315 protein-coding genes, 12 pseudogenes and 1 riboswitch are annotated in these 381,746 nt (G+C 71.8%); of the genes and pseudogenes, 123 read left to right on the forward strand and 204 right to left on the reverse strand.

What is annotated here, in order from left to right; translation table 11 throughout:
- Window positions 1-251: 251 nt before the first annotated feature.
- Entirely contained in the window at window positions 252-1,070 is an 819-nt protein-coding gene (locus AC07C1_RS03995) for a GntR family transcriptional regulator (RefSeq protein ID WP_478936751.1), read from the reverse strand.
- A gap of 255 nt (window positions 1,071-1,325) precedes the next feature.
- On the opposite strand from AC07C1_RS03995, the gene AC07C1_RS04000 reads away from it, so the two are divergent.
- Together AC07C1_RS04000 and AC07C1_RS04005 are read left to right on the forward strand one after the other, a co-directional pair.
- A complete protein-coding gene (locus tag AC07C1_RS04000) occupies window positions 1,326-1,469 on the forward strand; it encodes a hypothetical protein (RefSeq protein ID WP_478936753.1) in 144 nt (47 codons plus the stop codon).
- A 315-nt stretch (window positions 1,470-1,784) separates the two neighbouring features.
- Window positions 1,785-2,825, forward strand: a complete 1,041-nt coding sequence (locus tag AC07C1_RS04005) for a DUF2637 domain-containing protein (RefSeq protein WP_478936754.1) — start codon at window positions 1,785-1,787, stop codon at window positions 2,823-2,825.
- 208 nt (window positions 2,826-3,033) lie between these two features.
- Here AC07C1_RS04005 and AC07C1_RS04010 read toward each other — a convergent pair whose 3' ends face one another.
- From AC07C1_RS04010 to AC07C1_RS04020, 3 genes are all read right to left on the reverse strand, one after another.
- Window positions 3,034-3,477 (reverse strand): ATP-binding protein, encoded by a 444-nt coding sequence (locus AC07C1_RS04010; RefSeq protein ID WP_478936755.1) that lies wholly within the window; start codon window positions 3,475-3,477, stop codon window positions 3,034-3,036.
- A 345-nt stretch (window positions 3,478-3,822) separates the two neighbouring features.
- Window positions 3,823-5,565 (reverse strand): pyruvate dehydrogenase, encoded by a 1,743-nt coding sequence (locus tag AC07C1_RS04015; RefSeq protein ID WP_478936756.1) that lies wholly within the window; start codon window positions 5,563-5,565, stop codon window positions 3,823-3,825.
- A gap of 76 nt (window positions 5,566-5,641) precedes the next feature.
- Window positions 5,642-7,180: a protein phosphatase 2C domain-containing protein gene (locus AC07C1_RS04020; protein ID WP_478936757.1), complete on the reverse strand. Its 1,539-nt coding sequence runs from the start codon at window positions 7,178-7,180 to the stop codon at window positions 5,642-5,644.
- Between the two features lie 301 nt (window positions 7,181-7,481).
- On the opposite strand from AC07C1_RS04020, the pseudogene AC07C1_RS04025 reads away from it, so the two are divergent.
- Window positions 7,482-7,661: pseudogene (locus AC07C1_RS04025) on the forward strand (helix-turn-helix domain-containing protein); the annotation flags it as partial.
- A gap of 356 nt (window positions 7,662-8,017) precedes the next feature.
- Here AC07C1_RS04025 and AC07C1_RS04030 read toward each other — a convergent pair.
- Window positions 8,018-9,232, reverse strand: a complete 1,215-nt coding sequence (locus AC07C1_RS04030) for a GDSL-type esterase/lipase family protein (protein WP_478936758.1) — start codon at window positions 9,230-9,232, stop codon at window positions 8,018-8,020.
- Between the two features lie 159 nt (window positions 9,233-9,391).
- Between AC07C1_RS04030 and AC07C1_RS04035 the strand changes: the two genes are divergently transcribed.
- Window positions 9,392-9,646 (forward strand): PNPOx family protein, encoded by a 255-nt coding sequence (locus AC07C1_RS04035; protein WP_478936759.1) that lies wholly within the window; start codon window positions 9,392-9,394, stop codon window positions 9,644-9,646.
- An 11-nt stretch (window positions 9,647-9,657) separates the two neighbouring features.
- On the opposite strand, the gene AC07C1_RS04040 is transcribed toward AC07C1_RS04035, so the two are convergent.
- From AC07C1_RS04040 to AC07C1_RS04070, 7 genes are all read right to left on the reverse strand, one after another.
- Window positions 9,658-10,152 (reverse strand): methylated-DNA--[protein]-cysteine S-methyltransferase, encoded by a 495-nt coding sequence (locus tag AC07C1_RS04040; RefSeq protein ID WP_478936760.1) that lies wholly within the window; start codon window positions 10,150-10,152, stop codon window positions 9,658-9,660.
- Window positions 10,149-11,543 (reverse strand): DNA-3-methyladenine glycosylase 2 family protein, encoded by a 1,395-nt coding sequence (locus AC07C1_RS04045; RefSeq protein WP_478937221.1) that lies wholly within the window; start codon window positions 11,541-11,543, stop codon window positions 10,149-10,151. Before AC07C1_RS04045 ends, AC07C1_RS04040 begins: the two co-directional genes overlap by 4 nt.
- A 354-nt stretch (window positions 11,544-11,897) precedes the next feature.
- Complete coding sequence (gene rsgA / locus AC07C1_RS04050) at window positions 11,898-12,992, reverse strand: ribosome small subunit-dependent GTPase A (RefSeq protein WP_478936761.1); 1,095 nt, start codon at window positions 12,990-12,992, stop codon at window positions 11,898-11,900.
- 252 nt (window positions 12,993-13,244) lie between these two features.
- The gene (locus tag AC07C1_RS04055) at window positions 13,245-14,732 is read right to left on the reverse strand and encodes a cellulose binding domain-containing protein (RefSeq protein WP_478936762.1); all 1,488 of its coding nucleotides are present in this window, start codon (window positions 14,730-14,732) and stop codon (window positions 13,245-13,247) included.
- Between the two features lie 237 nt (window positions 14,733-14,969).
- Complete coding sequence (locus AC07C1_RS04060; protein WP_478936764.1) at window positions 14,970-16,313, reverse strand: radical SAM protein; 1,344 nt, start codon at window positions 16,311-16,313, stop codon at window positions 14,970-14,972.
- A 156-nt stretch (window positions 16,314-16,469) separates the two neighbouring features.
- Window positions 16,470-16,610 carry a hypothetical protein gene (locus AC07C1_RS04065; RefSeq protein ID WP_478936765.1) on the reverse strand — a complete coding sequence of 47 codons (141 nt, stop codon included), beginning with the start codon at window positions 16,608-16,610 and terminating at the stop codon, window positions 16,470-16,472.
- A 24-nt stretch (window positions 16,611-16,634) separates the two neighbouring features.
- Window positions 16,635-17,642, reverse strand: coding sequence for a hydroxyacid dehydrogenase (locus tag AC07C1_RS04070; RefSeq protein WP_478936766.1), 1,008 nt, complete (start codon window positions 17,640-17,642; stop codon window positions 16,635-16,637).
- Window positions 17,643-17,749: 107 nt separating this feature from the next.
- Here AC07C1_RS04070 and AC07C1_RS04075 point away from each other — a divergent pair, with 107 nt between their 5' ends.
- From AC07C1_RS04075 to AC07C1_RS04100, 6 genes and pseudogenes are all read left to right on the forward strand, one after another.
- Window positions 17,750-18,994: an FAD-binding protein gene (locus AC07C1_RS04075; protein WP_478936767.1), complete on the forward strand. Its 1,245-nt coding sequence runs from the start codon at window positions 17,750-17,752 to the stop codon at window positions 18,992-18,994.
- Between the two features lie 134 nt (window positions 18,995-19,128).
- Window positions 19,129-20,394 (forward strand): ROK family transcriptional regulator, encoded by a 1,266-nt coding sequence (locus AC07C1_RS04080; RefSeq protein ID WP_478936768.1) that lies wholly within the window; start codon window positions 19,129-19,131, stop codon window positions 20,392-20,394.
- 214 nt (window positions 20,395-20,608) lie between these two features.
- A pseudogene (locus tag AC07C1_RS04085) lies at window positions 20,609-20,761 on the forward strand (carbohydrate ABC transporter permease); the annotation flags it as partial.
- 12 nt (window positions 20,762-20,773) lie between these two features.
- On the forward strand, window positions 20,774-23,650 hold the full coding sequence (locus AC07C1_RS04090) for a glycoside hydrolase family 2 TIM barrel-domain containing protein (RefSeq protein ID WP_478936769.1): 2,877 nt from the start codon (window positions 20,774-20,776) through the stop codon (window positions 23,648-23,650).
- A 101-nt stretch (window positions 23,651-23,751) separates the two neighbouring features.
- Entirely contained in the window at window positions 23,752-24,336 is a 585-nt protein-coding gene (locus AC07C1_RS04095) for a TetR-like C-terminal domain-containing protein (RefSeq protein ID WP_478936770.1), read from the forward strand.
- On the forward strand, window positions 24,329-25,045 hold the full coding sequence (locus AC07C1_RS04100) for an alpha/beta fold hydrolase (RefSeq protein WP_478936771.1): 717 nt from the start codon (window positions 24,329-24,331) through the stop codon (window positions 25,043-25,045). Before AC07C1_RS04095 ends, AC07C1_RS04100 begins: the two co-directional genes overlap by 8 nt.
- Here AC07C1_RS04100 and AC07C1_RS04105 read toward each other — a convergent pair.
- From AC07C1_RS04105 to AC07C1_RS04130, 6 genes are all read right to left on the reverse strand, one after another.
- A complete protein-coding gene (locus AC07C1_RS04105; protein ID WP_478936772.1) occupies window positions 24,979-25,788 on the reverse strand; it encodes an isocitrate lyase/PEP mutase family protein in 810 nt (269 codons plus the stop codon). The two genes, AC07C1_RS04100 and AC07C1_RS04105, sit on opposite strands and share 67 nt — an antisense overlap.
- Window positions 25,789-25,882: 94 nt before the next feature.
- On the reverse strand, window positions 25,883-26,218 hold the full coding sequence (locus AC07C1_RS04110) for a HEAT repeat domain-containing protein (protein ID WP_478936773.1): 336 nt from the start codon (window positions 26,216-26,218) through the stop codon (window positions 25,883-25,885).
- 73 nt (window positions 26,219-26,291) lie between these two features.
- Complete coding sequence (locus AC07C1_RS04115) at window positions 26,292-27,989, reverse strand: DUF2264 domain-containing protein (protein WP_478937222.1); 1,698 nt, start codon at window positions 27,987-27,989, stop codon at window positions 26,292-26,294.
- Window positions 27,990-28,271: 282 nt separating this feature from the next.
- Window positions 28,272-28,694 (reverse strand): arsenate reductase ArsC, encoded by a 423-nt coding sequence (locus tag AC07C1_RS04120; RefSeq protein ID WP_478936774.1) that lies wholly within the window; start codon window positions 28,692-28,694, stop codon window positions 28,272-28,274.
- Between the two features lie 30 nt (window positions 28,695-28,724).
- Window positions 28,725-29,459 carry an aquaporin gene (locus AC07C1_RS04125; protein ID WP_478936776.1) on the reverse strand — a complete coding sequence of 245 codons (735 nt, stop codon included), beginning with the start codon at window positions 29,457-29,459 and terminating at the stop codon, window positions 28,725-28,727.
- Window positions 29,456-29,830 (reverse strand): ArsR/SmtB family transcription factor, encoded by a 375-nt coding sequence (locus AC07C1_RS04130; RefSeq protein ID WP_478936777.1) that lies wholly within the window; start codon window positions 29,828-29,830, stop codon window positions 29,456-29,458. The genes AC07C1_RS04125 and AC07C1_RS04130 overlap by 4 nt, the downstream gene beginning before the upstream one ends.
- A gap of 106 nt (window positions 29,831-29,936) precedes the next feature.
- Between AC07C1_RS04130 and arsM the strand changes: the two genes are divergently transcribed.
- Complete coding sequence (gene arsM / locus AC07C1_RS04135; RefSeq protein ID WP_478936778.1) at window positions 29,937-30,833, forward strand: arsenite methyltransferase; 897 nt, start codon at window positions 29,937-29,939, stop codon at window positions 30,831-30,833.
- A 77-nt stretch (window positions 30,834-30,910) separates the two neighbouring features.
- Here the strand turns inward: arsM and AC07C1_RS04140 are convergent.
- Window positions 30,911-31,105, reverse strand: a pseudogene (locus AC07C1_RS04140) (RICIN domain-containing protein); the annotation flags it as partial.
- 176 nt (window positions 31,106-31,281) lie between these two features.
- On the opposite strand from AC07C1_RS04140, the gene mmuM reads away from it, so the two are divergent.
- The gene (mmuM, locus tag AC07C1_RS04145) at window positions 31,282-32,202 is read left to right on the forward strand and encodes a homocysteine S-methyltransferase (RefSeq protein WP_478936779.1); all 921 of its coding nucleotides are present in this window, start codon (window positions 31,282-31,284) and stop codon (window positions 32,200-32,202) included.
- A 302-nt stretch (window positions 32,203-32,504) separates the two neighbouring features.
- On the opposite strand, the gene AC07C1_RS04150 is transcribed toward mmuM, so the two are convergent.
- Window positions 32,505-34,079 (reverse strand): carboxylesterase/lipase family protein, encoded by a 1,575-nt coding sequence (locus tag AC07C1_RS04150; RefSeq protein ID WP_478937223.1) that lies wholly within the window; start codon window positions 34,077-34,079, stop codon window positions 32,505-32,507.
- Window positions 34,080-34,410: 331 nt separating this feature from the next.
- Here AC07C1_RS04150 and AC07C1_RS04155 point away from each other — a divergent pair, with 331 nt between their 5' ends.
- Complete coding sequence (locus tag AC07C1_RS04155; protein WP_478936780.1) at window positions 34,411-34,614, forward strand: hypothetical protein; 204 nt, start codon at window positions 34,411-34,413, stop codon at window positions 34,612-34,614.
- Window positions 34,615-34,909: 295 nt separating this feature from the next.
- On the opposite strand, the gene AC07C1_RS04160 is transcribed toward AC07C1_RS04155, so the two are convergent.
- The 3 genes from AC07C1_RS04160 to AC07C1_RS04170 all read right to left on the reverse strand — a co-directional run bounded on the left by AC07C1_RS04160 (window position 34,910) and on the right by AC07C1_RS04170 (window position 36,862).
- Window positions 34,910-35,188 (reverse strand): hypothetical protein, encoded by a 279-nt coding sequence (locus AC07C1_RS04160; RefSeq protein ID WP_478936781.1) that lies wholly within the window; start codon window positions 35,186-35,188, stop codon window positions 34,910-34,912.
- The gene (locus AC07C1_RS04165; RefSeq protein WP_478936782.1) at window positions 35,185-36,048 is read right to left on the reverse strand and encodes an isocitrate lyase/PEP mutase family protein; all 864 of its coding nucleotides are present in this window, start codon (window positions 36,046-36,048) and stop codon (window positions 35,185-35,187) included. Before AC07C1_RS04165 ends, AC07C1_RS04160 begins: the two co-directional genes overlap by 4 nt.
- A 157-nt stretch (window positions 36,049-36,205) precedes the next feature.
- Window positions 36,206-36,862 (reverse strand): ThuA domain-containing protein, encoded by a 657-nt coding sequence (locus AC07C1_RS04170; RefSeq protein WP_478936784.1) that lies wholly within the window; start codon window positions 36,860-36,862, stop codon window positions 36,206-36,208.
- Between the two features lie 85 nt (window positions 36,863-36,947).
- Between AC07C1_RS04170 and AC07C1_RS04175 the strand changes: the two genes are divergently transcribed.
- The 3 genes and pseudogenes from AC07C1_RS04175 (at window position 36,948) to AC07C1_RS04185 (ending at window position 38,969) form a co-directional block, all read left to right on the forward strand.
- Complete coding sequence (locus AC07C1_RS04175) at window positions 36,948-37,580, forward strand: VOC family protein (RefSeq protein ID WP_478936785.1); 633 nt, start codon at window positions 36,948-36,950, stop codon at window positions 37,578-37,580.
- Between the two features lie 149 nt (window positions 37,581-37,729).
- A pseudogene (locus AC07C1_RS04180) lies at window positions 37,730-38,377 on the forward strand (DUF817 family protein); the annotation flags it as partial.
- A 187-nt stretch (window positions 38,378-38,564) separates the two neighbouring features.
- Window positions 38,565-38,969, forward strand: a complete 405-nt coding sequence (locus AC07C1_RS04185) for a VOC family protein (protein ID WP_478936786.1) — start codon at window positions 38,565-38,567, stop codon at window positions 38,967-38,969.
- On the opposite strand, the gene AC07C1_RS04190 is transcribed toward AC07C1_RS04185, so the two are convergent.
- Together AC07C1_RS04190 and AC07C1_RS04195 are read right to left on the reverse strand one after the other, a co-directional pair.
- Entirely contained in the window at window positions 38,949-39,638 is a 690-nt protein-coding gene (locus AC07C1_RS04190) for a helix-turn-helix domain-containing protein (protein ID WP_478937224.1), read from the reverse strand. The two genes, AC07C1_RS04185 and AC07C1_RS04190, sit on opposite strands and share 21 nt — an antisense overlap.
- A gap of 656 nt (window positions 39,639-40,294) precedes the next feature.
- On the reverse strand, window positions 40,295-41,245 hold the full coding sequence (locus AC07C1_RS04195; protein ID WP_478936787.1) for an AraC family transcriptional regulator: 951 nt from the start codon (window positions 41,243-41,245) through the stop codon (window positions 40,295-40,297).
- A gap of 103 nt (window positions 41,246-41,348) precedes the next feature.
- On the opposite strand from AC07C1_RS04195, the gene AC07C1_RS04200 reads away from it, so the two are divergent.
- On the forward strand, window positions 41,349-42,233 hold the full coding sequence (locus AC07C1_RS04200) for a Rossmann-fold NAD(P)-binding domain-containing protein (protein WP_478936788.1): 885 nt from the start codon (window positions 41,349-41,351) through the stop codon (window positions 42,231-42,233).
- A 331-nt stretch (window positions 42,234-42,564) separates the two neighbouring features.
- Here AC07C1_RS04200 and AC07C1_RS04205 read toward each other — a convergent pair whose 3' ends face one another.
- Window positions 42,565-43,731 carry a YihY/virulence factor BrkB family protein gene (locus AC07C1_RS04205; protein ID WP_478936789.1) on the reverse strand — a complete coding sequence of 389 codons (1,167 nt, stop codon included), beginning with the start codon at window positions 43,729-43,731 and terminating at the stop codon, window positions 42,565-42,567.
- A gap of 131 nt (window positions 43,732-43,862) precedes the next feature.
- On the opposite strand from AC07C1_RS04205, the gene AC07C1_RS04210 reads away from it, so the two are divergent.
- The 15 genes from AC07C1_RS04210 to AC07C1_RS04280 all read left to right on the forward strand — a co-directional run bounded on the left by AC07C1_RS04210 (window position 43,863) and on the right by AC07C1_RS04280 (window position 59,011).
- Entirely contained in the window at window positions 43,863-45,500 is a 1,638-nt protein-coding gene (locus AC07C1_RS04210; protein ID WP_478936790.1) for an acyl-CoA dehydrogenase family protein, read from the forward strand.
- A 488-nt stretch (window positions 45,501-45,988) separates the two neighbouring features.
- A complete protein-coding gene (locus AC07C1_RS04215) occupies window positions 45,989-47,281 on the forward strand; it encodes a GAF domain-containing protein (RefSeq protein ID WP_478936792.1) in 1,293 nt (430 codons plus the stop codon).
- A 158-nt stretch (window positions 47,282-47,439) separates the two neighbouring features.
- Window positions 47,440-48,774 (forward strand): hypothetical protein, encoded by a 1,335-nt coding sequence (locus tag AC07C1_RS04220; RefSeq protein ID WP_478936793.1) that lies wholly within the window; start codon window positions 47,440-47,442, stop codon window positions 48,772-48,774.
- 141 nt (window positions 48,775-48,915) lie between these two features.
- Complete coding sequence (locus AC07C1_RS04225; protein WP_478936794.1) at window positions 48,916-49,488, forward strand: GNAT family N-acetyltransferase; 573 nt, start codon at window positions 48,916-48,918, stop codon at window positions 49,486-49,488.
- Window positions 49,489-49,615: 127 nt separating this feature from the next.
- Window positions 49,616-49,699, forward strand: a complete 84-nt coding sequence (locus tag AC07C1_RS04230; protein ID WP_309486338.1) for a putative leader peptide — start codon at window positions 49,616-49,618, stop codon at window positions 49,697-49,699.
- 123 nt (window positions 49,700-49,822) lie between these two features.
- On the forward strand, window positions 49,823-51,520 hold the full coding sequence (locus tag AC07C1_RS04235; RefSeq protein ID WP_478936795.1) for a nitrite/sulfite reductase: 1,698 nt from the start codon (window positions 49,823-49,825) through the stop codon (window positions 51,518-51,520).
- The gene (locus AC07C1_RS04240; RefSeq protein ID WP_478936796.1) at window positions 51,517-51,696 is read left to right on the forward strand and encodes a hypothetical protein; all 180 of its coding nucleotides are present in this window, start codon (window positions 51,517-51,519) and stop codon (window positions 51,694-51,696) included. The genes AC07C1_RS04235 and AC07C1_RS04240 overlap by 4 nt, the downstream gene beginning before the upstream one ends.
- Entirely contained in the window at window positions 51,693-52,403 is a 711-nt protein-coding gene (locus AC07C1_RS04245) for a phosphoadenylyl-sulfate reductase (RefSeq protein WP_478936797.1), read from the forward strand. Before AC07C1_RS04240 ends, AC07C1_RS04245 begins: the two co-directional genes overlap by 4 nt.
- Complete coding sequence (cysC, locus tag AC07C1_RS04250) at window positions 52,400-52,966, forward strand: adenylyl-sulfate kinase (RefSeq protein ID WP_478936798.1); 567 nt, start codon at window positions 52,400-52,402, stop codon at window positions 52,964-52,966. The genes AC07C1_RS04245 and cysC overlap by 4 nt, the downstream gene beginning before the upstream one ends.
- Entirely contained in the window at window positions 52,963-53,898 is a 936-nt protein-coding gene (gene cysD, locus AC07C1_RS04255; protein WP_478936799.1) for a sulfate adenylyltransferase subunit CysD, read from the forward strand. The genes cysC and cysD overlap by 4 nt, the downstream gene beginning before the upstream one ends.
- 2 nt (window positions 53,899-53,900) lie before the next feature.
- A complete protein-coding gene (locus AC07C1_RS04260) occupies window positions 53,901-55,235 on the forward strand; it encodes a sulfate adenylyltransferase subunit 1 (protein WP_478936800.1) in 1,335 nt (444 codons plus the stop codon).
- A 235-nt stretch (window positions 55,236-55,470) separates the two neighbouring features.
- A complete protein-coding gene (locus AC07C1_RS04265; RefSeq protein ID WP_478936802.1) occupies window positions 55,471-56,574 on the forward strand; it encodes an aliphatic sulfonate ABC transporter substrate-binding protein in 1,104 nt (367 codons plus the stop codon).
- Window positions 56,575-56,608: 34 nt separating this feature from the next.
- Entirely contained in the window at window positions 56,609-57,388 is a 780-nt protein-coding gene (locus AC07C1_RS04270) for an ABC transporter ATP-binding protein (RefSeq protein WP_478936803.1), read from the forward strand.
- Window positions 57,375-58,265, forward strand: a complete 891-nt coding sequence (locus AC07C1_RS04275; protein ID WP_478936804.1) for an ABC transporter permease — start codon at window positions 57,375-57,377, stop codon at window positions 58,263-58,265. The genes AC07C1_RS04270 and AC07C1_RS04275 overlap by 14 nt, the downstream gene beginning before the upstream one ends.
- 5 nt (window positions 58,266-58,270) lie before the next feature.
- Entirely contained in the window at window positions 58,271-59,011 is a 741-nt protein-coding gene (locus AC07C1_RS04280) for a sirohydrochlorin chelatase (protein ID WP_478936806.1), read from the forward strand.
- 34 nt (window positions 59,012-59,045) lie between these two features.
- Here AC07C1_RS04280 and AC07C1_RS04285 read toward each other — a convergent pair whose 3' ends face one another.
- The 5 genes and pseudogenes from AC07C1_RS04285 to AC07C1_RS04305 form a co-directional block, all read right to left on the reverse strand.
- Window positions 59,046-59,369: a hypothetical protein gene (locus AC07C1_RS04285; RefSeq protein ID WP_478936807.1), complete on the reverse strand. Its 324-nt coding sequence runs from the start codon at window positions 59,367-59,369 to the stop codon at window positions 59,046-59,048.
- 531 nt (window positions 59,370-59,900) lie between these two features.
- Complete coding sequence (locus AC07C1_RS04290; RefSeq protein WP_478936808.1) at window positions 59,901-60,542, reverse strand: mycothiol-dependent nitroreductase Rv2466c family protein; 642 nt, start codon at window positions 60,540-60,542, stop codon at window positions 59,901-59,903.
- Window positions 60,543-60,612: 70 nt separating this feature from the next.
- Window positions 60,613-61,128, reverse strand: a complete 516-nt coding sequence (locus tag AC07C1_RS04295; protein WP_478936809.1) for a sigma-70 family RNA polymerase sigma factor family protein — start codon at window positions 61,126-61,128, stop codon at window positions 60,613-60,615.
- Between the two features lie 152 nt (window positions 61,129-61,280).
- Window positions 61,281-61,469, reverse strand: a pseudogene (locus AC07C1_RS04300) (ketopantoate reductase family protein); the annotation flags it as partial.
- 415 nt (window positions 61,470-61,884) lie between these two features.
- Window positions 61,885-62,436: a DUF1697 domain-containing protein gene (locus AC07C1_RS04305; protein WP_478936810.1), complete on the reverse strand. Its 552-nt coding sequence runs from the start codon at window positions 62,434-62,436 to the stop codon at window positions 61,885-61,887.
- 408 nt (window positions 62,437-62,844) lie between these two features.
- Here AC07C1_RS04305 and AC07C1_RS04310 point away from each other — a divergent pair, with 408 nt between their 5' ends.
- Entirely contained in the window at window positions 62,845-65,085 is a 2,241-nt protein-coding gene (locus AC07C1_RS04310; RefSeq protein WP_478936812.1) for an MMPL family transporter, read from the forward strand.
- A 64-nt stretch (window positions 65,086-65,149) separates the two neighbouring features.
- On the opposite strand, the gene mgt is transcribed toward AC07C1_RS04310, so the two are convergent.
- The 4 genes from mgt to AC07C1_RS04330 form a co-directional block, all read right to left on the reverse strand.
- The gene (mgt, locus tag AC07C1_RS04315) at window positions 65,150-66,367 is read right to left on the reverse strand and encodes a macrolide-inactivating glycosyltransferase (protein WP_478936814.1); all 1,218 of its coding nucleotides are present in this window, start codon (window positions 66,365-66,367) and stop codon (window positions 65,150-65,152) included.
- Between the two features lie 104 nt (window positions 66,368-66,471).
- The gene (locus tag AC07C1_RS04320) at window positions 66,472-67,746 is read right to left on the reverse strand and encodes an ABC transporter substrate-binding protein (protein ID WP_478936815.1); all 1,275 of its coding nucleotides are present in this window, start codon (window positions 67,744-67,746) and stop codon (window positions 66,472-66,474) included.
- Window positions 67,746-68,579 (reverse strand): carbohydrate ABC transporter permease, encoded by an 834-nt coding sequence (locus AC07C1_RS04325; RefSeq protein WP_478936816.1) that lies wholly within the window; start codon window positions 68,577-68,579, stop codon window positions 67,746-67,748. Before AC07C1_RS04325 ends, AC07C1_RS04320 begins: the two co-directional genes overlap by 1 nt.
- Window positions 68,576-69,508: a carbohydrate ABC transporter permease gene (locus tag AC07C1_RS04330; protein WP_478936817.1), complete on the reverse strand. Its 933-nt coding sequence runs from the start codon at window positions 69,506-69,508 to the stop codon at window positions 68,576-68,578. The genes AC07C1_RS04325 and AC07C1_RS04330 overlap by 4 nt, the downstream gene beginning before the upstream one ends.
- Window positions 69,509-69,691: 183 nt before the next feature.
- Here AC07C1_RS04330 and AC07C1_RS04335 point away from each other — a divergent pair, with 183 nt between their 5' ends.
- A complete protein-coding gene (locus AC07C1_RS04335; RefSeq protein ID WP_478936819.1) occupies window positions 69,692-70,555 on the forward strand; it encodes a phosphotransferase enzyme family protein in 864 nt (287 codons plus the stop codon).
- Window positions 70,556-70,571: 16 nt separating this feature from the next.
- Here the strand turns inward: AC07C1_RS04335 and AC07C1_RS04340 are convergent, their stop codons facing one another.
- From AC07C1_RS04340 to AC07C1_RS04355, 4 genes are all read right to left on the reverse strand, one after another.
- Complete coding sequence (locus AC07C1_RS04340; protein WP_478936821.1) at window positions 70,572-71,294, reverse strand: exonuclease domain-containing protein; 723 nt, start codon at window positions 71,292-71,294, stop codon at window positions 70,572-70,574.
- Window positions 71,295-71,396: 102 nt separating this feature from the next.
- The gene (locus AC07C1_RS04345; protein WP_478936822.1) at window positions 71,397-72,635 is read right to left on the reverse strand and encodes an SAV2148 family HEPN domain-containing protein; all 1,239 of its coding nucleotides are present in this window, start codon (window positions 72,633-72,635) and stop codon (window positions 71,397-71,399) included.
- A gap of 116 nt (window positions 72,636-72,751) precedes the next feature.
- Window positions 72,752-74,071, reverse strand: a complete 1,320-nt coding sequence (locus AC07C1_RS04350; protein WP_478936824.1) for a copper amine oxidase — start codon at window positions 74,069-74,071, stop codon at window positions 72,752-72,754.
- 54 nt (window positions 74,072-74,125) lie between these two features.
- Complete coding sequence (locus AC07C1_RS04355) at window positions 74,126-74,941, reverse strand: Tat pathway signal sequence domain protein (RefSeq protein ID WP_478936825.1); 816 nt, start codon at window positions 74,939-74,941, stop codon at window positions 74,126-74,128.
- Between the two features lie 194 nt (window positions 74,942-75,135).
- Between AC07C1_RS04355 and glgX the strand changes: the two genes are divergently transcribed.
- Window positions 75,136-77,244: a glycogen debranching protein GlgX gene (glgX, locus tag AC07C1_RS04360; protein WP_478936827.1), complete on the forward strand. Its 2,109-nt coding sequence runs from the start codon at window positions 75,136-75,138 to the stop codon at window positions 77,242-77,244.
- 638 nt (window positions 77,245-77,882) lie between these two features.
- Window positions 77,883-80,270, forward strand: a complete 2,388-nt coding sequence (treY, locus tag AC07C1_RS04365; protein ID WP_478937225.1) for a malto-oligosyltrehalose synthase — start codon at window positions 77,883-77,885, stop codon at window positions 80,268-80,270.
- Window positions 80,271-80,381: 111 nt separating this feature from the next.
- Here the strand turns inward: treY and AC07C1_RS04370 are convergent, their stop codons facing one another.
- On the reverse strand, window positions 80,382-81,317 hold the full coding sequence (locus tag AC07C1_RS04370; RefSeq protein ID WP_478936828.1) for a LysR family transcriptional regulator: 936 nt from the start codon (window positions 81,315-81,317) through the stop codon (window positions 80,382-80,384).
- Between the two features lie 88 nt (window positions 81,318-81,405).
- On the opposite strand from AC07C1_RS04370, the gene lpdA reads away from it, so the two are divergent.
- Together lpdA and AC07C1_RS04380 are read left to right on the forward strand one after the other, a co-directional pair.
- Window positions 81,406-82,923 (forward strand): dihydrolipoyl dehydrogenase, encoded by a 1,518-nt coding sequence (gene lpdA / locus AC07C1_RS04375; protein WP_478936829.1) that lies wholly within the window; start codon window positions 81,406-81,408, stop codon window positions 82,921-82,923.
- A gap of 137 nt (window positions 82,924-83,060) precedes the next feature.
- Entirely contained in the window at window positions 83,061-84,311 is a 1,251-nt protein-coding gene (locus AC07C1_RS04380; RefSeq protein WP_478936831.1) for a M14 family zinc carboxypeptidase, read from the forward strand.
- Between the two features lie 90 nt (window positions 84,312-84,401).
- Here AC07C1_RS04380 and AC07C1_RS04385 read toward each other — a convergent pair whose 3' ends face one another.
- The gene (locus tag AC07C1_RS04385; RefSeq protein ID WP_478936832.1) at window positions 84,402-84,815 is read right to left on the reverse strand and encodes an SSI family serine proteinase inhibitor; all 414 of its coding nucleotides are present in this window, start codon (window positions 84,813-84,815) and stop codon (window positions 84,402-84,404) included.
- Between the two features lie 127 nt (window positions 84,816-84,942).
- Window positions 84,943-85,494 carry an FHA domain-containing protein gene (locus AC07C1_RS04390; RefSeq protein ID WP_478936833.1) on the reverse strand — a complete coding sequence of 184 codons (552 nt, stop codon included), beginning with the start codon at window positions 85,492-85,494 and terminating at the stop codon, window positions 84,943-84,945.
- A gap of 176 nt (window positions 85,495-85,670) precedes the next feature.
- Here AC07C1_RS04390 and treZ point away from each other — a divergent pair, with 176 nt between their 5' ends.
- Window positions 85,671-87,416, forward strand: coding sequence for a malto-oligosyltrehalose trehalohydrolase (gene treZ, locus AC07C1_RS04395; protein WP_478936834.1), 1,746 nt, complete (start codon window positions 85,671-85,673; stop codon window positions 87,414-87,416).
- Between the two features lie 298 nt (window positions 87,417-87,714).
- Here treZ and AC07C1_RS04400 read toward each other — a convergent pair whose 3' ends face one another.
- From AC07C1_RS04400 to AC07C1_RS04410, 3 genes are all read right to left on the reverse strand, one after another.
- On the reverse strand, window positions 87,715-88,650 hold the full coding sequence (locus AC07C1_RS04400; RefSeq protein WP_478936835.1) for an aminoglycoside phosphotransferase family protein: 936 nt from the start codon (window positions 88,648-88,650) through the stop codon (window positions 87,715-87,717).
- Between the two features lie 52 nt (window positions 88,651-88,702).
- Window positions 88,703-89,830 (reverse strand): M24 family metallopeptidase, encoded by a 1,128-nt coding sequence (locus AC07C1_RS04405; protein ID WP_478936836.1) that lies wholly within the window; start codon window positions 89,828-89,830, stop codon window positions 88,703-88,705.
- 366 nt (window positions 89,831-90,196) lie between these two features.
- Window positions 90,197-90,757: a PDZ domain-containing protein gene (locus AC07C1_RS04410; RefSeq protein ID WP_478936837.1), complete on the reverse strand. Its 561-nt coding sequence runs from the start codon at window positions 90,755-90,757 to the stop codon at window positions 90,197-90,199.
- 242 nt (window positions 90,758-90,999) lie between these two features.
- On the opposite strand from AC07C1_RS04410, the gene AC07C1_RS04415 reads away from it, so the two are divergent.
- Entirely contained in the window at window positions 91,000-91,257 is a 258-nt protein-coding gene (locus AC07C1_RS04415; protein WP_478937240.1) for a hypothetical protein, read from the forward strand.
- 187 nt (window positions 91,258-91,444) lie between these two features.
- Here AC07C1_RS04415 and cyc2 read toward each other — a convergent pair whose 3' ends face one another.
- From cyc2 to AC07C1_RS04430, 3 genes are all read right to left on the reverse strand, one after another.
- Window positions 91,445-93,607, reverse strand: coding sequence for a germacradienol/geosmin synthase Cyc2 (cyc2, locus tag AC07C1_RS04420; RefSeq protein WP_478936838.1), 2,163 nt, complete (start codon window positions 93,605-93,607; stop codon window positions 91,445-91,447).
- 303 nt (window positions 93,608-93,910) lie between these two features.
- Window positions 93,911-95,110, reverse strand: coding sequence for a damage-control phosphatase ARMT1 family protein (locus AC07C1_RS04425; RefSeq protein ID WP_478936839.1), 1,200 nt, complete (start codon window positions 95,108-95,110; stop codon window positions 93,911-93,913).
- 20 nt (window positions 95,111-95,130) lie between these two features.
- A complete protein-coding gene (locus AC07C1_RS04430; protein ID WP_478936841.1) occupies window positions 95,131-95,778 on the reverse strand; it encodes a ScbR family autoregulator-binding transcription factor in 648 nt (215 codons plus the stop codon).
- A 295-nt stretch (window positions 95,779-96,073) separates the two neighbouring features.
- Between AC07C1_RS04430 and AC07C1_RS04435 the strand changes: the two genes are divergently transcribed.
- The gene (locus AC07C1_RS04435) at window positions 96,074-97,009 is read left to right on the forward strand and encodes a lytic polysaccharide monooxygenase (protein WP_478936843.1); all 936 of its coding nucleotides are present in this window, start codon (window positions 96,074-96,076) and stop codon (window positions 97,007-97,009) included.
- Between the two features lie 17 nt (window positions 97,010-97,026).
- Here the strand turns inward: AC07C1_RS04435 and AC07C1_RS04440 are convergent, their stop codons facing one another.
- Window positions 97,027-97,680: a Tat pathway signal sequence domain protein gene (locus tag AC07C1_RS04440; protein WP_478936844.1), complete on the reverse strand. Its 654-nt coding sequence runs from the start codon at window positions 97,678-97,680 to the stop codon at window positions 97,027-97,029.
- 605 nt (window positions 97,681-98,285) lie between these two features.
- Here AC07C1_RS04440 and AC07C1_RS04445 point away from each other — a divergent pair.
- The 3 genes from AC07C1_RS04445 (at window position 98,286) to AC07C1_RS04455 (ending at window position 100,068) form a co-directional block, all read left to right on the forward strand.
- A complete protein-coding gene (locus AC07C1_RS04445) occupies window positions 98,286-98,984 on the forward strand; it encodes a DUF6230 family protein (protein WP_478937226.1) in 699 nt (232 codons plus the stop codon).
- Window positions 98,978-99,451, forward strand: coding sequence for a DUF6114 domain-containing protein (locus AC07C1_RS04450; protein WP_478936845.1), 474 nt, complete (start codon window positions 98,978-98,980; stop codon window positions 99,449-99,451). Before AC07C1_RS04445 ends, AC07C1_RS04450 begins: the two co-directional genes overlap by 7 nt.
- A 161-nt stretch (window positions 99,452-99,612) precedes the next feature.
- The gene (locus AC07C1_RS04455) at window positions 99,613-100,068 is read left to right on the forward strand and encodes a tellurite resistance TerB family protein (protein ID WP_478936846.1); all 456 of its coding nucleotides are present in this window, start codon (window positions 99,613-99,615) and stop codon (window positions 100,066-100,068) included.
- Window positions 100,069-100,246: 178 nt separating this feature from the next.
- Here the strand turns inward: AC07C1_RS04455 and AC07C1_RS04460 are convergent, their stop codons facing one another.
- The 9 genes from AC07C1_RS04460 to AC07C1_RS04500 form a co-directional block, all read right to left on the reverse strand.
- Complete coding sequence (locus AC07C1_RS04460; RefSeq protein ID WP_478936847.1) at window positions 100,247-101,203, reverse strand: ABC transporter substrate-binding protein; 957 nt, start codon at window positions 101,201-101,203, stop codon at window positions 100,247-100,249.
- A gap of 185 nt (window positions 101,204-101,388) precedes the next feature.
- The gene (locus tag AC07C1_RS04465; protein WP_478936848.1) at window positions 101,389-102,057 is read right to left on the reverse strand and encodes an ABC transporter permease; all 669 of its coding nucleotides are present in this window, start codon (window positions 102,055-102,057) and stop codon (window positions 101,389-101,391) included.
- The gene (locus AC07C1_RS04470) at window positions 102,054-102,707 is read right to left on the reverse strand and encodes an ABC transporter permease (protein WP_478936849.1); all 654 of its coding nucleotides are present in this window, start codon (window positions 102,705-102,707) and stop codon (window positions 102,054-102,056) included. Before AC07C1_RS04470 ends, AC07C1_RS04465 begins: the two co-directional genes overlap by 4 nt.
- Entirely contained in the window at window positions 102,704-103,834 is a 1,131-nt protein-coding gene (locus AC07C1_RS04475) for an ABC transporter ATP-binding protein (protein WP_478936850.1), read from the reverse strand. Before AC07C1_RS04475 ends, AC07C1_RS04470 begins: the two co-directional genes overlap by 4 nt.
- A gap of 180 nt (window positions 103,835-104,014) precedes the next feature.
- Window positions 104,015-105,295, reverse strand: coding sequence for a PP2C family protein-serine/threonine phosphatase (locus tag AC07C1_RS04480; protein ID WP_478936852.1), 1,281 nt, complete (start codon window positions 105,293-105,295; stop codon window positions 104,015-104,017).
- Window positions 105,296-105,400: 105 nt separating this feature from the next.
- Window positions 105,401-105,808, reverse strand: coding sequence for a peptide-methionine (R)-S-oxide reductase MsrB (gene msrB / locus AC07C1_RS04485; protein ID WP_478936854.1), 408 nt, complete (start codon window positions 105,806-105,808; stop codon window positions 105,401-105,403).
- 14 nt (window positions 105,809-105,822) lie between these two features.
- A complete protein-coding gene (murC, locus tag AC07C1_RS04490) occupies window positions 105,823-107,214 on the reverse strand; it encodes a UDP-N-acetylmuramate--L-alanine ligase (protein ID WP_478936855.1) in 1,392 nt (463 codons plus the stop codon).
- Between the two features lie 181 nt (window positions 107,215-107,395).
- Window positions 107,396-107,869: an indole-3-glycerol phosphate synthase gene (locus AC07C1_RS04495; RefSeq protein WP_478936856.1), complete on the reverse strand. Its 474-nt coding sequence runs from the start codon at window positions 107,867-107,869 to the stop codon at window positions 107,396-107,398.
- A gap of 155 nt (window positions 107,870-108,024) precedes the next feature.
- A complete protein-coding gene (locus AC07C1_RS04500; RefSeq protein ID WP_478936857.1) occupies window positions 108,025-108,861 on the reverse strand; it encodes a pyrimidine reductase family protein in 837 nt (278 codons plus the stop codon).
- Window positions 108,862-108,898: 37 nt separating this feature from the next.
- Between AC07C1_RS04500 and zapE the strand changes: the two genes are divergently transcribed.
- The 9 genes from zapE to AC07C1_RS04545 all read left to right on the forward strand — a co-directional run bounded on the left by zapE (window position 108,899) and on the right by AC07C1_RS04545 (window position 117,635).
- Entirely contained in the window at window positions 108,899-110,002 is a 1,104-nt protein-coding gene (zapE, locus tag AC07C1_RS04505) for a cell division protein ZapE (protein WP_478936859.1), read from the forward strand.
- 197 nt (window positions 110,003-110,199) lie between these two features.
- Window positions 110,200-110,595, forward strand: coding sequence for a hypothetical protein (locus tag AC07C1_RS04510; RefSeq protein WP_478936860.1), 396 nt, complete (start codon window positions 110,200-110,202; stop codon window positions 110,593-110,595).
- Window positions 110,596-110,686: 91 nt separating this feature from the next.
- Complete coding sequence (locus AC07C1_RS04515; protein WP_478936861.1) at window positions 110,687-111,265, forward strand: carbonic anhydrase; 579 nt, start codon at window positions 110,687-110,689, stop codon at window positions 111,263-111,265.
- 8 nt (window positions 111,266-111,273) lie between these two features.
- On the forward strand, window positions 111,274-112,788 hold the full coding sequence (locus AC07C1_RS04520) for a SulP family inorganic anion transporter (RefSeq protein WP_478936862.1): 1,515 nt from the start codon (window positions 111,274-111,276) through the stop codon (window positions 112,786-112,788).
- A 185-nt stretch (window positions 112,789-112,973) separates the two neighbouring features.
- Window positions 112,974-113,840 (forward strand): slipin family protein, encoded by an 867-nt coding sequence (locus AC07C1_RS04525; RefSeq protein ID WP_478936863.1) that lies wholly within the window; start codon window positions 112,974-112,976, stop codon window positions 113,838-113,840.
- Window positions 113,841-114,082: 242 nt separating this feature from the next.
- Window positions 114,083-114,940: a PPK2 family polyphosphate kinase gene (locus AC07C1_RS04530; protein WP_478936865.1), complete on the forward strand. Its 858-nt coding sequence runs from the start codon at window positions 114,083-114,085 to the stop codon at window positions 114,938-114,940.
- A gap of 28 nt (window positions 114,941-114,968) precedes the next feature.
- Complete coding sequence (locus AC07C1_RS04535) at window positions 114,969-116,492, forward strand: FAD-dependent oxidoreductase (RefSeq protein ID WP_478936866.1); 1,524 nt, start codon at window positions 114,969-114,971, stop codon at window positions 116,490-116,492.
- A 93-nt stretch (window positions 116,493-116,585) separates the two neighbouring features.
- The gene (locus tag AC07C1_RS04540) at window positions 116,586-117,434 is read left to right on the forward strand and encodes a polysaccharide deacetylase family protein (protein ID WP_478936867.1); all 849 of its coding nucleotides are present in this window, start codon (window positions 116,586-116,588) and stop codon (window positions 117,432-117,434) included.
- An 18-nt stretch (window positions 117,435-117,452) separates the two neighbouring features.
- Entirely contained in the window at window positions 117,453-117,635 is a 183-nt protein-coding gene (locus tag AC07C1_RS04545) for a hypothetical protein (RefSeq protein WP_478936868.1), read from the forward strand.
- A 31-nt stretch (window positions 117,636-117,666) separates the two neighbouring features.
- Here AC07C1_RS04545 and AC07C1_RS04550 read toward each other — a convergent pair whose 3' ends face one another.
- From AC07C1_RS04550 to AC07C1_RS04560, 3 genes are read right to left on the reverse strand one after another with little or no spacing between them, the layout of a single operon-like run.
- Window positions 117,667-118,338: an ABC transporter gene (locus tag AC07C1_RS04550; protein WP_478936869.1), complete on the reverse strand. Its 672-nt coding sequence runs from the start codon at window positions 118,336-118,338 to the stop codon at window positions 117,667-117,669.
- Window positions 118,335-119,198, reverse strand: coding sequence for an ABC transporter ATP-binding protein (locus AC07C1_RS04555; RefSeq protein ID WP_478937227.1), 864 nt, complete (start codon window positions 119,196-119,198; stop codon window positions 118,335-118,337). Before AC07C1_RS04555 ends, AC07C1_RS04550 begins: the two co-directional genes overlap by 4 nt.
- Before the next feature lie 15 nt (window positions 119,199-119,213).
- Window positions 119,214-119,654, reverse strand: coding sequence for a DUF6086 family protein (locus AC07C1_RS04560; RefSeq protein ID WP_478936870.1), 441 nt, complete (start codon window positions 119,652-119,654; stop codon window positions 119,214-119,216).
- An 80-nt stretch (window positions 119,655-119,734) separates the two neighbouring features.
- Between AC07C1_RS04560 and AC07C1_RS04565 the strand changes: the two genes are divergently transcribed.
- From AC07C1_RS04565 to AC07C1_RS04595, 7 genes are all read left to right on the forward strand, one after another.
- Window positions 119,735-120,493, forward strand: coding sequence for a peptidyl-tRNA hydrolase (locus AC07C1_RS04565; RefSeq protein ID WP_478936871.1), 759 nt, complete (start codon window positions 119,735-119,737; stop codon window positions 120,491-120,493).
- Between the two features lie 10 nt (window positions 120,494-120,503).
- Window positions 120,504-121,142: a TetR/AcrR family transcriptional regulator gene (locus AC07C1_RS04570; protein WP_478936872.1), complete on the forward strand. Its 639-nt coding sequence runs from the start codon at window positions 120,504-120,506 to the stop codon at window positions 121,140-121,142.
- 71 nt (window positions 121,143-121,213) lie between these two features.
- A complete protein-coding gene (locus AC07C1_RS04575; protein WP_478936873.1) occupies window positions 121,214-121,822 on the forward strand; it encodes a TIGR03086 family metal-binding protein in 609 nt (202 codons plus the stop codon).
- 124 nt (window positions 121,823-121,946) lie between these two features.
- Window positions 121,947-123,362 (forward strand): MbnB/TglH/ChrH family RiPP precursor modification enzyme, encoded by a 1,416-nt coding sequence (locus AC07C1_RS04580; RefSeq protein ID WP_478936874.1) that lies wholly within the window; start codon window positions 121,947-121,949, stop codon window positions 123,360-123,362.
- A gap of 260 nt (window positions 123,363-123,622) precedes the next feature.
- Entirely contained in the window at window positions 123,623-124,393 is a 771-nt protein-coding gene (locus AC07C1_RS04585; RefSeq protein WP_478936875.1) for a DUF4142 domain-containing protein, read from the forward strand.
- Between the two features lie 97 nt (window positions 124,394-124,490).
- A complete protein-coding gene (locus AC07C1_RS04590) occupies window positions 124,491-125,279 on the forward strand; it encodes a TIGR04222 domain-containing membrane protein (RefSeq protein ID WP_478936877.1) in 789 nt (262 codons plus the stop codon).
- 149 nt (window positions 125,280-125,428) lie between these two features.
- Entirely contained in the window at window positions 125,429-127,087 is a 1,659-nt protein-coding gene (locus AC07C1_RS04595; protein WP_478936878.1) for an alpha/beta hydrolase, read from the forward strand.
- A gap of 142 nt (window positions 127,088-127,229) precedes the next feature.
- Here AC07C1_RS04595 and hemQ read toward each other — a convergent pair whose 3' ends face one another.
- Both hemQ and hemG read right to left on the reverse strand, forming a co-directional pair.
- On the reverse strand, window positions 127,230-127,961 hold the full coding sequence (hemQ, locus tag AC07C1_RS04600; protein ID WP_478936879.1) for a hydrogen peroxide-dependent heme synthase: 732 nt from the start codon (window positions 127,959-127,961) through the stop codon (window positions 127,230-127,232).
- Window positions 127,962-127,966: 5 nt separating this feature from the next.
- Window positions 127,967-129,511: a protoporphyrinogen oxidase gene (gene hemG, locus AC07C1_RS04605; protein WP_478936881.1), complete on the reverse strand. Its 1,545-nt coding sequence runs from the start codon at window positions 129,509-129,511 to the stop codon at window positions 127,967-127,969.
- 181 nt (window positions 129,512-129,692) lie between these two features.
- Between hemG and AC07C1_RS04610 the strand changes: the two genes are divergently transcribed.
- Window positions 129,693-130,670, forward strand: a complete 978-nt coding sequence (locus AC07C1_RS04610; protein WP_478936882.1) for a DUF4349 domain-containing protein — start codon at window positions 129,693-129,695, stop codon at window positions 130,668-130,670.
- A 27-nt stretch (window positions 130,671-130,697) separates the two neighbouring features.
- Window positions 130,698-132,104: an FAD-dependent oxidoreductase gene (locus AC07C1_RS04615; protein WP_478936883.1), complete on the forward strand. Its 1,407-nt coding sequence runs from the start codon at window positions 130,698-130,700 to the stop codon at window positions 132,102-132,104.
- Here the strand turns inward: AC07C1_RS04615 and AC07C1_RS04620 are convergent.
- The gene (locus AC07C1_RS04620) at window positions 132,088-132,348 is read right to left on the reverse strand and encodes a hypothetical protein (protein WP_478937228.1); all 261 of its coding nucleotides are present in this window, start codon (window positions 132,346-132,348) and stop codon (window positions 132,088-132,090) included. The genes AC07C1_RS04615 and AC07C1_RS04620 overlap by 17 nt on opposite strands.
- Window positions 132,349-132,470: 122 nt before the next feature.
- Between AC07C1_RS04620 and AC07C1_RS04625 the strand changes: the two genes are divergently transcribed.
- Window positions 132,471-133,295, forward strand: coding sequence for a rhomboid family intramembrane serine protease (locus AC07C1_RS04625; protein WP_478936884.1), 825 nt, complete (start codon window positions 132,471-132,473; stop codon window positions 133,293-133,295).
- Between the two features lies 1 nt (window position 133,296).
- Here AC07C1_RS04625 and hemE read toward each other — a convergent pair whose 3' ends face one another.
- Window positions 133,297-134,364: a uroporphyrinogen decarboxylase gene (gene hemE, locus AC07C1_RS04630; protein ID WP_478936885.1), complete on the reverse strand. Its 1,068-nt coding sequence runs from the start codon at window positions 134,362-134,364 to the stop codon at window positions 133,297-133,299.
- A 98-nt stretch (window positions 134,365-134,462) separates the two neighbouring features.
- Between hemE and AC07C1_RS04635 the strand changes: the two genes are divergently transcribed.
- The 5 genes from AC07C1_RS04635 to AC07C1_RS04655 all read left to right on the forward strand — a co-directional run bounded on the left by AC07C1_RS04635 (window position 134,463) and on the right by AC07C1_RS04655 (window position 141,081).
- Entirely contained in the window at window positions 134,463-135,122 is a 660-nt protein-coding gene (locus tag AC07C1_RS04635) for a DUF3000 domain-containing protein (protein WP_478936887.1), read from the forward strand.
- 282 nt (window positions 135,123-135,404) lie between these two features.
- Complete coding sequence (locus AC07C1_RS04640) at window positions 135,405-136,064, forward strand: helix-turn-helix transcriptional regulator (protein ID WP_478936888.1); 660 nt, start codon at window positions 135,405-135,407, stop codon at window positions 136,062-136,064.
- A 147-nt stretch (window positions 136,065-136,211) separates the two neighbouring features.
- The gene (locus AC07C1_RS04645; RefSeq protein ID WP_478936889.1) at window positions 136,212-137,501 is read left to right on the forward strand and encodes a ribonuclease D; all 1,290 of its coding nucleotides are present in this window, start codon (window positions 136,212-136,214) and stop codon (window positions 137,499-137,501) included.
- 233 nt (window positions 137,502-137,734) lie between these two features.
- Window positions 137,735-138,955, forward strand: coding sequence for a thiolase family protein (locus AC07C1_RS04650; RefSeq protein WP_478936891.1), 1,221 nt, complete (start codon window positions 137,735-137,737; stop codon window positions 138,953-138,955).
- Window positions 138,952-141,081, forward strand: a complete 2,130-nt coding sequence (locus tag AC07C1_RS04655; protein WP_478936893.1) for a 3-hydroxyacyl-CoA dehydrogenase NAD-binding domain-containing protein — start codon at window positions 138,952-138,954, stop codon at window positions 141,079-141,081. The genes AC07C1_RS04650 and AC07C1_RS04655 overlap by 4 nt, the downstream gene beginning before the upstream one ends.
- A gap of 91 nt (window positions 141,082-141,172) precedes the next feature.
- Here AC07C1_RS04655 and AC07C1_RS04660 read toward each other — a convergent pair whose 3' ends face one another.
- From AC07C1_RS04660 to AC07C1_RS04680, 5 genes are read right to left on the reverse strand one after another with little or no spacing between them, the layout of a single operon-like run.
- On the reverse strand, window positions 141,173-143,140 hold the full coding sequence (locus AC07C1_RS04660; protein WP_478936894.1) for a hypothetical protein: 1,968 nt from the start codon (window positions 143,138-143,140) through the stop codon (window positions 141,173-141,175).
- Window positions 143,141-143,190: 50 nt separating this feature from the next.
- Window positions 143,191-145,290, reverse strand: coding sequence for a glycosyltransferase family 4 protein (locus tag AC07C1_RS04665; RefSeq protein ID WP_478936895.1), 2,100 nt, complete (start codon window positions 145,288-145,290; stop codon window positions 143,191-143,193).
- The gene (locus AC07C1_RS04670; protein WP_478936896.1) at window positions 145,287-147,050 is read right to left on the reverse strand and encodes a stealth family protein; all 1,764 of its coding nucleotides are present in this window, start codon (window positions 147,048-147,050) and stop codon (window positions 145,287-145,289) included. The genes AC07C1_RS04665 and AC07C1_RS04670 overlap by 4 nt, the downstream gene beginning before the upstream one ends.
- Window positions 147,047-148,654 (reverse strand): sugar phosphotransferase, encoded by a 1,608-nt coding sequence (locus AC07C1_RS04675; protein WP_478936897.1) that lies wholly within the window; start codon window positions 148,652-148,654, stop codon window positions 147,047-147,049. Before AC07C1_RS04675 ends, AC07C1_RS04670 begins: the two co-directional genes overlap by 4 nt.
- Window positions 148,655-148,687: 33 nt before the next feature.
- Entirely contained in the window at window positions 148,688-150,265 is a 1,578-nt protein-coding gene (locus AC07C1_RS04680; protein ID WP_478937230.1) for a stealth family protein, read from the reverse strand.
- Window positions 150,266-150,592: 327 nt separating this feature from the next.
- Between AC07C1_RS04680 and AC07C1_RS04685 the strand changes: the two genes are divergently transcribed.
- Window positions 150,593-151,690, forward strand: a complete 1,098-nt coding sequence (locus AC07C1_RS04685) for an LCP family protein (protein WP_478936899.1) — start codon at window positions 150,593-150,595, stop codon at window positions 151,688-151,690.
- Window positions 151,691-151,974: 284 nt separating this feature from the next.
- Here AC07C1_RS04685 and AC07C1_RS04690 read toward each other — a convergent pair whose 3' ends face one another.
- The 3 genes from AC07C1_RS04690 to AC07C1_RS04700 all read right to left on the reverse strand — a co-directional run bounded on the left by AC07C1_RS04690 (window position 151,975) and on the right by AC07C1_RS04700 (window position 155,019).
- Window positions 151,975-153,099 carry a DUF8189 domain-containing protein gene (locus AC07C1_RS04690; RefSeq protein WP_478936900.1) on the reverse strand — a complete coding sequence of 375 codons (1,125 nt, stop codon included), beginning with the start codon at window positions 153,097-153,099 and terminating at the stop codon, window positions 151,975-151,977.
- 189 nt (window positions 153,100-153,288) lie between these two features.
- Window positions 153,289-154,305 (reverse strand): hypothetical protein, encoded by a 1,017-nt coding sequence (locus tag AC07C1_RS04695; protein ID WP_478936901.1) that lies wholly within the window; start codon window positions 154,303-154,305, stop codon window positions 153,289-153,291.
- A 153-nt stretch (window positions 154,306-154,458) separates the two neighbouring features.
- Complete coding sequence (locus AC07C1_RS04700; protein ID WP_478936902.1) at window positions 154,459-155,019, reverse strand: sensor histidine kinase; 561 nt, start codon at window positions 155,017-155,019, stop codon at window positions 154,459-154,461.
- Here AC07C1_RS04700 and AC07C1_RS04705 point away from each other — a divergent pair.
- On the forward strand, window positions 154,990-155,472 hold the full coding sequence (locus AC07C1_RS04705) for a septal ring lytic transglycosylase RlpA family protein (protein ID WP_478936903.1): 483 nt from the start codon (window positions 154,990-154,992) through the stop codon (window positions 155,470-155,472). The two genes, AC07C1_RS04700 and AC07C1_RS04705, sit on opposite strands and share 30 nt — an antisense overlap.
- A 129-nt stretch (window positions 155,473-155,601) precedes the next feature.
- Here AC07C1_RS04705 and AC07C1_RS04710 read toward each other — a convergent pair.
- Window positions 155,602-155,900 (reverse strand): annotated as a pseudogene (locus AC07C1_RS04710) (transposase); the annotation flags it as partial.
- Between AC07C1_RS04710 and AC07C1_RS04715 the strand changes: the two are divergent.
- Window positions 155,899-156,291, forward strand: a complete 393-nt coding sequence (locus AC07C1_RS04715; protein WP_478936904.1) for an NTP pyrophosphohydrolase — start codon at window positions 155,899-155,901, stop codon at window positions 156,289-156,291. The pseudogene AC07C1_RS04710 and the gene AC07C1_RS04715 overlap by 2 nt on opposite strands.
- A gap of 10 nt (window positions 156,292-156,301) precedes the next feature.
- Here AC07C1_RS04715 and AC07C1_RS04720 read toward each other — a convergent pair whose 3' ends face one another.
- The 10 genes from AC07C1_RS04720 to ngcE form a co-directional block, all read right to left on the reverse strand.
- On the reverse strand, window positions 156,302-157,750 hold the full coding sequence (locus tag AC07C1_RS04720) for an ArnT family glycosyltransferase (protein WP_478936905.1): 1,449 nt from the start codon (window positions 157,748-157,750) through the stop codon (window positions 156,302-156,304).
- A 73-nt stretch (window positions 157,751-157,823) separates the two neighbouring features.
- Window positions 157,824-159,344, reverse strand: a complete 1,521-nt coding sequence (locus AC07C1_RS04725) for an amino acid permease (RefSeq protein ID WP_478936907.1) — start codon at window positions 159,342-159,344, stop codon at window positions 157,824-157,826.
- A gap of 151 nt (window positions 159,345-159,495) precedes the next feature.
- On the reverse strand, window positions 159,496-161,424 hold the full coding sequence (gene dxs, locus AC07C1_RS04730; protein ID WP_478936908.1) for a 1-deoxy-D-xylulose-5-phosphate synthase: 1,929 nt from the start codon (window positions 161,422-161,424) through the stop codon (window positions 159,496-159,498).
- Between the two features lie 206 nt (window positions 161,425-161,630).
- Window positions 161,631-162,926: a sugar ABC transporter permease gene (locus AC07C1_RS04735; protein WP_478936909.1), complete on the reverse strand. Its 1,296-nt coding sequence runs from the start codon at window positions 162,924-162,926 to the stop codon at window positions 161,631-161,633.
- Window positions 162,923-163,714, reverse strand: a complete 792-nt coding sequence (locus AC07C1_RS04740) for an ATP-binding cassette domain-containing protein (protein WP_356938819.1) — start codon at window positions 163,712-163,714, stop codon at window positions 162,923-162,925. Before AC07C1_RS04740 ends, AC07C1_RS04735 begins: the two co-directional genes overlap by 4 nt.
- Before the next feature lie 184 nt (window positions 163,715-163,898).
- Window positions 163,899-165,005 carry a substrate-binding domain-containing protein gene (locus AC07C1_RS04745; RefSeq protein WP_478937231.1) on the reverse strand — a complete coding sequence of 369 codons (1,107 nt, stop codon included), beginning with the start codon at window positions 165,003-165,005 and terminating at the stop codon, window positions 163,899-163,901.
- Window positions 165,006-165,138: 133 nt separating this feature from the next.
- Window positions 165,139-166,338, reverse strand: coding sequence for an ROK family transcriptional regulator (locus tag AC07C1_RS04750; RefSeq protein WP_478936910.1), 1,200 nt, complete (start codon window positions 166,336-166,338; stop codon window positions 165,139-165,141).
- Between the two features lie 205 nt (window positions 166,339-166,543).
- A complete protein-coding gene (locus AC07C1_RS04755; RefSeq protein WP_478936911.1) occupies window positions 166,544-167,470 on the reverse strand; it encodes a carbohydrate ABC transporter permease in 927 nt (308 codons plus the stop codon).
- A gap of 4 nt (window positions 167,471-167,474) precedes the next feature.
- Entirely contained in the window at window positions 167,475-168,401 is a 927-nt protein-coding gene (locus tag AC07C1_RS04760) for a carbohydrate ABC transporter permease (RefSeq protein ID WP_478936912.1), read from the reverse strand.
- Between the two features lie 29 nt (window positions 168,402-168,430).
- The gene (ngcE, locus tag AC07C1_RS04765) at window positions 168,431-169,876 is read right to left on the reverse strand and encodes an N-acetylglucosamine/diacetylchitobiose ABC transporter substrate-binding protein (RefSeq protein ID WP_478936913.1); all 1,446 of its coding nucleotides are present in this window, start codon (window positions 169,874-169,876) and stop codon (window positions 168,431-168,433) included.
- A 339-nt stretch (window positions 169,877-170,215) separates the two neighbouring features.
- Here ngcE and AC07C1_RS04770 point away from each other — a divergent pair, with 339 nt between their 5' ends.
- Complete coding sequence (locus AC07C1_RS04770; RefSeq protein WP_478936914.1) at window positions 170,216-174,019, forward strand: GH92 family glycosyl hydrolase; 3,804 nt, start codon at window positions 170,216-170,218, stop codon at window positions 174,017-174,019.
- Window positions 174,020-174,076: 57 nt separating this feature from the next.
- Here AC07C1_RS04770 and AC07C1_RS04775 read toward each other — a convergent pair whose 3' ends face one another.
- Window positions 174,077-177,343: a GH92 family glycosyl hydrolase gene (locus tag AC07C1_RS04775; protein ID WP_478936915.1), complete on the reverse strand. Its 3,267-nt coding sequence runs from the start codon at window positions 177,341-177,343 to the stop codon at window positions 174,077-174,079.
- 420 nt (window positions 177,344-177,763) lie between these two features.
- On the opposite strand from AC07C1_RS04775, the gene AC07C1_RS04780 reads away from it, so the two are divergent.
- Window positions 177,764-180,457, forward strand: coding sequence for a SpoIIE family protein phosphatase (locus AC07C1_RS04780; RefSeq protein ID WP_478936916.1), 2,694 nt, complete (start codon window positions 177,764-177,766; stop codon window positions 180,455-180,457).
- Between the two features lie 263 nt (window positions 180,458-180,720).
- Here AC07C1_RS04780 and AC07C1_RS04785 read toward each other — a convergent pair whose 3' ends face one another.
- Window positions 180,721-183,528, reverse strand: coding sequence for an aconitate hydratase (locus tag AC07C1_RS04785; RefSeq protein ID WP_478936917.1), 2,808 nt, complete (start codon window positions 183,526-183,528; stop codon window positions 180,721-180,723).
- Window positions 183,529-183,812: 284 nt separating this feature from the next.
- On the opposite strand from AC07C1_RS04785, the gene AC07C1_RS04790 reads away from it, so the two are divergent.
- From AC07C1_RS04790 to AC07C1_RS04805, 4 genes are all read left to right on the forward strand, one after another.
- Entirely contained in the window at window positions 183,813-184,010 is a 198-nt protein-coding gene (locus tag AC07C1_RS04790; RefSeq protein ID WP_478936919.1) for a DUF4236 domain-containing protein, read from the forward strand.
- 64 nt (window positions 184,011-184,074) lie between these two features.
- Window positions 184,075-185,604: a helix-turn-helix domain-containing protein gene (locus AC07C1_RS04795; RefSeq protein ID WP_478936920.1), complete on the forward strand. Its 1,530-nt coding sequence runs from the start codon at window positions 184,075-184,077 to the stop codon at window positions 185,602-185,604.
- 389 nt (window positions 185,605-185,993) lie between these two features.
- Window positions 185,994-186,386: a hypothetical protein gene (locus AC07C1_RS04800; protein WP_358641571.1), complete on the forward strand. Its 393-nt coding sequence runs from the start codon at window positions 185,994-185,996 to the stop codon at window positions 186,384-186,386.
- A gap of 5 nt (window positions 186,387-186,391) precedes the next feature.
- Window positions 186,392-187,060 (forward strand): nucleotidyl transferase AbiEii/AbiGii toxin family protein, encoded by a 669-nt coding sequence (locus AC07C1_RS04805; protein ID WP_478936921.1) that lies wholly within the window; start codon window positions 186,392-186,394, stop codon window positions 187,058-187,060.
- 181 nt (window positions 187,061-187,241) lie between these two features.
- On the opposite strand, the gene AC07C1_RS04810 is transcribed toward AC07C1_RS04805, so the two are convergent.
- The 8 genes and pseudogenes from AC07C1_RS04810 to AC07C1_RS04845 all read right to left on the reverse strand — a co-directional run bounded on the left by AC07C1_RS04810 (window position 187,242) and on the right by AC07C1_RS04845 (window position 205,300).
- The gene (locus tag AC07C1_RS04810; RefSeq protein ID WP_478936922.1) at window positions 187,242-190,331 is read right to left on the reverse strand and encodes a hypothetical protein; all 3,090 of its coding nucleotides are present in this window, start codon (window positions 190,329-190,331) and stop codon (window positions 187,242-187,244) included.
- Entirely contained in the window at window positions 190,328-192,928 is a 2,601-nt protein-coding gene (locus tag AC07C1_RS04815; protein ID WP_478936923.1) for a hypothetical protein, read from the reverse strand. The genes AC07C1_RS04810 and AC07C1_RS04815 overlap by 4 nt, the downstream gene beginning before the upstream one ends.
- Before the next feature lie 131 nt (window positions 192,929-193,059).
- Entirely contained in the window at window positions 193,060-195,291 is a 2,232-nt protein-coding gene (locus tag AC07C1_RS04820) for a hypothetical protein (protein WP_478936924.1), read from the reverse strand.
- A gap of 992 nt (window positions 195,292-196,283) precedes the next feature.
- Entirely contained in the window at window positions 196,284-197,642 is a 1,359-nt protein-coding gene (locus AC07C1_RS04825; protein WP_478936925.1) for a TIGR02679 family protein, read from the reverse strand.
- Window positions 197,633-201,868 (reverse strand): TIGR02680 family protein, encoded by a 4,236-nt coding sequence (locus AC07C1_RS04830; protein WP_478936926.1) that lies wholly within the window; start codon window positions 201,866-201,868, stop codon window positions 197,633-197,635. Before AC07C1_RS04830 ends, AC07C1_RS04825 begins: the two co-directional genes overlap by 10 nt.
- Before the next feature lie 8 nt (window positions 201,869-201,876).
- Window positions 201,877-203,166: a TIGR02678 family protein gene (locus AC07C1_RS04835; RefSeq protein ID WP_478936927.1), complete on the reverse strand. Its 1,290-nt coding sequence runs from the start codon at window positions 203,164-203,166 to the stop codon at window positions 201,877-201,879.
- On the reverse strand, window positions 203,163-204,779 hold the full coding sequence (locus AC07C1_RS04840; RefSeq protein WP_478937232.1) for a TIGR02677 family protein: 1,617 nt from the start codon (window positions 204,777-204,779) through the stop codon (window positions 203,163-203,165). The genes AC07C1_RS04835 and AC07C1_RS04840 overlap by 4 nt, the downstream gene beginning before the upstream one ends.
- Before the next feature lie 31 nt (window positions 204,780-204,810).
- A pseudogene (locus AC07C1_RS04845) lies at window positions 204,811-205,300 on the reverse strand (ATP-binding protein).
- A 141-nt stretch (window positions 205,301-205,441) separates the two neighbouring features.
- On the opposite strand from AC07C1_RS04845, the gene AC07C1_RS04850 reads away from it, so the two are divergent.
- The 7 genes and pseudogenes from AC07C1_RS04850 to AC07C1_RS04880 all read left to right on the forward strand — a co-directional run bounded on the left by AC07C1_RS04850 (window position 205,442) and on the right by AC07C1_RS04880 (window position 213,973).
- Complete coding sequence (locus AC07C1_RS04850) at window positions 205,442-206,311, forward strand: helix-turn-helix domain-containing protein (RefSeq protein ID WP_478936928.1); 870 nt, start codon at window positions 205,442-205,444, stop codon at window positions 206,309-206,311.
- Window positions 206,308-206,505 (forward strand): DUF397 domain-containing protein, encoded by a 198-nt coding sequence (locus AC07C1_RS04855; RefSeq protein ID WP_478936929.1) that lies wholly within the window; start codon window positions 206,308-206,310, stop codon window positions 206,503-206,505. The genes AC07C1_RS04850 and AC07C1_RS04855 overlap by 4 nt, the downstream gene beginning before the upstream one ends.
- Before the next feature lie 182 nt (window positions 206,506-206,687).
- A pseudogene (locus AC07C1_RS04860) lies at window positions 206,688-207,066 on the forward strand (histidine phosphatase family protein); the annotation flags it as partial.
- A gap of 496 nt (window positions 207,067-207,562) precedes the next feature.
- Window positions 207,563-209,026: a xanthine dehydrogenase small subunit gene (locus tag AC07C1_RS04865; RefSeq protein ID WP_478936930.1), complete on the forward strand. Its 1,464-nt coding sequence runs from the start codon at window positions 207,563-207,565 to the stop codon at window positions 209,024-209,026.
- On the forward strand, window positions 209,023-211,428 hold the full coding sequence (gene xdhB, locus AC07C1_RS04870) for a xanthine dehydrogenase molybdopterin binding subunit (RefSeq protein ID WP_478936931.1): 2,406 nt from the start codon (window positions 209,023-209,025) through the stop codon (window positions 211,426-211,428). Before AC07C1_RS04865 ends, xdhB begins: the two co-directional genes overlap by 4 nt.
- A gap of 1 nt (window position 211,429) precedes the next feature.
- Window positions 211,430-212,239, forward strand: a complete 810-nt coding sequence (gene xdhC, locus AC07C1_RS04875) for a xanthine dehydrogenase accessory protein XdhC (RefSeq protein WP_478936932.1) — start codon at window positions 211,430-211,432, stop codon at window positions 212,237-212,239.
- A gap of 1,230 nt (window positions 212,240-213,469) precedes the next feature.
- Window positions 213,470-213,973, forward strand: coding sequence for a nucleoside deaminase (locus AC07C1_RS04880; protein WP_478936933.1), 504 nt, complete (start codon window positions 213,470-213,472; stop codon window positions 213,971-213,973).
- Between the two features lie 113 nt (window positions 213,974-214,086).
- Here AC07C1_RS04880 and AC07C1_RS04885 read toward each other — a convergent pair whose 3' ends face one another.
- A complete protein-coding gene (locus AC07C1_RS04885; protein WP_478936934.1) occupies window positions 214,087-214,560 on the reverse strand; it encodes a hypothetical protein in 474 nt (157 codons plus the stop codon).
- 136 nt (window positions 214,561-214,696) lie between these two features.
- Between AC07C1_RS04885 and AC07C1_RS04890 the strand changes: the two genes are divergently transcribed.
- Window positions 214,697-215,584, forward strand: a complete 888-nt coding sequence (locus tag AC07C1_RS04890) for a squalene/phytoene synthase family protein (protein WP_478936935.1) — start codon at window positions 214,697-214,699, stop codon at window positions 215,582-215,584.
- Here the strand turns inward: AC07C1_RS04890 and AC07C1_RS04895 are convergent.
- The 9 genes from AC07C1_RS04895 to AC07C1_RS04935 form a co-directional block, all read right to left on the reverse strand.
- Window positions 215,558-216,766 (reverse strand): MFS transporter, encoded by a 1,209-nt coding sequence (locus AC07C1_RS04895; RefSeq protein ID WP_478936936.1) that lies wholly within the window; start codon window positions 216,764-216,766, stop codon window positions 215,558-215,560. The genes AC07C1_RS04890 and AC07C1_RS04895 overlap by 27 nt on opposite strands.
- A complete protein-coding gene (locus AC07C1_RS04900) occupies window positions 216,766-217,296 on the reverse strand; it encodes a GNAT family N-acetyltransferase (protein ID WP_478936938.1) in 531 nt (176 codons plus the stop codon). Before AC07C1_RS04900 ends, AC07C1_RS04895 begins: the two co-directional genes overlap by 1 nt.
- A gap of 1 nt (window position 217,297) precedes the next feature.
- Window positions 217,298-218,524 (reverse strand): type III PLP-dependent enzyme, encoded by a 1,227-nt coding sequence (locus tag AC07C1_RS04905; protein WP_478936940.1) that lies wholly within the window; start codon window positions 218,522-218,524, stop codon window positions 217,298-217,300.
- Window positions 218,521-219,858 (reverse strand): DUF6271 family protein, encoded by a 1,338-nt coding sequence (locus AC07C1_RS04910; protein ID WP_478936942.1) that lies wholly within the window; start codon window positions 219,856-219,858, stop codon window positions 218,521-218,523. Before AC07C1_RS04910 ends, AC07C1_RS04905 begins: the two co-directional genes overlap by 4 nt.
- On the reverse strand, window positions 219,855-220,886 hold the full coding sequence (locus tag AC07C1_RS04915; protein ID WP_478936943.1) for a phytanoyl-CoA dioxygenase family protein: 1,032 nt from the start codon (window positions 220,884-220,886) through the stop codon (window positions 219,855-219,857). Before AC07C1_RS04915 ends, AC07C1_RS04910 begins: the two co-directional genes overlap by 4 nt.
- A 155-nt stretch (window positions 220,887-221,041) precedes the next feature.
- Window positions 221,042-222,553, reverse strand: a complete 1,512-nt coding sequence (locus AC07C1_RS04920) for a glycoside hydrolase family 3 protein (RefSeq protein ID WP_478936945.1) — start codon at window positions 222,551-222,553, stop codon at window positions 221,042-221,044.
- Window positions 222,554-222,561: 8 nt separating this feature from the next.
- Window positions 222,562-223,392 (reverse strand): carbohydrate ABC transporter permease, encoded by an 831-nt coding sequence (locus tag AC07C1_RS04925; protein ID WP_478936946.1) that lies wholly within the window; start codon window positions 223,390-223,392, stop codon window positions 222,562-222,564.
- The gene (locus AC07C1_RS04930; protein ID WP_478936947.1) at window positions 223,389-224,384 is read right to left on the reverse strand and encodes a carbohydrate ABC transporter permease; all 996 of its coding nucleotides are present in this window, start codon (window positions 224,382-224,384) and stop codon (window positions 223,389-223,391) included. Before AC07C1_RS04930 ends, AC07C1_RS04925 begins: the two co-directional genes overlap by 4 nt.
- 120 nt (window positions 224,385-224,504) lie before the next feature.
- Window positions 224,505-225,785 (reverse strand): extracellular solute-binding protein, encoded by a 1,281-nt coding sequence (locus tag AC07C1_RS04935; protein WP_478936948.1) that lies wholly within the window; start codon window positions 225,783-225,785, stop codon window positions 224,505-224,507.
- A 301-nt stretch (window positions 225,786-226,086) separates the two neighbouring features.
- Here AC07C1_RS04935 and AC07C1_RS04940 point away from each other — a divergent pair, with 301 nt between their 5' ends.
- The gene (locus AC07C1_RS04940; protein ID WP_478936949.1) at window positions 226,087-226,917 is read left to right on the forward strand and encodes a GntR family transcriptional regulator; all 831 of its coding nucleotides are present in this window, start codon (window positions 226,087-226,089) and stop codon (window positions 226,915-226,917) included.
- A 318-nt stretch (window positions 226,918-227,235) separates the two neighbouring features.
- Here AC07C1_RS04940 and AC07C1_RS04945 read toward each other — a convergent pair.
- The 3 genes and pseudogenes from AC07C1_RS04945 to AC07C1_RS04955 all read right to left on the reverse strand — a co-directional run.
- Window positions 227,236-227,655: pseudogene (locus AC07C1_RS04945) on the reverse strand (DUF6299 family protein); the annotation flags it as partial.
- Between the two features lie 115 nt (window positions 227,656-227,770).
- A complete protein-coding gene (locus tag AC07C1_RS04950; protein WP_478936951.1) occupies window positions 227,771-228,169 on the reverse strand; it encodes a RidA family protein in 399 nt (132 codons plus the stop codon).
- The gene (locus AC07C1_RS04955; RefSeq protein ID WP_478936953.1) at window positions 228,166-229,299 is read right to left on the reverse strand and encodes an acyl-CoA dehydrogenase family protein; all 1,134 of its coding nucleotides are present in this window, start codon (window positions 229,297-229,299) and stop codon (window positions 228,166-228,168) included. Before AC07C1_RS04955 ends, AC07C1_RS04950 begins: the two co-directional genes overlap by 4 nt.
- A 277-nt stretch (window positions 229,300-229,576) precedes the next feature.
- Between AC07C1_RS04955 and AC07C1_RS04960 the strand changes: the two genes are divergently transcribed.
- A complete protein-coding gene (locus AC07C1_RS04960) occupies window positions 229,577-231,169 on the forward strand; it encodes an AMP-binding protein (RefSeq protein ID WP_478936954.1) in 1,593 nt (530 codons plus the stop codon).
- A gap of 15 nt (window positions 231,170-231,184) precedes the next feature.
- Window positions 231,185-232,018: a PaaX family transcriptional regulator gene (locus AC07C1_RS04965; RefSeq protein WP_478936956.1), complete on the forward strand. Its 834-nt coding sequence runs from the start codon at window positions 231,185-231,187 to the stop codon at window positions 232,016-232,018.
- 75 nt (window positions 232,019-232,093) lie between these two features.
- Here the strand turns inward: AC07C1_RS04965 and AC07C1_RS04970 are convergent, their stop codons facing one another.
- Together AC07C1_RS04970 and AC07C1_RS04975 are read right to left on the reverse strand one after the other, a co-directional pair.
- Complete coding sequence (locus AC07C1_RS04970; protein WP_478936957.1) at window positions 232,094-234,451, reverse strand: bifunctional salicylyl-CoA 5-hydroxylase/oxidoreductase; 2,358 nt, start codon at window positions 234,449-234,451, stop codon at window positions 232,094-232,096.
- A gap of 2 nt (window positions 234,452-234,453) precedes the next feature.
- Window positions 234,454-235,281: an enoyl-CoA hydratase family protein gene (locus AC07C1_RS04975; RefSeq protein ID WP_478936958.1), complete on the reverse strand. Its 828-nt coding sequence runs from the start codon at window positions 235,279-235,281 to the stop codon at window positions 234,454-234,456.
- 315 nt (window positions 235,282-235,596) lie between these two features.
- On the opposite strand from AC07C1_RS04975, the gene AC07C1_RS04980 reads away from it, so the two are divergent.
- Window positions 235,597-236,049, forward strand: a complete 453-nt coding sequence (locus AC07C1_RS04980; protein ID WP_478936959.1) for an ATP-binding protein — start codon at window positions 235,597-235,599, stop codon at window positions 236,047-236,049.
- On the opposite strand, the gene AC07C1_RS04985 is transcribed toward AC07C1_RS04980, so the two are convergent.
- The 9 genes from AC07C1_RS04985 to AC07C1_RS05025 form a co-directional block, all read right to left on the reverse strand.
- Window positions 236,009-237,454: an amino acid permease gene (locus AC07C1_RS04985; RefSeq protein WP_478936960.1), complete on the reverse strand. Its 1,446-nt coding sequence runs from the start codon at window positions 237,452-237,454 to the stop codon at window positions 236,009-236,011. The genes AC07C1_RS04980 and AC07C1_RS04985 overlap by 41 nt on opposite strands.
- A 140-nt stretch (window positions 237,455-237,594) precedes the next feature.
- Window positions 237,595-238,602: an ornithine carbamoyltransferase gene (argF, locus tag AC07C1_RS04990; protein ID WP_478936961.1), complete on the reverse strand. Its 1,008-nt coding sequence runs from the start codon at window positions 238,600-238,602 to the stop codon at window positions 237,595-237,597.
- Between the two features lie 115 nt (window positions 238,603-238,717).
- Entirely contained in the window at window positions 238,718-239,941 is a 1,224-nt protein-coding gene (locus AC07C1_RS04995) for an arginine deiminase (RefSeq protein WP_478936962.1), read from the reverse strand.
- A 125-nt stretch (window positions 239,942-240,066) separates the two neighbouring features.
- Complete coding sequence (locus AC07C1_RS05000) at window positions 240,067-240,606, reverse strand: DUF5825 family protein (protein WP_478936963.1); 540 nt, start codon at window positions 240,604-240,606, stop codon at window positions 240,067-240,069.
- Window positions 240,603-242,450, reverse strand: coding sequence for a RiPP maturation radical SAM C-methyltransferase (locus AC07C1_RS05005; RefSeq protein WP_478936964.1), 1,848 nt, complete (start codon window positions 242,448-242,450; stop codon window positions 240,603-240,605). Before AC07C1_RS05005 ends, AC07C1_RS05000 begins: the two co-directional genes overlap by 4 nt.
- Window positions 242,451-242,657: 207 nt before the next feature.
- Window positions 242,658-245,222: a polynucleotide kinase-phosphatase gene (locus tag AC07C1_RS05010; protein ID WP_478936965.1), complete on the reverse strand. Its 2,565-nt coding sequence runs from the start codon at window positions 245,220-245,222 to the stop codon at window positions 242,658-242,660.
- Window positions 245,219-246,709, reverse strand: coding sequence for a 3' terminal RNA ribose 2'-O-methyltransferase Hen1 (locus tag AC07C1_RS05015; protein WP_478936967.1), 1,491 nt, complete (start codon window positions 246,707-246,709; stop codon window positions 245,219-245,221). Before AC07C1_RS05015 ends, AC07C1_RS05010 begins: the two co-directional genes overlap by 4 nt.
- A gap of 72 nt (window positions 246,710-246,781) precedes the next feature.
- A complete protein-coding gene (locus AC07C1_RS05020) occupies window positions 246,782-247,813 on the reverse strand; it encodes a DUF4232 domain-containing protein (protein ID WP_478936968.1) in 1,032 nt (343 codons plus the stop codon).
- Window positions 247,810-248,739, reverse strand: coding sequence for a hypothetical protein (locus tag AC07C1_RS05025; RefSeq protein WP_478936969.1), 930 nt, complete (start codon window positions 248,737-248,739; stop codon window positions 247,810-247,812). Before AC07C1_RS05025 ends, AC07C1_RS05020 begins: the two co-directional genes overlap by 4 nt.
- Before the next feature lie 196 nt (window positions 248,740-248,935).
- Between AC07C1_RS05025 and AC07C1_RS05030 the strand changes: the two genes are divergently transcribed.
- On the forward strand, window positions 248,936-249,889 hold the full coding sequence (locus tag AC07C1_RS05030; protein ID WP_478936970.1) for a D-alanyl-D-alanine carboxypeptidase family protein: 954 nt from the start codon (window positions 248,936-248,938) through the stop codon (window positions 249,887-249,889).
- 41 nt (window positions 249,890-249,930) lie between these two features.
- Here AC07C1_RS05030 and AC07C1_RS05035 read toward each other — a convergent pair whose 3' ends face one another.
- A complete protein-coding gene (locus tag AC07C1_RS05035; protein WP_478936971.1) occupies window positions 249,931-250,137 on the reverse strand; it encodes a CbrC family protein in 207 nt (68 codons plus the stop codon).
- A 34-nt stretch (window positions 250,138-250,171) separates the two neighbouring features.
- Window positions 250,172-250,873, reverse strand: coding sequence for a CbrC family protein (locus tag AC07C1_RS05040; RefSeq protein WP_478936972.1), 702 nt, complete (start codon window positions 250,871-250,873; stop codon window positions 250,172-250,174).
- A 130-nt stretch (window positions 250,874-251,003) separates the two neighbouring features.
- Between AC07C1_RS05040 and AC07C1_RS05045 the strand changes: the two genes are divergently transcribed.
- Window positions 251,004-251,645: a hypothetical protein gene (locus AC07C1_RS05045; RefSeq protein WP_478936973.1), complete on the forward strand. Its 642-nt coding sequence runs from the start codon at window positions 251,004-251,006 to the stop codon at window positions 251,643-251,645.
- 84 nt (window positions 251,646-251,729) lie between these two features.
- Here the strand turns inward: AC07C1_RS05045 and AC07C1_RS05050 are convergent, their stop codons facing one another.
- On the reverse strand, window positions 251,730-251,852 hold the full coding sequence (locus AC07C1_RS05050) for a hypothetical protein (protein WP_478936974.1): 123 nt from the start codon (window positions 251,850-251,852) through the stop codon (window positions 251,730-251,732).
- Window positions 251,853-251,930: 78 nt separating this feature from the next.
- Window positions 251,931-252,854, reverse strand: coding sequence for an LLM class F420-dependent oxidoreductase (locus AC07C1_RS05055; RefSeq protein ID WP_478936975.1), 924 nt, complete (start codon window positions 252,852-252,854; stop codon window positions 251,931-251,933).
- 220 nt (window positions 252,855-253,074) lie between these two features.
- Here AC07C1_RS05055 and AC07C1_RS05060 point away from each other — a divergent pair, with 220 nt between their 5' ends.
- Window positions 253,075-253,221 carry a hypothetical protein gene (locus tag AC07C1_RS05060; protein WP_478936976.1) on the forward strand — a complete coding sequence of 49 codons (147 nt, stop codon included), beginning with the start codon at window positions 253,075-253,077 and terminating at the stop codon, window positions 253,219-253,221.
- A gap of 25 nt (window positions 253,222-253,246) precedes the next feature.
- Here the strand turns inward: AC07C1_RS05060 and AC07C1_RS05065 are convergent, their stop codons facing one another.
- The 5 genes from AC07C1_RS05065 to AC07C1_RS05085 all read right to left on the reverse strand — a co-directional run bounded on the left by AC07C1_RS05065 (window position 253,247) and on the right by AC07C1_RS05085 (window position 256,909).
- Window positions 253,247-253,738, reverse strand: a complete 492-nt coding sequence (locus tag AC07C1_RS05065) for a DUF6099 family protein (RefSeq protein ID WP_478936977.1) — start codon at window positions 253,736-253,738, stop codon at window positions 253,247-253,249.
- 207 nt (window positions 253,739-253,945) lie between these two features.
- A complete protein-coding gene (locus AC07C1_RS05070; protein WP_478936978.1) occupies window positions 253,946-254,290 on the reverse strand; it encodes a nucleotide pyrophosphohydrolase in 345 nt (114 codons plus the stop codon).
- Entirely contained in the window at window positions 254,287-255,483 is a 1,197-nt protein-coding gene (locus tag AC07C1_RS05075; RefSeq protein ID WP_478936979.1) for an AAA family ATPase, read from the reverse strand. The genes AC07C1_RS05070 and AC07C1_RS05075 overlap by 4 nt, the downstream gene beginning before the upstream one ends.
- Before the next feature lie 145 nt (window positions 255,484-255,628).
- Window positions 255,629-256,018 carry a cell division protein SepF gene (locus AC07C1_RS05080; protein ID WP_478936981.1) on the reverse strand — a complete coding sequence of 130 codons (390 nt, stop codon included), beginning with the start codon at window positions 256,016-256,018 and terminating at the stop codon, window positions 255,629-255,631.
- Between the two features lie 375 nt (window positions 256,019-256,393).
- On the reverse strand, window positions 256,394-256,909 hold the full coding sequence (locus tag AC07C1_RS05085; protein ID WP_478936983.1) for a YceI family protein: 516 nt from the start codon (window positions 256,907-256,909) through the stop codon (window positions 256,394-256,396).
- A 112-nt stretch (window positions 256,910-257,021) separates the two neighbouring features.
- Between AC07C1_RS05085 and AC07C1_RS05090 the strand changes: the two genes are divergently transcribed.
- The 4 genes from AC07C1_RS05090 to meaB all read left to right on the forward strand — a co-directional run bounded on the left by AC07C1_RS05090 (window position 257,022) and on the right by meaB (window position 262,632).
- On the forward strand, window positions 257,022-257,516 hold the full coding sequence (locus tag AC07C1_RS05090; protein ID WP_478936984.1) for a MarR family winged helix-turn-helix transcriptional regulator: 495 nt from the start codon (window positions 257,022-257,024) through the stop codon (window positions 257,514-257,516).
- Window positions 257,517-257,629: 113 nt separating this feature from the next.
- A complete protein-coding gene (locus tag AC07C1_RS05095) occupies window positions 257,630-259,447 on the forward strand; it encodes a methylmalonyl-CoA mutase family protein (RefSeq protein WP_478936986.1) in 1,818 nt (605 codons plus the stop codon).
- Window positions 259,447-261,621: a methylmalonyl-CoA mutase gene (scpA, locus tag AC07C1_RS05100; RefSeq protein WP_478936988.1), complete on the forward strand. Its 2,175-nt coding sequence runs from the start codon at window positions 259,447-259,449 to the stop codon at window positions 261,619-261,621. Before AC07C1_RS05095 ends, scpA begins: the two co-directional genes overlap by 1 nt.
- A gap of 6 nt (window positions 261,622-261,627) precedes the next feature.
- Window positions 261,628-262,632, forward strand: a complete 1,005-nt coding sequence (gene meaB, locus AC07C1_RS05105) for a methylmalonyl Co-A mutase-associated GTPase MeaB (RefSeq protein ID WP_478936989.1) — start codon at window positions 261,628-261,630, stop codon at window positions 262,630-262,632.
- A 6-nt stretch (window positions 262,633-262,638) separates the two neighbouring features.
- On the opposite strand, the gene AC07C1_RS05110 is transcribed toward meaB, so the two are convergent.
- Window positions 262,639-263,325, reverse strand: a complete 687-nt coding sequence (locus AC07C1_RS05110; RefSeq protein WP_478936990.1) for a TetR/AcrR family transcriptional regulator C-terminal domain-containing protein — start codon at window positions 263,323-263,325, stop codon at window positions 262,639-262,641.
- A 53-nt stretch (window positions 263,326-263,378) separates the two neighbouring features.
- Here AC07C1_RS05110 and AC07C1_RS05115 point away from each other — a divergent pair, with 53 nt between their 5' ends.
- Window positions 263,379-264,497, forward strand: a complete 1,119-nt coding sequence (locus AC07C1_RS05115; RefSeq protein ID WP_478936991.1) for an FAD-dependent oxidoreductase — start codon at window positions 263,379-263,381, stop codon at window positions 264,495-264,497.
- Window positions 264,498-264,626: 129 nt separating this feature from the next.
- On the opposite strand, the gene AC07C1_RS05120 is transcribed toward AC07C1_RS05115, so the two are convergent.
- Window positions 264,627-265,016, reverse strand: a complete 390-nt coding sequence (locus AC07C1_RS05120; protein ID WP_478937233.1) for a (2Fe-2S) ferredoxin domain-containing protein — start codon at window positions 265,014-265,016, stop codon at window positions 264,627-264,629.
- A gap of 500 nt (window positions 265,017-265,516) precedes the next feature.
- Between AC07C1_RS05120 and AC07C1_RS05125 the strand changes: the two genes are divergently transcribed.
- Window positions 265,517-266,416, forward strand: a complete 900-nt coding sequence (locus AC07C1_RS05125; RefSeq protein ID WP_478936992.1) for a LuxR family transcriptional regulator — start codon at window positions 265,517-265,519, stop codon at window positions 266,414-266,416.
- 71 nt (window positions 266,417-266,487) lie between these two features.
- Here the strand turns inward: AC07C1_RS05125 and AC07C1_RS05130 are convergent, their stop codons facing one another.
- The 6 genes from AC07C1_RS05130 to AC07C1_RS05155 are packed head-to-tail and all read right to left on the reverse strand — an operon-like array spanning window position 266,488 to window position 272,685.
- Complete coding sequence (locus AC07C1_RS05130; RefSeq protein ID WP_478936993.1) at window positions 266,488-267,165, reverse strand: TRM11 family SAM-dependent methyltransferase; 678 nt, start codon at window positions 267,163-267,165, stop codon at window positions 266,488-266,490.
- A gap of 5 nt (window positions 267,166-267,170) precedes the next feature.
- The gene (locus AC07C1_RS05135; RefSeq protein ID WP_478936994.1) at window positions 267,171-268,436 is read right to left on the reverse strand and encodes an MFS transporter; all 1,266 of its coding nucleotides are present in this window, start codon (window positions 268,434-268,436) and stop codon (window positions 267,171-267,173) included.
- Entirely contained in the window at window positions 268,433-269,788 is a 1,356-nt protein-coding gene (locus AC07C1_RS05140) for an ATP-grasp domain-containing protein (protein ID WP_478936996.1), read from the reverse strand. The genes AC07C1_RS05135 and AC07C1_RS05140 overlap by 4 nt, the downstream gene beginning before the upstream one ends.
- Window positions 269,785-271,086 (reverse strand): ATP-grasp domain-containing protein, encoded by a 1,302-nt coding sequence (locus AC07C1_RS05145; protein ID WP_478936997.1) that lies wholly within the window; start codon window positions 271,084-271,086, stop codon window positions 269,785-269,787. The genes AC07C1_RS05140 and AC07C1_RS05145 overlap by 4 nt, the downstream gene beginning before the upstream one ends.
- Window positions 271,076-271,702 carry a serine O-acetyltransferase EpsC gene (gene epsC / locus AC07C1_RS05150; RefSeq protein WP_478936998.1) on the reverse strand — a complete coding sequence of 209 codons (627 nt, stop codon included), beginning with the start codon at window positions 271,700-271,702 and terminating at the stop codon, window positions 271,076-271,078. The genes AC07C1_RS05145 and epsC overlap by 11 nt, the downstream gene beginning before the upstream one ends.
- Window positions 271,699-272,685 carry a PLP-dependent cysteine synthase family protein gene (locus tag AC07C1_RS05155; protein WP_478936999.1) on the reverse strand — a complete coding sequence of 329 codons (987 nt, stop codon included), beginning with the start codon at window positions 272,683-272,685 and terminating at the stop codon, window positions 271,699-271,701. Before AC07C1_RS05155 ends, epsC begins: the two co-directional genes overlap by 4 nt.
- A 233-nt stretch (window positions 272,686-272,918) precedes the next feature.
- Between AC07C1_RS05155 and AC07C1_RS05160 the strand changes: the two genes are divergently transcribed.
- Both AC07C1_RS05160 and AC07C1_RS05165 read left to right on the forward strand, forming a co-directional pair.
- Window positions 272,919-276,842 (forward strand): non-ribosomal peptide synthetase family protein, encoded by a 3,924-nt coding sequence (locus AC07C1_RS05160; RefSeq protein ID WP_478937000.1) that lies wholly within the window; start codon window positions 272,919-272,921, stop codon window positions 276,840-276,842.
- A complete protein-coding gene (locus AC07C1_RS05165; RefSeq protein WP_478937001.1) occupies window positions 276,839-277,054 on the forward strand; it encodes a tautomerase family protein in 216 nt (71 codons plus the stop codon). Before AC07C1_RS05160 ends, AC07C1_RS05165 begins: the two co-directional genes overlap by 4 nt.
- An 86-nt stretch (window positions 277,055-277,140) precedes the next feature.
- Here AC07C1_RS05165 and AC07C1_RS05170 read toward each other — a convergent pair whose 3' ends face one another.
- Window positions 277,141-277,893 carry a GbsR/MarR family transcriptional regulator gene (locus AC07C1_RS05170; protein ID WP_478937002.1) on the reverse strand — a complete coding sequence of 251 codons (753 nt, stop codon included), beginning with the start codon at window positions 277,891-277,893 and terminating at the stop codon, window positions 277,141-277,143.
- Window positions 277,894-278,115: 222 nt separating this feature from the next.
- Between AC07C1_RS05170 and AC07C1_RS05175 the strand changes: the two genes are divergently transcribed.
- From AC07C1_RS05175 to AC07C1_RS05185, 3 genes are read left to right on the forward strand one after another with little or no spacing between them, the layout of a single operon-like run.
- Complete coding sequence (locus tag AC07C1_RS05175; protein ID WP_478937003.1) at window positions 278,116-278,784, forward strand: DUF4097 family beta strand repeat-containing protein; 669 nt, start codon at window positions 278,116-278,118, stop codon at window positions 278,782-278,784.
- A gap of 14 nt (window positions 278,785-278,798) precedes the next feature.
- Window positions 278,799-279,761: an ATP-binding cassette domain-containing protein gene (locus tag AC07C1_RS05180; protein WP_478937004.1), complete on the forward strand. Its 963-nt coding sequence runs from the start codon at window positions 278,799-278,801 to the stop codon at window positions 279,759-279,761.
- Window positions 279,758-280,576 (forward strand): ABC transporter permease, encoded by an 819-nt coding sequence (locus tag AC07C1_RS05185; RefSeq protein WP_478937005.1) that lies wholly within the window; start codon window positions 279,758-279,760, stop codon window positions 280,574-280,576. Before AC07C1_RS05180 ends, AC07C1_RS05185 begins: the two co-directional genes overlap by 4 nt.
- Window positions 280,577-280,701: 125 nt before the next feature.
- On the opposite strand, the gene AC07C1_RS05190 is transcribed toward AC07C1_RS05185, so the two are convergent.
- From AC07C1_RS05190 to AC07C1_RS05210, 5 genes and pseudogenes are all read right to left on the reverse strand, one after another.
- Window positions 280,702-281,544 (reverse strand): RNA polymerase sigma factor SigF, encoded by an 843-nt coding sequence (locus AC07C1_RS05190; protein WP_478937006.1) that lies wholly within the window; start codon window positions 281,542-281,544, stop codon window positions 280,702-280,704.
- Between the two features lie 116 nt (window positions 281,545-281,660).
- Window positions 281,661-283,424 (reverse strand): thiamine pyrophosphate-dependent enzyme, encoded by a 1,764-nt coding sequence (locus AC07C1_RS05195; RefSeq protein ID WP_478937007.1) that lies wholly within the window; start codon window positions 283,422-283,424, stop codon window positions 281,661-281,663.
- Window positions 283,425-283,438: 14 nt separating this feature from the next.
- Window positions 283,439-285,022, reverse strand: coding sequence for an FMN-binding glutamate synthase family protein (locus tag AC07C1_RS05200; RefSeq protein WP_478937009.1), 1,584 nt, complete (start codon window positions 285,020-285,022; stop codon window positions 283,439-283,441).
- 255 nt (window positions 285,023-285,277) lie between these two features.
- Window positions 285,278-286,231: a YihY/virulence factor BrkB family protein gene (locus AC07C1_RS05205; RefSeq protein WP_478937010.1), complete on the reverse strand. Its 954-nt coding sequence runs from the start codon at window positions 286,229-286,231 to the stop codon at window positions 285,278-285,280.
- Window positions 286,232-287,248 (reverse strand): annotated as a pseudogene (locus AC07C1_RS05210) (diacylglycerol/lipid kinase family protein); the annotation flags it as partial.
- 317 nt (window positions 287,249-287,565) lie between these two features.
- Here AC07C1_RS05210 and AC07C1_RS05215 point away from each other — a divergent pair.
- Entirely contained in the window at window positions 287,566-288,774 is a 1,209-nt protein-coding gene (locus AC07C1_RS05215) for a phospholipase D-like domain-containing protein (RefSeq protein WP_478937011.1), read from the forward strand.
- 108 nt (window positions 288,775-288,882) lie between these two features.
- On the opposite strand, the gene AC07C1_RS05220 is transcribed toward AC07C1_RS05215, so the two are convergent.
- From AC07C1_RS05220 to AC07C1_RS05255, 8 genes are all read right to left on the reverse strand, one after another.
- Complete coding sequence (locus tag AC07C1_RS05220) at window positions 288,883-289,596, reverse strand: gamma-glutamyl-gamma-aminobutyrate hydrolase family protein (protein ID WP_478937013.1); 714 nt, start codon at window positions 289,594-289,596, stop codon at window positions 288,883-288,885.
- Window positions 289,593-291,083, reverse strand: coding sequence for an aldehyde dehydrogenase (locus tag AC07C1_RS05225; RefSeq protein WP_478937014.1), 1,491 nt, complete (start codon window positions 291,081-291,083; stop codon window positions 289,593-289,595). Before AC07C1_RS05225 ends, AC07C1_RS05220 begins: the two co-directional genes overlap by 4 nt.
- A 19-nt stretch (window positions 291,084-291,102) precedes the next feature.
- Window positions 291,103-291,909: an acetoacetate decarboxylase family protein gene (locus tag AC07C1_RS05230; protein ID WP_478937015.1), complete on the reverse strand. Its 807-nt coding sequence runs from the start codon at window positions 291,907-291,909 to the stop codon at window positions 291,103-291,105.
- Between the two features lie 158 nt (window positions 291,910-292,067).
- Complete coding sequence (locus AC07C1_RS05235; RefSeq protein WP_478937016.1) at window positions 292,068-293,432, reverse strand: pyridoxal phosphate-dependent decarboxylase family protein; 1,365 nt, start codon at window positions 293,430-293,432, stop codon at window positions 292,068-292,070.
- Window positions 293,433-293,482: 50 nt separating this feature from the next.
- Window positions 293,483-294,328, reverse strand: a complete 846-nt coding sequence (locus AC07C1_RS05240) for a fumarylacetoacetate hydrolase family protein (protein ID WP_478937017.1) — start codon at window positions 294,326-294,328, stop codon at window positions 293,483-293,485.
- A gap of 9 nt (window positions 294,329-294,337) precedes the next feature.
- A complete protein-coding gene (locus AC07C1_RS05245; RefSeq protein WP_478937018.1) occupies window positions 294,338-295,273 on the reverse strand; it encodes a 3,4-dihydroxyphenylacetate 2,3-dioxygenase in 936 nt (311 codons plus the stop codon).
- A complete protein-coding gene (locus AC07C1_RS05250; protein WP_478937019.1) occupies window positions 295,266-296,735 on the reverse strand; it encodes an aldehyde dehydrogenase in 1,470 nt (489 codons plus the stop codon). The genes AC07C1_RS05245 and AC07C1_RS05250 overlap by 8 nt, the downstream gene beginning before the upstream one ends.
- 228 nt (window positions 296,736-296,963) lie before the next feature.
- Entirely contained in the window at window positions 296,964-297,539 is a 576-nt protein-coding gene (locus AC07C1_RS05255; RefSeq protein WP_478937020.1) for a MarR family winged helix-turn-helix transcriptional regulator, read from the reverse strand.
- Between the two features lie 266 nt (window positions 297,540-297,805).
- Here AC07C1_RS05255 and AC07C1_RS05260 point away from each other — a divergent pair, with 266 nt between their 5' ends.
- Both AC07C1_RS05260 and AC07C1_RS05265 read left to right on the forward strand, forming a co-directional pair.
- Window positions 297,806-299,161 carry a glutamine synthetase family protein gene (locus AC07C1_RS05260; protein ID WP_478937022.1) on the forward strand — a complete coding sequence of 452 codons (1,356 nt, stop codon included), beginning with the start codon at window positions 297,806-297,808 and terminating at the stop codon, window positions 299,159-299,161.
- 115 nt (window positions 299,162-299,276) lie between these two features.
- Window positions 299,277-299,636 carry a hypothetical protein gene (locus AC07C1_RS05265; RefSeq protein WP_478937023.1) on the forward strand — a complete coding sequence of 120 codons (360 nt, stop codon included), beginning with the start codon at window positions 299,277-299,279 and terminating at the stop codon, window positions 299,634-299,636.
- Between the two features lie 103 nt (window positions 299,637-299,739).
- On the opposite strand, the gene AC07C1_RS05270 is transcribed toward AC07C1_RS05265, so the two are convergent.
- From AC07C1_RS05270 to AC07C1_RS05330, 13 genes and pseudogenes are all read right to left on the reverse strand, one after another.
- Window positions 299,740-300,051: an SCO5918 family protein gene (locus AC07C1_RS05270; RefSeq protein WP_478937024.1), complete on the reverse strand. Its 312-nt coding sequence runs from the start codon at window positions 300,049-300,051 to the stop codon at window positions 299,740-299,742.
- Window positions 300,052-300,092: 41 nt separating this feature from the next.
- Window positions 300,093-300,211, reverse strand: a pseudogene (locus AC07C1_RS05275) (CBS domain-containing protein); the annotation flags it as partial.
- Window positions 300,196-301,701, reverse strand: coding sequence for a DEAD/DEAH box helicase (locus AC07C1_RS05280; RefSeq protein WP_478937026.1), 1,506 nt, complete (start codon window positions 301,699-301,701; stop codon window positions 300,196-300,198). The pseudogene AC07C1_RS05275 and the gene AC07C1_RS05280, both read right to left, overlap by 16 nt.
- A 235-nt stretch (window positions 301,702-301,936) precedes the next feature.
- On the reverse strand, window positions 301,937-302,140 hold the full coding sequence (locus AC07C1_RS05285; RefSeq protein WP_007387007.1) for a cold-shock protein: 204 nt from the start codon (window positions 302,138-302,140) through the stop codon (window positions 301,937-301,939).
- 460 nt (window positions 302,141-302,600) lie between these two features.
- On the reverse strand, window positions 302,601-303,353 hold the full coding sequence (locus AC07C1_RS05290) for a hypothetical protein (RefSeq protein WP_478937027.1): 753 nt from the start codon (window positions 303,351-303,353) through the stop codon (window positions 302,601-302,603).
- 12 nt (window positions 303,354-303,365) lie between these two features.
- Window positions 303,366-308,138, reverse strand: a complete 4,773-nt coding sequence (locus AC07C1_RS05295; RefSeq protein WP_478937028.1) for a putative T7SS-secreted protein — start codon at window positions 308,136-308,138, stop codon at window positions 303,366-303,368.
- Window positions 308,139-308,140: 2 nt separating this feature from the next.
- Window positions 308,141-308,794, reverse strand: a complete 654-nt coding sequence (locus AC07C1_RS05300) for a hypothetical protein (protein ID WP_478937029.1) — start codon at window positions 308,792-308,794, stop codon at window positions 308,141-308,143.
- Window positions 308,791-309,204: a hypothetical protein gene (locus AC07C1_RS05305; RefSeq protein WP_478937234.1), complete on the reverse strand. Its 414-nt coding sequence runs from the start codon at window positions 309,202-309,204 to the stop codon at window positions 308,791-308,793. Before AC07C1_RS05305 ends, AC07C1_RS05300 begins: the two co-directional genes overlap by 4 nt.
- A 536-nt stretch (window positions 309,205-309,740) precedes the next feature.
- On the reverse strand, window positions 309,741-309,881 hold the full coding sequence (locus tag AC07C1_RS05310; protein ID WP_478937030.1) for a hypothetical protein: 141 nt from the start codon (window positions 309,879-309,881) through the stop codon (window positions 309,741-309,743).
- A gap of 901 nt (window positions 309,882-310,782) precedes the next feature.
- Window positions 310,783-311,175, reverse strand: coding sequence for a type II toxin-antitoxin system death-on-curing family toxin (locus tag AC07C1_RS05315; protein ID WP_478937031.1), 393 nt, complete (start codon window positions 311,173-311,175; stop codon window positions 310,783-310,785).
- Window positions 311,172-311,366 carry a ribbon-helix-helix protein, CopG family gene (locus tag AC07C1_RS05320; RefSeq protein ID WP_478937032.1) on the reverse strand — a complete coding sequence of 65 codons (195 nt, stop codon included), beginning with the start codon at window positions 311,364-311,366 and terminating at the stop codon, window positions 311,172-311,174. The genes AC07C1_RS05315 and AC07C1_RS05320 overlap by 4 nt, the downstream gene beginning before the upstream one ends.
- Before the next feature lie 270 nt (window positions 311,367-311,636).
- Window positions 311,637-312,965, reverse strand: a complete 1,329-nt coding sequence (locus AC07C1_RS05325) for a class I SAM-dependent RNA methyltransferase (protein WP_478937033.1) — start codon at window positions 312,963-312,965, stop codon at window positions 311,637-311,639.
- 124 nt (window positions 312,966-313,089) lie between these two features.
- On the reverse strand, window positions 313,090-315,141 hold the full coding sequence (locus AC07C1_RS05330) for an APC family permease (protein WP_478937034.1): 2,052 nt from the start codon (window positions 315,139-315,141) through the stop codon (window positions 313,090-313,092).
- A gap of 161 nt (window positions 315,142-315,302) precedes the next feature.
- Here AC07C1_RS05330 and AC07C1_RS05335 point away from each other — a divergent pair, with 161 nt between their 5' ends.
- The 3 genes from AC07C1_RS05335 to AC07C1_RS05345 all read left to right on the forward strand — a co-directional run bounded on the left by AC07C1_RS05335 (window position 315,303) and on the right by AC07C1_RS05345 (window position 316,893).
- Window positions 315,303-315,437, forward strand: a complete 135-nt coding sequence (locus tag AC07C1_RS05335) for a hypothetical protein (RefSeq protein ID WP_478937241.1) — start codon at window positions 315,303-315,305, stop codon at window positions 315,435-315,437.
- Between the two features lie 113 nt (window positions 315,438-315,550).
- Entirely contained in the window at window positions 315,551-316,222 is a 672-nt protein-coding gene (locus AC07C1_RS05340; protein ID WP_478937035.1) for a potassium channel family protein, read from the forward strand.
- Window positions 316,222-316,893: a potassium channel family protein gene (locus AC07C1_RS05345; protein ID WP_478937036.1), complete on the forward strand. Its 672-nt coding sequence runs from the start codon at window positions 316,222-316,224 to the stop codon at window positions 316,891-316,893. The genes AC07C1_RS05340 and AC07C1_RS05345 overlap by 1 nt, the downstream gene beginning before the upstream one ends.
- Before the next feature lie 117 nt (window positions 316,894-317,010).
- Here AC07C1_RS05345 and AC07C1_RS05350 read toward each other — a convergent pair whose 3' ends face one another.
- The 8 genes from AC07C1_RS05350 to AC07C1_RS05385 all read right to left on the reverse strand — a co-directional run bounded on the left by AC07C1_RS05350 (window position 317,011) and on the right by AC07C1_RS05385 (window position 324,631).
- On the reverse strand, window positions 317,011-317,772 hold the full coding sequence (locus AC07C1_RS05350; protein WP_478937037.1) for a DUF3159 domain-containing protein: 762 nt from the start codon (window positions 317,770-317,772) through the stop codon (window positions 317,011-317,013).
- A 3-nt stretch (window positions 317,773-317,775) separates the two neighbouring features.
- Window positions 317,776-318,174, reverse strand: a complete 399-nt coding sequence (locus AC07C1_RS05355; RefSeq protein ID WP_093474051.1) for an OB-fold nucleic acid binding domain-containing protein — start codon at window positions 318,172-318,174, stop codon at window positions 317,776-317,778.
- Between the two features lie 78 nt (window positions 318,175-318,252).
- Complete coding sequence (locus AC07C1_RS05360) at window positions 318,253-318,972, reverse strand: response regulator (RefSeq protein ID WP_478937038.1); 720 nt, start codon at window positions 318,970-318,972, stop codon at window positions 318,253-318,255.
- Entirely contained in the window at window positions 318,966-321,524 is a 2,559-nt protein-coding gene (locus tag AC07C1_RS05365; protein ID WP_478937039.1) for an ATP-binding protein, read from the reverse strand. Before AC07C1_RS05365 ends, AC07C1_RS05360 begins: the two co-directional genes overlap by 7 nt.
- Window positions 321,525-321,733: 209 nt before the next feature.
- Complete coding sequence (locus tag AC07C1_RS05370) at window positions 321,734-322,426, reverse strand: ABC transporter ATP-binding protein (protein WP_478937040.1); 693 nt, start codon at window positions 322,424-322,426, stop codon at window positions 321,734-321,736.
- A gap of 297 nt (window positions 322,427-322,723) precedes the next feature.
- Window positions 322,724-323,488 carry a DUF3710 domain-containing protein gene (locus AC07C1_RS05375; protein ID WP_478937041.1) on the reverse strand — a complete coding sequence of 255 codons (765 nt, stop codon included), beginning with the start codon at window positions 323,486-323,488 and terminating at the stop codon, window positions 322,724-322,726.
- A 1-nt stretch (window position 323,489) separates the two neighbouring features.
- Window positions 323,490-324,050: a dUTP diphosphatase gene (dut, locus tag AC07C1_RS05380; protein WP_478937042.1), complete on the reverse strand. Its 561-nt coding sequence runs from the start codon at window positions 324,048-324,050 to the stop codon at window positions 323,490-323,492.
- Window positions 324,047-324,631 carry a PaaI family thioesterase gene (locus tag AC07C1_RS05385; RefSeq protein ID WP_478937043.1) on the reverse strand — a complete coding sequence of 195 codons (585 nt, stop codon included), beginning with the start codon at window positions 324,629-324,631 and terminating at the stop codon, window positions 324,047-324,049. Before AC07C1_RS05385 ends, dut begins: the two co-directional genes overlap by 4 nt.
- Before the next feature lie 58 nt (window positions 324,632-324,689).
- Between AC07C1_RS05385 and AC07C1_RS05390 the strand changes: the two genes are divergently transcribed.
- Complete coding sequence (locus AC07C1_RS05390; protein ID WP_478937044.1) at window positions 324,690-325,154, forward strand: DUF3093 domain-containing protein; 465 nt, start codon at window positions 324,690-324,692, stop codon at window positions 325,152-325,154.
- Here the strand turns inward: AC07C1_RS05390 and AC07C1_RS05395 are convergent.
- From AC07C1_RS05395 to AC07C1_RS05415, 5 genes and pseudogenes are all read right to left on the reverse strand, one after another.
- Window positions 325,151-325,501, reverse strand: a pseudogene (locus AC07C1_RS05395) (transposase); the annotation flags it as partial. The gene AC07C1_RS05390 and the pseudogene AC07C1_RS05395 sit on opposite strands and share 4 nt — an antisense overlap.
- A 24-nt stretch (window positions 325,502-325,525) precedes the next feature.
- Complete coding sequence (locus AC07C1_RS05400; protein ID WP_478937045.1) at window positions 325,526-326,443, reverse strand: hypothetical protein; 918 nt, start codon at window positions 326,441-326,443, stop codon at window positions 325,526-325,528.
- A gap of 13 nt (window positions 326,444-326,456) precedes the next feature.
- Window positions 326,457-326,753: a DUF4193 domain-containing protein gene (locus AC07C1_RS05405; protein ID WP_003997302.1), complete on the reverse strand. Its 297-nt coding sequence runs from the start codon at window positions 326,751-326,753 to the stop codon at window positions 326,457-326,459.
- 393 nt (window positions 326,754-327,146) lie between these two features.
- Window positions 327,147-328,394: a sensor histidine kinase gene (locus tag AC07C1_RS05410; RefSeq protein ID WP_478937046.1), complete on the reverse strand. Its 1,248-nt coding sequence runs from the start codon at window positions 328,392-328,394 to the stop codon at window positions 327,147-327,149.
- A gap of 6 nt (window positions 328,395-328,400) precedes the next feature.
- On the reverse strand, window positions 328,401-329,054 hold the full coding sequence (locus AC07C1_RS05415) for a response regulator transcription factor (RefSeq protein ID WP_003993508.1): 654 nt from the start codon (window positions 329,052-329,054) through the stop codon (window positions 328,401-328,403).
- A 413-nt stretch (window positions 329,055-329,467) separates the two neighbouring features.
- On the opposite strand from AC07C1_RS05415, the gene AC07C1_RS05420 reads away from it, so the two are divergent.
- Window positions 329,468-329,641 carry a hypothetical protein gene (locus AC07C1_RS05420; RefSeq protein WP_173456694.1) on the forward strand — a complete coding sequence of 58 codons (174 nt, stop codon included), beginning with the start codon at window positions 329,468-329,470 and terminating at the stop codon, window positions 329,639-329,641.
- A 91-nt stretch (window positions 329,642-329,732) separates the two neighbouring features.
- Here AC07C1_RS05420 and AC07C1_RS05425 read toward each other — a convergent pair whose 3' ends face one another.
- Window positions 329,733-330,548 (reverse strand): inositol monophosphatase family protein, encoded by an 816-nt coding sequence (locus tag AC07C1_RS05425; protein ID WP_478937047.1) that lies wholly within the window; start codon window positions 330,546-330,548, stop codon window positions 329,733-329,735.
- An 8-nt stretch (window positions 330,549-330,556) separates the two neighbouring features.
- A complete protein-coding gene (locus AC07C1_RS05430) occupies window positions 330,557-331,684 on the reverse strand; it encodes a ferrochelatase (RefSeq protein WP_478937048.1) in 1,128 nt (375 codons plus the stop codon).
- A 170-nt stretch (window positions 331,685-331,854) separates the two neighbouring features.
- On the opposite strand from AC07C1_RS05430, the gene AC07C1_RS05435 reads away from it, so the two are divergent.
- From AC07C1_RS05435 to sepH, 3 genes are all read left to right on the forward strand, one after another.
- Entirely contained in the window at window positions 331,855-333,093 is a 1,239-nt protein-coding gene (locus tag AC07C1_RS05435) for an MFS transporter (RefSeq protein ID WP_478937049.1), read from the forward strand.
- Complete coding sequence (locus tag AC07C1_RS05440; RefSeq protein ID WP_478937051.1) at window positions 333,053-334,372, forward strand: D-arabinono-1,4-lactone oxidase; 1,320 nt, start codon at window positions 333,053-333,055, stop codon at window positions 334,370-334,372. Before AC07C1_RS05435 ends, AC07C1_RS05440 begins: the two co-directional genes overlap by 41 nt.
- A 465-nt stretch (window positions 334,373-334,837) precedes the next feature.
- A complete protein-coding gene (gene sepH, locus AC07C1_RS05445; protein WP_478937053.1) occupies window positions 334,838-335,878 on the forward strand; it encodes a septation protein SepH in 1,041 nt (346 codons plus the stop codon).
- A gap of 62 nt (window positions 335,879-335,940) precedes the next feature.
- On the opposite strand, the gene AC07C1_RS05450 is transcribed toward sepH, so the two are convergent.
- Window positions 335,941-336,792: a sulfurtransferase gene (locus AC07C1_RS05450; RefSeq protein WP_478937054.1), complete on the reverse strand. Its 852-nt coding sequence runs from the start codon at window positions 336,790-336,792 to the stop codon at window positions 335,941-335,943.
- 320 nt (window positions 336,793-337,112) lie between these two features.
- Between AC07C1_RS05450 and AC07C1_RS05455 the strand changes: the two genes are divergently transcribed.
- Window positions 337,113-337,904: a VOC family protein gene (locus AC07C1_RS05455; RefSeq protein ID WP_478937056.1), complete on the forward strand. Its 792-nt coding sequence runs from the start codon at window positions 337,113-337,115 to the stop codon at window positions 337,902-337,904.
- Window positions 337,905-338,063: 159 nt separating this feature from the next.
- On the opposite strand, the gene AC07C1_RS05460 is transcribed toward AC07C1_RS05455, so the two are convergent.
- From AC07C1_RS05460 to AC07C1_RS05480, 5 genes are all read right to left on the reverse strand, one after another.
- Window positions 338,064-338,714 carry a thymidine kinase gene (locus AC07C1_RS05460; RefSeq protein WP_478937058.1) on the reverse strand — a complete coding sequence of 217 codons (651 nt, stop codon included), beginning with the start codon at window positions 338,712-338,714 and terminating at the stop codon, window positions 338,064-338,066.
- A 69-nt stretch (window positions 338,715-338,783) separates the two neighbouring features.
- Window positions 338,784-339,974: an alkaline phosphatase family protein gene (locus AC07C1_RS05465; RefSeq protein ID WP_478937059.1), complete on the reverse strand. Its 1,191-nt coding sequence runs from the start codon at window positions 339,972-339,974 to the stop codon at window positions 338,784-338,786.
- Window positions 339,974-340,561, reverse strand: a complete 588-nt coding sequence (locus tag AC07C1_RS05470; protein ID WP_478937060.1) for a DUF5998 family protein — start codon at window positions 340,559-340,561, stop codon at window positions 339,974-339,976. The genes AC07C1_RS05465 and AC07C1_RS05470 overlap by 1 nt, the downstream gene beginning before the upstream one ends.
- A gap of 10 nt (window positions 340,562-340,571) precedes the next feature.
- Entirely contained in the window at window positions 340,572-340,985 is a 414-nt protein-coding gene (locus AC07C1_RS05475; protein WP_478937061.1) for a hypothetical protein, read from the reverse strand.
- Window positions 340,986-341,001: 16 nt separating this feature from the next.
- Window positions 341,002-343,884: a bifunctional acetate--CoA ligase family protein/GNAT family N-acetyltransferase gene (locus AC07C1_RS05480; RefSeq protein ID WP_478937062.1), complete on the reverse strand. Its 2,883-nt coding sequence runs from the start codon at window positions 343,882-343,884 to the stop codon at window positions 341,002-341,004.
- A 177-nt stretch (window positions 343,885-344,061) separates the two neighbouring features.
- On the opposite strand from AC07C1_RS05480, the gene AC07C1_RS05485 reads away from it, so the two are divergent.
- Window positions 344,062-344,343, forward strand: a complete 282-nt coding sequence (locus AC07C1_RS05485; RefSeq protein ID WP_030563197.1) for an HPr family phosphocarrier protein — start codon at window positions 344,062-344,064, stop codon at window positions 344,341-344,343.
- 204 nt (window positions 344,344-344,547) lie between these two features.
- Here AC07C1_RS05485 and AC07C1_RS05490 read toward each other — a convergent pair whose 3' ends face one another.
- The 4 genes from AC07C1_RS05490 to AC07C1_RS05505 all read right to left on the reverse strand — a co-directional run bounded on the left by AC07C1_RS05490 (window position 344,548) and on the right by AC07C1_RS05505 (window position 349,354).
- Window positions 344,548-345,234 carry a GntR family transcriptional regulator gene (locus AC07C1_RS05490; protein WP_478937064.1) on the reverse strand — a complete coding sequence of 229 codons (687 nt, stop codon included), beginning with the start codon at window positions 345,232-345,234 and terminating at the stop codon, window positions 344,548-344,550.
- A 199-nt stretch (window positions 345,235-345,433) separates the two neighbouring features.
- Window positions 345,434-346,189 carry a M23 family metallopeptidase gene (locus AC07C1_RS05495; protein ID WP_478937065.1) on the reverse strand — a complete coding sequence of 252 codons (756 nt, stop codon included), beginning with the start codon at window positions 346,187-346,189 and terminating at the stop codon, window positions 345,434-345,436.
- Window positions 346,190-346,202: 13 nt separating this feature from the next.
- Window positions 346,203-346,363: riboswitch (cyclic di-AMP (ydaO/yuaA leader) on the reverse strand.
- 211 nt (window positions 346,364-346,574) lie between these two features.
- Window positions 346,575-347,963 (reverse strand): M16 family metallopeptidase, encoded by a 1,389-nt coding sequence (locus tag AC07C1_RS05500; RefSeq protein ID WP_478937066.1) that lies wholly within the window; start codon window positions 347,961-347,963, stop codon window positions 346,575-346,577.
- Window positions 347,960-349,354 (reverse strand): M16 family metallopeptidase, encoded by a 1,395-nt coding sequence (locus AC07C1_RS05505; protein ID WP_478937067.1) that lies wholly within the window; start codon window positions 349,352-349,354, stop codon window positions 347,960-347,962. Before AC07C1_RS05505 ends, AC07C1_RS05500 begins: the two co-directional genes overlap by 4 nt.
- 280 nt (window positions 349,355-349,634) lie before the next feature.
- Between AC07C1_RS05505 and AC07C1_RS05510 the strand changes: the two genes are divergently transcribed.
- A complete protein-coding gene (locus AC07C1_RS05510; protein ID WP_478937068.1) occupies window positions 349,635-352,094 on the forward strand; it encodes a DNA gyrase/topoisomerase IV subunit A in 2,460 nt (819 codons plus the stop codon).
- On the opposite strand, the gene AC07C1_RS05515 is transcribed toward AC07C1_RS05510, so the two are convergent.
- Both AC07C1_RS05515 and AC07C1_RS05520 read right to left on the reverse strand, forming a co-directional pair.
- Entirely contained in the window at window positions 352,091-353,185 is a 1,095-nt protein-coding gene (locus AC07C1_RS05515; RefSeq protein ID WP_478937069.1) for a CobW family GTP-binding protein, read from the reverse strand. The genes AC07C1_RS05510 and AC07C1_RS05515 overlap by 4 nt on opposite strands.
- Before the next feature lie 393 nt (window positions 353,186-353,578).
- The gene (locus AC07C1_RS05520) at window positions 353,579-354,745 is read right to left on the reverse strand and encodes a citrate synthase (protein ID WP_478937070.1); all 1,167 of its coding nucleotides are present in this window, start codon (window positions 354,743-354,745) and stop codon (window positions 353,579-353,581) included.
- A 113-nt stretch (window positions 354,746-354,858) separates the two neighbouring features.
- Between AC07C1_RS05520 and AC07C1_RS05525 the strand changes: the two genes are divergently transcribed.
- From AC07C1_RS05525 to AC07C1_RS05540, 4 genes are all read left to right on the forward strand, one after another.
- Window positions 354,859-356,115, forward strand: coding sequence for a citrate synthase (locus tag AC07C1_RS05525; RefSeq protein ID WP_478937071.1), 1,257 nt, complete (start codon window positions 354,859-354,861; stop codon window positions 356,113-356,115).
- Between the two features lie 54 nt (window positions 356,116-356,169).
- Complete coding sequence (locus AC07C1_RS05530) at window positions 356,170-357,111, forward strand: sucrase ferredoxin (protein WP_478937072.1); 942 nt, start codon at window positions 356,170-356,172, stop codon at window positions 357,109-357,111.
- A 115-nt stretch (window positions 357,112-357,226) separates the two neighbouring features.
- Window positions 357,227-358,924 carry a sensor histidine kinase gene (locus AC07C1_RS05535; protein WP_478937073.1) on the forward strand — a complete coding sequence of 566 codons (1,698 nt, stop codon included), beginning with the start codon at window positions 357,227-357,229 and terminating at the stop codon, window positions 358,922-358,924.
- Window positions 358,921-359,601 (forward strand): response regulator, encoded by a 681-nt coding sequence (locus AC07C1_RS05540; protein ID WP_478937074.1) that lies wholly within the window; start codon window positions 358,921-358,923, stop codon window positions 359,599-359,601. Before AC07C1_RS05535 ends, AC07C1_RS05540 begins: the two co-directional genes overlap by 4 nt.
- A gap of 13 nt (window positions 359,602-359,614) precedes the next feature.
- On the opposite strand, the gene AC07C1_RS05545 is transcribed toward AC07C1_RS05540, so the two are convergent.
- Genes AC07C1_RS05545 through AC07C1_RS05555 form a run of 3 tightly spaced genes read right to left on the reverse strand, consistent with a single transcriptional unit; the run spans window position 359,615 to window position 362,392 of the window.
- Window positions 359,615-360,664: an ABC transporter substrate-binding protein gene (locus AC07C1_RS05545; protein ID WP_478937075.1), complete on the reverse strand. Its 1,050-nt coding sequence runs from the start codon at window positions 360,662-360,664 to the stop codon at window positions 359,615-359,617.
- Between the two features lie 59 nt (window positions 360,665-360,723).
- Window positions 360,724-361,587 carry an ABC transporter permease gene (locus tag AC07C1_RS05550; protein WP_478937076.1) on the reverse strand — a complete coding sequence of 288 codons (864 nt, stop codon included), beginning with the start codon at window positions 361,585-361,587 and terminating at the stop codon, window positions 360,724-360,726.
- Window positions 361,577-362,392, reverse strand: coding sequence for an ABC transporter ATP-binding protein (locus tag AC07C1_RS05555; protein ID WP_478937077.1), 816 nt, complete (start codon window positions 362,390-362,392; stop codon window positions 361,577-361,579). The genes AC07C1_RS05550 and AC07C1_RS05555 overlap by 11 nt, the downstream gene beginning before the upstream one ends.
- Window positions 362,393-362,550: 158 nt before the next feature.
- On the opposite strand from AC07C1_RS05555, the gene AC07C1_RS05560 reads away from it, so the two are divergent.
- A complete protein-coding gene (locus tag AC07C1_RS05560) occupies window positions 362,551-363,243 on the forward strand; it encodes a response regulator (RefSeq protein WP_478937078.1) in 693 nt (230 codons plus the stop codon).
- 19 nt (window positions 363,244-363,262) lie between these two features.
- On the opposite strand, the gene AC07C1_RS05565 is transcribed toward AC07C1_RS05560, so the two are convergent.
- From AC07C1_RS05565 to AC07C1_RS05590, 6 genes are all read right to left on the reverse strand, one after another.
- Entirely contained in the window at window positions 363,263-364,855 is a 1,593-nt protein-coding gene (locus tag AC07C1_RS05565) for a solute symporter family protein (protein ID WP_478937079.1), read from the reverse strand.
- Entirely contained in the window at window positions 364,852-365,307 is a 456-nt protein-coding gene (locus tag AC07C1_RS05570) for a DUF485 domain-containing protein (protein WP_478937081.1), read from the reverse strand. Before AC07C1_RS05570 ends, AC07C1_RS05565 begins: the two co-directional genes overlap by 4 nt.
- A 162-nt stretch (window positions 365,308-365,469) precedes the next feature.
- Complete coding sequence (locus AC07C1_RS05575; RefSeq protein ID WP_478937082.1) at window positions 365,470-366,159, reverse strand: response regulator transcription factor; 690 nt, start codon at window positions 366,157-366,159, stop codon at window positions 365,470-365,472.
- Window positions 366,156-367,307: a sensor histidine kinase gene (locus AC07C1_RS05580; RefSeq protein WP_478937084.1), complete on the reverse strand. Its 1,152-nt coding sequence runs from the start codon at window positions 367,305-367,307 to the stop codon at window positions 366,156-366,158. The genes AC07C1_RS05575 and AC07C1_RS05580 overlap by 4 nt, the downstream gene beginning before the upstream one ends.
- Entirely contained in the window at window positions 367,304-367,825 is a 522-nt protein-coding gene (locus AC07C1_RS05585) for a DUF1453 domain-containing protein (RefSeq protein WP_478937085.1), read from the reverse strand. Before AC07C1_RS05585 ends, AC07C1_RS05580 begins: the two co-directional genes overlap by 4 nt.
- 374 nt (window positions 367,826-368,199) lie before the next feature.
- Complete coding sequence (locus AC07C1_RS05590) at window positions 368,200-370,323, reverse strand: DNA gyrase/topoisomerase IV subunit B (protein ID WP_478937086.1); 2,124 nt, start codon at window positions 370,321-370,323, stop codon at window positions 368,200-368,202.
- A 440-nt stretch (window positions 370,324-370,763) separates the two neighbouring features.
- Here AC07C1_RS05590 and AC07C1_RS05595 point away from each other — a divergent pair, with 440 nt between their 5' ends.
- A complete protein-coding gene (locus tag AC07C1_RS05595) occupies window positions 370,764-370,991 on the forward strand; it encodes a DUF7455 domain-containing protein (protein WP_478937087.1) in 228 nt (75 codons plus the stop codon).
- 101 nt (window positions 370,992-371,092) lie between these two features.
- Here AC07C1_RS05595 and AC07C1_RS05600 read toward each other — a convergent pair whose 3' ends face one another.
- From AC07C1_RS05600 to AC07C1_RS05625, 6 genes are all read right to left on the reverse strand, one after another.
- Entirely contained in the window at window positions 371,093-371,953 is an 861-nt protein-coding gene (locus AC07C1_RS05600) for a serine protease (RefSeq protein WP_478937088.1), read from the reverse strand.
- A gap of 121 nt (window positions 371,954-372,074) precedes the next feature.
- A complete protein-coding gene (locus AC07C1_RS05605) occupies window positions 372,075-373,616 on the reverse strand; it encodes an RNA polymerase sigma factor (RefSeq protein WP_478937089.1) in 1,542 nt (513 codons plus the stop codon).
- A gap of 443 nt (window positions 373,617-374,059) precedes the next feature.
- On the reverse strand, window positions 374,060-374,947 hold the full coding sequence (locus AC07C1_RS05610) for a FadR/GntR family transcriptional regulator (RefSeq protein ID WP_478937090.1): 888 nt from the start codon (window positions 374,945-374,947) through the stop codon (window positions 374,060-374,062).
- A 162-nt stretch (window positions 374,948-375,109) separates the two neighbouring features.
- Window positions 375,110-377,821, reverse strand: a complete 2,712-nt coding sequence (locus AC07C1_RS05615; RefSeq protein WP_478937091.1) for an ABC transporter ATP-binding protein — start codon at window positions 377,819-377,821, stop codon at window positions 375,110-375,112.
- A 162-nt stretch (window positions 377,822-377,983) separates the two neighbouring features.
- Complete coding sequence (locus AC07C1_RS05620; protein WP_478937092.1) at window positions 377,984-378,742, reverse strand: NUDIX hydrolase; 759 nt, start codon at window positions 378,740-378,742, stop codon at window positions 377,984-377,986.
- 176 nt (window positions 378,743-378,918) lie between these two features.
- Entirely contained in the window at window positions 378,919-381,114 is a 2,196-nt protein-coding gene (locus AC07C1_RS05625) for a glycogen debranching N-terminal domain-containing protein (RefSeq protein WP_478937093.1), read from the reverse strand.
- Between the last annotated feature and the right edge of the window lie 632 nt (window positions 381,115-381,746).

Genomic DNA, 381,746 nt, shown 5'->3' on the forward strand with positions numbered 1-381,746 from the left:
AGGCCGTCCGGCGGCTGCGGGTCCGCCGGGGCCGGTCGCGCAGTTCCCCGCGCCCCTGGGGAGCTGCAGGCGCCGTCGGTCTGCGTACGGCCCCTTCGCGGCTTGGGCTGGTCGCACCGTGCCCGCGCCCCCTGAGGAGCTGCAGTAGCCGGCGGTCTGCGTGCGGGTTCTGGTGTGGCCGGCGGTGCAGGCGGTGCTCAAAGGGCGCGGGGAACCGCGCGATCGGCCCTACGGTCAGAAGGTGCCGCGTCTCAGCTCGCTCCGGTGAAGTGGTCGGCCACCAGTTCCCGCACCACGTCCACGTCACGGGCGATCAACGCCTCCAGCAACGCCACGTGCTCCGCCGCGTCCGCGACCAGATCGGCCCGTCCGTGCCGTACCGGCCCCCCGACCAACGGCCACTGCGAGCGCCGGTGCAGGTCCTCGGCGATGCGGACCAGCTGCTCGTTGCCCGACAGGGACAGCAGCGCCCCGTGGAAGGCGCGGTCGGACTCCGCGTAGCCGGCCGGACAGCCGGAGGCAGCCGCGCGCACCGTGTCCTCCGCGAGCGGACGCAGCTCGGCCCACCGCTCGGCCGGCACGGTCCGGGCGAGCCGCAGCATCACCGGCACTTCGATGAGCGCCCGCACCTCCGCCAGCTCGGCCAGCTCCCGCACACCTCGCTCGATCACCCGGAAGCCGCGGTTGGGCACGACCTCGACGGCGCCCTCCAGCGCGAGCTGCTGCATGGCCTCCCGGACAGGTGTGGCCGAGACACCGAAGCGCTCACCCAGGACCGGCGCCGAGTACACCTCGCCCGGCTTCAGCTCGCCGGCCACCAGCGCCGTGCGCAGCGCGTCCAGGATCTGCCCGCGCACCGAGGACCGCCGCACCGCGGCCCGCGGCCCGGGAACGGGCCGCTCGCCGTGTGTGTGCTCGCCCCGCACAGCATGCGGCGCGGTGTCCCGCTCACGGATCCCGTCCGGGGTGTCCACGGCCCACTGCCGCGCCGGCACCCGGGCCACGCCCGGCGCAGGCGCCCCGCTCCTCGGTATCCCCGTCCCGGAGAAACCCTGCACGCCCTGCTTCACGGGTCCTCCTGGCGGCTTGTCGGCACTTGGGGTCATTAACGACGGGTTGTCACTTGTTCGTCAAGCACCTTAGGCGTACCGAGCGGCAGGTCAAACTCCACCAAGCCTGGGTAAGGTCAGGCTTACCTGTAATGCCCGCCCGTGATCAGCTGGAGTTCCTGCACAGCCGGGCGCCCCGGCTGCCCGTGACGCACGTCTCATACGACCGGATGCGGCGGCGTGGCCGGGCGGTACGTCGGCTCCGCAGCATTCCCGGTGCCGACCGGTCAGGACGGCGAGCCGCCGCCCACCCGGGACCGGGCCAACTGCTGCATGCTCTACACCGTGCGCCCCGAGGACACCCGCGCCACCTGCGACCCCGACCGGATCGCCAAGCCCTTGACTGACGTTGCTCCTTGAGGCACCGTCAGGGCCGGAGCACGGCGCCGCGTCCACTAAGATCGCCGGGATCGGACCACCCGCCCGCGGACAGTACCCCGGGCAGTTGTTCACAACTTCCTCACCCGCCGCAGGAACTTTCCGAGGAACCACCCGTACGGGTAGTCTTATTCGAACTCAACTCCCGCCCCTCACGCGGCAGTTCGAGCAGAAAGTCGCCCTGGGCATCCCCTTGCACCTTATTGGCGGCCTCTTGCCCCGAAACCCCCTGAGGGCCGTCGGGAGTGGGCCACTATGGCGGGCGTTACACGCCCTATCCCAATGCAAGGGACCCCTATGAGACTGACCGACATATCGCTGAACTGGCTGCTTCCGGGCGCCGTACTGCTCCTGGGCATGCTGACGGCGGTGGCGGTGCTCGCGCGCGGCAAGCGCTCCTCCGGGGAGAGCGCGAGCGCGGACGACTCCTGGGAGCGCAGCGAGGAGCGCCGCAGGCGCAAGGAGGCCATCTACGGCACCGCCTCCTACGTGCTTCTGTTCTGCTGTGCGGCGGTGGCGGCAGCCCTGTCCTTCCACGGCCTGGTCGGCTTCGGCGAGCAGAACCTCGGGCTGACCGACGGCTGGCAGTACCTCGTGCCGTTCGGTCTGGACGGTGCGGCGATGTTCTGCTCCGTCCTGGCGGTGCGCGAGGCCAGCCACGGTGACGCGGCCCTCGGCTCCCGGATACTCGTATGGATGTTCGCCGCGGCGGCGGCCTGGTTCAACTGGGTGCACGCGCCCCGGGGCGCCGGTCACGACGGCGCCCCCCAGTTCTTCTCCGGCATGTCGCTGTCGGCGGCCGTCCTGTTCGACCGGGCGCTGAAGCAGACCCGCCGGGCCGCGCTGCGCGAGCAGGGCCTGGTGCCGCGCCCGCTGCCGCAGATCCGCATCGTGCGCTGGCTGCGGGCCCCCCGCGAGACGTACGGCGCCTGGTCGCTGATGCTCCTGGAGGGCGTGCGCAGTCTGGACGAGGCGGTCGAGGAGGTCCGGGAGGACAAGCGGCAGAAGGACCAGACGCGGCAGCGGCGGCGGGACCAGCAGCGCGTGGAGCGCGCCCAGCTGAAGGCCATCAGCCGGGGCCACCGCGGCTTCGTCGGCCGGGCGGGCCGGCAGGTCGAGGTGCAGGCGGTCGAGCGTGGGCCCGCACCGGCCACCGCGGAGCCTGCCATATCGACCGCGGAGCAACTGCCCGTACGCCCTCGGCCCTCCCTGCAGCCGGTCCGCGGCGGGTCTGAACCGGTGACCGTCGACCTCACCGCGGAGGACGACACGATGGCCCTGCCGCGTCTGGACTCCCTGGAGCGCAAGCTGAAGGACCTGGAGCAGCAGTTCGGCTGACCGTCCGGTGACCCCGAGACCGCGGGACGACGGGACCGCGGGACGACGAGACCGCGGGACGACGGGACGACGGGACGACGACCGGACAGCACGGGGCGGGGCGTGACCACGCGGGTCACGTCCCCGCCCCGTTCCCGTTTCCACGGCTCACCCCGCTCCGGCACCGCGCCGTCCGCCGGCCGTACCGTTGCCGGCCGTCCGGCTGCGCTCAGGCCGCCTCGGCGCCGAGTTCGAACCACACCGACTTGCCCACCCCGTGCGGCCGTACGCCCCAGGCGTCCGCGAGGGACTGCACCAGCATCAGGCCGCGTCCGTGGGTGTCGTCGTCGCAGTCCGGGACGTTCGGCTCGGGTCTGCGGCCCACGAAGTCCCGTACCTCCACCCGCAGCGCGCCAGGTTCCACGATCGCCGTCAGGACGGCGTCGTCGTCGGTGTGGACGAGCGCGTTGGTGACCAGTTCGCTGGTGAGCAGTTCGGCTATCTCCGAGCGGCCCGGCTTGCCCCAGTGCCGCAACAGTTCGCGCAACTCCCTGCGGGCCTCCGGCACCGCCCTGAGATCAGCCCGGCCCAGTCTGCGCCGGAGCCGGTGCGCGTGTTCCGTGATGGTGTCGGTCTCTTCCCCCGCGTTCGCCGAGGAGGCCCCGATGACCACGGGACCGCCTCCTCGCGCCTGCCTCTTCATGACCCCCGCCCGCACGCCGCCGGTCCCTGCCCCTCCTGGTCGAACACGTTCACGGGGGATGCTTGCCCAGCACGCTCACAGGCAGTCATGGCGCATGCCCGATGACCGGCGGTTCGGCCACGGTGGCAAGCCGGCACAGCCGGTCCTGTAGCCCATGGCCCCCCGTACCGCGGGTTCCGTGACCACCGCTGGGCGCCACTGACGCCTCGTGAAGGCAGTGCAGCTGCGTCCGGCACGGGTGATCGGCATACCGTCACGCCTCGTGAAACTGGCCGAAATCCGCTCCCCTGACGGCGGGTGCGCATCGGGGCCGTCCTACGGGCGCGGCACGTTGCGGAGGTTGGAGCGGGCCATCTGGAGCATGCGGCCGACACCGCCGTCCAGCACGATCTTGGAGGCGGACAGCGCGAACCCGGTGACCATCTCGGCGCTGATCTTCGGCGGGATGGACAGCGCGTTGGGGTCGGTGACGATGTCCACCAGCGCCGGACCCTTGTGCTTGAAGGCGTCCTTGAGGGCCCCGGCGAGCTGCTTGGGCTTCTCGACCCGCACCCCGTGGGCGCCGCAGGCGCGGGCGACGGCGGCGAAGTCGGGGTTTGCGTTGGCGGTGCCGTACGAGGGCAGTCCGGCGACCAGCATCTCCAACTCGACCATGCCGAGCGAGGAGTTGTTGAACAGGACGACCTTCACCGGCAGGTCGTACTGCACCAGCGTCAGGAAGTCGCCCATCAGCATGGAGAATCCACCGTCGCCGGACATGGAGACGACCTGCCGGCGCCGGTCGGTGAACTGGGCGCCGATCGCCATGGGGAGCGCGTTCGCCATCGAGCCGTGCGAGAAGGAACCGATGATCCGGCGGCGGCCGTTGGGCGAGACGTACCGGGCGGCCCACACATTGCACATCCCGGTGTCCACCGTGAACACCGCGTCGTCGTCGGCTACTTCGTCCAGGACGGCGGCCACGTATTCGGGATGGATCGGGACCTGCTTGTCGACCTTCCGCGTGTAGGCCTTGACCACGCCCTCCAGCGCGTCGGCGTGCTTCTTCAGCATCTTGTCGAGGAAGCGCCGGTTGGTCTTCTCCCTGACCCGCGGGATCAGACAGCGTAGCGTCTCGCGCACGTCGCCCCAGACGGCCAGGTCGAGGCGGGAGCGCCGCCCCAGCACCTCGGGCCGCACGTCGACCTGCGCGATCTGCACATCGTCCGGCAGGAAGGCGTTGTACGGGAAGTCGGTGCCGAGCAGGAGCAGCAGATCGCACTCGTGGGTGGCCTCGTAGGCGGCGCCGTAGCCGAGGAGTCCACTCATGCCGACGTCGAATTTGTTGTCGTACTGGATGAATTCCTTGCCGCGCAGCGCGTGCCCCACGGGTGACTTGATCTTTTCCGCGAACTCCATGACCTCCGCGTGGGCGCCGGCCGTGCCGCTGCCGCAGAACAGGGTGATCTTGCCGGCCGCGTCGATCATCTCCGCGAGCCGGTCGATCTCGGCGTCGCCGGGCCGGACGGTGGGCCGGGAGGTGACCAGGGCGCTCTGCGGGGCCTTGTCCGGGGCGGGCTCGCCCGCGATGTCGCCGGGCAGGGACACCACGCTCACACCGCTCCGCCCGACCGCGTGCTGAATGGCGGTCTGCAGCAGCCGCGGCATCTGCTTCGGGCTGGAGATCAGCTCGCAGTAGTGGCTGCACTCCTGGAAGAGCCGGTCCGGGTGGGTCTCCTGGAAGTAGCCGAGGCCGATCTCGCTGGAGGGGATGTGCGAGGCGAGGGCCAGCACCGGGGCCATGGAACGGTGGGCGTCGTAGAGGCCGTTGATGAGGTGCAGATTGCCGGGACCGCAGGAGCCGGCGCAGGCGGCGAGCTTCCCGGTGATCTGGGCCTCGGCGCCGGCCGCGAAGGCGGCGGTCTCCTCGTGGCGCACGTGGATCCAGTCGATCGCGGCGTTGCGGCGGACGGCGTCCACGACCGGATTGAGGCTGTCGCCGACGACGCCGTACAGCCGGCGCACCCCGGCGCGGACCAGGATGTCGACGAACTGCTCGGCTACGCTCTGTTTGGCCATGGTCTCTCGTCTGCCCCTCAGGTCTTTTCGAGTCCTTCCGGCGGTCTCGGGTTCCATGAATTCACAGGGACAGCGGTTATGCCTCCCAAACGGCCGCCGCCGTGCGGTCGTCGGCGTAGCCCTTCACCCGTACCTGGGCGTCGGCGAGGAACGCGGCGAGGCCGGGTGCGGCCCGGCCGGACCAGCGGCGGGCCAGGTAGGCGCAGAGGGCGGGCTCCCCGCGCAGCGGGTCGGCCAGGCCCGCTGTGCACATCACCAGCGCATCACCCGGGCGGGCTACCGAGGCCCGGAAGCGGAACGGTTCGCGGGGCGGCTTCGGGGCCGGTTCGTAGGGGCTCGGCGGTGCCGGGATGCCGAGGTCCAGGGTGAGCCGGTCGCCCTCGGGGGTCTCCGCCGGTGGTGAGCCGAAGCCGACGACGGGCGCGCCGGTGGTCTCCGCGGGTGTCACGCCCGGTTCGATGTCCTGCCACTGGCCGTCCCGCAGCCGGAACAGGCCGCCGTCACCGACGCCGAAGAACACGCGCGTCCGGCAGTCCGGGTCGGCGGGCAGCAGCAGACAGCGCAGGCTCGCCGTGTACTCCTGCGGGTCGACGCCCTGGTCCGCGGCGCTCTCCCGGAGCCTGCCGAGGCTGCGGTCGGTCAGCCGGTTCAGGCCGGACTTGAGGTCGCCGCGCCGGGCCGCCCGGAGATCCTCCACCAGCCGCTGATGGCTGCGGCCCACGGCCCGCCCGATCGACCGGCACGCCTCGGCCGCCGCCAGGTGCGCGCCCGGGGTCGCCCGCGCGCCGGTCGCCATCGCGACGAGGAGGAGCGCCTGATCCCCGGTGCCGAACCGAGCGGTGAGCAGCGAGTCCCGGCGTGGCTCGCCCCGGTACCGCGCGGAGTCCCCGCGCAGCGACACCGCCCTCAGGGTGCAGGCCCCGTACCGGGCGCCGTCCAGCACGGTGTCGGCGACCAGCTCGCCGAGCCCGTCCGGATCGGAGGCCGGGAGCGCGGTGGGCTCGGGGTCGTAGGTGGGGGGTCCGGAGCCCACGTAGTCGATGGAGACGGCAGGTGGCTCCGGGGAGCGGGAGGAGGCGGCGGACTCTCGCGGGGAGGGCTCGCCGGGCACGACGGACTCCCCGTGTGCGGGACCCTCGGTGGCCTCCGGTGGCTGCGCGGGGGCCGGGACCTCCGGCGGATGGGCGGGGGCGGCGGGCGCCGGGCGGCCGGCTGACGGAGCGGGGGGCTGAGCCGGCGCGGTGCGTTGCGCGGGGACCGCCGGTTCCCGGGGCCCCGGTCTTCTCCCGTCACGGCCGCCGTCAGCGCCGTCGTCGTGTCGGCCGTCAGCGCCGTCGTCGTCGTGTCGGCTGTCACCGCCGTCGTCGTGTCGGCTGTCACCGCCGGCATCGTGCGGTCCGTCGTCGTAGCTGTCGGCGTTCTGCCCGCCGGTCCCCGTACCGCGCCCCGGCGCCTCCTCACCCGGGCGCCCGGACACCGTGCTCCTCGCCGAGGCGAAGCGGTCGTCCAGGGAATCCGGCGCGGCCCCCGGACCCGTGTCCGCGGCGGAGTCGTCGTACAGCTGCCCCCACCAGTCGTCCTCATGACGGGCGGGCCTTCCCCCCTGCTGGCTCATGCCCCTGATTGTCCACCGCACGGGCCGTCTGAAAACGGAGCATCGGGAAAATCCGGCGCACCGGTCACCTCGAACGGCGTGTCGAGTGAAGGGGTGAACAGCCGTGCGAGGAGCGGTTGATGGCCGCCGCGCGGCCCCACCCCCCACGGGAGAACCGCCCGGCGACGTCTGAAACGGCCCGGCGCCGGTCGGATGGCCGGATCATGGCTTGGTTTCCTGGAACGCGGCTGTGAGCCGTGAGCACGGCCGCGCGTCCTGCGGCCCTGCCACCTTGGCAGAGTCACCGCCGGTACGGCGATGGCTGTCGCTGCTGCTGGCCGGGCTGACCGGCGCGAGCGTGGCCAAACAGCTCGAACTGGGCCTGCGGACCGTGCAGCGCCGGGTGAAGCGGCTGATGGAGCTGGCCGGGGTGACGACCCGGCTGCGGCTGGGCTGGCACGCCTATGAGCGGGGCTGGGTGGCCCGGGACGAATCCCGCTGAACGCCGGTGTGCCCGGCCGGCGTACGGGTCCCGCGACCGGCTGCCCGCGCACCCGCTCCGCGCCGCCCGCCCGCTGACCCCTCGCCGGGCCGGCCCCCTTGCTCCGGGCCGGCCGGCTTCCCCCCGGTCCGCCGTGGGCCGACTCCCCCATGGCCGGACCCACCTGCACGAGCGGCTGCGGCTCGGCGGGCATGCCCAGGCCGTGGGCGGGCTGCGCACGGCGATGCGGGCGGTGTGGTGCCGGCGTGCCGGCGGAACTGTTCGCGTGTCCGTGGGTCGCGGTGGCGTGGCCGGGGCGGTGCCGTGGCGTGACCGGCGAAGCCCACCGACGCCGGGACGGGCACGGTGGCCGACGCTCATCTGCCCGGGCCGGTGAAGGACGCCCACGATCTCTGTGCCAGGGCCTGGCGCACGGTGTCGGCGACCGCCGTCATGCCCGCGTCGTTGAAGTGCAGGTGGTCGCCGGGGTCGTAGCCCGGGAGGATGCGGGTGGGGTCGGCCGGGTCGCGTACGGCGGCGTCGGCGTCGGCCACCGCGTCGAAGCCGCCGGCGCGGATGAGGGCGTTCACCCGCTGCCGTACGGCCTCGCCGGTGTCCGTGTAGGCGGGATAGCCGCGATACGGGGTGAGGGTGACGCCGACGACCGCGATGCCGCGGGCGTGGGCGCGGGCGACGAGGGCGCGGTACGCGTCGGCGTACGCGGCGGCGTCGTTCGCCTCCGGGGTGCCCTTGATGTCATTGATGCCCTCGAAGACGACCAGGGCGCGCACCCCGGACCGGTCCAGGGCGTCGGCGTCCAGGCGGGCGAGGGCGCTGGGCCCGGTGCCGTCGCGCAGCAGACGGTTGCCGGCGATCCCGGCGTTGAGCACGCCCAGCCGGTACGCGCGCAGACGCTCGGCGAGCCGGTCGGGCCAGCGGTGGTTGGCGTCGGGGGTGGAACCGGTGCCGTCGGTGAGGGAGTCGCCGAACGCGACGACGCTGCCGCGGGCGCGCCCCCGGACGTCGACGCCGGTGACGTAGTACCAGCGGCTGATCTTCTTCGTGTACGCGGTGCCGTCCTCGTCGGCGGCCCGTCCGGCGCCGGAAAGGGCCACGTAGCTGGTCTGCAGGGCGGTCCCGTGGTAGGTGGCGGGCCCGCTGCCGCCGGGTGTGTACACGGTGACCAGGAGGTCGGCGGCGGCCGGCACGGGCAGCGGCACCGGGTCGGACACCGTGTCCTGGCCCGGTGGGACGGTGACGTCGGGGGCGCCGTGGAAGGTGAGGGCGCGCAGGGTGCCGGGCACGGCGTCCGGGCCGGCCGCCCGGCGGAGGGCGACGGTGACCGCGCCGAGGTGCAGGGGCGCGGTGCCGAGCCGGTTGCCGAGCCGGACGCGTACGGCGGTGCCGCCGACGCTGAGGTGGACGATGTTGCGGACGGCGGCGCCGGGCAGTGCGGCCGCGGTTCCCGACGGCGCGGTCTCCCAACTGCCCGTCCAGTGCGAGGACGCCGGCTCGTCGACGGCCGTCGCCGCCGTCGTGCCCGGCAGCATCGCCAGCAGCAGTACCACGAGGGCCCGTCCGACCTCGGCCATGTGTGCGCCCGTCCTTCCCCGTGGCTCGTCGGAGGCGACCGTGCCACACGGGCGGGCCGCGCCGCCGTAGCGTCGGCGCCGGTCCACCCACTCGGCGCAACCCGCGGGATGGGACGGAGAGCCGGTGTGCGCGGCGAACCGGCGTGCCCGGCTGCCGTCATGTCCGGATTCAGCCGTCTCGGCTTCTTCCTCCGGGGCGACGGCACGATTCCGATCGGCGGCTGCTCCACGGGCGCCTCGAAGAAGTGGCGCAACCTCCGGCACCCTCCGCAGGGGACCCTGGTCGTGCAGGACATCGCGAGCGTACGGCCCTGGCGGGTGCGCGGCGTCCACATCCGCGGCGAGGCCGAACCACTCACGATTCTGGGCGACTTGGGAGCGCACAGGAGCGAGGAGTTCGACGGCAGAGCCTAGGGCCTCTCGCCCTAGCGGCCGGTGAGCGCGCCCTCCAGGGTCAGCAGCCAGACCTTGCGTTCGAGTCCGCCCGCGTAACCGGTCATCGCCCCGCCCGCGCCGATGACCCGATGGCAGGGCCGCACGATCAGCAGGGGGTTGGCGCCGATGGCCCCGCCGACGGCGCGAACGGCCGCGCGAGGTACGCCGATACGCGCGGCGATCTCGCCGTAGGTGGCGGTGGCGCCGTACGGCACCTCGTCCAGCGCGGCCCACACCCGCTGCCGGAATTCGGTGCCGTCGGCACGCAAGGGCAGCCGGAACTCCTTGAGTTCTCCGGCGAAGTAGGCGGTGAACTGCTCGCCGGCCGCACGGAACGGGGCCGGGTCGGCCCGCCAGTCGTCCTGGACGGCCCGCCCGCCCTTCTGCCCGGGCACGGACACCGAGGTGAGCGCCCCGTCCGCGTCGGCGGTGAGCAGCAGCGGCCCGACCGGGGCGTCCAGGTGGGTGAAGTACACCGTCGTCATCGGATCGACTCCCCCGCCGCCCGCAGATGCTGGACGGCGTACGACCGCCACGGCCGCCACGCGTCGGGTACCGCCGCCCCGGGCGGGGCCACGTCCGGATCGCCGAGGGCACGAACGCGGACGGTGGCGACGGTGGCCGGGTCCATGCCGGGCAGGGCGAGCAGCGCCTCCTGGGCGTCGTCCCGGTCGGCGCCCGGATCCAGCCGGACCGTGCCGTCGGCGAGGGCGGTGGCGAGCGCGCCCAGCGGGCCGTCGGGCTCGGCCTCGGCGACGGCGGCCGGCTCGGGGAAGAGGTGGGTGAGGCTGCCGCAGGGCGCGTCGAGCGACTTGCCGTAGCGGCGCACCAGTTCCCCGGCGTCCTGGGCGCCGATCAGCGCGCGTGCGGCGGGTTCCAGCGGATCGACGGCGCCGGGCGAGCGCAGCCCGGGCCGGGCGGCGACCAGCGGGGCGAGCCGTGGGTCGGTGCCGAGCCGCTCGTCGACGGCGTACGGGTCGGCGTCGAGGTCGAACAGGCGCCGCAGCCGCTGCACCGCGGTGGTGAGGTCCCTGGGGTCGGTGAGGTGCAGCCGCGCGTCCAGCCAGCCGCCCGGACGGGTGCCGCCACCCGCCTTCGGTGCCCGGGTGCGCTCCGCGACGGCGACGAGCGCGGTGCCGTACGGCAGCCGCAGGGTGCGCCGGTAGGTACGGCCGCCCGGGGTGCCGGACACCTCCTCGACGCCCGGCACCGCCTCCCGCGCCAGCTGGTCGAAGACGGCGGCCGCCTGGTACGGGCCCCGGTACGCCAGTCGCAGCGGGATGCCCGCGCCCGGGGTCTCCCGGCGGACGTCCCGGCTCCGGGGGGCGGCGGCGCGCACCTCGGTCGGCGTCGCGTCGTACACCTCCCGGACGGTGTCGTTGAACTGCCGCACGCTGGCGAACCCGGACGCGAACGCGATCTCGGTGACCGGCAGGTCGGTGGTCTGCAGCAGCATCCGCGCGGTGTGCGCCCGCTGGGCCCGGGCGAGCGCCACGGGCCCGGCGCCCAGCTCGGCGGTGAGCTGCCGCTGCACCTGCCGGGCGCTGTAGCCGAGCCGCGCGGCGAGCCCGGCGACACCCTCGCGGTCCACGACGCCGTCGCCGATCAGGCGCATGGCCCGGCCGACGACGTCCGCGCGGACGTTCCACTCCGCCGAGCCCGGCACGGCGTCCGGCCGGCACCGGCGGCAGGCCCGGAAGCCGGAGCCCTGCGCGGCGGCGGCCGTCGGGAAGAACCGCACGTTGTGCCGCTTGGGCGTCACCGCCGGGCAGCTCGGCCGGCAGTAGATCCCGGTGGTCTCGACGGCGAAGAAGAACGCCCCGTCGAACCGCCCGTCGCGGCTGCGCACCGCCTCGTACCTGCTGTCCTCGTCCATCACGTGTTCCAGTGTGGGCCGCCGGGGCGGGACCGGGCCAGCGGAAATCGGACGTCGACCTGAGATGCGCCGACCGGAGAGCAACAGCGGCTGTGACCGTTGGCTTCGCGGATGCCTCAGCGAGCCTCACTTGGCCCCTTCGCCTCGAATGCCTGGGCAGCGGCATCGGCGCGGCTGGAACGGTGACGCCTCGGCGCGGTACGCGGGCGACTCCTGTATGACGGCAATGATTCGTGCATCGCGACGCATCCGGCGATTCTTGACGCGGAAGCCGTGTCAGACCGTCGGATTCTGCAGGGTGCGGGAGCCTGGGGGCGGCTGTCGCCCCCAGACGCCCGCATCAGCGCGGGGCATTCAGCTCCAGCGCCCCCTCTTCGCCTCCATCGCCGCCCTGCCCTCGGCTCCCTTGCGCTTCCAGTCCCGCCGAAGCTCCGCACGGACCCTGGCGTCCGTCTTGGCCACGATCCACTGGTTCTCCCGCATCAGCTTGCGGTAGCTCTCCAGCCGCCGTACCGGAAGCTGCCCGCTCTCGACGGCGGAGCGCACCGCGCAGCCCGGCTCGGTCTCGTGGGCGCAGTCGTGGAAGCGGCAGGTCGCGGCCAGTTCCTCGATCTCGGCGAAGACCGCCCCGACGCCGGTCTCGGCGTCGAAGAGACCGACGCCCCGCAGTCCGGGGGTGTCGATGAGCACGCCGCCGCTGGGCAGGGCGAGCAGGTTGCGGGTGGTGGTGGTGTGCCGTCCCTTGCCGTCGACGTCCCGCGCGGCCTTGACGTCCATGACGTCCTCGCCGACCAGGACGTTGGCCAGGGTGGACTTGCCCGCGCCGGACTGGCCGAGCAGCACGGTCGTACCGGAGCCGACGATCGCGAGGAGGGTGTCGAGTCCGTCGCCGTGCAGGGCGCTGACGGTGAGGACGGGCACGCCGGGCGCGCTCGTCTCCACGTCCTGGACGAGATGGGCCAGGGTGGCGGGGTCCGGCACGAGGTCGGCCTTGGTGAGGACGACGACGGGCTGCGCGCCGGACTCCCAGGCGAGGGCGAGGAAGCGTTCGACGCGGCCGAGGTCGAGGTCCACGGCGAGGGACACGGCGACAACGGCGTGGTCGACGTTGGCGGCGAGGATCTGCCCGTCGGACCGCTTGGAGGAGGTGGAGCGCACGAAGGCGGTGCGGCGCGGCAGATACGCGCGCACATAGCGGGGGTTGCCGTCGGGTTCGACGGCGACCCAGTCGCCGGTGCACACGACCCGCATCGGGTCGTGCGGGGTGACGAAGGCGGTGTCGGCGCGCAGGACTCCGCCCGCGGTGACGACGTCGCACTGGCCGCGGTCGACCCGGAGGACCCGGCCGGGCAGCAGCCCTTCGGCCGCGTGGGGGGTGAACGCGTCGGCCCAGGCGTCGTCCCAGCCGTAGGGGGCCAGCGCGGAGAACACAGCAGAGGTGGAAGTCAAGGGAGACCCTTCACAGGGTGGCCCCGGGCAGGCGCGGAAGGCGCGGTCGGATCAGCCGGTGGCCACGGAGGTGGACTTGAGGAGTTCCTGGATGAGGGCAGCGCCCAGCACAGTGACAGCCATCGGTCAACACCTCCTTGTTCTCGCTCGCGTGTGCGCACACCACCTCGGCGTGCTCGCCAACTGTAGCCCTGCGGCGGGGCGGTACGTCAAAGCATTTACGGCCGGCCGCGTGGTGGCCGTTGCGCCGGCTCACCCCGTCGCACAGGGAGCCCCGTTCAGGGTGAAGCCGTACGGTGTCCGGTTCTGGTTCTGCCAGGCGCCGATGAAGCCGAAGGACAGGGTGCCGTGCGCGGTGACGGACCCGTTGTAGTCGGCGGCGGTGGCGGTGACACGGGGGCCGTTCTGGTCGACGGTGGCGTCCCAAATCTGGCCGACCTGCTGGCCGTCGCGGTAGCTCCAGGCGACCCGCCAGCCGGTGAGGGCCCGGTCGGTGGTGACGGTGACGGTGGCCTGGAAACCGTCGGACCACTGGCTCACCAGGTCGTAGGCGACCCGGCAGGTGGCCGCCTCGGTGGTGGCGGGGGCGCTGGTGCGGGCGGGGTGGTGGGTGGCGGAGGAGGTGCCCTGGGGTTCGGGGTCGGGTTTCCTGCGCTGGGGCGCCGCTTGGACGCCGGTCGCGGAGGGGGTGGCGGTGGGCGTGCGGGTCGGGGACGGGGCGCGGGTGGTGCGGGGGACGTCGGGGTCGGCGACGGGCCGGCGGTCGTCGTGGGCGGTGGCGGTGGCGGTGTCGTCGGCGGAGCCGCCGGGCGGCATCAGCGACACGCCGAGCGCCAGCGCCGACAGCAGCACGGCCGCGGCGAGCAGGCCGCGCCGCAGCACCGTGGCCCGGCCCGCGTCCTCCTTCGGGTCGCCGGTGTCGGGGGCGGTGGCGCCGGGGCGGCCCGCGCCCAGGCGGACCTCGGCGGCGCGGCGACGTCGCTCCAGGTAGGCGAGGCCGCCCCAGCCGATGACTCCGCCGGCCAGCGCGGCGGGCAGTCCGCCGCCGTGCAGGCGAAGGCAGGCCGCGGCCTCGGCGCACTGCACACAGGTCGCGAGGTGCCGGGAGAGGTCGTCGGGGGTGTCGGTGGCGGGCGAGCGGGTGACCGCGTCCAGCAGCCGGACGTAACTGCGGCACTGGGCGTCCATCGGGGTGTCCAGATGGGCGCGGTGGCAGCGCTCCCGGAACAGGGTGCGGACCTGGTCGAGTTCGTCGGCGACGGTGGCCGGGTCCAGACCGAGCCGGCGGGCGACGGTGGGCAGGGGCAGCGCTTCCACCTCGGCCAGCCACAGCAGCGAGGCGTCGGCCTCCTGCATGTCCCGCAGCCCGCGCAGGGCGACCGGGCGCCGCAGCGGGGGCCCCGAAAAGCGGGCCGCCGCGCCGGAGTTGAGCCACAGTCGCAGGTCGGGGTCGAGCCTGTGGCCCTGGCCGTGGGCCTCCCAGGCGGCCGCGGTGTCGCGTACGGCGGTGAGCAGCGCCGGTATCGTCGGCAGCCGTGCGGTGCGGCGGCCGGCGCCGCGCACATGGGTGCTCGCGGCGGCGCGGACCTCGCGCATGCCGAGGGTGAACGCCTCGGTCGCCAGCTGATGGGCCGTCACTGACCCGGAGGTGCACAGGTCCGCGTACGAGAGCACGGCGTCCCAGCCCTCCGAGAACAGCGCGGCCTCGGTGGCGTCCTGGGGGGTCGGCAGGTCGGGCATGGGACTCCTGCATCCACGAGCGAGGTCAACTCACCATAGGGAAAAGGGAGTTGTACGGAACCTCGCGGCAGAGCACAGAGCCTTTCACGTCCTCGACACAACTGACAAGCGGCCTGTTCACATCCGGTCACCGAGAGTGTCCGGAGCGGTGCGCCACGCGATGAGCCCGCGACTCCGTCTCCTGGTACGGATGCCGGCGCCGTTCGGCTCACCGCCCCGCCGGCCCCTTGCCCGGGATCACGCCTCGGCCGGTGCCACCGCCGGTTCGTCCACCGGTTCGTCCGCGGGCAGACTGTCCATGAAGGAGCTGACGGAGAAGACCGCGCGGCCGGGCCCGGGCAGACCGTAGCCGGGGGGCGAGGACAGCCCGAAGTCGTCCATCGTGGCCCGGTAGGCCTCCAGCAGCCGGATGTGGTACTCCAGCGGCGCGCCCTGCGGATTGGCCTTGCCGAGCGGGGTGGTGGGCTCCGGGCACCAGGTGGTGAAGCGGGGCGTGATGCCGTGCGACATGAAGAACCGCAGGCCCTCGGTGGTGGAGGCGATGGCCTCGTCCACGGTGGTGAAGCCGAACGGCTCGGCCATCTCCACGCCCGCCACGAAGTTGGGGATCACATTGCGCGCACCGAAGATCTCGGCCGAGTCCAGGATCCGCTTGTGCCACTCGTCACGGCCGACGTACCGCTCCTTGCCCGGGCAGTACAGCTCGAACAGCCGCCGGTCCCACACCTCGAAGTTGGGGTGGTAGATCTGCACGCCGTAGTCCTTGAACCGCTGCACATCCGCCTTCGGCAGCGCCTGCGCCACCACCTTGCCGATCCAGCGGCCCGGGAAGCGCTCCTCGATGGCCTTCGCGTAGTGGCCGTAGAAGTCGGCCTCGTCCCGGCCCGCGACCGTCTTGGTGATCGCACCGCCGGTGAGGGTGTAGGCGGTGGACGCCTTCTGGGTGTCGTACCGGTCGATGATCTCGAGGGCCTCGAGGACCTCCTCGACGTCCTTCACACCCGTGTACGGCCGTCCGGCCGCCTTGTGCTGGCGCCAGTTGTGGTTGATGTCGCAGTACTGGCACTCCTCCTTGGCGCCGAAGTACTGGCAGACCCGGAAGACGGTCAGGTAGATCAGATAACCCCACTGGATGGTGGGGGCGACCTCCATCACGGACTTCCCGTTGGAGAGAGTGTGCCGGTAGTACTCGGGCATCGGCGGCACACCGACGTCGGCGATGCGCCTGCCGTCGAGGTAGAGCCCGAGCAGCCCCTCGTCATCGGCGGCGACCCGGTACGGCGAGGCGGGGTTCACCCGTACGGAGACCACCGTACGGCGCAGATCGTACGGGCCGCCCGTGAGGATGATCTCCTCCGGCGGCCGGCGCAGCGCGGCCTCGCCCAGCTCGGGCAGGGTGCCGTGGTCGAACGAGAAGATGAAGTACGACTTCGGCTTGACCTCGCCGCTCTCGTTGTCACTGAGCGCGGATGGGTCGAAAGCGACACCACCCCGGAGCAGGTCCTCCTTGACAACGGCCTCCCGCGGCACATGCGGGAACCGCTCCATCAGATCCTCGACCAGCGCGGTGCGACTGCCCATCCGTATGTCTCCTCCCGGCTCAGGCGTTCGCCTCTCACCGTATGCCCCCGCCTCCCGCTCAGCCGTGCCGGGTCCCCGCACGACGCGCGATGTGTTCCGGTACGGCGGTTCCGGCGTCCAGCGCCGGGTCCGGCACCGGCGCGCCCCAGGTCCGGGTCAGGGGGCGAGGAGGGTGGTGGCGGCCGGCTCCTTGCGGTTCGGGCGCCGGGCGTACGACCACTGCCCCGGCGCGGAGTGCTCGGTGAGCCGGCGCAGGCCGTCCAGGACGGGTTCGGCGGTATCGATACCGTCAGCCACAGGGGGTCGCCGGTCCTCGCTGTGTCACGCCGTCCGTTCCAGCCCCGCGTGGTCGACGGTGTGCAGAAGATCGTCGCCGGACGACAGCCGCTCGGCCTCCTCGACCACCGTGCGGCCGAGGCGGGCCACCTCGTTGCCCTGGGAGCCGGCCAGGTGCGGGGTGACGAACGCGTTGGGCAGGTCGAACAGCGGGGAGTCGGCGGGCAGCGGTTCCGGGTCGGTGACGTCCAGGACGGCGCTGAGGCGTCCGGCGCGCAGCTCCTCGGTCAGCGCCTCGTGGTCGACGAGGGCACCGCGCGCGGTGTTGACGAGCACCGATCCGCTGGGCATCAGGGCGAGTTCGCGGGCGCCGATGAGGTGCCGGGTCTCGGGGGTCTGCGGGGCGTGCAGCGTGAGGATGTCGCAGGTGCGCAGCAACTCGTCCAGCTCCAGCAGCGGCACACCGAGCCGCGCGGCCTCGGAGGCGTCGACGTACGGGTCGGCGAGCGTGACGGTGAGGTCGTACGGGCGGAGCAGTTCGATCAGCCGGCGGCCGATGCGGGAGGCGCCGACGACGCCGACGCGGCGGCCGTAGTTGCCGATGCCGGGGACGATGTCGCCGTAGGGGAAGTCGCGGCGGCTGCGCAGCCGGTCGCGGAGGGCGAAGACGTCCTTGCCGGCGAGCAGGATCATGGCGAGCGTGTACTCGGCCACGGGCAGGGCGTTGGCGGCGGCGGCCGAGGAGACGACGATGCCGCGCTGCCACACCTCGGGGGTGGTGAATCCCTTGACCGAGCCGGCCGCGTGCAGCACGGCGCGCAGCCTGGGTGCCGCGTCCAGGGCGGCCGCGTCCAGGCGGGGGCAGCCCCAGCCGGTGATCAGGACCTCGGTGCGGGCCAGGGCCTCCCGCACCCGCGGCTCGGTGAAGTCGTGCGCCACCAGGGTGGGATCGATGTCCACGCACTCACGCAGGCGGGCGAGGAGCCGCGGCGGGAAGACGTGCGGGACGTTCAGGGCTGTCATGGCGAACAGTGCCGGAGGGCGCTCGGGCAAGGACGTGACCTTCCGGCTCGGTGAGGCACGGACAGCAACCGCTCTCTACGGTAGGTCGCGGCGGATGAGAGGGTCAACGGACACGCACTCCCCGGGAGGGACGCCAGATGACGGATACGGTGAGCAATTGGGCTCGCACCATCACCTACACCGCGAAGGAGCACCAGCGTCCGCGCACCCTCGACGCGCTCCGGGCGCTGGTGGCCGGCAGCGCGACGGTGCGGGTCCTGGGCAGCGGCCACTCCTTCAACGGGATCGCCGACCCCGGCCCGGACGGCGTTCTGCTGTCGACCGCCGATCTGCCACCGGTGATCGAGGTCGACGCGGCCTCGCGCACGGTCCGGGTGGCGGGCGGGGTCCGTTACGCCGAACTCGCCCGCGCGGTCCACGCGCACGGCCTCGCCCTGCCCAACCTGGCGTCGCTGCCGCACATCTCGGTGGCCGGCTCGGTGGCCACCGGCACGCACGGCTCGGGCGTCGGCAACGGGCCGCTGGCGTCGGCCGTCCGGGAGGTGGAACTGGTCGTCGCGGACGGCTCGACGGTGACGATCGCCCGGGACGACGCACGTTTCGACGGCGCCGTGACCTCGCTGGGCGCGCTGGGCGTCGTCACCGCGCTCACCCTCGACCTGGCGCCCGCGTACGAGGTGGAGCAGCACGTCTTCACCGGACTGCCGCTGGCGGGGCTGGACTTCGACGCCGTCGCGGCGGCCGGGTACAGCGTGAGCCTGTTCACGGACTGGCGGGAGCCGGGGTTCCGGCAGGTATGGGTCAAGCGGCGCACCGACCAGCCGGCGGTGGACTTCCCGTGGGCGGCACCGGCGACGGGACCGGTGCATCCGGTACCGGGCATGCCCGCGGTCAACTGCACCGAGCAGCTGGGCGTGCCCGGGCCGTGGCATGAACGGCTGCCGCACTTCCGGGCGGAGTTCACGCCGAGCAGCGGGGAGGAGATCCAGTCGGAGTACCTGTTGCCGCGGTCGGCGGCCGTCGAGGCGCTGGAGGCGATCGACGGTATCCGGCGGACGGTCGCCGGTGTCCTGCAGATCTGCGAGGTGCGGACGGTCGCCGCCGACCGGCAGTGGCTCAGCCCGGCCCACGGACGCGATTCGGTCGCACTGCACTTCACCTGGGTGCGGGACGAGGCGGCGGTGCTTGCGGTGGTGCGCCGGCTGGAGGAGGCACTGGATCCCTTCGACCCGCGCCCGCACTGGGGAAAGGTGTTCGAGATCCCGTCGGCGGTGATCCGTCGCCGGTACAGCCGCCTCGGCGGCTTCCGGTCCCTGGCCCGCTCCCTGGATCCCGCCGGCAAGTTCACCAACGCCTTCGTCCGGGATCTCCTCGACGGCTGACGGCCGGCGCCCGCGGCGTGCTTTCTCCAGCCCCTTTCCTAACCCCTTGTCGAAAGCCGCTTCCAGCCCATAGCCTGGCGCCCCCGCCGGTGCCGAGGCCGCCCCGGCCCGGCCTGCACGGGAGGGGCAGCCGCGTGAAGCGCACATCACGTGACATCCGCACCGCGAACCGCTACGAGGTGCTGCGCCAGATCATCGCCGAGTCTCCCACCTCCCGGCAGGAGCTGGCGGCCGCCACCGGGCTGAGCCTGGCCACGGTCGCCACGCTGGTCGGCGAGCTGCTGGACCTCCGCATGATCACCGAGGTCGGCTTCGAGGACTCCGCCGGGGGCAGGCCCCGGGGGCTGGTCGCCGTCAACGCGTCGGGGGGCGCACTGATCGGTGTCGACATCGCGGAGACGTACGTCCATGTCGAGCTGTTCGACCTGGCGCTGAACGTGCTGGCCCGCGCCGACGAGGAGATGCGGCCCGGTGAGAGCCGCCCGGAGCGGGTGGTCGGGCATGTCGCGGCCGCCGTCGGCTCGGTGGTCGCGCAGGCCGGGGTCGAGGCGGCCCGGGTGCTCGGCGTCGGGGTGAGCGTGCCGGGCCAGGTGGACCGGGACACCGGGGTCGCCGAGTACGCGCCCAACTGGTCCTGGCACGACGTGCCGTTGCTCGACCTGCTCGCCGGACCCATCGCCTACCCCCTGTACCTGGACAATCCGCTGCGGGCCTGCGTGGTGGCGGAGCTGTGGTTCGGGGCCGCGCGGGGCCGCGGGGACGCCGTGGTGGTCAACCTCGGCACCGGCGTCGGCGCCGGGCTGGCCCTCGGCGGCGGACTGCACCGCGGGGTGAGCAACAGCGCCGGCGAGTGGGGGCACACCACGCTCGTGCTCGACGGCAGACTGTGCCACTGCGGCAACCACGGCTGCGTGGAGACGTACGTCGGCGCGCCCGGCATCATGCAGAACCTGCGCGAACTCAGCCCGTGCTCGCCCCTGTTGCACCCCGAGGACCAGACGGCCACCATCGACGCGCTGGCGCGTGGCGTCGCCGCCGGCGACCCGGTCGCGCTCAAGGTCGTCCGGGACACCGCCCGTTACCTCGGCGCCGGTATCTCCGACCTGATCAATCTCCTCAACCCGGAAGTGGTCGTGCTCAGCAGCTGGGTCGCCTCCCGGCTGGGCGTGCCGCTGCTCGACGAGGTCCGTCAGGCCGTCGCCCGGCACGCGCTGCGCCGGCCGCTGGCCGCCACCGAGATCGTCCTCTCCCCGATCCCCACCGACCCGGTGTCCCTCGGCGCGGCCACCTTCGCCCTGGAGGGGGCGCTGCAGGCCGGCGCCCCGCACAAGGAGAGGCCACGACCCGGCACCACCAGGCGCACCGTCCCCGCGAGGAGCCGTACGGCACCGTCTTCGTGACGACGGAAGGGACGCACGTGTCTCAGCCCCGCACCCCGCGCCCTCGCACCCAGGCGTCTCGCCCAGGCACCGGGAGGTCCGCAACGCCCTGTCCACGGACCCGGAGATCACCGGCGAGAACTGGAAGTTCTTCCCCACCCACATCCAGTGGGGCAACATCACCGAGGTCCTGGTGACCCCGATGGTCCCGGCCGCGGTCACCTTCGTCCCCAGCTTCGCGCTGTCGTCGTACATGACCAACCAGACCGTCGACCACCACCTGATCTCCATGGCGACCGCCATATCCATCCTGCCGCTGCTGTTCGTGTTCCTCTTCCTCCAGCGCTGGCTGGTGCAGGGGATCACACAGACCGGCATCAAGGGCTGAGCGAGGAGACCGATGTCCTTCCGCACCACCACCGCATACGTCGAGGACGTCTCGCCGGGCAACGGGGCCCTGCCGCCCCGCGCCCGGTACGCGTCCTCGGACGCCAAGTCCCTCTCACTGAACGGCAGCTGGCGTTTCAGACTGTCGGACACGGCCGACGCCGAGGACGACTCCTTCGCGCAGGAGGGGTACGACGCCGGTGGCTGGGCGGAGGTCGCGGTCCCCGGCCACTGGGTCCTCCAGGGGCACGGCTCCCCCGTCTACACCAACCACCTCTACCCGTTCCCGGTCGACCCGCCCCGGGTCCCGACCGAGAACCCGACCGGTGACCACCTGCGCGTCTTCGACCTGCCCGAGGACTGGCCGGACCGTACGGACGGCGGGGCGGTGCTGCGCTTCGACGGGGTGGAGTCCTGTGCCCGGGTGTGGCTGAACGGCACCGACCTCGGCGAGTTCAAGGGCTCGCGGCTGCCGCACGAGTTCGCGGTCGGCCATCTGCTGAAGCCCGAGGGCAATGTGCTGGCGGTCCGGGTCCACCAGTGGTCGGCCGGCTCCTACCTGGAGGACCAGGACCAGTGGTGGCTGCCGGGCATCTTCCGTGACGTCACCCTGCTGCACCGCCCGGCCGGCGGCGCCCTGGACTTCTTCGTGCACGCCTCCTACGACCACGTCGCCGGCACCGGCACGCTGCGCGTCGACTCCGACGTGGACGGCCGGGTCACCGTCCCGGACCTGGGCATCGACGTGGCGACCGGCGAGCCGGTGACGGTGCCGGTCGAGCCGTGGTCAGCGGAGACGCCGAGACTGTACGACGGGGTGCTGGCCACCGAGGGCGAGCGGGTGCCGCTGCGCATCGGTTTCCGTACGGTGGAGCTGTCGGACGGCCTGATCAAGATCAACGGCAGGGCCGTGCTCTTCAAGGGCGTCAACCGGCACGAGTGGCACCCGGAGAAGGGCCGCGCGCTGGACCTCGGGACCATGCGCGAGGACGTGCTGCTGATGAAGCGGCACAACATCAACGCCGTCCGCACCTCCCACTACCCGCCGCATCCGGCCTTCCTCGACCTGTGCGACGAGTACGGCCTCTGGGTCGTCGACGAGTGCGACCTGGAGACGCACGGCTTCACCGAGCAGGGCTGGCGGGACAACCCCGTCGACGGCGACCGCTGGACCCCGGCCCTGCTCGACCGTGCGGTCCGCATGGTCGAGCGGGACAAGAACCACCCCTCGGTCGTCATCTGGTCCCTCGGCAACGAGGCGGGCACCGGCCGTGGCCTGACCGCCATGGCGGACTGGATCCACGGCCGCGACGCCTCCCGGCCGGTCCACTACGAGGGGGATACCACCTGCCGTGACACGGACGTCTACTCGCGGATGTACGCCGACCACGCCGAGGTGGAACGGATCGGCCGGGGCCTGGACGGCGGACCCCACAAGCGCCGCCGGCTGCCCTTCATCCTCTGCGAGTACGGGCACGCCATGGGCAACGGCCCCGGCGGACTCGCCGACTACCAGCGGCTGTTCGAGACGCACGACCGGTTGCAGGGCGGATTCGTCTGGGAATGGATCGACCACGGTATCGCCCATCCGGAACTGGGCTACGCCTACGGCGGCGACTTCGGCGAGGAGCTGCATGACGGCAACTTCGTCTGCGACGGCCTGCTCTTCCCGGACCGGCGGCCCTCCCCCGGCCTCATCGAGTACAAGAAGGTGATCGAACCCGTCGCCATCGGTGCCGACCGCACGGACGGCACCGTCCGGATCACCAACAAGTACGACTTCGCCGACCTGTCGGCGCTGGCGTTCTCGTGGTCGTACCAGGTCGACGGGGAGACGCTGGAGTCCGGCACCCTGTCGGTGCCCGCCCTGGCGCCCGGCGAGTCGGCCGACGTCAAGCTGCCCGGTCCGCCGCCCGGCGCCCCGGCCGGCGAGGCCCACTGGACGGTCCGGGCGGTGCTCGCGGCCGGCACCCCCTGGGCGCCGAGGGACCACGTCGTGGCCTGGGGCCAGGTCCCGCTGTCCGCGCCCCGGGTGCCGTACGTCGCCGCGTCCGCCCGGCCGGTGCCCGGCGAGGGGGTGATCACGCTCGGACCGGGCACCTTCGACGCCCGTACCGGCGCCCTGACGGCGGTCGGCGAGGTGCCCGTCTCCGGTCTGCGGCTGGACGTGTGGCGGGCCACCACCGACAACGACGACGGCGCCGCCTGGCAGAGCGGCCTGCGCTACGGCCTGCTGTGGCGCAAGCTCGGCCTGCACCGCATGCGCCACCGCCTGGACGCGGTGGAGCCCGGCGAGGACGCGCTCACGGTCCGCACCCGGGTGGCACCGGCCGCCGGGGAGGTGGGGCTGTCGACGGTGTACCGCTGGACGTCGGACGGAGATCGTCTGCGGTTGACCGTGTCCGTCGGCCCGGAGGGCGACTGGACGGTGCCGCTGCCCCGGCTCGGCATCCGCTTCGGACTGTCCGCGGCCGACCGTGTGCGGTGGTTCGGCGGCGGCCCGGGCGAGGCGTATCCGGACACCAGGACGGCGGCCGCGGTCGGCCGTTGGCAGTCGACCGTGGATCGTCTGCAGACCCCTTATGTCCGCCCCCAGGAGAACGGCGCCCGTATCGACGTCCGCTGGGCGGAGCTGGGCGGCCTGCGCGTCGAGGGTGACCCCGCGTTCTTCCTCACCGCCCGCCGCTGGACCACCGAACAGCTGGACGCCGCCGCCCACCGCACCGATCTGGTGCCCGGTGAGACGGTCTGGGTGAATCTCGACCACGGCCAGCACGGCATCGGCTCCCAGTCCTGCGGCCCCGGCCCGCTGCCCCGCCATCACCTGCGGGCCGAACCGGCGGAGTTCTCGTTCGTCTTCTCCACGGCCGCTTCCACGGAGGCCGGTTGACCGACACGGTCCCTTGACACCGAACCCTCCCCCCGGGGCTTTCCTGATATACCTAGTCCCCAACCTAGGATCCTTAGGAATGCCCCGGGAAGGAGGTTCCCATGGCCCGAGCCGGCCTGAGCACCGACCGTGTCGTCGCGGCAGCCGCCGAACTCGCCGACGAGGCGGGCTTCGAGCAGGTCACCCTGTCCGCGCTGGCCCGCCGCTTCGGTGTGAAGGACGCGAGCCTGTACTCGCACGTCCGGGGCCTGGCGGACCTGCGCACCCGGCTCGCCCTGTACGCGGGCGGCGAACTGATCGACCGGATCGCGGTGGCCGTGGCCGGCCGCGCGGGCAAGGAGGCGCTGGCCGCCTTCGCCGGCGCCTACCGCGCCTACGCCCTGGAACACCCCGGCAGATACGCGGCCACCCAGATCCGCATGGACCAGTCCCTCATCGCCGGCACCCCGGCCCTGCGCCGCACCGCCGAGATCACCTACGGCATGCTGCGCGGCTACGGCCTCGGCGAACCCGACCTGACGGACGCCGTACGCCTGCTGCGCAGCACCTTCCACGGGTACTGCGCGCTGGAGTCCGCGGGCGGCTTCGGCGCGGACCGGGGCGTCCAGGCGTCCTGGGATAAGGCGGTCGAAGCCCTGCACCTGGCCCTGACGCACTGGCCCCGGGAGACGAAGAACGATGACTGAGCCGCTGTACTACGACGCGACGGGCAGCGGTCCCGTCCTGCTGCTCGTGCCGGGCGGGGCCGGACACCCCATGGGGCTCGAGCCGCTGACCGAACGGCTGGCACAGCGCTTCACCGTGGTGACGTACGACCCGCTGGGACTCGCCCACGGGCGGCTCGGCCTGCCCGTGCCGGACCAGCGTCCGGCGGACTGGAGCGAGGGGGCGCACCGGGTGCTGGAGGCGGTGCTGCCCGCGGGCGAGTCCGCTCATGTGTTCGGGACCAGCTCCGGCGGTATCGCGGTCCTGGATCTGCTCGCCCGGCACCCGGGACGGCTGGCGCACGTGGTGGCGCACGAGCCGCCGTGCGTGACGGTACTGCCGGACGGCCGGGAGCGACGGGAGGAGCTGATCGCTCGGCTGGACGGTCCCGGCCGGCCGCCCGCCGACGGCGCCTCGGCTACCCCGATGGGCGTCTTCCTGGCGCATGTCCTGCGCCCGTTCTCGGCCCACGTCCCTTCCCTCACCGCTTCCGGGGACCGCCTCACCCTCGCGGTAGGCGCCGATTCGCGCGGCCAGCTCCTGTACCGGGCCACCGCGTCGATGGCCGAACGGTTCGCCAGTCCCGTGGTGGAGTTCCCGGGCGGCCATCTCGGCACCCTGGATCACCCCGCCGAGTTCGCCGACCTGCTCACCGAGACGCTGCTCTCCAGCGCACACACCTCGTCGTAGGAGGGCGTCGTACCGCCCGGCGCCCGCCCCGCGGCGATGTCGGCCAGCGCGTCCAGGGCCGCGCCCAGCGCCCGCCGGTAGAGCAGCGAGCCGAGGCTGATGCGGCCGACGCCGAGTTCGCCGAGCCGGGACACCGTGGGCCCGGTGGGCGAGTAGAGGACGTTGAGCGGGACGCCGACGTGCCGGACGAGGGTGCCGATCCGCTCCGGATCGGTCAGCCCGGGCACGAACACCCCGTCGGCACCCGCTTGTTGGTAGGCGTCGAGGCGCCGCAGGGTGTCCTTCTCGGCCCCGTCGCCCAGCCAGTACGTGTCCGTACGGGCGTTGACGAAGAGCCCGGGCACGGCGGCCTTCACCGCGGCGATCTTCGCGGCGTGCCGGTCGGCCGGCCCGAGCCCGTCCTCCAGGTTGATGCCGGCGACCCCGGCCGCCCACAACTCGGTGGCCAGCGCGGCCACGTCGTCCGGGTCCTCACCGAATCCGTCCTCGGCGTCGACGGAGAGCAGGTAGGGCTCCGAGCCGAGGGTGCGGGCGAGACGCAGGGTGTGCTCGTGGGTCGCGGCCTGGCCGTCGGGCAGTCCGGCGGCCGCCGCCACGGCGAGACTCGTCGTGCCGATCGCGGGAAACCCGCGGGCCGCGAGGGCGGCGGCCGAGGCGTGGACCCAGGCGTTGGGCAGGAGCAGCGGCTCGCCGGGGCGGTGGTGGAGCCCGGCGAAGGGCGTCGGGGCAGGCTCTGCGGTCATACGTCCACGCTAGACGCCGCTCGTTTCGGCCCCCGCCGAACCGTCGCACCCGCGTCCCTTCCGGCCACCCGCCGAACCGGCCGCACCACCGCGCTCACCGCTCCGGAACACCCATCGAGTCCACCATCCGGCGCATGACCTCAACGGGCAGGGCCGGATTGCGCGCGGCCGTCTCCGCTCCCGGGTCGCGCCGCAGCAGATCCGTCAGGAGGCGGGCCGGCAGGCGGGGATGGAGGGCGGCCGCGTGGCGGATGCGCTCGTGCGGGTCTTCCAGGAGCCGGGCGGCACCGGCGGCCGACAGCCGCGGGTCACCGGCGGCCCGGTACCGTACGTCGGGATCGCCGTCCCGGCTGAGGCGCTCGACCAGGTCGGGCGTCGACGATCTCCAGCCCGGCCCGCCGCAGCAGCCCGGCGAGTTCTTCTCTCCCACCCCGCATGGGGATCATCCTGCCGGACGGAGGGCCGCGCCCGGGCGCCGGCGCCCTCATGCCCGTACGGCGCCCTCATGCCCGTACGGTGACGTCCACGCCCGACGCGTCCAGCCGTACCCGTACCCGGGTCCCGGCTCCCCCGGACCAGTGGACCTCCAGCTCCCCCGTGCCGTCCGCGCGCACGGACACCAGCTCGGCCAGCGGCGGCGGACACGGCTCGGCGGTCAGCCGGGCCACGGCGACGAACAGGGTGTCCCCCTCCGTCACGACCCCGGTCAGGGTGCCGGACAGGCCGACGGCGGGGAGGAGTTCGGTCCTGACGCCCTCGCGTGGCGCCCACCCCGTGATCCGCACCGGTGTTCCGGGCGAGGCCCCGGCGACCAGATGGGCCCGCACCTCCGCCGCGCCCTCGGCGAGCACGACGCTGGTCACGGTGATCCCGTCGCGCACGGTGTGCCGGGAGGCGATCCACCCCTCGCCCGTGCCGAGCGGCTCGATCCCGGCACGGCTCGGGTCCCCGTCGACGATCACGCTGTTGTCGTACGACGGTGTGGGCACGGTGGCGGTCGAATAGGCGAGCCGGGTGTAGTAGGGGTCGTAACGGGTGTCCTCGCTGCCGTGGTTGTGCAACCGGACCAGGCCGTCCGAACGGGTCGACTGCACCAGCCAGTTGGGGGTCGGCAGGGAACGCACCCGGTCGGCGCGCTCGGCCGGGCACGGCTGTTCCGGCGCCGTCCACACCTCGTGATCCGGCGGCAGCAGCAGGCCGAGGAAACCCTTGCTCGCCCAGTAAGGGGAGGCCGGGCCCGAATAGTTCTGCACGAGCGACTCGTCGGGGCCGAGCCAGCCGAGCGGCAGCAGGCCCCGCTCGTCGACCGCGCCACCGTCGAGGAAGTACCGCAGCGCGCCGGAGGCCAGGCGCCGTGTCTCGCCCGGGGGCAGCGGGGTGTGCCCGGTCAGCGCGCCGAGCCAGAGCGGGGCCGCGGTCGCGAAGCGGTAGGTCAGGGAGCGGCCTTGGTGCATGGGGGCGCCGTCGCCGCCGAACAGGTGGGCGTAGTCCTCGAGGTGCCGCGACAACCGTCGACCGTAGACGGGAAGCAGCTCACTGTCGTCGGCCAGCCATGCGTGGAGGACCGTGTACAGGTGCATGGCCCAGCCGTTGTAGTAGTCGAACTTGCGGCCGTCGCCGTCGGTGTACCAGCCGTCGCCGAGGTACCAGCCCTCGACGCGCTCCAGGCCGCGGTCGATCGCCTTGCGCGCCGCCTCCGCCCGGTGGCCGATCTCCTGGAGGAAGCCGCCGACGGTGACCGGGAACAACTCCCAGTTGCACGGCCAGGGTTCGGCCGGCAGCGCGTCCGCCAGCCAGTCGGCCGTCCGTTCGCGTACCGGGTCGTCCAGGCGGTCCCACAGCAGCGGCCGGGTGAGCCGCAGGGCGACCGCGATCGAGGCGGCCTCGACGAGCGGCTGGCTGCGGTCCGCGATGGCCGGCCAGACCCCGCCGGGGCCGGCCGCCAGGCCTTCGGCGTACCGGCCGAGCGTGGTCTCGTCCCCGCGGAAGGCGGCCAGCAGCAGCGTGCGGGCGTATCCCTCCAGGCCGTCGGAGAGGTGGCCGGCGTGGCTCACATGGTCGCCCGGGAGGTGGTAGAGGGCGCGGTCGGGGGTGGCGTACGGGGCCACGGCGGCGAGCAGGGCGTCGGCGGCGGCCTCCCAGTGAGCGCGGGTGTACCCGGTGTACGGGCTCGACTCGCGGTCCTCGGCGGGCAGTTCGATCACGGTGGTGGCGTTCCTTCCTGAGGGGCCTGACAGCCCGGGGAGCCCCGGTCCCGGTCGGGTCGCCCCAGGGGTTCATCCCACCCGCACCGTGCCCTCGGGCACCACTTCCTGGAGCACCGGAAGCGGCCGTACCTCGGCTGATGCGTACGCCCTGACGCCGGCAGCGCTGACGGCAACGGCGGCACACGCCGACCCTGGGCGCGCCTGCCGACGATCAGGCCGGGAGAGGGCGGAACTCGTATCTCGCCGAGCGGGCGGGCCCACACCCACCGCAGTCCGTCATACCGCCGTTGGGATGCCGAGTTCCGTGAGCAGGCCGCGCACGCGCTGCTCGATCTCGTCCCGGATGGGCCGTACCGCGTCGATTCCTTGACCCGCCGGGTCGTTCAGCTGCCAGTCCAGGTACCGCTTGCCGGGAAAGACCGGACAGGCGTCACCGCAGCCCATCGTGATCACCACGTCCGACGACTGCACCGCCTCGGTGGTGAGGACCTTGGGTGTCTCGGCGGAGATGTCGATACCGACCTCCGCCATTGCTTTGACCACGGCGGGGTTGACCGCGTCGGCGGGTGCGGAGCCGGCCGAGCGGACCTCGACCCGGTCGCCGCCCAGGTGGGTCAGGAACGCGGCGCCCATCTGGGATCGGCCCGCGTTGTGGACGCAGACGAACAGGACTGAGGGGCGCGGGGCGGGAGTGCTCATGGCAGGGGTCTTTCGGGAGAGCGAAGTGGGTCAGGACGAGGCGAGTTCGGGTTCGCCGTGCGGGACGACGACCTCGTCCCCGGCGGGAGCGGGACGGCCGTACACCGCCATGACGGCGCCCAGCCCGAGCACAGTGCCTGCCAGTTGGGCAGCGATGAACGGGGCGACGGAGGCAGGGGCGATGCCGGCGAAGGTGTCGGTGAAGGTCCGGCCGATGGTCACCGCCGGGTTCGCGAACGAGGTCGAGGAGGTGAACCAGTAGGCGGCACCGATGTACGAGGCCACGGCCACCGGTGTGAGGGAGGCAGTGCCGATGCGGTCGAGGCCGAAGATCAGCAGGATCAGCCCGGCCGTGGCGACCACTTCACCGAGCCACAGGTGAGAGGCGGCCCGGTCGTGCGTGGACCACTCGACCAGCGGCTCGGCGAACATCGCGTCAGCCAGGATCGCCCCGGCGACAGCACCGGCGATCTGTGCGGGCACGTACGCGGCCACGTCCCGCAGGGTGAGGCCGTCGGCCTTGTGGCGGCCGGTGAACCAGGCGGCCAGGGTGACCGCCGGGTTGAAGTGCGCGCCGGAGACCGGCCCGAGCAGGGTGATCAGCACGCCCAGGCCGAAGACGGTGGCGAGGGAGTTGGCGAGCAGCTGCACTCCCACGTCGCGCGACAGCTCGGTGGCCTGGATACCGGAGCCGACCACCACCGCCACCAGCAGCCCGGTTCCCACGGCTTCAGCGGCGAGCCGTCGGCCCAGGGGCGCGGTCACGCGGTGGCTCCGGCGGTCTTCGGCGCGGTCAGGAATGCGGCGAGCCGGTCCAGGACACCGGGCAGCACCCAGTAGTACACCCAGGTCCCGCGCCGCTCGCAGTCGATGAGTCCGGCCTGCCGGAGCAGCTTGAGGTGGTGGGAGATCGTCGGCTGGGACAGCTCGAAGGCCGGCGTCAGCTCGCACACGCAGACCTCGCCGCCCTCGCCGCGTGAGGCGATCATCGACATCAGTCGCAGCCGGACCGGGTCGCCCAGGGCCTTGAACACCTTCGCCAGCTCGGCCGCCCGGTCCTCGTTCAGCGGCGCTGCGGACAGTCCTGCGCAGCAGGCGGTGTCCTGTCCGATCACCTCAAGCTCTTGTTTCGACATGCCTCTATGTTGACCTTTTTCGATCCAAGGTGCAAGCTTGCATCAACAAACGTCAATACAAGCTGTTCCGGGGCAGCTCCATGCCCCCGTCCCCTGGGAGTGAGTCATGAACGAGCAGTCCACTGACCTGCGTGAAACCGTCCGGCAGCGCTACGCCGCGGCGGCCGTGAAGGTGACCGAGGGTGGCGCCGCATGTTGCGGGCCGCAGCCGGTCGAGGTCGACGAGAACTTCGGCTCGACCCTGTACGCCGCCGATGAGCGCGCCGCCCTGCCCGCCGAGGCGGTTGCCGCGTCACTCGGCTGCGGCAACCCGACCGCCGTCGCCGAGCTGCGTGCGGGCGAACGCGTCCTCGACCTGGGGTCGGGTGGCGGCATCGACGTCCTGCTCTCCGCTCGCCGGGTCGGCCCCACCGGCAAGGCGTACGGGGTGGACATGACCGACGAGATGCTGGCCCTGGCCCTGGCCAACGCCGAGAAGGCCCGCGCGACGAACGTCGAGTTCCTGAAGGGCACCATCGAGTCCATCCCGCTGCCCGCGAACACCATCGACGTGGTGATCTCGAACTGTGTGATCAACCTGTCCGTCGACAAGCCCACCGTGTTCGCCGAGACCTTCCGCGTCCTCAAGCCCGGCGGCCGTATCGGCGTCTCCGACGTCGTCGCCGACGACACCCTCACACCCGAGCAGCGAGCCGAGCGCGGCGACTACGTCGGCTGCATCGCCGGCGCTCTTTCCTTCGCCGAATACCGCCAGGGGCTGGAGGCAGCCGGCTTCACGGACGTCGAGATCACTCCCACCCACCCGGTTGCCGACGGCATGCACTCCGCCCTCGTCCGCGCCGTCAAGCCCGCCGGCGCGACCGAGGGGAACGACTCCTCCGCAACCGCCGTTTGCTGCGGCGCAACCGCCTGTTGCACGTCCGGCGAGCAGGCCGCCGATCCGTCGACCACCGTCGCCGAGGCGAAGGCCGCAAGCGGCTGCGGCTGCGGCGGCCCGAGCTGACGGCAACCCGAACGCCGGTGACAGGGGCAGACCAGATGCCGTCCAGCGGGCGGCCCCGAGCGGGTTCAAGAACGCGGACCTGATGACGTACGCGCACACCACCGCTTCTGGTTGGTGCCGCCGTTGCAGGTGTACTGACCGACGGCGACGCCCTGCCACTGGGATCGACTGGGCACGTCGGCGCACTTGGCGCTGTGCCTCGCGATCAGCGTGTTGTACGTGGCGCTGGTGCCGGTGACCGGGCCGGCGGTGGTGTCGACGGTGATCTCCGGGGGGGCCAGGGGAAATCCCCTTCTGCGACTGACCCTCTGCCGTCACCGGTCGCCCGCCCGAACCCACCGACACCCGGTGGTGCCCCCGTTCCTGGATCCGGCAGGTCAGGCCCGGTGAGGGGCTCATCTGCCGGACACCGGGGCCGCCGGCGTTCGGCTTCGACTAGCGTCATGACATGACCGGCAACACCTCCCCCAGCCTCGCCGACGCCCTCGCCACGGGAACGGTCGTGCTCGACGGCGGCATGTCCAACCAGCTGGAGTCGGCGGGACACGATCTGAGCGACGAGCTGTGGTCGGCGCGGCTGCTCGCCGAACGGCCCGACGCGGTCACCGAGGCGCACCTCGCCTACTTCCTCGCGGGCGCGCACGTGGCGATCACCGCGAGCTACCAGGCCACCTTCGAGGGCTTCGGGAAGCACGGCATCGGCCACGAGGAAGCCGCGCGGCTGCTCGCGCTGAGCGTGGACCTCGCCCGGCAGGCGGCCCGGCGGGCCGGGGACGCGGGCGTGGACCGGCCGCTGTGGGTGGCGGCCTCCGTGGGGCCGTACGGGGCGATGCTCGCGGACGGCTCCGAGTACCGGGGCCGGTACGGTCTCGGTGTCGACGCACTGGAGCGGTTCCACCGGCCGCGGATCGAGGTGCTGGCCGCCGCCGCGCCGGACGTCCTCGCGCTGGAGACCGTGCCCGACGCCGACGAGGGCACGGCGCTCCTCAGGGCGGTCCGTGGACTTGGGGTGCCGGCCTGGCTGTCGTACACCGTCGACGGCCGCCGCACCCGAGCCGGGCAGCCCCTCGAGGACGCGTTCGCGGCGGCCGCCGACGTGGACGAGGTGATCGCGGTCGGAGTGAACTGCTGCGCGCCCGAGGACGTGCAGCCCGCGGTGGAGATCGCGGCCCGGGTCACCGGCAAGCCGGTCGTGGTCTACCCCAACAGCGGCGAGGCATGGGACGCGCGGACCCGCGCCTGGACGGGACGTACGACGTTCGGCGCCGAGCAGGTCAGGGCGTGGCAGGAGGCAGGGGCCCGGCTGATCGGGGGGTGCTGCCGGGTGGGGCCCGAGGCGATCGCCGCGATCGCCGCGGGCGTGGCCTGAGTTACGCCGAGAGGACGTAGGGGCTTGGTCGTCCCCGCGCGGGGACGGCGAGTCGTTGCTCCCGCGGTTCCTCGCGGCCCTGAGGCGGCGCCCGCCTCCCGGGCGCGGAGACCGGTTGCGGTCGGCGCAGTGCCCGTGGGGGCGGGCAAGGGGCGGGGGGATGACCAGCCACCGGCCACCCGTCACCAGCCCCCCAGCCCCCCCCCCAGCCGATCGTGGGCCGGTGAATCGCCGACACCCGGCGGGCGGCTGCGTACACGGCGCCCCGCGACCGCGGACAGGTGGCGGCCGACGGTGGACGGTCAGCGACGCCGGGCTCCGGCCGATCGCCGCAGGCGCCGTACCGCCGCCGCCAGTTCGGCTCCGGGGGCCCGGAAGTCGGCGACGGCTGCCGGTTCCGGTTCCGGGACAGGGGAGGCGGTCGACCAGAGGGCCACCTCCGTGTCTCGTGGACCGTAGGCGATGTGCGGCACGCCGGCGCCGAAGATCCGCACGGGATGTGAGGCGTCCCAGGCCCGCCATCCAGGGTTCCCGGTCGTCGCGAACCGCACCCAGGCCGCGTGCATCGCGTCGCCCAGTTCCTGCGGGGCGCCCTCGCCGGCCAGTTTCCTGGACTCGGGCACGTCCCCGGTGTCGAAGACGAACCCCAGCTCCAGGGCGTGGCAGGCGCCGAGGCCGGGCAGCATGGAGAGCCAGGCGAACTCGTAGACGTAGGCGGTGCCGGGGCGGGCGTCGGCGAGGCGGTGCAGCGGGACACGCAGCAGATGGTCGGTGACCATCTGGCCGACGGTCTCGGCGGCGCCGGCGTCGGGCCGGAGGGCACGGTAGCCACGCGGTACCTCGTGGCCGGCGCGGCAGCGGGCCATGGCTCCGGCCAGGGCGACGGGGCCGAGCCGGTCGACGCGCTCGAGCAGTCCGCCGGGCACCAGCCACAGGCGGTATTCGTCCCGGGTCCAGCCCATGAGCAGTTCGGCGCCCGGGGCGGCGTCGCCGTCGATGAGCGCCTGGAGCGGGTCGCGGGGCACGAGGTCGCCGTCGACGACGATGCCGAACGCCGGTCCGCCCAGCACGGGGCTGCTCAACCGGCCGACCTCGGCCTGGGTACGCAGCAGCAGGTCGCGGTCGACGGCGGCGAAGGCCTCGGCGGTGGCGGGGATCTTCAGCCGGGTGGCCATGCGACGGACCATGCGGCGCACCTTGTCCCGGTCCGCGGCTTCCGGTGGGCCGCTCTGCAGGACGGCCCGCCGGATCAGGCCCCGGGTCTGGGGTGCGGCGAGCAGGGCACCGGTGCTGATCGCGCCGGCCGACTGGCCGCACAGCGCGATCCGGTCCGGGTCGCCGCCGAAGGCGGTGATCGTCTCGTGGACCCAGCGCAGTGCGGCGAGCTGGTCGCGGAGGCCGGGATTGGGGGGCGCGTCGGGGAACAGTCCGTAGCCCTCCACCCCCAGTCGGTAGTTGACCGAGACGAAGACGACCCCGTCCCGGGCGAACGTACCGCCGTCGTACACCGGCACGGCGGAGGATCCCCTGGTCAGCGCGCCGCCGTGCAGCCAGACCAGTACGGGGAGCCGGGCGCGGGGGTCCGGCCCGGGAGTCCATACGTTGAGGTTGAGGCAGTCGTCGCCGGGGATCTCCGGGTCGGACAGGTAGTGGGCGAACGCCTCGGAGTACGGCGGTTTCGGCGCCGTCGGCCCGAAGGCGACGGTGTCGCGCACACCGTTCCAGGGCTCGGGCGGCTCGGGTGGGCGGAACCGCCGGGGGCCGAAGGGCGGGGCACCGTACGGGATGCCCCGGAACACCGCGATGCCCCGCTCGTACCGGCCGCGCACGGCGCCGTGGGGCGTTCTGACCACGGGGCCCGTCTGGTCTGCCGTCATCGCCACCAGCCCTTCGCCGCGTTCGTGCACCCGGCACAGCCGCGCCGGTGCACTGCTCACACCAGAGCATCACAGTGCGCGGATGTATTCCGGTGCACAGACCCCGCGCTGGGCCGTTCGGGGTACGCCCGCGAGCTGCGGGGGGCCGACTCCGGCGGCGAGCGCATGCTCCGCGTTCCCGCGCCGCTGCCCCCGGTGGGGAGTCTCGAAAGCGGTGACCGACGCCGGGCGAGCACGGCCGCGCCGTCCGCGCCCCGGCCAACTGCGTGACGGCGCCCGCCCGTTCGGGCGCCTGGCGGTGACCCGCCACCCCCAAGATCGTTTGCCGGGCATGAAGCACACCACGCGTACCGCAGCGGCCCTCGCCGGGGCCGCAGTCGCCCTGGTCACCGCCTGCGGTACGGCGCACGCCGCCTGCCACACCCTCGCCCCCGGGCAGCACCGCGCCACCATGGCCGCGCCCGTCGACGAGCACGACCCGAAGGAGGACGTCGAGGTCGACGAGAACGGCCGCCCGGACCTCAACGAGGACTGAGCGCACACGAGGACTGAGCACACAGGCGGCCGGGCACCTCCCGCACGGGATACCCGGCCGTCGTCGTATGCGGTTGTCTCTCGGCCGTGCGATGGTCTGCGGATCCTCGGTCCCCGTACGAGGGGCGTACGGGGCGGTCGGACCGTCAGGAGTGGTCGTACGGGGTGGCCGAACGGGCCGGTCGTACGGGCCGGTCGTACGGGCCGGTCGTACGGGCCGGTCGTACGGGGTGGCCGTACGGGGGGCCGTACGGGGGGCCGTACGGGGGGCCGTACGGTCGTACGGGTGGTCCCGGTCAGTCCTCCCCGCCGTGGCCGGCGGCTCCGACGAGGGCCTCGACCACGTCGACGGCGCTGCCGTCGTGGTCGCTGCCGGCGGTGCCGCTGCCGGTCTGCACATTGGCCGCGCGGTCGACCTCGAGGATCGAGTCCGTCTCCGAGTTGTCGACACCGGTCCGCGAGATGTCGATCACGGTGACCAGGCTCCCGGACGCGACCGCGGGTGCCGCAGCGGCGCCGAGGAGTGCGGCGGCGACCACTGTCGCCGTCCCGAGTCGGGGCAGGGCTCCCGTCACACGCCCACGCCCTCGGGGGTGAGCCGCTCGGGGGCGATGTTGCGCTCCAGCAGGGTGGTGGACGCCTTCACGCCGACCCCGCTCGCGGGGTCCACCTCCGGCAGCCGGCCGTCGGCGGCCTTCAGGCCGGCGAGCGCGGAGTTCATCGCCTCGTGCGCGGCGAACAGGCACGGGGTGCTGTAGATCGCCACGTCGACGCCGAGGTCGGACAGTTCACCGAGGGACAGGCGGGGCGACTTGCCGCCGGCGATCTGGTTGAACAGCAGCGGCTTGTCACCGACGACCTTGCGGATGCGCTTGATCCACTCGACGCTGCGCACTCCGTCGACCAGGACCACGTCGGCGTCCGTCGCGGCCAGCCGCTCGGCGCGGTGCAGGATGTCGTGCTCGTCGGTGGCGTCCGTGCGGGCGACGACGACCAGGTCCTTGCGGGTCTGCAGGACCTTGTCCAGTTTCTCCAGGTACTCCTCCAGCGGCAGTACCTGCTTGCCGTCGGCGTGTCCGCAGCGGCGGGGCCGTTTCTGGTCCTCCAGGATCACGCCGGAGGCGCCGATGCGTTCCAGTCCCTCGACGACGTGACAGGCGACCTCGGGGTCGACGTACCCGTCATCGATGTCGACCAGCAGGTGGTGGTGCGGGAACGCGCCCCGCAGCCGCTGGACGAAGGCCACCATGTCGGGCCAGGCGATGAATCCGATGTCCGGCAGCCCGTAGTACGAGGCCGCGAATCCGAAGCCCGAGACGAACATCCCGTCGTAGTGCTTGGCCGCGATCGATGCCGAGTACATGTCGTACACGCCGATCAGCGGTGTGGTCCCGGGCCCGGCGATGCGCTCGCGCAGCTTCTTACCGTAAGTCAAGGTCCGGCTCCTCCTGTGGGTGGGTGACGCGGGCGGGGTCGGCCGTCGCGTCTCGACGCCCTTTGCCAAGACAAGAGCATCTCTAGATATCCACGTGACCTTCTGCAAAGACGGGCTTTACTCACCCCAATGGCCGAACCGGTTCACCGCAGAAACGTCACTCGGCGAGCCGTCCCACCCGTGCGAGGCCGCCGTCGAGATGCGCCAGGAAGTCCGGGTCGCGGTAGGTCCCGGCGGCGTGCCCGAGGGCCGTGTAGACCATGCGTCCGCCGGCCGGACCCTGCTCGCGGCACCAGGCCAGCGGGTGGTCGGCGCCCATCCCGCCACCGTCGTACGACGCCTCGTCGGCGCGCAGCAGCACCCGGGGCCGGCCGCGGGGGCTCGCGTCGAAGTCGTACCACTCGTCGGTGACGTCCCAGACGGGCGGCGGACGGCGGGTCGCGGGGTGGCCGGGGTCCTCGACGACGGCCCGGCCCGGCTGGTACGGGGGATGCCGTACGAAGCGGGCGCCGAGGAGTTCGCCGTAGTACGGCCAGCCGTACTCGGTGCAGGCGGCCGCGTGGACCCCGGCGAAGCCGCCGCTCGCGCCGACGTACTCGGCGAGCCGCCTGCGGCCGGCCGGGGTCAGCACGTCTCCGCTGGTGGAGAGGAAGACGACGGCCGCCCAGCCGTCCGGCGGCCGTTCGAGGTCCGCGGGGTCCTCGGTGTGCTCGACGGCGAACCGGCCGAGCGCGCGGACGGCGGCGACGGCGTCCGGGATGGAGTCGTGGCGGTAGCCGGCGGTGCGGGTGCACAGGAGGAGCCGCGCGACCATGCGGCGACCCTATCCGGACGGGCGCCGCGCCCCGGGCCTGCCGAACCGGCTTGCCGCGCGGGGAGGATGACCGTAGCCTCCCGCGATGAACGCCGTCCCCCCGCTCCTGGACCATCTCGTCCTCGCCACGCCCGATCTGGACGCGACCGTCGCGGAGTTCGCGCGGCGGACCGGGGTGACGCCCGCTCCCGGCGGAGTCCACCTCGGGCTGGGCACGCGCAACCACCTGGTGGGGCTGGGCGGCCGGAGCTATCTGGAGATCCTCGGCCCCGATCCGGAGCAGGCCGAGCCCGCCGGTCCGCGGCCGTTCGGGGTCGACCGGCTGACCGGGCCGCGCACGCTGACCTGGGCGATCAGTCCGCCCGACCTGGACGCGGCGATCGCCGCGGCCCGCGCGCGGGGTTACGACCCGGGCCCCGCGCAACCGATGAGCCGCCGCACCCCGGACGGCACCGTGCTGCGGTGGCGGCTGACCGACGGCGGCCGCGCACACCCCTCCGGCGTTGTCCCGTTCCTCATCGACTGGGGCGGGTCCCCGCACCCGGCCGCCTCGGGTCTGCCCGTCACCCCGCTGCTGGAGGTGAGGGCCACACTGCCCGATCCGGAGGACGTGCGCGGCCCGCTGACGGCCCTCGGCACCGGGCTGTCGCTCGCGGCAGGGCCGGCCGCACTCTCCTTCACCGTGGACACGCCGAACGGGCCGGTCACCTTCGGCTGAGTCCGGGAGGAGCCGGGCCCGGGAACGGGCCGCGCCCCCGACGCCGACCGGCCATTTGAACACGTTCAACTACACCTCTAGGATCGGGGCCGTCGACGACGCGCGAAGGAGGGGCCATGCGTCGCATGAGGACAGGTCTGTGCCACGGCATGGGGCAGCTGGGGCGGTTCGGGGTGGTCCAGGCCCGGTGCTGCGCCTTCGCCGTGGCGCTGCTCGCGGGCATCGCCGCCTCCCGGCTGCTGCCCCATCTACCGGTGGCGCGTTACGACCTGGTGCTGGCCTACGGCGTGCTGCTCACTCTCGTCGCCCGCAAGCTGGGCTGGGAGACCCGGCGGGACACCGCCGTGATCGCCGTGTGCCACGTGCTGGGGCTGCTGTTCGAGCTGATCAAGGTGCGCATGGGCTCGTGGAGTTATCCGGAGGACGCGCTCACCAAGATAGCCGGGGTGCCGCTGTACGGGGGCTTCATGTACGCGGCGGTCGCCAGTTACGTCTGCCGGGCCAGACGGCTGATGCGGCTGCGCTTCACCCGTTACCGTGCGGCCGCCACGACCCTGGTGGCCGCCGCCGTCTACGTCAACTTCTTCACCCACCACTGGATGCCCGACCTGCGCTGGCCGCTCGCGCTGGCCATGGCCGCCGCGACCGCCGGCACCTGGGTCGGCTTCAGTGTCGGCGCCCACCGCTACCGCATGCCACTGGCCGCCTCCTTCGTGCTGATCGGGTTCTTTGTGTGGGTCGCCGAGAACGCCGCCACCTACGCCGGCGCCTGGAGCTATCCGCAGCAGCTCGGCGGCTGGCAGCCGGTGCCGCTCACCAAGTTCGGCGCCTGGTCCCTGCTGATCAGTGTGACGTTCGTGCTCGTCGAACACCTCGGCTCCGCCGGGCCGGGCCACGGCGCCGGCCGTCCGGACCGGGCCGGTAGCGCCCCGGGTGTCCGATTCCTTCAAGACCGGCTGACCGGTCCCTGCCTACGGTGGCCACATGACCACACGATTCACCGTGATCGGCGTGGTGGCCTCGGATCTCGCCGCCTCGCTCGCCTTCTACCGTCGCCTCGGCCTGGCCTTCCCCGCCGGCGCCGAGGAACAACCGCACGTCGAGGCCGAGTTGCCCGGCGGGCTGGTCCTCGCGCTGGACACCGAGGAGACCATCCGCTCCTTCCACTCCGGGTGGCGGCCGCCCGTGGGCGGAGGCCGGGTCTCGCTCGCCTTCCGGTGCGACTCCCCGGCCGAGGTGGACGCCCTGTACGAGGACCTGGTGGGCGCCGGACACCATGGGGAGCTGAAGCCGTGGGACGCCTTCTGGGGGCAGCGGTACGCCACCGTGCACGACCCCGACGGCAACGGCATCGACCTGTTCGCGCCGCTACCCGCCCCCGCCGAGTAGCTCCCCGAGCGGCCTGCCCGCCAGCTCGCGCACCTCACGCGCGAGATGCGGCTGGTCCGCGTATCCGGCACGGATCGCCGTCTCGGCGTACGGCACACCGGAACGGGCCAGCGTCAGCGCGCGTCGCAGACGCAGGATCCGGGCGAGGGTCTTGGGCCCGTAGCCGAAGGCGCTCTGGCAGCGGCGGTGCAACTGCCGTGCGCCGGCCCCGAGTTCGGCGGCCGTCGCGGACACCGGGCGGCCCTCGTCCAGGCACTCCACCAGCCGGTGCAGCAGCGGATCGGGAGCCGCCGCCCATACGGCCCGGTCCAGGGCGATGTCCTCCAGGGCCGTGGCCGCGTCGGGCGCCGCCTCGACACGGTCCCGCAGGCGCCGGACCCGGGCGGCGGGCCAGAGGTCCGCCAACTCCACCCGGCGATCGCGCACTTCGTGCGCCGGTACGCCGAGCAGGGCGGGCGCGGTGCCGGGGAAGAAACGGATGCCTGCCCAGGAGCGCGCCGGGCCCTCGGGGACATGGGGCCGGGTGTCCGGGCCCGCGACCAGCAGCCGGCCCTCGCTCCACAGCAGGTCCATGCAGCCGTCGGGCAGCACGGGCCGGGCACCGGTCCCGGTCGGCGTGTTCGTCCACACGACCGCCCCGGTCAACCGCGACACCCGCTCCTCGTACACAACCGCCAGCCTAGATCGCCGCCGGTGCCGGTGCGCCTCGCACGACCGGCTCACGCCCCGGACCAGCAGGTCCACGCCGTCGATCCCGCGGTGCCGCACCGCACCGGACAGCACACGCAGGGCCGGCGGTGCGCTGCTCAGCAGCAGCGCCGGCCCCTGGCCGGCACCGAGTGCTCGGGCCGCGTAGTAGACGACGAGGGGTGGGACGATGTCGACGGCGAGCGAGAGCAGTGGGCCGTACCCCGGGCCGCGCGGCCTCGCGGCCGGGCCCGGCCGCCGTTCACGTGCCGTTGCGTCGCTTGCCTCAGTTGCCTCAGTTGCCTCCGTTGCGTCTGTCGTAGCCGTCGCGGCTGTCGCGGCCGTCATGTCCTCCATGTCCTCCGCCTCCTCGCTCGGTGCCGGGCACGGACCGGGCGGCGCGCCGAAGGGATGCGCCCGGCTGTCGTGTCGCAGCCGGACGGCTCCGGCCTGTGGGAAAACGCTAGGCGCGGGGCGGGGTCCGGCGGATCGGAGCAGGGGTGGAGAGCGGGGTGGAAAGCGGGTGGAATCACCGCGCCGGGTTCTCCACCGGTGCACCGCACCCCCGGGTGGAGTCGGCCGGCCACAGGCCCCTGCCACCCACCCGGCCCTCCCCCGGGGAGCACTGGACGGTGCCGTCAGGTCCGGCGGCCGGCGCTTCCCGCTCGGTGTTCCTGTGGGCTCACGCCGTACACACGTTTGAAGGCCGTGGAGAGGGCGAACGCGCTGCCGTAGCCGACCTGGCGGGCGAGGGCGTCGAGGGTGAGGTCGGAGTCGCGCAGGCGGTCGGCGGCGAGGGCGAGCCGCCAGCCGGTCAGGTAGGTCATCGGGGGCTCACCCACGAGGTCGGTGAAGCGGCGGGCGAGGGCCGCACGGGACACGCCGGCCTTGGCGGCGAGCGCCGCGACCGTCCACGGGTGCCCCGGAACGTCCTGCAGCAGGCGCAGCGCGCGGCCCACGACGGGGTCGGCCAGGGCCCGGTACCACGCGGGCGCCGCCGCCTCCGGGCGGGAGAACCAGGCGCGCAGGGCACTGATCAGGAGAAGGTCCAGGAGGCGGTCCAGGACCACCTCCTGGCCGGGCTCGTCGCGGACGATCTCCTCCATCAGCAACGGCGTCAGCGGGCTGGGCCACAGCTCGGCGGGGAGGGTCAGCAGGGGCGGCAGGGCCTCGAGCAGGCGGCCGCTGATCTCGCCGCGCATCAGGTAGGTGCCGATCAGCATCACCGTGCCCGCGTCGGGGCGGTCACCCCAGGTGCGCACGCCGAGATCCATGGAGCCGTTCAGGGAGCTGCCGTCGGGGTAGCGGCACTCGCCGCCGGGCAGGATCAGCGCCTGCGGGGCGGTGTCCGGGGTGTCGGCGCAGGTGTACGGCTCCGGGCCGCGCGCGATCGCCAGGTCGCCCGGCCCCAGCCGCACCGGTCCGTCGCCGGCGTCCGGGGTGATCCAGCAGCTGCCGCGTGCCATGAGCATCACCGTCAGCGGAGCCTCGTCGTGCACACGCACGGCCCACGGCGGGTCGAAACACGCCCGGATCATGAAGGCGCCACGCGCGCGTGGACCGTCCAGCAGGCCTGCGAGTGCGTCCATGGGGGCAGCGTAGACGCGCCCCCGGGGCAGCGTGGACGCACGCTTATGCGGTCGAGTCGCTCGGCGATGTTCCCGTGGCCCCCGGGGCAGTTGACTGGCGGCCATGACGCAGAACGTGCAGGACACGCGGAACGTGCAGAAGACGCAGGGCACAGAGGTGTCGACGGTGGTGGTGACCGGCGCGTCCGGTCGTACGGGGAGCCGGGTCGCGGTGGCCGCGCGGGCGGCCGGACTGACGGTACGCGCCGCCACGCGCGCGGTGGGCTTCGACTGGCGGGACAGGTCGACATGGGCAGGGGTGCTGCGCGGCGCCGACGCGGCCTACCTGGTGTACCCCTCCGACGTGGGCGCGCCGGACGCGGCGGAGGCGGTCGGGCTCCTCGCCCGCGAGGCGGTGGCGCTCGGGGTGCGGCGGCTGGTGCTGCTGTCGGCCCGCGGCGAGGAGCAGGCCCGGCCGACGGAGGAGGCGCTCGCGGAGTCGGGGGCGGAGTGGACGGTCGTACGGGCCGCGTGGTTCGCCCAGAACTTCAGCGAGGGCCCACTGGCCGAGGAACTGCGGGAGAGCGGGGAGCTGGTCTTCCCGGGAGGCGCGGTGCAGGAGCCGTTCGTCGACCTGCGGGACGTCGCGGACGTGGTGACGGCCGTGCTCACCGCGGACGGACGGTACGGAGACCGGTACGCGGCGCGGACGCTGGAGGTGTCCGGACCGCGGCTGCTGAGTTTCGGGCAGGCGGTCGCGGAGATAGCGGCGGCGACGGGGCGTGAGCTGTCGTACGGGGCGGTGGCGGCCCGGGACTACGGGGAGCGGCTGGCCGGGTTCGGGGTGCCGCCGGAGGAGGCCGAGTACCTGGTCGAGCTGTTCGCGTCCCTGTTGGACGGGCGGAACGCCCACCTCTCGGACGGCGTGCGGCAGGTGCTCGGCCGTGCGCCGCGGGACTTCGGGGACTTCGCCCGGGAGGCCGCGGCGGCCGGGACGTGGAAGAGCTGACGGACGCCCGCACAGCCCAGGCCCCCGCCGCCCGCTCCGGCCAGGCGTCCCGCCGCCCGCGCCTGTCACGGCACGCCACCCGCCTCGGCCAGGCCTTCCGCCACCCGCCCCTGTCACGGCACGCCACCCGCCCCGGTCAGGCGTCCCGCCACCCGGCCCTGTCACGGTCGCGCTACCCACCCCTGTCACGGTCGCGGCGCCCAAACGTGCTCCCGGCATCGGGACGCGGCACCGGTGCCGCGTCCCGATGGCCGGCCACTTCTCCACGTGCCCGGTCACCACGAGCCCGATCACCCCACTACGAGCCCGGCCACCCCTCCAGACCCCCGGGTCACTTCTCCGGGTGTGCCGTATCGCCGGTGCCGGTGCCGTTGGGCCTGTGGGAGTGGTGCGGGTTCTTCGCGTGGGTGCGCAGGCGGGCCGTCACGTCCTCCGGGGGCAGGAAGCGGGACCAGCGCTCGGGGAACTCGGAGGGCATGTCGGGGTCGTCGGGGTCGGTCTCGCGGGCGGCCGCGGCACGGGCGACGTACTCGGCGACCTGCGCCTCGCGCATCCGCTCGTTCGCCTCGCGGGCGGCGGCCGTGGCGGCGGCGGGCCAGACCCGGTCGATCGCCGCGTTCACCGCCGCGCCGACGAGCACGGCGAAGGCGGACACACCGATCCACAGCAGGACGGCGACGGCGGCGGCGAGGGAGCCGTAGATGGTGGCGCCCTCGATGGTGCTGGTGAGGTAGATGCGCAGCAGGAAGCTGCCGAGCACCCACATGGCGAGGGCCACCAGGGCGCCGAGGACGTCCTCGATCCAGGGGGAGCGGACCGGCACCGACACGTGGTACAGGGTCGTCAGGAAGGCGATGGACAGGACGATCACGACCGGCCAGTACAGGACCTGGACGACCGTCTCCGACCAGGGCACGATCCGCACCACCGCGTCCGGCCCCGCCACCATCAGCGGCAGCGCGACGGAGCCGATCAGCAGCCCCCCGATGAACAGCAGGAAGGCCATCATGCGGGTCTTGACGATGCCCCGGACGCCGTCGAGGCCGTACATCACGGTGATGGTGTCGATGAAGACGTTCACCGCGCGCGAGCCCGACCACAGGGCGAACAGGAAGCCTATGGAGATGACGTCGGGCCGGCCGCCCTTCATCACGTCGTGCAGGATCGGCTGGGCGATCTCCTTCACGCCCTTGTCGGACAGCACCGTGCGCGAGGCCTCGAGGAGGTTGCTCTCCAGGCTGTGGATGGTGTCGGCGCCGGTCCAGTCGTCGACGTAGCCGAGGAGACCGATGAGGCTCAGCAGCAGTGGCGGCACGGACAGCAGCGTGAAGAACGCCGCCTCGGCCGCCAGGCCCAGGATGCGGTACTCCATGCAGGAGTTGACGGTGTCCTTGAGCAACAGCCAGGCGGTCCTGCGCTTGGAGACGTTCCGGTAGAGGGCTCTGGCCCGGTGGAGACGACCGGCGGGCCGCTCGGGGGGTTCACTTGCTGGCTGCACGTCCTAACGGTATCCGCCGCACCGGGCCGCCCTCACCTTTCGGGGCCGGTCACCGGTTCCACTCATCAGGATTCCCGCGCTGTGCCACTCTGGAGGCCATCACCGCCGCCGTCCCGGGTAGGTTCGCAATCATGGCAGGCACCTCCACGCACACCGTGACGAACCAGCCGCCCCCGCTGGTCGGGTACGACGTCTTCACGGCCGACCGGGGCCTCGTCGAGGCGGTCGAGCGGTACACCGGCCCGGGCATGCTCGACGAGGTGCGCGCCGAGCTGTCCGCACTCGGCCGGGCCGCCGGCTCCACCCAGCTGCAGGAGTGGGCGGTGCAGGCGAACGAGCACCCGCCCCGGCTGCGCGCCCACGACCGCTACGGCCACCGGATCGACGAGGTCGACTTCCACCCGGCCTGGCACCGGCTGCTCGGCAAGGGCGTCTCGGCGGGCCTCACCGGCGCCTGGATCCGGCCGGCCGGGCATGTGCGCCGGGCGGCCGGCTTCCTGGTCTGGACCCAGGTCGAGGCGGGCAACTGCTGCCCGCTGTCGATGACGCACGCGGCCGTGCCCGCGCTGCGCGCCGACCCCGAGCTGGCCGCCGAGTGGGAGCCGCGCCTGACGTCCACGGTGTACGACCGGCAGCTGCGGCCCGCCGGACAGAAGCCCGGGGCGATCTTCGGTATGGGCATGACCGAGAAGCAGGGCGGCAGCGATGTCCGCGCGAACACCACCGAGGCACGGCCGCTCGCCGAGGCGGACACGTATGTGCTGACCGGGCACAAGTGGTTCTGCTCGGCGCCGATGTCGGACGCCTTCCTGGTGCTCGCGCAGGCTCCGGGCGGGCTCACCTGCTTCCTGGTGCCGCGGGTGCTGGCGGACGGCACCCGCAACGTCTTCCGCGTCCAGCGGCTGAAGGACAAGCTGGGCAACCGGTCCAACGCCTCCGCCGAGGTCGAGTTCGACGGCACCTGGGCGCGCAGGGTCGGCGAGGAGGGGTGCGGGGTGCGGACCATCATCGGGATGGTCGCCGCGACCCGGCTGGACTGCGCGCTCGGCGCGGCGGGCCTGATGCGGCAGGCGGTGGCGCAGGCGATCCACCACAGCAGCTACCGCGAGGCGTTCGGCGGCAAGCTGGTCGACAAGCCGCTGATGCGCAACGTGCTCGCCGATCTCGCGCTGGAGTCCGAGGCCGCGACCGCGCTCGCGCTGCGGCTCGCCGCCGCTTATGACGACGGCGGTGAGCAGGAACGTGCCTTCCTGCGGCTGGCGGTGCCGACCGCGAAGTACTGGATCACCAAGCGGTGTGCGCCGGTGGCCGTCGAGGCCGCCGAGTGCCTGGGCGGCAACGGGTACGTCGAGGAGTCGGGCCTGCCCCGGCTGGTGCGCGAGTCGCCGCTGAACTCCATCTGGGAGGGCGCCGGGAACGTCCAGGCGCTGGACGTGCTCAGGGCGCTGCGGCGCGAGCCGGGGGCGCTGGACGCCTGCCTCACCGAGATAGGGCGGGCGCACGGCGCCGACCACCGCCTGGACCGGGCGGTGAAGGACCTGTTCACCGAACTCGCCGACCTGGACGGCATGGAGGGACGGGCGCGGCGGCTGGTGGAGCGGCTGGCGCTGGTGTTGCAGGGCTCCCTGCTGGTGCGGCACGCACCGCCGGAGGTCGCCGACGCGTTCTGCGCCTCCCGGCTGGGTGGCGACCACGGCGCGTCGTTCGGGACCCTGCCGGCGGGCCTGGACCTGGCAACGGTGGTGGACCGGGCCCGGCCGGTGTCCTGAGGCGGTTCAGCCCCGGCGGTTCTTCGGCCGAGGGGGGAAATCCTCACCCCCGGGGTGCGGGAACCGCGCGCCGGGATCCGTGAAGCGCGGGGACGCGCGCCGGGATCCGTGAGGCGCGGGGAACCGCGTACCGGGGAACAAGTTACCGGCACACGCACACCCATTCGGGCCGCGACCCTGTCGCGCCCGGCCCGCCCCGGCGGGAGTGGTGCTGCGCCGACACGGCACCACCCCCGCCTCCTGGGCCCGTTGGAGGCCGCGGACACCGCCCGCGGGCGGCATCACGGTCAAGTCTCAGCCACCCGGCGGCGGTCCACCAGGGTTGCAGGGGGTTGCAACTTGTCGGCGCACGTGCGCGGAGTGTGTGCCTCCGGCCTGCCCGGGACGGCAGTATGAGACACACAGCCGGACCGGAAACCGCCGCCCGGACGGCTTGACAAGTGTGTTCGATGCCCTTTTCCGGGAGGACCCCAGTGGTGAACCCGCCGATGAGCATGGCGCGGCTGGCCGCCGTGGACGCGGCGCAGGCGGCGCGGCTGCTGAGCGAGGTGCGTGAGGCCACACTCGCCGGACAACGTGCGCCGATCGCGCCCCGGCCGGTGATCGAGCAGTCCTGGGGCCGGATGCTGCGCAGCGGGGTCGACCCCGACCACGACTTCAGATCGGTCCTGCTGTCCTGCGACGAAGTACGGCGCCGGCGTGAGGAGTCACCACTGCGGCATGTTCTGCCGGTGCTGCGCGAGGGGCTGCTTTCGGTCGCGGACGTCGCCCAGCACATCATGGTCGTCGCGGACGCCGACGGGCGCGTGTTGTGGCGGGAGGGGTCGCGGCCGGTGCTGCGCAAGGCCGACGGTCTCGGTTTTCAGCTCGGCGCGGATTGGCGGGAAGACGTCGTCGGTACCAACGGGGTGGGCACCCCGGCGGTCGTACGGCGGCCCGTGCAGGTCTTCGCCGGCGAGCACTTCGTGCGTTCGCAGACCTCCTGGACCTGTACCGGCGCCCCGATCACCGACCCCAGTGACGGGAAGCTGATCGGTGTGGTGGACGTCAGCGGCCCGCTGCGGACGATGCATCCGGCGACCCTGGCGTGGGTGGACTCGGTGGCCAAACTGGCCGAGGCGCGGCTGCGGGAGCTGCATCTGGCCTCGCTGGAGCGGCTGCGGGCGGTGGCGGCGCCCGTGCTGGCCCGGCTGGACGGGCGAGCGCTGGTGGTGGACCGGGACGGCTGGGTCGCGGCGGTGAGCGGGATGCCGTACGTGCGGCGGGTCGGACTGCCCAACTCGCTGAAGCCGGGCCGTCGGTGGCTGCCGGCGCTCGGCTCGTGCGCGGTGGAGCCGCTGGCCGGGGGCTGGCTGCTGCGGGCCGAGGACGAACCGCTCGCCACCGCCGCCACCCGGATCGTCCTGGACCTCGCCCGGCCGGGCCGCTGCGCGCTGACGGTCGAGGTCTCGGCGGGTTCGTGGTCCCAGGAACTCAGTCCGCGGCACGCCGAGTTGCTGTTCCTGCTCACCGAACACCGGTCCGGGCGTGGTGCGGCGAGCCTCGCGGAGGACCTGTTCGGTGATCCGTCCAGGACAGTGACCGTACGGGCGGAGATGTCCCGAATCAGGCGGTATCTTGGGGAACTTCTGCAACACCGGCCCTATCGTTTCCGCGAGGAAGCGGAGGTCGAGGTGCTGCTCCCCGGCGACCCCCGTGACCTGCTGCCCCGGTCGACGGCACCCGCGGTGGCACGCAGGCGGACGGCGGCCCCGGGGGGCGATCGACCCACCCGCCCGTGAGAGCCGGACCGCGGTTCCATCAGCGTGTCTTCCGTATATTTGCGGGGTCTTCGCCCCGGACGGCCCGTTGCTGCCGTAGCATCCCCTCTGGGCCTCCCCACCTGCTCCTCGGTCAACGTACGGACCATCAGGCGCAGTTGGCCCGCTCGGGAGGAGACATGAAGCATCGTGGCAGACACCGCCGGCGCAGACGGGGTGCGGCCCTGCGCGCGGTCCTCACCGGGACCGCGCTGGCGCTCACCGCGGCCGCCACTCTGATCAGCGTGTCGCAGGCCGGCGTGACCGACGGCCCGGGCGCGCTCAGGCCGCTCTCCTCACCGGCGGACACCGGCCCGCTCCGGCTCCAGGAGCACCTGGTCCCGGCCCGCACCCTGAACCGGCTGTCCACCGCGATGGGTGGTCCGGTCGGCGTGGACGCCGTACTCGGGAGCACCGACCGGGACATGCGCGAGGGCGACGGCTGCTCCGCCGACGACCGCGCCTCCCTGCCCGTCGCCCCGGTTGCCACCCGCGCCTACTGCTGGGACCCGGCCGACGCCGCGTCCGCCGCCTGGCGGCCGGCTTCGGTGACCACCTCCGGTGACGCCGACGACGACGGTGCCTGGGGCAGGCACCGGGTCGTCCTCACCGGCTGGACCCACAGCACCACCACCGGCCGCCCCGCCGAGCGCGGCCTCGCCCGGGTCGCCTTCGTCGACGCCGACGACCCCGGCCGCCTCGCCTACCGCTGGGTGCTGCTGGTCGTACCGGTCCAGGGCGGCCGGGACTACCGGGGCCTGGCCTCCGGCATCTCCGGCATGGTCTGGTACCAGAACAAACTGCTGGTCACCACGTCCACCGGGAGTGCCGACGCGCTCTACGTCTACGACCTCGACCGCATCCAGCGCACCACGAACGACGGGCCCGCGATCGGCCGGGTGCCCGGCGGCTGGTCGGCCGACGGCTACCGGTATGTGATGCCCGCGGTCGGCTCGTACCGCTTCACCTCCGGCCGCTGTACGGCCTCCGGGCCGCCCTGTCCCGGCGCGCTCGCCCTGGACCGCGGCACGGCACCCGACAGCCTGGTCGCCGCGGAGTGGACCGCCCCCGGCAGCGACCGGAAGGCCCGGCTGTGGCGGTACGCGTTCAGCACGGACCCGGCGCGCGGCGGGCTGCTCGCCACGGACCCCGCCGGACGGGCGGACGCCGTGGAGGCCTACCGGACCCGGGCGGCCGGGATCCGGGGGGTGCTGTCGTACCGGCAGGCCGGCGCGGATGAACCGTCCTGGTATGTGGGACAGCTGCCCGACTCACGGGACGGACACGGTGGCCTGTGGCGGCAGGACAGCGAGGGGGCGCGGGCCGCCCACTGCGGCGCGGACGCCTCGCGCCGCTGCTGGGCGCAGGCAGCGGGCTCCCTCTCCTACCGGCGGGAGACCGGGGAGGTGTGGTCGCTGTCGGACCGGATGCTCTTCTCCCTGCCCCTGGCCGCACTGGACCGGTCCCTGGGGTGAGTCCCGCGCGGCCGCCCTCCGGTGCGGCCTCTCGGCCGGCTCGCTCCGTGCCTCCCTTCCGGCCAGGCGGCGCCTACCTGCGGTGACCGGCGTGACCTGGTCGATCGACAGAGCGGCCGACGGGATGATTCCCTGGCCCGCATGAGCAGCGTCCCCGTCACCACCTGGTCCCTGGAGCAGACGTCACCGGCCGACCTCCTGCCCGCCGCCGCCCCCGAGGGTGACGTCCGGATTGTCCGCGCCGAGGCCCCCTCGCCCGAGTTCAGCCGCTTCCTGTACGCCTCGGTCGGCGGCGACATCCGGTGGACCGACCGGCTCGGCTGGACCTACGCCCAGTGGCAGGCGTACGTGGACCGGCCCGGTGTGGAGACGTGGGTGGCCTACGACCGGGGCACCCCGGCCGGCTATGTCGAGCTGGACGCGCAGGACGAGGGCGTGGTGGAGATCGCCTACTTCGGCCTGCTCCCCGCCTTCCGGGGCCGGCGCATCGGTGGCCACCTGCTGTCGTACGGCACGGCCCGCGCCTGGGACCTGGCCGAGCGGTGGCCGGGGCGGACGCCGACCAAGCGGGTGTGGCTGCACACCTGCAGCAAGGACGGCGAGTACGCGATGGACAACTACCAGCGGCGCGGCTTCAAGCTGTTCGACACCACGGTGGAGCTGGAGCCCGAGGTGGCGGCGCCGGGTCCGTGGCCCGGCGCATACCCCGCCTGAACCACCGGGACAAGCCTTCCCGCGGCGCATGTGAGCGACACCACCCGTGTCCCACATTTCGGGACACGGGTGTCCGCATCCTGGATGAAGCTGGACTCTGTCCAGATCGCCATGACACGCTTCCGCCATGTCTGGAACTGGAATTGCCTTGGTGAGTCGGCGGCACGTCGACCTCGGCCGCATGTCCAGCGCCATCTGTCCGGCGAGCTGACGCACCAGCACCGCCGACTTCCCCGTACCTGATGCCACTTGCGCAATGCCGCGCCGGCATGCCCGCGTGCGCGCGTGTGCGCAGGTCAGAGCCGCTTTCCGCCTGTCCCGAAGGACGTAGACCATGGCCGCCAACCCACAGAACCCCGCCGCCTCCGCGCCCCGCCGCAAGGTGAGCCGTCACCGCGGCGAGGGTCAGTGGGCCGTGGGTCACTTCACCCCGCTCAACGGCAACGAGCAGTTCAAGAAGGACGATGACGGTCTCAATGTGCGGACACGCATTGAGACGATCTACTCGAAGCGCGGTTTCGATTCGATCGACCCCAACGACCTGCGCGGCCGGATGCGCTGGTGGGGGCTGTACACCCAGCGCCGTCCCGGGATCGACGGCGGCAAGACCGCCATCCTGGAGCCGGAGGAGCTGGACGACACCTACTTCATGCTGCGGGTGCGGATCGACGGCGGTGCGCTCACGACGCGGCAGCTGCGGGTGATCGGCGAGATCTCGCAGGAGTTCGCGCGCGGCACCGCGGACATCACCGACCGGCAGAACGTCCAGTACCACTGGATCCGGATCGAGGACGTGCCCGAGATCTGGGACCGGCTGGAGAGCGTGGGCCTGTCCACGGTCACCGCGTGCGGTGACACCCCGCGTGTGATGATCGGCTCGCCGGTCGCCGGCATCGCCGAGGACGAGATCATCGACGCCACGCCGGCGCTGGAGGAGATGAAGCGCCGCGTCCTGAACAACCCGGCGTACTCGAACCTCCCCCGGAAGTTCAAGACGGCCATCTCGGGTTCGCCGCTGCTGGACGTCGTGCACGAGATCAACGACGTCGCGTTCGTCGGCGTCCGGCACCCCGAGCACGGACCCGGCTTCGACGTGTGGGTCGGCGGCGGCCTGTCCACCAATCCCAAGCTCGGCGTGCGGCTCGGCGCCTGGGTGCCGATCGACGAGGTCCCGGACGTCTACGAGGGCGTCATCTCGATCTTCCGTGATTACGGCTACCGCCGGCTGCGCAACCGGGCCCGCCTGAAGTTCCTCGTCGCCGACTGGGGCCCGGAGAAGTTCCGGCAGGTGCTGGAGGACGAGTACCTCAAGCGCGAGCTGGTCGACGGGCCCGCCCCCGAGCAGCCGGTCCAGCAGTGGCGCGACCACATCGGTGTGCACCGGCAGAACGACGGCCGGTTCTACGTCGGGTTCGCCCCGCGGGTCGGCCGGGTCGACGGCGCCACGCTGACGAAGATCGCCGACCTCGCGGAGTCGCACGGTTCGGGCCGGGTCCGCACCACCGTCGAGCAGAAGATGATCGTCCTGGATGTCGAGGAGGGGCAGGTCGACTCGCTGGTCGAGGGCCTGGAGGCGCTGGACCTCACCGCCCGCCCGTCCTCCTTCCGGCGCGGCACCATGGCCTGCACCGGCATCGAGTTCTGCAAGCTGGCCATCGTGGAGACCAAGCAGCGCGGTTCGCAGCTGATCGACGAGCTGGAGCGCAGGCTGCCGGACTTCGATCAGCCGATCACCATCAACCTCAACGGCTGCCCGAACGCCTGCGCCCGCATCCAGGTCGCGGACATCGGTCTCAAGGGCCAGCTGGTCGTCGACGACCGGGGCGAGCAGGTCGAGGGCTACCAGGTGCACCTCGGCGGCGCCCTCGGCCTGGAGCCGGGCTTCGGCCGCAAGGTCCGCGGTCTGAAGGTCACTTCGGATGAGCTGCCCGACTACATCGAGCGCGTCCTGAAGCGGTACCAGGCCGAACGCGAGGACGGCGAGCGGTTCGCCACCTGGGCCGCCCGGGCTTCCGAGGAGGCCCTGTCGTGAGCGAGCGTGCCGCACCCTTCTACTGCCCCTACTGCGGTGACGAGGACCTGCGTCCGCACGAGCAGGGCCACGGCGCCTGGGAATGCGGGGCGTGCAACCGCGCATTCCAGCTGAAGTTCCTCGGGCTGCTCGCCCGGGGTCTGCAGCGAGCCGACGGAGGCGACGACCGGATATGACGACTACTCAGGAAGAGCGCGCGACCGAGGAGCTGAAGGCGCTCGCCGAGCAGGCGGGCCGCGACCTGGAGGACGCCTCCGCCCTGGAGATCCTCCGGTGGGCGGTGGACACCTTCGGCGAGAAGTTCTGCGTCACCTCCTCCATGGAGGACGCCGTGGTCGCCCATCTCGCCTCCCGCGTACGCAAGGGCGTCGACGTGGTCTTCCTCGACACCGGCTACCACTTCCCGGAGACCATCGGCACCCGGGACGCCGTCGAGGCCGTGATGGACGTCAACGTCATCACCCTCACGCCGAAGCAGACGGTCGCCGAGCAGGACGCCCAGTACGGGCCGAAGCTGCACGACCGTGACCCGGACCTGTGCTGCAAGCTGCGCAAGGTCCAGCCCCTGGAAGAGGGCCTGAAGGGCTACCGGGCCTGGGCGACGGGGCTGCGCCGGGACGAGTCCCCGACCCGGGCGAACACCCCGGTCGTCGGCTGGGACGAGAAGCGGCAGAAGGTCAAGGTCTCCCCCATCGCCCGCTGGACCCAGGACGACGTGGACGCGTACGTCGCCGAACACGGCGTGCTCACCAACCCGTTGCTGATGGACGGCTACCCCTCCATCGGCTGCGCCCCGTGCACCCGCAGGGTCCTGGAGGGCGAGGACGCGCGCGCCGGCCGCTGGGCGGGCCGCGCCAAGACCGAGTGCGGGCTGCACGGATGACGAACGATCAGACTCAGGAGAACCACGTGACGACCGGAGCCACCGTCTGGCTCACGGGTCTGCCGAGCGCCGGCAAGACCACCATCGCGTACGAGCTGGCCGGCCGGCTGCGTGCCGACGGCCACCGGGTCGAGGTGCTCGACGGCGACGAGATCCGCGAGTTCATCTCGGCGGGCCTCGGCTTTTCCCGCGAGGACCGGCACACCAACGTGCAGCGCATCGGCTTCGTCGCCGAACTGCTCGCCCGTAACGGCGTCAAGGCGCTGGTGCCGGTGATCGCGCCGTACACGGACAGCCGGGACGCGGTGCGCAAGCGGCACGAGGAGAACGGGACGCCGTACCTGGAGATCCACGTGGCGACCCCGGTCGAGGTGTGCAGCGAACGCGATGTGAAGGGTCTGTACGCCAAGCAGGCCGCGGGCGAGCTGTCCGGGCTCACCGGGGTCGACGACCCGTACGAGGAGCCGGAGACGCCCGATCTGCGGATCGAGTCGCAGCACCAGACGGTTCGGGAGTCCGCCGCGTCCGTGCACGCACTGCTGAGCGAGAGGGGACTGGCATGACCACGACCGCCAAGGTCGAGGACGGCACGGAGAGCCCGTACGCGCTCTCGCACCTGGACGCGCTGGAGTCCGAGGCGGTGCACATCTTCCGCGAGGTGGCGGGCGAGTTCGAGAACCCGGTGATCCTGTTCTCCGGCGGCAAGGACTCCATCCTCATGCTGCACCTCGCGCTGAAGGCGTTCGCCCCGGCCGCGGTGCCCTTCTCGCTGCTCCATGTGGACACGGGACACAACTTCCCCGAGGTGCTGGAGTACCGGGACCGCGTGGTCGCCACACATGGACTGCGCCTCCATGTGGCCTCCGTACAGGACTACATCGACCGCGGTGTGCTCAAGGAGCGTCCCGACGGCACCCGGAATCCGCTGCAGACGCTTCCGCTGACGCAGAAGATCCAGAGCGAGAAGTTCGACGCCGTGTTCGGCGGCGGCCGCCGCGACGAGGAGAAGGCCCGCGCCAAGGAACGCGTCTTCTCCCTGCGCGACGAGTTCTCCCAGTGGGACCCGCGCCGCCAGCGCCCCGAGCTGTGGAACCTGTACAACGGCCGCCACGCGCCCGGCGAGCACGTCCGCGTCTTCCCGCTGTCCAACTGGACGGAGCTGGACGTCTGGCAGTACATCGACCGTGAGGGCATCGAGCTGCCGCAGATCTACTTCGCGCACGAGCGCGACGTGTTCCAGCGCGGCGGCATGTGGCTGACGGCGGGTGAGTGGGGCGGTCCGAAGGACGGCGAGACCGTCGAGAGGCGTCTCGTCCGCTACCGGACCGTCGGTGACATGTCCTGCACGGGTGCCGTCGACTCCGACGCGACCACGCTGGACGCCGTGATCGCCGAGATCGCCGCCTCCCGGCTCACCGAGCGCGGCGCCACCCGCGCCGACGACAAGCTCTCCGAGGCCGCGATGGAAGACCGCAAGCGCGAGGGGTACTTCTAAGCATGAGCACGACCACGACCGAGGCGCTCTCGGCCACCACTCTGCTGCGGTTCGCCACCGCCGGCTCCGTCGACGACGGCAAGTCCACACTCGTCGGGCGGCTGCTGCACGACTCCAAGTCGGTCCTCACCGACCAGCTGGAGGCCGTGGAGCGCGTCTCCGCGAGCCGGGGCCAGGAGGGCCCGGACCTCGCGCTGCTCACCGACGGCCTGCGCGCCGAGCGGGAGCAGGGCATCACCATCGACGTGGCCTACCGCTACTTCGCCACGCCCCGCCGCCGGTTCATCCTGGCCGACACGCCCGGACACGTGCAGTACACCCGCAACATGGTGACGGGCGCGTCCACGGCCGAGCTGACGGTGATCCTGGTCGACGCCCGCAACGGCGTGGTGGAGCAGACGCGCCGGCACGCGGCCATCGCCGCCCTGCTGCGCGTCCCGCACGCCGTCCTCGCCGTCAACAAGATGGACCTCGTCGGGTACGAGGAGGAGGTCTTCGCCGCGATCGCCGAGGAGTTCACGGCGTACGCGACCGACCTGGGCGTTCCCGAGGTCACCGCGATCCCGATCTCGGCGCTCGCCGGTGACAACGTGGTGGAGCCGTCCGCGAACATGGACTGGTACGGCGGCCCGACCGTGCTGGAGCACCTGGAGACCGTGCCGGTCAGCCACGACCTGGCACACTGCCACGCCCGGCTGCCCGTGCAGTACGTGATCCGGCCGCAGACCGCCGAGCACCCGGACTACCGGGGCTACGCGGGCCAGATCGCGGCCGGCACCTTCCGGGTCGGCGAGGAGGTCACGGTCCTGCCGTCCGGGCGGACCACGAGGATCTCCGGCATCGACCTGCTCGGTGAGCCGGTCGACGTGGCGTGGACGACGCAGTCCGTGACGGTCCTGCTGGAGGACGACATCGACGTCTCGCGCGGCGACCTGATCGTGCCGACGAAGGACGCGCCGGCCACCACGCAGGACGTGGAGGCGACCGTCTGCCACGTCGCCGACGCCCCGCTCACCGTCGGCCACCGGGTGCTGCTCAAGCACGGCACCCGCACGGTCAAGGCGATCGTCAGGGACATCCCGTCCCGGCTCACGCTCGACGACCTGTCCCTGCACCCGCACCCGGGACAGCTCGTCGCCAACGACATCGGCCGCGTGAAGATCCGTACCGCCGAGCCGCTGCCGGCCGACGCCTACGCCGACTCGCGCCGCACGGGCTCCTTCATCCTGATCGATCCGAACGACGGCACCACGCTCACCGCGGGCATGGTCGGCGAGTCGTTCGCGTCCCCCGAACCGGTCAACAACGCCTCCGACGACGACGGTTGGGACTTCTGATCATGAACTCCACCGACTTCTACTCGACGTTCGCGAAGGAGGGCGGCCGTGTCGGCAGCGGCGCCCTCGGCAGCGGGCAGGGCGGAGTGGCGCGATGTGTGCGCTGACGTACGCGCACCGCTTGCGCGCCCCGTCCCCCCACCCGACGTCCCGGCAGCGACGAAGACCCTTTGCCGAATTCCCGGCCACGACCTGAGAGACCGTGACCGCCGGGCCTCCGAGAGGAACACCTCCCGTGCCTGCAACAAAAGCCTTCCGCCGCACCCTCGCGGTCATAGCCGCGCTCCCTCTTCTCACTCTCGCCGCATGCGGCTACGGGTCCGATTCCAAGGACGACAGCACCGCGAAGGTGGCCGCCGGCGCCAAGAAGATCGACGGGCTCGGCTCCGTCAAGATCGGCTACTTCGGCAACCTGACCCACGCCACCGCCCTGGTGGGCAAGCAGAAGGGCTTCTTCCAGAAGGAGCTGGGCGCCACCGAGGCCGAATACCAGGTGTTCAACGCCGGTCCGTCCGAGATCGAGGCGCTCAACTCGGGCTCCATCGACATCGGCTGGATCGGCCCGTCCCCGGCCATCAACGGCTACACCAAGTCCGACGGCAAGAGCCTGCGCATCATCGGCGGTTCGGCTTCGGGCGGTGTGAAGCTGGTCGTCGACCCGAAGAAGATCAAGTCCTTGAAGGACGTCAAGGGCAAGAAGATCGCCACGCCGCAGCTGGGCAACACGCAGGACGTGGCGTTCCTCAACTGGGCCGCCGAGCAGGGCTGGAAGGTCGACGCGCAGAGCGGCAAGGGTGATGTGTCGGTCGTGCGCACCGACAACAAGGTGACTCCGGACGCGTTCAAGTCCGGTTCCATCGACGGCGCCTGGGTGCCCGAGCCGACCGCGTCGAAGCTGGTCGCCGAGGGCGGCAAGGTGCTGCTGGACGAGGCATCGCTGTGGCCGGACAAGAAGTTCGTGATCACGAACATCATCGTGCGGCAGGCCTTCCTCAAGGAGCACCCGAAGGCGGTGGAGGCCGTCCTGAAGGCCTCGGCCGAGGCCAACAAGTGGATCAACGCCAACCCGGACGAGGCGAAGGCCGCCGCGAACAAGCAGCTGGAGTCGGACTCCGGCAAGGCGCTGCCGGCCGGCGTCCTGGACCCGGCGTGGAAGTCCATCCAGTTCATCGACGACCCGCTGGCCGCCACCCTCAACACCGAGGCGCAGCACGCGGTCAAGGCCGGCCTGCTGGACAAGCCGAAGCTGGAGGGCATCTATGACCTCACCCTCCTGAACAAGGTCCGCAAGGCCCAGGGCGAGGCCGCCGTCGACGACGCCGGCCTCGGCGTCAAGTAACCCGTAGCCGATGAGTTCCCAGGAGGTGACGACCATGTCCACGACTCTGGCCAAGGCCGCCGAGTCCGTCGAGCACGCGGCGCGCATCGAGCACGTCTCGAAGTCGTTCGCGGGACCGGGCGGCCAGCAACTGGTGCTGGACGACATCAGTCTCGATGTCGCGCCGGGTGAGTTCGTCACCCTCCTGGGGGCTTCGGGCTGCGGCAAGTCCACGCTGCTGAACCTGGTGGCGGGTCTCGACCAGCCCTCGGCGGGCAGCATCACGACCGACGGGCGTCCGGCTCTGATGTTCCAGGAGCACGCCCTGTTCCCCTGGCTGACCGCGGGCAAGAACATCGAACTCGCCCTGAGGCTGCGGGGGGTCGCGAAGGGCGAGCGGCGCGGCAGGGCCGAGGAACTGCTCGAACTCGTCCGGCTGCAGGGCTCGTACGGCAAGCGGGTGCACGAGCTGTCCGGCGGTATGCGCCAGCGCGTGGCCCTGGCCCGCGCGCTCGCGCAGGACAGCCAGCTGCTGCTGATGGACGAGCCGTTCGCGGCGCTGGACGCGATCACCCGCGACCTGCTGCACGACGAACTGACCCGCATCTGGGCGGAGACGGGCCTGTCCGTCCTGTTCGTCACGCACAACGTGCGTGAGGCGGTGCGGCTCGCGCAGCGGGTCGTACTGCTGTCCTCCCGCCCCGGCCGGATCGCCCGGGAGTGGCAGGTGGACATCCCCCAGCCGCGGCGCATCGAGGACGCGCCGGTCGCCGAACTGTCCCTCGAGATCACCGAAGTCCTGCGTGGGGAGATCCGCCGTCATGGCCAGCACTGACACGACGAAGGCCGTCCTGCGGGACGCCGCGAGCGTCGAGGCCGGACTGGACGCCCTGGAGACCGGTGTCGTCGGCCGGACGCCGTTCCGGCAGACGTTCCGCAACAAGATCCTGCCCCCGGTCGTCGCCACCGTGCTGGTCCTGCTGCTGTGGCAGGCGCTGATCTCGTTCAAGATCGTCGACGATCCGACCAAGCTGCCGTCGCCCGCCGATGTGGGGAACGAGTTCAAGGACGCCTGGCTGGAAGGCAAGCTGCTCGGCTACATCTGGACCAGCGTCTCGCGCGGTCTGCTGGGCTTCCTGTTCGCGCTGGCCATCGGCACCCCGCTGGGTCTGCTGGTGGCCCGGGTGAGGTTCGTGCGCGCCGCCATCGGCCCGGTGCTGTCCGGTCTGCAGTCGCTGCCGTCGGTGGCGTGGGTGCCGCCGGCGGTGATCTGGCTGGGCCTGGACAACAAGATGATGTACGCGGTGATCCTGCTCGGCGCGGTCCCGTCCATCGCCAACGGCCTGGTCTCCGGCATCGACCAGGTGCCGCCGCTGTTCCTGCGGGCGGGCCGCACGATGGGCGCGTCGGGGCTCAAAGGCGCCTGGCACATCATCCTGCCGGCCGCGCTGCCGGGCTATCTCGCGGGCCTGAAGCAGGGCTGGGCCTTCTCCTGGCGCTCACTGATGGCGGCGGAGATCATCGCTTCCTCCCCCGACCTGGGCGTCGGCCTGGGCGCGCTGCTGGAGTACGGCCGCAACGCCAGTTCCATGTCCATGGTGTTCGAGGCGATCTTCCTGATCCTGTTCGTCGGTATCGCCATCGACCTGCTGATCTTCAGCCCCCTGGAACGGCGGGTGCTGCGCAGCCGCGGCCTGCTGGTGAAGAGCTGACGTCCATGCACGGCAAGCCGGTTCTCCTCGTCATCGCCCACGGCAGCCGCGACCCGCGGCACGCCGCGACCGTGCACGCCCTGGTGGAGCGGGTACGGTCGCTGCGGCCGGGGCTGCGCGTGGAGACCGGCTTCCTGGACTTCAACGTCCCGTCGGTGCACGGGGTGCTGGAGTCGCTGGCGGCGGAGGGAGTGCGCGACGTCGTCGCCCTGCCGCTGCTGCTGACCCGCGCGTTCCACGCCAAGGCCGACATCCCGGCCGTGCTGCGGGAGGCGCCGGCGCGGCTGCGGGTCCGGCAGGCGGACGTGCTCGGCCCGTCCCCGCTGCTGCTGACGGCGCTGGAACGGCGCCTGTACGAGGCGGGGTTGACGCCCGCCGACAAGTCCTCGACCGGGGTCGTGCTGGCCTCGGCGGGGTCCACCGACCCGGAGGCGATCGCAGTGATCGCCGACATCGCGCGGGAGTGGTGGCACACCGGTTGGTGCGCCGTGCGGCCTGCGTTCGCCTCCGCGTCCCTTCCGCGCACACAGGACGCCGTACGGGAGCTGCGTGCCCTCGGCTGTGAGCGCGTCGCCGTCGCGCCGTACGTCCTGGCCCCCGGCTTCCTGCCGGACCGCATCGCGCGGGGAGCGGCCGGGGCGGATGTGCTGGCGGACGTGCTGGGCCCGGCACCGGAGGTCGCGCGGGTGCTGCTGGAACGCTACGACGCCGCCCGCCGGCCGGCCCTCGCGGCGCTCGGCGCCTGACGCCGGCCGTCCCGCCCGGGCAGGCTCGGACCGCTCACAGGCCGAGGGCGTACGTCAGCTGCTGGGTGAAGGTGAGACTGCCGGTGCCGGCCGCCGCCCTGATGGCGATGATCTCCAGTGCGGAGCGGATCCGGCCCCGGTTGGGCGGCAGACCGTCCTCGGCGGACAGCGCCAGCTCGCGCTGGATGACCTCGCCCTGGGGAATGAGCTCGGGGTACTCGGCGTGCAGCGTCTCGGTGAGCCGGTCGGCGACGTCCATCAGGGTCTCCAGATCCAGCGCGTTGTCGCCCATGCCGGCCCGGCCGTGGTTGCCGAAGCCGACCGGTCCGTTGACATTTCCGGAGTGGTACGTGCTCATGTGCTGTCCTCGCTTCTGGCCCTCAGGGCGCTTTGGGCCCTGAGCGGCCGTCGGGGTCGGGGGGATGGGCGGCTACGGTGCGGGCGGGGCGGGACCGCTGACGTTACCGATTCGGCGGTGCGTGTACGGATGGCCTGAACGGCGTCGCCATCGGCGGCCCCGCGTCGGCGCCGAGTGGGCTGATAATCGCCACCCATCCGGGTGACCGGTGTTCGTTGACCGGGCGCTGGTGCCACCGAGGAGGGTGAGCGGTGCGCCCGTGTGAAGGCCATGGCCTGCCGTCTCCCCCATCCGTCACTCTGCGGCCGTTCCGCGCGATCCAGCCTAGGAACAACCTGCGGGATTTTCGCGGAGTTCAGCGAGCCGGGCCATCCGGGGGCGGGTACGTGGTAACGGCCACCGCGGTCCGGCGCTCCCCTGTGTCGTCGGACCGCGGTGGCTCTTCGTTCTGCGCCGGTCATGTCCCGCGTGTCACAGATGCGGTGCGGCCCCCACGCCGGAGGGGCGTTTATCGGCCATCCGTCCTCCGGCTCAGTCGAAGCGGAGGCCACCGGTGCGGGTGCGCTTGAGTTCGAAGAGGTCGGAATGCCTGGCCAACACCCGGAAACTGTCGAATAGTTCGGCCGCCTCGGCGCCACGCGGAACGGCACGCAGCACCGGCCCGAACCACGCCGTGCCGTCGACATGGAGGGTGGGTGTGCCGACGTAGCCGCCCGACTCCGGCTCGGCCCAGGCCGCGTGGCTGCGGCGCACCGCGTCGTCGTACGCGGGGTCGTGGGCGGCGGCCGCCAGGTCGGCGGAAAGGCCCAGTTCGGCCAGCGCCTCGGTGACCACCAGGTCGAAGTCCTTGGTCCCGTTCTCATGGATCCGGCTGCCGAACGCGGTGTACAGGTCACGCAGCACCTTCTCGCCGTGCAGTTCCGCGGCGGCCACGGCAACCCGCACCGGGCCGATCGAGCGGTCCACCAGGTCCCGGTACCAGTCCGGGAGTTCATTGCCGATGTTGTGCAGGTACAGGCTCATCACATGGAACCGGAGGTCGAGCGGGCGCAGCCGCTCGACCTCCAGCAGCCAGCGGGAGGTGATCCAGGCGAAGGGGCAGGCGGGGTCGAAGGAGAAGTCGATCCGGGTCGGGGCGGTGCGGGTGCCGGTGTGGCTGAAGCCGTGCGTCATGGCGGCGACGCTAGTCCGCCGACGGCACAGAGTCCCGGCCCAATCTCCGCCCCTTTCCGTGGCCCATTGGTCATGCCTCGTCCGCTCGGTGGCCGGTTTCCGCGACCGCGATCTCCGTCTCGCGCAGGCGGTCGGGCTCCGCCACGACGTCGATCCGGGTGATCCGGCCGTCCGGCCCGAAGGTGAACGCCAGGACCAGTCGCGGGCGGCCGTGCGGCGCCATGACCAGGCCGATCCGGCCGTCCAGCAGGGCGGGCCCGGTGAACCGGGCGCGGGCCATGGCGGCCATCGCCCCGCGGGCGACGGGCCCGGCGCCCTGGACGGTGATCGGTTCGGGCGTGGGCACGACCAGCGCGCCGGCGTGCCGCACCACATCCGGGTCGAGCAGGGCGACCAGCGCCGTGAAGTCGCCGCCACGGGTCGCGGCCAGGAACGCGGCGACGGCCGCGCGGCGGCGCCCGGCGTCGGCGGCGGGTGCGGGCGGGCGGCCGTGGACCCGGCGCCGGGCGCGGGCGGCCAGTTGGCGGGTGGCGGCCGGGGTCTTCCCGATCAGCGGGGCGATCTCGTCGAAGGGCACCGTGAACATGTCGTGCAGTACGAAGGCGACTCGCTCGGCCGGGCGCAGCCCCTGCTGGCCGACGAGATCGGCGTCGCGCTGCTGGTCGTCCTCGAGGCCTCGCGTGCGGGGTCGCCGGCCTCGGGGGCCGCGGGCCCGGGCTCGTACGCGCTGCCGTGGGCGTCGATGAACTGCGGGAGTCGGCCCAGGTGCAGGACGCCGGTGAGCGGGGTGCCGGCGGCGGAGACGACGCCGGGCTCCACGAAGGTCGACGGCAGCCAGACGCAGACGCCGTACACGTGCCGGAAGCGGCGCAGTGCGAGCCGGCCGCTCTCGACACCGTTCTGCAGCCTTGCGGCAGCGCCCCTACCCGGTCGGCGAACTCGCCGCCGCCGTCGGCATGGAACAGTCCACCGACGGATCCGTCGGACCGACAGGAACGACAGCGCGAAAAACACCGCGCTGCGGGCCGTGAGCTCGCGGTTGGCTGCCCAGGCGGCGGCGAGGTCGTCGTCATGGTCCTGGAGCTTGAGTTCCAGGTCGACGACTTGCTGTTCGAGGGTAGTGATCCGGGCCTGGAGTCGTTCGGTGTCGTCGGGGCCGCCGATGCCGGATTCGCGCCAGACTTGCCGGAGCACGCGTCGCTCCGCGCGGCTGACCTCGCGCTGCTCGACGAGGTCGCCGCCGCCCGGGCCCCGGCGGACATCCGGCGGCCGGCCGCCCACTCGCGCCTGGTCCCGCCCCGCGAGATCCCCTCGCACACGGCCGGTTTCGGCCCGCGGACCGTCACGCTCCCGGAGCCGTCAGCTCGACCAGCTTGAGCACGGTGCTCCAGTTCCGGGTCGTGGCGATCAGCCCCTCGGTGATCCGGGGACGGGCGAGCACCTGGCCGAGCTTGGAGCGGCCGAGGCCGTCCGGGGCGTACAGGTACAGGCAGCGGTCGCCGAGCCGGAACTCCTCGGGGAGGTGGGCGACGGGGTCGATCCCGGCGAACCGGTCGGGGGCGACGGAGGCGGAGAAGTAGGTGATGTGCAGCTGCTTGGGTTCCAGGGCGGTGGCGGGGAAGGGGCAGGCCTCGGCGACCGCCTTCAGATAGGCGTGGTCGCGTACGAGCACGCCGACCGGGAAGCCGAAGCGCTCCTGGATCGCCCGGGTCAGCTCCGCCGCCAGGGACTCGGCGTCGCCGCGGGCGGTGCTGAAGACGGCCTGGCCGCTCTGCAGATGGGTGCGGACGCCCGTGTGGCCGAGACCCGTGAGGAGCGTGCGGAGTTCGGCCATGGGGAGCTTCCTGCTGCCGCCGACGTTGATTCCGCGCAGCAGCGCCGCATAGGTCGTCATCCGGCCACCATAGAGCGGCCGTCGTGCCCCGTGGGGGCGGGCACGACGGCCGGGACCGGCGTGCGCCGGGTTGCGCGAAACTCTGGCCGATCAGCCGGGTGTGGATCAACTCCTCCACGCGGCTGTGACTTGTTCAACAAGGTTTCGTCAGCACAAAGTGGATCTCTGTCGGCGGATCGGACACGGGCAGCGGGGAGCGGGGAGCCGGCCCGCGCATCCCTGAGCCCCGTCCCGGAGAACCACCGATAGATGTAAGGGGCCGGTGTCCTCCCCAACGATGACCCGGACGGGCCGTACTTCACCGGGCAGCACGACGAGACGTCCTCACCCGGCCCATACCGTCGAAGCGGAGCAAGCGCAGACGTGGCGGCAGGGGGCCGTCACCGCACACGAGGGGGAACACCCGTCATGGGGAACACAAAGGTGCGGGGGCTGGCCGCCCGCGCCGGCGGCTGGAGCGCCCGGCACCGCTGGGCGGCCGTCGGCATATGGGTGCTGTTCGTCGTCCTGGCGATGGGGCTCGGTTCGGCGGCGGGCCGGGTCGACGTGGACGAGAGCGACCAGCTCAAGGGCGAGACCCACACCGCGGCCCGGATCATCGAGGACGCGGGGATCGAGGAGCCGGCCGGCGAGACCGTCCTGATCCAGTCGAAGGACGGTGCCGTCAAGGCCACGAGCGGCGAGTTCCGGGCCGCCGTGGCCGATGTCGTCAAGGCCGTCGACGGCACCGGGAAGGTCGCCGACGTCACCTCGCCCTACGACACGCACACCATCTCCCGGGACGGGCGCAGCGCGTTGGTGCAGTTCGATCTCCGCGGTGATGCGGAGACGGCCGCCGACCGGATCGAGCCGGTGCTGAACGCCGTCGCCGGGGTGCAGAAGGACCACGGTGGCCTGCGGATCGAGGAGATCGGCGGCGCCAGCATGCAGAAGCAGTACCAGGACGCCTTCGGCAACGACTTCCAGAAGGCCGAGTACTCCGCCGTGCCGGTGGCCCTCGGCATCCTGCTGATCGCCTTCGGGGCGCTGGTGGCCGCGCTGCTTCCGGTGGCGCTGGCGATCACCGCGATCATGGCGACGATGGGCTTGATGGGCATCGTCAGCCATCTGCAGCCGATGAGCGACACCGCCAACTCCGTGATGCTGCTGGTCGGTATGGCCGTCGGTGTCGACTACTGCCTGTTCTATCTGCGCCGTGAGCGTGAGGAGCGGGCCGCCGGCCGGGACGCGGGCACCGCGCTCAGGATCGCCGCCGCCACCAGTGGCCGGGCGATCGTCGTCTCCGGCGTGACGGTGTGCGTGGCGATGGCGGGCATGCTGTTCACCGGGCTCGCGGAGTTCGAGGCGATGGGCCTGGCCTCGCTGATGGTGGTGGCGGTCGCCATGGTCGGTTCGGTGACGGTGCTGCCCGCCCTGCTGTCGCTGCTCGGCGAGCGGGTCGAGAAGGGCCGGCTTCCGTTCCTGCGGCGCCGGCGCCGGCAGCACGTCACCAACGACGGCAGCCGGTTCTGGACGGCCGTGCTGCGGGGCGTGCTGGCGAAGCCGCTGGTCTCCGTCGTCGTCGCGGCGGGCGCGCTGCTGGCCGTCGCCGCGCCCGCGCTAGGCATGAAGACCCAGCAGCTCACGCTGGACCAGGAGTTCGGCGACTCGCTGCCGATCGTGCAGACCTACAACCGCATCAACGACGCCTTCCCGGGCGGCAGCGAACCGGCCCAGGTCGTCGTCGAGGCCAAGGACATCAACGCCCCCGAAGTACGCCGGGCGCTGGCCGACTTCAGGCGGGAGGCGATCGCCTCGGGTGCCTCACGCGGCCCGGTCGACATCAAGCTGCACGACGCGCAGAACGTGGCCCTGGTGTCCGTGCCGCTGGTCGGCGGCTCCGACATGGACAAGGCGACGAAGAGCCTCGAGAAGCTGCGCGACGAGGTACGGCCCGCCACACTCGGCAAGATCGACGGTGTGCGGGCGCCGGTCACCGGCCAGGTCGCCGGCAACCACGACTTCAACGACCAGCTGATGGGCTCGGTCGTCCCGGTCTTCGCTTTCGTGGTCGTCTTCGCCTTCCTGCTGATGCTGCTGTCGTTCCGCTCGCTGACCATCGCGATCACGTCGATCGTGCTCAACCTGCTGTCGGTGGCCGCCGCGTACGGCATCCTCGTCGCCGTCTTCCAGCACGGCTGGGGTGCCTCGCTGGTGGGCGCGGAGGGGGTCGGCGCGATCGTGACCTGGCTGCCGCTGTTCCTGTTCGTGATCCTGTTCGGACTGTCCATGGACTACCACGTGTTCGTGGTCTCCCGGATCCGCGAGGCCCGTTTGCGCGGCCGTGACACCAAGGACGCGATCCGGCACGGTGTGGTCACCACGGCCGGGGTCGTCACCAGCGCCGCGGTCATCATGGTCGCCGTGTTCGCGATCTTCGGCACGCTGTCCATGCAGTCCATGAAGCAGATGGGCGTGGGTCTGGCGGCGGCCGTCCTCATCGACGCGACGGTCATCCGCGGGGTGCTGCTGCCGGCGGTGATGGCGCTGCTCGGCGAGCGCAACTGGTACCTGCCCCGGTGGCTGCACCGGCTGCCGGACCTCACCCACGACGAGGCGCCCGAGGTGATCGCGCGGCCCGTGCGCGAGGAGGAGCGGCTGACGGTCTGATTCCGCCCGTCGACACAGGGCCCGACGGTTCTCCCGGGAACCGGCGGGCCCTGCCCCGTCCTTCCTACCTCCGGCGGCTTCCGGGCAGTTCGGCCTCGATGAGGTCCGCCGCCCGCCGGGTGCCGCCCTCCTGGGCCATCTCCGCCTGGACGTCCTTCAGACGGCGGGTGACCTCCGGGGCGTCCACCAGGGCGAGGGCTGCCTCGCGGAGGCGATCGGCGGTGGCCTCCTCGGTGCGCAGCTGCCGGGCGACGCCGAGCGCCTGGAGCATGTCCGCGTTGCCGAACTGGTCGGCGGCCTGCGGGACGGCGATCATCGGTGTGGCGGTGGCCAGCCCCTCCTGGCTGCCACCGGCGCCCGCGTGCGTGACGAACAGGTCGGCCTGCCGCAGGATCGCCAACTGCGGGACCCAGTCGCGCACCTCGACGTTGTCCGGTACGGGCCCCAGCTCGGCGGGTTCCACATGCCTGCCGACCTGGAGGACCAGGTGCCAGCCCGGCAGGTCTCCGAAGGCGCGCACGCACTCGCGGTAGAAGCCGGGCTGCTTGGTGAAGGCCGAGCCGAGGGAGACCAGGACGACCTTCTCGGCACCGGTGGGCCGCTGCCAGCCGCCCTGCTCGGCCCGGTCGCCCTGGCAGGCGCCGACGAAGGTGTGGACCCGCTCGTCGACCCGGTCGGCGTGCGGCTGGAGAGCCTTGGGGATGAGCACCAGCGAGCGTGCCGGGCGGCCGACGAACGGGTCGGGTTGCTCGGTGATCCCGTTCTCCGCCAGCCATGCCTCGAACCGGGCGTAGTAGGCCTGCCCGCGCGCGGTCCTTCTCGGCTCGGCCCACATCGGTTCGGCGACCTCTTCCTCGTAGCCCTCCCAGGCGACGAGGTTCGGGGACAGGGAGATCGCCGGGACGCCCCAGCGGTGGGCGAGGACGCGGGCCGGGTAGGAGGTGATGTCGTGCAGGACGAGGTCGGGCTCGTCGCCGGCGTAGGCCTCGACGAGCTGCGGGAGCGCCTGGATCGCGTCGTCCAGGAACGGCTCCACGTTGTCGAGCAGGGTGGTCCCCCAGGCCTCGGGATCGGCGTCGGGACCGGGCAGCGTGGAGGTGTAGGGCACCGGCCGGGCCCCGGTGGCGGCCACCTTGCCGGCGAACGCGGGCGGGATGGCGTAGGTGACCCGGTGCCCCCGGGTGACGAGTTCACGGATCACCTCCAGGCTGGGGTTCACATGGCCGTGGGTGGCGATGGAGAACATGGCGATGTGGGCGGGCGCGGTCTCGGGTGCGGTCATACCGACCACGCTAAGCGAGACGCAACGTCTCGTCTAATTGTTTTCCGGGTGGGCGACGCGGCCACGACGCCGACCGCTCAGGAGTGGGCGGCTGCTTGGGTCGCTCAGCGCTGGTAGCGGGCCAGCACCAGGTTGCCGTCCCGCTCCAGGCGGCCGCGCAGCTCGGCGAGGCCGATCGCACCGCTGTAGTACTCCTGGTAGGCCGGGGTGGCCACCTTGTCCTTCCATTCCGGATAGCCGCGGACGGACTGCGCGGGCGCCGGGCGGAGCCGGGCCGCGAGGGCGGTGCCGGTGGCCCAGCCGTTCTCCTCGGTGTGCAGGGCGGGGTTCTTCAGCGCCTGGGTGCCGGTGGGCAGCATCCAGTCGCCGAGCGCGAGGCGGACCATGTTCTTCGGTCGCAGCAGGAAGTCGATGAACGCGGCCGCCTCTTTCTTGTGCGGGCAGTCGGCGGAGACGGACAGGGTCTGCGGGCTGACCCCCTGGGCGAGCCCGTCGGCACCCGCCGGGGCGGGCAGCACCTTCCAGCGGAAGCCCTTGGGGGCCTGCTGCGCGATCTGCTGGCGGTAGGAGAAGCCCAGCGGGACCATCGCGTACCGGCCGCCGAAGAAGCCGGGCAACGTGTCCGAGCCGCCGCTGCCGAGCGTCGAGGCGGGGGCGCTGTGGTCGATGGCGACCTGGTCGTGGATGGTGCGGGGCACGACCGCGTCACCGGTGGTGAAGCGCACGGCGACCTTGCCGTCCGCGCCCCGGTGGAAGAGCCGGCCGCCCGCTGACAGGGACAGGTTGAGCGTGGCGGAGACGGGCTCCTTGAGCGGCCAGGCCACCCCGTACCGGCCGGGCCCGCTGAGCTTCTTGGCGACCTGCCGGAACTCCACCCAGCTCCAGGGGTGGTCGGGCGTCGGTATGCGCACCTTCGCCGCCCGCAGCCTGGTGGCGTCGGCGATCAGCACCCGGGGTTCCTGGAGGAACGGCACGCCGTAGATGCCGTGCCCGAAGGTGGCCGTCTGCCAGCTGCTCCGCGGGATGTCGGACCTGAGCCGGGCGGGCAGCAGGCCGGTCAGGTCGGCGAGGTAGCCGCCGTAGGCGAAGTCTGCGAGGTCGTCGGCGGCATCGTGGACGACGTCCGGGGCCTCACCGCCCTCGAAGGAGGTGAGCAGCTGGTCGTGCACGCTGTCCCAACTGCCCTGGACGTACTCGACCTTGATGTCGGGGTGGGTCGCGTTCCACTCCTTCACCAGGTCCTTGTTGGCGATGACGGACTCCTGCTGCCAGGCCAGGGACTGGAAGCGCAGGGTGATCGGGCCGCCGCGGTGACCTGGTGACGAGCAGCCCGCGAGGAGCAGCAGAAGCACCACGAGTGCCTTGGTGAGGGTCCGCATCAGCTCTTCACCGCCCCGGTGAGCAGTCCGCTCGTGATCCGCCGCTGGACGAGGGCGAAGACGGCCACGGAGGGCAGCGTGGCCAGGAAAGCGGCCGCGGCCAGCGGACCGAGGTCGGCCACGCCTTCCGCACCGATGAAATGGGTGAGGACGACGGGGAGGGTCTGTTTCCCGGGAGACTTGAGCAGCACCAGTGCGAAGAAGAACTCGTTCCACGCGGTGACGAACGCGAACAGCGCCGTCGCCGCGATCCCCGGCGCGAGCAGCGGCGCCGTCACCGACACGAGGGTCCGCACGCGCCCGGCCCCGTCGACGGCCGCCGCCTCCTCCAGCTCGGCGGGCACCGCCCGGACGTGACCGGCCAGCATCCACAGCGCGAACGGCAGCGCCCACACCACGTACACCAGTACCAGTCCGATCAGGGAGTCGATCAGCCGCAGGTTCTTCAGCACCAGGAACAGCGGGATGATCACCAGCACGAAGGGGAACGCCTGGCTGACCACCACCCACCCCGTGGCGGCCCGGGCCGGCAGGGTGCGATGGCGGGCCATGACATACGCCATCGGCGTCGCGACGGCTACGGCGACCGCGGCGGTGCACAGCGCCACGAGCAGGGAGTTGAGGGCGGCGTGGGCCAGCGGCTGCTCGGCGAAGGCCTGCCGGACGTTGGCCAGGGTGGGGTGGCGCGGGATCCAGGTCGGATGCAGACTGCCCAGCTCGCGCGGCGACTTGAGCGCGGTGGACAGCAGCCACAGCAGCGGGAAGGCCAGGAAGAGCAGATAGCCGAGCAGGGCGGCGTACTGGCCGGCGCGTGCCGCGCGGCGGGTCCTCATGCCTCGTCACCGCCGCGCAGCCGGCCGGCCAGGAACACCGCGAGCAGGATCGAGACCACCGCGACCAGCACGCAGCCCATCGCGGCGGCGTAACCGAACTGGCCGTAGCGGAACGCCTCTTCGTAGGCGAAGAGCATCGGCAGCCGGGTCTTTCCGCCGGGTCCGCCGCTGGTGAGCACGTAGACCAGGGCGAAGGAGTTGAGGTTCCAGATCAGGTTGAGCGCGGTGATGGCGAGGGCCACCGGTCTGAGCGCGGGCCAGGTGACCGTGCGGAAGCGGCGCCAGGCGCCCGCGCCGTCCACCGCGGCGGCCTCGTGCAGTTCGCGCGGGACGTTCTGCAGTCCGGCGAGCAGGGCGACCGTGGTCTGCGGCAGGCCCGCCCAGACGCCGACGACGATCACGGCGGGCAGCGCGGTGGCCAGGCCGCTCAGCCAGTCCCGGCCGTCCCCGAGGCCGAGGTCGCGCAGCGTCTCGTTGAGGACGCCCGCGTCCGGGTTGTAGACCAGCCGCCACATGATGCCGACGACGACCTCGGGCATCGCCCAGGGCACGATCGCCAGGGCGCGGGCCATCCCCCGCAGGCGTAAGTCCTGGTGCAGGAGGAGTGCCAGGCCGAGCGCCAGCAGGAACTGGGGCACGGTGACGCCGACCGCCCAGACCAGTCCGATCCGGAACGACTCCCAGAAGAGGGTGTCGTGCAGCAGGTCCCGGAAGTTGAGGGCGCCGATCCACCGGGTCGGGGCCGTCCGGCCGGCCTGGGCGTCGGTGAAGGCGAGGAGGATGCCGTAGAGCAGCGGGCCGACGCTGAGCACGAGGATCGGGATGAGGGCGGGCAGGACCAGGAACCAGGCGCCGAGCTCGGCGCGGCGACGACCCGCCGGGCGCCGCGCTGGGGCCGGTGGTGTCCGCGCTTCGGCCACTGCTGTCACGGAATCAGCCCCTTTGCCTGCTCCGGTTGGCGTGTTCATGGTCGTGAAGGCCCTCTACCTCGTCAAGGGGCCGCGCACACCGGCCGACCTGTGCGAATGGGAGACTGACCGGGAACGGCCCGCCTCCGCGCCCTCGCGGGTGGGCGCACGGACGGCACGGAAAGACGGCACGGAGGCGCGACGATGGACGAGGCACGGGCGCGGGACGTACTGACCGCGGCGGCGGTGCTGCCGGGCCCGGCCGGGGACGCGCGGCTCCTCGCCCTGGGAGAGAACGCGGTGTTCGCCGCCGGGGACCTGGTGGTGAAGGTGGGCCGGGACGCCGAGCTGCTGGCGCGGGCCCGGCGCGAGCTGGACATCGCCGGCTGGCTGGCCGAGGCGGGCGTACCGGCGGTGCGGGCGGCGGAGCCGGAGCCGCGGCTGGTGCGGGGGCACCCGGTGACCGTGTGGCACCGGCTGCCCGATCCGGTACGGCCGGCCGAGCCCCGGGATCTGGCGCGGTTGCTGCGGATCGTGCACACACTGCCCTCTCCTCCCTTCGCGTTGCCGCCCCGTGAGCTGCTGGGCGGTGTGGAGCGCTGGCTGCGGCTCGCGGGCGACGCGGTCGACCCGGCGGACGCGGCCTATCTGCGGGAGCGCCGGGACGGCTTCGCGGCGGCCGCGGCCGCGCTTACACCGCGTCTGACGCCGGGGCCGATCCACGGCGACGCGCTGCCCCGCAATGTGCACATCGGGCCGGACGGGCCGGTTCTGGTCGACCTGGAGACCTTCTCCGCCGACCTGCGCGAGCACGACCTGGTGGTCATGGCGCTCTCCCGCGACCGGTACGGGCTGCCGGCCGAGGCGTACGACTCCTTCACCGGGGCGTACGGGTGGGATGTGCGGGAGTGGGAGGGCTGTTCGGTGCTGCGGGGCGCCCGGGAGACGGCCAGCTGTGCGTGGGTGGCTCAGCACGCGCCGTCCAACTCCAAGGCGCTGGCCGAGTTCCGGCGGCGGGTGGCGTCGCTGCGGGACGGGGACGAGACGGTGCGCTGGTATCCGTTCTGAGCCGCTACCGGCCCGCTCAGACCCGCTCGTCCACCGGCTCCCGCAGCGGCCAGACCCGGTCCACCACCGCGCCCGTGTCCCCCTTGCCGCGCAGGAACGCCTGGAAGTCCGCCGCCCAGGCCGCGTACCACTCGATTTGGCGGTGGTGGAGTTCCGCGGCGCCCAGGGCGGCGATCTTCGGGTGGCGGTCGGCTATCGCCGAGGCCAGGCGGGCCGCGGCGAGGGCGTCCGCCGAGGCGTTGTGGGCCGCGTCGAGGACTATGCCGTACTCGGCGCAGACCGCTTCCAGGTTCCGCTTGCCGCGGCGGTAACGGTCGACCCAGCGGTCGATGGTGTACGGGTCGATGACCGGGGCGGGACGGGCGCCGCCCAGCCGGTCGGACAGGGACGGCAGGCCGTACCGCCGTAGTTCCGCGGAGAGCAGGGTGAGGTCGAAGGCCGCGTTGTAGGCGACGACCGGGACGCCCGTCTTCCAGTAGGAGACCAGGACGTCGGCGATGGCGTCGGCGACCTGGTCGGCGGGCCGGCCCTCGGCCGCCGCGCGTTCGTTGCTGATGCCGTGCACCGCGACCGCGTCGGCCGGGATCTCCACGCCCGGATCGGCCAGCCATTCCCGGCGTCCCATGGGCTCACCGGCCCTGACCTCGATCACCGCGCCCGTGACGATGCGCGCCTCGCACGGATCGGTCCCGGTCGTCTCCAGGTCGAAGCCGATCAGCAGCTCCCGGTGCCAGCCCATGGGCGGCCCCCCTTCTTGGTGGTGCTTTCCCCCAGTGGCCTCCACCATCGCACGCGGCACTGACAATCCGGTGTCCGCGTTCCGCTTGCCCGCAGGGACAGTTCAGGACACGGGGCGCGAATCCACCCAGGCCAGCTCGAATTCCTCGCGGTATGTCGGGAAGAGCCCGGCTTCACCCACGTCATCCGACTTGACCAGTCGGCTGCCGCCCCGCAGCACCAGCACCGGCGACTCCATCCCGCGCGCCCCGCGCAGATAGGACTGCACCACGGCGATGCCGTCGGCGCCGTCGCCGTCGACCAGGTAGGCGGTGAAGCGGGGCGTCTCGTCGTACACCTGGATCTCGAAGGCGCCCGGATCGCGCAGCCGGGACCGCACCCGGCGCATGTGCAGGATGTTCATCTCGACGGACCGGCTGAGTTCGCCCCGTCTCATGCCGAGTTCGCGCTCGCGGCGCTTGACCGAGCTGGATGCCGGGTTGAGGAAGAGCAGCCGCACCCGGCAGCCGGATTCGGCGAGCCGGACCAGCCGGCGTCCGGAGAAGTTCTGCACCAGCAGGTTGAGGCCGATGCCGATGGCGTCGAGGCGCCGGGCGCCGTCGAAGATGTCCTCGGCCGGGAACTGGCGCATGAGCCGCACCCGGTCGGGGTGGACGGCGACGACATCGGCGTACCGGTCGCCGACCAGGTCCTCGACCGCGTCGACGGGCAGCCGGCGCGCCGAGGGCACGTCACCACCCGCGCCGAGCGTCTCCAGCAGCCGCGCCGAGGCCCGCTCGGCCTGGCTCAGCACCGCCTCGGACAGGGCGCGGTTGCGGGAGACGACGTTACGGGTGACCTCCAGCTCGTCCAGCGCGAGTTCGAGGTCCCGGCGGTCGTCGAAGTACGGCTCGAAGCAGGGCCAGTGCTGCACCATCAGCTCGCGCAGCTGGGGCAGCGTGAGGAAGCTGAGCACGTTGTCGTCCGCCGGGTCGAGCAGATAGCCCTTGCGGCGGCTGACCTCCCGGACGGCGACCGCGCGCTGCACCCACTCCTGCCCGGCCGGGCCGGCCGCGGCCACCACCCATTCGTCGCCGTGCACGGGTTCGTAGATGGGCCGCAGCACCGCGGCCACGACCGCGCGCAGCCGCTGCTCGACGAGGTTCAGCCAGATGTAGGCCCGGCCGGCCCGCTGGGCGCGGGTGCGCACCTCGAGCCAGGCGTCGGCGTCCCAGTCCAGCTCCGGCCCGATGGACCCCGCGTCCATCGGGCGGGCCAGGGACACCGCGCCGGGCGGGACGTCTGTGGAGTTTCCCTCGTGACCATCGTCACCAGGGGGCAGCTCCAGCCCTCCCGAGCCCACCCGTGCACCGCCTTCCGCTCCCCCGGGCCTTTCCCGTCTCAACGATCAAGGAAGGGTACTCCGCGAGCGGTCGGCGGTGCAGCCGGATGGACAGGTCGGTTTCCCGACTGCTTTGCTCAACTACGCCATTGCCAATGGCCGTTCTGCCACGCGAGGTCACGCGGAGTGAGCGGATTCATAGCCGTGACGTCCCGTGGGGCGATGGCGAAGCCCTGCCAGTGCACGGGCATGGGCTGCTGGTCCTCGTCCCGCGCGATGTGGTGGAAGCCGACGTTCATCCAGACCACCGGGTGGGTGAGGGCCTGGCCGTTGACCCACTTGTCCACGGACTTCGGGTAACCGCGGGCGCACTTCGGGTTGTTGCTGGCGAACAGCTCGCACTTGTTGTACTCGGTGACGTACATGTCGTGCTTGGTGAAGCTGCGGCCGAGGTACTTGGTGGTGGGTCCGGGGACGATCTCGTACGAGCGGGCGTGCCCGTCCTTGTTCTTGCCGGTCGCGCTGACCACCCGCCACCAGCGGTAGGTCTTGTAGTCGCCCGCGAGTTCCTTGGTGACCTTGGTGCGAGTGGTCTTGGTGGCCGGGCCCTCCTGCCGGCCGGTGGGCGGGCTGACGGCCGAGTCGTACTGCTCGATCTTCGACCTGGACGAGCCGTCGAGGCCGAAGTCGAGCCGCCAGAAGACGTTGTGGCTGTGGCTGGTGGAATAGTCCCTGGCTCCCTTGCCGATGGGCCAGCCGCGTCCGTCGTGGGCGTTGTAGTCGTCCCAGGACAGGCTGCCGGTCGCGCCGACGTTCATGCCGACGGTGCCGTCGTCCTGGAAGCGCCACTCGGTGATGTACTCGTACCAGCCGACCTGGTTGACCGTGTAGACGAGGAAGTCCTTGCCCTGGGCCTGGTAGAGCTTGTTCGAGTCGAAGGTGTCCTGCATGCGGTAGGCGTGGCCGCGCGAGCGGGTGGTGGTGCACAGGCCCTTGACGTTCGGGTGCGCCGGGTCAGGGGCGTCGGGGACCTTGACGGTCTTGATGGTGCCGCCGGGGCACTCGCCCGGCGCCAGGTTCATCAGCCCCTGGGCGAAGCCCTCACCCGTCAGGTCGTCGAACTCGTGTGTTCCGTCGTCGTAGGGGACGTGGATCTGTCCGAGTCTGGCGCTGTCGAGGACTCTGATCGGCTTGGGCTCGCCCTTGGGCTGGTAGGAGATCTTCTCCAGGACGAGCCCGGCCTTGGTGTCGTAGCGCCAGCACATGCGCCAGGTCGTACCGGTGGAGAGTTTCTGCTCGATCCGGTAGGCGGCGCTGCAGTCGGCGGCGGCCGCGGCGGCTCCGCCCGGCTGGGCGGCGGCCGGTCCCGCGGCGGTCGTCGCGCCTGCGGCCAGCGCGGCCAGGGCCAGTCCGGCGGCCGCTCCCTTGCGGGCACGGCTGATTCTGTACTCGGGCATGACGAGGTGGCTCCCTTGCAGGAGGTACAGGTGTGAAGTGCGGGTGGAGTCCGGTCAGCCGCGGTCGAGGGCCGCGACCTTGCCGGTGCTCAGGTCGATCACCAGGGACCGGGTGTCGATCCACGGCCCGTTCCTGACCTTGGTGAACAGCCGCACGCAGCGGTGCAGGCCGCACTGGTCGAGGACCGCCGGCCGGGCACCCGGCGCGGCCCGGTAGACGCCACCGCTCAGCAGCAGCTGGTCCGGGGAGGTCAGCTCCTTGCCGGTGGCGTCCTGGTAGTCCGCCTTCAGTCCCGCCCCCAGCGGGTCGGCGATGAGGATCCTGGCCGCCTCGGTGTTCTCGGCATGGCTCAGGGGCGGCTGGACGCCCCGCTGGGTACCGGTCTCCTCGACCTTCCCGGTGTCCAGGTTGACGGTCTTGGTGACGAGCGTGTCGTTCTTGTAGTCGTAGAAGGTCACATCGGCACGCCGGGGCGCGCCCGGGGCGTCCACCTCGTCGGCCTCGGGTTCGGCGAGGTCGACGCTCAGGCGCTGCGGCCCGCGGTCACCGTCGACGTCCTCGCCCGTGTTCAGCAGCTGCCGGTTCAGGGCGAGCTTCTCGACGCGCCGGATCTCGTCGTCGGTCAGCGGATCCCGGCCGGTGCCCTTCTTCCCCTCGGCGGGCGCCTGCTCGACGACACCGGGCGGGACCGTGTCCTGTCCCTGACCGGCCTGCCGCACGGCCTGCGTACCGCCGCCCTTCGTTCCTCCCGTTTCGTCCGCCCCCGCCGTGCCCGGCAGGGTGATGGCGACCATCGCGGCGGTCCCCACCGCCGCGACGGCCGCGCCGGCCATCACTTTTCCCAGATGGCGGTGCACTGTCTCGCGCACGTCTTCCCCCTACTCCCCGTGATCCCGGGAGTATGTGTGCCCCACTGGTTCGGCACACAGCGGGTACAAGAACCGCCGTGTGCACTGGTCGGTGGGTAAGAGGGACGTAAGTCAGGAGAGGTTCCGTCATTTTCGGGGGGACTCGGAAGTCAACGCGGCCCCAGGGGGGCGGCACACCTGGGAGAGTCGTATCCATGCAGGTCTGGCCTGGAGAGGCGTATCCACTCGGTGCCACGTACGACGGCGCCGGAACCAACTTCGCGGTCTTCACGGAGGCCGCGGACCGAGTAGAGCTGTGTCTGCTGCACGACGACGGCTCGGAGACGGCGGTGGAACTGCGCGAGAGCGACGCGTTCGTGCGGCACGCGTACCTGCCGGGCGTGATGCCGGGTCAGCGGTACGGGTTCCGGGTGCACGGCCCGTACGACCCGGGGCGCGGGCTGCGCTGCAACTCGGCGAAGCTGCTGCTCGACCCGTACGCGAAGGCGGTCAGCGGGGCCGTCCGGTGGGGCGAGGAGGTGTACGGCTACCACTTCGGCGCGCCCGACAGGCGCAACGACCTGGACTCGGCGCCGCACACCATGACCTCCGTGGTGATCAACCCGTACTTCGACTGGGGCGACGACCGGCCGCCGCGCACCGAGTACCACCACACGGTGATCTACGAGGCCCACGTCAAAGGCCTGACCATGCGGCACCCGGGCCTCCCGGAGGAGCTGCGCGGCACGTACGCGGCACTCGCCCACCCGTCGATCATCGAACACCTGACCAAGCTCGGGGTGACGGCCCTGGAGCTGATGCCCGTGCACCAGTTCGTGAACGACCACCGGCTGGTCGACATGGGCCTCAACAACTACTGGGGCTACAACACGATCGGGTTCTTCGCCCCGCACAACGCGTACGCCTCCTGGGGCGACCGCGGCCAGCAGGTCCTGGAGTTCAAGTCGGCGGTCCGGGCGCTGCACGAGGCCGGGATCGAGGTCATCCTGGACGTCGTCTACAACCACACGGCCGAGGGCAACCATCTGGGCCCGACGCTGTCCTTCAAGGGCATCGACAACCCGTCGTACTACCGGCTGGCGGACGATCCGCGCTACTACATGGACACCACGGGCACCGGGAACTCGCTGCTCATGCGGTCCCCGCACGTGCTCCAGCTGATCATGGACTCGCTGCGGTACTGGGTCACCGAGATGCACGTCGACGGCTTCCGCTTCGACCTCGCGGCGACACTCGCCCGGCAGTTCCACGAGGTGGACCGGCTGTCGTCGTTCTTCGACCTGGTCCAGCAGGACCCGGTGGTCTCCCAGGTGAAGCTGATCGCCGAGCCGTGGGACGTGGGTGAGGGCGGCTACCAGGTGGGCAACTTCCCGCCGCTGTGGACCGAGTGGAACGGCAAGTACCGCGACACCGTGCGGGACCTGTGGCGGGGTGAGCCCCGGGCGCTCGCGGAGTTCGCCTCCCGGCTGACCGGCTCCTCGGACCTCTACCAGGACGACGGCCGCCGACCGCTCGCCTCCATCAACTTCGTCACCTGCCACGACGGGTTCACGCTGCACGACCTCGTCTCGTACAACGACAAGCACAACACGGCCAACGGCGAGGACAACCGGGACGGGGAGAGCCACAACCGGTCCTGGAACTGCGGCTCCGAGGGCGCGACGGACGATCCGGAGGTGCTGCGGCTGCGCGCCCGCCAGATGCGCAACTTCATCGCCACGCTGATGCTCTCCCAGGGCGTGCCGATGATCAGCCACGGCGACGAGTTCGCCCGTACCCAGAGCGGCAACAACAACGCCTACTGCCAGGACAACGAGCTGTCCTGGGTGCAGTGGCCCGAGGACGACAGGGACCTGCTGGAGTTCACGCGCGCGATGGTGTGGCTGCGCCGGGACCATCCGGTCCTGCGCCGGCGCCGTTTCTTCCACGGCCGTCCGGTGGAGGGCACCCACGGCGAGTTGTCCGACGTCGCCTGGTTCACCCCCGAGGGCAGCGAGATGACGCAGCAGGACTGGGATTCGGCGCAGGCGTCCGCGCTGACGGTGTTCCTCAACGGCAACGCCATCTCCGAGCCGGGCCCGCGCGGGGAGCGGATCACCGACGACTCGTTCCTGCTGATGTTCAACGCCTCCCCGGAGCCCTTGGACTTCCTGGTACCGGTCGACCACGGCCGGCAGTGGCAGGTCGTGGTCGACACGGCCCGCCCGGAAGGCGTCCCGCCCGGAACCGGGGCGAAGGTCGGCGCGGGCGACCGGCTCACCCTGCCGGACCGCAGCCTGACGGTGCTGCAGCGGCCCGCGTGAGGAGGCGATCGGGGCGAACGGGCGGGATCGTCGGGGCGCGGGCGAGGTGACCGGCGCGGACGGGCGAGATGCGTGACCGGCGGGCCGCCGTGGCCGTGCCGTGGCGGGAACACCTGGACGCGGCCTTCCCGGCGGGATTGCGGGGGCGCGGAACCGGAGGGCGTCGATCTGGTGCTGCTGGACGCGGACCTCGCCGGGTGCCTGTCCGTCTGGCGCGGCAACGGCGGCCGGCTCGACGCCGAACGGCACCGGATCGTGCTCGCCTGCGCCGCTGACCTGGACCGGGTCCTGCCGGGTATCGGCGATGAGCAGGAACGGCACTGTCGGCTGCGCCTGCGCCGGCCGACGGCCCTGAGGGCAGCGCCTGGCGGAGGGAGCGGGGCGTGGACGCGGTGGCGCCGACTCGGGTGGGCGGGCCGCACGGGGACCCGGCGGGCGGCACGGCGTCGGCCCGGAGAGTCGGCTCGGTGGCCCGGGCGGTCGGGTGCGGGGGAAGGCGCTGCCGCGGGTGCCGGCCGGGCCGAGGTCGATCGTTCGGGGCCGGGCACGCGTGCGTGGGCCGGTGTGGCGGTGGATGACACGAAAGACGCCAGTCTGGGTACGTAGGTTCCATGACTTCTGCGCGACCCGGACCGGGAATGCCCACGGCCACCTACCGGCTGCAACTCCAGCCCGCGTTCCCGTTCGCCGCCGCCGCGGCGGCCGTACCGTACCTGGCGTCGCTCGGCGTCTCGCACCTGCACCTCTCCCCCGTCCTGGAGGCCGTCCCCGGCTCCCCGCACGGCTACGACGTGGTGGACCACGCGCGCGTGCGCGAGGAACTCGGCGGCGAGGAGGGACTGCGCGCGCTGGCGCGGACCGCGCGTGACCACGGCCTCGGCCTGGTGGTGGACATCGTGCCGAATCACATGGCCATGGCCCCCCGGCACAACCGCGCCCTGTGGGAGGTGCTGCGCGAGGGGCCCGAGTCGCCGTACGCGCGCTGGTTCGACATCAGCTGGGAGGCACAGGGCGGGCGGGTGCTGCTGCCCGTCCTCGGCGGCCCGGTCGGGTCGCAGCTGGAGCACCTCGTGGTCGACGGGGACGTGCTGCGCTACCACGAGCACGCCTTCCCGCTCCGGGCGGGCACCGAGCACCTGCCGTTGCCGAAGCTGCTGGACGCGCAGTGGTACCGCCCGGTGTGGTGGCGGCTGGCCCGCACCGAACTGAACTACCGGCGGTTCTTCAGCATCTCGGAGCTGATCGGGGTGCGTGTGGAGGACCCGGAGGTGTTCGACGCCACCCACGCCAAGATCCTTCAGCTGCTGGCGGAGGGCGTGGTCGACGGGCTGCGGATCGACCATCCCGACGGGCTCGCCGACCCCGACGCGTACCTCGCACGGCTGCACGAGGCGACCGGCGGGCGCTGGACGGTCGTGGAGAAGATCCTCGCCGACGGCGAACACCTGCCGGTCTCCTGGCCGGTCGCGGGCACCACCGGCTACGACGCCCTGCGCCATGTCGACGGTCTGTTCACCGACCGCGCGGGCGCCGGTGAGCTGCTGGCCGAGTACCGGCGGTTCGCGGCCCCGCAGACCGACCGGGGCGGCAACTGGGAGGCCACGGTGCGGCGGGCCGCCTACAAGGTGCTCACCCATGAGCTGGCCACCGAGACCGAACGGCTCACCCGGCTCGCCGCCCGGCTGTGTGCTTCCTCGCCGGACCTCTCGCTGCGCGACCGCGCCCCGTGGGCGCTGCGCACCGCCCTGGAGGAACTGCTGGTCCGGATGCGGGTGTACCGGCCCTACGCGTCAGGCGACGTGGCCGCCGTCGTCACCGAGGAGGCCGCCGCGGAGGCCCGGCTGGCCTTCGTGGTGCCCGAGGAGGCCGCGGCGGTGGACGTCGTACGCCGGCTGCTGATCGAGACGCCCGGCGACGAGGCGTCCGGGTCGGCCGGGGTGCCGGCCGCTGAGGAGTCCGCCCGGCACCGCGCCGACCTGGTGGAGTTCCGCGCGCGGTTCGCGCAGACCGCCTCGGCGCTGCGTGCCAAGTCGGTGGAGGACACGGCGTTCTACCGCTACGTGCCGCTGCTCTCGGCGACGGAGGTGGGCGGCGATCCGGGCCGGCCGGGGGTGTCCTCCGAGGAATTCCACGCGTACTGCGCGCGCGTGCAGGGCGACTGGCCGGGCACCGGCACGGTCGTCTCCACGCACGACACCAAGCGCAGCGCCGACGTCCGCGCGGCACTGGCCGTGCTCACCGAATGCCCCGGACGCTGGGCGCGGCTGCTCGCCGAGGTGACCCGGCCCGAGGAGGGCGTACCGGACGGGCAGCTGGCCTGGGCGGCCTGGCAGACGGTGTTCGGACTGGGCCCGGCCGAGGAGGAACGGGTCCAGGAGGCGCTGCTGAAGCATGTGCGCGAGGCGGGCATGTACACCAGCTGGACGGAGCAGGAACCGCCGTACGAGGAGGCGGTCGCGGCCTTCGTCACCGCCGGGCCGTGCGGGCCGCCCGGCGAGCGCGTGGCCGCGTTCCGCAAGGCGCTGGACCCGCACGTCCGGGCCAACGTCCTCGGCACCGCACTGGTCCATCTGACGATGCCGGGGGTGCCGGACGTGTACCAGGGCACGGAGGGCGAGTACCGGGCGCTGGTGGACCCGGACAATCGACGGCCGGTGTCCTTCCCGCCGGAGGTGCCCGGCGAGAAGGACGCGCTGACGGCGGCGGCGCTGCGGCTGCGCGCCCGGCGGCCCGGCGCCTTCGGGGCGACGGCCGCGTACACGCCGCTGTCCGCCGAGGGACCGGCGGCGGAGCACTGTGTGGCGTTCGCACGCTCGGGTGAGGTGGTCACCGCGGTCACCCGGCTGTCGCTGCGGCTCGCGGAGGCGGGCGGCTGGCGGGATACCCGGCTGCCGCTGCCGCCCGGGCGGTGGGTGGACGTGCTCGCTCCGGGCCGGGAGTTCACCGGCCACGCGCGCGTGGCCGACCTTTTCAGTCGGCTGCCGGTGGTGCTGCTGGAGCGGGCCGAGGAGAGTCGAGGCGGCTGAGCGGGGCGCGGAGGGCGTGGAGGGCGTGGAGGGCCCACAGGGTGCGGCGGGGTGGGTGGGCCGGGCGGGCTCGGACAGCGCACGCCCCGTGGACCGGGCGGCTGCGGGGGCTCAGTGGGCCGTTGCAGCGGTCGGTTCGCAGGCCTCGTACGGCCCTGCGGACCCCAGAGCGGGCCAGGTGGCGCGCAGGAGGTCCACGAAGGCCTCGGCGGCCCCGGTGGGCCGCACTCGCGCGTAGACGGCCAGCGGGCGCTTCCAGGCCGGGTCGGGGGTGAGGACCACGCAGCCCTCGCCCACGGCACCGCGCACGATGTGGGCGGGGGCGGCGCACACCCCGACCCCGGCGGCGGCCATGCGTACGGCCGTCGAGGTGTGCTCGGTCCACACGGCGGTCCGGGGTGTGAACCCGGCTTTCCCGCAGGCCCAGTCGAGGAAGCGCGCGCCGTGGACGACGGGTTCCATGGCGCAGCGGATCCAGGGGTGGTCGGCGAGTTCGGGCAGCGTCACCGTCGTACGGCCCGCGAGCCGGTCGTCGAACGGCACCACGAGGACGAGTTCCTCCTCGCCGATGGGTACGACGGTGCCGGGCCGGTCGGTGGGCTCGGGGCCGACGGCGAGGTCGGCGGTGCCGCGCTGCACGGCCTCCTCCAGGGCCTCGGAGGTGGCGTACTCGTGCAGGCGGAGCAGGACTCCCGGGTGAGCGGTACGCCAGCGGGCGAAGACATCGGGCAGGGCGCCGACCGCGATGGAGTGCAGTGCCGCGACATGCAGTTCGCCGCCCTCCGCGCCGGCGGAGGCGCGAGCCGCGCGGCGGGCCCGCTCGGCGCTGCGGACGGCGAGTTCCGCGTGCGGAAGGAAGGCCCGGCCCATGGGGGTGAGGCGCACGCCGCGCGGCAGGCGCTCCAGCAGGGCGCCGCCGACCGACTTCTCCAGCGCCTTGATCTGGTGGGAGAGCGCGGGCTGGGTGACGTGCAGGGCATCCGCCGCACGGGTGAAGGACGCCTCGTGGACGACCGTCACGAAGTACTCCATCTGCCGCAGGCTCAACTCCCCGCCCTCTCATAAGGATCGTGCATGACTTCCACACAAACATTGCCTTGGACTCATGACAAGGCATGGACGGAGGGTGGATGCCATGACCATCAACACATCGACCGCCGACACATCGATCGTCAACGCACCGGCCGTGAACGCACCGGCCGTCAACACATCCGATGTCATCGTCATCGGTGGTGGCACGGGTGGGTACGGCACCGCCCTGCGCGCCGCCGCCCTCGGTCTCGACGTCGTCCTCGTCGAACGCGACAAGGTCGGCGGAACCTGTCTGCACCGGGGCTGCATTCCGAGCAAGGCGATGCTGCACGCCGCCGAACTCGTCGACGGTATCGCCGAGGCCCGCGAGCGCTGGGGGGTGAAGGCCACCCTGGACTCCGTCGACTGGACGGCGTTGGTGGCCACGCGGGACGACATCGTGGCGCGCAACCACAAGGGGGTGGAAGCGCATCTGGCGCATGCGGGCGTGCGGGTGGTGCGAGGCAGCGCACGGCTGACGGGGCCGCGTACGGTGCGCGTGGAGGGCGCCCGTACGTATTCCGCGCCGGGCGCGCGCGACGACCTCATGCCCGGCGCGACCGGCCTCACCGCTCGCCGGGGGATCGTGCTCGCGACCGGCTCGCGCCCGCGTACGCTCCCTGGGCTCGCGCCGGACGGACGGCGCGTGGTGACCAGTGACGACGCCCTGTTCGCACCGGGGCTGCCGACGTCCGTCCTGGTGCTGGGCGGGGGCGCGATCGGCGTGGAGTACGCCTCCTTCCACCGGTCCATGGGCGCGGAGGTCACCCTGGTGGAGGCCGCGGACCGGATCGTGCCGCTGGAGGACGCCGATGTGAGCCGGCACCTGACGCGGGGCCTGAAGAAGCGCCGGATCGACGTGCTGACAGGGGCGCGGCTGCTGGACGCGGAGGTACTGGAGGACGGCGTACGCGCACGCGTGCGCACCGCGCGGGGTGAGACCCGGACGGTCGAGGCGGAGCGGCTGCTGGTGGCCGTCGGCCGGGCTCCGGTCACCGAGGGCCTGGGCCTGGAGGCGGCCGGTCTGACGACGGACGAGCGGGGGTTCGTCGCACCGGCGGACTGGACCCGGCTGGAGACGGCCGTGCCGGGGATCCATGTCGTCGGCGACCTGCTGCCGCCGCCTTCGCCGGGTCTGGCCCACGCCTCGTTCGCGGAGGGCCTGCTGGTGGCCGAGACACTGGCCGGGCTGGAGTCGGCGCCGGTCGATTACGCGGCCGTGCCCCGGGTGACGTACTCCTCGCCGCAGACGGCCTCCGTGGGGCTGGGCGAGGCGGAGGCACGCGCGCGTGGGCACGAGGTCGACGTCAACACGATGCCGCTGACCGCGGTCGCCAAGGGGATGGTGCACGGCCAGGGCGGCATGGTGAAGGTTGTCGCCGAGGCCGGCGGTGGGCGGGTGCTGGGCGTGCACCTGGTGGGCCCGAACGTGTCGGAGATGATCGCCGAGAGTCAGCTGATCGTCGGCTGGGACGCCGAGCCGGCGGACGTGGCCCGGCATGTGCACGCGCACCCGACGCTGTCGGAGGCGGTGGGCGAGGTGTTCCTGACCCTCGCGGGACGCGGCCTGCACCAGCAGTGAGCCCACGGATCACAGTGGCCTGAAGGTCGCCGGGCGACTGCGTCCGGGCGCCCCGGGAACTGCCCCGCCGCATGCTTGACAGTTCACTCGTCCCGTGCGGGACTTGGAGTGCGAAGCCGGGCGGAAACAAGTCGGGGGTGAGTCTCCTGCCGGAGCTGCGCTACCCCAGCGTTCCGGAACTGGTCGCCTTCGCACAGGCGTTGGCCGCTCAGCAGCCCGGTCTCTGTACGCTGCGCCAGGTGGGCCGCTCGCGCGCGGGAAGACCCCTGCACCTGCTGTCGGTGGGGCACGCCGAGCGGGCGGTGCTGGTGGTCGCGGGCGCGCACGCCAACGAGCCGACGGGCGGCTCCACCCTGCGGGTGCTGGCAGCACGGGTGTCGGCCGAACGGGAGCTGCGGGCGGACGCGTCCTGGCACTTCCTGCTGTGCGCGGACCCGGACGGGGCGAGCCTGCACGTGACCCCGGCGCCGCGCAGTCTGCTCGACTACCACCTCGGCTTCTACCGGCCGACGGGCGCGGAGCAGCCGGAGTGGTCACCGTCGGTGCTGCCACCGGACCGGCTGCCGCCCGAGACCCGGGCCCTGACCGGGGTGATCGACGAGGTGCGCCCGTACCTCCAGGTGACACTGCACGGCACCGATCTGGGCGGCAGCTGGGTGCAGTTGACACGGGACGTGCCGGGCCTGGCCGAACCGTTCGCCAAGTCGGCGGCGGAGCTGCACATCCCGGTGGAGACGGGCGCCTCGGACGCGGCGGGCTGGCCGGCCTCCGGCCCCGGGGTGCATGTGATGCCCGGCCCGGAGTCGGGCGTCGCGTACCCGAGCATGCCGGACGACGCGCGGCACAGCACCTGGTACCACGCGCACCGCTACGGCGGTCTGACGGCCGTGGTGGAGGTACCGATGTGGGCGAGCGACCTGGTGGACGATCCGGCGCCGCACCCGGCACCGGCGGCGGCGATGCGGCGCCTGGCCCAGCGGCTGCTGCGGGACTCGCTGGAGGTGGAGCGGATCCTCGCCGAGGCGCTGCCCCGGCTGGACGGCGTGGACGGGCCGCTGCTGCGGGCCGCGCGATGGGCGCTGGAGCTGATTCCGGGCCTCGCCGAGGACTGGATCCACACTGCTCCGGCCGGCACGACGATGGCGTACGTCGGCAGTGTGGACGCCTTCGCGCGGCGGCTGCCGCTGCGAGCGGCGGCGATGCTGCTCCGGGTGCTGAGGGAGGCGGACGACAGCGCGGCACCGCGGCTGGAACAGCTCGTCGCCCGCTGGTGCGATGCCTTCGCGGTCCGGTTCAGGGCCCGCTGGGTGCCGCTGGAGCACCAGGTGGAGCACCAGTCCCGGATCGTGCTGGTGGCGGCGCAGCAGGCCCGGGAGCAGGCGGCGTGAGTCCGCGGGGCGCGCCCCGCACCTCCCGGGCCGCACCCTTCGAGTCGCGGCAGCCTGGCCGCAGCAGCGCGGGGCTCAGCAGCGCGGGGCTCAGCCGTCGAGGGTGAAGACCGATCCGGTCCGCGCGTTCATGACGCACCGGCTGGAGTACGTCTCCTGGAACCGGACCGGCCGTCCGTTCCACTGCCCGCGCGCGTGGGCGGTGACCGGCGCCCAGATCATCGGACAGAAAACGCTCTTGGCCGCGATGCGGCCGATGTCGCCGTCCGCGCGGGCGAGTTCGGCGCAGGCCTCGGCCGCGTGCGCGTGCCCCAGCGGCGGATCGCACAGCAGCAGGGTGCCGCGCGTGTCACTGGACCAGGCGTCGCCTTTGGTGACCGTCAGGTAGAGCCAGTTGCCCGGGAGGGTGTCCCGGGGCGCCGCCTCGGCGGGGCCCGCGGCGAGGAGTCCGGCGGCGGCCAGCAGGGCGCCGGCCGCCGCTGTCGCTCTGGTGATGTACGTCATGCCCCGTAGCATCGGCACGGCGGCCCGGGTTCCGGAGTCCGGCTCACCCGTTCGGGACGGTACGCGCGCGCGTGGGGGAGCGCCTGTTCGAACACGGCCGGCCACCGGTGTCCCGACCGGCCCCGGGTCAGCTCACGGCGAGCCGGAACGCCATCCTGCCGAACGCGACCTGGTCGCCCTCCCGCACGACGACCGAGCCGATCACCCGGCGGCCGTTGACGGTGGTGCCGTTGGTGGAACCGAGGTCCTTGAGCACCCACATACCGCCCTGCCGGCTGAGTTCGGCGTGTGCCCGGGAGACCGTCTCGTGGGTCAGCCGCAGCCCGCTCGCGGGGTCACGGCCGATGCGCAGCGGCTGGGTCCGCGCCGGGTGCGGCAGCAGCAGCTTGGGCAGCCGCTCGGCCTGCCAGGCCCGGCGCAGCCGCACGGTGAAACCGGAGACAGCCTCGACGGTCGAGAGGACCGCGCGGGAGAAGCGGTTCTCCCGGGGCAGGTCGGCGACGAGCGCGGCCAGCTCGTCGGAGCGGCGCGCGGCGAGGGCCAGTTCCATGCGGCGCACGAACGTGTCGTGTGACAGCCGGCCCATGGCGACGCCGTCACGCAGCACCTGCAGCGCCTTGTCGCGCTCCGCGTCGGACAGCCGCGCGGGGTACGTGGAGAACTCGAAGGACGACGTCACGCAGGTGATTGTCGGGCAGTGAACCCCGGGTGTCCAGAAAACGCGGAATCAGTGCCGGTGTGCGGGTACTTCCGCGACACCAGCCGGGAAAGGACGAATTCGGAAGCGGATTGATCGCCTGGACGGCACGATGGAGGAGCGGGACATCACGTTGAGCAGACGAAGGGGAACCGTCCGTGCAGTTCGAGGTGTGGGCACCGCAGGCAGACCGAGTGACGCTCGAGTGCGAGGGCGCCACGCGCGCGTTGGCGCGCGATCCCGAACGCGAGGGCTGGTGGACGGGTGCGGCGGAGGCGGGCGACGGCGCCCGGTACGGGTTCGCGCTGGACGACGGTCCGGTGCTGCCCGACCCGCGTTCGCGCCGTCAGCCGGACGGCCCCGACGGGCTGAGCGCCGTCGTGGACCACGGGCGGTACTCCTGGCGGACTCGGTGGGCGGGGCGCGGGCTGCCGGGCGCGGTGCTCTACGAGCTGCACGTGGGCACGTACACCCGTGAGGGCACCCTGGACGCGGCCGCCGCCCGGCTCGAGCACCTCGTGGAACTGGGCATCACACACGTGGAGTTGATGCCGCTGTGCCCGTTCCCGGGGCGGCACGGCTGGGGGTACGACGGAGTGTCGCTGTGGGCGGTGCACGAGCCGTACGGCGGCCCCGAGGCACTGAAGCGGTTCGTCGACCGGGCGCACGCACTCGGTCTGGGTGTCGTCCTGGACGTTGTGCACAACCACTTGGGCCCCTCCGGCAACTATCTCCCGTTGTTCGGGCCGTACTTCACGGACACGCACCACACGCCGTGGGGCTCGGCCGTGAACCTGGACGCGCCCGGCTCGGACGAGGTGCGCGCGTTCCTCGTCGGCAGCGCGCTGGCGTGGCTGCGGGACTACCACCTCGACGGGCTGCGCCTGGACGCGGTGCACGCGCTGTACGACACGCGCGCGTACCACTTCCTCGAGGAGCTGTCGGCGGCCGTGGACGGCCTCGCCGAGGACGTGGGGCGGCCGCTGTTCCTGATCGCCGAGTCCGACCTGAACAACCCGCGGTTCATCACCGCGCGCGCGGAGAACGGCCTCGGGCTGCACGCGCAGTGGAACGACGACTTCCATCACGCCCTGCACACCGCGCTGACCGGCGAGTCGCAGGGCTACTACGCCGACTTCGCGCGCGCCCCCTTCGCCGCGCTCGCCAAGACGCTCACCGGCGGCTACTTCCACGACGGCACCTACTCCAGCTTCCGCAGCCGGCGGCACGGCCGTCCGCTGGACCGCGCGCGCGTGGCCGCACACCGGCTCCTCGGCTACAGCCAGACCCACGACCAGGTCGGCAACCGTGCCCAGGGCGACCGGCTCTCCGCCCACCTCTCCCCCGGCCTGCTGGCCTGTGCGGCGGCGCTCACGCTGACGGCGCCGTTCACGCCGATGCTGTTCATGGGCGAGGAGTGGGCCGCGGGCACGCCCTGGCAGTACTTCACCGACCACATCGACCCCGAGCTGGCCGAGGCGGTACGGCGGGGCAGGCGGCGGGAGTTCGCGGAGCACGGGTGGGCCGAGGAGGACGTACCGGACCCGCAGGACCCGGCGACGCGGGAGCGGTCCTGCCTGGACTGGTCGGAGCCGGAACGCGAGCCGCACGCGCGCGTGCTGGCCTGGTACCGGCGGCTGATCGCGCTGCGCCACGAGCAGCCCGACCTCACCGATCCCGATCTCGCCGACACCAAGGTGGCGTACGACGAGGGGGCCCGCTGGCTGGCCTTCCGGCGCGGGGACGTGCGGGTGGCGGTGAACCTCGGCAAGGAGCCGGCGGCGATCCCGCTGGGCACCGGCCGCACGGAGGTCCTCGCCGCCTGGGAGCCGGTCCAGGCACCGGGCCCGGACGGGCTGCTGCAGGTCCCCGGGGAGTCCTGCGTGGTACTGACACAGCCCTGACCGGGACGAGCGGCACCGGGCCGTCTCCGGATCCGCCGGCGGCACCGATCCGGAGCCACTGCCGACTCCGCCGACGGAGTTGCCGTTGAGGCGCCTGCCGACGCCGCCGACGGGATTGTCGTTGAGGCGCCTGCCGACTCGGGCGCGGCGCCAGGGCTGCCTCTGGGGCGCCCGGCCCCGTCGCGTCAGCACGGCCGTCCCGGGAGCCGCTGCGGCTCGTGTCCGGGGGCTGCCGGATCTCTGAGCGGGAGGGTCCCGGGGCGCTGCCGGGTGCGTGAGCGGGCCGTCCCTGGGGCGGCTACGGCTCCGTCTCGTCCTCCTTGAAGTCCGTCACCCGCTCCAGCAGGATCGGCTCCCAGGCCCGTCGCAGCTGGGTCCGCAACAGGCCCACGGTGCCGCCCGCGCGTCCTTCGAGGTGGTCGGTGAGGTGGATGACGCTGTCGCAGCGGGCGAGCCACAGGCCGCGCAGGCAGGGGCGGGCGCCGTAGCCGGCCAGGGTGGCGGCGCGGACGGCCGCCGGGGAACCGACGGCGACGGCTAGCCCGGCGATGTCCTCGGCGGGGTCGCCGAGGGCCGCCTCGGTCCAGTCCAGGATGCCGCGCACCCGCCCGTCGGCGCTGACCACCACATGCTCGCCGGTCAGCCCGTGGTGGGTGAGGACGGCGGTGCCGGGCTGCGCGGCGAGCTGGGCCGCGCCGGGCGGGGTGAGCTGATGGAGCCGTGCGGCGTCGAACTCGTCGGCGGCGGCGAGCCGTTCGGCCGCGTGCACGGCCATCCGGCGCAGCGCCTCCAGGGAGCGCGGAGCGGTGCGCGGCACACCGGCCGCCTCGGCCTGTCGTACGGGCACCGCGCGCATTCCGGTGAGCAACCCGGCGAGGTCGGCCTCACCGACGGCGGAGACGTCATGCTCCTCGGCCGTGCCGCCGGGTACCAGGGCGTCGAGGGTGTAGGCCAGGCCGGGCGCCCAGTCGCCGTGCGCGACGCTGGAGGGGACGGCGACGGGCACATGGGGGCGCACCAGATCGCGCAGCCGCAGTTCCCGGCGGCGGCGGACGGATGCCTCGCGGTCGGGCGCGAGACGCAGCACATGGCGGGTGCCGACCCACCAGGTGTGCTCCCGGCCTTCCCGGACGGGCCGCACGTCGAGTCCGCCGGTGCCGTCGGTGCTCTCCTTGAGCAGCGAGCGGACCAGTCTGCGGACGGTGTCCGCCGTGGGTGTCGGTGCCTGGGTCATGGGTCGCGCGTGTGCCGTTCCGGGTGTCGTCGCGGGTGTTCTCCTGGGTCTCTCAGTCCACTATGACCATCTCACGGGTGGTGTTGTTGAGACGGCGGCCGGCGTCCTCGGTGACCGTGACGATGTCCTCGATGCGCACCCCGAACCGGCCGGGCAGGTAGATGCCGGGTTCCACGGAGAAGCACATCCCGGGCACGAGGGGCTGCTCCTCGCCCTCGATCATGTACGGCGGCTCGTGCGTGGTGACGCCGATGCCGTGCCCGGTGCGGTGGATGAAGTACTCGCCGTAATCGGCGTCGGTGATCACCGCGCGCGCGGCACGGTCGACCTCCTGGCAGGCGGCGCCCGGCCGTACGGCCCGGAAGCCCTCCTCCTGGGCGACGCGCACGGTGTCGTGGACCCGGCGCTCCTCCTCGGTGGGCTCGCCGACGTGGACGGTGCGGGTGGTGTCGGAGCCGTAGCCGTCCTTGAGCCCGCCGAAGTCGAGGACGACCATGTCGCCGTGCTGGATGACGCGGTCGCCGACCTCGTGGTGCGGATTGGCGCCGTTGGGTCCGGAACCGACGATGGTGAAGTCGACCTGGGAGTGGCCGAAGCGGCGCAGCAGCCCGGCGAGGTCGTGGCCGACGTCCGACTCGCGGCGGCCGGCGAAGGGAACCTTCCGGATCTCCTCGAACGTTGCGTCGGCGGCCGCGCCCGCGGCTGCCAGAAGCTCCAGCTCCGCCGCGTCCTTCACCGCGCGCAGCATGGGCAGGGCGTCGGTGAGAGCGGCGTACGAGGAGTCGGGCAGGGCCCGCTGGAGGCCCAGCAGGTGCATCGCCCAGGTGTTGTCACTGATGCCGAACCGGCCGCGCGTGTCGAGGAGGGCGGCCGTGACGGCGTAGGGGTCCTTGCCGTCGGTCCAGTCGCGCAGGGTCAGCGCGGCGGCGCCGGTCGCCTCCTCGGCGTCCGGCGCCTCCAGGGTGGGCACGACGAGCACGGGGTCGTGGCCCGGGGCGAGGACGAGCACGGTGAGCCGTTCGGTGACGGCGGTGGGCGTGTACCCGGCCAGCCAGACCATGTCCGGTCCCGGCGCCACAAGCAGCCCCGCGAGGCCGGCGTCGGCGGCCGAACGCGCGGCACGGTCCATGCGGGCCCTGTAGTCGGCGGCGGTGAAGGGCGCGGGCGTACTACCGGTCATCCGGGCCTCCGGGCGCGGGTGGGGAAACGGGGCGATGGCGTCTCGGGCAGCATCCTGCCCGCCCGGACAGGGCCACGCGAGCCGATCGCGGGTGCGGGTGGGCCCGGCGTCCGCGGAGCGATCGCGGGGCCGGTGACCCGGGGGCCGCGGGGAAGGGGCTCGGCATGGGCCCATCATGGCGCGCGGGGCGGACGGTCACCAGCGGGTTCCCGGGGACGCGGGTGAAACGCGGGCGATGTCGGGGCCCGCTCGCCCGAAGGCCGTCGCCCGTCGCCGTCGCCCGTCGCCCGTCGCACACCCGACCGTATGCGAGACCCACCCCGCCGCAGACCCGGGTGCCGGAGCGGGAGCGCAGGCCGGTCTTGCTCAGGTCACCACTCCCGGGACCACTGTCAACTGCTGGTAGCCCCCGCTGCGGTGACGCACGGTGAGCAGGACGTTCTTTCCGGGCTGGGCGTGGGCGACCGCTCGGGCGAGGTCGGCGGCGGTGTCGACGCGGGTAGTGCCGAACTGCAGCAGGACGTCCCCGCGGACCAGGCCGGCCGCGAAGCCCGGTCCGGGCACGTGTACGCCGACCACCAGCGCGCCCGCCTTCTCGGCGTCGACGGCTTCCACGCCCAGGGTCGGCCCGGGGTGGGCCGGAGCGGGGTTCGGGGTGGCGGCCGCGGTGGCCTTGGCCGGGGCGGGCGGCGGGGCCTGGCGTTGCAGCTCGGCCAGCCTGCTCATGCCGATCACCGTGGCGCCGACGGTGCCGATGCCGACACCGGCGAGCACCAGCACGATGCCGGCGAACAGGCCCAACAGCAGGGTCCGTAGCCGTCGTCCGCGCCGGGGCACGGCGTGCGGGCGGTGGGCCGGGACGGGGGTGCTCCCCTCCCGCCGGTCCTGGCCGGGCATCGGCTTGGGACGCAACGCAGTCTGTTCCATGGTTCGCTCGCCTCCGGCTGTGCTCTACCCGGGGCACCGGGCCGCGACGAGACACGAACGAGTGAGACTGGCCGAAGGGCCGCGGAGGGTAGTCATAGCCGTCGAGGCGCCGCCACGGCACCCCGGCGCGGAGGCCCCGGCCGGGTCACGCGCCCTCCACCGGCCTGCGGATCGTCTCCGCCGCCGCTCCCCCGGGGCTCCCGCTGTGGAGGAGTTCCGTGCGGTGGACGGCCCGTTGAGCGGTGAGCGGGACGGCGACCGTGCCGGGCAGGCTCGTGGCGGTCGAGCGGGGCAGCAGGGTCAGGCTGTGTCCGGCGGCCGAGAGGGCGGTCAGGGTGCGCAGGTCGGCACCTTCGTGGCGCAGCGCGGGGCTGCGCGAGCGGGAGGGCGGCGTCGACGCCGTGTGGGTGCTGCCGGGCAGCCCCTACCGCAGCGAGGCGGGCGCCCTCGCCGCCGTGCGCACCGCGCGTGAAGAGGGCGCAGCCGGAGCCGGCCGGTGACGGTTCGGTACCGCATCCGGTGGTCCGGGCGCCGGCGCGGGCGGCCGTCGACCACGCGGGGGCGAGCTCGCCGGCCGGCCTGAAACGGAGGTGAACCTCGGCCGGTTCGTCGCCGGGGAGCATCACGCGCCGGCCGGGGCCCTGGCCGACGCGGGCCTCGCCGGGAGGCCCACGGGGCCGACGGGGGTCAGCCGACGAGCTGGACCGGCGGTGCCGGGGCACGGTCGGGCAGGAAACCGTGGGCCCGGCGGCCCAGCCATTCGGCCTTGTAGCGGTCCACGTGGCGGTGCCAGTTCAGGATGCCGGCCAGCCAGTTCCGCAGGTCGAGAACGTAGCCGTCCATGGCCGCCCGGCCCTCTCCGGACAGCTGGAAGTCCTCGTACAGCACGGGCAGTTCGTGTGCGACCACATGCTCGAACTGCTGCATGCGCTGGGTCGTCAGGTCGTGCACGACGCCGAGCGCGGTCGGATAGTCCACGCCGAAGAAGTTCTGTACGACCAGAACGGCGTTGTGGATCTCGCCCTCGAACTCGATCTCCTTCTGGTACGAGAAGATGTCGTTGAGGAGGCAGGCGTAGTCGACGGCGGCGTTCTCCAGGGAGCGCACCGGGCCGCTGCGGTAGACCTCCGGCGGGACCGCGGGGCCGTGGCCCATCCGGCACAGGCTCAGGGTGAGATCGGAGCCGAAGGTGGAGCGCCGCATCTCCAGGTAGTCGACGGGGTCGGGGACGCGGTTCTGCAGCTGGTTGGACAGCTCCCACACCCAGCTCTCGGTCATCGTGTCCACGGCCGCCTTGAGGGTGCGCCGCTGGTCTGCCGTCATCTCGGCCGTGGTGCGCGCCCACAGGTCGATCAGCGAGCGTTCCATGGCGTTGCCGGGGACGACGGCCGGCGCGCCCTCGACGGGCATGCAGGCCGACAGCCGGGCCGTGGTCAGCCGGGCGGCGGCCAGGTCGCGACGGTGACCGTGGACGAGCGGGTAGTAGTCGTCGCCGTAGGTGCCGAAGGCGAGCCACTGGGCGCTGAGGTCGAGGGCCTCGGGCGTGGCGTCCGGGTCCAGGCCGGCGGAGCACAGCGCGAGGTCGTACGCGGCGAGCTTGTCCTCGTCCCAGACGCCCTCCTGGAGGATGCCGACCTGGTGCGTCCAGGCGAGGAGGTTCCGGCGGGCGCTGTCGAGATGGGGGCTCAGCTCCAGCCGGAACGGCATGTGGAACTCGGGCAGCAGGGAGGGGCCGACCTTCTGGTAGGGCACGTGGGAGTAGGCGCGCAGGCGTTCTTGGGCCGCCGAGGCGAGCAGCGCGCCGATGTCCGCGGCCGAGATGCCGGGGCCGGTCGGGATCTGCCACGGCGAGCTGGGGCGGGCGCCCTTGTTCATGTAGCGGCTGGACCGCAGGTGCCACTCGTGGCCGCCGGACTGCCAGTCCTGGAGTCCCTTGGTGTAGGCGGCGACGGCGGTGACCTCGTCCGGCCCGAGGCCCTTCTCCAGGGCGACGGCCGGGACCTCGGTGAGGGCGGTGTGCTCGAACTGGTGCAGGCGTGAGGTGAGGATGTCGTTGACGGTCTCGGCGGCCTGCTGGGTGGTGCAGCCGAAGAAGGTCTCCAGGACGAGGACGCCGTTGCTGTTCTCCCCCTCGTCCTCCACCTCGCGCTGGTAGGAGAACAGGTCGTTGCGCAGATGGACGGCGTCGGAGAACGTCTCCATCAGGACGCGCAGCGGCCGGGTGCCGGCGACGGCGGCGGGCACCTCGGCGGTCGCGTACTCCACCAGCCCCGCCGACCAGGGGGCGCCGCCCACCTTGCGGCGCATCTCGATGTACTCGACGGGGTTGGCGATCCGCCCCTCGTTGATGTTGGACAGCTCCCACATCGACTCGTTGAGCAGGTGCTCGGTGGCCACGGCGAAGCGGCGGCGCCAGTCCACGGACATCGACGGCACCGTGCGCGCCCACAGGTCCCGCAGCCCCGCCTCGACGGGGTTCTCCGGCTCGGGTACAAGAGTCGACAGGTCGAGCGGCATGAACAGCGGCAGACGGTCCAGGTGGGCCTTTCCGGCGGCGCGGTCCTGGGTGCGCTTGTACATGTCCAGGAAGTGGTCGTCGAAGAAGAACACCCACACGTACCAGTCGGTGATGAGCGAGAGAGCGGGTCCGTCGCAGTCGGGGTGGGTGTAGGCACACAGGAGTCCGTAGTCGTGCGCCTCCAGGTCGGCCTGCTCCCAGATCCCGGAGCCTTCCAGCATGCCCATCTCGCGTGCCCACCGCGTCGAGTGGGTACGGGCCTCCTCGAGGTGGGGGTTGAGCCGCGCGGGATACGGCATGTAGAAGTGCGGGAGTTCGAACGGCTGCGTCATGGCCGGGCCCTACCCGGGGGTCCGGGGCCCCATCCGCCGCGCCGGACATGATCACACCATCGCGTGAACCGCCACCGGAACCCTGAACTTCCGCCGTCTCCATAAGCGTTCGGTGCAGGACGGAAGCAGGCCCTCCGGTATGCCCCCGTCCGCGCCTTCGCCGTGTCCCCGCCCGGGCGTCACGGTGGGCCCGAAGGCCCGCTGGTCGCGGTCGGCCGACGCGTGGAACACGACCGCCTCGTCCCGCCGCACCTCGCCCGGCCCGCCGGGCGGCTGGTGTCCGACGTCGTCAACGGCATCAAGTCACTCCCGCCGCACGTCGCTCGACGTGCCGACCTGGATCAGCGCGTGTGTGCCGCTCGTACGCCAGCGCCGGCCCTCCGCCGCCACCAGCGCGGCCTCGGCCGGTGCCGGCAGACCGGTGATCACCTCGGACTTGAGGGTGCGCAGCGCGGCGACCGCGCCGGGGAAATAGGCGGTCACCCGCCGGAACGGCGTGGTCGGCGGCCACAGCCGGTCGCCCACCAGACGGCGGTAGTTGAGGTCGCCCTTGACGACGGTCAGCGTGGCCGCGGCGAACTCCGCGCGCAGGTCGTCCGGCATCCGCGCGTACGGCAGCGGGGCGCAGGAGAAGGGGTGGGCACGCACGTCGAACCGGCCGTCGGCCATGGCCGCCCAGAGCACGCGCCCGTACCCGGCGGCCGCGCCCGGCGCCGCCCGCAACCGGTGCAGGGCGTCGATCACATCGGCGGTGGTGGCGTCGGAGACGTAGTACGGGTACGGCTTGACGTGCAGCACCGCCCGCGCGGCCCGCCCCTCGTCGAGGAGATGGGCGATCAGCAGCAGATCGGGGACGAGTTCCCGGCCGGCGTTGTCGGCGACCAGCACGAGCGTGCCCGTCCCGCCGGGCGGCAGCAGCGTCCACAGGGTCTCGCTGTCGTCGGCGACCAGCGCGGGGACCGGCTCCTGGGCCTCGCCGCCCGCGACGGACAGCCGGAAACCGAGGTCGGCGCGGTTGCCCCACAGCGAGCCGTGCAGCAGGGCGCGCGCCCGCTCTTCCTCCGGCTGGTCCCTCAGGGCGTCCAGGGCGGCCAGTTCCTCGTCGGTGTCCGGCGCGTCGAGTTCGGCGCGTTTGAACGGGCGGAAGGGGTCGATGCCCTGCCAGGCGCCGGGACCGAAGTAGCCGACGGCGTCGAGCAGCCGACGGTAGAAGTAGCTCTCGGACCACAGCCACGGCACGTCGTACCAGGACCGCCCGGCGTGCCCGGCAAGGCCCCAGTCGTGCCAGCGGTCGCGGTCCGGGGCGTCGGCGGGAAGCGCCTCGATCGTCCCTTCGGCGCAGCTCCTCAGCAGCTCGTCCAGCGCCCGGTGCTGCCCGGGGCCGTACGGGAAGGCGTCCCGTACCTGCCTGATGATCGCGGGATGCCGCTCGGCCAGCACGCTGTGCGGGAACGAGCCGGGTTCGTCGCCGAGGATCACGGGGGCGAGGGGGGTGTCGGACATGCCGGTCACCGTAGCGCGGGTCAGACGGTTCTGATCTCCCGCTCCAGCTGCGTCGCCAGGGAGACGTAGCGGGGGCGGCGGTGCACCGGGACCAGGCCCCGGATCATCAGGTGCCACATTTCGGCGACCCTGCGCGGAAGCCGTCCGACCGGTTCGATCGAGCGGCCGGCGACCCGGGTGCCGACGAAGAAACAGACGAGGGCGTGCGCGACGGCCACGACGTCCAGGTCACCGTGCACATCGGCCTCCCTGACGGCTCCGCTGAACTTCCGGGTGGCGAACTCCAGCCACTCGGTGAACGGATGCCTCAACGGCGGCCGTACGGTGACGTCCGCGGCGGCCAGACGCAGTCCGGCGCGCGGGACCGGGTCCTCCACGGAGAGCCGGGCGATCCCGAAGGTGGCGCGTATCAGCGCCTCCAGCGAGGAGTATCCGCGGCTCTCCACCTCGGCCACGAGCTGCTGCGCGGCCTTGGCCTGGAGTTCCAGGATGGCGTGGGCCAGGTCCTCTTTGGCGGCGAAGTGGAAGTACAGCGCACCCTTGGTGACCTTCGCGTGCGCCACGATGTCGCTCAGGCTGGTGGACTCGTAGCCGTGCCGGTCGAACAGATCGGCGGCGGCCGTGATGATCGTTGCCCGGGTCTGCTCAGCGCGTAACTGCCTCGCCATCGTGTGACCCTTCCTCGCACCTTGAACGAACGGGACATGCGGTTTGTTTTTTGGCTCGCCGCACACGATAACTCACCGAGTGGCAGCGGGAGTCCGGCGTGTCCTGATCGCCACGATACGAGGGGGACGGCCGACTCCTCAACGGGGTCTTGAAGCAGGCGCGAAACAGCCGAACCGGTCGGTGTCTTCGCGCCCCCGGGCGCCGGGGCACCGGACCGGCTGAACGCGGCGGGCGCGGGCGCCGTACTGGACGCCGCACACCCTGTTCCCCGCGCACGCCGAGGAGACGTTCCGGATGACTCGGACGACCGCCCGCCTGAGCGTCACCGCGGCCACCGCGGCGGCGCCGCTCCTGCTCCTGTCGTGGGCGGCGGGGCCCGCCCAGGCGCACGGAGCCCCGACGGACCCGGTCAGCCGGGTCTACGCCTGCTCACCCGAGGGTGGCGGCGCCGCCCGCTCGGCTGCCTGCAGGGCGGCGGTCGCCGCGAACGGCGCTCCGTTCACCGCTTGGGACAACCTGCGCGTTGCCGGGGTGGCGGGCCGTGACCGGCAGGTGATTCCGGACGGCAGGCTGTGCAGCGGCAACCTGCCGGCGTACCGGGGCCTCGACCTGCCCCGGCGGGACTGGCCGTCGACGCGGCTCACGCCCGGTGGCCGGCTGACGCTGACGTACGTCTCGACGATCGCGCACACGGGCACGTTCAAGCTGTATCTGACCAAGCCCGGTTACGACCCGGCGAAGCCGCTGAAGTGGGCCGACCTGCCGGACCGGCCGTTCGCCGAGGTGACGGACCCGCCCCTGAAGGACGGGGCGTACCACATCGGCGCGACCCTGCCCAAGGACCGGACGGGGCGTCAGATGCTGTACACCGTCTGGCAGAACAGCAGCACGCCGGACACCTACTACTCGTGCTCCGACGTGGTCTTCCCGGCGGGCGGGACGGGCGCCGGGGCGGCGCAGGCCGCGAGGACGGCGACGGCGGCGCCGACTCCGCCGGGCGGACGGTCGCCGCGCACGCGGAGCCCGTCGGCGGGGAGCGTGCCGCGTTCGGGCACCCCTGCGGCAAAGGGCGGTTCACGACCCGGGCAGACCGCCGGGGACAGCACGCCGGTGGCGGAGGCGACGCGCGGACACTCGGGCCCCTCCGCCCCGCTGCTGGCAGGCGGCGCCGCCGCGGTGCTGGTGCTCACCGGGGGCGCCGCCTTCGCGCTGCGTCTGCGACGACGCTGAAATCGCCGTTCCAGTGATCAGTTGACGTAGACCCGGACACCGCCGTCGGTGACCGGCGCGTACTTGGCCGTGAAGTAGCCGTTGGCGAAACACAGCGACGAGCCGGAGGTCTTGGCGAACTGCTGGTTGGTGAAGGTGATGCTGCTGTCGGTGTTGTCGGCCTTCCCGGTCAGGCCGGGTGCCTGGTAGACGCAGGTGACGCTGCCGAGCAGGGTGCGCAGCTTGACCGTGGCCTGGACGACGGAGCCGGCGGCGGGCCGGACGCTGAGCGTGCCGTCGGAGGCGACCGTCGCCGAGTAGGGCAGGTTGTCGATGGTGATGCCGTTGACGCCGAGGACACCGGTGACGTTGCTGGTGCAGGTGGTGCTGTCGAAGGTGTGCGCGGTGACGGACTCGGTGGCCGTGCCGGGCGCCGTCGGGTTGCCGGTGACGGTGGCGGTGAACTGGGAGCCCGTGCACTTGACGCCGCTGGTGCCGGTCGCGCTGGAGTAGAACGTCGCGGACGTGCCGGACGCCAGGGGCGCGGTCAGGGTGTCGCCGACGGCGGCGGCGGTGCCGCCGGCGCTGCCGGTGGTGAGGACGGCGCCGCCGGCGGCGGAAGCGGGTCCGGCCGCCGTGAGGGCCAGCGCGGCGGCGGTGCCGGCGAGGGCGAGGAGCGATCGCGTACGCATGCGGGTGCCTCTTTCCTGAGTGGGGTTCGGATGAGGTGGCGTGGGGGGTGGCGGGCTGTGCGGGTGATGCCGCCGACGCGGGCCGTGGCGCCTTCTCCGTACGCGACGGACCCACGACGGCGGCGGTCCGGGGATGGGTCGAAGGCCTCGAGGGAAGCGCGCGACTGCCGCGGATCGACGTGAGCGGTTGCCGTGAGCCGACCTGGGCGGTTGCGGTGAACCGAGGTGAGCGGTTGCTGTGGACCCCAGGTGAGCGGCTGCCGTGACAGGGCCGGGAACGCGGCCGGTGCCGCTCGGCGGATCCGGCGCCACGGATCCGGGAAACAGGGCAAGTTGTAAACCTGATTGACCGTCAACGTCAAGGAGGACAAGGCGACTTGCCGCCTCCGGGTGCGGCCCGCGCACATCCGACACCCTTTTTTCACATCTCCCTTGACCCTTCAATGTAACCGGCGGTAACTTCCTCGCAGGCTACTGCCGCGTAATGAGAAAGCCCTTGCATCCGCCGCGACTGCGAGGAGGCGTACACGGCAACCACCTGTCCGCGCCAGGACACCGCGCCACTGAAGCCCAACCCGCATTGATTCATGCCCATGGGAGCAGACATGGCCTCGTCCCCGGACGTCCCGTCCGCCGGCAACAACCCCGAGCATCCGGACAACGGTTCACCGTCCGACACACCGAGCACCGCCGGTACCAGCACCGGCGGCGAGAGGCGGGGGCGGGTCCGGGCACGCCGGGCCGCCGTCATGGCGGTGCCCGCCACCCTCGTCGCCGCCGGCCTCGCGGTCCTCACCGCGCAGGGCGCGCTGGGCGTGCAGTTCGCGATCTCCGGCATGCCGTTCACCGTCACCGCGACCGAACTCAACGGCACCGGATTCGAGCAGTTCGGCGCACTCGACAACATGGCGGACGGCAGCCCCAACGCCGGGGACACCGGCGGCCAGGTGCTCGTGATCACGTCCGCGATCAGGAACGCCACACTCACCAGGCTGTGCCAGAGCGTGGACCTCGGCGGCACCAACCTGCTGATCACGGCGGGCAGCGGTGCGCAGAAGGTCACGGCCACCGATCTGACCACCGACTCCACCCAGCTGTCGGGTGACGCGGCGTTCGACAACATCGAGATCGGCAACGACGCGAGCACGCTGACCAAGGCGGGCGTGAAGGGCCCGATCGGGGTCTTCAGCCAGCAGGCCGACACCGTGCGCATCGGCAATCTCCGGCAGACCAACTACGCCACCACGGCCGGTGTGTTCAAGCTGCCTGGTCTCAGGCTACGGTTCAGCGGCTCGGGTTGCTGATCACCGTGCCGGGCCGTCCACGTCAGAACCCGCGGCTCGCCTTCCGCGGGTGGCGGGCCCGCCGGCCGTTCTGGGGCGGGCTGCTGCTCGCCCTGGGCGGCGGCGAGATCCTGCTCACCGAGAAGGCCTCGCTGAAGGTCGTGATGCACATCGGCATGCAGGGCCTGGCCGGCTACCTGCTGCCGACGCTGATGCTGCTGCTGGGTCTGCTGATCCTCGTCAACCCCTCGCAGCGGCTCTTCTACTCCGTCACCGGCATCCTGCTCTCCCTGGGCACCTGGCTCACCTCCAACCTGGGCGGCTTCTTCCTCGGCCTCCTCCTCGGCGCCACCGGAAGCTGCCTCGCCTTCGGCTGGCTCCCGGAGCAGGAGCCCCGCCTCAGCCGCCGCAAACGCCGGAAGCGGGCGCGGGCCGAGCGGGCGGCGGCGCGGGCGACCCTGGCGGACGGGGTGGAGAGGGTGGCTTGAGGACGCGGCCGGGGACGGCCGGGGCTCGTGTGCCGTCTGCGCCCCGGGGACTCCGTCCGGGTCCCCGGAACTTCTCGGCCGTCCCCTGAGTTTCCACGGTGCTGTGGAAGTTGCTGTCGGTGTGCTGTAGGAGCACCCGGCCGGGGATACGAGGAGTTCACATGGCCCTGTGGGACCGCTTCAAGGAGTCGGCGTCGCAGATGCAGACCCAGTTGGTGGCGAAGAAGAACGACCTCAAGAGCGGCGCGTTCCGCGACGCGAGCATGGCGATGTGCGCGCTCGTGGCCGCCGCGGACGGGACCGTCGACCCATCGGAGCGGCAGCGGGTGGCCCAGCTCATCGCCACGAACGAGGTGTTGCAGAACTTCCCGGCGGACGACCTGCGGCGCCGCTTCGAGGACAACCTGAACAAGCTGACGGCCGACTTCGCCTTCGGCAAGGTGAGTGTGCTGCAGGAGATCGCCAAGGCGAAGAAGAAGCCCGCCGAGGCGCGGGCCGTCGTCCAGATCGGCATCGTGATCGGCGGCGCGGACGGTGACTTCGACAAGACCGAGCAGGCGGTGGTGCGTGAGGCGAGCTTCACGCTCGACCTGCCGCCGCACGAGTTCGACCTCTGATCGCAGAAGCGACCGCGATCCGACGGCCCGGCCCGGCGCGCGGGCACAACTCTGCGAGACGGTGCAGCCGTTCGGTCGCCGCGGTGACGTCCCCGGTGAGCGGACGGTCCGCGTGGGTGCCCCCGGCATCCGGGGGCACCCACGTCGTCCCGTCCACGGTCGTTCCAGATGGCAGGGGTCAGGCGAGACCGGCGGACTTCAGCCAGGCCTTGGCGACGTCCAGCGGGTCCTTGTGCTGCGCCTGCACCTGAGTGTCCAGGTCCAGCAGGGTCGCGGTGTCCAGCTTGCCGGAGACCGCGTTGAGTGCGTCGACGCCCTTCTGGTTCAGCGCGCCCTTGTAGGCGAGCGGCTGGACGTTCTCGAAGCCGAAGAGGTTCTTCGGGTCCTGCAGGACGACGAACTTCTCCTTGGAGATGGTCGGGTCCGTGGTGAAGAGGTCCGCGGCCTGCACGGCGTTCTTCTTCAGCGCCGCCTGGGTGAGCGGGCCGCCCGCGTCCAGCGCCTTGAAGGACTGGAACTCCAGGCCGTAGACGGACTTGAGGCCCACCAGGCCCTGCTGCCGGGTCTGGAACTCCGGCGAGGCGCCGATGACCAGGTCCTTGGCGATGTCCTTGAGGTCGGCGATGGACGACTTGTCGGTGAGGTGGTACTTCTTCGCGGTGGCCGCGTTGACCGTGACGGAGTCCTTGGTCTGCGCCGAAGAGGGCTCCAGCAGGGTCAGCTTGGCGTCCAGCTTGCCCTGGATGGCCGCCGTGGTGGCTTCCGCCGTCTTCGGCGCGGCCTTCGGGTCGAGGTAGGTCAGCAGAGCCCCGTTGTACTCGGGCAGGACCGAGATGGAGCCGTTCTTGAGCAGGCCGTAGGTGGTCTCGCGGCTGCCGATGTTCGGCTTGTAAGTGACCTCGATTCCCTTGGCCTTGAGCGCCTCGCCGTAGATGTCGGCGAGCAGGGTGCTCTCAGGGAAGTTGTTGGATCCGACGACGACACTGTCGCCGCTCGCCTTGCCGTCGCCCGAGAGGGGGTCGGCCTTGTCGTTGGAGGAACAGCCCGCCAGCAGGGCCGTCGCCGCCGCCAGGGCGACCGCCGCCGCGCCTCGGTTCCTCCGGATGAACCTGCTGATGTGGGTCGTTGAAGTCACGCATTGATCCAATCCAGCCGCTTCTTGGTCAGTCAAGGGCCTCAGATCACCGATTGGCCTCGATCTGGCGGTCAGCTGTACACAAGGAACGACACAGCGGTGTACGGGACCCTCCGCTGGGCGCTCGTGCGGGAAGCGCTGCTGTCGTCCTGGAGCCGGCGCCGGCCCGCACCGGACAGTGCCCGTCAGCCGCTCCTGCGCACCCCCGGCGACACGGTGAGCCGGGACGCGGCCCAGAACACCGCGAGGGTGGCGAGGGCGAGTGCGGCGACCAGGGTGGCGCCGCCGACGACCTTCTCGAAGTTGCGCTGGTAGAGACCGTCGATGATGTACCGGCCGAGGCCGCCGAGGCTGACGTAGGCGGCGATGGTGGCGGTGGACACGATCTGGATCGCCGCCGTGCGCAGGCCGCTCAGGATGAGCGGGAGCGCGACGGGCACCTCCACCTGGAGCAGCACGCGCGCCTCGGGCATCCCCATGCCCCGGGCGGCGTCCACCGGGGACGGGTCGACGGAGCGGATCGCCTCGTAGGTGGTGACCAGGATCGGCGGTACGGCGAGCACGACCAGCGGGATCATCACCGGCAGCAGGCCGAACCCGATCCAGATGAACATCAGCACCAGCAGGCCGAAGCTGGGCAGGGCCCGGCCGGCGGTGGCGATCAGCGCCAGCGCGTTGCCGCCACGGCCGTAGTGACCGGTGACCAGGCCGATGGGCAGCCCGATCACGGTGGCGATCAGGAGGGCTTGCAGGGAGAACCTGATGTGCTCGGCGAACCGGGTGGGGATGCCGTCGTAACCGTGCCAGTGGGAGCTGTCGCTGAAGAAGGCGTGCGCGAAGTTCAGTACGTTCACCGGTTGGCGCCCTTCCTCGGCATCCAGGGGGTGAGGAGGACGCGGGTCAGGACCAGCACGCCGTCGGCGAGCATGCCCAGTGCCCCGATGGTGAGGACCGAGTTCACGGCCAGGGCGGAGCGGTGGTAGGTCTGGGCGTCGTAGAGCATGTTGCCGAGGGCGCCCTGGTTGCCGATGAGCATGCCGACGCTGACCAGGGAGATGCTCGACACGGTCGCCACCCTGAGGCCCGCGATGATCGCGGGTACGGCGATGGGCAACTGGACCTGGAAGTAACGGCGTACGGGTCCCAAGCCCATGGCCTCGGCGGCGGCGAGGGTGTCCTGCGGCACCGAGCGGACACCGTCGACGATCGCCGGGACGAGCACCACCAGGCTGTACAGCGCGAGGGGGATCATCACCGTGGTCTCGCTCTGCCCGAAATAGTCGATGAGCACGACGAAGAAGGCCAGTGAGGGGATGGAGTAGAGCACGGTGGTGATGCCGAGGACGGGCGGATAGATCCAGCGGAACCGTACGCACAGCTGGGCGACCGGCAGGGAGACGATCAGTCCGGCCAGCACCGGCAGCAGGGCTTCGCGCAGGTGGAGGCCGATGAGACCGGCGTAGCTGTGCTGGAGGTCGCTGGGGAGGTCGAAGAAGCCGTTCATCGCGCGGCCTTCAGCCCGGAGTCCTCCGCGACCCGGCTGTGAGCGGCGCGGATCGCCTCGCCGATGACCTGCTGGGAGACGACGCCGGTGACGCGCCCCTCGCCGTCCACCGCGACGGCCCATCCGGTCGGCGAGAGCACGGCACCGTCGAGCGCGGTGCGCAGCGAGTCGGTGCCGGGTACGAACGGGCGTCCGTGGTCGAGGAGTCGATCCCGGTCGATCGCGCCGGCGGTGAGCCGTGCCGGCTCGCTCCAGCCGAGCGGCCTGCCGTCGACGTCGGTGACGAGGAGATAGGGGGCCGTGGCCCGGGAGGAGAGCTTCTCGGCGTCCGCGTCGATCCCCACGACGGGCGCGGTCTGCAACTCGAGTCCCGCCGCGGGGAAGAAGGACAGCCTGCGGATGCCCCGGTCGGCGCCGAGGAAGTCCTCCACGAAGGCGTCGGCGGGCGCGCTGAGCAGTTCGGCGGGCGGGGCGAACTGGGCGAGCCGGCCGCCGGTGCGCAGTACGGCGACCATCGTGCCGAGCTTGATCGCCTCGTCGATGTCGTGCGTGACGAAGACGATGGTCTTGCCCAACTCGTCCTGGATGCGCAGGAGCTCGTCCTGCAGTCCCTTGCGGACCACGGGGTCGACGGCGGAGAACGGCTCGTCCATCAGCAGCACCGGCGGATCGGCGGCGAGCGCCCGGGCCACGCCGACGCGCTGCTGCTGGCCGCCGGAGAGCTGGTACGGGTACCGCTTGGCCAGCGAGGCGTCGAGCCCGACCCGCTCCATCAGCTCCGCAGCCCGGGACCGCGCCTTCCGCTTGCTCCAGCCGAGCAGGCGGGGGACGGTGGCGATGTTGTCGAGGATGGTGCGGTGCTGGAAGAGTCCGGCGTTCTGGATGACGTAACCCATGGAGCGGCGCAGGGTGTTGACCGGCTGCTGCCGGATGTCCTCGCCGTCGAGGAGGATGCTGCCCTCGCTGGGATCCACCATCCGGTTGATCATCCGCAGGGTCGTCGTCTTGCCACACCCGGAGGGTCCGACGAGGACGGTGATCGCGCGGTCCGGTATCTCCAGCGACAGCCGGTCGACCGCGACCGTGCCGTCCGGGTACCGCTTCGTGACTGAATCTATCCGTATCAAAACGCCGAATGCCCTTCGGGTTTGGCAGATTTCCGCCCGCTATCGGCCACGGTCGTCGATGCGCAGGCCGTTGCGGGGAGAGTCTAGTCCGCGAGTGTTTCAGGGTTTTGGCGGGAGACGGTGCGAACGGCGGTCGCCGTGCCCGGCGTCGGCGGCGAGCAGCGAGGTGCTTCGCCCGGCTCAGGCCACCGGCGGCGCGCCGTCCCTGCGCGGGTGCGGCCGTGCCGCGAGGACCGCCACGTCGTCCTCCGCGTGGCGGGCGTCCAGCCGGGTCACGATCGTCTCCAGGACGCCGTCGACGTCGGCACCGTCGTCGCCGCAGAAGCGGAGGGCGGCCAGGCGGGCCAGGGAGCGGTCGATGTCCTCGCCCCGGTGTTCCACGAGCCCGTCGGTGAACAGGACGAGCGTCTCGCCCGGCTCCAGTGCGTGGATGGCCGACTCGTACCCGCCGAGTCCGGTGCCCAACGGCGGTCCGACGGGGAGGGGCAGCAGCGTGGCCGCGCCGTCCCGGGTGATGAGCACGGGCGGCAGATGGCCGGCGCCGGACAGCGTCATCTGGGCCCGGCCGGGGTCGACGCGGGCGAGCAGGCAGGTGGCCGGCCTGCGCTCCGCCTCCCCCGAGGCGATGTCGTCCATCTGCCGCAGTACCCGGTGCGGGGGCAGGTCGGCGGAGGCGATGTAGCGCAGGGAGGAGCGGTAGGCGTTCATGTCGACGGCCGCCTCCAGGCCGTGGCCCATGACGTCGCCGACGACCAGCAGGGTCCGCCCGAAGTGCAGCCGGACGGTCTCGCACCAGTCGCCGCCGACCAGGGCGCGCCGGCCGGCCGGGAGGTAGCGGACGGCGACGTCGAGGTTGGGGTGCGGGCGGCCGGGCTCGGCCAGCAGGGCGCGCTGCAGATCGCCGGCGGTACGGCTGACGTGTTCATGGACGCGGGCGTGCCGGATGTGAGAGGCCCCGCGCTCGGCGAGCAGGGCGAGCAGCTCGGCCTCCGGACGGCGCGGCGGCTCCCCGTCCCGCGCCCAGACCAGGACGCCGTACACGTCCTCCGCGCTGACCAGCGGCACACACAGGGCGCCCCCGGCCCGGCTGCCGGCCGGTCGCTCCCGCCATGGCCCGGGGCTCGCCCCGACCGCCGCGGCACCCGCCTCGCGGGCCACGGCGGTGGCCCATCGGGTGTCGGGCAGCACACCGGCGTCCCCGGTGATCGCCTCGTACCCGGAGACGGTGTGCCCGGTCCGGCGCATGACGGCGGCGGTTCCGCCGGCCAGCCGTACGGCGGCCCGGGTCAGCTCGGCGCAGGTCGTGGCCTCGTCCAGCGTGGTGCCGATCCCGGCCAGGGCCGCCCGCAGCACACTCATGCGCGCTGCCGGCTCCGTCGCCGCCCGCCCGGTGCCACCGTCCGCACGGCGGTCACCGGCGACGGGCACGGACCTGCGGCGGAACTGGATCCAGCGCGCCACACCCCACACCGTCACAGGGTCTCAAACCGGAGGAACCGGGGCATCGGCCACATCGGCCCCCTGGCCCCACCGGTCCCACTTGGTCCCGGGCGGCACCGGTCCCGGTCAATCCTCGGCAGGGGCCAGCCGCAGCGAGACGGAGTTGATGCAGTACCGCTGGTCGGTCGGGGTCGGATACCCCTCACCCTCGAACACGTGCCCGAGATGGGATCCGCAGCGGGCGCACCGCACCTCGGTCCGGACCATGCCGTGGGAACGGTCCACGACCAGCTCCACCGCGTCGGTGTCCTTCGGGTCGTAGAAGGACGGCCAGCCGCAGTGCGACTCGAACTTGGTGTCCGAGGTGAACAGTTCGGCGCCGCAGGCACGACAGGAGTAGACGCCCTCGGCCTTGGTGTCCGTGTACTCACCGGTGAAGGCCGGCTCGGTGCCGGCCTGGCGCAGCACGGCGTACTCCGCCGGAGTCAGCTCCGCGCGCCACTGCTCGTCCGGCTTCTCGACGTCGTACGACATGAGCCTCAGCCCCTTTACTGCGACAGGCGGTCCAGGATCTGCGGGCCCAGGTCGGTCACGTCACCCGCGCCCATGGTGAGAACGAGATCACCGGGCTTCGCCATTCCCGCGATCACCGCGGGGATCTCCGCCTTGTCGTGCACGGCGCTCACGTCGGCCCCCGCCGCCCGCGCGGCCTCGATGATCAGCTCGCTGGTCACACCGGGGATCGGGTCCTCACGGGCCGGGTAGATGTCGAGCACGACCGAGGCGTCCGCGAGCGCCAGCGACCGGCCCATCTCCTTGCCCAGCTCCTGGGTGCGGGAGAACAGGTGCGGCTGGAAGACGACGAGGATGCGGGAGTCGCCGGCAGCGGCGCGCATGGCCTCCAGGTCGGCGGTCATCTCGGTCGGGTGGTGGGCGTAGGAGTCGATCACCTGGACGCCCGCCGCCTCGCCCTTCAGCTGCAGCCGGCGCTTCACGCCGGTGTACGCGGCCAGCGCCGGGGCCAGCTCGGCGGCCGGGATGCCGAGGGCGGCACCGGCGGCGAGCGCGGCGACGGCGTTCAGGGCGTAGTGGCGGCCGGGGACGGAGACCGTGAAGGTGAGTTCGCGTCCGTCGAGGAGGACCGTCACCTCGCTCTTGAGGCCCTGGGCCACGACGGAGAGGACCCGTACGTCGGCGTCCTGCGCCGCTCCGTACGTCACCACCCGCACCTCGCGGGCCGAGACACGCCGGGTGAGTTCGCGCGCCCCGTCCTGGTCGGCGGAGACGACGAGCGTGCCGCCCTCGGTGACGCGGTCGACGAACGTCTCGAAGGACTCGTAGATCTCGTCCATCGAGGCGTAGTTGGCGTGGTGGTCCAGCTCGACGTTGAGGACGATGGCGACCTCGGGCGCGTACTTGTGGAAGCTGCGGTCCGATTCGTCGGCCTCGGCGACGAAGATGTCGCCCTCGCCGTGGAGCGCGTTGGAGCCGGGCGCGTCCAGGTCGCCGCCGATCGCGTACGACGGCTTCAGGCCCAGCTCGCCGAGGGAGACCGCCAGCATCGAGGTGGTGGTGGTCTTGCCGTGCGTACCGGCCACGGCGATCGGGCGCAGCCCCTCCATGAGCGCGGCGAGGGCGTCGGAGCGGTGCACCACCGGGATGCCCAGCTCGGCGGCGCGGGCCAGCTCCGGGTTGTCCTCGCGGATCGCCGACGACACGACGACACAGCTCGCGTCGTCGGCGAGGTGCTCTGCGGCGTGCCCGATGTGCACGGTCGCGCCGAGCGCCCGCAGCGCCTGAGCGGTCGCCGAGTCCTTGGCGTCGCTCCCCGCCACCGTGGCCCCGCGCTGCGCGAGGATCTTGGCGATGCCCGACATCCCGGCGCCGCCGATGCCGATGAAGTGCGGTCGGTCCATGGCGGTAGGAAGGCCGGGTGCCATGCGTTTCTCCCCAGAGACGGTACGAGCTGGATCAGGCCTAGCCTATGTGCTCGGACGCCGGGTCCCTCGCAGGAGGCGCGGGCCGGCCGGCCAGGGGCACGGGGAACCGCGCGAGAAACCCCGGCGGACCGGAAACCCGCTGAGCGCCCGCGCCCCCTGCGGCGACTACGCCTGGCCGCGACTACGCCTTGCTGTGCGAGAACAGCTTCAGCACCGGCACACCGACCTTGTGCCTGGCCCGTGAGGCCCAGTCCCGATGGAAGAACTCCTCCACGTAGTGCGGATCGGTCAGCACGATCACCTCATCGGCGCCCGCCTCGGCCACCAGCGCCTTCAGCGCGTCCAACGGGTGGTCCTCGACCAGCCTCCCCTGCGCCTGGCTCCCCGCCGTGCGCAACGCCTGGAGCGACACGTCGAGGGCCTGCTGCGCGACGCTCCTCGCCTCGTCGCCCTCGGGGACCTCCCGTTCGCGGACGGCCTCGTCGAGTTCGCCGAGCGCGATGTCGTCGATGGCCCGCAGCAGACGGTCCGCCTGGTCGCCGCGCGGCTGGAGCAGCACGTGGAAGGAGACCGGCTCGTCCCCGTGCAAGGTGGTGACGAACTCCACGTCGGCGGACGTCAGGGCCTTCTCGATCATCAGAACGCTTGTGAACACCAGGCGCCTCTTCTCCTTCGAGGGCCCGCTGGGCCCTCTGTCCTGCGGGGGCCCGACCAGGCCCTGCGGAAACCATCCTTCCCCGTGATCGCACGGGTACTGCCGGACTAAGTCTGCCCGCCGGAAGCCAACCGGAATGGCACATTCCGCCAATCTCAGGACCGACGGTAACGACCGAACAGAAATCCGTCCTCCTCGAGGAGGGACACGAGGCCGAACCGGCGCGGAACGACGACCGACGGACCACCGGCGATCCGCTGCGCGTCCCCCGCGGTGAGCATCGGCGAGACCGTCAGGCACAGCTCGTCCAGCACCTCCGCGGCGATCAGCTGGCCGAGCAGCCGGGGCCCGCCCTCGGTGAGCAGCCGGGTGTGGCCGAGGTCGGCGAGGGCGCGTACCGCGCGCGCGGGCTCGACGCCCATCCCCTCACCGGCGATCACCACGCGGGCACCGGCCCGTTCGGCGGCGGCGACCCGGTCGGGGGCCGCGGCGGCACCCGTGAGGACGAGGGTGGGGACCAGGGGCGAGGTGAACAGGGGCAGGGAGAAGTCCAGCTCCAGGCTCGCCGTGACGACGGCGATCGCGGGGGCCGGCCCCTGCCCCGCGGTCTCCCGGGCGCCGGCGAACTCGCCCCGCGCCTTCGCCGGGCGGTACCCCTCCTGCCGTACCGTTTCCGCGCCCACCACGATCACGTCCGCGAGCGCGCGCAGCGTGCCGAAGATGCGCATGTCGGCGGCGCTGGAGATGGGCTGGGAGTGCCCCTCGTGCTGGGCGGCGCCGTCGAGGGAGGAGACCATGTTGGCCCGCAGCCACGGCCGCGGGGCGCCCGGCGCGGGCTCGGGATAGGCATAGGCGGCGGCCAGCTCGGCGAGGCTCCACTCCCGGGCCTGTCCGGCCCCCACGGCACCCTCGGCACCGCCGTCGGAGGTCTCCGCGCCCCCGGCGAAGGCCTGGGCTGCTGTCTCGTCGGTCACAGGGAACAGGCGTCGCATGTCGTGCAGTGTGACACGGCGCTTAGCATGGGTGATCGTGTCCTCCTCCACCTCCGCCCCCGGATCCAGCCCCCTGACCGACGCGGGCCCCGTCTCCCTGTGCGCCCGCGAGCCGCGCGTCCCCGCCGACCGGCTGGTTGCGGAGATGGTGCCGCCGCCGCGCTTCGACTCGGTCCGCTTCGCCACCTACATCCCGGACCCGAACCAGCCCAGCCAGACCGAGGCCGTCCGGGTGCTGGAGGGCTTCGCGGCCGGGCTCGGCGGGGCGCACGCCTCCGGCGCCGGCAAGCGCGGCTTCTTCGGGTTCGCCAGGGGCAGGGCGCCGAAGACCCCGGCCGGCCCGCGCGGGGTGTACCTGGACGGCGGCTACGGCGTCGGCAAGACCCACCTGCTCGCCTCCCTCTGGCACGCCACGCCGGCCGAGCCCGCGCTCAAGGCGTTCGGCACCTTCGTGGAGCTGACCAATCTGGTCGGCGCGCTCGGCTTCCAGCAGACCGTGCAGACGCTCAGCGGTCACCGCCTGCTGTGCATCGACGAGTTCGAGCTGGACGACCCCGGCGACACGGTTCTCGTGTCGACACTGCTCGGCAAGCTGGTCGAGGCGGGCGTGGCGCTCGCCGCCACCTCCAACACGCTGCCCGGCAAGCTGGGCGAGGGCCGGTTCGCCGCCGCCGACTTCCTGCGTGAGATCCAGGGGCTGTCGGCCCACTTCCGCGCCCTGCGCATCGACGGCGAGGACTACCGCCACCGTGGTCTGCCCGAGGCGCCGGCGCCGTTCACCGACGAAGAGGTGACCAAGGCGGCGTACGCCACCGAGGGTGCCTCGCTGGACGACTTCCCGCACCTGCTGGAGCACCTGGCCAAGGTGCACCCGAGCCGGTACGGCGCGCTGACCGACGGGCTGAAGGCGGTGTGCCTCACCGGCGTGCAGCCGGTCCCGGACCAGTCGACGGCGCTTCGGCTGGTGGTGCTCGCGGACCGGCTCTACGACCGTGAGGTCCCGGTGCTGGCCTCGGGACTGCCGTTCGACAAGCTGTTCAGCGAGGAGATGCTGAACGGCGGCTACCGCAAGAAGTACTTCCGCGCGATATCCCGGCTCACCGCGCTGGCCCGGGACGCGAAGGGACTCGTCGGCTCCTGATCGGCGCCATCAGTCGATCCGGCCCCGGCCGGTCAAGGGCGGGTTCCAGCCACGGCACCCGCACTTTTCACGCTCTCTTGCGCGTGTAACGCGCGGTTGACCCTGCAAAGGACTCTGCGGGGTTAACGTGTTTCTTGACCATCCATTGACCAATGCTTGGTGCGCACAAGAGATGTGAACGCGGCGAAGGGGGACGCATGGTGCGAGACACGACAGCCCGCGTCCTGCTCACCCTGCTCGCCCTGGCGCTGCTAGCGCTCCCGCTCGGCACCCCCACGCGGACCTTCGCACCTGTGCACACGGTCGGTCAGGCGCAGGCCGAGGCCGAGCCCGGAACCACCCCATCGGCGAAGGCGCCGCACGACCGGGCGGAGACACTCCGAGACCCGAGCCGCTCCGGTGAGCCCGTGGGCATCCCGCACGTACGCGACCGGCAGCGCGGCTCGGCCTCCGGCTGGGCGCAGGAGCACCCGCTCATACCCGGCCGGGCGGCCCGGGCGGGCTCGCCCGACGCCTCCGGCATCCCGCGGCCCCGCTCCTCGAGAGCCCGCGCGACCCACACCCCGGCAGCGCTTCAGGTCTTCCGCTGCTGAGTTCCGGCCGCTCCATCCCCCACCACACACCCCACAACACGTCGTTCAAGCCCGACGCGCCGGTGCGGCGCGCCAGGAGGAACCCACATATATGCAGCCCCTCATCGACAACGCCCGTACCTTCGGACAGCGCCCTGAGGAGTTCGCCAAGCTCGCCGAAGGCCAGTCCCCGCAGGTTCTCTTCATCACCTGCTCCGACTCCCGGGTCGTCCCGGCCCTGATCACGGGCGCCCGCCCCGGCCAGCTGTTCGAGCTGCGCACCGCGGGCAACATCGTCCCGCCCCACGCCTCGCAGCACCCCACCAGCGAGGCCGCCACCATCGAGTACGCCGTGGAGGTGCTCGGCGTCCGCGACATCGTCGTCTGCGGCCACTCGCACTGCGGCGCCGTCGGCGCGCTGGTGCGCGGCGACGACCTGACCGCCGTGCCCGCGGTGCGCGACTGGCTGGCGCACGCCACCCCGCGCCCGGCCGGCGCGGCCGAGGACCCGGAGGTCGCCGAGGGCGTCCAGAGCCACGTCCTGACCCAGCTGCTGCGGCTGCGCTCGTACCCGTGCGTCGAGCGGAAGCTGGCGGCGGGCCGGCTGGACCTGCACGCCTGGTACTACGAGGTGCACACCGGCGCCGTACGGACGCACCGCCCGCAGACCGACACCTTCGAGGCCCTGTGAGCGCGCCGATGACCAGCAACCGCACCCTCATATCCCGTTTCCCTCATCTCAAGCAGGACTTCGCCGCCTCCCTCGTCGTCTTCCTGGTCGCCCTCCCGCTCTGCGTGGGGGTGGCCGTCGCCTCCGGGGTTCCGGCCGAGCTCGGCCTGGTCACCGGCATCGTGGGTGGCATCGTCACCGGGCTGATGCGCGGCAGCAGCCTGCAGGTGTCCGGGCCGGCGGCCGGTATGACCGTGCTCGTCTTCGAGGCGGTCAAGGAGTTCGGCCTGCCGGCGCTCGGCGCGCTCGTGCTCGCCGCCGGCCTGCTCCAGGTGACCATGGGCGCTCTGCGGCTGGGCCGCTACTTCCGCGCCATCTCGGTCTCCGTGGTCGAGGGCATGCTGGCCGGAATCGGTCTGGTCCTCATCGCCGGCCAGCTGTATCCGGCGCTGGCGGCCAAGGCCCCGGACTCCGGCCTGGGCAAGATCACCGGGCTGCCCGGCGCCTTCCTGGACGCCCTCGGCGACGGAAAGGCGCCGGCCTCGCTCGCGGTGTGCGCGGGCACGATCGCGGTGCTGCTCCTGTGGAAGCACGCCCCGGCGAAGCTGCGTACCGTGCCCGGTCCGCTGGCCGCGGCCGGGCTCGCCACGGTGGCCGCGTTCGCGCTGAGCCTGCCGGTGGCCACCGTAGAGGTGCGGGGCCTGCTGGGCTCGATCCAGCCGCCGCCGCTGAGCGCCTTCGGCGAACTGGCCGGCGTCGGCGCCCTCGGCACGGTCGTCGCCTTCACCCTCATCGCGTCCGCCGAGTCACTGTTCAGCGCGGCCGCCGTGGACCGGCTGCATTCCGGGCCACGCACCGAGTACGACCGGGAACTCGTCGCCCAGGGCGCCGGCAACACGCTGTGCGGGCTGCTGGGCGCGCTGCCGATGACCGCGGTGATCGTCCGCAGCGCGGCCAACGTCCAGGCGGGTGCCCGGACCAAGGCCTCCCGGGTCCTGCACGGCGTGTGGCTGCTGCTGTTCGCCGCGCTGCTGCCCGGTGCGCTCGCCTGCATCCCGATCCCGGCGCTCGCCGGCGTCCTGATCTACTCGGGCGCCAAACTGGTGCCGGTCCGGGCACTGGCCGGGCTGTGGCGCGAGAACCGGGGCGAGGCACTGATCCTGTCCGTCACCGCCGTCTCCATCGTGGCGGTCAGCATGTTCGAGGGCGTGCTGATCGGTCTGGCGCTGGCGGTGGTCAAGACGGCCTGGGAGGCCTCGCACGTCCGCCTGGACGTCGTCGACAAGGGCGCGGGCCCGGTCGAGGCCCACCTCTCGGGCAACGCGACCTTCCTGCGGCTGCCGAAGATCCTGGACAGCCTGGAGTCCCTCCCCCAGGACCGCCCGGTCCGCCTCGACCTCTCCGGGCTGCACCACCTCGACCACGCCTGCCGCACGGCCCTGGGGAACTGGGCCGAACGCCACAGCGCGGCCGGCACCGAGCCGGTGCGGCTCACGGTCCCGGCCGGGAGGCGGAGCGAGCCGGCGAAGGCGACGGCGGCCTGACACCGGCCCGGCGTCCGCTCCCACCGACCGGGAGCGGACGCCGGGCCCGCCCCTTCCCGTCCCGGGAGCCTTGCGTTCCGCTGAGCCGGCCAGTGGCTTGTCGCCACCGGCCCATGGCTTCCGCCCCGACCCGGGCATATCGTTGCAGCAGCGGACAGAACAGACCTTCGAGTGAGGAGGTCATCATGCTCCAGACTCTGCTGGGCGCCCTCGCCGTGGTGGGCTCCCTCGGCGTCGTCTACCTCGCGATGGCCGCACGGGTGGTGAAGCAGTACGAACGAGGGGTGCTGTTCCGGCTCGGCCGGCTCGCGGGTGACGTACGACCACCGGGCCTGACCCTGGTGATCCCGTTCGTGGACCGCCTGCACAAGGTCAACATGCAGATCGTCACACTGCCGATTCCGGCGCAGGAGGGCATCACCCGCGACAACGTCACCGTCCGCGTGGACGCGGTCGTCTACTTCCGGGTGGTCGACGCGGCGAGCGCCCTGGTGAAGGTCGAGGACTACCGGTTCGCGGTCTCGCAGATGGCGCAGACGTCCCTGCGGTCGATCATCGGCAAGAGCGACCTGGACGACCTGCTCTCCAGCCGCGAGAAGCTCAACCAGGGCCTGGAGCTGATGCTCGACAGCCCGGCCATCGGCTGGGGCATCCAGGTGGACCGGGTGGAGATCAAGGACGTGTCCCTGCCGGACACGATGAAGCGGTCGATGGCCCGCCAGGCCGAGGCCGACCGGGAGCGCCGGGCCCGGATCATCAACGCCGACGCCGAACTGCAGGCCTCCAAGAAGCTCGCGGAGGCCGCCCAGCAGATGGCCGACACCCCGACCGCGCTCCAACTGCGGCTCCTGCAGACGGTGATGGCGGTGGCGGCCGAGAAGAACTCCACGCTGGTCCTGCCCATCCCGGTGGAGCTGCTGCACTTCCTGGAAAGGGGCCCGCAACCGCACGCGCCGAGCGGTGACAGCGGGCAGCGGGGCCCCGCCGCGCTGCCGGAAACGCGCGCCGAGCAGCCCGCGCCGAACGGTGGCGCAGGAGCACGCTCGGGCTAGGTGTGCTGTCCCGGGACGTTGGTGGCACGCTGCTGGCTGCTTGAACAGGTGAGGGCCTTCCGGGTCCGGTGTGGCTGGCGACATCTGCACCGGTGCTCAGGAGGCCCTCGCGTCCCACCGTGACGTCCCGCCGACCCCGACGGGGCGTCCGCGTCCGGCCGGGTGCGTCGTGAACGCCGGCTGGCGCGGGCACGGGCGCGCGGCGCACCATCGAGGGACGGTCCGGACGGAAAGGGGCGCCCGTGGCGAAGAGGAGCGACAAGGACCTCCGGGAGGCGCTGCGCCTCCCGCTCGGCGAGCGGATCGGTCTGGCCGCGTACGACACCCGGGCCACGCCCGGCGCCCCGGAGGGCAAGAAGGCCGGGCTCGCGGACACCGCCCGGATGGGCAAGCGCCTGGCCGGGCTGCAGGAGCGGCTGTGGGCGGCGGGCACCGCGGGCGACCGGCGCCGGGTGCTGCTGGTGCTGCAGGGCATGGACACCAGCGGCAAGGGCGGCACGGTCAAGCACGTCATCGGCCAGTTCAACCCGTCCGGCTGCCGTATCAAGGCCTTCAAGGCACCCACCGAGGAGGAACGCGCGCACGACTTCCTCTGGCGGGTGCGGCGGGCTCTGCCCGAGCCCGGCGAGATCGGCATCTTCGACCGCTCCCACTACGAGGACGTCCTCATCGCCCGCGTCCGGCATCTCGCCCGGCCCGCCGAGATCGGCAGCCGTTACGGCCTGATCAACGATTTCGAGCGGGACCTGGCCGCCGACGGGGTGACCCTCGTCAAGTGCTTCCTGCACATCTCCTACGAGGAGCAGAAGCGCCGTCTGCTGCGCCGCCTCGACCGCCCCCACAAGCACTGGAAGTTCGAGCCCGGCGACATCGACGAGCGTGCCCTGTGGCCCGCCTACCAGGAGGCGTACGAGCTGGCGCTGGAGCACTGCGCCGCCCCGCACGCGCCCTGGTACGTGGTCCCGGCGGACCGCAAGTGGTACCGGAACTGGGCGGTCAGCCGGCTGCTGCTGGAGCATCTGAAGGCCCTCGACCCGCAGTACCCGACGGGCGACTTCGACGTGGCCGAGTGCCGGGAGCGGCTGCTGAAGCAGACGTGACCCGTGCCGGGCGGGGTACCCGGCGGTCATGCGCGAGCAGCGGAAGGTCACCGATTCGTACTGGCTGCGGACCGCCCCCGGGCCGTCCCACCCCCCACTGCCGGGGGACCTCGACGTCGACGTGGCGGTCGTCGGCGCGGGCATCGCCGGCCTCAGCACCGCCCACGAGCTGGCCCGGGCCGGGCGGCGGGTGGCGGTGCTGGAGGCCGGGCGGGTCGCGGCCGGGGTCACCGGCTACACCACCGCCAAACTGACCGCGCAGCACACCCTCGTCTACGACCGGCTACGGCGCACCCGCGGGCTCGAAGGGGCCCGGCTGTACGCCCGTTCGCAGTCGGAGGCGATCGAGCACGCGGCGACGCTGGTGGCCGAGTTGGGCATCGACTGCGAGTGGGAGACGCGGGACGCGTACACCTACGTCCATGACCGGGAGCGCGTGGACGAGCTACGGGCCGAGGCGGAGGCCGCGCGGGCGGCGGGGCTGCCGGCCGCGTTCACGACGGAGACCGGGCTGCCGTTCCCGGTGGCGGGTGCGGTCCGGGTGACCGGGCAGGCGCAGTTCCACCCGGTCAAGTACCTGCGGGCGCTCACCGCCGACCTGATCGCGCGCGGCGGGCAGGTGTACGAGGAGACGCGGGTGGTCGGTCTGACGGAGGGCGAGCCGTGCCGGCTGACGACCGAGGCGGGGACCACGGTGACCGCACGGGACGTCGTGGTCGCCACCCACTATCCGGTGTTCGACCGGGCCCTGCTGTTCGCCCGGCTCTCCCCGCGCCGGGAACTGGTCGTCGCGGGTCCGCTGCGGGACGGCCCGGACCCGGCGGGCATGTACATCACCCCCGAGGAGAACACCCGCTCGGTGCGCACCGCGCCGTACGGCGCGGACGGGCAGCGGCTGCTGGTCGTCACCGGGGAGCACTTCACGCCCGGCACCGGTGATCCGCGGGCCGGTTTCGAGCGGCTCGCCGCCTGGGCCGAGGAGCACTTTCCCGGGGTCACCCTCAACCACGCCTGGGCCACGCAGGACAACGAGTCCACCGACACCGTCCCGCTGGTGGGCCCCTTCCACCCGGGCGCCCGGCACACCTACGTGGCCACGGGCTTCGGCGGCTGGGGGCTGAGCGGCGGCATCATGGCCGGGCTGCTGCTGACCGCCCTGATCACCGGCCGCGACTGCGCGTGGCGCGAGCTGTACGACCCGCGCCGGCTGAAGTCGGTGGTGCGCGAGGCGCCGTCGCTGCTGAAGACGCAGGCGGAGGTGGCCCGGCACTTCGTCGGCGACCGGCTGAAGCCGCCGGCCGCCGTGGACGACCTGGCGCCCGGCGACGGGGCGGTGGTCCGGGCCGGCGGCGAGCGGCTCGCCGTGCACCGCGACGACGAGGGCGCCCTGCACGCCGTGTCGGCCCGCTGCACCCACCTCGGCTGCCTGGTCGCGTTCAACCGGGCCGAGCGCGCCTGGGAGTGCCCCTGCCACGGCTCGCGCTTCGGCGTCGACGGCAAGGTGATCCAGGGCCCGGCGGTCCGGCCGCTGGAGCAGCGCGACCTCGAGTGACCCACGAGGGGCCGCCCGCCGCGCGGGTGACCGTACCGCCGCGCCACGGGGTATATCACCATACAAACGAACATACAGTCCTACGTTCGTACGGTGATCCCACTAGCACGCCGTATCACCGCCGTCTGCGCCCTGGGCGCGGCTCTCGCCGCCTGCGGTACCGCGGGCCCCACGGGCACCTCCCACCCGGCCAGGACCCCCGCCTCCGCCTCCCCGTCCGCCGCGCGGCCGCCCGTACTGGCGCCGGGCCCGGGCGGTCTGACCCCGGTCTTCGAGCACGGTCCGCGCACGAGGGGCAGGACCGTCGCGCTGACCTTCGACGCCGACATGACCGCCGACCAGGGGCCCCGAGCGGCCTCCGGCGAGCACTTCGACAACCCGGACCTCATCGGCACCCTGCGCGCACTGAAGGTCCCGGCGACCGTCTTCATGACCGGCCGCTGGGCCGACCAGTACCCGGCCGAGGCCCGCAGCCTCGGCCACGACCCGCAGTTCGAGGTCGCCAACCACTCCTGGAGCCACTACGCGTTCACCGACGACTGCTACGGCCTGCCGACCGTCGGGGCGGACCGGATGCGGGCGGACGTCGAGCGGGCGTACGCCTCCCTGCGCAAGGCCGGCGTGCCGAGACCGCTGCCGTACTTCCGCTTCCCGGGCGGCTGTTACGACCAGCAGGCGCTGCGCGCGATCAACGGGCTCGGGGTGACCGCCGTGCAGTGGGACGTGGTCAGCGGTGACGCGTTCGCCACGGACGCCGACGCGGTGGCCCGGCAGGTGCTGGACGGGGTGAAGCCCGGCTCGGTGGTCGTCATGCACTGCACCCGCAGCGCCGCCCCGACGACCGAGCGGGTCGTCCGCACGGTCGTACCGGAGCTGCGCAAGCGCGGGTACCGGTTCGTGAAGGTCTCCGAGCTGATCGGCGAGACCGGCGGACATCGCTGAGCGTCCTACGCTGGGAGCATGAGCGACGAGGATTACTGCACGATCATCGACGCCGCCAGGCCCCCGAAGGCCGCCGGGCCGCCGTACGCCCAGTGCGTGCTGTGCCGGGAGCCGACGGAGTACCCGGAGTCGTACAAGGGCATCACTCTCTGCTCCGTCTGCGAATGGCAGGAGGCCCAGCGCACCGCCTGCTCGGGGTGACCGGCGGGCGCCTGCGCAGGGACGGGGCTGCTCAGGGTGACCGGCGGGCGGTGAGCCGGGCGGCCAGGGCGAAGGCCCCGGCCGCGAGCAGGGCCGCCCCGGCCAGGGGCAGCAGCGGCACCGGGGCCCGGCCGGTCTGCGAACCCGTGACCAGGCCGCTCACCGCGGCCTGCGCCGGGGAACCCGCGAGCACCACCGACAGGAGCGCGCCCAGCAGCATCGCGGGAACCGCGCGGCCGGTGGAGCGCAGTACCGGCCGGTTGGTGAGCGCGCCGACGGCCGTGCCGAGCAGCGCGCAGGCCAGCGCGGCCGGCAGCCCGGCCGCGGCCGACCGGAACGGGGGCACGTGGATCCGGTGGCCGTTGCTCGCCGGATCGCTGATCAACGTCACCACCAGGGTCGCGGCCACACCCAGCAGCGCCGAGGCGAGCAGCGCCGTCAGCAGACAGGCGAGGTGCGCCCGGACGGGTCCGCGCGCGGCGGCGACGCAGGCACGGGCCGCGGGCGGCTCGGTCGTGACACAGATCCGCACCAGCCAGGCGGCCACCGGCAGCAGGGCGGCGGCCGTGTAGCCGAGCGAGTCGAGGACCGGCTGGCCGCTCTGCACGCCGATCCCCAGGAACACGGCGTACAGGATCACCGGTGGCAGCCAGCGCTGGGAGCGCAGGAGCAGGGCGGCCTGGTAGCGCATGAGCGCGGTCATGGGCGGTTCCCGGGGTCGGGGGGTGGGGCCACCCTCACCACGTGCCAGGGCGGGTGGGCGGTGAGCAGGGCGCGCAGGAGGACGTCGGAGTGCGAGGCGGTGACGGCGAGCCGGAAGGTGCCGGGGGTGGTCTCCTCCACGGAGGCGCCGGTCCGTGCCGCGTCCGGCGGCAGCTGCCCGCCGGGCGGTCCCTGCACGGTGACGAGGGTGAGCGGGCCGCCCGGTGAACTCCCGCTTCCGGTAAGGCGCTTCAGGCCACCGTCTAGCACGGTGTACGTCGTGTCCGGCGCCCCGGCGAGGCGGCGCGGATCGTGGTCGACGAACACCACGGCGCCCCCGGCGGCGGTCCGCTCGGCCACCGCCCGCTCCAGCTCGGCCCGCGCGGCCGCGTCGAGGCCGGTCCACGCCTCGTCCAGGACCAGCAGCTCCGGTTCGCCGAGCAGGGCCTGGGCGACGGCGACCTTCTGGCTGCTGCCCTTGGACAGCCGTGCCATCGGCGTGCCGCCGTACGCGCCCGCGCCGAACCGCTCCAGCCAGGTGTCCGCGGCCCGGGCGGCGGCCGCCCGGGACAGACCGTGGACGGTGCCGAGGTGGGTCAGATAACCGACGGCCGTGAAAGGCAGGGCGGAGGGGAACCGCTCCGGCACGTACGCCGTGCGGGGCCGCCCGGTGATGCGGCCCTCGGTGGGCGCGTCGAGGCGGGCCAGGAGCCGGAGCAGGGTGGACTTGCCCGTGCCGTTCGCTCCTTCCACACGGGTGAGGGTGCCGGGGGCGAGGGTCAGGTCGACGCCTCGTAACACCCAGGGGCCGCGGAGGCCGTGGCGACGGCCTACGGCGGTCAGGCGCAGGTCACGGTGGATGGGGGTCATGGTGGTTCAGCGTGCCATTCCCCGGTTCAGCTCGGCCGCCCGCGCCCACAGCGCCGCCGACCATGCTCCGCCTTCGGCGGGGGTGGACAGCCCGGCGCGGGGCGAGACCTGGATGTCGGACAGCGGGCCGTCCGGGGAGACTTCCAGCCGTGCCCGGTCGACCTCGACGCCGGCGCGCTGGGCGAGGACCAGCACGGTGGCGACGAAGCCCTCGGACAGGGCCAGCAGGATCGTGTGGCTCGTGCGGCGGTGTCGCGCGAGGAGGGCCTGGACGAAGGCGCCGAAGGCGACCGGATCGATCCGGCACTCGTCGTTCTCCATGGGCCCGAAGCCCGAGGGCAGCCCCAGCTCCGCCTCGAAGACCGCCACCTGCCGCAGGAAGAGCCGCGCGGCTCCGTTGGACGGATTCCACAGCGTCTCGTCACCGATGTCGAAGTACTGACTCATCCCTGTCCCCCTTCGGTTGATCAAGAGGGTGAGCGGAGCCAGCGGGTTGCTCGCGGTCGCCGGAATTCCCCGCGCGGGGCATGCGCGTTGATCGGCAGGTCCGCGGCTTCGTAGGGTGGGCTGTCGTGAGCCATGTTCCAGCCTCCGGTGACAGTCCCTTCCAGGCCGAGCGCGCGCCCCGCGACGAGGCCCCGCAGTTCGTGCTGCCCCTCGTCGTACGGATCGAGCGGAGCGCGCCGCCCGCCCGTACCGACGCGCTGGAGACGGCCGCCCGGGCCGTACTGCTCCTGCTCGGCGACGCACGGGCACACGGGGACGGCGAGTGGGCCGAGTCCGTGCGGAACTGGGAGGACGCGCGGATCCGGAAGGTCGTCCGCCGGGCGCGGGGTGCCGAGTGGCGGCGTGCCGAGGCGCTGCCCGGGATCACGGTGACCGGCAAGTCCGCGGAGGTCCGGGTCTTTCCGCCGGTCCCGCTGGACGGCTGGCCCAAGGACCTGGCCAGGCTCCAGGTGTCGGGCACCGAGCTGGACGACCCGGAGCCGCCCGTCGCGGCCGACACCGCCGAACCCGTGCTGTGGCTGAGCCCGGAGCTGGAGATGTCGGCCGGCAAGACGATGGCCCAGGCCGGACACGGCGCCCAGCTCGCCTGGTGGGCGCTGTCCGGCGCCGAGCGCACCGCCTGGCGCGACACCGGCTACCCGCTCTCCGTCCGCACCGCCGACCCCGCCGACTGGAGCCGGCTGACCGGCAGCGGGCTGCCGCTGGTACGGGACGCCGGGTTCACGGAGATCGCGCCGGGTTCCTGCACGGTCGTCGCCGATCATCCGGCGCTTCGCTAGGAGGACGGGCATGACGCGGGTCGACGGCCGGGTCGAACGGGGCAACCGCACGCGCCGGCTGGTGCTGCGCCGCACGGTGGACATCGCATCGGTCGAGGGCCTGGAGGCGCTCACCGTGGGCCGGCTCGCCGCCGAGCTGGAGCTGAGCAAGAGCGGGGTGTTCGCTCTCTTCGGCTCCAAGCAGGAGCTGCAGCTGGCCACCGTGCGGGAGGCGGCACGCATCTTCACCGAGCGGGTGATCCGGCCCGCCGCCGAGACCCCGGCCGGGGCCGGGCGGGTGTGGCGGCTGTGCGAGCTGTGGCTGGAGTACTCGCGGGGCCGGGTGTTCCCGGGCGGCTGCTTCTTCTACGGGGCGATGGCGGAGTTCGACGCGCGGACGGGACCCGTGCACGACGCCGTGGTCCGCGCGCAGCGCGACTGGTCGGCGCACGTGGAGCGCACGATCGACGAGGCCCGTACTGCGGGTGAACTGCGCGCCGACACGGATGTCCCCCAACTCGCCTTCGAGCTATTGGCGTTGCTGGAGACGGCGAACGCCCTGTCCGTCCTGCACGAGGAGGAGACGGCGTACCGCAGGGCGCGGGCGGGGATCACGGCGCGACTGCGGAGCGTGGCGACGGACCGCCTGCAGCCGCTCCAACTCCCCTGACCCGGCGAGCCCTTGAGAGGGTGCTGAAAAAAAATTAGCACGATCGTTCGCTCAGTTTTATGCTCGGGCGCATGACTCTGACCGGAACGGACATCATCGAACTCGACCGGGTCGCCGTGTACGAGGCCGTGCGGGTGGTGGAACTGGCCGAGGAGACGGACTGGGAGCGGGACACACCCTGCGCGGGGTGGGACCTGCGCCGGCTCGTCGCCCACATGACCGCACAGCATCTCGGGTTCGCCGCGGCGGCGCGCGGCGCGGGGCAGGAGGCGGCGTACTGGCGGGAGCCGGAGGACATGGCCGACCCCGCCCGGGTGCACCGGTCGGCCGCCACCGCCGTACTCGCCGCGTTCGCCGAGCCGGGTGCGCCGGAACGGCGGTTCGCGCTGCCGGAGCTGGGCGGCGGCTTCCCCGGCGGCCGGGCGATCGGCTTCCACTTCATCGACTACGTGGTGCACGCCTGGGATGTCGCCGCCGCCCTCGGTGTCGGTGTGGAACTGCCGGACCACGTCCGCGGCGCCGCGCTCGCCGTGGCCCGGCAGGTGCCTGCCGACCCCGACCGCCGGGGCCCGGGTTTCGCCTTCGCCCCCGCCCGGCAGGTACCGGCCGGGTCCGGCCCCCTGGAGGAGGCGCTGCGCCTGCTGGGCCGCGCACCGGAGCGGTGGCCCGTACCGCGGTGACGGGCCACCGACCGCCCGGGCCGGAACCTCAAATGTTGCTCTGAACGCGCCACCGAGGGGGTTCGGGGCCGCCCGCCGGGGCCATACCCCCGTCACTCGACGCACGAGCACGGGGGGAAACGCCATGCGGCGACTGGGCACGGGGATCGGCTGGCGGCCGGAGATCGCGGACGCCGTGGAGCGTATGCCGGGCATCGACTGGGTGGAGGTCGTGGCGGAGAACATCTGCCCGGGCCACCTCCCCGAATCGCTGCTGCGGCTGCGCGAGCGCGGCGTGACGGTGATCCCGCACGGCGTCTCCCTCGGCCTCGGCGGCGCGGACCGCCCCGACGAGGGCCGGCTGACGGCGCTCGCCGAGCGGGTGGAGGCGCTCGGCGCCCCACTGGTCACCGAGCACATCGCGTTCGTCCGGGCGGGCGGCGCGCTCACCGCCTCCCCGCCGCTGGAGGCCGGGCACCTGCTGCCCGTGCCGCGCACCCGGGACGCGCTGGAGGTGCTGTGCGAGAACGTCCGCATCGCCCAGGACGCGCTGCCGGTTCCGTTGGCCCTGGAGAACATCGCCGCGCTGTTCTCATGGCCGGGTGAGGAGCTGACCGAGGGGGAGTTCCTGTCCGAGCTGGTCGAGCGGACCGGCGTACGGCTGCTCATCGACGTGGCCAACCTGCACACCAACCACGTCAACCGAGGTGAGGACCCGGCGCAGGCGCTGGCCGCGCTGCCGCTGGAGGCGATCGCCTACGTCCATGTCGCGGGCGGCTTCGAACGGGACGGCGTCTGGCACGACAGCCACGCACACCCCGTCCCGCCCGCGGTCCTCGCCGTCCTGACCGACCTCGCCTCCCGGACCACCCCACCCGGTGTCCTGCTGGAACGAGACGAGAACTTCCCGGAACCGGCCGAACTGGAACGCGAGCTGACCACGATCCGCGAGGCACTGAGAAAGGGCTACACGCGAGCGTCCGCGGGGATGGCCGCGGCTGCGACCCACGCCGTGGCGGGGGGCCGGCGCACGGCAGCCGTGGTCGGTGACGGTGGAGTGGGCCGACGTACGGGTACCGGCGCCGGTGGTGTGGGGGCCGGGGGTGTCATGGCACGGCCCCTGGACGGCGTCCGCGCCCGCGAGACGGCTCGGGAGCGGCTCGGGGTCGCCGAGGCCGCGGTGCTCTCGGCGCTGGTGGCCGGGACGCCGGTGCCGGAGGGGTTCGACCGGGCGCGGATGGGGGTGCAGGCACGGGCGCTCGCGGCGAAGCGGGCGGACGTGGTGGCAAAGGTGGCACCCGAGCTGCCGGTGATCCTGGGCACGGGGTATCGGCCGGCGTTCCTGGAGTACGCGCGGAAGCGGCCGATGACCGGCGGGTACCGCCAGGACGCGCTGGACTTCGCCGGACACGTGCTGAGTGCTGGGCTGCCGGAGGACGCGGGGGCCCGCCGGGACCTCCGTGAGTGGTGGCTGGACCGCGCGGGCCCGGCGCCGAGGTCACGGAAGCCGGCGGCGCGGGTGGCCCGGACGGCCCGGAAGGTACTGCTGCGCAGAGGGTGAGAGGGCGCCCGGGACAGGTTTCGCCTGCCTGTCCGCAGCGACGGTGCCACAAGGCCGACGGCACCACAGCCCCCCAGTGGCGCGGGGAACTGCGCGAGAAACCACGACGCACCCGCAGCCGCAGCGCAGGCCCGCAGCCGGCGGACGCCCCCCAGCTCGACAGCGCCGTACCAGGCCGACCCCGCCGCCGCAGTAATATGCCAAGCCGCACCCACCCACCCTCAAGCAACCCTGGTGTGCGGTGCCGTACAGGAGGCGCCATGCGACCGCGACCCCCGATCAAGGGCCGAGGCATATTCAGCGGCACCGGGCTCGTCATCACCGGCCTCGCGGCCACGACCGCGGCGCTGCTGTTCCCGCTCTGGTCGTACGCGGACCGGCAGGGGGCGACCGGTGCGAGCGTGCTGAGCGCGCACACCGTCACCACCCCGTACGGCCCGCTGTCCGCGCAGGACCGGGACTTCATCACCAAGGTACGGCTGGCGGGTCTGTGGGAGCTGCCCGCCGGGCAGCTGGCGGAGCGGAAGGGGACCACGCCCGCCGTCCGCGCCGCGGGGCAGCACCTCGTCGACGGGCACACCTCCCTCGACGCGCACGTACGGACCGTCGCCACCCAGCTCGGCGTCCCCCTGCCCAACGAACCCAACGAGCAGCAGAAGCAGTGGCTGGCCGCCCTGGAACCGGCGCGGGGGCAGGACTTCGACCGCCGGTTCGCCGGCATCCTCCGGCTGGCACACGGCCGTGTGTTCTCCCTGGTCGCCGAGGTCCGGGCCGGCACCCAGAACTCCCTGGTCCGCGACCTCGCCGACGACGCCAACACGACCGTCCTGGACCACATCAGGATCCTGGAGGCGACGGGATACGTCGATTTCGCCGCGCTCTCCCGGGACCTGGCCGCCTCGGCCACGCCCGTGCCGTCGCCGTCGGCGGTCGACCCGAGCGCGGCGGTCCCGGTGGCGCCCTCGCCGGGTGAGACGTACGCCCTGCCGCCCGCCACCACCAGTGCGCCGCCGCAGACGACCGGCCCCTGACCTGCACGGAAAACGGAACGTCACATACCGGCCACGCATCGTCCGGATCGTGAACAGGGCATGGCTTTTTCACCCGCCTCTGGCATAGAAACACGTCATGTTCTGGGTCCTTCTCCTGCTCCTGGCCTGGGGTTTCGCCGGCACGGCGTGCACCCGGCTGTGTCTGGCGGCCGTCCGCGCGGCGACCGTGGACACGGACGTCACGGATGTCATGCCGGCGGACCGGGAGCACGCTCTGACGCTGTACGAGGCGGCGTTCCTGTCCGGCGGCCCGGCCCGGGTCGCCGATGTGACCCTGGTGTCCATGGCCCGGCAGCGGCGGCTGCTGCTCGCGCACACCGGCTGGGCCACGGTGGTGGACCCGCGAGGGCGTGACGAGATGGAGCGGTCCGTCATAGGGGCGATCGGACCGGAGGGCCAGTCCCGGATCGCTCCGGTGCGGGCGCGGGCGGCCGGCGCGGAGGCGGTGCGCCGGCTGGCCGACGGGCTGGTGCGCGCGGGCCTCGCCGTGCCCGACGGCGCCGGTACGACCGTGGGGGCCGCCGTGCGCCAGGTGCGCGCCGCCACGTGGGCCGTGGCGGTGCTGGGGGTGACCGCGCTGCTGCTGCCCGTCCAGACCGGGACGCCACGACTCCTGGTCGGTCTGTGGTTCGCCCTGCCCCTGACGCTGTCCCTGAGCTGCCTCGCCCTCGCCCGGTTCGAGGTGCACCCGTACTCGCGCTGGGCCTCCCCGGCCGGGCAGCGGCTGCTGGGCACGCTCACCCGGGGGCCGGCCGGCGACGAGCGGTCGTTCCTCACCTCCGTCGCCGTACGCGGCGTCCGCGCGATCGGCGAGCCGGAACTGCGCGCGGCCTTCGCCCACCGCGACCAGCCACGGCGGGAGTGAGGGCACCTCCGGGGGGCGCATAAGGGGCATTGGCGCCGACACCGGCCCGATGGTGCTTGCCTTCGCCGACAGCCGAACGAAACATCCCTTTTGTTGTCGCCGGGCCGTGGCAGCCACGCCATCGCCGCCGCGCACCGAAGGGATACGCGATGAGAGCTGCCGCCCTGTACTCGGCCGCCGGGTCCTTGCTCCTGACCACGCTGGCCGCGGCCCCCGCGGGCGGCACACCCGCCGGCCCCGGGGCACCCGGTGTGCCCGGCACGGCCGAGCTGCGCGGCACCGCGGTCGCCGTGGCCCGCGCCCGGGCGGCCGGTATCGACTTCGGCGCGTGCTCGGCCGCCGACATCCCGGAAGCGCCGAGCGGTCTGCGGTGCGGCACGGTGACCGTCCCGCTGGACTACGCCCACCCGGACGGCAGGCGGATCGAGCTGACCGTGAGCCGGACCCAGGCCACGCAGAAGGACCCGCACAACAGCAAGCGGAAGGTCCCCCGGCAGGGCGCCCTCGTCTACACCCCGGGCGGTCCCGGCGCCTCCGGCATGTACTTCCCGCTGATCGGCATGGTCCCGGAGTGGAAGCGGATCGCCGCCGCCTACGACCTGGTCGGCTACGCCCCGCGCGGGGTGGGCCGTTCGGCGCCGCTGTCCTGCGAGGACCCCAAACGGTTCTCCAAGGCGCCCACCGCGTCACCGACACACCCGTCGGAGGCGTACAAGCGGCAGCGCATCGCCCAGGCGAAGGCGTACGCGCGTGGCTGCGCCCAGCGCTCGGGCAGCAGGCTGCGCCACTACACCTCGCTCAACAACGCCCGTGACCTGGACGTCCTGCGGGCCGCGCTGGGCGAGGACCGGCTGACGTTCATGGGGGCGTCGTACGGCACCTACTTCGGCGCGCTGTACGCGACGATGTTCCCCTCGCACGTGCGGCGCATGGTGCTGGACTCGGCGGTGGACCCGGACCCGGAGAAGGTCTGGTACCGCAACAACCTCGCCCAGTCGGCCGCGTTCGAGGAGCGCTGGGCGGACTTCCGTGACTGGATCGCCCGCCACGACGACGTGTACCGGCTCGGTGCCACGCCCGCGAGGGTGCAGCGCAGTTACGACACCGCACGCGAGCGGCTGGCCGGGAAGGCGGCGGGCGGGAAGGTCGGTCCGGGCCAGCTGCAGAACGCGTTCCTGACGGCCGGGTACTACGACGACTTCTGGCCGAGCCGGGCCGAGGCCCTGTCGGCCTATCTCCACGGCGACCCGAAGCCGCTGATCCGGCTGGCGGCCCCGAGCGCCGAGACGAGCGCCGAGGCGGAGAACGGCAGCGCGGTGTACACGGCCGTCGAGTGCAACGACGCGTCCTGGCCGACGGACTGGAAGGTGTGGGACCGCGACAACACCCGGCTGGCCCGGGTGGCGCCCTTCGAGACCTGGGACAACGCGTGGACGAACCTGCCGTGCGCCTACTGGCCGGCGCCCCGGCAGCAGCCGCTTGACGTACGGACCGGGCCGGGCGAGCTGCCTCCGGTGCTGGTCCTGGCGGCCGAACGGGACGCGGCCGCGCCGTACGCGGGCTCGGTGGAGATGCACCGGCGGCTGGCCGGTTCGGTGCTGGTGACCGAGCGGGACGCGGGCACGCACGGCATCGGCGGCGGCCCCAACAAGTGCGTCGACGCGCACCTCGACGCCTATCTGCTGGAGGGCCGCCTCCCCGCCCGGCACGCGTCCTGCGCGCCACGCCAGGAGCCGGTCGCCGCCGGCGGTCGGGCGGACGAGTCGTCCCGGCGGGACGCCCTCAAGGGCAAGGCCGACCGGCGCTAGGTGTATTGACCCGCAGGGTTGTTCACGCGGGTCAATACACCCAGGCGCTCCACCGGGGTGCCGCGGTGGGTCGCCGGCCGGCCCCGCGTCCACCCCGGGTCGGGCCGCACGTCGCTGCAGCCCCGCGCCCTTACGGGGCGCTTCAGGCCAGGCCCGCCACCAGCTCCGCGATGTCCTTGCGGCGACCCGTGTAGAACGGCACCTCTTCGCGGACGTGCATGCGGGCCTCGGAGGCACGCAGGTGGCGCATGAGGTCGACGATGCGGTACAGCTCGTCGGCCTCGAAGGCGAGGATCCACTCGTAGTCGCCGAGGGAGAACGAGGCGACCGTGTTGGCGCGCACGTCCGGGTAGCCGCGGGCCATCTTGCCGTGGTCGGCGAGCATGCGGCGGCGGTCCTCGTCGGGCAGCAGGTACCAGTCGTAGGAGCGCACGAAGGGGTAGACGCTCACGTAGTTGCGGGGCGTCTCGTCGGCGAGGAACGCCGGGATGTGCGAGCGGTTGAACTCGGCGGGGCGGTGCAGCGCCATGTTCGACCACACCGGCTCGAGGGTGCGGCCGAGCCTGGTGCGGCGGAAGAGGTTGTACGCCTCCTGGAGCTGGTCGCTGGTCTCGGCGTGCCACCAGATCATGAGGTCGGCGTCGGCGCGCAGGCCGGACACGTCGTAGGTCCCGCGGATCGTCACGTCCTTGGCGGCGAGCTGGTCGAACAGCTCCTGGACCTCGTCGGCGTATCCCGCGCGGTCCTCGGGCAGCACGTCCTTCAGCTTGAAGACCGACCAGAGGGTGTAGCGGATGACATCGTTGAGGTCCTTGGCCAGCTTGCCCTTGTTCGGGATCCTGCCGGGCTCGGTGGTGGGGGCGTCGTCACTCATGGTCCCTATTCTCCCGCTCCGCCGTGCAGGCTCTGCACCGGGTTGGCGGTCAGCTCCTCGACGCCCGTCGGGTCTCCGGCCAGCTGGTCCACCGCCGCGTACGCGCTCGCGATGCACGCCGGGATGCCGACGCCGTCGTACTGCGCGCCGCAGACCGCGAGCCCCGGCAGCTTGGCGACCTGCTCGCGGATACGGGCCACGCGCGCGTGGTGCCCGACCGGGTACTGCGGCAGGCCGTCGGTCCAGCGGGTGACGCGGGTCTCCACGGGCACGGCGTCCAGGCCGGTGGCCTCGCGCAGGTCGTGCCGGGAGACCTCGGCGAGGCCGGCGTCGTCCCGCTGGAGGATCGCCGTCTCGCCGTGGCGGCCCACCGAGGTGCGCAGCACGACCACGTCGGGGTCCTGCTCGGCGATCCAGCCCCACTTCTGGGAGGCGAAGGTGGACGCCTTGATGGTGCGGCCGTCGACGGGCGGCACCAGGAAGCCGCTGCCCTCGGGGAGACGCAGGTCGGCTCGCCGGTAGGCGAGGGTGACCAGGGCCATGGAGGCGTACTCGACGGCGGCCAGGCCGGCGGCGGCCTCCGGGGACTCGTCACGCAGCAGATCGGCGGCCGCGCGGGCGGGGACGGCGAGGACGACGGCGTCCGCGTACAGCACCCGGTCACCGGCCACGACGCGCCACGCGGCGTCCGGCCGCGCCGCCCCGGCGCCGCGCCGCGGGTCCACGTCTCCTGTCGCGCCGGACGCTCCCGGCCCGCCCGCGGCGCCCCCCTCCGCGGCGCCCCCCCGGCGCAGCTCCCGCACCGGCGTCCCGGTCAGAATCTCCCCCCCGCGCGCCCGCACCGACTCGGCGACCGCGAGGGGAAGCGTGCCCACTCCGCCCTCGATGCCCAGGAAGACCGGGCCGGTCTGCCGGGCCGTCGCCGCCTTCGCCTGGATCCCGCGGACCGCCTCGGTCAGGGAGGCGTGCTCGTGCGCCGCCTGGAAGAGCTGCGGGACGGCCGACCGCATCGAGATGCGGTACGCGTCCCCCGCGTACACCCCGCCGAGCAGGGGCTCGACCAGGCGGTCCACGACCTCGCGGCCGAGCCGGGCCGCCACGTACTCCCCCACGGCCACGTCGTCGCCGACCTCGGTGCGGGGCAGGGCCGCGTCGCGCTCGATGCGGGCCAGGCCCTCGTCGGACAGGAGACCGGAGAGCGCGGCGGCGGTGCCGGGCACGCCCATCACATGGCCCTTGGGCATGGGCCGCAGGGCGCCACGGGTCCAGATCGAGGCGGTCGCGGTGGCCGGCGGCCGCAGCCGATCGGCGAGGCCCGCCTCGCGGGCGAGGGCCACGGCCTCGGGGCGGCGGGCGAGCATCGACTCGGCACCCAGGTCGACCCGCACACCGGCGATCTCACCGGGCAGCAGCTTGCCGCCGACCCGCTCGGAGGCCTCCAGCACGGTCACCTGCGCGCCGCGCCCCAGCAGCCGGTGGGCGGCGGCCAGCCCGGCGATACCGGCTCCGATGACGACGACGTGCCCCGTGCTCGTACCCGTTGCGCTCATGCCTCCCACTTTCTCAGATCCCACTGACACGCCCGCCGGGGCCCGAGGGTCCCGCTCCACCGGCCCGGTGGCCGCGCCGAGTCCGGACCGTGACCGCTTCGGAACCGGCCACCGCAAACGTCCGGGCCGCCTTCGCCGTCGTATGAGCGTCATCGGTCTCGGCCATCGGGGGGTACCGCCCATGCGCACTGCACGTTCCGCACGGCCCGCACGTTCCGCACCGTCCGTCCGGGCCCTGGCCGGGGTCCTGCTCGTCGCGTCCGTCGCGCTCGCCGGGTGCAGCGGCGTGGACGACTCGGGCGGCGGCGACTCGAAGTCCGCGGCGGGCGCCGGGGCCCGGCAGGCCGACGCGTCCGGCGCCACGGCGGACAAGGGCAAGTCCGCGCCCAGGACGCCCGATCCCGCCGCGAACGCGATCATCCGCACCGCCTCCCTCACCGTCGAGGTCAAGGACGTGCCCAAGGCCCTGGCCGAGGCCCGGACGACCGCCGAGGACGCGGGCGGCTACGTCGGCAAGGAGAACACCGGCCGGGACGCCGAAGGCCACGAGAACACCCGGGTGGTGCTGCGCGTGCCCACCGCGATGTACGACCAGGTCCTCACCGGCCTGCAGGGCACGGGCAGGCTGATCGACCGCACGGCCAAGGCGGTGGACGTCACCGACCAGGTCGTGGACGTCGACAGCCGGATCACGTCGCAGCGGGCCAGCGTGAACCGGATCCGCGCGCTGATGGACCGGGCGACCAAGCTGAGCGATGTCGTCACGCTGGAGGGCGAGTTGAGCGGGCGCCAGGCGGACCTGGAGGCCCTGCTGGCCCGGCAGGCGTCCCTGAAGGACCGCACGAGCCTGGCCACCATCACCCTGTCGCTGTCCGAGACGCCCGTGCAGAAGGCGGCCGGTGACGACACACCGGGCATCGTGGACGCGCTGGCGGGCGGCTGGCACGTGTTCGCCACGATGCTGCGCTGGATCGTCCTCGCGCTCGGCGCCGCCCTGCCGTTCGCGGCCTTCGCCGCCCTGCTGGCGCTGCTGTGGCTGCGGGTCGTACGCCCCCGGCTGCCGCGCCGCCCGGAGTCCGCGCCGGCGATGACCGCGCTGGGTCCGCTGCCGTCGGCCCGCCCGGCACCGCAGTCCGCCGAGGGGGCGGACCGGGACTGAAATGCCCGCGCCCCGTAGCGTGTTCCCATGAGCATGAGCGAGGGGCGGGGCGGGACGGAACGGCTGGTCGTGATCGGCGGCGATGCCGCGGGCATGTCCGCGGCATCGCAGGCCCGCCGGCTGAAGGGACCCGAGGAGCTGGAGATCGTGGCCTTCGAACGCGGCCACTTCACCTCCTTCTCGGCGTGCGGCATCCCGTACTGGGTGGGCGGCGAGGTCCCCGAGCGCGACCAGTTGATCGCCCGCACGCCCGAGGAACACCGGGAACGCGGGATCGACCTGCGGCTGCGCACCGAGGTCGTCGGGCTCGACGTGGCCGGGCAGCGGGTACGCGCGCGTGACGTCGATGCCGGCACCGAGTCCTGGACGTCGTACGACAAGCTCGTCATCGCCACCGGGGCCCGCCCGGTCCGCCCGGACCTGCCCGGCGCGGACGCCCCCGGCGTGCACGGCGTGCAGACCCTCGACGACGGCCAGGCCCTGCTCGACACCCTGGCACGCACGCGTGGCCGCAAGGCGGTGGTCGTGGGCGCCGGCTACATCGGGGTGGAGATGGCGGAGGCGCTGATCAACCGCGGCTTCGAGGTGACGGTCGTCAATCGCGGCAAGGAACCCATGTCCACGCTCGACCCGGACATGGGCCGCCTGGTGCACCGGGCCATGGAGGGCCTCGGCATCACCATGGTGAACGACGCCGAGGTCACCAAGCTCCTCACCGCGCAGGACGGCCGGGTCCGCGCGGTGGTCACGGAGGACGCCGAGTACCCCGCGGACCTGGTGATCCTGGGCATCGGCGTCCGCCCGGAGACCGCCCTCGCCCAGTCGGCCGGTCTTCCCGTCGGCGCCCACGGCGGTCTGCTGACCGACCTCGCGATGCGGGTGCGCGGCCACGAGAACATCTGGGCGGGCGGCGACTGCGTGGAGGTGCTGAACCTGGTCTCCGGCCAGGAGCAGTACGTCCCGCTCGGCACCCACGCCAACAAGCACGGACAGGTCATCGGCACCAACGCCGGCGGTGGCTACGCCACCTTCCCGGGTGTCGTCGGCACGGCCGTCAGCAAGGTGTGCGACCTGGAGATCGCCCGCACCGGCCTGCGCGAGAAGGACGCCCGCCGGGTGGGCCTGCGGTTCGAGACGGTCACCATCGAGTCGACCAGCCGCGCCGGCTACTATCCCGGCGCCTCCCCCATGACGGTCAAGATGCTCGCCGAAAGCCGCACGGGCCGGCTGCTCGGCGTCCAGATCGTCGGCCGGGAGGGCGCTGCCAAGCGGGTCGACATCGCCGCGGTGGCGCTGACCGCGCAGATGACGGTGGAACAGATGACAGCCCTGGACCTGGGCTATGCGCCTCCGTTCTCACCGGTGTGGGACCCGGTTCTGGTGGCAGCGCGGAAGGCGACCTCGAAAGTGCGGTCCGCTAAGCCGTTCCGCTGATCCGCGGCAGGGAGGTGACAGCCGCGCTCGACGTCACAGCCGTGGGCTGCTCTCCCGCGGGCTTCGCATGGGACGCCGACGGCCGGGTGGACCGCAGCCGATAACTCACCGCCTCGTCCAGCGTCACCGGCCGCTGCATCTGCGAAGCGAGCCGCCCCGCCTCCTGACCGAGCCGCGCCAGATCCTCCCAGGGAAGCCGTATCACCAAGGACAGCTCCGCCTCGCCATCGGGCAGGGCATGCATCGCCGAAACCTGTGGAGCGTTCGCACTCATCGCCTGATCCTCACGTCGGTTGAGGAGAGATACGCACACCTGCCGGGCGGCGTTCACCGATTCGCGCGCCCCATCGCGGGCACTACTTCTGTGTGGTCATCCCCGTCCATGACGTGAACCCGGTGCGCCGTACCCCTTGGGTGACGTACGCGCTCATCGCCGTCAACGTCCTCGTGTTCATCACCACGCCCGGCATAGCCGGTTCCGTGGCCGGCGCCGGCGACCTGGCGCAGCTGTGTCATCTGCACGCCTTCATGGACCGCTACGCGGCGGTCCCCACGGAGCTGATCCACCATCAGATGCCGCGGGTGGTGCCGACGGGCGCGGTGGGCGTGGGCCCGCACGGTCCGGGCTGTGTCGTGGCTCCGCCGGGCTACGACAAGTCACCGGCGCTGTCGGTCTTCACGGCGATGTTCCTGCACGGCGGCTGGCTGCATCTGCTGGGGAACATGCTCTTCCTGCTGATCTTCGGGAACAACGTCGAGGACCGGATGGGCCACATCCGCTACTTCCTCTTCTACGTCGTCTGCGGCTACGCGGCCGGCTACGGCTTCGCGCTGCTCAACGACACCTCCGGCGATCCGCTGATCGGCGCGTCCGGCGCGATCGCCGGGGTCCTCGGCGCCTATCTGGTGCTGTACCCGAAGGCCAGGGTCTGGGTCCTCGTCCCGTTCCTGGTCTTCCTGCCGCTCAGGCTGCCCGCCTGGCTGGTGCTGGGCTTCTGGTTCGGGCTCCAGGCGGTGTACTCCTCCGGGCACGGCGTCTCCGGTGCCGGAACCGTGGCGTACGCGGCCCATGTGGTGGGCTTCGCGGCGGGCATGCTGCTGGCCTGGCCGCTCAAGCCCGGCACGCCTCCCCCGCCGGAGCCGCCCGGCCTGCTGTTCGGCAGGCGGGCACGGCCCCACTACAGCTGGTGAGTCAGCGCGCGGTGACGGTGTGGACGTACTCCACGAGCCGGGTCAGCGCGTCCGGGTCGGTGTTCGGCATGACGCCGTGGCCGAGGTTGAAGACGTGGCCCTCCAGACCGGCGGCCGCGGCCAGCACCTCGCCGGCCTTGGCCTCGACGGTGTCCTTGTCGGTGAACAGGACCGTCGGGTCGAGGTTGCCCTGGAGCGCCTTGCCGGGGCCGACCCGGCGCACGGCCTCGTCCAGCGGGACACGCCAGTCGACGCCGACGACGTCCGCGCCCGCCTGGCCCATGAGGCCCAGCAGCTCACCGGTGCCGACACCGAAGTGGATGCGCGGGACGCCGTACCCGGCGACGGCCTCGAAGACCTTCACCGAGGCGGGCATGACCGACGTCCGGTAGTCGGCCGGGGCCAGGGCGCCCGCCCAGGAGTCGAACAGCTGGACCGCGCTGGCGCCGGCCTCGATCTGCACCTTCAGGAAGGCGGCGGTGATGTCGGCGAGGCGGTCGAGCAGGTCGGCCCACAGCTCCGGGTCGCCGTACATCATTGCTTTGGCGTTCTCGTACGTGCGAGAGGGACCGCCCTCGACCAGATAGCTCGCGAGGGTGAACGGCGCACCGGCGAAACCGATCAGCGGGGTGGCGCCCAGCTCGCGGGTGAGCAGGCCGATCGCCTCGGTGACGTAGGAGACGTCCTCGGGGGTGAGGTCGCGCAGCCGGGCGAGGTCGGCGCGGGTGCGGACGGGCTGCTCGACGACCGGGCCGACGCCCGGCTTGATGTCGAGGTCGATGCCGATGGCCTTGAGCGGCACGACGATGTCACTGAAGTAGATCGCCGCGTCCACGTCGTGCCGGCGCACCGGCTGCAGTGTGATCTCGGTGACCAGCTCGGGCCGCATGCAGGACTCGAGCATCGGGATGCCCTCGCGCACCTTGCGGTACTCGGGCAGGGAGCGGCCGGCCTGGCGCATGAACCACACGGGGGTGTGCGGCACGGCTTCGCGCCTGCACGCCTTGAGGAAGGCGCTGTCGTACGTTGCTGTCGGCTGCTGGCCCGAGGGGCTTGCGTTGGCACTCACGACGGCAAGTCTCGCACGGCCGCGAGCGGAGAAGTGCGGCTGCCCTTCGGGGGTGTCCCTCCCTGCGTGCGGGCCCTGTTCCCCTTACTCTTCCCCGCATGGCTGCGGCTCAGGGACGACTGTCGGACGGCGCTGACGGAATGGATGACGCGGAGGGGCGGGCGGGCGGTGCGCTGCCGCCCGTCTTCCGGGCCGCGGTCGACGCGCTGCGGACCGCGCGGGTGCGGCCGCAGGTCGAGGTGGAGCCGACACGCGCGCCGCAGCGGCTCGCCCCGTACGCGTACGCGCTGGAGGCCGTGGTGGTCGACGGCGAGCAGGAGCTGGCCGACGGACGGCTGGTACTGCTGCACGACCCGGCCGGGCACGATGCCTGGCAGGGGACGTTCCGGCTGGTGACGCTGGTGCGCGCGGAGCTGGAGCCGGAGATGGCGGCCGATCCGCTGCTGCCCGAGGTGTGCTGGTCGTGGCTGACGGGAGCGCTGCAGGCGCGCGGGCTCGGCTACGGCGAGCCGAGCGGCACGATCACGCGCGCCAGCTCGCACTACTTCGGCGGCCTGGCGGAGCGGCCGGCCGCCTCGCAGATCGAGATCCGGGCCTCCTGGACGCCTCGCGAGGGCCTGGGCGGAGTGCCGGACACGGCGACTCACCTGGCCTCCTGGTGCGATCTGCTGGCCCAGGTCGGTGGGCTGCCGCCGGCCGGGCCGGGCGACGCCTCCGTGGTCACCCTGCCGCAGCGCAGGGACCCGCAGTCGCGGTGACCTGACCCCCGGCTTTTCACGGGTTAATCCTCACGGACGTCCTGTTGACCATCTCTTTGTCGATACGGCCACTTTGCGCACTCGAATCGCACCCGCTTGAACCGACTCGATCTCCAGATGATCGATCGCGTGTCCGAATTGCACAGATTGTTACTCACTAGATCGTGATCATTCTCTAAAGGCAGACGAGTTTGCTGCCGAAGACGACTGTGACCTTGAAAGCACGGTTCGTCCCGGCTACCTCCCCCCAAGCCGGCCCCGTCCCCCCACCCAGGAGGCCTGGTGTCCGTTCTCCTCGAGCAGCCCGCAAGCCTGGTCGCCTACCGCCCGAACAAGCCGACCGCCATGGTCGTCGTGGCCGACCCGCGCGTCCGTTCCACCGTCACCCGCCATCTGTGGGCGCTCGGTGTGCGTGATGTCATCGAAGCCTCGTCGATCGCGGAGGCTCGTCCCCGCATCGGCAACCCCCGCGACATCTGTGTCGCCGACGTCCATCTGCCCGACGGCTCCGGCCTGACCCTGCTGTCCGAGACCCGCGCCGCGGGCTGGCCCAACGGGCTGGCCCTCTCCGCCGCCGACGACATCGGCGCGGTCCGCAACGCCCTGGCCGGAGGGGTCAAGGGCTACGTCGTCACCGGCACCCGCACCAACATCGGCCTGCCCGCCCGGCCCGGCGCCGCTCCCCTCGGTTCCGCCGCCCGGATGCACCGCCGCCCCCCGGGTGCCCCGAGCCACCCGGGCGGCTACCGGGAGCTGTCCGGACGGGAGGTCGAGGTGCTGCGGCTGGTCGCCGAAGGCCAGTCGAACAAGGCGATCGGCGTCTCCATGGGCCTGTCCGCCCTCACCGTCAAGAGCCACCTGGCCCGCATCGCCCGCAAGCTGGGCACCGGCGACCGCGCGGGCATGGTGGCCGTGGCCCTGCGCACGGGGATCATCCACTGAGCCCTGCGCATGCCTCCTTCGGGGTAACCGCCGGTTCCGTGACAGGAACCGGAAGTCCCACCGGGCTGACTGGTTTACGACCCTCGGGCGCCCGTCGACGGAACGTTCCGGCGACGGGCGCCGTCCACTCACGGATACCCTTGACAGGTGACCGACGCCCAAGACACCGCAGCAGACAGCTCCCTGCGCACCCACGGAGGCACGCCTCCGGACGACGCCGGATCTTCTGTGACCGGGGCGCCGACTCCGTTGCTCGAACCCCGTGAGGGCATTCCGCCCGTGATCGTGGACGAGGCCGCCCTCGCCGAGGTGATCGCCACCTTCGCCGCCGGCTCGGGCCCCGTCGCCGTGGACGCCGAGCGCGCCTCCGGCTACCGGTACGGCCAGCGCGCCTACCTGGTGCAGCTGCGCCGCGAGGGCGCCGGCTCCGCGCTGATCGACCCGGTCGCCTGCCCCGACCTGTCCGGCCTCGGCGAGGCGCTGTCCGGCGTCGAGTGGGTGCTGCACGCGGCCACCCAGGACCTGCCCTGTCTGCGCGAGATAGGTATGGTCCCGACCCGGCTCTTCGACACCGAGCTGGCCGGCCGGCTCGCCGGATTCCCCCGCGTCGGCCTCGGCGCCATGGTCGAGGGCGTCCTCGGCTATGTCCTGGAGAAGGGCCACTCCGCCGTCGACTGGTCCACCCGGCCGCTGCCCGAGCCGTGGCTGCGTTACGCCGCCCTGGACGTGGAACTCCTGGTCGACCTGCGGGACGCCCTGGAGAAGGAGCTGGACCGGCAGGGCAAGCTGGAGTGGGCCCTGCAGGAGTTCGACGCGATCGCGGCCGCGCCGCCCGCCGAGCCCCGCAAGGATCCCTGGCGCCGGACGTCCGGGATGCACAAGGTGCGGCGGCGCAGGCAGCTGGCCGTCGTACGGGAGCTGTGGCAGACACGGGATCGCATCGCGCAGCGGCGGGACGTGTCGCCGGGCAAGGTGCTGAGCGATGTGGCGATCGTCGAGGCGGCGCTCGCTCTGCCGTCGGACGCGCACGCCCTCGCCGCGCTGAACGGCTTCGGGCACCGGATGGGACGGCGCCAGCTGGAGCAGTGGCAAGCGGCCGTGGACCGGGCGAAGGCCCTTCCGGACAGCGCGCTGCCCCAGCCCGGGCAGCCGGTGACCGGGCCGCCGCCGCCTCGTGCGTGGGCCGACAAGGACCCGGCCGCCGCGGCTCGGCTGTCCGCGGCCCGGGCGCGGGTGTCGGCGCTGGCCGAGCAGCTCAACATGCCTCAGGAGAACCTGGTGTCCCCGGACACCGTGCGGCGTCTTTGCTGGGAACCGCCGAGTGTGGTGGACGCCGGGTCCGTGGGAGCCGCGCTGGCGGGGTACGGCGCGCGGGCGTGGCAGGTGGAGCAGGTGGCGCCCGTGCTGGTGAGCGCGCTGTCGGCGAAGGGTGCCTGACCCGTCCGGGGTGCCTCACGCGGTCGCTCCGCGCGCCGTGGGGGCCGCGGAGGCGGAACAGGGACGTCGAGTTCACGCCAAGATCGGCGAGGAGTCCGCGGAGGTGTGACGTTCGCCGCTCCCCCCGGCAGGACTGTGCAGCTACGTTACTCATAAGTAGCATGGGACCTGAGCGCGCGCTCAGTGCTTGCGCGTCGCAGCAGTGCCATCCCGCACCCTGGAGGAGAGCCATCGTGCCTCGTACCGTCAGGGACGTCGTCTTCGTAGACGGCGTCCGCACCCCGTTCGGCAAGGCGGGCCCGAAGGGCATCTACCACGAGACCCGCGCCGACGACCTCGTCGTGAAGGCGATCCGGGAGCTGCTGCGCCGCAACCCCGGCCTGGACCCGAAGAAGATCGACGAGGTCGCCATCGCCGCGACCACGCAGATCGGCGACCAGGGCCTGACCCTCGGCCGCACCGCCGGCATCCTCGCGGGTCTGCCGCAGTCCGTCCCCGGCTACTCGATCGACCGCATGTGCGCCGGCGCCCTGACCGCCGTGACGACCACCGCCGGTTCGATCGCCTTCGGCGCCTACGACGCCGTCATCGCCGGTGGCGTGGAGCACATGGGCCGCCACCCGATGGGCGAGGGCGTGGACCCGAACCCGCGCTTCGTCAGCGAGAAGCTGGTCGACGAGTCGGCCCTCTTCATGGGCATGACCGCGGAGAACCTGCACGACCGCTACCCGCAGATCACCAAGCTGCGCGCCGACGAGTACGCGGTGCGCTCGCAGGAGAAGGCCGCCAAGGCCTACGCCAACGGCAAGATCCAGCAGGACCTGGTGCCGATCTCGGTGCGCCGCACCAACCCCGAGGCCGGCGAGACCGGCTGGGGCCTGGTCACGGCCGACGAGCCGATGCGCCCGGGTACGACCCTGGAGAGCCTCTCCGGTCTCAAGACGCCGTTCCGCGTGCACGGCCGGGTCACCGCCGGCAACGCGGCCGGTCTGAACGACGGCGCCACCGCGTCGATCCTCGCGAGCGAGGACTTCGCACGCGAGAACAACCTGCCGGTCAGGATGCGCCTCGTCTCCTACGCCTTCGCGGGCGTGGAGCCGGAGGTCATGGGCTACGGCCCGATCCCGGCCACGGAGAAGGCCCTCGCCCAGGCGGGTCTGTCCATCTCCGACATCGGCCTGTTCGAGATCAACGAGGCCTTCGCAGTCCAGGTGCTGGCCTTCCTCGACCACTACGGCATCGCGGACGACGACGAGCGCGTCAACCAGTACGGCGGCGCGATCGCCTACGGCCACCCGCTCGCCTCCTCCGGCGTCCGTCTGATGACGCAGCTGGCCCGCCAGTTCGAGGAGCAGCCGGAGGTCCGCTACGGCCTGACCACCATGTGCGTCGGCTTCGGCATGGGCGCGACGGTCATCTGGGAGAACCCGCACTTCGACGGAGGCGACAAGTGAGCACCACCGCTGAACTCCTGAAGGGCGCGGCCGAGCTGTTCCCGGACGAGGTCGTCACGCAGGCGCACGTACGCCACCTCGACCTGCCCTTCGGTGCCGGGCGCTTCGCGCTGATCACCCTGGACAACGGCCTGGACCACACCAAGCCGACCACCTTCGGACCGCAGTCGCTGGCGAACCTCAACGCCGCCGTCGAGCAGGTCGAGAAGGAGGCGGCCGAGGGCACGATCGTCGGCGTCGGCGTCACCGGCAAGCCGTTCATCTTCGCGGTCGGCGCCGACCTCAAGGGCGTCGAGCTGCTGACGAGGCACGAGGACGCGCTCGCCATCGGCAAGGGCGGCCACGAGGTCTTCAAGCGTCTCGGGGGCCTCGCGGTCCCGACCTTCGCCTACTACAACGGCGCGGCGATGGGCGGCGGCGTCGAGGTCGGCCTGCACTGCACCTACCGGACCGTCTCCAAGGCGATCCCGGCGTTCTCGCTGCCCGAGGTCTTCCTCGGCCTCGTCCCCGGCTGGGGCGGCTGCGCCCTGCTGCCGAACCTGATCGGCGCCGACAAGGCCGTCTCGGTCATCATCGAGAACTCGCTGAACCAGAACAAGCAGCTCAAGGGCAAGCAGGTCTTCGAGCTGGGCATCGCCGACGCCCTCTTCGAGGGCGCCGACTTCCTGGAGCAGTCGCTGATCTGGACCGCCCAGGTGCTCAAGGGCGACATCGAGGTCGAGCGCCCGGTGATCGACCGCGGCGAGGCCTGGGACCAGGCCGTCACCAAGGGCCGGTTCATCGCGGACTCCAAGGTGCACGGCGCGGCCCCGGCCGCCTACCGCGCCCTCGACATCATCGCCGCCGCCAAGAACGGTGACCTGCAGCAGGGGTACGACGCCGAGGACCAGGCCCTCGCGGACCTGATCATGGGCGGCGAACTGCGCGCCGGCATCTACGCGTTCAACCTCGTCCAGAAGCGCGGCAAGCGTCCCGCCGGCGCCCCGGACAAGAACCTGGCCCGCCCGGTCACCAAGGTCGGCGTCGTCGGCGCCGGTCTGATGGCCAGCCAGCTCGCGCTGCTCTTCCTGCGCCGCCTGGAGGTGCCCGTCGTCCTGACGGACATCGACCAGGAGCGCGTCGACAAGGGTGTGGGCTACGTCCACGCCGAGATCGACAAGCTGCTCGGCAAGGGCCGGATCAACCAGGACAAGGCCAACCGCCTCAAGGCGCTGGTGAGCGGTGTCCTGGACAAGGCCGAGGGCTTCTCGGACGCCGACTTCATCATCGAGGCGGTCTTCGAGGAGATCGGCGTCAAGCAGCAGGTGTTCGCGGAGGTCGAGGCGGTCGCCCCGGCGCACGCGATCCTCGCCACCAACACCTCCTCGCTCTCCGTGTCGGAGATGGCGTCGAAGCTGAAGCACCCCGAGCGGGTCGTCGGCTTCCACTTCTTCAACCCGGTCGCGGTCCTCCCGCTGCTGGAGATCGTGCGCGGTGAGAAGACCGACGACGCCTCCCTGGCCACCGCGTTCGCCGTCGCCAAGAAGCTGAAGAAGACCGCGGTCCTCACCAAGGACGCCCCGGCGTTCGTCGTGAACCGCATCCTGACCCGCTTCATGGGCGAGATCCAGAACGTCATCGACGAGGGCACCCCGGTCGAGGCCGCCGAGAAGGCGATCGAGCCGCTCGGCCTGCCGATGTCCCCGCTGGTGCTGCTGGAGCTGGTCGGCCCCGCCATCGGTCTGCACGTCTCGGAGACCCTCAACCGGGCCTTCCCGGACCGCTTCACGGTCTCCGAGAACCTCGCGGCCGTCGTCAAGGCGGGCAAGCGCGGCTTCTACGTCTACGACAGCGGCAAGCCGGAGCTGGACCCGGAGGTCGCCGCGCTGCTGAAGCAGGGCGATGTCGTCCTGACCGAGGAGCAGGTGCGGGCGCGGGTGCTCGACGCGGTGGCGCAGGAGATCGGGCTCATGCTCGACGAGGGCGTCGTCGCCGAGGCCCAGGACATCGACCTCTGCCTGATCACGGGCGCCGGCTGGCCCTTCCACCTGGGCGGCATCACGCCGTACCTGGACCGCGAGGGTGTGTCGGAGCGCGTGAACGGCAAGAACTTCCTGGCTCCGGGCGTGGCGTCCGTTCCGGCGTAACGGCCGTACGGATGTGAAGGGGGCCTTCGCCACTCAGGCGGAGGCCCTCCGTCGTTGCCTGTGTCGTCGCCCCCGCCGTTGCCCGTGCCGGTCAGGAACGCCAGGGCCCCAGCGGGCTGCCCACCGCCGGGGACAGCTGGCGGCGGACGTGCAGTCCGCCGTCCGTGCCGATGACCGCGACGACCACCGCGCCCGTCGCGTCGTACGCCATCGCGGGGGCGTGGGCGACCATCTCGCCCGACTCGCGCCAGTGTGTGCCGGACACCTTCTTGTTCCGGTCGGGCAGGGAGACCACGAGCCGGCCGCGGCTGCCGCGGTGGGCCAAAAAGGCCTCGCGGGCGCCGCGTTCCGGGGCCCACAGCGCGGCGACCGCGCCCGTGCCGCCGTGTCCGCCGAGCCCGGCGCCGGAGCCGGGCCAGCGGCCGTCGGCGTGCTGGCGGTAGGCCATGACCTGCTGGGTGCCGGCCTCCCGGAAGTAGAGGCAGGTGCGGCCGGCGCCGGAGTCGACGGCGGTGATTCCGCCGGTGGCCGGGCGGCCGGTCTGCAGGGTCTCGTCGAGGAGGAAGGGGCCGCCGGGTTCGGCCTGGTGCCAGCGCCAGACCGAGTTCTTGCCGGGCACGTACAACTCCACGGTGCCGCGCCCGGTGGTCAGGGCGGTGCCCGCGTCCTGGACGAAGCTGCCGCCGAGGTCCTGCCACGGCCCCCAGGTGCCGTCCGTGTCGCGACGGCGCAGGCTGATGCCCTGCTCGAAGTTGCGGACGAAGACATAGAGCCGGCCGGCCGCGTCGACCGCGGCGGACGGCACGCCCAACTCCCGCTGGCGGCGGCCGTCCCCGTGCACCCAGTCGGGGTTCTCCAGGGTCCGCCAGCCGCTGAACCCGTTGCCGCCGGGGTCCTGGACGGTGTGCACGACGTCCACGGTCACCCCGCCGCCGACCACGTGCTGGCGGCGCAGGCCGACGAGTTCGGCCGGGCCGCCGGGCAGTCCGGTCACGGCGACGGACGGTGCGATCCAGCCGTCGCCGAGGACGTACGGGCCCTTCCACCCGCCGCCGGCCGGTCCGGTCTCGGTCCAGAACGCGAGCCGGCCGGCCAGCACCCCGAAGGCGTTGAGCCGTCCGGCCGGCCCGAGGCGCAGCCAGTCGGTGGTGGGCGAGTAGCGGTAGGCGGCGCTCAGCATGTGCGTGCTGCGGTACGGGTTCGGGCCCAGCTGCCGGTCGCCGCAGGTCTGACAGGTGCCGTGCGGGCAGACCGCGGGGGCGTCGAGTCCACCGTACGTGGCGAGGTACTCGGCCTTCTCCGCGGCGGCGGCGGAGTCGAGGTTGTGGCCCCAGAAGCGGTTGGCGTAGGCGCGGTAGTGCTCGACGACCGGATTGTGGCCCGCCTCCCGGTGGCGGGCCAGGGCGGCCAGCGCGAACTGCGTGGTGGTGGTGTGGTCGACGTGGTCGGAGCAGACGTACTCGGTGCGGCCGCCGTCGTGTTCGGGGTCGGGGTCCATGGTGCGCACCGTGGTGGGGCGGACGTGGCCGAGCAGCGCGGTCAGAGCGGTGATCACCTGCTCCCGGCTGATGTGCTGGACCTCGCCGACGGTGCAACCGTGCACCGGCAGCGTGGCCTGGGTGCGCAGGGCGCCCTCCCACAGATCGTGCAGCCGGGTGCGGGTGCCGCGCTCGGTGGGGGCGCCCATGTGCAACTGGAGGAAGTACAGGTACACCGAGTCGTGGTCGACGAGGGTGAACCGCTCGGCGGCGAACCCCGGCACGAGGTCCACGGGTTCGCGCCGCCAGGGATGGTCACGGTTCCCGGTGACCATACGGGCGTACGCCGAGCGCAGCCCGCAGCCGCGCTCGGTGCTGTAGCGGGCGAAGTCCGGTGCAAGCGCGGCGCGTTGCGGCTCGTCGGTGTCGAGGTTGATGCCGTCGGCCTCACCCGCGGTGAGGATCACCGTGGTGATCCGGTCGCCGTCCTGCACCGAGCGCACCAGATCGGGGTTCATGAAGTACAGGTCGTCGTCCTGGTGAGCGACGATGTGGAGGATCGAGCGGGTGGTCGGGGTCATCGGCCCTCCTCGGGCATCGTGTTCACCGGGGGCCGTCGGGGTGCGCGGGCTCATCGGTCCACCACGTTCATCGCCATCGCCCCCGAGGCCGAGCAGTAGGGCCGCACCCACACCGGGCGGGCCGGGTGGACCACCGCGTACGGGCTGGCCTCGTCGCCCACCAGCGGCACCGAGGGGTAGACGTAGGCGCCCTTGACGTCGGGGAAGTCCTCCAGCAGGTGGCAGACGCGCACCTTGCGGCGGTCGAACGGGTCGGGCTGCAACCACCAGTCCCAGTCCTCCCAGCGCTCCAGACGGTGGTCGACGACCCGGCGCAGCGGGGCCTCGGCCCGGAAGGACTGGCGGCCGAGGAGCTCGACGGGCACCGAGAAGGTCCGGCCGTGCCGGCCGCGGCGGCTGGCGATGAACAGCGCGCCGGGCTCGATCCGCCGTCCGCCGCACAGCACGCCCCGGAGGCTGATGGTGCCGTCGCGCACCTCCACACCGGTGCACTCGGCGTGTTCCTCGCGCAGCACGGTGCGCAGCATCAGCCGGCCGTTGGGCTGGGCGTACGGCAGGTTCCAGCCGACCGGGCCGGCCGGGGGGCGGGCGACCAGGCGGGCGCGGGCGTCGATGAGGGCGCGGGTGTCCCGGACACCGGCCTTCATGTGCACGGGCGAGGACTTCGCGCAGGACATGGTCACCTGCCAGCGCCCGTCACCGAGGTCGTCGAGGGCCGACGGCGTGACGACGGCGGTGTAGCGGGTGCCGCCGTTGTCGAGGTCCTTGCGGAAGGTGCGCAGCGTCAGATCGGGGCGGCGGTCGCTGCCGGCGGCGGGCTTGTGGCGCAGCACGAACTGCCAGCGGCGGCGGCCCTCGGCGGGCCCGTCGGCGCTGAGCCGCAGCCAGCCGGCGTCGTCGGCGGTGACGTCCACGGTGGCCGCGCCGATCGCGGCCGGGGGCACCGTCGGCTGGCCGGTACCGGTTTTCCGTGCGGCGGCGGGGGCACGGTAGCCGCGCTCGGCGGTGGCGCGGCGGCGGGCGGCGTCCTCGAACAGCTCCACGTAGCGGCCCGCCACGGCGGCCGGGTCGTAGCGGGTGGCGTTGCGCAGCGCGGCGGCGCCCATGGTGCGGCGCAGCGGCTCGTCGGCCATGAGGCGGCGCAGGCCCCCGGCGATGCCCGCCACGTCGCCGTTGGGCACGAGGAAGCCGTCCTCGCCGTCACGCAGGATCTCCCGAGGGCCGACGGGACAGTCGGTGGAGACCACGGGCAGGCCGCAGCGCATCGCCTCGACCAGCGTCATGCCGAACGACTCGGCGCTGGAGGTGACGGCGGCGATGGAGCCCTTGGCCCACTCGGACTCGATCGGCGAGAAGCCGCCCATGAGCAACGCCCCCCCGGTCAGGCCGAGTTCCGTGACCAGGGCGCGCAGCTTGCCGGCTTCGCCACCGTCGCCGTAGATGCGCAGCTGCCAGTCGGGGAACTCCTCGGCGAGTCGGGCGAAGGCGCGGATCAGCAGGTCGTACCGCTTGATCTGGTGCATGCGGCCCGCGCTGACGACGACCTTGCGGGAGCAGTCGGAGGGTTCGACGGACGGTTCGGGCACGCTGTTGGGGATGCCGGTCACGGGGATGCCGGGGATCGGTGTGTTCTCCGTGAAGGAGCGGGCGTCGGCCTCGGTGACGGTGGTGATGGCGTCGAGGCGCGGATAGACGCGGGCCATCTCCGCGCGCACCGCCGGCGGGATGGCCAGATGGGTCATGTGCTCCTGGGCCACGCGGAGGGCGCCGTCGCGGGTGTGGGCGGCGACGAAGAGGTTGAGGCTGGGACGGGTGCCGACCACCACGTCGGCGGACGTCCTCTGCAGCTCGCGGATGATGCGTCCGTCGGTGAACCTGCTGTACTGGGCGTAGAACTCCTCCTGCCGCGGCACCACTTCGCTGGGTTCGTCGCTGCCCGCGGCGCCCCGGTCGGCGGAGCCCGGGCGCAGGTCGACCAGGGCGCGGACGGTGACCCGCGGCGAGATCTCGAACTTGGTGGCCGTCGCGCGCCGGAAGACCGAGACGATCTCCACCTCGTGGTGGACGGAGAGTGCCTCGGCGAGGTTGATGACCGTGCGGTTGGTGCCGCCGATGCCGTAGACGTTGTTGATCAGGAAGGAGATCTTCAACGGACCTCACTCTCCTTCCGCTCGAAGGGGGACGGCACGGGGTAGTACGCCCGCAGGAACCGGCTCAGCATCGCCGTCTGCCGCTCGACGTCCTGGCCGTCGGAGAGCGTGTCGTTGATGCAGAAAGCCTGCCGGTCGCGGCGGGCGAGCAGGATGCCGAGCCGGCGCTGGATCTCCGGCCTGGCCAGGTCCAGGTAGGCGAAGGTGATGTTCGAGGGCACGGCGCGGCCGGTGAAGTAGGCGTAATAGTGGTACAGCGAGGACGGGATGGAGATGTCGCCGGCGCTGCGGAACCGGCTGTGCGAGGTCTGCCGGTGATCCGCGGTGAACTCGCGCTCGATCTCCGCCAGCACGCTGCGGCGCAGCGCGTACGGGGCGTGCCGCAGCTTCTGCACGATGGCGGTGCCGAAGTGGTCCTGCAGCAGGCGCCGGTTGTTCTTGCCGGCCGCGTCGACCGGGCGGTCCACGGGACTGGGGTCCCACCGGGGCACCTGGGACGGCGAGAAGAAGGTGCGGGTCATGCCGTTGGACAGGAAGAAGTCCTGGGGGGTGACGGGGCTGCCGAGGAACATGTCGTCGTTGAAGTAGAGGAAGTGCTCGGACAGGCCCCTGATGTGGTGCAGGCGGCTTTCGATGGCGTGCGAGTTGAAGGTGGGCAGCGCGGCCGGGTCGTCGAAGATCTCCGAGTGGTCGACGACGGTGATGCGCGGGTGGCCGTCGTTGAGCCAGGACGGGCGCTGACGGTCCGTCACCAGGTAGACATGGCGCACCCAGGGGGCGTTCTGCTCCAACGCGCGCAGGGAGTAGCGCAGTTCGTCGCGGCTGATGTATCGGGCGGCGTTCGCGGATTCGGAGTGGTAGCCGGCCACGCCGTAGGCGCCGCGCCGCAGCTGCCAGTCCGGGTCGCTGCCGTCGACCCAGGTGTAGACGACGTCCACGGGGAAGCGCACGTCCTCGGGCAGGGGGTCGGCGCAGGGCCGGATGGTGCGCACCGAGCGGGTACGGCGGGTGTGCAGGGCGGCGAAGCCGGTGAGCCGGCTGACGGGGACGGTGACGCGGGGCTCGTCGAGGGCGACGTCCTCGGTGACGCGGTTGGGGCGCGGGGCGTGCAGACGGCCGTCCTCGGGCCGCCAGAACTCGATGTCGCAGCCGTGCTCCAGCCCCAGGACCAGGGAGCCGGCCGGGTCGCTCCACACCATGCCGATGCGCAGCACGGCCGCCTGGCGGGCCAGTTGCCGGCCGCCGCGCGAGCCGGCCAGCACGGTGCGGCCCTGCGCGGCCTGGCCCCGGCAGGTCCGCAGATATACGGGGCTGCGGTCGGCGCAGCGCTTCAGCACCTGGCCGACCCGGTCGCGGTCGGCCTCGGCGACGGCGAGGCAGGAGCGGAAGTCGGAGGCGCCGCGCACCGCGAAGTGGTCGACGCCGGCCTCCTCCAGGGCGGTGACCACGAGTTCGAGGTTGGCCTCGCGCAGGCCGAGCGGTGACACGGTCGGCCGTACCAGGGCGATGCGGGCGCCGTGCCCGGGGAGCGCGGCCAGCCGCTCGCCGGCGCCGAACAGGTGCGGCCAGCGGCGGCGGGCCCGTGTGTCGCGCAGCAGACGGGCGCCCAGGTTGACGGTGTGCAGTCGGCGCAGCACCTGCTTGAGCGCCATGCGCAGCCACGGCGGTACCCGGCGCGCGATACGGCGTCGGAGGCCCGCGGGGACCACCGTGCGGTACGCGCCGACCGCGGCGGAGGCCTCGGGATTGCCCATGCTCACCGCTGGTTGTCCGCTCTGTCGAGCCGGCCGGAGGTCCGGTCGCCCTCGAAGGCGCTGGGAACCGGGAAGTAGCGGTGCAGGAAGCGCACCACCTCCTGGGTGCCGCCGCGGGCGCGTGCCTCGTCGGTGCCGAGCCCGAACATCTGGATCTGCTGGATGTCGCGCCGTACCCGGAGCCGGTCCAGGTGGGTGCCGATGCCGGGGAGCGCGGCGTGCAGCGCCACGGACGCCTCACCGGAGGGGTCGGCGAGGCCGGCGGTGTGGCCGAAGTGGTGGACCACACCGTCCAGCGGATGCGTGCCGGGTACGGCGGGCAGCCGTTGCCCGTCCTCCAGGGGCAGCGGTTCGGTGCCGGTCCCGGCCAGCCGGGCGAGCGTCTCGGCGCGGTGCGGCTGCGGGCCGTGCGCATAGCCGTGGACGGTGACCCGGCCGGTGGCCGCGTATGCGGTGCGGGTCCAGGGCGCGAAGGACTCCTCGGCGTTCCAGGGACCGCGGCGGGGCCGGGTCGCGCCGTTCGGGGTGAAGTAGTCGAAGGGGCGGACCGGCCGGCCGAGCAGGGCACCGGGGCGCAGCAGCAGGAAGTGGTCGGCGAGGTCCGGCAGTTGGTGCAGGTGCCATTCGTCACCGGGGTACGCGCGGACCACGGTGAGCCCGTCGCCGGCCCGGAGCCACGCCGGTGGTTCCTCCTCGGCGACGACATGGACGACGTCCACCCAGGGCGCGTACTGGTGCAGGGAGCGCAGCGCGGCGCGCAGCAGTTCCTCGCCCCACGGTGTGCGGTGCCGCCACAGCAGGACGGCGTCCACGGGGAAGGTGATCTCCTCCAGTCGTACGACGTCGAAGTTCTCCAGTGTGGTCGTCGGTTCCAGGTCGCCGTCGGTGTCGCAGTAGCCGGACAGCCGGTCGAGGCCGATCTCGATGCCGGGCGCGTCGCTGGGCACCGCGCGCTGGACCCGGTTGGGACGCGGGCCGATCAGCCGTTCCGTGGGCAGGTCGGTGTTGCCGGTCCAGAACTCGATCTCGACGCCCTGGTCCTCGCCCACCCAGAGGTTCTCGGTGGGCTCGGTGCGCAGCCAGGTCAGGCGGACCACCTTGGCCTTGCCGTAGTGCTTCCACGCCTTCACATGGCTGCCGGGGATCTCCTTGGTGTCGTTCTGGGCCGGTGACACGGAGACGACGTACCCGGTGTGTTCCTCCAGCAGCGCGCGCAGTACGCGACGGACCGCGCCCTTGTCCCTGTGGTCGACGGCCAGGCAGATCCGCCGGTCGTCGAGGGCCGGGACGGCGAACCAGGGGATGTCGGCGACGTCCAGCGCGTGGGTGACCAGATCGTGGTCGAGCCGGCGCGCCAGGTCGGCGGTCAGGCCGGTGTGCACATGGCCGACGCGGCCGTCGGGTGCCTGGATGCGGCGCTCGGATCGGCCGAGGCGGGCCCGGCGCACCCGGCGCAGGGCTCTGCGGTGCAGCCGTGCCTCGCGGCGGCTCAGGGTGCGGGCGAGCCGGCGCTTGACCTTGCGTCGCACGCCTATGGGGACCGTGGTCGAGGCGGCCGTGCGCACTGGCTGGGGGACGAGTCGTTTGTAGACGTTGACCGCGGAGCTCATGGACGTCGGGTCCGGCACGTCATGAACTCCGTTTCATCGCTCGTACGGGCTGGGGGTGGGGAAGTAGGAGGTGAGGAAGCCGTCCAGCAGCTCCTGTTGTGCCTCGATGTCCTCGGGTGTGGAGAAGGCGTCGTTGAGACAGAAGGAGTCCTTGTCGCGGCCGTCGAGCAGCCGTTGCAACCGGTCCGCCAGGTCCGGTACGGCCAGTTGGAGGTAGGTGAAGGGCATCGAGCCCGGTTGTCCCCGGCCGGTCAGCGCCGCGTAGTACAGCGCGAAGGACGAGGTGGGCGACAGGTCGGTCATCGCCCGGAACCTGCTGGCCGCCGTGCGTGCCCAGGCCTCGGGGAAGTCGCGTTCGGCCTCTTCCATCGCCGAGCGCCTGAGGGCGTACGGGATGTGCTCCATCGGCTGGGTGACCACTCGACCGAAACGTTCCAACAACAAGGCGCGGTTGTTCTTGCACGCCGCGTCGACCGGGGTGTCGGTCTCCGCCACCGGACCTTGCGGTATGCGGTTGCGCGAGGGGAAGTAGCGGGCCGTCCCGCTGGGCGTGAAGAAGGCGTGCGGGGCGACCGGGCGGCCCATGAACATGTCGTCGTTGAAGTACAGGAAGTGCTCGGCCAGGCCGTCGATGCGGTGTATCTGCGACTCGATCGCGTGCGAGTTGAACACGGGCAGCACCGACGGGTCGCGGAAGATCTCGCGATGGGTGGCGATGCGCAGCCCGGGCACGTCCTCGCGCAGCCAGGCCGGGACCTGGTCGTCGGTGACGATGTAGACGTTGCGGATCCACGGCGCGAACAGGTGCAGCGAACGCACCGAGTAGCGCAGCTCGTCGCGGCTGATGAAGCGGGCGTCGCTCGCGGACTCCGCGTGGTACACCTCGCCCTTGGCCTGCGCCTTGCGCTGCTGCCAGGCCGGGTCGTTGCCGTCGACCCAGGTGTAGACGGCGTCGACGGGGAACGCGATGTCGTCCGCGCAGTTCACGAGGAACTCGGGGCGGGTGGACAGGGCCGGTGCCGAGCGGCGCGGGGTCCAGTCCGAGACGAACCGGCTGAACAGCCGGGCGGAGCCCGGCAGGTTCGTGCCGTCGGCGGTGACCGCCCAGGTGGCACGGTTGGCGCGGGGCGCGACGAGGTACGTCCCCTGCCGCTGCCAGAACTCGATCGCGCAGCCGTACTCGTGACCGAGCAGCAGATGGCGGTCCGGGTCGGTGCGGTACCAGCTGATCTCGAGGACGCGCGCGTCGGCGACCTCGCGCCAGGCCCTGGCGTCGCGCGAGGAGACGGGCTTGGCCGGCCGGGGCGCGTCCGGGTCGATCACCCGGAGGTGGCCGGGAAACTGGCCGAGCCCGCGGAACACCGCGCCGAGCACCCGGTCCCGGTCCTCCTCGGCGACGGCGACGACGGTGCCGTGGTCGGCGGTGCCGCGTACGGCGAAGTGCGCGACGCCGACCGTGTCGAGCAGGGCGGTGAGCGCGGAGCGGTTGGCCTCGCGGGCCACCAGCGGGGTCAGGCCGGGCTCGACGTAGACGTCGCCGTGCTCCGCGGTGTGGGTGGTGGGCGCGGGCCCGGCGGCCGGCCGCCCCACGCCGGCGCCGGGCGGAGCCATGACCGCGGTGCGCGTCAGCCGTCCGCCCGCTTGCTCGGACACGGTCGTCACGCCGCTCGCCCCCCAACGGCGGACGCACGCACCAGCACAGCCACCCCTTAGATTTTCAACCTTCACAGGACCGGCACATCATTGACAAACTTTCAAGCACTTGTCAACGTCGGCAGGAATGGCACAAAGCACATACAACCCTTACGTCAGGTTGAACGTCTGATGACCGGTGGATGACTGTCCGCCACGCAGAGGGCCCGGTCTCCTCCCCCACTCGTGCCCCGAGCCACCCCGAAGACGACGGCACAGCGCCGGCACGAGAGAGGAACCGAGGCAATGACGCACGCCCTGCCGGAGACGGGCCCCCGGGAATCGCGGCGCGCGCCGTCCAACCGCCGGGCCGGACCGCCCCGCCGGCGTCGCGTATGGCGGTGGCTCGCGCTGGGTCTCGTACTGCTCGTGCTGGCCACGGGCGGTGTCGGCTACTGGCTCTACAACGACCTCAACGGCAACATCAAGGGCGTCGACCTGGACCGGGCGATCGGTGACGACCGGCCGCGGAAGCTGCCCACGTCGGGTCAGAACCTGCTGGTCCTCGGCTCCGACTCGCGCTCCGGCGCCAACGCGGCGCTGGGCACCGGCGATGTCTCCGGGGCGCGCTCGGACACCGCGCTGGTGATCCACATACCCGAGGGCCGGTCGAAGGCCGTCGCGGTGAGCATCCCGCGCGACACGCTGGTGACCCGGCCCGAGTGCACCGCGAAGGACGGCTCCACGCTCCCGTCGAAGAAGCGGGTGATGTTCAACTCCGTGTACTCGCTCGCCGGGCCCGCCTGTGTGGTCAAGACCGTCGAGCAGATGTCCGGGGTCCGCATGGACCACTTCGTGGAGGTCGACTTCGCGGGCTTCAAGGGGCTGGTGGACGCCATCGGCGGGGTGACCGTCACCGTCGACCGGGACATCCACGACAAGTCCAGCGGCCTGAACCTGACCGCGGGCACCCACAAGCTGGACGGCACGCAGTCCCTCCAGTTCGTCCGCACCCGGCACGGCATCGGCGACGGCAGCGATCTCGGACGCATCGGGCTCCAGCAGCAGTTCCTGATCGCGCTGCTCGGCGAGATCAAGAAGCAGGACCTGCTCGGCAGCCCCACCAAGGCCTACCGGATCGCCGACCGGCTCACGCAGTCCCTCACCACCGACTCGGGCCTGGCCTCCCTGACCAAGCTCGCCGAGTTCGGCCGCAGCATGAACGGTGTCGACCCGGCCACCATGGAGACGATCATGCTGCCGGTCCGGTACGACGTCCAGGACCCCAACCGCGTGGTCGCCGCCCAGCCCCGGGCCGGACAGCTGTGGCAGGCACTGCGCAACGACACGGCCATCCCGGAGTCGGCGAAGAAGTCACCGGCGACGGGGAGTTCGGCGTCCTGACGGGCATGAGCCCCGCCCGGCCCCGGCACGGGTGGTCCGGGTGCACCGGAGCACGGACCCGGAGGCCGCGCGAGTGGTCCGCCGTGTCCAGGGTGGTCCGGCGTGTCCAGGGTGGTCCGCGTCAGGGGGACGGGGGGCCGCCGGGTGTTCGCGATGCTCGCGGGCTGGATCCGGCGCCGGCTGCCACCCGGCTCGGGAGGCGGCGGGAAGGCGCCGTCCACCAGGTCGAAAACCAGCGTGCCGGCCCGCATCAGTCCCCGCCGGGTCCACCCGGCAGGGACTGTTCAGACCCGGATCGACGGGGCCAGCGCCAGGCCGGGGCCGCCGGTCCGGCGGGCGATGCGCAGGGAGCCGTCGGGGGCGACCGCGGCGAGAACGACACGGCCGAGGGCGTCCAGCGCCAGGGCCGGGGCGCCCACGGAGCGTTCGCCGGTCGGGGCCCACCACAGGCCCCCCTGCTCGTTCTCCGTGCCGCACGCGGCGAGCATGACATGGCCGTCGGGATCGCGGTGGGCCAGCACCGTGCAGTCGTAGCCGTCGAGCACCGCACGCAGCACCGTGACCGGCTCACCGCTCGAAGCGCCGCCGAGGGGGATGACCCAGCCGCCGGGGCGGTGCGCGACGAACTGGCCGCTGTCCGGGGCGGTCCAGTAGTACGTCGCCCGGTCCGGCGCCGTCTCCAGTGCCGAGGCCGTACGCGGCATCACCCGCAGCGCGATGTTCGGCTCGGGCCGGACCTCGCCGTCGGCCTCCGCCTGCCGCCACCACATGGCGTCCTGCTCGCCGCCCGCCAGCACCTCGATGCGCCCTGAGGCGTGGCCGACCACCGCGAGACCGTCCTGCACCCGGCTTCCCCTGAGGTCCGCCCAGGGCTCCCACGCCCCGGTGGGCCCCTCCCGGCGCAGCATCAGCCCGCGGCCGGCGTTCCGCACGAAGACGTGCACCCGCCCGGACGCGCTCACCGCCGCCACCGGGACGCCGAGGCGGGCGGCCTTGTCCCGGTCCTTGTGCGGATTGCCCAGTGACCGCCACTCGGTCACCGGGCGGCCCGTCTGGTACTGGACGGCGTGCACGATGTCGACGGTGGGCGGCCCGTCGCCCTTGCCGGCCTCGCGCCGGCCGACGAAGTGGACGTACGTGTCCGTCCCCTGGGCCACCGAGAGGTGGGTCAGACCGGTGACCGGGAAGAAGTCGGGGCCCGTCCAGTCCGGGCCGCCCGGCCGGACCTCGGTCCAGCGCAGCAGCCCGTCGCCCGTGCGTCCGTAGGCGGTCAGCCTGCCGTCCTTGCCGCGCACCAGCCACTGGCCGCCGACGGTCGCCTCCGGCGTCCGGCCCACGTTCTCGCCGGACATGACGGTGTGGTCGGCCGCTCTGCGTCGGGCGGCGCCGCGCCCGGAACCGGTCCGCATGACGTGGCCCGCCCCTTTCCTGCCGCCCGCCCCGGCTGACCTGCCGATCCCCGAACATCTGTTGCACGGGGAGGCCGAGCGCGCCCCATCATAGGTCGAACGTTCGCCGAACACGGTGTGACGGCCGTGTGCACGCCCGCTCCCGCGGGGCCGCCGAGAGCCGCCCGCCGAGGTGAGCCGGACACCCCGTCACACCTCCCGCCACGCCTCCAGTGCCAGCCCCGGCTCGTCCTTGCGCCGGGTCAGCAGGAGTTGACCGGTCGACGGGGACAACGTTGCCGCCACCACCCGGCCGTCCTCGTCCGTCGCCAGGGAGACCCGCGCGTCCACCGGCAGCCGCGGGCCCGACTCGGTCCACCAGGCGCCCGCCGGCTCCAGCTCCGTCGGGTACGCGGCGAAGGCGACCCGGCCGCTCGCGGAGCGCCGGGCGAGCAGCGTGCAGTCGTACCCGTCGAGTTCGCAGCGGACCGCCGAGACCGGGCCGGGGCCGGACGAGGGCAGCAGGGTGGCCGGCTTGCCGCCCGGGCGCCAGGCGCACAGGTCGCCGGAGGTGTCGGTGTAGAAGACCGTCGTACTGCCGGGGGACGTGCGGAGGGCGTACAGGGTGCCCGGGCGGACCGGGGCCCGCAGGGTCTCCTGGAGCACGGGCGGGGCGCCCGCCGCCTCCTGACGCCAGTGGACCAGGCCCGCGGGGACGGCCGCGTACAGCTCCACCCGGCCGGACTCCCCCGTCACCGCGGCGAGACCGTCCTGGACCTCCTTGCCCTCGAGGTCCCGCCAGGGTTCCCAGCCGCCCTTCTCCTTCTGCGCGAGCAGGCTCACGCCGCCGCCGCCGGCGCGGACGAAGACATGGGCGCGGCCCTGTGCGTCCACCGCGACGGCGGGCGTGCCGGTGCGGTCACCCTTCTTGTCCGGGTGGCCGATCGGGTTCCAGTCCAGGGCCGCGAGACGCGGACGGAAGTGTGTGGAGTGCACCAGCCCCGACTCGCCCTTGGCGGTGGGCCGCCAGGAGACCAGGTGGGCATAGCCGTCGGCGCCCTGGCCGAGCGCCAGGACGGGGTGCAGCCTCTGGTCGCCGCCGACCGTGCGCGGCGCGGTCCAGGAGCCTGCGGGGCCGCGCTCCGCCCGGCACAGGACAGCGCCGTCCGACAGCTGGTAGACACTGAGCCGGCCGTCGCGGCCGCGGATGAGCCAGTCGCCGTTCACCGGTTCACTCTAAGGCTCTGGGACTTTGGTCAGTTCGGCCGGCCAGGACGCCGTTTCTTATGGCGCGGTGAGGTCAGGGAAGGCAGCCGCCCGAGCGATGACGCCGCTGCCGGCCGGCCGTTCCGGTCGGCACCAACCGCTCAACCAGATCCGTCATGCACGGTTCCACGAGCTACCACACCAGGAGAATCGACGTCTCAGCCCAGCCACCCCGCCCGGCACCAGGTTTCCCTCGGCGGTCGGACCGGGCGCGGTGTCCGGGGGCTCCTCCTCGGAATGGCCGGTCAGCCAGTCGCGGTGCAGGAACGGCATGGTGTGCTCCACGTCGTGGACGTCGGTGGCCGGCAGGTGCAGTTCGAAGCGGGTGCCGGAGTGTCCGTCGGGGCGGTCCGACACGGTGATCCGGCCGCGGTGCAGGGCGACCTGCTGGGCGACCAGGGTCAGGCCGAGGCCGGAGCCGGGACTGTCCGGGCCCCGGCGGAAGCGCTGAAAGACCTCCTCGCGGTATTCCGCTGGGATGCCGGGGCCGTGGTCGTCCACGGTGAGGAGCGCGGTCGGCTCCTGCGGATCGCCCGCCGGGCGCAGGGTCACCTCGATACGGGCGACGCCGTCGTCGGCGCGGCCGTGGGTCCAGGCGTTGATGAGCAGGTTGTCCACCGACGAGCGCAGCCCCTGCTCCCAGCCATGGACGCGCACCCCCACGGTGGCGCGCACGGACACTTCGGCGTCGGGGTACGTACGCCGAAGGCCCGAGACCGACGCGTCCACCAGTTCCGCGAGGTCCAGCGGCGTGAACGCGTCCGCCTCGATCAGATCGCCCTGGGCGAGCGCACGCAGGCCCACAGAAGGACGTGCTGGGCGACGCACTACGGCCCGATACCCGCCGGCAGCACCACGGCCAACGGCGACATCTTCGACAACAGCAAGAACACCGCCGCGACTTCGCTGACCCGCAGGCACCAGCTGCCGTTCGGCACCCGGGTGAAGGTCACCAACGTGGCGAACGGCAAGTCCCTGGTCGTGCGCATCAACGACCGCGGCAACTTCAAGCACACGAAGCAGGAACCCAAGTGCCTGGACCTGACCGACGGAGCCTTCCGCCGGCTCGGCGGCAGCCTCGATCCCGACGCCGGTCACATCGTCGTCAGGCAGAAGGTACTGAGGTGACCTGGCCGGTGCGCCCGCCGTACAGCGGAGCGCGGGTGCCGGCCGGGACCGGGCCGTCGTAGCGCAGGACGCGGCCCTTCAGACCCGGTGCGCGCCTGTTCGCCGGTCGGGGGCGGCTCCGCGACGAGCCGCCCCCAGCTCGCCTGCTGTGCCCCGGTGGAGGCGGGCCGGACCCTGGCCCGGCTCCACCGGGCGAAGCGCCGGTACACCGTGGGTCAGGCCGGACCGAACACTGGCGGGCGGTCGACGCCAGGTGCAGCCCCAGGTGGCCACAAAGACGATCGCGTTCAGAGTCTCGCGGTTGCCCGCCGTCGGCCCCCGCCCTGCGGACGCTTAACCTCAGCCGATGGCACCACCCGCCGGAACAACACCCACAGCCGGCCCAACCGACCGCACCCGGCCACCGGGCATGCAACCCTTGGCAGCATGGACGACGCCCTCGACGCCCCGCTCCCGCACGCCCCGCTGCTGATGATCGTGGACGGCGCGAACGTCGTCGGATCGCGGCCCGACGGCTGGTGGCGGGACCGCAGGGGGGCCGCCGAGCGGCTGCGGGACCGGCTGGCCGAGACGGGACTGCCCGGCCTTCCGGCCCCGGTGGAGATCGTGCTCGTGGTCGAGGGCGCGGCCCGGGGCCTGCCGTCCGTGCCGGGGGTCCGCGTGGAGTCGGCACCCGGCAGCGGCGACGACCGGATCGTGGAGCTGGCCGCCGAGCACGCCGGCCGGGACCGTCTGGTGATCACCGCCGACCGCGAACTGCGGCGCAGGGTCGGCGAGCTGGGCGCGGAGGTGGCCGGTCCGCGCACGGTCCTGGACTGAGCCGCTCGGGCTACTCCCCCGGCACCCGGGCGTACAGCACCGCACCGTCCACCGTGCCCACCTCCTCGTAGCGTGCCGCGAGCAGGCGGCGCAGGCTGGGGACGCGGTCGGGGGCGTACGGCTTGCCGCGGGAGTCGTCGACGACCAGCGTGGGGCGGTGCGCGCTCATCTCCCGCCGGAACACCGGCCAGGCGCCCGCGACGGCGTACTTCTCGCCGACCTGGGGTCCGTCCCGGCCGCCGCTGTAGTTGGTGAGCAGGCCCGCGGTGAGGTAGCGGGTGGCGGGCCGGCGGCCGGCCAGCCAGTACGTCTCCGGGTGTATGCCCCAGACGAGGACGCGGTCGGTCGGCGCGGTGCGGCGCTCGAGGGCGGCGGCGAGCCGCTGGGCGTGCGCGAGTTCGGGGCGCGGGGCGAGCAGGCCCCAGGCGAGGAAGAGGGCGCAGCAGCAGGCCGAGGTGAACACCGCGCTCACGCGCCGTTCCGGGGGCAGGACCTGCAGCGCTGCCGTGGCCAGCAGGGCGAGCGGCGCGGTGAGTTGCAGGTAGTAGTGGCCGAAGAAGTGGCAGCCGAGGATCACGGCGGCGGCCGAGGAGGCCAGCCACAGCCACAGATCCGCCGCTCCGGCGCGGGCGGTGCGCAGGGCCCTCACCACCGGCGGGAGCAGGCCCGCCGAGGCTCCGGCGAGGAGCGCGGTGTTGGTCGACGCACGGACCAGGACGTGGAGTTCGGACCCGGTGAAGGAGGCGTAGGCGGCCGAGCCGGTCACCGTCCAGAACAGGAATCCGGCCGGGTCGGTGGCCAGGGCGGCGCCGAGTACCGGTACGGCGAACCCGGCGGCGAGCCGGGGCACTCCCGTGCGCGGGGTGCCGTGACGGTGCAGCAGCCACGCCACCGGGAGCAGCACCGCGCCGCCGGTCTGCTTGGTGAGGAACGCGGCGGCGACGGCGGTCCCGGCCGCGGCCCAGCGCCCGCGGTCGGCGCACCACACGGCGGCGGCTGTGCAGGGCAGTATGAACACCTCGAAGGTGGCCGCCTGCGCGTCCTCGGGGTTGAGCCCGACCGAGACCAGCAGATACAGCACCCCGGCGGTCCGCCCCGCGCCGTCGCCCCAGCGGCGCCGGGCGAGGGAGGCGAGCAGGACGGCGGTCAGCAGCTCGGCGAGGACCGCCAGCACCCGGAGCGGGGTGAGGGAGCCCGGGCCGCACACCGCGAAGGCGGCCTCGTACAGCCAGGGCAGCAGCGGCGGCTTGCGGTCGACGACGGTCTCGTACAGGCGCCCGCCCTCGGCGAGCAGCCGTGCCTGGACGGCGAGGTAGCCCTCGTCCGGGCTCCACAGCGGCCGGACGAAGGACGGGACGCGGGTGACGCAGGCCAGGACCGTCAGCAGGGGCAGCAACCGCGTCCAGTACACCGTCCGGGTGGGCACGGTCCATGCGGGGGCGAGGGGCGCGGCGAGCATGGGCAGCACGCTATCCGGCCCCGACGTCTCCGCCGGAGCAGGACATACGGGGCCGGAGCGATGAGGCGTGTGGTTACGGGGCGTTTCCGGCGGGCGGCCGCGGAGCCCCGGTCGGCGTCTGCTCGCGCACGGCCAGCCGGCTGTGCGTGCGGCCGTAGAGGAAGTAGACGACGAAGCCGATCACCATCCAGATGGCGAACCGGAGCCAGGTCTCGGCGGGCAGGTTGAGCATCAGCCACAGCGTGGCGCACACGGACAGGATCGGGACGAACGGGACCCAGGGGGTACGGAAGGCGCGGGGCAGGTCCGGGCGGGTCTTGCGCAGGATGATCACGCTGATCGCCACAACGACGAAGGCGAACAGGGTGCCGATGTTCACCAGTTCGGCCAGTTCGGCCAGGCTGGTGAAGCCGGCGACGATCGCGATGATCACGCCGAGCAGGATGGTCGGCCGGTGCGGGGTCTTGAAGCGCGGGTGCACGCGGGAGAAGAACCGCGGGAGCAGTCCGTCGCGGCTCATCGCGAAGAACACCCGGGTCTGGCCGAGGAGCAGGATCATGCACACGGTGGTCAGGCCGACGGCGGCGCCGAAGCTGATGACGCCCGCGTACCAGGGATGTCCGATGGCCTTGAACGCGTCGGCGAGCGGGGCCTCCACCGAGAGCCTGGTGTACTTCTGCATGCCCGTGACGACGACGGAGACGGCGACGTAGAGCACGGTGCAGATGATCAGCGAGCCGAGGATGCCGCGCGGCATGTCCCGCTGCGGGTTGCGGGTCTCCTCCGCGGCGGTGGCGACGATGTCGAAGCCGATGAACGCGAAGAACACCACCGAGGCGGCGGTGAAGATGCCCATCACACCGAAGTTGGCCGGTGCCCAGCCGAACATCAGCTGGATGAGCGGTGCCTTGAGGTTGCCGCCGGCCGGCACCGGCGCGGCGTGCGGGATGAACGGCTGGTAGTTGTGGCCGTTGATGAAGAAGGCACCGGCGATGATCACGATGAGGACGACGGTCACCTTGATGGCGACCACGACCGAGGTGATCCGGGCCGACAGCTTCATGCCGAGCACGAGGATGCCGGTGAGCACCAGCACCAGGGCGGCGGCGAGGATGTCGAAGCCGAAGCCGGAGGCGTTGTCCCGGCCGGCGAGGTAGCCCGGCAGGTGCCAGCCCGCGTTGTCCAGCAGCGAGCGGATGTAGCCGGCCCAGCCGACCGCCACCACCGCCGTGCCGAGCGCGAACTCCAGGACCAGGTCCCAGCCGATGATCCAGGCGGGCAACTCGCCCAGGGAGGAGTAGCTGAACGTGTACGCCGAGCCCGCCACGGGGACCGTGGAAGCGAACTCCGCGTAGCACAGGGCGGCGAGCGCGCAGACCACGCCGGCCGCCACGAAGGCCAGGGACACCGCCGGACCGGCGTTGTTCTTGGCGACCTGTCCGGTCAGGACGAAGATGCCGGTGCCGATGATGACACCGACGCCGAAGACGGTCAGATCCAGTGCGGAGAGGGACTTCTTGAGCGAATGCTCCGGTTCCTCGGTGTCCTGGATGGACTGCTCGACGTTCTTCGTACGGAAGAGCGCGCTGCTCACGTTCCTGCCTCCCACGCTTGTGAGGCCTCGATATGGCTCAACATGATCGAGAGGGTCGGGACGCGTATGCCCCGGCACAGGCAGGTTCACGCAGCCGGGCCGGTTCCGCCACCGGGAGCAGTGGCGGAACCGGCCCGGACGGCCGCTTTCCCTAGTCGCGTGCGGGCTCCACGGAATCCACCGTGTCCGCCGTACGGTCGAACCGGCCGTCGAGCTTGGAGACCAGCCCGGTGACCTGGCGGGCGATGTCGGGCGCGGTCAGCCCGATCTCGGCGAGCACCTCCGCGCGGGAGGCGTGGTCGAGGAAGCGCGGCGGGATGCCGAAGTCGCGCAGCGGCACGTCCACGCCCGCGTCCCTGAGGGCCTGGGCGATGGCGGAGCCGACACCGCCGGCGCGGCTGTTGTCCTCGACGGTGACGACGACCCGGTGGCGCTCGGCCAGCGGGGCCATGGCCTCGTCGACGGGCTTGACCCAGCGCGGGTCGACCACGGTGGTGGAGATGCCCTGCTTGTCGAGCAGGCCGGCGATCTCCAGGCACATCGGGGCGAGGGCGCCCACGGAGACCAGCAGCACGTCCGGCTTGCCGGTGCCGGGCTCGCGCAGCACGTCCATGCCGCCGACCCGGCCGACGGCCGGTACGGCGGGGCCGACGGCGCCCTTGGAGAAGCGCACCACGGTCGGCGCGTCCGCGACGGCGACGGCCTCGCGCAGCTGGGCCCGTACCTGGTCGGCGTCGCGCGGGGCGGCGAGCCGCAGCCCGGGCACCACTTGCAGGATCGACATGTCCCACATGCCGTTGTGGGAGGCGCCGTCGGTACCGGTGACGCCGGCCCGGTCCAGCACGAAGGTCACCCCGCACTTGTGCAGGGCCACGTCCATCAGGACCTGGTCGAAGGCGCGGTTGAGGAAGGTGGCGTAGACGGCGAAGACGGGGTGCACACCGGCGTGCGCGAGGCCCGCCGCGGAGACGGCGCCGTGCTGTTCGGCGATCCCGACGTCGTACACGCGTTCCGGGAAGCGCTTGGCGAACCTGTCCAGGCCGACCGGCTGCAGCATGGCCGCCGTGATGGCGACGATGTCCTCGCGCTCCTCGCCGAGCCGGACCATCTCCTCGCCGAACACGGAGGTCCAGTCGGCGCCGGAGGAGGCGATCGGCAGGCCCGTGTCGGGGTGGATCTTGCCGACGGCGTGGAACCGGTCGGCCTCGTCCTGCAGGGCGGGCTGGTAGCCGCGGCCCTTCTCGGTCAGGCAGTGCACGATGACCGGTCCGCCGAACCGCTTGGCGCGGGCCAGCGCCGACTCCAGCGCCTCGATGTTGTGCCCGTCGATCGGGCCGACGTACTTCAGGCCCAGGTCCTCGAACATGCCCTGCGGGGCGATGAAGTCCTTCAGCCCCTTCTTGGCACCGTGCAGGGTCTCGTACAGCGGCTTGCCGACGACCGGGGTGCGGTCGAGGATGTCCTTGGTCCGGGCGAGGAACCGCTCGTACCCGTCAGTCGTGCGCAGGGTCGCCAGGTGGTTCGCCAGGCCGCCGATGGTCGGGGCGTACGACCGCTCGTTGTCGTTGACGACGATGACCAGCGGGCGGTCCTTGGCCTCGGCGATGTTGTTCAGCGCCTCCCAGGCCATACCGCCGGTCAGCGCGCCGTCACCGATGACGGCGGCGACGTGGCTGTCCCGCTCGAGCAGCTGGTTGCCCTTGGCGATGCCGTCGGCCCAGCCGAGGACCGTGGAGGCGTGACTGTTCTCGATGACGTCGTGCTCGGACTCGGCCTGCGAGGGGTAGCCCGACAGACCGCCCTTCATCTTCAGCCGCGAGAAGTCCTGCCGGCCGGTGAGCAGCTTGTGCACGTAGGACTGGTGGCCGGTGTCCCACAGGATCTTGTCCTTCGGGGACTCGAAGACCCGGTGCAGGGCGATGGTCAGCTCCACCACACCGAGGTTGGGGCCCAGATGCCCGCCGGTCTTGGAGACCTCCTGGACGAGGAAGGTCCGGATCTCCTCTGCCAGCTGGCCCAGCTCCTCCAGGCTGAGCCGGTCCAGATCGCGCGGTCCCCTGATGCGGGTCAGCAGCGGCACCCGTGCCTCCTTGCAGTAGAGCTGAGCTGATCGAGCTGTTGCCGGGCCAGCCGAGTCTAATGTTCCGGCTTTGCCCGACACGACAGCGCCCGGCACCTTTGAGGCACCGGGCGAGACGAGTGTCCCGAAGGGGCACGGGGAACCGCGTGACCGGCCACGACGGCCGGAACCAGCGGTCACACCCGCACCCCCGCGGCGACCAGGCGCTAGGCGCGCCCCGCCGTCTTCTGCGTCTTGCGTGTGATGGAGTCGATGACCACCGTGGTCAACAGCACAGCCGCGGTGATCATGTACTTCACCGGCTCCGCGATGGACTCCAGCTGAAGACCGTACTGGATGGACACGATCACCAGCACGCCGAGCAGCGCGTTCCACGTACGGCCGCGCCCACCGAACAGCGACGTGCCACCGATGACGGCCGCGGCGATCGCGTTCATCAGCAGGTCGCCCGTGCCGGCGCTCTGGTTGGCCGAGGCGATCTTCGAGGCCAGGAACAGACCGCCGATCGCCGCGAACCCACCGGAGATGGCGAACACGGAGATCCGTACCGCCGTGACGTTGATACCCGCGCGCCGCGAGGCCTCGACGCTGCCGCCGAGCGCGAAGATCTTGCGGCCGTAGGGGGTGCGCCGCAGCACGAAGTCCGTGCCCACCAGGCACGCGACGAAGATCACCGTGGCCAGCGGCAGGCCCTTGTACTGGTTGTACATGTACGCCGCGGCGAAGGAGATCACGGCCAGCAGGACCGTGCGCAGGATGGTGTCGCTGAGCGGCCGGGACGGGACGCCCGCGGCCTCCCGGCGCCGGTTGCCGAGGAAGGAACTGACGAAGAACAGCGCGACCACGACGACGGCCAGGCCGTAGGCGGCGGCCACGTCCGTGAAGGTGTACGTGGTCAGCTGGCCGATCAGACCGTCGCTGTCGAGGTTGATCGTGCCGTCCTCGCCCAGCACCTTCAGCATGAAGCCCAGCCAGAACAGCAGACCGGCCAGGGTGACGGCGAAGGCGGGGGCGCCGAGCACCGCGAAGAAGAAGCCGTGCAGCGCACCGATGGCGGCACCGGCGGCGATGGCCACGAGCACGGCCACCCACTCGGGCCAGCCCTGGTTGACCGTGAGGACGGCCGCGAGGGCACTGGCCGCGCCGCTGACCGAACCGACCGACAGGTCGATCTCGCCGAGCAGCAGCACGAAGACGATGCCGACGGAGATCATGCCCGTGCCGACCATCGTGACCGTGATGTTGCTGATGTTCTGCGCCGAGAGGAACTCGGAGTTCAGGACCTGGAAGATGATGCAGATGATCGCGAGGCCCAGGATGACCGGCAGGGAACCCAGCTCACCGGCCTTCATCTTGCGCTTGAACTCGCTCCAGTAGCCCAGCAGGCCCTGTTCGCGCACGAGGAGACGTGGGTCGACCGCGGTGACGGCCGCGGCCGCCGCCTCGGGGTTCTCGACGACGTGCTCGTCCTGCGGGGTCGCGGAGGTCTTGTCGATGCTCACTTGGAAACCTCCCCGTTCGTGCGCGCCGCACGGCGGGTCACGGCGTTGTCGGTGGCGCCCGTGATGGCGGAGATGATCTCCTCCTGAGAGGTCGTCTTGACCTCGAAGACGCCGTTGTTGCGGCCGAGGCGCAGAACGGCGACCTTGTCGGCCACCGCCTTCACGTCCGCCATGTTGTGGCTGATGAGGATGACGGCGTGACCGCGCTCGCGCAGACGCTCCACCAGGTCGAGGACCTGGGCGGTCTGCTCGACGCCGAGGGCGGCGGTGGGCTCGTCGAGGATGACCAGCTTCGGGTCGCCGAGCATGGAGCGGGCGATGGCCACGGTCTGGCGCTGACCGCCGGAGAGCGAGGCGATCGGGATGCGGACGCTCGGGATGCGGATCGACAGCGTGGTGAGCAGCTCGCGGGCGCGGCGCTCCATCTCGACCTCGTCCAGGACGCCCCACTTCCTCAGCTCACGGCCGAGGAACAGGTTGCCGACGACGTCGATGTTGTCGCACAGCGCGAGGTCCTGGTAGACCGTCGCGATGCCCAGGGCCTGGGCGTCGTGCGGCCGGCTGATCGACACGGGCTCGCCATTCCATTCGATGGCGCCCTCGTCGATGGGGTGCACGCCGGCGATCGTCTTGACCAGCGTGGACTTTCCGGCGCCGTTGTCGCCCACCAGGGCGACCACTTCACCGGCGTGGACCTCAAGCTCTACGTCGGTGAGCGCCTGAACGGCACCGAACCGCTTGGAGACCCCGCGCAACGCCAGCACGGGCGTAGCGGACACGTGAACCATCTCCTTCGCCGCCTGACCCGGCGGGAGGTTGTGCAGAAAGATTGGGGGGAGTTCCGTCCGGCGCCCCGCGTCGAGCTTGCGGGGCTGTCTGTGCGCGGGGCGCCGGAGGAGCGGTGGGCAGTCGGTCGTTTCCCTGTGGGCAGTCAAGGACGAATGGCCGCTCGTGGGAAGGACCTGCGACTGCTTACTTGTTGAGGCCGATCTTCTCGCAGGCCGCCTTGTACTTGCCGGTGCAGATCTCGTCCGCGGTGTAGACGCCGTCCTTGATGACGGTGTCCTTGATGTTGTCCTTGGTCAGCGAGGTGACCGGGACGAGCACCGAGGGGACGTCCTGCTGGGAGGCGCTGGAGACCTTGTCCTTGGCGACGGAGTCCAGCGACTTGCCCTGGGCGAGCGCGACGGCCATCTCGGCGGCGGCCTCGGCCTCGGGGGCGTACGGCTTGTAGACGCTCATGTACTGCTCACCGGAGACGATGCGCTGCACACCGGCCAGCTCGGCGTCCTGGCCGGTGACCGGGACCTTGACGCCCGCGGCGTTGAGGGCGGTGATGATACCGCCGGCCATGCCGTCGTTGGCGGAGTACACGCCCGCGATCTTGCCCTTGCCGACCGAGGAGATCGCCGCCTCCATCTCGGAGTTGGCGTTGTCCGGCGACCACTCCTTGGTGTCGTACTCCTTGGCGACGGTGACCTTGCCGTCGAGGACGGAGTGGGCGCCCTTCTTGAACTGGGCGGCGTTCGGGTCGGTGACCGAGCCGTTGACCATGACGATCTTGGAGGACTTGGTGGCCTTGCCGCCCAGCGCCTTCAGCAGGGCCTCGCCCTGGGTCTTGCCGACCTGCTCGTTGTCGAACGAGGTGTAGGCGCTGATCGGGCCCTCGGCGAGACGGTCGTAGGCGACGACCTTGATGCCGGCTTCCTTGGCCTTCTGGACGGAGTTCTGGATGGCCTTGGCGTCCACCGCGTCCAGGATCAGGACGTCCACCCCGTTGGTGATCATGGTGTCGACCTGCTGCGCCTGCAGGTTCGCGTCCTGACGGGCGTTGTTGTACTGAACCTCCGCCTTGCCGTTCGTCAGCTCCTTGATCTTCTTCTCGATCAGCGGCTTGTCGAACTTCTCGTAGCGGGCGGTCTTGTTCTCCGGAAGCAGGAGACCGACCTTGATGTCGTCGCCCTTGTTGGCGGACGCCGAGGAAGAGCTGTCGTTGCCCTTCGACTCCTTGGCGCTGCCACACGCGGCCAGCGAAACGGCCATGGCACCCGCGGCTACGGCAACTGCGGCACGACGCATACGTGCGTTCACTTCAGAAACCTCCCTGACGAGGCCGCGTCGTTGCGGCCGAGGTGGCTGGAAGTCAACTCGGCCACACGTGCGACGTCAAGAAGTAAATCCTTAACGAGATGGCAACGGTGCCATCCGTTCTCTAAGTGAAGGCAGGGGTCGCCATAGGCAGCGTGCCATCCAAAAGGGTCGAATCGCCCATCTCGCTGAGGGCGAGGGCGAGCGCTCCGAGCACCTCCGCACGGCCACCGAGGGCCCCCGGGAGAACGGACAGTTGGCGCGCCGCACTGGGAATGGCGTAGCGGCCGACGGACTCCCTGATCGGCCCGAGCACCAGCTCACCGGCCTCCGCGAGATCACCGCCGAGGACCACCCGGCTCGGGTTCAGCAGATTGCAGAGATTGGCCACTCCACTGCCGATGTGGCGGCCGACGTCGGCGATCACCCGACGGCAGCCCGGGTCTCCGTCCCTGGCCAGCCGTACGACGCCTTCCATCGTCAGATCGGGGCCGTGACTGGGCTGGAGCAGCGGGAGCACATAGCGTGCGGCCGCGAACGTCTCCAGGCAGCCGCGGTTTCCGCAACGGCAGACCGGGCCGGATTCATCGAGTGTAATATGCCCGATTTCTCCCGCAGTGCCGCCAGGGCCGCGGTAGATCTTCCCGTCGATCACCAGACCGGCGCCGACACCGCTCGCGACCTTGATGTAAGCAAGATCACGAACGCCCTTGCCGCTGCCCCAGACCAGCTCGCCGAGGGCGCCGAGGTTGGCGTCGTTGTCCACGTGCACGGGCACGCCGAGCCGCTCGCGCAGCTCTTCGGCGGGCTTGGTGCCGCCCCAGCCCGGCAGGATCGCGGTGGACCCCAGGGTCCCCGACTCCACGTCGATCGGGCCCGGCACGCCGAGCCCCACGCCGGCCACCTTCGACCGGTCCACCCCCGTTGCTGCGATCAGGCGACTGACCAGCTCCTCGGCCCGGTCGAAGCCCTGTGCGGAGGAGGCGTCGACGTCCAGCGGCTCGGACTCCTCGGCCAGCACCTGATGGGCGAGGTTCCCGACCGCGACCCGCAGATGGGTGTGCCCGAAGTCGACACCGATCACGATGCCGGCGTCGCCGCTCAGGCTGACGCTGCGGGCCCGCCGGCCGCCCGCCGACGTGGGCGTGACCTCGACGGTTCCGCCGTCCTTCAGCTCCCGCACGATGTTGGAGACGGTCGCGGCCGACAGACCGGTCGTCCGCGCGATCTCCGCCTGCGTGAGGGACCCGGCCAGGCGCACGGCCCGGACGACCCGCTCCAGGTTGGCTCGGTGCAGTGATGACTGCGACCCTGGAGTCTCCACGACGACCTCCTGAGCGCGGGGCCGCTTCGGCGGGGCCCCGTGTATGTCCAACTAGTGAACTCTAAGCTGAGCCGTTCGGGGTGACATACGTCAAGAGGTTGAACCGTTTCCGGGTACCCGGACACGGCAGGGCACACCGTCGCGGGTACGCGTGACGGTGTGCGTTCGCACGGTCGCGGGGCGTCCCCCCGCAGGGCTGAGGCCCCTACTTCAGCGCCCCCGCGGTCAGTCCCTGCACCACCTGGCGCTGGAAGACGATGTACGCCGCCAGCACCGGCAGCATCGCCATGACCAGGCCCGCGAACAGCCCGGACCAGTCGCCCTTGTACCCCTGGCTGACCGCCAGCTGGACCAGGCCCTGGGTGAGGACGCGCTTGTCGGGGTCGGTGTTCAGGACCGTCGGCAGCATGTACTGGTTCCACTGGCCCAGGAAGTTGAAGATGCCCACGCTGATCAGGCCCGGCTTCGCCATGGGCAGCATGATCTGGAAGAACGTACGGGTGTGCGAAGCGCCGTCCACGAAGGCCGCCTCCGCCACCGAGGTGGGCAGGGTGCGGAAGAACGCCGTGAGGAAGAAGACGGTGAACGGCAGCGAGTACGCGATGTAGACCAGGATCAGGCCGTGGATCGTGTTCAGCAGGCCCATGTTGTTCACGACATAGAACAGCGGGACCAGCGCGAGCATGATCGGGAAGCTCATGCCACCGACGAACAGGAAGTAGATGAAGCGGTTGCCCGGGAAGTCGAAACGGGCCAGCACGTACGCCGCCATGGAGCCGAGCACCAGGGTGCCGATGAGTGAGCCGCCGACCACCAGGACGGTGTTCAGGAAGTAGTCGCTCATGTTGGCGTCGGTCCACGCCCGTGCCCAGTTGTCGAAGTGCAGCTTGTCGGGCAGGGACCAGGGCGAGCCGAAGATGGAGCCGTCGTCCTTGAAGGACGTCATCACCGCCCACACCAGCGGCATGACCACCATGATCGCCCAGATGACCAGGATGCCGTGGGAGAAGACGTTGAGGGCACCGCCCTCCTTCCTGCGCCGGGAGGGCCGCGCGGCCGGCGGTACGTCCACCTTGGAGACGGTCGCGCCGGACTCGGCCGGCAGCGGTGCGGGGGTCTCGGTCGTCTTCATCGGTTCAGAACTCCAGCCGCTCGCGACGGCCCAGCCGCATCACGATCGCCGCGAAAGCGAGGGTGACGACGAGCAGGGCGACGCCGATGGTGGTGGCGTAGGCGGCCTGACCGTCCCGGAACGCCTTCTGGTACACGTACAGGACCATCACGGTGGTCGAGTAGTCGGGCCCGCCCGGTCCGGTCGTCATGATCTGTACGACCGCGAACGACTCGGCGCCGAGCGCGAGGATGCCCATGTAGACCCAGCCGGACTGCACGGTGTCCCACAGCAGCGGCAGGGTGACGCGGAAGAAGGTGGTGGCGCGGCCGGCGCCGTCCAGCAGGGCCGCCTCGTACATCTCGGCCGGGATCGACGCCATGCCCGCCGAGAACAGCACCACGAAGAAGCCGACCGTGGACCAGACCAGCACCGCCATCACGCACCACAGCGCGAGGCTCGGATCACCCAGCCACAGCGGCTGGACGCTGCCGAGACCGATGCCGCGCAGGAGCGAGTTGATGGCGCCGCTGTCCGGGTTGTACGCGAAGGCGAACAACAGCGAGACGATCGCGATCGAGAGCACCTGCGGGAAGAAGTACACGATTTTGTAGAAGGACGAGCCCCGGACCCCCGAGATCACGGGGCCGCCCTTTCTCCGCCGTCCGCCCACATTGATCATGAAGGCGAAGAACAGCGCCAGACCGATCGTCACCACCGGCAGCACCAGAGCGAACAGCAGACTGTGCTGCAACGACTTCCAGAAGATGTCGTCGTGGAACATCCTCTTGTAGTTGTCGACGCCGACCATCCTGAATTCGGGGCTGAGGCCGGTCCAGTCCGTGAACGAGTAGTAGATGGACTGGATGAACGGCCAGACCACGAAGAGCGCGTACAGTCCCAGGGGCAGTGTCAGAAACCCCACAATGAACCGGTACTTGCCGTGCTGCATCGCCACTCCGGTGCTGTCAGGGTGCTGGTTTACTGGTGCTTGTAGTGCTTGATCGAGGTGTCCTTGGCCGCCTCGTCCGCAAAGCCCTGGATCTTCTTGATGGCCTCGGCCGGGGTCAGCCGGCCGGCCATCATCTCGCCGAGACCGGCCACCCCGATCTTCTCCTTCTGCAGCTGCACATACCAGTCCTGGATCCGCGGATTCACCACGTTGGACCCTGCCTTGTCCAGCGCCGCCACGCCCGACTTCAGACCCGGGGTGAGGGTGATGCCGCTGGTGCCGCCGTTGTACGCGGTCAGCGACTTCACCTTCGCGGTGAAGTTCTTCGAGGACGCCTCGGAGAGCATGATGCGCAGCTGCTCCATGCCGCCCTCGGAGTTCTTCGCCTTCTGCGGCACGACGAAGGGCTCTCCGCCGGAGGCCCAGATGGTGCCGAACGGCAGCTTGTCGGAGCTGTCGAGGCCGGTCGGCGCGGAAACGGCGAGGTTGAAGTCGGACGGGATGACGTTGGCCGACTCGTTCTCCACCCAGGAGCCGTTCGGGATGAACAGCGCCTTGCCCTTGGCCCAGGCGGTCTGCGACTGGATGTGGTCCAGGCCCGGGGTGCCCCTGAGGATGTAGCCCTTCTTGTACAGCTCGTAGTAGGCCTCGAAACACGCCTTGACCGCCGGGTGCTTCCAGGCGTTCGGCTCCAGATTGTCGATGGCGTCGAGGACCTCGCGGCCGCCGACCTTGCCGATCATCGGGTACAGCGAGAAGGGGACGTAGTACGGGTACTTGCCCGCGTACGTCCAGCCCGCCATGCCCTTCTTCTTGGCCTTCTCGCAGACCGCGAGCATCTCGTCCCACGTCTCGGGGTATGTGGCGTCCAGCGAGTCCAGGGCCTTCTGCGAGTACCAGACGCCGTAGACCGTGTAGGCGTAGTACAGGATCCAGACCGGCTTGCCGTCGAACTGGCCCATCTCCACGATGCCGGGGCGCAGGGTGTCGCGGACCTTCTTCTTCGGGTCGTCGTACGACGGCGCGTCCAGCAGCGCGGTGAGGTCGGCCAGCTGGTTCTTGCCGACGAGCACACCCATGTCCATCTGCTCGGCGCCGGAGTTGTCGATGAGGTCCGGCGGGTTGCCCTGGTTGAAGCGGGGCTGCAGGGTCGACTGGATCTTCTGGGTGGCGGCGAACTTCACCTTGGCCTTGGGGAAGTCCTTCTCGTAGATCTTCACCGCGTCCTCGGCGTACTCCTTGCCGAAGCCGCCGTCGAAGAGGACGAATTCCATCCCGGCGGTGTCGTTGACGCCGAGCGGGTTCTTGGCGGTCTTCTTGCCGGCCTTGGCCTTCTCCTGTCCGTCGCCGCCGCTGCTCGCGCAGGCGGACAGCAGGCCCATGCCGGGGGCCGCGACCAGGCCGAGTGCGGCGGACCGCTTGATCAGATCGCGACGGCCGACGCCTTCGCCACCGTGGTGCGCAGTGGATCCCATGCTCAAGTCCTCGCCTTCTCCAGGACTCAGGCGGTGAACCGGATCCTCCCGGCACCGCGGTCGGGTAGTGCAGGGTCGTGCAGGAAACGCCGACAGGTATAGTCCACTTCCCGCCAGCGGAGCAAGATCGAATGCAAGGTTCGCCCTGGGTCTTTTCCGAGTTGAGACCTCGCGGAAATATGAGCGGCCGGCACGCGCTTCGCCGGAAAAATTCGCGACACAAGCCTCTGAATGCCACACCCAACACCCTTGACACCACCGACCACTTGACGCCCTACTGGTTCCTGCGCACCGCATTTGACAACGTTGTCCACCCGGTCGCAGGAGGGGAATCCGTAGATGCAGCGGAGAACCGGACACAGATGGGATCCGGCGGTCGTCCTCACGGCCGCCTTTGTCATGGCCGTCGGCGCACAGGGCGCGGCGGTCGCCCTGCCCGCCGAGGCACCGTCCGCCGGCCTGGAGTTCGCATCCTCGTTCGAGGCGGGCGATCCGCGGCCGGACTGGCTGAACACCGTCGACACCGCGGCGGACGGCGGCAAGCGCGCCTCGGGCGTCGACGGCGGCTACAGTACCGGCATACCGGGCAATGTGACCGACCACGTCACCGAGGTACGGGCGAGCGGCGAGAACCCGGTCGCCGGCGAGGTGAAGGAGAACCTCGCCGACGGCGAGCCCGGCACCAAATGGCTGACCTTCCAGCCCACCGGCTGGGTGGAGTTCGACCTCGACAAGCCGGTCAAGCTGGTGACGTACGCGCTCACCTCGGCCAACGACTACGACACGCGCGACCCGCGGGACTGGGCGCTGCTGGGCTCCAGCGACGGCAAGGACTGGAAGACCGTCGACACCCGCTCGGCCGAGAACTTCTCCGAGCGGTTCCAGACGAAGTCGTACGATCTGGCCCAGCCGGCCGAGTACCAGCACTTCCGGCTGGAGGTGACGCGGAACAACGGCGCCTCCGACATCCTGCAGATCGCCGACGTGCAGTTCTCCACCGGTGGCGGGGGCGGCCCGGTACCGCAGGACATGCTGACGCTCATCGACAAGGGCCCGAGCGGTTCCCCCACCGCCAAGGCGCGGGCCGGCTTCACCGGCGGGCGGGCGCTGCGCTACGCCGGCCGGCACACGGCGGGTGGCCGGGCGTACTCGTACAACAAGGTCTTCGACGTGAACGTGAAGGTCGCCCGCGACACCCAGCTGTCGTACCGGGTCTTCCCGTCGATGGCCGACGGCGACCGCGACTACGACGCCACGAACGTCTCCGTCGACCTGGCCTTCACCGACGGCAGCTACCTCAGCGGCCTGGGGGCACTGGACGAACACGGCTTCCCGCTGTCGCCACGCGGTCAGGGCGCGTCGAAGTCGTTGTACGTCAACCAGTGGAACAACGTGGTCTCACGGATCGGCTCGGTGGCGGCCGGCCGGACGGTCGACCGGATCCTGGTGGCGTACGACTCCCCCGACGGCCCGGCGAAGTTCCGCGGCTGGATAGACGACGTGGCGCTGCGGCCGGTGGCGCCCGAGCGGCCGAAGGCGCATCTGTCGGACTACGCGCTGACCACCCGGGGCACCAACTCCAGCGGCAGCTTCTCGCGTGGCAACAACTTCCCGGCGACGGCGCTCCCGCACGGCTTCAACTTCTGGACGCCGGTGACCAACGCGTCCTCGCTGAGCTGGCTGTACGAATACGCACGTGCGAACAACGACGACAACCTGCCCACGATCCAGGCGTTCAGCGCGAGCCACGAGCCGAGCCCGTGGATGGGTGACCGGCAGACCTTCCAGCTGATGCCGTCAGCCGCGTCCGGTACCCCGGACACCGGCCGCGAGGCGCGGGAACTGGCCTTCCGGCACGAGAACGAGACCGCGCGGCCGTACTACTACGGCGTCCGGTTCGAGAACGGCGTCAAGGCGGAGATGACACCGACCGACCACGCGGCGGTACTGCGCTTCACCTATCCGGGTGCGGACGCGAGTGTCCTGTTCGACAACGTGACCGAGCAGGCGGGCCTGACGCTCGACAAGGAGCACGGGATCGTCTCCGGCTACTCCGACGTGAAGTCGGGTCTGTCCACGGGCGCCACCCGGCTGTTCGTGTACGGCGAGTTCGACAAGCCGGTGACGGACGGCGGATCGAGCGGGGTGAAGGGCTTCCTGCGCTTCGACGCGGGCGCCGACCACACCGTCACCCTGCGGCTCGCGACCTCGCTCATCGGCCTCGACCAGGCGAAGGACAACCTGCGCCAGGAGGTCCCGGACGGCACCTCGTTCGACACCGTCGAGGCGCATGCCCAAAGCGTCTGGGACAAGCTGCTCGGCAAGGTCGAGGTGCAGGGCGCGACCCCGGACCAGCTGACCACGTTGTACTCCGGTCTGTACCGGCTCTACCTGTACCCGAACTCCGGCTTCGAGAAGGTCGGGGACGAGGACCGGTACGCCTCCCCCTTCTCGGCCATGCCCGGCCCGGACACCCCGACACACACCGGCGCGAAGATCGTGGACGGCAAGGTGTACGTCAACAACGGCTTCTGGGACACCTACCGGACCACCTGGCCGGCCTACTCGTTCCTGACGCCGTCCCAGGCGGGCGAGATGGTCGACGGCTTCGTGCAGCAGTACAAGGACGGCGGCTGGACCTCCCGCTGGTCCTCCCCCGGCTACGCGGACCTGATGACCGGCACCTCCTCGGACGTGGCGTTCGCCGACGCGTACGTCAAGGGCGTGAGGTTCGACGCCAGGGCGGCGTACGACGCGGCCGTGAAGAACGCGACCGTCGTCCCGCCGGTGTCGGGCGTGGGCCGCAAGGGCATGACCGCCTCGCCCTTCCTCGGCTACACCGGCACCGAGACCCACGAGGGTCTGTCGTGGGCGATGGAGGGCTACGTCAACGACTACGGCATCGCCCGGATGGGCCAGGCGCTGTACCGGAAGACGGGCGAGAAGCGCTACCAGGAGGAGTCGCGGTACTTCCTCAACCGGGCGCGGGACTATGTGAAGCTGTTCGACTCCAGGGCCGGGTTCTTCCAGGGCCGGGACGCCAAGGGCGACTGGCGGGTGGACTCCGCGCAGTACGACCCGCGCGTGTGGGGGTACGACTACACGGAGACCAACGGCTGGGGCTACGCCTTCACCGCCCCGCAGGACAGCCGGGGCCTGGCCAACCTCTACGGCGGCCGGCAGGCCCTCGCGGACAAGCTCGACGAGTACTTCGCCACGCCGGAGACGGCCTCTCCGGACCACGTCGGTTCCTACGGCGGTGTCATCCACGAGATGACCGAGGCGCGGGACGTCCGGATGGGCATGTACGGCCACTCCAACCAGGTCGCGCACCACGTGATCTACATGTACGACGCGGCCGGCGAGCCCTGGAAGGCACAGGCGTCCGTGCGCGAGGCGCTCGCCCGCCTCTACACCGGCAGTGAGATCGGGCAGGGCTACCACGGCGACGAGGACAACGGGGAGCAGTCGGGCTGGTACCTCTTCTCCGCGCTCGGCTTCTACCCGCTGGTCATGGGCAGCGGTGAGTACTCCATCGGCTCCCCGCTGTTCAAGCAGGTCACCGTGCACCTGGAGAACGGGCGCGATCTGGTGGTCAAGGCGCCGAGGAACAGTGCGAAGAACGTCTACGTCCAGGGCGTGACGTTCAACGGGCGCCCGTGGAAGTCCACGTCGCTCCCCCACTCACTGCTTTCCAAGGGCGGCGTGCTGGAGTTCTACATGGGGGACAAGCCGTCGACGTGGGGCACGGGCAAGGACGCGGCCCCGGTGTCCATCACCCAGGACGACAAGGTGCCGACGCCGCGCGCGGACGTCCTGAAGGGTGACGGCGCCCTGTTCGACAACACGTCGCAGACCAGCGCGACGGTCACCTCGGTGGACCTGCCGGCCGACGGTGCCGTGCGGCCGGTGCAGTACACGCTGACCTCGGCGGCGGACCACACGAAGGCGCCGGCCGGCTGGACGCTGCAGGGCTCCACGGACGGCACGACCTGGCGAACCCTGGACCACCGCTCCGGCGAAGCGTTCACCTGGGACCGCCAGACGCGGGCCTTCACCATCGCCGCCCCCGGGACGTGCACGAAGTTCCGCCTGGTCCTGGACGGCGAGTCGACACTGGCGGAGGTGGAGCTGCTGGCCTGACAGCGGCAGGGAAAGGGGGCGGGCCCGTTCGGGTCCGCCCCCTTCGTCGTGCGGTGCTCAGCCGGTGGCCAGCGTGAACACGTGCAGGTCCGCGTTGTCCGGGAGCCGGACGCTCCTGATCGCCTTGCCGGCGGGCGCCGCGAAGGGCTTGGTGGCGAAGAGGTACGTCGCCACCGGGTCCTTGTCGGCGCCGGCGACATTGCGGTACGCGGTCTTGGCCACGACCTCGTTGCCGTACTGGACGGTGCCCCCTCCGCCGCCGACGGTCCAGTCGGTGAAGGAGAGATCGACGGTGCCGGTCGTGCCGTCGGTGTAGGTGACGGCCGCCTCGGCCCGCTGGTTGCCGTTGACCGCGCTGCCCACGAAGGACAACGTGCCCGCGGGCGTGGGCAGTTCGATCGTCTGACCGGTCGCCGAGACGTTGTCCGGGCGTCCGGAGGGCGAGTCCGGCCAGGTGAAGGCGAGGCCGTCGACCGTGCCGCGCCCGCCCGGGGTCAGGCCGGCCGCGGCGAGGGCCTGGCGGGAGTAGCTCCAGCCGCCGCCGTCGAAGTCGGCCTCGTCGTGCTCGCCCTCGTCGTCGGAGACACCGGTGTTGTCGTAGGCGGCGAGGAGGGTGCCCGGGGCGGCCACGGTCAGGGCGACGGGCTGCTGGTACGAGGTGTCGCCCGAGGTCACCGTGACCTCGACGTCGGCGAAGCCCTGCGCGGTGTCCCGCGCGGCCGTGAGGGTGATCTCCCGGGCGCCGTCGGTCACCGTGCCCTCGGCGGGCGTGGCCGTGATGCCGGCCGGGGTCCGCACCCGGAAGCGCACCTCGGGGCCGGTGCCGCCGTTCAGCGACAGCGCGCGGATGCCGATCCTCGTGCTGTCACCGGGTGCGAGCGTGGCGGCGGTCGGGCCGACACCGATCTGGTACGGCTGCTCGCCTTCCCGGAAGGACGGCGGTGGGCTGCCCGCGCCCCAGCCGCGGTCGGGGGTGGCGGACAGGGTGTAGTCGAGGCGGCCGCCGTCCCGGACGAAGGAGGCGGGCAGCCACGGCCGGTCGCTGGAGCGGCCGTCGACCTCGAGGGACCGGACGTAGGGCGCGTCGGCCGCGGCTCCGGACGCGCGGATGGAGATGTCGTTGCCCCGCGGCCGGTGGATCTCGACGCGCTCGAACAGCGGGGACGCGAGGACCAGTTCGGCTCGGGAGGGCACCTGCGGGTACATGCCGAGCGCCGAGAAGACGTACCAGGACGACATCGCGCCGAGGTCGTCGTTGCCGGGGATGCCGCCGGGCTGGGGGGACCACAGCTGCCGCATCGCCGCGCGGACGGTCTCCTGCGTCTTGTACGGGGCGCCCGCGTAGGCGTACAGGTAGGGCACGTTGATCGACGGCTCGTTGTCCAGCTCGGACTTGGTGCCGCCGTTGCCGGTGAAGGCCCAGCCGCCGTCGGCGGTGTGGAAGAAGTCGTCCAGCCGGGCGAGGGCCTTGTCCCGGCCGCCCAGCGCGGCGAACAGGCCCGCCGGATCGTGCGGGACCATCCAGGTGTACTGGGCGGCCGTGCCCTCGACGAAGCCGTTGCCGGTGCCGGGGGTGAAGCCTGTGACCCAGCTGCCGTCGGCCTTGCGGTTCGCCATGTATCCGCCGCTCGGATCGGCCGCGATGTCCAAGTTGTTCTGCCACCACTGGGCCCGGCGGGCGAAGGCGGCCGCGGTGCCCTTCTCCCCCGCCACCCGCGCGAGTTGGGAGATCGCGAAGTCCGCCGTGGACATCTCCAGGGTCTCGGCGGCGCCGCCCCAGGCGTTGGACACGCTCGGCATGTAGTGCAGCTTCAGGTACTTGTCGAGCGAGGGGCGCTGCCCCACCGACAGCACCGGCTTGCCCGCCGCCGACAGGTCCTGCCGGGTGGGTACGGTCGCCGCCTCGACCAGCGACTGCAGGGCGCCCTCGAGGTCGAATCCGGTGCCGCCGAAGGCGCGGATGCCGGCCAGGGCGGTCGGTGCGGGGTCGCCGTTCATGACGTGGGTGCCGCTCGCGCCGTGCAGCCAGCGGTCCCAGGTCCCGCCGTTCTGCCGGGCGAGTTCGTAGAGCGACTGGGCGATGTCGGAACCGGTGCGCGGGTCGAGGAGGGTCAGGAGCTGCACCTGGTCGCGGTAGACGTCCCAGCCGGAGAAGGTGCCGTACTGCGCGTGCTGCCGGCGGTCCACGGTGTGCGGCCGGCCGTCGGCTCCGCGGTATCGGCCGTCGGCATCGCTGATGACGTTCGGATGCAGCAGCGAGTGGTACAGCGCGGTGTAGAAGGTGGTGCGCTCGGCGTCCGTGCCACCGCCGACCCGGACGGCGCCGAGCCGCTCGCGCCAGGCCCGGCGCGCCGCCTGCCTGACGGCGTCGAAGGAGCGGCCCGGCGGGTTCTCGGCGGCGAGGTTCGCCTCGGCGGCCTCCCGGCTGACGTAGGAGACGCCGACCTTGACGTTCACCGGACCGGCGCCGGGCGCGAACTCCACGTAACCGCCCGCGCCCCTGCCGGCGACGGGCCGCCCGCCCTGGGAGAAGCCGCCGGTGCCACCGGACGCCTCCGTGGAGCCCGGGTCGAGACGGTCGTCCCGCCAGGTTCCGGTGGCCTGGAAGGCGCGGTCGAAGCGGGCGGTGAAGTACAGGGTGTAGTAGGCCCGCCGGCCCTCGGGATCGAGGTACCCGCAGAAGTTCCCGGAGGTGACGGAGCCGGAGATCGTCCGGGCGTCCGGGTCGATCGTGACCGTGGAGTCCTCCGAGCCGACCTCCGAGTTGGCGGTGCGCACCAGCAGGGAGGCGGGCTTGCCAGTGGGGAAGGTGAAGCGCGCCGAGCCGGTGCGCGTGGTGGCCGTGAGGTCGGCGGTGACACCGGAGGCGAGGCCCACCTTGTAGTGGCCGGGTTCGGCGGTCTCGTCGGTGTGGGTGAAGTCCGAGGCGTAGACGGCGTCCTTGGTGTCGCTCGCCGGGGAGGAGGTGACCTCGCCGGCGTACGGGAAGAAGGGGATGTCGCCGCCGCCTCCCGCGCAGCCGGTGCCGGACATGTGGGTGAGGCTGAAGCCGCGGATGCGCGTGGTGTCGTACTGGTAACCGCCGGGTGCGGCGGTTCTCGTGGCGTCACCGCGGGTGTTCTCCGGGCTCCAGGAGAGCATGCCGAACGGCACGACGGCGCCCGGAAAGACGTCGCCGCCGTTCTTGGTGCCGATCAGCGGATCGACGTAGGGCGTGGGGTCCTCGACGAGGTCGGGGGGAGCGGCGGTCGCCGCGAGGGCGGGAGCGGCGCCGCCGGTCGCGAGCAGAGCGGCCAGCAGCAGGGACATGGGTCGAAAGCGCATGGCGCGGCCCTTCCTCCTTATGGACGGGTCGCGCACCACCGGTCGCACAAGCCGCAGGGACAGTAGCGTGCGCCGCCGGTACCACGGAAGACCGCGTACGCCCGCGCAGGCGCACGGCCGGGATCACCCGCCCGGCCTACCGCAAGTGGGTTGACATCGTTGTCGGTTGAGGCGGTAAAGTCATGTACAGACCATAAGACAACGTTGTCGCGCACCACCGGTCACACAAGCCACTCCGTTCCCGCCCTCGGGGCCTTCCACCGCATCCGCCCCGAGCGCAACCCCCGACCCCCGGCCCCGTCCGTTGCAGGCGTGACTCCTGTGGCCAGAGTGACTCCTGAGGCATATGCAGCGCCAAAATATGCGTCCAACTCCTGGACCGGCATAGTCACGGGCATCCACCAGTGCTACAAATGCCGCATGTCGGACCGATTTGCCCGATTCAGGATTACGTCATGGCGTGCCGTGTTCGGCAGGAGCCCTCGCAGCGTCGCCGGGCAGGTCTTCCTCCTTCAGGTGGCGCTGGTGGTCCTGCTCGTGGCCTGCGGCGTCATCGCTCTCGTCCTGCAGTCGGAACGGGACAGCAGCACGGAGGCCAGGCGCCGTTCCATAGCCGTGGCGCAGACCTTCGCGCACTCCCCCGGCGTCGTGCAGGCACTGCACACCCGCGACCCGTCGAAGCGGCTCCAGCCGCTCACCGAGGCGGGACGCAAGTCCGCGGGCGTCGACTTCATCGTGGTCATGGACACCAAGGGCATCCGCTACACCCACCCCATCCCGAGCAAGATAGGAAAGCGGTTCGTGGGCACCATCGGGCCGTCGCTGGCCGGGAAGGTCTACACGGAAAGCGTCCACGGCCCGCTCGGCCACGAGGTACAGGCGACCGTCCCCATCGACGACGCCCACGGCCACGTCGTCGCCCTCGTCTCCGCCGGGCTGAAGGTGCGCAACGTGACCAGCCAGGTGGACCGGCAGCTGCCGATCATCCTGGCCGCCGGTGCCGGAGCGCTCGTGGTGTCGACCGGCGGTACCGCGCTGGTCGGCAGAAGGCTGCGACGGCAGACCCACAGCCTGGCTCCGGACGAGATGACCCGCATGTACGAGCACCATGACACGGTGCTGCACTCGGTGCGGGAGGGTGTCCTCATCGTCGGTGAGGACGGGCGGCTGCTGCTCGCCAACGACGAGGCCAAGCGCCTGCTGGAGCTGCCCGGCCAGGCCGAGGGGTGCTATGTGCGGGACCTGCCGGGCCTCGACCCGGCGACGGCGGAGCTGCTCCGGTCCGGGCGGGAGGCCAGCGACGAGGTGCTCTTCGCCGGAGGACGCCTGCTGGCGGTCAACCAGCGGCCCATGGACCGCGCGGGAGGCCCCAGGGGCACCGTGGTGACGCTCCGGGACTCCACCGAGCTCCGGGCGGTGTCCGGCCGGGCGGAGGTCACACGCGAGCGGCTGGAGCTGCTGTACGACGCGGGCCTGGGCATCGGCACCACCCTCGACGTGGTCCGCACGGCCGACGAGCTGGCGCAGGTCGCCGTCCCCCGGTTCGCCGACTTCGTCACCGTGGACCTGGCCGACGCCGTGCTGCACGGCGAGGAGCCGGCTCCCACCGCGACCGACATGCGGCGTGTCGCCGTCAGCGGCATCCAGGACGACCATCCGCTGTACGAACAGGGCCGGCTGATCGACTTCCTGCCGTCCACGCCGCAGGCACGCGGCTACGGCTCCGGCCGCTCCGAGCTGGTGACCGACCTGTCGGACGCGGAGGGCTGGCAGGCACAGGACCCGGAACGGGCCCGGCAGATCCTCGAGTACGGCATCCACTCGCTCGTCGCCGCCCCGATCCGGGCCCGTGGTGTCGTGCTCGGCATGGCGAACTTCTGGCGCTCCAAACGGGAGCCCTTCGACGAGGAGGAGCTGTCCCTGGCGGAGGAGCTGGTGGCCCGTGCCGCGGTCAGCATCGACAACGCCCGCCGGTACACCCGCGAGCACGCCGTGGCGGTCACCCTCCAGCGCAGCCTGCTGCCGCGGGCCCTGCCCGAGCAGAGCGCCCTCGATGTCGGCTACCGCTACCTGCCCGCCCAGTCGGGCGTGAGCGGCGACTGGTTCGATGTCATCCCGCTGCCGGGCAGCCGGGTGGCGCTGGCCGTCGGCGACGTGGTCGGACATGGCCTGCACGCCGCGGCGACGATGGGCCGGCTGCGTACCGCGGTGCACAACTTCTCCACGCTCGACCTGCCGCCCGACGAGCTGCTCAGCCACCTGGACGAGCTGGTCAGCCGCATCGACCAGAACGAGGCCTGCCCGGAGACGGCCGGGGAGATCGTGGGCGCCACCTGCCTGTACGCGATCTACGACCCCGTGACGCGCCGCTGCACCATGGCCCGAGCCGGGCACCTGGCGCCCGCGCTGGTCTCGCCGGACGGCACCGTCGTCTTCCCCGACGTGCCGGCCGGGCCGCCGCTGGGCCTCGGCGGCCTGCCGTTCCAGACGGCCGAGCTGGAGCTGGCCGAGGGCAGTCAGCTCGTCCTGTACACCGACGGCCTCATCGAGGACCGCACGCGTGACCTGGACGAGGGGATGGAGCTGCTGCGCCGGGCGCTGGCGGGGCACCCCGGCCGGCCGCCGGAGGGGAGCTGCCAGGCGGTCCTGGACGAGTTGCTGCCCGAGCACCCCAAGGACGATGTCGCCCTGCTCATCGCGCGCACCCGGGCGCTCCCGGCGGAGAACGTCGCCGACTGGGACGTGCCCCGCGACCCGGCAGCCGTGTCCGGGATGCGCCTCGCCGTGTCCGAGAAGCTCGCGGAGTGGGGCCTGTCGGAGCTGGGCTTCGGGATGGAACTCGTGCTGAGCGAGCTGATCACCAACGCCATCCGCTACGGCTCCGATCCGATCCATGTGCGGCTGATCCATGACCGCACGCTGATCTGCGAGGTGGCCGACGGCAGCAGCACCTCGCCGCATCTGCGGTACGCCGCGACGACCGACGAGGGAGGCCGGGGCCTGTTCCTGGTCTCGCAGCTGACCGAGCGCTGGGGCACCCGGTACACGCCGCACGGCAAGGTGATCTGGGCCGAGCTGGCAGTGCCGGACCTCACGGCGCTGCTCGGGGAGTGAGGGGTCAGGCGGGGCTGCGGTGGCCCAGAGGCGGGGAACGGGGTTCAGGCGGAGCTGCGAGCGGGCCTGGGGCCGGGGACGACTGAGGACTCAGACGGGGCCTCCCGAGCGGGCCCGAACCGGGGGGTGAGGACTCAGGTCTGTGCCGCTCCGCTGGGGGAAGCCTGTGTTCCGGCTGAGGGCCGGATGACCTGGGGCGCGCACGGCGGAGGGCCGCACCCCCGTCGCCGGGGATGCGGCCCTCTGCTGCCGTCCGCTGTCGCTTACTTGCGGATGAGGCTGCGCAGCACGTACTGCATGATGCCGCCGTTGCGGTAGTAGTCGGCCTCACCGGGGGTGTCGATGCGGACCACCGCGTCGAACTCGACACCGGTGTCGGTGGTGACCTTGACCGTGCGCGGGGTGGTGCCGTCGTTCAGCTCGGTGACGCCGGAGATGGAGAAGGTCTCCTCGCCGGTCAGGCCGAGGGAGGCCGCCGACTGGCCCTCCGGGAACTGCAGCGGCAGGACGCCCATGCCGATGAGGTTCGAGCGGTGGATGCGCTCGTACGACTCGGCGATGACGGCCTTGACGCCGAGGAGCGCGGTGCCCTTGGCCGCCCAGTCGCGGGACGAGCCGGAGCCGTACTCCTTGCCGGCCAGGACGACCAGCGGGATGCCGGCGGCCTGGTAGTTCTGCGAGGCGTCGTAGATGAAGGAGACGGGCGCGTCGGCCTGCGTGAAGTCGCGGGTGTAGCCGCCCTCGGTGCCCGGCGCGATCTGGTTGCGCAGGCGGATGTTGGCGAACGTACCGCGGATCATGACCTCGTGGTTGCCACGGCGCGAGCCGTAGCTGTTGAAGTCACGACGCTCCACACCGTGCTCGGTGAGGTACTTGCCGGCCGGGGTGTCGGCCTTGATGGCACCGGCCGGGGAGATGTGGTCGGTGGTGACCGAGTCGCCCAGCTTGGCGAGCACCCGGGCACCGGCGATGTCGGTGACCGGGGTGGTCTCCATCGCCATGCCCTCGAAGTACGGGGGCTTGCGGACGTAGGTGGACTCCGGGTCCCACTCGAAGGTGTTGCCGGTCGGGATCGGCAGCGCCTGCCACTGGGCGTCGCCCGCGAAGACGTCCTGGTAGGACTTGTTGAACATGTCCTCGCCGATGGCGCTGGCGACGACCTCGTTGACCTCGGCCTCGGAGGGCCAGATGTCCTTCAGGTAGACCGGGTTGCCGTCCTGGTCGGTGCCCAGGGCGTCACGGGTGATGTCCACCTTCATGGAGCCCGCGATGGCGTACGCGACGACCAGCGGCGGGGAGGCCAGGTAGTTCATCTTGACGTCGGGGTTGATCCGGCCCTCGAAGTTGCGGTTGCCGGAGAGGACCGAGGTGACGGCGAGGTCGTGGTCGTTGACGGCCTTGGAGACCTCCTCCGGCAGCGGGCCGGAGTTGCCGATGCAGGTGGTGCAGCCGTAGCCGACGAGGTTGAAGCCCACCTTGTCGAGGTACGGGGTCAGGCCCGCCTTCTCGAAGTAGTCGGTGACGACCTTCGAACCCGGGGCGAGGGTGGTCTTGACCCACGGCTTGCGGGTGAGGCCCTTCTCGACCGCCTTCTTGGCGACCAGGGCGGCGCCGATCATGACGTACGGGTTGGAGGTGTTGGTGCAGGAGGTGATGGCCGCGACCGTCACCGCACCGTGGTCCAGCTCGTAGGTCGTGCCGTCGGGGGCGGTGACCCGGACCGGGTTGGACGGGACGGCACCGGTGCCCTGGCCGTGCTGCGGGGCGCCGGCGCCGTTCTCCTGGTGACCGTAGGCCGGGGCGTCGGAGGCCGGGAACGACTCGTCGCTCGCCTCGTCGACCGGGGAGGCGGCGGTCGGCGTCTGCGCGACGGGGGCCTCGACGTAGTTGAGGACGTCCTTGGCGAACTGCTGGGCGGCCTCGGCGAGCACGATGCGGTCCTGCGGGCGCTTCGGGCCGGCGATCGACGGGACGACCGTCGACAGGTCCAGCTCGAGCTTCTCGGAGAAGTCCGGCTCGGCCTTCGGGTCCAGCCAGAGGCCCTGCTGCTTGGCGTAGGCCTCGACCAGCGCGACCTGCTGCTCGGAGCGGCCGGTCAGGCGCAGGTACTTCAGGGTCTCGTCGTCGATCGGGAAGATCGCGGCGGTGGAGCCGAACTCCGGCGACATGTTGCCGATGGTGGCGCGGTTGGCCAGCGAGGTGGCGGCGACGCCCTCGCCGTAGAACTCGACGAACTTGCCGACCACACCGTGCTTGCGGAGCATCTCGGTGATGGTGAGCACGAGGTCGGTGGCGGTGGTGCCGGCGGGCAGCTCGCCGGTCAGCTTGAAGCCGACGACGCGCGGGATGAGCATGGAGACCGGCTGGCCGAGCATGGCGGCCTCGGCCTCGATGCCGCCGACGCCCCAGCCGAGGACGCCGAGGCCGTTAACCATGGTGGTGTGCGAGTCGGTGCCGACCAGGGTGTCCGGGTAGGCCTTGCCGTCACGGACCATGACGACGCGGGCCAGGTGCTCGATGTTCACCTGGTGGACGATGCCGGTGCCCGGCGGGACGACCTTGAACTCGTCGAAGGCGGTCTGGCCCCAGCGCAGGAACTGGTAGCGCTCCTTGTTGCGGCCGTACTCCAGCTCGACGTTCTGCTTGAAGGCGTCGTTCGTGCCGAACTTGTCGGCGATGACGGAGTGGTCGATGACCAGCTCGGCCGGCGCCAGCGGGTTGATCTTCGCCGGGTCGCCGCCCAGCTCCTTGACGGCCTCACGCATGGTCGCGAGGTCCACGACACAGGGAACGCCGGTGAAGTCCTGCATGATCACGCGGGCCGGCGTGAACTGGATCTCCTGGCTGGGCTGGGCCTGCGAGTCCCAGCCGCCCAGGGCGCGGATGTGGTCGGCGGTGATGTTCGCGCCGTCCTCCGTGCGGAGCAGGTTCTCCAGCAGGACCTTGAGGCTGTACGGCAGGCGGGCCGAGCCCTCCACCTTGTCCAGCCGGAAGATCTCGTACGACTCGTCGCCCACCTGCAGCGTGCTGCGGGCGTCGAAGCTGTTCGCCGACACGACAGTCTCCTTCATTGATGTGCGCGTACCACCGTCAATCGTGCCGCCACGCCGGCTTGGCCGTTCCGTTGAGGTAAGGCTAAGTTAGGTAACCCTTACTCGGATGGCGGCTGCGGTGCACCCAGGCAGTTATCTCGATATCGAGATAACTCTAGTACATGGCCGCCGACTGGTCATGTCCGGACAGCCTCTGCCACGCCGGAGTTCGGTGGCATGGCTCACACGACACCCATCAGCGCGCGCAGCGCGGGTAACCGAACGGAGCGGCATCCGCTCGAATCCAGGCGAAGGGAGACGCCATGGCGCTCACGTTCCGCAAGAGCTTCCGGATCCTGCCCGGGGTACGGCTGAACATCAACCGGCACTCCTGGTCCATCACGACAGGCGGCAGGCATGGCCCGCGACACACCCACAGCAGCACCGGCCGTCGTACGACTTCGGTTGATTTGCCCGGACCTTTCGGGTGGCGTCGAACCCGTACGAGCAGGGACCATTGACGGACCATCACCCGAATGGACCCCCCAAGAGGCGCCATCTCATATCTGAGATAACCTCAACCTCATGTCAGACGACTACCTCGTACGCATCGGCAAGCTCATCCGTGACGCCCGGCAACACCGTGGCTGGACACAGGCGCAACTCGCGGAGGCGCTCGGCACCAGCCAGAGCGCCGTCAATCGCATCGAGCGCGGGAACCAGAACATCAGCCTTGAGATGATCGCCCGAATCGGTGAGGCCCTGGACAGCGAGATCGTGTCGCTGGGCTATGCGGGTCCGATGCATCTGCGCGTGGTCGGCGGTCGCCGGCTGTCCGGCGCCATCGACGTGAAGACCAGCAAGAACGCCTGTGTGGCCCTGCTGTGCGCCTCGCTGCTGAACAAGGGTCGTACGGTGCTGCGCCGGGTCGCGCGGATCGAGGAGGTGTACCGCCTTCTGGAGGTACTGAACTCCATCGGCGTGCGCACCCGCTGGATCAACGACGGCGTGGACCTGGAGCTGGTCCCGCCCGCCGAGCTGGAGATGACGGCGATCGACGCGGACGCGGCCGTACGGACCCGCTCCATCATCATGTTCCTCGGCCCGCTGCTGCACCGCATGGACCACTTCAAGCTGCCGTACGCCGGCGGCTGCGACCTGGGCACGCGGACCATCGAACCGCACATGATCGCGCTGCGCCGGTTCGGTCTGGACGTCGCTGCCACCGAGGGCCAGTACCACGCGCAGGTGGACCGCACGGTGCGCCCCGACCGCCCGATCGTGCTGACCGAGCGCGGCGACACGGTGACGGAGAACGCGCTGCTGGCGGCGGCCCGCCATGACGGTGTGACGGTCATCCGCAACGCCTCCTCCAACTACATGGTCCAGGACCTGTGCTTCTTCCTGGAGGCGCTCGGCGTCAAGGTGCAGGGCATCGGCACCACCACGCTGACCGTGCACGGCGTGCCGAACATCGACGTCGACGTCGACTACTCCCCCTCCGAGGACCCGGTCGAGGCGATGAGCCTGCTGGCCGCCGCCGTGGTGACCGAGTCCGAACTGACGGTGCGCCGGGTGCCGATCGAGTTCCTGGAGATCGAGCTGGCCGTCCTGGAGGAGATGGGGCTCGACCACGACCGCAGCCCCGAGTACTGCGCGGACAACGGCCGCACGCGCCTGGTCGACCTCACGGTCCGCCCCTCCAAGCTCGAGGCCCCGATCGACAAGATCCACCCGATGCCCTTCCCGGGCCTGAACATCGACAACGTCCCGTTCTTCGCGGCCATCGCGGCGGTCGCCTCGGGCCAGACCCTCATCCACGACTGGGTCTACGACAACCGCGCGATCTACCTGACCGACCTCAACCGCCTCGGCGGCCGCCTGCAACTCCTGGACCCGCACCGGGTGCTGGTCGAGGGCCCGACCCGCTGGCGCGCCGCCGAGATGATGTGCCCACCGGCCCTGCGCCCCGCCGTGGTCGTCCTGCTGGCGATGATGGCGGCCGAGGGCACGTCCGTACTGCGCAACGTGTACGTCATCAACCGGGGTTACGAGGACCTCGCCGAGCGCCTGAACTCCATCGGGGCGCAGATCGAGATCTTCCGGGACATCTGAAGGCTCTGGGAAAAAGCAGCGTAAAACCCCTCCTGACCTGCGCAAATACGAGGCAGGAGGGAACTCGTAGGAGCCTCTGGGAATTTTCTGGGACTTCTGGCCGGGCGGGGAGTCTTTGAGTGACATGCACGTCACGTGATCCGTCATCGGAAGGATGTCGACCTGGACGGCTCCCAGAAAATCCCTGGTCAGACTCGGTTTCTCGGCTTATCGTCCCTCGTGCAGACGCGCAGAGCGTCGAGCGAGCGTCAAGGCCAAGAGTCCGTCCTGCTCAGGGCTGAGCAGATTGCGGCAACCAGCTCGCCCGGGGATCCGCCCCCCATCCGCTCCGGACGCCAGCTCGCGGATCATGACCCTCGCAACGTCTCCGGCCGCCATAATATGGAGTCATGCCCTCCAGCCCACAGCACCCCGCACCCGCCCCGAGGAACGTCTCGGGCGCGGACGCCGAGGACCTCGCGCGGTACCGGGAGAAGTTCCGCCGCCGTCTACCGGAGTCGCTGGACGAGCTGCACGGGCCGGCCAACGGTGTCGTGGAACTTCCGCTGCACATGGCCTGGTCCGGGATGACCTCATACGACTTGGACAAGCCGCGCCAGCGTATGGGCCTGTACCGCACCGTTCTGCACGAGGGCCTGCACGACGATCTGCCCCGCTACCTCAACCGGGATCTGCTCCTCGACCTGTGGCCGGTGCTGCGCACCCTCGTCGGTCGTACCGTGCGGACCGTGTGGGAAGACGCCTTCCCCCAGCTCGCCTCCCGCACCCGGGCGGCTGCGTGACGGACATGCCGGAGCTGCACACGCGGCTCCTAGCGGATGTGATCGCGCTCGGTTCCCCGTATCCACTGGTTCTCACCGGTGGATACGCCGTGCGGGCACACCGTCTCGTGAACCGCCCCAGCCAGGACCTCGACGTCGCCACCGAGAACCCGGCGCCCATGGCCGACATCGCCGCCACGCTCCGCGCCGGCCTGGAAGCCCGCGGCTGGAAGGTGCACGCGCTGGAGACCGCCCCGCTGTCCGCCCGCTTCACCGTGTCCGACCCGGCCACCGGGCAGGAATGCGAAGTCGACATCCTCAAGGAGATCTTCTGGCGGCCGGTCGCCCAGAGCCCGTACGGGCCCGTCCTCGCGGAGGAGGACGTGATCGGGACCAAGGTCCGCGCCCTCGCCGACCGCGGAGCGCCCCGCGACCTGATCGACGTGTTCGCAGCCTCCCACCGCTGGACCAATACCGAGCTCGAGGAGTTCGGCCGCCGCCACGCCCGCGGCCGCTTCGAGCTCGAGGACCTGCAAGCGAACCTCACAGGCGCCGAGTGGACCGACGATGAAGCCTTCGCCGCCTATGGGCTCGATGACGCGGCCATCACTGCTCTCCGCGCCTGGGCCGTGGAGTGGGCCGACGACCTCGCAATCCGCCTCCTCGAAGAGTCCGATGATCCGGACACCTCTTGAGCACGTGGATGAGATCACATCTGCAGGTGATCAGAGCAAGTGTCACGAAATGAGCAGATAGGAAAGCTGTCAGTCGCCGGCTTCTCCCACAGCCTCGCCGTGTCCGGTTGGCTACCGGTTGGGTGATTGTGAAAGACGACCGGCCGCCCGGACATGCGGGCGGCCGGCGGTGTCACAACTGTCACACCCGGAGTTCGGCGCACTGGCGCAACAGCGGTTCCAGGCGCAGTTGGGTGTCCTCGCGGTCAAACACCTGGAGGGTTTCGAGGCAGGTGACGATCCAATGGGCCTCGTCCTCGTCCTCGATCCGCACCGCCACGGCAGTCACCGCATTCTCCAAGTCGAACGAACCGTCTTTGAACTCGTCATCGAGCGCCCGGTACCCGGTTGTGAGGAGCGGGTCCGCGTACACTCCGGTCGCCTCAGCGAACGCACGGGCCTCGGCCCGGTCCGTGCGCAGGTCGGCGAGGCGGCGCAGCGCCTCATCGGGGTCGTTCAGTTCGTTGTGCAGACGGTGGGCCCGGTCGACCAAGAGAGGCCAGCCGCCGGTCAGTTCGTGGAGCCGGTCCAGGCGGTCCTCAGTGTGGAACATCTCGACGCGCTGGGCCCAGCTGTACAGGCTGCGGCGATCATGGCGGCGCAGCACCACGGGGGCCGCCGAGATGGGTTCGTCGCCTGTCAGTAGGGTGCGCCACAGGCCCAGTTGGGTGATGTCGGTGACAAGGACAACCGCGCGGGTCACCCCGGGAGTGGCGGGCAGCTGCGTCTCGGCCAGGTCGACGGACTCCCGGCAAGCCTCGGGCCGCGCGGGGTAGCGGGCGAAGTCACTGATGATGACGCGCCGTTCACGCGGCACTCCGCCCACGAGCTCGTGCTTGTAGACACTGAGCTTGCCGACGGGTGGCAACGTCCAGTCGGCGATGCGTCCGGCGATCGTCCGCAGGGTGTCGCCGACGTCGGTGACACCGGTCGCGGAGGTGCCGAGAACGACCCTCGTCTGGTTGGACCGCTCGCCGAGTAGGTCGTCGAGCTGGGTGATGGTGAGCGGTGCCGGTCGACCGTCGGGCAGTTCCGGACGGCCCTCCTGCACGATGCTCTCCTGGAGGTCGCAGTCCTGCTCGGCCCTGAGCAGACGGGCTTCCACCTCGTGGGAGCTGCCGATCATGCGCAGGGCGCTGGGGCCGCGCAGATGCCAGCCCAGACCGTCGTGGTTCGGGGCAAGGATGCCGAGGCCGACCATCTCGGAGAGGTAGGCGCGGAAGCCCTCGGTGTCGAGCTGCTCGAAGCCTTTGCGCCAGTACGTCTCGCACTCCTCACGCAGTTCGGTGTCGCTCAGTCGCACCTCCAGGCCACGGTGGCGGGCGTGGTACGCCAGCACGTTGGCGATCACGTCGTAGCGGTGGTCGAGGCTCAGCGTGTCCTTGAAGGCGGCCGAGATGCTGTCCCTGAGGCCGGTGTCCGACTCCACGACCTCGATGTCGGAGAGCTCCACCGCGTACGGGGGTTCCTTGGGTCCCTCGGGTCCGCGCCGCGCCCGCTTGCGGTGCATCACCTCGACCAGCCGGTGCCCGAACATCTGGAGCAGGAACGGCTGGTAGGAGCAGTAACCGAGCACCCGGTTGACGAGGTCCAGGTCCAGGAACTCGAAGCCGAGCGCCCGCATCGGCTCGACCAGCAGCTCGGCGGCGAACTGGGGGGCAAGCGGGCCGATCACCTTCGGGGTCTGCGCGAGGTGGCCGAACGGCCCGTTGCTCGCGAGCTTGGAGAACCGCTGCACGGAGTGCAAGCCGGCGAAAACGACCTTGGCGCGGTCCTTGGTGTCGTCCCCGAGGCCCTTGAGCTTCTTGGTCTGGTTGAAACGGGGGGCATCCGCCTCGAAGAACTGGTCGCACTCATCCAACAGGATCAGCAGACGGCGACGCGAGTCTCCTTCGGTCCAGGCCTGGATGCCCGCACGCACCCGTTCGGAGATGTCCTTTGCGGGCCTGCGGCCCTGGGGACGGCCCAGGATCTGCGCCTCGGTCAGCTTCCTGTCCAGCACGCTCCACAGAGCCTCCGGCCCGAGCGAGCTGCCCTTTCCGATGTTCTCGTGGTCGAGGTTCACGTACACCGTCTGGTAGTAGCCAGGGCGCTGCTCCATGAACCTGTCCCCGGCGTCCGCGAGCAGGGCCGACTTGCCGAGGCCCCGTCCACCGAAGATGACCTGGGTGCCACGCGGGTCGAGGATGCTCTTGCGTTCGGCGTCACGGCCGTAGAACATCTCGCCGCCGATCCGGCCGCGCTTCTCCCTGATGTACGGGTTGACGCCGGAGAACGGCAACAGGATCTGCGTGGCGGTGCTGACCTGTCGGTTGCCATGGGCCGCGAGATAGGCGAGGGCCGCGTCGTCCACCACCAGCAGCGGCTGCGACAACCGCCCTGAGCCGACAGCGAGTTCGACGCGGGCCTCACGGCTCAGCGTGCCGAAGTAGACGACGAGGAGACCCGTTCCGCTAGTGTCGCGCTCCGCCCAGCTCATGACGACCCTGGCGGGCGGCCGACCCCACACCATCATCACCCGCAGGTTGCCGCCCTGCTCCCTGATTTGCGAGCCGAACGCCGGCGCCTTCGCCCTGCCGTTGATCGCCACGTCGGTCGCTTCGAAGAGCCGGTACTCGCGCCGGTGCTGAGACCGCTCGTCGAGCGGCCGGGCGCTCTTAGCGTCGTAGCCGAGAAGTTTGAGGAGCGGCGGCACCCGCCGCGTATAAGCCACGTGTAGCCGGTCCTTCGGCTCGGTGGTACCCATCACCCGCCACTCGTCGAGGGCATCGGCCGCCAGTGCGGCCTCGTCGGTGGACAGCGCGCTGTAGTCCAGAACCGGGATGGTCGGGTGTGTGCCGCAGGACCGGACGAGTCCGACGAGGTCACGGTCGATGCCCCCGCGCAGGCCGTCGGGCACGGCCGGGAAGAACTGGGCCAGATACGACTCACCGTTCTCAATCTCCGGGACGTCTTCGCCGATCTCCAAGAAGTAGACGAGGTCGGCGGCGGTGGCCAGGTCGTTCGTCTCCAGGCGCCGCAGCACCTGGGCCCGCTGGTCCGCTGTAGAGTCCAGGACGTCGAGCCTGGCCCGGATCCGGTCGGCCGCCTCCCGCCTGAAGTCGGGCAGGCTGCTCCGTACGGTGTCGAGTCCGCGTCGTACGGCCACCAGGTTGTGCGTGTCGGCGACGTCGAGTCGCTCGCGGGCGTCAGCCAGCAGCTCCTGCAGACGCAGGTCCTGGTCGTCGGTCACAGCGCCGTCGGCCTGAGCGCGGTGCAGCTCGGCGACGAGTTCTCCTTGGCCGCGCGGTTGCCGTCGGAACGGTCGCCGCGGCGGGTGCCGTCAACCGCCAGACACCACTCTTTGACCAGGCCGACCGCTCGTTCCACGAGATGCACCAGGTCCTGCCGCCCGGACCCCTGGAGCGGTTTGCCGCTGGACGAGCGGTGCTTGCGGTCCATATGGTCGATCTCGCTGCTGATCTCAGCCAGTTTCGACAGGCGTTCGGCCTGCTCACGTGTCTGCGCCACCCCGTCACGGTGGTCGCGGATCACGGTCGTGAGCAGCGATCCGAGCAGCCCGTCGTCGGCCAGCCAGCGCTTGGCGATCTCCGTCGCCCGCGCGAACCGCAGCCTCGGCGGCGCGAGCAGGGCACAACACTGCTCATGCAGCTCCCGCAGCCGGGTCTCCGTCTCGGCGATGTCGGCGATGACCAGCGGGGAGGCGATCATCAGGGCTCCGCTGAGGGCACGGTCGGCTACTGCGGCAGCCGCCTCCCCCAGCCGTGCCGGCAGCCGGGGCACCAGGGCCTTGAGCTGGGCACCCGCCAGGTGGTCGCCGGTGATCAGCGCCGTACGCAGCAGGGCAGGCAGCAGGAGGAGTTCACTACCCTCCGTGTCACGGCCCGCGTAGGCACCGTACTTCTGGAGCAGGTCCGCGGTCAGCCGGGCACTCTGGCTGTCACCGGAGGTGAGCAGTCCAGCGGCACCGGCGAGGCGGAGCGCCGCCACCTGCGGCTCAGGATGGCCAGCGACGCCCGCGACATGGTGGGCAAGTCCAAAGCGCCGTTCCACGATGAGCCGCGTCAGAGCCCGCTCGGTCGCAGCCTCGTCGGAGTCCTCGTCCGTGGCGGGGGTGGAAGCGGTCTCCGGGGGCTGCGGGCCCTCGTTGTGCGGTGCGGCGGGAGCGAGCGCGGGTGCGGACGCCGAGACCGACGCCGCCGGGGATCCCGCGCCCGAATCCAGGGGTGGTGCGGTGGCGTCGGTAGGGGGTGCCGCAGCCTGTGCGTCGTCGACGTCGAGCGGGCTGAAGGCCGTTGTCAGGTCGGGCGCAGAGGCTCGCGTTACGGAGACGGGGCGGGGCGCGGTGTCCTCGGTGGAGTGGTGGACGGGCTCCATCGCCGGGCCCTCGTCCCTCAGCTCGGCCGACTGTACGTCGCCGTGCTCCCCAGTGGTCTCGCCCCCGGCAGACTCGATGGCGCCCGCCATGTCGTCGTCGGCGCTGTTCGCCTCGACGGGTTCGCGGGAGACTCCCTCAGGATGCGACAGCGTCAGTTCAGGGGCCATGACCGCCGCCATGGCACACGCGGGCAGCACCCGCACGACCTGTTCCTGCAGGGCCAGGATCTCCGTCGCGGCATCTGCCTGTCGCCCCAGCCGGATGAGCCGCGCCAAGGCGTCGAGCGCAGCGCTCTCCTGCAGTTGCGTCTCATCCCACACCGGTGCGTCCAGCAGTCCGCGGGCCGCTTCTCGCACGGCCTCGGCGGCAAACGCGGCGGAGCTGTTCGGGCGGCATGCTACGTCCAGCAGTTCCCGCGCCGTCTCCCGAGCCTGGCGGTCACGCTCGTGTGCTGCCCGGTGCGCGCGTGCGGCATGCGTCATGTCCTCGAGACGGCGGGGTACCCCCTCCATCCCCGCCGCACAGAACACCGCGTCGGCGCTGTCAAAGACGGCGACGAGAGCGGCCAGCGTGGCCAGATCCTCTTCATGAGGAGGACGGCCCTCCGCGACCGCACCGGTCACGTTCTCCGCGGCTTGCCGGGCCAGCGCGAGGGCCGTCTCCAGTTGTCGACAGACCGTCTCCGGGTTGGTCCCCGGCTCGGTGCGGGCCTCTTCGGGTGTTGTCGGGGCCACATCGTCCGAGATGCCGAGGTCCGGTGCGGCGGTCCCCGTGGCGGGGGTGTTCGAGACCGGCTGGTCGGCGACCGCATTGTGCTCGTGCTTCCGGCCGTCCGTGGGCAAGCGCTCCGGTTCCTCCGCTGCGCTGGAGAAATCTGGGTACGCCGCCGCGATGGAGCGGGCCTCATCGGCCACGGCGGCGAGGCGCGTGGTCTCCTTCTCGTCGGCAGTTGCCGCGAACCAGTCCTGGTCAGCCGCCCAGGCAAGGAGGTGGGCGTCGCCGACGGAGGCGTTGCACCAAGCGAACAGCGTGGCCCGGACCAGCGTCGCACCCCACCGGGAAACGGGGTCGGACACGGTCTTGCCGTCCTGCGGGAGGACGAAGGCGACTATCTGGTCCATCACAGTTATGGTGAGGTCTTTGATACCGCACGTGCAGGTGTACTGCCGGGCTTCGCGCCGAAGCCGGGCGAGAACGTCCCGGCACAAGGCGTTGCCCGCCCGTCGAGGGGCCGCCATACGGATGCCCAGGCTGCCGAGCAACCTCTGCCGGTTCTTCGGCGGCAAGGAGTTGAAGGCTAGTTCCACCATGCCGACCGTGAGGTCGTTGAGCGCGGCGGCAGCCGGGTGTTCCAAGGCGTTGAGCGCGGCGGCCAGTCCTTCGAGCTGTTCGGCCGAGACGCTTGACGGGGACAACGGCGGCCCCGCGATGACGAGGTAGCGGTCCTGCATGTACGCGTACTCCGTTTTCTGTGGCTGGTCCTGCGGGATTCAGCTCGCTCGACGCCGAGGAGCCTGGGAGATGGGAACGGGGCAACAAAAGAAGGGGGGTAAATCCCGTGCGTAGGCAGAGGTGTTGGGGATCAGCAGCCGCGCGTGTGCTCAGTGACGAACGTGTAGCCGTAGGGCAGTTCCCAGCCATCCGCCTTGCCGAGCCTTCGGCAGTGCTCCCGAAAGGCCGCTCGCTGCACTTCGCTGGGTGAGCAACCCGGCCGCAGGCGGCGCAGATGGCCAGGGACGAGCTGGACAGCACCCCGCTCCCGACCGCCCGGTTCTGCGCCGCCCCATGGGCGTATCACCCGTCGTCGGACGGGGCGGTAGCCGATGAGGGGGATGGTCGGCTGCCCGTCGCGCGCCGGGTAGTGCGGTTGACCCCAGACGTCTCGGCTGCCGAGAGCAGGCTCCAGGAGCTGTTCCCCGAGCAGTTCCGCGACCGCGGATTCCAGGGCGGCGGCCTGGGACCGTCCCGGCCGGCACCCGTAGACCGCAATCGGCAGGACCGAACGGTCCAGCAGGGCGTGACCGTCCAGGGTGAGCAGCCCACACCGGCGTACAGTCCGCATCACCAGCTGCCGCGGACCGAGTCCGGCCGCGCTGTCTCCGTGGCGGTCGCTGCCTGGAGCGTCCTCCCTGGTGAGCACACGAGGGTCGTAGCAATGCCCGATCACACGGTCGCCGACCTGCACCGGTTCCTCGAGCCGCGTGGTGGCCAGACGGATCACCGTGCCGCCGCAGGGCCAGCGCAGCTCGAGCATCAGGCCGGGGAGAAAGTCGCGGGGCCAGGTGACTCCGGTCAACCGTCCCGAGTCCTCACCCGGTTCGGCGGTGACCTTCTGAACCACCTCGTTACCCCGCAACGCCTGTCCAACGTGATCGAGTTCGAGGCGTGCCGTAGGGCAAGGGCCGTGAGTCAGGCGAAGTTCACGTGCGACATACGGGTGCAGCGGGAACCAGCCGTCGACGAGATGGGCCAGCCGCAGGGGCGATTGCCAGGCGATCTCATTCGCGTCATGCCGCAGGAGTTCGTTGAGACCGAGGGAGGCATCGTCGGCAAGGGGTAGATCTACGGGATCCACCTCCTCTTCCGGCTCCGGTGGCGCAGGCAAGGTGGAGGTCCAGCCGCGTCCGGCCGGAGCCAGCGGGTCACCGGGGGCCTCTGCACCACCGGGATAATGGGACCGCCACACGCCTCCGCCCTCGAAGGCGTCGTCGAGTGTGATCCGGGAACCGTTCTCGAACAGACCCTGGTCGCTGTCTCCCTGGACGACGTCGGCGAGTGCCACATTCGCCTGGCACACTGCTGCGGCGTATCCCACTCCCCTGAGCGGTTCCGCCGCCCCGGGGAACCCTCGAAGCCGCGGTCCGACGGCTGTGTACGCGGTGACCACAGCGGTGAGACCGTAGCGCCGGCTCACCGGGGTGGCCGCGTGTTCCACCGCTGCCGCGAGCGACCTGAGGTCATCGCCGCCCAACGGTCCGGTGTCCCGCCAGCAGGCCGCGAGGGAGGCCCGGGTCATCGCGTAGTGACCCCATGTACGCAACGCCGCACTGGAGTTGAGGACACCCCGTACCGTGTCGAGGAGACCGAGCAGCCCCGCCCGCAGGTCGTCATGGTGTCTGCCGCCCACCAGCGCGGCAAGGGATACAGGAACGAAGGGACTGAGCAGCTGCTCCCGTGCCGTCGTCAGGAGATGCTCCGTATAGGCCGTCAGCTCGTCGCGCCGGGCCGCCTCCGGCGACGGGTAGCAGACGTCGACGACAACATGCCCGTCCTCGTTGATCCAGCGCTGGCGAGTGCGCAAGCGGTGGAGCTGGGCCGGCGACAGGCTCAAGGCCGGGCCGAAGGCGTGGAGATCCGGGACCAGGAGCTCCCTTCGCCGTGGCACGGCGTCGTTTCCCGGCCTGCCCGGGCCCTCGGCGCCCACCGGCGCCCCCGACACCCAGGCCGGTACGTCACCAAGGGCGCCCACTTCCGGGTGGGCGCCCTCCCGGTGGACGATCTCGGCGTAGAGCGGGTCCGACCCGGTGGCGACACACACCATGGCACCAACCGGGAGCATGGGAGCGCACTCGCCGAAAGTGATCACGGGGAAGTCGTCGAGGCACAGCGGGCTGCCGCCGTAGCCGTCGCCGCCGAGGTCATACCCGAAGTACACTGCGTTGAAGGCGACGGTGGTGTGCACCGGCGCCGGGCGGGCCGCGACAACCGCTTCGAGATAGCGCCGCAGCCGATCCCGTTCCTCGTCGGGTACGGCGTCGTAGCCCTTCGTCATGTCAGAGGTCAGCAGGGCCCTGTCACCGTACGGATCAGGCACCTGCGTATTGTCGCGATGCGTCGATGACGCCTCCGGCACCCCACGTTCGCCAACCGGTTCCGATACATACGGGTCCCCACCCATGGCACCTCCGCCGCACTTGAGGCCGCCGCGGTCTGACGTGCGGTAATTCACGCAGACTATGCGACCTAGAGCATTCCGGCAGCACTTTCGCCACTTTGCGCTGGTTGGCAGTGGCCCACACCAGACACGCCCACGCGCCGGCGTCAGACTGAGCTCAAACGGCAGGGCCTGAGCGGGCCAAGGTGCACTGCAACCCACCTGGCAAGACCCTGGGACAGCGCCGCCAGGCCAAACGTTCCGTCAGAAGCGGCATCGAACGAGCGGCATGCATCACCAGCTACCCGTGCAACGTCTACACACAGCAGACACCTACGCTGTGCCACTCCTTGAAACAAAGCCACTGGCCGGCAACGTCACACGGCAGGCGTAGGAGATTCAGCAGCCGGTCGACAAGCATCGCTGGCCTGGGAAGCTCCGTGACAGCGTCGATCTCCGCCAGTCGCAGGCAGTCACCACGACACGCTTGCACGCTGGCGCAACACCAGCCCCATCGCATCCGCATGAGCTGCACAGAGCCCGAAAGACCGGCTGGGACTTTTCTGGGACTTCCGGCCGTATCAACAGGCACGAGCATGCAGCAGTCGAAATTCCATATCCCCAGGTCAGCGACCTGTAGCCGCCTATCGCCGCAGGTCACCGGGCTCGCCGATCTCTTCCGGGACATCTGAAAGTCTTCAGACACAACGCCGCTACGCCCCTCCTGACCTGTGTGTACGCGAGCCAGGAGGGGGTTCGGCTGCGCCTGTGGGACTTCTCAGGGACTCGGAGAGCGTTCACCGATCCTCGAGTGGGCTGTTGGGGTCCCGGAGCGTCGAACGGGCGTCATGACTCCCGATGGGGACAGAGCTCTGCTCGGTAACGGATCGGTACTCGTCCAATCTGCGCCCGCCGCGCTCTCAACATGCGTCTCAGCGGGGCCCCGGTCCAAGGTCCATGAGCAGGTCGTCCAGCACCGTTTCCTCCTCGACCCGGACACGGCACTCGGCGAGAGCGACGGCCAGGGCAGGGTCCCAGGGAGTTGTGGCGGGCGGGCCCGCCAGGTCCGGGGCTTCGGCCACTGCGGTCACTGCTGCTCGGTAATCGGCGGCCGTGTAGCGCCACGGCCGCCAAGGGACGCTTCGCGCCAGTGCTGCGGCGATGCGCACACCGCCCCAATCGAAATCGCCGTGGTAGAGAAGGCGAGCGCCCCGCATGGACAGGTCGCGCAACAAGGTGAGCGCGGCGGCCGACGGTTGCCCCTGGAGGCACACCATCGGCGGGCACGCCGGGCCGAGTGTGTCGGCGGCGGCGGACAGCACGGCCGGGTTCTCGCAGATGTGAACGGTTCCCGTCGTTGGAAGGGAGGCAACCGGTACGTGACGGGTGAGGGAGCGGAGCGTCAGCACAGCCGGCTCCCCCGCGTCGGCCATCCAGTCGAGGGCTGGAGTACCGCGCAGGTTGAGGGTGAGGACGGTCGATGACAGGTCGTCCTTGAGCAAGCCCGCCGAGGCCCATGCCTCCCGCCGCCACTGCGCACCGGAGCCGTCGGGGAAGCCGGTGAGGCAACGGATGCCGGACAGGACGAGAGTGGCGAGCGGTGTCCCCTCGTCCAGGGCGTGGGCGCCGGAAAGGTTCCGTGCCGCGAACGTCGCCCGCGATGTCGGGGGTGACGCGGGCAGCGCACGCAACGCGCGCACGGCAGCCTCCACCAGGGGGCCCGCGGCCTCCGGTGTACGGGCGAGGCGCCGTACGAGACCGTCACTGCGGATCCGCTCGGCCCAGTGGGCCAGCTCCGCGTCGAGGATGGCGAGCGGGGCGTACGCCTCCTCCCAGGCCCGTTCCTCCCTGTCCCGTTCCTCGGCGTGGAGTACGACCGGGCCGGTGAGGGCGACGACGGCCACCGCCAGTCCGTCGGGGCTGACACCGGAGCGACGCAGGATCTCATCCACGGTGGCGAGGCGAATGCTGAGGGAGCCACTGGATCGTGGTGCCCGTCCCAGCAGGCGTTCGGCGGAGCGCCGTTGAAATGCATCGGGGTCGGACAAGGTGACGGAGCCGGTGAGCGGCCGGCCGCGTGCCATGCGCTGCCGCACGCGGTCCACGAACCAGGCAAGGCCGGGATCGCCGAGCAGACGCCCGAGACGCTCGGTATCGACGTCCGTTCGGGCTTCTCCCGATGGCTGCGGGGCCGGCACCGCGTCCGCGATGGCGTCCGGCGGTGTCGTGTGTCCGGCCGCCGCCCGGCTTCCGTCGCGGTCAGCCGGGATCGCCGAACGGTTCACGTCCACAGGGACCCCTGTCCGCCGGCGCCGTCGACGACGACGGTCCGCCCTGGCTCACCGAAAGGACGCACCGGCCCGTCGGCCCCCTCGCCGGAGTCACCGGCACCGGCAACCGCCCCGACCGCGTCCGGCCGGGCGCCGGGCTCCGTGCCGCGCCGCCGTTCGCTGCCGTCCCATTCCCACCGCGTCACCAGTACGGCGTCGATGTCGTCGACGCGGGAGAGCTGGGCGATGGCGATGCCCGGCACCTGCGGGTAGCAGGCCCATTCCCGTTCGCTGGTCATGACGACGTCGAGGTCGAAGGCGCGGAGCAGACCGAGGCACTTGGCGCGCGAGTCGTCGTCGACGCCGGCGAACGCCTCGTCCAGGGTGACCAGGCGCGGGGCGTGCGCGCCGCCCGCGCTCGCGTAGTGCGAGGACGCGGCGGCGAACAGGGGCACAGAGGCGGCCAGTACCCGCTCTCCTCCCGAGGCGGGCCCGGTGGCCGGCACCCACTTGCCATGCTGGTGGCGTTCGACGCCGAACTCGTGCCAGGACCGGTAGTCGAGGGCGGCGGTGAGGTCCTCCAGCCAACTGCCGGCGCTGTCGTCGGCCTGCCGGTGGGCGATCTGCTCCTGGAGGAACGCGCCGACCGCGGCCCGGTCCTCGGGCGACCATGCGTCAGCGGACTGACGCAGCCGTTCACGGGCCTGGGCCAGTCCCTGCGGGGCCCGGCGGGACGCTCTCCACACCAGCCGCAGCTTCATGCCCGTGGAGGTCGGGCGCTCCTCCAGTTCCCTGTTCATGGCGGCCACCTGCCGTTCGGCTGCCCCGATCAGTTCCTGGAGCGTCCCGGCGACCTCGGTGATCAGATGGGTCTGGAGGATCTCGCGTTCGCGTGCGGACAGGATGCGGGTCAGTTCCGCGACCTCCACGGCCAGTGCCTCGGAGAGTTCGGGCACGGCCCGTTCCCGGCCCTGGTAGACGATGTCGACCCGCATGCCGTCCTCGCTCGGGCGGGCGGTGGCGGTGTGGCCGTGCCGCGACAGCGCGTCCTGGAGCCTGCCGAACTCCTCGCTCAGCCGCTTCTGCACGCGCTCCCATGCCGCGTCGGTGTCATCGATCGAGGAGAGCCGTGACTCCACGGCCCGCGCGAGGGCGATGGCGGGGGTCGCCGCCCATGGTCCTCCGCCGTCGTCCGGTACGTCGATGTCGGGCAGCGCGACGGCAAGCAGTCCCGTCGCGGCGAACCGCTGGAGCGCCGCGACGGCTTCCTCACGCGCGGCGGTCGCCTCGGTGACGTCCTCGGCGAGCCGCTCGATGCGTCCCTCGGCGCGGCTGGCCCGCCGGTCGGCGTCACCGTAGGCCGCCGAGGCCTGCCGCTGTTCCTGCTCGCAGATCCGAGCCGCCCCGGCCGTCTCCTCCAGCTGCCGCTGGAGCTCGGCGACGGCCGCTCCGACGGTGGAGCGGAGCGTCGTGAGGTGTTCGTCCGCCGCCGCGGCCACCCGGGCCGCCTCCGTAGTGCGCTCCGCGAGTTCGGACACGAGGAGTTCGGCCCGGTGGGTCTCCTCCTGTTCGCCGGTCACCGCGCGCTCGGCCTCCGCGCGTTCGCGCAGTGCGGGCCACAGGGCCGCCAGGAGGGCGGTGTGGTCGGCGAGCGCCTGGCGTACGGCGCCCAGTGCCGTGTGGTCGGTGGGGAGGTTCAGGGCGGCCGCGGTGTCGGCGAGTTCGGCCGCCGCGCGGTCGGCCCGCTCCGCCGCCGGAGCCAGTTCCGCGGCCCTTTCGTCCCGCCGGGCGCGGGCGCGACGGACCGCTTCGGCCGCTGCGGTGACGCGTGCGTGGGCGTGCCGCAGGTCGTCGTCGCCGGGCAGTGCGGCGAGTTCGGCGTCCAGCACGGCACGGCGCCCGGCCACGGCGCGGGACTCCTCGGCCAGTCGTTCCCGCTCCGCCGCCAAGCCGTCGACCTCGGCGCGCAGTTCCCCGATGCGGACGCGACGTGCCTGCTCCCGCGCTCCTTCCCCCACGTACTGGGCGCTGTCCTTGGCCCAGCTTCCGGTGAGCGCCCCGACGCGGAAGCGCCCGTCCGCGCAGACCCAGGTGTCGTGGCCGCCGGCCTCCCAGGAGGCCTCCCCGGGCCCGTGGCCGTCCGCGGCCAGCCCGATCGAGGCGAGCAGGCGCGCGACCGTCTCCTCCCCCACGGCGGCGGCTCCCGCGTCCGCGGGGTCGACCGCCGGGCACAGCGCGCGGTCGAGGCCGGTACCGCCGAGCAGCCCGACCGGGTCGAGCAGCACGTCGTGGCCGTCCGCCGCGACCGCGGCGCCGTCCGGCCGCACCCAGGAGTCGAGGAGCCCCGACGCCTCCAGCGCGGCTTCCAGCCCCGCGCGGTCGGCCTCGGTGACGTGCGGGCGGAAGTCGACCAGCCGCCACAGCGGAGCGCCGCGGCACCCGTCCCGCACGCCGGGTGTGCGCGTCGGGGGAGCCGCAGGGCCGCGCTCCCCGCCCGTTTCCAGAGTGGTCAGTTCCTCCGCCGCCAGCCGCTGTCGCTCCGCCCTCGCCGCCTCGCGGTGGGCCAGTCCGGCCGCCCGGTCGGCCAGGCGGGAGGCGGCGGCGCGATGCGCCTCGCTCGCCGCCGTACGGGCCGGCAGCGGGCCGTCCAGACGGCTGGCCCAGTCCTGTACGGCGTCCAGGACCCCGGGCAGCCCGGGCACCCGCAGCTCCACGCATCCGGAAAGGTGCTCCCGTACGGCTGTGACCAGCGCCCGCCCCGCCCGGGCGACGTCCTCCTCCGCCCCGGCCAGCCGCTCCTCGCCGTGCACGACCTCTTCGTCGGCCTCGTCGACGCGCAGCCGGGCGGCCCGGTGACGCTCCTCGGCCTGCTCGGCGCGCGTGGCGAGTTCCGCCACGTGCTCGACGGCGCGCCGCCTGCTCGCGGTCGCCTCGTCCGCCTCCCGGCGCAGGACCGTGTCGGGGGCTCCCTCCGTCCCGGGGACGTCGAGCCGGGCCGCCGCGGCGCTCTCGGCCACCCGGTCCCGGATGCCGTCCAGCGCCTCCCGGGCGGCCGTGAGCCGGTTGTCCGCGGTGGCGAGACGGCCCAGGGCCCGGGTGTGCGCCTCGGCCGCCGTACGCCGGTCCGCCTCGGCCCGGTTCAGCTCCGCGGCCGTGCGGGAGGCGTCGTTCGCCGCCCGGTCGAGCGCGCGGGCGTCGCGCATCTCGGGCCGGGACCGCAGCGTGGCGTCCTGGGCGGCCAGCCGCGCGGCCCGCTCGTCGAGGGCGGCGCCCCTCGCCCGGGCCTCCTCGCGGTCCGCCACGGCGCGGTCCCGGTCCGCCTGGGCCCTGGCGAGTTCCCGTTGCAGGTTCTCGTACCGGGCGTGTTCGCGGCGGGGCAGGCGGGCGCGGCGCCGGGAGGCGAGGCGGGCGTAGCGGCGGTAGTGGTCGAGGAACGCCGAGGACGCCTCTTCGGCCTCGCGGGCCGCCCGCAGTTCCTCCTTCTCCTCGTCCAACGACCGGAACGCCTCCGCCGCGTCGGCGACGACCGCCTGGTCCATCGGCGGCAGCGCCTCGGTCAGCGCCCGGGACAGGGCGGCCTCGCTGGGCCGCTTGGACAGCTGGGGCTGGCGCAGCTGGATCAGGAGGTCGACGAGGGCGCCGTAGCGCCGCTCCCCCAGCCCGAAGAGGGCTTCGTCGACCGCCCTGCGGTAGGCCTTCGCCGTGTCGTACACCATGCCGTGACCGCCGACCGCCTCGGCGAGCCGGTCCCGGGACAGTGCCGTCCCGGTCGCGTCCAGCAGGTCGAGGCCGGCGCCGATCCGCTGGTCGGTGACCGCGAACCAGTGGCGGGCGATGCCGCGTCCGGCGACCGCCTTCAGCCCGCACAGCAGCGTGCGGAAGTGGGCCTCGCCCGTGGTGCCGTCGAGCCGTCCGAACTCGATCCAGGTGTAACCGAGCCGTTCGGGATGCGGGTGCGCGCCGCCCAGGAGCAGGTTCCACTCCATGCGCTTGCCCGGGTCGCCGTCGGGTTCGACGCGGCGGGCGGAGAGGTCACCGTCCAGGAGGAACGGCAGGGTGAGGGCGAGCACCTTCGACTTGCCGGTGCCGTTGTTGCCGCGCAGCAGCAGCCGGCCGTCGCGGAACCAGAACTCCTCGATGTCGTAGTGGAACAGATCGACGAGTCCGATGCGCAGGGGTCGCCACCGGCCGGGCGCGGGAGCGGGGAGCGCGGGCCCGGAGGACCAGGGGCCGGGGAGCGCGGTCACGGGGCGGTTCACCTTTCGTCCTGCACGGGCTGCACGGGTCGCTCGGGTTGCTCGGGTTGCTCGGGTTGCTCGGGTTGCTCGGTCGTGGCGGGCCGGCGGGCCCGTCCGGGTTCCCTGACGACGGGTTCGCCGACCGCGTACCGCGCGAGGGCCGGCCGCGGTACGACGCCCCGTTCGGTGCGCTCCGCGAGTCCCAGCGCCACCAGCTTGGTCAGCGCCTGCTCGACGAGTTCGGGCTCCGCACCCGGTTCCCTCGCCGACTTGGACCAGAACCCGCCGTGCTCCACGGCCAGTTCCCTTACGCGGGCCGCCAGTTCCGCCGGTTCCACGGGCCCGGCCGCCCGGGCCAGGTGCCCCGCCAGCAGCAGGGTGATGTGACCGTGGGTGCCCTGTTCCGGCATGCGCGTGTCCGTGAGGTCGTCCATCGGGTCGACCATGGCGATGCCCTCGGCCCGGATCTCCGGGACGAGTCCCGTCAGTTCGTTGATGCGGGCGGTGATGAAGCCGCGCTGCCGGGTGAGGTAGGCCAGTTCGTCGTCGGTCAGGTCGTCGTAGTACAGCACCGGGTCGTCCAGGAGGATGCGGGTCAGCTTCCAGCGGACCGCCCGGAACCTGAGCTCGTCGCTGTCGAGCGCGGTCCACGCGGTCATCTCCACCAGGCGCTCCTCGAACCCTTCGGCCTCGACCATGGAGGGGCCCCGCAGGGACGCGGGCATCCCGGCCAGCACACGCCGCCGCACGTCGTACAGCACGTCGCCCGATCCGCTGACGTAGGCGTCCTCGTCGCCGGCCACCCGCCGCAGCACCCCGAGCCGCAGCAGCAGGCGGACGACGGCCGCGAGGTCGAGGCGCTCGTCGCGCCGCTCCAGGGTGAACGTGATCCCGGCGGCGACGAGTTCGGGATCGGCGGCGGCCAGGACGACCTGCTCGGCGAGGCGCCCGAGCGCCACCTGCGACTCGCCCCGTTCCAGCGCGGCCAGGGCCAGGCAGAGCAGGACGTAGCGGCGGCGGGTGAAAGGCAGGGCGCTGCGGGCGGCCTCGCGCGCCGGGTGCGTGGCGTCGGTGAGGGTGCCCGGCGTCTTGCGCAGCCGTGCGGCGTCGGCGTCCGTGCGCAGCGTCCAGCCGACGTTGCGTTCGAACCACTCCCGCAGCTCGGCGGTGTGCCGGCGCACCAGCCGGAACTCGTCGGCGTACGGCCCGTCGGCGGTGAGCAGCGGCTCCTTCAGCAGGGCACGTGCGGCCTTCTGGAGGTCGGCCTGCCGCTGGCCGTCGAGGACCTCGGCGAGGGGGCCGCTCATCGGTCCTCCGCGAGCTGGGGAGCGGCGTCCCGTCGGGGGACGGGGATGGGAACGGGTGCCGGTGCCGGTGCCGGTGCGGCGTGGTCGCCGTGCCCCGACGTGAGGTCGACGATGTCGATCAGGTGGTCGGGGCCACTGAACACGCCGTCGGGGGTGCGCACTTCGGCCGTCGATCCGTCGTCGAGGGCGGTCAGCCGGATCTCCATCGAACCGTCCCCGCTGGTGGCCGCGGTGGTGGTCGTGCCCGGCCGCCAGGTGGCGAGCGCGTCGCCGAGCAGCCGCAGGAACAGCTGGAAGGCGTGCGGGTCGAGTTCGCCGAGCCGGGACAGCCGCACCGGTCCGCCCGTCACCAGGCGGTCCCGTGCCCGCCTGGTCTCCTCCGTCTGCCGGGCGGCGATCTCGGCGAGCCGGCGCTTCGCCTCGCCCCGGTCGGCCACCTTGCGCGGTTTACCACGCCGCTCGTAACTGCCCGTACGGCGCAACTGGGGGCTGATCCTGAGCGGTCGCGCCTCGCTCCACGGGGTGGCGGCGGGCTCCGGGGAGGCCGTCCGTTCGGCGAGGGTGTCGGCGTCGACGGTGAGGTGCCGGGAGGAGTGCAGCCCGAACGCCACGCGCCAGAGTCGGTGCCGTGCCGCGTCGTCCGGCGCCTGGGCGAACCAGCGCGCCAGGGTACGGAAGTCGGCCGAGCGGTCCGAGCGTCCGGCCCGCCGCTCGTTGAGCTGCCGTACGACGGCCAGGAGCTGCGGAATCGAACCGAGCGCCCGCCCGCGCAGAAGCCTGGCCTGCGACTCCCGTCCCTCCCCCGACACGAACCACTCGGCGAGCCCGGACCACCGCGCGGCCCACCGCTCGTACGCCACCGCCTCCGCCCGCTCGGCGTCCTCGGGAGCGGCGTCGGCGGCCTCGCGGGCGGCGGCCAGCCGCAGCAGCGGACCGACCCGCTCCTGCTCCTCCAGCTCCCCGATCAGCAGGGCGATCCGCCCGCCGAGGGTGATGAGGTCCTGGATGAACCGCTCCAGGTACTGGATCAGCCGGTCCTTGTAGGCGAGGAACGCCTCGACCTCGATGTCGTGCAGGTCGATGGTGCGCTGGAGCGAGCCCATGAAGGCGCGGGCGTTGTCGGCGAGGTCGGTGAACCGCGCCGTCAGCACGGACAGGGCGACGTACGTCTTGGCCGGGTCGGGCTCGTCCTCCGCGGCGATCACCAGGAGCGCCCGCAGCTGCGTGACGATGTCGTGCAGCGCGACCGCCTGGAGTTGGCCGCGCCGCCCCAGCACCTCGTCGTACGTCCCCAGCGCCGCCTCGGCCGCCTCACCGGCCCGGGTGAGCTGGTAGATGAACCGCCTGCGGTAGAAGTCCTCGACCGCCGTCACCCGCGCGTGGTCCGGATCGGCCCGCAGGTTGCCCCACTCCACGAGCTTGTCCAGCGCCTGCGTCACCGCTTCGAGGTCGGCGGACCTTCCCCCCGCGTCCAGGGCCGCGTACACGTCCTCCGGCCGCAGATGCACCGCGAACCGCTCCTTGGCGGCGAGGAAGGCCCGCATGACCTGGCGGTAGAGGGAGGCGTTGGGGGCGGTGAGGTGGGCGAACGGAGAGTAGTCGCTGGAGGTCATCTCGGCACATTCTTCCACCACGTCCGCAGGCTCACCTGGGAGTTGCGAACACGCACTCCGCCCAGACCGTCTTGCCCGGGCCTCCGGGCCGGAGGTGCCAGCCCCAGCGGGCGGCGAGCGCCGCGACGAGCAGCAGCCCTCGGCCGCCGGTGTCCTCGGAGCCGGGGGCGGGCAGCGCTTCCGGGTCCGGCGGCGTGCGTTCGGTACGGGTGTCGGTGACCTCGATCCTGACCGTGCGGGCGGGTGCGCTCACGTGCAGGAGCAGATGGACGTCCCGGCTGGGGACATGTCCGTGCCGTACGGCGTTGGCGGTCAGCTCGCCGAGGACCAGCACGATCTCTTCGTGCGGGCCGGTGCCGTACCGGGATGCCCCACGCGTCCAACCGGTGCGCGGCCAGTCGGCGGGCGAGGCGGGCGCCCCGTGGGGTGGAGGTGAAGCGCATCTCGAAGGTGCGGCTCAAGTCAGCTCCACGATATGAGGGTTGGGAGGTGTCGATGGGGCTGGGGAGTTGGTTCGTCACGCCGACAACGGTCTCCTCGGTCGCGTAGCGTGACCAGTGGTGACGCACCGACGCGGCCCGTTGTACGCGCCGTGGTGGTACGGGTACGAGGTGCGCGGCGTGACGAGACCGCCGGGACGGCGTTGGGCCAGGGAGGTGGCGATGACCGAGGGTACGGATGAGGGGGCCGGGACCGTGGTGGCAGGCGACTCGGGACAGGCGATGGCGGACACGTCCGGGCAGGCCGTGGTCATCGCGTTCGGGCAGACGATGAAGACGCTGCGGGTGCGGGCGGGCCTGGAGCGCGAGGAGTTCGGACGGCGGATCGGATACTCGGCGTCCACGGTCGCGTCGTACGAGCAGGGACGGCGGATCCCCTCGCCCAGGACCATCGAGCGGGCGGACGAGGTTCTGGACGCGGGCGGGTTGCTGACGGTGTGGAAGGAGCAGGTGGAGCGGGCTCAGTATCCGGTGTTCTTCCAGGGGATGGCGACGCTGGAGAAGGAGGCCGTTGAGCTGCTCGCGTACGACACCCACGTTCTCAATGGTCTGCTCCAGACCGAGGAGTACACGAGGGCGGTACTCGACATGCGCCGCCCGGTCCTGGACCAGGAGACCGTCGAGCAACGTGTGGCGGCCCGGTTGGCCCGGCAGGACATCTTCAGCCGCTGGCCCGCGCCGCTACTGAGCTTCGTGCTCGAAGAGGCGGCATTGCGACACCCCTGGGGAGGCAAGACGGTGCACCGGGGGCAGTTGGAGCAACTGCTTCTGATTGGCGAGAAGCAGAATGTCGAGATGCAAGTCATGCCGACAGACCGCGAGTACAACGCTGGCGTAGATGGCGCGTTCACGGTAATCACACGCAAGGACGGAATGAGGTTCGTCTACACCGAAGCCCAGGGAACCAGCGCCCTCCAGACCGAGCCGGAGCAGACGACTCTCGCCGCCGCCCGCTATGGGATCATCCGATCGCAGGCTCTCCCCTCGCGAGAGTCGCTCGACTTCGTGGAAAGGTTGCTGAGATCGCTATGAACAGCTCTGAGTCCTCGGCCGTCGAACCCGGTCTTTCTTGGTTCAGGAGCAGCTACAGCGGGGCCGAGGGTGGTCAGTGCGTGGAGGTCGCTGCCGATACGGGAGTTGTGCACATCCGTGACTCCAAGGCCCTGGCCGGACCCGTCATCCGTGTGTCACGTGAGGCGTGGGCGGGGTTCGTCGGGGAGGCCTGACGGTCGTACGTCAAGCGTGAGCCCTGCCGCCCGACCAAGGACGGCAGGGCTCACGCACGCCGCCAACTCGGCAGGCTCGGGCTCGGCTTGCCGTACCAGCTGATGCGCAGGGTGTCGCGGGCGCGGGCGGCCGCGACGAACAGCGGTGACCGGGCCTTCAGTTCCTCGTGGGTGACCCGGCCGACGAAGGGCTGCGCGAGGCGGACTTCGGCGCCTGGGAAGGACTGACGTTCGCCGAGGTGCGCGAACGCCACCCGGACGAGCCGGCGGCGTGGCTGGCGTCGCCGACAGCGATACCGGGCGGCACGGGCGAGCCGTTCGAGGCGGTGACGCGCCGGGTCGCGCTGTCACGGGACAAGCTGCTGGGGCGGTACACGGGGCGGACGGTGCTGGTCGTCTCGCACGTCACGCCGCTGAGGACGCTGGTCCGGCTGGCGCTGGGCGCGCCGCCCGAGTCCCTGTTCCGGATGGAGCTGGCGGCGGCTTCGGTGTCGGCGGTGGCTTATTACGGGGATGGAAAATACGTCGGTGCAATTGCTGAACGACACGTCGCATCTGCGGTGGGTTCCGGCTGATACTCCTCGCAAATCCGGGTCGAGTTCCGCGACAGCGCCGAAAGACCGGTCGCGGTACCGGGACGGGGCACACGTCGGCGGGACGGCCGGGCAGGGCCGTCGGGCGTGTCTCAACTGTTACTGGTCCGCGCAGGTGGGCCTTGACCGACAGGCCCGGGGCAACGTATTTTCGAGCGGACCGACTCGTGAGCTGCTGGAAGGAGGCGAAGTCGGATGTCGATCATCTCCGACCTGCATCGCCTCGCTCAGCGGACCGTCTGGGTCCCGGGTCGTGTAGCACACGGCTGCTGAACAGCCCTCTTCACCGGCGTGCCCGATTGCGGCCCCGGTTTCTTCTCGTCTCTTCACCCGCCTGCGGCACGTCGTTGCGTGCTGATTTCTGCTTCGGGTTCTCACGCTTCAGCTTCGCCACCGTAAGAGAAAGCCCCTGAAATGGCGACTAGGACAATCTGTACGACCGCGCTCCGAAATGAGGATCTGCCATGGTAGCGGCGCGGATCACGGTCAACGGGAAGACCGCACCGATCTCCCCTGCCCCACCCCACACCACGGTCCTGGATTTCCTCCGTGAGCGTGGCCTCACGGGGACCAAGGAAGGCTGCGCGGAGGGCGAATGCGGTGCGTGTTCGGTCCTGGTGGCCCGCCCCGGGGTGAACAAGCCCACTGACTGGGTGGCGATCAACGCCTGCCTGGTGCCGGTCGCGGCCCTCGACGGTCAGGAGATCGTCACCTCCGAAGGCCTCGCCACCGCCGGCGAGCCCGGTACGCCGCCCACGCTGCACCCGGTGCAGGAGGAGATGGCGGTCCGCGGCGGCTCCCAATGCGGTTACTGCACACCCGGATTCGTCTGCAGCATGGCCGCCGAGTACTACCGGCCCGACCGCTGCGCGCACGCGGACTCGGCCGACAGCGCCGACGCCGAGCACGGTCCGAACGGTTTCGACCTGCACTCGCTGAGCGGAAACCTGTGCCGCTGCACCGGTTATCGCCCGATCCGTGATGCCGCGTTCGCCGTCGGTACGCCCACCGGGGACGACCCGCTGGCGCGGCGTCGCGAGCAGTCCCCACCCGAGCCGGTTGCCACCGAGTACACCCGGGACGACAGCGCGTTCCTGCGGCCGGGCACCCTGGGCGAAGCGCTCCAGCTGCTGCGTGAGCGGCCCGACGCGGTGGTGGTCGCCGGAAGCACCGACTGGGGCGTGGAGGTGAACATCCGTTCCCGCCGGGCGAGTTGCGTGGTCGCCATCGACCGGCTGCCCGAACTGCGGGAGCTGCGCGTCGAATCCGACCACATCGAGATCGGGGCGGCGCAGACGCTCACCGAGATCGAACGCCGCCTCGACGGCAGCGTCCCGCTGCTGGCGGAGCTGTTCCCGCAGTTCGCGTCCCGGCTCATCCGCAACGGTGCGACCCTCGGCGGCAACCTGGGTACCGGCTCCCCCATCGGTGACAGCCCGCCGGTGCTGCTCGCGCTGGAGGCGTCGGTGGTGCTCGCCGACGCCGACGGTGAGCGGGTGGTCCCGCTGGCCGACTACTTCACCGGTTACCGTCAGAGCGTGCGCCGCCCCGGCGAGCTGATCCGCGCCGTGCGCATCCCGCTTCCGCTGTCGCCCGTCACGGCCTTTCACAAGATCGCCAAGCGGCGCTTCGACGACATCTCCAGTGTGGCGGTCGCGTTCGCGCTCGACATCGAGGACGGGATCGTCCGCAAGGCACGCATCGGCCTGGGCGGCGTGGCCGCCACCCCGATCCGTGCCCTCGCCGCCGAGGCGGCCCTGGAGGGCAAGCCGTGGGTGACGGAGACCGTCGAGGCCGCGGCGCAGGTGCTGCAGGCCCAGGGCACGCCGATGAGCGATCACCGCGCCAGCGCCGGCTACCGCGCCGCGATGCTCGGCCAGAGCCTGCTGAAGCTGCACGCACAAACCACTGAGGCGGTGTCGTCATGAGCCATCTGTCCGAGCGTCCCGAAAAGCCCGTCGTCGGCGTTTCCATGCCGCACGAGAGCGCCACCCTGCACGTCACCGGCACCGCGCTCTACACCGACGACCTGGTCCACCGCACCAAGGACGTGCTGCACGCCTACCCGGTCCAGGTCATGAAGGCCCACGGCAGGGTGACCGCGCTGCGCACCGAGCCCGCGCTCGCCGTCCCCGGTGTGGTGCGCGTCCTGACCAAGGCCGACGTGCCCGGTGTCAACGATGCCGGCATGAAGCACGACGAGCCGCTGTTCCCCGACGAGGTCATGTTCTACGGTCACGCGGTCGCGTGGGTGCTCGGCGAGACCCTGGAGGCGGCCCGGCTCGGTGCGGCGGCCGTCGAGGTGGAACTCGACGAACTGCCCGCTCTGGTCACGCTGCAGGACGCGATGGCGGCCGAGAGCTTTCACGGCGCCCGGCCCATGATGCTGGCCGGCGACGTCGACGCGGGCTTCGCCGACTCCGCGCATGTGTTCACCGGCGAGTTCCAGTTCTCCGGTCAGGAGCACTTCTATCTCGAGACGCACGCGGCGCTGGCCCAGATCGACGAGAACGGCCAGATCTTCATCCAGAGCAGCACCCAGCACCCTTCGGAGACCCAGGAAATCGTCTCGCACGTGCTCGGGGTGCCCGCCCACGAGGTGACCGTGCAGTGCCTGCGGATGGGTGGCGGCTTCGGCGGCAAGGAGATGCAGCCGCACGGGTTCGCGGCCGTCGCCGCTCTCGGCGCCAAGCTGACCGGCCGGCCGGTCCGGTTCCGGCTGAATCGCACGCAGGACCTGACCATGTCGGGCAAGCGGCACGGGTTCCACGCCCAGTGGAAGATCGGCTTCGACGCGGACGGCCGTATCCAGGCCCTGGACGCCACCCTGACCGCGGACGGCGGCTGGAGCCTGGACCTCTCCGAGCCGGTGCTGGCCCGAGCGCTGTGCCACATCGACAACACCTACTGGCTTCCCAACGCGCGCGTCGCCGGTCGCATCGCCAAGACCAACACGGTCTCCAACACCGCCTTCCGCGGCTTCGGCGGACCGCAGGGCATGCTGGTGATCGAGGACATCCTGGGCCGCTGCGCGCCGCGACTCGGCCTGGACCCCGTGGAGTTGCGGGAGCGCAACTTCTACCAGCCGGGCCAGGGCCAGACGACGCCGTACGGGCAGCCGGTCACGCAGCCGGAACGGATCTCCACCGTCTGGCAGCAGGTCAAGGACCACGCCGGCATCGCCGACCGCAAGCGCGAGATCGCCGCCTTCAACGCCGCGCACCAGCACACCAAGCGGGCGCTTGCGATCACCGGCATCAAGTTCGGCATCTCGTTCAACCTCACCGCCTTCAACCAGGGCGGCGCGCTGGTGCTGATCTACAAGGACGGCTCGGTCCTGATCAACCACGGCGGCACCGAGATGGGCCAGGGCCTGCACACCAAGATGCTGCAGGTGGCCGCGACCACGCTGGGCATCCCACTGCACAAGGTTCGGCTCGCCCCCACACGCACCGACAAGGTGCCCAACACCTCGGCCACCGCCGCCAGTTCCGGCGCGGACCTCAACGGCGGCGCGGTGAAGAACGCCTGCGAGCAGTTGCGCGAGCGGCTGCTGCAGGTGGCCGCCACCCAGCTGGGGGCGAACGCCTCCGACGTGCGCATCGTCGAGGGCGTCGCGCGCGCCCTCGGCAACGACAGGGAACTCGCCTGGGACGACCTGGTGCGTACCGCGTACTTCCAGCGCGTGCAGCTGTCGGCGGCCGGTTTCTACCGGACCGAGGGACTGCACTGGGACGCGACGACGTTCAGGGGCTCGCCGTTCAAGTACTTCGCCCACGGCGCCGCCGCGACCGAGGTCGAGGTGGACGGCTTCACCGGCGCGTACCGCATCCGGCGGGTGGACATCGTGCACGACGTCGGCGACAGCCTGTCCCCGATGATCGACATCGGTCAGGTCGAGGGCGGCTTCGTGCAGGGCGCGGGCTGGCTGACGCTGGAGGACCTGCGCTGGGACACCGGTGACGGGCCGCACCGCGGCCGGCTGCTGACCCAGGCCGCCAGCACCTACAAGCTGCCGAGCTTCTCGGAGATGCCCGAGGAGTTCAACGTCACGCTGCTGGAGAACGCCACGGAAGAGGGCGCGGTGTACGGGTCCAAGGCGGTGGGTGAGCCCCCGCTGATGCTGGCGTTCTCGGTGCGGGAAGCGTTGCGGCAGGCCGCCGCGGCGTTCGGGCCGGCCGGCGTCAGCGTGGATCTGCCCTCCCCCGCGACACCGGAGGCGGTGTACTGGGCGATCGAAGCAGCCCGCAAGGGCGACGCACAGCACGACGGTGACGCCGGCGAGGACAGCGAGCTCCGCACCGGCATCAGCGCTCTGAGCAATGCCTGACATGACCTGGGTGGCCGCGGTCGCGCGGTTGCGGGCCCGCCGGGAACCCGGCGTGCTCGTGACCGTCGCGACCGTGCGCGGTCACGCGCCCCGCCGCGCCGGTGCCAAACTCGTCGTGGGGCAGTCCGGGACGTGGGGCTCGATCGGCGGCGGCAACATCGAGGCGGTCGCGATCGACCGGGCCCGCGAACTGATCGGCACGCCCGGTCCGGAGCCGGAGCTGATGGAGTTCGCCCTCAACGACAAGGTGACCAACCGGCACGGCGTGCAGTGCTGTGGCGGAGCCGTCACCGTCCTGCTCGAACCGCTGCCGGTGGTGCCGGCGGTGGCGGTCTTCGGCGTCGGTCACGTCGGACTGGAGCTGGCACGCATCCTGGCCCGCCACAACCTCGATCTGCACCTGATCGACACCCGCCCCGACATGCTCACCGACGAACGGCTCGGCGTGCTCGCGGACGCGGTCGCGCAGGTCCAGGTGCACCACACGCCACTGCTTCCGGAGGAGGTGCTCGAGGAGCTGGCGCCCGGCACCCACGTCCTGATCATGACGCATGATCACGCCGAGGACGCCGCACTGGCCGACGCCGCCCTGCGCACGGCCGGTCTCGGCTCGATCGGATTGATCGGCTCGGCCGCCAAATGGGCGCGGTTCCGGCACCGCCTGGCCACCGAGGGCGGCCATGACGCCGCCACCATCGACCGGATCAAGACCCCGATCGGACTGACCGAGATCACCGGTAAGGAACCCGCCACGATCGCGGTGAGCGTCGCGGCGGACCTGCTCCGGACCTTCGAACAGGCCCCCCACTGAGCGTCGCCGATCACGGTTGCCGCGGCCACGTACACGCCGGTGGCCGAGGGCGCGTGAGGTGGCACGGGCCAGGCACGTCAGCCCGGTACAGCACATCGGCACCGCCGGTCGGACCGGAAATTCCCAGGCCGTGGGTCACCTCGCCCACGTGACCTGCCGCGGGTGTCCGGCCGTCGACCGGGAACCGCGCCTGCCGCGCGGCCGGACACACGACGCCGGCCGCCGCCGACCAGCCGGCCGGGGACAGCCGCCGGCGTCCGCGACCAGACCGGAGCGGGCTACGGCGGTGATCGAACGGTTCCGGACCGCCGGGTCGCAGGCGGCCCGGGTGGCCACCGACAAGGTCCGCGGATCCGACCCGAAGCCGCGGGCTGGACAGCCATGGCATCGGCTCCGTACTGGCCGCACCGCTCCCCCCGGCCGGCCACCGGGACCCGCCGGTTCCGCGTCGACGCCGCGCGGCCGAGAAGCTGCCCGAGCGGGCCCGGCGGCGGCCGTCGGCCGGCCCCGGCGCCACAGGCCGACGCCGTGACCGGGGGGTGAGTCCACCTCGCCGAACCCGCCCGCGGCCACCACCGGTCACGCATCCGCCGCAACCGCCGCGCCCGTGAACGGGCCTTCCACCGTTGCCACTTGCCACCCTGGCCCGGGTGCCCGGTCCAGGAGGCGGCTGAGGGAGCCCTCGCAAGCCGGCAGGGGAGCCTGGCCGGGCTCGATCACCACCAGGTCCGCCGGTACCGCTCCAGGCCCCGCTGGGTCATCCCGCCCATGCCCGCCCATGCCGAGGCCCGTGGCATCACGCGGACGGTCACTGTCTCCACGACGGAAACCCATCGGCCTCGACCACGCGTGACATCACACCGACCAACAGGGACATCACGACGGACAGGCCTTGTGGAAATCTACGAAGAGGCGGTCCCAGCCTGCGGGGCTTTCATGTCTTCCCCCCCTAGCTGACTCCCCTCGGTTGGCTGTGTACTCCTCACACAAGTTGCAACGAGTCAAGCAACGAAGCAAGGGACGAGTGCCGTGGACCGACCCGCCACAGGGGTGGAAGCGCCGGCCGCACGGATGCGGATCGGCGAAGGCGTGCCTTCCACCCGGATCATCGAGGAACTCGGCGCTCGACTCTCCAGCCTGCCCATGGGTTCCGGGACCGTGGTTCGAGTGCGGTGTCCCGCACGGGCAGAGCAGCCGGGGAAATCCCCACCGTATCCAAAAGGAGTGACCGTGACCGCGCAGACCGAGGAAACGAGCATCCAGGAGCTCAAGCGCGCCTGGATGGAAGAGGCGATCAGGTTGGCCACCACCAGCGTGATGAACGGCGGCGGTCCGTTCGGCGCACTGGTCGCCAAGGACGGCGAGGTCGTCGCCTTCGGGAACAACCAGGTCACCGCGACCCTGGACCCGACGGCGCATGCCGAGGTGAGCGCGTTGCGTGCCGCGTGCAAGGAACTGGACACCTTCTCGCTCGAGGGCTGCGTCCTGGTCACCTCGTGTGAGCCGTGTCCGATGTGCCTTTCCTCCGCACTGTGGGCGCGAGTCGACGGAATCATCTACTCCGCCGATCGGCACGATGCCGCGGTGGCCGGTTTCGACGACCGCAAGTTCTACGACCTCTTCGACAAGAAGCCCCAGTCGATGTGGCCGACGCGGGTCGAGCACCTGGACCTGCCGAACCGTACGGCGCCGTTCGACGCGTGGCTGGCCAAGTCCGACCGCATCGACTACTGAGCCCGGTTCACCGCGCGCCGGCGACGACCGATGCCCCGGCGGGCTTCCCTCCGGGCATCGGCGTGCTCAGACGCACGCGGACACCGTCAGCTACTTCGATCCACCCTGGCGCGTCACTGCTCATCGAGGGATGCCTGCCGGGCGAGGAACTCTTCGAACGCCGCCTTCTGCTTCGGATCCATGAAGCCTTGGCGGACATCGCGGGCCTTCTCCTGGAGCCAGTGCGCCTCGTCGGGGTCCAGTAGCTCGGCGACCACCACGCCTTCGCGAGCAACCGCCGTGCGCCCTCCTACGCGACGACGGAAGAGCGTGAACGCCCCGAACTCCGCTGGGTGGGCCAGTTCCGGCTCCTCCGCCACAGCCCGGTACTCTTCCCCAGCGCCACTCGCCGGGTAGGCGGTGGGGGCCCAATGCTCCCAGAGCGCCAGCGTGGCCGCGGGCACCAGTACCGCGCGTTCCGCCTCGTCGCGCCCCTCCCACATGAACGTGACGGTGACGGGCTCGCCGACCGCCTCGGCCAGCCCGAGCACCCTCTCCATCTCATCGTTGACCGGGTAACCCACCACCACATCGATCTGAATGCCCATGGTGCCCGAGGCTACCGGCCGCTTCCGACAAGGCGATCTCACCGCACACCGGTGCCGGATGACGTCTGGTCACGCGGGCCCCTCACCGGTCCGGCGGAAGTCCATGGTTGCGGCAGGTGATCCGTACCATCGGACCATGAGCGTGTGGACGAAGAGCCTGGATGCGGCGGGGGTCCGGGAGCCGGGGCTGCGCGGGGACTACGACGACCAGCGGCAGCTGGTACGAGGTTTCCGGCGTACCGCGTACCTGGCGGCACGGGCGCTGCTGCCCCGGCACCTGCTGCCGCACGTCATAGCCGCGACAGCCGTGATGCACCACGGCGACAACCTCCTGGACACCGGGCCCATGCGGCAGCGCACGGCGGCGTGGGCGTCCTGGGAGCAGCGGGTACGGGACGCGCTGCGGACAGGGGAGAGTGACGACCCGCTGATCCGCGCGCTCGTGCACACCGTCTCCGCTCATCCCCGGCTGCGTGGAACCGTGGAGACCTACCTGTCGACCGGGACGGCCGAACTGCACTTCGCCGGCTTCCCCACCGAGGCCGACTTCCAGACCTATGTGGACGCCTACTCCTACCCGGCGTTCATGCTCGTCGCCGGCCTGCTGGCGCCGGAGGGCGACGATGCGCGGTACCGGGCCGCGTGCCGGACGTTCATCGAGGGCAGCCAGCGGCTCGACTTCGTCAACGACCTCGCCGAGGACGTGCGGGAAGGGCGCGTGGGCATCCCGGTCGCGGCGATGGAGTACTTCTCGGTCACCGTGGACGACCTGGCGACCGGGGCCGGCGGGACGTCCGTGGCGCACCTGGTGGCTGATCAGGTCGCCGCCACCCGCGCCTCTTTGCTGGCCGCCAGGGAGCTTCCGTCGCTGACCCCGGCACCGGGCCGGCGGCTCGTGGGTGCGCTGGTCGAGATCGAACTGCTCACCGCGGACGCGGTGCTGGCGCGGGGCGCCGGGGTGCTGCGCGGTTCCGCGAGTCCGCCGCGCCTGAGGTCCCTACGCGTCCTCACGCGCCGGTACTGAGACCTCGGCGGCCGGTGCCGGGGTGCGGTGCGCCCACGGGATCCAGATCGCCGTCAGTGTCACGGTCAGGGCCGAGGCCGCCACCGTGGCCATGCCGAGGGTCAGGCTCGCCGCGGTCGCGACGAAGCCGATCAGGGCGGGACCGCCGAGGAGGCCCGTGGTGCCCATCGCGGCGACCAGGGCCAGGGCGTCCGGGCCGCGTTCGGCGGCCGCGACGTACACGCACGGGGTGACGGCGGCCGCGCCGAGGCCGACGCAGGCGAAGCCGAGGAGCGTGGGGACGACCCCGCCGGTGAGCAGCGCGAGGGCCAGGCCGGCGGCGGCCACGGCGCTGCCGGTGCGGACCACGCGTCCGTCGCCCCAGCGGGTGCGCCAGCGGTCCGCGCGCGCCCGGGCCAGCAGCATCATCACGGAGACGACCGCGATGCCCAGCGGGGCGACTGCCGGGGACGCCTTGACGATGTCCTTCAGGTAGAGCGTGGACCAGTCGTTCATGGCGCCCTCGGTGATCGTGCCGAAGGCCATCGCACAGCCCATCAGCAGGGTGGTACCGGAGGGGAGGGCCAGGCGTCCGCGCCGCTTCGGGGTGCCCGGGCTCGCGGGCCCGGTGTCCGGCTCCGTCAGCAGGCCGGGACGGGCGCCGGCGAGCAGGAGCAGCAACAGGGCCCCGGCCACGGTGAAGTGGGCCCCGACGGACGCGGTCAGGGTGGTCACGCCGGAGGCCAGCAGGGCCGCGGCGAGCAGACCGGCGCTGAACGTGGCGTGCAGCTGGGACATGGCGGTGCGGTCGTAGGTCTTCTCCAGTGCGGCGCCCTGCGCGTTCATGGCGACGTTGAGGCAGCCGACGGCGACCCCGTCCGCGCAGACGGCGAGGAGGGCGAGGGGGTAGTTCGGTACGGCGAACAGCGCGGCCAGTACGGCGACGAGGCAGAGGGCGGAGGCGAGGGACAGGCGCCGGGAGCCGAGGCGGCGCGTCAGGACGGCGACGAGCGGGAAGGAGGCCGCCGCGCCGGCGCCGCAGGCCATCAGCAGCAGGCCCACCTCGCCGGCGCCCAGGTCCAGCCGGGTCTTGAGCGCGGGGAGGCGGGAGACCCAGCTGCCGTACTGGAAGCCGAGGAAGCAGAACAGCGCCGCGATGGACCATTTGGCGCGCTGGAAGGAGGGGGTGGGGAAGCCGGGCATCAGACCGCTCTCCGTCCTTCGCGGGGGCGGGCGGCGGCCACCTGAGCCGACATGTAGACGGCGTCGCCGCCGTAGCCCGGCGGGAGGACGGCCTCGTGGTGGGTCTGGTAGCCGTTGGCCCGCCAGAACGGCTCCTTGCCGGCGACCGCGATCAGCGACATGGTCTCGAAGCCGCGGGCGCGGGCCGCCTCGGTGAGGTGGCGCACCAGCCGGGTGCCGAGGCCGCGGCGCCGCAGGGGTGCGCTGACGACGAGGTCGTGCAGGTGGAGGTTGGCCGAGTGGTGGACGACCTGTTCCGGGCGGGACAGGTCGGGGCAGCGGAACCTCGGGTAGGACAGGGCAAGGACGTAGCCGGCGAGCCGGCCGTCGAGGTCGAGGACGAAACAGGTGCCGGCCGAGGCCCGGGCCCGCGAGCGCAGCATCTCCTCGCCCTCGGTGAGGGAGACGTCCGCGTACGCCTCGGTCTCCAGGGCGGCCAGCCTCGGCCAGTCGGCCTCGACGATGCCCCTTATGCGCATGAGGTGTCCCATTTCAGTGCCGTTCTTCGGGGGCGAGGGGCTCGCCGGTGCCGCGTACGGAGGTGCACGGCAGCGGGCGGATGCCGTTGAAGCCCTGGGTCATGTAGCTGGTGGCGTAGGCGCCGGCGGAGAGGATCCAGACCGGGTCGCCGGAGGTGACGGACCGGGGCACGCGCACCGGGTACCGGCCGCCGCCGTAGGCGTCGTCGCTGTCGCAGCTGGGGCCCGCGACGATCGCGGGGACGTGGTCCCGGTCGTCGGGGTGGCCGGGGAAGACCAGCCGGTGCGTCAACTGGTCCATTTCGTAGAGGCCGTTGAACTTGCCGCAGCTCAGGTAGAGCCAGTGGCCGTCCGCGCCGTCCGGTTGCCGGCGCCGGGTGAGCCGGGAGACGTGGGCGCGGACGGCGCCGTGGTCGGCGACCAGGTGACGGCCCGGCTCCATGACGAGGGCGAGGGGCGCGGAGGTGAGGCCGCGCAGGCGGTCCATGCCCTCGCGGAGCACGGTGAAGATCTTGTCCAGGGGCGGTTCGAGGAGGTTGCCGTGGCGGTCCCGGTAGCCGAGCGCGGGCAGCCCGCCGCCGAGGTTGACGTGGTCGGGTACGATCCCCCGCCCGGCCAGCGCCGTCAGGGTCTCGGCGAGGGTGTCCAGGGCCTGTTGCCAGGCCTCGCCGGTCATCTGCTGGGAGCCGACGTGCACGGACAGGCCCGCCGGGGTCAGGCCGGCCGCGCGGGCCGTGGTCAGCACGCGGACGGCGTCGGCCGGGGTGCAGCCGAACTTGCGGTTCAGGCCCCACAGGGCGCCCTCCCCGCTGGTGGCGAGGCGGCAGAACACCCGGGTGCCGGGGGCGTGTTCGGCGATCGCGGTGACGTCCTCGACGCTGTCGGTGGCGAATGCGCGGACGCCCAGCCGGTGTGCCTCGGCGATGTCGTGGTCGGACTTGACGGTGTTGCCGTAGTGGATGCGGTGGATGGGGGTCCCGGTGCGCAGGGCCTGGACGATCTCGGCGGGGCTCGCCGCGTCGAAGCCGGCGCCCCGGTCGGCGAGGCACCGCAGGACGTCGTCGACGGGGCAGGCCTTCAGGGCGAAGCGGACCTGGAGGCCGGGCAGTTCGCGGAGCAGGGTGTCGTACTGGGTCTCGATGCCGGTGAGGTCGTAGACGACGCGGTCGCTCCGCGCGGCGCTCAGTGCGGCGGCGAGGGGTGCGCTGATGCCTCCGCCGGGTGGTGTGCTGGTCTTCACGCCGGTCCGTCCCCGGGGGCGAGTGCGGTGGTGCGGGCAGCCTGGACGAGCGCCGGCCAGGCCTCGACGAGGTGGGCGAAGTCCGCGATGTCCTGCTCGGCCTCGTCCAGCAACCGTTCCCGTTCTGCGGCGAGTTGTTCGGCGAACGCCGCGTACCGGCCGCCGAGCTTCCGGTACGCGGTGTCGACCCGGTCCAGTCGCCACTCGTTCTCGGCGCGGTCCAGCCGGGTGCTCTCCCGCAGGAGGCCGGTGACCGCGTCGGGGCGGACGTGCTGCGACTCGTCCAGGAGCCGGCCGCCCTCGGCCGCCATCCGGTCGTAGACGTGGTGGAAGTGGAGCATGGACAGCAGGAACTTCACGAACCGCCGCTGGTAGGCCGGGAAGCCGGTGTCCGTGCGGCGTTCGGGGGTGTGGAAGTTCTCGATGTGCCGGTTGTGCAGGATGCCGGGCAGCCCGGCGTCGTGGACCAGGTGGAGGAGGAAGTAGTCGCTGCCGATGGTGTCGGTGGCGGGCGGCAGCGGGATCCGCTCGTAGACCGCGTGGTCGAAGGCGATGTTGCACATGTCGACGCGCATCGGGTCCACCAGGGTGAGCGTCGCCCGGTCGCCGGTGAAGGGGTCGGTGCCCGCGCCCGTGAAGGACTCCTCGACCAGGTCCCGTCGGCGCTCCTCCGGCCAGTCGCCCGGCGCCCAGAGGCCGACCACGTCGTGGTAGACGCCCTCGTCCAGCCGGCGTATCTCGCCGATGTCGACGGAGAGTTCGCCGATGAAGGAGGCTCCGGCCAGCGACACCGGGCGGTGGGCGTGGGCGGGGTCGAGGTCGGTGCGGGTGACGCCGGCCGCGACCTCGGCGGCGGGCCGGCCCAGCCACGGCAGCTCGTGATGGACGGGGAACACCGGTTGCCGTGAGTGGAGTTGGTAGGCGCTGTCGGAGTCCCGGCGATGCACGGACCGGCAGCCGAGCGCGGCGGCCAGCAGGAACGCGCGGTTGGTGCAGGCACCGTAGGAGACGGCGGCCGGCAGCATCAGGCGCAGCAGCCGGTCGGGCTCCGGCAGGCCTGCCGCCCGGACGACCCGGCGCAGGAAGTCCCGCTGGGCTTCCTCGCCGAGGTGGTGGACGGTCACGTGCCGAACCGCCGGGAGGCTGGCGACGACGCGTGCGTGCTCGGCGCGGGTGCGGTCGTCGGAGGAGTCGAGGATCAGCAGCTGGACGTCGGCGCCGAAGCGGCGGGACGCGTAGGCGGCCTCGTCGTGGATCGCGCTGAGCGTGGCGGAGCAGGCCCGGTTGGTGGGCAGGGTGAGGCAGATGCGGGGTGCGGTGACAGCCTGGTTCACCGTGCTGTCCCGTGGGTTTTCCAGGCGTCCAGACCCAGCAGCTTCCTGCCGAGCGGGTTGAGGTCGGCGGGGCCGTAGCGCAGGGCCTCCGGTTCCCGGGCGTCGCCGAGCAGGGTGGCGTTCCAGTCGGGGGTGGCCAGGGTGCGCCAGGACTCCACGCGGGAGTCGCGCAGGGCCGTGTGCTCCTCCAGGGCGGGCATCATCGACAGGTACTGGACGGCTCGGACAGCGTTGTCAGAGAGGTTCGGGGCCACTCCGTGCGCGAGCAGCCCGTTGAAGATCAGCAGGTCACCGGCCTGGAGGTCGGGACGGACCACCGGGAACTCGGTGCGGTCGGCGCCCGGACGGATCGGGTCACGGCCGGGTGGCTGGGCGACGCGCCACTCCTCGAAGCGGCGGAACAGCTCCGGGGCGCACTGGAAGCCACCGAGTTCGGGCCGGGTGTCGGTGAGCGCGATGATGCCCTGGACCCGCTGCGGGAGCACGGCGAGGGTGGTGTCGACGTCCCAGTGCAGTTCGATGTCGAAGCCCTCGTCGGTGGGCTCGATCAGGGAGCGGGAACGGCTGCGTATGTTGGGCGGGTTGAGGTTGAGCCGGTCCAGGGTGACCCACAGCTCCTCGCAGTCCCAGACGTCCACGAAGGCGTCGTGGACCCGCCGGCTCTGGCGGCTGTCCCAGATGAGCTGGTGGTGGTACGCCTCGACGAAGCCGTAGATGTAGAGGTGCTGGTCCAGCTCGGAACGGAACTCCGGTTGCGCGTACCAGGTCTCGGGGCGGTCGGGATCGAGTCCCTGGAACCGCCAGGCGAAGTCGAGCAGGGCCTTCGCCTCGCCAGGGGTGATGGCCTCGGGGACGACGACATAGCCGTAGGTCTGCCAGAAGGCGTGATCCTCTTCGGACAGCACCCTGAGGGGCCGTGTCTTCTCGATGTCACGCAGGGGCGTCGGGGCGAGGTAGGTCTCGCCGTCGGCGCTGAAGTAGGGGCGGTCGGTCGCCGCTCGGTGGAGGAAGGGGGCGGACGTCTGCATGCGATCACTCCGGGGTGTTGGTCGAGCACCTTCGGGTCGGACGTGAGACATGTGCCGGTGGCAAGCGCCAGGGCGCGAGGGGCCACCGGTTTCCCTGGTGGAAAGAAGAGGTCGGCCGCCCGCGGTGAGAGGCGGGCGGCCGGTGGGCCGGTGGGTCAGCCGGCGACGACGGCCTCGGCCGCCGCCATCGCGCAGACACGGGCGGCGCCGTAGGTGGCGATGTGCGGGGCGCCGCGCGGCGGGGCCTGCGGCAGACCCATCTCGACCACGACGGTGTCGGGCCGGGCGGCGAGCAGGGCGGCGAGGGCGGAGCCCATCCAGTCGTGCCGGTGCGCGTCGCGGACCACGGCGACGATCCGGCGGCCGTCGGCCGCGGCGAGCGCGGCGGTGCCCGCGTCGGCGCCGGTGAAGGAGCCGGACGTGCTGCCGGGCAGCAGCCGCTCCAGCTCGGCGGCCACGCCCCACGGGGTCTGGTCGCCGACGGCGATGTTGGGGGCCGGGTTGAACTGGGCGACGTACACCGGTTCGGTGACCGGCGCGGCCGCGCCGGCGCGGGTCACGGTCAGGGCGCGGCGGGCCGCGATCAGGCCGATCTCGGGGTCGGGGGCGGTCTTCTCCGCGGCGCCGCGCGCCTCGGCGGTCCAGTGGGCCAGCCGGCGCACCCGGGCCGCCGCGTCGGCGAGCCGCTCCTCGGGCAGTTCGCCCGAGCGTACGGCGGCCACGAGCGCGTCCCGCAGTCCCAGCACGGTGGCCTCGTCGCACAGCCCGCCGCCCACGCAGATGGCGTCGGCGCCGGCCGCGATCGCCAGGACCACACCGTGCTCCAGGCCGTAGGTGCCAGCGATCGCGCGCATCTCCATGCCGTCGGTGACGATCAGGCCCTGGTAGCCGAGTTCACCGCGCAGCAGGTCGGTGAGGACGCGCCGGGAAAGGGTGCCGGGGCGGTCCGGGTCGAGGGCGGGCACGAGGATGTGCGCGCTCATGATGGCCCGGGTGCCGGCGGCGATGGCCGCGCGGAAGGGCGGCAGTTCGCGGGCGTAGAGGGTCTCGGCGTCGACGTCGATGCGCGGCACGGCGTGGTGGGAGTCGACGTTGGTGTCGCCGTGGCCGGGAAAGTGCTTGGTGCAGGCGGCGACGCCGGTGGACTGCAGGCCCTCGACCCAGGCGGCGGTGTGCCGGGCCACCAGGTCGGTGCCCGAGCCGAAGGAGCGGACGCCGATGACGGGGTTGTCGGGGTTGGCATTGACGTCGGCGGACGGCGCCCAGTCGAAGTTGACGCCGCAGGCGGCGAGGCGCCGGCCCAGTTCGCGGGAGACGGCCCGGGTGAGGTCGGGGTCGTCGACGGCGCCGAGGGCGTGGTTGCCGGGGAAGGAGGAGCCGGTGCGGACGTCGAGGCGGGTGACGTCACCGCTCTCCTCGTCGATGGCGACCAGCAGATCGTCCCGCTCGGCGCGCAACTGGGCGGTCAGGGCGGTGACCTGGTCCTCGCTGACGACGTTGCGGCCGAACAGGGCGACGGAGGCGAGGCCTTCGCCGAGGCGGCGGCGCACCCAGTCGGGCGCGGTGGTGCCGTCGAACCCCGGCTGGAGCACCGCGAGGGCGTTGCGGGTGAGGGTGTCGCCCGCGGCGGAGCCGCTGCCGGATGCCGTGGTGGCGAGTGTGGTCATCGGGAACGTCATCCCTTCACGGCGCCGTCGGTCAGACCGCTGACAGCCTTGCGTTGCAGGAAGATGAAGAGGATCAGGATGGGCAGCGCGAACAGGGACGAGGCGGCCATCGTGGCGCCCCAGTCGTCACCGAAGGCGGTCCGGAACTGGGACAGCCACAGCGGCAGGGTCTGCTTCTCGTTGGCCTTGTTGAGGATCAGGACGAGCGGGAACTCGTTCCAGGCGGTGATGAAGCCGAACAGCGAGGTCGCCATCAGTCCGGGCGCGAGCAGCGGGAAGATCACCTTGACGAAGGCCTGGAAGCGGCTGCAGCCGTCGACCATGGCCGACTCCTCCAGCTCCTTGGGCACGGCGGCCACATAACCGCGCAGGGTCAGGATGGTCAGCGGGAGCACCATCATCGTGTAGAAGACGGTGAGCGGGACCAGGCTGTCGAGCATGTCGTTGTCGCGGACGATCATGTAGATGGCGATGATCATGACCTCCCAGGGGGCCATCTGCGCCAGCATGAACGTCACGATGAGACCGCGCCGGCCCTTGAAGCGCATCCGCGTGAGGGCGAAGGCCGCGAACAGGGCGATGACCAGGGAGAACACGACGGACAGGACGGTGACGGTGACGGAGTTGAGGACCAGCGTCCAGAAGTGGTCGGCGCCGACGGCCCGCTTGAAGTGGCTGAAGGTGACGTCGGTCGGGAACCACACGGGGTTGTCGGCGATGATGTCGCCGGTCGGCTTGAAGGCCGTGGCGAACATCCAGTAGACGGGGAACACGAAGCCGACGAAGAGGACGACGGCGGTCGCGTTGGGCCAGATACGGCCGAAGACCGAGCGCTTCACAGCTCGTCCTCCTCTTGCTTGAGCACCATGCGCAGGTAGTACGAGGTGATGACGAGCAGAACCATGATGGTGAGGAACGAGATCGCCGCGCCGACGCCGAAGTGCTGGTTGCCGACGCCCTCGACGTAGGCGTAGATCGGCAGGGTCTCGGTGAGGTGGTCGGGGCCGCCCTCGTTGAGGGCGAAGATCTGCGCGAAGGACTTGAAGACCCAGATGACCTCGAGGAAGGTCGTCGCGTACAGGAACGGCCGCAGGAAGGGCAGGGTCACGGAGGTGAAGCTCTTCCACGCGTCCGCGCCGTCCAGGGAGGCGGCCTCGTACAGTTCCCTGGGGATGGTCGTGGTGGCGGCGTAGAGGTTGATCGCCACGAAGGGGATCGACTGCCAGACGATCAGCAGGGTGACCACGGCGAAGGTGGAGAGCTGGGTCTCCAGCCAGTTGTGGTCGGCCATGGAGTGCCAGCCGAGCTTGTCGAGGACCCAGTTGACGACGCCGAAGCGCTGAGCGAACAGCCACTGGTAGACGGTGGTGGCCGCGATGACGGGCATGGCCCAGGCGAGGACGAGGCCCAGCATGAGCAGTAGCCGCATCTTCTTGCCGAGCCGGGCCAGCAGCAGTCCGATCAGGGTGCCCAGCAGCATGATCAGGACGACGTTGGCGGCGGTGAAGAAGACCGAGCGCTCGACGACGTGCCAGAACTCCGACTCGGTCAGGACGCCCCGGTAGTTGTCGACGCCGTTCCACTCGGTGAGGTGCTGGATGAGCTGCCGCGGGTTGAGGTTCTGGAACGACAGCATGCCGTTCTTGACCAGGGGCCAGCCGAGCAGGACCAGTGTGGCCAGCAGTGCGGGCAGCAGGAGCAGGTAGGGGGCGGCGGCGCGGCGGGACGGCGCCCGGGAGGTGCGGTCCTCACCTCGCGGCGGCACCGGCACCCGGGCATTGTGGACAGCGGGCCCCCCGGCCGTGTCCGTGCCTTCGGTCTGCACTGACATGAGTTGCCATCTCTTCCGTGGCCGTACGAACGATTTGCTCGGCCGTGCGCACGGGATCGGCGGTGGCGCGCACGGCACATGACAGCCGGGGGTGCCTGCGCGGCACCCCCGGCGCGGTCATCAGTTCTGCTGGGCCAGGCGCTTGTTGATCTCGCCCTCGACCTGCTTCGCGGCGTCCGCCGGGGACTTACCGTTCAGCACCGCGGTCATGTAGGACTTGATCGGGTTCGGGGTGTTCTCCACCGCGGCCCACTCGGGGATCAGCGGGGTGGTGCCACCGACAGCGGCACCGGGCGCGGCGGCCTCGGCGGCGCCGTTGCCCTTGAGGTTGCTCTCCAGGGACCCCTTGTTCGGGATGACACCGTTGAGCTTGGCCAGTTCGCCCTCGTACTGGTCGGACAGGGCGATCTTCAGGAACTCCTCGGCCAGGGACTGCTTCTTGCTGTTCTGGGCGACGGCGAGGTTGGAACCGCCGAGGAAGACGCCCTCGGGCTTGCCGGCCGTCTCGCCCGGGATGGTGAAGTAGCCGAGGTCCTTCTCGATGGCCTTGTTGGCCTGGATCGCGGTGCCGGCCTCCCAGCCCATGCCGATGAAGGCGCCGGTCTTGCCCTTGGCGAAGACGGTCGCCTGCTGCGGGGTGGCCTCGTCCTTGTCCTTGGGTGCCTCGGAGTAGGAGGCGTACTTCTTGTAGACCTCCATCGCCTTGGTGACCTTGGGGTCGCCGAGGTTGGAGACGTACTTGTCGCCGTCCTTCTTCACCAGGTCGGCACCCTGGCCGATGGTCAGGCCGTCGAAGAAGTACCAGTTCTGGCCGGGCAGGTAGAGCGGCTCGGCGTCGGTCTTCTTGCCGATGGTCTCCAGGTCCTTGAAGAACTCGTCCCGGGTCTTGGGGGTGTCCTTGATGCCGGCCTTCGCCCAGATCTTCTTGTTGTAGACGACGACGCGGTTGGCGAAGTACCAGGGGGCGGCGTACTGCTTGCCGTCGTAGACGGAGGACTGCGAGACCGACGGCGTCCAGTCGGCGCCGATCTGCTGCTTGAGGTCGCCCAGTTCGGCGAGACCGCCGGTGGCCGCGTAGGCCGGGGTCTGGGTGTTGCCGACCTCGATGACGTCCGGCGGGTTGGACTCGGAGAGGGCTGTGGTGATCTTCTGCTGGATCCCGTCCCACTTCTGGATCTCGAACTTCAGCTTGGCGCCGGTCTTCTTCTCGAAGGCGGCCTGGACGTCCTTGGTCCACTGCGGCGGCGCGGAACCGTCCATCGTCCAGACGGTGAGCGTCTGGCCCTTCCAGCTCTCCGGCCCCGCGTCCTTGCCACTGTCCTTGCCGTCGTCGCCGCCGCACGCCGAGACGGAAACCATCATGCCCGCGATCACGATCGCGGCCGCAAGCTTGCGCTTCACGCCACCCTCCTCAGGGATGCCACTTACCCCCCACGCCCTCGGCGGTGACCTGCGTACGACGCTGTTGCACGTAGGGCTCGGGCCTGGCCACGAATGGTGTAGACCAGTAACGTGGAGCTTGGCCTAGACCTTTCGGGGTGTCAAGGGTGGTCCGGGAAGCCGGTTACGGCTGTTACGAGAACGTCATCGGAGCCCGCCCGCCCCCTTCGCCCGGTCTTCGCCCGGAGCGTTCAGTTGGACTAGACCATAGGGCAGTTGGTCGCTATAACGGGAGCCCACCGACACAGCCGGGAAGGCAGGCATGACCACCGACGTCAGCAGCGCCCAGCCACGCAGGGGGGCGCTCGGCCGCACCGCGCGCGTGCCGAAGTACTACCGGATCAAACAACAGCTCCTCGCCATGACCGAGGCGCTGGAGCCCGGTTCGGCCATGCCCGCGGAACGTCTGCTCGCCGTCCGGTTCAGCACCTCCCGGACCACCGTCCGGCAGGCGCTGCAGGAACTCGTGGGCGAGGGCCGCCTCGACCGGATCCAGGGCAAGGGCACCTTCGTCGCCCAGCCCAAGCTGTACCGCACGCTCCAGCTCACCTCGCACACCGAGGACATGCGCGCCCAGGGCCTCACGCCCGCCTCGCAGACGCTGGACATCGGGGAGAGCCCCGCCGACGAGAAACTGTCGGGACTGCTCGGCATCGCCATCGGCGAGCGGGTGCTGCGCATCGAGCGGCTGCGGCTCGCCAGCGGCGACCCGATGGCGATCGAGACGACCCATCTGTCCGTGCGCCGCTTTCCCGGGCTGCGCCGCTCCCTGGGCACCTGTCCGTCGCTCTACACGGCGCTCGCCGAGGTGTACGGCGTCCATCTCGCGGAGGCCGACGAGACCATCGAGACCTCGCTGGCGACCCCGCGCGAGGCACAACTGCTCGGCACCGACGTGGGGCTGCCGATGCTGCTGCTGTCCCGGCACTCACGGGACGCGGAGGGCACCCCGGTGGAATGGGTGCGGTCGGTGTACCGCGGCTCCCGCTACAAGTTCGTGGCCGCGCTGCGCCGGCCGGACCTGCGCCTGTCCCCCACGGCGGTCCGGCGCAGAACCGCTCCACCCGGCCCCGAGGGCCTCGGCCTCACCTGATCCGCCGGGGACCGGCGGCCTGCCCCGGCCGGTCGGGCCGCGGCGGTGCGGCCGGCACCGACCGCCCGGCCGGCGTCCGGCCTCTCCCGGGAGGGGCCCGGACGCCGGCCGGGCGTGTGCCGCTCAGCCCTTGGCGTGATGGATGCCCTTGGCCTTTTTGATGCCCTTGGCGTGCTTGGTGCTCTTGGCGTCCTTGGCCTTCTTACTGCCCTTGGCGTCCGTGGTGCCGTTGGTCTTCTTGACTTCCTCGGTGCAGGTGGTGTCCTTGCCTTCCGGGGCTTCCATGGTGTTTTCGGTGTCCATGGTGTCTTCGGTGTCCTTGGTCAGCTTGACGTCCTGGTCCGCGACCGCGTGGAAGGTCGGCAGCGGCACGAGTCCCGTCGGGCGCGTCTCCATGAGCGCGGCCCGCACATGCGCCGTCTTGGCCTTGAGCGACTCCGACGAGACCGTGCCGCTGTTCTGCCAGTGGTGTTCGGCGCCGTCGCACCGGACGCCGCTGCCGCCGATGCCGTGCTGGACGTGGGGATCGGCCTGGCTGACCGAGGAGCTGACGAACACCGGCCCGGTCGCCCCGGTGCACCGGTAGGTGCCGGAGAGGGTGACCGTACCGTCGGCCGCGATGCGGCCGGTGGGGTCGACGGTGATGGTCTCGGAGGGGTCGGCGCCGGCCGGACCTGCGGCGGCGCAGAGCAGGACGGCGGCACCGAGGGCCGCGACGAGGGCGGGGCGTACGGGCATGGGGGGGCCTCCCGGTTCCGTGGGGTTGGGGGCCTCCACTGGTACCCGGCGGCCGCGCCGGGGGGCGTGACGTCACTCCTTCGGTGGCGGGTCGGTGGCCGCCGGCCCAGGCGCCCTACGGCAGTACGGCGAACCCGTCCAGCTCCACCAGCGCCTGCTCGTCCCACAGCCGTACGACCTCCACGACCGCCATGGCGGGGTAGTGCCGGCCGGCCAGGTCCCGCCAGACGCGCCCCAGCCGGCCGGCCTGGGCGCGGTAGTCGGCGACGTCCGTGGCGTAGACGGTGACCCGGGCGAGGTCGGCGGGGGTGCCGCCGGCCGCGCGCAGGGCGGTGAGCAGGTTGGCGAGCGCCTTCTCGAACTGCTCGGCGAGTGTGGTGCCGGTGACCTTGCCGTCGGTGTCGAGGGCGGTCTGGCCCGCGAGGAACACCACGCGGGAGCCGGCCGCGACCACGGCATGGGAGAAGCCCGTGGGCGGGGACAGCTCGGACGGGTTGACGCGCTCGGTGGTCACCGGGCCTCCCGGTCGTGGGTCGTGGCGTACAACTCCCTGGCGATGATGCCCCGTTGGACCTCGCTGGCGCCCTCGTAGATACGGGGCGCGCGCACCTCGCGATAGAGGTGCTCGAGGAGGTGGCCCCGGCGCAGGGCACGGGCGCCGTGCAGCTGGACGGCGGTGTCGACGACGTACTGCGCGGTCTCGGTGGCGAGCAGCTTGGCCATCGCGGCACGCCCCGGCACGCCGTCGGCGCCCTCGTCGTACGCCGTCGCCGCCGCGTACACCATCAGCCGGGCCGCCTCGGTGCGCAGCGCCATCTCGGCGACCTGGTGGGACACGGCCTGAAGGTCCATCAGTCTTCCGTCGAAGGCCTCGCGTCGGCGTGTGTGGCCGAGCGTGGCGTCGAGCGCGGCCTGGGCCATGCCCACCGCGAAGGCGCCGACGCTGGGCCGGAAGAGGTTGAGGGTGCCCATGGCGACGGCGAAGCCGCGGTCGGTCTCGCCGAGCACGTCGGCGGCGGTGACGGGCACGGCGTCGAAGTCGAGGGCGCCGATGGGATGCGGCGAGATCATCTCCAGTGCGCCGCCGGTGAGTCCGGGCCGGTCGGCGGGGACGAGGAAGGCGGTCACGCCGCGCGCTCCCGCGCCGGGCGCGGTGCGGGCGAAGACGGTGTAGAAGTCGGCCTCGGGGGCGTTGGAGATCCAGCACTTGGCGCCGGTGAGCCGCCAGCCGTCGCCGTGGGGCTCGGCGGCGAGGGACAGCGCCGCCGCGTCCGACCCGGCTCCGGGCTCGCTCAGCGCGAAGGCGGCGACCGCACTGCCGTCGGCGACGCGGGGCAGCCACTGCTCGCGCTGTGCGGGGGTGCCGTGGGCATGCACCGGGTGGGCGCCCAGGCCCTGGAGGGCGAGGGCGGTCTCGGCCTCGGTGCAGGCCTGGGCGAGGGACTCGCGCATCAGGCACAGGTCGAGCGCGCCGGAGGTGAACAGCCGCCCCAGCAGCCCGAGCCGGCCGAGTTCGGCGAGGAGCGGCCGGTTGACGCGGCCGGGTTCGCCTTTGTCGGCGAGCGGGCGCAGCCGCTCGGCGGCCAGTGTGCGCAGCTCGGCACACCAGGCGGTCTGCTCCGGTCCGAGTGAGAATGCGGGCACAGCCGTTCCTCCCTCCGGGGACGGCCACCACAGCGGCCCCCGTCACCTTCCGGGGACGGGGCACGACGGCCCCCGTCACCCTCCGGGCGGGCCACCACGGCTCACCCCGTCACTTCGCGGGGCGCCGGCCTCATCGGGAGCCGCCCCCGTCCGACGTTATCGCGCACAGTTGACTGCCGTCACCAACACGATACGCTCAAACCGCGAGCCCACCAGGACGCCGGTGCCCACCACGACGCCCGTCTCGACGTTTGTCACGGCAAGGGGGCGAACCGCCATGCACCTCTCGGCCCACGTCGACACCTTCGCGCGCGATCACCTGCCCCCGCCGGACGAGTGGCCCGAGCTGCGGTTCGATCTGCCGGAGCTGCGTTACCCCGAACGGCTGAACTGCGCCGCGGAACTCCTGGCCGGCGCCGGCCCGGACCGCCCGGTCTTCCGCACTCCGGCCGGGCCCACCTGGACGTACGGCGAGCTGCGCGGGCACGTCGACCGGATCGCGCACGTGCTCACCGGCGACCTGGGCGTGGTCCCCGGCAACCGGGTCCTGCTGCGCGGCCCCACCACGCCCTGGCTCGCCGCCTGCTGGCTGGCCGTGCTGAAGGCGGGCGCGGTCGCGGTGACCGTGCTGGCCCAGCAGCGCCCGCAGGAGCTGGCGACGATGTGCGGGATCGCCGAGGTGCGGCACGCGCTGTGCGACATCCGGGTGGTGGACGACCTGGCCAGGGCCGGGATACCCGGACTGCGGATCGCGACGTACGGCGGCGACGCGCCCGATGACCTCCTGCACCGCCCGGCGCCCGCCATCCCGTACCCGGCGGTCGACACCGCGGCGGACGACGTCGCCCTGATCGCGTTCACCTCCGGCACCACGGGTCGCCCGAAAGGGTGCATGCACTTCCACCGGGATGTGCTCGCGACGGCGGACACCTTCTCCCGGCATGTGCTGCGTCCCCGGGGGGACGACGTGTTCGCCGGCAGCCCCCCGCTCGGCTTCACCTTCGGCCTCGGCGGGCTGGTGGTCTTCCCGATGCGGGCCGGCGCCAGCGCCCTCCTCCTGGAACAGGCCGGCCCCGGACAGCTGCTCCCCGCGATCGCCGAGCACCGCGTCTCGGTCCTGTTCACCGCCCCCACCGCGTACCGCGCCATGCTGGACACGCTGGACGGGTACGACGTCTCGTCCCTGCGGCGCTGTGTGTCGGCCGGCGAGAACCTGCCCGCGGCCACCTGGCGGGCCTGGCACGAGCGCACGGGCGTACGCATCATCAACGGCATCGGCGCGACCGAACTGCTGCACATCTTCATCTCCGCCGCGGACGAGCGGATCAGGCCCGGCATGACGGGTGTCCCGGTGCCGGGCTGGCAGGCGCGGGTGCAGGACCCGGACGGCGCCCCGGTGGCCGACGGCGAGCCCGGACTGCTGGCGGTGCGCGGCCCGGTCGGCTGCCGCTACCTCGCCGACCCGCGCCAGCGTGAGTATGTGCGTGACGGCTGGAACATCACCGGCGACACCTACGTCCGCGAGCCCGACGGCTGGTTCCGCTATGTGGCCCGTGCCGACGACATGATCATCTCCGCCGGGTACAACATCGCCGGACCAGAGGTGGAGGACGCGCTGCTGCGCCACCCGGACGTGGTGGAGACGGCGGTCGTGGGCCGGCCCGACGAGGTGCGCGGCCAGGTGGCGGTGGCGTACACCGTCCTGCGCGACGGGGCCGGGCGCGACCCCGAGGCGCTCCGCGCGTTCCTCACGTCCGAACTGGCGCCCTACAAATGCCCGCGCGAGTTCGTCTTCCTCGACGCGCTCCCCCGCACGGCCACCGGCAAGCTGCAGCGGTTCCGGCTGCGCACCGCGGGTCACCGGCAGTGAAGCCGACGACCTAAAATGATCAACGTGTCCGACCAGCACGCCCCCAGGTCCCTCATCGTCACGCTCTACGGCGCGTACGGCCGCTTCATGTCCGGCCCGGTGCCCGTAGCCGAGCTGATCCGGCTGCTGGCCGCGGTCGGGGTGGACGCGCCGTCGGTACGCTCCTCGGTGTCCCGGCTCAAACGGCGCGGCCTGCTGCGGCCGGCCCGCACGGAGTCCGGCGCGGCGGGTTACGAACTCTCGCCCGAGGCACGCCAGTTGCTGGACGACGGTGACCGCCGCATCTACGCGACGGCGCCGCCCGGGGACGCGGGCTGGGTGCTGGCGGTCTTCTCCGTCCCCGAGTCGGAGCGGCAGAAGCGGCATGTGCTGCGGTCCCGGCTGGCCGGCCTGGGCTTCGGTACCGCCGCCCCGGGGGTGTGGATCGCCCCGGCCCGCCTGTACGAGGAGACACGGCACACCCTGCGCCGGCTGCACCTGGACCCGTACGTGGACTTCTTCCGCGGCGAGCACCTGGGCTTCGCACCGACGGCCGAGGCGGTCGCCCGTTGGTGGGACCTGGCCGCGATCGCCAAGGAGCACGAGCGCTTCCTGGACGTGCACGCCCCGGTCCTGCACGCCTGGGAGCACCGCCCGGGCACCCCGCCCGAGGAGGCCTACCGCGACTACCTCCTCGCCCTCGACTCCTGGCGCCACCTCCCCTACACCGACCCGGGCCTGCCCTCGCGGCTGCTCCCCGAGGAATGGCCGGGGGTGCGCTCGGCAGCGGTGTTCCGGGCGTTGCACGAGCGACTGCGCGATGTGGGCGCGGAGTTCGCGGGCGTGACGGCGCGCCCCACCGAAAGGTGATCCGCACCACTTCTGCGTCCGGTTGAGGGCGAGATCCCCACGCCGCCGCTCGAGGTGCGCGAGGCCTGGGGTACCTCAGCCACCCAGTGTGAGCCGGGGTCTCGGGGCGTCGGTGCGTCCTGTCCGGGGGCGCCTGCTGCCCGCCCGGTACGGCGCGGGCCAGACGACACCGGGGCCGTCGTAGCCCTGCTCGGCCGCCGCGTGCAGAGTCCAGTGCGGGTCGTACAGGTGCGGGCGGGCCAGCGCGCACAGGTCCGTACGCCCGGCCAGGATCAGGGAGTTGACGTCGTCCCAGGAGGAGATCGCGCCCACCGTCACCACCGGGATACGGGCCTCGTGCCGGATGCGGTCGGCGAACGGCGTCTGGTACGACCGCCCGAACTCCGGCCGCTCCTCGGCCACCACCTGCCCGGTGGAGACGTCGATCGCGTCGGCGCCGTGCGCGGCGAAGGCGCGGGCGATCTCGACCGCGTCCTCGGCCGTCGTACCGCCCTCGGCCCAGTCGGTGGCGGAGATGCGGACGGTCATCGGCCGTTCCGCCGGCCACACCCCGCGTACGGCGTCGAAGACCTCCAGCGGGAAGCGCAGCCGCTTCTCCAGCGAGCCGCCGTAGGCGTCGGTGCGGTGGTTGGTGAGCGGGGAGAGGAAGCCGGAGAGCAGGTAGCCGTGCGCGCAGTGCAGTTCGAGCAGGTCGAAGCCGGCCCGGGCGGCCCGCCACGCGGCCGCCGTGAACTGTTCGCGGATGTCGGTGAGCTGGGCCCGGGAGAGCTGGCGCGGGGTCTGGCTGCCCGGCTTGTACGGCAGCGGGGAGGCGGCGACGAGCGGCCAGTTGCCGTCGGACAGCGGTTCGTCCATGCCCTCCCACATCAGCTTCGTGGAACCCTTGCGGCCGGAGTGCCCGAGCTGCACGCCGATCGCGGTGCCGGGGGCGCGGGTGTGGACGAAGTCGGTGATGCGCCGCCACGCCTCCGCCTGCCGGCCGGTGTAGAGGCCGGCGCAGCCCGGGGTGATGCGGCCCTCCTCGCTCACGCACACCATCTCGGTCATCACCAGACCGGCGCCGCCGAGAGCCCGGGCGCCCAGGTGGACGAGATGGAAGTCGCCGGGGACGCCGCCGGTGGCGCAGTACATGTCCATCGGTGACACGACGACCCGGTTGCGCAGGGTCAGGCCACGCAGCCGGAACGGGGTGAACATCGGGGGTGTGCCGGGCGGGCAGCCGAACTCGCGCTCCACGGCCTCGGTGAAACGGGCATCGCGCAGGCGCAGGTTGTCGTGCGTGACGCGGCGGCTGCGGGTGAGCAGGTTGAAGGCGAACTGGCGGGGCGGCCGGCCGAGGTACAGCCGCAGGTTCTCGAACCACTCCAGGCTGGCCCGCGCGGCCCGCTGCGTGGAGGCGACGACGGGCCTGCGCTCCTCCTCGTAGGCCGCCAGCGCCATGGGGAGGTCGGGCTGTTCCCGGAGGCAGGCGGCCAGGGCCAGCGCGTCCTCCACGGCGAGCTTGGTGCCGGAGCCGATGGAGAAGTGGGCGGTGTGGGCGGCGTCGCCCAGCAGGACGACGTTGCCGTGCGACCAGCGGTCGTTGACGACCGTACGGAAGGTCGTCCAGGCGGACTCGTTGGAGCGCAGGGTCCGGCCCCCGAGCGCGTCGGCGAAGAGCTTGGCGCAGCGCTCGACGGACTCCTGCGGGGTGACCTCGTCGAATCCCGCCGCCCGCCAGACCTCCTCGCGCATCTCGACGATGACGGTGGAGGCGTCGGCCGCGTACGGGTAGCCGTGCAGCTGCATCACGCCGTGCTCGGTCTCGGCGATCTCGAAGCGGAAGGCGTCGAAGGCGAAGTCGGCGGCGAGCCATATGTAGCGGCAGTGGTGCTCGGTCACCTGGGGGCGGAACACCTGGGCGTAGGTCTCGCGGGTGGTGCTGTGGACCCCGTCGGCGGCGATGACGAGGTCGTGGTCCGCCGCGAGGCGGTCCGGGGGCGGGGCCTCGGTGCGGAAGTGGATCCGCACGCCGAGGGAGCGGCAGCGGTCGTGCAGGATCTCCAGGAGACGGTGCCGGCCGAGGGCGGCGAAACCGTGTCCGCCGGAGGTGTGCCGGGTGCCTCGGTGGACGATGTCGATGTCGTCCCAGCGGACGAAGTCTTTTCGGAGGGCCGCGTAGACCACCGGGTCGGCGTGTTCGATGCCGCCGAGGGTCTCGTCGGAGAGGACCACTCCGAAGCCGAAGGTCTCGTTCGGGGGGTTGCGTTCCCAGACGGTGACCTCTCTCGCCGGGTCGAGGCGTTTCAGCAGGGCCGCGGCGTAGAGGCCGCCGGGGCCGCCGCCGATGATCGCGATGCGGTGGGGGTGGCCGGTCGACGCCGGCGGCTGCGGGTTCGTCGTGGCTTGTCGCGCGGTTCCCCGCGCCCCTTCGTTCCTCGGGTCGGTCGCCATGGTCACCGCCCCCGCCACTTCGGCGGGCGCTTCTCCGTGAAGGCCGCGTGGAACTCCGCGTAGTCCTCGCCGTTCATCAGCAGGGCCTGGGTCGCGGCGTCCAGCTCGACCGATGCCGCCAAGGGCATGTCCAGCTCGGCGGTCAGCAGGGCCTTCGTCTGGGCGTACGCCAGGGCCGGCCCGTCGGCCAGGCGGCGGGCCAGCTGGAGTGCCGCCTCATGCGCCCGGCCCTCCTCCGTCAGCTCGCTGATCAGTCCGATGCGTTCGGCCTCGGGTGCGCGAACCGGCTCGCCGAGCATGAGGAGGCGGGTGGCGTGGCCGAGACCGACGACCCGCGGCAGCAGGTAGGCCGCGCCCATGTCGCCGCCGGAGAGGCCGACGCGGGTGAAGAGGAAGGCGAAGCGTGCCGAGGGGTCGGCCACCCGGAAGTCGGCCGCGAGGGCGAGGACGGCTCCCGCGCCCGCGGCGACCCCGTGCACGGCGGCGATCACCGGGAACGGGCATTCGCGGATCGCCCGGACCACCTGGCCCGTCATCCGGTTGAAGTCCAGCAGCTGGGCGGTGTCCATGGCCAGGGTGGCGCCGATGATCTCGTCGACATCGCCGCCGGAGCAGAAACCGCGCCCCTCACCGGCCAGCACCAGGGCGCGCACCGAGCGCTCCCGGGAGAGTTCGGCGAGCAGATCGCGCAGGTCGGCGTAGGCGCCGAAGGTGAGGGCGTTGAGTTTCTCGGGGCGGGCGAGGGTGACGGTGGCGACCCCGTCGGCGAGCTGGACCCGCAGGTGCGACCAGTCGGAGGTGCGGGCGGCGGAGCCGGTGAAGGGACTCATGACGTGCGGCCTCCTAGGGGGGCGGTGCCTCACGTTGCAGCGGTGGGTACCTCACGGTGCTACCCCATGAAGTTATCACCTGTTTGTGACTGTCGTCACGGTCGCGCGACAAGCGTGCGCCGATCGGCCGCGTCGGGTCACACGCGTCACCGGTCGGCGACAGCGCCGTAACAGTGGGCACCGCCGCGCGAGGCAGGCCGTTCTGCGGGGTAAGCCGCCCGGTACCGGGGCCGGAAGTCCCGGGCGAAGCCCGTCGACGGACTGTGTGGCCGGGCCCGTACCATTCCTACAGTCGAAAGCAGGACAGCCTGCTCCATGAACGGACTCGCCTTGCACCATCGCCCCGCCGAATCGGCCTCCTGGCGCATCGCCCTGCCGCACACCGCCGCGGCGGTGCCGGTGGCGCGCGCTCTGGTGCGCACGGCTCTCACCGAGGTGGAGCACCCGGCCGACTGCGACACCGCGGAGCTGCTCACGGCGGAGCTGGTGGCCAACGCGGTGGAGCACACCGCCGGGCGCGGCCCGATAGAGCTGGTGGTGGAGCTGCTGCCGACCGGCTGCCAGGTCGAGGTGCACGACCCGGACCCGGCGCCGCCCGGCCATCTGACCCGGCCCGTGATCGAGGAGCCCGACGTCTGGCAGGAGGGAGGGCGCGGTCTGCTGCTGATCCGCGCCCTCAGCTCGTCCTGCGGTCACCGCCCCACCCCCTCGGGCAAGGCGGTGTGGTTCAGACTGCCTGCGATTCCCGCTCAGCGGCGTCCGGCGTGACCTCGGGGGCCGGGTCGGCCAGCGTGGAGTGCCGGCGTCCGTAGGCGACGTAGACCAGCAGTCCCACCGCGAGGAACCCGGCGAACTGGAGCCAGGTCTGCCAGCCGGTCTCGTAGCTCAGGTACAGGCAGAAGGCGACGCCGAGCAGCGGGCCCACGGGGTAGAGCGGTACACGGAAGCTGCGGGCGAGTCCCGGTTCGCGGCGGCGCAGGGCGATGACCGCGACGTTCACGACGGCCATGACGGCGAGCGTGCCGATGGTGCACAGGTTCATCACGGCGTCGAGGGAGGCGAAGGCCGCCGGGACCGCGAAGACGACCGCCACGATCAGCGTGCCCGCGACCGGTGTGGAGGTCCTCGGGGAGACCTTCTCGAAGACGCGCGGGATCAGGCCGTCCCGGGACATCGACATCAGGATGCGGGTCTGGCCGTACATCACGGCGAGGACCACCGAGGCGATCGCGACGACCGCGCCGAAGGCGATGACCCCGCCGCCGAGGCTGGAGCCGGTGACCTCGTTGACGACGTAGGACAGCGCCGCGGGGCGGCCGGCCACCTGGTCGCCGCCGATGGCACCGATCGCGGCGACGGCGACCGCGCAGTACAGCAGGGTGACCAGGCCCATGCAGACCATGATCGCCACGGGGATGTCCCGGCGCGGGTTCTTGGCCTCCTCGCCGGCGGTGGTGATCGCGTCGAAGCCGATGTAGGAGAAGAACGCGGCGGTGGTGCCCGCGCCGATGCCGCCGAGGCCGGCCGGGGAGAACGGGGTGAGGTTGCCGTCCTTGAAGGCGCTGTAGCCGATGGCGCAGAAGGCGAGCAGGATGACGAGTTTCACGGCGGCCATGGCGGCGGTGGCCCGGGCGCTCTCGCGCACCCCGCGCACCAGCAGCACGGAGGCCATGGCGATCACGATGACGGCGGGGAGGTTCACGATCCCGCCGTCGCCGGGACCGGCCGAGAGCGCGGCGGGCAGCTGCCGGCCGGTGAGGCTGTGCAGCAGCTCGTTGACGTACTGGCTCCAGCCGACCGCGACGGCTGAGATGGAGACGCCGTACTCCAGCAGCAGGCACCAGCCGACCAGGAAGGCGGTGGACTCGCCGAGGCCCGCGTAGGCGAAGGAGTACGAGGAGCCGGAGACCGGGATGGCGCCGCCCAGCTCGGCGAAGGAGAACGCGGTGAAGACGCAGGTGAGCGCGGCCAGGATGAAGGAGACGACGACGGCGGGTCCGGCCTGGGCGACGGAGTCGGAGAGGCCGACGAAGATGCCGGTGCCGACGATGGCGCCGACGCCGAAGCAGATGAGCTGGAAGAGGCCCATCGTGCGCTTGAGGCCGTGGCCCTCGCGGTCGGCGCCGGATTCGGCGACGAGCAGATGCGGGGACTTGATGCGGGGAGCGGGCATGCGGGTGGTGCTCGTTTCTGGTGGTGCGGGGCGCCCGGCATGGGGTTCCCCCCTGCTCGAACGGAGTCGAGAGCCCGGGGGCGGGCGCGGCGGCGGCCTCGGAAGGGGTGGCTCCGGGCCGCCGGTCAGAATAAGGCTGCTCAGGCGAGTGTGGCTACCAGCACCGCCTTGATCGTGTGCAGCCGGTTCTCGGCCTCGTCGAAGACGACCGAGTGGGCGGATTCGAAGACCTCGTCCGTCACTTCCAGGGACCGCAGGCCGTAGGCCTGGTGGATCTCCTGCCCCACCTTGGTGCCCAGGTCGTGGTAGGCCGGCAGGCAGTGCAGGAACTTCACGTCCGGATTTCCGGTGGCGCGCAGGACGTCCATGGTCACGGCGTAGGGCGCGAGCGCCTTGATCCTCTCGCCCCAGACCTCCTTGGGCTCGCCCATCGAGACCCAGACGTCGGTGGCGATGAAATCGGCCCCCCTGACGCCCTCGGCGAGGTCCTCGGTGAGCGTGATGACGGAGCCGCTGCCCTCCGCCAGCTTGCGGGCCCGGGTCACGACGTCGTCGCCCGGCCAGTACTGCCTGGGCGCGACGATCCGTACGTCCATGCCGAGCAGCGCGCCGGTGATCAGATAGGAGTTGCCCATGTTGAAGCGGGCGTCACCGAGGTAGGCGAAGCCGATCTGCCGCAGCGGCTTGGCGCTGTGCTCCGTCATGGTGAGCACGTCGGCGAGCATCTGGGTGGGATGCCAGTCGTCGGTGAGGCCGTTGTAGACGGGCACGCCGGCGTACGCGGCCAGCTCCTCGACGTTGGCCTGGCTGTCCCCGCGGTACTCGATGCCGTCGAACATCCGGCCGAGAACACGCGCCGTGTCCTTCACGGACTCCTTGTGCCCGATCTGCGAGCCGGAGGGGTCGAGGTAGGTCGTGTGGGCGCCCTGGTCGGCGGCGGCGACCTCGAACGCGCAGCGGGTGCGCGTCGAGGTCTTCTCGAAGATCAGCGCGATGTTGCGCCCCCGCAGGTACCGCGTTTCGGCCCCCGCCTTCTTGGCGGCCTTCAGCTCGGCGGCCAGCTCGACCAGACCGCGGAACTCCTCCTCGGTGAAGTCCAGCTCCTTGAGGAAGTGGCGGCCGGCGAGTGCGGTCGGGACTGTCGCCATGGGGGGCGCTCCAGGGGTACGACTGGCAGGGACCTTGGAATTCTATACGACGGTCGGCATTTCTATACGACCGCCGGCCGTCCGTTCGGTCCCAGCCCTTCCCGGTTCCGCCAGGTCATACCGCCTCGCGCTCGACCGGACAGCTCATGCAGCGCGGGCCGCCCCTGCCCCGCCCCAGCTCGCTGCCCGGGATCTCGATCACCTCGATGCCCTGCTTGCGCAGATGCGTGTTGGTGGTCGAGTTCCGCTCGTAGGCGACGACCACACCGGGCTCGACGGCGAGGACGTTGCAGCCGTCATCCCACTGCTCGCGCTCGGCGGCGTGCACGTCCTGGGTGGCGGTCAGCACCCGGATCTCCCCGAGTCCGAGGGCGGCGGCGATCGCGCGGTGCATGTGCTCCGGGGGATGGTCGGTGACCTTGAGCTCCTGCTCACCGGCTCCCGGTTCGATGGTGTACGAGCGCAGCATGCCGAGCCCGGCGTACTGGGTGAAGGTGTCCCCGTCGACCATGGTCATCACCGTGTCGAGATGCATGAAGGCCCGCCGCTTGGGCATGTCGAGCGCGACGATCGTGCGCGCCGAGCCCGCCGCGAACAGCTTGTGCGCCAGCATCTCCACGGCCTGCGGGGTGGTGCGCTCGCTCATGCCGATCAGCACGGCGCCGTTGCCGATCACCAGGACGTCACCGCCCTCGATGGTGGAGGGGTAGTCGGCCTGCCCCCGCGACCAGATACGGAACGTTTCGTCACGGAAGAGCGGGTGGTGGCGGTAGATCGCCTCGAAGTGGACGGTCTCACGCTGCCGGGCGGGCCAGCGCATGGCGTTGATGGAGACGCCGTCGTAGATCCACGCCGAGGTGTCGCGGGTGAAGAGGTGGTTGGGCAGCGGGCGGAGCAGGAAGTCGTCCAGCTCCATGACGTGGAAGCGGACGGAGGTCGGTTCCGTGTGCGCGTCCAGGAACTCCCGCTTGGTCATCCCGCCGACCAGGGCCTCGGCCAGCTCGCCCGGGGTCATCCGGTCGAAGGAGGCACGCAGATGGTCGGTGGCGAGGGGGCCGTACTCCTTCTCGTCGAAGACCCGGTCCAGGACGAGGGTGCGGGCCTCGGCGATCTCCAGCGTCTCGGCGAGCAGGTCGCCGAAGAGGTGGACGGCGACGCCGCGGTCGCGCAGGACGTCGGCGAAGCCGTCATGCTCGGCGCGCGCCCGGCGCACCCAGAGCACGTCGTCGAAGAGAAGAGCGTCCTTGTTGCTGGGGGTGAGCCTTTTGAGCTCGAGATCCGGCCGGTGCAGTATGACGCGGCGCAGCCGCCCGGCCTCGGAGTCGACTTGGAATCCCATGCCTCCATCCTGACCATCGGGCCCCGGGTTCACCCGCCTCTCCGCGGTTTCCGCAGACGCTTGTTTTCGTCCCCTTGACGACAAATGGGCACGGCGGACCTGCCGGCGCCCTGGGGAACCGGTGATCAGATCGCGGTGCAGGGCACGGGCCACTGCCGGATGCGCGGGGGCAGGGCCACCGCCCAGCCGCCGCAGACCAGGACCAGCCGCTCGGCGGTGAGCAGCTCGGCGGCCTCCCGCTCGGTGGCGTCGAGGACGTCGAGCAGCGTGGGCTCCAGGAGCCGGAGGAAGGCGGCGTGCAGACCGGGGTGGTCGAGGGTGAGCCGGACGGCCGTGCCCTCCTTCCGCCGGTCCAGGACCGTCACGAAGCCGGGACCGCGCCGGTGGTAGAGGGTGCCGTGGGCGTGCCCGGCCCGCCAGGCGTCCAGCTCCCCCTGGCCGGCCGGCAGTTCGGTGGGCGGGGGCAGATGACGCAGCACACCGAGGTCGTACGACGGCTCGCCCGTGGCCCGCCAGCCCACCCGCAGACCGAGGCCCTGGCACTCGCGCAGGAACCGCACCGCCTCCGCCGTTCCCCGGCCCCTGCCGCTGAGGTCCAGGGGCTCGATGGCCTCGACCCGGCGCCCGGTGAGCCGGTGCGGCACGGCCCCGGGCAGCCCGCTCATCCGGCCCCCTCGGCCAGGCGGACCGGTTCGCCCCAGGTCGGCAGGGCCACGTAGGTGACGCCGTCACGGAACAACAGCCCCTGACTGAAGGCGTGTTGGACCCACTCGGCCAAGGACCGCGTGGTCACCTCGTGGCCGTCGGCGGTCAATAGCCGGTGCAGGGCGGCCACGGTCCGGCCGGCCTCCAGGCGGCGCAGCGCCTCGGCCCGCCAGCCGGTGAAGCGATGGGTGGCCGGGGGCCGGCCGTGCCGCCGGTCGTGAACCAGCAGTGCCGGGCCGTCTTCCTCGAACAGCAACCGGGAGTGCGCGTGCCCGGCCCGCCACTCGGCGACGGCGTCCTTGAGCCGCTGCTCGACCGGGCCCGCGATGCCCGCGTCCTCGGCGTCGAACAGATAGACCAGGTCGGCGAGTTCCTCCTCGGGCAGGTCGTAGACGTGCTGGTACATGACGGCCGGGCGGCGCTTGCCGAAGCCGAGTCCCGGGTCGGTGAAGTGCGGGCTGAAACGCTCCAGCTGGATCCGGTGGGCGCCGCTCGGCGGCTGGAGGTGGACCAGGGCGGGAAGCTGGTCGACGACGGGCGTGTAGTCGTCGGCGGTCTCGCCGGGGAAGCCGTACAGCAGGTTCCAGGAACAGGTCAGCGCGTGGTTCTCGCACTCGCGCAGGGTGCGGACGTTACGGGCGCCGGTGACACCCTTGTCCATCAGGTCCAGGACGCGGCTGCCCAGGCTCTCGATACCGGGCTGGATGTGCACGGTGCCGGAGGCGCCGAGGAGCTGGAGCTGTGCGGGGGTGAGGTTGGACTTGACCTCGTAGTGCAGCCGCAGGTCCCAGCCGCTCTCGGCGACGCGGGGCAGGAAGTCGCGGAAGTAGGCCATGTCGATGATGTTGTCGACCGTGACGACGTCGAGGATGCGGTGGCGGCGCACCAGCCGGTCGATCTCCGCCCACAGCCGCTCCCCTGGCTTGGCACGGAAGGCCATGGCGGAGCCGTTCAGCCCGCAGAAGGTGCAGTGGTGCTTCTCGCCCCACCAGCAGCCCCGGGCCCCCTCCACCACCAGCTTCGGGTGCACGTACTCCTGGACCGGGGAGGCGTCCAGGGCGGTCTGCCACTGGTCGTAGTCGGGCGAGGGGATGTCGGCGGGCGCCACGGTCCGCCGGGTCTCCGGGTTGGCGCGGGACACCGGGCCGTCCCACCAGCACAGGCCGGGCACGTCGGCGGGCGGGGTGCCCTCGTCGAGGTGGCGTAACAGGGCCGGGAAGGCGTACTCGGCCTCGCCGCGCACCACATGGTCCACGAAGGGGTGGTTGCGGTGCAGGGCGTGGCCCATCGGGCCGTCGCAGTTGCTGCCACCGAACACGATCACCAACTCCGGCCGCATTCGCCTGAGTTCACGGGCGAGCGCCAGGGAGGGGACGTTCTGCATGAACGTGCTGGTGAAGCCGACCACGTCCGGCTCGGCCGCCAGCACCTCGGTGGCGCACTCGGCGATGAAGGCGGCGGCGTACGGGCGCATGGCGACGGCGGTGTCGATGAAGACGTCCCGGGCGGCCGCGTAGTCCCGCAGCCGGGCCAGGCCCCAGCCGGGCTCGTCGTACAGGGCGCCGGAGAAGACCCAGTCGCCCAGGCCGTGGAAGATCGCGTCGCTGCCGACGGCCACATAGTCGCCCGGCCGCAGCCGGCCGCCGGAGCGTTCCAGCAGGAACTCCGCCCAGCGCAGGGAGCCGTGGAACTCGGTCACCTCGTCACCGGGGCGGGCCCGGCGCACGATGCGGTTCAGCAGGCCCAGTTGCAGCGAGGGCAGGTCGATCGGGTGCCACGGCATCGTGACCAGATGGAGGCGCATGCTCAGCGGGTCGGCCGCTTCTCCAGGATCGCCGGCCGGCGGGTCGTGCTCTGCTGGTCCTCACGGACCACGACCTTCTTGATCTCCATGCCCACCACTCCCCTCGTGGCATGCGAACACCCTTGTGCCGCACGGATGTCCACCATATGGACAGACGTGTGCGGGACACAAGGGCGTTCTGTGACGGGCGGCCCCACAGACGCGGGTCTACAGGCGCGGGTCCACCGGCTCCGACTCCAGCGCCAGCACCCCGAAGACCGCCTCGTGCACCCGCCACAGCGGCTCCCCCTCCGCGAGCCGGTCCAGGGCCTCCAGGCCGAGGGCGTACTCGCGCAGGGCGAGGGACCGCTTGTGGTTCAGGAACCGCTGCCGCAGCCGGGCGAGGTTGTCCGGCCGGGTGTACTCGGGACCGTAGATGATCCGCAGGTACTCGCGGCCCCGGCACTTGATGCCGGGCTGCACCAGCCGCCCGTCCGGGTTGCGGACCAGCGCGCCGACCGGCTTGACGACCATGCCCTCGCCGCCCCGGCCGGTCATCTCCAGCCACCAGTCGACACCCGCGCGCACCGACTCCGGGTCGCCGGTGTCGACGTACAGCCGCCGGGTGGTCTGCAGCAGTCCGGTGCCGTCGTGCTCCACCAGGCGGTCGATCAGGGCGAGTTGCTCGTCGTGCGGTAGCGCGGCGAGGCTGCGGCCACGGACGGCCAGGATCTGGAAGGGGGCCAGCCGGACGCCGTCCAGGCCCTCGGTGGTCCAGCAGTAACGGCGGTAGGCGGTGGTGAACGCGGCGGCGTCGGCGGCGCGTTCCCGCTGGCGGTTCAGCAGCCCGCCCACGTCGGCACCGCGCGCGGCGGCGGTCTCCAGGGCGGCCAGGGCCGCAGGGAACACCGCGCCGGAGGCGGCGCCCACGGCCGCGTACTGGCTGCGCAGCAGACCCGAGGCCTTCAGCGACCACGGCATCAGCTCGGCGTCCAGCAGCAGCCAGTCCGTGTCGAGGTCGTTCCACAGGCCGGCCTCACCGATCGCCGAGCGCAGGCGGCCGAGGATCTCCTCGGTCACCTTCTCGTCGTCGAAGAACGGCCGTCCGGTACGGGTGTACAGCGATCCCGTGGGACCCTCCACACCGAACCGCCGGCGTGCCGCGTCCGCGTCCCGGCACACCAGGGCCACGGCCCGCGAACCCATGTGCTTCTCCTCGCACACGACCCGCGCGACCCCGTCCCGCGCGTACTGCGCGAAGGCCTCCTCCGGGTGCTCCAGGAAGTGTCCGCCGTCGGCTCCGCCGCGGGCCTCCCCCTGCGAGGTGGCCGTCGGTGCCATGGTCGGGGGCAGGTACGGCAGCAGGCGCGGGTCGTTTCCGAAGCGGCTCATGACCTCGAGGGCCGCCGCCGCGTTCTCCTCGCGGATCGCCACGCGGCCCGCGTGCCGGGTCTCGACCGTCCGGCGGCCGTGCACGTCCGCCAGGTCCAGTGGCCGCCCGTCGTGCCCGCCGGGTGCCTCGGACCGCAGCGGCTTCGCCGGCTCGTACCAGACCCGCTCGGCCGGTACGTCGACCAGCTCGCGCTCCGGCCAGCGCAGCGCGGTCAGCTTGCCGCCGAAGACGGCACCGGTGTCCAGGCAGATGGTGTTGTTGAGCCAGGTCGCCTCCGGGACGGGTGTGTGGCCGTAGACCACGGCCGCCCGGCCTCGGTAGTCCTCCGCCCACGGGTAGCGCACCGGCAGACCGAACTCGTCCGTCTCACCGGTGGTGTCGCCGTACAGGGCGTGCGAGCGGACCCGGCCGGAGGTGCGGCCGTGGTACTTCTCAGGCAGACCCGCGTGGCAGACCACGAGCCGGCCGCCGTCGAGGACGTAGTGGCTGACCAGTCCCTCCAGGAACTGCCGGACCCGGTTCTTGAACTCCTCGCTCTCGCCCTCCATCTGCGCGATGGTCTCGGCGAGCCCGTGGGTGTGCTGGACCTTGCGGCCCTTGAGGTGACGGCCGTACTTGTTCTCGTGGTTACCGGGCACGCACAGGGCACTGCCCGCCTCGACCATCGACATCACCCGGCGCAGCACGCCCGGGGTGTCCGGGCCCCGGTCCACCAGGTCGCCGACGAACACGGCGGTACGGCCCTCGGGGTGCACGCCGTCGGCGTATCCCAGCCTGGCGAGCAGCGACTCGAGTTCGGACGAGCAGCCGTGGATGTCGCCGATGATGTCGAAGGGACCGGTGAGGTGGGTCAGGTCGTTGAAGCGCTTCTCGGTGACGACGGTGGCGTTCTCGGCCTCCGCCACCCCGCGCAGGACGTGCACCTTGCGGAAGCCCTCGCGCTCCAGGCGCCGCAGCGACCGCCGCAGTTCGCGGATGTGCCGCTGGATGACCCGCCGGGGCATGTCGGCCCGGTCGGTGCGGGCCGCATTGCGTTCGGCGCACACCTCTTCCGGCACGTCCAGCACGATGGCGATGGGCAGCACGTCGTGCTTCCTCGCCAGCTCGATCAGCTGCCGCCTGCTGTCCTGCTGCACGCTGGTGGCGTCGACGACGGTACGGCGGCCGGCGGCCAGCCGCTTGCCGGCGATGTAGTGCAGGACGTCGAAGGCGTCATGGGTAGCGCTCTGGTCGTTCTCGTCGTCGCAGACCAGACCGCGGCAGAAGTCCGAGGAGATGACCTCGGTCGGCTTGAAGTGCTTGCGGGCGAAGGTCGACTTGCCGGAGCCGGAGGCGCCGACGAGGACGACCAGGGAGAGGTCGGTGACGGGGAGGATCCGTCCCGTGCGGGTCTCGCTCATGCGGTCTTCCTCTCCATCCCGGTCGGGCCGGCCTTCTCGGTCCGCTTCGTGAACACAGCCATCTGGGTGGGCGGACCGACCTCCGGATCGTCCGGCCCGACGGGGACGAATCCGACGTCGTAGCCGTGCCGTCCGGCGACGGCCGCCGCCCAGGTGCGGAACTCCTCGCGGGTCCACTCGAAGCGGTGGTCGCCGTGCCGGACGTGTCCGGCGGGGAGTGTCTCCCAGCGGACGTTGTACTCGACGTTCGGGGTGGTCACGAGGACGGTGCGGGGGCGCGCGTGCCCGAACACGGCGTACTCCAGGGCGGGCAGCCGTGGCAGGTCGAGGTGCTCGATCACCTCGCTGAGCACGGCGGCGTCGTAGCCCTTGAGCCGGCTGTCGGTGTAGGCGAGCGAGCCCTGGACGAGCCGCACACGGGCCGCCTGGCGCTCGCTCACGCGGTCCAGCCTGAGCCGCCGGGCGGCGATGGTGAGCGCCCGCGTCGAGACGTCCACGCCCATGATCTCCGTGAACCGCACGTCCTTGAGGAGGGCCTGGATCAACTGTCCCTGCCCGCAGCCGAGGTCGAGTACCCGGGCGGCACCGGCCTCGCGCAGGGCGGCGAGGATCGCCTCCCGGCGCAGCACCGCGAGCGGGGCGGGTTTCTCCTCCGCCCCCTCCGTTTCGGTGTCCTCCGGGACCGCGTTGTCGATCTCCTCGACCTCGCTGTCGTCAGCCTCGGCCAGCCGCACCAGTTCCAGCCGCTCCATCGCCTGCCGGGTCAGCGACCAGCGGCGGGAGAGATAGCGGCTGGTGATCAGCTTCTGCTCCGGGTGCCCGGGCAGCCAGCCCTCGCCGGCTCGCAGCAGCTTGTCGACCTCGTCGGAGGAGACCCAGTAGTGCTTGGCGTCGTCGAGGACGGGGAGCAGGACGTACAGGTGGCGCAGCGCTTCGGCGAGGGTCAGCCGCTCCGACTCCAGCACGAGGCGGACGTACCGCGAGTCGCCCCACTCCGGGAACTCGGTGTCCAGGGGGACGGTTTCGGCGGTCACCGCCCAGCCGAGCGGTTCGAAGAGCCGTCGTACGAGGTCCGGGCCGCCGCGGGCGGGCAGCGCGGGCACCTCGACGCACAGCGGCAGGGGTGCGGCGGCCCGCTCCGGGCGGGCGTCGCACACCCCGCGCAGGGCGCTGGAGAACACGCCGCTCAGCGCGACCGCGAGCAGCGAGGAGGCGGCGTAGGGGCGGTCGTTGACGTACTGTGCGAGCGTCGCGTCGGGCGCGCCGCCGCGTCCTTTGCCCTTCCCCCGCCGGACCAGCGCCACCGCGTCGATCTCCAGCAACAGCGCGGCCGTGCAGCGTCTGTCGTCCGCCTCGGGGTAGAACACATGGGCGGTGCCGTAGGACGTGGAGAACCTCTGTGCCTTGCCGGGGTGCTTGTGCAGCAGGTACCCGAGGTCGGTGGCCGGGTGGGCGGCGTCGCCGCTCGTGGAGATCGTCAGGAACACATGTCCGAGTCTCCCGGGCTCGATCGCCGGTGACCACCGGTTTTCGAGCAGTGCCCCCGCTCGCCGGTTCGGCTAACGGCCGGTGTCGTCCTTCTTCCACGGGCCGACACCGAGTCTGCTCGTCGTGCCGAGGTCCAGCTCCGGTGTCACGATCACCGGGTCGGCGCCCGGCTCGGCCCACACGCGCGCGTAAGAGGCGTCGACGGGGCTGAGGCCGTCGCCCGCTTCGGTGGTGTCGCGCCATACGAGCACGGCGTGGGCGCGCTCGCCGGGGGCGATGGTGAGGGGCCGGGGGGTGCCGTCGGCGCCGGTGCCGGTGGCGATCTCCTCGCCGTGCACGATGCTCACACCGGTGACGGGTTCGTGGTCGGCGTCCAGGATCTGGAGCGCGGGACGGCCGTTCAGGCGGTACGCGCGCGTGCCGCAGTTCTCCAGGCGCAGGCTCACCGCGCGCAGTCCCATGGCGGCGTCACCCCGGTCGGCGTCCACCCGCACCCCGGAGGCCGGGCACGGGCCGCCCGCCGAGGGGGCCCCGTCGGCAGGCACGCTCCTGACCTTCGCGATCGACACGCCCGTCACGGCCGGGGCCTTGGCGGGCGGTTCCCCGATGACGGCGGTGCTCTTCACCGTCCGCCCCGGCTGGACCGCGGCAACGGTCTGCTCCACGGTGTCGACGGCGCCTTGGGACGCCGCCAGGAAACCGACGGTGACCGTGTACGTCATCGACGTCCTGGCGTGGTTGGTGACCGTGAGGTCGGCGGAGAACCGGCCGGACGCGCAGTCCCGGCCGTGGTCCGACGTCCAGCGGTACAGGCCGGTGATCCGCGCATCGCCCTTGGCCGTCAGGGTGCCGGCGGGCAGCGGGAGCCGGGTGCGGGAGGAGTGAGGGGGGATGCTCGCGGGGGGGCGCGCTGCCGGTCGGGGCCGCGCCGTACCGGGGTGTGCAGGACGGGCACAACGGGTCGGCGGTGACGGCTCCAGGACCGTGACCGGGAGTTCCCCCCCACGGGAGCCGGCCGTCTGCGAGCCGCAGCCGGCGAGCACGAGAACCGCCGCCGTGGCGGCGGTCAACGCGGCGCTCCCGGTGCGGACCACCCTGCTCACGACTCCTTGGCGGTGATCGTCCGGGCGTTCTCGACGGCCCGCTGATCCGCCGCGCGCATGTCGTCCAGGGCCTTCTTGTGCTTGCCGACGGCCGTGTTCTGAGCGCGGGCCTCGATGGCGTGGACGGTGCCGATGTAATCGGTGTCCAGCTTGCACCGGGCATCAGCGGCCGCTGTCTTCTTCTCCTTGCCCGACGGCCCCTCGGTCCGGTACCAGGCGGTGTCGAGCGATGCCTTGTCCGGGTCGGGGTAGTGGAAGCCCTCCTCCTTCATGCAGGCCGCCCACGCGCGGTCGGCCTTCTTCCAGGCCGGGTCCTTGCGCGCCGTCTTGTGGGACTCGTACCACAGCTCGAGGGCCAGCGAGTAGTAGCCGCTGAGCCGCACGCCGTTGACCTTCGTCGCCTTGGGCGGGGAGCCGTAGATCTTCCGCGTCGCCTGTCCCAGGCAACCGCCCTCGGAGATGGGGTTCCCGTGGGTGGAGTGGCTGTCGCCGGAGTCGAACGTGCCGGTGAGGGCGACGTACTGGTCGGCGGACCACTCCTGGGGCTGGGAGGACTCTTCCGGCCGGCGGTCGTGGTAGCCGTGCTCGGCCGCCCGGTCGGGATCGTCGACCCCGTAAGGGCTGTCGTCACCGGTCGTGCCGCGGCCCGCGAGGGTTCCCTGCCGGACCGGGTACGTCGACTCGACGGTCCTGGTGTCGAGCGTCGCGAAGCCGGCGAAGCCGAGCCGGACCATGCACTGCTTCGCGAGGATCCACTGCGCCTTGCCGATGGACTTTCCGCCGTCCGACGACGGGTCCGGTATGTAGGCGTGCAGCGGGAACGACTTCATGGTGTTGAGGCGGTGGGCCTCGTCGGCGGGGTCGTCATGGCCGGCGAACTGGCATGCCGACAGGGCCAACAGGCCGGTGACAGCGAGAGGGAGCACTTTGCGCACCCGGTCATCCGACCAGGCCTGGATCATGCGCGCTGTGATGGAGCCCACAGTTCCGGCACATGGCGTCCACAGGCCGGGCACACCGCCCACGCGATCCAACGGTCGCTGTGATCTCCACCATGGCCATCGGAGCGGGGACCTGATGGAGTGAGCCCCCGTCAACTGACCACTGACGGAAGGGGGAACCATGAACATCGGCCAAGGAGGCGTCCGCGGGAGAGCCGTCGTCGCGGTGGCGGCCGGTGCCGTCCTGGGCACGGGGGTCCTCGCGGCCGCCCCGGCCCAGGCGGCCCCGGCGGGCCCCGCGGTCGCGACGGCCCCTGCGGCCGCGGCGGCGCCGCAGGTGTCGGCTCAGGGCGCGTACGCGATGAACGCGGCCACGGGAAAGCAGCTCTTCGGCAAGGCGCCGGACGCACGACTGCGGACCGGCTCCACGACGAAGATCATGACGGCGCTCGTGGTGCTGTCGCAGCCCAACGTGAACCTCGACAAGAAGGTGAAGATCAAGAAGGCGTACACCGACTACGTCATCGACCCGGCCACGGGCGCCCAGCGCTACTCCAGCGCGAACCTGATCCTCGGTGACTCGATGAACGTGCGCGACCTGCTGTACGGGCTGCTGCTGCCGTCGGGCTGCGATGCGGCCTACGCGCTGGCGGACACCTACGGAACGGGCTCGACGACGGCGGCGCGGACGAAGTCGTTCATCGCCAAGATGAACAGCACGGCGCGGGAGCTGGGTCTGAACAACACCCACTTCGATTCCTTCGACGGGGTGTCCAACGGCAAGAACTACGCGTCGCCCCGGGACCTCGCCAAGCTGGCCGGGGCCGCGCTGAAGAACAAGACGTTCAAGAAGGTCGTCGGCACCAAGGAATACGACGACATGCGGTCGTACCGGCCCGGCGGCGGAACGCACGCGATGCCCGCCTGGAAGAACACCAACAAGCTGCTCGGCTCCTACCGGGGCGCGATCGGCGTGAAGACCGGTTCGGGGCCGGAGGCGAAGGCCTGTCTGGTGTTCGCCGCGACCCGCGGCTCCCGGACGGTCGTGGGCGCCATCCTCGCGGACACGTCGGCGGACGAGCGGTTCAAGGACGCGACGAAGATCCTCGATTACGGCTTCGCCCAGCGCGGCTGAGAACGGCCGGGGGGATCACCGGGTCCCCCCGGCACCACCGGTCACGTGAAGTCCGCCCGGGCGAAGTGGGTGCCGCAGACGCGGCAGCGGAAGAGGTACGCGGTCGGCACGCCGTCCTTGTCGAGCGCGGCGAGGAAGTCCTCGGTCGGGGCGGCTCCCCACCCCCACTCGGCAGACAGTCCGCACAGATGGTCGAGCGCCTCCGGGTAGGGCCGCAGTTCCCTCGCGCCGGCCGCGCCGAGGAACACCCCGCCGTCGCCGCAGTGCGCCGGCCAGCCCCAGTCACTGCCAGGTGGCGAAGCCGGGGGTGCGCTCGCAGATCACCCGGGCCACCTCGTCCGGCACCTGACGCGCCTCGACCTCGTTGAAGAACGCCCCGTACCGCTTGGCGGCGGTGCCGAACGCGACGCAGTACGGGCAGACCCGCCCGTCGGGCACGTCCGCGCCGTAGACCGATCCGGTGCAGATCCAGCCCTGGTCGTGCCCGCAGCACACGCATGTCTCGTCGGCGGCGATCACCGACCCGGTGGCCACCGGGTCGGGATGGTAGGGGAACGGCGGCAGCACGGGCCTGCGCCGGGGCTCCGGCCGCGGTCCGACGACCTGTTCGATCGCCTGGCCGGTCAGGGCGGCGGGCGGGACGACCACCGCACCCTCGCGCAGGTCCGCCGGCAGATGCACCCGGTCCTCCCCGCTCGTCACGATCGCCGCGGCCGGGTCCCCGAGCAGCAGGACGGCGGCGCCGGTACGGCGGGCCACCTCGGCGACGAGGTCCAGCACTCCGCGGCCCGGCCGGTCGAACGACACCCCGTGGTCCACGCACACGTCGGCCTCGCTGCCGTCCGCGGTGCGGACCCGTTCGACCGGCTCACCCCCGTGGACGTCGTATGGGGCGTACGGTTCCAGCACCTCGCGGACCGTCGAGGCGTCCACCGGGACGATGTCGCCGTGACGGAACTTGTAGAGGTAGATGCCGGAACCCATGGGGATCACCTCATCACACGAGGGCACGGCGGCGGCACCCGTCGGCGGCAGGCAACCCGGGCGGCGTGAGCACCCTCTCAGCAGGAGGGCAGGCCACGACAACGCCAGGACGTCGAGGGGGAATCACTTCATGCGCTCGATCCGGACCGGCGGACACGGACCCGCGTGGGCGCTGGCCGCGCTGGCACTGCTCGCGGTGTCCTGCGACACCGGTGCGCGGCGGCCGCCCTCCGCGTCATCCACGACCGCACCGGCCCACGCAGCGGCCTACGACGCCGGCTGGCAGACCGGCAGACGGCTCTACGCCGACGGCGGCAAGGGCACAGCGGTCCGTGAGGTCGTCTGGGGCGGCTGTGTGCGCCGTTCCCTCACGGCCCGGCCGCGGGAGGTGGTGGACGGGGACCGCGGTGCCTGGGTACTGGGCTGCCGGCACGGGGTCGGCGGGGACCCGCACCGGCGTCCGCCCGGCCACGCGCTGACCCGCCGCGAAGCCGATCCCGGTCTGCTGGAGCGCTTCCGGGCCTGGGCGGGGAAGAACGGCCGGGAGGATTCCGCCGCCACGCTGACCCGGGTCGTCCTGGTCCACCTCGGCGAAGGCGACTACGACGTGGAGCTGACGACCGACGCCGGCACCACCGGCCGGCGGGCGGACGCGGAACGCCTGGCCGGCGCGTTCGCCGACTGGTGGGACGGCGACGACGGCGACGGGACCGCCTGGAATCTCCTCGTGCGCTGCGCGAACGGCGACCGCCTCACCGTCCGCAACCTCTGACGGACACTCAGGGCCTCGTCCCGGCCGTTCCCGGCTCGCCGACTCGCTCCGGTGCGCACCGGCCGCGGGACGCCTTCCCGGCCGTCACCCGAGGACTCCGGCGGCCAGGCCGTGCGCGACGACGGACGTGTTGATCCAGAAGTAGGCGGGGCTGCTCGGGTGGGTGCTGCCGTCGTCGAGGACGCGGCCGACGCGAAGCGGCGTCACCGATCTCCCCGCCGGACGGGCCAGGCGGGGAGCGGCGTGGCTCGGGTCGTGCCGGCAGCGCCGGACGGCCCGTACCCGCTACGACAGTTGCGACTGGACCTGGGCGGAGATCAGCTCCAGGTGGTCGAGGTCGTCGAGGTCCAGGATCTGCAGGTAGACGCGCTGGGAGCCGATCTCGGCGTACCGGCCGATCTTGTCGACGACCTCGGCCGGGGAACCGGCCAGGCCGTTGGCCTTGAGCTCCGCCACCTCACGGCCGATGGCGGCGGCACGACGGGCGACCTCCTGGTCGTCCCTTCCGACGCAGACCACGAGCGCGTTGGAGTACGTCAGCTCGTCCGCGGCGCGGCCGGTCTCCTCCGCGGCGGCGCGCACCCGGCCGAACTGCCGCTCGCTGTCCTCGATCGAGGCGAACGGGATGTTGAACTCGTCGGCGTACCGGGCGGCGAGGCGCGGGGTACGAATCGCGCCGTGGCCGCCGATGAGCACCGGGACCTTCTTCTGGGCGGGCTTGGGCAGCGCGGGTGATGCGGTGAGGTCGTAGAACGAGCCGTGGAAGTCGAAGGTCTTGCCGGCCTCGGTCGCCCACAGCCCGGTGACGATCGCGAGCTGCTCCTCCAGCCGCGCGAACTTCTCCTTCGGGAACGGGATGCCGTACGCCTTGTGCTCCTCCTCGAACCAGCCCGCGCCGAGGCCCAGCTCCACCCGGCCGCCGGACATCTGGTCGACCTGGGCGACCTGGATGGCGAGCACGCCGGGCAGGCGGAAGGTGCCGGCCGTCATCAGCGTGCCGAGGCGGATGCGCTTGGTCTCGCGGGCCAGTCCGGCCAGCGTGATCCAGGCGTCCGTGGGGCCGGGCAGACCGTCCGCGCTGCCCATCCGGAGGTAGTGGTCAGAGCGGAAAAAGGCGTCGAAGCCGAGGTCCTCGGTGGCTTTCGCCACGGTGAGCAAGGTGTCGTAGGTGGCCCCCTGCTGGGGCTCGGTGAAGATTCGAAGGTCCATACATCCATCCTGCACGCCGGGCCCCGTCAACCTCGCCGGTACCGCCCGGCACGGCCGTCCCGGGTCGGGTGAAAAGCACTCCACGGCGGGCCGGGGCCGTGGCGTCGGGCCGGTACCGGCCCTGGTGACGATCGTTGGGCCTCGGAGCCGGACCGTCCGGCACCGGCGCCGGACGGTGGACGCCGTCGCGCGTCGCCGGTCCGGGGCCGAGGAGGCCGTCATGTCCGAAGAGTTCGGCTCCGCCGGTCAGCCGAAGGGGTTGCTGGAGCAGAGGGAAGAGCTGATGGCCGCGCTGAACGCGGATCTGTCGGCGTTGGCGGATCTGCGGGCCGGTCAGGACGCCGTCGGGGAAGCCGACCCGGGCTGACCGGCCGTCCCGCGCTCGCTCCGCCTCACAAGGCACCGGAGGGGCTGCTCTCGTTGCCGTTCTCCGCCACCGCCTCCTCCCGGGCCGCCAGCTTGCGCAGCATCTCCAGGACCCGGTCGCGGGACTCGTCGGCCGCGTCGATGGCCTCCATGCACTGCCAGTACGTCGTCTCGTCGGCCGCGGCACTGGCCATGCCGACCAGGGCGATGCCGACCTCGCCGAGCAGGCCGCCGAGGCAGAGCAGGGTCTCGCGGGCGTCGTCCAGCTCGGTGAGCTGGGCGGCGCGCAGGTCTTTGGTTTCGAGTTCGGGCGGGTCCAGGACCCCGCAGCCCCGGCCCGCCAGCTCGGTCAGCCCCAGCGCCTCACCGCGCAGCTCGGGCGGTCCGGAGACCGCCAGGCGGCTGCCGATCGCCTGGGCCAGGGACTGCGCCTGCCACACCTCGGCCATCATCTCGGCCGCGTCGGCACCGCCCGCCAGAGCCCGCCTGCTGGTGAGAATGAGCCGTATCGCGTCCATACGCTGCCCCCGTCCGTCCGCGTGCTCGTCGGCACGTCTGTGTGAACTACCCTCTTCATTACCCAGCGTGAGGGTCTGTGAGGCGAAAAGCCAGAGGTAGACCGAAATCTGTGGACAACAATTCGGATTCGACAGCCGCTTTGATTGCGGAGAGTAATAACGGAGCTTCTGCGTCCGCTCGTTGGAAGCGCGGGCCGGACCGGGCCGTCAGGTGCGGTCCGGCGGTCCCGGCGGCGGGAAGCGGCGTTCATTGCGGTCGATCTTGGCGGCCAGGGCGGCCAGCGGGTCGATGCCGAGCACCTCGCAGAGCTGCAGGAGATAGGCGAGCACGTCGGCGACCTCGTCCGTGACCCGGTGCGCGCTCTCCGGGTCGGCCATCACACGGGACGACTCCTCCGGGGTCAGCCACTGGAAGATCTCGACCAGTTCGGAGGCCTCCACCGAGAGGGCGGCGACGAGGTTCTTGGGTGTGTGATAGGGCTGCCAGTTCCGCGCGGCCGCGAACTCGGCCAGTCTGCGCTGGAGTCGGGCCAGGTCGAGAGGTTCGGTCACGGCTCCAGGTGTACCACCGTGACGCCCTCGGCTCCCGCGGCCCACGAGGCGTCGCTCACCGCGGCCACGCAGCGGATGTGTCCGCGCTCGCCCATCCGGGCCGCCGTCCGGAGCAGTTCTGTGCGCTGCGCGGGGTCGAGGGCGCGGTCGAAGCCGTCGGCGAGGACGGTGAGGCTGCGCAGGGCGTCCGGCACCTCGCCCGGGGCGTCCAGGTCGAGGACGCCGGGGCCGGTCAGCAGGACCAGGGTCAGCGCCAGGTAGCGCAGCTCGCCGTCGCCGAGCCGGGCGAGTTCGGTGTGCCAGCCGTCGCCGCGGTCGAGCAGCGCCCGTACCGTGCCGTCGGTCAGCGGCTCGGCGATCAGGTCGGTCACCGGGCCGGCGCAGCCCGCGCGCAGCGCCTCGACCAGCCGGCCGTGCCGGCGGGCGCACTCCGCGCGGGTGCGCCACAGGACGTCGGGGAGGTTGTCGCAGCCGCGCAGCAGCCGGCCGGAGCCCGCGGGGACGGGGGTGCGCATGTGGTCCGGGCGGGGGTCGCAGGGGAAGACGGAGCGCAGGGCGACGACCATCTGCTCGGCCGCGGCCAGCACATGGCGCTGCCCGTCCGTCTTACCGGCCACGCGCAGCGGCAGCAGGGCGGTGCCGAGGCGGTCGTCGGGGAGCGGAGCGCGGGTCACCGGGGCGGAGCCCGCGGTGTGCCAGGCGGCCTGCACGGTGCGGCGCCCCGGGTCGCGCAGGGCGGTCTCCAGCAGGACGACCCCGCCCGCGGTCAGCCGCTCGCCCACGATCCGCAGGGCCGGCTCGGCCTGTACGGCGACGTCGAGCCGGACCGGGCCCTCGGCGCCGTCGGCCGTACACCCGATCCGGAAGCCCCGCCGTCCCCCGGCGTCCGGGCGGGCCCGCGCCGGCACGCAGGCGACCGGGTCCGGGAATGCCTCGCCGAGGGGGGCGCCGCCGCCGAGCCGCGCGAGCGCCTCGAACGCCGCGAGCGCCGTCGTCTTCCCCGCCCCGCTGGGCCCCGCGAACAAGGTCACGGGCCCCAGCGGAAACCCGGCCCGCCGATGCCCGGCGAAGGCCGACAGCCGCAACCCGGTGACCCGGGCGCGCACATCGGGGCCCCCGCGGGACTGCGCGGGGACGGTCACAGGGGACGCGTCGGCCGCCGGCGGGCCGACGGACGCGGAAGGCACGGCCATACGCGGACCGTAGGCCCCCGCCACAGCGGCGAACCGTTCAGCCTCCCGGCCCTTCCCACGATCGGGGGACGGGCCGGGCGGACGCCGGTATGAAGAAGGGAGTCGTGAAGGACACCGGAGCCCGGGGGCCGTGTCGTCCCGGGGCTCAGCCTCCCGAGACGCCCGCCCCCTCCATCAGCCCGCCGACCTCCGTGCCGGGCGGGGTGAGAAGGAACACGTTGCGGTCGACGCGGTGCATTCCGCTGCCCAGACCGAAGACGACGCCCGTACTGAAGTCGAGGACGCGTTTGGCGACGTCGCCCTCCGCGCTGGACAGGTCGAGCAGCACCGGTGCGCCCGCCATCAGTGTCTCGGCGACTTCCCGGGCGTCCGCGAAGATGTTGACGCGCAGGACCACGAACCGGCGCCGGGTCTCGGTCTCGGCGTCGGGCAGCGAGCGGTGGTCCACCGCGGACGGCCAGGCGTCCCGGCCTCGCAGCGGCACGACCTGGGCGAGCCCTTCCCACTGTTCATCGGTGACGTCGTAACGGCTCACCGGCTCCACCCGACCTGACTCGCATTCATTGCCTGCACCGGTCAATTCTTACGCCAAGTCACCCGTTCGGCCCAACAGCGACACGGTGCGCGACCGGCTCTCCGGTCCCGGTCTCGACATGTGCTGGGGTACATATGCGCTTACGCCCGGCAAAGGGGGCAGCGGGCTTGGCGGAAACGTGGTGACCGGCACCCACGCCTCGACCACGCTGCGTACGGGCGGCCGGAACCGCGGGCGCTCTCCGGCCGGTTCGCACTGCCCGCCGGGAAGAGCGCCCCGCTCGCGGCCGTGTGCCTGTACGGCCGTCTGCCTGTACGGCGTCCCACGGGCGCTCTCCGCTCGGGACCTGCGCCGCTGTCAGGTGGAGCGCCGGCCTCAGGCGGCCGCGCGCGTGAACCGCAGCCTGGTCGTCACCGTGGCCGCCTTGGCGACCATGCCCAGCTGGTTCCAGGTGATGCCGAACTGCGTGCGGTCCACGGGGAACTCCGCCTCCAGGACCAGCGCGTCGGCCCGGACCTCGGCCAGGCGGCCGGTGAAGGAGAGGGGCTTGGTGACACCGCGCAGCGTCAGGCGGCCGGTGACGCGGACGGTGTCGCCGTCGAGGCGATCGGTGCCGGTGACCGCGAAGGTGATCTCCGGGTGGTTGGCGGCGTCGAAGAATTCGGCCTGGCGCAGGTGGGCGTCGCGCTTGGCGTTCTTGGTGTCCAGGGAGCCCGCGTCCAGGGTCAGAGTGCCGGTGGCCGAGCCGTCGGACCGCACCTCGCCCTCGCCACGGACGGCGGTGAAGGCGCCCTTCACGGCGGACAGGCCCCAGAACGCCTTGTGCCGCAGCTGCACGGTTGACGCGGCCGGGTCGAGCTGCCAGAGACCTGTTTCCACGGCGACGGTCATCGTCGTACTCCTGAATCAGTGGTCCAAATTTGGATGATCGCAACGCTAGCGACCGCGCCGAGGACGAACAAGCCCACCCATCCAAAATTGGACAACGGGTTAGACTGGACTCATGCCCGCCTCCGACCCGCACCCCGGCGACCAGCCCGAATGTCCCGCCGGGAGCCCCGGACTCCTGCCGGACGAGCTACGCGCCTGGATGCTATTGCTGGCCGCTACGGGAACGGTCGAGCAACGCTTGAGGTCGGTCGTGAAGGAGACCCTCGACGTCTCCCACGACGAGTTCCTGATCCTGTGCCTGCTGGCCGGACAGCCCCGTGCCGGACTGCGCATGACCCAGGTCGCCGACCTCCTCGGCCGTCCCAAGACCCGGCTCACCTACCAGATCGCCTGCCTCCAGCACGCCGGCCTGGTCACCCGCAGGTCCGTGCGCGGCGACAAGCGGGGCGTGCAGGTCGCCCTCACCGGTAAGGCGCGTGAGCGGCTCCGGGAGACCTCCGCCCTGCTCGCCGGGACCGTCCGGCAGGCCCTCGCCGACTCCATGGGCGCCGAGCAGCGCGCGGCTCTGTGCGCGCTCGTACCGGCCCTGGCCGAGGAGGCCCACTGACGTCCGGGACGTGCCGTCAGGGCCCGGAGAGGCACAGGTCACAAGGGCAAGAGGAGAAACCTCACAGCGCTCGCTCTGCACTCGCTTGAGCGGCCTGCCCTAGCATCCGAGCCATGACGGTCCTGCCTGACGACGGGCTCCCACTGGCCGCCGAGTTCCCTGACGCGACACACGAGCAGTGGCAACGCCTGGTCCAGGGCGTGCTGCGCAAGTCGGGCAAGGAAGTCTCGGGCGCGGCAGCTGAGGACGCTCTGTCCACGACACTGGAGGACGGGCTGCGCACCCGGCCCCTGTACACCGCGCGCGACGACGCGCCCGACCCCGGCCTGCCGGGCTTCGCCCCGTTCGTACGGGGCAGCCGCCCCGAGGGCAACATCGCGGGCGGCTGGGACGTACGGCAGCGGCACACGTCACTCGCCGGCGGTACGGCGAGCGCCGTGCTGGCCGACCTGGAGAACGGCGTGACCTCGCTGTGGCTGGTGCTCGGCAAGGGCGGCATCCCGGTCTCCGAGCTGGGCCGGGCCCTGGACGGCGTCTACCTCGACCTGGCGCCGGTCGCGCTGGACGCGCGCGGGGAGACCGAGGCCGCCGCCGAGGCGCTGCTCGCGCTGTACGAGGAGAAGGGCGTCGACCCGAAGGCCGCGCGCGGCAACCTGGGGGCCGACCCGCTCCGCTACGAGGCCCGTACCGGTACCGCGCTGGACTTCGCGCCCTTCGCCGCACTGGCCGCGCGCTGCGCCGAGACGTACCCGGGTGTGCGCGCCCTGACCGTGGACGCGCTGCCGTACCACGAGGCGGGCGGCTCGGCCGCACAGGAGCTGGGCGCCTCCCTGGCCACCGGTGTGGCCTACCTGCGGGAGCTGACCGCGGCGGGGCTCTCCGTCGAACAGGCCGCCGGGCAGCTGGAGTTCCGCTACGCGGCCACCGCCGACCAGTTCCTGACCATCGCCAAGCTGCGCGCCGCGCGCCGGCTGTGGGCGCGGGTCGCCGAGGTGTGCGGGGCGCCGGGCGCGGGCGCGCAGGTGCAGCACGTGGTGACCTCGCCGGTGATGATGACCCGCCGTGACCCGTGGGTGAACATGCTGCGCACGACGGTCGCCACGCTGGCGGCGGGGGTCGGCGGCGCCGACTCCGTCACCGTGCTGCCGTTCGACCACACGCTCGGCCTGCCGGACGCCTTCGCCCGCCGTATCGCGCGCAACACCTCCACGATCCTGATCGAGGAGTCCCACCTGGCCCGGGTGATCGACCCGGCGGGCGGTTCCTGGTACGTCGAGCGGCTCACCGACGAACTCGCCCACGCCGCCTGGGAGTTCTTCCGGTCCGTCGAACGCGACGGCGGCCAGGCGGCCGTCCTGCGCTCCGGCCGGCTGCGCACGGACCTGGCGACGACCTGGGCGGAGCGCTCCAAGCGGCTCGCCAAACGGCGTGAACCCATCACCGGGGTCAGCGAGTTCCCGCTGCTGTCCGAGAAGCCGGTCGAGCGCGAGCCCACCCCCGAGCAGCCGTCCGGCGGTCTGCCCCGGGTGCACCGCGACGAGGCGTTCGAGGAGCTGCGCGCCCGCTCCGACGCGCATCTGGCGGCAACCGGCGCCCGGCCCCGGATCTACCTGGCCACGCTCGGCTCGGCCGCCGAGTACACCGCGCGCTCGACCTTCGCGGCCAACCTGTTCCAGGCGGGCGGCATCGAGCCGGTCACCGGGGGCGGCTTCGAGGACAGCGGCGCCACCGAGGCCGTGCTGTGCTCCAGCGACGCGCTCTACGCCGAACAGGCCGAACAGGCCGCCCGGTCGCTGCGGGCGGCAGGCGCCCGGCATGTGTTCCTGGCGGGCCGCCCGGCCGACCACACCGGCATCGACTCGTACGTCTTCGCGGGCTGCGACGCCGTGGCCGTACTGTCCGCGACCCTCGACCGCATGGGAGTGTCCTGATGGGAATCCCCGACTTCTCCGGCATCGAGCTGGGCACCCCGGTCGCCGACGGCAGTGCCGAGGAGTGGCGTACGGCCGTCAAGCGGGCGACCGGCGGTGAGGAACCGGTGTGGGAGACCCCGGAGGGCATCGGGGTCAAGCCGCTGTACACCGGCCGCGACCTGGAGGGGCTGGACTTCCTCGGCACCTACCCGGGCATCGCGCCGTACCTGCGCGGCCCGTACCCGACGATGTACGTCAACCAGCCCTGGACGATCCGCCAGTACGCGGGCTTCTCCACCGCCGAGGAGTCCAACGCCTTCTACCGGCGCAACCTGGCGGCGGGCCAGAAGGGCCTGTCGGTCGCCTTCGACCTGCCCACGCACCGGGGCTACGACAGCGACCACCCGCGCGTGACGGGCGACGTCGGCATGGCGGGCGTGGCGATCGACTCGATCTACGACATGCGGCAGCTGTTCGACGGCATCCCGCTGGACAAGATGTCCGTGTCGATGACGATGAACGGCGCCGTGCTGCCGGTGCTGGCGCTGTACATCGTGGCGGCGGAGGAACAGGGCGTACCGCCCGAGAAGCTGGCCGGGACCATCCAGAACGACATCCTCAAGGAGTTCATGGTCCGCAACACCTACATCTATCCGCCGAAGCCGTCGATGCGGATCATCTCCGACATCTTCGCGTACACCTCGCAGCGGATGCCCCGCTACAACTCCATCTCGATCTCCGGCTACCACATCCAGGAGGCCGGTGCGACGGCCGACCTGGAGCTGGCGTACACCCTCGCGGACGGCGTGGAGTACCTCCGGGCGGGCCGGGAGGCGGGTCTGGACGTGGACGCGTTCGCGCCCCGGCTGTCGTTCTTCTGGGCGATCGGCATGAACTTCTTCATGGAGATCGCGAAGCTGCGGGCGGCGCGGCTGCTGTGGGCGAAGCTGGTCTCCCAGTTCGACCCGAAGAACGCCAAGTCGCTGTCGTTGCGCACCCATTCGCAGACCTCGGGCTGGTCGCTGACCGCGCAGGACGTGTTCAACAACGTCACGCGCACCTGCGTCGAGGCGATGGCCGCGACCCAGGGCCACACCCAGTCGCTGCACACCAACGCCCTCGACGAGGCCCTCGCGCTGCCCACCGACTTCTCGGCGCGCATCGCCCGCAACACCCAGCTGCTCATCCAGCAGGAGTCGGGCACCACCCGGGTCATCGACCCCTGGGGCGGCAGCGCCTACGTGGAGCGGCTGACCTACGACCTCGCGCGCAAGGCCTGGGCGCACATCCAGGAGGTCGAGCAGGCCGGCGGCATGGCGCAGGCCATCGACGCCGGCATCCCCAAGCTCCGCGTGGAGGAGGCCGCCGCCCGCACCCAGGCACGCATCGACTCCGGGCGCCAGCCCGTGATCGGCGTCAACAAGTACCGCGTCGAGACCGACGAGCAGATCGACGTCCTCAAGGTCGACAACTCCTCCGTGCGCACCCAGCAGATCGAGAAACTGCGGCGGCTGCGCGAGGAGCGGGACGAGACCGCGTGCCGGGACGCGCTCGACGCGCTCACCCGGGCGGCCGACGGCGACGGCAACCTGCTGGAGCTGGCCGTGCGCGCGGCACGCGCCAAGGCGACCGTCGGGGAGATCTCCGACGCCCTGGAGAAGGTGTACGGGCGGCACGCGAGCCAGATCCGTACGATCTCCGGCGTGTACCGCAACGAAGCAGGCCAGTCCCCGTCCGTGGACCGCACCCGTGCCCTGGTGGACGCCTTCGAGGAGGCCGAGGGGCGCCGGCCCCGCATCCTGGTCGCCAAGATGGGCCAGGACGGCCACGACCGCGGCCAGAAGGTGATCGCGACCGCCTTCGCCGACCTCGGCTTCGACGTCGACGTCGGCCCGCTCTTCCAGACGCCGGAAGAGGTCGCCCGGCAGGCGGTCGAGGCGGACGTGCACGTGGTCGGGGTGTCCTCGCTGGCCGCCGGACACCTCACCCTCGTCCCCGCGCTGCGCGAGAAGCTCGCCGAGGAGGGCCGCGGGGACATCATGATCGTGGTCGGCGGGGTGATCCCGCCGCAGGACGTGCCGACCCTGCTGGAGATGGGCGCCACCGCCGTGTTCCCGCCCGGGACGGTGATCCCGGACGCGGCGTACGACCTGGTGAAGCGGCTGTCGGCCGACCTCGGCCACGATCTGTAGAGCCCGATGGCAGCGATCGATCTCGACACGTATGTGAAGGGTGTGCTCGACGGCAAGCGGGCCCTGGTGGCCCGCGCCATCACGCTCGTCGAGTCCACCCGTCCGCAACACCGTTCGCTGGCACAGGAGTTGCTGACGCAGCTCCTGCCGCACAGCGGCCGGGCGCGGCGGATCGGCGTGAGTGGGGTGCCGGGCGTCGGCAAGTCCACGTTCATCGACGCGTTCGGCACCATGCTGACCTCGCTGGGCCACCGGGTGGCGGTCCTCGCCGTGGACCCGTCCTCGACCCGTACCGGCGGCTCCATCCTGGGCGACAAGACCCGGATGGAGCGCCTCGCCGTGGACCCGGACGCCTTTGTGCGGCCCTCCCCCAGCGCGGGCACCCTGGGCGGGGTCGCGAAGGCCACCCGGGAGTCGATGGTGGTCATGGAGGCGGCGGGCTACGACGTGATCCTCGTCGAGACCGTCGGCGTCGGCCAGTCGGAGACCGCGGTCGCCGACATGGTCGACTCCTTCCTGCTGTTGACGCTGGCGCGCACCGGCGACCAGCTGCAGGGCATCAAGAAGGGTGTCCTGGAGCTGGCCGACGTGATCGCCGTCAACAAGGCGGACGGTCCGCACGAGCGTGACGCGCGGGCGGCGGCACGGGAGTTGGCGGGGGCACTGCGCCTGATGCACGGCAAGGACGCCTTCTGGACTCCGCCGGTGCTGCACTGCAGCGCCCGGGAGTCGGCCGGCCTGGACACGGTGTGGGAACGGCTGGAGCAGCACCGTACGCTGCTCGACTCCACGGGGCGGCTCGCGGCCAAGCGGCGGGACCAGCAGGTCGGCTGGACGTGGGCGATGGTCCGCGACGAACTGCTCGGCCGGCTGCACGCCGACCCGGCGGTGCGCGAGGCCGCGCCGGACCTCGAACGGCAGGTCAGGGAGGGCCGGTTGACCGCGACGCTGGCGGCGGAACGCATCCTGGAGGCGTTCGAGCGGCGTACGGCTCCGCCGGCCGGCCCCTGAAAGGCCCTAGGACCGGGTGAGTCTGGTGGCCACGGCATCGAGGACCCAGTCCAGGCCGGTCGCGAAGGATGTCTCGGCGTCCACGTCCGTGCCGTCGTACACGGCCTTGGCCAGCGCCGGGAAGCGGCCCGTGGCCAACATCCTCGTCACATGCGGGCCGGAGGCGCGCTGCCAGTCGCGCTTGGACAGGCCCGTGGCGCGCTCGGCCCGCAGGTTCGCGACCTCGCGCCTGATCGCGCCGTTGAAGTAGGCGCTGACGGTCTCCGCGGCGCGCATGACGGTGTCGACGTCGGCGAGGCCGTCGAGGGCGGCCAGCGTGGCCTCGGTCACGGCGAGGCCGTTCGGGCCCAGGGTCGGGCGGCCGCCGAGCAGGTCGGCCAGCCATTGGTGACGGAGAGCGGCCTGCCTGGTGCGGTGGGCGAGGATGCGCAGCGCCTCCCGCCAGTCACCGGGCTGCTCCTCGGGGAGAATCTCGGCCTGGACCGCGTCCACCATGAGGTCGAACAGCTCCTCCTTGGTGGAGATGTGTCCATACAGCCGCATCGGGCCGGCGTTCAGCCGGGCGGCGACCTTGCGCAACGACACCGCCTCCAGCCCGCCCGCGTCGGCCAGCGCGATGGCGGCGGCGACGATCCGCTCCCGGTCGAGCGGCACGGGGCGAGTCCGCGGCTCCGGCCGGTCCCACACAGTCATGGTCATACCGTTCTGTTGCGATGCATCGTATCGGGGAAATACAGTGTATCGACATGAGACATTGTATCGCCGTGGTCGGGAGCGGCCCTGCCGGGCTTACCTTCGCCCGTGTGCTGCACCGCCATGGCTACCCCGTCGCCGTCCTCGAGCGCGATCCCGCCCCCGACGCGCGCCCCCCGGGCGGCACGCTGGACCTGCAGGAAGGGCTGGGCCAGCTCGCCCTGGACAAGGCGGGGCTGCTGGCGGAGTTCCAGGCGCTGTCCCGCCCCGAGGGGCAGGCCATGCGCATCCTGGACGCGGACGGGACCGTCCTGCGCGACTGGCGACCCCGTCCAGATGACCGGGCCAATCCCGAGATCGACCGCGGGCAACTCCGTGACCTGCTGCTCGGCCCTCTCGACGTCCAGTGGGGTCGGGACGTGACGCAAGTGGTGCCGGGGACCCGGGATGGCGTACTGGTCCGGTTCGCGGACGGCCGACAGGAGACGTTCGACCTCGTGGTCGGCGCGGACGGCGCCTGGTCTCGGACCCGCCCGGCAGTCTCGTCGGTGACGCCGCACTACACCGGCGTCACCTTGGTCGAGACCTCCCTCGACGACGTCGACAGCCGCCACCCTGGCCTCGCCCGGTTGATCGGCGACGGTTCCGTGGCCGCGTACGGCGTGAACCGAGCTCTCGTCGCCCAGCGCAACAGCGGCGGCCACGTCAAGGTGTACGCCCAGTTCCGCGCGCCGCTGGACTGGCACACGAACCTGGACCTGGCCGACGTGGAGGCCGTGCGATCGAGCCTGCTGGCTCTGTTCGACGGCTGGGCCGCTCCCGTCCTCGACCTCCTGCGCCACGGCACCGCCTTCGTCCACCGCCCCCTCCACGTCCTGCCCGTGTCCCACACCTGGACCCACGTCTTCGGCGTGACGCTCCTGGGAGACGCCGCCCATCTGATGCCCCCGTTGGGGGCGGGCGCGAACCTCGCGATGCTGGAAGGCGCCGAACTCGCCGAGCACATCGCCACCGGCCCTGGAGACCTGGACGAGGCCGTTCGCACCTTCGAGGAACAGATGTGGGCACGGGCCGGCAGGTGGGCGAAGATCACGATGGCCGGTCTGGAACGCCTTGTGAGCCCGGACCCCGCCGAAGCCCTCGCCCTCTTCGACCAGGTCCAGCCATCCTGACTGCCAAGCGCGAGAGCACCAGCACCGACAGCTCGCCACGGCCGCACGGGACAGTACGGCACCGCCGCGGTCCCTTCCGCCAAAGCCACCGTTGGACGAACGCACCGACGCCCGCGCCGAACGCGGCCCTCAGGGGCCGGTGCGGCGCAGGTCCCGGGACGCCGCGTCGAGCCGCGGCGGTGTGAAGGCGTAGAACTCGAGGATGTCCGGCTGGGGTGCGACGCCCGGTCCGCCCGCGCGCACCCAGCCGACGATGTCCTCGGTCGCGTCCGGGTCGTTGACCAGCCCCAGCCAGACCGGCCGGGCACCGGCGGCGCGGCCGGCGGCGGACGGCTGTACGACGATGACGTTGGCCCGCTCGCACACGTCGAGACAGGCGGAGATGCGCACGGGCACCTCCGCACGCAGCCGTGCGGTCTGCGCGGCGTGATCCACGCCGGTCACCTTGGCACTGCCGCAGCAGCAGTCCCGGCACACGACGACACGGCACGGCACCGGACCGGTCCCCCGTGCCGCCATGGCGTCGAGCGCGTCTTCAGCCGGCCTCTTCGGCACGCCGGTCCACCCCTTCCCTCGTCGTCGGAGATCATCTCATCGGCCCCCGAACCCCGCGCCGTCCGGCCGTGGATGGGCCGTTTCTCGAAGCAGCGCGGAGTGCTGGTCCAGAAAGCCTCGAGAGCCCGTTGCATGTCTTGCAGCTCATTGTCCGGTCACGAATGATGCTGGAGGGGGCGAGACCTGCTGGTACCGGGTGGACTGCATGGAGCTGCTGCGCTGCGGACGGCCGTGAGGGTACCGGGGTTTCGGGAAAAAGGGGGAATCGTATGCGGGTGCGCCGATGCCGGCCGGAACCGGGCTTCCACGCGAGGCCGTCGAGGCCCGCTGAGCCGGTGGCTTCCCCGATGTCTTCCCGGTGCTCTCTCTGACCTCGCCCGACTCGCGTCCAGGCAGGGCTGCCGCCGCCCTTGGCGTACCCGGCGCGGGCACCGTGCGGACGCGTACGGGGAAAGGATGATGACATGAGCGCAGGCCGTAGGCCGACACGGGAGACCCTGTCCCCCGCCGGCTCCCCGGTGGAGTCCCTGCTGCGGATCGCCGACACTCTCAGCAGCCTCGAGCGGTACGCCACCGAAACAGCCGGTCGGCTGGTCCTCTCGGAAGGCGCCGGCGCCGAGACCGCCGAGGCGTCGGGGAGCATCCGGTACATCGAGGACCCGGGAGCCGTCCAGGACGCGGTCAACGAGGTGCTGTGGCGGGCCAAACGCGAGATCCTCACGGCCCAGCCGGACGGACCTGGCCCCGGAGTCACGCTGGACGAGGCCTTCGCGGTGGCCCGGGACCCGCTGACGCGTGGGGTCGCCATGCGGACGCTCTTCCAGCACAGTGCCCGGTTCTCCGAGCCCACGAAGAAGTACGTCCAGAAGGTCATGGAGTTCGGCGTGGAGGTGCGCACGCTCCCGGAGTTCTTCGACCGGATGATCGTCGTCGACGGCGAGGTCGCCTTCATCCCCGGCGGCGAACGCGGCCACAGCGCGGCGCTGATCCGGGACCGCGCCGTCGTGGCGTTCCTCGGTGACGTCTTCGAGAAGGCCTGGGTACGGGCGGGGCAGTTCCCGTTCCGGCCGGTGCGGGCGGCGGACGCCGCCGGCGAGGTCGTGCCCGATATGCGCCAGGCCATCAAGACACTGCTGATCGAGGGGCGTTCGGACAAGGCGATCGCGCGCCGTCTCGGCATGAGCCTGCGGTCCGTGCAGGGGCACATCGCGGCCCTGCGCGAGCAGTACGGCGCCCAGCACCGCTTTCAGCTCGGTTACCGGATGGCGCGCGACGAGTACGCCACCGCGCGCACCCCGCCGGCCGAGTCCGCCCCGGGTCCCGCCCCCGCCCTGAACGTCTCCACCTACGAAGAGGTCTCCTGACGACGGCCACGCGGTTCCGGCCGCACGCATGGCGACCGGCACCGGCTCCGTCGGCAGTGCGCCCGGGCGTCTCACCCTTCCTTCTGGGCCATCAGCAGATACTCGTGCGACCGGTTGGTCCGCATCGGGTCGGCGTCGTCCTTGACCGGCCAGTCGTAGAGGTGGATCCGCTCGTCGCCCAGGGTCAGATGGCGGCCGAGCACGCGAGCGGCGTCCCAGGCCAGCGGGACGAACCGGTCCGCGATCCGCCGGTTCTGGACGGCGATGACCGCGTAGGCGCCCGGCCGCATCACCCGTGCGACGGCCGCGAAGGCCTCGTCGAGCGCCGCCAGATAGGCGTCGTAGTCACGCAGCGCGTACATCTGGCCCGGGTCGGGCGCTTCGACGTCCAGGTCGGTGCCGAAGTACGGCAGATCGCACAGGACCAGATCCGCGGTGCCGGGGTCGAGCGGAGGCCTGCGGGCGTCGCCGCAGAGCATGCGCTGCTCCGGGTAGCGCGCGACACGCTGCCGTGCCTCCTCCGCGCGAGCCGGGTTGATCTCGATGCCGACCCCGAGCCGCCCCTCGGCCGCGCAGGCCACGAGCGTGGTGCCCCAGCCGGCGAACGGATCGAACACCAGGTCACCGCGCTTGGTCAACTCCGTTATCAACGGCCGCAGCTGACTGACGAGACCACTCTGTCCGGCGGCCGCCTCCCGGGCGAACTCCGGGTCTTCCGCGCCGAGTACACGCCAACTGGATATCCCCATGAGGGTCACGCAACCTTTCTGGTGTAGCTGGTCCGGGAGGCGGCCGGTTCGGTCCCGGGTGGCACCGGATACACCGCGGCCGGTTGCAGCCTGTGTTCCAGGCGCAGCACGCCCAGTGCCGAGCCCGCCGTGGCCGCCGCGAGAAGCAGCCACATCACGGTGGCCGACAGCGACAGCAGGGCCGTGAGCACGGTCGGCGCGAGCGCGATGGGCACCGCCCACGACAGCTGGTAGACCGCGAGATGACGGCCGCGGGTCTCCTCCGGCGCGGCCTGGGCCACCAGTGCGGAGGCCGTCGCGCCGTGCAACAGCTCGCCCGCGGTGAACGCGGCGGTCCCGGCGAACACGCCGGCGACCAGTGCCGCCCCGGTCGACAGGGTGCCGAGCACCGCGAAGGTGAGGAAGGACAGGGCGAAGACGCTCGCGCCGAGCGCCACCGCACGCGTTCTGCGGTACCTGACCAGGACCCGGGTGACCGGGATCTGCAGCACCGCGATGCCGACCGTGTTGACCGCGTACAGGATGCCCACCAGCGAGACGGGCGCGTCCAGATCCCGGGTGACGTACACCGGGAGGGCCACGGACAGCACCATGTAGGCGAAGGCCGTCGGTATGTTCAGGAGCGTCAGGCCCAGGAACGGACGGTTGCGCGCGACCATCCGGTAGCCGCCCTTGCGGGAGACCCGGCCGCCCGCCGGCTGCGCCGAGGCACCGGGGCGGATCGTGCTGAGCAGCGCGCCCGAGAGCAGATACCCGGCGGCCGCGCCGAGCACGACGTAGTAGAACCCGGACTCGTCGAGGGCGAGGGCCGCGCCGGCGAGGAGACCGCCCACGCCCAACCCGGCGTTGCGCAGACTGCGTTGCAGGGCGAGCAGCTTGTCCCGCTCGGTGCCTTGCACGATCTCCGCGACGAAGGACTGGATGGCCGGCGGGTAGGAGGTGTCGCCGAGGGCGACCGGCAGCATCACCGTGAACATGGCCACGCCGTTGTCGACCAGGGGGTAGGTGCAGAACGCCGTGGCGCGCAGTACATATCCGCCCACCAGTACGGCGCGGGCACTGAAGCGGTCGATGAGGACGCCGGCGATCGGGTTGCTCACCAGCCCGATCACCGAGGCGGCCGTCACGATGGCACCGACCTGGGTGAGCGGCAGACCGGTGACGTGGTGGAAGTAGAGGAGCGACAGCGGCAGGTACATGCCGCTGCCGGTCGCGTCGACGACCATGCCCAGCATGTACTTGAAGCGGACGGACGACAGCTTCCCCGTCATGACGCCTCCGCCGGCTCGGCGCCCTGCCCGGACTGCGCCGGGGCGGCGTCCCCGGGGGGAGCCACGATCTTCGTCTCGGCGATGATCCGGGCTCCGAGGGCACGCAGTCTGCGCTCGCACTCGACGCGGGTCGGGGCCGATCCGACCGCCGCCGTGAGGAAGTCCGCGGAGCCCGCGGCGGGGGCGATCACCTGGCCCTCCTCGGCGAAGAGCCAGAAGCCCTTCACCCACTCCTCGTCGGGGACGGCGGGCAGCGAGCGCACCAGACCGGGCCGCTTCATGGTGAGCACCTGCCCCGACATGCAGCGCGGCCGCAGCGGCGCCCGGTCGCCGGTGGCGCCCGCGGCGACGGGCAGCGGAAGGCCGGCCTCCGCGCGGGTCACCTGCACGGCGAGCTGTATGCCGAAGAGGGTCTCGAAGACCTCCCGGATCTTCGCGCCGCCCGACCGGCCCGCGATCTCGCACAGCACCAGGCGGTCGTCGGGCGTGTGGAAGACCTCCGCGTGGAAGGCGTGGGTGCGCAGCCGGCCGCCCTCGGGCTTCAGGGCGGCCAGGGTCTGCTCGACGAGCGCGAGCAGCCGGGGGGTGAGCGGGTCGTCCACGTCCAGGGTCAGGTCGACCCGCGGCCCCGGGTCGGCCCCGAAGGAGGCCAGCTCGTACTGGTACTGGGAGGGCCAGGCCGCCACGGTGCGGCCGTCCACCACCAGCCCGTCGACGTGGCACATCCGCCCGGGTACGTAGGCCTCGACGACCAGGTCGTCCCGCGAGCCGTCCCGGTAGGCCCGCGCGAGCCGCAGCTCCAGCTCGTCCCGGTCGGCGAGGATGCTCAGACCGATGGAGTTGTAGCCTGCCCGGTCCTTCAGCACCACGGGGAACCCGTGCTGTCCGGCGAAGTCGCGGACATGCTGCGCGGTGCTCGGCACGGTGTGCGGGGCGACCTCGACGCCGGCCTGCCGGGCCAGCCGCTTCATCAGGGCCTTGTCGCGGAACGGCGTGATGTCGGCGCTCCAGGCCCCGTCGAGGCCGAGGTGCTCGCGCAGCCGGGCGGCGAGGGCCAGGTCCGCCTCGTGGTGGGCGATGACGTGGGTGATCCGGTACTGCTCGGCGAGGGCGAACGCGCGGGCCGGCACCGCTTCGTCGTCGAGGGTGTCGAAGAGTTCCAGGTGGGTGAAGTCGTGGTCGGCGTCGCCCGGGATCTCCTCGCCGGCCAGCTCGATCTTGTCGCGGGCGGCGAGTACGACGATGTCGCCGGGATACGGCGTGCCGCCGTCGAGGCCGGGGGCGTCGCCGTCCAGCCACCGGCGGTAGGGGAAGGCGGCGAAGGGGTTGCGGTGCAGGATGAGGACGCTCATGCGGGGATCACCGTCCGGTCGCTCACGGGGGCCGCTTCGGCCAGTCCGGGCCGGCCGTCGGGGTCCTTCACCCGGACCTTCACCACGTCGCCGATGAGTTCGGCGCCGCGCCGGATCGCCGCCGTGGTGTCCGCGCCGGTCACGGCGACCAGGCCGAGGCGGTCCCAGTTGTCCCTCAGGGGGCGTACCGTCTCCCCGGGCTTGGCGCTGATGCGCACCGCGAGCACGTCGGCGAGAGCCTGTGCCTCGCTCACGCCGTCCACCGACTCCACGATGTCGCCGGGCCGTCCCACCACCGACCGTACGGCGGCTCCGCCGTGCGCCTCGGGCCGGTCGGGGAGTTCCCCGGCCAGGCCGAAGGGCGCGGCGAGGGCGAGCGTGACGGTGTCGATGCCGTAGACGCTGTGCACCAGGTCGGTGATCGCGTCACCGGCGATCCGGTTGTGGCTCTCGATGACGCGGGGGCCACGGGCGCCGATCCGGATCTCGGTGTGGCAGACACCGTCCTTGACGCCGAGCCGGTCCAAGAGCCGGATGACGGCCGCGCGTGCCCGCTCCTCGACCGCCGCGCCGAGCCGGGCGGGGACCGCGTGCCCCAGTTCGGCGAAGTGCGCGGGGTCGGTGAACTTCTCCGTGATGGTGATGACCACGTGGCGTCCGCCGGAGCTGAAGGACTCCACGCTGTATTCCGGGCCGTCGAGGTACTCCTCCATCAGGAAGTCCTGCAGCAGCATCAGTGTCGAGACCCGGTCCGTCCTGGTGCCCGACAGCCGCCGCACCTCGGCCCAGACCCGGTCGGCGTCGGCGGGCCCGTCCAGGCGGTGCACGCCGATACTGGCGGTGGCGTCGGTCGGCTTCACGACGAAGGGGTAGCCGTGCCGCTCCCCGAACGCGTCCAGGTCCTCGCGGCGGCGCAGCGGCTGGGCGCGGACCGCGTCGGGGTCGAGCCCGGCCAGGTGCTCGCGCATGACCACCTTGTCGCGGAAGCGCCGGGTCACCTCGTAGCCGGTGCCGCCCAGGGCGAACAGATCGTTGACGCGGGCCGCGTTCTCCAGGCCAGGCTCGGTGATCGAGGTGGCGGCGGTGAAGCCCGGGGAGTCCCAGAGCCGCTTGGCTATCGGCTCCACCAGGTCCCAGCGGGTGTAGTCGACGACCTCCACATGGTCGGCGAGGCGCTCCTGCTCGGCATTGATCTTGGTGGGGTGCTGCAGCAGCAGGACATGCAGGCCCAGCTGCTTGGCCTTGGCCACCGTTTCGTCGGTGGCGCCGACGAGGAGCAGTGAACGCTCAGGATCCATGGGTCCGTTCCGATCCGTTCCGGTGTGGGGGCTGCTGTTGCGTGCGGGGGCCGTCCGAGGGGGTGATGACCGCCTGCGGGGCGCGTACGTGCACGCCCTTGGGTACATCGCTGAGCACCAGGGACATCGCGCCGATCAGGGCGTCGTCGCTGATGGTGATGGGTCCGAGCAGGGTGGCTCCCGCGCCGACCGTCACGCCGTTGCCGAGCCGGGGATGGCGGCGGGCGCCGGGCCGGGCGTGCTCCTGGTCGTGCCACCAGCCGAAGGAGCCGAGCGTCACCTGGTGGAAGAGCGACACATCGTCACCGATGACGGCGGTCTCACCGACCACGACTCCGCTGCCGTGGTCGACGAAGAACCGCCGGCCGATCTGTGCGCCCGGATGGATCTCGACGCCTCCGGTGAGCACCTTGGTGGCGGTGCACACCAGGCGGGCCGTGACATGACGGCCGTGGCGGTAGAGGAAGTTGCTCGTACGGTGACCCACCAGGGTCAGCACGGTCGGGTGCAGCAGCGCCTCGGTGCGGGACCGGACCGAGGGGTCGCGGGTGACGATGACGTCCAGGGTCTCCCGGATCCGCTGACGCAGCGAGGGCGAGGCGCGCACGGGGCTCATCCGGCCGGCTGAGACGGGGTGCCGGGCTGCGTGGCCGGGGCTTCCTGGGCCTCGGGCCACCAGCTGAGGTAGCGCTCCCCGGTGTCGGGGAAGACCGTGACGACCGTGGCACCGGACAGGTCGTGCCGGCGCGCCAGTTCCACACAGCCGTACGCGGCGGCGCCCGAGGAGACGCCGACCAGCAGTCCGGTGGAGGCGGCGATGGCCCGGGTGGTGGCCGCGGCGTCCTCGTCCCCGACGACGATCACCTCGTCGATCACCGCGATGTCGGTGACCGGGCTGATGAATCCGCCGTTCAGGCCGGGGATGCGATGCGGTCCCGGATCGCCGCCGGACAGCAGGGGCGAGCCCGCGGGTTCCACCGCGACGACCCTCAGCTCCGGGTTGCGTTCGCGTAGACAGCGGGCGATCCCGGTCAGGGTGCCGCCGGTGCCGACGCCGCACACCAGATAGTCGACGTGGCCGCAGGTGTCCCGCCAGATCTCCGGCCCGGTGGTCTCGTAGTGGGCCCGTACGTTGTCGGCGTTCAGGTGCTGGCCCGCGTACCAGGACCCGGGCGTCTCGGCGTGCAGCTTCTCGGCGCGCTCCACACAGCCGGCGAAGCCGAGGGTGTGGTCGGTGAACTCGACCTCGGCGCCCAGCATGCGCAGGGTCAGCACGCGCTCCCTCGAGGCGTTGTCGGGGAGCACGATCCGGCAGGCGTAGCCGCGGGCGGCGGCGAGGGCGGCCAGGGCGATACCGGTGTTGCCCGAGGTGGATTCGATGATCGTCCCGCCGGGCCGCAGTGCCCCCGACTCCTCGGCCGCGCGCAGCATGAACAGGGCGGCCCGGTCCTTGATGCTGGACAGCGGATTGGCCGCCTCCAGCTTGGCCAGCACATGTGCGTCGGCGGGCAGTCCGGCGAGGCTCAGCCGCAGCATCGGGGTGTTGCCCACGAGTTCCTCGAGTGAGCCGACGACACTGCCGGTGGTTGGTTCGGTCACGGGCCCCTCCGGATCAGTTTCTGCGCGCCACCTGCCATGGGATTTCCGTGTGCTCCCGCACTTGGCATGTGCTCTGCCAAAATCTGCCGCTCCCCGTGCGTCATGGCCACGCCGGGCATGGTTCGGGTTGCCGCACTGCACTGATTGCGGGGGTCCCCCGCGCCGCCGGTCCTGGCTCAAATCCGTACGTTCGAGCGCGAGGTCGTAGACCCATCGACTACGGGGGTACGTAGATGAAGATCCGGGACGCCACCCAGACATGTCTGCCCGATCTGCTGGAATCGCAGGCTCTCACCCGCGCCGGCGACATCGCCGTGGTCCACGAGGGGGAGTCGCTCACCTTCCGTGAGCTGGCCGACCAGGCCGAGGACGTGGCACGTTATCTGCACCACCTCGGTGTCGGCGCGGACGTCGGCGTGGGGCTCTTCGTCGAGCCGTCACTGGATCTGATGATCGGCGCCTGGGGAATTCTGCGCTCCGGCGGGGCCTATCTGCCGCTCTCCCCCGATTATCCGGAGGACCGCATTCGCTACATCGCGCAGGATGCCGGCCTGGGTGTCGTCCTCACCCAGGACTTCCTGCGGGACCGGCTGGCGGAGTTCCTCGCCGCGGATACGGTCGTCATCACCCTGGACGACGTCGTGGAGTTCACGAAGGGCCGGCCCGACGCGGATCCGGCCGAGCTGCCCGACGGTGCGCGCCCGGCGGATCTGGCGTACATCATCTACACCTCGGGCAGTACCGGTAAGCCCAAGGGGGTGACCATCGAGCACCGCTCCATCGTGCACCAGATGCGCTGGCTCGCCGATACCTTCGCGCTCGACGCGGGCAGCACCGTCCTGCAGAAGACCCCGATCAGTTTCGACGCCGCGCAGTGGGAGATCCTGGCCCCCGCGTGCGGCAGCCGGGTCGTGGTCGGGTCCGGCGGTATCCACCGCAGTCCCTCGCGCCTCATCGAGGTCGTCACCCGCCACGCCGTCACGACCCTGCAGGCGGTGCCGACTCTGCTGCAAGCCCTCGTCGACACCGACGAACTCGACCGCTGTACGTCGCTCACCCATCTCTTCAGCGGCGGCGAGGCCCTGTCCCGGGCGCTCGCGAGGGAGCTGGCCGGGGCGTTGCCGGCAGCCACGCTGGTCAATCTCTACGGTCCGACCGAGTGCACCATCAACACCTCGGCGTACCCGGTCGACCCGGCAGCCCTCGACGACGGCCCCGACGCCCTTCCGATCGGCGCGCCCGTGACGGGCCTGCGCTATCACATCCTGGACGCCGAGGGCCGTCCCGTGACGGCCGGGCAGACCGGTGAACTGCACATCAGCGGCGTCCAGTTGGCGCGCGGCTACCTGCGCCGGCCCGAGCTGACGGCCGACCGCTTCGTGCCGAACCCGGATGCCGTCACGGGTGCGGGTCCGTCCGAGCCCGGCCACGACCGGCTGTACCGGACCGGTGATCTGGCCTACTGGAACGCCGACGGCACCGCCCAGTTCGCGGGCCGCGCCGACAACCAGGTCAAGTTGCGCGGCTTCCGGATCGAACTGGACGAGATACGCCTGGCCATCGAGGCCCACGACTGGGTGAAGAACGCCGCCGTGCTGCTGCGCACCGACCCGCGCACCAGCGCCCAGAACCTGGTCGCCTGCATCGAACTGAGCCCGCGCGAGGCCGCGTTGATGGACCAGGGTGAGCACAGCGAACACCATGTGTCGAAGTCGTCCAAGCTCCAGGTCAGGGCCCAGCTGTCGAACCCGGGCGTGCGGGACGCCGCCGATCTGTCCGGTCGGCCCACCGTGCCGCTGCCCGGTGCCACCGTCGGCCCCGAGCAGCGGCGCCGGGCCTTCGCCCGCAAGACGTACCGGTTCTACGAGGGCGGCCGGCTGGAGGCGGCGGACGTGCTGGCGGCGCTCGGGCGGCGCACCGAGGGCGCCGGATCCCGTCGCCCAGAAGAGCTGACCCTGCGCGAACTCGGATGTCTGCTGCGGAATTTCGGCCAGTACATCAGCGAGGAACGCCTGCTGCCGAAGTACGCGTACGCCTCCCCCGGATCCCTCTACGCGACGCAGCTGTATCTGGAGCTGGCCGGGATCGAGGGGCTGGCCGCGGGCTACTACTACTATCACCCGGTCCACCACGAGCTGGTGCTGATCCAGCGCATCGAGGCGCCCGCGGGCCCCGGGATACGGGTGCACTTCATCGGCCGCAGATCTGCGATCGAGCCGGTGTACAGGAAGAACATCCAGGAGGTCCTGGAGATCGAGGCCGGGCACATGGCCGGTCTGTTCGACGAGGTGCTGCCCGCCCATGGCCTCGCCCTCGACGAGGCGGCGCACGACAGCGGTCTGACACAGCTGCTGGGCTGCGCCGGGGACGACTACCATCTGGGCTCCTTCGTACTGGTGCCCTGGACGGCGGCACACGCGCAGGCCCCCGCGCACCACGCCCTGGACATCTATGTGCAGTTCCATCCGGGCAGCGAGGCCGGCCTGCCCAGCGGGCAGTACCGGTACCGGGAGGGCCGGCTGCACCGGATCAGCGACGAGCTGATCCTCAAGCGGCATGTGATCGCCATCAACCAGGCCGTGTACGAGCGTTCGAGTTTCGGCATCACGCTGGTCAGCCGCGCCGCCGAGCAGGGCAGGGAGCGGCTGGGCTACGTGGATCTGGGCCGCGGGCTGCAGCACCTGATGATGAACACCGGCAACCTGGGTTTCATGTCCGCCGGTTACAGCTCACGCACCGGAGACGACCTGCCCGCCGCCCGGCGCATGACGGCGATCCTGCGGGCGACGCGGCAGCGCACCGGGCCCTCGTACTTCTTCGTCGGCGGCACGGTCAGCGAGGAGCAGCTCCGCCACGAGGGCATGCACGAGGACCAGGTCCACATGAAGGGGCCGGAGGAGCTGATCAGGGAGGATCTGGTCGCGTCCCTGCCCGAGTTCATGCTTCCCAGCCAGATCCTGGTGCTGCCCGGGCTGCCGCACACCCCCAACGGCAAGCTCGACGCCCGAGCCCTGGAGGGGTACGTCGACGAGGCGGTGGCTCGGGCCCATCCGATGGTGGAGCCGCGCGACCGGGTCGAGGCACGGCTGTGCGGTCTGTGGCGGACGGCGCTGAAGCGGGAGTCCGTCTCCGTGCACGACGACTTCTTCCGGCTCGGCGGGAACTCGCTGGTCGCGGTCGCCCTGGTCAAGCGGGTCAACGAGGCGTTCGGCTGCAGCCTGCCGTTGCAGGTGCTGTTCGAGGCTCCCACGGTGGCGAAGCTGGCGGAGGCGGTGAGCGCCCGGGCCGCCCTCACCGCCTCACGGCTCGCCCCGCTGCGGGCCGGGGGCGGCGAGCCCCCGGTGTTCTGCTGGCCGGGGCTCGGCGGCTTCACCATGAACCTGCGGCTGCTCGCCGCCCGCGCGCCCGGGCAACGGCCGGTCTACGGCATCCAGTCGTACGGCATCAACGAGGGCGAGACGCCGTTCCCGTCCATCGAGGAGATGGCTGCCGCCGACGTCGAGGCGCTGCGGCGGGTCCAGCCGGAGGGTCCCTACACGCTGTGGGGCTACTCCTTCGGCGCACGGGTCGCCTTCGAGACGGCGTGGCAGCTGGAGCAGTCGGGCGAGCGGGTGGAGCGGCTGTTCCTGCTGGCACCGGGTTCACCGCGGGTGGCCGGTGCCCCGCAGGCGGCACCGGGCCCGGCGGTGGCCGACTTCACCGATCCCGTGTTCGCCACCATCCTCTTCTCCGTCTTCGCCGGCACGGTCAGCGGCCCGGTCCTCGAGGAGTGCCTGCGCGAGGCCACCGACGCGGAGAGCTTCGCGCGGTTCGTCGACCGCCAGTACCCGCAGCTGGACGCCGCGCTGATCCGCCGGGTGGTGGCCGTGGTCTGCCGTACCTACGGGTTCACCTACGACCACGTCGACCCGGCCGCCCGCCGGGTCGCGGCGCCCGTCACGGTGTTCCGGGCGCAGGGCGACGAACCCTCCTTCATCGAGCGCACCCCGGGCCACACGGCGGCCCCGCCCACCATCGTCCAGCTGGAGACCGACCACTACGGAGCGCTGCGCGACCCGGGCGTCGACGAGCTGGTCAAGGCGCTGCAGCGGGCCACGCCGCGGCCGGCAGCAGCCTCGGCAACGCGACAGACAAGGACACTTCCATGCCTCACGTGACCATTCAGCACTTCCCGAAGTCCCTCACCGCCGAGCAGCTTTCCCGCCTGGTGGAGCGGGTGACGACCGCCGTGCAGGAGGCGTTCGAGGTCGAGGAGACGGCGATCTCCATCGCCCTGGCGTCCGTGGCTCCCGAGGACTGGGACGCGCGGGTCTACCAGCCCGCGATCGCCGCCGACCGCGAGAAGCTGGCGAAGGCACCGGGCTACTGAACGCCCCGGACAAGCGCACTCCACCGGCCCCGCTGGTGACCGCGGGCCCCGCCGCTCCCACCAGGAGCGACGGGGCCGGGTCGGCTTCAGCGATCTGCATCCGGCTCGGCGGTACCGCCCGACGTCGCTACGGGTTTCGTGTGGAGGACTTCGCGGGCCTGGTCCGCGGCGCGCGCGATGCTCTCGGAGATGAAGTCGAGGAAACGGGCGATGTTCTCGAGGCGGGCGGCGGCCGGGGTGCCGGGGCCGAGGATGCCGACGCCCTCCCGTGCGGTCTCGGCGATCTGGGTGGTGCCGCGGGCGCTGGCCATCATTGACTGGTACCAGACGTCGTCGTCGACGACGTAGCGCTCGCGGCGGCGTTCGTCGCGTTCCCGGCGGACGAGGCCCTGGCTCTCGAGGAACGCGATCGCTTTGGAGATGGACGCCGGACTGACCCGGAGACGCTGGACGAGTTCGGACGCGGTGAGGCTGCCCGCGTCGCTGGTGCAGAGGCAGGCCAGTACCCGCGCCATCATCTTGGGCGTGCCCGATTGCATGAGGACGGTGGTGAACGTCTCCTCGTACTCGCGCACCGCCTCGGCATCGCGCCCGTAGATCTGCGCGGGCGCCTCCGGCCCCCGGGGCTCGGCCTGCCTGCGGCGGTGGGCGCGGTGTTCGGTGGCGCGGTGGGCGAGATCGGCGCGGTAGGCGGTGGGGCCGCCGTTGCGCATGACCTCGCGCGTGATCGTCGAGGTGGGTCGGTCGAGGCGTCTGGCGATCTCCGCGCAGGCGAGGCCGTCGGCCAGCCCCAGCGCGATCTGCTGGCGTTCCTGCTGGGTGAGTCTGCCTCCCGGCATCGCGGTCTCCTTCGTGGTCCGTGGCCTCTCCAGTATAGCGTTCACCCCCACTCCATTGCAACGAGCTGTGCGGAGGTCGTTGCGTTACCCTCAGGGCCGTTGCAACGATTTCATGGCCATGACCTGCGCTGATACGGATTGCTCGCAACGAATACGTTGCCGGAATCATGAATGCAACGTAGCGTTTCCATCATCAGAAACAGCGCGCCGAAGGAGAGCACGATGCAGAAGTTCGACACCCCCGCCCCGGTCTCGGCCGTCCTCGACATCCCGGCGGGACGCATCCGGTTCATCGCCGCCGACCGGGCCGACACCACGGTCGAGATCCTGCCCGCGGACGCCTCCAAGAGCCGGGACGTGAAGGCGGCGGAGCGGATCGAGGTCGCATACCGCGACGGCGTCCTGCGGATCGAGGCCCCGGCGCCGAAGAACCGGATCCTCGGCAGCTCCGGATCCATCGAGGTGACGGTCCAGCTGCCCGCCGACTCGCGCGTCGAGGCGAAGGCGGGCGCCGCCGAACTCCGCGGCGTCGGACGGCTCGGCGACGTCACCTTCGAGGGCGGCTACCGCTCGGTCAAGCTCGACGAGGCCGCGAGCGCCCGCCTCTCCGTCCACGACGGCGACGTCTCGGTCGGCCGCCTGGGCGGCCCCGCGGAGATCAGCACCCAGAGGGGCGACATCCAGATCGCCGAGGCGTTGCGCGGCACGGTCACGCTGACCACCCAGAAGGGCGACATCTCCGTCGGCGCCGCCCGCGGAGTCTCCGCCTCCCTGGACGCCGGGACCACCTACGGCCGGATCCACAACGCGCTCAAGAACACCGACGGCGACGCCGGCCTGAACGTCCACGCGACCACCGCCTACGGCGACATCACCGCCCGCAGCCTGTAAAGGGAGCACCCCTCATGACCAACCTGGCCATCGCGGCGAACGGGCTGCGCAAGTCCTACGGCGACAAGACCGTCCTCGACGGCGTCGACCTGGCCGTCCCCGAAGGAACGGTCTTCTCCCTGCTCGGCCCGAACGGCGCCGGCAAGACCACCGCCGTCAAGATCCTCTCCACCCTCGTCTCCCCCGACCCCGCCAGTGGCCCGATCCTCGTCGGCGGCCACGACCTCGCCGCCGACCCCCAGGCCGTGCGCGCCGCGATCGGCGTCACCGGACAGTTCTCCGCCGTCGACGGCCTGATCACCGGCGAGGAGAACATGCTGCTCATGGCGGACCTGCACCACCTCTCCAAGCGCGAGGGACGGCAGGTCACCGCCGACCTGCTGGAGCGCTTCGACCTCACCGAGGCCGCGAAGAAGCCCGCCGCCACCTACTCCGGCGGCATGAAGCGCCGCCTCGACATCGCCATGACCCTGGTCGGCGACCCGCGGATCATCTTCCTCGACGAGCCGACCACCGGCCTCGACCCGCGCTCCCGGCACAACATGTGGCGGATCATCCGCGAGCTGGTCTCCGACGGCGTCACTGTCTTCCTCACCACCCAGTACCTGGAGGAGGCGGACGAACTCGCCGACCGCATCGCCGTGCTCAACGACGGCAGGATCGCCGCCCAGGGCACCGCCGAGGAACTGAAGCGGCTCATCCCCGGCGGGCACGTCCGGCTCCGCTTCACCGACCCGGCCGCGTACCAGAGCGCCGCCTCCGCACTGCGCGAGGCCGCCAGGGACGACGCATCCCTCGCCCTGCAGATCCCGAGCGAAGGCAGCCCGCGCGAGCTGCGCTCCATCCTCGACTGGCTGGACTCGGCCGGCATCGAGGCCGACGAGCTGACCGTGCACACCCCCGACCTCGACGACGTGTTCTTCGCCCTGACCGGCGGCGGCGGCGTCCCCCACCAGCCCAAGGAGACCGTCCGATGAGCTCCCCCGTGGCTCCCGCCCGCGCGACCCGGCTCTCCCTCGCCGTACGCGACTCCTCCACGATGCTGCGCCGCAACCTCCTGCACGCCCGGCGCTACCCGTCCCTCACCCTGAACCTGCTGCTCACCCCGATCATGCTGCTGCTGCTCTTCGTCTACGTCTTCGGCGACACCATGAGCGCGGGCATCGGCGGCGGCAGTCCGGACCGCTCCAGATATATCGCCTACCTCGTCCCGGGCCTCCTGCTGATGACCATCGGCAGCACCGTGGTCGGCACAGCGGTCTCCGTCTCCAACGACATGACCGAGGGCATCATCGCCCGCTTCCGCACCATGGCGATCCACCGCGGCTGCGTGATCGTCGGACACGTCATCGGCAGCGTGCTGCAGTCGATCATCAGCGTGGTCGTCGTCGGCGCCGTCGCCGTGGCCATCGGTTTCCGCTCCACCGATGCCACCGTCCTGGAGTGGCTCGCGGCGTTCGGACTGCTCGTGCTCTTCGCCACGGCACTCACCTGGATCGCCGTCGGCATGGGTCTGATCAGCCCGAACGCCGAGGCCGCCAGCAACAACGCGACGCCCCTGATCCTGCTGCCGCTCCTGTCCAGCGCCTTCGTTCCCATCGACGCGATGCCGGGCTGGTTCCAGCCCATCGCCGAGTACCAGCCGTTCACGCCCGCCATCGAGACCCTGCGCGGCCTGCTGCTCGGCACCGGGATCGGCAACAACGGATGGCTCGCCGTCGTCTGGTGCCTGGGCCTCGCGGTGCTCGGCTATCTCTGGTCGACCTCGAAGTTCGACCACGACCCGAAGTAGCCGCCCTGACAACGCGGGCCGCCTCCCGCAACCCGTCCCACCCGAGGGCGGCGTACACCGACACCCCGTCGGCGTACGCCGCCCCGTTCGTGTGCAAGGGGGGCCGGCAGGCGTGCCCGAAGCGTTCAGTGGGTGCTCAGCATGCCTTCGCGCAGGCGGGTCAGGAGGCGGGTGATCAGACGGGAGACGTGCATCTGGGAGACGCCGAGGCGTTCGCCGATCTGGGCCTGGGTGAGTTCCTCGACGAACCGCCAGTGGATGATCCTGCGGTCGCGTTCGCCGAGTTCGGCGATCATCGGTGCGAGGGCGTGGAAGTCCTCGACCAGGCCGAGGGCCGCGTCCTCGTCGCCGATGAAGTCCGCGAGCGCGGCTTCGCCGTCCTCGCTGCCACTGATCGTGGCGTCCAGGGAGGCCGACTTGTAGCCGTTGGAGGCAAGCTGGGCCTCGACGACCTCCTCCTCGGGCAGGCTCATCAGCTCGGACAGTTCCTTGACCGTGGGGGTACGGCCCAGCCGGCTGCGCAGTTCCTCGGTGGCGCGGGCCAGTTGGACGCGGGCCTCCTGCAGCCGACGGGGTACGTGCACGGCCCAGGACGTGTCACGGAAGAACCGCTTGATCTCACCCACGATGTAGGGGATCGCGAAGGAGGTGAACTCGACCTCCCGGGACAGCTCGAACCGGTCGATGGCCTTGATCAGACCGATCATGCCGACCTGGACGATGTCCTCCATCTCCTCCGGCCCGCGGCTGCGGAACCGGCCGGCCGCGAAGCGGACCAGGGACATGTTCATCTCGATCAGGGTGTTGCGCGCGTACTGGTATTCGGGCGTGCCCTCCTCCAGCTTCGCGAGCTGCTCGAAGAAGAGCTTCGACAGCTCCCGCGCGTCCTGGGGAGCGACCTTGGACGGGTCGGCGATCTCCGGCACAGCCACTGTCTGCTCGGCAGTCTGCACGGTCGTCGTCACCATGGTGCGCCCTTCCCCATCGATCGGCTTCGTCTCGGTCGGTCCCCTCGACCGACGATCAGCCGCCTACCCCGACTCACGGAGTGCATGCCCGCCTTTTCGGAATCGCCGTGTCCGCATCACGGCGCGTTGCCGTCCCCGTGGCTGCGCACGATCTCCTTGACCTTGGCCACTGCGAATCCCCACCCCTGCTCGACGGTCGGCTTGGCCGGCACCGCGACCTCGTCCGGGTTGGTGAGCACGTCGAGCAGTACCGGTCCGGGGGTGTCGAAGGCGCGGCGTACGGCCTTCTCCAGCTCGGCCGGGTCGGTCACGCGGATCCCGGTGATGCCCATGGCCGTGGCGACGGCGGCGAAGTCGGGGTTGTCCAGGACGGTGCCGAACTCCGGGAGCCCGGCCTGTTCCTGTTCCAGCTTGACCATGCCCAGACGGCGGTTGTCGAAGACGACGAGCTTCACGGGGAGACGGTGGGTCTTCAGTGTCATGAGGTCGCCGAGGAGCATGCTCAGCCCGCCGTCCCCGCAGAAGGCCACGACCTGCCGCTCACGGTCCAGGCACTGGGCGCCCAGCGCCTGCGGCATCGCGTTGGCCATCGAGCCGAGGTTGTAGGAACCGATGAGCCGCCGCTCGCCCCGCATCTCGACGAAACGCGAGAGCCACACCGTCGCCATGCCGGTGTCGGAGGTGAACACGGCGTCATCGTCGGCCAGCCGGTCGACCACTGCCGCCAGCGCCTCCGGCCGGATGTCGTGGGTGCGGTTGTCGAGCGAGGAGCGAAGGCGGCCGATCAGGCCCTTGTCGTGTGCCGGGTCGGCCAGCCGCGCCTGGCTCTCGCGCCACTGCCGGAAACGCTCACATGCCTTCTCCAGGTGCGAGCGGTCCCGCGCCCCCTCCGTCCCGGCGGGAGCGGCGGCGAGGTGGGTGAGAAGGTCGCGGACGGTCACGCCGGTGTCACCGACGAGGCCGGCGTCGACCGGTACGCGCCGCCCGATGTGGGCGGCCTCGGTGTCCACCTGGATGACGGTCTTCCCCTCGGGATACCAGTCCCGATAGGGAAAGTCGGTCCCCAGCAGCAGCAAGGTGTCCGCGTCCTGCAGGGCCGACGCGGCGGCCGGGTTGCCGATCAGCCCGGTCTGGCCGACCTGGAAGGAGTTGGCGTCGCCTTCGAAGCCCTCCTTGGCCTTGAGGGTGAGTACCATCGGCGCGGCCAGCCGGTCGGCGAGGGTCAGCACGTCCTCGCGGGCGCCGCGTGCGCCCCGTCCGACGAGCAGTGTGACCCGTTCGGAGCGGTCCAGGAGTTCGGCGGCCCGCCGCACGGCGGATTCCTCCGGCCGGCTGAGCGGAGCGTTCAGGGAGAACCTGGCCGGGCGGTCCGGGTTCAGTTCGCGCTCGCCCAGGTCGCCGGGCACGGTCAGGACGGCGACCCCCTTGCGGCCCAGGGCGTGGCGCACCGCCGTCTCGAGCATCTGCGGCAGTTGGTCGGGAGAGGTGATGGTCGCACGGAAGACGGCCACATCGCTGAAGAGGGCGTCGTTGTCGACTTCCTGGAAGTAGTCGGTGCCGAGCTCGGCGAGTGGCACCTGGCCGGCGATCGCCAGAACCGGGGTGTGACTCTTGGCCGCGTCGTACAGCCCGTTGAGCAGGTGGACGGAACCGGGTCCGACCGTGCCCATGCAGACGCCGAGGGTGTCCGTGAGCTGCGACTGGGCGCTCGCGGCGAACGCCGCCGCCTCCTCGTGCCGGCAACCCACCCACTCCAGGCCCTCGGTGGTGCGAATGGCGTCGGTCAGGGGATTGAGCGCGTCTCCCACCACGCCGAACACCTGGCGCACGCCGAGTTCGCTCAGTGCGTCCACGATGACGCGGGCGACGGTACGGGCCACTTGAGTCCTCCAGGTCAGACGGTGAATCGGTCGGGATCGGCGGCATTCCAGTCGGCCGCCCAGGACTGCGGAGGCGCGGCGAGCAACTGCCCCGGCGCGAGCCACTCGTACAGCTCCTCGTAGGAGCGCTCGGTGTAGGGGTCGATGCGCCGGCGGAGCATGTGGGGGCGCAGCTCGGCGGGATCGGTGACGCCCATGGACGCCATGATCTGCAGGGCGCTGGCCACGGTCGCCTCCTGGAAGCGCTGGACGCGCGGCGTCTTGTCACGGACGTCGAGGGCACGGGCGCGTCGGGGGTCCTGTGTCGTCACACCGGTGGGGCAGGTGTTCGTATGGCACCGCTGGGCCTGGATGCAGCCGACGGCGAACATCATCGCCCGCGCCGCGTTGCCGTAGTCGGCGCCCTGCACCAGGCGCTTGACCAGGTCGGTACCCGTGGCGATCTTGCCGCTCGCACCGATTCTGATCCGGTCGCGCAGGCCCGCGCCGACAAGGGCGTTGTGCACGGTGAGCAGACCCTCGGTCAGCGGGGCCCCCACGTGGTCGGCGAATTCCAGGGGCGCGGCCCCGGTACCGCCTTCGCCTCCGTCCACGACGATGAAGTCGGGCGCCGTGCCCTCCGCCAGCATGGCCTTGCACACGGCGAGGAACTGCCGGCGCGACCCCACGCACAGTTTGAATCCGGTCGGCTTGCCCCCGGACAGCTCTCGCATCCGGGCGATGAAGCGGACCAGTTCGCGCGGGGTGGAGAACACCCGGTGGTACGGCGGCGAGATCACCGTCCGGCCCTCGGGCACGTCCCGTACCTTCGCGATCTCGGCATTGACCTTGGCGCCCGGCAGCACGCCGCCGATGCCCGGTTTGGCGCCCTGGGAGAGTTTCAGGGACACGCACTTGACGTGCTCGTGTGCGGCCTTGTCGGCGAACTCACCGGGGTCGAATTCACCGTCCCGGGTACGGCAGCCGAAGTACCCGGTGCCTATCTCCCAGACCAGGTCCCCACCCGGCCTCAGGTGGTACTCCGACAGGCCGCCCTCACCGGTGTCGTGGGCGAAACCCCCGGCGGCCGCGCCACCGTTGAGAGCGAGGATCGCGTTCGCCGACAGCGAGCCGAAGCTCATCGCCGACACGTTCAGCAGCGCCATGTCGTAGGGGCGGCCGCAGTCGGGCCCGCCGACCCGCACCCGCGGAGGCGTCTTCGGCACCGGACACGGAGCCATCGACGGCACCAGGAACTCGTAGCCGGGCTGGTAGACGTCCCGTTCGGTGCCGTACGGCTGCTCGGCGTCCGTGCCTTTCGCCCGCTCGTAGACGATGGTGCGGACATCCCGGTCGAAGGGGCGCCCGTCGAAGTTCCGCTCGATGAAGTACTGCTGCAGTTCCGGGCGGATCCGCTCCATGAGGAAGCGGGCATGCCCCAGCACGGGGTAGTTGCGCAGCACCGAATGCCGGCGCTGCAGCAGGTCCGCCGCGCCCAGCAGACCCAGCAGGGTGAGCGGCACGGCGGCCGCGCACCACCAGGGCGAGAGACCGACCGCGGCAACGGCTGCCACCATGCCGGTGGCCAGGGTCAGGGCGACGACTGCCGTACGTATCACCCCTCGCTCATTGCCCGGTATCGGCCTCCCAGTCCTGCGGCCTCGTCAGGAAACCTGGACGTGCGGTGCGATCGGACTGCGCTGCTGTGCCCGTCCTGCCGGGGGCGGCGGGCCGGGTCCGGGGGCGGCTTCGGGCGAGTTCGGGTTCCGGTCCGTGGCTCACCGGGGTGCGAGGACGTGGTCGCCGTCATCGCGTCCCCGGACGGGAAGGAGTAGCCCGGGGCATGCGCCACATCACGGGATCCCGGTGAGCAGTCATACTCCGGGATCGGGTTGGACCGGGGCGGGTCGACGGCCGCGCGCCGCTTCCAGTTGCGCGGCGAAGGCGAGCCCGAGGAAGAGGGCGATGGAGGTCAGGTAGGCCCACAACAGCAACGACATGAAGGCGCTGAGGGGGCCGTAGACGGTGTCGAAGGAGCCGCTGAGGTCCAGGTAGAGGCTCAGCAGCCACGTCAGTGTCATCCACAGCACCAGGTAGACGGCCGCGCCGAAGGCCAGCCAGGTGTAGCCGGGCTGCCGGCGGCGCGGCGAGCGGCGGAAGACGGCACTCGCCGAGATGAGCGCGAGCAGCAGTCCGAAGGGCCAGCGCAGGATGTCCCAGGCCGTCCGGGCGCTGCCGTCGAGGTGGTAGACGGTCACCGCCGCCGAGGCGAGGTCGTCGCCGGCGACCATGACGACGGACCCGAGGCCCAGCGGTAGCCCCGCGCAGACGGACATCAGCAGGCCGCGCAGGTACTTGAGGTGGAAGGGACGGTCACGTTCGTTGCCGTAGATCCGGTTGGCGCCCCGCTCGATCTGGCACATCGCGGTGGTGACGTTGACCAGGGAGAAGGCGGCGCCGAACCAGAGGGCGACGGCGGCGCCGTCGCCCGCCGTGTGCCGACTGCGGTCGAGGGCGTCGCCGACGACGTCGGCGCTGGGCCCCCGGGCGAACCGGTGGATCGTCAGTTCGGCCAGTCGGCCCACGTCCTCGGTGTGCAGGGTGGTCGACAGGCCCACGAAGGCGATGGCCAGGGGTACCACGGCCAGCACCGTCTGCAGAGCGAGGGCCCGGGAGTGGCTGAAGCCGTCGGCGTACCGGAAGCGGACGAAGGCGTCCCGCAGCAGGGACCAGCCGCCGTAACGGCGCAGTGCCGCCCATGCCTCGTCGCCGGACAGTTCCGCTCCGCTCATGTCCCGCGTCTCGGGGACCTTCGTGGCGGTACCCATTCACTTCTCCCGCGTCGGCAGCAGCACGGTCAGGGCCCCCGGCCTGACCTCCGCGGTCAGGCGCCGGCCGACGGCCACGGGATCGCCGTCCAGCTCACGGGGCTGCGGGTCGTCGAAGGCGAACTCCGCACGCCGGAAGGTGAAGAACTCCACGGGTACGCCGCCCCCGACGCCGTTCCGCGTGCGGCGACCGGGCGCGGCCGGCGACGGTGCTGCCGCCGCTTCGCGACGCAGCAGCGTCCGTACGGCGGCCAGCCAGCCCCTGGGGCCGCGTGGGTCCAGGATCAGCAGGTCCAGCCGTCCGTCGTCGGGCCGGGCGCCCGGAAGCAGGGTCATACCGCCCTGTACGGTGCCGACGTTTCCGACCAGCACCATGCGGGCCGTGCGGCGCAGGGCGGGCGCGCCGTCGAGACGGATGCTCAGCCCCGTGCGCGGGGTGTGGAGCACGCGGAGGGCGGCGAGCACATAGGCGGGCCAGCCGAGGACGGACTTGGTCCTCTCGTGCGCGTTGGCCCGCTGCACCATCGCGGCGTCGAGACCGGCGCCGGACATGGCGGCGAAGTGCGTGGGGGCCAGCCCGTCGCCCTCGATACGGCCGAGGTCGATGCGGTGGGCCGTACCGCGCAGCGCGGCGTCGAGGGCGTCGGCCGGTGCCATCGGCAGGCCGAGATTGCGGGCCAGGAGGTTGCCGGTCCCGCAGGGCACCAGGGCGAGTGGTACGTCACTGCCTGCCAGGGCGTCGGCGGCCGCGCGGAGCGTGCCGTCGCCGCCGCACACCACCACGAGTGTCGCGCCGTCGCGGACCGCATCGGCCGTCTGGCCGCCTCCCGGGTCGTCGGCGGTCGTCTCGACGAACTCCGGTGCGGGGTGGCCGTGGTGTTCCAGCACCCGGCGCAGCGCCTCGCGGTCGGCCCGGCCGGTGACCGTGGGATTGCAGATCACGGCGGTTCTGCCGGGAACCCGCCGCGACCGGCCGGCCGCGGGCGTGGGTTCGGCGGGTTTTTCCGGCACGGCAGTCGACATGGGTGCCCCTCCGGTCCAGCGCTCGGCGACGACGTTCGCCGGAGGCTGTCCTCCCCCGGCTCACCGCCGTATGCCCGCTCGGCCGAGGAGCAGGCGGTCTCCGGGGTGCTCGGTGGGGAGTTCGATGAGGCGGGGCGGTGGCGAGTGCGTGTGCGGTTGGCTGAAAAGATGACGCTTCGGGGCGAACTTCGCGCCACGGCCCTGTCCAGGACGATGCCGGGAGTGCGGCGGGGGCTGCCGGGCATCTGCTCTCTGGGCTCGTCCGGAGGCCCGCAGACGATCTGTCCTCTTGGCCCAACGGGAGATTCGGCGTGATCCTCGACGGCATAGCCGCACCCGCTGCTCGTGGCACCGAACCTGACGCGGAGGCCCGCAAACAGCGCCTGCGCCGACGCCTCGAACGGCTGATCGGCGTGGCCGCCACCGAAGGCAACGAGCTGGTGCCCCTGCGCAACGGCGATGAGATCTTCCCCGCGATGCTCGGCGCGATCCGCTCGGCCCGGCACACGATCGACTTGATGACGTTCGTCTACTGGCGCGGTCAGATCGCCCGCGACTTCGCCGCCGCTCTCGCCGACCGTGCCCGTGCGGGGGTGCGGGTACGGCTGCTGCTCGACGGTTTCGGCGCCAAGGAGATCGAACGGGACCTGCTGGACCTCATGGACGCCGCCGGTGTGCAGGTGGCCTGGTTCCGCAAGCCCGTCTGGCTGTCACCGTTCAAACAGAACCACCGCTGCCACCGCAAGGCCCTCGTCGTCGACGAGCGCACCGCCTTCACCGGAGGCGTCGGCATCGCGGAAGAATGGTGCGGCGACGCCCGCGGCCCCGGCGAGTGGCGGGACACCCATGTCCAGGTGCGCGGCCCGGCCGTGGACGGCATCGCCGCCGCGTTCGCGCAGAACTGGGCCGAGTGCCACCACGAACTCTTCGACGACCGCGACCGCTTCACCGAGCACCGGCAGGCCGGCTCGTCGGTCGTTCAGGTGGTGCGCGGCTCCGCCAGCATCGGCTGGCAGGACATGCAGACCCTCATCCGCGTGATGCTCACCTCCGCCGAGGAGCGCTTCCGCCTCGCCACCGCCTACTTCGCCCCCGACACCTACTTCATCGACCTGCTGTGCCGGGCCGCCCGGCGCGGCGTGCGCGTGGAGATCCTGCTTCCCGGCCCCCACACCGACCAGCGCGCCTGCCGGCTGGCCGGCCAGCACCACTACACCCGCCTGCTGGAGTCAGGGGTGCACATCCGGCAGTACCAGCCGACGATGATGCACGCCAAGGTCATCACAGTGGACTCGGTCGCCGCCCTCATCGGATCCACCAACTTCAACCGCCGGTCCATGGACCACGACGAGGAGGTCATGCTCGCCGTCCTGGACGAGACGTTCACGGCCGCGCTCGACCGCGACTACGAAGCGGACCTGAAGCACAGCGTCGACATCGACCTCGCCCGCTGGAGACGACGAGGCGTGCTCCAGCGCGCCAAGGAGGCCGCCGTCACCCCGATCCGGCACTTCTTGTGAGCGGACCGACGCCTTGATCGATGTCAGGTCACGAGTCGTAGCAGTGCTCGGGCGACTACCTTTGCCACGCACTCCACAGGCGAGGTCATCGGAAGCCGTCCGGGCTGCTCAACACGAGACGGCCATGGCCATGCGTACCAAGGTGTCGAACAGGTTCTGCTGGGCGGGGTCGCTGTGCGCGGTGTCCTCCGGGTGCCACTGCACGGCGGTGAACCAGCCTTGCGCGGTGGGCAGTTCGAGGGCTTCGACCGTGCCGTCCCCGGCGGTGGCCGCCACGGTCAGGCCGTTGCCCAGGCGCTCGACCCGCTGGTGGTGGTAGCAGGACGCTTCGGCCTTCCCGGCACCCACTGCGTGTGCCGTCCTCGAGCCTTCGCGGATGGACACCGGGTGCACCAGATGGCGATGCTCGTGGTCGGGGCCGCCCATGTCCTGGTGAAGGGTGCCGCCGAGGGCGACGTTGACGACCTGGAGGCCCCGGCAGATCGCCAGCAGCGGGATCCCCGTCCCCAGTGCCCGGAGGGCGACTTCGAGGTCGAAGGCGTCCTGGAGGTGGTCGACGTCGTAGACGCTGCCGTGGCGGTCGGTCGCACCGTAGCGGTGCGGGGCGATGTCCCCGCCGCCGGGGAGCAGCACGCCGTCGAAGCGGGCGAGCCGGGCGGCGACGTCGGTGTCGGCGGGGTCCGACGGATGGATGCTCACCGGTTCGCCGCCGGCGCGCCAGACTGCCTCGACGAGCGCGCGGGCGTTGACCTCGGCTTCGTACCGCAGGGCGGAGGTGGCGGCGGAGAAGCGGGCCGGGATGGCGATCAGGGGGCGTGTCACAGCTGGATCCAGGTGGTTTTCAGTTCGGTGTACTTCTCCAGGGCGTGGACGGACTTGTCGCGTCCGTTGCCGGACTGCTTCATGCCGCCGAAGGGCACGGTGAGGTCGCCCTCCTCGTAGCAGTTGACCCATACCGTGCCGGCCTTCAGGGCGCGGGAGACCTGGTGGGCCGTGGAGAGGTCGGAGGTCCACAGGCCGGCGGCGAGGCCGTACTCGGTGGCGTTGGCCAGGCGTACCGCCTCGTCGAGGTCGTCGAAGGTGAGGACGGACAGCACGGGGCCGAAGATCTCCTCGCGGGCCAGCCGCATGCCGGGGTCGACGTGGTCGAAGACGGTCGGCTGGAGGAAGCTGCCGCCGGTGGCGGTCAGGGTGCGCTCCCCGCCGGTGCGCAGTCGGGCACCCTCGGCCTGGCCGGTGAGGACGTGGCCGTGGACGCGGTCGAGGTGGGCTGGTGAGACCAGGGCGCCCATCTGCGTGGCCGGGTGCAGCGGGTCGCCGACTCTCAGCTCCCGTGCCCGCCGGACCACGGCGTCGGTGACCTGCTCGGCGACGGAGGAGTGCACGAGGAGCCGGGAGGGGGCGGTGCACATCTCGCCCTGGTTGAAGAAGATGCCCCAGGCGGCGGTGGCGGCGGCCTTCTCCAGGTCGGGGGCGTCGGGAAGGATGATGTTGGGCGACTTGCCACCGAGCTCCAGCCAGACGCGTTTGACGTTGGAGTCGGCGGCGTAGCGCAGGAAGTGGCGGCCGACGGCGGTGGAGCCGGTGAAGGACAGGACATCGACGTCCGGGTGCAGGCCGATGGCCCGGCCTGCCGTCGCGCCGTCACCGGTGACGACGTTGAGGACGCCCGGGGGCAGTCCGGCCTCGGTGGCGATGCGGCCCAGCAGCAGGGCCGACAGCGGGGACGATTCGGATGGCTTCAGGACGACGGCGCACCCTGCGGCGAGGGCCGGGGCGACCTTCCAGCCGGCCAGGGTGAGCGGGAAGTTCCACGGCACGACGGCGCCGACCACGCCGGCCGGCTCCCGTGTGACGAGGGCGAGGGTGTCGGGTGCGGTGTGCGGGGACTCGTCGGTGAGCTTGTCGGCCAGCTGCCCGTACCAGCGGAAGGTGTTGACGGCGGCGCGCAGTTCGATGTCGTGTGCCTCGGTGATCGGTTTGCCCATCTCCAGGCTGATCGTGAGGGCGAACTGCTCGCGTTGTTCTTCGAGGAGGTCGGCGATCCGCAGCAGGGTCCGGCCGCGGTCGGCGGGCGCCATGCGCGGCCAGGGGCCGGAGTCGAAGGCGCGGCGTGCCGCCGCGACCGCGAGATCGACCTCGGCCTGACGCGCGTCGGCGACGTGCGTGAGGATCTGTCCGTCGCGGGGGGCGACGACGGCGAACGTCGCGCCGCTGCCGCTTTCGGCCCGGCCGTCGATGTAGTGCTGGGTGGGCAGGTGGAGTTCCGCGGCCCGGATCAGTAGTTCCTCATGGGTGAGGGTGTGCATGATGTCTCCGGAAGGCCTTTCACTCGGCGCCGCTGGTGCCGGATTCGAGCAGCCGGCCGCCGTCCCAGACCACGCCGACCTGCCGGTAGTACGCGGCGATCGGCTCGCGGATCTCCAGCCGGGCCAGCTCCTCGGTGGGTGACTCGAACAGTTCCAGTTCGGCGTCACCGACCCAGGGCTGACCGCCCTCGAAGGAGGCGGCGCCGGACTCGATCAGCTCGTCCAGGGCGAGGCCCTTCCCCTTCTCGATCGACTGTAGCCATCGGTGGTGGACCATCGGATGGGCGTTGACGAACCCGTTCGTCTCCGCCGGCTGCCGCAGGGTCACCACGGCCTGGGCCAGGCGCCGGTCGGCGGCGGCGAGGGTCGCGCCGAACCGTGCCCCGGCCTCGATCCGGGGCGCCGGCCCGTAGGGGTGCGGGCGGCTCTGGTGGATGGAGCCGAGCTTCTTCGGGTAGCCCTGGTGCAGTCCGCGGGCGATGGCGAAGTCCTTGTCGACCCAGATGTACACGCAGCGGGTGTAGGTCTGGCCCCTGTACTTGCAGCGGACGACGGCGAACGCCTCCTTGTACTGGGCGAGCACCGGATCCAGCAGCTCGGCGCCGGATGCCGAGCACGACTGCCAGTCGGCCCAGATCAGCGCGACCGCGCCGGGATCCTCGTCGGCGAGTTCCAGCGGCTCGGGCAACAGCTCGCGCACCCGGGCCGGGTCGGTGCGGTACTCGACGGTGAGCAGGTCGCCGGAGTAACGCCACGGTGGGGAGGGGATCAGCGACGAGGCACCCGTCGCCGTCTTGGGGTGGAAGTAGCCACGGACGCGGGCCATGCCATCACGCTCCAGGGAGATCAGCAGGGGCGGACAAGCCGTCTGCGACAGACGCGGCGGGCGGGGAGGGGTGCGCCGCCGCGTGAGGTTCGAACCGGGCACCCGGCTTCCGGATCACCGTCCGCCGGGCCCAGGCGAGCCGGTGACGCACGGGGGGGTCAGGAGCGGGCGAGCTGCTCCAGCCGCTGGTGCAGGTGCTCGACGTAGGTCTCGGATTCGGGCTTCATCAGCACGCTGCGCAGAATGCGCGCGCTGCCGGCGTCGACGGTGATCTTCGGGTGGCGGGCGGTGAAGCGCTCGCCACCGACGCGGAGGGTGCTGAGGAAGACCGGGTCCTGGGTGTCGGTCATCCCTTCCTGCAGCATCCGGTTGCTGGCCGCATCGATCTCCGAAAGGGTGATGCCCGCGGTCAGCGGGAAGTAGCTGACGATGTCGAGCTGCGGCGGCTGGTAGAGCTCGAGGTGCTCGGAACCCTCGATCAGTTCCGCCCAACGCAGCGCCGCCCGCCGGCCGGCCCCCAGCACCTGGCCCAGCCCCTCACGAGTGGGCGGCAGCAACCGGAAGGTGAGCCAGAGGGCGGCAGCCGCCGCACCCGCCCGGGAGCACTCCAGGCTGATCTCGCCCAGGTGCAGTTCCTCGGAGGTGAAGTACGTGTACGGCGAGTCGTGCAGGTAGAACCGGCCGACCGAGGGGTCACGGAAGAGGACTACGCCACAGCCGTAGGGCTGCAGGCCGTGCTTGTGCGGGTCCACCACGATGGAATCGGCCTGGGCGACGGCCTGCCAGGGCTCGGCCGGCAGGCCCTCGGGGCCGTCCGCGCCGGCCAGCAGGGTGAAGAATCCGCCGTAGGCGGCGTCGACATGGATCCGCACGCCGTAGCGCTCACGCAGCGCCAGCGCCTCGTGGACCGGCTCGATGGCGCCGAGCCCGGTCGTACCGGCGGTGAGCACGACCGTGCCGACCCGGCCGCCGCGCAGCAACTCCTCCAGCGCGTCGAGGTCCATGCGGCCGAGGTCGTCGGTGGGGACGGGGAAGCCTTCCACCCCGAGAACCCCGCACATCCGGCCGTGCGTGTAGTGGGCCTCGGTGCTGTATGCGACGCCCTTGCCCGGGTGCAGTTCGCGCGCCACGAACAGCGCCTCGAGGTTGGCGATGGTGCCGCTGGTGGTCAGGTGCCCCAGGTGGGTGTCGTAGCCGAACATCGTGGCCAGCTGCTGCACCACCTCCCGCTCCATCGCGGCGGTGGCCGGACCACCGTCCAGGGCGTGGTTGTTCGGGTTGATCAGCATCGCGGTCAGGTAGCCCACCACCGCCGCCGGGTGGGGCGGCTTGAGCATCTGCCCCGCGTAGCGGGGGTGGAAGAAGGGGTAGTTGTCCTTCAGCCGTTCGGTGAAGACCGCGAACGCGGCGGCGAACCGGTTGTCGTCGACGGCCAGTGCCGGGTGCGGGTCGAAGGGGCCGAAGGTCTTCGCCCACTCGGCGTTCGACGCGACCGCCGAGGCCAGCCACTTGGTCAGATCCATTCCGTCACTCTTCCTCGATCTGGTGTATGGACTATGGACGCGGTCGGGGTTCAGCGCTTGGGCGGGCGGATGCCGCGGAACTCCCAGTCGCCGCCCAGGGCGGTCGAGAGCACTTCCTCGGACTCGGTGGGCTGGGCGCCGACGTCGGTGCGGACGGCGGTGGGGCCGGTGACGACGTGGTTGGTGAGTCTGCCCAGTCCCTCGACCTCCACCTCGACGACGTCGCCCGGCTGCACGGGACGGGAGTTGGCTGGGGTGCCGGACAGCAGGACGTCGCCGGGGAACAGGGTGATGGTGCGGGCGATGTCGGCGACGAGGTAGTGCATGTCCCACGTCATTTCGTCGGTCGAGCCGTCCTGGACGAGCGTGCCGTTGACGTAGGTGCGCAGCCGCTTGCCCTGGAAGTCCCAGTCGGTGACCAGGCCGGGACCGAGCGGGCACAGGGTGTCGGACCCCTTGACCCGGAGCATGGACCCGGCGTCCGTGTCGCGGAAGTCGTGCAGGCCGTAGTCGTTGGCGATCGTGTAGCCGGCGATGTACTCCCCCGCCTCGGCCGGGGAGATGTTGCGGGCCGTCCTCCCGATCACTATGGCGACCTCACCCTCGTAGTTGAGCCACTTGCAGCCCTCGGGGCGGACGATCGCGCCCTTGTGGCTGTTCAGGGCGGAGGTCGGCTTGTGGAAGTACGTCGGGGTGTCCGGCAGGCCGATCCGGAACTCGTCCACGCGGCTGCGGTGGTTGAGGTGGACGGCGATCACCTTCGAGGGCAGCACCGGGGGCAGGTGGTGGGCGTCCTCGGTCCTGACGCGACGGCCGTCCCCGGCGACGAGCTCGTCCCCGTCGACCATGACCTGGACGGCGGCGCCGTCGAGGAGGACGCGGCGGTACTCGGGCATGAAGGGCTCCTATACACGGCTGTGCGGGGTGCGCGCGGCGGGCAGGCCGGTGCCGGTCCAGCCGTCGGCGGGGCGGTCGAACCAGAGGTGGACCTGACCGGTGCCGACCGAGTTCTCGTACTCGCCGTACTGGCGGGCCCTGGCCGTGCACGCCCGCTCGCCGAGTGCGCCGGCCATCATCAGGTAGTGGAAGAACTTGGCCTCGGGCTTGTGCTTCCAGAACGCGTCCATGGTGTCGATGACCCGGTCGTGGCGGCCCTCCTTGAACCAGGCGATCCGCTCCTCGTCGGCCGCGCGCGCCTCGGGCGTGAAGATGTGCGCCGGGTCGCTGGCCTCGTGGTCCCGGATCTCACGCAGCGGCCAGAAGGTGTGCGACAGCGCTCCGGAGGCGATGAGCAGGACCCGGCGGCCCGGGGTGGCGGCGATGCCGTCGGCCAGCGCCCGGCCGAGGCGCAGGTGGTCCTCCATGTCGCCGGTCTGGCAGACGCCGATCGTCACCCACCGCTTGTCCGGCAGGCCCTCACCGAGGAACTTCCACAGGTTGACGGTCGCGTAGAAGATCGGCAGGTACACGTCGTCGATCGCCGTGATGAACGTGCCGTGCTTGTCCGCGAACGACGCGATGTTGTGGGCGAGTTCGGGGTCGCCGGGGAAGTCGTACGGCATTCGGCACATGCCGCGCGGCAGTTCCTCGGAGGTGAACAGGCCGGCCCGGTGGGGCTGTGCGGTGACGACGAACTCGACGGTGGTGGCCCAGTGGGAGTCGAGGACGACGACGGTGTCGTATTCGTTGGCGGCATCGCGCTCGAAGACGTCCTCGCGGAGCTGCCTCAGGCCGGTGACGAGGGTGATCTCCTTGCCCTCGTTCAGCTCCCGCCGGGTCTCCTCCGGGAGCACGATGGTGGGGACGTGGGCGAGCAGGCCCGCCCCGACGATCTCACCCATGGTCCTGCCATCCGTTCGGTGCGGTGACGGTGTTCTTCACGTCGCAGTAGAAGTCGAAGCTCCAGGTGCCGCCCTCGCGGCCCACACCCGAGTGGCGGGAGCCGCCGAAGGGCGCCCGGAGGTCGCGGACGAAGAAGCAGTTGACCCAGACGGTGCCGGCGACCAGCCGCGCGGTGACGCGTTCGGCGCGCTCGGGGTCGCCCGTGGCGACGGTGGCGGCCAGGCCGAAGCGGGTGTCGTTGGCGAGCCGGACCGCCTCTTCCTCGCTGGTGAAGGTCTGGAGCGTCAGAACGGGGCCGAAGACCTCCTCCTGGACGATCTCGGACGTCTGGGCGACGCCGGTGAGGAGGGTCGGCGCGTAGTACCGCCCCTCCTTGGGATGTCCGCCGATGACCGCGCGGGCGCCGGCCTCCACTGCGCGCTGCACGAAGCCGTCGATCTTCTCCAGCTGGCGGGGATGGATGGTGGGGCCGATGTCGGTGGCCTCGTCCCGCGGGTCGCCCTGCGTCAACTGGAACGCCTTGTCGACGAAGCGGCGGGTGAACTCCTCCGCGACCGTGTCCTCGACCAGAATGCGGGTGGCGGCCAGGCATACCTGCCCGGCGTTGTCGTACTGCTCCACGGCCAGGTCGACGGCCAGGTCCAGGTCGGCGTCGGCGAACACCAGCAGCGGGGACTTGCCCCCCAGCTCCAGGCTCAGCGGCGTCAGGTTGGCGGCGGCCGACGCGGCGATCCGCCGCGCGGTCGGAACGGAGCCGGTGAAACTGATCCGCCGCACGTCGGGGTGCGAGGTGAGCGCGCCGCCGATCTCCGAGCCGTAGCCCTGCACCACGTTCAGGACACCGGCTGGAAGCCCGGCCTCGGCCGCGATGTCGGCCAGCAGCGAGGCGGTCAGCGGAGACCACTCGGCCGGCTTGAGGACGACCGTGTTGCCCGCCGCCAGCGCCGGGGCCACCTTCCACGTGGCGAGCATCAGCGGTGCGTTCCAGGGCGTGATCAGCACGCAGGGGCCGGCCGGGTCCCAGCTGACGTGGTTGGTGTGACCGCGGGTCTCGAAGTCCTCGTGCTCCAGCTTCAGCAGCCGGTCGGCGAAGAAGCGGAAGTTGTGCGCGACGCGGGGCATGACGCCGCGCCGGTGGGAACGCAGGAGGGCGCCGTTGTCAGTGGTCTCGACGATGGCCAGCTCTTCGAGTCGCTTCTCGACCCCCTCGGCGATGGCGTGCAGGATGCGGGCGCGCTCGGCGCGCGGGGTGGCGGCCCAGCCGGGGAAGGCGGCCTTGGCGGCGGCGACGGCCGCGGCGGCCTCCATCGGAGTACCTCGGGCGATCTCCCCGATGACGCTGCCGTCGATCGGGGAGATGTCGGTGAACGTCTCACCGGAGGCGACGCGCTCGCCGCCGATCCAGTGCCGGGTGTCAACGGGTACCCCGGCGATGACAGCCGCTTGGGACTCGCGGGTCATGTCCCGACCTCCACTTCGTTTGACCCCAAATAAACAGGCGGGTCGCGGGAGCGTCAAGCCATGCCGGGAAGATTTATTTGAGATCAAACGTTTTGGCTGAAGACCCACGCCCCTGCTCGGCGGCGGACCCCGGCGGATCCGGCGAGTGCACGCCACCTCGACCAGGAGCGCGACGCTCCGAGGCGCGAACGGCACGCCGACAGGGACCGTGACCTCCGGCGGCCTTGCTTACGGGCGCGGCCGGCGGCCCGAGCGCCGCGGGGCGAGGCTCTCGCCGTCGAGGAGTTCCCGCCTGCGCTGCTCACCGTGCTCCTCGAGCCGGCCGACGATGACCCGCAGACTGTCGGCGAGCTGAAGGCACTGGTCGGGGCTGAGCGGGGCGGCGACGAACGCTTCCTCGGCGTTGAAGGCCGGGAACAGCTTCTCCATCAGCTTCTCCCCTTGGGGGGTCAGCGAGAGCAGGACCCGGCGGCGGTCCTCGGGATGGGGGGAACGGGCCACGAGGTCGCGCGATTCGAGTGTGCGCGAAATACCGGTCAGGGTGCCCTTGGAGATGCCCGCCTCCTCGGCCACGGACCAGGTTTCCGCCTCGCCCCAGATCCACAGCACCCACAGCACGACGAAGCCGGTCCACGTCAGCTCGTGCGGACGCAGCACCGAGTTCTCCAGGTGCTGCCGGACGGCGGCGGCCGCCCGGTGGATGTTGCCCACGGCAGCCATGGCCTCGCGCTGCAGCGTCAGGCCACCCAGCCGTCGCTGCACGGCCCGCTCGGTTTCGGTGATGGTTCGGCGGGGCCCGGGCACGGGGCTTCTCCTCGTCGTCGGGGCGGTGCGGGCCGCCGAGGCTTCATTTGCGGTCAAATGTATCTCCGCAGCCGCCGGATCCGGCATCGTCGCCAGGTAGAGGCAGGCGAACCTGCGGGCCCCTCTTGTGGGCGGCACCGCCGACTCCTATCGTTTGGCACCAAATGAATTGTCCCGGCGCCACCGCCCGGCCATGAGGCCGCATAGCTGCCGAGCGGGCACATCAGGACAGAATGCAAGCATTCACCGCATCCTGGAGTAATCCCTTGAGCGCTCACACAGACCGTCAGGTCCGACAGACGATCGAGGCGCTTGACGCGCAGGGGATCGATGTCCTCCGCGTCGCCTACCCGGACCTGATGGGATCCGACCGCAGCCGGGACATCCTGCTGCATCATCTGCCGCAGGCGGCCGGACACGGCCTCGCCTTCAGCCGCGCCGTCTATCACACCGGCGCTCTGGGTGATCACTCCGACATCGCCGGCGGCCTGGCGGCGGGCATGCCCGACGTCCTGGTGCGCCCGGACCTGGACACCGTCGTCCCGCTGCCATGGGAGCCGAACGTCGCCTGGTGCCTCGGTGACGTCCTCGACCCGGCCACCGGCCGGAGCGTGCCCGAATCGCCCAGGGACCTGCTGCGCCAGGTCCTCACCCGCCTGAACCACGCCGGCCTGACCGCGCTCGTCGGCCCCGAACTGGAATACGTCCTGCTCGAGCCGGACGCCGACACGGCCACAGGATGGCGGCGCTACGCCCCCGCCCCGGGCAACGTCTACACCACCGGCCGCCGCGCCGACCCGGACGGACACCTTCTGCGCACGGTGCGCGCCCTGCACGCGCTCGGCCTGGACGTCAGCGGCGGCAACCGCGAGTTCGACGGCGGGCAGTTCGAGATCAACCTCAACCACTCGGAAGCACTGAACGCCGCTGACCGCGCCTTCCGGTTCAAGGCCGCGGTCAAGGAACTCGCCCGGGCCGAGGGGCGGCTGGCGACGTTCATGGCCAAGCCGTTCAACGACGGCGGAGGGTCGGGGTTCCATCTGCACGTCTCCCTTGCCGACGCGGAGGGGAACAACGTCTTCGACGCCCCCCGCGAGGCCCACGGCCTCTCGGCCACGGCCCGTCACGCCCTGGCCGGCGTCCTGGCACACGCACCCGCCCTGTCCGCGCTGCTCAACCCCACCGTCAACTCCTACAAGCGGTTCGGTCCCGACACCACCGCCCCCTGGCTGATCAACTGGGGCCTGGACAACCGGAACGCCATGGTGCGCATCCCGCCGGAGCGCGGTGCCGCATCCCGACTGGAAGTCCGCCTCGGCGACGCCACGGCCAATCCGTACCTCGCCGTCGCCGGCCTCCTGGCTGCCATCCACCTCGGCATCACTGCCGGGGCCGAGCCTCCGGCGCCGGCGACCGGCCGGGCCGCCGACACCGGGACCGCCGACCGGCTGCCCACCGACCTCGGCCAGGCCCTCGACGCCCTGCAGGCCGACGATCAGCTCGTCGACGTCGTCGGCAAGTCGTTCGTCGACGCCTTCCTCACGTTCAAGCGGGACGAGCTCGCCCGGTTCCACAGGTACGTCACCGACTGGGAGTTCCGGGAGTACGCCCAGATCAACTGACACCGCCAACGGCCGAAGTCACCGCACGCGACCGGCCAGAACGCCGAGACAGCGTGCTGAAACCGGTCTGGGGGGGTGGAAGGGAGCGGATCGGGGGCGGCTAGAATTTTCTCTCATGTCGAAGCCTGACGATCTGCTTGTTGACATTGCCGCCCTGGTGGAGTCCGGGCAGAGCAATCAGATGTCTCTGACCGTGGTCGCCGGTGGTGCCGTCATCACGGGTCGGCTGGCCCCTGAGGCCGTCTGGAGGCAGCGGGTGTCGGAGGTTCTGGCGGACTCGGCGAGCCTGAGCGATTTCTCTGCCGTGTTCACCGCTGCGACGCGCGGGGAGGGGCCGCCCGCGCATCTGCACTTCCATGTGGCGCGGATTCTGCAGGGCGCGGTGGGGATCCCGGAGACGGGTGGGATGTACCGGGTGGCGATCGAGGACGTCAGTGCCTGGACCATGGGCGACTTCAGCTACTCCGACCACTGACCACTGCCGCGCCGAGAAACCTCGGCACGCGGTGCGGGCCCGGCCGGCGCACCCCGGTCGGACCCGCACCGCTGCTTTGCCGGCGGCTCGCCTGCCTGTCGGCTCAGGCTGACGCGGGGGCGCCGAGCATCGCGGAAGCTTGCTCCATCGGGTTCAGAACCCGCGTGGGCGCGGCGGCCTGGGGTAGGCCGCGGCAGGTGAAGCCGAGTTGGGTCATGGCCCGGAGGACTTCGCCGGCGCTGAAGTCGCGGCGGTCCTGGCGTGTGACGACCTGGCCGACCTGTTTGACGGGGTAGGTGCGTCGGCCGATGATCACGGACGCGCCGGAAGCATGCTCGGGCTTGACGCCCTTCATCGATTCCAGGACGCCGCTCTTGGTGAGGTCGAACGGGAAGCGGGCGATGACACAGCGCATGATGCCTCACAGGGAGAGGAACGACGGGGGATGGTTCTGATCACGGCCGAGGTGAACGGCCCCAGATCGCCGAGGACGTCCCGCAGCCGGACCCGGTCCGCGTACGCGAAGCCGTCCCGGGCTGCGCTGAGCTGCGCCAAGTCTTCAAGCCGCCGCATCGAAGGTGGACTGCCGCACGGTCGCGCGCCGGGCAGCCGAAGCAGGACTGCGCCGGCCGCGTGAGGGCGTGCGGCGCTGACGCCGCTCGGCCACCGGAGCGGTGATCGTCACGGGGATGCCGGAGGGCGTCTGGGCGCCGGTGATCCGGCTGAGCGCCTCCTCGCCGGAGTGGACCTGGGTGGTCTGGGGCACGATACCGGCGGCGGTCATGAGGCGGGTCATGTCACGTCGCTGGTTGGGGGTGACCAGGGTGACGACACTGCCGGACTCCCCGGCGCGCGCGGTGCGGCCGCCGCGGTGGAGGTAGTCCTTGTGGTCGGTCGGCGGGTCGACGTTGACGACGAGGTCGAGATTGTCCACGTGGATGCCGCGGGCCGCGACGTTCGTCGCCACGAGCACAGTGACGTGCCCGGTCTTGAACTGGGCCAGGGTCCGGGTGCGCTGCGGCTGTGACTTGCCGCCGTGCAGGGCGGCGGCCCGGACACCGCAGTTCAGCAGGTCCTGCGTCAGCCGGTCGACGGCGTGCTTGGTGTCCAGGAACATGATCACCCGGCCCTCGCGCGCCGCGATCCGCGTCGTCGTCAGGTGCTTGTCGGCGCCGTGGACGTGCAGCACGTGATGCTCCATCGTGGTGACCGCACCCGCGGACGGGTCGACGGAGTGGACGACCGGGTCGGTGAGGTAGCGGCGCACCAGTCGGTCGACGTTACGGTCGAGGGTGGCCGAGAACAGCATCCGCTGGCCCTCGGGACGGACCTGGTCCAGGAGCGCGGTGACCTGGGGCATGAAGCCCATGTCGGCCATCTGATCGGCCTCGTCCAGGACGGTGATCGCGACCTGGTTCAGTCGGCACTCGCCGCGGTCGATGAGGTCCTTGAGCCGGCCCGGCGTCGCGACGACGACCTCGGCGCCGCCGCGCAGAACACTGGCCTGCCTGCCGATCGACATTCCGCCGACGACGGTGGCCAGGCGCAGCTGCACCGAGCGGGCGTAGGGGGTGAGTGCGTCGGTCACCTGCTGGGCCAGCTCACGCGTCGGTACGAGGACCAGGGCCAGCGGCTGGCGGGGCTCGGCGCGCTGTCCGGCGGTGCGGGCCAGCAGAGCCAGGCCGAAGGCGAGGGTCTTGCCGGAGCCGGTGCGCCCGCGTCCCAGGGCGTCGCGGCCCGCGAGGGTGTTGGGCAGGGTTGCGCCCTGGATCGGGAACGGAACGCTCACGCCTTGTGCGGTCAGCGCTGCCAGCAGCTGCTTGGGCATGTCGAGGTCGGCGAACGCCTCGACCGCGGGCAGCGCGGGAGTGATCGTCTGCGGCAGGGCGAACTCGCCCCGCACCGCTGCGGGCCGCCGCCCCTGGCCGCCTGATCGGCTCGGGCCCCCTGAACGGCTCGGGGCCGAGCCGAGGCGGGCGCCTCTCGAACCGGCGCCGGAGCCGAAAGCGGGGCCGTCGGTACGGCGGGGGCGGGAGGAGCGGCCGTTCGTACGTGTGGGGTTCATTGAGAACCTTCCTTGATACGGCACGTACCAAGGAATTCCCGCAGCGGAAAAGCAGCGCGGGGAATCACAGGAACGGGCCGAAATGGAATGCGAAAAGGGCTTTGAAGGGCGCGGATCGCTGGAGAAAGAGCTGCGGGCGGTGTTGTCCCACAGCTGACACCAGTACGGGAAGTGCTCGTAGCTGGGGCCCACACCCCGAGGGATGCGGGCCCCAGCTACGAAGCGCGCGTCAGCGTCAGGCGAGAACGATGTTCTCGGCCGTCGGGCCCTTCTGGCCCGCCGCGATGTCGAAGGTGACCTTCTGGCCTTCGAGCAACTCGCGGAAGCCCTGGGCAGCGATGTTCGAGAAGTGGGCGAACACGTCAGCGCCCCCACCGTCCTGCTCGATGAAACCGAAACCCTTGGCTGCGTTGAACCACTTCACGGTGCCTGACGCCATGTCATATCTCCTTCAGGGCAGTACGCAGGGACCCGCGATGCGCGGATACCGGGGTCGCCGCGATGATGCCCCGCCCGGAAGCGACCGGAATGACGAAAAAGCTTCCAACGGCCAGCGAATACCGGCGAAGGCTCTTGAAGCTTCGGGAACCACAACTGCAACTGAGACGACAGTAGCACGAGGTAGCGGCCCAAATACGGTAAATAATTCCGCTCCGCCGGTCGCAGTAAAAACAATCCCCGCATGACGCACTGAACCCTTACCTCGCGATCACAGATATTGACCCGTCCGGAGCGCAGCGTTTCGGGAAGAGCGGTCTCGCCGCGGGCGGACCAGCGATCCGGCGCCGCGGCGGTATCGGTCGACCCGCCCCGCCACGAAACCCGGGGGAACCAGAAGAATCAGCAGGTCAGAGGCCCATCGCAGCCGGCTCCAAAATAGCCCCGTCACGGCTCTGAGGTCACCGGTTCCCGTAGTCCTCCACCAGGTTGCCGATGAGCGAGAGGAGGACGTTGGCGCGGTGCCGGTCCTCGCACTGGGCGCGCAGGGCCTGGTGGACCTCCCGGAGCCGGGCCAAGGCGGCCGGGTCCTGGTCCTGCACCTCTTCGAGCAGCGGATCTGTGATCAGGTCCAGGCAGGAACTGAGCAGCGCGCGGGTGGCCGGGGACGGCGGAGCGGGGTCGGGAGCGGCGTAGGCGGTGGTCAGATAGCGCGCGGGATCGGTGAGACTCCAGCCGACGACGGTGCCGTCCTGGACCAGGAGCGCCACGTCCGGGGCGATCCCGATACGGGCCTCCAGCGGTGCGTCGAGGACCTCGAGGTCGCGCAGACAGGTCAGCACGGCGTCCCCGGGCGCACGGCACAGCACCGAGGCCGCTTCGAGGCGGCAGTCGCGCTCCTCGTCCGCGCGCAGCCCGCCCGGACGGACGGCCGGCACGGAGGGGAGGCGGGCGCAGTCCTCGGCCGATGCCGACTCGTGGGGCAGCTGGAACTCGGCGCCGACCAGCTCCCGGCTCGACCGGTCGAACCCGAGCGTGTCCGGGGCGTCCCACAGCCACTCCTGGCTACCGAAGGTGTCCGCGAGGAACCGCACCCGTTCCTTCACGTCCGCGTAAGGCGCGACGGCCACGGAGGTGCCCGCGAAGCGAGGGGTGAAGGGCAGAGGATCGTCCGTCACCGTCGCGCACCAGTCGTCGTCGAGGGTCAGTCTCATGGTCAGCGTGCCTCATTTGATCTGTACGGCGGGGGGCATGAATCCGTCCTTGCCCGGAATCTTTCCCTCCACGATGTCTTCGTGGGTAATCGGTGCACCGGGAGCGGTCGGCTCGCCGCCCAGCGCCGTCGCTCCGGATTCGCCCCTGATGCCCGACGGCCCGTACGCCGTGATGGCCTGACCGGCTTCGGAGCCGGGCCCATGGGTCACGACGACGTCCTCGCCCTGCCGGAAGACGAGCTTTCCGGCCGAGCCCGACGACTGGTACACGGCATCCGGCTTCTTCAGAATCTCCAGGACACGTTCGTCGGTGAAGCCGTGCATCTCGTCCCCGTGGTACTTGGGGTGTTTCCGAAACGCGCCGTCCTGCGCCCGTTCTATCACCCCGTCCGCCGTCTTGACGCTCCGCTGCCTGGCCTTCTCCTCCTTCGTGTACTTGGGCATCAGCCCCAGCGGGTCGCATCCGGTGTACGGGTTGTCCACGTAGCCGAGGGGATTGGGCGCGGGGGCGAGGCCCAGCGGGTCCGGGGAGGTGTAGCGGCCGGTCTCGGGGTCGTAGTGGCGGAAGAGGTTGTAGTGGAGGCCGGTCTCGGGGTCGTAGTACTGGCCGGGGAAGCGGAGCGGGGTGTAGGCGCTGCTGTCCCGTGCCCAGGCGGTGGTGCCCCAGAGGGTGCTGCGGCTGCGCCAGGCGATGTCCCCCGTCTCGTCGATCAGTTCGGTGGGTGTGCCGATCAGGTCGGTGGCGATGGCGAAGAACCGCCGGTCGATCTCCTGCTGCCGGCTGTCGGCCGTCAGGATGCGCTCGGTCTGCGCGAGGGGGACGACGTCCCGGTGGTCCCAGCTGAGGGCGACCGTGTGCGGGAGGTCCGGCCGGTGGCTGGTCTGCTCGCAGAGGGTGAGTCCGTCCCAGGTGAAACGGACCTCCTCGACCACGCTCTCGCCGTCGGCCGCGAGACGCTGCTTCGCGGTGCGGCGGCCCAGCGGGTCGTAGCGGTAGCGCCACCGGGTGCCGTCGGGGGTGGTGACGGAGGTGAGGCGGTTCTCCGTGTCCCACTCGTAGCGCCAGGTGTCCGGCTTGCGGGACAGGCGGGTCTTCTGCCGCAGGGTGACCCGGCCGAGGGCGTCGTGCTCGAAACGGACGCCTCCGGCACGGGTGATGCCGGTACCGCTGTACGTGCGCGGTCCCGTGGCCTCGCCGCCCGGGTGCCGGTCCGGCCAGGTGGCCGAGGTCTGGTTGCCGGCGTCGTCGTACGCGTACCGCTCCGTCCAGCCCGGGGCGTGGACGGCGGTGACCCGGCCCATCGGGTCCAGGTCGAACGTGCGGGTCCCGGAGAGCCGGTCCGCGACGGAGAGCAGGTGTCCGTCGGCGCGGTAGGCGTAGGCACGGCTGTTGACGGCGTGGGCCCCGGCGGTGATGTGCTGCGCGGCGAGCCGTCCGGCCTCGTCCCAGGCCGACGTCATGGTGATCGCGTCCCCGAAGACGCGGGCCAGTTCGCGACCGGCGGCGTCGTGGGTGAAGTCGACCGGCCGGCCGCCGGTGGTCAGCCGTGCGGGGAGCCCGTCGGAGTCGTAGGCGTAGGAGGTGACGTGGCCGGTGGGGGTGGTCCGGCGGACGCGCCGGTCCAGGGCGTCGTAGGAGTAGAGCATCGGGCGGCCGTCCACCAGTTCCGTTTTGACGCGCCCGTTGCGGTCGTACTGGTAGCGCAGTTCGCTGTCCGGTCCGACCGCCTCGAGGAGGCGGCCCGCCCGGTCGTACGCGTACGTTGTCACCCGGTCGTCGACGGTCTTGGCGAGCACCTGGCCGAGTGGGTCGCGCTCGAAGGAGATGGTGCCGCCGAGGGCGTCGGTCCGGGCGGTGAGGCGGCCGGCGGCGTCCACGCGGTAGGTCAGGGTGCGCCCGTCGAAGTCGGTCTCGGAGACGATGTTGCCGACCGCGTCGTACTCGTACGTCCAGCTCAGGCCCTGCGGGCCGGTGACCCGGGTGAGGCGCAGGTCGGCGTCGTGCTCGAACTCGTAACGGCCGCCGTCGGGACGGGTGGTGGCGAGCGGGAGGTCGAAGTGGGTGTACTCGTGGCGCGTGACGGCTCCGGCGGCGTCGGTGTGGGCCGTGCAGTTGCCCTCGCCGTCGTAGGTCCATGACTCGCTCGCACCGTCCGGGCCGGTGCGGCGGGCGAGTTGGCCGTCCGCGTTCCACTCCAGGCGGGTGACGCCGCCCGCCGGGTCGGTCACCCGGACCGGGCGGCCGAGCCCGTCCCGCTCGGTGCGGGTGGTGGCGCCGGACGGGTCGGTCACCGCCACGGTCCGCCCCGCCGCGTCGCACATCACGTGGGTGGTGTTCCCGACGGCGTCGGTGACCGAGGTGGGGCGGCCGGCGTCGTCGTAGGTGGTGCGGGTGGTGCGTCCGGCCGGATCGGTGTACGCGGTGCGGTTGCCGCGCTCGTCGTAGGTGTACGTGGTGCGGGCGCCGTCCGGCCCGACGACCTCCGTCGGCAGCCCGAACGGTCCGCGTACCACGCGCAGTTCGGAGCCGTCCGGGCGGACGGCCGAGATCAGCCGGCCCTCGTCGTCGTAGGTGAAGCCGTTCGTGGCGCCGAGCGGGTCGGTGCGGGACAGCAGGTTGCCGCTCGCGTCGTGGCGAAAGCGGGTGGTGCGGCCGAGCGCGTCCGTGGTGGCCAGGATCCGGCACCCCGGGCCGATCACATGCCGGGTGACCCGGCCGTCGGCGGTGGTCAGGACCGTCGTACGGTGGCCGGTCGCGGGGTCCGGTTCGGTGTACCCCAGGATGATCTGGACGTGACCGGCCTCGCCGCCCTCGGCGACGACCCGGTCGCGGTCGTCGTACACGTAGTCATAGCGGCGGCCGTTGGAGTCGGTCCAGGCGATGACGCGGTGGCCTTCGTCGTAGGCGAAGGTGGTGACGGCGCCGGACGGGCGGGTGACGGTGGTGAGGTCGCCGTTCTCGTAGCCGTAGCCCATCAGCGGCAAGTCCGCGCCGTTCTCCCCGGCGCCCGCGAGGAAGAGCGCGGTCACCCGGCCGTCGGCGGTGGTCAGTCCCAACCGGTGGCCCGCGGAGTGGACGAGGGCCAGGGGCAGCCCGTCGTCCGCCCGGTCGACGGCGACGGTGTGGCCGCCCCGTTCGCTGATGCCGGACAGCCAGGCGGTGCCGTCACCTCCCGGTTCGGCGCCCGCCGGACCGGTGAAGTGGCGGACCACGCCCGAGCGGGGGTCGGTCAACGTGTAGTCGCCGTCGGTGTCACGTGCGAGCAGCACGCGCGCCGCGGCCGTGCCCGGCCGCGGTCGGGTGGGGTCGCCGGGGACCGGGTGCGGGTAGGTGATCAGGAGGCCGTCGGCGGTGACGTGGACGACGCCGACGGCGTCGATCTCCAGCCGCTCGTCCACCGTGGACGTCCACGACGGCCCCAGGAAGCGGCCGGCCGTCAGGCCGGACTCGGTGCGCCGGGTGAAGACCAGCGGCAGGATCCCGGGAATCTCCACATCGGTCTGGGGCAGGAACATCCGGCCCGTGGCGAGGTCCACCGGGTCGGAGCCGTCGATGAGGCGTTCCCCGTCCGGGTGCGCGTGGGTGCCCTCCGGGACGTCGTCGACGAGCCTGCGCACCTTCGCGGCATCGGAGGCGTCCTCGGCGATGCGCACGCCCTTCACGGCGGCGCCGCCGCCGTCGGTGGCCACGGTCAGCACGATGTCGGGGATCAGCCGGCCGAAGCCCTCGGCCGGATCCTTCATGAAGTCCTTGACCATCTGGGTGCCGGTGCCGACGGGGTCGTTGGCGGCCACGACGAGGCCGGCGGCCAGGCTGTTGAGGGACGTGGCGTACTCGGCCGGGTGCGTGAGGTTGTACGGGTCCATGGGATCGACGCTGCGGACGAAGTTCACGATCCCGGCGGTGCCCTTGATGAGGCCACCGGCCACGTGGTCCTGCATGATCTGCGCCTCGTCGTAGCCGTCGCGCAACTGCTCGGCGTAGGACGGCTTCTTCGGGGCCATGTCGCGGGCGGTGCGTACCGCGGAGCGCGCGGTCTCCGCTGCCGAGTTCCGCTGTTTGCGGGCCTCGGCCAGGATGTCCTGCGCGTCCTTCATCAGCTTCTTGCCGGGGTCGTCGAACGTCTCGGCGGGGCGTGGCGGGAGCGAGGACGGGTCCCGCTTGTCGGCGGGCCGGGCGTTGTAGCGGTCGACGGCCTTGTTGTAGGCGTCGACCTTCTCGCGGTGGGCGTCGGCGGCGTCCTCGGACGCCTTGACGCCCGCCTTCCACTTGTCGATCGCCGTCTGCGCCTGGCCCTGGGCCCAGGTGACCGTGTCGGCGAACGACTCCAGCGCGCTGATCGCCTTGACGCAGGCGTCAGCCGCCTTGTACCACCTGTGCGGCTGCTTGCCCACGGCGGTGCGCAGCGCGTCGGCCGCCTCGCCCTTGAGCCGGGAGGAGTCGAGGCCCCTGAGACCGTCGCCGGTCTCGTCGAAGGCCGACTCGAAGGCGCGGAGCTTCGCGGCGACGGCGTTGATCTTGCTCGGGCTGCCGTAGATCAGCTTGGTCTTGTCCTCGGTCTGCCCGAGGTCCATCTCGTCGACCTCGGCGCCCAGCCGGTTGGCGACCGAACGGGACTGCTCGCGCACCCAGTCGGCGCCGGACTCCCAGCCGACGTCCTGCAACCGGTCGGCGGTCCAGTTGCCCGCGTCCTCGACCCGGTCGCCCACCCACTCGACGCCGTCCTCGATCTTGTCCTCGACCGAGTCGGGCGTGATGTCACTGATGAAGTCGCCGATGCCCACCGTCAGTTCCCCCCGGAATCACCCTGCTGTTGCTGCTGCGCGCGCTCCTCGGGCGACGGTCCGAAGGTGTCGTCCAGCGCCTGGTTCCACTGGTCGTCGGAGACACCGAGCGCCTGGTTGAGCATCTGCGACTGCATACCGCCCCGGCCCTCGGTGAGAAGGCTGCGGCCGGTGTCCTTCCAGGTCTGCGCCATGTCGTCGCCGGCCTTGTCGAACGACTCGGCGCTCCAGTCAGGGTGCAGGTAGTCCGGGGTGAAGACGTCGCCCCAGCCCTGCTTGGCGATCTCCTCCTCACTGGCGTGCGGGTTGCCGCCGAACAGGGAGTTGGCGCCCACCTTCAGCGAGCCCGCGACGTACTGGTCCTCCTCCCACAGGGTGCCCGCCGCCAGGCCGAGCCGGTTCGCGATCTCGCTGGCGTCCCGGACCAGGGCGCGCACGCCCCACTCCCAGGACTCGCAGAAGTCCTCGAAGTCGACCGAGAGGCCGTGGTGTCCGGCCTCCATCCCCGTCATCGCCAGCTCCGAGAAGCCCTTTCCCATGAGGGAACCGGTGGCGCCGCCGAGGTCACCGAGCTGGTCGATGGTCGTGCCCAGGCCCTGCGTGAACTTGGCGACGGACGCCTTGTCCAGCTGGAGGTCCTTGCCGTCGTCGCTCATGACCGCCCCTCTCCCACCCGGCCGGCATCGACAGCGACCGCGTCCGGGACGATGCCGGCGACCGGCGGAAAGAACATCGCCCCGTCCTCGGTGGCGATGTCGACGGCGAGACCGGCGGGCTCGCCCAGGGCGGGCACGATCTCGTCGACGATGCGCGCGCCCAGCAGAGCCGCGTAGTCCACCGGCTGGTCACCGGGCGCGTGGTGCAAGGCGAACCGGGCCAGTGCGGCCTCGTCGGTGAACCCGCAGATCCACCGCACCCCGCCCGAACGCACCGACCACAGCCCTCCGTCGGCCACGGGCACCAGAAGGACCGAGCGGCGCATCTCACCGACGAGGGCTCGAGGGTCGCCGTCCGCCCCTCTCCGCTCGGCGATGCGCTCCGCGAGCGCCGTCTTCGGCTGCTGCACGCTTCCTCCCGGGTCGTAGTCGCTGATGACACCGTAGAGAGGGACGCGCACCGACAAGGGGCGGTTCTGCGGGGCCTCGTGAGATGGCGGGAGTGCGCGGCGGCGGACTGCGAGCAGCATCGCGATTCGCTTTGCGCTCGACAGTCTGCCGAGGAGTTCCATGACGCGTTCCATGACGTTCCGTCAGAAGAAGCGTCGATCGAGCGTCAGGACGTGGTCAAAACCGCCCCTCACGAAATCGCGGCAGAGCGCTCCTCATCCGCGCACCGCTGCGCGAAGCCCCGGGTGTGACGCGTAGCGGAAGCCTGGGAAAGGCTCCACGCGGTGCACTGCGGGAAACAGGCCGAGCGCCCGGCCGGACCCGGGACAATTCGAAGAGAACGCAGGTCAGGGCTGCTTCGAAGCGGGCTCCAAGATAGCCACGCACTCCACATGATGCGTCATGGGAAACACATCACAATGCCCCGGGGTCCACAAAGTGCAAGGTCAGAGCGCATTTCTCGGGACTTCGGACGGGCAGCCAGGCCCTCGGAGCGTCAAACGAGCGTCATGAGCCGGGCCTGCCCGACCCGCTCGGCAGGGGGCCAGAGCTGGATGGCGAGTCTGGCGCCGCGCAAGACACCCGTGTCGCTGGAGCTGCTGTTGGTGAGCGCTCGGCGGATGGCATGGTCACCCATAGAGGTCGGCTACGAGGGCGTGGTGATCCCATGGAGCCGCGTTACGGTCGCTGGAGTGCTGTGACCTGTCGAGCGATGGCAACCCGCAAGGCCGGCAGTCACGAGCGCCTGGTCGCCCCTGCCACTGGTGCCAAAGCCAAGCTCACCCCAGCCGACCGGAACGCGCATCCACCAGCCGCTGCAGCACGCGTTCTGCCTCGCCGAGTGCGGCCTGCACCCGCTCCGCCCGGTTCGCCGCCGAGGCCCACTTGGCGATCACCGCCTGCCACCTGCCTCCCGGCACGTCGAAGTGGAACCGGCGTCAGGACGCTCGGAGCGCGTACAGCTACTCTCGGCGCTGACCGCAGCCAGCCCTTAGAAACGGTTCCTGAGCCATCCTATTGGTTCCGCCCAACCAACTTGCACTTGCGCTGTAGCAGTTGGGAGAATTTCCCTTTCTCGCCTTGAGAACTCTACTGTCTCGTCCACGGAGGCGAGACGGAGGGGAAGATCGCTCGCGGCCGTTCTGCGCATGAGGGCGCCGACCTCGGCGCGGGCGTGTTGCAGTCGCTCGATAGTGGCGGCCAGCTCAGCGTCGAGAGCCCCCAGATCACGCGGGTCCGGGGCGGAATCCGGGCTGTCACGCATGTCCGCGATCTGGGAGAGGGAGAAGCCCAGAACGGTGAGGCGCTTGATCCGGAGGAGTCGGACGAGATGTGGCAGGGCGCGGTGGGTGTCGGTTGCCTGACTCTCGGGACGCCATTTCCGCGCCGAGCGGACTCGCTGCTCCTCTCGCGAAGGCATACGCATCAATCCGCTGAACGAACAGATCCCAAGACAACATCAGTCTGCACGGCGGAACGCATGGAGCCAGCGCCGCTTTCGGAGCCTCATTTCGTCCTCCACCGCACGACGTCGAACGTTAGGAAATGGGGAACCAGGTCGTGAGGCGCTTGGCGATAACCGGTACATCGATGTTGTCCTGTGCGACTTCCTCGACGAACGGGCCGGCAACGGAGACGGGCGGCGGGACGGTACTGGCGCTCACGCCGTTGAACCGCAGGAAGACACGCATGGCGAGCCAGGCGGTGCGCTTGTTGCCGTCGATGAGCGCGTGATTGCGGGCGACGGAGTGCAGCAGTGCCGCCGCCTTCTCGTGCAGTGTGGGATACAACTCGGCCCCGAACACGTTGGTCCGGGGTCGTTCGACAGCTGACACCAGAAGCCCCATGTCACGCACACTGTGCTCGGTACCGTTGACCGTGCGGGCGATGGCCAGGATCTCGTCGATCTGGATGTAGCGCACTTGGGTCACTTCAGGTAGTCCAGGATCTCCGCATCGCTGTCCATGAGCTCGGCCAGGACGTCATCGACCTTCATCTCGGCCCGGTTCTGGGCGTCACGGATGGCCTCAATGGCAAGTTCCTGCTTGCTGCGGCCCTCCCGACGAGCCCGCTCGGTGAGCTTCGCGTCAAGGTCGTCGGGGAGTCGGAGTGTCATCGCCACACAGGAATGATACCAGGGCGGTATCAAAGTGGCGCGGTCGGGTCGCGTTCTCCGCTCGCACCGCCGCTGCGGAGGCGCTTCAGAGACTTCCGCTTCGAGCGTCATCCGAGCGTCAAGAACCTCCGAACGACCCTCTGAAGGCGTCGCCGATGCAAGCGCCTCGCTCACGAATCCGCAGGTCAGGGAGCTCACAAAGATCGATCCGTCTGCTCGAACCGCTGTACGGAGAGAAACAGGTCGAGCGATCCAACCGAACCACAAAACCGCAGGTCAGGCACCCTTGTCAGCTGGCTCCAAGATAGCCACGCACTCCACATGATGCGTCATCGGAAACAGATCGAACGCCCGAAGCGTCCGCACCCGGTAGCCGCCCTCGCGGAAGTACGCCAGGTCCCGGGCGAGCGCGGCGGGATCGCAGGCGACGTAGGCGATGCGGCGGGCGCCCAGGGAGGAGAGGTGGGCGACCGTCTGGCGGCCGGCGCCGGCGCGGGGCGGGTCGAGGACGATGAGATCGACCTCCGTGATGCCCGTGCGCGGCAGGACCGACTCGACCTTGCCCTGCTCGATCCGGACCCGGGGGAAGCCGGCCAGGTTGTGCCGCGCGTCCTCCACCGCCCGCTTGCCGGACTCGATGCCGAGGACGGCGCCCTGCTCGCCGAGGCGGTCGGCCAGGGCGCCGGCGAAGAGGCCCACGCCGCAGTACAGGTCGAGGGCCATGTCGCCCTTGCGTGGCAGCAGGCCCTGCATGACCGCCGTCACCAGGGTGTCCGCCGCCTTCGGGTGGACCTGCCAGAAGCCGCCGCTGCCGACGCGGTAGGTGCGGCCGTCGGCCCGCTCGCGGACGAACGCGCGGCCGTGGACGCGGTGGACGCCGCCGTCCTTCTCGCCGACCCGCATGACCGACACGGGCCGGTCCAGCTCGACCAGGGGCAGCCGGGCCCCGGGCCGGGGCTCCAGGATCACCATGCGGTCCTGCGATCCCGTCGCGGCGATGGCGTCGACGGACGCCATACCGGACCAGTCGCGCTCCTCGATGCCCAGTTCGCTCACGCCCTGCGCCGCGATCATGCAGTGGTCGATCGGCTCGACCTCGTGCGAGCGGTGGCGGCGCAGTCCGGCGTTGCCGTCGGCGTCCACGGCGTACTGCACCCGCGTACGCCACTGCGGCACCTCACCGGCCGGCAGCTTGTCGCCCTCGGCCGGCATCACCGTGCCGTCCCAGCCGACGTCCTCGGGCGTGAGTCCCGCGAGTCGCTGCAGCTGCTCGGTGATCACCTCGCCCTTGAGGCGGCGCTGGGCGCCCGGCTTGGCGTGCTGCCAGTCGCAGCCGCCGCAGCGACCGGGGCCGGCGAACGGGCAGGGAGCCTCGATGCGGTCCTTGGATGCCTCGAGGATCTCCACCGCGTCGGCGCGCAGAAAGCGCGCGCCCTCCTCGCCCTCCGTCACCCGGACCACCACCCGCTCGCCGGGCAGCGTGTGCCGGACGAACAGCACCTGGCCCTCGGAGGTACGGGCGATGCAGTGGCCGCCGTGGGCGACGGGGCCGACCTCGACCTCGTACTCCTGACCCACCAGAGACTTCGTCGGTTCTGCCTGCATGGTGGGGTGACTCCAGATCGAAGAAAGAGACTCGGGAAAGGGACGGCAAAGACACTCGGCGCGGGGGCGGCCGTACCGGTGGGCCGGACAACAGCCCACCAGTCTACGGCCTCCCCGCCGGGCCTCAGTCCTTGGCCGCCGACGACTCCTTCGGCCGTTCCACCGCCGGTCCACGGCGGACCGCACCCGGCGCGCTCCAGTCCTGCCGCCTGCGGGCCCGCACCTTGGCGGCCTCGGAGGACTGCAACTGGTAGGGCACCGAGGTCACCATGACACCCGGTGTGAACAGCAGGCGGCCCTTCAGACGCAGGGCGCTCTGGTTGTGCAGCAGGTGCTCGTACCAGTGTCCGACCACGTACTCGGGGATGATCACGGAGACCGCGTCGCGCGGGGACTCCTTGCGCAGGCTCTTGACGTACTCGATCACCGGGCGGGTGATCTCGCGGTACGGCGAGTCCAGGACCTTCAGCGGTACGTCGATGCCGCGCCGCTCCCACTCCTCGCGCAGTGCCTTGGTCTCGGCCGGGTCGACGTTGACCGTCAGCGCCTCCAGGGAGTCCGAGCGCATCAGCTTCGCGTACGCCAGGGCACGCAGCGTCGGACGGTGGATCTTGGAGATCAGGACGACCGAGTGCACCCGGGACGGGCGGACCATGTCGTCGGCGGGGCCCTCGGGGGCCGCGATCTCCTCGGCGACGCGGTCGTAGTGCTTCCGGATCGCGGTCATGGTCGCGTAGAAGATGACCATGCCGAGCAGGGCCACCCAGGCGCCGTGCGTGAACTTGGTGACCAGGACGACGACCAGCACCAGGCCGGTGAAGAAGGCGCCGAACGCGTTGATCGCGCGCGAGCGGACCATGTGGCGGCGCTGGGCCGGGTCCTTCTCCAGGGACAGATGGCGGTTCCAGTGCCGGACCATGCCGGTCTGGCTGAGCGTGAAGGACACGAACACGCCGACGATGTACAGCTGGATCAGGCGCGTGGAGTCGGCGCCGTAGATGACCACCAGCAGGGCCGCCGCGCCCGCGAGCAGCACGATGCCGTTGGAGAACGCCAGGCGGTCGCCTCGGGTGTGCAGCTGGCGGGGCAGGTAGCGGTCCTGGGCGAGGATCGAGCCGAGCAGCGGGAAGCCGTTGTACGCGGTGTTGGCGGCCAGGAAGAGGACGAGGGCGGTGGCCGCGGCGAGCACGACGAACAGGAAGCTGCCCTTGCCGAAGACCGCCTCGGCGACCTGGGAGATCACCGGGTTCTGGACGTAGCCGGAGCCGAGCGGGCTGCCGTTGTGGATCAGGTCGGTGGCCGGGTGTTCGGCCATGCGGACCTTCGTCGTCATCGCGAGGGCGATGATGCCGCAGAACATGGTGACGGCCAGCAGGCCCATCATCGCGAGCGTCGTCGCCGCGTTCTTCGACTTGGGCTTGCGGAAGGCCGGGACGCCGTTGGAGATGGCCTCCACGCCCGTCAGCGCGGCACAGCCCGAGGAGAAGGCGCGCAGCAGCAGGAAGACGAGCGCGAAGCCCGCGAGGCCCTGGTGTTCGGCCTTGATGTGGTAGTCGGCCGTCGGGGCGAGCATGGTGTCGCCGAGGACCAGGCCCCGGAACGCCCCCCACGCGATCATGATGAAGACGCCGCCGACGAAGACGTAGGTCGGGATCGCGAAGAGCTTGCCCGACTCCTTCACGCCGCGCAGGTTCATCAGCGTCAGCAGGACGATCACGGTGGTCGCGCAGAGCACCTTGTGCTCGACCACGAAGGGGACCGCGGAGCCGAGGTTCTCGATGCCGGAGGCGATGGAGACGGCGACGGTGAGCACGTAGTCCACGAGCAGGGCGCTGGCGACGGTCAGACCGGCCTTGGGCCCCAGGTTGGTGTTGGCGACCTCGTAGTCGCCGCCGCCACTCGGGTACGCGTGCACGTTCTGCCGGTAGGAGGCGACCACGGTGAACATCAGCACGACGACCGCGACGGCGATCCACGGGCTGAAGTGGTACGCCGACACGCCCGCGATGGACAGGACCAGCAGGACCTCCCCCGGCGCGTAGGCGACGGAGGACAGCGGGTCGGAGGCGAAGACGGGCAGTGCGATGCGCTTCGGTAGGAGCGTTTCGCCCAACCGGTCACTGCGCAGTGCGCGCCCGATCAGAATCCGTTTGGGCACGTCGGTCAGTTTGGACACGAGAGAGGATCGTAAGCCTTCGAACAGGCAGCCGCCCAGTCGCCGTCCCGTATCTGCCCCAGGAGTGAACTCAAACCTCACAGGAACTGCGGATTCCGTGGCGGCCGAGCCTTCCGTGCCTGGATGGCAAACCCCGCCTGTCATCGCACCTCGGAGGTTCCATGCCCGCGACCGCTGAGCTGATCGGGGCCACGGCCGCCCTCGTCGGCCTCGGAATCCTGACTCTGTTCAGCGTGCGCAGCATCACTCGCCGGTGGGCGCGATCCATGCTCGGCGACGGGGAGCGGCGCCACTGATCGCGGAAACCCCCGCACGGGGGTGCCCGCCCCGAACCACCCGTGTGTAGCTTTGGGCGTCGGTCTGAGACCCTGATGCTGAGCAGTAACTTTTGGACACCGGAAGGACGGTCGTGCACATCGTCATCATGGGCTGCGGAAGAGTGGGTTCCGCTCTTGCCCAGACCCTGGAGCAACAGGGACACACGGTCGCCGTGATCGACCAGGACCCCACCGCCTTCCGCCGGCTGGGCCCGGGATTCGGGGGCCGCCGGGTCACCGGGGTCGGCTTCGACCAGGACACCCTGCGCGAGGCGGGCATCGAGGAGGCCGGCGCGTTCGCCGCCGTCTCCAGCGGTGACAACTCCAACATCATCTCCGCGCGCGTGGCCCGCGAGATGTTCGGTGTGGAGAACGTGGCCGCCCGCATCTACGACCCCCGCCGCGCCGAGGTCTACCAGCGCCTGGGCATCCCCACCGTGGCCACGGTCCGCTGGACCGCCGACCAGATGCTGCGCCGCCTGCTTCCCTCGGGCGCCGAGCCGCTGTGGCGCGACCCCACCGGCGGCGTCCAGCTCGCCGAGGTGCACGCCTCGTCGAAGTGGGTCGGGCACAAGATCAGCAAGATGCAGGAGGAGACGGGCGTCCGGGTGGCGTTCCTGACCCGCCTGGGCGAGGCGATCCTGCCCACCTCGCAGACGGTGCTCCAGGAGGGCGACCTCGTGCACGTGATGATGCGGTCGGACGACGTCGAGAAGGTCGAGGCGGCGTTCGCCGGGGGCCCGGAAGAGGAGGGCGGTCACTGATGAGGGTCGCCATTGCCGGTGCCGGCGCCGTCGGCCGCTCGATCGCGGGCGAGCTGCTGGAGAACGGCCACGAGGTCCTGCTCATCGACAAGGCCCCGACCGCCATCTCGGTGGAGCGGGTGCCCCAGGCGGAGTGGCTGCTGGCCGACGCCTGCGAGATCACGTCCCTGGACGAGGCGGCGCTCCAGCGCTGCAACGTCGTGATCGCCGCGACCGGCGACGACAAGGTCAACCTGGTCGTCTCGCTGCTCGCCAAGACGGAGTACGGCGTCCCGCGCGTCGTCGCCCGGGTGAACAACCCCAAGAACGAGTGGCTGTTCACCGAGGCCTGGGGCGTGGACGTGGCCGTCTCCACGCCGCGCCTGATGTCCGCCCTGGTCGAGGAGGCGGTGAGCGTCGGCGACCTGGTCCGGCTGCTGCGCTTCAGCCACGGCGACGCCAACCTCGTCGAGCTGACCCTGCCCGAGGAGTCGGCCCTGGCCGGCACCCAGGTCGGTGACGTCGAGTGGCCGCAGGACACCTCGCTGGTCACGATCATCCGCGGCACCCGCGTGCTGACCCCCTCCAAGGAGGACTCCCTGGAGGCGGGCGACGAGCTGCTCTTCGTGGCCGCGCAGGCCCGGGAGGAGCAGCTGGAGGAGCTGCTGTCGGTGCGGCGGGAAGAGGCCTGACGCCTCCCGGCGGTACGACGGTGAAGGGCGCCCTTGATGTCAAGGGCGCCCTTCACGTCGTAGGACCCGCTCACGCCTACCGGCGGTGCCGTCCGCCCGTCGACTCGCCGCTCACGCCTACCGGCGGTGCCGTCCGCCCGTCGACTCGCCGCTCTCGGCGGCCGGCGCGGCCTGGCGCTCCTGCTCGGCCTTCTCCTCGGCCTCCATCTCCGCGAAGACGTCGATGGGTGCCGGGGCCTTGGCGAGGAAGACCCAGGTGAGCCACACCGCCAGCAGGAACGGCGGGATCTTCAGGGCGACCAGGACCCAGCCGAGCTGGGCGGTGTCGGCCCACCAGTACAGCGGGAAGAGGATCGCGCACTTGGCGAGCAGGATCAGGCCCCAGGCCCAACTGGCCTTCGCGTACGCCTTCTTGCGGCCGGGGTTGCGGGTGCGCCAGGAGAGGTTCTCCTTGAAGACCGGGCCGAGGATGAGGCCGATCAGGGGCACCCCGGCGAGGGTCGTGACGATGTACGCCAGCGCCAGGCCCAGCGTGTAGAGCATGCCGGGGAGGTAGAAGTCCTTGGCGTTGCCCGTGAACATCGCGAACACGACACCGAAGGCCACGCCGAACACACCGCTGAAGGCGTGCTTGACGGTGTCCTTCCGGGCCAGCCGGACCACGACCAGGACCAGGGAGACGGCCAGCGCGGCGATCGCCGACACGTGCAGGTTCTTGTCGATCGTGAAGATCGTGACGAAGAGCAGGCCCGGCACGACCGTCTCGACCATGCCGCGGACACCGCCGAACGCCTCGAACAGCGCGGCCTCGGTCACCGCGCGGGCATCGTCGGACGGGCTCTGGTCGGTTCCTTCGGTCGGCTTGTCGAGGGACGTCACCGGCTACTCCCGTCCAAGGGGTCGCAGTTCGTATTTCGGGTTGAACAGCACGCGGCGGCCCCGGCTCATCGAGATCCGGCCCGAGGCGATCAGCTTGCGCCCCGGTTCTATGCCCACGATGGAGCGCCTGCCGAGCCACACCACGTCCAGCGCGGCCGAGCCGTCGAACAGCTCGGCCTCCAGGGCCGGGACTCCGGCGCGTGGGCGCAGGGTGACCGTGCGCAAGGTACCAGTTACGGTGACGATCTGCCGGTCCCGGCAGTCGCCGATCTTCGTACAGCCCGCCGTCTCGGCGTCCTCACGCAGCTCCTCGGACTCCAGGTCCTCCTGCGACGAGGAGAGCCGGTCGAGCATGCGCCGGAACCGGCCGGCCGGCTTTTCGGATCGAGGAACAGCACTCATGTCTGAAGCCTACCGGGGGGCACCGACAGGACCGTAAACCAGCTCACCTCCCGAACCGGTGGCGCCCGACGCGCCGGCTCACTTCTCGAACCGGTATCCCATCCCCGGCTCCGTGATGAAGTGCTTGGGGTGCGAGGGATCCGCCTCCAGTTTCCGGCGCAGCTGGGCCATGTAGACGCGCAGGTAGTTGGTCTCGGTCCCGTACGACGGCCCCCACACCTCCTGCAGCAGCTGTTTCTGTCCGACCAGGCGGCCGGTGTTGCGGACCAGCACCTCCAGCAGGTGCCACTCGGTGGGGGTGAGCCGGACGTCCCTGCCGCCACGGTCGACCTTCTTGGCGGCGAGGTCGACGGTGAAACCCTCCGTCTCGAGGGTCGTCAGGTCGTCCGCACCCGGGCCGGCCGGCTCGGCCCGGCGTACGGCGGCCCGCAGCCGGGCGAGCAGCTCGTCCATGCCGAAGGGCTTGGTGACGTAGTCGTCGGCGCCGGCGTCCAGCGCCTCCACCTTCTCGTCGGAGGAGTGGCGGGCGGAGAGGACCAGGATGGGGACGCGGGTCCGGCCGCGCAGCCCCCGGATCACCTCGACGCCGTCCATGTCCGGCAGGCCGAGGTCGAGGACCACCACGTCGGGGTGGCGGGAGGCGGCCAGCTCGAGGGCGGTCCTGCCGTCGGGGGCCGCGTCGACCTCGTACTTGCGCGCCTTGAGGTTGATCACGAGGGCGCGCACGATCTGCGGCTCGTCGTCGACCACGAGCACCCTCGTGGGGGTTCGGGGGGTCCCCCCATTCGGGCTCAGCATAGGGTCTGCCTTTCTGGTTCTGCGGGGTTCTCCGGTGCCCGGAGAGACTCGGGACGCGATCCTGCCGCGCGCAGGCTGAGCACCATGGTGAGCCCGCCGCCCGGCGTGTCCTCGGCGTTGAGGGCGCCGCCCATGGCCTCGGCGAAGCCCCGGGCGACCGCGAGGCCGAGTCCGACCCCCGCACCGCGCGGAGCGTCACCGTACCGCTGGAACGGTTCGAAGATGCGGTCCTTGGCCTCGTCCGGCACGCCCGGTCCGCGGTCCACCACACGCACCTCGACCCGGCCGGCCATGGCGCTGGCGGAGACCAGGACGCGCTGCCCGCGCGGGCTGTACTTGACGGCGTTCTCCACCAGGTTGGCCACCGACCGCTCCAGCAGCCCCGGGTCGACGGCGACCATCGGCAGGGTCTCGGGCACGTCCAGTTCGACGCTGTCCTCGGGTACGCCCCCGAGCGCCATCGGTACGACCTCGTCCACGTCGATCTCGCGGATGAGCGGGGTGACGGTGCCGGTGTGCAGGCGGGACATGTCGAGGAGGTTGCCCACGAGGTGGTCGAGGCGGTCGGCACCCTCCTCGATGCCCTGCAGCAGTTCCGCCTGGTCCTCCTCGGACCAGGCCACGTCGTCGGAGCGGAGGGAGGAGACCGCGGCCTTGATCCCGGCGAGCGGGGTGCGCAGGTCGTGGCTGACCGCGGCCAGCAGGGCGGTGCGGGTGCGGTTGCCCTCGGCGAGCGCGCGGGCCTGGTCGGCCTCTTCCCGCAAGCGCCTGCGGTCGAGGACGACGGCTGCCTGGGCGGCGAAGGCGGCGAGCACCCGGCGGTCCTCGGCGGGCAGGACCCGGCCGGTGAGCGCGAGGGCCATGTGGTCGCCGACGGGCATGTCCACGTCGGCGTCCTCGGGGCGCTCGAGCGGGAACCCGTCCCCGGCGCGGCCGGCGCACGTCCACGGGTCGACGTCGCTCGCCCGCTCCAGCAGGGCGGCCGAGTCCATGGCGAACGTCTCGCGGACGCGCTCCAGCAGCTCCTCCAGGCTGGTCTCGCCGCGCAGCACGTTGCCGGCGAGGAAGGAGAGGATCTCGGACTCGGCGCGCAACCGGGCGGCCTGGTGGGTGCGCCGGGCCGCGAGGTCCACCACCGAGGCGACCGACATGCCGACGCCGAAGAAGATCGCGATGGCGACGATGTTCCTGGGGTCGGCGATGGTCAGCCGGTGCAGGGGCGGGGTGTAGAAGTAGTTCAGCAGCAGCGAGCCGAAGGCCGCCGAGGCCAGGGCGGGCAGCAGGCCGCCGAGCAGGGCCGCCGCGACCGTGACGGCCAGGAACAGCAGCATGTCGTTGGCGAGACCGAGACCGACGGTGTTCAGCAGCACCGCGAGGACCGCGGGGCCGGTCAGACCCACCGCCCAGCCCCAGATGATCCGGGCCCGCCCGAGCCGTGCGCCGCGGGCCACGGGCAGTCCGCGGCCCTTGGCGACCTCCTCGTGGGTGACGATGTGGACGTCGAGGTCGGGCCCGGACTCCCGGGCGACCGTGGCGCCGACACCGGGTCCGAAGACGTACTGCCAGGCCTTGCGGCGCGAGGAGCCCAGCACGATCTGGGTGGCGTTGACGCCGCGCGCGAAGTCGAGCAGGGCGGTCGGTATGTCGTCGCCGACCACGTGGTGGAAGGTGCCGCCCAGGTCCTCCGCGAGGGTGCGCTGGACGGCCAGCTCCTTCGGGGAGGCCGAGGTCAGTCCGTCGCTGCGGGCTATGTAGACGGCGAGGACCTCACCCCCGGCACCCTTCTCGGCGAGCCGGGCGGCACGGCGGATGAGCGTGCGCCCCTCGGGCCCGCCGGTCAGCCCGACGACGATCCGTTCGCGGGAGCCCCAGATCCGGGAGACCCGGTGTTCACTGCGGTACTCGGTCAGGTACTCGTCGGCCCGGTCGGCCACCCACAGCAGCGCCAGCTCCCGCAGGGCGGTGAGGTTGCCGGGGCGGAAGTAGTTGGACAGGGCCGCGTCGACCTTGTCCGGCTGGTGGATGTTGCCGTGTGCCATGCGGCGGCGCAGGGCCTGCGGGGACATGTCGACCAGCTCGATCTCGCCGGCCCGCCGGACCACCTCGTCGGGCACCGTGTCGCGCTGCCGCACCCCGGTGATCGACTCCACGACGTCGCCGAGTGATTCCAGGTGCTGGATGTTGACGGTCGAGATCACGTCGATCCCGGCGGCGAGCAGCTCCGCCACATCCTGCCAGCGCTTGGCGTTGCGGGAGCCGGGGACGTTGGTGTGGGCGAGTTCGTCCACGAGGGCGACGGCGGGGGCCCGGCGCAGCACCGCCTCGACGTCCATCTCGCCGACGGAGGCGCCCCGGTACTCCAGCTGTCTGCGCGGCACCTGTTCCAGACCGTGCAGCATCACCTCGGTGCGCGGCCGGCCGTGGTGCGCGACGAACGCGACGACGCAGTCGGTGCCCCGCTCGATACGGCGGTGCGCCTCGGCGAGCATGGCGTAGGTCTTGCCCACGCCCGGTGCCGCACCGAGGTAGATCCGAAGCTTGCCGCGTGCCATGACCTCATTGTCTTCCGGTGACTGCCGCCTACGCAGCGTCGACCTTACGGCCACCGATCACGGCGAGCGGGACAGCGGTGCGGGCGGCCGGGCAACTTTGACGCAACCCTGACGAGCACCCTGACGAGCCGGGACGAGCCCTTCGACGAGCCTGTCGAGCACCGGCGCGGACGTGCGCCTCGGCGTGCGCCTTGCCGAGCCGACCCGGTTCAGTGCTCGGTGATCTCGCCGTCGCGCAGCTCCAGCACCCGGTCGGCGAGGTCCAGCAGGGTCGCGTCATGGGTGGCGACCAGGGCGGTGGCCTGCTCGCTGTGGACGACGGCCCGCAGCAGCTCCATGACGGCGTGCCCGGTCTCGGCGTCGAGCTGCCCGGTCGGTTCGTCGGCGATCAGCAGGGCCGGGCGGTTGGCGAGGGCTCGGGCGATGGCGACCCGTTGCTGCTGGCCGCCGGACAGCTCGCCGGGCCGCTGGGTCGCGTGGCCGGCCAGCCCGACGAGGGAGAGCAACAGCTCGACGCGCTCCTCCCGCTCGCGCGGCTCGGCGCGGCGCAGCCGCAGCGGGACGCCCACGTTCTCGGCCGCGGTGAGGATCGGAATGAGCCCGAAGGACTGGAAGACGAACCCGATCCGGTCGCGGCGCAGCCGCAGCAGCTCGTTCTCGCCCAGCTCCCCCAGCTGCCGCCCGTCGACCTCGACCCGCCCCTGGTCGGGCGTGTCGAGTCCGCCGACGATGTTCAGCAGCGTGGTCTTGCCGGAGCCGGAACGGCCTTTGAGGGCGACGAGTTCGCCGCGCGGCACCTCGAGAGACACCCCGCGAAGGGCGTGTACGGCGGCGGCGCCCCGCCCGTACGACTTGTGGACGTCCTCGACGCGCACCATGGTCTCGGTGAGCACCCGGCTCATGCCGCCTCCCCCGTCGTCCCCGTGGACCGGGCGCCAGTATCGCCGTGGGGCGCCCGGCCGTTCAACGGTTCGGTTCGGGTTGTCGCGGTGGGTGAGGGTCTCCCGGGGCGACCAAGAGGCTGTTGCCGCCGGCCGCCGAGCGCCTGCCGCAGGCGTTCGCCGACGTCCACGTGCACCGGTGGACGCAGGCGGCGGCCCGGGTGCGGAACTGCTCGCCGTCGTGATCATTCGGCCGTCACGGGGTCACGCGTGCGAAAGGGCCGCACCCGAGGGGTGCGGCCCTGCGTCTTCCCGGTGTCAGCGGACCTCGGTGATCTCCGGTCCGCGCTGCAGCTGGCCCATGCCGCCGGAGAAGCGCGAGCCCTCCTCCTGCTGGACGCCCTCGGGAACCATCTGGGCGTCGTTGGGCAGCTTGAGGACGATCGGGTCGCGGGGCGCCATCGGGCCCTCGCCGCGGACCACGACCGTGTCACGGAAGATCTGCTCCAGCAGACCGGCGGCCTGCGGCTGCACCGCCCCCTGGCCCGAGATCACACCGCGCAGGAACCAGCGCGGGCCGTCCACGCCGACGAACCGCACGACCTGGAAGCCACCGGTGCCGTCCGGCAGCTGGACCGGCACCTGGGCGCGCAGTTCCCAGCCCAGCGGACCCTCGACCTCGTCGACGATGCCACCCTGCTGGGTGATGCCGCCCCCGATCTCCTCGCGGACCTCCCCCCAGATGCCCTCGCGTTTGGGCGCGGCGAACGCCTGGAGCTGGATGGCGCTGTCGCGCAGTACGACGGTCGCGGCGACGATCGCGTCACCCGCGACCTCGACCCGCAGCTCCATGCCGTCGACGCCCGGGATGAACAGCCCGCCGAGGTCCACGCGGCCCTCGCCCGGGTCGCGCACCTCGCTGCTGTCCCACGGCCCGTCGGGCCGGGGCCCGGGCTCCAGCCGGACGCGCCCGCGCTCGGCCTCCAATTCCTCGTCCGCCTCGGTGTCGACGCTGTCGACGACCTGCTCGGCCTCGCCGGCCGCGTCCTCGGCGGCACCCTTCTTGTTGCGACGTCCGAACACGTCACTGTCCTTCCCGGTCGGATACGACCGAAGCGTATCGATTCCCACCCGTGGGACCGCCCATGGCGGCCTGACCGCTTGTGCCGCTCTCGTCGCCCACCGCGGCATGGCCACCGGTGGACCCGAAGCCCCCTTCGGCCCGCGCCGAGCCGGGAAGTTCCGCCACCTCCTGGAAGCGGACCCTCTCGACCTGCTGGACGACCAGTTGGGCAATCCGGTCGAAGCGCTCGAACCGCACCGACTCGCGCGGGTCGAGATTCACCACGATCACCTTGATCTCCCCACGGTACCCGGCGTCAACCGTCCCTGGGGCATTCACGAGGGCCACGCCGCAGCGGGCGGCGAGGCCGGAACGCGGGTGCACGAAGGCCGCGTACCCCTCCGGAAGGGCGATCGACACACCCGTGGGGAGCACGGCCCGCTCACCGGGCTTCAGTTCACAGGCCTCGGTGGTGCGCAGATCGGCGCCGGCGTCCCCCGGGTGCTCATACGCCGGAAGCGGTACGTCCGGATCCACGCGCCGGATCTGCACGGCGAGTTCCTGACGGGGCTCATGGCTCACGGGTTCACCTCGAAGGCGCGGGCACGCCGGATCTGGTCCGGGTCGTCCATGGCGGCCTGGATCTCCTCCCTGCGGCCGTGGTCGATGAAGTGGTCCACCTTGACCTCGATGAAGAGGGCGTCGGCGCGGACGGCGACGGGCCCGTGGGGACCGCCGATGCGCCCGGTGGCGGTGGAGTAGATCTTCCGCCCGGCGACGGCGGTGATCTCGGCCTCCAGGTACAGCGTGGTGCCCACGGGCACGGGCCGCACGAAGTCGGTCTCCAGCCGGCCGGTGACGGCGATGGTCCGCAGCAGCCAGTTCAGCGAGCCGAGGGTCTCGTCCAGGGCCGTGGCCAGCACTCCGCCGTGCGCGAGGCCGGGGGCGCCCTGGTGGGCGGGCTGGACGGTGAACTCGGCGGTCAGCGAGACGCCCGCACCGGCCCGGGCCGCCAGGTGCAGTCCGTGCGACTGCCCGGGACCACAACCGAAACAGTGTTCGTAGTGCGCACCGAGGAGTTCTCCGGGCGCGGGCGCGTCGGGGTGCCGTACCGGTTTCACCGCGTCGGCGGGAGGCTGAAGAGCTGCGGAACTACCACTCACAGGCGCAGACCTTACCCGCGCGTCGGCCAAGTGCGGATCCCGTGCCAAGCTTGGCCCCATGCAGCTTGCCGCCACCCCCTACGAAGAACGCCTCACCGCCCCCCGCTCGTGGTGGCTGATCAGCTTCCTCGTGGGTGTCTCCTTCGCCCTGATCCTGCTCCCGTTCGGCACCCTGCCGCTGCTCGGCGGCCTGGTCGGCGGTACGGCCGCGGCGGCGGTGGTGGCCAGCGCCTACGGCTCCCCGCGCATCCGTGTCGTGGGTGACTCCCTGATCGCGGGCGAGGCGAAGATCCCGGTGTCGGCGCTGGGGGGGTCGGAGATCCTGGACGCCGAGGAGGCCCGCGCCTGGCGGACGTACAAGGCCGACACCCGCGCCTTCCTGCTGCTGCGGGCTTACATCCCCACGGCGCTGCGCGTGGAGGTCACCGACCCCGAGGACCCGACGCCCTACCTGTACCTGTCGACGCGGGAGCCGGAGAAGCTGGCCGCGGCGATCGAGGCGGCCCGGAAGGCGAACGCCTAGTGACCTGAGTCGGAGATTCGTCGGCAGTAGGCGGCGACTTTGTCGAGGATCTCGTCTGCGGTCTTCGTCCAGATGAACGGTCTGGGGTGTTCGTTCCAGTCGGCGAGCCAGCTGCGGATGTCCCGTTCCAGGGCTTGGACGGAGCGGTGGACGCCTCGCTTGAGCTTCTTCTGCGTGAGCCCGGCGAACCACCGCTCCACCAGGTTCAGCCAGGACGAACTCGTCGGCCTGAAGTGCAGGTGGAAACGCGGGTGTGCCAGCAGCCACTTCTTGATGGCGGGTGTCTTGTGAGTGACGTAGTTGTCCAGGATGAGGTGGACATCGAGGTCAGCGGGGACCTCCTTGTCGCGACGAATCTCCGACTCAGGTCACTAGAGCTCTTCGGGGAGGTCGCGCATCCTCAGCGGCTTCGCCGGCTTCTCCAGGGGTGGCAGCTCGGGCAGCTCGTCCCACGGCACCTGGAGCTTGCGCAGGTCGGCGCGGATACGCGCCGCGAGTCTCCTGGTGTCCCGGCGGTTCATGACCGCCCCGACCGCGGCTCCCACCATGAACGGCATCAGGTTGGGCAGGTCGCGGACCATCCGCTTCATGATCTGCTGACGCAGTTCGCGTTTCATGCGGCCGCCGAGGGCCGTGTCGTACGTGGCCGGCTTCATCACGTCGATGCCGCGCTCCCCCGACCAGGAGGACAGATACGCGGTGCTGCGGATCTTGAGGTTTCCCGGCGGCCGTGCGCCGTAGACCTCGTGCAGTTCGGCGATGAGCTTCAGCTCGATCGCGGCGACCCCGGTGATCTCCGCGGCCAGCTCCGTCGGCATGGCCGGCGGCACCGGCAGCATCGCCGCCGCCCCGATCCCGGCCCCGATCGTCGAGGTGCCGGCCGCCGCCCCGGCCACCAGCTTGTCGGCGAGATCTTCGGGCCCGAGCCCCGGGAACTGCCGGCGCAGGGTCTCGAGGTCGCGTACGGGGATGCGCGGGGCGATCTCGATGATCCGGTCCGCGAGGTACGCCAGCCCCGCGCGAGCGCGGCTGCCGCCCCTCCGGGCCCCTTCCCGGGCCATGTCCCGGGCTCTCTCACGCATCACCGCGGCCCGTCGCTTCGCGACGGGCGCGGGATGGTGCGCCGGCGCCGGGAGGTCTGCCCGGTCCGTCGCCGGTTCGAGCGAGGCTCCTGTATCGGTCGTTGAGCCCCGCTCGTCGTCACGCGCGCCGTGCGGGCCGCCGGACGGCCCTTGGTCCGCTTTCCGGACGGAGAAGCGGCGCTTCCGCGGAGGGGTCGAGCCAGCCACGGCCGACCCGTCCTCAGTCGCAGTCGCGGCAGATCGGCTGGCCGTTCTTCTCGCGGGCCAGCTGGCTGCGGTGGTGCACCAGGAAGCAGCTCATGCAGGTGAACTCGTCCTGCTGCTTCGGCAGGACACGGACGGCCAGCTCCTCGTTGGACAGGTCGGCGCCGGGCAGTTCGAGGCCCTCTGCGGCCTCGAACTCGTCGACGTCGACCGACGAGGTGGACTTGTCGTTCCGCCGGGCCTTCAGCTCTTCCAGGCTGTCCGAGTCGACGTCGTCGTCGGTCTTGCGTGGAGTGTCGTAATCGGTTGCCATATCGCTCTCCCCCTCTGGGTGTCTGCGGTGTCTCCAGCGCACGTAACGCGTGAGAGGCCGGACTTGTGCCCGACCTGAGGCGGAGATTTTGCCTCACATCAAGGTCTGTTACTCAATCGACACCCAACCCGACCCTTCAAGAGTGATCGGCTTGGATGGCGGTGAGGACCGTACACGGTTCGAATGCCGCACCTCAAAGGCGCCTCCCCGTGTACTTCCCGTGATCAAGAGCCCTGAAAACCAGGACTTTCCCGGCTTTCCACCTTCTGTCATGATCACTCAGCGTACATGGCCGGGATTCCGCCCATGTGATCGATCACACAATGTGAACCTCATTCGGTGCCCGGGAAATTCCGCGCAAAGCGAACCTCACCCCCGTGTGTCGTTTTCCGGTCACAGCGGCAGCGTGACACGCATCACCAGGCCGCCTCCCTCGCGGGGCTCCGCCACGATGTGGCCGCCGTGTGCGCGGGCCACGGACCGGACGATGGAAAGGCCGAGCCCCACACCCTTGTCGCTGCCCGTGCGCTCCGTACGGAGCCTGCGGAACGGCTCGAAGAGGTTGTCGATCTCGTACGCCGGGACCACCGGCCCGGTGTTCGACACGGTGAGCACCGCCTGCCCGTGCCGTACCTCAGTGTGCACCTCGACCCAGCCGTCCTCGGCCACGTTGTAGCGCACCGCGTTCTGTACGAGGTTCAGCGCGATCCGCTCCAGCAGCACGCCGTTGCCCCGCACGACGGCGGGCCTGCGCTCGCCACGGATCTTCACGCCCTTGCCCTCGGCCTCGCCGTGCACCTGGTCGATGGCCTGCGTGGCGACCTCGGCCAGGTCCACGGCCTTGCGCTCGACGATCTGGTTGTCGCTGCGGGCGAGCAGCAGCAGACCCTCGACCAGCTGCTCGCTGCGCTCGTTGGTGGCCAGGAGCGTCTTGCCGAGCTGCTGCAGCTCCACCGGCGCGCCGGGATCCGACAGATGCACTTCCAGCAGCGTGCGGTTGATCGCGAGCGGGGTGCGCAGTTCGTGGGAGGCGTTGCCGACGAAGCGCTGCTGGGCGGTGAAGGCCCGCTGCAGACGCTCCAGCATGTCGTCGAAGGTGTCCGCCAGCTCCTTCAGCTCGTCGTCCGGGCCGTCCAGCTCGATGCGGCGGGACAGATCGGATCCGGCCACCTGGCGGGCGGTGCGGGTGATCCGGCCGAGCGGGGACAGCACCCGGCCGGCCATCGCGTATCCGAACGCGAAGGCGATCACGGCGAGACCCAGCAGGGCCAGCAGTGAACGGCTGAGCAGGTTGTCCAGGGCCGCCTGGCGCTGCTGGTCCACACACCGGCTGATCGCGTCGTTGAAGTCGGCCAGGGGCAGGCTGGTGGTGTTGATCGCGGGGCAGTTGTCGCTGGAGACCTTGAGCTGCTGGAAGCTGACGATCTTGAACAGCGGCTGGTTGCCGGAGCTGATCGCCTGCGCGGCCAGCAGATAGATGATCGACAGCAGCAGGATGCCGGCGATCAGGAACATGCCGCCGTACAGCAGGGTGAGCCGTATGCGGATGGTCGGGCGCAGCCACGGGAACGGGGCCTGCGGCCTCCTGGGGTCCCAGGTGGGCTTCGGTGGCGCCTGCGGCGGCGCGGGGGTGGCGGCCACGGCCGGTCAGATCCGGTAGCCGGAGCCGGGGACCGTGACGATGACGGGCGGTTCGCCGAGCTTGCGGCGCAGCGTCATGACCGTCACGCGCACCACGTTGGTGAACGGGTCGGTGTTCTCGTCCCAGGCCTTCTCCAGCAGCTGCTCGGCCGAGACGACCGCGCCCTCGCTGCGCATCAGCACCTCCAGGACAGCGAACTCCTTGGGGGCGAGCTGGACCTCCTTGCCGTCGCGGAAGACCTCGCGGCGGTTGGGGTCGAGCTTGATGCCGGCCCGCTCCAGGACCGGCGGCAGCGGCACGCTCGTACGGCGGCCGAGGGCGCGCACGCGCGCGATCAGCTCGCTGAACGCGAACGGCTTGGGCAGATAGTCGTCGGCGCCGATCTCCAGGCCCTCGACGCGGTCGCTGACGTCGCCGGAGGCGGTGAGCATGAGCACGCGCGTGGGCATGCCCAGCTCGACGATCTTGCGGCAGACGTCGTCGCCGTGCACGAGCGGGAGGTCGCGGTCGAGGACGACCACGTCGTAGTCGTTGACGCCGATGCGCTCCAGGGCGGCCGCACCGTCGTACACGACGTCGACGGCCATGGCCTCCCGGCGCAGTCCGGTGGCCACCGCATCGGCGAGCAGTTGCTCGTCCTCGACGACGAGTACGCGCACGTCGCTTGTCCTTCCTCAGGTCCACCCGCGTAGCGCGCCGGGGGCGTGCGGGCAGGGGATGTTCGTGGGGTGTGACCTCCATCCTGCCCTTTTCGGCCGTAAGTCGGCTGTAAGGCGGGGTCCGGACCGCAGGACCAGCGCCGCGGAGCGGGAATGCGAGATTTTCTCCTCGGGTTGAGGTTTCCGGGGAAGGGAGCGGGGGGAGGACGGCTTTACACCCCGCGATCACGCTCTGCATGTGCCGCAGCACCATGCGGTACTCCGCGATCCGCTTCCGCAGGGCGGGCGTGGGTGTCCGGCACCGTCGCCGCCCGGCAGGGCAGTGCTGGGCACCTACGAGAGACGTGATCGCCCCTTCTCAACCGGCACACCCCCGTGCCACCGACCCACGACCCTGGACGAGGGGGCGCAGCATGGACGCTTTCACCGCAGGACTTCTGCAGCGCATAAAAGCGACCGAGTCCGACCTTTCGCGGGCTCGTGACGAGGGCGACGACTTCCTCGCCGAGGTGGAGCAGGCAGAGCTCGACGACCTGCGACGCCTTGCCGCCGAACACGGTGTGGAGGTCGGCGCGTCACGCGTCTGATCGGCACGAAAGCGCAAGAAGGGACCCCGGCGAATCCAGCGCCGGGGTCCCTTTGCGTCAGCCGACAGCTTTTCGGCCCCGCGCCCCCCGGTCAGTCGTGCCAGGCTCCGGAGTCCTCCAGCAGTCGCTGAAGGGGCTCGAAGACGCCCGGCGTGGCGGCCACGGTCAGCTCCCGCGACGGGCGCTCTCCCGGCCGTCCACCGGTCAGCGCGCCCGCCTCCCGGGCGATGAGGTCACCCGCGGCGAAGTCCCACGCGTTGAGCCCGCGCTCGTAGTACCCGTCGAGCCGGCCGCAGGCCACGTCGCACAGGTCGACTGCCGCGGAGCCGCTGCGCCGGATGTCCCGGAACAGCGGGATGAGCCGGCCGGCCACCTCGGCCTGATGGGCGCGGACCTCGGCGACGTAGTTGAAGCCGGTGGAGACCAGTGCCTGGTCCAGCGGGGGCGCGGGGCGGCAGGTGAGCGCCCGCTCGCCCTCCCACGCACCCGTGGCCCACGCGCCACCGCCGCGCACGGCGTGGTACGTCTCGCCGCGCATCGGCACCACGACGACCCCGGCGACGGTCTCGCCGTCCTGTTCGGCCGCGATGGACACCGCCCAGGTAGGCAGCCCGTACAGGTAGTTGACGGTGCCGTCGAGCGGGTCGATCACCCAGCGGACACCGCTCGTGCCCTCGGCGGAGGCGCCCTCCTCGCCGAGGAAGCCGTCGTCGGGACGCCGGTCGGAGATCAGGTCGGTGATCAGCTTCTCCGCCGCGATGTCCATCTCGGTGACGACGTCGATCGGGCTGGACTTGGTCCTGGCCACGGCCAGGTCGGCCGGACGGCCGTCCCGCAGCAGCTCGCCGGCGCGGTGGGCGGCCGCCTGGGCCAGGTCGAGCAGGTCCCGGTGCAGGGCGTCGGTCACGGGTCTCCTCACGCGTAGGGGCTGTCGGCGCCCGCGGCCGCGGGACGGGGCGTACGGGCCGGGCAGCAGCCGGCCGGGCAGAGGTGGTGGCTCGGGCCGAGGGCGCCCAGGGCGCAGGGGGTGACCCGCTGCCCGCGCTCCACGGCGGCACGCTCCACGATCAGCTCGCGGACGGCGGCGGCGAACCGCGGGTCGGCGCCCACGGTGGCCGAGCGGCGCACCGGCAGACCCAGCTCCGCGGCCTTGGCGGTGGCCTCGGTGTCGAGGTCGTAGAGGACCTCCATGTGGTCGGAGACGAAGCCGATGGGGGCCATGACGACGGCCGGGGCACCGGCGGCCTGCCGCTCCTCGAGGTGGTCGCAGATGTCCGGCTCCAGCCAGGGGATCTGCGGGGCGCCCGAGCGGGACTGGTACACGAGCCGCCAGGGGTGGTCGACGCCGGTGCGCTCACGGACGGCGTCGGCGATCTGCCGGGCCACGTCCAGGTGCTGGCGTACGTAGGCGCCGCCGTCGCCGTGGGTCTCGACCGGGCCGGAGGTGTCGGCGGCGGCGGTCGGGATGGAGTGGGTGGTGAAGGCGATGTGGGCGCCGTCGCGGACGCTGTCGGGGAGGTCATCGAGCGAGCGCAGCACGCCGTCGATCATGGGTTCGACGAAGCCGGGGTGGTTGAAGTAGTGCCGCAGCTTGTCGATCCCCGGCAGCTCCAGGCCCTCGGCCTCCAGGGCGGCCAGCGCGTCGGCGAGGTTCTCGCGGTACTGGCGGCAGCCCGAGTAGGAGGCGTAGGCGCTGGTGGCGAGCACCAGGATGCGGCGGCGGCCGTCGGCGACCATCTCGCGCAGGGTGTCCGTCAGGTACGGCGCCCAGTTGCGGTTGCCCCAGTAGACCGGCAGGTCGAGGCCGTGCCCGGCGAAGTCCTTGCGCAGGGCGTCCAGCAGGGCGCGGTTCTGGTCGTTGATGGGGCTGACCCCGCCGAACAGGAAGTAGTGCTGCCCGACTTCCTTCAGGCGTTCCTTCGGGATGCCTCGCCCGCGCGTGACGTTCTCCAGGAACGGGACCACGTCGTCGGGGCCCTCGGGGCCGCCGAAGGAGAGCAGGAGCAGGGCGTCGTAGGGGGTGGCATCGAGCGCGTCTGGCATGTCTTGATCCTGCCACCCGGCACCGACAGCCGGGAAACAGCGGGCCGAAGAGTCGGGTTCCCGGGGGTTCGGGATGGTTTTCCCTTCGTCGCACCGGGTGCAATTAGGGTGCCCTAACTCGTAAGCTGTATCCGCCGCATTCGCGCCTTACCGACCGCCCCGGAGACCACGTGCCCAGCCCCTACAGAGCCCTGTTCGCCGAGCCCGGCACCACGGCCTTCTCCGCCGCGGGGTTCGTCGGCCGGATGCCGCTGTCGATGATGGGCATCGGCGTGGTCACGATGGTCTCCCAGCTCACCGGGCGGTACGGGCTCGCGGGCGCCCTGTCGGCCACCATCGCACTGTCCGCGGCGGCGATCGGGCCGCGGATCTCCCGCCTGGTGGACCAGCACGGGCAGCGCCGGGTGCTGCGCCCCGCGACCCTGGTCGCCCTCACCGCGGCCGCCGGGCTGCTGGTCACCGCGCACTTCCGGTGGCCGGACTGGGTGCTGTTCGTGTGCGCCGCCGGGATCGGCGCGGTGCCGAGCCTGGGGGCGATGATCAGGGCCCGCTGGGCGGCGCTGTACCGGGGCACGGAGAAGCTGCACACCGCGTACTCGTTCGAGTCGGTCGTCGACGAGGTCTGCTTCATCTTCGGCCCGATCATCTCCATCGGGCTGTCCACGGCCTGGTTCCCGGAGGCGGGGCCGCTGCTGGCCGCCTGCTTCCTGGCGGCCGGCGTCTTCTGGCTCACCGCCCAGCGCGCCACCGAGCCGGAGCCGCACCCGCGCGAGCGGCACGGCGGCGGCAGCGCCCTGCGCGCGGCCGGGCTCCAGGTGCTGGTGGCCACGTTCGTGGCCACGGGAACGATCTTCGGCTCGGTCGACGTGGTCACCGTCGCCTTCGCCGACGAGCAGGGCCACAAGGGCGCCGCGAGCGTGGTCCTCGCCCTGTACGCGGCCGGTTCCTGTGTGGCCGGGGTCGTCTTCGGGCTGCTGCGGTTCGCCGGGGCGCCGGAACGTCGCTGGTTGCTGGGCGTGGCGGCGATGGCCGTGAGTATGATCCCACTCCTACTGGTCGGAAACCTGCCGCTTCTGGCCGTGGCGCTGTTCGTTGCGGGGTTGTCCATCGCACCGACGATGATCACGACGATGTCCCTGATCGAAGAGCACGTACCTCGCGCGCAGCTGACCGAGGGCATGACCTGGGTGAGCACCGGCCTCGCGGTCGGCATCGCGCTCGGCTCCTCCGCGGCCGGCTGGGTGATCGACGCAGCCGGGGCGCGTGCCGGGTACGGGGTCCCGGCGGTTTCCGGGGCCGTCGCGGTCGCGGTCGGTTTCCTCGGGTACCGCCGGCTGCGCAGGCCGGCCGCGGGTCGGGGAGGCAGCGTTGAGCAGCACGGCGAGCGGGAAGAACGGCACCTGGCGTAACTGGGGCGGCAACGTCTCCGCCCGGCCCGCCCGGCAGGTCGCGCCGGCCTCGGTCGAGGAGCTGGCCGCGGCGGTACGCCGGGCACGGGAGGACGGCCTGAAGGTGAAGGCGGTCGGTACCGGCCATTCCTTCACGTCGATCGCCGCGACCGACGGCGTGTTGATCCGGCCTCAACTGCTGACCGGCATCCGCGAGATCGACCGCGAGTCCATGACCGTCACCGTCGAGGCGGGCACCCCGCTCAAGAGACTCAACACGGCCCTCGCGCGCGAGGGTCTGTCGCTCACCAATATGGGCGACATCATGGAGCAGACCGTCTCCGGGGCCACCAGCACCGGAACGCACGGCACGGGCCGCGAGTCCGGCTCCATCGCCGCCCAGATCAAGGGACTCGAACTCGTCACGGCCGACGGTTCGGTGCTCGCCTGCTCCGAGAAGGAGAACCCCGAGGTCTTCTCGGCCGCCCGGACCGGCCTCGGCGCCCTCGGCATCGTCACCGCGATCACCTTCGCCGTGGAGCCCCTGTTCCTGCTCACCGCGCGCGAGGAACCGATGCCCTTCGACCGTGTCCTCGCCGAGTTCGATCAACTGTGGGCCGAGAACGAGCACTTCGAGTTCTACTGGTTCCCGCACACCGGCAGCACCAACACCAAGCGCAACAACCGCAGCGCGGGCCCCGAGCAGCCGGTGGGACAACTGGCCGGCTGGTTCGAGGACGAGTTCCTCTCCAACGGCGTCTTCCAGGTGGCCCAGTGGGCCGGCCGCGCGGCCCCCGCCACCATTCCGGCGATCGCCCGGATCTCCAGCAGGGCCCTGTCCGCGCGGACGTACACGGACATCCCCTACAAGGTCTTCACCTCGCCGCGCCGGGTGCGCTTCGTGGAGATGGAGTACGCCGTCCCGCGCGCGGCCCTGGTGGAGACGCTGCGCGAGCTGAAGGCCATGGTCGACCGCTCGGGCCTGCGCGTCAGCTTCCCGGTGGAGGTGCGCACCGCCCCGGCCGACGACATCACCCTGTCCACGGCCTCCGGCCGGGACAGCGCCTACATAGCCGTGCACATGTTCCGGGGCACGCCGTACCAGGCCTACTTCACCGCCGCCGAGCGCATCTTCACCGCACACGAGGGCCGGCCGCACTGGGGCAAGGTCCACACCCGGGACGCCGAGTACTTCGACCGGGTCTACCCGCGCTTCGGCGAGTTCACGGCACTGCGGGACCGTCTCGACCCGGAACGGCTGTTCCAGAACGACTACTTGCGGAGGGTTCTGGGGGCGTAGGCGTCGCGGCGACCCGCTGGACATGGGGGCCGGGGACGCGCTCGGGTCGCCGCACGGGCGAAACCATTGGTTCCGTTTCGGGGGATTGCGTGAATTTCGCCACGTTCGTGATCAGCAAAACCGGTTGCGGACGGCCAAGTCCCATCCCTCGCCAGAAGTTGGGCGGCGCGCCAATCCACGCACGTGGTCCGAATGGAGTACTGTTGCGAGCCCTGGGTCCGGTCTCCCACCAGGGTGTCCGCGGCCTTGCAGGACCGCCGGGAGGGGGGCTAGTTGCACAGGGTGACGGAGTTGGTCACTTAGCGTTGCGAACAGGTAACCGTGCCATAACGGCGGTCCAGGGCCCGTGCCCGACACGCCGGGCAACTCGGCAAGGTTGTGGCAGGCTGCACCCGGGCAGGCCACACTCGACTAGCGGAAGCAGCGACGCACGTGACGTCGGCAGGCACCACCCGGGAGGTCCCCATGCCCGAACTGCGTGTCGTGGCCGTCTCGAATGACGGCACACGACTGGTGCTGAAAGCTGCCGACTCCACGGAGTACACACTCCCGATCGACGAACGGCTGCGTGCCGCCGTGCGCGGCGACCGGCCCCGTCTCGGCCAGATCGAGATCGAGGTCGAGAGCCATCTCCGGCCCCGTGACATCCAGGCCCGTATACGCGCCGGTGCCACGGCGGAAGAGGTCGCGCAGCTCGCGGGCATCCCCGTCGACCGGGTGCGGCGCTTCGAGGGTCCCGTGCTGGCCGAGCGTGCCTTCATGGCCGAGCGCGCCCGCAAGACCCCGGTCCGCCGGCCCGGCGAGAACTCCGGCCCGCTGCTCGGCGAGGCCGTCCAGGAGCGGTTGCTGCTGCGCGGCGCCGAGAAGGACACCGTGCAGTGGGACTCCTGGCGCCGCGACGACGGCACCTGGGAGGTGCTCCTCGTCTACCTGGTCGCGGGCGAACCGCACTCGGCGAGCTGGACGTACGACCCGCCCCGGCGGCTCGTACAGGCCGTGGACGAGGAGGCGCGCTCGCTGATCGGCGAGTCCGACGACCTCGCCGTGCCCGAGCCGAGCTTCCCGTTCGTCCCGCGCATCGCCCGGCTGCCGCGCGAGCGTTCGATGGACCGCGCCCTCGACCGGGGCGACCGGGAGCGGCCCGGCCTGCCCGCGATGGGGTCCGAGCCCGACGAGGAGAGCGCGGGCGAACGGGACTCGCTGACCAGCCTGCTGGAGGCCGTGCCGAGTTTCCGGGGCGACCTGGTGGTCCCGGATCGCCCGTCGGAAACCCCGGAGGAACCCGCCGAGGAGCCCGCCGCGGAGGAACCCCCGGCACCCGCCGCCTCCGCCGGTTCGGCCTACGCCGACGTCCTCATGCCCCGCTCGGTCGGCAGTCACCGCGACCGGCTCATCGGGTCCACCGACCGGCAGGCCGAGGCCGACGGCGTCCGCCCCGGCCGCCGCGCCGCCGTGCCGAGCTGGGACGAGATCGTGTTCGGCACGCGCCGCAAGAAGCAGGAGTAACCGGCCGCAGGACGCAGGGAGGAGGGGGGACGCGTGCGTGCCCCCTCCTCCCTGCGTCTGACCTACTGCGGGTCCCCGCCCACCGCCACCGGGCGGGACGCGTCCGAGGACCACTCGGACCAGGAGCCGACGTACAGGGCCGCCGGAATGCCCGCCACGGCCAGCGCCAGCACCTCGTGGGCGGCGGAGACGCCCGAACCGCAGTACACGCCCACCTCGGTGTCCTCGGAGACGCCCAAGGCCTTGAAACGGTCCTTGAGTTCCGCCGCGGGCAGGAAGCGGCCGTCGGGACCCACGTTCTCCGTCGTCGGCGCCGACACCGCGCCCGGGATGTGCCCGCCGACCCGGTCGATGGGCTCCACCTCACCGCGGTACCGCTCCCCCGCGCGCGCGTCCAGCAGCACGCCCGTGCGGGCCAGCGCCGCGGCCCCCTCCGCGTCCAGCAGCCCCGCGGCCGCCGGCGCCGGTACGAAGTCGCCCTCGGCCGGGCCGGGCAGCTCCGTGGACAGCTCGCCCGCCCAGGACGGCAACCCGCCGTCGAGAACCCGCACGTCCGGGTGACCCGTCCAGCGCAGCAGCCACCACGCGCGCGCGGCCGCCCAGCCCTGCCCGCCGTCGTACACCACGACCGGCCGGCCCGCCGACACGCCCGCGCGGCGCATCGCGGCACCGAACTCCGAGAGGTCCGGCAGCGGATGGCGGCCGTTCTCCCCCGGCGTGGCGGCCAGTTCCCGGTCCAGGTCGACGAAGGCGGCGCCGGGGATGTGCCCGGCCGCGTACTCGGCCCGTCCGTCGAAGGCGGGCGCGCCCGCCGCCTTCGCCATGCTCAGCTGCCAGCGGACGTCCAGCAGCACGGGCGGGTTCGCGCCGGTCAGCTCGTGAGCGAGTTCGGTTGCGGTGATGATGGCTGTCATGGCGTCCATCCATACGCCAGGGGTGGCCGCGGCGTCCAGGTCCGGCTACTCTGCTCGGCCGGACAGGTTCGATCACGCGGCGTACGGGATCGAACACGTGCTGTACAGCCGACGGTCACCCGTCGGCCATCGTCAGGAAGCGGCGAACGACGGCAGTTCGGGCATCCTCCCCGAGGCACCGCCGGGTCGCGGCGCGGCAGGGCAGGCGGGACCGCGGAGGATGCGGGCACCGGCACGGGCGTACACGCGGTCGGCGTGGACACCCTTCCGGGTAGCGGAAGCGACACGGCCACCGCGAGGGGCCGAGGAGAGAGTGATCGATGACCGAGGCACGGGAGTCGGCCGGTCCGCACGCGCGGCGCGCGCCCGGCACGCCCTGCTGGGTGAGCCTGATGGTGCGCGAACTGGCCGCCACCGAGGCGTTCTACGGTGACCTGTTCGGCTGGGAGTTCCGGCCGGGTCCGCAGCAGTTCGGCCCGTATGTGCGGGCGCTGCTCGACGGGCGGGAGGTGGCGGGCATGGGTCACCTGCCGCCGGACCGCCGGCTGCCGATCGCCTGGACGCCGTACTTCGCCTCGGACGACGTGGACCGGACCGCCGACACGGTACGGCTGTGCGGCGGCACCGTCGCGGTCGGCCCGCTGGACGCCGCCGAGGCCGGCCGGATGGCCATCGCCTCCGACCCGTCCGGGGCGGTGTTCGGGATCTGGCAGGGTTCCGCGCACCTCGGCACGGCGATCACCGGGGTTCCCGGCACGCCCGCCTGGAACGAGCTGGTCACCTTCGAGACCGAGAGCGTCGCCAAGTTCTACGGGACCGTGTTCGGTCACGAGGAGGAGCCGGTGGAGTCCGCCGACTTCGACTACGTGACGCTGCACCTCGGCGGACGTCCGGTGGCGGGCCTGCACGGCATGGGCCACGCCCTGCCCCGGGACCAGGGGCCGTACTGGCAGACGTACTTCGAGGTCGCCGACGCCGACGCGACGCTGCGGCAGGTCGTGGACCTCGGCGGCCGCGTGCTCAGGCCGGCCCACGACAGCCCGCACGGCCGGGTGGCGACGGTGACGGACCCGGAGGGAGCCGAGTTCTCGGTGCTCCAGGACCCGCGCTGAGCACGGGTGGGTTCCCGGACGGGTGACCCGCGTCGAGCACGGGCGGGTGCTCAGACCGGTGACCCGCGTCGAGCACCGGCGGGGTGCTCAGACCGGTGCCCCGCGACGAGCACCGGCGGGGTGCTCAGACCGGTGACCCGCGCTGAGCACGGGTGGTTGTCACACGGGTGAGACGGGCAGGACGTCCGGGGCCAGGGCCGCCGCGTGGGCCGACGCGGCGGTCATCCGGCGGCGGTGGTGGCGGCGGCACAGCACCTCGTAGCCGACCTCGCCCGCGGAGTGGTCGACGTCGCCGACGACCACCTGGGCGCCCTCGACCACCATCTCGCCGCCTATCGTGCGGGCGTTGTGCGTGGCGCGGGCGCCGCACCAGCACAGCGCCTCCACCTGAAGCACCTCGATGCGGTCGGCCAGCTCCACCAGCCGCTGCGAGCCGGGAAAGAGCTTGGTGCGGAAGTCGGTGGTGATTCCGAAGGCGTACACGTCGAGCCCGAGGTCGTCCACCACGCGCGCGAGCTGGTCGATCTGCTCGGGGGCGAGGAACTGCGCCTCGTCCGTGATCACATAGTCGGCCCGGCGGCCCTGCGAGAGGTGATCCACGAGGTAGGCGTACAGGTCCTGGTCGTCCGCGACCTCCACCGCGTCGGTGACCAGGCCGAGCCGGGAGGACAGCTTGCCCTCCCCGGCGCGGTCGTTGCGCGTGAAGATCATGCCGACCAGGCCGCGCGCGGAGCGGTTGTGCTCGATCTGCAGAGCCAGCGTCGACTTCCCGCAGTCCATCGTTCCGGAGAAGAACACCAGCTCGGGCATGAGGGGTTGAGCACCTTTCGGTGAGTCGTTCGGTGGTCGTTCGGCGGGTCGTCGCGCGGGGAGGAAGGGTCAGGAGCGTACTTCGAGCAGCGGGACCAGCTGCTCGGCGGGGGTCATCGAACCGTGGTTGCCGACCAGGGCCGACTCCTTGGGCTCCCGCTCGGAGGCGATGATCAGGACGTCGTCGTGTGCGGCCGCGATCACGTCCCCGAGCCGCGCGTACACCCGCTCGTCGATGCGCGGTCCGAACCAGCCGGCAGCAATCGCCTCGTCCCGCGACGCCACCCAGAACTGCTCGCCGAGCACCTCACGCCAGACGGTCAGTACATCGTTCTCGGCGCCCGGCACCGCGTACACGTGCCGGGCCCGCCCCTCGCCGCCCAGCAGGGCGACCCCGGCGCGCAGCTCCCAGTCCGCGTCGAAGTCGATGCGGTGCTCCTCGTCGAACGGGATGTCGACCATGCCGTGATCGGCGGTGACGTAGAGCGCGCTGCGCGGCGGCAGTTGCTCGGCGAGACGCTGCACGAGCCGGTCGACGTACATGAGCTGGCCGCGCCAGGTGTCGGAGGCGACGCCGTAGCGGTGCCCGGCGCCGTCCAGTTCGGCGTAGTACGTGTACACCAGCGAGCGGTCCCCGGCGGCCAGCTGTGCGGCGGCGAGGTCCATGCGTTCCTCGCCGGTGAGCCGGCCGTGGAAGGTGCCGCCGCTGAGCGCGACCTTGGTGAGCGGGGTCTGCGCGAACGCGGGCGAGGACACCTGGGCGGCGTGCACCCCGGCCTCGTGGGCCAGCTGGAAGACGGTGGGATACGGCTGCCAGGGGCGTGGCGGGGTCCACGGCTGCCAGCGGAGCTGGTTCATCAGCTCGCCGGTGGCCGGATCGCGGACGGTGTACCCGGGCAGGCCGTGGGCGCCCGGCGGCAGGCCGGTGCCCACGGAGGCCAGGGAGGTCGCGGTGGTCGCCGGATAGCCGGCGGTGAGCGGGCGGCCGGTGCCGCCGCGGGAGCTGCCGAGCAGGGAAGTGAGGAACGGCGCCTCGTCGGGGTGCGCCCGCAGCTGCTCCCAGCCGAGCCCGTCGATCAGGAAGACACAGACCCGGTCGGCCGCGGTCAGTTCCTCGATCGTGGCGGTCAGGCCCGGCACGCCCATGCCGGCCGCCAGCGTGGGCAGCAGGTCGGCGAGGGAGCCGGTGCCGTACTCGGGCAGCGGCGCGGTGTCCAGGGCGAGCGGTTCCGGGTGGTCCCAGGCGGAGAGCTGGGACATCAGCGCGTGACGTCCGCGGTCGCCTCCGAGATGGCCTGCGCGAAGGCGAGCGCCTGGCGCACCGTCTCCGGGCCGTCCCCCGCCTCGCTGACGCGCAGGCTGAGGTCGTCCGCCGTGGAGCTGCCCGTGTAGCCGTGGTCCGCGTCGCAGTTGGGGTCGCCGCAGGCGGCGGGCTCCAGGTCGATACGGCTGACCGCGCCCCAGCCGATGGTCAGCACGATCTCGCGGGGCAGGGTGCCGGGCTTGTACTGCTCCGGATTGGCGACCACCCGGCTGACCACGACCGAGGAGATCCGGCCGAGCTTCACGGACTCGGTGGAGGTGGTGGCGTACGGCGTCGGGGAGGTGCTGTCGGCGGCCTGCTCGTCGGTGTGGCTCACGATGAAGCGGTTGCCGGTGAGGACCAGCACGGTGACGTGCCGGCGCACCTCGTTCTGGTCGAAGGTCGTCTCCTGGTGGACCAGGTACGACCGGATGGGCTCGCCGCCCACAGCGGCCTCCACCGCCTCGGCCACGAGGGCCGGGTAATAGCCGCTGCGCTCGATCGCCGCGCGCAGCCCCTGGGTCGTCGTACTGGTCTTGGCCATGGCGTCCATCCTAATCCGTGGGCAAGGGCGGTCCGGGCCAGTCACGCTGACCCGGGGCGGCCTGTGCACCCGCGCGCGGGTGCCTCCGCACGAGACCCGGGCGAAGGTGCACCCGCTCGGCGGCGACCAGGCAGGAGACGGGTTCACAGCCACCGGCGTCCGCTTCGAACGCGACGACAAGGGGCGCGTCCTCACCCAGCGCCCGCGCGAGGCGTGCCGTCTCCTGGGCCGTGGGCGGGCGGAAGACGGGGTCCTGGAAGCTCGGCGGGCAGGAGACGAAGAGGGGGCCGACGAAGACCAGCTCCAGACCGTGGTGGTGGGTGAGGTCGTACCCGGCTGCCAGACGCAGCTGCCCCGCGTCCCAGGCGATGACCTCCCAGTCCCACCAGCTGCCCTCGGGCAGCTCGCACCCGGCGATCTCCATGGGCCCCCTCCCCCGCTCAGTAGGCCGGCAGCCGGCGCGGGCCGAGGTCGTCGCGGGCGGGCGGCGGCGTGAGCCGTACGGTGGCGCCGAGGACGCTCACGCCGTGCGGGGCGACGACGACCGGCTCCAGGGTGACCGCGACCACCTCGGGGTGATCGTCCACGAGCCGGGAGACGCGCAGCAGCAGCTCCTCCAGCGCGGGGGTGTCGACGGGGGTGGAGCCGCGCCAGCCGAACAGCAGCGGTGCCGTGCGGATCGACCGCACCAGCGAGGTCGCCTCCCGGTCGGTGACCGGGACCAGCCGGTGCGCCATGTCCCCGAGCAGTTGCGAGGCGGCCCCGGCGAGCCCGAAGGACAGCACGGCACCGGCCGCCGGGTCGATCACGGCGCGTACGACCGTGTCGACGCCACGCGGTGCCATGGCCTGCACCACCGGGCGCAACTCCTCCGGCGCCCCGAACAGCTCGGTCAACTCGGCGTACGCCCGGCGCAGTTGCTCCTCGTCCGCGAGGTCCAGGCGTACGCCGCCCAGGTCGGCCCGGTGCCTGAGGTGCGGGGCGGTCGCCTTCAGGGCCACCGGGTAGCCGAGGGTGCGGGCGGCGTCGGCGGCGGCATCGGGTGTGGGCGCGGGAAGCGCGCGTCGCACCCGGATGCCGTACTTCCCGAGCAGCTCGCAAGTCTCCCCGTCGGAGATCGTGAGCCCCTCCCCGCGCGCGAGCAGCTCCCCGATCAGCCGGGCGGCCCCCTTCTCGTCGATGTCGTCGTACTCCGGCACCTTCCCCGGGTCCATGGCCTCGCGCCGCCACTGTCCGTACTTGACGGCCTCGGCGAGGGCGCGGACGGCGCGTTCGGCAGCGGGGTAGGCGGGGATGAGCCGGGGGCCCCCGGGGGGCGGGCTCGTCAGGCCGGCTTCCGCGGTGGGTGGCCGTTCCGCGGGGCGCTGGGAGGTTCCCCGCTCGGGCGAAGCCGGGAGGGGGTGCGGGTGGGCACCGCCGTCGGTGCCGGACGCCCTGTCGACGGCCTGGGGTGCGGTGCTCGCCGCGGCCGACAACGCCTCCGCGAGCCCCCCGAGTTCCACGTGCACCACCAGGACGGGCTTGCCCGGCACCGCGGCCGCCGCCGACCGCAGTGCCTCCGCCAGTTCCGCGTCCCCCGGCGACCCCTCCCCGATCGCCGGGATCGCCGTCACCACGACGGAGTCGCACGAGTCGTCGGCCAGCGCTCGTGCCAGCGCCCGGTGGAAGTCCTCCGCCGTCGCCCCGGTCGTCAGGTCCAGCGGGCGCGACGGCCGCAGTCCCTCCGCGAGGCAGCGGTCGTACGTCAGCACGCCCAGCGACTCGGAGTTGCCGAGGATCGCCACGCGCGGCCCGGCGGGCAGCGGCTGCCGGGCGAGCAGCAGGCCCGCGTCGACCAGCTCGGTGATCGTGTCGACCCGGAGCACCCCGGCCTGCCGGAGCAACGCGGAGACGGTCGCGTGCGGCAGCCGCGTGGCGCGCACCGCGTGGCCCTGCGGCGCGGCCCCCGTCCCCTGGACCACGACCAGCGGCTTGGCCGCCGCGGTCCGCCGGGCGAGCCGGGTGAACTTGCGGGGGTTGCCGATGGACTCCAGGTACATGAGGACGACGTCGGTCTCGGGGTCGTCGTACCAGTACTGGAGGACGTCGTTGCCGGAGACGTCGGCGCGGTTGCCGGCGGAGACGAAGGTGGAGACGCCCGTGACCCCGGTGACCCCGCCTCCGCGCCGGTGCAGCCGGGACAGCAGGGCGATGCCGATGGCGCCGGACTGGGCGAACAGCCCGATGCGGCCGGGGCGGGGCATCTCCGGGGCGAGGGACGCGTTCAGCCGGATGTCCGGGGCGGTGTTGATGATCCCGAAGGCGTTCGGGCCGATGATCCGCATGCCGTACGCGCGCGCCTGCCGGACGAGGGCCCGCTGCCGTTCGCGCCCCTCGGGACCGCTCTCGGCGTATCCGGCGGAGAGCACGACGAGTCCCTGGACGCCGTGCTCGCCGCACTCGGCGACCACCCCGGGCACGTACTCGGCGGGCACGGCGACGACGGCGAGGTCCACATGTCCCTCGATGTCCCGCACCGAGCGGTGCGCCGGCACCCCGTCGACGTCCTTGAGGTCCTCGGGGAAGGCCTGGTTCACGGCGTGCAGGCGGCCGGGGTAGCCGGCCTCCCGGAGGTTGCCGAGGACGCTGCGGCCCACCCCGCCGGGGGTGCGGCCGACGCCGACGACCGCCACGGAGCCGGGCACGAGGAGCCGCCGTACCGAGCGGGCCTCGGCGCGCTGCTCCCTCGCGCGCTGCACGGCGAGGGAACGGTCGGTGGGTTCGAGGTCGAACTCCAGGCGGACGACGCCGTCCTCGAAACTGCGCTTCTGGGTGTAGCCCGCGTCCGTGAACACCTTGATCATCTTGGTGTTGGCGGGCAGCACCTCGGCGGCGAAGCGGCGGATGCCCCGCTCGCGGGCGACGGCCCCGATGTGTTCCAGCAGGGCGGAGGCGACCCCGCGGCCCTGGTGGGCGTCCTGCACCAGGAAGGCGACCTCGGCCTCGTCCGCGGGCGCGGAGGCGGGCATCCCGTCGGTGCCGATGCGGTCATAGCGTACGGTGGCGATGAACTCGCCGCCGATGGTGGCGGCGAGCCCCACCCGGTCCACGAAGTCGTGGTGCGTGAAGCGGTGGACGTCCTTCGCGGAGAGCCGGGGGTACGGCGCGAAGAAGCGGTAGTACTTCGACTCGTCCGAGACCTGCTCGTAGAAGCTGACCAGACGGTCGGCGTCGTCGACGGTGATGGGCCGGATGCGCGCGGTGCCCCCGTCGCGCAGTACCACGTCCGCCTCCCAGTGGGCGGGGTACACATGCCGGTCCTGCCGGTCCGCCGAGGTCTGCATGGGCCCCAGAGTACGGCTCGCGTACGACAACGGCGCGAGGCAGTCTGTGGAGGACGACAAGCCTGACCGAGGCCGCGGTCCGGCGACACGCCGGAGGGGACGAAGGTCCGCTCCGGGCATGCTTCGCGATATGGGAAACTGGTCTAGACAACCCTGAAGAGTGAAGGGCAGCAACACATGGCTGAGCGCCGCGTCAACGTCGGCTGGGCCGAGGGCCTCCACGCCCGTCCCGCCTCCATCTTCGTCCGAGCCGCCACGGCCGCAGGCGTCCCGGTGACGATCGCCAAGGCCGGGGGCAACCCCGTCAACGCGGCCTCCATGCTGGCCGTCCTGGGCCTGGGCGCCCAGGGTGGCGAGGAGATCGTCCTCGCCTCCGACGCCGAGGGCGCGGACGCCGCCCTGGACCGCCTGGCCAAGCTGGTCGCCGAGGGCCTGGAAGAGCTGCCCGAGACCGTCTGAGCGCGTCGCGCGCTCACACCGGAGCCGCGTCGGCCCTTCGGGGCGGCGCGGCTTCGCCGTATGCGCAGCACACTTCCGCTCCATTTGCCGACGATTTATGGCCGGCCCGCGTACGGCACCTCTCGTGAATTACGGCACGCCGGAATTCAGGCAGCGGAAAACACCGCTCCGCAGAATAACTCTTCTTTGTATACGACGTCCGTGTTAATGCCGCCGGCCCGACGTGTTTACGGCATGTTGCGAAGTCCTCACACGCTGCGCGGCCCCGGAAAAGCGAAGGCGGTGCGCGGCCGTGGTGCGCTCGGTGTGCAGCGCCGTGACCGCCCGCGCCCGCTCACCGTCGCCCCGTGCCACCGCGTCCACGATCGCGCCGTGCTCCGCCCAGGACTCCAGCGGGCTCGGCGGCGCCTCCACCACATACATCCAGGCGATCTTGTGGCGCAGCTGGGTCAACATGGAGGTCAGCGAGGGGCTGCCGGAGGACTGGGCGAGCGTCTCGTGGAACCAGCCGCCCAGCGAGCGCAGATCCTCGCTGCTGCCCCTCCTGGCCCGCTCCTGACCCAGCCGGACCAGACCGCGCAACACCTTGAGATGGGCCTCCGTGCGCCGCTGTGCGGCCCGCGCGGCCCCGAGCGGTTCCAGGAGCATGCGCATCTCCAGCAGGTCGGCGGCCTCCTGCTCGGTAGGTTCGGCCACGCACGCGCCAGCGTGCCGGCGGGTGACCACGAAGCCCTCCGCCTCCAGCGTGCGCAGGGCCTCGCGGACGGGGACGCGCGAGACGCCGTAGCGGCGGGCCAGGACTTCCTCGGTGAGGCGGCTGCCGCGACCGTAGACACCCGCGACGATGTCGTCCCGGATCGCCGTGCACACCGAGTGCGCCGGAATACGCATGCCCGACCTCCGCCTTAATCCCCGTGAAACGTCGACGATGGACGTGTGTTCCGTGACTCTATTCCAATGAACCGGAATTTCCGACGGCGGGCCGGAATCCATGGATATTTTTTGGACAGCGGACTGGGCGGACACTGCGAAAAACGACGAAAGCCCCGGCTCGGTGGAGCCGGGGCCTCGCGTGCCGTGCGACGGAGGGTCAGACGTTGACGCCGTGCTTGCGGAGGTAGGCGACGGGGTCGATGTCGGAGCCGTAGTCGGGAGTCGTACGGGCCTCGAAGTGGAGGTGCGGGCCGGTGACGTTGCCGGTCGCGCCGGACAGGCCGATCTGCTGGCCCGGGACGACCCGCTGGCCCACGGTGACACCGATGGACGACAGGTGGCCGTACTGGGTGTACATGCCGTCGGCCATCCGGATCACGATCTGGTTGCCGTACGCGCCGCCCCAGCCGGTGGAGACCACGGTGCCGGAGCCGACCGCGTGGACGGTCGTGCCGCTGGCCGCGTGGAAGTCGATGCCGGTGTGCGAGCCCGAGGACCACAGGGAGCTGCTGGCCTGGTAGCCGGTGGAGACGTAGGAGTGCGCGATCGGGGCGACGAAGGCGTTCAGGCGCTTGCGCTCGGCCTCTCGGGCGGCGCGGGCGTGGGCCTCGCGCTCCTGCTTGACCTTCTCGGCTGCCGCCTTGGCCGCGGCCTCCTCGGCCGCCTGCTGCTGGGCGGCCTGCTTCTGGGCGGCGGCCTGCTCGTCGATCTGCTCGGCCACGTCGTCGCTCGCGGCGATGACGGGTGTGAGACCGGTCTGTTCCACGGAGTTCTCGGCGGCGAGCGCCGGGGATGCGGCGAGGGTGCCGATGACACCGGTGGTGGTGAGGGCCGCGATACCGGCCGCCTGAGCGGTGGTCCGCTTGACCCGGCCGGGCTTGCGGTGCTTCCCGGTGGCGCACATGAACGCCATGAAGTGGCTGGTCCTTTCCTTCCTTCTCGCCTACCGGGTTAGCTGACGGGTTCGGAGCAGGAAGGTCTCCTACGGACCCCCTCGCTCTCGCGCGGGCGCCCGATTCACCCCAGGGGACGGTGGGTCCCCGGCTCCCCTGGCTCGCGCCGTACGGGGACTCGGCGATGGCTGCCCGGTGCCGCGGGTGCGGCGCACTGCCTGACGAACAGCCCGGACGACGCTACGAAAGCTTGCTTTCAATCCTCAAACGAATCCGGGTTTTTGTAGCGCATCCCACAGGTCAGACAGGCAACCTCCGTCCCAAATCGGGCATCTGGGGAAGCGAGTGGAACAACAGAGGGCCCTGCCGACCCGTGAGTCGGCAGGGCCCCACGCGCGCGTGCCGCTACTCCGCGGCGACGACGGTGACTTCGCCGATGCCCAGCGCCTCGACCGGCGCCTTGATCCGGGCCGCGTCACCGACGAGGACGGTCACCAGCCGGTCCACCGGGAAGGCGTTGACGACGGCCGCGGTGGCCTCCACCGTGCCCGTCGCGGCCAGCTGCTGGTACAGCGTCGCCTGGAAGTCGTCGGGCAGATGCTGCTCCACCTGGTCGGCCAGGGTGCTCGCGACGGCCGCCGCGGTCTCGTACTTCAGCGGCGCCACACCGACGAGGTTCTGCACGGCGACGTCCCGCTCGGCGTCGGTCAGGCCCTCCGCCGCGAGGGTGCGCAGCACCTTCCACAGGTCGTCCAGCGCGGGGCCGGTGTTGGGGGTGTCCACGGAACCGCTGATGGCGAGCATCGAGGCACCGGTGCCGTCCGGGGCGGACCTCAGGACCTGCCCGAAGGAACGCACGCCGTAGGTGTAGCCCTTCTCCTCGCGCAGGACGCGGTCCAGGCGGGAGGTGAGAGTGCCGCCGAGGCAGTAGGTGCCGAGCACCTGGGCGGGCCAGACGCGGTCGTGCCGGTCCGGGCCGACCCGGCCGATGAGCAGCTGCGTCTGGACGGCTCCGGGCCGGTCCACGATGACCACGCGCCCGGTGTCGTCGGCGGTCACCGGCGGCACGGGCCGGGGCTCGCCCCGGGTGCCGGTCCACGCGCCCAGGGTGTCCCCGAGCAGCGCGTCCAGGTCGACGCCGGTGAGGTCGCCGACCACGACCGCGGTGGCCGTGGCCGGGCGCACATACCGGTCGTAGAAGCCGCGTACGGCCCCCGCGTCGATCTTCTCGACGGTCTCCTCGGTCCCCTGGCGGGGACGGGACATGCGCGAGGCCGCCGGGAACAGCTCCTTGGAGAGTTCCTTGGCCGCCCGGCGGGCGGGGCTGGCCAGCTCGTGCGGGATCTCGTCCAGGCGGTTGCGGACCAGCCGCTCGACCTCGCTCTCGGCGAAGGCCGGGGCGCGCAGGGCGTCGGCGAGCAGGCCCAGGCCCTTGGCCAGGCGGGAGGCCGGAACCTCCAGGCTGAGCCGGACGCCGGGGTGGTCGGCGTGCGAGTCCAGCGTGGCGCCCGCGCGCTCCAGCTCGGCGGCGAACTCCTCGGCGGAGTGCTTGTCGGTGCCTTCGGAGAAGGCCCGCGCCATGATCGTCGCGACGCCGTCCAGGCCGGCCGGCTCGGCGTCCAGGGGCGCGTCCAGCAGCACCTCGACGGCGACGACCTGCTGGCCGGGGCGGTGGCAGCGCAGCACCGTCAGGCCGTTGTCGAGCGTGCCGCGCTCGGGGGCCGGGAACGCCCACGGCCTGGCCTCGCCCGGCTGCGGCTGGGGGTGGAAGTCCATTGCGGCGAGCTCGGTCACTTGGCCGTCTCCTCGTTCTCGTTGCCGGCCTCTACGGTCGCTTCCCGCTCGGGGTCCTCCGGGATGTCGGCGTCCTCGACGGCCTCCGGGGACTTCGGCTCGTAGACGAGGACCGCGCGGTTGTCGGGCCGCAGGCGGGCCTTGGCGACCTCCTGGACCTCCTCGGCGGTCACCTCCAGGACCCGCTGGACGGCGGTGAGGGCGAGCTGCGGGTCGCCGAACAGCACGGCGTACCGGCACAGTTCGTCGGCGCGGCCGGCGACCGTGCCGAGCCGGTCCAGCCACTCGCGTTCCAACTGGGCCTGGGCTCGCTCCATCTCCTCGGGCGTGGGGCCCTCGGCGGCGAACCGGGCCAGCTCCTCGTCGATGGCGGCCTCGATGACCGGCACCTCGACGTCACCGGAGGTCTTCACGTCCAGCCAGCCCAGCGAGGGCGCGCCGGCCAGACGCAGCAGACCGAAACCGGCCGCGACGGCCGTACGGTCGCGGCGCACCAGCCGGTTGTACAGGCGGGAGGACTCTCCACCACCGAGGACGGTCAGGGCCAGGTCGGCCGCGTCCGCCTCGCGCGTGCCGTCGTGCGGCAGCCGGTAGGCGGCCATCAGGGCGCGCGCCGGGACCTCCTCGACGACGACCTCGCGCAGCTGCTCGCCGATGATCTCCGGCAGGGAGCCGTCGCGGGGCTGTGGCTTGCCGTCGTGGGACGGGATCGACCCGAAGTACTTCTCGACCCAGGCGAGGGTCTGCGCGGGGTCGATGTCGCCGACCACGGAGAGCACCGCGTTGTTCGGCGCGTAGTAGGTGCGGAAGAACTGGCGCGCGTCCTCCAGGGTGGCCGCGTCCAGGTCCGCCATCGAGCCGATCGGCGTGTGGTGGTACGGGTGGCCGGCCGGGTACGACAGGGCGGTCAGCTTCTCGAAGGCGGTGCCGTAGGGCACGTTGTCGTAGCGCTGGCGGCGCTCGTTCTTGACGACGTCCCGCTGGTTCTCCATGGACTCGTCGTCCAGGGCGGCGAGCAGCGAGCCCATGCGGTCGGCCTCCAGCCAGAGGGCGAGCTCCAGCTGGTGGGCCGGCATGGTCTCGAAGTAGTTGGTCCGCTCGAAGCTGGTGGTGCCGTTGAGCGAGCCGCCGGCGCCCTGCACCAGCTCGAAGTGGCCGTTGCCGCTGACCTGCCCCGAGCCCTGGAACATCAGGTGCTCGAAAAGGTGAGCCAGACCGGTGCGTCCCTTGACCTCGTGGCGGGAGCCGACGTCGTACCAGAGGCAGACCGCCGCCACGGGGGTCAGGTGGTCCTCGGAGAGCACCACGCGCAGACCGTTGGCCAGGCGGTGCTCGGTCGCTGTCAGGCCCCCGGAGCCTGCCTCGGCTGTGGTCGTGTGACCCATGGGCATGTACGTCCCTTCGCGAGCGGAGGCGGTCGTCGAAACCGCGGTTTTCCTGCCGTTCCTGCCACTGTATGCAAAGCGTGCGGGGCCCCGGCGAAGTTCCCGCGGGACGTACGCCCACAGCGGATCGCAAAGCCCGCGCCAGGCGTGCGGCGGGGCGCGAGCGAGCGCGTCCCGCGGTGCCGGTCGGAGCCGGGGGGACCGGGTCGCGGCACGGGTTGTCGGTGCCTCGGTCCACAATGGTCCGCGTCAGATCCTCACAGCTTCAGCAAGGAGCCAGGCAGCGATGGCCCGCCGCAGCACGAAGACCCCGCCGCCCGACGATTCGTTCGAGGAGAGGATCCTCGACATCGACGTCGTGGACGAGATGCGTGGCTCCTACCTCGAGTACGCCTACTCGGTCATCTACTCGCGCGCACTGCCGGACGCCCGTGACGGCCTCAAGCCGGTGCACCGCCGGATCGTCTACCAGATGAACGAGATGGGCCTGCGCCCCGAGCGCGGCTATGTGAAGTGCGCGCGGGTCGTCGGCGAGGTCATGGGCAAGCTGCACCCGCACGGCGACGCGTCGATCTACGACGCCCTGGTGCGCATGGCGCAGCCCTTCTCCATGCGCGTGCCCCTGGTCGACGGCCATGGCAACTTCGGCTCGCTGGGCAACGACGACCCGCCGGCCGCCATGCGGTACACCGAGTGCCGGATGGCCGAGGCGACGAGCCTGATGACCGAGTCGATCGACGAGGACACGGTCGACTTCGCACCCAACTACGACGGCCAGGAGCAGGAGCCGGTCGCGCTGCCGGCCGCCTTCCCGAACCTGCTGGTCAACGGCGCCTCGGGCATCGCGGTCGGCATGGCGACCAACATGGCTCCGCACAATCTGCGCGAGGTCATCGCCGCCGCCCGCCACCTGATCAAGTACCCGAACGCCGACCTGGACGCGCTGATGAAGCACGTCCCGGGCCCGGACCTGCCCACCGGCGGCCGGATCGTCGGCCTGGACGGCATCCGGGACGCGTACGCGACCGGCCGCGGCACCTTCAAGATGCGCGCGACGGTGTCGGTGGAGGCCGTGACCGCCCGCCGCAAGGGCCTGGTGGTGACGGAACTGCCGTTCACGGTCGGCCCCGAGAAGGTCATCGCGAAGATCAAGGACCTGGTCAACGCGAAGCGGATCCAGGGCATCGCCGACGTCAAGGACCTCACCGACCGCGCGCACGGTCTGCGCCTGGTCATCGAGATCAAGAACGGTTTCGTGCCCGAGGCGGTCCTGGAGCAGTTGTACAAGCTGACGCCGATGGAGGAGTCCTTCGGCATCAACAACGTGGCTCTGGTCGACGGCCAGCCGCTCACCCTGGGCCTGAAGGAGCTGCTGGAGGTCTACCTCGACCACCGCTTCGACGTGGTCCGCCGCCGCAGCGAGTTCCGCCGCGGCAAGAAGCGCGACCGGCTGCACCTGGTCGACGGTCTGCTGACCGCGCTGGTCGACATCGACGAGGTCATCCGGCTGATCCGGTCCAGTGAGAACTCCGCGCAGGCCAAGGAGCGCCTGATCGAGCGCTTCTCGCTGAGCGAGGTGCAGACGCAGTACATCCTCGACACGCCGCTGCGCCGGCTCACCAAGTACGACCGCATCGAGCTGGAGGCGGAGAAGGACAAGCTCACCGCGGAGATCGAGGAGCTGACCCGGATCCTGGACTCGGACGCGGAGCTGCGCAAGCTGGTCTCGGCCGAACTGGCCGCGGTCGCCAAGAAGTTCGGCACCGACCGGCGTACGGTCCTGCTGGAGTCCGCGGGTGCCGCGGTGGCCGCCGTGCCGCTGCAGGTGGCCGACGACCCGTGCCGGGTGCTGCTGTCCTCGACGGGTCTGCTGGCCCGTACGGCGACCGACGAGCCGTTCCCGGATGCGGCCGACGCGAAGCGCGTCAAGCACGATGTGATCGTCTCGGCGGTCCCGGCGACCGCGCGCGGCGAGATCGGCGCGGTGACCTCGGCGGGCCGCCTGCTGCGGATCAACGTGGTCGACCTGCCGCAGCTGCCCGAGCCGGCGGGCGCGCCGAACCTCTCCGGAGGGGCGCCGCTGGCGGAGTTCGTCTCCCTGGAGGACGACGAGACGGTGGTCTGCCTGACCACTCTGGACGAGTCGTCCCCGGGCCTGGCGCTCGGCACGGAGCAGGGTGTCGTCAAGCGTGTGGTGCCCGACTACCCGTCCAACAAGGACGAGTTGGAGGTCATCACGCTCAAGGACGGTGACCGGATCGTCGGCGCGGTGGAGCTGCGCACCGGCGAGGAGGACCTGGTGTTCATCACGGACGACGCGCAGCTGCTGCGTTTCCAGGCCTCGATCGTCCGCCCGCAGGGCCGCCCGGCGGGTGGTATGGCGGGCATCAAGCTCGCCGAGGGCGCGAAGGTCATCTCCTTCACGGCGGTCGACCCGGCCGCCGACGCGGTGGTGTTCACGGTGGCGGGCTCGCGCGGCACACTGGACGACTCCGTGCAGACGACGGCCAAGGTGACGCCGTTCGACCAGTACCCGCGCAAGGGCCGGGCCACCGGTGGTGTGCGCTGCCAGCGGTTCCTGAAGGGCGAGGACTGCCTGTCGCTGGGCTGGGCGGGCCCGACTCCCGCGCGCGCGGCGCAGAAGAACGGCACCCCGGTGGGGCTGCCGGAGATGGACCCGCGCCGGGACGGCTCGGGCACCTCGCTGCCCAAGACGGTGTCGGTGGTCGCGGGGCCGGTGTTCTAGGCCTCGTACGCCTCGGGATCGGGCTCCTCCTCGGAGCCCGGTACGTAGCGCAGGACGCCCCACATGCCGTGTTCGTCGGCGTGTGGGGCGTCGTTCTTGCAGGCCTCCAGCTCCTTGCCGAGGGCGTCCGGCTCGATGCCGGAGCCGATCAGCACCAGCTGGGTGAGACGGGCGTCGGCGGGCGCCCAGGGCTGTGGGTAGAAGCGCAGGAACCGGCCGACAGCATGCACGGCGTAGCGGTTGATCCTGTCGTACGGCCCGAAGTCCACATACCCCTTGATCCGGTACAGCCCTTCCGGGCGGCCGTCCAGGAACCGCATCAGCCGACGGGGCTCCACCGGCACGCCGGAGGTGAAGGACAGGCTGTCGTAGCCCGTGTGCAGGTGGCCGCTGTGGCCTCCGTGGTCGCCGTGGTCGCCGTCGGTGTGGTCGTGCAGGTCGTCGAAGGACAGCTGCCCGATGCGCTCCTCGCCGGGCCTGCAGTCGAAGAGGATCTCGGGGTCGATCCGTCCGTAGGTGGCGGGGACGACGGCGGCGCGGTCGGTGAGCGAGCGGACGAGGCCGAGGACGCGGTCGGCGTCCGGGGCACGGTCGAGCTTGTTGACCACGACCAGGTCGGCCAGGGCGAGGTGCCGGTCGATCTCGGGGTGCCGCGCGCGCGTGTCGTCGAACTCGGCGGCGTCGACGATCTCGACGAGACCGCCGTAGACGATGCCGGGGTGCTCGCTGGCGAGCACCATCCGCACGAGCTCCTGCGGCTCGGCGAGCCCACTAGCCTCGATGACGATCACGTCGATGCCGGCGCCGGGCGCGGCGAGCCGGTCCAGGTAGACGTCCAGTTCGCTCGCGTCGACGGCGCAGCACAGACAGCCGTTGCCGAGCGAGACGGTCGAGTCGCCGAGAGCGCCGGCCACGGCCATGGCGTCGATCTCGATGGCCCCGAAGTCGTTGACGATCGCCCCGATACGGCTGCCCCCGCTGCGGTGCAGCAGGTGGTTGAGGAGCGTGGTCTTCCCCGAGCCCAGGAAACCGGCGAGTACGACCACCGGGATCTGCTGCGGACTGCGGCCGTTGCCCAGGCTGTTCCCCAACGGGTGAACCTCTCTCCCACGGAAGCGCACACCGGCTCGCGGCCCGGCGCACGGACGACTTCTGACTGCGCGCCCAGGATACGAGCGGGGGCAATCGCGGCGAAGTGAACGGTGCCAGCACGCCCCGCGGACGCGGTCGGACATTGGTGCTGGAACGTGCGGCCCCCGCTTTCTTCCGTGCGCCTCCTCTCCGCCCGCCTGCTCGCCGATCAGAGCCGCCCATTCGGGGGAGACGGCCGGCGCCGCCCCGGTCGGGAGCGTGATCACAAGGAAATCGCTCGCTCGGGGGCATGCCGCCGTCGCCACGGGTCCCGCCGTCCCCACGACGGAGTACTTCCTCCCGTCGGCGGACTGACCGCGCCGCTCGCGGTTCGATGATCCACCGCGCCCTCGTCACCCGGCAGCGGGCACGGGGACCGGCGGCTCGGGTCCGACGTAGCGGGCCACCGGCCGGATGATCTTCGGGTCGGCCGCCTGCTCCAGGACGTTGGCGCTCCAGCCCACCATTCGCGCGGCCGCGAAGGTGGCAGTGAACATCTCGCGGGGCAGACCGCACAGTTCCATGACGACACCGGCGTAGAACTCGACATTCGTGTGAAGTTCGCGGCCGGGCTTCAGCTCGGCGAGGATCGCCTCGACCCGGCGCTCGACCTCCACCGCGAAGTCCACACGCGGGCCGCCGAAGGACAGGGCTGTCTCCCTCAGCATCCGCGAACGGGGGTCCTCGGTGCGGTAGATGGCATGCCCGAAGCCCATGATCCGGTCACCGGCGAGCACCCGCTCCCGGATCCAGGGGTCGATCCGGTCCGGCGTGCCGATCGCGTCCAGCGTGTCCAGGGCCCGGCTGGGCGCACCTCCGTGCAGCGGTCCGGACAGCGCACCGAGCGCACCGGTGAGGCAGGCCGCGACGTCGGCACCGGTGGACGCGATGACCCGCGCGGTGAAGGTTGACGCGTTGAATCCGTGATCAATGGTTGATATCAGGTATTGCTCGACCGCACGCACCCGGCGCGGTTCGGGTTCCGAACCGGTCAACATGTACAGGTAGTTGGCCGCGTACGAGAGGTCCTCGCGCGGCTCGACCGGGTCGAGGCCCTGCCCGAGCCGGTACAGCGCGGTGAGGAGCGTGGGTACGACCGCGCAGACGGCCACCGTGTCGGCGCGGCGCCGGTCGGCGTCGATGTCGAACACCGGCCGGAGTCCCTGAGCCGCGCCCAGCAGCGACAGGGCCGTGCGCAGGCCGGCCGGCGGACCGGAGACACGGCTCGCCGCGGCGATCGCCGGCAGCGCCGCGCGCACTTCGCCGGGCGGCCGCCGCAGCGCCGCGGTCTCGGCGGCGAAGGCGGCGCGGCGCCCGGCGTCCGGGAGCTGCCCGTGAACCAGGAGGTGCCAGACGTCCTCGAAGCCGCGGGTCTGCGCGAGTTCGACGGCCGAGTACTGGCCGTAGTGGTAGAAGCCCTCCTGCCCCCGGACGTCGCCGATCCGGGTCTCGGTGACGACGACGCCCGCGAGACCACGCGGTGCGTCGATGAGTGGGGCGGCGGTCCTGTCGATGGCCATGGCTCTCCTTACTGGACTTGATTCAACTGTCCATGCTTGACTGATTTCCTGTCAACATTGATCCAATCAATGCACAGTCATCAAGGTGTGCAGAGGCGGCTACGGTGACCTCCATGCGCGATCACGACCCCGTTCCCAGCCGTCATGGGGGGCGGCTCACCACCAAGGAGACCGCCGAGATGCTCGGCGTGAAGCCCGAGACGGTGTACGCGTACGTCAGTCGCGGCCTGCTCAGCAGCAGACGCGAGCCCGGCGGCCGCGCCAGTACCTTCGAGGCCAAGGAGGTGGAGGCACTCGCCCGTCGCAACCGGCGCGAGGCGGCCGGGAGTCCGGGCTCCGGGAGCGATCTCTCGGTCCGGACGCGCATCACGCTGATCGAGAGGGACCGGTACTTCTTCCGCGGCGTGGACGCCGTCGAACTGGCCACCCGGCACTCCTACGAGGAGGTCGCGGAGTGGCTGTGGACGGGCCGGCTGACCCCGGGCATCACCTTCTCCGCGCCCGGGACCACCGTCGAGGTCGCCCGCCGCGCGGTGGACGCGCTGTCCGAGCACGCCTCCCCCGCCGACCGGCTGCGGGTTGCGGCGATCGCCGCGGCGGCCGAGGATCCGCTGCGCTTCGACCTCTCCGAAGAGGCCGTGCTGAACACCGCGCGCCTCCTCATCCCCACGCTCGTCGCGGCGCTGCCGCCGGTCCTGCACGGTCACAGGGACGACGGCCCGCTGGCCCACCGCCTGTGGGGCCGGCTGACCGGACACCCCGCCGACGAGGCGTCCCTGCGCGTCCTGGACACCGTGCTGGCCCTGCTCGCCGACCACGATCTGGCCGCCTCCACCCTCGCGGTCCGGGTCGCCGCCTCGGCACGCGCGCACGCCTACGCGGCCGTCTCGGCCGGTCTGGGCGTCCTGGAGGGCCCACTGCACGGCGCCGCGAGCGGCCTCGCCCACCGGATGCTGCTCGACGTGCTCGACCAGGGCACGGCGGTCCCGGTGATCGCCGACGAACTGCGCGCGGGCCGCCGTATCCCCGGTCTCGGCCACCGGCTCTACCCGGGTGAGGACCCCCGCGCGCGCGTCCTCTTCGGCCTCCTGGAACAGGTCCCGCGCGCGGAGCCCGCGCTGCTGGCGGCCCGCGACATCGTCGCCACGACCGCCCGGCACACGCCCCTGCACGCCAACGTCGACCTGGCCCTGGCGGTGTTCACCGCCTCCTGCGGCATGCCGGCCACGGCCGGTGAGACGATCTTCGCCATCGCCCGGACGGCGGGCTGGATCGCGCACGCCCTGGAGGAGTACGGCGAGCGCCCGCTGCGTATGCGGCCCAGTGGTCAGTACGTCGGTCCGCGGCCGCCACAGCCCCTGCCGGAGTAGGACACGGGCACGGCCGGAAGTCGCCCTGGGAGGAGTCAGGTTAGGCTCACCTCTGTGAGTAGGTGCGCGACCGTCTCCCGGAACCTCGACGAGCCCGTTTCCGGCACGGCTGCCACGGCGACGACCTGGCTGCTGCTGGAACAGCCCGGCCCGTGGGGTGACAAGGCCCTCACGTCGAGCCACCTGGACCCCGCGCTGGGCCGGGCCCTGGAGGCCGCCGCGGAGGGAACCGGCGTCCGCATCGCGCTCATCCGGCGCCCCGGACGCCATGCCGACCCCGGCACACCCGAGATCCGGCACGTGTACGTCGCCCACACCGTTCCGGGGCGCGTATGGCTGCACAGCGCCACCACCCGCGATCCACGGCGGCTGCTCGAGCTCGACTTCGCCGCTCTCGGGTCGGGTGACCACCGGTCCTTCGGCACGGCACTCGGCGGCCGCCCGCACCGCGGCGACCCACTCGCGCTCGTGTGCACCAACGGCAAGCGCGACCGCTGCTGTGCCCTCCTGGGCCGCCCCCTCGCCGCGGAGCTGGCCGCCTCGGGAGCGCGTGGTGTCTGGGAGGTCACCCATCTGGGTGGACATCGCTTCTCGCCGACGGTGCTCGTCCTGCCGTACGGCTACGTCTACGGCCGCGCCGAGGCGCGCACCGTCGAGGAGGCCCTGCGCGGCGTCCAGGAGGGGCGCGTGGTCGTCGAGGGGTGCCGCGGCTGCTCCGCCTGGGAACGGCCCGGCCAGGCGGCCGAGCTGGCCGTCCGGTCCGCCGCGGGCGAGTACCGGGCGGGCGTGCTGAGTGTCCTGCGGACCGACGGCGCGGCCCCGCGCCGGGAGGTCACCGTCGGCCACGCCGACGGCCGCCGCTGGCGGGTCACCGTGACGCAGGGGGCGTCGCTGCCGCCCCGCCCGGAGAGCTGCGGCGCGGCGGTGCTGGGGGCGCCCGCGCGGATGGACGTGGTCGCGGTGCGCGAGCTGCGGCCGACGGCTCTGGCGAGCTGACGGGGCTCCCTCGCCGAGGTCGTCAGGACGAGCCGCCGCTCATTCAAGAACTGGTCAAGAGATGCACGCCACACCCCCTGGGGCGCGTCGGTCCCGGACACGTACCGTCGTGGGTATGAGCCCCACTCCCCCCGCCCGGCGTCTGCGCCTCGGTCTGCCGCGGCGGGTGTTCTCCCAGGTGCTGCTGATGCAGGTGGCGATCGCCGCGGGAGTCGCGGTGCTCGCGACCGGGCTGTTCCTGGCGCCGCTGAGCAAGCAGCTGGACCAGGAGGCGATGCGGCGCGCGCTGGCCATCGCCGAGACCACCGCCCAGGACCCGCAGATCGCCGAGGGGGTCCGCACCACCCCGCCGACCCCCGACGGTCCGGTGCAGCAGGAGGCCGAGCGGATCCGGCGGGCCACCCGCGCCGAGTACATCGTGGTGCTGGACCGGGACTGGGTGCGCTGGTCGCACCCCACGGCCTCGGAGATCGGCCGGCGGGTCTCGACCAGCCCCCGCGACGCCCTGGCCGGCCGGGAGGTCATGGAGATCGACAAGGGCACCCTGGGCCGCTCGGCACGCGGCAAGGTACCGCTGTACGACGACGGCCACCGCATCGTCGGGGCGGTTTCGGTCGGCATCGCCTACGACAGCGTGCGGGCGCGGCTGATCAGTGCGATCCCGGGGCTGTTCGCGTACGCCGGGGGCGCCCTCGCGGTGGGCGCGCTCGCCGCGTGGCTGATATCGCGCCGGGTCCAGCGACAGACCCGGGACCTGGCCTTCTCCGACATCTCGGCGCTGCTCGCCGAGCGCGAGGCCATGCTGCACGGCATCCGGGAGGGTGTGGTCGCCCTCGACCGCGGCGGCCGCATCCGGCTGCTCAACGACGAGGCGCGACGGCTGCTCGGCATCGGCGACGAGGCGGTCGGGCGGGCCCCCGACGAGGCACTCGGCGAGGGCCGTACGACGGATGTGCTGGCCGGCCGGGTCACCGGCACCGATCTGCTCACCGTGCGTGGCCAGCGCGTCCTGGTCGCCAACCGCATGCCCACCGACGACGGCGGCGCCGTGGCCACCTTGCGCGACCGCACCGAACTGGAGCAGCTGGGGCGGGAACTCGATTCCACGCGCGGGCTGATCGACGCGCTGCGCGCCCAGGACCATGAGCACGCCAACCGGATGCACACGCTGCTCGGACTGCTGGAACTGGAGATGTACGACGACGCGGTGGAGTTCGTCGGCGAGGTGGTCGGCGACCACCGGGTCACCGCCGAGCAGGTCACGGAGAAGATCCAGGATCCGCTGCTGGCCGCGCTGCTGGTCGGCAAGGCGACCGTGGCGGCCGAGCGCGGGGTCGCCCTGTGGGTGTCGGAGGGGACGCGGCTCCCGGACCGGCTGATCGATCCGCGGGGTCTGGTCACGGTCGTCGGCAACCTCGTGGACAACGCCCTTGACGCGGTCGCGGGCACCCCCCACGCGCGCGTGGAGGTCGAGTCGCGCACCGAGGGCCGCACGGTCGTCCTCAGGGTCCGCGACACCGGCCCCGGGGTTCCGGCGGACCAGCGTGAGCTGATCTTCACGGAGGGGTGGTCGACCAAGAAGCCGCCCGCGCACGGCAAGCGCGGCATCGGGCTGTCCCTGGTGCGCCGGCTCGCGGAGCGGCAGGGCGGTAGCGCGTCCGTGGGCGCGGCGGACGGCGGCGGGGCGGAGTTCACGGTGATCCTGCCCGAGGCGCTGACCGAGCCGGAGCTGGAACCGGCCCGCACCGGGTCCGCGGAGCCCGGTACGGCTCCTGCGAACGTCCCGGCCACCGCCGAGGAGGAGGCGCGATGATCGAGGTCCTGGTCGTGGACGACGACGCCCGGGTGGCCCGGGTCAACGCCGCCTACGTCGAGAAGGTGCCCGGGTTCCGTGTGGCCGGGGAGGCGCACAACGCGGCGGAGGCGCTGCGTCAGGTGGAGGCGCTGCCGCAGCTCGATCTGGTGCTCATGGACCACTATCTGCCCGATGACACGGGGCTGGCGGTGGTACGGGAGATGCGCCGGCGCGGCCACCAGACAGACGTGATCATGGTGACGGCGGCGCGGGACGTGTCGACCGTCCAGGCCGCCATGCGGCACGGGGCGCTGCAGTACCTGGTGAAACCGTTCGCCTTCGCCGGTCTGCGGGCCAAGCTGCAGGCGTACGCCGGACTGCGGCGCACCCTGGACGGCGGTGGCGAGGCCGAACAGGCGCAGGTGGACCGCATCTTCGGCGCCCTGTCCGCCCCGTCGGAGCCGGAGCTGCCGAAGGGGCACTCCCCCACCACGGCCGAGCTGGTGCGCCAGGCACTGATGAACGCCGAAGGCCCGCTGTCCGCCCAGGAGATCGCCGAGCGGACGGGAGTGAGCCGGCAGACCGCCCAGCGCTATCTGAAGCTCCTGGAGCGCACCGGACGGGCCCGGCTGACCCTCAAGTACGGCGACGCGGGCCGCCCCGAACACCGTTACGTGTGGGCGACCCGCGCCTGAGCGCACTCGTGCCTTACTTGGCGGCCTTGACGAACTCCGTCGTGTACGTCTTGCTCAGGTCGACCTTCGCGTTATTGATGTTGGGGTTGAACGACTTGAGCACCTTCTCGACGGTCTCGGGGCCGCCCTGGGGCATCACGCCGTCGTCGGTGAACATCGGCAGCGTGCTCTTGATGGCCTGCGCGTAGAGCGTCTTGTCGCCCTGGGAGTAGTCGGCGGGCATCTTGGCGGCGATCTCGTCGGCGCTGTGGGTGGACATCCACTTGAGCGTCTTGACGAATGCGTTGACCAACTTCTGGACGGTGTCCTTGTGTCCGTTCACCCAGTCCGTCTGCATGTACAGACTTGACGACGGGTACGGGCCGCCCAGCGCCTCCTGCGAACCTTCGGGGGTGCGCATGTCGAGGAGGATCTTGCCCGCCTTCTTGTCCAGGAGCGTCGCGACGGTCGGATCGGTGGTCATGCCGCCGTCGATCGCGCCCTTCTGGAGCGCCGCGATGAACGTCGGGCCGGCCCCGACCGCGACCGGCGTGAACTCGCTGACCTTCACGCCGTTCTTGACCGCCAGGTACTTGGTGAGGAAGTCGGTCGAGGAGCCGAGCCCGGTGACGCCCAGCTTGCGGCCCTTGAAGTCCTTGGGGGAAGTGAGGTCACCCGCCGCCTTGTCGGACACGACCTCCACCTCGCCCGGCGCGTGCGAGAACTGCACCACGGACTCGACCGACTTGCCCTTCACCTGGAGGTCCAGGGTGTGGTCGTAGAAGCCGACCGCTCCCTGCACCTGGCCGGAGACGAGCGCCGTCTCGGCCTGGACTCCGGCGGGCTCGCTGAGGAGTTGCACATTCAGACCCTCTGCCCGGAAGTAGCCGAGGCGCTGGGTGAGCATCGCGGGCAGGTAGATGACCTTGTCCAGCCCGCCGACCATGATCTTGACGGACTCGCCCTTGCCGCCGCTGCCGGTGTCGGCGGCCGAGCCGGCCGCGTCGTTGGCGCAGGCGGTGAGCGAGGTGAGGGCGAGCAGTCCGGCGGCGGCCAGGGAGGCATGTCTGGCGGTCTTGCGCATGGCGGTTCACGTCCTTGTGAGAGGGCGGTGCGGAACAGAAGCGGGGGGGTGCGGTGGGTTCAGCTGTCGGAGCCGGTCGGCTTCCAGCGGAAGATGCGGCGCTCGGCGAAGGTCAGCAGTCCTTCGGCGAAGAGGGCGACGACCGCGAGGATGACCATCGCGGCGTAGACGCCGGCCGCGTTGAAGGTGTTCTGCGACTGCGAGACGAGCAGGCCGATGCCCTTCGTGGCACCGATGTACTCGCCGACGATGGCGCCGATGAGCGCGAAGCCGAAGCTGACGTGCAGGCTGGTGAAGATCCAGGAGGTGGCCGACGGGATGACCACCTGGAGGGTCACCCTGCGGTCGCCGGCGCCCAGGATGCGGGCATTGGCGACCAGGTTGCGGTCGACCTCGCGGGCGCCCTGGAAGGCGTTGAAGAACACCGGGAAGAAGACGAGCACGACGGCGGAGGCGACCTTCGAGGAGGGCCCGAGCCCGAACCAGATCAGGAAGATGGGCGCCAGGACGATCCTGGGGATCGAGTTGAGCACCTTGATGTATGGACCAAGCACCTCGGCGAGCAATCTGATCCGCCCGAGCGCGATACCGAGCAGCACACCGGCGACCACACCGATGACCCAGCCGAGCAGCGCCTCGTACAGCGTGTACCAGATCTGTTCACCCAGGGAGCCGAGCGCGGTGCCGTGCATCACCCAGGTCCGGATCTGATCCCAGATCTCCGACGGCATCGAGAAGTTGAACGGGTCGATGACCTTGGCCCGGGACAGCCCCTCCCACAGGCCGAGGACGGCCACCAGGAGCAGTACTCGAGCGACGGTCACGAACACCTTGCGCCGGCGAGCCGCCTGGGCGCGGGTCTGCGCGCGATCGGGGGCCTTGGCGGTGTCGACGACCGGCGTGCTGAGAACCTCAGGCGACATGGGCGGCACCTCTCTCACGGGTGATGCGGACCTCTTCGCCGAGGGACTGCCAGATCTCGCGGTAGATCTCGATGAACCGCGGCTCCAGGCGCACCGACTCGACCTTGCGCGGCCGGGGCAGGTCGATGTCGAAGACCTGCTTCACGGTCGCGGGTCCGGCGGTCATCACGACGACCCTGTCGGCCAGCGCGATGGACTCCTCCAGGTCGTGGGTGACGAAGACGACGGAGGCGCCCGTGCCCTCCCACAGCTCCAGCAGCTCGTCCGACATCAGCGCCCGGGTCTGCACGTCGAGCGCCGAGAACGGCTCGTCCATCAGCAGGATCTCGGGGTCGTTGACGAAGGTGGCGGCGAGGGCGACGCGCTTGCGCTGACCGCCGGAGAGCTGGTGCGGATAACGGTCCTCGAAGGCGGCGAGCCCCACCCGGGCCAGCCAGTCGCGGGCCCTCTGCTTGGCCTCCGCCTTGGGCACGCCCCGGAAGCGCGGGCCGGCCATGACGTTCGACAGAACCGTCCGCCAGGGGAACGTCGCGTCCTGCTGGAAGACGAAGCCGACCTTGTCGCCGACGCCGTCGACCGGCTCTCCGGCCACCAGCACCTCACCCTCGGTGGGCTCCTCCAGACCGCTGACCAGGGTCAGGGTGGTGGACTTGCCGCAGCCGGTCGGTCCTACGACGGCTACGAACTCGCCGCGCTCCACGGTGAGGTCCAGGCCGCGCACGGCCGTGTGCAGTCCCCCGGACGGGGTCCTGAAGATCTTGCTCGCGCCCCGCAGCTCGATGGCGGGGCTGGTGTGTGCGCTCATGGCCCGGGACGGTAGGTGTGGCTCCGGCCACAGCAGCAGTCTTGTGAGCACAAGCCGTACTTTTGCTCGCAAGGGCCTGTTGTGCTCATTTTGCGCGCGCTACAACTGCGGAGCCGAAACACGGGCTTAACGCTCGCCGGCCTTGAAGGAGAGGCCTGATGATTGACGTCCTGGTGGTGGACGACGACTTCCGCGTCGCCGAGATAAACGCCAAGTACGTGGGAAAGGTTCCCGGCTTCCGGGTGGCCGCCCGCGCGCACAGCGCCGCCCAGGCCCTGGCCGCCGTCGAACGCGGCGGCATCGATCTGGTCCTGCTCGACCACTATCTGCCGGACGGGACCGGCCTCGAACTCGTCCACCGCATGCGGGAACACGGCCACGGCACGGACGTCATCATGATCACCGCCGCCGGTGATGTGACGACCGTCCAGCAGGCGATGCGCCTCGGCGCCCTGCACTACCTGGTCAAACCGTTCACCTTCAGCGCCCTGCGCCTCCGCCTCGACTCCTACGCCGCCCTGCGTCGCACGGTCGACCGGGTGGGCGGCCGGGGCCTGACGGGCCAGGAGCAGGTGGACCGGATCTTCGGAGCGCTGCGGACGGCCCCCGCGCCGTCCGCGCCCGGCCTGCCGAGCGGCCACTCGGAGCCCACGACCGATCTGATCTGCGGTGTCCTGCACCGCGCCGACCATCCGCTGTCGGCCCATGAGGTCGCCGCCCGGACCGGCCTGAGCCGCTCCACGGCCCAGCGCTACCTCCGCCACCTGGAACAGGTGGGCCGCCTCCGGCTCTCCCTCAAGTACGGCGACACGGGCCGCCCGGAGCACCGGTACGCCTGGGTCGCGCCCTGAGCGCTCCGCCGATGTCCTGTTACGCGGCTCCGGCCCCGGTCAGCGACCGCACCTCGGTCTCGGCGTACTTGGCCTCGTCCGCGACCTCGTCCGAGGTGACCGTGCCCAGCCAGCCGGCGAGGAAGCCGAGCGGAATGGACACGATGCCCGGGTTCTGCAGCGGGAAGTACTGGAAGTCGACATCCGGGAACAGCGAGCCCGGGCTGCCGGACACCACCGGGGACAGCAGCACGAGCCCGAGCGCCGGGACCAGCCCGCCGTACACGGCCCACACCGCACCGCGTGTGGTGAAGCCGGACCAGAACAGCGAGTAGAGCAGCACCGGCAGGTTCGCCGACGCGGCGACCGCGAAGGCGAGACCGACGAGGAAGGCGACGTTCAGATCACGGGCCAGCAGACCGAGCGCCATCGCGACGACACCGATACCGACCGCCGCGCACCGCGCCACCGCCACCTCGCTGCGCGCCTTGCCGCGCGACCGCCGCCGCGACGCGTACAGGTCGTGGGCCACCGAGGCGGAGGAGGCGAGCGTGATACCGGCGACCACGGCGAGGATCGTGGCGAAGGCGACGGCGGCGACGACCGCGAACAGAACCGTTCCACCGGTGGACCCGGCACCGCCGCCCAGATCGAGGGCGAGCAGCGGCACGGCCGTGTTCCCGGCCGCGTTCGAACCGCGCACGGCATCCGACCCCACGAGGGCGGCCGCCCCGAACCCCACGACGATGGTCATCAGGTAGAAACCGCCGATCAGGCCGATGGACCACACCGTGGAGCGACGGGCGGCCCGGGCTGTGGGCACCGTGTAGAAGCGGGACAGGATGTGTGGCAGTCCCGCCGTGCCCAGCACCAGCGCGAGCCCGAGGCTGATGAAGTCGAGGCGGGCGGTCCAGTCCCCGCCGTATCTGAGGCCCGGCGCCAGGAACGCGTTCCCGTGACCGCTGTGCTCCGCGGCCGTCGTCAGCAGCCGGTCGAAGTCCCCGTGGAAGCGGACCAGGACGAGCACGGTCAGCGCGATCGTCCCGCTGAGCAACAGGACCGCCTTCACGATCTGGATCCAGGTGGTGGCCCGCATCCCTCCCAGCGACACATAGATCACCATGAGCGCGCCGACCCCGATGACCGTCCAGGCCTGGGCCGCGCCGCTCGTCCGCCCCAACAGCAGCGCCACCAGGCTGCCCGCGCCGACCATCTGCGCCACCAGATACAGAACGGACACCGTGACCGAGGAAGTTCCCGCGGCGATCCGCACCGGCCGCTCGCTCATCCGCGCCGCCACCACGTCGGCCAGCGTGAACCGCCCGCAGTTGCGGACCAGTTCGGCCACCAGGAACAACACGACCAGCCACGCCACGAGGAAGCCCACCACATACAGCATCCCGTCGTACCCATACAGCGCGATGAGTCCCGCGACTCCGAGGAAGGAGGCCGCCGACAGGTAGTCGCCCGCGATGGCAAAACCATTCTCCATCGGGGAGAACAACCGCCCGCCCGCGTAGAACTCCTCCGCCGAACCATGCCGCCTGCGGCTCACCCAGGTCGTGATCCCGAGGGTGACGGCCACGAACCCGCTGAACAGCAACAACGCCAGAGTCTGATGGCCGATCGTCACGAGGTACCTCCCTGCGCGCCGCGGGTCAGTTCCTGGGTGTCCCAGCGCAGTTCCAGCGCGGCCCGGTCCCGGCACCGTCGAGCATGCCGGGAGTAGGCCCAGGTGAGCAGGAACGTGCTGAGGAACTGCCCGAGCCCGGCGAACATGCCCACGTTCACCGCACCCACTACGGGCCGCGCCATGAATCCGGGCGCGGCCGTAGCCATGACCACGTATCCCACGTACCAGACGAGGAAGGCGATGACTCCGGGCACCACGAACCGCCGGTACCTGCTGCGCACCTCCTGGAAGGCCGCGCTGCGTTGCACCTCGACGTACACGTCGCGGGCGCGAACCGCTGCTTGCGTCCGCTCCCCGCGCGCGGACGGCACGGCCGGCGCCGGCCTGCCCGTGCCGTCCAGTTCGCCCCAGCCGGAGGCCGGCGCGTCGTACCAGGGGTCCTCGTACGTCACGTCGCGGGCGGGCGCATCCTGGTCTTCCTGATGCTCGGGAGAACTCTCGGGACTGTCCCCGGATCCACGAGACCGACCGTTGCTTGACTGCATGCCCAAGGATGGACAGATCGGGAAGTTCCCTGACTCTTCTTCCCCCCGTACTTCACCCCATCAGGTGAGTCACCTGACGGGCGGCCGCACCAGTCCCTTGCTGTACGCGTAACGCACCGCCTGCGCCCGATCCTTGAGGCCTGTCTTGGCGAAGAGGTTGTTGATGTGTGTTTTCACGGTCGCGGTGGAGACATGCAGCGTGCGAGCGATCTCATGGTTGCTGAGGCCTTCGGCGATGAGCACCAGGACCTCGGTCTCGCGCGCGGTCAGCCCGTCGGGCGCCTGGGCCGCCGCCGGTTCGGGCGCGGGCTCGGGCCGCGAGAGCCGCTCCAGCAGGCGGCGCTGGACGCTCGGCGACAGCCCCGCGTCCCCCGACAGCACGCTCTCCACGGCCCGCACGATCTCGTCGCCGCCCGCGTCCTTGGTCAGGTAACCGCGGGCACCGGCTCTGAGCGCGGGGAACAACGACTCGTCGTCCGCGTACGTGGTGAGCACCACGACCTGGGTCCCGGGGTACTGCGTCCGGATCCGCCGGGTGGCCTCCACTCCGTCGCAGCGCGGCATCCTGAGGTCCATCAGGACGACGTCCGGGGCGAGTTCTCCGACCAGCCGCACTGCCTCCTCGCCGTCTCCCGCGGCACCGACGACCTCCACCCCGGGCAGCAGACCCAGCAGCATCACGATGCCCTCCCGGACCACGGTCTGATCGTCCGCGACCACTACCCGGGCAGGCTTCTTCTCCCCCTTCGTCTCCGTCATACCGGCACCTTCAGCGTCACCACGAACCCCTCCTCGTCCGGTCCCGCGTCGAGCGAACCGCCCAGCAGTTCGGCGCGCTCCCGCATACCGAGCAGACCGTACCCGCCTCCGGACCCCGTGAGTTCGCCCGGCCGACCACCCGAGTCCCGTACACGCAGCGTCACTTGGTGCCCGCGGTAGTCGAGTCGCAGGTCCACCTTGGCGCCTTGGGCGTGCTTGCGGACGTTCGTCAGCGCCTCCTGCGCGACCCGGCGCACGGCCTGGGACGCCTCGGCCGGCAGGGGCCTGCGCTCACCCGTGACGGTGACCTCCGCGTCGTCCGCCCCGCTGACGAGCTCGGTCAGGAAGTCCTCCAGCGGCGTCAGCTCGCCCCGCAGCGCGGACAGGGCCTGCCGGGTCTCCGCGAGGCCGTCACGGGCCATGCCCCGGGCGGCCACCACCCGCTCCAGGATCCGATCGCGGTCGGCGCCGTTCTCGATCAGCAGCCGGGCCGCCTCCAGGTGCACGAGCTGCGCCGAGAGGCTGTGGGCCAGCACATCGTGGATCTCCCGTGCGATGCGTGCCCGCTCGGTCAACGCCGCGGACTCGGCCTCGGCGGCCCGAGCGGCCCGCTCCTGGGCGAGCAGCCGCTGTGCGCTGCCGCGGGCTTCCGCGTCCAGGCGCAGGACGTATCCGGCGAGTGCCATGCCCGCCACGGTGACGGCCTTGGTCAGCAACACGTCGGTGTCGAACGCGCAGTACGAGGCCAGCGCCACCGCCGCCACCGGGCCGGCCGCCATGAGCGGCAGTCTTTCCAGCGCGCTGATCGCACCACCACAGAAGATCACGAGAGCCGGCACTCCGAACCCCGTGGCCTGGCCGGCGACCGCGAGGCACAGGAGCATGCCCATGAGCAGCAGGGAGGGTACGAGCCGGTGCTCGTAGGTCGTCCGGAAGAAGGCCCAGCAGACGAGACCGGCGACGAGGACTCCCGCTGCCGCCGCTAGCCCTCCCCAGATCCCGACGTGCTGGTGGCTGAACGCGCCCCACAGGAGCACGGCGAGCACCAGCAGCCGGACAGTCCAGGCGAGCAGGCGCCGGGGCCGGGTGGTTCCCTCACGGCCGAGGGCTTCCCGGGACGGCCAGCGTGTCCAGGCGTTCTCGGTCACACGCGCTCCTTCCACGCCGGCGTCGTGCCGTCACCGTACGCCGGGGCGAGACGGTTCGAGTCGCCGAGGGGCTGTGCCCGCCAGACCAGGATCCCGCCGCGGACCAGCAGGGTGCCGGCGAGGCCGAGCATCAGGGCGGCGCTGTCCTGGTGCACGCCGAGGGCGGAGCCGATGGCGAAGACACCGACCCGCAGAGCTATGCCTCCGGCCCATACGGCGACGCTCGCCTTGGTGCTCTTGGTCCACACGGCGCCGTCCGGAGCCGTCCAGACGCGGGTGGTCCAGGCCCAGCCGGCACCGGTGGCCAGGCCCGTCAGCAGTTCCACCACCAGCAGTACGGCGGATGCCGCGCGGTGGTGGGGGTCGAGTACGCCGGGCTCACGCAGCGCGACGACGGCGAGGATCACGGGCAGCAGCCACCAGCGCCGCTCCGTGTCGATCGCGCGGGCGCGGAACTGCCGCACGATCACGACAGCGATGACGGCCACGATCATGAGCGCGTTGACGAGCCCGGACATCGGAGCCTCCGTGAGCGAGAAGGTGGTGCCGGAAGCGAGCGCTGCCGACGCCTTCGACGCTACGGAAATTCGCGGGTCGGGAGATCGGAGCCCGGGTGGATCACGGGTGGAAACGTTGAGCGGCCCTCCTCCACCCGGGGGTGGAGGAGGGCCAGGGATCCAACGCTGCGGGCCCCGGTCGGGACCCCACGGGCAACGACGGACGCGCCACTCACCGTCAGTCACTACGCCGCCCGACCGCCGTTCCCGACCGTCGCCAGGACGTCACCAGGGCGGGCACCGCCGACAGCTCGGCCCGCGCCCGCCCCAGCCCACCGCCTGGAGCGCCGCGGGCCGGACCGCCCTCCAGCGGTCCGGCCGGCGCAGCCCAGCGGCTACGCGTCGATGCGCGAGCGGTCCAGTGTCGCCGCCGAGCTGGAGATGAACTCCTTGCGGGGTGCCACGTCGTTGCCCATGAGCAGGTCGAAGACCTGTTCGGCGGCTTCCAGGTCGGCGAGATTGATGCGGCGCAGCGTGCGGTGGCGCGGGTCCATCGTGGTCTCGGCCAGCTGGTCGGCGTCCATCTCGCCCAGGCCCTTGTAGCGCTGGATGGAGTCCTTGTACCGGATGCCCTCGCTCTGGAACTCCATCAGCTTGTCGCGCAGCTCACGGTCGGAGTACGTGTATACGTACTTGTCCTGACCCTTCTTCGGCTGGACGATCTCGATGCGGTGCAGCGGCGGCACCGCGGCGAAGACGCGGCCGGCCTCGACCATGGGCCGCATGTAGCGCTGGAAGAGCGTGAGCAGCAGGCAGCGGATGTGGGACCCGTCCACATCGGCGTCGGTCATCATGATGATCTTGCCATAGCGAGCCTGCTCGATGTCGAACGTACGACCGGAGCCCGCCCCTATGACCTGGATGATCGCGCCGCATTCGGCGTTCTTGAGCATGTCGGTCACGGACGACCGCTGCACGTTGAGGATCTTGCCGCGGATCGGCAGCAGCGCCTGGAACTCGGAGTTGCGCGCCAGCTTGGCCGTACCGAGCGCGGAGTCACCCTCGACGATGAACAGCTCGCTGCGGTCGACGTCGTCGCTGCGGCAGTCGGCGAGCTTGGCCGGCAGGGACGAGGACTCCAGTGCGGTCTTCCGCCGCTGGGCGTCCTTGTGCTGGCGGGCCGCGACACGGGTACGAGCGGCTGCGACCACCTTCTCCATGACGACTCGCGCCTGAGCGGCCGCGTCACGCTTGGTGGCGGTCAGGAACGCCTTCAGCTCCTTGGTGACCACCTGGTTCACGATCCGGCGGGCCGCCGAGGTGCCGAGGACCTCCTTGGTCTGCCCCTCGAACTGCGGTTCGGCCAGGCGCACGGTGACGACGGCGGTGAGGCCCTCGAGGCCGTCGTCCTTGACGATGTTGTCCTCGGCCACACGCAAGAGCTTCTTGGCGCGCAGGACATCGTTCAGGGTCTGGGTGAGAGCCTGCTCGAAGCCGGCTACATGGGTGCCGCCCTTGGGGGTGGCGATGATGTTGACGAAGGACCTGACCGTGGTGTCGTAACCCGTGCCCCAGCGCAGCGCGATGTCGACGCCAAGCTCGCGGGTGACCTCCTTGGGCGTCATCTGGCCGTGCTCGTCCAGGACCGGGACGGTCTCCTTGAAGGAGCCCTGCCCGGAGAAGCGGAGGACGTCGCAGACCGGCTTGTCGTTCGCCAGGTACTCGCAGAACTCGCTGATGCCGCCGTCGTAGCGGAACGACTCCTCACCCTTGCTGCCGCCCTCGCCGAGACCGAGCTCGTCACGGACGACGATGGTCAGGCCGGGTACCAGGAAGGCGGTCTGGCGGGCGCGCTGGTGGAGGTTCTCCAGGGAGAGCTTGGCGTCCTTGAGGAAGATCTGCCGGTCGGCCCAGTAGCGCACGCGCGTGCCGCTGCGGGTCTTGGGGATCTTCTTGGTCTTGCGCATGCCGCTCTTGGCTTCGAAGGTGGCGTCCTCGCCGCTGCCCGCGAAGGCGCCCGGCACTCCGCGCCGGAAGCTGATGGCGTGCACATGACCACCCCGGTCGACCTCGACGTCGAGACGGGCGGAGAGGGCGTTGACCACGGAGGCACCGACGCCGTGCAGACCACCGGAGGCGGCGTAGGAGCCACCGCCGAACTTGCCGCCCGCGTGGAGCTTGGTCATGACGACCTCGACGCCGGACAGGCCGGTCTTGGGCTCCACGTCCACGGGGATGCCGCGGCCGTTGTCGCGCACCTCCACGGAGCCGTCGTCGTGGAGGATCACTTCGATGTGGTCGCAGTAGCCGCCGAGGGCCTCGTCCACGGAGTTGTCGATGATCTCCCACAGGCAATGCATCAGACCGCGGCTGTCGGTCGAGCCGATGTACATGCCCGGGCGCTTGCGTACGGCCTCGAGGCCCTCGAGGACGAGCAGGTGCCGCGCGGTGTAGTTGGAACCGTCCCGGTCTGCTCCTGCCAGCAGCGCTGTGGACGGCACGGACGTATCGGCGGTCACGCGGTTCGCTCCTCGCTGAATTTCAGGTAGCCCCCTACTGGGTAAGGGGGCGGCTTCGGTCGCCGCACAGAGGGTACCGAGGCCTGGTAGAGCCGGTGTAACGCCACCCTCGTCCGAAACACAGACTAGTCCAGGCTCGTATGCTTGTTCGATCCCTCGATGGAGTGAAGTACACATCACGTTCCCTTCGAGGCATGAACCATTTAGGCTCCGGGCACGTCCTCATGAACAACCGGCAAGCCAGCCGGGAGGACCAAGACACTAGACAGCGCGAAACCGTAAGCACACCAGACACGCACTACGGCACATTCGCCGCCAACCGGCAGCAGACAGCCGCCCCGGAAAGATTTTTTCGAGGAAAAGCCACGAGCGGGAACGTTTTCGGGCTGGTTGGATGTTGACCCTGGTACGACAGCTCGTCGAGCTAGAGAAGAGGCGACGTGACTACTGTTCTGACCCCCGCGAGCCCGTTGACGGCCGCCGATCGCTGCGACCGCTGCGGCGCCCAGGCATACCTGCGCGTCGTCCTGCTCAGCGGCGGAGAGCTGCTCTTCTGTGCCCACCACGGGCGCAAGTTCGAGCCGGAACTCAAGAAGATCGCCGCTGAAATACAGGACGAGACGGAGCGGCTCACCGTTCCGAACACCGCTTCCGAAGAAGAGCGCTGAATCTCGCACACACGACGAGCCAGCCCCGGCACAGGCCGGCGAACGGGCGACCACTCCTCTTCCAGGAGCGGCCGCCCGTGCTCATGCCCGCGTCCAGGCCCTCAGGAGCCCCTGTAAGGCCTCGCCGAGCCCCCTGCGCCCCGCCTCAGCGCCCGGACGACCTCGGAGACGCGTGTGTAGACACCGGGGCTTCCCGGCCGCCCGCAGCCGCTCCCCCACGACACGAGCCCGATCAGCCGCCCGTCGGCCACCAACGGGCCGCCACTGTCGCCCTGACAGGCGTCCGGGCCCCCGGCGGGCTCGCCGGCACAGAGCATGGTGTCGGCCCGGTAGGTGCCGTCCGGTCCGCCCGAATAGGCACGGGCGCAGAGATCATCGGGCAGCACACGCAGGCGTGCCGCGTGGAGCCGACGCGCGTAGCCGCCTCCGCCGGTCGTGTCGCCCCATCCTGAGACCACGGCCCCGGTACCCGGGGTGTAGGCGTGGTCGCCCGCGCCGGCCATGGCGATGACCGCCTTCTGCGGCAGCGCCTCGGCGAGAGTGAGAACGGCGAAGTCGCCGGAGTTGGTCGTGCTGTCGTACCCGGGATTGACCCGGGCATACCGTACGGCGACCTCGTCGCCCTGCTCCGACAGCAGGTCCGTACGGCCCGCGACAACCTTGAGATCGCCCAACCGGTTCGGCGGGGCGCCAAGGACCTCTTCGCCCAGGCAGTGGGCCGCGGTGAGCACCACGGTCGGCGCGATCGCCACACCGCCGCAGAACTGACCCGCCCGCGTACCTCCGAACCGGTCACGGCTGGCCAGCGCCACCGTCCACGGAGCCTGCGAAACGTCTATCGGGAACCCCCCGACCACGACGCTGTCGGCGGCCGCCGGGGCCGCGCGCGCCAAGGGTATGGCGGACAGCGTGGCCGCCAGGACCAGCGGCCGGATCAGTGCCCGGGCAACGGAACGGCGCATGCAGGCTCCTCACTCTGGGGTCCTCCTGGGACACCCACAGTCAGGCAGGGCGCCGACGCTCGCAGCACGAAGGCCCGGCCCCCGCGAGGGGACCGGGCCTTCGCCGTCGTACGACCGCGACCTAGTCGAGGTAGTCGCGCAGCACCTGCGAACGCGACGGGTGGCGCAGCTTCGACATGGTCTTGGACTCGATCTGGCGGATGCGCTCGCGCGTCACGCCGTACACCTTGCCGATCTCGTCGAGGGTCTTCGGCTGACCGTCGGTGAGACCGAACCGCATGGAGACGACGCCGGCCTCGCGCTCGGACAGGGTGTCCAGAACGGAGTGCAGCTGCTCCTGCAGGAGCGTGAAGCTGACGGCGTCGGCGGGCACGACGGCCTCGGAGTCCTCGATGAGGTCACCGAACTCGCTGTCGCCGTCCTCGCCCAGCGGGGTGTGCAGCGAGATGGGCTCACGGCCGTACTTCTGGACCTCGATGACCTTCTCCGGGGTCATGTCGAGTTCCTTGGCCAGCTCCTCCGGGGTGGGCTCACGGCCCAGGTCCTGGAGCATCTGGCGCTGCACGCGCGCGAGCTTGTTGATGACCTCGACCATGTGCACCGGGATACGGATGGTGCGGGCCTGGTCGGCCATGGCTCGGGTGATCGCCTGGCGGATCCACCAGGTGGCGTACGTGGAGAACTTGTAGCCCTTGGTGTAGTCGAACTTCTCCACCGCGCGGATCAGACCGAGGTTGCCCTCCTGAATGAGGTCCAGGAAGAGCATGCCGCGGCCGGTGTAGCGCTTGGCCAGCGAGACCACCAGGCGGAGGTTGGCCTCCAGCAGGTGGTTCTTGGCCCGGCGGCCGTCCTCGGCGATGATCTCCAGCTCGCGCTTGAGCTTCGGGGCGAGCTTGTCGGCGTTGGCCAGCTTGTCCTCGGCGAACAGACCCGCCTCGATGCGCTTGGCCAGCTCCACTTCCTGCTCGGCGTTGAGCAGGGGGACCTTGCCGATCTGCTTCAGGTAGTCCTTGACCGGGTCGGCGGTGGCGCCGGCCGCGGCGACCTGCTGGGCGGGAGCGTCGTCCTCGTCCTCGTCGGACAGGACGAAGCCCGCGCTCTCGGCGCCCTCGGGCTCCTCGGCGACCTTGGTGTCCTCGAGGACTTCTTCCTCGATCAGCTCGACGTCGTCCTTCTTGCCCGCGGTCTTCTTGGCGGCCGTCTTCTTGGCCACCGTCTTCTTCGCGGCCGCCTTCTTGGCGGTCGTCTTCTTGGCTGCGGCCTTCTTGGCGGTTGCCGCTTCCTCGGCGGACTCGGCCTCGGCCGGGGCGGCGGGCGCCGCGGGGGCGGCCGTGGCGGCGGTGGCGTTCCTGGTGGTCACCGTCTTGGCCGCGACCGTCTTGGTGGCGGTGCGCTTCGCCGGACTCTTCGCTGCGACGCTCTTGCGGGTGCGCTTGGGCTCTGCGGCACTGACCATCAGCGTCACACCCTCTTCCTCAAGAATCTGGTTGAGGCTGCGCAGTACGTTCTTCCACTGAGTGGCCGGGATCTGGTCAGCTTCGAAGGCCCGACGCACATCGTCGCCGGCGATCTGCCCCTCAGCCTTTCCCCGCTCAATGAGCGCCATGACAGAGACGGACTCGGCAATCTCCGGCGGGAGCGTACGGGATGTGCTGGCCGACACGAACAACCTCTCGGAACGTTGGAAAACGGCTTCCGGCACCGTCCACTGCGGACGGGAGCCGGCCACCGGCCTGAAGATGGGCCGACGGCGCGGGCGGGGCCGGGAAGATGCACAGCGCCTGTCATGGCGTCCGTATTCCCTCCGCGGCTGTCACCTCTTAGGTCATCGCGCTGTTCCCGCGAGCGTTACGCCCAATCTGCGTGGCCCGAGTCACACCCCGTAAGCGTTCAAAAACGGCCAGACAGGGGCAGAGGAGTTCACCAGCACGTCACACTCGGCCCCGATCAGCAGCATGACGGGCCGCCGCCCGCCGGACCCCGCCGGACTCCAGAGGGTCCGACGGGGTCCGGTACCCGAGGCCCGGCGAGGCCACGAGTACCGATCCTGCGGCCATGAGAACCACGAGGACGCCGCACACCGGCGACTGCACCGCCTCGTCGCGGTCAGTGCTCGCGCGGGGCGGGCACCACGCGCTCCACCTCGGGGTGGACCGTGAGCAATTGGCGCATGGCCGTTTCCGCCGCCATGCCGTCCCCGGTACCGAGGGCGTCGACGATGCGCGCGTGCTGCGCGAGGGACGCCTCGTTCGGCCGGTCACAGGCGGTGACCGGGCCACCCGAGACCTGGAGGGCCGACGAGACGATGCCGGAGAGGTGCTCCATCATGCGGTTGCCGGCGATCTGGATGAGCAGGGCGTGGAACTCGTTGTCGGCACGCGAATAGGTCAGCGCGTCGCCCTGCGCCATGGAGTGGCTCATGATCTCGACCATGTCGCAGAGGCGCTGCTGCACCTCCTCGCGCCCGTGCCCGGCGGCGAGGCGGGCGGCGAGCGGCTCGATCGTCCAGCGCAGCTCGCTGAGCTCACGGCGCTGGTCGTCGCGCTGGGGCCCATAGGCCCGCCACTCGATGATGTCCGGGTCGAGGAGATTCCAGTCGCTGACGGGACGCACGCGCGTGCCGACGTTCGGGCGGGCACTGACCAGGCCCTTGGCCTCGAGGACGCGGAGGGACTCGCGGACGACGGTGCGGGAGACCTCGAACCGCTGGCCGATCTCCTCGGGTACCAGCGGGCGGTCCGCGCCCAGGTCGCCGGAGACGATCATCTGCCCCAGCTGCTGAACGAGTTGGCCGTGCAGCCCGCGTCCGCGGCTGCCCGCGGCACGCCGGCTGACGCGGCCCAGCTCCGGGTCCGCGCCGTCCCAGGAGGGCGCTCCGACGCGGTCGGCCACCGGGGCCTCGGCGTAGGAATAGCGGTCGAGATCGCCCGGGCCGGTCAGACCTGAGTCTGCGGAGCGGGCGGCGGTCATCATGGTGTGCGCAAGGGTACTCACGGATCCTTTGTCGGCGCGGTCTCCAACTCCCTTGAGGTCTTTGGTGAAAAGCACACGAAAGGGTGATCGCTCACCCCATCGCAATTGACGCCTTATCGGAAAGAAATGAGCTTTCTGTGGGAAGTTGTGCTCACAGCGGGACCGGAAGTGTTCGGGCAGTCGTCATCGGACCCTGGCACGCAGCGTCGTGAGCAGATATGCGCACAGCAGTCCCGCCAGGGACAACGCCAGTCCGCCGCCCACGGGTTGAGCGAGAACTCGCACCGTCGCGAGCAGATAACGCTCCCCTCCGAAGGGCCACTGCAGCAGGAGCACCTCCCGCATCCGCATCGGGAAGCCGGCCGCCATCCGCATGCCGGAACCCTGCAGCGCCGCGTGCACGAGCGGTACGACGAGGACGGGTACGGCGAGGACGGCGGCCAGACCGGCCGTGGTGGACCGGAAGACTCCGGCCGCCAGCACACCGGCCCAGGCGCAGCCGGTGACCAACCCGAACCAACTCACGGTCAGCGAGAGCCAGTCCGCGGGAACCTGTGTCAGCTCCCGCCCGTAGACGATGTAGAGCACTTCGGCGTCGCAGCCCACGGTGAGGAAGGCCAGCAGCAGCGCGGTGGCCCCGGAGACGAGCAGTTTCGCGGTCAGCAGCCCCAGCCGGCGGGGCACGGTGCCGCGGTCCGCCGCCAGGGCGGGGTGGCGGAACTCGTCCCCGAAGGCCAGTGCGCCGAGCAGCCCCGCCGCGAGCGCCGCCGGCGGCAGCGGCAGTTCCCGCGGCCACGCCGCGAACAGCCGCGCCTGCGGGGTGTGGCCGAGCCGGGCCAGCACCACGGCCGTGAGCGCGGACACCACCAGCACGGCACCGCAGGTCAGGAAGCCGGTGCCGACTCCGGTGGCGCGCCGGATCTCGTACCGCAGGGGGCGGAGGGGGGCGGGGGCGGGGCGGACGGAGATGGGGGGTGGGAGGGGGGAGAGGGCATCGACCGTGCGCACACCGTCGGCACGTACGGCCCGTCCGGGCTGCGGTTTGCCGGTCCCGGGATTCCTGGCGCCCGGGAGGCGGGTGCGGGTGGCGGGGATACCCGCCGAGGCGCTGCTCGTGCTTCCGGTCTGCGATTTCCGGGACGCCGAGACCCCGGCCTGGCCGGTATTCGACGCGGCCGAGGCCTCGGCGGACCGGTTGCCGTCGGCTCGTGCGGCCACCTTGGCCGGAGCAGCCCCACCACCGACCCGGACGACATCGTGGGGCCCCCTTTCGCCGGTTCCGGAAACCGCTGCGACCGGTGACGCGCCCTGGGCCGGGCCGGCAGGGGCGATCTCCGGGTGCTCCGGCGCGGACGCGCGGCCAGGGTCTTCCCCGAGCGACGACCGCTTGCCGTGGCCGGTCCGCGTGCGCTCCCCCACGGAGGGCCCGGACGGGGTCCGCTCTTCGTCGGTCCACGCTCCCTGGGCCGCGAAGACGCTGGACCCAGCGGGCTCCGGCGCCGAACGGCCCTCTGCGCCGCGCCCACGCTCCTTCGACGAGACGCCTGACACCGAGTTGCCCTGCTCCCTCGACGCGCCGCCCGGCGCCGACGAGCCACATGCCGCGTTGCCTGACTGCGCCGCCGGCGAACCACACACCGCGTCGCCCGACTCCGTCGCCGGCAGATCGGGCCCCGGAGGTTGCATGTCCGCCGTCGGCAAGGCGGATTCCGCATGTTCCCGTCCCGCCGACGGCACGTCCGCAGCGGCTCGGCTCTCCTCCACGGAGGAGTGACCCAGCGCCACACGGGCGGGTTCCGGCGCCGAGGAATCGGACGCGGCTCGTCCGTGGTCCACCGACGACCCGTCCGCTGCGGCCTGCGTCCTCTCCTCCGACGAGACGGCAGGCTCAACGGTGCCCTCCTCCCTCGGACAAGCGTCCGAGGCGGTTCGCTCGCGAGTCGTCTCGGACGAGTCCGGTACCTCCGACTCGCGCTGAGCCCGCCGTGTGCCGCCGACCTCCGTCGCACCACCGGATCCCGGCCCCATGTCACCGACCTCGTCGGCCAGTTGATGGACGAGGATGCCGTGGCGGAACGCCGTCTCGCCGATGTCGGCGGTCGTGCTGCCGTACACCGAGAGGCGGTTGCCGTCCTCCCGCACGACCTCCACGGATCGGCGTGCGGTACGGGCCTCCTTGGTGAGCAGGGCCGCGAGGCGCGCCGCTTGGGGGCTGCGGACCACCACCCGCGGGCGCAGCCGGGTGCGGGCGAACTCCTTGGCCTCCTGGTCGGCGACGAGTCTGCCGCCATCGAGAGTGATGACCCTGTCCGTCGTGCGCGCGGCCTCCTTGGGGTCGGCCGTGGTGAAGAGCACGGTGCCACCGTGGTGGGCATGGGCGCGCAGCATGCTGTGCAGCCACTGCGCCTCACGGACGGAGAGACCGACGGCGGGTTCGTCCAGGACGAGTGTGTGCGGGTCGGGCAGCAGGGCGCAGGCCAGGCCCAGTCTGCGGTCCATACCGCGCGACAGCGTGCCGAGGCACTCCTCGCGGAGGCTGACGAGGCCGACTACTTCGAGGACCTCGTCGGCGCGCCGCACGGGAACCCCCGCCGACGCGCACAGCATCCGCAGATGGCCGCGGACCGTGCGGGCCGGGTGCCCTGGCACGTCACCGAGGAGCACGCCGACTTCCCGCGCCGGGTGGGCGATCCGGTGCAGGGGCCGCCCTCGGAAGTAGGTGATGCCGCGGCCCGGTTGAAGCTCGAGCATCAGTCTGAGCGCCGTCGTCTTGCCCGCGCCGGCGCCGCCGAGGAGCGCGGTGACATGCCCGGCGCGCGCTTCGAAGGAGACGTCGTCGATGGCGGGCGGGTGCGCCTTGCGGGGGTTGCTGGTCAGTCCGAAGGCCTGGATCACCTGCAGCAAGATAGCGCGCTATGTCCGATTTTTTGGTGTATAGCGCGATCTATCGCCGAGTGCCGCGCAGACCACCCCTCTCCGTGTCCGCCGTTCGACGGAGCCTGGGCTCGGCTCGTACCGCCGGCTCGGCCCGCGTGTCGTGGCCGTCCGCGCCGCGCCTCAGACCTCGGGGCGCAGCATCGGCGGGTTGAGCAGGGTGGCGCCGCCGGCCCTGAAGAGCTGGGCCGGCCGGCCGCCCTGGCGGGTGGTCGTGCCTCCGGTGGGGACGAGGAACCCAGGGGTTCCGGTGACCTTGCGGTGGAAGTTGCGCGGGTCGAGGGCCACGCCCCAGACCGCCTCGTACACCCGGCGCAGTTCTCCGACGGTGAATTCGGGCGGGCAGAACGCGGTGGCCAGCGACGAGTACTCGATCTTGGACCGAGCCCGCTCCACTCCGTCGGCGAGGATCTGGGCATGGTCGAACGCAAGGGGCGCCACGGGCTCGCCGTCGCGGCCGTAACCGCCCTGCTGGAGCAGTTCCTCCACCGGTGCCCAGCGCGCGTTGCTCGCGTCGCCTCCCGCGCGTGGTGCGGGCAGGTCGGGCGCCAGCGCGAGATGCGCGACGCTGACCACGCGCATGCGCGGGTCCCGCTTGGGGTCGCCGTAAGTGGCGAGCTGCTCGAGGTGGGCACCGTTGTCCTGGGCCGGGACCGAGGGGTCGTGTGCGCACAGCCCGGTCTCCTCGGCCAGCTCCCGCGCCGCCGCCTGGGTCAGGTCCTCGTCGGCCCGTACGAACCCACCGGGCAGCGCCCATCGCCCCTGGAAGGGGGGCTCACCCCGGCGTACCGCCAGCGCGCACAGGGCATGGCGGCGCACGGTCAGCACGACCAGGTCCACGGTGACGGCGAAGGGCGGAAAGGCTGACGGGTCGTAGGGCATGTCGCGATCATAGTCGTCTTCCTGACGATAAACACTCCCTTCTCGGCCGCACGGGTAGTGGTTCCGCTTCGTTCGGGTATGGGGCGCAGGGCCCGTCCCACGTTCGTTCCGGCGGGGGCGTCGTGCTCGTCCTGGCGGTCGCGTCGTACGAGGTCACGCTCCCCGTGGCCAGCGGGTCACACGCCCAATTGCAGACCGTCCGCGGCCTCCTCGACCATGGCGAGTCCCAGTCGGCTGATCCGTACGGCGAAGGGGGCGCCCGCGACGCGCAGTCCGGTCAGGCCGAGTTCGCCGAGCGGGGCGCTGCGCGCCGGACGCAGAGTGACCGTGCCGGCGGGGGCGTCCGGGCGGATACCGGCGAGTGCGGTGAGCATCAGGACCACGGAGGCCGCGGCGGTGGCCGCGGGCCGGCAGGCCGCCGGGTGCGGGAGGGGAGTGCTGCCGGCGGAGCGCTGTTCGCCGGCGAACATCTCGGGCAGCCGGTGGTCGAAGTGGGCCGCCGCTTCCAGCAGCCCTGTCAGCAGGCCACCGGCTTCCTTCTCGTAGCCGGCCGCGGCCAGTCCCGCGACGGCGAGCGCGCTCTCCTGGACCCGCACGGCTCCGGTCCGGTGGCCGAACGGGTTGTGTCCCGCCTCCTTGGCGCCAAGGCCACGCAGCCCCCAGCCCGCGTCCATGGCGGGGCCGCCGAGCAGCCGGGCGAGGTGTTCGGTCTGCGTCTTGTCCAGCAGTCCCGGGGCGAGCCGGCCGGAGCCGAGCAGCCCGGTGTCGAGCAGGTGCACTGCGGCGGAGCCCAAGTGCGGCACGGGGCGGCCGTCCGGCGCCAGCGCCGCGGCGGGTCGGCCGCCGCCGTGGTCGTCGATCCAGAAGTCGGTCCGGAAGGCTCCGCGCAAGGTTTCGGCCCACTGCCGCAATTCCGTGGCACCCGGTCTGGCGCAGGCGTCGAGGAGGTCGGCGCCCAGCAGCGCCGCGCGATACGCGTGGGCCTGTGTCTCGCAGCGGACCGGCCCCGCGGGCTGCGGGTCGGGGAGGTAGCTTCCGTCGCCGACGGTGGCGCGCAGCCAGGTCAGACAGCGTTCGGCCGCCGGCAGCAGTTCCTGCGTCTCCCGCTCGGGAAGACCCCAGCGGCGGGCTTCGGCGAGCAGGACGGGGAAGAGCAGTGTGGCCTCCGTTCCCGTGCAGCCCGGCGGGAGGAGCGGGCCGGCGTCGCGTCGCGGCCCCGGGAGCATGCCGGCCCGGGGGCCGGCGCCCGGGAGCTGGGTACGGGCCAGGATGCGCAGCGTGCCCGCGGCGAGGCGGGTCCCCAGAGGCAGGGCCATTCGGGCGGCGGCGATGGCTTCGACGGGGGCCATTCCGCAGCGCCACGGCGCACCGGCCGCGAGGTGGATGTCGGAGGGGTGCGCGGGGTCTCGCAGGAGCAGTGCCTGGAGGTCGGCGACGGCCGCGTCCAGCAGGGGGGCCACACGGGGATCGTCGCCGGACGCGCGGGCTGGTGCGAGTGGGCTGGTCACGGCATGCCCCGCGGCCCGCAGCGGACTCGCTCTCTCTGGCCGCACCCTCAGTTCCACGACGGCCGTCCCGCTCGGCGGCAGGTCGAGTTCCCAGCGCAGCAGTCCGGCGGACGCCAGGGCGTCGGAGGGTGGCGGGTCGGCGGTGACGCAGGCGGCGGCTCCGACCGTGGCCCAGCGCAGGCCCGAGTCGCGAACGGTGGCCGGGACTTCGGGGCCCGCGCTGCCGGAAGCGATGGTGCCGAGTTCCGCGAGGTCCGTGCCGAGGGCGACCTCGACGGGCAGGCGCAGGTGGCGCAGGGCGGCGTTGCGGAGTGTGATCCGTTCGGTTCCGTCGGCGTGCCGCGTCCGCTCGACGACCACCTCGGGATCGGGGCCGGCTGCCTGGGAAACGCGCAGCGTCCCCACGAAGCGCGCGCTGTCGGCTCCGGTCATCCTGGCCTGCACTGCCAGCGGTTCCCGGCCGGCCACGCGGAGCTGGCACCGCGAGAGCAGGCGCCTGCCGCCTCGGTAGAAGCCGTCCAGTCCCCGGCCGGACAGTTGTCCCAGCTCCCCGGAGATCGCGAGGCCGGGCAGGGCGACACAGATCAGCGTGGTGTGCGTGGGCGGCAGCTCGGGCGCCGGGCGGACGTCCGGAGCGGTACGTGCGGGAGGGGCTGCGGCGGTTCGACGAGACCCGCCGGGTGCCGGGGACGAAGGATTGCCGTGGGTGGCCGGGGGCTTGGGGCGTCGGCCCAGCGGAGGCGGCAGCGGAACGCCGACGGTCTCCGGTGCGGACGGGCCGGCACCGGGTGTCGGGAACGGCTCACGCCTGTCCCAAGGCGGACGTTCCTCGTCGGCGGCGGGCGGAGTCGGCTGTTGGTGCATGGGGTCGCCTCTTCTGCGCTCGGTGGGCCTCGAACGTGCTGGGCGGCCGTTGGGGCGCCCCGGAGGACAAGGGTCGTGCGGCGGCAGGGCCCGTCCGGGCGTTCCACCACTCAGGTGAACGGAGGGGGACTCGTCGGGGTCACGGCTCGTTTCGGGGAAGCCGACCGAATGGCGGCGTGGTGGTAGGGCGCCATACCCGTCGACGTGCTCCTGAGCCGCCGCCAACTGACATGCGACGGGCCCACCTGTACCCGCGGCGCCCTCCGACCTGCCCGGCGAGTCAGGTCGGCCATGCGATTCCCGGTGCATCCCGACGACGCGGCCACCGCGCCGCTGGAAGGTCGAGAGGCCACCGCGCCGCTGGACCGTCGACAGGCCCCCCGGCAACGGCTCAGGGCCGTGCGGCGAGGGCATGCACCACATCCCCCGGTCCGTGCCGGTGTGCGGCCGGTCGTCCCAACGCGGACACGAGCCGGCCCCCGACGGCAGACGCCACACCCGCCAATCCCCGCCGTCAAACCACCGGCCTCCCCCACACGGACACGAGCCGGCCCCCGACGGCAGACGCCACACCCGCCAATCCCCGCCGTCAAACCACCGGCCTCCCCCACACGGACACGAGCCGGCCCCCG

Source organism: Streptomyces sp. NPDC045022, from assembly GCF_056432605.1.

Excerpts from the sequence above, each read along its gene's own strand:
- AC07C1_RS04030 (WP_478936758.1), bottom strand. The coding sequence starts at position 9,232 with ATGGCCGAGGTCGGACGGGCCCTCGTGGTACTGCTGCTGGCGATGCTG.
- AC07C1_RS04275 (WP_478936804.1), top strand. The coding sequence starts at position 57,375 with ATGGCCAGCACTGACACGACGAAGGCCGTCCTGCGGGACGCCGCGAGC.
- AC07C1_RS04840 (WP_478937232.1), bottom strand. The coding sequence starts at position 204,779 with ATGACCTCCAGCGACTACTCTCCGTTCGCCCACCTCACCGCCCCCAAC.
- AC07C1_RS04560 (WP_478936870.1), bottom strand. The coding sequence starts at position 119,654 with ATGAGTCAGTACTTCGACATCGGTGACGAGACGCTGTGGAATCCGTCC.
- AC07C1_RS04015 (WP_478936756.1), bottom strand. The coding sequence starts at position 5,565 with ATGGCCAAACAGAGCGTAGCCGAGCAGTTCGTCGACATCCTGGTCCGC.
- AC07C1_RS04800 (WP_358641571.1), top strand. The coding sequence starts at position 185,994 with ATGCCCTCCAGCCCACAGCACCCCGCACCCGCCCCGAGGAACGTCTCG.
- AC07C1_RS05000 (WP_478936963.1), bottom strand. The coding sequence starts at position 240,606 with ATGAGCGGGCTGCCCGGGGCCGTGCCGCACCGGCTCACCGGGCGCCGG.
- AC07C1_RS05090 (WP_478936984.1), top strand. The coding sequence starts at position 257,022 with ATGCCCGCCTCCGACCCGCACCCCGGCGACCAGCCCGAATGTCCCGCC.
- AC07C1_RS05125 (WP_478936992.1), top strand. The coding sequence starts at position 265,517 with ATGAGCGCAGGCCGTAGGCCGACACGGGAGACCCTGTCCCCCGCCGGC.
- AC07C1_RS05345 (WP_478937036.1), top strand. The coding sequence starts at position 316,222 with ATGAGGGTCGCCATTGCCGGTGCCGGCGCCGTCGGCCGCTCGATCGCG.
- AC07C1_RS05520 (WP_478937070.1), bottom strand. The coding sequence starts at position 354,745 with ATGGCCATCGACAGGACCGCCGCCCCACTCATCGACGCACCGCGTGGT.
- msrB (WP_478936854.1), bottom strand. The coding sequence starts at position 105,808 with ATGTCGTACGACGTCGAGAAGCCGGACGAGCAGTGGCGCGCGGAGCTG.
- AC07C1_RS05310 (WP_478937030.1), bottom strand. The coding sequence starts at position 309,881 with ATGGGTGACCATGCCATCCGCCGAGCGCTCACCAACAGCAGCTCCAGC.
- AC07C1_RS04385 (WP_478936832.1), bottom strand. The coding sequence starts at position 84,815 with ATGACGTACATCACCAGAGCGACAGCGGCGGCCGGCGCCCTGCTGGCC.
- AC07C1_RS05145 (WP_478936997.1), bottom strand. The coding sequence starts at position 271,086 with ATGGATCCTGAGCGTTCACTGCTCCTCGTCGGCGCCACCGACGAAACG.
- AC07C1_RS04575 (WP_478936873.1), top strand. The coding sequence starts at position 121,214 with ATGACTCTGACCGGAACGGACATCATCGAACTCGACCGGGTCGCCGTG.
- AC07C1_RS05005 (WP_478936964.1), bottom strand. The coding sequence starts at position 242,450 with ATGCGCCTCCATCTGGTCACGATGCCGTGGCACCCGATCGACCTGCCC.
- AC07C1_RS04815 (WP_478936923.1), bottom strand. The coding sequence starts at position 192,928 with ATGCAGGACCGCTACCTCGTCATCGCGGGGCCGCCGTTGTCCCCGTCA.
- AC07C1_RS05110 (WP_478936990.1), bottom strand. The coding sequence starts at position 263,325 with ATGACTGTGTGGGACCGGCCGGAGCCGCGGACTCGCCCCGTGCCGCTC.
- AC07C1_RS05555 (WP_478937077.1), bottom strand. The coding sequence starts at position 362,392 with ATGAGCGCACACACCAGCCCCGCCATCGAGCTGCGGGGCGCGAGCAAG.
- AC07C1_RS05360 (WP_478937038.1), bottom strand. The coding sequence starts at position 318,972 with ATGCTGAGCCCGAATGGGGGGACCCCCCGAACCCCCACGAGGGTGCTC.
- AC07C1_RS04680 (WP_478937230.1), bottom strand. The coding sequence starts at position 150,265 with ATGGCTCCGCCCGGCGCCGGCGTGGGGCGGCCGGCCGCCGGGCCCGCG.
- AC07C1_RS04325 (WP_478936816.1), bottom strand. The coding sequence starts at position 68,579 with ATGAGGACCCGCCGCGCGGCACGCGCCGGCCAGTACGCCGCCCTGCTC.
- AC07C1_RS04290 (WP_478936808.1), bottom strand. The coding sequence starts at position 60,542 with ATGACGCACGGCTTCAGCCACACCGGCACCCGCACCGCCCCGACCCGG.
- hemG (WP_478936881.1), bottom strand. The coding sequence starts at position 129,511 with ATGAGCGCAACGGGTACGAGCACGGGGCACGTCGTCGTCATCGGAGCC.
- AC07C1_RS05010 (WP_478936965.1), bottom strand. The coding sequence starts at position 245,222 with ATGAGCGAGACCCGCACGGGACGGATCCTCCCCGTCACCGACCTCTCC.
- AC07C1_RS04100 (WP_478936771.1), top strand. The coding sequence starts at position 24,329 with ATGACTGAGCCGCTGTACTACGACGCGACGGGCAGCGGTCCCGTCCTG.
- AC07C1_RS04790 (WP_478936919.1), top strand. The coding sequence starts at position 183,813 with ATGGCGCTCACGTTCCGCAAGAGCTTCCGGATCCTGCCCGGGGTACGG.
- AC07C1_RS04965 (WP_478936956.1), top strand. The coding sequence starts at position 231,185 with ATGATCAACGTGTCCGACCAGCACGCCCCCAGGTCCCTCATCGTCACG.
- AC07C1_RS04130 (WP_478936777.1), bottom strand. The coding sequence starts at position 29,830 with ATGTCGAAACAAGAGCTTGAGGTGATCGGACAGGACACCGCCTGCTGC.
- AC07C1_RS04675 (WP_478936897.1), bottom strand. The coding sequence starts at position 148,654 with ATGAGCTCCGCGGTCAACGTCTACAAACGACTCGTCCCCCAGCCAGTG.
- AC07C1_RS05185 (WP_478937005.1), top strand. The coding sequence starts at position 279,758 with ATGAGCTCCCCCGTGGCTCCCGCCCGCGCGACCCGGCTCTCCCTCGCC.
- AC07C1_RS04705 (WP_478936903.1), top strand. The coding sequence starts at position 154,990 with ATGGACGCGCACCCCCACGGTGGCGCGCACGGACACTTCGGCGTCGGG.
- cysD (WP_478936799.1), top strand. The coding sequence starts at position 52,963 with ATGACCACGACCGCCAAGGTCGAGGACGGCACGGAGAGCCCGTACGCG.
- AC07C1_RS04960 (WP_478936954.1), top strand. The coding sequence starts at position 229,577 with ATGCACCTCTCGGCCCACGTCGACACCTTCGCGCGCGATCACCTGCCC.
- AC07C1_RS04795 (WP_478936920.1), top strand. The coding sequence starts at position 184,075 with ATGTCAGACGACTACCTCGTACGCATCGGCAAGCTCATCCGTGACGCC.
- AC07C1_RS05510 (WP_478937068.1), top strand. The coding sequence starts at position 349,635 with ATGGCCCGCCGCAGCACGAAGACCCCGCCGCCCGACGATTCGTTCGAG.
- glgX (WP_478936827.1), top strand. The coding sequence starts at position 75,136 with ATGCAGGTCTGGCCTGGAGAGGCGTATCCACTCGGTGCCACGTACGAC.
- AC07C1_RS05370 (WP_478937040.1), bottom strand. The coding sequence starts at position 322,426 with ATGAGCCGGGTGCTCACCGAGACCATGGTGCGCGTCGAGGACGTCCAC.
- AC07C1_RS05130 (WP_478936993.1), bottom strand. The coding sequence starts at position 267,165 with ATGGGGATATCCAGTTGGCGTGTACTCGGCGCGGAAGACCCGGAGTTC.
- AC07C1_RS04095 (WP_478936770.1), top strand. The coding sequence starts at position 23,752 with ATGGCCCGAGCCGGCCTGAGCACCGACCGTGTCGTCGCGGCAGCCGCC.
- mgt (WP_478936814.1), bottom strand. The coding sequence starts at position 66,367 with ATGACCGCACCCGAGACCGCGCCCGCCCACATCGCCATGTTCTCCATC.
- murC (WP_478936855.1), bottom strand. The coding sequence starts at position 107,214 with ATGGCACCCGGCCTTCCTACCGCCATGGACCGACCGCACTTCATCGGC.
- AC07C1_RS05625 (WP_478937093.1), bottom strand. The coding sequence starts at position 381,114 with ATGCACCAACAGCCGACTCCGCCCGCCGCCGACGAGGAACGTCCGCCT.
- AC07C1_RS04745 (WP_478937231.1), bottom strand. The coding sequence starts at position 165,005 with ATGCGTCGTGCCGCAGTTGCCGTAGCCGCGGGTGCCATGGCCGTTTCG.
- cyc2 (WP_478936838.1), bottom strand. The coding sequence starts at position 93,607 with ATGACGCAGCCGTTCGAACTCCCGCACTTCTACATGCCGTATCCCGCG.
- AC07C1_RS04410 (WP_478936837.1), bottom strand. The coding sequence starts at position 90,757 with ATGGAACAGACTGCGTTGCGTCCCAAGCCGATGCCCGGCCAGGACCGG.
- AC07C1_RS05545 (WP_478937075.1), bottom strand. The coding sequence starts at position 360,664 with ATGCGCAAGACCGCCAGACATGCCTCCCTGGCCGCCGCCGGACTGCTC.
- AC07C1_RS04310 (WP_478936812.1), top strand. The coding sequence starts at position 62,845 with ATGGGGAACACAAAGGTGCGGGGGCTGGCCGCCCGCGCCGGCGGCTGG.
- AC07C1_RS05060 (WP_478936976.1), top strand. The coding sequence starts at position 253,075 with ATGTCCGAAGAGTTCGGCTCCGCCGGTCAGCCGAAGGGGTTGCTGGAG.
- AC07C1_RS05585 (WP_478937085.1), bottom strand. The coding sequence starts at position 367,825 with ATGTCCGGGCTCGTCAACGCGCTCATGATCGTGGCCGTCATCGCTGTC.
- xdhB (WP_478936931.1), top strand. The coding sequence starts at position 209,023 with ATGAGCCATCTGTCCGAGCGTCCCGAAAAGCCCGTCGTCGGCGTTTCC.
- AC07C1_RS04200 (WP_478936788.1), top strand. The coding sequence starts at position 41,349 with ATGACGCAGAACGTGCAGGACACGCGGAACGTGCAGAAGACGCAGGGC.
- AC07C1_RS04610 (WP_478936882.1), top strand. The coding sequence starts at position 129,693 with ATGCGCACTGCACGTTCCGCACGGCCCGCACGTTCCGCACCGTCCGTC.
- ngcE (WP_478936913.1), bottom strand. The coding sequence starts at position 169,876 with ATGGGATCCACTGCGCACCACGGTGGCGAAGGCGTCGGCCGTCGCGAT.
- AC07C1_RS04120 (WP_478936774.1), bottom strand. The coding sequence starts at position 28,694 with ATGAGCACTCCCGCCCCGCGCCCCTCAGTCCTGTTCGTCTGCGTCCAC.
- AC07C1_RS04195 (WP_478936787.1), bottom strand. The coding sequence starts at position 41,245 with ATGGACGCACTCGCAGGCCTGCTGGACGGTCCACGCGCGCGTGGCGCC.
- AC07C1_RS04090 (WP_478936769.1), top strand. The coding sequence starts at position 20,774 with ATGTCCTTCCGCACCACCACCGCATACGTCGAGGACGTCTCGCCGGGC.
- AC07C1_RS04690 (WP_478936900.1), bottom strand. The coding sequence starts at position 153,099 with ATGCGGACCGGTTCCGGGCGCGGCGCCGCCCGACGCAGAGCGGCCGAC.
- AC07C1_RS05475 (WP_478937061.1), bottom strand. The coding sequence starts at position 340,985 with ATGGAGATCGCCGGGTGCGAGCTGCCCGAGGGCAGCTGGTGGGACTGG.
- AC07C1_RS04545 (WP_478936868.1), top strand. The coding sequence starts at position 117,453 with ATGAGCGACGAGGATTACTGCACGATCATCGACGCCGCCAGGCCCCCG.
- AC07C1_RS04595 (WP_478936878.1), top strand. The coding sequence starts at position 125,429 with ATGAGAGCTGCCGCCCTGTACTCGGCCGCCGGGTCCTTGCTCCTGACC.
- AC07C1_RS04260 (WP_478936800.1), top strand. The coding sequence starts at position 53,901 with ATGAGCACGACCACGACCGAGGCGCTCTCGGCCACCACTCTGCTGCGG.
- AC07C1_RS05450 (WP_478937054.1), bottom strand. The coding sequence starts at position 336,792 with ATGACAGCCATCATCACCGCAACCGAACTCGCTCACGAGCTGACCGGC.
- scpA (WP_478936988.1), top strand. The coding sequence starts at position 259,447 with ATGGGAATCCCCGACTTCTCCGGCATCGAGCTGGGCACCCCGGTCGCC.
- arsM (WP_478936778.1), top strand. The coding sequence starts at position 29,937 with ATGAACGAGCAGTCCACTGACCTGCGTGAAACCGTCCGGCAGCGCTAC.
- mmuM (WP_478936779.1), top strand. The coding sequence starts at position 31,282 with ATGACCGGCAACACCTCCCCCAGCCTCGCCGACGCCCTCGCCACGGGA.
- AC07C1_RS05525 (WP_478937071.1), top strand. The coding sequence starts at position 354,859 with ATGCGCGATCACGACCCCGTTCCCAGCCGTCATGGGGGGCGGCTCACC.
- AC07C1_RS04920 (WP_478936945.1), bottom strand. The coding sequence starts at position 222,553 with ATGACCACACTCGCCACCACGGCATCCGGCAGCGGCTCCGCCGCGGGC.
- AC07C1_RS05455 (WP_478937056.1), top strand. The coding sequence starts at position 337,113 with ATGACCGAGGCACGGGAGTCGGCCGGTCCGCACGCGCGGCGCGCGCCC.
- AC07C1_RS04615 (WP_478936883.1), top strand. The coding sequence starts at position 130,698 with ATGAGCATGAGCGAGGGGCGGGGCGGGACGGAACGGCTGGTCGTGATC.
- AC07C1_RS05575 (WP_478937082.1), bottom strand. The coding sequence starts at position 366,159 with ATGACGGAGACGAAGGGGGAGAAGAAGCCTGCCCGGGTAGTGGTCGCG.
- AC07C1_RS04285 (WP_478936807.1), bottom strand. The coding sequence starts at position 59,369 with ATGAGCACGTACCACTCCGGAAATGTCAACGGACCGGTCGGCTTCGGC.
- AC07C1_RS04230 (WP_309486338.1), top strand. The coding sequence starts at position 49,616 with ATGTCTGGAACTGGAATTGCCTTGGTGAGTCGGCGGCACGTCGACCTC.
- AC07C1_RS04280 (WP_478936806.1), top strand. The coding sequence starts at position 58,271 with ATGCACGGCAAGCCGGTTCTCCTCGTCATCGCCCACGGCAGCCGCGAC.
- AC07C1_RS04855 (WP_478936929.1), top strand. The coding sequence starts at position 206,308 with ATGAACAGCTCTGAGTCCTCGGCCGTCGAACCCGGTCTTTCTTGGTTC.
- AC07C1_RS05170 (WP_478937002.1), bottom strand. The coding sequence starts at position 277,893 with ATGCCGGGAGGCAGACTCACCCAGCAGGAACGCCAGCAGATCGCGCTG.
- AC07C1_RS04635 (WP_478936887.1), top strand. The coding sequence starts at position 134,463 with ATGGCTGCGGCTCAGGGACGACTGTCGGACGGCGCTGACGGAATGGAT.
- AC07C1_RS05245 (WP_478937018.1), bottom strand. The coding sequence starts at position 295,273 with ATGGGTGAGATCGTCGGGGCGGGCCTGCTCGCCCACGTCCCCACCATC.
- AC07C1_RS04975 (WP_478936958.1), bottom strand. The coding sequence starts at position 235,281 with ATGAGTCCCTTCACCGGCTCCGCCGCCCGCACCTCCGACTGGTCGCAC.
- AC07C1_RS05490 (WP_478937064.1), bottom strand. The coding sequence starts at position 345,234 with ATGCGTATTCCGGCGCACTCGGTGTGCACGGCGATCCGGGACGACATC.
- AC07C1_RS04400 (WP_478936835.1), bottom strand. The coding sequence starts at position 88,650 with ATGACCCAGGCACCGACACCCACGGCGGACACCGTCCGCAGACTGGTC.
- AC07C1_RS04225 (WP_478936794.1), top strand. The coding sequence starts at position 48,916 with ATGAGCAGCGTCCCCGTCACCACCTGGTCCCTGGAGCAGACGTCACCG.
- AC07C1_RS04565 (WP_478936871.1), top strand. The coding sequence starts at position 119,735 with ATGCGCGTTGATCGGCAGGTCCGCGGCTTCGTAGGGTGGGCTGTCGTG.
- AC07C1_RS04340 (WP_478936821.1), bottom strand. The coding sequence starts at position 71,294 with ATGGGCTGGCACCGGGAGCTGCTGATCGGCTTCGACCTGGAGACGACC.
- AC07C1_RS04620 (WP_478937228.1), bottom strand. The coding sequence starts at position 132,348 with ATGCATGCCCTGCCCGATGGCGAGGCGGAGCTGTCCTTGGTGATACGG.
- AC07C1_RS04155 (WP_478936780.1), top strand. The coding sequence starts at position 34,411 with ATGAAGCACACCACGCGTACCGCAGCGGCCCTCGCCGGGGCCGCAGTC.
- AC07C1_RS04885 (WP_478936934.1), bottom strand. The coding sequence starts at position 214,560 with ATGGGCATTCAGATCGATGTGGTGGTGGGTTACCCGGTCAACGATGAG.
- AC07C1_RS04295 (WP_478936809.1), bottom strand. The coding sequence starts at position 61,128 with ATGTTCACGGTGCCCTTCGACGAGATCGCCCCGCTGATCGGGAAGACC.
- AC07C1_RS04150 (WP_478937223.1), bottom strand. The coding sequence starts at position 34,079 with ATGACGGCAGACCAGACGGGCCCCGTGGTCAGAACGCCCCACGGCGCC.
- AC07C1_RS05180 (WP_478937004.1), top strand. The coding sequence starts at position 278,799 with ATGACCAACCTGGCCATCGCGGCGAACGGGCTGCGCAAGTCCTACGGC.
- AC07C1_RS05420 (WP_173456694.1), top strand. The coding sequence starts at position 329,468 with ATGGACGCTTTCACCGCAGGACTTCTGCAGCGCATAAAAGCGACCGAG.
- AC07C1_RS05205 (WP_478937010.1), bottom strand. The coding sequence starts at position 286,231 with ATGGGTACCGCCACGAAGGTCCCCGAGACGCGGGACATGAGCGGAGCG.
- AC07C1_RS04335 (WP_478936819.1), top strand. The coding sequence starts at position 69,692 with ATGGACGAGGCACGGGCGCGGGACGTACTGACCGCGGCGGCGGTGCTG.
- AC07C1_RS04930 (WP_478936947.1), bottom strand. The coding sequence starts at position 224,384 with ATGTCAGTGCAGACCGAAGGCACGGACACGGCCGGGGGGCCCGCTGTC.
- AC07C1_RS04510 (WP_478936860.1), top strand. The coding sequence starts at position 110,200 with ATGGTGCGAGACACGACAGCCCGCGTCCTGCTCACCCTGCTCGCCCTG.
- AC07C1_RS05600 (WP_478937088.1), bottom strand. The coding sequence starts at position 371,953 with ATGCGCCGTTCCGTTGCCCGGGCACTGATCCGGCCGCTGGTCCTGGCG.
- AC07C1_RS05325 (WP_478937033.1), bottom strand. The coding sequence starts at position 312,965 with ATGCAGGCAGAACCGACGAAGTCTCTGGTGGGTCAGGAGTACGAGGTC.
- AC07C1_RS05030 (WP_478936970.1), top strand. The coding sequence starts at position 248,936 with ATGAACATCGGCCAAGGAGGCGTCCGCGGGAGAGCCGTCGTCGCGGTG.
- AC07C1_RS04075 (WP_478936767.1), top strand. The coding sequence starts at position 17,750 with ATGACGGATACGGTGAGCAATTGGGCTCGCACCATCACCTACACCGCG.
- AC07C1_RS05250 (WP_478937019.1), bottom strand. The coding sequence starts at position 296,735 with ATGACCCGCGAGTCCCAAGCGGCTGTCATCGCCGGGGTACCCGTTGAC.
- AC07C1_RS04720 (WP_478936905.1), bottom strand. The coding sequence starts at position 157,750 with ATGCTCGCCGCGCCCCTCGCCCCCGCATGGACCGTGCCCACCCGGACG.
- AC07C1_RS04585 (WP_478936875.1), top strand. The coding sequence starts at position 123,623 with ATGCGACCGCGACCCCCGATCAAGGGCCGAGGCATATTCAGCGGCACC.
- AC07C1_RS05485 (WP_030563197.1), top strand. The coding sequence starts at position 344,062 with ATGGCTGAGCGCCGCGTCAACGTCGGCTGGGCCGAGGGCCTCCACGCC.
- AC07C1_RS04970 (WP_478936957.1), bottom strand. The coding sequence starts at position 234,451 with ATGGCGACCGACCCGAGGAACGAAGGGGCGCGGGGAACCGCGCGACAA.
- AC07C1_RS04350 (WP_478936824.1), bottom strand. The coding sequence starts at position 74,071 with ATGCCCGAGTACAGAATCAGCCGTGCCCGCAAGGGAGCGGCCGCCGGA.
- AC07C1_RS04185 (WP_478936786.1), top strand. The coding sequence starts at position 38,565 with ATGACCACACGATTCACCGTGATCGGCGTGGTGGCCTCGGATCTCGCC.
- AC07C1_RS05040 (WP_478936972.1), bottom strand. The coding sequence starts at position 250,873 with ATGGGTTCCGGCATCTACCTCTACAAGTTCCGTCACGGCGACATCGTC.
- AC07C1_RS04320 (WP_478936815.1), bottom strand. The coding sequence starts at position 67,746 with ATGCGGACCCTCACCAAGGCACTCGTGGTGCTTCTGCTGCTCCTCGCG.
- AC07C1_RS04760 (WP_478936912.1), bottom strand. The coding sequence starts at position 168,401 with ATGCAGCACGGCAAGTACCGGTTCATTGTGGGGTTTCTGACACTGCCC.
- AC07C1_RS04045 (WP_478937221.1), bottom strand. The coding sequence starts at position 11,543 with ATGGACGAGGACAGCAGGTACGAGGCGGTGCGCAGCCGCGACGGGCGG.
- AC07C1_RS04525 (WP_478936863.1), top strand. The coding sequence starts at position 112,974 with ATGCTCCAGACTCTGCTGGGCGCCCTCGCCGTGGTGGGCTCCCTCGGC.
- AC07C1_RS04865 (WP_478936930.1), top strand. The coding sequence starts at position 207,563 with ATGGTAGCGGCGCGGATCACGGTCAACGGGAAGACCGCACCGATCTCC.
- AC07C1_RS05560 (WP_478937078.1), top strand. The coding sequence starts at position 362,551 with ATGATTGACGTCCTGGTGGTGGACGACGACTTCCGCGTCGCCGAGATA.
- AC07C1_RS04455 (WP_478936846.1), top strand. The coding sequence starts at position 99,613 with ATGGCCCTGTGGGACCGCTTCAAGGAGTCGGCGTCGCAGATGCAGACC.
- meaB (WP_478936989.1), top strand. The coding sequence starts at position 261,628 with ATGGCAGCGATCGATCTCGACACGTATGTGAAGGGTGTGCTCGACGGC.
- AC07C1_RS04170 (WP_478936784.1), bottom strand. The coding sequence starts at position 36,862 with ATGGTCGCGCGGCTCCTCCTGTGCACCCGCACCGCCGGCTACCGCCAC.
- AC07C1_RS04430 (WP_478936841.1), bottom strand. The coding sequence starts at position 95,778 with ATGGCGAGGCAGTTACGCGCTGAGCAGACCCGGGCAACGATCATCACG.
- AC07C1_RS04980 (WP_478936959.1), top strand. The coding sequence starts at position 235,597 with ATGAACGGACTCGCCTTGCACCATCGCCCCGCCGAATCGGCCTCCTGG.
- AC07C1_RS04755 (WP_478936911.1), bottom strand. The coding sequence starts at position 167,470 with ATGAAGACGACCGAGACCCCCGCACCGCTGCCGGCCGAGTCCGGCGCG.
- AC07C1_RS04780 (WP_478936916.1), top strand. The coding sequence starts at position 177,764 with ATGTCGGACCGATTTGCCCGATTCAGGATTACGTCATGGCGTGCCGTG.
- AC07C1_RS04435 (WP_478936843.1), top strand. The coding sequence starts at position 96,074 with ATGACTCGGACGACCGCCCGCCTGAGCGTCACCGCGGCCACCGCGGCG.
- AC07C1_RS05065 (WP_478936977.1), bottom strand. The coding sequence starts at position 253,738 with ATGGACGCGATACGGCTCATTCTCACCAGCAGGCGGGCTCTGGCGGGC.
- AC07C1_RS04175 (WP_478936785.1), top strand. The coding sequence starts at position 36,948 with ATGAACGCCGTCCCCCCGCTCCTGGACCATCTCGTCCTCGCCACGCCC.
- hemQ (WP_478936879.1), bottom strand. The coding sequence starts at position 127,961 with ATGAGTGACGACGCCCCCACCACCGAGCCCGGCAGGATCCCGAACAAG.
- AC07C1_RS05405 (WP_003997302.1), bottom strand. The coding sequence starts at position 326,753 with ATGGCAACCGATTACGACACTCCACGCAAGACCGACGACGACGTCGAC.
- AC07C1_RS04770 (WP_478936914.1), top strand. The coding sequence starts at position 170,216 with ATGCAGCGGAGAACCGGACACAGATGGGATCCGGCGGTCGTCCTCACG.
- lpdA (WP_478936829.1), top strand. The coding sequence starts at position 81,406 with ATGACCATCAACACATCGACCGCCGACACATCGATCGTCAACGCACCG.
- AC07C1_RS05550 (WP_478937076.1), bottom strand. The coding sequence starts at position 361,587 with ATGTCGCCTGAGGTTCTCAGCACGCCGGTCGTCGACACCGCCAAGGCC.
- AC07C1_RS04245 (WP_478936797.1), top strand. The coding sequence starts at position 51,693 with ATGACGACTACTCAGGAAGAGCGCGCGACCGAGGAGCTGAAGGCGCTC.
- AC07C1_RS05265 (WP_478937023.1), top strand. The coding sequence starts at position 299,277 with ATGTCGAAGCCTGACGATCTGCTTGTTGACATTGCCGCCCTGGTGGAG.
- AC07C1_RS05430 (WP_478937048.1), bottom strand. The coding sequence starts at position 331,684 with ATGCCAGACGCGCTCGATGCCACCCCCTACGACGCCCTGCTCCTGCTC.
- AC07C1_RS05355 (WP_093474051.1), bottom strand. The coding sequence starts at position 318,174 with ATGAGTGCTGTTCCTCGATCCGAAAAGCCGGCCGGCCGGTTCCGGCGC.
- AC07C1_RS04940 (WP_478936949.1), top strand. The coding sequence starts at position 226,087 with ATGACCACCGACGTCAGCAGCGCCCAGCCACGCAGGGGGGCGCTCGGC.
- AC07C1_RS04570 (WP_478936872.1), top strand. The coding sequence starts at position 120,504 with ATGACGCGGGTCGACGGCCGGGTCGAACGGGGCAACCGCACGCGCCGG.
- AC07C1_RS04550 (WP_478936869.1), bottom strand. The coding sequence starts at position 118,338 with ATGACCGCGCTCATGCGCTACCAGGCCGCCCTGCTCCTGCGCTCCCAG.
- AC07C1_RS04995 (WP_478936962.1), bottom strand. The coding sequence starts at position 239,941 with ATGGGATTCCAAGTCGACTCCGAGGCCGGGCGGCTGCGCCGCGTCATA.
- AC07C1_RS04055 (WP_478936762.1), bottom strand. The coding sequence starts at position 14,732 with ATGCCCGACCTGCCGACCCCCCAGGACGCCACCGAGGCCGCGCTGTTC.
- AC07C1_RS05480 (WP_478937062.1), bottom strand. The coding sequence starts at position 343,884 with ATGCAGACCTCGGCGGACCGGCAGGACCGGCATGTGTACCCCGCCCAC.
- AC07C1_RS05075 (WP_478936979.1), bottom strand. The coding sequence starts at position 255,483 with ATGGCCGTGCCTTCCGCGTCCGTCGGCCCGCCGGCGGCCGACGCGTCC.
- AC07C1_RS04660 (WP_478936894.1), bottom strand. The coding sequence starts at position 143,140 with ATGACCCCGACCACCCGCTCGATCCTCCACATCGTCGCTCACCAGGAC.
- AC07C1_RS05335 (WP_478937241.1), top strand. The coding sequence starts at position 315,303 with ATGCCCGCGACCGCTGAGCTGATCGGGGCCACGGCCGCCCTCGTCGGC.
- AC07C1_RS04445 (WP_478937226.1), top strand. The coding sequence starts at position 98,286 with ATGGCCTCGTCCCCGGACGTCCCGTCCGCCGGCAACAACCCCGAGCAT.
- AC07C1_RS04210 (WP_478936790.1), top strand. The coding sequence starts at position 43,863 with ATGGCAGGCACCTCCACGCACACCGTGACGAACCAGCCGCCCCCGCTG.
- AC07C1_RS04235 (WP_478936795.1), top strand. The coding sequence starts at position 49,823 with ATGGCCGCCAACCCACAGAACCCCGCCGCCTCCGCGCCCCGCCGCAAG.
- AC07C1_RS04515 (WP_478936861.1), top strand. The coding sequence starts at position 110,687 with ATGCAGCCCCTCATCGACAACGCCCGTACCTTCGGACAGCGCCCTGAG.
- AC07C1_RS05225 (WP_478937014.1), bottom strand. The coding sequence starts at position 291,083 with ATGCACACCCTCACCCATGAGGAACTACTGATCCGGGCCGCGGAACTC.
- AC07C1_RS05620 (WP_478937092.1), bottom strand. The coding sequence starts at position 378,742 with ATGCCCTACGACCCGTCAGCCTTTCCGCCCTTCGCCGTCACCGTGGAC.
- epsC (WP_478936998.1), bottom strand. The coding sequence starts at position 271,702 with ATGAGCCCCGTGCGCGCCTCGCCCTCGCTGCGTCAGCGGATCCGGGAG.
- AC07C1_RS05085 (WP_478936983.1), bottom strand. The coding sequence starts at position 256,909 with ATGACCGTCGCCGTGGAAACAGGTCTCTGGCAGCTCGACCCGGCCGCG.
- argF (WP_478936961.1), bottom strand. The coding sequence starts at position 238,602 with ATGGCGACAGTCCCGACCGCACTCGCCGGCCGCCACTTCCTCAAGGAG.
- AC07C1_RS05365 (WP_478937039.1), bottom strand. The coding sequence starts at position 321,524 with ATGGCACGCGGCAAGCTTCGGATCTACCTCGGTGCGGCACCGGGCGTG.
- AC07C1_RS04105 (WP_478936772.1), bottom strand. The coding sequence starts at position 25,788 with ATGACCGCAGAGCCTGCCCCGACGCCCTTCGCCGGGCTCCACCACCGC.
- AC07C1_RS05235 (WP_478937016.1), bottom strand. The coding sequence starts at position 293,432 with ATGGATCTGACCAAGTGGCTGGCCTCGGCGGTCGCGTCGAACGCCGAG.
- AC07C1_RS05465 (WP_478937059.1), bottom strand. The coding sequence starts at position 339,974 with ATGTCCCAGCTCTCCGCCTGGGACCACCCGGAACCGCTCGCCCTGGAC.
- AC07C1_RS05230 (WP_478937015.1), bottom strand. The coding sequence starts at position 291,909 with ATGGCCCGCGTCCGTGGCTACTTCCACCCCAAGACGGCGACGGGTGCC.
- treY (WP_478937225.1), top strand. The coding sequence starts at position 77,883 with ATGCCCACGGCCACCTACCGGCTGCAACTCCAGCCCGCGTTCCCGTTC.
- AC07C1_RS05055 (WP_478936975.1), bottom strand. The coding sequence starts at position 252,854 with ATGGACCTTCGAATCTTCACCGAGCCCCAGCAGGGGGCCACCTACGAC.
- AC07C1_RS05290 (WP_478937027.1), bottom strand. The coding sequence starts at position 303,353 with ATGAGACTGACCCTCGACGACGACTGGTGCGCGACGGTGACGGACGAT.
- AC07C1_RS04580 (WP_478936874.1), top strand. The coding sequence starts at position 121,947 with ATGCGGCGACTGGGCACGGGGATCGGCTGGCGGCCGGAGATCGCGGAC.
- AC07C1_RS05190 (WP_478937006.1), bottom strand. The coding sequence starts at position 281,544 with ATGGTGACGACGACCGTGCAGACTGCCGAGCAGACAGTGGCTGTGCCG.
- AC07C1_RS04305 (WP_478936810.1), bottom strand. The coding sequence starts at position 62,436 with ATGACGACCTATGCGGCGCTGCTGCGCGGAATCAACGTCGGCGGCAGC.
- cysC (WP_478936798.1), top strand. The coding sequence starts at position 52,400 with ATGACGAACGATCAGACTCAGGAGAACCACGTGACGACCGGAGCCACC.
- AC07C1_RS04040 (WP_478936760.1), bottom strand. The coding sequence starts at position 10,152 with ATGACGACGGTGTACTTCACCCACCTGGACGCCCCGGTCGGGCCGCTG.
- AC07C1_RS05285 (WP_007387007.1), bottom strand. The coding sequence starts at position 302,140 with ATGGCGTCAGGCACCGTGAAGTGGTTCAACGCAGCCAAGGGTTTCGGT.
- AC07C1_RS04775 (WP_478936915.1), bottom strand. The coding sequence starts at position 177,343 with ATGCGCTTTCGACCCATGTCCCTGCTGCTGGCCGCTCTGCTCGCGACC.
- AC07C1_RS04470 (WP_478936849.1), bottom strand. The coding sequence starts at position 102,707 with ATGAACGGCTTCTTCGACCTCCCCAGCGACCTCCAGCACAGCTACGCC.
- AC07C1_RS04740 (WP_356938819.1), bottom strand. The coding sequence starts at position 163,714 with ATGGTTCACGTGTCCGCTACGCCCGTGCTGGCGTTGCGCGGGGTCTCC.
- AC07C1_RS04440 (WP_478936844.1), bottom strand. The coding sequence starts at position 97,680 with ATGCGTACGCGATCGCTCCTCGCCCTCGCCGGCACCGCCGCCGCGCTG.
- AC07C1_RS05460 (WP_478937058.1), bottom strand. The coding sequence starts at position 338,714 with ATGCCCGAGCTGGTGTTCTTCTCCGGAACGATGGACTGCGGGAAGTCG.
- AC07C1_RS05270 (WP_478937024.1), bottom strand. The coding sequence starts at position 300,051 with ATGCGCTGTGTCATCGCCCGCTTCCCGTTCGACCTCACCAAGAGCGGC.
- AC07C1_RS05120 (WP_478937233.1), bottom strand. The coding sequence starts at position 265,016 with ATGGCGGCACGGGGGACCGGTCCGGTGCCGTGCCGTGTCGTCGTGTGC.
- AC07C1_RS04425 (WP_478936839.1), bottom strand. The coding sequence starts at position 95,110 with ATGTCCGACACCCCCCTCGCCCCCGTGATCCTCGGCGACGAACCCGGC.
- AC07C1_RS04785 (WP_478936917.1), bottom strand. The coding sequence starts at position 183,528 with ATGAAGGAGACTGTCGTGTCGGCGAACAGCTTCGACGCCCGCAGCACG.
- AC07C1_RS04060 (WP_478936764.1), bottom strand. The coding sequence starts at position 16,313 with ATGGGCAGTCGCACCGCGCTGGTCGAGGATCTGATGGAGCGGTTCCCG.
- AC07C1_RS05495 (WP_478937065.1), bottom strand. The coding sequence starts at position 346,189 with ATGGCGTTCATGTGCGCCACCGGGAAGCACCGCAAGCCCGGCCGGGTC.
- AC07C1_RS05045 (WP_478936973.1), top strand. The coding sequence starts at position 251,004 with ATGCGCTCGATCCGGACCGGCGGACACGGACCCGCGTGGGCGCTGGCC.
- AC07C1_RS04685 (WP_478936899.1), top strand. The coding sequence starts at position 150,593 with ATGACGCACGCCCTGCCGGAGACGGGCCCCCGGGAATCGCGGCGCGCG.
- AC07C1_RS05240 (WP_478937017.1), bottom strand. The coding sequence starts at position 294,328 with ATGCCCGAGTACCGCCGCGTCCTCCTCGACGGCGCCGCCGTCCAGGTC.
- sepH (WP_478937053.1), top strand. The coding sequence starts at position 334,838 with ATGCCCGAACTGCGTGTCGTGGCCGTCTCGAATGACGGCACACGACTG.
- AC07C1_RS04895 (WP_478936936.1), bottom strand. The coding sequence starts at position 216,766 with ATGCCCGGCTTCCCCACCCCCTCCTTCCAGCGCGCCAAATGGTCCATC.
- AC07C1_RS04020 (WP_478936757.1), bottom strand. The coding sequence starts at position 7,180 with ATGAGCCAGCAGGGGGGAAGGCCCGCCCGTCATGAGGACGACTGGTGG.
- AC07C1_RS05470 (WP_478937060.1), bottom strand. The coding sequence starts at position 340,561 with ATGGCCAAGACCAGTACGACGACCCAGGGGCTGCGCGCGGCGATCGAG.
- AC07C1_RS04535 (WP_478936866.1), top strand. The coding sequence starts at position 114,969 with ATGCGCGAGCAGCGGAAGGTCACCGATTCGTACTGGCTGCGGACCGCC.
- AC07C1_RS05540 (WP_478937074.1), top strand. The coding sequence starts at position 358,921 with ATGATCGAGGTCCTGGTCGTGGACGACGACGCCCGGGTGGCCCGGGTC.
- AC07C1_RS04270 (WP_478936803.1), top strand. The coding sequence starts at position 56,609 with ATGTCCACGACTCTGGCCAAGGCCGCCGAGTCCGTCGAGCACGCGGCG.
- AC07C1_RS04500 (WP_478936857.1), bottom strand. The coding sequence starts at position 108,861 with ATGCGACGCCTGTTCCCTGTGACCGACGAGACAGCAGCCCAGGCCTTC.
- AC07C1_RS04900 (WP_478936938.1), bottom strand. The coding sequence starts at position 217,296 with ATGGGACACCTCATGCGCATAAGGGGCATCGTCGAGGCCGACTGGCCG.
- AC07C1_RS04890 (WP_478936935.1), top strand. The coding sequence starts at position 214,697 with ATGAGCGTGTGGACGAAGAGCCTGGATGCGGCGGGGGTCCGGGAGCCG.
- AC07C1_RS05300 (WP_478937029.1), bottom strand. The coding sequence starts at position 308,794 with ATGAGCGACGACGGCAAGGACCTCCAGCTGGACAAGGCGTCCGTCGCC.
- AC07C1_RS05535 (WP_478937073.1), top strand. The coding sequence starts at position 357,227 with ATGAGCCCCACTCCCCCCGCCCGGCGTCTGCGCCTCGGTCTGCCGCGG.
- AC07C1_RS05505 (WP_478937067.1), bottom strand. The coding sequence starts at position 349,354 with ATGCCCATGGGTCACACGACCACAGCCGAGGCAGGCTCCGGGGGCCTG.
- AC07C1_RS05160 (WP_478937000.1), top strand. The coding sequence starts at position 272,919 with ATGAAGATCCGGGACGCCACCCAGACATGTCTGCCCGATCTGCTGGAA.
- AC07C1_RS04715 (WP_478936904.1), top strand. The coding sequence starts at position 155,899 with ATGGACGACGCCCTCGACGCCCCGCTCCCGCACGCCCCGCTGCTGATG.
- AC07C1_RS04590 (WP_478936877.1), top strand. The coding sequence starts at position 124,491 with ATGTTCTGGGTCCTTCTCCTGCTCCTGGCCTGGGGTTTCGCCGGCACG.
- AC07C1_RS04850 (WP_478936928.1), top strand. The coding sequence starts at position 205,442 with ATGACCGAGGGTACGGATGAGGGGGCCGGGACCGTGGTGGCAGGCGAC.
- AC07C1_RS04405 (WP_478936836.1), bottom strand. The coding sequence starts at position 89,830 with ATGACCGGTAGTACGCCCGCGCCCTTCACCGCCGCCGACTACAGGGCC.
- AC07C1_RS04220 (WP_478936793.1), top strand. The coding sequence starts at position 47,440 with ATGAAGCATCGTGGCAGACACCGCCGGCGCAGACGGGGTGCGGCCCTG.
- AC07C1_RS04035 (WP_478936759.1), top strand. The coding sequence starts at position 9,392 with ATGTCCGGATTCAGCCGTCTCGGCTTCTTCCTCCGGGGCGACGGCACG.
- AC07C1_RS04215 (WP_478936792.1), top strand. The coding sequence starts at position 45,989 with ATGAGCATGGCGCGGCTGGCCGCCGTGGACGCGGCGCAGGCGGCGCGG.
- xdhC (WP_478936932.1), top strand. The coding sequence starts at position 211,430 with ATGACCTGGGTGGCCGCGGTCGCGCGGTTGCGGGCCCGCCGGGAACCC.
- AC07C1_RS04520 (WP_478936862.1), top strand. The coding sequence starts at position 111,274 with ATGACCAGCAACCGCACCCTCATATCCCGTTTCCCTCATCTCAAGCAG.
- AC07C1_RS05135 (WP_478936994.1), bottom strand. The coding sequence starts at position 268,436 with ATGACGGGGAAGCTGTCGTCCGTCCGCTTCAAGTACATGCTGGGCATG.
- AC07C1_RS04835 (WP_478936927.1), bottom strand. The coding sequence starts at position 203,166 with ATGAGCGGCCCCCTCGCCGAGGTCCTCGACGGCCAGCGGCAGGCCGAC.
- AC07C1_RS04805 (WP_478936921.1), top strand. The coding sequence starts at position 186,392 with ATGCCGGAGCTGCACACGCGGCTCCTAGCGGATGTGATCGCGCTCGGT.
- AC07C1_RS04915 (WP_478936943.1), bottom strand. The coding sequence starts at position 220,886 with ATGCAGACGTCCGCCCCCTTCCTCCACCGAGCGGCGACCGACCGCCCC.
- AC07C1_RS05280 (WP_478937026.1), bottom strand. The coding sequence starts at position 301,701 with ATGAACCCCACACGTACGAACGGCCGCTCCTCCCGCCCCCGCCGTACC.
- AC07C1_RS05175 (WP_478937003.1), top strand. The coding sequence starts at position 278,116 with ATGCAGAAGTTCGACACCCCCGCCCCGGTCTCGGCCGTCCTCGACATC.
- AC07C1_RS05140 (WP_478936996.1), bottom strand. The coding sequence starts at position 269,788 with ATGAGCGTCCTCATCCTGCACCGCAACCCCTTCGCCGCCTTCCCCTAC.
- AC07C1_RS05095 (WP_478936986.1), top strand. The coding sequence starts at position 257,630 with ATGACGGTCCTGCCTGACGACGGGCTCCCACTGGCCGCCGAGTTCCCT.
- AC07C1_RS05115 (WP_478936991.1), top strand. The coding sequence starts at position 263,379 with ATGAGACATTGTATCGCCGTGGTCGGGAGCGGCCCTGCCGGGCTTACC.
- AC07C1_RS04985 (WP_478936960.1), bottom strand. The coding sequence starts at position 237,454 with ATGCCCGCTCCCCGCATCAAGTCCCCGCATCTGCTCGTCGCCGAATCC.
- AC07C1_RS04005 (WP_478936754.1), top strand. The coding sequence starts at position 1,785 with ATGAGACTGACCGACATATCGCTGAACTGGCTGCTTCCGGGCGCCGTA.
- AC07C1_RS05390 (WP_478937044.1), top strand. The coding sequence starts at position 324,690 with ATGCAGCTTGCCGCCACCCCCTACGAAGAACGCCTCACCGCCCCCCGC.